This is a genomic window from Wujia chipingensis (genome assembly GCF_014337155.1).
Taxonomy (GTDB): domain Bacteria; phylum Bacillota; class Clostridia; order Lachnospirales; family Lachnospiraceae; genus Coprococcus_C; species Coprococcus_C hominis.
The window spans coordinates 1,855,417-2,316,789 of record NZ_CP060632.1 but is presented as its reverse complement, the minus strand read 5'-3'; the positions used below and the strand labels follow the sequence as shown (position 1 = coordinate 2,316,789).

Annotated in this window: 418 protein-coding genes, 1 tRNA gene, 4 pseudogenes and 1 other annotated feature (1 of these 424 only partly in view); of the genes and pseudogenes, 371 read left to right on the top strand and 52 right to left on the bottom strand. The window is 44.0% G+C overall.

Annotation, left to right across the window (positions count from 1 at the left end; translation table 11 throughout):
- Positions 1–73 precede the first annotated feature (73 nt).
- From H9Q76_RS10770 to H9Q76_RS10715, 12 genes are all read left to right on the top strand, one after another.
- The gene (locus H9Q76_RS10770; RefSeq protein WP_249321083.1) at positions 74–484 is read left to right on the top strand and encodes a hypothetical protein; all 411 of its coding nucleotides are present in this window, start codon (positions 74–76) and stop codon (positions 482–484) included.
- Positions 485–551: 67 nt separating this feature from the next.
- Complete coding sequence (locus tag H9Q76_RS10765) at positions 552–1,136, top strand: hypothetical protein (protein ID WP_249321081.1); 585 nt, start codon at positions 552–554, stop codon at positions 1,134–1,136.
- Between the two features lie 89 nt (positions 1,137–1,225).
- Entirely contained in the window at positions 1,226–1,636 is a 411-nt protein-coding gene (locus H9Q76_RS10760; protein ID WP_008400135.1) for a VOC family protein, read from the top strand.
- Between the two features lie 217 nt (positions 1,637–1,853).
- The gene (locus H9Q76_RS10755; RefSeq protein WP_008400132.1) at positions 1,854–2,084 is read left to right on the top strand and encodes a hypothetical protein; all 231 of its coding nucleotides are present in this window, start codon (positions 1,854–1,856) and stop codon (positions 2,082–2,084) included.
- Between the two features lie 32 nt (positions 2,085–2,116).
- The gene (locus H9Q76_RS10750) at positions 2,117–2,713 is read left to right on the top strand and encodes a DUF6707 family protein (protein WP_008400130.1); all 597 of its coding nucleotides are present in this window, start codon (positions 2,117–2,119) and stop codon (positions 2,711–2,713) included.
- Positions 2,714–2,769: 56 nt separating this feature from the next.
- Positions 2,770–3,147, top strand: a complete 378-nt coding sequence (locus H9Q76_RS10745; RefSeq protein WP_330594641.1) for a ribosomal maturation YjgA family protein — start codon at positions 2,770–2,772, stop codon at positions 3,145–3,147.
- Positions 3,148–3,356: 209 nt separating this feature from the next.
- Positions 3,357–4,133: a hypothetical protein gene (locus H9Q76_RS10740; RefSeq protein WP_008400128.1), complete on the top strand. Its 777-nt coding sequence runs from the start codon at positions 3,357–3,359 to the stop codon at positions 4,131–4,133.
- A 750-nt stretch (positions 4,134–4,883) separates the two neighbouring features.
- A complete protein-coding gene (locus H9Q76_RS10735) occupies positions 4,884–6,080 on the top strand; it encodes an ATP-binding protein (protein ID WP_117781531.1) in 1,197 nt (398 codons plus the stop codon).
- 106 nt (positions 6,081–6,186) lie between these two features.
- Positions 6,187–6,387: a helix-turn-helix domain-containing protein gene (locus tag H9Q76_RS10730; RefSeq protein WP_227572970.1), complete on the top strand. Its 201-nt coding sequence runs from the start codon at positions 6,187–6,189 to the stop codon at positions 6,385–6,387.
- Positions 6,384–6,848 (top strand): hypothetical protein, encoded by a 465-nt coding sequence (locus H9Q76_RS10725; RefSeq protein WP_249321079.1) that lies wholly within the window; start codon positions 6,384–6,386, stop codon positions 6,846–6,848. The genes H9Q76_RS10730 and H9Q76_RS10725 overlap by 4 nt, the downstream gene beginning before the upstream one ends.
- 98 nt (positions 6,849–6,946) lie before the next feature.
- Complete coding sequence (locus tag H9Q76_RS13910) at positions 6,947–7,048, top strand: TIGR04076 family protein (protein WP_117781532.1); 102 nt, start codon at positions 6,947–6,949, stop codon at positions 7,046–7,048.
- 31 nt (positions 7,049–7,079) lie between these two features.
- On the top strand, positions 7,080–7,484 hold the full coding sequence (locus tag H9Q76_RS10715) for an LptM family lipoprotein (protein WP_117781533.1): 405 nt from the start codon (positions 7,080–7,082) through the stop codon (positions 7,482–7,484).
- Here the strand turns inward: H9Q76_RS10715 and H9Q76_RS10710 are convergent.
- Positions 7,434–7,868, bottom strand: coding sequence for a CYTH domain-containing protein (locus H9Q76_RS10710; RefSeq protein WP_117781534.1), 435 nt, complete (start codon positions 7,866–7,868; stop codon positions 7,434–7,436). The genes H9Q76_RS10715 and H9Q76_RS10710 overlap by 51 nt on opposite strands.
- A gap of 153 nt (positions 7,869–8,021) precedes the next feature.
- Here H9Q76_RS10710 and H9Q76_RS10705 point away from each other — a divergent pair, with 153 nt between their 5' ends.
- From H9Q76_RS10705 to H9Q76_RS10695, 3 genes are all read left to right on the top strand, one after another.
- Positions 8,022–8,198, top strand: a complete 177-nt coding sequence (locus tag H9Q76_RS10705; RefSeq protein ID WP_181985515.1) for a hypothetical protein — start codon at positions 8,022–8,024, stop codon at positions 8,196–8,198.
- Complete coding sequence (locus tag H9Q76_RS10700; protein WP_182428834.1) at positions 8,185–8,346, top strand: hypothetical protein; 162 nt, start codon at positions 8,185–8,187, stop codon at positions 8,344–8,346. The genes H9Q76_RS10705 and H9Q76_RS10700 overlap by 14 nt, the downstream gene beginning before the upstream one ends.
- A 164-nt stretch (positions 8,347–8,510) precedes the next feature.
- The gene (locus H9Q76_RS10695; RefSeq protein ID WP_249321077.1) at positions 8,511–10,196 is read left to right on the top strand and encodes an ABC transporter ATP-binding protein; all 1,686 of its coding nucleotides are present in this window, start codon (positions 8,511–8,513) and stop codon (positions 10,194–10,196) included.
- A gap of 89 nt (positions 10,197–10,285) precedes the next feature.
- On the opposite strand, the gene H9Q76_RS10690 is transcribed toward H9Q76_RS10695, so the two are convergent.
- Entirely contained in the window at positions 10,286–10,807 is a 522-nt protein-coding gene (locus tag H9Q76_RS10690) for a CYTH domain-containing protein (protein WP_249321076.1), read from the bottom strand.
- A gap of 247 nt (positions 10,808–11,054) precedes the next feature.
- Here H9Q76_RS10690 and H9Q76_RS10685 point away from each other — a divergent pair, with 247 nt between their 5' ends.
- From H9Q76_RS10685 to H9Q76_RS10630, 12 genes are all read left to right on the top strand, one after another.
- The gene (locus H9Q76_RS10685; protein ID WP_249321075.1) at positions 11,055–11,600 is read left to right on the top strand and encodes a DJ-1 family glyoxalase III; all 546 of its coding nucleotides are present in this window, start codon (positions 11,055–11,057) and stop codon (positions 11,598–11,600) included.
- 19 nt (positions 11,601–11,619) lie between these two features.
- Entirely contained in the window at positions 11,620–12,984 is a 1,365-nt protein-coding gene (locus H9Q76_RS10680; protein WP_249321074.1) for a UDP-N-acetylmuramoyl-tripeptide--D-alanyl-D-alanine ligase, read from the top strand.
- 446 nt (positions 12,985–13,430) lie between these two features.
- On the top strand, positions 13,431–14,021 hold the full coding sequence (locus H9Q76_RS10675; protein WP_117781549.1) for an NADH peroxidase: 591 nt from the start codon (positions 13,431–13,433) through the stop codon (positions 14,019–14,021).
- A gap of 383 nt (positions 14,022–14,404) precedes the next feature.
- Complete coding sequence (locus tag H9Q76_RS10670; RefSeq protein WP_249321073.1) at positions 14,405–16,108, top strand: diguanylate cyclase domain-containing protein; 1,704 nt, start codon at positions 14,405–14,407, stop codon at positions 16,106–16,108.
- A 50-nt stretch (positions 16,109–16,158) separates the two neighbouring features.
- Complete coding sequence (gene ybaK / locus H9Q76_RS10665) at positions 16,159–16,641, top strand: Cys-tRNA(Pro) deacylase (RefSeq protein WP_021985341.1); 483 nt, start codon at positions 16,159–16,161, stop codon at positions 16,639–16,641.
- Positions 16,642–17,023: 382 nt separating this feature from the next.
- Positions 17,024–18,772, top strand: coding sequence for an aspartate--tRNA ligase (gene aspS / locus H9Q76_RS10660; protein WP_117781542.1), 1,749 nt, complete (start codon positions 17,024–17,026; stop codon positions 18,770–18,772).
- A 232-nt stretch (positions 18,773–19,004) separates the two neighbouring features.
- Complete coding sequence (gene gatC, locus H9Q76_RS10655; protein WP_021985339.1) at positions 19,005–19,292, top strand: Asp-tRNA(Asn)/Glu-tRNA(Gln) amidotransferase subunit GatC; 288 nt, start codon at positions 19,005–19,007, stop codon at positions 19,290–19,292.
- Positions 19,293–19,306: 14 nt separating this feature from the next.
- Positions 19,307–20,800 carry an Asp-tRNA(Asn)/Glu-tRNA(Gln) amidotransferase subunit GatA gene (gene gatA / locus H9Q76_RS10650; protein WP_243275606.1) on the top strand — a complete coding sequence of 498 codons (1,494 nt, stop codon included), beginning with the start codon at positions 19,307–19,309 and terminating at the stop codon, positions 20,798–20,800.
- Positions 20,800–22,236, top strand: a complete 1,437-nt coding sequence (gatB, locus tag H9Q76_RS10645) for an Asp-tRNA(Asn)/Glu-tRNA(Gln) amidotransferase subunit GatB (RefSeq protein ID WP_021985337.1) — start codon at positions 20,800–20,802, stop codon at positions 22,234–22,236. Before gatA ends, gatB begins: the two co-directional genes overlap by 1 nt.
- A 383-nt stretch (positions 22,237–22,619) precedes the next feature.
- Entirely contained in the window at positions 22,620–23,801 is a 1,182-nt protein-coding gene (locus tag H9Q76_RS10640; protein ID WP_118671362.1) for a MerR family transcriptional regulator, read from the top strand.
- Between the two features lie 143 nt (positions 23,802–23,944).
- Complete coding sequence (rfbB, locus tag H9Q76_RS10635; protein WP_117781544.1) at positions 23,945–25,030, top strand: dTDP-glucose 4,6-dehydratase; 1,086 nt, start codon at positions 23,945–23,947, stop codon at positions 25,028–25,030.
- Positions 25,031–25,219: 189 nt separating this feature from the next.
- Positions 25,220–26,617 (top strand): CAP domain-containing protein, encoded by a 1,398-nt coding sequence (locus H9Q76_RS10630; RefSeq protein WP_249321072.1) that lies wholly within the window; start codon positions 25,220–25,222, stop codon positions 26,615–26,617.
- 66 nt (positions 26,618–26,683) lie between these two features.
- Here H9Q76_RS10630 and H9Q76_RS10625 read toward each other — a convergent pair whose 3' ends face one another.
- Positions 26,684–27,907: a UTP--glucose-1-phosphate uridylyltransferase gene (locus tag H9Q76_RS10625; RefSeq protein ID WP_118734436.1), complete on the bottom strand. Its 1,224-nt coding sequence runs from the start codon at positions 27,905–27,907 to the stop codon at positions 26,684–26,686.
- 206 nt (positions 27,908–28,113) lie between these two features.
- Here H9Q76_RS10625 and H9Q76_RS10620 point away from each other — a divergent pair, with 206 nt between their 5' ends.
- From H9Q76_RS10620 to H9Q76_RS10610, 3 genes are all read left to right on the top strand, one after another.
- Positions 28,114–29,217 carry an LCP family protein gene (locus tag H9Q76_RS10620; RefSeq protein ID WP_118374077.1) on the top strand — a complete coding sequence of 368 codons (1,104 nt, stop codon included), beginning with the start codon at positions 28,114–28,116 and terminating at the stop codon, positions 29,215–29,217.
- Positions 29,218–29,516: 299 nt separating this feature from the next.
- Complete coding sequence (gene gltB / locus H9Q76_RS10615) at positions 29,517–34,073, top strand: glutamate synthase large subunit (protein WP_021985331.1); 4,557 nt, start codon at positions 29,517–29,519, stop codon at positions 34,071–34,073.
- A gap of 20 nt (positions 34,074–34,093) precedes the next feature.
- Positions 34,094–35,656 carry a glutamate synthase subunit beta gene (locus tag H9Q76_RS10610; protein WP_118374078.1) on the top strand — a complete coding sequence of 521 codons (1,563 nt, stop codon included), beginning with the start codon at positions 34,094–34,096 and terminating at the stop codon, positions 35,654–35,656.
- 297 nt (positions 35,657–35,953) lie between these two features.
- On the opposite strand, the gene H9Q76_RS10605 is transcribed toward H9Q76_RS10610, so the two are convergent.
- Positions 35,954–37,189, bottom strand: a complete 1,236-nt coding sequence (locus H9Q76_RS10605) for a 6-phosphofructokinase (RefSeq protein ID WP_021985329.1) — start codon at positions 37,187–37,189, stop codon at positions 35,954–35,956.
- Between the two features lie 533 nt (positions 37,190–37,722).
- Here H9Q76_RS10605 and galE point away from each other — a divergent pair.
- From galE to H9Q76_RS10585, 4 genes are all read left to right on the top strand, one after another.
- Positions 37,723–38,748 (top strand): UDP-glucose 4-epimerase GalE, encoded by a 1,026-nt coding sequence (gene galE, locus H9Q76_RS10600; RefSeq protein ID WP_117780600.1) that lies wholly within the window; start codon positions 37,723–37,725, stop codon positions 38,746–38,748.
- 424 nt (positions 38,749–39,172) lie between these two features.
- Positions 39,173–41,338 carry a DUF342 domain-containing protein gene (locus H9Q76_RS10595; RefSeq protein ID WP_249321071.1) on the top strand — a complete coding sequence of 722 codons (2,166 nt, stop codon included), beginning with the start codon at positions 39,173–39,175 and terminating at the stop codon, positions 41,336–41,338.
- 15 nt (positions 41,339–41,353) lie between these two features.
- Positions 41,354–42,448 carry an HD domain-containing phosphohydrolase gene (locus H9Q76_RS10590; protein ID WP_118734433.1) on the top strand — a complete coding sequence of 365 codons (1,095 nt, stop codon included), beginning with the start codon at positions 41,354–41,356 and terminating at the stop codon, positions 42,446–42,448.
- Positions 42,449–42,775: 327 nt separating this feature from the next.
- Positions 42,776–44,539 (top strand): ammonium transporter, encoded by a 1,764-nt coding sequence (locus H9Q76_RS10585; protein WP_118374081.1) that lies wholly within the window; start codon positions 42,776–42,778, stop codon positions 44,537–44,539.
- Between the two features lie 87 nt (positions 44,540–44,626).
- Here H9Q76_RS10585 and H9Q76_RS10580 read toward each other — a convergent pair whose 3' ends face one another.
- Positions 44,627–45,649 (bottom strand): acyltransferase family protein, encoded by a 1,023-nt coding sequence (locus H9Q76_RS10580; protein WP_118734432.1) that lies wholly within the window; start codon positions 45,647–45,649, stop codon positions 44,627–44,629.
- Positions 45,650–45,919: 270 nt separating this feature from the next.
- Here H9Q76_RS10580 and H9Q76_RS10575 point away from each other — a divergent pair, with 270 nt between their 5' ends.
- Positions 45,920–46,366 (top strand): DUF6465 family protein, encoded by a 447-nt coding sequence (locus tag H9Q76_RS10575; RefSeq protein ID WP_118734431.1) that lies wholly within the window; start codon positions 45,920–45,922, stop codon positions 46,364–46,366.
- An 82-nt stretch (positions 46,367–46,448) separates the two neighbouring features.
- Here H9Q76_RS10575 and proC read toward each other — a convergent pair whose 3' ends face one another.
- The 4 genes from proC to clpX are packed head-to-tail and all read right to left on the bottom strand — an operon-like array spanning position 46,449 to position 49,719.
- Entirely contained in the window at positions 46,449–47,246 is a 798-nt protein-coding gene (proC, locus tag H9Q76_RS10570; RefSeq protein ID WP_117780582.1) for a pyrroline-5-carboxylate reductase, read from the bottom strand.
- A 32-nt stretch (positions 47,247–47,278) separates the two neighbouring features.
- On the bottom strand, positions 47,279–47,986 hold the full coding sequence (locus H9Q76_RS10565) for a glycerophosphodiester phosphodiesterase (RefSeq protein ID WP_021985321.1): 708 nt from the start codon (positions 47,984–47,986) through the stop codon (positions 47,279–47,281).
- On the bottom strand, positions 47,983–48,321 hold the full coding sequence (locus H9Q76_RS10560) for a P-II family nitrogen regulator (RefSeq protein ID WP_117780581.1): 339 nt from the start codon (positions 48,319–48,321) through the stop codon (positions 47,983–47,985). Before H9Q76_RS10560 ends, H9Q76_RS10565 begins: the two co-directional genes overlap by 4 nt.
- A 24-nt stretch (positions 48,322–48,345) precedes the next feature.
- Entirely contained in the window at positions 48,346–49,719 is a 1,374-nt protein-coding gene (clpX, locus tag H9Q76_RS10555) for an ATP-dependent Clp protease ATP-binding subunit ClpX (protein WP_021985319.1), read from the bottom strand.
- Positions 49,720–49,895: 176 nt separating this feature from the next.
- On the opposite strand from clpX, the gene H9Q76_RS10550 reads away from it, so the two are divergent.
- Entirely contained in the window at positions 49,896–50,261 is a 366-nt protein-coding gene (locus H9Q76_RS10550) for a hypothetical protein (RefSeq protein ID WP_117780579.1), read from the top strand.
- 59 nt (positions 50,262–50,320) lie between these two features.
- On the opposite strand, the gene H9Q76_RS10545 is transcribed toward H9Q76_RS10550, so the two are convergent.
- Entirely contained in the window at positions 50,321–50,668 is a 348-nt protein-coding gene (locus H9Q76_RS10545) for a hypothetical protein (RefSeq protein ID WP_249321070.1), read from the bottom strand.
- Between the two features lie 93 nt (positions 50,669–50,761).
- Positions 50,762–51,664 (bottom strand): hypothetical protein, encoded by a 903-nt coding sequence (locus tag H9Q76_RS10540; protein ID WP_249321069.1) that lies wholly within the window; start codon positions 51,662–51,664, stop codon positions 50,762–50,764.
- A gap of 101 nt (positions 51,665–51,765) precedes the next feature.
- Between H9Q76_RS10540 and H9Q76_RS10535 the strand changes: the two genes are divergently transcribed.
- The 34 genes from H9Q76_RS10535 (at position 51,766) to H9Q76_RS10370 (ending at position 97,952) form a co-directional block, all read left to right on the top strand.
- Positions 51,766–52,554 (top strand): hypothetical protein, encoded by a 789-nt coding sequence (locus H9Q76_RS10535; protein ID WP_021985315.1) that lies wholly within the window; start codon positions 51,766–51,768, stop codon positions 52,552–52,554.
- A gap of 150 nt (positions 52,555–52,704) precedes the next feature.
- Entirely contained in the window at positions 52,705–53,781 is a 1,077-nt protein-coding gene (locus H9Q76_RS10530) for a polysaccharide deacetylase family protein (RefSeq protein WP_021985314.1), read from the top strand.
- Entirely contained in the window at positions 53,782–55,113 is a 1,332-nt protein-coding gene (locus H9Q76_RS10525; protein WP_249321068.1) for a bifunctional folylpolyglutamate synthase/dihydrofolate synthase, read from the top strand.
- On the top strand, positions 55,097–55,576 hold the full coding sequence (locus H9Q76_RS10520; protein WP_249321067.1) for an HD domain-containing protein: 480 nt from the start codon (positions 55,097–55,099) through the stop codon (positions 55,574–55,576). The genes H9Q76_RS10525 and H9Q76_RS10520 overlap by 17 nt, the downstream gene beginning before the upstream one ends.
- Before the next feature lie 360 nt (positions 55,577–55,936).
- On the top strand, positions 55,937–56,800 hold the full coding sequence (locus H9Q76_RS10515) for a transporter substrate-binding domain-containing protein (RefSeq protein WP_249321066.1): 864 nt from the start codon (positions 55,937–55,939) through the stop codon (positions 56,798–56,800).
- 80 nt (positions 56,801–56,880) lie between these two features.
- Positions 56,881–57,651: an amino acid ABC transporter permease gene (locus H9Q76_RS10510; RefSeq protein ID WP_021985310.1), complete on the top strand. Its 771-nt coding sequence runs from the start codon at positions 56,881–56,883 to the stop codon at positions 57,649–57,651.
- A 12-nt stretch (positions 57,652–57,663) separates the two neighbouring features.
- On the top strand, positions 57,664–58,413 hold the full coding sequence (locus H9Q76_RS10505) for an amino acid ABC transporter ATP-binding protein (protein ID WP_021985309.1): 750 nt from the start codon (positions 57,664–57,666) through the stop codon (positions 58,411–58,413).
- 54 nt (positions 58,414–58,467) lie between these two features.
- Entirely contained in the window at positions 58,468–59,100 is a 633-nt protein-coding gene (locus H9Q76_RS10500) for a cytidylate kinase-like family protein (RefSeq protein ID WP_021985308.1), read from the top strand.
- 34 nt (positions 59,101–59,134) lie between these two features.
- Positions 59,135–60,352, top strand: coding sequence for an aspartate aminotransferase family protein (locus tag H9Q76_RS10495; protein ID WP_249321065.1), 1,218 nt, complete (start codon positions 59,135–59,137; stop codon positions 60,350–60,352).
- A 17-nt stretch (positions 60,353–60,369) separates the two neighbouring features.
- Entirely contained in the window at positions 60,370–61,518 is a 1,149-nt protein-coding gene (locus H9Q76_RS10490; RefSeq protein ID WP_249321064.1) for an iron-containing alcohol dehydrogenase, read from the top strand.
- A 275-nt stretch (positions 61,519–61,793) separates the two neighbouring features.
- The gene (gene folP / locus H9Q76_RS10485) at positions 61,794–62,600 is read left to right on the top strand and encodes a dihydropteroate synthase (RefSeq protein ID WP_117780597.1); all 807 of its coding nucleotides are present in this window, start codon (positions 61,794–61,796) and stop codon (positions 62,598–62,600) included.
- Between the two features lie 73 nt (positions 62,601–62,673).
- On the top strand, positions 62,674–63,498 hold the full coding sequence (gene folK / locus H9Q76_RS10480) for a 2-amino-4-hydroxy-6-hydroxymethyldihydropteridine diphosphokinase (protein ID WP_021985304.1): 825 nt from the start codon (positions 62,674–62,676) through the stop codon (positions 63,496–63,498).
- 343 nt (positions 63,499–63,841) lie between these two features.
- On the top strand, positions 63,842–65,377 hold the full coding sequence (locus H9Q76_RS10475) for a Ppx/GppA phosphatase family protein (protein WP_021985303.1): 1,536 nt from the start codon (positions 63,842–63,844) through the stop codon (positions 65,375–65,377).
- Between the two features lie 3 nt (positions 65,378–65,380).
- A complete protein-coding gene (locus H9Q76_RS10470) occupies positions 65,381–67,504 on the top strand; it encodes an RNA degradosome polyphosphate kinase (protein WP_021985302.1) in 2,124 nt (707 codons plus the stop codon).
- 29 nt (positions 67,505–67,533) lie between these two features.
- Positions 67,534–69,012 (top strand): NCS2 family permease, encoded by a 1,479-nt coding sequence (locus H9Q76_RS10465; RefSeq protein WP_021985301.1) that lies wholly within the window; start codon positions 67,534–67,536, stop codon positions 69,010–69,012.
- Between the two features lie 244 nt (positions 69,013–69,256).
- Complete coding sequence (clpB, locus tag H9Q76_RS10460) at positions 69,257–71,836, top strand: ATP-dependent chaperone ClpB (protein WP_021985300.1); 2,580 nt, start codon at positions 69,257–69,259, stop codon at positions 71,834–71,836.
- Between the two features lie 284 nt (positions 71,837–72,120).
- Positions 72,121–73,431 (top strand): alpha-amylase family glycosyl hydrolase, encoded by a 1,311-nt coding sequence (locus tag H9Q76_RS10455; RefSeq protein WP_118734424.1) that lies wholly within the window; start codon positions 72,121–72,123, stop codon positions 73,429–73,431.
- A gap of 63 nt (positions 73,432–73,494) precedes the next feature.
- Positions 73,495–74,427, top strand: a complete 933-nt coding sequence (locus H9Q76_RS10450; protein ID WP_021985298.1) for an N-acetylmuramoyl-L-alanine amidase — start codon at positions 73,495–73,497, stop codon at positions 74,425–74,427.
- A 46-nt stretch (positions 74,428–74,473) separates the two neighbouring features.
- Positions 74,474–74,604, top strand: a sequence feature (ribosomal protein L10 leader region).
- A gap of 34 nt (positions 74,605–74,638) precedes the next feature.
- Positions 74,639–75,127 carry a 50S ribosomal protein L10 gene (rplJ, locus tag H9Q76_RS10445; RefSeq protein ID WP_021985297.1) on the top strand — a complete coding sequence of 163 codons (489 nt, stop codon included), beginning with the start codon at positions 74,639–74,641 and terminating at the stop codon, positions 75,125–75,127.
- A gap of 62 nt (positions 75,128–75,189) precedes the next feature.
- Positions 75,190–75,558: a 50S ribosomal protein L7/L12 gene (rplL, locus tag H9Q76_RS10440; protein ID WP_021985296.1), complete on the top strand. Its 369-nt coding sequence runs from the start codon at positions 75,190–75,192 to the stop codon at positions 75,556–75,558.
- 229 nt (positions 75,559–75,787) lie between these two features.
- Positions 75,788–79,609, top strand: a complete 3,822-nt coding sequence (gene rpoB / locus H9Q76_RS10435) for a DNA-directed RNA polymerase subunit beta (RefSeq protein WP_117780566.1) — start codon at positions 75,788–75,790, stop codon at positions 79,607–79,609.
- A 19-nt stretch (positions 79,610–79,628) separates the two neighbouring features.
- Positions 79,629–83,507, top strand: a complete 3,879-nt coding sequence (gene rpoC, locus H9Q76_RS10430) for a DNA-directed RNA polymerase subunit beta' (RefSeq protein WP_021985294.1) — start codon at positions 79,629–79,631, stop codon at positions 83,505–83,507.
- 216 nt (positions 83,508–83,723) lie between these two features.
- Positions 83,724–84,143, top strand: a complete 420-nt coding sequence (gene rpsL, locus H9Q76_RS10425; protein WP_021985293.1) for a 30S ribosomal protein S12 — start codon at positions 83,724–83,726, stop codon at positions 84,141–84,143.
- A gap of 237 nt (positions 84,144–84,380) precedes the next feature.
- Positions 84,381–84,851, top strand: coding sequence for a 30S ribosomal protein S7 (gene rpsG, locus H9Q76_RS10420; RefSeq protein WP_021985292.1), 471 nt, complete (start codon positions 84,381–84,383; stop codon positions 84,849–84,851).
- A 40-nt stretch (positions 84,852–84,891) separates the two neighbouring features.
- Positions 84,892–87,009: an elongation factor G gene (gene fusA / locus H9Q76_RS10415; protein ID WP_021985291.1), complete on the top strand. Its 2,118-nt coding sequence runs from the start codon at positions 84,892–84,894 to the stop codon at positions 87,007–87,009.
- Positions 87,010–87,154: 145 nt separating this feature from the next.
- A complete protein-coding gene (gene tuf / locus H9Q76_RS10410; protein WP_118544680.1) occupies positions 87,155–88,342 on the top strand; it encodes an elongation factor Tu in 1,188 nt (395 codons plus the stop codon).
- Positions 88,343–88,638: 296 nt separating this feature from the next.
- Positions 88,639–89,205 carry a TetR/AcrR family transcriptional regulator gene (locus H9Q76_RS10405; protein WP_118374093.1) on the top strand — a complete coding sequence of 189 codons (567 nt, stop codon included), beginning with the start codon at positions 88,639–88,641 and terminating at the stop codon, positions 89,203–89,205.
- Between the two features lie 171 nt (positions 89,206–89,376).
- Positions 89,377–91,170, top strand: a complete 1,794-nt coding sequence (locus H9Q76_RS10400) for an oleate hydratase (protein WP_117780561.1) — start codon at positions 89,377–89,379, stop codon at positions 91,168–91,170.
- 204 nt (positions 91,171–91,374) lie between these two features.
- Positions 91,375–92,388, top strand: a complete 1,014-nt coding sequence (locus H9Q76_RS10395) for a DUF6892 domain-containing protein (protein WP_249321063.1) — start codon at positions 91,375–91,377, stop codon at positions 92,386–92,388.
- A gap of 273 nt (positions 92,389–92,661) precedes the next feature.
- Positions 92,662–93,612, top strand: coding sequence for a hypothetical protein (locus H9Q76_RS10390; RefSeq protein ID WP_118374095.1), 951 nt, complete (start codon positions 92,662–92,664; stop codon positions 93,610–93,612).
- 105 nt (positions 93,613–93,717) lie between these two features.
- Positions 93,718–94,590, top strand: coding sequence for a DUF6033 family protein (locus tag H9Q76_RS10385; protein ID WP_118374096.1), 873 nt, complete (start codon positions 93,718–93,720; stop codon positions 94,588–94,590).
- A gap of 11 nt (positions 94,591–94,601) precedes the next feature.
- Complete coding sequence (locus tag H9Q76_RS10380; protein ID WP_118374097.1) at positions 94,602–95,204, top strand: hypothetical protein; 603 nt, start codon at positions 94,602–94,604, stop codon at positions 95,202–95,204.
- A gap of 143 nt (positions 95,205–95,347) precedes the next feature.
- A complete protein-coding gene (locus H9Q76_RS10375) occupies positions 95,348–95,602 on the top strand; it encodes a hypothetical protein (protein WP_021986440.1) in 255 nt (84 codons plus the stop codon).
- 61 nt (positions 95,603–95,663) lie between these two features.
- The gene (locus H9Q76_RS10370) at positions 95,664–97,952 is read left to right on the top strand and encodes a DUF6070 family protein (protein ID WP_249321062.1); all 2,289 of its coding nucleotides are present in this window, start codon (positions 95,664–95,666) and stop codon (positions 97,950–97,952) included.
- On the opposite strand, the gene H9Q76_RS10365 is transcribed toward H9Q76_RS10370, so the two are convergent.
- Together H9Q76_RS10365 and H9Q76_RS10360 are read right to left on the bottom strand one after the other, a co-directional pair.
- A complete protein-coding gene (locus H9Q76_RS10365; protein WP_249321896.1) occupies positions 97,906–99,627 on the bottom strand; it encodes a BlaR1 family beta-lactam sensor/signal transducer in 1,722 nt (573 codons plus the stop codon). The genes H9Q76_RS10370 and H9Q76_RS10365 overlap by 47 nt on opposite strands.
- 77 nt (positions 99,628–99,704) lie before the next feature.
- A complete protein-coding gene (locus H9Q76_RS10360) occupies positions 99,705–100,082 on the bottom strand; it encodes a BlaI/MecI/CopY family transcriptional regulator (protein ID WP_118544690.1) in 378 nt (125 codons plus the stop codon).
- A 133-nt stretch (positions 100,083–100,215) separates the two neighbouring features.
- Between H9Q76_RS10360 and H9Q76_RS10355 the strand changes: the two genes are divergently transcribed.
- From H9Q76_RS10355 to H9Q76_RS10335, 5 genes are all read left to right on the top strand, one after another.
- Complete coding sequence (locus H9Q76_RS10355; RefSeq protein ID WP_118671374.1) at positions 100,216–100,758, top strand: GNAT family N-acetyltransferase; 543 nt, start codon at positions 100,216–100,218, stop codon at positions 100,756–100,758.
- A 124-nt stretch (positions 100,759–100,882) separates the two neighbouring features.
- Entirely contained in the window at positions 100,883–101,095 is a 213-nt protein-coding gene (locus H9Q76_RS10350; RefSeq protein ID WP_021986435.1) for a helix-turn-helix domain-containing protein, read from the top strand.
- A gap of 1 nt (position 101,096) precedes the next feature.
- Positions 101,097–102,380 (top strand): type II toxin-antitoxin system HipA family toxin, encoded by a 1,284-nt coding sequence (locus H9Q76_RS10345; RefSeq protein ID WP_021986434.1) that lies wholly within the window; start codon positions 101,097–101,099, stop codon positions 102,378–102,380.
- A 46-nt stretch (positions 102,381–102,426) separates the two neighbouring features.
- On the top strand, positions 102,427–102,807 hold the full coding sequence (locus tag H9Q76_RS10340) for a hypothetical protein (protein ID WP_249321061.1): 381 nt from the start codon (positions 102,427–102,429) through the stop codon (positions 102,805–102,807).
- 209 nt (positions 102,808–103,016) lie between these two features.
- Complete coding sequence (locus H9Q76_RS10335; RefSeq protein ID WP_118374103.1) at positions 103,017–103,988, top strand: hypothetical protein; 972 nt, start codon at positions 103,017–103,019, stop codon at positions 103,986–103,988.
- A 931-nt stretch (positions 103,989–104,919) separates the two neighbouring features.
- On the opposite strand, the gene H9Q76_RS10330 is transcribed toward H9Q76_RS10335, so the two are convergent.
- On the bottom strand, positions 104,920–105,657 hold the full coding sequence (locus tag H9Q76_RS10330; protein WP_118734414.1) for a LytTR family transcriptional regulator DNA-binding domain-containing protein: 738 nt from the start codon (positions 105,655–105,657) through the stop codon (positions 104,920–104,922).
- A 172-nt stretch (positions 105,658–105,829) separates the two neighbouring features.
- Between H9Q76_RS10330 and H9Q76_RS13800 the strand changes: the two genes are divergently transcribed.
- The 20 genes and pseudogenes from H9Q76_RS13800 (at position 105,830) to H9Q76_RS10225 (ending at position 126,744) form a co-directional block, all read left to right on the top strand.
- Positions 105,830–107,731, top strand: a complete 1,902-nt coding sequence (locus H9Q76_RS13800; RefSeq protein WP_283243523.1) for an RNA polymerase sigma factor — start codon at positions 105,830–105,832, stop codon at positions 107,729–107,731.
- 272 nt (positions 107,732–108,003) lie between these two features.
- Complete coding sequence (locus tag H9Q76_RS10315) at positions 108,004–109,332, top strand: aspartate kinase (protein ID WP_021986418.1); 1,329 nt, start codon at positions 108,004–108,006, stop codon at positions 109,330–109,332.
- 199 nt (positions 109,333–109,531) lie between these two features.
- Positions 109,532–110,206, top strand: a complete 675-nt coding sequence (locus H9Q76_RS10310; protein WP_118374107.1) for a DNA alkylation repair protein — start codon at positions 109,532–109,534, stop codon at positions 110,204–110,206.
- 36 nt (positions 110,207–110,242) lie between these two features.
- Complete coding sequence (locus tag H9Q76_RS10305; protein WP_249321060.1) at positions 110,243–110,878, top strand: methylated-DNA--[protein]-cysteine S-methyltransferase; 636 nt, start codon at positions 110,243–110,245, stop codon at positions 110,876–110,878.
- Positions 110,879–110,931: 53 nt separating this feature from the next.
- Positions 110,932–111,909: a TAXI family TRAP transporter solute-binding subunit gene (locus H9Q76_RS10300; RefSeq protein ID WP_118374109.1), complete on the top strand. Its 978-nt coding sequence runs from the start codon at positions 110,932–110,934 to the stop codon at positions 111,907–111,909.
- Positions 111,910–111,930: 21 nt separating this feature from the next.
- Complete coding sequence (gene gltS / locus H9Q76_RS10295; protein ID WP_118374110.1) at positions 111,931–113,118, top strand: sodium/glutamate symporter; 1,188 nt, start codon at positions 111,931–111,933, stop codon at positions 113,116–113,118.
- A 65-nt stretch (positions 113,119–113,183) separates the two neighbouring features.
- Positions 113,184–114,476, top strand: a complete 1,293-nt coding sequence (locus H9Q76_RS10290; RefSeq protein ID WP_249321059.1) for a M20 metallopeptidase family protein — start codon at positions 113,184–113,186, stop codon at positions 114,474–114,476.
- Positions 114,477–114,493: 17 nt separating this feature from the next.
- A complete protein-coding gene (locus H9Q76_RS10285; RefSeq protein WP_118671581.1) occupies positions 114,494–114,985 on the top strand; it encodes a GNAT family N-acetyltransferase in 492 nt (163 codons plus the stop codon).
- A 334-nt stretch (positions 114,986–115,319) separates the two neighbouring features.
- Positions 115,320–116,537: a magnesium transporter gene (gene mgtE / locus H9Q76_RS10280; protein ID WP_118671580.1), complete on the top strand. Its 1,218-nt coding sequence runs from the start codon at positions 115,320–115,322 to the stop codon at positions 116,535–116,537.
- A 325-nt stretch (positions 116,538–116,862) separates the two neighbouring features.
- Positions 116,863–117,333, top strand: coding sequence for a MarR family winged helix-turn-helix transcriptional regulator (locus tag H9Q76_RS10275; protein ID WP_249321058.1), 471 nt, complete (start codon positions 116,863–116,865; stop codon positions 117,331–117,333).
- Positions 117,334–117,669: 336 nt separating this feature from the next.
- A complete protein-coding gene (locus H9Q76_RS10270) occupies positions 117,670–119,448 on the top strand; it encodes an ABC transporter ATP-binding protein (protein ID WP_249321057.1) in 1,779 nt (592 codons plus the stop codon).
- Positions 119,441–121,324: an ABC transporter ATP-binding protein gene (locus tag H9Q76_RS10265; RefSeq protein WP_249321056.1), complete on the top strand. Its 1,884-nt coding sequence runs from the start codon at positions 119,441–119,443 to the stop codon at positions 121,322–121,324. Before H9Q76_RS10270 ends, H9Q76_RS10265 begins: the two co-directional genes overlap by 8 nt.
- A 28-nt stretch (positions 121,325–121,352) precedes the next feature.
- Entirely contained in the window at positions 121,353–121,478 is a 126-nt protein-coding gene (locus tag H9Q76_RS10260; protein WP_243023035.1) for a TnpV protein, read from the top strand.
- Between the two features lie 134 nt (positions 121,479–121,612).
- Positions 121,613–121,924 (top strand): annotated as a pseudogene (locus H9Q76_RS10255) (23S rRNA (uracil-5-)-methyltransferase RumA); the annotation flags it as partial.
- 16 nt (positions 121,925–121,940) lie between these two features.
- Positions 121,941–122,186 (top strand): hypothetical protein, encoded by a 246-nt coding sequence (locus tag H9Q76_RS10250; protein WP_118374115.1) that lies wholly within the window; start codon positions 121,941–121,943, stop codon positions 122,184–122,186.
- Between the two features lie 336 nt (positions 122,187–122,522).
- Positions 122,523–124,049 carry a ribosomal protection-like ABC-F family protein gene (gene abc-f, locus H9Q76_RS10245; protein WP_118374116.1) on the top strand — a complete coding sequence of 509 codons (1,527 nt, stop codon included), beginning with the start codon at positions 122,523–122,525 and terminating at the stop codon, positions 124,047–124,049.
- 821 nt (positions 124,050–124,870) lie between these two features.
- Positions 124,871–125,377: a GNAT family N-acetyltransferase gene (locus H9Q76_RS13905; protein ID WP_118374119.1), complete on the top strand. Its 507-nt coding sequence runs from the start codon at positions 124,871–124,873 to the stop codon at positions 125,375–125,377.
- Positions 125,378–125,385: 8 nt separating this feature from the next.
- Positions 125,386–125,520: pseudogene (locus H9Q76_RS14040) on the top strand (GyrI-like domain-containing protein); the annotation flags it as partial.
- A 147-nt stretch (positions 125,521–125,667) separates the two neighbouring features.
- Positions 125,668–126,165 (top strand): hypothetical protein, encoded by a 498-nt coding sequence (locus H9Q76_RS10230; RefSeq protein ID WP_118671579.1) that lies wholly within the window; start codon positions 125,668–125,670, stop codon positions 126,163–126,165.
- Between the two features lie 66 nt (positions 126,166–126,231).
- Positions 126,232–126,744 (top strand): VanZ family protein, encoded by a 513-nt coding sequence (locus H9Q76_RS10225; protein ID WP_243100415.1) that lies wholly within the window; start codon positions 126,232–126,234, stop codon positions 126,742–126,744.
- Positions 126,745–126,930: 186 nt separating this feature from the next.
- Here H9Q76_RS10225 and H9Q76_RS10220 read toward each other — a convergent pair whose 3' ends face one another.
- Positions 126,931–128,037 (bottom strand): SLC13 family permease, encoded by a 1,107-nt coding sequence (locus H9Q76_RS10220; RefSeq protein ID WP_118374185.1) that lies wholly within the window; start codon positions 128,035–128,037, stop codon positions 126,931–126,933.
- A 601-nt stretch (positions 128,038–128,638) separates the two neighbouring features.
- Between H9Q76_RS10220 and H9Q76_RS10215 the strand changes: the two genes are divergently transcribed.
- The 15 genes from H9Q76_RS10215 (at position 128,639) to H9Q76_RS10145 (ending at position 147,407) form a co-directional block, all read left to right on the top strand.
- Positions 128,639–130,036: a uracil-xanthine permease family protein gene (locus H9Q76_RS10215; RefSeq protein WP_249321055.1), complete on the top strand. Its 1,398-nt coding sequence runs from the start codon at positions 128,639–128,641 to the stop codon at positions 130,034–130,036.
- Between the two features lie 68 nt (positions 130,037–130,104).
- Positions 130,105–130,725, top strand: a complete 621-nt coding sequence (gene upp, locus H9Q76_RS10210; protein WP_330594839.1) for a uracil phosphoribosyltransferase — start codon at positions 130,105–130,107, stop codon at positions 130,723–130,725.
- 207 nt (positions 130,726–130,932) lie between these two features.
- Positions 130,933–131,808 (top strand): pyridoxal 5'-phosphate synthase lyase subunit PdxS, encoded by an 876-nt coding sequence (gene pdxS / locus H9Q76_RS10205; protein ID WP_021986400.1) that lies wholly within the window; start codon positions 130,933–130,935, stop codon positions 131,806–131,808.
- A gap of 1 nt (position 131,809) precedes the next feature.
- Positions 131,810–132,379: a pyridoxal 5'-phosphate synthase glutaminase subunit PdxT gene (pdxT, locus tag H9Q76_RS10200; protein WP_249321053.1), complete on the top strand. Its 570-nt coding sequence runs from the start codon at positions 131,810–131,812 to the stop codon at positions 132,377–132,379.
- Between the two features lie 136 nt (positions 132,380–132,515).
- Positions 132,516–135,734 (top strand): carbamoyl-phosphate synthase large subunit, encoded by a 3,219-nt coding sequence (gene carB, locus H9Q76_RS10195; RefSeq protein ID WP_117780536.1) that lies wholly within the window; start codon positions 132,516–132,518, stop codon positions 135,732–135,734.
- A gap of 205 nt (positions 135,735–135,939) precedes the next feature.
- Positions 135,940–138,126: an anaerobic ribonucleoside-triphosphate reductase gene (gene nrdD / locus H9Q76_RS10190; RefSeq protein WP_118671577.1), complete on the top strand. Its 2,187-nt coding sequence runs from the start codon at positions 135,940–135,942 to the stop codon at positions 138,124–138,126.
- A gap of 346 nt (positions 138,127–138,472) precedes the next feature.
- Positions 138,473–139,333 carry a phosphoribosylaminoimidazolesuccinocarboxamide synthase gene (locus H9Q76_RS10185; protein WP_117780534.1) on the top strand — a complete coding sequence of 287 codons (861 nt, stop codon included), beginning with the start codon at positions 138,473–138,475 and terminating at the stop codon, positions 139,331–139,333.
- Between the two features lie 156 nt (positions 139,334–139,489).
- Complete coding sequence (locus tag H9Q76_RS10180; protein ID WP_117780533.1) at positions 139,490–140,059, top strand: RNA polymerase sigma factor; 570 nt, start codon at positions 139,490–139,492, stop codon at positions 140,057–140,059.
- Entirely contained in the window at positions 140,043–140,867 is an 825-nt protein-coding gene (locus H9Q76_RS10175; RefSeq protein ID WP_118671576.1) for a hypothetical protein, read from the top strand. The genes H9Q76_RS10180 and H9Q76_RS10175 overlap by 17 nt, the downstream gene beginning before the upstream one ends.
- A 111-nt stretch (positions 140,868–140,978) precedes the next feature.
- Positions 140,979–142,376, top strand: coding sequence for a hypothetical protein (locus H9Q76_RS10170; protein ID WP_249321052.1), 1,398 nt, complete (start codon positions 140,979–140,981; stop codon positions 142,374–142,376).
- Positions 142,377–142,399: 23 nt separating this feature from the next.
- A complete protein-coding gene (locus tag H9Q76_RS10165; protein ID WP_243100414.1) occupies positions 142,400–142,879 on the top strand; it encodes an RNA polymerase sigma factor in 480 nt (159 codons plus the stop codon).
- Entirely contained in the window at positions 142,872–143,513 is a 642-nt protein-coding gene (locus tag H9Q76_RS10160) for a hypothetical protein (protein ID WP_118671574.1), read from the top strand. The genes H9Q76_RS10165 and H9Q76_RS10160 overlap by 8 nt, the downstream gene beginning before the upstream one ends.
- 89 nt (positions 143,514–143,602) lie before the next feature.
- The gene (locus tag H9Q76_RS10155; protein ID WP_243100413.1) at positions 143,603–145,315 is read left to right on the top strand and encodes a vWA domain-containing protein; all 1,713 of its coding nucleotides are present in this window, start codon (positions 143,603–143,605) and stop codon (positions 145,313–145,315) included.
- 310 nt (positions 145,316–145,625) lie between these two features.
- On the top strand, positions 145,626–147,080 hold the full coding sequence (locus H9Q76_RS10150) for an alpha-amylase (RefSeq protein WP_249321051.1): 1,455 nt from the start codon (positions 145,626–145,628) through the stop codon (positions 147,078–147,080).
- A 27-nt stretch (positions 147,081–147,107) separates the two neighbouring features.
- Positions 147,108–147,407: a YerC/YecD family TrpR-related protein gene (locus H9Q76_RS10145; protein ID WP_021986388.1), complete on the top strand. Its 300-nt coding sequence runs from the start codon at positions 147,108–147,110 to the stop codon at positions 147,405–147,407.
- 45 nt (positions 147,408–147,452) lie between these two features.
- On the opposite strand, the gene H9Q76_RS10140 is transcribed toward H9Q76_RS10145, so the two are convergent.
- Complete coding sequence (locus H9Q76_RS10140; RefSeq protein ID WP_118374179.1) at positions 147,453–147,653, bottom strand: DUF378 domain-containing protein; 201 nt, start codon at positions 147,651–147,653, stop codon at positions 147,453–147,455.
- Between the two features lie 198 nt (positions 147,654–147,851).
- On the opposite strand from H9Q76_RS10140, the gene H9Q76_RS10135 reads away from it, so the two are divergent.
- The 18 genes from H9Q76_RS10135 to H9Q76_RS10055 all read left to right on the top strand — a co-directional run bounded on the left by H9Q76_RS10135 (position 147,852) and on the right by H9Q76_RS10055 (position 166,207).
- A complete protein-coding gene (locus tag H9Q76_RS10135; protein ID WP_117780526.1) occupies positions 147,852–149,258 on the top strand; it encodes an amidophosphoribosyltransferase in 1,407 nt (468 codons plus the stop codon).
- 4 nt (positions 149,259–149,262) lie between these two features.
- Positions 149,263–149,541 (top strand): hypothetical protein, encoded by a 279-nt coding sequence (locus tag H9Q76_RS10130; RefSeq protein ID WP_021986385.1) that lies wholly within the window; start codon positions 149,263–149,265, stop codon positions 149,539–149,541.
- Entirely contained in the window at positions 149,541–150,596 is a 1,056-nt protein-coding gene (gene mutY, locus H9Q76_RS10125) for an A/G-specific adenine glycosylase (RefSeq protein WP_118734395.1), read from the top strand. The genes H9Q76_RS10130 and mutY overlap by 1 nt, the downstream gene beginning before the upstream one ends.
- Positions 150,597–150,715: 119 nt before the next feature.
- A complete protein-coding gene (locus H9Q76_RS10120) occupies positions 150,716–151,657 on the top strand; it encodes a YitT family protein (protein WP_196020250.1) in 942 nt (313 codons plus the stop codon).
- A gap of 44 nt (positions 151,658–151,701) precedes the next feature.
- Positions 151,702–151,968, top strand: coding sequence for an FYDLN acid domain-containing protein (locus H9Q76_RS10115; protein WP_118544712.1), 267 nt, complete (start codon positions 151,702–151,704; stop codon positions 151,966–151,968).
- 81 nt (positions 151,969–152,049) lie between these two features.
- On the top strand, positions 152,050–152,976 hold the full coding sequence (locus H9Q76_RS10110) for a prephenate dehydratase (protein ID WP_207743238.1): 927 nt from the start codon (positions 152,050–152,052) through the stop codon (positions 152,974–152,976).
- Positions 152,977–152,997: 21 nt separating this feature from the next.
- Positions 152,998–153,126: a hypothetical protein gene (locus tag H9Q76_RS13795; protein WP_255669609.1), complete on the top strand. Its 129-nt coding sequence runs from the start codon at positions 152,998–153,000 to the stop codon at positions 153,124–153,126.
- A gap of 147 nt (positions 153,127–153,273) precedes the next feature.
- Positions 153,274–154,656 carry an MATE family efflux transporter gene (locus H9Q76_RS10105; RefSeq protein WP_118671573.1) on the top strand — a complete coding sequence of 461 codons (1,383 nt, stop codon included), beginning with the start codon at positions 153,274–153,276 and terminating at the stop codon, positions 154,654–154,656.
- The gene (locus tag H9Q76_RS10100) at positions 154,653–155,087 is read left to right on the top strand and encodes a transcriptional repressor (RefSeq protein WP_117780523.1); all 435 of its coding nucleotides are present in this window, start codon (positions 154,653–154,655) and stop codon (positions 155,085–155,087) included. The genes H9Q76_RS10105 and H9Q76_RS10100 overlap by 4 nt, the downstream gene beginning before the upstream one ends.
- Entirely contained in the window at positions 155,084–156,001 is a 918-nt protein-coding gene (locus tag H9Q76_RS10095; protein ID WP_118544714.1) for a DMT family transporter, read from the top strand. Before H9Q76_RS10100 ends, H9Q76_RS10095 begins: the two co-directional genes overlap by 4 nt.
- A 123-nt stretch (positions 156,002–156,124) precedes the next feature.
- Positions 156,125–157,033 carry a 1-phosphofructokinase gene (pfkB, locus tag H9Q76_RS10090; protein WP_021986377.1) on the top strand — a complete coding sequence of 303 codons (909 nt, stop codon included), beginning with the start codon at positions 156,125–156,127 and terminating at the stop codon, positions 157,031–157,033.
- Positions 157,034–157,274: 241 nt separating this feature from the next.
- A complete protein-coding gene (locus tag H9Q76_RS10085) occupies positions 157,275–158,024 on the top strand; it encodes a DeoR/GlpR family DNA-binding transcription regulator (protein ID WP_117780520.1) in 750 nt (249 codons plus the stop codon).
- On the top strand, positions 158,021–158,947 hold the full coding sequence (gene pfkB / locus H9Q76_RS10080) for a 1-phosphofructokinase (RefSeq protein ID WP_117780519.1): 927 nt from the start codon (positions 158,021–158,023) through the stop codon (positions 158,945–158,947). Before H9Q76_RS10085 ends, pfkB (H9Q76_RS10080) begins: the two co-directional genes overlap by 4 nt.
- A 17-nt stretch (positions 158,948–158,964) precedes the next feature.
- Positions 158,965–160,899, top strand: a complete 1,935-nt coding sequence (locus H9Q76_RS10075; protein ID WP_118671571.1) for a PTS fructose transporter subunit IIABC — start codon at positions 158,965–158,967, stop codon at positions 160,897–160,899.
- 279 nt (positions 160,900–161,178) lie between these two features.
- Positions 161,179–161,436 (top strand): HPr family phosphocarrier protein, encoded by a 258-nt coding sequence (locus H9Q76_RS10070; RefSeq protein ID WP_021986373.1) that lies wholly within the window; start codon positions 161,179–161,181, stop codon positions 161,434–161,436.
- A gap of 45 nt (positions 161,437–161,481) precedes the next feature.
- Entirely contained in the window at positions 161,482–163,104 is a 1,623-nt protein-coding gene (gene ptsP, locus H9Q76_RS10065; protein ID WP_118671586.1) for a phosphoenolpyruvate--protein phosphotransferase, read from the top strand.
- 242 nt (positions 163,105–163,346) lie between these two features.
- Entirely contained in the window at positions 163,347–164,156 is an 810-nt protein-coding gene (gene murI / locus H9Q76_RS10060) for a glutamate racemase (protein WP_021986371.1), read from the top strand.
- 221 nt (positions 164,157–164,377) lie between these two features.
- Positions 164,378–166,207: an ABC-F family ATP-binding cassette domain-containing protein gene (locus H9Q76_RS10055; RefSeq protein WP_249321050.1), complete on the top strand. Its 1,830-nt coding sequence runs from the start codon at positions 164,378–164,380 to the stop codon at positions 166,205–166,207.
- Between the two features lie 3 nt (positions 166,208–166,210).
- Here the strand turns inward: H9Q76_RS10055 and H9Q76_RS10050 are convergent, their stop codons facing one another.
- Positions 166,211–166,990: an AraC family transcriptional regulator gene (locus H9Q76_RS10050; RefSeq protein WP_249321049.1), complete on the bottom strand. Its 780-nt coding sequence runs from the start codon at positions 166,988–166,990 to the stop codon at positions 166,211–166,213.
- A 360-nt stretch (positions 166,991–167,350) separates the two neighbouring features.
- On the bottom strand, positions 167,351–167,884 hold the full coding sequence (locus H9Q76_RS10045; RefSeq protein WP_021986368.1) for a TetR/AcrR family transcriptional regulator: 534 nt from the start codon (positions 167,882–167,884) through the stop codon (positions 167,351–167,353).
- 203 nt (positions 167,885–168,087) lie between these two features.
- On the opposite strand from H9Q76_RS10045, the gene H9Q76_RS10040 reads away from it, so the two are divergent.
- The 18 genes from H9Q76_RS10040 to H9Q76_RS09955 all read left to right on the top strand — a co-directional run bounded on the left by H9Q76_RS10040 (position 168,088) and on the right by H9Q76_RS09955 (position 185,516).
- Complete coding sequence (locus H9Q76_RS10040; protein WP_021986367.1) at positions 168,088–168,726, top strand: endonuclease III domain-containing protein; 639 nt, start codon at positions 168,088–168,090, stop codon at positions 168,724–168,726.
- 14 nt (positions 168,727–168,740) lie between these two features.
- Positions 168,741–169,664: an alpha/beta fold hydrolase gene (locus tag H9Q76_RS10035; protein WP_118671569.1), complete on the top strand. Its 924-nt coding sequence runs from the start codon at positions 168,741–168,743 to the stop codon at positions 169,662–169,664.
- Positions 169,665–169,681: 17 nt separating this feature from the next.
- Entirely contained in the window at positions 169,682–170,404 is a 723-nt protein-coding gene (locus H9Q76_RS10030; protein WP_195541408.1) for a hypothetical protein, read from the top strand.
- A 37-nt stretch (positions 170,405–170,441) separates the two neighbouring features.
- Positions 170,442–171,953, top strand: a complete 1,512-nt coding sequence (gene glpK, locus H9Q76_RS10025) for a glycerol kinase GlpK (protein ID WP_117781628.1) — start codon at positions 170,442–170,444, stop codon at positions 171,951–171,953.
- Positions 171,954–171,958: 5 nt separating this feature from the next.
- Positions 171,959–172,183 carry a hypothetical protein gene (locus H9Q76_RS10020; RefSeq protein ID WP_021986363.1) on the top strand — a complete coding sequence of 75 codons (225 nt, stop codon included), beginning with the start codon at positions 171,959–171,961 and terminating at the stop codon, positions 172,181–172,183.
- 89 nt (positions 172,184–172,272) lie between these two features.
- A complete protein-coding gene (locus tag H9Q76_RS10015; protein ID WP_117781610.1) occupies positions 172,273–173,835 on the top strand; it encodes a methyl-accepting chemotaxis protein in 1,563 nt (520 codons plus the stop codon).
- 414 nt (positions 173,836–174,249) lie between these two features.
- The gene (gene trpE, locus H9Q76_RS10010) at positions 174,250–175,725 is read left to right on the top strand and encodes an anthranilate synthase component I (protein ID WP_249321048.1); all 1,476 of its coding nucleotides are present in this window, start codon (positions 174,250–174,252) and stop codon (positions 175,723–175,725) included.
- A gap of 16 nt (positions 175,726–175,741) precedes the next feature.
- A complete protein-coding gene (locus H9Q76_RS10005; RefSeq protein ID WP_249321047.1) occupies positions 175,742–176,311 on the top strand; it encodes an anthranilate synthase component II in 570 nt (189 codons plus the stop codon).
- 13 nt (positions 176,312–176,324) lie between these two features.
- Positions 176,325–177,338, top strand: coding sequence for an anthranilate phosphoribosyltransferase (gene trpD, locus H9Q76_RS10000; protein ID WP_249321046.1), 1,014 nt, complete (start codon positions 176,325–176,327; stop codon positions 177,336–177,338).
- 12 nt (positions 177,339–177,350) lie between these two features.
- A complete protein-coding gene (trpC, locus tag H9Q76_RS09995) occupies positions 177,351–178,151 on the top strand; it encodes an indole-3-glycerol phosphate synthase TrpC (RefSeq protein ID WP_249321045.1) in 801 nt (266 codons plus the stop codon).
- Positions 178,152–178,219: 68 nt separating this feature from the next.
- Positions 178,220–178,867 carry a phosphoribosylanthranilate isomerase gene (locus tag H9Q76_RS09990; RefSeq protein WP_118671564.1) on the top strand — a complete coding sequence of 216 codons (648 nt, stop codon included), beginning with the start codon at positions 178,220–178,222 and terminating at the stop codon, positions 178,865–178,867.
- 333 nt (positions 178,868–179,200) lie between these two features.
- The gene (gene trpB, locus H9Q76_RS09985; RefSeq protein ID WP_021986356.1) at positions 179,201–180,385 is read left to right on the top strand and encodes a tryptophan synthase subunit beta; all 1,185 of its coding nucleotides are present in this window, start codon (positions 179,201–179,203) and stop codon (positions 180,383–180,385) included.
- Positions 180,378–181,154 carry a tryptophan synthase subunit alpha gene (trpA, locus tag H9Q76_RS09980; protein WP_021986355.1) on the top strand — a complete coding sequence of 259 codons (777 nt, stop codon included), beginning with the start codon at positions 180,378–180,380 and terminating at the stop codon, positions 181,152–181,154. The genes trpB and trpA overlap by 8 nt, the downstream gene beginning before the upstream one ends.
- Before the next feature lie 212 nt (positions 181,155–181,366).
- Complete coding sequence (locus tag H9Q76_RS09975; protein ID WP_021986354.1) at positions 181,367–181,555, top strand: hypothetical protein; 189 nt, start codon at positions 181,367–181,369, stop codon at positions 181,553–181,555.
- A gap of 183 nt (positions 181,556–181,738) precedes the next feature.
- Complete coding sequence (locus tag H9Q76_RS09970; protein WP_118671563.1) at positions 181,739–182,638, top strand: AraC family transcriptional regulator; 900 nt, start codon at positions 181,739–181,741, stop codon at positions 182,636–182,638.
- A 31-nt stretch (positions 182,639–182,669) separates the two neighbouring features.
- Positions 182,670–183,206: an LOG family protein gene (locus H9Q76_RS09965; RefSeq protein ID WP_249321044.1), complete on the top strand. Its 537-nt coding sequence runs from the start codon at positions 182,670–182,672 to the stop codon at positions 183,204–183,206.
- 256 nt (positions 183,207–183,462) lie between these two features.
- Positions 183,463–184,608, top strand: a complete 1,146-nt coding sequence (gene fucO, locus H9Q76_RS09960) for a lactaldehyde reductase (RefSeq protein ID WP_177970389.1) — start codon at positions 183,463–183,465, stop codon at positions 184,606–184,608.
- A 311-nt stretch (positions 184,609–184,919) separates the two neighbouring features.
- Complete coding sequence (locus H9Q76_RS09955) at positions 184,920–185,516, top strand: hypothetical protein (protein ID WP_021986349.1); 597 nt, start codon at positions 184,920–184,922, stop codon at positions 185,514–185,516.
- A 1-nt stretch (position 185,517) separates the two neighbouring features.
- Here H9Q76_RS09955 and H9Q76_RS09950 read toward each other — a convergent pair whose 3' ends face one another.
- Positions 185,518–186,402, bottom strand: coding sequence for an XRE family transcriptional regulator (locus H9Q76_RS09950; protein ID WP_249321043.1), 885 nt, complete (start codon positions 186,400–186,402; stop codon positions 185,518–185,520).
- Positions 186,403–186,669: 267 nt separating this feature from the next.
- Here H9Q76_RS09950 and H9Q76_RS09945 point away from each other — a divergent pair, with 267 nt between their 5' ends.
- The 5 genes from H9Q76_RS09945 to H9Q76_RS09925 all read left to right on the top strand — a co-directional run bounded on the left by H9Q76_RS09945 (position 186,670) and on the right by H9Q76_RS09925 (position 191,078).
- On the top strand, positions 186,670–187,470 hold the full coding sequence (locus H9Q76_RS09945) for a class I SAM-dependent methyltransferase (RefSeq protein ID WP_196020238.1): 801 nt from the start codon (positions 186,670–186,672) through the stop codon (positions 187,468–187,470).
- A 48-nt stretch (positions 187,471–187,518) separates the two neighbouring features.
- Entirely contained in the window at positions 187,519–188,394 is an 876-nt protein-coding gene (locus tag H9Q76_RS09940) for a LysR family transcriptional regulator (RefSeq protein WP_177969420.1), read from the top strand.
- 397 nt (positions 188,395–188,791) lie between these two features.
- Positions 188,792–189,262, top strand: coding sequence for a flavodoxin (locus H9Q76_RS09935; RefSeq protein WP_249321042.1), 471 nt, complete (start codon positions 188,792–188,794; stop codon positions 189,260–189,262).
- A 13-nt stretch (positions 189,263–189,275) separates the two neighbouring features.
- Positions 189,276–190,043, top strand: a complete 768-nt coding sequence (locus H9Q76_RS09930) for a carboxymuconolactone decarboxylase family protein (RefSeq protein ID WP_249321041.1) — start codon at positions 189,276–189,278, stop codon at positions 190,041–190,043.
- 30 nt (positions 190,044–190,073) lie between these two features.
- Complete coding sequence (locus H9Q76_RS09925) at positions 190,074–191,078, top strand: aldo/keto reductase (RefSeq protein ID WP_249321040.1); 1,005 nt, start codon at positions 190,074–190,076, stop codon at positions 191,076–191,078.
- On the opposite strand, the gene fliB is transcribed toward H9Q76_RS09925, so the two are convergent.
- On the bottom strand, positions 191,079–192,185 hold the full coding sequence (gene fliB / locus H9Q76_RS09920) for a flagellin lysine-N-methylase (RefSeq protein ID WP_249321039.1): 1,107 nt from the start codon (positions 192,183–192,185) through the stop codon (positions 191,079–191,081).
- A 249-nt stretch (positions 192,186–192,434) separates the two neighbouring features.
- Between fliB and H9Q76_RS09915 the strand changes: the two genes are divergently transcribed.
- Positions 192,435–193,061, top strand: a complete 627-nt coding sequence (locus H9Q76_RS09915; protein ID WP_249321038.1) for a lactate utilization protein — start codon at positions 192,435–192,437, stop codon at positions 193,059–193,061.
- A gap of 34 nt (positions 193,062–193,095) precedes the next feature.
- Complete coding sequence (gene cls / locus H9Q76_RS09910; RefSeq protein WP_249321037.1) at positions 193,096–194,655, top strand: cardiolipin synthase; 1,560 nt, start codon at positions 193,096–193,098, stop codon at positions 194,653–194,655.
- Positions 194,656–194,662: 7 nt separating this feature from the next.
- Here the strand turns inward: cls (H9Q76_RS09910) and H9Q76_RS09905 are convergent, their stop codons facing one another.
- The gene (locus H9Q76_RS09905; RefSeq protein WP_118671554.1) at positions 194,663–195,943 is read right to left on the bottom strand and encodes an amidohydrolase family protein; all 1,281 of its coding nucleotides are present in this window, start codon (positions 195,941–195,943) and stop codon (positions 194,663–194,665) included.
- Positions 195,944–196,219: 276 nt separating this feature from the next.
- Here H9Q76_RS09905 and H9Q76_RS09900 point away from each other — a divergent pair, with 276 nt between their 5' ends.
- The 13 genes from H9Q76_RS09900 to H9Q76_RS09840 all read left to right on the top strand — a co-directional run bounded on the left by H9Q76_RS09900 (position 196,220) and on the right by H9Q76_RS09840 (position 210,154).
- Positions 196,220–197,554 carry an MATE family efflux transporter gene (locus H9Q76_RS09900; protein WP_249321036.1) on the top strand — a complete coding sequence of 445 codons (1,335 nt, stop codon included), beginning with the start codon at positions 196,220–196,222 and terminating at the stop codon, positions 197,552–197,554.
- 222 nt (positions 197,555–197,776) lie between these two features.
- On the top strand, positions 197,777–198,706 hold the full coding sequence (locus tag H9Q76_RS09895) for a calcium/sodium antiporter (RefSeq protein WP_117781334.1): 930 nt from the start codon (positions 197,777–197,779) through the stop codon (positions 198,704–198,706).
- Positions 198,707–199,141: 435 nt separating this feature from the next.
- Complete coding sequence (locus tag H9Q76_RS09890) at positions 199,142–199,840, top strand: ABC transporter ATP-binding protein (RefSeq protein WP_249321035.1); 699 nt, start codon at positions 199,142–199,144, stop codon at positions 199,838–199,840.
- 1 nt (position 199,841) lies between these two features.
- Positions 199,842–202,079 (top strand): ABC transporter permease, encoded by a 2,238-nt coding sequence (locus H9Q76_RS09885; RefSeq protein ID WP_249321034.1) that lies wholly within the window; start codon positions 199,842–199,844, stop codon positions 202,077–202,079.
- A 32-nt stretch (positions 202,080–202,111) separates the two neighbouring features.
- Positions 202,112–202,705 carry a TetR/AcrR family transcriptional regulator gene (locus H9Q76_RS09880; protein WP_249321033.1) on the top strand — a complete coding sequence of 198 codons (594 nt, stop codon included), beginning with the start codon at positions 202,112–202,114 and terminating at the stop codon, positions 202,703–202,705.
- 115 nt (positions 202,706–202,820) lie between these two features.
- Positions 202,821–203,540 carry a M15 family metallopeptidase gene (locus tag H9Q76_RS09875; protein ID WP_118544745.1) on the top strand — a complete coding sequence of 240 codons (720 nt, stop codon included), beginning with the start codon at positions 202,821–202,823 and terminating at the stop codon, positions 203,538–203,540.
- Between the two features lie 64 nt (positions 203,541–203,604).
- Positions 203,605–204,126 (top strand): RNA polymerase sigma factor, encoded by a 522-nt coding sequence (locus tag H9Q76_RS09870; protein WP_249321032.1) that lies wholly within the window; start codon positions 203,605–203,607, stop codon positions 204,124–204,126.
- Positions 204,123–204,902, top strand: a complete 780-nt coding sequence (locus H9Q76_RS09865) for a hypothetical protein (RefSeq protein ID WP_249321031.1) — start codon at positions 204,123–204,125, stop codon at positions 204,900–204,902. Before H9Q76_RS09870 ends, H9Q76_RS09865 begins: the two co-directional genes overlap by 4 nt.
- Positions 204,886–205,761, top strand: a complete 876-nt coding sequence (locus tag H9Q76_RS09860) for an ABC transporter ATP-binding protein (RefSeq protein ID WP_117781340.1) — start codon at positions 204,886–204,888, stop codon at positions 205,759–205,761. Before H9Q76_RS09865 ends, H9Q76_RS09860 begins: the two co-directional genes overlap by 17 nt.
- A 1-nt stretch (position 205,762) precedes the next feature.
- Positions 205,763–206,956, top strand: a complete 1,194-nt coding sequence (locus H9Q76_RS09855; protein WP_118374141.1) for an ABC transporter permease — start codon at positions 205,763–205,765, stop codon at positions 206,954–206,956.
- 293 nt (positions 206,957–207,249) lie between these two features.
- Complete coding sequence (locus H9Q76_RS09850; RefSeq protein WP_249321030.1) at positions 207,250–208,632, top strand: MATE family efflux transporter; 1,383 nt, start codon at positions 207,250–207,252, stop codon at positions 208,630–208,632.
- 114 nt (positions 208,633–208,746) lie between these two features.
- A complete protein-coding gene (locus H9Q76_RS09845; protein WP_227573037.1) occupies positions 208,747–209,268 on the top strand; it encodes a phosphatase PAP2 family protein in 522 nt (173 codons plus the stop codon).
- Positions 209,269–209,287: 19 nt separating this feature from the next.
- Positions 209,288–210,154, top strand: a complete 867-nt coding sequence (locus tag H9Q76_RS09840; RefSeq protein WP_118544750.1) for an EamA family transporter — start codon at positions 209,288–209,290, stop codon at positions 210,152–210,154.
- A 115-nt stretch (positions 210,155–210,269) separates the two neighbouring features.
- Here H9Q76_RS09840 and H9Q76_RS09835 read toward each other — a convergent pair whose 3' ends face one another.
- A complete protein-coding gene (locus tag H9Q76_RS09835; protein WP_249321029.1) occupies positions 210,270–211,469 on the bottom strand; it encodes a helix-turn-helix domain-containing protein in 1,200 nt (399 codons plus the stop codon).
- Between the two features lie 161 nt (positions 211,470–211,630).
- Between H9Q76_RS09835 and H9Q76_RS09830 the strand changes: the two genes are divergently transcribed.
- From H9Q76_RS09830 to H9Q76_RS09760, 15 genes and pseudogenes are all read left to right on the top strand, one after another.
- Positions 211,631–213,301, top strand: a complete 1,671-nt coding sequence (locus H9Q76_RS09830) for a methyl-accepting chemotaxis protein (protein WP_330594634.1) — start codon at positions 211,631–211,633, stop codon at positions 213,299–213,301.
- Positions 213,302–213,473: 172 nt separating this feature from the next.
- Positions 213,474–213,899, top strand: coding sequence for an FKBP-type peptidyl-prolyl cis-trans isomerase (locus tag H9Q76_RS09825; protein ID WP_118544753.1), 426 nt, complete (start codon positions 213,474–213,476; stop codon positions 213,897–213,899).
- Between the two features lie 249 nt (positions 213,900–214,148).
- Entirely contained in the window at positions 214,149–215,525 is a 1,377-nt protein-coding gene (locus tag H9Q76_RS09820; RefSeq protein WP_249321028.1) for a sodium-dependent transporter, read from the top strand.
- A gap of 77 nt (positions 215,526–215,602) precedes the next feature.
- Positions 215,603–215,959 (top strand): NusG domain II-containing protein, encoded by a 357-nt coding sequence (locus H9Q76_RS09815; RefSeq protein ID WP_118374135.1) that lies wholly within the window; start codon positions 215,603–215,605, stop codon positions 215,957–215,959.
- Between the two features lie 17 nt (positions 215,960–215,976).
- Entirely contained in the window at positions 215,977–216,531 is a 555-nt protein-coding gene (locus H9Q76_RS09810; protein ID WP_118374134.1) for a Gx transporter family protein, read from the top strand.
- A 95-nt stretch (positions 216,532–216,626) separates the two neighbouring features.
- Complete coding sequence (rsxC, locus tag H9Q76_RS09805) at positions 216,627–217,943, top strand: electron transport complex subunit RsxC (protein WP_249321027.1); 1,317 nt, start codon at positions 216,627–216,629, stop codon at positions 217,941–217,943.
- Positions 217,944–218,031: 88 nt separating this feature from the next.
- A pseudogene (locus tag H9Q76_RS13900) lies at positions 218,032–218,895 on the top strand (RnfABCDGE type electron transport complex subunit D); the annotation flags it as partial.
- A 120-nt stretch (positions 218,896–219,015) separates the two neighbouring features.
- Positions 219,016–219,642 carry an RnfABCDGE type electron transport complex subunit G gene (locus tag H9Q76_RS13895; RefSeq protein WP_334298710.1) on the top strand — a complete coding sequence of 209 codons (627 nt, stop codon included), beginning with the start codon at positions 219,016–219,018 and terminating at the stop codon, positions 219,640–219,642.
- 1 nt (position 219,643) lies between these two features.
- Positions 219,644–220,393, top strand: a complete 750-nt coding sequence (gene rsxE, locus H9Q76_RS09790) for an electron transport complex subunit RsxE (RefSeq protein ID WP_249321026.1) — start codon at positions 219,644–219,646, stop codon at positions 220,391–220,393.
- A gap of 3 nt (positions 220,394–220,396) precedes the next feature.
- Positions 220,397–220,969 (top strand): electron transport complex protein RnfA, encoded by a 573-nt coding sequence (locus tag H9Q76_RS09785; RefSeq protein WP_117781351.1) that lies wholly within the window; start codon positions 220,397–220,399, stop codon positions 220,967–220,969.
- A 13-nt stretch (positions 220,970–220,982) separates the two neighbouring features.
- Positions 220,983–221,768 (top strand): RnfABCDGE type electron transport complex subunit B, encoded by a 786-nt coding sequence (locus H9Q76_RS09780; protein WP_249321025.1) that lies wholly within the window; start codon positions 220,983–220,985, stop codon positions 221,766–221,768.
- Positions 221,769–221,984: 216 nt separating this feature from the next.
- On the top strand, positions 221,985–222,860 hold the full coding sequence (locus H9Q76_RS09775) for a DegV family protein (RefSeq protein ID WP_118544759.1): 876 nt from the start codon (positions 221,985–221,987) through the stop codon (positions 222,858–222,860).
- A gap of 39 nt (positions 222,861–222,899) precedes the next feature.
- The gene (locus H9Q76_RS09770) at positions 222,900–223,166 is read left to right on the top strand and encodes a YlmC/YmxH family sporulation protein (protein ID WP_021986307.1); all 267 of its coding nucleotides are present in this window, start codon (positions 222,900–222,902) and stop codon (positions 223,164–223,166) included.
- 4 nt (positions 223,167–223,170) lie between these two features.
- On the top strand, positions 223,171–223,626 hold the full coding sequence (gene nrdR / locus H9Q76_RS09765) for a transcriptional regulator NrdR (RefSeq protein WP_021986306.1): 456 nt from the start codon (positions 223,171–223,173) through the stop codon (positions 223,624–223,626).
- Between the two features lie 20 nt (positions 223,627–223,646).
- Positions 223,647–224,261: a YigZ family protein gene (locus H9Q76_RS09760; protein ID WP_249321024.1), complete on the top strand. Its 615-nt coding sequence runs from the start codon at positions 223,647–223,649 to the stop codon at positions 224,259–224,261.
- Between the two features lie 58 nt (positions 224,262–224,319).
- On the opposite strand, the gene H9Q76_RS09755 is transcribed toward H9Q76_RS09760, so the two are convergent.
- Genes H9Q76_RS09755 through H9Q76_RS09745 form a run of 3 tightly spaced genes read right to left on the bottom strand, consistent with a single transcriptional unit; the run spans position 224,320 to position 227,028 of the window.
- On the bottom strand, positions 224,320–225,252 hold the full coding sequence (locus tag H9Q76_RS09755) for an ABC transporter permease (RefSeq protein WP_117781355.1): 933 nt from the start codon (positions 225,250–225,252) through the stop codon (positions 224,320–224,322).
- An 18-nt stretch (positions 225,253–225,270) separates the two neighbouring features.
- Positions 225,271–226,386, bottom strand: a complete 1,116-nt coding sequence (locus H9Q76_RS09750; protein WP_249321023.1) for an ABC transporter permease — start codon at positions 226,384–226,386, stop codon at positions 225,271–225,273.
- A 15-nt stretch (positions 226,387–226,401) separates the two neighbouring features.
- A complete protein-coding gene (locus H9Q76_RS09745; protein WP_021986302.1) occupies positions 226,402–227,028 on the bottom strand; it encodes an ATP-binding cassette domain-containing protein in 627 nt (208 codons plus the stop codon).
- 185 nt (positions 227,029–227,213) lie between these two features.
- Here H9Q76_RS09745 and H9Q76_RS09740 point away from each other — a divergent pair, with 185 nt between their 5' ends.
- Positions 227,214–229,166 (top strand): methyl-accepting chemotaxis protein, encoded by a 1,953-nt coding sequence (locus H9Q76_RS09740; RefSeq protein ID WP_249321022.1) that lies wholly within the window; start codon positions 227,214–227,216, stop codon positions 229,164–229,166.
- Here H9Q76_RS09740 and H9Q76_RS09735 read toward each other — a convergent pair whose 3' ends face one another.
- Entirely contained in the window at positions 229,167–229,439 is a 273-nt protein-coding gene (locus tag H9Q76_RS09735) for a hypothetical protein (RefSeq protein ID WP_117781358.1), read from the bottom strand.
- A 136-nt stretch (positions 229,440–229,575) separates the two neighbouring features.
- On the opposite strand from H9Q76_RS09735, the gene tgt reads away from it, so the two are divergent.
- From tgt to H9Q76_RS09700, 7 genes and pseudogenes are all read left to right on the top strand, one after another.
- Positions 229,576–230,709 carry a tRNA guanosine(34) transglycosylase Tgt gene (gene tgt, locus H9Q76_RS09730; RefSeq protein WP_118670517.1) on the top strand — a complete coding sequence of 378 codons (1,134 nt, stop codon included), beginning with the start codon at positions 229,576–229,578 and terminating at the stop codon, positions 230,707–230,709.
- Positions 230,710–230,728: 19 nt separating this feature from the next.
- The gene (gene yajC, locus H9Q76_RS09725; protein ID WP_021986297.1) at positions 230,729–231,142 is read left to right on the top strand and encodes a preprotein translocase subunit YajC; all 414 of its coding nucleotides are present in this window, start codon (positions 230,729–230,731) and stop codon (positions 231,140–231,142) included.
- Between the two features lie 169 nt (positions 231,143–231,311).
- Entirely contained in the window at positions 231,312–232,004 is a 693-nt protein-coding gene (locus H9Q76_RS09720) for an iron-sulfur cluster assembly scaffold protein (RefSeq protein ID WP_021986296.1), read from the top strand.
- 19 nt (positions 232,005–232,023) lie between these two features.
- Complete coding sequence (locus tag H9Q76_RS09715) at positions 232,024–233,034, top strand: GGGtGRT protein (RefSeq protein WP_021986295.1); 1,011 nt, start codon at positions 232,024–232,026, stop codon at positions 233,032–233,034.
- 745 nt (positions 233,035–233,779) lie between these two features.
- Entirely contained in the window at positions 233,780–234,490 is a 711-nt protein-coding gene (locus H9Q76_RS09710) for a DUF3592 domain-containing protein (RefSeq protein ID WP_021986294.1), read from the top strand.
- A gap of 103 nt (positions 234,491–234,593) precedes the next feature.
- Positions 234,594–234,827: pseudogene (locus H9Q76_RS09705) on the top strand (DNA polymerase beta superfamily protein); the annotation flags it as partial.
- A 189-nt stretch (positions 234,828–235,016) separates the two neighbouring features.
- The gene (locus H9Q76_RS09700) at positions 235,017–236,528 is read left to right on the top strand and encodes a flotillin family protein (RefSeq protein ID WP_021986293.1); all 1,512 of its coding nucleotides are present in this window, start codon (positions 235,017–235,019) and stop codon (positions 236,526–236,528) included.
- Positions 236,529–236,674: 146 nt separating this feature from the next.
- Here the strand turns inward: H9Q76_RS09700 and H9Q76_RS09695 are convergent.
- Positions 236,675–236,745 (bottom strand) — tRNA-Gly (locus H9Q76_RS09695).
- Between the two features lie 150 nt (positions 236,746–236,895).
- Between H9Q76_RS09695 and H9Q76_RS09690 the strand changes: the two genes are divergently transcribed.
- From H9Q76_RS09690 to atpC, 14 genes are all read left to right on the top strand, one after another.
- Positions 236,896–238,386 carry a GGDEF domain-containing protein gene (locus tag H9Q76_RS09690; RefSeq protein ID WP_021986292.1) on the top strand — a complete coding sequence of 497 codons (1,491 nt, stop codon included), beginning with the start codon at positions 236,896–236,898 and terminating at the stop codon, positions 238,384–238,386.
- 27 nt (positions 238,387–238,413) lie between these two features.
- Positions 238,414–239,667 carry an ABC transporter substrate-binding protein gene (locus H9Q76_RS09685; RefSeq protein WP_181985505.1) on the top strand — a complete coding sequence of 418 codons (1,254 nt, stop codon included), beginning with the start codon at positions 238,414–238,416 and terminating at the stop codon, positions 239,665–239,667.
- A gap of 71 nt (positions 239,668–239,738) precedes the next feature.
- Entirely contained in the window at positions 239,739–240,215 is a 477-nt protein-coding gene (locus H9Q76_RS09680) for a hypothetical protein (protein ID WP_147341789.1), read from the top strand.
- A 210-nt stretch (positions 240,216–240,425) separates the two neighbouring features.
- Positions 240,426–240,803, top strand: coding sequence for a CidA/LrgA family protein (locus H9Q76_RS09675; RefSeq protein ID WP_021986289.1), 378 nt, complete (start codon positions 240,426–240,428; stop codon positions 240,801–240,803).
- Positions 240,800–241,492, top strand: a complete 693-nt coding sequence (locus H9Q76_RS09670; protein WP_021986288.1) for an LrgB family protein — start codon at positions 240,800–240,802, stop codon at positions 241,490–241,492. Before H9Q76_RS09675 ends, H9Q76_RS09670 begins: the two co-directional genes overlap by 4 nt.
- Before the next feature lie 249 nt (positions 241,493–241,741).
- Positions 241,742–242,314, top strand: coding sequence for a cytidylate kinase-like family protein (locus H9Q76_RS09665; protein WP_118670521.1), 573 nt, complete (start codon positions 241,742–241,744; stop codon positions 242,312–242,314).
- Between the two features lie 11 nt (positions 242,315–242,325).
- Complete coding sequence (locus H9Q76_RS09660) at positions 242,326–243,000, top strand: FadR/GntR family transcriptional regulator (protein ID WP_021986286.1); 675 nt, start codon at positions 242,326–242,328, stop codon at positions 242,998–243,000.
- 134 nt (positions 243,001–243,134) lie between these two features.
- Positions 243,135–243,824 (top strand): F0F1 ATP synthase subunit A, encoded by a 690-nt coding sequence (locus tag H9Q76_RS09655; RefSeq protein WP_021986285.1) that lies wholly within the window; start codon positions 243,135–243,137, stop codon positions 243,822–243,824.
- Between the two features lie 20 nt (positions 243,825–243,844).
- Positions 243,845–244,069 carry an ATP synthase F0 subunit C gene (atpE, locus tag H9Q76_RS09650; protein ID WP_021986284.1) on the top strand — a complete coding sequence of 75 codons (225 nt, stop codon included), beginning with the start codon at positions 243,845–243,847 and terminating at the stop codon, positions 244,067–244,069.
- Between the two features lie 24 nt (positions 244,070–244,093).
- Complete coding sequence (locus H9Q76_RS09645; RefSeq protein WP_117781361.1) at positions 244,094–244,579, top strand: ATP synthase F0 subunit B; 486 nt, start codon at positions 244,094–244,096, stop codon at positions 244,577–244,579.
- Positions 244,576–246,624, top strand: a complete 2,049-nt coding sequence (gene atpA, locus H9Q76_RS09640) for a F0F1 ATP synthase subunit alpha (RefSeq protein WP_021986282.1) — start codon at positions 244,576–244,578, stop codon at positions 246,622–246,624. Before H9Q76_RS09645 ends, atpA begins: the two co-directional genes overlap by 4 nt.
- Entirely contained in the window at positions 246,625–247,575 is a 951-nt protein-coding gene (atpG, locus tag H9Q76_RS09635; protein ID WP_021986281.1) for an ATP synthase F1 subunit gamma, read from the top strand.
- An 8-nt stretch (positions 247,576–247,583) separates the two neighbouring features.
- Positions 247,584–248,975: a F0F1 ATP synthase subunit beta gene (atpD, locus tag H9Q76_RS09630; protein WP_021986280.1), complete on the top strand. Its 1,392-nt coding sequence runs from the start codon at positions 247,584–247,586 to the stop codon at positions 248,973–248,975.
- Between the two features lie 21 nt (positions 248,976–248,996).
- Positions 248,997–249,410, top strand: a complete 414-nt coding sequence (gene atpC, locus H9Q76_RS09625) for an ATP synthase F1 subunit epsilon (protein WP_021986279.1) — start codon at positions 248,997–248,999, stop codon at positions 249,408–249,410.
- A 78-nt stretch (positions 249,411–249,488) separates the two neighbouring features.
- On the opposite strand, the gene H9Q76_RS09620 is transcribed toward atpC, so the two are convergent.
- The gene (locus H9Q76_RS09620; protein WP_021986278.1) at positions 249,489–251,795 is read right to left on the bottom strand and encodes an ABC transporter permease; all 2,307 of its coding nucleotides are present in this window, start codon (positions 251,793–251,795) and stop codon (positions 249,489–249,491) included.
- 10 nt (positions 251,796–251,805) lie between these two features.
- The gene (locus tag H9Q76_RS09615; protein ID WP_021986277.1) at positions 251,806–252,504 is read right to left on the bottom strand and encodes an ABC transporter ATP-binding protein; all 699 of its coding nucleotides are present in this window, start codon (positions 252,502–252,504) and stop codon (positions 251,806–251,808) included.
- A 1,001-nt stretch (positions 252,505–253,505) separates the two neighbouring features.
- Between H9Q76_RS09615 and H9Q76_RS09610 the strand changes: the two genes are divergently transcribed.
- The 12 genes from H9Q76_RS09610 (at position 253,506) to H9Q76_RS09555 (ending at position 266,155) form a co-directional block, all read left to right on the top strand.
- A complete protein-coding gene (locus H9Q76_RS09610) occupies positions 253,506–254,747 on the top strand; it encodes a class I SAM-dependent rRNA methyltransferase (protein ID WP_249321021.1) in 1,242 nt (413 codons plus the stop codon).
- A 35-nt stretch (positions 254,748–254,782) separates the two neighbouring features.
- Positions 254,783–255,169: a C-GCAxxG-C-C family protein gene (locus H9Q76_RS09605; protein WP_177982451.1), complete on the top strand. Its 387-nt coding sequence runs from the start codon at positions 254,783–254,785 to the stop codon at positions 255,167–255,169.
- A 277-nt stretch (positions 255,170–255,446) separates the two neighbouring features.
- Positions 255,447–256,553: an MFS transporter gene (locus H9Q76_RS09600; protein ID WP_177982450.1), complete on the top strand. Its 1,107-nt coding sequence runs from the start codon at positions 255,447–255,449 to the stop codon at positions 256,551–256,553.
- Between the two features lie 633 nt (positions 256,554–257,186).
- Positions 257,187–257,465, top strand: coding sequence for a recombinase zinc beta ribbon domain-containing protein (locus H9Q76_RS09595; protein ID WP_249321020.1), 279 nt, complete (start codon positions 257,187–257,189; stop codon positions 257,463–257,465).
- Positions 257,462–257,722, top strand: a complete 261-nt coding sequence (locus H9Q76_RS09590; RefSeq protein WP_177982445.1) for a hypothetical protein — start codon at positions 257,462–257,464, stop codon at positions 257,720–257,722. Before H9Q76_RS09595 ends, H9Q76_RS09590 begins: the two co-directional genes overlap by 4 nt.
- A gap of 99 nt (positions 257,723–257,821) precedes the next feature.
- The gene (locus H9Q76_RS09585) at positions 257,822–258,214 is read left to right on the top strand and encodes a hypothetical protein (protein WP_249321019.1); all 393 of its coding nucleotides are present in this window, start codon (positions 257,822–257,824) and stop codon (positions 258,212–258,214) included.
- Positions 258,215–258,224: 10 nt separating this feature from the next.
- A complete protein-coding gene (locus tag H9Q76_RS09580) occupies positions 258,225–258,470 on the top strand; it encodes a DUF6061 family protein (RefSeq protein ID WP_243275602.1) in 246 nt (81 codons plus the stop codon).
- A 218-nt stretch (positions 258,471–258,688) separates the two neighbouring features.
- Positions 258,689–258,838: a helix-turn-helix domain-containing protein gene (locus H9Q76_RS09575; RefSeq protein ID WP_243275601.1), complete on the top strand. Its 150-nt coding sequence runs from the start codon at positions 258,689–258,691 to the stop codon at positions 258,836–258,838.
- 27 nt (positions 258,839–258,865) lie between these two features.
- A complete protein-coding gene (locus H9Q76_RS09570; protein WP_196020185.1) occupies positions 258,866–259,843 on the top strand; it encodes a hypothetical protein in 978 nt (325 codons plus the stop codon).
- A 68-nt stretch (positions 259,844–259,911) separates the two neighbouring features.
- Positions 259,912–263,181 carry a type I restriction-modification system endonuclease gene (hsdR, locus tag H9Q76_RS09565; protein WP_249321018.1) on the top strand — a complete coding sequence of 1,090 codons (3,270 nt, stop codon included), beginning with the start codon at positions 259,912–259,914 and terminating at the stop codon, positions 263,179–263,181.
- Positions 263,178–264,608: a class I SAM-dependent DNA methyltransferase gene (locus H9Q76_RS09560; RefSeq protein ID WP_196020182.1), complete on the top strand. Its 1,431-nt coding sequence runs from the start codon at positions 263,178–263,180 to the stop codon at positions 264,606–264,608. The genes hsdR and H9Q76_RS09560 overlap by 4 nt, the downstream gene beginning before the upstream one ends.
- Positions 264,608–266,155 carry a restriction endonuclease subunit S gene (locus H9Q76_RS09555; RefSeq protein ID WP_249321017.1) on the top strand — a complete coding sequence of 516 codons (1,548 nt, stop codon included), beginning with the start codon at positions 264,608–264,610 and terminating at the stop codon, positions 266,153–266,155. Before H9Q76_RS09560 ends, H9Q76_RS09555 begins: the two co-directional genes overlap by 1 nt.
- Here H9Q76_RS09555 and H9Q76_RS09550 read toward each other — a convergent pair.
- A complete protein-coding gene (locus H9Q76_RS09550; RefSeq protein WP_249321016.1) occupies positions 266,148–266,681 on the bottom strand; it encodes a restriction endonuclease subunit S in 534 nt (177 codons plus the stop codon). The genes H9Q76_RS09555 and H9Q76_RS09550 overlap by 8 nt on opposite strands.
- Before the next feature lie 152 nt (positions 266,682–266,833).
- Here H9Q76_RS09550 and H9Q76_RS09545 point away from each other — a divergent pair, with 152 nt between their 5' ends.
- Positions 266,834–267,643: a tyrosine-type recombinase/integrase gene (locus H9Q76_RS09545; RefSeq protein WP_196021599.1), complete on the top strand. Its 810-nt coding sequence runs from the start codon at positions 266,834–266,836 to the stop codon at positions 267,641–267,643.
- Between the two features lie 36 nt (positions 267,644–267,679).
- Here the strand turns inward: H9Q76_RS09545 and H9Q76_RS09540 are convergent, their stop codons facing one another.
- A complete protein-coding gene (locus H9Q76_RS09540) occupies positions 267,680–269,071 on the bottom strand; it encodes a restriction endonuclease subunit S (RefSeq protein WP_249321015.1) in 1,392 nt (463 codons plus the stop codon).
- A 50-nt stretch (positions 269,072–269,121) separates the two neighbouring features.
- Positions 269,122–269,772 (bottom strand): hypothetical protein, encoded by a 651-nt coding sequence (locus tag H9Q76_RS09535; protein ID WP_249321014.1) that lies wholly within the window; start codon positions 269,770–269,772, stop codon positions 269,122–269,124.
- Positions 269,773–270,047: 275 nt separating this feature from the next.
- Between H9Q76_RS09535 and H9Q76_RS09530 the strand changes: the two genes are divergently transcribed.
- The 3 genes from H9Q76_RS09530 to H9Q76_RS09520 all read left to right on the top strand — a co-directional run bounded on the left by H9Q76_RS09530 (position 270,048) and on the right by H9Q76_RS09520 (position 271,796).
- Entirely contained in the window at positions 270,048–270,293 is a 246-nt protein-coding gene (locus H9Q76_RS09530; RefSeq protein WP_196021572.1) for a hypothetical protein, read from the top strand.
- A gap of 110 nt (positions 270,294–270,403) precedes the next feature.
- The gene (locus H9Q76_RS09525; protein ID WP_196021570.1) at positions 270,404–271,621 is read left to right on the top strand and encodes an ATP-binding protein; all 1,218 of its coding nucleotides are present in this window, start codon (positions 270,404–270,406) and stop codon (positions 271,619–271,621) included.
- A gap of 10 nt (positions 271,622–271,631) precedes the next feature.
- The gene (locus H9Q76_RS09520; RefSeq protein ID WP_196021568.1) at positions 271,632–271,796 is read left to right on the top strand and encodes a hypothetical protein; all 165 of its coding nucleotides are present in this window, start codon (positions 271,632–271,634) and stop codon (positions 271,794–271,796) included.
- Positions 271,797–272,465: 669 nt separating this feature from the next.
- On the opposite strand, the gene H9Q76_RS09515 is transcribed toward H9Q76_RS09520, so the two are convergent.
- Positions 272,466–273,614 carry a serine/threonine protein kinase gene (locus tag H9Q76_RS09515; RefSeq protein ID WP_249321013.1) on the bottom strand — a complete coding sequence of 383 codons (1,149 nt, stop codon included), beginning with the start codon at positions 273,612–273,614 and terminating at the stop codon, positions 272,466–272,468.
- A gap of 124 nt (positions 273,615–273,738) precedes the next feature.
- On the opposite strand from H9Q76_RS09515, the gene H9Q76_RS09510 reads away from it, so the two are divergent.
- The 5 genes from H9Q76_RS09510 to H9Q76_RS09490 all read left to right on the top strand — a co-directional run bounded on the left by H9Q76_RS09510 (position 273,739) and on the right by H9Q76_RS09490 (position 276,972).
- Positions 273,739–274,200 carry a hypothetical protein gene (locus tag H9Q76_RS09510; RefSeq protein WP_249321012.1) on the top strand — a complete coding sequence of 154 codons (462 nt, stop codon included), beginning with the start codon at positions 273,739–273,741 and terminating at the stop codon, positions 274,198–274,200.
- A 175-nt stretch (positions 274,201–274,375) separates the two neighbouring features.
- Entirely contained in the window at positions 274,376–274,723 is a 348-nt protein-coding gene (locus H9Q76_RS09505; protein WP_177970679.1) for a hypothetical protein, read from the top strand.
- Positions 274,724–274,857: 134 nt separating this feature from the next.
- Positions 274,858–275,415, top strand: coding sequence for a prolyl-tRNA synthetase associated domain-containing protein (locus tag H9Q76_RS09500; protein ID WP_249321011.1), 558 nt, complete (start codon positions 274,858–274,860; stop codon positions 275,413–275,415).
- An 82-nt stretch (positions 275,416–275,497) separates the two neighbouring features.
- A complete protein-coding gene (locus H9Q76_RS09495) occupies positions 275,498–276,376 on the top strand; it encodes a DUF3137 domain-containing protein (RefSeq protein WP_249321894.1) in 879 nt (292 codons plus the stop codon).
- Between the two features lie 53 nt (positions 276,377–276,429).
- Positions 276,430–276,972 (top strand): LemA family protein, encoded by a 543-nt coding sequence (locus H9Q76_RS09490; protein ID WP_021986264.1) that lies wholly within the window; start codon positions 276,430–276,432, stop codon positions 276,970–276,972.
- Positions 276,973–277,123: 151 nt separating this feature from the next.
- Here H9Q76_RS09490 and H9Q76_RS09485 read toward each other — a convergent pair whose 3' ends face one another.
- Positions 277,124–278,482, bottom strand: a complete 1,359-nt coding sequence (locus H9Q76_RS09485) for an MATE family efflux transporter (RefSeq protein WP_249321010.1) — start codon at positions 278,480–278,482, stop codon at positions 277,124–277,126.
- Between the two features lie 220 nt (positions 278,483–278,702).
- On the opposite strand from H9Q76_RS09485, the gene H9Q76_RS09480 reads away from it, so the two are divergent.
- From H9Q76_RS09480 to H9Q76_RS09450, 7 genes are all read left to right on the top strand, one after another.
- A complete protein-coding gene (locus tag H9Q76_RS09480) occupies positions 278,703–279,563 on the top strand; it encodes a transporter substrate-binding domain-containing protein (RefSeq protein ID WP_021986262.1) in 861 nt (286 codons plus the stop codon).
- Positions 279,564–279,586: 23 nt separating this feature from the next.
- On the top strand, positions 279,587–280,297 hold the full coding sequence (locus H9Q76_RS09475; RefSeq protein ID WP_249321009.1) for an amino acid ABC transporter permease: 711 nt from the start codon (positions 279,587–279,589) through the stop codon (positions 280,295–280,297).
- The gene (locus H9Q76_RS09470; protein WP_249321008.1) at positions 280,281–281,108 is read left to right on the top strand and encodes an amino acid ABC transporter ATP-binding protein; all 828 of its coding nucleotides are present in this window, start codon (positions 280,281–280,283) and stop codon (positions 281,106–281,108) included. Before H9Q76_RS09475 ends, H9Q76_RS09470 begins: the two co-directional genes overlap by 17 nt.
- Positions 281,109–281,537: 429 nt before the next feature.
- Positions 281,538–282,215: a response regulator transcription factor gene (locus H9Q76_RS09465; RefSeq protein ID WP_177982435.1), complete on the top strand. Its 678-nt coding sequence runs from the start codon at positions 281,538–281,540 to the stop codon at positions 282,213–282,215.
- 89 nt (positions 282,216–282,304) lie between these two features.
- Positions 282,305–284,092 carry a sensor histidine kinase gene (locus tag H9Q76_RS09460; protein ID WP_249321007.1) on the top strand — a complete coding sequence of 596 codons (1,788 nt, stop codon included), beginning with the start codon at positions 282,305–282,307 and terminating at the stop codon, positions 284,090–284,092.
- Between the two features lie 123 nt (positions 284,093–284,215).
- Positions 284,216–284,935: an ABC transporter ATP-binding protein gene (locus H9Q76_RS09455; protein WP_249321006.1), complete on the top strand. Its 720-nt coding sequence runs from the start codon at positions 284,216–284,218 to the stop codon at positions 284,933–284,935.
- Positions 284,935–287,412 carry an ABC transporter permease gene (locus tag H9Q76_RS09450; RefSeq protein WP_249321005.1) on the top strand — a complete coding sequence of 826 codons (2,478 nt, stop codon included), beginning with the start codon at positions 284,935–284,937 and terminating at the stop codon, positions 287,410–287,412. Before H9Q76_RS09455 ends, H9Q76_RS09450 begins: the two co-directional genes overlap by 1 nt.
- A 9-nt stretch (positions 287,413–287,421) precedes the next feature.
- Here the strand turns inward: H9Q76_RS09450 and hcp are convergent, their stop codons facing one another.
- Entirely contained in the window at positions 287,422–288,984 is a 1,563-nt protein-coding gene (gene hcp / locus H9Q76_RS09445) for a hydroxylamine reductase (RefSeq protein ID WP_334298709.1), read from the bottom strand.
- A gap of 603 nt (positions 288,985–289,587) precedes the next feature.
- On the opposite strand from hcp, the gene thrS reads away from it, so the two are divergent.
- The 34 genes from thrS (at position 289,588) to H9Q76_RS09280 (ending at position 332,007) form a co-directional block, all read left to right on the top strand.
- A complete protein-coding gene (gene thrS / locus H9Q76_RS09440; RefSeq protein WP_118670528.1) occupies positions 289,588–291,351 on the top strand; it encodes a threonine--tRNA ligase in 1,764 nt (587 codons plus the stop codon).
- 3 nt (positions 291,352–291,354) lie between these two features.
- On the top strand, positions 291,355–292,788 hold the full coding sequence (locus tag H9Q76_RS09435; RefSeq protein ID WP_249321004.1) for a phospholipase D family protein: 1,434 nt from the start codon (positions 291,355–291,357) through the stop codon (positions 292,786–292,788).
- A gap of 30 nt (positions 292,789–292,818) precedes the next feature.
- Complete coding sequence (locus H9Q76_RS13790) at positions 292,819–292,941, top strand: hypothetical protein (protein WP_021985878.1); 123 nt, start codon at positions 292,819–292,821, stop codon at positions 292,939–292,941.
- Positions 292,942–293,324: 383 nt separating this feature from the next.
- Entirely contained in the window at positions 293,325–294,629 is a 1,305-nt protein-coding gene (locus tag H9Q76_RS09430) for a sensor histidine kinase (RefSeq protein ID WP_249321003.1), read from the top strand.
- Positions 294,626–295,357, top strand: a complete 732-nt coding sequence (locus tag H9Q76_RS09425) for a response regulator transcription factor (protein WP_117781442.1) — start codon at positions 294,626–294,628, stop codon at positions 295,355–295,357. Before H9Q76_RS09430 ends, H9Q76_RS09425 begins: the two co-directional genes overlap by 4 nt.
- Positions 295,358–295,526: 169 nt before the next feature.
- Positions 295,527–296,282, top strand: a complete 756-nt coding sequence (locus H9Q76_RS09420) for a helix-turn-helix domain-containing protein (RefSeq protein WP_021985875.1) — start codon at positions 295,527–295,529, stop codon at positions 296,280–296,282.
- A gap of 152 nt (positions 296,283–296,434) precedes the next feature.
- Complete coding sequence (locus H9Q76_RS09415; protein ID WP_249321002.1) at positions 296,435–300,469, top strand: carbohydrate binding domain-containing protein; 4,035 nt, start codon at positions 296,435–296,437, stop codon at positions 300,467–300,469.
- Positions 300,470–300,742: 273 nt separating this feature from the next.
- On the top strand, positions 300,743–301,213 hold the full coding sequence (locus H9Q76_RS09410) for a hypothetical protein (protein WP_238298506.1): 471 nt from the start codon (positions 300,743–300,745) through the stop codon (positions 301,211–301,213).
- Between the two features lie 27 nt (positions 301,214–301,240).
- Positions 301,241–301,591, top strand: coding sequence for a LytTR family DNA-binding domain-containing protein (locus H9Q76_RS09405; RefSeq protein ID WP_147353759.1), 351 nt, complete (start codon positions 301,241–301,243; stop codon positions 301,589–301,591).
- An 82-nt stretch (positions 301,592–301,673) separates the two neighbouring features.
- Positions 301,674–302,498, top strand: coding sequence for a pyridoxamine kinase (locus H9Q76_RS09400; protein WP_117781438.1), 825 nt, complete (start codon positions 301,674–301,676; stop codon positions 302,496–302,498).
- Positions 302,498–302,761, top strand: coding sequence for a TIGR04076 family protein (locus H9Q76_RS09395; RefSeq protein ID WP_118544778.1), 264 nt, complete (start codon positions 302,498–302,500; stop codon positions 302,759–302,761). The genes H9Q76_RS09400 and H9Q76_RS09395 overlap by 1 nt, the downstream gene beginning before the upstream one ends.
- 133 nt (positions 302,762–302,894) lie before the next feature.
- A complete protein-coding gene (gene pflB, locus H9Q76_RS09390) occupies positions 302,895–305,171 on the top strand; it encodes a formate C-acetyltransferase (protein WP_021985869.1) in 2,277 nt (758 codons plus the stop codon).
- A 105-nt stretch (positions 305,172–305,276) separates the two neighbouring features.
- Entirely contained in the window at positions 305,277–306,125 is an 849-nt protein-coding gene (locus H9Q76_RS09385; RefSeq protein ID WP_021985868.1) for a radical SAM protein, read from the top strand.
- A gap of 261 nt (positions 306,126–306,386) precedes the next feature.
- Complete coding sequence (locus H9Q76_RS09380; RefSeq protein ID WP_249321001.1) at positions 306,387–307,433, top strand: methionine ABC transporter ATP-binding protein; 1,047 nt, start codon at positions 306,387–306,389, stop codon at positions 307,431–307,433.
- Positions 307,433–308,092, top strand: coding sequence for a methionine ABC transporter permease (locus tag H9Q76_RS09375; RefSeq protein ID WP_118734337.1), 660 nt, complete (start codon positions 307,433–307,435; stop codon positions 308,090–308,092). The genes H9Q76_RS09380 and H9Q76_RS09375 overlap by 1 nt, the downstream gene beginning before the upstream one ends.
- A gap of 118 nt (positions 308,093–308,210) precedes the next feature.
- Entirely contained in the window at positions 308,211–309,038 is an 828-nt protein-coding gene (locus H9Q76_RS09370) for a MetQ/NlpA family ABC transporter substrate-binding protein (RefSeq protein WP_177987529.1), read from the top strand.
- Positions 309,039–309,385: 347 nt separating this feature from the next.
- The gene (locus H9Q76_RS09365; RefSeq protein WP_021985864.1) at positions 309,386–310,669 is read left to right on the top strand and encodes an aminotransferase class I/II-fold pyridoxal phosphate-dependent enzyme; all 1,284 of its coding nucleotides are present in this window, start codon (positions 309,386–309,388) and stop codon (positions 310,667–310,669) included.
- A 222-nt stretch (positions 310,670–310,891) separates the two neighbouring features.
- Positions 310,892–311,584 (top strand): hypothetical protein, encoded by a 693-nt coding sequence (locus H9Q76_RS09360; protein ID WP_249321000.1) that lies wholly within the window; start codon positions 310,892–310,894, stop codon positions 311,582–311,584.
- A 26-nt stretch (positions 311,585–311,610) separates the two neighbouring features.
- Positions 311,611–312,825, top strand: a complete 1,215-nt coding sequence (locus H9Q76_RS09355) for a DUF438 domain-containing protein (protein WP_249320999.1) — start codon at positions 311,611–311,613, stop codon at positions 312,823–312,825.
- A 115-nt stretch (positions 312,826–312,940) separates the two neighbouring features.
- Positions 312,941–316,336, top strand: a complete 3,396-nt coding sequence (locus H9Q76_RS09350) for a cobaltochelatase subunit CobN (protein ID WP_249320998.1) — start codon at positions 312,941–312,943, stop codon at positions 316,334–316,336.
- A gap of 1 nt (position 316,337) precedes the next feature.
- A complete protein-coding gene (locus H9Q76_RS09345) occupies positions 316,338–317,297 on the top strand; it encodes an ATP-binding protein (RefSeq protein ID WP_118544783.1) in 960 nt (319 codons plus the stop codon).
- Positions 317,298–317,323: 26 nt separating this feature from the next.
- Positions 317,324–318,154, top strand: a complete 831-nt coding sequence (locus H9Q76_RS09340; protein ID WP_118544784.1) for a VWA domain-containing protein — start codon at positions 317,324–317,326, stop codon at positions 318,152–318,154.
- Positions 318,155–318,191: 37 nt separating this feature from the next.
- On the top strand, positions 318,192–318,995 hold the full coding sequence (locus H9Q76_RS09335) for a class I SAM-dependent methyltransferase (protein ID WP_181985500.1): 804 nt from the start codon (positions 318,192–318,194) through the stop codon (positions 318,993–318,995).
- A gap of 132 nt (positions 318,996–319,127) precedes the next feature.
- On the top strand, positions 319,128–320,087 hold the full coding sequence (locus H9Q76_RS09330) for an AIR synthase-related protein (protein ID WP_249320997.1): 960 nt from the start codon (positions 319,128–319,130) through the stop codon (positions 320,085–320,087).
- Between the two features lie 22 nt (positions 320,088–320,109).
- Positions 320,110–320,793: a 3'-5' exonuclease gene (locus H9Q76_RS09325; protein ID WP_195541441.1), complete on the top strand. Its 684-nt coding sequence runs from the start codon at positions 320,110–320,112 to the stop codon at positions 320,791–320,793.
- 68 nt (positions 320,794–320,861) lie between these two features.
- Positions 320,862–321,626: a zinc ribbon domain-containing protein gene (locus tag H9Q76_RS09320; RefSeq protein ID WP_117781458.1), complete on the top strand. Its 765-nt coding sequence runs from the start codon at positions 320,862–320,864 to the stop codon at positions 321,624–321,626.
- A complete protein-coding gene (locus H9Q76_RS09315; RefSeq protein ID WP_195541440.1) occupies positions 321,626–322,000 on the top strand; it encodes a hypothetical protein in 375 nt (124 codons plus the stop codon). Before H9Q76_RS09320 ends, H9Q76_RS09315 begins: the two co-directional genes overlap by 1 nt.
- Before the next feature lie 288 nt (positions 322,001–322,288).
- Positions 322,289–323,098: a zinc dependent phospholipase C family protein gene (locus tag H9Q76_RS09310; protein WP_249320996.1), complete on the top strand. Its 810-nt coding sequence runs from the start codon at positions 322,289–322,291 to the stop codon at positions 323,096–323,098.
- A 4-nt stretch (positions 323,099–323,102) separates the two neighbouring features.
- On the top strand, positions 323,103–324,386 hold the full coding sequence (locus tag H9Q76_RS09305; RefSeq protein ID WP_249320995.1) for an MFS transporter: 1,284 nt from the start codon (positions 323,103–323,105) through the stop codon (positions 324,384–324,386).
- Positions 324,387–324,606: 220 nt separating this feature from the next.
- Entirely contained in the window at positions 324,607–325,449 is an 843-nt protein-coding gene (locus H9Q76_RS09300) for a helix-turn-helix domain-containing protein (RefSeq protein ID WP_118544791.1), read from the top strand.
- A 100-nt stretch (positions 325,450–325,549) separates the two neighbouring features.
- Complete coding sequence (locus tag H9Q76_RS09295) at positions 325,550–327,679, top strand: phospholipase D family protein (protein WP_118544792.1); 2,130 nt, start codon at positions 325,550–325,552, stop codon at positions 327,677–327,679.
- A gap of 108 nt (positions 327,680–327,787) precedes the next feature.
- Positions 327,788–328,948: a hypothetical protein gene (locus tag H9Q76_RS09290; RefSeq protein ID WP_118544793.1), complete on the top strand. Its 1,161-nt coding sequence runs from the start codon at positions 327,788–327,790 to the stop codon at positions 328,946–328,948.
- A 38-nt stretch (positions 328,949–328,986) separates the two neighbouring features.
- On the top strand, positions 328,987–329,310 hold the full coding sequence (locus H9Q76_RS09285) for a hypothetical protein (RefSeq protein WP_249320994.1): 324 nt from the start codon (positions 328,987–328,989) through the stop codon (positions 329,308–329,310).
- A gap of 654 nt (positions 329,311–329,964) precedes the next feature.
- On the top strand, positions 329,965–332,007 hold the full coding sequence (locus H9Q76_RS09280) for an N-6 DNA methylase (RefSeq protein WP_188331978.1): 2,043 nt from the start codon (positions 329,965–329,967) through the stop codon (positions 332,005–332,007).
- Positions 332,008–332,043: 36 nt separating this feature from the next.
- Here the strand turns inward: H9Q76_RS09280 and H9Q76_RS09275 are convergent, their stop codons facing one another.
- Both H9Q76_RS09275 and H9Q76_RS09270 read right to left on the bottom strand, forming a co-directional pair.
- On the bottom strand, positions 332,044–332,664 hold the full coding sequence (locus H9Q76_RS09275) for a MamI family restriction endonuclease (RefSeq protein WP_118544796.1): 621 nt from the start codon (positions 332,662–332,664) through the stop codon (positions 332,044–332,046).
- Between the two features lie 12 nt (positions 332,665–332,676).
- On the bottom strand, positions 332,677–333,507 hold the full coding sequence (locus H9Q76_RS09270; protein WP_249320993.1) for a MamI family restriction endonuclease: 831 nt from the start codon (positions 333,505–333,507) through the stop codon (positions 332,677–332,679).
- Between the two features lie 399 nt (positions 333,508–333,906).
- On the opposite strand from H9Q76_RS09270, the gene H9Q76_RS13785 reads away from it, so the two are divergent.
- Positions 333,907–334,038, top strand: coding sequence for a hypothetical protein (locus H9Q76_RS13785; protein WP_279219074.1), 132 nt, complete (start codon positions 333,907–333,909; stop codon positions 334,036–334,038).
- Positions 334,039–334,092: 54 nt separating this feature from the next.
- On the top strand, positions 334,093–334,572 hold the full coding sequence (locus H9Q76_RS09265; RefSeq protein ID WP_243029016.1) for a hypothetical protein: 480 nt from the start codon (positions 334,093–334,095) through the stop codon (positions 334,570–334,572).
- 44 nt (positions 334,573–334,616) lie between these two features.
- Here the strand turns inward: H9Q76_RS09265 and H9Q76_RS09260 are convergent, their stop codons facing one another.
- The gene (locus H9Q76_RS09260) at positions 334,617–334,934 is read right to left on the bottom strand and encodes a helix-turn-helix domain-containing protein (protein WP_243029022.1); all 318 of its coding nucleotides are present in this window, start codon (positions 334,932–334,934) and stop codon (positions 334,617–334,619) included.
- A 135-nt stretch (positions 334,935–335,069) separates the two neighbouring features.
- Between H9Q76_RS09260 and H9Q76_RS09255 the strand changes: the two genes are divergently transcribed.
- The 12 genes from H9Q76_RS09255 to H9Q76_RS09200 all read left to right on the top strand — a co-directional run bounded on the left by H9Q76_RS09255 (position 335,070) and on the right by H9Q76_RS09200 (position 347,086).
- Positions 335,070–335,279 (top strand): MerR family transcriptional regulator, encoded by a 210-nt coding sequence (locus H9Q76_RS09255; RefSeq protein ID WP_118544799.1) that lies wholly within the window; start codon positions 335,070–335,072, stop codon positions 335,277–335,279.
- Positions 335,279–336,559 carry a site-specific integrase gene (locus tag H9Q76_RS09250; RefSeq protein ID WP_118544800.1) on the top strand — a complete coding sequence of 427 codons (1,281 nt, stop codon included), beginning with the start codon at positions 335,279–335,281 and terminating at the stop codon, positions 336,557–336,559. The genes H9Q76_RS09255 and H9Q76_RS09250 overlap by 1 nt, the downstream gene beginning before the upstream one ends.
- 111 nt (positions 336,560–336,670) lie before the next feature.
- Positions 336,671–337,234, top strand: coding sequence for an SLATT domain-containing protein (locus tag H9Q76_RS09245; protein ID WP_118544801.1), 564 nt, complete (start codon positions 336,671–336,673; stop codon positions 337,232–337,234).
- The gene (locus H9Q76_RS09240; RefSeq protein ID WP_118544802.1) at positions 337,235–338,560 is read left to right on the top strand and encodes a nucleotide-binding domain-containing protein; all 1,326 of its coding nucleotides are present in this window, start codon (positions 337,235–337,237) and stop codon (positions 338,558–338,560) included. It begins immediately after the preceding gene.
- 174 nt (positions 338,561–338,734) lie between these two features.
- Positions 338,735–339,232, top strand: coding sequence for a low molecular weight protein-tyrosine-phosphatase (locus H9Q76_RS09235; protein ID WP_249320992.1), 498 nt, complete (start codon positions 338,735–338,737; stop codon positions 339,230–339,232).
- 95 nt (positions 339,233–339,327) lie between these two features.
- Positions 339,328–340,707, top strand: coding sequence for a PhoH family protein (locus H9Q76_RS09230; RefSeq protein WP_249320991.1), 1,380 nt, complete (start codon positions 339,328–339,330; stop codon positions 340,705–340,707).
- Positions 340,708–340,801: 94 nt separating this feature from the next.
- Positions 340,802–341,467 carry an HD domain-containing protein gene (locus tag H9Q76_RS09225; protein ID WP_249320990.1) on the top strand — a complete coding sequence of 222 codons (666 nt, stop codon included), beginning with the start codon at positions 340,802–340,804 and terminating at the stop codon, positions 341,465–341,467.
- 129 nt (positions 341,468–341,596) lie between these two features.
- On the top strand, positions 341,597–342,154 hold the full coding sequence (locus H9Q76_RS09220) for a hypothetical protein (RefSeq protein WP_249320989.1): 558 nt from the start codon (positions 341,597–341,599) through the stop codon (positions 342,152–342,154).
- A gap of 24 nt (positions 342,155–342,178) precedes the next feature.
- Positions 342,179–343,072: a deoxyribonuclease IV gene (locus H9Q76_RS09215; protein WP_249320988.1), complete on the top strand. Its 894-nt coding sequence runs from the start codon at positions 342,179–342,181 to the stop codon at positions 343,070–343,072.
- Between the two features lie 56 nt (positions 343,073–343,128).
- Positions 343,129–344,124: a biotin--[acetyl-CoA-carboxylase] ligase gene (locus H9Q76_RS09210; protein WP_181985499.1), complete on the top strand. Its 996-nt coding sequence runs from the start codon at positions 343,129–343,131 to the stop codon at positions 344,122–344,124.
- Between the two features lie 323 nt (positions 344,125–344,447).
- Positions 344,448–345,437 carry a 2-hydroxyacid dehydrogenase gene (locus H9Q76_RS09205; protein ID WP_249320987.1) on the top strand — a complete coding sequence of 330 codons (990 nt, stop codon included), beginning with the start codon at positions 344,448–344,450 and terminating at the stop codon, positions 345,435–345,437.
- 251 nt (positions 345,438–345,688) lie between these two features.
- Positions 345,689–347,086 carry a sodium-dependent transporter gene (locus tag H9Q76_RS09200; RefSeq protein WP_118734299.1) on the top strand — a complete coding sequence of 466 codons (1,398 nt, stop codon included), beginning with the start codon at positions 345,689–345,691 and terminating at the stop codon, positions 347,084–347,086.
- Positions 347,087–347,138: 52 nt separating this feature from the next.
- Here H9Q76_RS09200 and H9Q76_RS09195 read toward each other — a convergent pair whose 3' ends face one another.
- The 3 genes from H9Q76_RS09195 to H9Q76_RS09185 all read right to left on the bottom strand — a co-directional run bounded on the left by H9Q76_RS09195 (position 347,139) and on the right by H9Q76_RS09185 (position 349,823).
- Positions 347,139–347,975, bottom strand: a complete 837-nt coding sequence (locus H9Q76_RS09195) for a PHP domain-containing protein (protein WP_118544808.1) — start codon at positions 347,973–347,975, stop codon at positions 347,139–347,141.
- A 101-nt stretch (positions 347,976–348,076) separates the two neighbouring features.
- On the bottom strand, positions 348,077–348,934 hold the full coding sequence (hslO, locus tag H9Q76_RS09190) for an Hsp33 family molecular chaperone HslO (protein WP_021985821.1): 858 nt from the start codon (positions 348,932–348,934) through the stop codon (positions 348,077–348,079).
- Positions 348,935–349,022: 88 nt separating this feature from the next.
- On the bottom strand, positions 349,023–349,823 hold the full coding sequence (locus H9Q76_RS09185) for a class I SAM-dependent DNA methyltransferase (protein ID WP_021985820.1): 801 nt from the start codon (positions 349,821–349,823) through the stop codon (positions 349,023–349,025).
- Positions 349,824–349,952: 129 nt separating this feature from the next.
- Here H9Q76_RS09185 and H9Q76_RS09180 point away from each other — a divergent pair, with 129 nt between their 5' ends.
- The 10 genes from H9Q76_RS09180 to H9Q76_RS09135 all read left to right on the top strand — a co-directional run bounded on the left by H9Q76_RS09180 (position 349,953) and on the right by H9Q76_RS09135 (position 361,965).
- Entirely contained in the window at positions 349,953–352,049 is a 2,097-nt protein-coding gene (locus tag H9Q76_RS09180) for an LTA synthase family protein (protein WP_249320986.1), read from the top strand.
- Between the two features lie 324 nt (positions 352,050–352,373).
- Positions 352,374–353,357 (top strand): diaminopimelate dehydrogenase, encoded by a 984-nt coding sequence (locus H9Q76_RS09175; RefSeq protein ID WP_117781115.1) that lies wholly within the window; start codon positions 352,374–352,376, stop codon positions 353,355–353,357.
- A 77-nt stretch (positions 353,358–353,434) separates the two neighbouring features.
- Positions 353,435–355,012, top strand: coding sequence for a Na+/H+ antiporter NhaC family protein (locus tag H9Q76_RS09170; protein WP_117781114.1), 1,578 nt, complete (start codon positions 353,435–353,437; stop codon positions 355,010–355,012).
- A gap of 10 nt (positions 355,013–355,022) precedes the next feature.
- Positions 355,023–355,934: a DMT family transporter gene (locus H9Q76_RS09165; RefSeq protein ID WP_196021058.1), complete on the top strand. Its 912-nt coding sequence runs from the start codon at positions 355,023–355,025 to the stop codon at positions 355,932–355,934.
- Between the two features lie 267 nt (positions 355,935–356,201).
- Positions 356,202–356,339 (top strand): helix-turn-helix domain-containing protein, encoded by a 138-nt coding sequence (locus H9Q76_RS13890; protein WP_249320985.1) that lies wholly within the window; start codon positions 356,202–356,204, stop codon positions 356,337–356,339.
- 211 nt (positions 356,340–356,550) lie between these two features.
- Positions 356,551–357,243 (top strand): response regulator transcription factor, encoded by a 693-nt coding sequence (locus H9Q76_RS09155; RefSeq protein WP_117447642.1) that lies wholly within the window; start codon positions 356,551–356,553, stop codon positions 357,241–357,243.
- Positions 357,240–358,271 carry a sensor histidine kinase gene (locus H9Q76_RS09150; RefSeq protein WP_117447643.1) on the top strand — a complete coding sequence of 344 codons (1,032 nt, stop codon included), beginning with the start codon at positions 357,240–357,242 and terminating at the stop codon, positions 358,269–358,271. The genes H9Q76_RS09155 and H9Q76_RS09150 overlap by 4 nt, the downstream gene beginning before the upstream one ends.
- A 26-nt stretch (positions 358,272–358,297) precedes the next feature.
- Entirely contained in the window at positions 358,298–358,717 is a 420-nt protein-coding gene (locus tag H9Q76_RS09145; RefSeq protein WP_044946403.1) for a nuclear transport factor 2 family protein, read from the top strand.
- Between the two features lie 189 nt (positions 358,718–358,906).
- A complete protein-coding gene (locus tag H9Q76_RS09140) occupies positions 358,907–359,572 on the top strand; it encodes an ABC transporter ATP-binding protein (protein ID WP_002586595.1) in 666 nt (221 codons plus the stop codon).
- Positions 359,573–359,586: 14 nt separating this feature from the next.
- Positions 359,587–361,965, top strand: a complete 2,379-nt coding sequence (locus H9Q76_RS09135) for an ABC transporter permease (RefSeq protein ID WP_117447644.1) — start codon at positions 359,587–359,589, stop codon at positions 361,963–361,965.
- Positions 361,966–362,189: 224 nt separating this feature from the next.
- On the opposite strand, the gene H9Q76_RS09130 is transcribed toward H9Q76_RS09135, so the two are convergent.
- Complete coding sequence (locus H9Q76_RS09130) at positions 362,190–363,230, bottom strand: DUF6076 domain-containing protein (RefSeq protein WP_008816376.1); 1,041 nt, start codon at positions 363,228–363,230, stop codon at positions 362,190–362,192.
- Between the two features lie 302 nt (positions 363,231–363,532).
- On the opposite strand from H9Q76_RS09130, the gene H9Q76_RS09125 reads away from it, so the two are divergent.
- The 9 genes from H9Q76_RS09125 (at position 363,533) to H9Q76_RS14005 (ending at position 370,516) form a co-directional block, all read left to right on the top strand.
- Positions 363,533–363,757, top strand: a complete 225-nt coding sequence (locus tag H9Q76_RS09125) for a helix-turn-helix domain-containing protein (protein WP_005362423.1) — start codon at positions 363,533–363,535, stop codon at positions 363,755–363,757.
- 147 nt (positions 363,758–363,904) lie between these two features.
- The gene (locus tag H9Q76_RS09120) at positions 363,905–364,108 is read left to right on the top strand and encodes a hypothetical protein (RefSeq protein WP_004614949.1); all 204 of its coding nucleotides are present in this window, start codon (positions 363,905–363,907) and stop codon (positions 364,106–364,108) included.
- 286 nt (positions 364,109–364,394) lie between these two features.
- Entirely contained in the window at positions 364,395–364,712 is a 318-nt protein-coding gene (locus H9Q76_RS09115) for a DUF3847 domain-containing protein (RefSeq protein WP_008816380.1), read from the top strand.
- A gap of 2 nt (positions 364,713–364,714) precedes the next feature.
- Positions 364,715–366,187, top strand: a complete 1,473-nt coding sequence (gene mobQ, locus H9Q76_RS09110; protein WP_074104019.1) for a MobQ family relaxase — start codon at positions 364,715–364,717, stop codon at positions 366,185–366,187.
- A 47-nt stretch (positions 366,188–366,234) separates the two neighbouring features.
- Positions 366,235–366,975, top strand: a complete 741-nt coding sequence (locus H9Q76_RS09105) for a CHC2 zinc finger domain-containing protein (RefSeq protein ID WP_014079457.1) — start codon at positions 366,235–366,237, stop codon at positions 366,973–366,975.
- On the top strand, positions 366,860–368,200 hold the full coding sequence (locus H9Q76_RS09100; RefSeq protein ID WP_009321442.1) for a virulence-associated E family protein: 1,341 nt from the start codon (positions 366,860–366,862) through the stop codon (positions 368,198–368,200). Before H9Q76_RS09105 ends, H9Q76_RS09100 begins: the two co-directional genes overlap by 116 nt.
- Positions 368,201–368,470: 270 nt before the next feature.
- A complete protein-coding gene (locus H9Q76_RS09095) occupies positions 368,471–368,656 on the top strand; it encodes a hypothetical protein (RefSeq protein ID WP_004849804.1) in 186 nt (61 codons plus the stop codon).
- A gap of 107 nt (positions 368,657–368,763) precedes the next feature.
- The gene (locus H9Q76_RS09090) at positions 368,764–370,386 is read left to right on the top strand and encodes a recombinase family protein (RefSeq protein WP_071431012.1); all 1,623 of its coding nucleotides are present in this window, start codon (positions 368,764–368,766) and stop codon (positions 370,384–370,386) included.
- Between the two features lie 61 nt (positions 370,387–370,447).
- A complete protein-coding gene (locus tag H9Q76_RS14005; RefSeq protein WP_408646524.1) occupies positions 370,448–370,516 on the top strand; it encodes a hypothetical protein in 69 nt (22 codons plus the stop codon).
- Between the two features lie 194 nt (positions 370,517–370,710).
- Here the strand turns inward: H9Q76_RS14005 and H9Q76_RS14000 are convergent, their stop codons facing one another.
- Positions 370,711–370,935 (bottom strand): hypothetical protein, encoded by a 225-nt coding sequence (locus H9Q76_RS14000; protein WP_408646523.1) that lies wholly within the window; start codon positions 370,933–370,935, stop codon positions 370,711–370,713.
- A 342-nt stretch (positions 370,936–371,277) separates the two neighbouring features.
- Between H9Q76_RS14000 and bsh the strand changes: the two genes are divergently transcribed.
- The 8 genes from bsh (at position 371,278) to H9Q76_RS09045 (ending at position 379,591) form a co-directional block, all read left to right on the top strand.
- Complete coding sequence (gene bsh / locus H9Q76_RS09080; protein WP_117781082.1) at positions 371,278–372,255, top strand: choloylglycine hydrolase; 978 nt, start codon at positions 371,278–371,280, stop codon at positions 372,253–372,255.
- Positions 372,256–372,293: 38 nt separating this feature from the next.
- Positions 372,294–372,974, top strand: coding sequence for a GTP pyrophosphokinase (locus H9Q76_RS09075; protein WP_117781081.1), 681 nt, complete (start codon positions 372,294–372,296; stop codon positions 372,972–372,974).
- A gap of 35 nt (positions 372,975–373,009) precedes the next feature.
- Complete coding sequence (gene cls / locus H9Q76_RS09070; protein WP_118544813.1) at positions 373,010–374,569, top strand: cardiolipin synthase; 1,560 nt, start codon at positions 373,010–373,012, stop codon at positions 374,567–374,569.
- Positions 374,570–374,765: 196 nt separating this feature from the next.
- On the top strand, positions 374,766–376,199 hold the full coding sequence (locus tag H9Q76_RS09065) for a phospholipase D family protein (RefSeq protein WP_118544814.1): 1,434 nt from the start codon (positions 374,766–374,768) through the stop codon (positions 376,197–376,199).
- On the top strand, positions 376,178–376,888 hold the full coding sequence (locus H9Q76_RS09060; RefSeq protein WP_005421560.1) for a response regulator transcription factor: 711 nt from the start codon (positions 376,178–376,180) through the stop codon (positions 376,886–376,888). Before H9Q76_RS09065 ends, H9Q76_RS09060 begins: the two co-directional genes overlap by 22 nt.
- Complete coding sequence (locus tag H9Q76_RS09055) at positions 376,888–377,931, top strand: HAMP domain-containing sensor histidine kinase (protein ID WP_117781078.1); 1,044 nt, start codon at positions 376,888–376,890, stop codon at positions 377,929–377,931. Before H9Q76_RS09060 ends, H9Q76_RS09055 begins: the two co-directional genes overlap by 1 nt.
- Before the next feature lie 33 nt (positions 377,932–377,964).
- Positions 377,965–379,029 carry an FUSC family protein gene (locus H9Q76_RS09050; protein ID WP_238298593.1) on the top strand — a complete coding sequence of 355 codons (1,065 nt, stop codon included), beginning with the start codon at positions 377,965–377,967 and terminating at the stop codon, positions 379,027–379,029.
- On the top strand, positions 379,019–379,591 hold the full coding sequence (locus tag H9Q76_RS09045) for a CDP-alcohol phosphatidyltransferase family protein (RefSeq protein ID WP_005335451.1): 573 nt from the start codon (positions 379,019–379,021) through the stop codon (positions 379,589–379,591). Before H9Q76_RS09050 ends, H9Q76_RS09045 begins: the two co-directional genes overlap by 11 nt.
- 207 nt (positions 379,592–379,798) lie before the next feature.
- Here the strand turns inward: H9Q76_RS09045 and H9Q76_RS09040 are convergent, their stop codons facing one another.
- A complete protein-coding gene (locus H9Q76_RS09040) occupies positions 379,799–380,128 on the bottom strand; it encodes a hypothetical protein (protein WP_249320984.1) in 330 nt (109 codons plus the stop codon).
- 90 nt (positions 380,129–380,218) lie between these two features.
- On the opposite strand from H9Q76_RS09040, the gene H9Q76_RS09035 reads away from it, so the two are divergent.
- The 14 genes from H9Q76_RS09035 (at position 380,219) to H9Q76_RS08970 (ending at position 397,092) form a co-directional block, all read left to right on the top strand.
- Positions 380,219–380,440 (top strand): excisionase, encoded by a 222-nt coding sequence (locus H9Q76_RS09035; RefSeq protein WP_249320983.1) that lies wholly within the window; start codon positions 380,219–380,221, stop codon positions 380,438–380,440.
- A gap of 160 nt (positions 380,441–380,600) precedes the next feature.
- A complete protein-coding gene (ychF, locus tag H9Q76_RS09030; RefSeq protein ID WP_117781070.1) occupies positions 380,601–381,698 on the top strand; it encodes a redox-regulated ATPase YchF in 1,098 nt (365 codons plus the stop codon).
- A gap of 62 nt (positions 381,699–381,760) precedes the next feature.
- Positions 381,761–382,693 (top strand): prolipoprotein diacylglyceryl transferase, encoded by a 933-nt coding sequence (gene lgt / locus H9Q76_RS09025; protein WP_249320982.1) that lies wholly within the window; start codon positions 381,761–381,763, stop codon positions 382,691–382,693.
- A 186-nt stretch (positions 382,694–382,879) separates the two neighbouring features.
- On the top strand, positions 382,880–383,320 hold the full coding sequence (gene mraZ, locus H9Q76_RS09020) for a division/cell wall cluster transcriptional repressor MraZ (protein WP_021985287.1): 441 nt from the start codon (positions 382,880–382,882) through the stop codon (positions 383,318–383,320).
- An 11-nt stretch (positions 383,321–383,331) separates the two neighbouring features.
- Positions 383,332–384,273 (top strand): 16S rRNA (cytosine(1402)-N(4))-methyltransferase RsmH, encoded by a 942-nt coding sequence (gene rsmH / locus H9Q76_RS09015; protein WP_117781068.1) that lies wholly within the window; start codon positions 383,332–383,334, stop codon positions 384,271–384,273.
- A gap of 18 nt (positions 384,274–384,291) precedes the next feature.
- Positions 384,292–384,807 carry a hypothetical protein gene (locus H9Q76_RS09010; RefSeq protein WP_117781067.1) on the top strand — a complete coding sequence of 172 codons (516 nt, stop codon included), beginning with the start codon at positions 384,292–384,294 and terminating at the stop codon, positions 384,805–384,807.
- Positions 384,808–384,865: 58 nt separating this feature from the next.
- Positions 384,866–386,956, top strand: coding sequence for a peptidoglycan D,D-transpeptidase FtsI family protein (locus H9Q76_RS09005; RefSeq protein ID WP_249320981.1), 2,091 nt, complete (start codon positions 384,866–384,868; stop codon positions 386,954–386,956).
- A 72-nt stretch (positions 386,957–387,028) separates the two neighbouring features.
- Complete coding sequence (locus tag H9Q76_RS09000; RefSeq protein ID WP_330594629.1) at positions 387,029–388,798, top strand: peptidoglycan D,D-transpeptidase FtsI family protein; 1,770 nt, start codon at positions 387,029–387,031, stop codon at positions 388,796–388,798.
- Positions 388,799–388,839: 41 nt separating this feature from the next.
- A complete protein-coding gene (gene mraY, locus H9Q76_RS08995) occupies positions 388,840–389,790 on the top strand; it encodes a phospho-N-acetylmuramoyl-pentapeptide-transferase (RefSeq protein ID WP_021985282.1) in 951 nt (316 codons plus the stop codon).
- A 33-nt stretch (positions 389,791–389,823) separates the two neighbouring features.
- Positions 389,824–391,191, top strand: a complete 1,368-nt coding sequence (gene murD / locus H9Q76_RS08990; RefSeq protein ID WP_118734290.1) for a UDP-N-acetylmuramoyl-L-alanine--D-glutamate ligase — start codon at positions 389,824–389,826, stop codon at positions 391,189–391,191.
- A 41-nt stretch (positions 391,192–391,232) separates the two neighbouring features.
- A complete protein-coding gene (locus H9Q76_RS08985) occupies positions 391,233–392,396 on the top strand; it encodes an FtsW/RodA/SpoVE family cell cycle protein (RefSeq protein ID WP_118670573.1) in 1,164 nt (387 codons plus the stop codon).
- 36 nt (positions 392,397–392,432) lie between these two features.
- On the top strand, positions 392,433–393,134 hold the full coding sequence (locus H9Q76_RS08980) for a cell division protein FtsQ/DivIB (protein WP_021985278.1): 702 nt from the start codon (positions 392,433–392,435) through the stop codon (positions 393,132–393,134).
- Between the two features lie 91 nt (positions 393,135–393,225).
- Positions 393,226–394,449, top strand: coding sequence for a cell division protein FtsZ (gene ftsZ, locus H9Q76_RS08975; protein ID WP_021985277.1), 1,224 nt, complete (start codon positions 393,226–393,228; stop codon positions 394,447–394,449).
- Between the two features lie 75 nt (positions 394,450–394,524).
- Positions 394,525–397,092, top strand: a complete 2,568-nt coding sequence (locus tag H9Q76_RS08970) for an FHA domain-containing protein (RefSeq protein ID WP_249320980.1) — start codon at positions 394,525–394,527, stop codon at positions 397,090–397,092.
- A 179-nt stretch (positions 397,093–397,271) separates the two neighbouring features.
- On the opposite strand, the gene H9Q76_RS13780 is transcribed toward H9Q76_RS08970, so the two are convergent.
- Both H9Q76_RS13780 and H9Q76_RS13995 read right to left on the bottom strand, forming a co-directional pair.
- Entirely contained in the window at positions 397,272–398,354 is a 1,083-nt protein-coding gene (locus tag H9Q76_RS13780) for a lytic transglycosylase domain-containing protein (RefSeq protein WP_283243522.1), read from the bottom strand.
- A 73-nt stretch (positions 398,355–398,427) separates the two neighbouring features.
- Positions 398,428–399,000, bottom strand: a complete 573-nt coding sequence (locus H9Q76_RS13995; RefSeq protein WP_408646495.1) for an accessory gene regulator B family protein — start codon at positions 398,998–399,000, stop codon at positions 398,428–398,430.
- A 204-nt stretch (positions 399,001–399,204) separates the two neighbouring features.
- On the opposite strand from H9Q76_RS13995, the gene H9Q76_RS08960 reads away from it, so the two are divergent.
- The 6 genes from H9Q76_RS08960 (at position 399,205) to H9Q76_RS08935 (ending at position 403,498) form a co-directional block, all read left to right on the top strand.
- The gene (locus H9Q76_RS08960; protein ID WP_249320979.1) at positions 399,205–399,366 is read left to right on the top strand and encodes a cyclic lactone autoinducer peptide; all 162 of its coding nucleotides are present in this window, start codon (positions 399,205–399,207) and stop codon (positions 399,364–399,366) included.
- Positions 399,367–399,626: 260 nt separating this feature from the next.
- Positions 399,627–400,514: a hypothetical protein gene (locus tag H9Q76_RS08955; protein ID WP_249320978.1), complete on the top strand. Its 888-nt coding sequence runs from the start codon at positions 399,627–399,629 to the stop codon at positions 400,512–400,514.
- 22 nt (positions 400,515–400,536) lie between these two features.
- Positions 400,537–401,115: a hypothetical protein gene (locus tag H9Q76_RS08950; RefSeq protein ID WP_249320977.1), complete on the top strand. Its 579-nt coding sequence runs from the start codon at positions 400,537–400,539 to the stop codon at positions 401,113–401,115.
- Positions 401,112–401,975, top strand: coding sequence for a hypothetical protein (locus tag H9Q76_RS08945; RefSeq protein WP_249320976.1), 864 nt, complete (start codon positions 401,112–401,114; stop codon positions 401,973–401,975). Before H9Q76_RS08950 ends, H9Q76_RS08945 begins: the two co-directional genes overlap by 4 nt.
- Before the next feature lie 40 nt (positions 401,976–402,015).
- Positions 402,016–402,651, top strand: coding sequence for an ATP-binding cassette domain-containing protein (locus H9Q76_RS08940; protein WP_249320975.1), 636 nt, complete (start codon positions 402,016–402,018; stop codon positions 402,649–402,651).
- A gap of 1 nt (position 402,652) precedes the next feature.
- A complete protein-coding gene (locus tag H9Q76_RS08935; RefSeq protein WP_249320974.1) occupies positions 402,653–403,498 on the top strand; it encodes a hypothetical protein in 846 nt (281 codons plus the stop codon).
- Positions 403,499–403,505: 7 nt separating this feature from the next.
- On the opposite strand, the gene H9Q76_RS08930 is transcribed toward H9Q76_RS08935, so the two are convergent.
- Positions 403,506–404,222: a LytR/AlgR family response regulator transcription factor gene (locus H9Q76_RS08930; protein WP_249320973.1), complete on the bottom strand. Its 717-nt coding sequence runs from the start codon at positions 404,220–404,222 to the stop codon at positions 403,506–403,508.
- Position 404,223: 1 nt separating this feature from the next.
- Complete coding sequence (locus H9Q76_RS08925) at positions 404,224–405,537, bottom strand: sensor histidine kinase (protein ID WP_249320972.1); 1,314 nt, start codon at positions 405,535–405,537, stop codon at positions 404,224–404,226.
- Positions 405,538–405,666: 129 nt separating this feature from the next.
- Here H9Q76_RS08925 and H9Q76_RS08920 point away from each other — a divergent pair, with 129 nt between their 5' ends.
- The 5 genes from H9Q76_RS08920 to H9Q76_RS08900 all read left to right on the top strand — a co-directional run bounded on the left by H9Q76_RS08920 (position 405,667) and on the right by H9Q76_RS08900 (position 410,203).
- Positions 405,667–407,175 (top strand): NAD(P)H-hydrate dehydratase, encoded by a 1,509-nt coding sequence (locus H9Q76_RS08920; RefSeq protein WP_249320971.1) that lies wholly within the window; start codon positions 405,667–405,669, stop codon positions 407,173–407,175.
- Positions 407,176–407,274: 99 nt separating this feature from the next.
- Positions 407,275–407,616: a type II toxin-antitoxin system PemK/MazF family toxin gene (locus H9Q76_RS08915; RefSeq protein WP_021985263.1), complete on the top strand. Its 342-nt coding sequence runs from the start codon at positions 407,275–407,277 to the stop codon at positions 407,614–407,616.
- Between the two features lie 17 nt (positions 407,617–407,633).
- Positions 407,634–408,464, top strand: a complete 831-nt coding sequence (locus H9Q76_RS08910) for a hemolysin family protein (RefSeq protein ID WP_021985262.1) — start codon at positions 407,634–407,636, stop codon at positions 408,462–408,464.
- Between the two features lie 6 nt (positions 408,465–408,470).
- Entirely contained in the window at positions 408,471–409,199 is a 729-nt protein-coding gene (locus H9Q76_RS08905; protein WP_118544821.1) for a YebC/PmpR family DNA-binding transcriptional regulator, read from the top strand.
- A gap of 128 nt (positions 409,200–409,327) precedes the next feature.
- Positions 409,328–410,203 carry a hypothetical protein gene (locus H9Q76_RS08900; RefSeq protein WP_249320970.1) on the top strand — a complete coding sequence of 292 codons (876 nt, stop codon included), beginning with the start codon at positions 409,328–409,330 and terminating at the stop codon, positions 410,201–410,203.
- 27 nt (positions 410,204–410,230) lie between these two features.
- On the opposite strand, the gene H9Q76_RS08895 is transcribed toward H9Q76_RS08900, so the two are convergent.
- The gene (locus H9Q76_RS08895; RefSeq protein ID WP_249320969.1) at positions 410,231–412,606 is read right to left on the bottom strand and encodes a clostripain-related cysteine peptidase; all 2,376 of its coding nucleotides are present in this window, start codon (positions 412,604–412,606) and stop codon (positions 410,231–410,233) included.
- Positions 412,607–412,759: 153 nt separating this feature from the next.
- Here H9Q76_RS08895 and H9Q76_RS08890 point away from each other — a divergent pair, with 153 nt between their 5' ends.
- The 4 genes from H9Q76_RS08890 (at position 412,760) to glgA (ending at position 417,589) form a co-directional block, all read left to right on the top strand.
- Positions 412,760–413,704, top strand: a complete 945-nt coding sequence (locus H9Q76_RS08890) for an AAA family ATPase (protein ID WP_249320968.1) — start codon at positions 412,760–412,762, stop codon at positions 413,702–413,704.
- Entirely contained in the window at positions 413,701–414,822 is a 1,122-nt protein-coding gene (locus H9Q76_RS08885; RefSeq protein WP_249320967.1) for a DUF58 domain-containing protein, read from the top strand. Before H9Q76_RS08890 ends, H9Q76_RS08885 begins: the two co-directional genes overlap by 4 nt.
- On the top strand, positions 414,812–416,029 hold the full coding sequence (locus H9Q76_RS08880) for a DUF4129 domain-containing protein (protein WP_249320966.1): 1,218 nt from the start codon (positions 414,812–414,814) through the stop codon (positions 416,027–416,029). The genes H9Q76_RS08885 and H9Q76_RS08880 overlap by 11 nt, the downstream gene beginning before the upstream one ends.
- Before the next feature lie 120 nt (positions 416,030–416,149).
- Positions 416,150–417,589, top strand: a complete 1,440-nt coding sequence (gene glgA / locus H9Q76_RS08875; RefSeq protein WP_117780663.1) for a glycogen synthase GlgA — start codon at positions 416,150–416,152, stop codon at positions 417,587–417,589.
- Between the two features lie 107 nt (positions 417,590–417,696).
- Here glgA and H9Q76_RS08870 read toward each other — a convergent pair whose 3' ends face one another.
- Complete coding sequence (locus tag H9Q76_RS08870; protein WP_021985254.1) at positions 417,697–417,891, bottom strand: hypothetical protein; 195 nt, start codon at positions 417,889–417,891, stop codon at positions 417,697–417,699.
- A gap of 35 nt (positions 417,892–417,926) precedes the next feature.
- Complete coding sequence (gene argH / locus H9Q76_RS08865) at positions 417,927–419,306, bottom strand: argininosuccinate lyase (RefSeq protein WP_196021040.1); 1,380 nt, start codon at positions 419,304–419,306, stop codon at positions 417,927–417,929.
- Positions 419,307–419,835: 529 nt separating this feature from the next.
- Here argH and H9Q76_RS08860 point away from each other — a divergent pair.
- The 21 genes from H9Q76_RS08860 to H9Q76_RS08760 all read left to right on the top strand — a co-directional run bounded on the left by H9Q76_RS08860 (position 419,836) and on the right by H9Q76_RS08760 (position 442,992).
- On the top strand, positions 419,836–420,012 hold the full coding sequence (locus H9Q76_RS08860; protein ID WP_021985252.1) for a hypothetical protein: 177 nt from the start codon (positions 419,836–419,838) through the stop codon (positions 420,010–420,012).
- Entirely contained in the window at positions 420,013–421,092 is a 1,080-nt protein-coding gene (locus H9Q76_RS08855; protein ID WP_249320965.1) for a transglutaminase domain-containing protein, read from the top strand. It abuts the gene before it with no gap.
- A 3-nt stretch (positions 421,093–421,095) separates the two neighbouring features.
- Positions 421,096–421,560, top strand: a complete 465-nt coding sequence (locus tag H9Q76_RS08850; RefSeq protein ID WP_249320964.1) for a DUF5721 family protein — start codon at positions 421,096–421,098, stop codon at positions 421,558–421,560.
- 156 nt (positions 421,561–421,716) lie between these two features.
- Positions 421,717–423,705, top strand: a complete 1,989-nt coding sequence (htpG, locus tag H9Q76_RS08845) for a molecular chaperone HtpG (RefSeq protein ID WP_118373457.1) — start codon at positions 421,717–421,719, stop codon at positions 423,703–423,705.
- Between the two features lie 636 nt (positions 423,706–424,341).
- Complete coding sequence (locus H9Q76_RS08840) at positions 424,342–426,126, top strand: Rqc2 family fibronectin-binding protein (RefSeq protein WP_249320963.1); 1,785 nt, start codon at positions 424,342–424,344, stop codon at positions 426,124–426,126.
- Between the two features lie 174 nt (positions 426,127–426,300).
- Positions 426,301–427,179 (top strand): YicC/YloC family endoribonuclease, encoded by an 879-nt coding sequence (locus H9Q76_RS08835; protein ID WP_118544832.1) that lies wholly within the window; start codon positions 426,301–426,303, stop codon positions 427,177–427,179.
- A 17-nt stretch (positions 427,180–427,196) separates the two neighbouring features.
- Positions 427,197–427,814, top strand: a complete 618-nt coding sequence (gmk, locus tag H9Q76_RS08830; protein WP_249320962.1) for a guanylate kinase — start codon at positions 427,197–427,199, stop codon at positions 427,812–427,814.
- Between the two features lie 17 nt (positions 427,815–427,831).
- Positions 427,832–428,065, top strand: coding sequence for a DNA-directed RNA polymerase subunit omega (gene rpoZ, locus H9Q76_RS08825; RefSeq protein WP_021985245.1), 234 nt, complete (start codon positions 427,832–427,834; stop codon positions 428,063–428,065).
- Positions 428,066–428,152: 87 nt separating this feature from the next.
- Positions 428,153–429,652, top strand: a complete 1,500-nt coding sequence (locus tag H9Q76_RS08820) for a UDP-N-acetylmuramoyl-L-alanyl-D-glutamate--2,6-diaminopimelate ligase (RefSeq protein WP_249320961.1) — start codon at positions 428,153–428,155, stop codon at positions 429,650–429,652.
- A complete protein-coding gene (gene priA, locus H9Q76_RS08815; protein WP_249320960.1) occupies positions 429,609–431,639 on the top strand; it encodes a replication restart helicase PriA in 2,031 nt (676 codons plus the stop codon). Before H9Q76_RS08820 ends, priA begins: the two co-directional genes overlap by 44 nt.
- A 41-nt stretch (positions 431,640–431,680) precedes the next feature.
- On the top strand, positions 431,681–432,160 hold the full coding sequence (gene def, locus H9Q76_RS08810; RefSeq protein WP_021985242.1) for a peptide deformylase: 480 nt from the start codon (positions 431,681–431,683) through the stop codon (positions 432,158–432,160).
- Positions 432,161–432,203: 43 nt separating this feature from the next.
- A complete protein-coding gene (gene fmt / locus H9Q76_RS08805) occupies positions 432,204–433,178 on the top strand; it encodes a methionyl-tRNA formyltransferase (RefSeq protein ID WP_249320959.1) in 975 nt (324 codons plus the stop codon).
- A gap of 13 nt (positions 433,179–433,191) precedes the next feature.
- Positions 433,192–434,502, top strand: coding sequence for a 16S rRNA (cytosine(967)-C(5))-methyltransferase RsmB (gene rsmB, locus H9Q76_RS08800; RefSeq protein ID WP_249320958.1), 1,311 nt, complete (start codon positions 433,192–433,194; stop codon positions 434,500–434,502).
- A 1-nt stretch (position 434,503) separates the two neighbouring features.
- Positions 434,504–435,550 (top strand): 23S rRNA (adenine(2503)-C(2))-methyltransferase RlmN, encoded by a 1,047-nt coding sequence (gene rlmN / locus H9Q76_RS08795; RefSeq protein ID WP_117780655.1) that lies wholly within the window; start codon positions 434,504–434,506, stop codon positions 435,548–435,550.
- Entirely contained in the window at positions 435,540–436,262 is a 723-nt protein-coding gene (locus H9Q76_RS08790) for a Stp1/IreP family PP2C-type Ser/Thr phosphatase (RefSeq protein ID WP_118734271.1), read from the top strand. The genes rlmN and H9Q76_RS08790 overlap by 11 nt, the downstream gene beginning before the upstream one ends.
- A 41-nt stretch (positions 436,263–436,303) precedes the next feature.
- On the top strand, positions 436,304–438,535 hold the full coding sequence (gene pknB, locus H9Q76_RS08785; RefSeq protein WP_249320957.1) for a Stk1 family PASTA domain-containing Ser/Thr kinase: 2,232 nt from the start codon (positions 436,304–436,306) through the stop codon (positions 438,533–438,535).
- Between the two features lie 17 nt (positions 438,536–438,552).
- On the top strand, positions 438,553–439,437 hold the full coding sequence (gene rsgA / locus H9Q76_RS08780) for a ribosome small subunit-dependent GTPase A (protein ID WP_249320956.1): 885 nt from the start codon (positions 438,553–438,555) through the stop codon (positions 439,435–439,437).
- A 2-nt stretch (positions 439,438–439,439) separates the two neighbouring features.
- Complete coding sequence (gene rpe / locus H9Q76_RS08775) at positions 439,440–440,093, top strand: ribulose-phosphate 3-epimerase (protein WP_021985235.1); 654 nt, start codon at positions 439,440–439,442, stop codon at positions 440,091–440,093.
- Between the two features lie 9 nt (positions 440,094–440,102).
- Positions 440,103–440,789, top strand: a complete 687-nt coding sequence (locus H9Q76_RS08770) for a thiamine diphosphokinase (RefSeq protein ID WP_249320955.1) — start codon at positions 440,103–440,105, stop codon at positions 440,787–440,789.
- On the top strand, positions 440,790–442,340 hold the full coding sequence (gene putP / locus H9Q76_RS08765; protein WP_249320954.1) for a sodium/proline symporter PutP: 1,551 nt from the start codon (positions 440,790–440,792) through the stop codon (positions 442,338–442,340). It abuts the gene before it with no gap.
- Positions 442,341–442,533: 193 nt separating this feature from the next.
- Positions 442,534–442,992 carry a 23S rRNA (pseudouridine(1915)-N(3))-methyltransferase RlmH gene (locus H9Q76_RS08760; protein WP_227573275.1) on the top strand — a complete coding sequence of 153 codons (459 nt, stop codon included), beginning with the start codon at positions 442,534–442,536 and terminating at the stop codon, positions 442,990–442,992.
- Here H9Q76_RS08760 and H9Q76_RS08755 read toward each other — a convergent pair.
- Positions 442,976–443,389 (bottom strand): 23S rRNA (pseudouridine(1915)-N(3))-methyltransferase RlmH, encoded by a 414-nt coding sequence (locus H9Q76_RS08755; protein ID WP_117780649.1) that lies wholly within the window; start codon positions 443,387–443,389, stop codon positions 442,976–442,978. The two genes, H9Q76_RS08760 and H9Q76_RS08755, sit on opposite strands and share 17 nt — an antisense overlap.
- Before the next feature lie 118 nt (positions 443,390–443,507).
- On the opposite strand from H9Q76_RS08755, the gene H9Q76_RS08750 reads away from it, so the two are divergent.
- The 15 genes from H9Q76_RS08750 to H9Q76_RS08680 all read left to right on the top strand — a co-directional run.
- Complete coding sequence (locus tag H9Q76_RS08750; RefSeq protein ID WP_195540946.1) at positions 443,508–444,317, top strand: Cof-type HAD-IIB family hydrolase; 810 nt, start codon at positions 443,508–443,510, stop codon at positions 444,315–444,317.
- A 15-nt stretch (positions 444,318–444,332) separates the two neighbouring features.
- Complete coding sequence (locus H9Q76_RS08745) at positions 444,333–446,690, top strand: PEP-utilizing enzyme (RefSeq protein WP_249320953.1); 2,358 nt, start codon at positions 444,333–444,335, stop codon at positions 446,688–446,690.
- 58 nt (positions 446,691–446,748) lie between these two features.
- Entirely contained in the window at positions 446,749–447,909 is a 1,161-nt protein-coding gene (locus H9Q76_RS08740) for a polymer-forming cytoskeletal protein (RefSeq protein ID WP_249320952.1), read from the top strand.
- Between the two features lie 27 nt (positions 447,910–447,936).
- Entirely contained in the window at positions 447,937–448,635 is a 699-nt protein-coding gene (gene pyrH / locus H9Q76_RS08735; protein ID WP_117780672.1) for a UMP kinase, read from the top strand.
- Positions 448,636–448,698: 63 nt separating this feature from the next.
- Complete coding sequence (frr, locus tag H9Q76_RS08730; RefSeq protein ID WP_021985226.1) at positions 448,699–449,244, top strand: ribosome recycling factor; 546 nt, start codon at positions 448,699–448,701, stop codon at positions 449,242–449,244.
- Between the two features lie 3 nt (positions 449,245–449,247).
- Entirely contained in the window at positions 449,248–449,976 is a 729-nt protein-coding gene (locus H9Q76_RS08725) for an isoprenyl transferase (RefSeq protein WP_021985225.1), read from the top strand.
- A gap of 3 nt (positions 449,977–449,979) precedes the next feature.
- Entirely contained in the window at positions 449,980–450,801 is an 822-nt protein-coding gene (locus H9Q76_RS08720; protein ID WP_021985224.1) for a phosphatidate cytidylyltransferase, read from the top strand.
- Entirely contained in the window at positions 450,798–451,943 is a 1,146-nt protein-coding gene (locus H9Q76_RS08715) for a 1-deoxy-D-xylulose-5-phosphate reductoisomerase (protein ID WP_249320951.1), read from the top strand. Before H9Q76_RS08720 ends, H9Q76_RS08715 begins: the two co-directional genes overlap by 4 nt.
- A 27-nt stretch (positions 451,944–451,970) precedes the next feature.
- A complete protein-coding gene (locus H9Q76_RS08710; RefSeq protein WP_021985222.1) occupies positions 451,971–453,023 on the top strand; it encodes a M50 family metallopeptidase in 1,053 nt (350 codons plus the stop codon).
- A gap of 24 nt (positions 453,024–453,047) precedes the next feature.
- Positions 453,048–454,136: a flavodoxin-dependent (E)-4-hydroxy-3-methylbut-2-enyl-diphosphate synthase gene (ispG, locus tag H9Q76_RS08705; RefSeq protein ID WP_021985221.1), complete on the top strand. Its 1,089-nt coding sequence runs from the start codon at positions 453,048–453,050 to the stop codon at positions 454,134–454,136.
- Between the two features lie 4 nt (positions 454,137–454,140).
- Positions 454,141–458,715, top strand: coding sequence for a PolC-type DNA polymerase III (locus tag H9Q76_RS08700; RefSeq protein ID WP_249320950.1), 4,575 nt, complete (start codon positions 454,141–454,143; stop codon positions 458,713–458,715).
- A 77-nt stretch (positions 458,716–458,792) separates the two neighbouring features.
- Positions 458,793–459,050, top strand: a complete 258-nt coding sequence (locus tag H9Q76_RS08695) for an IreB family regulatory phosphoprotein (protein ID WP_021985219.1) — start codon at positions 458,793–458,795, stop codon at positions 459,048–459,050.
- 45 nt (positions 459,051–459,095) lie between these two features.
- Complete coding sequence (ruvX, locus tag H9Q76_RS08690) at positions 459,096–459,530, top strand: Holliday junction resolvase RuvX (RefSeq protein WP_021985218.1); 435 nt, start codon at positions 459,096–459,098, stop codon at positions 459,528–459,530.
- The gene (locus tag H9Q76_RS08685) at positions 459,523–459,783 is read left to right on the top strand and encodes a DUF1292 domain-containing protein (protein ID WP_021985217.1); all 261 of its coding nucleotides are present in this window, start codon (positions 459,523–459,525) and stop codon (positions 459,781–459,783) included. The genes ruvX and H9Q76_RS08685 overlap by 8 nt, the downstream gene beginning before the upstream one ends.
- Before the next feature lie 6 nt (positions 459,784–459,789).
- Positions 459,790–461,373 carry the 5' portion of a ribonuclease J gene (locus H9Q76_RS08680; protein WP_117780643.1) on the top strand. 78 nt of this gene lie beyond the right edge of the window, so 1,584 of the gene's 1,662 nt are visible here — the first part of the coding sequence; the start codon lies at positions 459,790–459,792; its stop codon lies off the right edge, out of view.

Sequence of the window (461,373 nt, the reverse complement as noted above, 5' to 3'; positions counted from 1 at the left end):
AAATTGTAAGGAAAGCTGAAAGATAATGGGGAAATACAAAAGTAAAGTATTAAAGAGAACATGTAAGAGGTGTATGATTGCGGTGATTATAACGGCTATCCCCGGAATCATTGCCGGACTTTTTAACAGATGGATTTTTTTAGCTTCGCTCTTTGCAATTATTCCTATCATCTATTTGGTCAATCGATTTTTCGTGATTATAAAATGGAATCTGGTCGAGGGGATCATCGAAGATGTAACGTTAGTTAATGATTTTAACCAGCCCTATACCGAAGCTCATATTATATTTAAGACAAAAGATAATATGGAACATGAGTGCCGCTTCATAATCGGGCATTATGGAGATTACGAAGAAGGAATAGAACCAGCGTTAGAGAATATGCTTCAAAGTGACAAAAAGTTGTTTATGAAGAAGAAAGTCCCGGTTTTTTATTCTCCAAAAGATGTTAACAGATGTATAGTGTATTTAGAAGATTCACAATGAATATAAAATGCTATCAAGCGTTTTTAAAACTAAGAAATTGGTATTTGTTAGGAAAGGAACTTTATTTATGACAGCTGAAACAGAGGCAATAAAAGTACAAATTCTTTCAACAGGAAACGCTGAAATATTGCTTGAGGAAAACGATTTTCTGATTGTAAAATGGATAAAACCGGAAATAAAATATAGTATGGCAGCATATCAATACGGGAAAACAGGAATGGCTAACAACTATCCATGGGAATGTAGTTTGACGGAGGAACAAATCGCATTTTTTCTGGAACATATCAATGCAGCTGTCGAGTATTTTAAATCAAAACATCATTATTTCCATCTTGAGGTTAAAGAAGTCTCCTACGAGAATATTGTTTCTATTGATGAGCATGGAATAAAATTTAGTGATTTGCATTGGTTGACATACAAAGAATGTACTATAAATTTCAATCGGAAATATCCCAACAGTAGAGGAAACTGTATCGGAGAAAGAAATATCACTGCCGAACCGCCATATATCGAATTGTATAGCACATACGCACATACTAAAATATTGTTTAATAAAAAAGGACTATTTCGGAAAAATAAAAACATGATAGATTTTCATAATTTGCAAAGACATATCAACGAGTTTGGCTATACAACTCTTGATTTAAGTTAAGAACAATTTTATCATTTATCTAACTGATAATTTCCGAGTTTGCTGGATAGTTGATTAGAAAGAAAAATTGGAATATACGGAGGTGGACTATGAGATTAGATGGATTTGGATTATTTGTTGAAGATATGGCGAAAATGATTCGCTTTTATAGAGATGTTCTTGGCTTTGAGATTAAAGAAAGCGAAGACACATCAAATGTTTATCTTGTTAAGGATGGAACATTGTTTTTGCTATATGGAAGAAAAGATTTTGAAAACATGACACACAGAAGGTATGAGTATATAAAAGGTCTAAATGGTCATAGCGAAATTGCACTCTATGTTGATACTTTTGAGGAAGTTGATATGGCATACAACAATGCTATAAAAAATGGTGCAACGTCTGTATTAGAACCAGAGCTTGAACCGTGGGGACAAAGAACTTGTTATATCGCCGATCCAGAAGGTAATTTGATTGAGATTGGTTCTTGGAATAAGGTATACGAGCAAAAAGATTTATAATTTTATCCAAAACTTAATAAAAAATGGTGCCAAGGTTGAAATGACATATGAGTATGAAGTCAGTGGTTATGGACTCAAGACAGAGCAATTGGATATGAAATCGTTAGCCCGGGTAATAAGGTTTAACAAAGAACTTTGGGATGAAGTCGAAAATAATCCGGATTAATTGTATACACGGATAAAGCGGAAGTTTATGGTATGCACATCTGATAGCGGTATGAAATTATATGAGATAGAAGAATATTCGGATCATGAATATATTACCGGATATCATGCATGGAATGTAACTTATTTTATTGACGTCATTTATGGTGCTGATATGCATTATTATATTAGCATGAAAAGGGGCTTTATTATGACACCTGAAACTGAGATAGTAAAAAAGCAAATACTTTCAACAGAAAATGCGGAAATATTGCTTGAGGAAAATGAGGCAAAAAGGTACTGAAACCACGACTTTATGAGAGAGGAGAAGGAAAGATGACGAATCAGGAATTGTTTGAGAGTATTCAGATGGGACATAAAGAAAAGAAGGTTTTGTCCTTATCAAAGAAACTGGTAAAAAAATGTTCGTTTAATAGAGGATCGGATGTTGAAAATCTTTGCCACTTAGCCTATTGGTTATATGTTTATGGGTGTGAGGACGAGGCTCTTAAGTTATGTGAAATTACTCATGAAGTGGAGTTCCCGGGGAAGGGAGTATGGAATGTCTGGGATAGAATACTACTCATGTGGGGACTGGAAGTTCAAATTTACAAGAATAGAAATATGACAGAGAAGGCAGACGAACTCATCAGGCAGATGGATAATCTGTGGCGATTTCCTCCGACTTTACCGCCGGCAGATTCTGAATTGGAAGCGGAGCGAAGAAATCGATTCACAGTAGAGTTTTGTTCTTATAAGGAAAATATTGAAGGAGAAGATTCGGTGACATCTGCGAATGAATGGAGACTGATTGGATTGATGAATTTGGTAGGGTACGGAGCTACCGGTTTATTCCCGAATCTTGTAAAGGAAAAAGAAACGGTTGATTGTTTGATTGAAGAGTATATGTTGAATCTGAAAAAAGTAAAGTAGTGCCAGAGCTGCAAAAATGACAATCTCTTCAAATAATTTGTTGAATGGAGAAGAACATGAAGCGAATCGGATATGCAATAGCAACTGTGATTTTGTTGCTGACCGAGGTGTTGATTGCGTTATATGTACATGATGCATTTGTAAGACCATATATTGGTGATGTGCTGGTTGTGATTGTGATATATACGTTTATAAGAATATTTGTACCGGAGCGATGCAAATTGTTGCCGCTGTATGTATTTATTTTTGCAGCACTGGTAGAATTTTCACAGATGTTCCATATTGTGGAAGTATTAGGCTGGCAGGATAACCGATTCTTAAGTGTTTTGGTCGGTTCTGTATTTGATTGGAAAGATATCCTGTGCTATGTCGCCGGGTGTATATTGCTTGGAGTGTATGAGGTGTTGGTACGAAATACTGCAAGAAGGAGATAAAAATCGAAATTCTTAAAAGCGATCAGATTCCGTTTTACAGTGCCTCTGTCACGGATTTAGCTTCTCAGGCGGTTGCCTTTAGTAGTGGATATATGCTGTTGTGGACGGATTCTTTTGGTGTTCGGTAGTATAGGATGTAACGATACCAAATCACGATTTACTAAATCGGGATTTAAGCAAGAGATGATTTGCAATAATGGAGGTTACTTATGAGTCTATTTGATGTATTGAGTAAGGGTTTTTGTTCAAAAAAAAGGGAATCAAATGAAATATTATCACAAGAAGAGTATAAAGATAAGTTTTTACATGGTGATGAATATATTAAAAGAGAACTTTATGACGAATACATATCTCGAAGGTTGTCAGAAGAATTCGGGTTGAAATATAATGAAAAGATAAAAAAATGGCACTCTGAATGGAGTGCTAATCGGCGTTTTGTGGTCGAATTATGTTATCCAAGAGGAAATCACATATACTTGCGCTGGGGATATAATTATGATTTTATCCCTGATATCAATAGTAAAAATAAGTTGACATGGCATCGGACAGAAAGTTCTGTAAAAATACACATTGCTGATGCTTGGTATAATCACATAGAGGATGAAAGAGAACAAGACTGTGGATATACAAAGGAAGAATTTTATAATCCAAGGAAATGCACAAGTTTTCAATATCAAATACCTACCTACACGTCCGATATAGAATTTGCATTGGAATATATAAAAAATGTGATAGATAAAAATATCCCACTGATAAGAGAGTGGATAAATAATGTACAAACAGTTGATGATGCCATTACTGTTCTTAATCAGAGGATAGTAACTTTACCCCATATATATGTTCCGTATATGTGTCATATCAGAGCGTTTTTATATGCAAAGAATAACGATATAGATAATGCAATCGAATCTATTAAACAAGGTTATGAAAATAGCGAGATACCACAAGTTATAATTGATAAATTGGTTCAGATTGCTAATGGGTAAGAAAGAGACAAATTCTAGTTTGTCAAATTGAAAAATTAGAATTATGAAAGGAGAGCTTGCTTATGGGACAGATAGCAAATCAAATGGCATTAGAATTATTTTTTAGGATTAAAGAGCGAATAAAAGAAAAAAAGAAGCAAAAACAAGACAATAAAAACAATGGTTCAAAGAAATAGACAACTTCCAGTTTTTAAAACTAAGAAATCGGTATTTGTTAGGAAAAAATACGATTTCTTATGTCTATGCTATTACAAGAGAAGAGTGGAAAAAAATGAAAGAAAACTGAGTTAATTTCAGCACTAATATCAATGCACAAACTGCATTTTTGATAAAAAGTGCATTGATAAACTGAACTATAAGGGGTTATATCCAGTATGAGCTTTGCTCTTGGTTATACCGTTGGTTCTAAGAGCAAAAATAAACACCAAAAGACCGCCATGTTTGGTAAACTTTGGCGGTCTTTTGGTCAAACATATATCCGGTTTTGTGGTGCGGAAGAATATGCCATAATTATTTTGAATTGTGATACAATGAAAATATAGTCAGATGGAATGTAAACGTCAAACCATGCGCTTACGAAATGTCTGCTGCTTTTTTGCTCTATAAGAAAATGCCATTACCAGAAAATGAATTATTTAAAAAAAATGGGAATAGAATAAGGACAGAAGCAGCTGACTGTGCTAAAATATGCATGAAATGTATTACCAAAATATAAAGAAATTTCAAAAAATGGGAATGGGAGATAGTGATATGCAGTTTATTGTAAGGCAAAAGTATCTAGATGAATTGATTGAATTATATGGGACGCCAGATATAAAAGTAATCACGGGCATCAGACGAAGCGGCAAGTCTGTTTTGCTGCAGGAATTTATCACTTATCTGCAGTCGTTAGAGGAAAAGAGCAATATTGTAATGATAAACCTTCAGGAATTAGAGTTTGATCATTTGCTGGAATATCATGCATTGCATAAGTATATCTTGGGACAATATAAAGAGGGAATGAATAACGTATTATTGATTGATGAGGTTCAGATGTGCCCTCAGTTCGAACTTGCAATCAATAGTATTTATACAAAAGGAATCTATGATATTTATGTTACCGGTTCAAATGCATTTTTGTTAAGTTCAGATTTGGCAACACTTTTTACTGGAAGAACGATGGAAATAAAGGTATATCCTTTTTCTTTTGTGGAATATCTGACTTATTATGGAATTACGGATGGGTATGATGATGCATTTGATCAGTATGTCCGAACCGGTGGTATGCCGGGAGCTTATGTATATAAGACAGAGGATAGACAGTATGATTATATCAGAGATGTGTATGGGACTATTCTTATAAGAGATTTGGTTGAGAAATATAGAATAAGAAATACATCAGAGTTTGCCAGTATATCTGAATTTATGATGGATAATATTGGCAACCTGCTTTCTCCCAATAATATCTGCAAGACATTAAATAATGACCAAAGAGAGATTACCAGAAAGACAGTATCAAAATACATTGGTTATTTAGAGAACGCATTTCTATTTTATGAGGCAAAACGGTATGACCTAAAGGGAAAAAAATATCTCGAAAACAATAGTAAGTTTTATCTTTGCGATCCAGCATTTCGATATGCAGTCAATGGTACACGAAATATGGACTTTGGAAGGGTTTATGAGAATATTGTTTATCTGGAGTTACGAAGGAGAGGTTATGAGGTATATGTTGGTAAACTTTATAAAAAAGAAGTGGACTTTGTAGCAAAGAAACGAGACACACTGATATACATTCAGGTAAGTGACAATATTTCAGATGAAACAACATTTGAGAGGGAATATTCGCCATTGCTTGCAATACGAGATGCATATCCTAAGATGGTAATTGCAAGGACACATCATGAAACTTATGATTATCAGGGTGTGCAGGTGGTCGATATTTGCAGATGGCTGCGATGCAGATAGATGAATTCCGGGTTATAGGTCTGTTAGAGTATTGATAAAAGAGATTATTCATGATACAATATCCGAAAAATCGGAAATAGAAAAGCAGAGGAAAGGGTATTGCACCATGAAGATATATGAGAAAATATTTGCAAGACTTGAAGAATTACATATGAGCCAGACGGAACTGTCCAGAAGAACCGGTATTGCGACCAGTACGATCAGTGACTGGCGAAAGAAACAGATTAATCCACAGGCGGATAAACTGGTGTCTATATGTAAGGCGCTAGATATGACGCTTGTGGAATTACTTTGTGACGAAGAATGATCAGTTACCTTGCACTTCTTGATGTCTGCAAGCAAATCAACGATAGTGCCCGGTCGAAGAAACAGCAGCGGAATGTTTCTGTTATTCAGGATATTGATGGGAACAATATTGGGGATGATCTGCCAAGTGAGTATAGCGGATCAAAATATACACATAGTATCAAAGGAACAAATGCGAAAGCGAAAGCAAATGCTGTACAAGGAATTCCTGAAATGATAGAAATAACAGTAGGAAAACATTTTCGGGAAAATAAGGAGAGCAAGCATTGGAGAAATGCAATGTATGGCTGGTATCGTTATGATTCAAGATTTGCAATTCCGGTATATAGAGATGATGAAGAGGTGGAGAGGTATAACATTTTTCATGCTTCGCTGATTGTAAGATATTCAGAGGATGGGAAACTGTATTTGTATGACGTAATAGACATAAAAAAAGAAACGAGCAACCCGATTGAGCCGTAAGGCTGTACACGACAAAAAACCCATTCCTTTTTATGAATAGATGATACAATATAGTAGAAGAAATGTCAATCCGAATATTCGAAAATTAAAACGTTAAGATGGTATTTGTATATAATAAAAGTAGGGCTATGATTACTTGCTGTAATGACGGTACAAGACCTGTTATTTTTAAGATTGAGAGAATAGAAATTGATAAGTGATAAATCGCAATTGATGGAGGTAGTGTGAATTATGAAAAAGATTGTATGTGCAATGCTATGTATTCTGCTTGTATTTAGTTTGAGTGCTTGTGGCGGAAATGTTAATGAAGTAAATACGCATAATGTAGAATCTGAAATATATTCTGAAGAGGACATTGCAACTGCTATTGACACCATAAAAAAAGAGTTTAAGAGCAACTGGAATGGATGTACTCTTACAGAAATTTATTATGCAGGGGATGACAGTTCTAAAGACCATCAAGATTGGGCAGATAGGAACAATGCAGATGAAGTCATTGTTTTGCTATCTTCGTTCGATGTTGATTCATCTGGAGGAGATGGTTCTCTGAATCCAAATAGTACATACAATGATTGGAAGTGGATTTTAGTTAGAACAAATGGCGGACAATGGCAACATGTTGATCATGGATATTAAAATGAATTCCGGGAATTCCACTTCGCCCATAACAAGCCCATCAAACAATCCTTCAAAGAGATCAAGCTCTAAGGTAAGCCCCTGATTAAGCGGAATCTTATAGCGCGTTTTCGCAATCACATTGCCGTCTGCCTTGGCACAGAGTGTCCGGTAAGCATCTTCATCAATCGGAAGTTCAAATTCCTGTCTGGCTAACATACCACTGCTTTTGACAGTCAGGACATATTGGCAATCGGAGACTGCAGATGCTGCGTCGTATAAGGTTTTCTTGCGTACCCGGATCACCGGATTGGTCGTCACATATGCCTGCTCAATGCCGTAATGTGGGTATGTGTCAAGCTGATCTGGCAGTTTATGAAATAAAAATTTACGTTCGATTTCCATATTTTGTTCCTCCGTGTCTGGAATATCTGTCAAGCGTTTTTGAAAAAGTCCTTGACGGCATAGTTTAAGTCTATGTTTGCAGATGGATTTCTCCTGCGAAAGCCAAAGGAGGACGAAATATGGCAAACAGAGAGTACAAAAGTGATGTGCACCGTGTATAATATCAATCCGGGGAATAATGAGGATTTGAAGAAGCGGAGCCAGACATTGCGGGAGTATATGATATTTGTTGGATATGTAAATGAGAATCTCGCAAAGGCAAAAAAGGGCGAGAAGGATTATGAGGTTGCAATCAGAGATGCGGTGAACCGCTGTATTGCAGAAGAATAAAACACTTGAACAGATTGCGGATGAACTCGAAGAATCTGTCAAAGATATCCGGCCAATTTACGATATCGTGAAGAAACATGCTCCAGAATATGATGTGGATGTAATTACCACAGAAGTACTGGAAACACGGGAAAATAAAAAAGAATAAAACTTTAAAAAGAGGTGAAGCGGATATGAAATTTATTCGAGGTATCTACTCAGTACAGTTGATGTAAACTGTTGGCAGATTGTGCTGAGGTGAAAATAAACTTGCTAGCAGTCGTTAACTGTACTGTCCAAATGATTGAAATATAATATTAAAGGAGTACAGTTATGCGCTATATAAAAGAAATTCTAAAAAATAACAAATTATGGGTATTGGCTTACATTGGACTAGGTATATTTAATGCATTTATGGCTAATTACAAAACGGACTATTTTCAGAAGGTTATTGACGGATTGGCGGCCGGAACACTTACATTTGCAGGAGTTATAACCTACGGTCTTATTTTGCTGGTAAATTATTGGATGAATTATCTGGATAATTATCCGGAAAAGAAATTGGAGTATGGTATTTATCTGGATTTTAAGCTTTTATCGCTTAGAAAAATAAGTACAATCGATTATACGGAATATCAGAAAATAGGTACTGGAAAACTTGTTCAAAGGATTGAGAATGGTTCATCCGCAGGCAGAAATGTAGTATTCAATTTCTGGTTGCGTTTGATTCGTGATTTACTTCCTACTATTGTTTTTAGTGTATATTTTATTTGGAAGATTGATAAAAAAATTACTTACATATTGTTTGTAGGCTATATACTTATTTTTATAATAACCAATATTCTGCTAAAGTTTCTATACAAAATAAAAGAAAAGATTTTGAACAGTGAGGAGCTATTCAATCATTTTCTGGTCAGGGGCTTTATGGAAATGCTGGTGTTCCGTATGAGCAAACAGTTTCCGAGTGAAATAAAGAAAACCCATAGTGCAAAAGAGGATATTGTATCATCAAAAGTAAAAATGAATATGATTCATGAAGCTTTTTTTACAATATTTGCGCTACTTGTGGCAATGTTAGATATTGGTATTTTATTTTATGCATGGAAAACAAAAAATCTTACAGTGGGTTCTATAGTTGCACTCATTGCGCTGATTGAAAATGCTTACACGCCGATAGCTATTTTTAATGTACTTTATGTTCAATATAAATTGGACAAGGCATCCTATAAGAGATTTGAAGAATTTTTAGATTTAAAAGAGGATAATCAATTAAGAAATGGTGACGCAATTCATACGGACATTGGGGAAATATCGATAAAAAACTTATCGTTTCAATATGAAGAACGGAAAATTATTGATGATTTGAGCCTGTTCATAAAACGGGGACAAAAAATAGCTTTTGTAGGTGAAAGTGGCTCTGGGAAATCCACGGTGATTAAGATATTACTGGGATTATTAAAATACAATCAGGGAGAAATCTACTTAGGTGATATGGAGTTAAGTGGAATTTGCCTTAATAATTTGTATGACAGAGTCAGCTACATATCGCAGGATGTTCCTGTTTTTGATGGAACAATAAAGGAAAATCTGGTATTTGAGAAGAATGTGTCAGAAGAACAAATGCTGGACGCATTGAAGGAAGTGCAATTATCTCATTTGGTTGAGAATCTTGCGGAAGGTTTAGATACTGAAATTGGAGAGAAAGGTACTTGCTTATCAGGAGGAGAAAAACAAAGACTTGCATTCGCACGCTTGTGGTTTGAAAACCCTGAACTTGTCGTTTTGGATGAAGCAACATCTGCAATGGATAATTTAACTGAAGAAAATGTAATGAAATCGGTTATGCTAAAAATGAAAGATAAAACGGTCATTGCGATTGCGCATAGATTGAATTCCATTGCCGGTTTTGACAGAATTATTCTCTTTAGAGAAGGGAAGATTGTTGGACAAGGGACTTTTGAAGAACTATTACATACGGATTCTTATTTTAAGGAATTGTATAATGCGAATGTGCAATAATTGAACTTTTTACAGAACAAATAACATCCCCGGAGACATGGTTAACCACCAAAAATCTCCGGGGATGTTTCGTTTGAAAACAACGCTAATTATGCAGAAAGTGACTGTATAAACTGTGCGATTTCTTCTTTGCGCATCGCGCTCATCGTACTGTTGTGGAAATGCGTATCATACGTCACTTCTTTTTTCACTGCAAAAGAATCCGGTAAGGTGTAGTTCTTGGCTGTTTCTTCATCCGGGAATTCCACTTCGCCCATAACAAGCCCATCAAACAATCCTTCGAAGATATCAAGCTCTAAGGTAAGCCCCCGATTAAGCGGAATCTTATAGCGCGTTTTCGCAATCACATTGCCGTCTGCCTTGGCGCAGAGTGTCCGGTAAGCAGCTTCGTCAATCGGAAGCTCAAATTCCTGTCGGGCTAACATACCACTGCTTTTGACAGTCAGGACGTATTGGTAATCGGAGACTGCAGATGCTGCGTCGTATAAGGTTTTCTTGCGTACCCGGATAACCGGATTGGTCGTCACATATGCCTGCTCAATGCCGTAATGTGGATATGTGTTTAGCTGATCTGGCAGTTTATGAAATAAAAATTTACGTTCGATTTCCATATTTTGTTCCTCCGTGTCTGGAATATCTTGAAGATTTTCCCAAACTATTATATACTACATGTAATTATGGGATGGAATTGTAACATTTGCTGGATACAAATTCGTAAAACCATAACCAATCAATAATTCCTTGTAAATTATAATGTATTTTATAATAGAAGGAAAGTGGAATTTTAGAATATGAATATACATGTTTGCGGGTCGGAAATCAACCGGTTTCATGATGCGCAGGGCAAGGAGGATGCATATGAGTAAAGTAAATGTATATCTTGCAGATGGTTTTGAAGAGGTCGAAGGGCTGACCGTCGTAGATCTGCTGCGGCGCGCAGGCATCGAGACAGATATGGTATCCATTATGGGACGGAAGGAAATTACCGGTGCACGGAAGATTCCCGTGCTGGCAGATAAGCTCTTTGAAGAGCAGGACGATCCGGATGTGATCGTGCTTCCGGGCGGTATGCCGGGAACCCTGCACTTAAAGGCGCATGAAGGTCTGGCAGATCTGATCCGACAAGCAGACAAGGAAGGAAAATTGCTTGCAGCAATCTGTGCAGCACCAACCATCTATGGAGAGATGGGACTTCTCGAAGGAAAGAATGCAACCTGCTATCCGGGCATGGAGGACAAGCTGCTTGGTGCAAACTGGCAGGAGCAGCCGGTCGTTGTCGACGGAAACTTCGTGACAAGCCGGGGCGTTGGGACAGCGATTGCATTTGCACTCACATTGGTTACAATCCTGAAGGATGAAGAAACAGCGAAGTCTTTGGCGAATAGTATAGTTTATAAATGGTAATTCCAATCGGGAGGACGTTATGTACAGATTAACGATAAAGGATATATTGGAAGCAACAGGCGGCGTATTGCTGTGTGGCGATGAAAATACAGAGATCAAAGATGTCTGCATCAATTCCAAGGAGATCAAGCCGGGCGATTTGTTTGTCCCGATCATCGGGGAGCGGGTCGATGCGCATCGTTTTATCGAGAGCGCACTTCACACAGGTGCGGCAACCCTGACATCACAGCATACCGATATTGTTGTATCGGAGAAGCCGTTTGTCTACGTGAGTGATACAGAAAAGGCATTGCAGGATATCGGCGCTTATGTGCGCAGGAAGTTTAAGAAGCCGGTTATCGGTGTGACCGGAAGTGTTGGAAAGACGACAACGAGACAGATGATTGCAACCGTACTTTCGGGATGCTTAAATGTCTATCAGACCGAGGGCAATCTGAATTCCCAGATCGGTGTGCCGCTGACCCTTCGACGGATTGACGAGAACGCAGAGGCAGCCGTGCTTGAAATGGGTATCAGCGAACCGGGACAGATGGAGATTCTGTCTGACATGGTGAAGCCGGATATCTGTGTCGTGACGATGATCGGTGTTGCGCATATCGAATTTATGAAGACGCGTGAGAATATCCGCAAAGAGAAGTTGTCGATTATCAATCATATGAGCCCGGATGGTGTGCTGTTCCTAAATGGCGATGATGCACTGCTTGCAGAAGTGAAAGGTGATACTGGCGTCCGTACATTTACATACGGCACTGGTGCGGACTGCGATTACCGGGCAGAGAATCTGCATATGGAAGATTACCAGTATGTATATGATTTCGTGCATGGAGACACGCGTGTGCATGTGCGGCTCAACGCACTTGGCAAGCACAATGTCGGAAATTCACTGGTCGGTCTTGCGATTGCGGATTATATGGGATTGGATCTGGAGAGGGCAGCAGCCGGACTTTCCGAGTTCAAGGGGCTTCGTCAGAAGCTGATCCGTGTTCCGGGTAAATATACGATTATCGATGATACTTATAATGCAAGTCCGGATTCCATGAAGGCAAGTCTGGATGTGCTGGAGGACCTGGAAACAACCGGTAAGAAAATCGCGGTGCTTGGCGATATGTTCGAGCTTGGTGAAAATGCAGAGCAGTATCATTATGAAGTCGGAAAATACGTGGCGACGAAGAAAATCGATGAGCTGGTCGTAGTCGGGGATCTGGCACAGCATATCATGCAGGGCGTACAGGACAGTAATTCTGATATCAACTGTTACAGCTTCAAGGACAACGGCGAGGTTGCTTTGTATCTGCTTTCTGTGATGCAGCCGGAAGATATCGTGCTGATCAAAGGCTCGAATGGTATGCATCTGGATGAAGTTGTAAATAATATGCTTGGATAATAAGATACATGAATTGTGACAGTGGCATGGCGATGAAATAATTTGTGTATCCGATGAGGTTCTATGGATGCATAGGACCTCATTTTTAATGTGGTAAGCAATGGAAATGCTTGTACATATGTTGATGTGTGAAATCATGGGACTATATATAGATAAGAGCGTGCGTATTGTGCGGCTACACTTGCACGAGCCAGTGGAATGTGAAAACACATATGAAATAATCCGGCGGCATGATAGGATGTAATTGTGAAAAATCTGTAAATTATGAAAATACAGGTTGACAGTCAGAATATGGTGTGCTATATTAACAATAACAAAAATGATAATCATTACTGATTTAAAAAATGTGGATCAATCAGTTCTTGCAAGTATCATTTTGTATAATTGCAGATATTATAGCAAAGTATATCATGTGTATAAACATGTGGAAGAATGAAAGGAGATTTATTATGAAATTTGTATGTACAGTATGTGGATATGTTTATGAAGGTGACGCAGCTCCGGCAGAGTGCCCAATCTGCCATGCTGGCGCAGATAAGTTCAAGAAAGTAGAAGACGGAGCGATGACACTGGCTGCAGAGCATGAGTTTGGCGTATATGCTTCTACTGTTAAGAATAACCCGGAAATCAGCGACGAGGATAAGAAGTTTATCTTCGATCAGCTTAAAGCAAACTTCAATGGTGAGTGCTCAGAGGTTGGTATGTACCTTTGCATGGCAAGAATCGCACATCGTGAAGGCTATCCGGAGATCGGTCTCTACTGGGAGAAGGCAGCTTACGAAGAAGCAGAGCATGCAGCAAAGTTTGCTGAGATGTTAGGTGAGGACTTAGAGCCAAACATGACAAGCTCTACCAAGAAGAATCTTGCTTGGAGAGTTGACTGCGAATATGGCGCAACAGCAGGAAAGGTTGACCTTGCAAAATGTGCAAAGAAGAATAATCTGGATGCAATCCATGACACGGTTCATGAGATGGCAAGAGACGAGGCAAGACATGGCAAAGCATTAGAAGGATTACTTAAGAGGTACTTTGGTTAAGCTACAAGCCATGCAAAACAGTAAAAATAACGCTCCGCAAGTATACTTGCAGGGGCGTTTATTTTTGCTGTTTTATACGGCGCCAGCCGTCCATGAAACAGCCCGAAGGGCTGTGAATGGGGCATGGCTTGTGATTTTACCTTTTTCCATAAGCATATTAGGTAAAATGTTTGGAATATAGATAAGTGGGAAATTCTCTGAAAAGTGAAAAAATGAAAGATTGTCAAACGGAAAAAGATGCGATAGAATATAGGACAATTTATTGAACCGAACGAGATCGGGTGCAGATTGAGGAGACAGACGAAACAATGCGATTCCTTCAGAAACAATATAATAAAAAATGGATGCTTCCGTTGCTGACTTTTGTAGTCGGATGTTTGATTTTGACAGCATTTATACATCATTCTTATGATACAAACCGAAAACAGGTGCGGATGATTACGGAGCTGAATGCAAGCACCTATGCGGAACGACTACGCGACGATATGAACCGCGGAGTTGCTATTGCCGATGCACTGAAAGCGATCATAATCAGCGGGAATGGGACAATTGACAATTTTGAAAAGGTATCTGAGAATCTGATGTCAGATTTTGTTCAAAGCATACAAATTGCACCGGATGGGGTTGTCACAGAGATTTACCCGGCGGAAGGAAATGAGGCAGGAAAGATAGACCTGCTTCATGATGAAAAACGTGGGGAAATCTGCCGCTATGGAAGAGATAACAATTGTGTAACGATGCAGGGACCGTTTGATTTAAAGCAGGGAGGCCGTGGAATTGTAGTTCGCTATCCTGTCTATCTTGAGGCGGCGGATGGGAATCCTGTATTCTGGGGATTTACCATAGTGATTATCCGGGTTCCGGAAATTTTTGAAGAGTCGGTGCAGGCTCTTACGGATTTTGGGTATGATTACTGCTTGACCAAGACGGTTTCTCCGCTTTCGGAAGAACGTGAGAGATTATCCTTTTCGAAAGAAGATTTGACAAATCCGGTTACATATACGTTTGAATTCGGCGGCTGTACATTTAATCTGGCAGTCACGCCAAAAGATGGATGGAAGCAAGGGTGGAAGATACTTCCGAATCTGGTTCTTGGATTCTTCATTGTATTATTTTTGACAGGATTAGTGGCAGGCATTCTTGTAATCGAATTTCATCGGGAAGCATTAAAGAAGATAGCAATCACGGATCCACTAACCGGACTTTTGAACAGGGATGGGTTTGATGAACAAATCAAAAGTGCAATACAGGATACCCCGGATGCGCATTGCGTGGGAATTCAGACAGACATTGATGACTTCAAATTTATCAATGATATGTATGGACACGAAGCAGGTGATACCGCGCTTCGGATACTTGCGCAGAGTATGCGGAATGCTTTTGAAAAGGATGCGATTCTATGCAGAAATGGTGGCGATGAATTCTCGGCGGTTCTGATAGGAATGACGGAGGCAGAAGCGAAGGAAAAAATCGAGAAATTCACTATGCAGCCTAGATATATCACACAGAATGGAGAGAAACGTCCATTTTATATTTCGCTTGGGTATGCAGAATATCCGAAGGATTGTGATGATGTATCGGAATTAATCCGCTGTGCGGATATGGCACTTTATGCGGTGAAATTACACGGAAAGCATAGCTGCTGTGCGTATGAGGGTAACTACAAAGTGCAGAATAGAAGCCAGTTGGGATTTGCACTTCAGGATGTGTCAAGAAATCTGCCGGGGGCATTTCTGATATACATTGCGGATAAAACGAATGACCGCATCTTATTTGCGAATCAGGAGTTGATAGAATTTGCGGGATGTAAGGATTTTGATGAGTTTCTTGCATATACGGATCAACGATTCCGGAATCTGATTCATCCGGAGGAGCAGGATGCGGTTGAGACGAGCATCTGGAAGCAGATTGACTCGGAGAAAAGTGGAAACAATGACTATGTCAAATTCCGTTTTGCGAAAAAAGACGGAACGTATCGGCCGGTATTCGATCATGGAAGAATCGTGAAGAGCCGGTATTATGGAAATGTATTTTATGTGTTGATTATGGATTGTGCTCTGATTGATTCATATTATGACAAAATGTGATTGGCAGTGCCCATACATTTCAATAAGCAAAATAGAAAAGAGGCAACAACATGGGTAAAAAAGAAGAGAAAACAAATGTGATGCGTCTGCTCGATCAGGCGAAAATCGAATACAAGCATTACTGCTATGCAGGCACGGATGCGGTCGGCGGCATGGAGGTTGTCGAGGTACTGCACCAGGATCCGGATCAGGCATTTAAGACACTGGTCACAGTCGGCAAATCCGGCGAACACTATGTGTTTGTGATTCCGGTCAATCAGGAGCTTGATTTGAAGAAAGCGGCAGAGGCTGCCGGCGAGAAATCCATCGCGATGATCAAGTCCAAGGAATTGCTGCCGTTAACCGGCTATATTCATGGCGGATGTTCACCACTTGGAATGAAGAAGCAGTTCCGTACATTCTTCCATCAGACCGCCAATGGTTTTGAGACAATTATGTTCTCGGCAGGAAAGATCGGCTATCAGGTGGAGGTAAGTCCGGAAGCACTCCGGAAGATCCTGAAATATGAGACCTGTGATCTCGTAAAGGAATAAAAAAATCGTATAAATCCCTTTACATTTGCCGATAATTAGCTTATAATCGAGACAATTATAGGGAAAAAGCGTTGAAGGAGACTGCCGACAACAGGACATGACAGGGAATATGGTCACCGACTGAGAGCCATAACATGACACCATGTCTGGTGGAACACTACCGGAGCTGATAAGCTGAAGCCTACGTGGAGCTACATCCTAAGAGGTCTAGGTTTATCCGGAGCATTCACGTTACGAATGAAGAGAGGAATCCGTCTTATATATATTTATTACAGATGGTTTCAATGCGGGTGGTACCGCGGATGTAACACATGTACATTCGTCCCGAGGTCAAAGCACATTTGACTTCGGGATTTTTTAATGCAGAAAAGGAGATAGGAAAATGCAGGCAAACATTTACAGAGACATGACAATGGCGCAAGTATCAGAAGACCTTGTCGGAAAAGAAATCAGACTGGCAGGATGGGTAGAGAACATCCGTGACCACGGTGGCGTATCCTTTGTGGATTTACGGGACATGTATGGCGTAATGCAGGTTGTTATGCGCGATACAACGTTGCTCGATGGAATTACTAAGGAGCAGTGTATCTCCGTAGCGGGACTGGTACAGCATCGTGACGAGGAGACATACAATCCGAAGATTCCAACCGGAACAATCGAGCTGGAAGCACATGAGGTAGATATCTTAGGAAAGGTGTACAAGCAGCTTCCGTTCGAGGTGACAACCTCCAAGGAAGTCCGTGAGGATGTCCGTCTGAAATATCGGTACTTAGACCTTCGTAACCGCAAGGTAAAGGAGAACATGATCTTCCGTTCCAACGTCATCTCATTCCTGCGTCAGAAGATGACAGAGATGGGATTCATGGAGATTCAGACACCAATCCTTTGTGCATCTTCTCCGGAGGGCGCACGTGATTATATCGTACCATCCAGAAGATACAAGGGTAAGTTCTATGCACTCCCACAGGCACCACAGCAGTACAAGCAGCTTTTGATGGTGTCCGGATTTGATAAATATTTCCAGATTGCACCTTGCTTCCGTGATGAGGATGCAAGAGCCGACCGTTCCCCAGGTGAGTTCTATCAGCTCGACTTCGAGATGAGCTTTGCAACACAGGAAGACGTATTCAAGGTTGGCGAGGAAGTGCTTACCGCAGCATTTAAGAAATTCGCTCCGAAGGGATACACCGTTACAGAAGCACCATACCCAATCATCAGCTACAAGGAAGCAATGCTGAAATATGGTACAGATAAGCCGGATCTTCGCAATCCACTTGAGATCATCGATGTGACAGAGTTCTTCCAGAGATGTACATTTGCACCATTCCACGGCAAGACCGTTCGTGCGATTGCAGTACAGAAGAAGCTTTCCAAGGGACAGCATGAGAAGATGCTGAAGTTCGCGCAGTCTATCGGTATGGGCGGACTCGGATATCTCGAAGTATTGGAAGATGGTTCTTACAAGGGACCAATCGACAAGTTTATTCCGGATGATATGAAGCAGGAGCTCAAAGATCTCGCAGGCTTGAAGGAACTTGATACGATTTTCTTCATCGCCGATACAGAGAAGCAGGCAGCTCTCTTTGCAGGACAGATTCGTACCGAGCTTGGTAACCGTCTTGATCTGCTTGAGAAGAATGCATATCGTTTCTGCTACATTAACGACTTCCCGATGTTTGAGTACAATGTGGAAGAGAAGAAGATTGGATTTACACACAACCCATTCTCTATGCCACAGGGCGGCTTAGAGGCATTAAATGAGAAAGATCCACTGGAGATTCTTGCATATCAGTACGATATCGTATGTAATGGCGTGGAGCTTTCATCCGGTGCCGTTCGTAATCATGACATGCAGATTATGGAGAAGGCATTTGAGATTGCAGGCTATGATAAGAGTGTTCTGGAGGAGAAGTTTGGAGCACTTTACAATGCATTCCAGTTTGGAGCACCACCACATGCAGGTATGGCTCCGGGTGTCGACCGTATGATCATGCTGCTTCGTAACGAGGAGAATATCCGCGAGGTTATCCCATTCCCTATGAGCGGAACCGCACAGGATCTCATGTGTGGCGCACCAAACGAAGTCACAGAGCAGCAGCTTCGTGAAGTTCATATCAAAGTACGCCAGTAGTATTTTTCAGCAAAGAGAAGGCAATTGTGATTTCATATGAATTGCTTGCGTTAACATGAATGATATGTTTGCGGAAATAATCAATAGAAGAGTAGTACCACTACGTGCTGAACCGAACGAGAGCGCGTCTGCGTAGAAAATAAATCCGAACATCTCAGAAACAATAATAGGTTTATTGATTATTTTCGCAAACTATAATATGTAGATTCGCAAGCATTATAGGAGGAAAAATATGACGATTACAGATGAAACAATTGATTATGTAGGTATTCTGGCGAAGCTCGAGCTTTCCGATGAGGAAAAGGAGCAGGCGAAGCAGGATATGTCGAATATGCTGGAATACGTCAGCAAATTAAATGAGCTCGATACCGATTCCGTGGAACCGATGAGCCATGCGTTTCCGGTCAGCAACGTATTCCGTGAGGATGTTGTGACAAATGGGGATGACAGAGACAATCTTCTGGCAAATGCACCAGAGCAAAAAGATGGCTGTTATAAAGTGCCGAAGACATTTGACTAAGGAGGGCGGTATAGATGAGAAAAGATTTAATGAAATTAACCGCCGTTGAACTCGGCAAGAAAATTAAAGACAAAGAAGTGACCGTCGTAGAGGCAACGAAGGCGTGTCTGGAGCGAATCAAAGCACTCGACGAGACATACAACTGTTTCGTCACTGTGGATGAGGCAGGCGCACTGGCACAGGCGGAAGCAATTCAGGCAAAGATTGACAGTGGAGAGCTTACCGGACCGCTGGCTGGTGTTCCGGTTGCCATCAAGGATAACATGTGTATCAATGGTATGCTTACAAGCTGTTCTTCCAAGATTCTGAGTAATTTCGTTCCGACGTATACAGCAACTGCCGTTGAAAAACTGCAGGAGGCAGGTGCGGTTATCATCGGAAAGACAAACATGGATGAGTTCGCTATGGGAAGTACAACCGAGACTTCTTACTATGGTGTGACAAGAAATCCGTGGGATACAGACAAGGTACCGGGCGGTTCTTCCGGTGGTTCGGCAGCAGCCGTTGCAGCAGAGGAAATTCCATATGCACTTGGTTCCGATACAGGTGGAAGTATCCGTCAGCCGGCCGCATTTTGCGGTGTGACAGGTATCAAGCCGACATACGGAAGAGTGTCCCGTTATGGTTTGATCGCGTATGGTTCATCGCTTGATCAGATTGGACCACTCGCCAAGGATGTAACAGACTGTGCAACGATCCTTGAAGCAATCTGTAAGCATGATGACAAGGATTCCACTTCCTACGCACAGGCAGAGGATGATTTCACATCGGCATTAGTGGACGATGTAAAGGGTATGAAGATCGGTATTCCAAGAGATTATTTCGCAGAGGGTATCGATGAGGATGTCAAGACTGCCGTGCTTGCAGCCGCAAAGAAGCTTGAAGAAAAGGGCGCGATCGTGGAAGAGTTCGACCTTGGTATGGTAGAATATGCGATTCCTGCTTATTATATCATTGCATCCGCGGAGGCATCTTCGAACTTAGAGCGTTTCGATGGTGTCAAATATGGTTACCGTACCGCAGAGTACCGTGACCTTCACAATATGTATAAGAAGACCCGTTCCGAGGGCTTTGGTGCAGAGGTAAAGCGTCGTATCATGCTTGGTTCCTTCGTCCTTAGCTCCGGTTATTACGATGCATATTATGTAAAGGCACTGAAGACAAAGGCGCTGATCAAGAAAGCCTTTGACGATGCATTTGCAAAATACGATGTGATCTTAGGACCGGTTGCACCAACGACGGCATTGAAGATGGGCGAATCTTTAAGTGATCCGATCAAGATGTATCTGGGAGATATTTATACAGTATCTGTAAATCTTGCCGGTCTGCCGGGTATTTCCCTTCCATGCGGACAGGATAAGGATGGTATGCCGGTTGGCATGCAGCTGCTCGGACAGACATTTGACGAGAAATCAATCATCCGCGCAGCGTATGCATTTGAATGTACAAAGACTTATAAGCGTCCGGATGCTCTAGGCACCGTGGAAGCAGAAAGGGGGCTTGCATAATGAGTAAAACATATGAGACAGTCATCGGCCTGGAGGTTCACGTAGAGCTTGCCACGAAGACGAAGATTTTCTGTGGATGTTCGACTGCATTTGGCGGTGCACCGAATACACATACCTGTCCGGTTTGTACCGGTATGCCGGGATCCCTTCCGGTGCTCAATAAGGCGGTAGTTGAGAAAGCAGTTGCGGTTGGTCTTGCAACGAACTGTACAATCACACAGAACTGTAAGTTTGACCGTAAGAATTATTTCTATCCGGATAACCCGCAGAACTACCAGATTTCGCAGCTTTATTATCCGATCTGCCGGAATGGTAAGGTAGAGATCGAGGTTGACGGGAATAAGAAATATGTCCGTATTCATGAGATTCATATGGAGGAGGATGCAGGTAAGCTGGTACATGATCCGTATACAGACAGCTCGCTGGTTGATTACAATCGTTCGGGCGTGCCTCTGATTGAGATTGTATCCGAGCCGGATATGCGTTCCGCAGAGGAAGTCATTGCTTATCTTGAGAAATTAAGACTGATCATCCAGTACCTTGGTGCTTCGGATTGCAAGCTGAACGAAGGGTCCATGCGTGCCGATGTCAACCTGTCTGTCCGTGAAGTCGGTGCAGAGAAGTTCGGTACAAGAACCGAGATGAAGAACCTGAATTCCTTCAAGGCGATTGCGAGAGCCATCGAGAACGAGAAGGAGCGTCAGATTGATCTGATTGAATCCGGTGAGAAGGTCATCCAGGAGACAAGAAGATGGGATGATACAAAGGAATATTCCTATGCAATGCGTTCGAAAGAGGATGCACAGGATTACCGTTACTTCCCGGATCCGGATCTGGTTCCGGTTATGATCAGCGATGAATGGATGGAAGAGATTCGCAGCCGCCAGCCGGAGCTGCGTGACGAGAAGCGCATCCGTTACAAGGAAGAGTACGATATTCCGGATTATGATATTGACATTCTGACGAACTCCAAGAAGCTTGCAGATATCTTCGAGGAGGCGATTGCGCTTGGAGCAGCACCAAAGAAGGTATCGAACTGGCTGATGGTTGAGACAATGCGTCTGATGAAGGAAGCATCCATCGATGCCGATGACTTAAAATTCTCAGCAAAGAACCTTGCCGCTATCATCAAGATGGTCGATGACAAAGTCATCAATGGTACGGTTGCAAAGGAAGTGTTCGAGAAGGTATTTGCAGAGGATATCGATCCGGAAGCTTATGTCGAGGAACACGGTCTGAAGACTGTCAATGATGAGGGCGCGCTTCGTACTGTCATCTTAGATGTCATCGAGAAGAATCCGAAGTCTGTCGCAGATTTCAAGGGCGGTAAGGAGAAAGCAATCGGTGCACTTGTCGGACAGACGATGAAGGCAATGCAGGGTAAGGCAGATCCATCCGAGGTTAACCGTATTCTGCGCGAAGAATTAAGTAAATAATTTTGGCTTGCCGGTTTGTTGTACGGACGAACTCCAGGCTGTAAAGAAGTCCACCTCAAAAAATTCACGTTACAATTTTTGTGAGGTGGACTTTTTGCATCCCGGAGTTCTGGTAAAGGAAAAACGGAAAGCAAAAAAAATTATGAAAATATTCTTCGCTTAAAACGGTTCGCCTTGTGTAATACAAGAAATTATAATAAAATTAAAGCATAAAGGTAAGCACTACGGAGAAGTAATATCTATATTTGAATAGATATTATTAATTTATTCAGTATGTAAGGAACACGGCGGGATGAAAAATCAAATTCATAAAAATTGTAACGTGAATTTTTTGAATTTGATTTTTCACCCGTCAGTGTTCCGTGGTTTGAAGGAAAAACACTATGAAAAAAGAAGGATATTACTCGACCGGCGAGTTTATGAAACAAGCGAATATTACGAAGAAAACCATCCGCTACTACGATGAGAAGAACATCCTGAAGCCATCCTTTGTCAGCGATTCCGGCGCGCGTTACTACACGGAGAAGGATCTCGCGAAGCTCCAGCAGATCCTCCTGTTAAAGTATCTTGGATTCTCGCTGGGAGATATCAAGGAGATGCAGGTGGACGATGCAGATAAGCATTTTATCGTCAACTCCCTGAACATCCAGCAGAAGCTGGTGGAAGACCGCATTGAACAGTTACAATTGGTCGCAAGCACGATTCGGGAGGCAACCGATGATCTGCAGGCAGACCGGGAAGTAGACTGGACGAAGTTGTTCGAGTTGATTCAGGTGGCAGACCTGGAGAGCATCCTGAAGAAGCAGTACAAGGATGCTTCGAATATCATGGCGCGGATCAACCTGCACAAGCAGTATTCGGTCAATAAACAGGGCTGGTTCCCGTGGATCTATGAGCAGATGCAGGTAAAGCCGGGGCAGAAGATTCTGGAGCTTGGCTGCGGTGCCGGAGACCTCTGGGTGGAAAATGCAGAGAAGTTTCCAGAGGATATTTCAATTACAGTTACGGACATTTCCGATGGTATGCTGCGTGATGCAAGACGCGAAATCGGCAGGGAGGATGCAGTGTTCTCGTATGCGATCTGCGGCTGCGAGTCGATTCCATTTGCGGATGCGACCTTCGATCTTGTCGTGGCGAACCATGTGCTCTTTTACTGCGATGACATCGGGCAGGCGTGCCGGGAGATCCAACGCGTGCTGAAACCGGGAGGTGTGCTTGTTGCGGGTACGTATGGCTCGGCGCATATGAAGGAAATCAGCCGGTTAGTCATGGAGTTTGATGACCGAATTGTGCTTGCGGCGGAGAATCTGTATGACCGGTTTGGCAAGGAGAATGGAACAGATATTCTTCAAAGTACATTTGAGGAGGTGGAGTGGCGGCAGTATGAAGATGCGATTGAGATTGACGATGCCGAACCGCTGATCTCATATGTTTTGTCGTGTCACGGAAATCAGAATCAGTATATTGCGCATAAATACAAGGAATTCCGGACATTTATGAAGAAGAAAATAGTGGGTGGCTTTCACATTACAAAGGATGCAGGAATATTTCTTGTAAAAAAATGAAAAAAACACTTGACTATGCCCTAGGGGCACCCTGTATAATAAATACATAACAAACACATATTCGAATATACCGGATTGTGTTTCGACTCAAAAGCGCGAGACAAAATCAAGAAAATAAAGGAATGATTTAAGGAGGTAGAAAAGTGAGAACGTATTTAGTAACTGGTGGTGCCGGATTTATCGGTTCCAATTATATTCACTACATGTTTAAGAAGTATGATAACGAGATTCGCATTATCAACGTCGATGTGCTGACATATGCAGGCAATCTTGAGAATCTGAAGGATATCGAAGACCGCGAGAATTACACATTTGTAAAGGCAGATATCTGCGATAAGGAAGCAATCTCGAAGATTTTTGCTGAGAATGATATCGACCGCGTGGTACATTTCGCAGCGGAGTCTCATGTAGACAGAAGTATCAAGCATCCGGAAGTATTTGTACAGACGAATGTACTTGGTACCGCCGTTATGCTGAACTGCGCGAAGGCTGCATGGGAGCTGCCGGATGGCACATTCAAGGAAGGCAAGAAGTTCCTGCATGTATCGACCGATGAGGTGTACGGTTCCCTTCCGGACGATAAGAATGCATTTTTCTATGAGACATCACCATATGAACCACACAGCCCATATTCTGCAAGTAAGGCAAGCTCGGATATGCTTGTAAAGGCATATATGGACACTTATAAGTTCCCTGCAAATATCACGAACTGCAGTAACAATTATGGACCTTACCAGTTCCCGGAGAAGCTGATTCCTCTGATTATCAACAATGCATTGCAGGGCAAGAAGCTTCCGGTTTATGGTGATGGTAAGAATGTCCGTGACTGGTTGTTTGTTGAGGATCATGCCAAGGCAATCGATATGGTTCAGGAGCAGGGACGTCTGTTTGAGACATACAATGTCGGTGGACATAATGAGAAGCAGAATATTGAAATCATCAATATTATCATTGATACGCTGCAGGAGATGCTTCCAGCAGATGATCCAAGACGTGCACTTGTATCGAAGGATCTGATCACTTATGTAGAAGATCGTAAGGGACATGACCGAAGATATGCAATCGCACCGGACAAGATCAAGGCGGAAATCGGCTGGTATCCGGAGACCGATTTTGCAACTGGTATCAAGAAGACAATCGCATGGTTCTTCGAGCATGAGGACTGGATGAAGAACGTGACAAGTGGTGATTATCAGAAGTACTATGACGACATGTACGCAAATAAATAAGACGTGCGAAATCATCTATAATGCCGATGCGAGCTTGCTCGCAAATCGGCAATTATAGATGATTTCATACGGCGCATAATGCGACCGACTCGGAGCGAAGCGGAGAGGAGGTACGGATTATGTGCGCACGTCGTATAATTGAGTGTGTATAGAAATGCGACCGACTCGGAGCGGAAGGGGGCGGAAATTATGAAAAGACAAGCATGGAAGCGAATGCAGGCGTGGCTTCTTGTCGTTGCAATGCTCGTTTCTGTTGTAACAGGAATTGGCACTACGAAAACTGCGAATGCAGCAACCAAGATGGGTGTTACCTATACCGTGCATGTACAGACCTATGGTGACCAGCAGGGATGGGTTCATGATGGTACGATGGCAGGAACGAAAGGACAGGCAAAACGTTTAGAGGAGATTCGCGTCAAACTGACCGGTGATGAATATTCCGGAAGCATCCAGTACAAGACACATATCCAGAGCTATGGCTGGCAGGATTGGTCATACAATGGAGAGAAAAGCGGCAGCCGTGGACAGGCAAAACGTCTGGAAGGCATTGAGATTCAGCTTACCGGTGAAGTGGCAAAACATTACGATGTTGTATATCGTGTGCATTGTCAGACCTATGGCTGGATGGACTGGGTGAAGAACGGTGTCATGGCCGGAACGAGCGGACAGGCAAAACGATTAGAGGGCATCGAGATTAAACTGGTTCCGAAGAGTCAGATTGTAGATATGGGTGTGCAGTATCGTGTGCATTGCCAGACACATGGCTGGATGAGCTGGCTTACGGATGGGAAGACGAGCGGCACGACCGGCGAAGGAAAACGTCTGGAAGCAATCGAAGTAAAATTGACCGGAAACCGGTATTATGGCGGCATCTCATATCGGACACATGTGCAGACGTATGGCTGGGAGACAAAGATGGTCAGTAATGGTGCCATGTCTGGAACGAGTGGGCAGGCGAAACGTTTAGAGGCAATCGAACTGGAATTATATGGAGAGGTTGCATATTATTATGATGTATACTATCGGGTTCACGCACAGAGCTATGGCTGGCTTGGATGGGCGAAGAATGGTGAGACTGCCGGAACAAGCGGCATGGCAAAACGTTTAGAGGCAATCCAGATTAAGCTTGTGCCAAAGAACAGTGATACCAGTCAGTTTGAGGATGGAAAGAAAGCCTATATCAAAGGGACGCCAACTGCGAACTACTCAACACAGGCACAGGAAGTTCTGGCACAGTGTAATGCACAGCGGCAGGCAAATGGTATTGCGGCACTTTCCTTAGATCCAGAGCTTACAAAAGCAGCCAATATCCGGGCGCAGGAGATTGCAACCTTGTTTTCCCATACACGTCCAGATGGAAGAAAATGTTTTACCGTGTTAGATCAGATCGGGTATTCCTATTGGTCGGCGGGAGAGAATATTGCGGCGGGATACGGAAATTCTTCTGCTGTAATGAATGGTTGGATGAATTCGCCGGGACATCGGAGCAACATCCTCAATGCCGGTTTTAAGAGACTGGGTGTTGGTTATGTGTATATTCCGAATTCAGAATATGGATATTACTGGGTACAGATTTTCTCGAATTAGAATTTAGAATCAGAATTAAAAAGAGAGTCCAAATCGTTGAGATATGGACTCTTTTTTTTCGTTGTATTAAAGTGTATAGCCGTTTTTCTCCAGCAATGCGCGGGCAGTATCGACGGAATCAACTCCTGTGCTGTTCTTGACTGGCGCAAATTCATGCTCGCGGTCGACCTCGAAGATCAGACAGTCGTCCATCTCGTGGATCAGATCGAGAGCCAATGTCTCAAATTTAAATGCATTTGGCTCTGCCGGGGTAACCGGATTACCGGATTCGTCCACGTAAGGAACCTTTTTCTTTACTATATGCAACGGCATGGATTTATCCAAAGTTTCCTTCAATCTCTGGATTGGGAACAGATAGTTCAGGATAGCTCCAAATCCGTAGGCAAGACTGCCATCTGGCAGACGCTTGTTCAACATATCATCAGTCATTTCGTAATACTCGATAATATGTGGCTTGCCATCTTCCTTGCACATGACACCAACTTTTTCTTCCGGACACGCTTTGCGGACAACCTTTGCTCCACTCATCTTTCCACTGTCGATGGTTGCACCTAAGAATACCGGATCGGCAATCCGCTGCAATACATTGTCCACAGAAAATACATTGATCCATTCCAGATTGGATTCAAAAATTCCTTCCAGAAGTCCAGCTTTGTGCATAGAAGAGAACCAACCGCCGTTTCCGTTTGGAGACAGGGCAAGCTCGTATTTGGATTTCAACAGAATCTTTCCGTTAAAGTCCGTAGCCGGGTTCAATTCCTGTACAAAGAAATGTACATAAGCTGGGTTATAACCAAAATAATCATGTGCTTCAAAGAAAGTCACAGTATCCTGATAGTTAATGTTGCTCGTCATAATATAAAGCGGAATCCATGCATCTGCAGCATGCACGATGTCTAACGTGTGCTCAATCAAAAGCTGGAAGATGTAGAGTTCCTTTGTAATACCAACATTGAAACAGCCCTTTGGTTTGTCGAAACCAAGACGAGTGCCCTGTCCTCCGGCGAGAAGCAAAAGGCAAAGCTTTCCTTCCTTGATTGCCTGCAAGCCGATAGAACGATAACGTTCCGAATCTGCCTGGATCTTATCCAGATGCAGTGCATCGATCTCCTCAATCATGGTATCTTCTTTTTTCTTGTCGTTGTGAAATGCCTGTTCAAATCCCCAGTCAACTGCATCAATCTGTGAAAATAAGATTTGCTTTTCATCATCATTTAACTGGTCGAGAAAGCGTAATAGATGTACCTGTTGCTTCCCCTCCAATATGTTCTTTCGTTCCTTAAAATTCATATATTCAAATAAATTCCTTCCATAATATAGTAGTCAAAATTTAATTTAGTATAGCATAGGCATACTTTGTTTACAACAGTCAAAATATGAAAGTTTTTTGAAAAATTAGCAAATAAGGAAAAAGAATATTGTAATTTTATGAAGAATCATGTATGATAGGTAAATAGTTTGGTTTAGAAAAAACACAAAGATGGAAGGATAAGAATATGAGCAGGAAAAAGGCAGGCATGAGTGCAAATGCCAAATGGGGAATTGCATTTCTGATTGAAATCGTTGTTATGTTTTTTATGGTTGTCGGATATTTATTCTTTTATGCAAATCGAAAATTAGACAACATTAACCGCCCGACAAATTGGGATGACAGTAAAGAAAATTTGGATATTAATGAAGATGCGAATGAGGCACAGAAGGGATATCGGACAATTGCATTGTTTGGTATCGACTCTAGAAGCACAACTTCCATGGCGGAAGGAAACCGAAGTGACTCTATCATTATCGCAAGTATTAACAATGATACAAAGGAAGTAAAGCTTGCTTCAGTATATCGTGATTCCCTGCTTCAGGTAGATTATGATGGCGGTATCACGACGAAGATTACACATGCATATGCATATGGTGGTCCAGAGATGGCAGTCCGTGCATTGAATGCAAACCTGGATTTAGAGATTACAGATTTCGTAACGGTTAACTTTACAGCGTTGGCACAGGCGATTGATGATCTGGGTGGAATTACGATCGATGTCCGTGAAGCAGAGCTTGAGATGCTGAATGCATGTATTACAGAGCAGATTGGTATTTCCGGCGAATATTCTGATGGTGTATTTTCAGCAGGTACACAGTTGCTGAATGGTACACAGGCAACTGGCTGGGCACGTATCCGTAGTACAGATCAGGGAGATATCACCCGTACAGAGAGACAGAGAACCGTTATTGCGAAGATGATTCAGAAGGCAAAGAGTTCCGATTTGTCAACCATCAATGATATTATTGATGATGTATTCCCAAACATTTATACAAGCTTGACAAAGAAAGAGCTGATGAGTCTTGCAAAGGATATGTTTGATTATAACCTTGGAGATACAATCGGATTCCCGATGGCATATGCACCAGTCACAACAGATGCAAAGGGTGCCGTACTTGTTCCTGCAGATCTGACAACGAATGTATCCGCATTGCATGAGTTCCTGTTCGGAACACAGGATTACACGCCGACCTCTAAAGTACAAGGCATTAGTTCTTCCCTTCAGAGTGAGACGGGAGTTGGAGCACAGGAGATTGATTTGAATATCTTCAATCCGCCGACCGAATAAAGTTATTATTTTGAAACGTATTATATATAGAAGAAACGCATTTTTTACAGAATACTGTGAGGGATGCGTTTCTTTTTTGTATAAGTGATTATTCAGAAGTGCATGTATTCTGAAATGATAGTGAAAAAACTTTGTGAAAATATGGATTTGCTTGTTATTTTCCACAAAAATACAAAAAATGGTTTACATTTCGAATAAAGTGTTGTATTATAGGCGCATGAGTTGAGAAAACAAAGTGAAAAATATGTTTTACTTGATTTTCGCCAGCACAAGATTTTTTCGAGAAAGGAAAGACAAGCATGACGCAGATAAGAGATGAAAGAGCGCATATCGCAGAACAGGGCATGTATGATAGCAGCTTTGAACATGATAACTGCGGTATTGGTGCAGTAGTAAACATTAAGGGTATTAAGACACACAAGACAGTCAGCGATGCACTTCGGATTGTGGAGAATCTGGAACATCGTGCCGGTAAGGATGCAGAAGGAAAGACCGGTGACGGTGTTGGTATATTGCTTCAGATCTCACACAAGTTCTTCAAGAAGGCAGCAAAGGAGCTTGGCGTGGAGCTTGGAGAGGAACGTGATTATGGTATTGGTATGTTCTTCTTCCCACAGAATGAGCTTCAGCGTAAGCAGGCAATGAAGATGTTCGAGATCATCGTGGAGAAGGAAGGACTGGAATTCCTCTGCTGGAGAAAAGTTCCGACGAATCCGGGAATCCTTGGACATAAGGCTGTCGCTGTTATGCCATATATTATGCAGGCATTTGTGAAGCGTCCAAAGAACGTGGAGCGTGGACTTGATTTTGACCGGAAGCTGTTCGTAGTACGCCGAGTATTTGAGCAGTCAAATGAGGATACGTATGTTCCATCTCTTTCAAGTCGTACGATCGTATATAAAGGAATGTTTCTGGTAGGCGAGCTTCGCTTGTTCTATCAGGATCTGCAGGATGAGGATTATGAGTCAGCCATTGGTCTGGTACATTCCAGATTCTCAACGAACACAACACCGAGCTGGCTGCGTGCGCATCCATATCGTTTCCTTGTTCACAATGGTGAGATCAATACAATCCGTGGTAACGAAGACCGTATGATTGCCCGTGAGGAGACAATGGATTCCGAGTATTTCAAAGGAGAGTTCCACAAGATTACACCAGTACTTGATCCGGATGGTTCCGATTCTGCAAGACTGGACAATGCGCTGGAGTTCTTCGTTATGAACGGAATGCCGCTTCCACTTGCAGTTATGATCCTGATTCCGGAGCCTTGGGATTCCAATAAATATATGCCGAAGGCAAAGCGTGATTTCTATCAGTATTACGCAACGATGATGGAGCCTTGGGATGGACCAGCATCCATGCTCTTTACCGATGGCGATTACATGGGAGCCGTGCTTGACCGTAACGGACTTCGTCCTTCCCGTTATTATATTACCGATGATGATTATCTGATTCTTTCTTCCGAGGTCGGTGTTTTGGATATTGAGCCGGAACATGTAGTGATGAAGGATCGTTTACGTCCGGGTAAGATGCTTCTCGTCGATACGAAGGCAGGAAAGCTGATCTCGGATGATGAGCTGAAAAATCAGTATGCAAATGCACAGCCATATGGTGAATGGCTCGACAGCAATCTGACATATCTGACCGATATTCCAATTCCAAATGAGCGTGTGCCGGAGCTTTCCAACGAGGAGAGAAGCCGTCTGCAGAAAGCATTTGGTTATACCTACGAGGAGTTTAAGACAGCAATTCTTCCAATGGCACAGAATGGAGCAGAGGCGATCGCAGCAATGGGTGATGATACCCCGCTTGCGGTGCTTTCCAACCAAAAGCTTCCGTTGTTTAACTATTTCCATCAGTTGTTTGCGCAGGTAACGAACCCGCCAATCGATGCGATCCGTGAGGAGATCGTCACATCGACGACGGTTTACCTTGGACGTGATGGTAATATCCTCGAAGAGAAACCGGAGAACTGCCGCGTGCTTCGCATCAACAATCCGATTCTGACGAATACGGATATGTTGAAGATCAAGAATCTGAATACAGAGAACTTGAAGGCAGCCGTTGTGCCAATTACTTATTATAAGAATACATCCTTAGAGAAGGCAATCGACCGTATCTTCGTCGAGGCAGATAAGTTCTTCCGTGATGGAGCCAATATCCTGATCTTATCGGATCGTGGTGTCGATGAGAACCACGTAGCGATTCCGTCTCTGCTTGCGGTATCTGCGATGCAGCAGCATCTGGTCCGCACGAAGAAGCGTACTTCGGTAGCTTTGGTCATCGAGAGTGCAGAGCCACGTGAGGTACATCATTTTGCAACGTTGCTTGGTTATGGTGCTTGTGCAATCAACCCATATCTGGCAATCGATACGATCAAGGACATGGTTGATACGCATTTCCTGAACAAGGATTTCTATGCGGCAGTCAATGATTACAACAGCGCAGTCCTGCATGGTATCGTAAAGATCGCATCGAAGATGGGTATTTCTACGGTGCAGTCTTATCAGGGGTCACAGATCTTCGAGGCAGTCGGACTGTCCGAGGAATTTGTAAAGAAATATTTCACGAACACGGTAAGCCGTGTCGGTGGTATCGGAATTAAAGATATCCAGCGCCATGTGGAGGAACTGCATAATTCTGCATTTGATCCACTTGGATTGTATACGAACCTGAGTCTGGAGAGTATCGGAAGCCACAAGATGCGAAGCGGGAAAGAGGAGCATCTGTATAATCCGAACACGATTCATCTTCTGCAGCAGGCAACATGGACAGACAACTATGATCTGTTCAAACAGTATTCTGCAGCGATTGATGATGAAGAAAAAGCGTTCCATCTGCGTGGACTGATGGAGTTTAATTATCCGGAAAATGGTGGAATCCCGATCGATCAGGTAGAGCCGGTTGATTCCATTGTAAAGAGATTTAAAACAGGTGCCATGTCTTATGGATCCATTTCGCAGGAGGCACATGAGTGTATGGCAATCGCCATGAACCGTCTCGGCGGCAAGTCCAATTCCGGTGAGGGTGGCGAGAGCTTGGAACGTATGCGTGGAAGCAAGGACGGCGTGAATCGTTGTTCTGCGATTAAACAGGTTGCTTCCGGTCGATTCGGTGTTACATCCGAATATCTGACAAGTGCGAAAGAGATTCAGATTAAGATGGCACAGGGTGCGAAGCCGGGTGAAGGTGGACATCTGCCGGGCGGAAAGGTATATCCTTGGATCGCCAAGACCAGACATTCAACGCCGGGCGTAGGTCTGATCTCACCACCGCCACATCACGATATCTATTCGATCGAGGATCTGGCACAGTTGATCTATGATTGTAAAAATGCAAATACAGATGCACGTATCTCCGTAAAGCTTGTATCCGAAGCTGGTGTCGGCACGATTGCTGCTGGTGTTGCAAAGGCGGGCGCACAGGTTATTCTGATCTCCGGTTATGATGGTGGTACGGGCGCTGCTCCGGCAAATTCCATCCATCATGCAGGACTTCCTTGGGAGCTTGGTCTGGCTGAGACACACCAGACGCTTATTATGAACGATCTTCGTAACAAGGTAATTCTTGAGACCGATGGTAAGCTGATGACCGGCCGTGATATTGCAATCGCGGCAATCCTTGGTGCGGAGGAGTTCGGATTTGCGACAGCACCGCTTGTAACAATGGGCTGTGTCATGATGCGTGTATGTAATCTGGATACCTGTCCGGTCGGCGTGGCTACACAGAACCCGGAGCTTCGCAAACGGTTCAAGGGTAAGCCGGAATATGTCATGAATTTCATGCGGTTTGCAGCACAGGAGCTTCGTGAATATATGGCAAAGCTTGGCGTGCGTACGGTGGATGAGCTGGTAGGAAGAACAGACCTGATCAAGGCCGGCAAGATGGCTGAGGAATATAATGTTGATCTGTCCCGTATCATAGACAATCCGTTTGCGAATGATGCACAGAGTAAGATCAGCTATGCAAATAAGAATCCTTATAACTTCGAACTTGAGAAGACGGTCGATGAGACGGTTCTTATGAAGAAGCTTGGACCTGCGCTTGAGAAGAAGCAGAAGAAGACCATCGAGATCGATGTATCGAATATCAATCGTTCACTCGGTACGATCTTTGGTTCTGAGATTACGAAGAAATATGGAACAACTCTGGATGAGGATACATTTGTTGTCAAATGCCACGGCAGCGGTGGACAGAGTTTCGGTGCATTTATCCCGAAGGGACTCACACTGGAACTGGTTGGCGACAGCAACGATTATATCGGTAAGGGACTTTCCGGTGGTAAGATCATCGTCTACCCGCAGGATGGTATCCGCTATGATGCATCCGAGAATATCATCGTCGGAAATGTTGCGCTCTATGGAGCAACTTCCGGTAAGGCATTCATCAACGGTGTTGCCGGTGAGCGTTTTGCTGTTCGTAACTCCGGTGCAACGGCAGTTGTGGAGGGCGTCGGCGAGCATGGCTGCGAGTACATGACAGGTGGCCGTGTCGTGATCCTTGGACCAACCGGCAAGAACTTCGCGGCTGGTATGAGCGGCGGTATCGCATATGTACTTGATATGGACAGCGACCTTTACATGAAGCTCAACAAGCAGATGGTCGAGGTTGAGTCTGTCGTTGATAAATACGATGTTATGGAATTAAAGGACATGATCGTGGAGCATGTTCAGTGTACGAATTCCAAGCGCGGCAAGGAAGTACTCGAGCATTTCGAGGAGTACCTGCCGAAATTTAAGAAGATTATCCCACATGATTACAAGAAGATGATGTCGACGATCGGTCAGATGGAGGTCAAGGGACTTTCCAGCGAGCAGGCGTTGATCGAAGCATTCTATGCAATCAAGAATCATTAAGAGAGAGGAGCGTATGACTTATGGGAAAAAGTACAGGATTTATGGAGTATGAAAGACAGACCAGCAAGGAAGTACCACCTCTTGAGCGTATAAAGAATTTTAACGAGTTTCACGAGCCGCTTTCGATGGAAGAACAGCGCAAACAGGCGGCACGTTGTATGGACTGTGGTGTGCCGTTTTGCCAGTATGGCAAGATGATTGCCGGTATGGCGTCCGGTTGTCCGCTAAATAACCTCGTGCCGGAGTGGAATGATAATGTGTATACAGGAAATATGGAGATGGCGTATAAGCGCCTCTCCAAGACGAATAACTTCCCGGAATTTACAAGCCGTGTCTGCCCGGCACTCTGCGAGGCAGCATGTACCTGTAATATCAACGGAGATCCAGTCTGCACGAAGGAAAATGAGCGGAGCATTATCGAAAATGCTTACGAGAAGGGCTATGTGAACTGTGAGCCGCCAAAAGTACGGAGTGGAAAGCGTGTTGCCATCGTTGGTTCGGGTCCATCCGGTCTTGCAGCCGCCGATCAGTTGAACCGCAGAGGACATCAGGTAACGGTATTTGAGCGTAGTGACCGTCTCGGTGGACTTCTGATGTATGGTATTCCGAACATGAAGCTGGAGAAGCAGATTATCGACCGTAAGATCGACTGTCTGAAGAAGACGGGCATCGAGTTCGTGACCGGAACAGAAATTGCAAATGGAAAGAACAACCAGAATCCGGCAGTTGCCAAGGGTGATGAGATGGCAGGTTATCTGACCGATGCCAAGGTGAAGAACGTAAAGGCGGAGAAGCTGTTGGAGGAATACGATGCCGTTGTCCTTGCGTGTGGCGCATCAAATCCACGTGATATCAAGGTAACCGGACGTGACGCAAAGGGAATCTATTTCGCAGTTGACTTCTTAAAGACAACAACGAGAAGTCTGCTCAATTCAAATTTTGCAGATGGAAAATATGTCAGTGCCAAGGGTAAAAAGGTGCTTGTCATCGGTGGTGGTGATACTGGAAATGACTGTGTCGGAACATCCATCCGCCAGGGTGCGGTTGCTGTGACACAGCTGGAGATGATGCCGAAGCTTCCAGAGACACGTGCAGCAAATAACCCATGGCCAGAGTGGCCGAGAGTCCTGAAGACGGATTACGGTCAGCAGGAGGCAATCGCGAAGTTTGGACACGATCCACGTATCTATGAGACAACCGTAAAAGAGATCGTGAAGAACAAGGATGGTCAGGTCTGTGCAGCAAAATGTGTGAAGCTTGCATGGGAGAAGGATCCAGAGACTGGACGTATGAACATGAAGGAAATCCCGGACAGCGAGTACACGATCGAGTGTGATCTGATTTTGATTGCAGCCGGATTCCTCGGTACACAGAAATATGTGGCAGATGCGTTCGGTGTGAAGCTGAATGCGCGCACGAATGTGGAGACAGCTCCGGGCGAGCACAAGACGAATGTGGACAAGGTGTACACATGTGGCGATATGCACCGTGGACAGTCGCTGGTTGTATGGGCGATCCGCGAGGGACGTGACGCAGCGAAGGAAGTTGACACATTCCTCAACGGCTACTCAAATGATTTCTAGAGGCATGTTTGCCAACCTATGAAAATTTAATAAGAATTGCACACAGTAATATAAAGCCATCTACAGACGCGCTTTCGCTCACTTCCGCACATAACAGACACTAAGCTCTGGAGAAACAATTTTTAAAATTGTCCCTCCAATCGCTAAGTGCTGATGTGCTCCAATGGTCTGTTGATGGCTTATATTATGTGTGCAATTCATGTTACCGTATTGAAGTTGGCAAACATGCATGAACACATTCTCATTTATGATTGTGCGGACACGCCAATTCCATTTTAATGTATTGAACTTCGGGTTTTACTTCCCATAAACCTTCGTCAGATGCGAAACATCCAAATAGTCCGCGATGCCATCCGCGTAGTCCGTTGGAACTTCCCCAGCGACGAGCGGTTTCAGATACGCAATCATTTCTGCGGTCACGTCGTGGTGGTCAGGCGTGATCCAGGAGACAGGCACTTCCTTTGCCTGATTTGCAACTTCACTGACCGGAGTATTGGAAAGCTCGTAGGTGTATGGAGCATTCGACAGACGATGCAGACTTACCATCTGTGCGCTTTCTCCATTCTTGGCAAGGACAACTGCATGTTTGCCAGAGAGGAAAGATTCTGTTAAGTCTGTCATGCTTGCCATATGTCCGGCACAACGCTGCAGAACATTGACTTCGACGGAACGAACCTTGATGCCGAGCTTTTCCTTTACAAGGTATTCCAGTGTCTTTCCGGCACCGCTCAACTGTGCATGTCCGAACTTGTCAGCGGCAGCATTGGTAGCAGAGATGTAGTTGCCGTCCTTGTCGCGGATACCTTCAGAGACAGCGACGATGACATTCTTGTATTTCTTTACCATTTCCTTTAAGTCTGTGATGAACTGCTCCTTGTCGAAGGCAACCTCCGGCAGGTAGATCAGATGTGGTGCAAGGCTGAATTCATTTCTTGCAAGCACAGAAGCAGCAGTCAACCAGCCGGCATCCCGTCCCATGATCTCGATGATATTGACACTTTCCAGATCGTAAATATAGGTGTCATAGGCAATCTCACGGATGGAACTTGCAATGTATTTGGCAGCAGAGCCAAAGCCTGGTGTATGGTCTGTCATGATCAGATCGTTGTCGATCGTCTTTGGCACACCGATGATGCGGATATCATTGCCGATGGAAGCCGCGTAAGCAGAGAGCTTGGCAACCGTATCCATGGAATCGTTTCCGCCGATATAGAAGAATGCACCGATGTTCATTTCCTCAAAGATGGAGAAGATTTCTTCGTACATAGAAACGTCGTCCTTCATATCTGGCAGCTTGAACCGGCAGGAACCGAGGTACATGGCTGGTGTACGTGCAAGCTTCTGGATGAATGCGTCATCCTTGTCTGACAAATCCAGAAAATGTTTCTTCAGCACGCCCTGAATTCCGTGAATCGCACCATAAATTTTATCATATATTCCAAAATCTCTGGCAGCGGCAACAACGCCGGCAAGAGATGCATTGATAGCGGCTGTTGGTCCGCCAGACTGTGCAACGATACAGTTTTTACTCATGATAACTCCTTATTCTACTTTAAATATAATCATTTGGTATCAGACGTAAAGAATGATTTCGATTATAGTTGATTTACGCCATACAAAATTATATTAGCATATTCATACAGGGATAGCAAACCTAAAATCCGCGAATCTATGCATCGTCGAAAAGTGATAAAAAATTCTAAAAAAAACGAGAAATCCAAAAAATTTTATATAATATTCAAAAATTTTCAATTTCAATCAAATCTGATCTTATGTATTATAATGACATAAACAAAAGAAGAGAACTTCAAAAAAAGAAGTTACCCCCCTCTCCCCCCTTTTTATGTGACAAAGCTGCGTGATCCATTCTCTCCCCTCTTTTTGGATTTCGCAGCTTTGTGTATAGTTAGACATAATTCGGGATGGGGTGGAAAGCATTTGCCCAATGTGGTATATATATGGTAGAATATGAGATGTTGGAGAATTCCAGCGGATATACGGATAAATATAAAATATGTAAAAGCATTACATATAAAGAAGGAATTAAGAAAGGTGGTACGCAGGCTATGAAGATTTTAGTAACAGGTGGCGCCGGATATATCGGAAGCCATACATGTGTGGAGTTGCTTGAGGCAGGCTATGATGTTGTGATCGTCGATAACCTTTACAATGCAAGCGAGAAGGCAGTTGACCGGATCGGACAGATCACAGGCAAGACGCCGACATTTTATGAGGCAGATATCCGGGATTATGAGAAAATGACAGAGATATTTGCTAAGGAACAGCCAGATACCGTGATTCATTTCGCAGGACTGAAGGCAGTTGGTGAATCTGTGCGGAAACCACTGGAATATTATGAGAATAACATCGCAGGTACATTGAATCTGTGCAAGGTTATGCGTGAGAATGGCTGTAAGAATATTATCTTCTCATCTTCTGCAACTGTGTACGGCAATCCAGCCTTTATCCCTATCACAGAGGAATGTCCAAAGGGCGTTTGTACAAACCCTTATGGCTGGACAAAGCATATGTTAGAGCAGATCCTGACAGATATCCAGTTTGCAGATCCAGAATGGAATGTGATCCTGCTTCGTTACTTCAACCCAATTGGTGCACATAAGAGTGGTCTGATCGGAGAAGATCCAAAGGGTATCCCGAACAACCTGCTTCCATATGTAGCACAGGTAGCAATCGGCAAGCTTCCTTGCGTGGGTGTGTTTGGCAATGATTACGATACACCGGATGGTACAGGTGTCCGTGATTATATCCATGTTGTTGATCTTGCGAAGGGACATGTGGCAGCGATCAATAAGATCAAGGAGAATCCGGGCGTCAAGATTTATAACCTTGGAACAGGAAAGGGATACAGCGTACTTGATGTGATCCATGCGTTTGGCAAGGCGTGCGGCAAGGAGATCCCATATGAGATTAAGCCTCGTCGTGCTGGTGATATTGCAACTTGCTATTCCGATGCAAGCCTTGCAAAGAAGGAGCTTGGATGGGAAGCACAGTATGATATTGATGAGATGTGTGCAGATTCATGGAAGTGGCAGTCTATGAATCCGGATGGCTATAATACACCAGAAAAGTAAAAATTTACTAAAAATATTAAAAAGTAGGAAAGCAACCGTGTTAAGCGGTTGCTTTTTTTGCCTATTCGCGGTACAATTCGTATAATTGTGTGAAAAAATAAGGATTGAATGCCGATATTATAAGTTGGGTTTACTTATATATCGGAGGAATTTGAATGAGAAATAGAACAAACGATAAGAATTAGGGCTTTACATTGAACGCAAAGAACTGTCTGACTGCAGCACAGACAGAGTTCATAGAGTTGTATGCGAAAAATGATACAACAATTATTGGATCCGAAACAAAATAAATTTACTGTAAATGGCGAGCAGATTGATATGCAGTTTTACTTTGTAGCAGCACCAGATAGTAATATGAGTAATAATTGGAATATATTGAAAGATTATTTAAATGTCATGCAATAGTAAAATGAGGGAGATATAGATGGCAGATTTTGCGAAAGAAAATCAATTTACACCCGATCAGCAGGCAGAGATTGATGCAGGCATCAAGGACAACATTGATGTGTCCATCTATGCAAAGCCGGAATTTCTTGCAATTCAGATGCATGAGATTCGGATTGGCCTTGTGGAACAGATACCGGTCTCTTATTATGCGGACAGCCGGTATGATTGGTTTCAGATGGAAGAAATCCGTAAGGGACTGGAGATGTCTTTGGATGTCAGTAAATACGCAGATCCAAATATCTCCTTTGATAGGATGCGTCAGATTCGCAAGGGGCTGGAAGCAGGCATTGATTTATCGGATAAAAAGAATATGGCTGCGGGGGTTCTGCAGCAGTTAAGAAAGGCGACACTGGAGCATATCGATTTATCTGTATATATCAATAACGGGTTTGATGAAGACCAACTGCATCAGATCCGGTTGGCAAAGAAAAATGGTGTAGATATTGATTCCTATGTGATACCGGATTTCCGGGGAATCTCGATTCGTGAGATTCGATTAGGATTGGAGCATCATATTGATGTGTCTGTGTATGCGAGCAGAGAATACACGTGGCAGCAGATGCGTGAGATCCGGTTAGGACTGGAAAAACATTTGGATGTAGAACAATATAAGAATGTGTTATATTCATGGCAGCAGATGCGTGAGATCCGGTATGGACTCGAAGAAGGCATGGACGTCAGCTATTACCGTAGCTTTATGTACACGGCAAAGCTGATGCGGCAGCGCAGACTGGATTTGCTGGAAAAGACGAAAATGCCGATCCAGAATGGAGAAGCAGTGAAGAAACGATTTTCCTGTTTTGATATGTTGCTTAATCAGAGTGGTATGGAGGCAATCGTCATACTTCCAAATCCGGGAGTTCCGATAGCGCAGGATGAGGTGCTTTCGGCGATTAAGGAGGCAGATATCAAAAAAGGTGTTGACTATGCGGTTGTCAAAGCAATCTGCGATGGTACGACAAGTGGCGATATCGTAACACTGGCAAAAGGCGTGATGCCACAGGCAGGCGCAGATGGCTGGTATGAATTCTTCTTTGATACGAATGTAAAATCCAATCCGGTTTTGATGGAAGATGGTTCCGTGGATTATCAGAATGCAAAATGGTTTGAACTGGTGAAGAAAGGGCAGACGGTTGCTGTCTACCATGAAGCACAGGAGGGAACACCGGGTTATACAATTATGGGAGAATCCCTTGCGACAAAGAAGGGTAAGGAGAAGCCAATCCTGACAGGAAGTGGTTTCCAGATATTGGAAGATAAGAAGACATATATTGCGACGGAAAATGGAAAGATTGAGCTGAAAGATAACCGGCTTGTGATCTCCAGCTTATTAGTGTTAGATGATGTGACAAGTGCAACCGGAAATGTTGATTTTGATGGTTCCATCTATGTACGTGGCAATGTTGGACAGGGTGTGAGTATCCATGCGACAAGAGATGTGCTGGTAGATGGATATACCGAATCTTCGGTAATCGAGGCTGGTGGCGATATCATATTGAAAAAGGGTAACAATGCATCCGGACGCGGTTTCCTGCGGGCAAATGGCGATGTGATGGGCATGTTTTTCGAGTCCGCACGCGTATGGGCAGGTGGAAAGGTCAGTGCGAATTATTGTCTGCGGAGTGAGATTCATGCAGGTACCCGGATCGAGATATCAGGACGAAATGGTGTACTTGCTGGAGGACTGGCGCAGGCGCAGAATCTGATACAGGCAACTAACATCGGAAATGAGGCGAGTCTTGCTACACGGCTTGTGCTTGGAAATAAGGACAAAAATGTGCAGATGCAGGTAGACCTGCAGGGTAGGGAGAAAAAGGTTTCACAAGAACTTCGATTATTGCTGAATGCATATCAGGAGTTCCGGAAGAAGTTTGAACCTGTGATACGAAATGTACATCCGACCTATTTAAAACTGGAGGATGCAATTTATACAAAGAAAACAGAATTGGAGGAATTAAAGAAGAGGAAAGACGCAGTGGAGAAAGAACAAAAGAAACAAAAATCTGCGAAGGTAGTCGTTACCGGGAATTTGTATTCCGGTGTCAGCGTGGAGATTAATGGTGTGATTTGGCGTTCAGAACCAATGCGGAACGTGTATCTGGTGAGTAGAGGAAATCGTATCGGATCGTTACGGAATGTGTAAACGAAGGAGAAGCAAATGAGAAATAAAATTTTGATAGTGGATGATGTTGATATAAACCGCGAGATACTGCGTTCAATCCTGGAAGATGAATATACGATTCTGGAAGCTGAAAATGGAAAACAGGCACTTGAGATTGTAGATCAGGAAGCAAAAGATATGGCTGCAATTATGTTGGATCTGGTCATGCCGGAGATGGATGGTACGCAGGTGCTGGAAGAGTTGAACCGACGCGAGGTGATCGGAAAGGTTCCGGTTCTGGTTATCAGTGGAGATCATACGGTGGAGGTACAGAAGAAGTGCTTTGAGCTTGGAATCTCCGATTTTATTGCGAAGCCATTTAACAATGCGATTATTAAGCAGAGAGTTAAAAATACAGCTGAATTTTTTGATTATAAATTAAAGCTGGAAGACAAGGTAGCTGAGCAGACGAACGTATTACGGAAAGCATATCGCACCTTGCAGATCCAGGCAGAATATCTGCAGAAGAAGAATCAGCAGATCATTGAAATGCTTGGTACGGTTGTCGAGTATCGAAGCACAGAAAGTGGAGAGCATATCCAGCGAGTAAAGGGATACACCCGGATTCTTGCAGAGGCAGTGATGGAGGATTATCCAGAATACGAGCTGACAAAGGAGAAGATTGATATCATTGAGTCTGTCAGCGTTTTGCATGATATTGGAAAGATTGCGATTCCAGACCGTATTTTATTGAAGCCGGGCAGACTGACAGCAGAAGAGTTTGAATATATGAAGTCCCATACGATCCGTGGATGTGAACTGCTTGATTCCATCAAGGAGGATTGGAACGATGACACGATGAAATATGCGTATGAGATCTGCCGCCATCATCATGAGCGTTATGATGGTAAGGGATATCCAGATGGTTTAGTTGGTGATGAGATTCCAATCTGTGCCCAGCTTGTATCGGTTGCGGATGTATACGATGCACTTGTCAATGAGCGGTGCTACAAGGATGCGTTTTCAAAGGAAGATGCATATCGGATGATTATCACCGGAGAATGTGGTGTATTTTCACCGAAGCTGATGGAGTCGTTTAGAAAGGTACGTCCAGCATTCGAAAAACTTGCCAATAAGAGTTTCCGAAAATAAGAACATACTTGATAAAAACAAGTAAAATAGCATAAAACACAGAAAAAGAGAAGTGAAAATACGTTTTCACTTCTCTTTTTCTAGTACAACTTAAAAACATGTGGAGATTATACAATCTCACTTTATTATATTAAATAAAAGCTGCATATGTGCTTGATAATCATAAGTAAAACGATTAATTTGCTTGATATAAATATAAATATTGATATTTCGGCTGGAAAAAACTGTTTGACAAATTAATTTTATTAAGTATAATGACAACATGTTGAGTAAGGAAAGCTAGCGGACTTAACAAAAAGAAAGAAACAAAAAGAGGAGGAAATGATTATGACAGAAGAAATTATGAATGCGATTTCAAGTGAAGTCTATGGCGTCTGGTTCTTGATCGGTGCGGCACTGGTGTTCTGGATGCAGGCAGGTTTCGCGATGGTGGAGGCAGGATTTACCAGAGCGAAAAATACTGGTAACATCATCATGAAGAACCTGATGGACTTCTGTATCGGTACCGTGATGTTTATCCTGATCGGTTTCGGTTTGTTCTTAGGTGAGGATGTGGCAGGTATCGTTGGTAAGCCTGGATTTGATATCTTCACAAATTATGCAAATTTTGATTGGTCAAACTTCGTATTTAACTTAGTGTTCTGTGCTACGACAGCAACGATCGTATCCGGAGCGATGGCAGAGAGAACAAAGTTCTTATCCTACTGTGTATATTCCGCAGTAATCTCCGCAGTCATATATCCGATTGAAGCACACTGGACATGGGGCGGCGGCTGGTTGTCTAAGATGGGCTTCCACGATTTCGCCGGTTCCAACTGTATCCACATGGTTGGTGGTATTTGTGCCCTGATCGGTGCAGCAATCCTTGGACCACGTATTGGTAAGTTCAAGAAGCAGAAGGATGGAAGCATCAAGGTTGGTGCATTCCCAGGACATAACTTGGCACTTGGTGCACTTGGTGTATTTATCCTGTGGCTTGGCTGGTATGGATTTAATGGTGCAGCCGCAACATCAGTTCCGCAGCTTGGTGCGATATTCACAACAACAACGATTGCTCCTTCCGTTGCAACAGTCGTATGTATGATCTTTACATGGATCCGTTATGGTAAGCCGGATGTATCTATGTGTCTGAATGCATCTCTGGCAGGTCTGGTAGCGATCACAGCACCATGTGATGTTGCAGATGCGACTGGCGCAATTGTCATCGGTGCGGTATCCGGTGTACTCGTAGTATTTGGTGTATGGCTGCTTGATAACAAACTCCGTGTCGATGATCCGGTTGGTGCCGTAGCCGTTCACATGATGAATGGTATCTGGGGTACGATCGCAGTTGGACTTTTCGCAACAGACAGTACACCTACCTATTCTCTTGCAGATGCAAATGGTGACAAATTACTTGGCCTTTTCTATGGTGGTGGATTCAAGCTCCTTGGTATTCAGTTGACAGGTATGCTTGCAACAGCCGCATGGACAGCCGTTACAATTACAATCACATTCCTGATTATCAAGAAGATCTTCGGTCTGCGTGTATCCGCAGAGGAGGAAATCACAGGTCTGGATGCAACCGAGCATGGCTTGGAGACAGCTTATGCAGGATTCATGACATATGGCGATCACATCAGCAGCGATGGCACGACAACGGTATCAACTCCTGCGATTCCGGAGAATGCAGTCCCTGAGGATGAGGCAGTTCCGGTTCAGGTTATGAGTGGTGGCACAGGTGTTGCTTCGGATGTCAAGCTTACAAAGATTTCTATCATATGTAAGCAGAATAAGTTTGAGGATCTGAAGAATGCTTTGAATGATGCCGGTGTAACAGGTATCACAGTCACTCAGGTACTTGGATGTGGTGCCCAGAAGGGTCAGACAAAGTACTACCGTGGTGTTAAGATGGATATGACATTGCTTCCAAAGGTAAAGGTGGAAGTCGTTGTCAGCAAGGTTCCGGTTGCTACCGTTGTAAAGGCAGCAAAGAAGGCGCTTTATACTGGTAGCATCGGTGATGGCAAGATCTTTGTCTATGGTGTTGAGAATGTAATCAAGGTTCGTACCGGAGAAGAAGGCTACGATGCTTTGCAGGGAGAAAACTAAATCATTTCCTTACATATAAAGAAAGGCGGTCTGTATGTTATGTGCAGACCGCTTTTTGCTATAAGGTTTCACCGGATACAAGATGATTCAGGAAACATGAACCCTTTGCTGAATCCATGCATTGTAGATTTTGAATGGCTTTTCGAACAGTGGCTGTGCAAGTATGATCACGAGAATTATCGCGATGATAAGCCATAAAATATTTGCCCATCCATGAAAATGCTGATACAGGAACGGATATGTCTCCACGTATTCCAGATAGAAGAGAACCGGACGATGGAAGAAATAAATCGACATGGATTCTTTTCCGAGAGCATCTAAATGGAATATCTTATGCCTTGGGATGATACTTAAAATACATACACCAATAATAAATGTGATCATATATGCGGATAGCCGGAATAAAATACCGACCTCACCAGCATCGTCCAACAGGGCTTCATATGAACTTCTGCCGGTGAAGAAGCGGCGGAAGATGTAAAAACTGTCAATATTTAAACGGCAAATAATAAAAAATGCAAGGACGGTCACCGGTGCAAGAATCTGCATAACCGGACGGTGAAGCTGGTATTCTAATTTGTTCACATTGCACATCCACCCGAGCACAAACCATGGGAAGAATACAAGACACCGGGAAAAAGCAAATACATCCCCGATTCCGTTGTCATAGCCAGCCAGAAGTGCAGCCAAAACTGCGATGGCTAAGATTTTGCGCTTATCGACATGGCGAAGCAGATAGGCACATGTATAGAATACACACATGGCGAAAAGGTACCACGGAACGCCGTCGGTTTTCACAAGTGAAAATGTAAGTCCGGGACTGGTCAGCCGTTGGAATGGAAAGATCAGCAGCTTCAACAGGACATACAGACCTGCAAAATTCGCAAGTTTTTTGCAGAAGCGTTCCTTTGTTTTGATTGCATGCTCGCACATAAGACCACTTGCAAACACAAATAAAGGCATGTGAAAGCTGTAAATAAATAAAAATAAAGATTTGCACATATTGGAATGGTAGTCAATTCCGCTCTCTAAAAAATGCCCGGCGACAACACAGATAATCAAAAATCCTTTTACATTGTCCAGCCAGATGTTCCGTTTTTGCGTAGACATAGAAAGAACTCCTTTTCTTATAATAAATAATATGCTATAAAAGCCGTCGTTTATAGTAGTCTTGTCGGGGACAAAAGTCAATAGAAATTCATTGTGCAAAATGTCCTCTTTTTTTCTTGAAAGCGCAAATCCATTGGTAAATACTTAAGAAAATGCTAAAAAGCCTTGCAAATTCAAGGAAAGTGGCGTAATATCATGTCAACAAATGAAATAAAAGACAACATAGTGATACTGAAAAATATACATACAAATTTTACGGAGGAATGGATTATGGCAGTAAAGAAAGCAACAGTTGATGCAACTATGGCAAAGGTAGAAGCAGCAAAGGCAGCAGCACCTGCAAAGGAAGAAGCAAAGAAGGCAGCAGCTCCAGCAAAGAAAGCAGCACCTGCAAAGGTAGCAGCTCCAGCTAAGAAGGAAGAGCCAGCAAAGAAAGCAGCAGCTCCAGCTAAGAAAGCAGAGCCAGCAAAGAAGGCAGCAGCTCCAGCTAAGAAAGCACCTGCAAAGAAAGCAGCTCCAGCTAAGGCAACCGCTCCTAAGGCAGTAAAGCTTTTTGTTGAGTATCAGGGTGGTCAGGTTTCCACACAAGATATCGCAGCAAAGGCAGCAGAGGCAAGTGGAAAGAAAACAATTAAGGAGTTGAACGTATACTATCAGCCAGAGACAAATATGGTATACTATACAGCAGATGGAACAGAGGGTTCTTTCTCATTATAATTTGTATTCCCAAAACCTTTCATAAAAAAGAAGCACTCGATGAAATTGATCGAGTGCTTCTTTTTTATCAAGACGAAGGGTGTTAAATTCCCTTCGCTTTTGCAGTGCAGGCTTTCATGGCGTCCATGACAGCCCCGCGGAATCCTTTTTCTTCTAAGACACGAACCGCTTCGATAGTGGTTCCGGCAGGAGAGCATACCATATCTTTGAGTTCTGCAGGGTGCTTTCCAGTCTCTAAAACCATCTTTGCACTTCCGAGTACCGCCTGGGCTGCGAATTTATATGCCTGTGCCCGTGGCATACCATCGGCTACTGCTGCATCAGCCATCGCTTCGATAAACAGAAATACATAAGCTGGCGAACTGCCGCTGACAGAGACAACAGCATCCATCAGGGATTCAGGGATTGCCTCGGCAAGTCCAAAGCTACTCAGTAATTTCAATACATATGCAAATTCATCTTCTGTGACAAGGTTGTTCTTGCAGACACCTGTGATGCCTTCTCCGACAAGGGCTGGTGTATTTGGCATGGTACGAACGATCTTTACATCACCAAGCCGCTCTCCAAGCCAAGCCAGTGTCTTGCCCGGTGCGATTGTAACGATGATCTGCCCGGCAGGGAGCGTTGGTTGGATCTCTGCGATCACCGTCTCGTAATACTGAGGTTTTACGGATAAGAATAATACGTCTGCCTGTGTGGATACTTCCGTATTCGATGCAGTTGTACAGATACTAAGGGTTTCCTTTGCTTTCTCACGTGCAGCTTCCGATGCATCTGCTGCGATGATTTCCGAAGCATCGATTCCAGCGTGTGCCTTCAATCCGCCGATAATGGCGCTTGCCATATTTCCACAACCAATAAATCCAACTTTGTATTTCATGCTTGTTCATCCTTTCTGTTTTGTCTATCTGATTATTCAAAAGCCATGCGTGCCTGTAATCCAAAATCCGGTCGGTCGGTGATGATACCATCGACACCTTTGCGGATCAGTTTGCTCATTTTTGCAATATCGTTGACCGTCCATGCATAAACTTCTTTGCGATGCAGATGCATGCGCAGGAGAAATTCCCGTGTCACGAACTGGAAATGCGGTGAGATAAAATCTGCCTTGCATACATGTAACCGGTGAAGCGGAAAATATTCGTTTAACCGGTGGATAATCGTGTTACGTGGTGTCCCAATCAGCAGCCCCGCTTTGATGTTCGGATCGATCTCCTTGATACGAAGTACCGAACGGTCAATAAATGACTTCATCATATAATCGGAGTAATCATAATAGCGTTCCACCAGATCAATGATTTTCTGTTCATATCCAGTTTCTTTTAACTCGATATCCAGCTTGATTTTTCCGCGGCACAGCTCCAATACTTCCTGTAAAAGCGGAACCCGGTAACCGTGTGTGCCGGTGATTCTACAGATTTCGTCATAGGTAAGTTGGCGGATATCCGTGCCGTTTAAATCTGGATTGTGAAATGCAATCAACTGATGATCCTTCGTTCGACGGATATCAAACTCTGCAAAATCTGCCTGCAGATTGATCGCAATCTGAAACGCCTCCAATGTGTTTTCGTGGGTGGCGAGTGCCGAAGCACCCCGATGTGCGATGATCGCAGTCATCATAGAGCATCATCTCCGCGCTCTCCGGTACGAATACGTACAGCATCTTCTATATTATATACAAAAATCTTACCATCCCCATAACTTCCGGTTGGAATACGTTCTGTAACCATGGCGATCAACTTCTCGCATACATCATCGGAGACAACGGTCTCAACCTTCAGTTTCGGGAGAAGATTGACGAAATAATCGCCGTTATGGTGCTGGGACTTATATCCCTTCTGGTTACCGTAGCCCATGATATTGCTGACCATAGCTCCGGTTGTGCTGCATTCATCCAAAATCTCTTTCATGTCATCCAGCTTCTCAGGTCGGATGATCACTTCCACTTTTTTCATCTTGATACCTCCTGATCCTGTCGTTTAAATATTGGTACCACGTAATTCGATGATCGGTGCGCCCTTGCCATTGATGTAATCGCCGGTGATGGTGACACGACCGATGTTATCGTCGCGCGGAATCTCATACATAATATCCATCATGAATTTCTCGATGATCGCACGGAGTGCGCGGGCACCTGTCTTTTTCTCCATCGCTTTTTCTGCGATTGCTTCATAGGCACTGTCATCGAATTCCAGATCTACCTCATCCAATGCAAGCAGCTTCTTGTACTGCTTGAGGATTGCATTTTTTGGCTCCTTTAAGATCTTAATGTACATGTCCTTGTCCAGCGAATCCAGAGTGAAAAGCACTGGGAGACGACCAAGGAACTCTGGAATCATACCGAATTCACGCAGATCTTCCGTTGTTACTTCCTTGATCAGGTTATCGTTCTTGTCATATTTATCCTTCAGGTCTGCGGCAAAGCCCATAGAAGACTGTTTGTTCAGACGCTGCTTGATGATGTCCTCGATATCCGGGAATGCACCACCGCAGATAAATAAGATATTCCGTGTATTCATCGTTGTCATCGGCGTCATGGCATTCTTGCTACCGGAACCGACAGGTACCTCAACCTCGGCACCTTCTAAGATCTTCAGAAGTCCCTGCTGTACAGACTCTCCACTGACATCACGGCTGCGCGTCTCTTTCTTCTTCGCAATCTTATCGATCTCATCGATAAAGACGATTCCACGCTCAGCTTTTTCAACATCATTGTCCGCAACGGCAAGAAGTTTGGAGAGAATGCTTTCTACATCATCGCCAATATAACCAGCCTCAGTCAGCGTGGTCGCATCGGTGATTGCGAGTGGCACCTGCAGAATCTTGGCAATCGTCTGAACCAGATAGGTTTTACCACAGCCGGTAGGCCCGAGCATGAGCATGTTGGATTTTTCAATCTCAATGTCATCCATTGTGTCTGTGATCACACGCTTGTAATGGTTGTAGACGGCAACGGACATGGCACGCTTTGCGTATTCCTGTCCGACGACATATTCGTCAAGCATTGCCTTGATCTTATGTGGGGCTGGAACATCTGCCATTGTGAGTGGCTTTTGTTCCTTTTCTTCCTTCTGTTTTTTCTTCTTTTTGACCTTCTGGGAAGTCGGGATATCATCAAATGGCATGAACTGCGACATGTTGATATTCGGCATCTTGGAGAGGTCTAAAAACTGCATCGCTCCGTTGTTGAAGGAGTCGAAACTTTTCTGCATACAGTCGTTGCAGATATACATATTTCCCGGCATCCGGATAAATGGACCGGCCTCGGATTCCGGTCTGCGACAGAGATAGCAATACTTTTCGTACTCATCATCGTCGTTGTTATTCTGATTATTTCCGTTGTTGTCTGGCATAATTTCCTCCTTATGTATGCGCATAAAAATGCACCCTTATTATAGCACGGAAATATACATATGACTATGGAATATTTATGCAGACAGCGATATAATGAAGAAATGAAAGTGAATACAGAAATACAATAAGGAAACGAAAAAATCAAATATAGCTATATGGTCTGGAGGAATGAAATATGAAAAAACGAATTACTGAATATCTGGCATATATTGATGCGCTGTTAGAAAAAGAGGATGTCGACTGGGAACATGAGAAGGAAAAGCATCTTGTACAGATCGCGTTTTTTGCACATGAGCGGCAGGTACACCTTATTGTCATGGCACTGTTTGCATTGGCAACTGTGATTTCAATCTTGTATTTGAATTTTAGCGGCTCACTGATCATCGTTGCGCTTGTGTTTGCGCTTTTGGTGCTGCTGATTCCTTATGTGATGCATTATTACCTGTTAGAAAACAGTGTACAGAAAATGTACGAACAATATGACCGGATGATGAATAAGATCGAGCCATCCTTTCAGGTGAAACCGGACGATAAAAAATAAAACAAGGTTCCGTTTGCGGTATGAAAACTATACCACAGGCGGAACCTTTTTCTTTGTTATTATCGCTTACTCTGATTTCCATCTACGGCATCTTCCACGCCGTCCACAGCATCCTTGACACCATTTCCGACACCTTCGGCAGCATCCTTGACGCCTTCACCAACGCCTTCTGCTGCGTCCTTGACACCTTCGCCGACACCGTCCGCGGCATCTTTGATTCCATTTCCAACGCCATTGGAATTTGTTGCATTTCCGCCAGTTGCGTTGTTATTTTCGGTTGTCATCTGTGTCTGTTCCGAAGTGGTTGCAGTATCCTTGCTCGTCTCATCCATACCACATCCACACATACAGATAGAAAGCATCATAGCAGTTGCTGCAATAGCAGCGGTTGTTTTAAATTTCTTCATAATAAAACACTCCTTATCTAGTTTTCATTCTATAAAAATAGTATGAACCTAAATAAGGAGATTATTTTACCAATTTCCGGTAATTTTTGAAATTCAATCCGACGGTGTCAGACAGGTGCAGTCATCGGGATCGGTACAGCTTTCGCAGTTTCGCTTCTGGTCAAGCGGATTGCAAAGCTCCAATGGCTTGATGTTCCGGTCTAAGAGGCTTCCGCTTACAAAGCTCATGCAGACAGACTCCTCCGGACTTGCAAGCGTGCCCTTGGATACGAGCGCTTTTCCGTTGTGAGGAATCCGGTATTGGTTGTAGTAGATGGATTTCACGATCAGGGTAAGTCCTACCGTCATTTCCGCATTTGCAATATCGAAGTTTAATACTTTGGACATTGCCATCAGATTCAGTCCTTGCGAAACCGTTCCGTTCGTGGAGAGGAATCCGATAAAGTTCAGGTTTGGTGTTGCTACAGTCGTATCCGTGTAGGTGACACCATATGGGGCAAACAGCTGCATGGTTACGGAAGTTGGATTGGTATCTTCATCGTATTCCGGATCGGTTGTTGCGGAAGGGAGATAGACAACACCTGTGACAGGGAGGGTTGCAAGCAGCCGTTTGCAGCAGTCATAGACATAGATGACAAAATCCACAGTCAGGTTTGTGAGTGTCAGCTCGTAGCAGTTTGGACGTCCGGCAATCGGCTTGATTGTTACGGAAGGTGCTGCCCCTGTTGCAAAGGTGATGTTTGTAACCTCTGCCCGGATATATGCTGCTGTTGGATAATCTGCAAGCAGGGTTGCAAGCGGAATTGTCCGGCATACATTGATGCCAATCTCGTCGTAGATAACAGGAACAAGTACCGTGAGCAGCTTTGGGTCACCACATTGAGGTGTGACACATACATCGGTACAGTTATCTGTTAAGCTGCATGTGCAGGAATCGGTGTTGTTAGCAACTGCATTACTTAAGACTTTCTTGTTACAGCCACAGCATTTAGACATGTTCGTTTCCTTTCAAATATGCTTACAATAATATATTCAGAATATGCATTTTTGTTCGATTCCGGCAATATATTTGTAAAAGAAAGAATTGGGAGGAAAACGTGGAAGCGGTTTATAGATGGAAAGGAGATAAACGGATTTTACTTTATGAGGAGGGAAATCAGATCTTAGCACAGGTGATTGGGACGGGCAGGACAGTGCAATGGGGCAGTTTATGCCGGGATTATCATTCCTGTGGTGTAAGTCTGTTCTGGGAGGATGAAATCTATGTGGCATATGTCAACACAGAAAATGTTTTAATGTGGGATAAGCTTTTTGCGGAAGGACGACTGGTACTTGTGAAGGGTGACGACTGGGGGAGTATCTCTACGGTTCGGATCGCACCAGTCGCAGGAGAACGGACACAGCTTTATGTATGGTATCGCATGGCAGATCCGGGAAATGGCACGGATAGTCTGTATGTGATAAATCCACTGGGAGAGAGGAAGGTTCAGAGATTGGTATATGGTACAGAGAGGATTGAACGATATGAGATTTTACAGCACGGGGAAGTCAGTTATCTTCTATATAAATTAGCAACGGAAGCCAAACCGCGGATATATGCCGTGGATGTATCACGACTAGGAGACATAAGTCTGTCGGAATATATATTATGTAAAGAACAGACAATGCAAGAACTTGAAAAACGATGTAAAGAAAATGATAAGAATTATAATGAAGCAATTCGAAAGACGCAGGAGGATTATGAGTCACGGTTGAAATCAACAGTAAAAAATATGGAGCAGCGGTATAAACAGCAATATGACGAGCTGGCAAAACTGACACAGGGTATGCAGGAGGAAGGCCGTAAGTGGCGGGAATTATATTACAAAAGTGTTACAAAAGATTAAGAAAAAATAAAATTTACTTGACATAACTCATAGAATTTTATAATATAAAAATTGCAACCTTTTTTTCGGGAATGTCCCAAGGCTGCAAATGGTAATTTGTATTACATAAGTAATGTACCACAATATATAGAGAATGTAAAGGAAAATTTTATGGAAGACAAGAAAAAAACTTTAACTGAATATGAGAAAGAAATTTCCGAAGCACAAGAGATGGAAGAGGCAAACACACACAAACGAAAGGTACGGAGCTTTAAGCGGATGTTGATGGTAACATTTCTGGTCGTATGTGCGATCCCGATTACGTTGTGTATGTTCCTGATGGTGAAGATGAACCGGCTCGATCACCGGATAGAGAATCTGGTTGACCGGGTGGAGGAAGGAAAGAATCTGGTCAGTACAAACATCGGACTGATTGATGAATCGACGGAGACGATGACGAGTGAGCAGATGGCGTATGGGGATCTTGGAAAGGGTTCGGAAGGTGTGCACGTAGCTCTGACAGACAATGGCGATGGTTCAAACAAAACCACGGACGATGCAGAGGCGACGACGGAAGCAGCCAGTGATGTACCGGAACAGACGTACTACAATGGACAGAAAGTATACTTGACTTTCGATGATGGACCAAGTACATACACCGGAGAACTCTTGGATGTGTTGAAGGAAAACAATGTGAAGGCAACATTCTTTGTTGTTTACAATGATGATAAGGAAGCACAGCAGTATTACAAGCGGATCGTTGACGAAGGACATTCGATCGGAATGCATTCTTACAGTCATGTGTACGATCAGGTATATGCAAGTCAGGAAAGCTTCGAGGAAGACGTGACGAAGATTCACGATTACATACAAGAACAGACAGGTGTGGATACGCATCTGTACCGCTTCCCGGGTGGAAGTTCGAACCAGGTAAGTAAGGTAGATATTCAGGATCTGATCGGATATCTGCATGACGAGGGTATCGTTTATTATGACTGGAATTCCCTGTCAGGTGATGCAGTGGATGCATCTTTGACACCAAGTGAGTTAAATGATAATATACTTGGGTATGTACATGCCAATGCCGGCGATTCCGTGATTTTGATGCATGATCTGCAGAACAATCATGCAACGATCGAAGCACTTCCGGCATTGATCCAGACTTTGAAGGATGAAGGATATGAGATTTGTCCGATTGATGATTCTACAAAGCCAGTGCAGCATGTAGAATATAAGGGAGACAAATAATTGAACTACTTAGAAGCACAAAATTACATTGAAGAAAAAAGCAGGCTGGGCATTGTACCCGGCCTGACACAGGTAAAGGAGCTCTTACGGAGACTCGGCAATCCACAGGATGCGTGCAGGACACTGCACATCGCCGGGACGAACGGAAAGGGCTCTATTTTTGCGTTTGTACAGGAAAGCCTGCTTGCTGCAGGGTATCATGTGGGACGATATATTTCCCCGACAATTCTGACGTATCTGGAACGGTACCAGCTTGACAGACGCTATATGACAGAGGATGAATTTGCGGTGTTGCTCACAGAGGTTGCAGCGGTGATCGAGACAATGGAGACGGATGGGTTTGCCAGTCCCACTGTATTCGAGATTGAGACGGCGGTTGCGTTTCTGTATTTTGCGAGAAACCACGTTGACTATGTATTGCTCGAATGTGGCATGGGTGGAAGCCAAGATGCGACGAATGTGCTTGCAAAACCGGAGGTTTGTGTGTTTGCACAGATCAGCATGGATCATATGCAGTTCTTAGGTGATACTCTGACGAAGATTGCAACAGAGAAAGCAGGTATCATCAAGCCGTATACAACTGTGATCTGCGCGCCGCAGGTGCCAGAAGTATCGAAAGTATTACGGGAGATATGCGAAGTACAACATGCTTCTTATATAGAAGTGAATCCATCAGACTGGGAAGTTGTGCAGATGAATCTGGATGGTACTGAGGTGGTGGATTGTGGAACGAATCCAGATGAAACCAATATGGATGCGGATATGGATCAACGGCAACAACCATATCATATCCCGCTTTTAGGAGAGCATCAGATTGCGAATGCACAGACAGCAATCACGGTGCTGCGTACACTATATATAGAAGAAACAGCCATTCATAAGGGAATCGCACAGACGGTATGGCTGGGGCGTATGACGAAGGTGTCGGAGCATCCGTATATCTATGTGGATGGTGCGCACAATGTAGCAGCGTGGGAATGTTTGCGCACATCGGTGGAAAAATATTTTACAAACCGCAGGGTAATCTATATAATAGGAGTACTGAAAGATAAGGAATACGAGAAGATGGTGGAGATTCTGGCACCGACGATGGCAGTGGCAGTTGTGATCACACCAGATACACCGCGCGGCCTGCCGAAAGAGATTCTGGCACCGTTGATACAGGCGCAGGGCGTACCGGTCCAGCTTGCGGATACGAGCGCGGAAGCACTGCAAAAGGCAAGAGAACAGGCGGGAGAAACGGGTGTCATTCTCGTGAGTGGTTCGTTATCTTTTCTGGCAGAGTATCTGCAATTAGAAAGCGGAGATGAAAACAATGGAGCGAATAGATAAAATTCTCGTGCATCCGGAATTTCAGGTGTATATGCGTCGGATCAGGGAGCAGGAACGCACGCGTGTGTTCTGCCTGCATGGAATCGAGCATAGTCTGGATGTGGCAAGAATCGGATATATAAAGAATCTGGAACAGGGACTTTCCTTCCGGCAGGATGTGATCTATGCAATGGCATTGCTGCACGATATCGGAAGATGTGAGGAGTATGCTTCCGGGAAATCCCATCATGAGGCGGGAGCCGAGCTGGCACGACCTATCCTTCTGGCATGTGGATATACAGAGCATGAATGTGCTGAAATCTGTGATGCAATCGGCAGACATAAGGCACCGAGTGAGCAGGCAAGATCGCTTGCAACATTGCTGTATGATGCGGATAAGCAGTCTAGAAACTGTTTTGACTGCCCCGTGCAGGAACAGTGTTACTGGTCAGAGGAAAAGAAGAACCATACAATTCGATATTAAGTTTCATATACAAGAAGAATGCAGTCGGGAAAAAAACGGCTGCTTTTTTGTTTATGACGGGTGTAAAGAAATTGACAAAAAACAAAACTTGATAAAAACAACTACAAATTGATTTACACAAAGGAAACACAAGTGAAAATAAAATACAACTTGATAAAGCTGTGCAACAACATAAAAATAATAAGAAAACCTCTCTTTTTTTCTAAAAATAAAAAATGAACTCCCCAAAACTTTAAATAAATTAGGAAATCCCTTATCTGTGTTGACAAAATAACGTTACGGGCACATAATACAGCCAAGTCAAAGGTAAGGACTTAAGAAAATTAAGAAAAATGTGAGAAGAAAGAGAGGATGATGTTTATGAAGAAAAGAAAATTAATCAGCATGGTGCTTGCAGCAACATTGGCATTGACATCTCTTACCGGTTGTGGAAAGAAGAATTCATCCAGTGATGACAGTGTATTAAGAGTCGGAATGGAATGTGCATATGCTCCATTCAACTGGTCACAGGAAACGGATGAGCTTGCAAATGGTGAAAAGGCAGTTCCAATCTACGGAACAAACATGTATGCATATGGATATGACGTAATTGTAGCAGAGAAGCTTGCAAAGCAGATGGGTAAGACATTGGAAATCCACAAGGTAGAATGGGATTCCATCGGAATGTCACTCGATGCTGGCGATTACGATGTGATCATCGCAGGTATGGGTCGTACGAAGGAACGTGAGGCATCTTATTCATTTACAGATCCTTACTATTATAGAACAAACTGCTTAGTTGTTAAGAAAGGTTCTGGATTGGAAGGAATCAAGGGCTTATCTGAATTGGCAGGAAAGAATGTAACACTTACGACACAGCTTGGTACCGGATGGGTAAACCTGCTTGATCAGGTACCGGATGCAACACTTGGTGCAAATTATGAGACAACGGCTGAATGCTTTATGGCGATCTCAAATGGAACGGCTGATGTGTGTGTCATTGATGCACCGACAGCAGAATCTGCAGCGATGACAAACGATGATCTGGCAATTATCTATCTGGATGACAATGACAAGTTCGTGGGCGATGAGGAAATGACAAATGTATGTATCGCAACAAGAAAAGATGATACCGCCCGTCGGGATGAGATTCAGAAGGCGATGGATGCCATCGGATGGAATGACAAGGCTGAGATGGATAAGACAATGGAAGAGGCAGTCAGCTTACAGCCAGCAGCTAATTAGATTATGATCCCCCCCGCAGCCTTTCATGATTTCAGGCTGCGGAGGAATTATAAAAAACGTGTAGGACAGGAGGAAATCATATGGGTGCTATTCTAAGTATATCATCCCCGAACAATATCTTTGAATGGATGGCATTTCTTGCCGAAAAGTATTCGAGCATGTTCTTGCAGGGAACATGGATTACCCTGTATGTATCTGTGATCGGTACGATCGTAGGTTTCATACTTGGTTATATCGTAGGTATTGTCGGAGATATCAAAATTCACAAAGAAGATAATCCGATCAAAAAGGGAATTATCAAATTCTTCAAATTTATCTGTTTCTTATATGTAGAGTTGTTCCGAGGAACACCAATGATCGTACAGGCGATGATCGTATACTTCGGTCTCCGTCAGGGCGGTGTGAACATCAACCCGATCATTGCAGGTATTCTCGTAACTGTATTAAATACAGGTGCGTATATGTCAGAAACCGTACGTGCAGGTATCAAATCCATTGATGCCGGACAGCGTGAAGGTGCTCTGGCAATGGGAATGTCGCCGATGCAGGCAATGTTCTATGTAATCCTTCCACAGGCATTCAAGAACATTATCCCAGAGATGGCGAACACATTCCTGACGAACCTGAAGATGACATCTGTGTTGAATGTAATCGGTATTCAGGAGTTGTTCATGCAGGCAAAAACGGTCGGTGGTACATATTACAAGTATTTTGAATCGTATCTTGTAATCGCACTAATCTATCTGGTGCTTTGTGTGGCATTTAACCGGTTGTTCTTATTTATCGAGAAAAAGATGGCAGGCAAAAAAGATTATGTGCTTGCTGTGGAATATATGGAAGACAAACAGTAGGAGGGTGAGCTTATGAGTAAAAACAATGAAGAAAGTATTATTGAAGTAAAAGACTTAAGCAAATCCTTCGGTGATCATGAGGTTTTGCGGAAGATTGATTTTGAAGTGAAGAAGGGCGAGGTGATCTGTATCCTTGGTTCGTCCGGTTCCGGTAAGTCAACCTTGCTCCGGTGCGTGAACAAGCTGGAGACACAGACGAGTGGACAGGTGTTGTACCATGGTAAGGAGATCCGGAATGTCCAGAAGGAGATTAATGAGTTTCGTTCCAGAGTTGGCATGGTGTTCCAGTCCTTCAACTTATTTAACAATATGACGGTGCTGGAAAACTGTATGGAGGGCGCCAGAAAGGTACTGCATGTATCCAAGGAAGAGGCGTTCGATCGTGCAATCAAGCATTTGAAAGAGGTTGGCATGGCACCATACATTAACGCCAGACCGGAGCAGTTATCCGGTGGACAGAAGCAGCGTGTGGCAATCGCCAGAGGGCTCTGTATGAATCCGGAGGTGCTGCTGTTCGATGAGCCGACATCCGCGCTCGATCCGGAGATGGTCGGTGAAGTATTAAATGTAATGAAGGAGCTTGCAAGCTCCGGACTCACGATGTTGATCGTGACACATGAGATGGATTTCGCCAAGAATGTATCGTCCCGTGTGTTGTTCATGGATAAGGGCTATGTTGTGGAGGATGCACCACCAGAGGAGTTCTTCACGAATCCAAAGAACGATCGAAGCAGAGAGTTCTTAAGCAGATTCATTGCATAGCAACCTTGCTTGAAAATGGTTTCAAAAAGTGTAGATAGATTGTGAGGGAAAAATATGGAAAATTATGTTGTTACTTTTGCAAGAGGCTTTGGTACCGGCGGAAAGGAAATCGCATCGAAGCTTGCGAAGGAGCTTGGCATCCATTGCTACGAAAATCGAATCCTGACACTGGCATCCCAGATGAGCGGACTCGATGAGAAGTTATTTCAGGAGGTCAACGAGAAGGTTCGTTCCAATGGCGGTTTTTCCAGCTTTTTAAAAGGCTTGCCACGGGCGAAAAGCTATATCAGCCGGAATGAGAAGTTCGTGTCCGATGATAAGCTGTTTGAGTATCAGAAGCAGATCATTGAGAACTTAGCGGATACCGAATCGTGTGTCATCGTTGGAAAGTGTGCCGATTACATCCTGCGGGGCAGACCGAATATTGTAAGCATCTACATAGAGGCACCACGTGATTTCTGTGTGAAGCGGACGATGGAGCATATGGGCGTGACCGAGGATGTTGCGACGGCGACGATCGTGCATACGGATAAGTTCCGTGCCGATTATTACAAGTATTATACACATGGAAATTACTGGACGAACCCGGTCAACTACGATCTGACGATCAACAGTGAGAAGGTCGGAATTGAAGATAGTGTGAAGCTGATCAAGGATTACATGAAGATTAAAGGCATTATAAAGTAACGAAAACATTTTATATATTTAGGAGGCGTTTATTATGAAATTAAAGGATCTTGGATTAACAAAGCAGGACATCAAGGATAAGGTAAGCAAGTACATGATCGATACATACGAGCGTTTTGATTTCTTGGCAGAGACAGCCGAGGGCATGTACATGTACGATGAAAATGGAACTCCGTATCTGGATTTCTATGCAGGTATCGCGGTAAATAATGCCGGAAGCAGAAACCCGAAGGTTGTTGCAGCCGTCAAAGATCAGGTCGATGATATCATGCATACATTCAACTATCCGTACACGATTCCGCAGGCATTGCTGGCTGAGAAGGTGTGTACAACAATCGGTATGGATAAGATCTTCTATCAGAACTCCGGTACAGAGGCAAACGAAGCCATGATCAAGATGGCAAGAAAATATGGTATTGAGCATTACGGACCAAACCGTTATCATATCGTAACTGCAAAGATGGGCTTCCATGGTAGAACATTTGGTGCGATGTCCGCAACTGGTCAGCCGGGCAATGGCTGTCAGGTTGGCTTCGGACCGATGACATATGGTTTTTCTTATGCGCCATACAATGATCTGCAGGCATTTAAGGATGCTTGTACCGAGAATACGATCGCGACCATGATCGAGCCAATCCAGGGTGAAGGCGGTGTCCATCCTGCAACCTACGAGTTTATGACAGGACTTCGTAAGTTCTGCGATGAGAATAATATGCTGCTCCTGATTGATGAGGTACAGACCGGATGGTGCAGAACCGGTCAGCCGATGTGCTACATGAACTATGGTATCAAGCCGGATATCGTCTCTATGGCGAAGGGACTTGGTGGCGGTATGCCAATCGGTGCCATCTGTGCAACCGCGGAAGTTGCAACCGCATTTACACCGGGTTCCCATGGTACAACATTCGGTGGACATCCGGTCAGCTGTGCAGCCGCTTATGCGGAAGTAAACGAGCTTCTTGACCGCGATCTTGCAGGCAATGCAAAAGAAGTTGGTGCGTACTTCATGGATAAGCTGAAGAACCTTCCACATGTGAAAGAGGTTCGTGGTATGGGACTGATGATCGGTGTTGAGTTTGATGATACAATCGGTGCTGTTGATGTGAAGCATGGTGCATTTGACAGAAAGCTTCTGATCACAGCAATTGGTTCGCATGTCATTCGTATGGTTCCACCACTGATTGCAAGCAGAGAAGATTGTGACAAGGCATATGCAATTCTGGAAGAGACAGTGAATGCACTTTCAAAATAAAGGCAAGGTGAATTAGATTGAAGAATTTTAGCTTTTCTGTGCCGCAGGATATCATTGTTGGTGCAGGTTCTATTAAGAAATTAGGTGAATGCGCAACCAAACTTGGCGGCACACATGCCCTTATCATCTCCGGTCCCCATCTGAACAAGATGGGACTGGTGGATACATGTAAACAGTCTCTGGCAGATGTTGGGATTCCGGCGGATGCATTTACGGAGACCGAAGGAAATCCTTCGGTTGAGACGGTCGAAAAGGCAACGAAGCTGTACAAGGAATGTGGCGCGGATTTCATTGTGGCATTTGGCGGTGGTTCTCCGATGGATGTGGCAAAGGCTGTTGGTGTTATCGCAAAATACGGTGGAAGCATTACAGAATACGAAGGTGGAGGCAAGGTGCCGGGACCGATTGTTCCGCAGATTGCGATTCCAACGACTGCTGGTACAGGTTCTGAGGTAACTGCATTTTCGGTTATTACCGATCACAGCCGGAACTACAAACTGACGGTATTCAGTTATGAACTGATTCCAAAGTACGCGATTTTAGACCCGGATCTGATTGCAACGGCTCCTGCTTCTGTGGCAGCAGCGTGTGGAATGGATGCATTTATCCATGCATGTGAGTCGTATATCTCGACGGATGCTTCTCCGTTTTCCGAGGCGATGTCTGAGAAGGCGATGGAACTGATCGGGCGTTCGATCCGGGCTTATGTGGCAAATCGTACGGATGTCGATGCCGCCAGTGATATGCTGGTTGGTTCCCTCTTTGCGGGTATTGCATTTTCGTGGGCGAGACTTGGCAATGTACATGCGATGAGTCATCCGGTCAGTGCGTATTTCGATGCACCACATGGCGTGGCAAATGCAATCTTGCTTCCGACGATTCTGGATTATAACAAGCTTGCGGATAAAGGTAAATATAAGAAAATCTACGAATATGTGAGTGAGACACACAGAAGCGATGAGAGCTTCACACCGGATATGCTGGTGGATGCGATCAGAGCGTTGAATAATAGTCTTTCAATTCCTGCAAATCTTACAGAAGTAGGAGTGACGGAAGACAAGATCGATGTCATGGCAGACGATGCCATGAAGAGCGGAAACATCATGGTGAACCCACGCCGCTCTACGAAGAAGGATATCGTAGCTCTTTACAAAAAGGCTATGTAATATCAAACCTGTCTACACGGGAAAAGGTTGTCGCTTGTCGGCAGCCTTTTTCTATTGAGGATATTATTTGCAAAACAACCCTCAGAGATAATGATGTGCATGGAAAAATATACTATTCGGAATCATATGCGATGTATGGAATCTAAACGATTCTAAAAATTGTAAATAAAAAAATATAGATAAACCGGTGGCAGTTTTATGATAAAAATGTTAAAATGATAATAATTATGGACAAGAATGAAAATGAGGGCTTATAAATTATGAAAAAACAGGTTATAACGATTGGAAAACGTGACTTTGAAATTGGAAAACGTCCTTATGTGATGGGAATCCTGAATGTGACACCGGATTCCTTTTCGGATGGCGGAAAGTACGGAGATCTGGATGCGGCGTTGAAGCATACAGAAGAAATGATCAAGGAAGGTGCCGATATCATTGATGTTGGCGGAGAGTCGACTCGACCGGGACATGTGAAGATTTCGGTTGCGGAAGAGATTGAACGTACCTGCTTCGTGATTGAGGCAATCAAGGAACGGTTTGAGATTCCGGTTTCGTTAGATACGTACAAATATCAGGTGGCTCAGGCGGGAATTCTGGCTGGTGCCGATCTGATCAACGATATATGGGGATTTAAATGGGACGATGAGATGGCACCGCTTTGCGCGAAATACCAGATTCCGGTCTGCCTGATGCACAACCGGAAGGAAGCGGTATACAATGATTTTATTGCGGATGTGATCGCAGACATGAAGGAGTGCGTACAGATTGCGCGCGCATCAGGACTTGCCGACGATAAGATCATCTTAGATCCGGGGATTGGATTCGCAAAGACTACGGAAGAGAACTTAAAGTTTATGAACCATCTGGAGGATCTGGTTGCACTCGGATATCCGGTACTGCTTGGAACTTCGAGAAAATCCATGATTGGAAATACACTGAATCTGCCGGTTGACGAGCGAGAGGAAGGAACAATGGCAACTTCTGTCTTAGGACTGGTGAAGGGGTGCAGCTTCTTCCGTGTACATGATGTGAAGAAAAATGTGCGTGCGCTTGCGATGACAGATGCAATGCTCAAGGCATAAGATGGCAGGCGTGTGTCATAACGCTGTCAGGGCATTTGCTATGGAATAGGAGACGGAAAAGGACAGAAAAGAAATGGATAAAATATGGATTAAAGATTTAGAGATATTTGCATATCACGGTGTCCTTGCAGAAGAAAAAAGAAATGGACAGAAATTCTATGTAACTGTATCTATGGATGTGGATCTGCATGCGGCAGGCATGACAGATGATCTGGACAAAACGGTCAATTATGCAGAAGTATGTGAACTGATCCGGCGGACGATGCAGGAGGAAAGCTATGATCTGATTGAGGCAGCAGCGGAGAATGTTGCAGATGCGATTTTGCTTGCCTATCCACAGATAAAGATGGTTCATGTGATTGTAAGCAAGCCGGGGGCTCCTATTCCGATGGACTTTGATACGGTCTGCGTGGATATTACAAGAGGCAGACATATTGCGTATCTGGGTATCGGTTCCAATCTCGGAGATAAGGAGGCATACCTTGACTATGCGGTCGATCAGCTGAACAAAGATGAGTATATTCAGGTGACAAAGGTTTCTTCCTATATAATAACAGAACCATATGGCGATGTGGAACAGGATGATTTCTTAAATGGCTGTCTGGAGATTGAGACAATCTATTCTCCACAGGATCTGCTGGCTGTTATCAACGATATTGAACAGGGTGCCGGCAGAAAGCGGCTGATCCACTGGGGTCCAAGAACTTTGGACATTGACATTTTGCTCTATGATCAGGAAATGATCATGGAAGACACGCTGAAGGTGCCGCATGTGGAGATGGCAAAGCGCGCGTTCGTGCTTGAACCACTTGCCGAAATCGCACCATATGCCTACCATCCGGGCTACCATAAGACGATCATCGAACTACTGGAAATATTACAAAACAAAAAAGATTAAACTACAATATAAGAAAAACTATATTCAAGGGAGCGGCAAATGACATGCGTATGCCATTTGCATTGTAACCGGAAGTATATAAATGAGCAGATAATTATCCGATACAATCGATGTGTAGAAATCATGCGGGACACTGGTATTTATCCTAACGCAGACCATTGGAGCACATCAGCACTTAGCGAGTAACGCATTCATTCGCAGAATGATGTGTTAGGAGCTTAGTGTCTGCTATGTGCGGAAGTGAGCGAGAGCGCGTCTGCGTATGGATAATAGCAGTGTTCTGCATGAGACATACAGGAAATGTCGGATAATTATCTGCGGATGAAATAGGGAGGTAAAAACTATGGCATACAAAATGTTTGCCGCCATCTACGTGGGAAGCAGCGAGATATCCATGAAGATCTTCCAGGTAAATGGTAGAAAAACGTTTCGTCAGATCGACAGTGTCAGCCGGATACTGGAGCTTGGGCGGGACACCTATCGCGAAGGAAAACTGAGCCGGGAGTCGATCAAAATGATTTGCGAAGAACTCGAAGGCTTAAAACATAAAATGGAAGAATACAAGATCACAGAATACCGTGCCTATGCGACGAGTGCGGTACGTGAGGCAGATAACATGGATCTGGTGCTGGATGTGATCGAGCATACCACAGGTATCCGTGTACAGGTTCTGAGTAACTCGGAACAGCGTTATATCAGCTTCAAGGGACTGGTTGCGAAGTATTCGGATTTCCATCAGGTTGTCAGCAAGAACACAGCGTTCGTCGATGTCGGTGCTGGAAGCGTGCAGATTTCCCTGTTTGATAAGAACAATCTGGTTGTCACAGAGAATATCCCGATTGGTGCGGTGCGTGTTCGTGATTATCTGGCACTCATCGGGCACAAGTCCGGAAGACTCGATGAGATCATGGCAGACTATGTAGATAATGATATTGTATCGTTCCGAAATATTTATCTGAAGGATAAAGAAATCAAGAACATTATCGCTGTTGGTGAGGTCGTAAGCTCCCTGAAGAAGATCGTGCCGGAACTTTCCATCAAGGATGTGATCACGCGGGCGCAGTTTGATGCGATGTACAAGCGTGTTATCAGTATGCCGGCGCAGGAGCTCGCGGAAAAATACGGTATTCCATACGAGCGTGCGACGCTGATGTTACCGAACATCACAATCTACCAGTCGTTCCTGAACAACTGTAAGGCAGAGGAAATGTATGTGCCGGATGTGGATTTCTGCGAGTGTATCGTGGCAAATTACATGGACGAAGGAAGCCGTGTCGTGTTCAATCACAATTTTGAGGAAGATATTCTTGCAACGGCGAATAACATTGCGAAGCGGTATCGCTGCAACCGGAATCATGTGGAGCAGACCGCATATTTTGCACTGAAGATCTTCGATGTGGTTCGTAAGCCGTTTGGATTGGATAAGATGCAGCGTCTGCAGCTTCAGATTGCGGCACTTCTGCATGAATGTGGTAATTTCATCAATCTGCATGATGGAGCGAGAAATTCCTATTATATAGTAGCAAATACTGAGATCCTTGGACTTTCGCACAAAGAGCGTATGGAAGTGGCAAATGTAGTCAAGTACAACCCACTGTATCTTCCATCGAAGGATAAGATATCAGCAGAACTTGATGGCTGTGATTATATTGTGATCGCGAAGCTTGCAGCAATCTTACGAATTGCGAATATTCTCGATAAGAGCCATATGCAGAAGATCGAAGATATTTCCGTGACATTGAAAGACGGAAAGCTGATTATTCTGGCAAAGACATACGAAGATATCTCACTGGAGGCGGGACTTTTTGAAGCACGTGCAGATTTCTTTGAGCAGATCTATGGAATCAGACCGGTACTTCGGGTGAAAAGGAGTGTGTAAGGAATGGACAAAAAATTATTGGAAAAACCGGAAAATTATTATAACCGTGAGATGAGCTGGTTACAGTTTAATTACAGAATCTTAAATGAGGCGAAGGATAAGTCAATTCCACTGTTTGAACGCCTGAATTTCCTGAGTATCACAGAATCAAATCTGTCTGAGTTCTTCATGGTGCGTGTAGCATCTCTGATCGATCTGGTACACGCAGATGTAAAGAAGAAGGACATTGCAGGATTGACGCCGCAGGGGCAGCTCGATCTGATTATTCCTGAGACGAAGAACATGATTGCGAGCCAGTACAGCACACTGAACCGCCAGATTCTTCCTGCAATGGAAGAAAATGGTCTGAAGCTTGTTAAGCATTATGAGGACTTAAACGAGAAGCAGAGCAAGTTCGTAGATAAATATTTTGAGAAGGAAGTGTATCCGGTACTTACGCCGATGGCAGTTGATTCTTCGAGACCATTTCCACTGATCAGCAACAAGACTTTAAATATTGGTGCACTGATCCGTGATAAGAAGAAGGATGTTATTGACATTGCAACCGTACAGGTACCATCCGTGTTGCCACGTGTGGTTGAGATTCCGGGCGAGGACGGATGCAGAGAGATCATTCTGCTCGAGCAGATCATTGAGAAGAACTTGAATCAGCTCTTCTTAAATTACGAGATCATTTGCGCGTATCCATACAGAATTATGCGAAATGCAGACCTTGCAATCGACGAGGACGATGCGTCCGATCTGTTGAAGGAGATCGAAAAGCAGATTAAGAAGCGTGCGTGGGGCGAGGTTATCCGGCTCGATGTGGAAGCAGAGATGGATAAGCGTCTGCTGAAAGAATTGAAGAAACAGTTAAATGTCAACAGCGATTATGTCTATTCGGTAAATGGACCACTTGATCTTACGTTCCTTGGAAAGGTACGTGGACTCGATGGCTTTGATCATTTGAAGAATAAGAAATACATCCCACAGCCGGTGAAGGGATTGGATCTCGATGCGAATATCTTCGACCAGATCAAGAAGAAGGATATCCTGTTACACCATCCGTATGATGAGTTTACACCGGTCATTGAGTTCATCAAACAGGCGGCAATTGATCCGGATGTACTTGCGATTAAGCAGACGTTGTACCGTGTCAGTGGCAATTCTCCAATCATTGCAGCACTTGCACTTGCAGCGGAAAATGGCAAGCAGGTAACGGTACTTGTTGAGTTAAAAGCACGATTTGATGAAGAAAATAATATAAATTGGGCAAAAAAACTGGAAAAAGCGGGTTGCCATGTTATTTATGGTCTGGTAGGATTAAAGACGCATTCCAAAATTGCACTCGTTGTCAGACGGGAAGAAGATGGCATCAAGCGATATGTTCATCTTGGAACTGGTAACTATAATGATGTGACAGCAAAGTTATATACAGATATGGGTATGCTGACTGCATCGGATGCGATAGGGGAGGATGCAACCGCAGTCTTTAATATGTTGTCGGGTTATTCCGAGCCGCCAGCATGGAATAAACTGCTTGTAGCTCCGATCTGGATGAAGGATCGATTCCTTGCACTGATCGACCGGGAGGCAGAGAATGCACGTATGGGTAAGAGTGCTAAGATCATTGCCAAGATGAATTCCCTGTGTGATCCGACGATTATCCGTGCACTGTATGAGGCGAGCAATGCGGGCGTGAAAATCGAACTGATCGTACGTGGTATCTGCTGTCTGAAGACAGGGATTCCGGGACTTTCCGAGAACATCACGGTGCGTTCCATTGTAGGTAACTTCCTGGAGCATGCGAGAATCTTTTATTTCTATAATGATGGATTCGAAGATGTATATATGGGCAGTGCCGACTGGATGCCTAGAAATCTGGACAAACGAGTGGAGATTACATTCCCGGTTGAGGATGAAGACCTCAAAAAACGGGTGATTGAGATTTTGGAGATTCAGCTTTCCGATACATTGAAAGCACATATTATGCAGCCGGATGGCTCATATGCAAAACAGGATCTGAGGGGGCGTGAAAAGTTGGAGGCGCAAAATTATTTCTGCAAACAGGCGATGGGTTCCTTGAAAGAGGACGACAAAAAGAAAGTATCCCGTATCTTCATTCCGCGCATGAAGATCGGTGATTAATAAAAACAATAGAGAGGAGACTTAAAAAAGTGGAAAAGTTTTTTAAGATCAAAGAGAGAGGATCAACGCTTAAGACTGAGATCTTCGCAGGTATCACAACCTTCTTCGCAATGGCTTACATTATCTTTGTAAACCCGAATCAGGTTGCTGCAGAGGGCGCAAATGGATGGCTTGTCGGATTAGGAGCTGATCCGGGAACTATGGGACAGATTTGGAATTCTGTATACATCGCATCTATCATCGTAGCGATCATCGGTACGTTGTTGATGGCATTTGTTGCAGATATGCCGTTTGCACAGGCGTGTGGAATGGGACTCAATTCCTTCTTCTGTACAATCTTCGTAGCTGGCTCTTTCTTCGCTGGCGAGGATGTTAAGACAGGCTATCAGGCAGGTCTTGTTATCGTATTTTTGTCAGGTATTGTATTCCTGCTTCTTTCCGTAACCGGACTTCGTAAGTACATTGCAGTATCTATGCCGGAGTGCCTGAAGAAAGCAATTCCTGCAGGTATCGGTCTGTTCATCGCAATGATCGGTTTCAAGAATGCAGGTATCATCGAGGACAACCAGTACACATTTGTACAGTTCTACGATTTCCATGGCAGAATCAAGCAGATCGGTACAGAGGTTGACGGCGTGATGGTAACAGGTCTGGATGTATGGCATCAGATTGTACCGGTTGTCGTCGCTTTGCTCGGTGTGCTTATCATTGCAATCCTTGCGAAGAAGGGAATTAAGTCAAACGTGATTATTGGAATCCTTGCATCAGCAGTACTTTATTATCTGTTTATGTGGGAGGTACCTTCTTTTGATATGAGCAATATTTCCCAGTCTTTCAAGGATTTTGCAAAAGTAGGTTTCTTAGGCGTATTTAATGGTGACGCATGGGATGCCGCATTTAACAGTTCGTATGTCGGCGGTGTATTCTCCGGAATTATGCTGATCGTAGCATTCTGTCTCGTAGACATGTTCGATACGATCGGAACCATCTATGGTACAGCCGCATCTGCAAACATGATGGATGAGAATGGTGATCCGATCAGCATGAATGAGTGTATGCTCTGTGACTCAATCGGTACAGTATCCGGTGCTCTGCTCGGTACATCTACATGTACAACATTCGTAGAGTCTGCATCTGGTGTTGGTGCCGGTGGTAGAACAGGATTTACAAGTATTATAACAGCACTTTGCTTCGTATTCTGTTTGTTCTTAAGCCCGCTTGCAAGCGTGATCCCAAGCTGTGCAACTGCACCGGCTCTGATCTATGTAGGTGTTCTTATGGCCAGAAACTTTGCAAAGGTAGATATGGACGATATGCTTTCAGCAGTTCCTGCGTTCCTTGCATTGATCATGATGCCTTTGACATATTCTATCTCAAATGGTATCGGTATCGGTGCAATCGCTTATGTTGTAATCGCTCTGTTCACAGGCAATTACAAGAAGAAGGATATCGTAATTACAGTTATCGCTGCATTGTTTGTATGTAAGTTTATCTTCGTCACGATGTAGCCGGATTGTAAAGCAAATAATATGGAAACAAAAGAGGATCGTACTTGCGGGGTGCGGTCCTTTTTTATTGTATACGGACCGCTACTATACAATGTTCACAATCCAAATTGTGCAAAATGACGAATAACAGGAAGAAAACAGATTAAAATATTGGATAGTATTGCTTGTTGACTAATTTGCTATATGTGTTATACTTCAACTAGAACAGAAAGAGAGATACAGATCCGGAAGGGAGTTGAGAAGTATGGATGCTGAAAAGTTTACAAAGAAGTCATTAGAGGTAATAGAAAGTTGTGAGAAGCTTGCGTATGAGTATAACAATCAGGAACTGACGCAGGCGCATTTAATGTATGCACTTGTGACGGTGGAAGACAGTCTGATTGCGAAGCTGCTTACGAATATGGGAATCAATATGGATGCGTTTACCGGCGAATGTGAGAAACTGGTTGCAAACCGGCCGAAGGTATCGGGCGGACAGTTGTTTACAAGTCCGGAATTTTCCAAGGCATTGATTCAGGCAGAAAAAGAAGCAAAACAGATGGGTGATGACTACATTTCTGTCGAGCACATTTTCTTGGGTCTGCTTGAGAAGGCAGATAAGGATATCAAGCGAGTGATAAATGCGTATGGTATCACAAGAGGTAAATTCCTTGAGGTGCTGGCGAATATCCGTGGCAACCGGAAGGTAGAAAGTGATAATCCAGAGGATACTTACGATGCATTGAATAAATATGGATACAACCTGGTAGAGCGGGCGCGGGAGCAGAAGCTGGATCCGGTCATCGGTCGTGACAATGAGATCCGAAATATTATCCGAATCCTGTCCCGTAAGACAAAGAACAATCCGGTCTTAATCGGTGAACCGGGTGTTGGTAAGACTGCCGCAATCGAAGGACTGGCACAGCGTATCGTGCGTGGCGATGTGCCGGATTCGCTGAAGGATAAAGATATTTTCGCATTGGATATGGGTGCACTGTTAGCGGGTGCCAAGTATCGTGGTGAGTTCGAGGAGCGTCTGAAGGCAGTCCTTGATGAAGTGAAGAATTCCGAAGGTCATCTGATCTTATTTATCGATGAGATTCATACAATCGTCGGAGCTGGTAAGACCGAGGGCTCTATGGATGCGGGCAATATGCTGAAGCCTATGCTTGCGCGTGGTGAGCTGCACTGTATCGGTGCGACAACGCTGGATGAATATCGGAAATACATTGAGAAGGATGCGGCATTGGAACGTCGTTTCCAGCCGGTTATGGTAAATGAGCCGACCGTGGAAGATACGATTTCCATCCTGCGAGGTATCAAGAACCGTTACGAAGTGTTCCACGGTGTCAAGATCAGCGATGGTGCATTGGTCAGTGCGGCAACACTTTCAAATCGTTATATCACAGATCGTTTCCTGCCGGATAAGGCAATCGACCTGGTTGATGAAGCATGTGCGATGATTAAGACAGAACTTGATTCGATGCCTGCCGAATTGGATGAGATTTCCAGAAAGATCATGCAGCGGGAAATTGAGGAAGCAGCACTTAAGAATGAAACAGATCATCTGAGTCAGGATCGTCTGGAGGTACTCCGGAAGGAATTGGAGGAACTGCGGGAACAGTCCAAACAGATGAAGGCAACATGGGAACACGAGAAGCAGGATGTTGAACGTGTACGGAAGCTTAGAGAAGAGTTAGAAGATGTGAATAACCAGATTCAGGTTGCACAGCGCGAGTATAATCTGGAGAAGGCAGCAGAACTGCAATATGGTAAGCTGCCGCAGATCAAGCAGGAGTTGGAGCGTCTGGAAGCGCAGGTCAGTGAGAAGGACAGAAGCCTGGTGCATGAGTGTGTTACAGAGGAAGAGATTGCGAAGATTGTTGCAAAGTGGACAGGAATTCCGGTTGCAAAGCTGACGGAGAGTGAGCGTAACAAGACCTTGCACCTTGGCGATGAGTTGCACAAACGTGTTGTTGGACAGGATGTGGCAGTGCAGTTAGTCAGCGATTCCATCATTCGTTCGAAGGCAGGTATCAAGGATCCGACAAAGCCGATTGGATCATTCTTATTCCTTGGACCAACTGGTGTAGGTAAGACAGAACTTGCGAAGTCGCTTGCTGCTGCATTGTTTGATAATGAAGCAAACATGGTGCGTATCGATATGAGTGAGTACATGGAGAAGCACAGTGTGGCACGACTGATCGGAGCGCCTCCGGGATATGTTGGATACGATGAAGGCGGACAGCTCACAGAGGCAGTCAGACGGAAGCCATATTCTGTTGTCCTTTTTGATGAGGTAGAAAAGGCACATCCGGATGTATTCAATGTACTGTTACAGGTGCTTGATGATGGACGTATCACAGACTCGAAGGGCAAGACCGTCGATTTCAAGAATACGATTCTGATCATGACATCCAACATTGGCTCCGAGTATCTGCTTGAAGGTATTGATGAGAATGGTGAGATCAAGCCAGAGGCATCGGCACAGGTTATGGCAGGCTTGAAGAATCATTTCCGTCCGGAGTTTTTGAACCGTCTGGATGAGATTATCATGTTCAAGCCGCTTGACAAGGCGTCTATCAGTGGTATTGTCAACCTGTTGCTTGCAGATCTGAATAAGCGGATTGCAGATAAGGAGCTGACACTGAAGCTTACCGATGCAGCGATGGATCATGTCATTGAAGCCGGTTACGATCCGCATTACGGAGCGCGACCGCTCAAGCGTTATCTGCAGAAGAATGTGGAGACACTGGTTGCGAAGAGTATCCTGTCGAATGAGCTTCGTGCAGGTGATACGATCACACTGGATTATGATGGTAACGCATTGTATATCAAGAAGTAAGTTATATAAAATTGAAATACCGTCAATATGGGAGCAATCCTGTATTGACGGTATTTTTTTCGCCCGATTACGTGGGAGCATGATTTCGTACAGCAATTCTGCTTAAGTATCAGACTGTGCGCATAGTTGCTCGATGTCAATATTGGAGCAAATGTCAGTATTTGACATATTGCTCCTAAAAGGTTGTTCAGCCTACAAAAAAATGGTAAAATAAGCAAGGCAAAAGTGATGGGAGTTGCACATGAACGATGTTTGTGGAAAACTCTGCGAAAGGAGACAAAACTATGTGGGCAAACGAAAGCGTATTTTATCAGATTTATCCGCTTGGCTTCTGTGGCGCACCATTTGAAAACGATGGCAATCTGGTGTCACGAATCAAGAAGGTGGAGGACTGGATTCCTCACATCCAGAAGCTTGGCGCAAACGCAATATATTTTTCACCGGTATTCGAGAGCGATACACACGGCTACAATACGAGAGATTACACGAAGATCGACTGCCGTCTTGGCACGAACGAGGATTTCAAGGAGGTTGTCGATAAGCTGCATGCAGCGGGAATCAAGGTTGTCTTGGATGGTGTATTTAACCATGTGGGACGCGGCTTCTGGGCATTTCAGGATGTACTTAAAAATCGCTGGGATTCCCCGTACAAAGACTGGTTCCATATCAGCTTCGATGGCAATTCCAACTATAACGACGGACTCTGGTACGAGGGCTGGGAAGGAAACTTTGACCTTGTCAAATTAAACCTTCGGAACGAGGAAGTGATCCAGCACATCTTGTCCTGTGTTAAGGGCTGGATTGATGAGTTTGATATCGACGGTCTCCGTCTGGACGTGGCATATTGCTTAGACCACGATTTTATCCGCAGACTGCGCGCACACTGTGACGGACTGAAGCAGGATTTCTTCTTATTAGGAGAATTGCTGCACGGCGATTACAATGTATTTGTAAATGATGGCATGCTGCACAGTGCGACAAACTATATGTGCTATAAGGGACTTTACTCAAGCTTCAACTGCATGAACATGTTCGAGATCATTCACAGTCTCCTGCAGCAGTTTGGACCAGAAGAATGGACGCGATACAAAGGAAAGCATTTCCTGTCCTTCGTCGATAATCACGATGTGACAAGAGTCGCAAGCATCCTGACGAATAAGAACCATCTGCCTCTCATTTATGCACTTGCGTTTGGTATGCCGGGTATCCCTTGTGTATACTATGGAAGCGAGTGGGGCGCAGAAGGCAGAAAAGAAGAGGGCGATCCGTCCTTGAGATTGAGCTATGAGAAGCCGGAATGGAACGAACTGACTGACTGGATCAGCAAGCTCGCGGAAGCGAAGAAGCACAGCGAAGCATTGAACTACGGTGGATTCCGTTCGGTTGTACTTACGAATCATCAGTGTATCTTCGAACGTCGTTCGGAGCATGAGCGTGTGCTTGTGGCAATCAATGCAAGCGACCAGCCGTACACGGCGCATTTTGATGCCGGATGCGGAACCGCACAGGATCTGATTACCGGACAGCCACACGACTTCGGTGGTGGCTCTGAACTTCCTCCATATTCCGCAGCATTCTGGAAGATGGAGCACTAATCATCAACAAATAAAAAGTCTCGCATAAACTATACAGAAAGTGTATGTTTGCGAGGCTTTTTTATGGCAGTGAAAATCGTAATCGACGCCGGACATGGCGGATATGACGCCGGTGCTACGTATAATGGAAGAAGAGAGAAGGACGATACGCTGGCACTGGCACTTGCGGTCGGTGAGATATTGGAGGCACAGGGATACGATGTTGTCTACACACGGACGGACGATGTCTACGATTCGCCAGTGCAGAAAGCGCGGATTGGAAATGAAAGCGGTGCAGATTTCTTTGTATCGATTCACCGGAATTCCTCCCCGACACCAAACCAGTACAATGGCGTGCAGACACTGATCTATAACAACGCCGGACTCAAGGCAACAATGGCGGAAAATGTGAACAAAGAATTGGAACAGGTCGGCTACCGGAATATCAACGTGGTGGAGCGACCGGATCTTGCGGTACTCCGGCGGACGAGAATGCCTGCAATCCTGGTAGAAGCAGGATTTATCAACAGCGATGTGGACAACAATCTTTTCGATACGAAATTCTCTGAGACAGCAGAGGCAATTGCGCGCGGCATCGATGAGACAATCCGAGATGCCGGATATACGGTTGCGCAGGGAGATATGCGAAGCGATGTTGCACAGGTAAGTGCTCCTGTATCAGAGGAAATGTATATCGCTAAGTCAGAGAACGATGCATCCGGTACGCAGATGGTAAATGAATATTATGGAATTTCACGGACGATTCCAGTATTTGCAGAAGAAACGTCGCAGCAACCAATCGGCTATCAGATACTGGTTGGCATCTACCGGGCGTTTGGAACTGCATCGTATCAGGCAAATCGGTTTATCAATGCAGGATACGACGCAATGGTATATGAGGATGAAGGGCTGTATCAGGTGCGTGTCGGAAATTATGATACGATCGAAGATGCAATTATTGCACAGCGGGAATTGCGCGATCGTGGATATGATACGCTGATTGTGCGGAAAATGTAAATAAAAGTGAAAATGGGTATTGACAACTATAGGTTTACGTGATAAAGTAGCAAACGATGAACTGCCGTAGACAGTAGGTGCCGCGAGGCATAAGCAGGAAAACGCCTACCGAGGAAGAATCGTGATGAACGAATTTTAACTCTCATACTGCGGTGTGGGAGTTTTTCTTTTAAGTGCAGTTTCCGTTAATATTATAAGGAGGTGCAAGACTTTGGCTAAGATCGAGTTAAAACAGCCTGTCGTTGAGGAAATCAAAGAGAATATTAAGGACGCTAAGTCAGTAGTATTGGTTGATTACCGTGGACTTACAGTTGATCAGGATACACAGCTTCGTAAGTCAATGAGAGAGGCAGATGTCATTTACAAGGTATACAAGAATACCATGGTAAAGCTTGCTATTGCTGGTACAGAGTTCGAGTCTTTGAAGGACGAGCTCGAAGGACCTACAGCCGTTGTTATCTCTAAGACAGATGCAACAGCTCCTGCAAGATTGGCAGCTAATTTCGCTAAGGCGAACCCAGCGCTTGAACTTAAGAGTGGTGTTGTTGAGGGTACTCATTACGACACAGACGGCATTAAGAAAATCGCTACAATTCCTTCCAGAGACGAACTTATCTCTAAGTTCCTTGGAAGCATCCAGTCACCAATTACAAACTTTGCTCGTGTTATTAAGCAGATCGCTGAGAGCAAGGAAGCTTAATTGGAATCGTTGAGATTGGAAATTACAAAACAAATTTAAATTTATAATGGAGGATTATTATTATGACAACTCAGGAAATTATTGAAGTTATCAAAGGTTTATCAGTATTAGAGTTAAATGACCTTGTAAAGGCATGTGAGGAAGAGTTCGGCGTATCTGCAGCAGCAGGCGTTGTAGTTGCAGCAGCAGGTGCAGACGGTGCTGGCGCAGCTGAGGAGAAGGATTCCTTCGACGTAGAGCTTACAGAAGTAGGTCCTAACAAGGTTAAGGTTATCAAGGTTGTTCGTGACTGTACAGGTCTTGGACTTAAGGAAGCTAAGGACGTTGTTGATGGCGCTCCTAAGGTTCTTAAGGAAGGTGCTTCTAAGGAAGAGGCTAACGAGATCAAGGAGAAGCTTGAGGCTGAAGGCGCTAAGGTTACTCTTAAGTAATTTCGACTTAAACATTAAATGTCCGGTTTGGCAGATGCCAAGCCGGATTTTTTATCTAAGAAATGATACAAAGAAATCTTTTTTATTTTTCTGCAATTTTTTTCAAAAAGTGTGTTGACACAAATTTCCAACCATGATAGTATAGTAAAATGTCATTACTATGGATATGTGTGCTATAAATTCGGATAGTAAAGAAAAAACCAAATAAATTCAAGGGGTGAATGCGTCGATGAAAAAGTACAGAATGCGTCCTGTGAAATCGGGAAGAGGTATGCGAATGAGTTTTTCAACTGAGAAGAGAGTTTTGGACATGCCAAACCTCATCGAAGTGCAGAAGAATTCATATCAGTGGTTCCTTGACGAAGGTTTGAGAGAAGTGTTTAAGGATATTTCTCCAATCGTCGATTACACAGGCAATTTGAGTTTGGAACTGGTTGATTATCAGTTGTGTAAGGAAGACATCAAGTATTCTATTGAAGAATGCAAGGAACGTGATGCAACTTATGCAGCTCCAATCAAGGTCAATGTGCATCTTCGTAATGAAGAAACAGGTGAAATTGCACAGCATGATATCTTCATGGGTGATCTTCCACTTATGACAGAGACAGGTACATTCGTAATCAATGGTGCAGAGCGAGTTATCGTCAGCCAGTTGGTTCGTTCTCCTGGTATCTACTATGCAATCGATCACGATAAATTTGGTAAGACCTTGTACTCATCTACAGTGATTCCAAACCGTGGTGCATGGCTGGAGTATGAGACGGATTCCAATGATGTATTTTACGTACATGTTGATAGAAATAGAAAGGTGCCAATCACAGTTTTGATTCGTGCACTTGGCTTTGGAACAAACCAGGAGATCATTGATCTGTTTGGTGAGGAGCCAAAGATTATGGCGAGCTTGGAGAAGGATGTTTCAAACAGTTTTGAGACAGGTGTCATCGAGCTTTATAAGCGACTTCGTCCGGGCGAACCAGAGGAAGTAGAAAATGCGACAAATCTCTTCATGGGTATGTTCTTCGATGCAAGAAGATATGATCTGGCGAAGGTTGGTCGTTATAAGTATAATAAGAAGCTTGCATTAAAGAATCGTATTGCAGGTCATGTTCTGGCAGAGGATGTCATTGATCCAAGTACTGGTGAAGTTTTGTTTGCAGCAGGTACCACTCTTACAAGAGAGGATGCAACTGCAATCCAGAACGCAGCAGTTCCTTTTGTGTACATTCAGACGGAAGAGAAGAATGTAAAGGTACTGTCAAACCTGATGGTAGATCTTTCTGAATATGTAGGTTTCGATCCGAAGGAAGTTGGCATACATGAAGCAGTTTATTATCCGGTATTAGAGAAACTCTTACAGGAGTACGATGACGAGGACGAGTTAAAGGCAGCCATCGAGGCAAATGTAAGCGAGCTTGTACCAAAGCATATTACAAAGGAAGATATCATTGCTTCCATTAACTATAACATTCATCTGGAGTATGGCATCGGTAACGACGATGATATCGACCACCTGGGCAACCGTCGTATCCGTGCAGTCGGTGAATTGCTCCAGAACCAGTACAGAATCGGTCTTTCCCGTATGGAAAGAGTCGTTCGTGAGCGAATGACAACGCAGGATAAGGATACTGTTACCCCGCAGTCTCTGATCAACATCAAGCCTGTTACAGCAGCCGTGAAGGAGTTCTTCGGAAGCTCTCAGTTGTCACAGTTCATGGATCAGAACAACCCACTTTCTGAGCTGACACATAAGAGACGTCTGTCAGCCCTTGGCCCGGGTGGTTTGTCAAGAGATCGTGCCGGATTCGAGGTTCGAGATGTACACTACACACATTATGGTAGAATGTGTCCAATCGAGACACCTGAAGGTCCGAATATCGGTTTGATCAACTCTCTTGCTACGTATGCAAGAATCAATGAGTATGGTTTCGTTGAGGCGCCATACAGAAAGCTGGATAAGTCAGATCCTGCCAATCCGGTTGTTACAGATGAAGTTGTATATCTGACAGCGGACGAAGAGGATAATTATATTGTTGCACAGGCGAATGAGCCATTGGATGAGGACGGTCACTTCAAGAAGAACAACGTATCTGGTCGTTTCAGGGAAGAGACATCTGAGTTCCCGAAGGCAAACGTTGACCTGATGGACGTATCACCAAAGATGGTATTCTCTGTTGCTACATCCATGATTCCTTTCCTGGAGAACGATGATGCAAACCGTGCCCTCATGGGATCCAACATGCAGCGTCAGGCAGTGCCACTTCTTCGTACAGAAGCTCCGGTTGTTGGAACAGGTATGGAAGCAAAGGCAGCTGTTGACTCAGGTGTATGTATTGTTGCAAAACACGATGGTGTTGTTGAGATGTCATCCAGCGAGAAGATCATTGTCAAGTGTGACGATGGTACATTGGATGAGTACCATGTAATCAAGTTTGCCCGAAGCAACCAGGGTAACTGTATGAACCAGCGCCCGATCGTGAAGAAGGGTGATCGTGTAACAAAGGGAATGGTAATCGCTGATGGTGCATCTACATCAAACGGTGAGATTGCACTTGGTAAGAACCCATTGATCGGATTCATGACATGGGAAGGTTACAACTACGAGGATGCCGTTCTTCTGAGTGAGAGACTGGTAAAGGAAGATGTGTATACATCTGTTCATATTGAAGAGTACGAGACAGAAGCAAGAGATACAAAGCTCGGACCAGAAGAGATCACAAAGGAAGTTTCCGGAAACGGTGATAATGCCCTGAAGGATCTGGACGAGAACGGTGTTATCCGTATCGGTGCGGAAGTTCGTGCCGGTGATATCTTAGTTGGTAAGGTAACTCCAAAGGGAGAGACTGAGGCAACAGCCGAGGAGAGACTGCTTCGTGCAATCTTCGGAGAGAAAGCAAAAGAGACAAGAGATACATCACTGAAGGTGCCACATGGTGCTTACGGTGTTGTTATGGATACAAAGATCTTTACGAGAGAAAATGGCGATGAACTGCCACCAGGAGTAAACAAGTCTGTTCGTGTATACATTGCACAGAAGAGAAAAATCTCCGTTGGTGATAAGATGGCTGGTCGTCATGGTAACAAGGGTGTTATCTCGCGTATCCTTCCAGTTGAGGATATGCCATTCCTGCCAAATGGTCGTCCACTTGATATCGTGTTGAACCCATTGGGCGTACCTTCCCGTATGAATATCGGACAGGTGCTTGAGATTCACCTTAGCCTTGCTGCAAAGGTACTTGGATTTAACGTATCTACACCAGTCTTCGATGGTGCAAACGAGCATGATATCATGGATGCTCTGGAGATGGCAAATGATTATGCAAACTCCGATTGGGAGACATTCTATGAGAAGTATAAAGATGATACAGAGAAGGAAGTTATGGATTATCTGTATGAGCACCGTGACCACCGTGAAGAGTGGAAGGGTGTTCCAATCAACCGTACAGGTAAGGTAAAGGTACGTGATGGTAGAACCGGTGAGGAATTTGATTCACCAGTTACAATTGGATTCATGCATTACCTGAAACTGCATCATCTGGTTGATGATAAGATTCATGCACGTTCGACAGGTCCTTACGGAATGGTTACACAGCAGCCACTTGGTGGTAAGGCACAGTTCGGTGGACAGCGTTTTGGTGAGATGGAGGTTTGGGCTCTTGAGGCTTACGGTGCATCTCATACATTGCAGGAGATCCTGACTGTGAAGTCCGATGATGTAACAGGACGTCTGAAGACTTACGAAGCAATCATCAAGGGTGAAAATATCCCGGCTCCTGGTATTCCAGAATCCTTCAAGGTATTGCTTAAGGAGTTCCAGTCACTTGGTCTGGATGTCGGAGTTCTCGATGAGAACGGTGAAGAGGTAGAACTCGGAGAGTCTATGGATACCGGAAATGAGAACGTGAAGAAGTATATGGGCGAAGATCCAGACGACTTCAATGAGGATCTTGGAGAGAACGGATACAGCGGAATTAACGAGGATAACGAATTAGAGTCTTTGAATGATGATTATCTGGACGATGATTTCGACGGTAATTTCGATGATGAATTTTAAGGAAGGAGATTTGTAAGAGATGTTAGCGATGAATAACGAGAAAAATCAAGAGCAGCCTATAAATTTTGATGCCATCAAAATTGGACTTGCATCTCCTGAAAAGATAAGAGAATGGTCTCATGGCGAGGTTACAAAGCCAGAGACAATCAATTATAGAACTTTGAAGCCAGAAAAAGATGGTCTTTTCTGTGAGAGAATCTTTGGACCAAGCAAGGACTGGGAATGTCATTGTGGTAAGTACAAGAAGATTCGTTTTAAGGGCGTTGTCTGTGACCGTTGTGGTGTAGAGGTTACAAAAGCTTCCGTACGTCGTGAGCGTATGGGACATATCGAGCTTGCTGCACCAGTGTCACATATCTGGTACTTCAAGGGAATTCCAAGCCGTATCGGATTGATGCTTGACATTTCTCCAAAGCTTTTGGAGAAGGTACTGTACTTTGCATCTTACATTGTAATTGATCCGGGAGAGACGAATCTGGAATACAGACAGGTGCTCTCTGAGGCAGAATACAGAAAGGCAGAAGAGGACTTCGGCGGAAAGTTCCGTGTTGGAATGGGTGCCGAGGCAATTAAGGAGCTTCTTCAGGCAGTTGATCTGGACAAAGAGGCTGAGACTTTGACAGAGGAGCTGCAGACAGCAACCGGACAGAAGCGTGCACGTGTCATTAAGCGTCTGGAGGTTGTAGAAGCATTCCGTAACTCACATAATAAGCCTGAGTGGATGATTCTGGATGCAATTCCAGTTATCCCACCAGATATCCGTCCAATGGTACAGTTGGATGGTGGTAGATTCGCAACTTCCGATCTGAATGATCTGTATCGTCGAATCATCAACCGTAACAACCGTTTGAAGAGACTGTTGGATCTGAAGGCACCTGACATCATTGTTCGTAATGAGAAGCGTATGCTGCAGGAAGCCGTTGATGCATTGATTGATAATGGTAGAAGAGGACGTGCGGTAACTGGTCCTGGTAACCGTGCATTGAAGTCTCTTTCTGATATGTTAAAGGGTAAGCAGGGACGTTTCCGTCAGAACCTTCTTGGTAAGCGTGTTGACTATTCCGGACGTTCCGTTATCGTAGTTGGTCCGGAGCTGAAGATTTATCAGTGTGGACTTCCAAAGGAAATGGCAATCGAGCTGTTCAAGCCTTTCGTAATGAAAGAATTGACAGCACGTGGTATTGCTACAAACGTAAAGGCAGCAAAGAAGAAGGTTGAGTCTTTGGAGCCAGAAGTATGGGATGTATTGGAGGATGTAATCAAAGAGCATCCAGTTATGCTGAACCGTGCCCCGACGCTTCACAGACTTGGTATTCAGGCATTTGAGCCAATCCTGGTAGAAGGTAAGGCAATCAAGCTTCATCCATTGGTATGTACCGCGTTCAACGCCGACTTCGATGGAGACCAGATGGCTGTGCACCTTCCACTTTCTGTAGAGGCACAGTCTGAGTGTAGATTCCTGCTTCTGTCACCAAACAACTTGTTGAAGCCTTCTGATGGTGGTCCGGTAGCCGTTCCTTCTCAGGATATGGTACTTGGTATTTACTATCTGACTATGGAGCGCTATGCAAGTATTTCTGACGAAGAAGCTGCAAATGTAGAGATTAAGAAAGAATATCTTGCTGACGACGAGAAGGGCAATCTGGAGCAGTTGCATACAGATTGTTATGCAGGCGAGTTAGATGCAGATGATTATATCAGAGTTCGTGTCGTTGCAAAGAAGACAAAGGCAGAGACATTCTACAAGAATATTGTAGGAACAGTCAGAAACTTCATGAAGCCGAAGTTCAGCAGCGAGAACCTTGCAATGCTCGCATATGAGAACAAAGAGATTACATTACATCAGAAGATCGAAGTTGTTCGTACTGTTACGACTCCAGATGGCGAGAAGCATACAGGATTCGTTGAGTGTACACTGGGACGTCTGATCTTTAACGAGATTATTCCACAGGATCTTGGATTCGTAGACAGAACAAATCCAGATAATATCCTAGAGCCAGAAATCAACTTCCATGTTGATAAGAAGCAGTTGAAGAAGATCCTTGACAAGTGTATCAATACACACGGCGTTACAAAGACCGCAGAGGTATTGGACGATATCAAGGCAATGGGTTATAAGTACTCAACAAGAGGTGCGATTTCAGTATCTATTTCTGATATGACAGTGCCTGCATCTAAGAAGGATATTCTGGAGCATGCACAGGAAATCGTAGATAAAGAGAATATGCTGTTCGGTCGTGGATATCTGACCGACGAAGAGCGTTATCATGCCGTTGTCAAGACATGGCAGGATGCTGATGACAAGCTTACAAAGGCTCTGTTGGATGGACTTGACAAGTATAACAACATCTACATGATGGCAGATTCCGGTGCCCGTGGTAGTGATAAGCAGATCAAGCAGCTGGCTGGTATGCGTGGACTGATGGCAGATACATCAGGACGTACCATCGAGCTCCCAATCAAGTCAAACTTCCGTGAAGGTCTTGACGTATTGGAGTACTTCATCTCTGCGCATGGTGCTCGTAAGGGACTTTCTGATACAGCCCTTCGTACAGCCGATTCTGGATACCTGACACGTCGTCTGGTAGATGTATCGCAGGATCTGATCATCCGTGATGTTGATTGTAGCGTAGATCGTGAAGAGAAGCCAGGCATGTATGTCGAAGTATTTATGGAAGGTGATCGTGTAGTCGAGAGCCTGAAAGATCGTATCACAGGTCGTTACGCAGCGGAAAGCATTTACGATAAAGATGGTAACATGCTTGTAAAGGTAAATCATATGATCACTCCAAAGCGTGCAGAGAACGTTTTGAAGAATGGTGTAGATAAGGATGGTGTTCCATTTACACTCGAAGGTGAGTCAGAACCAAGAAGAGATGCAAAGATCAAGATTCGTACGATCCTCACATGTCGTTCACACCTTGGCGTATGTTCAAAGTGCTACGGTTCAAACATGGCAACCGGACAGGCGGTTCAGGTTGGTGAGGCAGTCGGAATCATCGCTGCGCAGTCAATCGGTGAGCCTGGTACACAGCTTACAATGAGAACATTCCATACAGGTGGTGTGGCCGGTGGAGATATTACACAGGGTCTTCCTAGAGTTGAGGAGTTGTTCGAGGCAAGAAAGCCAAAGGGACTTGCAATCATCACAGAACTTGGTGGTGTGGTTGAGATCCGTGAGACAAAGAGAAAGCGTGAAGTAGTCATTACAAATCAGGAGACAGGTGAAGCAAAGGCTTACCTTATTCCTTATGGCTCACGTTTGAAGGTACAGGATGGACAGGTACTTGAAGCCGGTGATGAGCTGACAGAGGGTTCTGTAAATCCACATGATATCCTGAAGATCAAGGGTGTACGTGCTGTACAGGATTACATGATCCAGGAAGTACAGAAGGTATACCGTCTGCAGGGTGTTGAGATCAACGATAAGCATATCGAGGTTATCGTTCGTCAGATGCTGAAGAAGATTCGTGTTGAGGAAAGCGGAGATAGCGATTACTTACCAGGAATCAACGTAGATGCACTTGAGTTCACAGAGCTCAACGAGAAGCTGGAAGCAGAAGGCAAGGAACCAGCAAAGGGAACGCAGATTATGCTTGGTATTACCAAGGCTTCTCTTGCTACAAATTCCTTCTTGTCAGCAGCATCCTTCCAGGAGACAACCAAGGTATTGACCGATGCCGCTATCAAGGGCAAGGTTGATCCGTTGATCGGTCTGAAGGAGAACGTCCTGATTGGTAAGCTGATTCCTGCTGGTACAGGTATGAAGCGTTATCGTAATGTGAAGCTTGACACAGGCGATGGAAACATCGATATGTCAGAGGTAACAGGCGAAGAGACAGGTGATTTCGAGGAAGCAGATGCAACCGTAGAAGAAACTGTTAACACAGAAGAGTAATAAAATAAACACACATGGTTGGTGACAGCCATGTGTGTTTTCTTATAAATGACTTTATATTCTAAAAAAATGAAATTTTTTCTTATATTTTGCGGGTTTCCCTGTTGACATCCGACGATTTGAATAATATAATAGTCAAGCATGCGTTTAAGGCATGTGATTTGTGTGTATACTTGTGTATGCATGGTGTAAAATATTTTGAATGGAGGTGAAAACATGCCAACTTTTAACCAGTTAGTTAGAAAGGGAAGACAGACTGTAGAGAAGAAGTCTACTGCACCAGCGCTCTTAAGAAGTTACAACTCACTTAAGAAAAAGCCTACTGATACAGCTTCACCACAGAAGAGAGGTGTTTGTACAGCAGTTAAGACAGCTACTCCTAAGAAGCCTAACTCAGCTCTTAGAAAGATCGCCAGAGTTCGTTTGTCAAACGGAATCGAGGTTACATCTTACATCCCAGGAGAAGGTCACAACCTTCAGGAGCACAGCGTTGTTCTGATCCGTGGTGGTAGAGTAAAGGACTTACCTGGTACAAGATACCATATCATCAGAGGTACTCTTGATACAGCAGGTGTTGCTAAGAGACGTCAGGCACGTTCTAAGTACGGTGCTAAGAGACCGAAGGATGCAAAATAAATCGGTAGATTAGTATTGTAACAGTTCGTATTTCAAGAACTAAAAAGTGCGAAAGTGGGTTATGTTTTCCGTATTATATATTTATAGAAGGAAAGATAGCAATTTCCGCACGAACACATTTCCACAATACTCAAGTACAGCAGGTAACGGTTTGCTGTATCTCTATTGAGGGGAATGTGAGTACCGTTGAATTAATTCGGATTGAAAGATCCAAAAATAATTAAGGAGGGAAGAACCGTGCCACGTAAAGGACATATTGCAAAAAGAGACGTATTAGCGGATCCAATTTACAACAATAAGATCGTTACAAAGCTTATCAACAACATCATGCTTGATGGTAAGAAGGGTGTTGCTCAGAAGATCGTTTACGGTGCTTTTGATCGTATCGCAAACGAGACTGGTAAGGAGGCTTTAGAGGTTTTCGATGCTGCTATGAATAATATCATGCCATCACTCGAAGTTAAGGCCAGACGTATCGGTGGTGCAACATACCAGGTTCCAATCGAAGTAAGACCTGACAGAAGACAGGCTTTAGCGCTTCGTTGGTTGACAACTTACTCACGTGCAAGAAGTGAGAAGACTATGGAAGAAAGACTTGCAAAAGAGCTTATGGATGCAGCAAACAATACAGGCGCATCTGTTAAGAGAAAAGAAGACATGCACAAGATGGCAGAGGCAAACAAGGCATTTGCTCATTACAGATTCTAGTTTTCGGGTGCATATATACTAAAATAAGGAGGAAAAAACCTTGGCTGGAAGAGAATATCCACTTGATAGAACAAGAAACATCGGTATCATGGCACATATTGATGCTGGTAAGACAACTCTTACAGAGAGAATTCTTTACTATACTGGTGTAAACTATAAGATTGGTGAGACTCATGATGGCGCTTCTACCATGGACTGGATGGAGCAGGAGAAAGAGCGTGGTATCACAATCACGTCTGCTGCTACAACATGTCACTGGACATTAGAGGATCATCATAAGAAGAAGCCAGGTGCTTTAGAGCATCGTATCAATATCATCGATACTCCGGGACACGTAGACTTTACTGTTGAGGTAGAGCGTTCACTTCGTGTATTGGACGGAGCTGTTGGTGTATTTGATGCAAAGGCTGGTGTTGAGCCACAGTCAGAGAACGTATGGCGTCAGGCTGACACATACAATGTTCCACGTATGGCATTCATCAATAAGATGGATAAAATGGGTGCAGACTTTTTCATGTCTGTACAGACAATCATTGACCGTCTTGGCAAGAATGCAATTCCTGTACAGATTCCAATCGGACAGGAAGATGATTTCATCGGACTGATCGATCTGTTCGAGATGGATGCATACTATTATAAGAACGATGAGGGTACAGATATCGAGATTACAGATATCCCTGCAGATTTGAAAGAGCTTGCTGATAAGTGGCATGAGAATCTGGTAGAGAAGTGTTGTGAGCTTGATGATGACCTTATGATGCAGTATCTTGAGGGTGAGGAGCCATCTATCGCTGATATGAAGGCTGCACTCCGTAAGGGTACAATCGCAAACGAGGCAGTTCCTGTATTCTGTGGTTCTGCTTACAAGAACAAGGGTGTTCAGAAGATGCTCGATGGCGTTATCGAGTACATGCCTGCTCCTACGGATATCCCTGATATCACAGGTACAGACGAAGATGGTAACGAGGTAACTCGTCCTTCATCTGATGAAGCTCCATTTGCAGCACTTGCATTTAAGATTATGACAGATCCTTTCGTAGGAAAGTTGGCATTCTTCAGAGTATATTCCGGTACATTGAACTCAGGTTCTTATGTACTGAACGCAACAAAGGGTAAGAAGGAGCGTGTAGGACGTATCGTTCAGATGCATGCAAATTCCCGTACAGAGATCGACAAGGTTTACTCTGGTGATATCGCTGCAGCAGTTGGATTCAAGGTTACAACAACCGGTGATACAATCTGTGACGAGCAGCATCCAGTAATCCTTGAGTCTATGGAATTCCCTGAGCCAGTTATTGAGCTTGCTATCGAGCCAAAGACAAAGAATGATCAGGGTAAGATGGGTGAAGCTTTGGCAAAGCTTGCTGAAGAAGATCCTACATTCCGTGCACATACAGATTCAGAGACAGGTCAGACAATCATCGCAGGTATGGGCGAGCTTCACTTGGAAGTTATCGTTGATCGTCTTCTCCGTGAGTTCAAGGTTGAGGCAAACGTTGGTGCACCTCAGGTTGCTTACAAGGAGACATTTACTAAGGCTGTTGATGTAGATAGCAAGTACGCTAAGCAGTCTGGTGGTCGTGGTCAGTATGGTCACTGTAAGGTTAAGTTCGAGCCTATGGATCCAAACGGTGAAGAGCAGTTTATTTTCGAGTCAACTGTTGTCGGTGGTGCTATTCCTAAGGAATACATCCCAGCTGTTGGTGAAGGTATCGAGGAAGCAGCAAAGGCTGGTATCCTTGGCGGATATCCGGTACTTGGTGTTAAGGCAAACGTTTATGATGGTTCTTACCATGAAGTCGATTCTTCAGAGATGGCATTCCACATCGCTGGTTCTATGGCATTCAAGGATGCTATGGCAAAGGGTGGAGCAGTGCTTCTTGAGCCTATCATGAAGGTTGAGGTTACAATGCCTGAGGAGTACCTCGGTGATGTAATCGGTAGCTTGAATGCAAAGCGTGGACAGATCCAGAGTATGGACGATATCGGTGGTGGAAAGATTGTTAAGGCATTGGTTCCACTTGCTGAGATGTTCGGTTACTCTACAGAGCTTCGTTCTTCTACACAGGGTCGTGGTAACTACTCTATGTTCTTCGAGAAGTATGAGCAGTGTCCAAAGAACATTCAGGAGAAGGTTCTTGCAAACAAGAACTCTTAATTCTGCAAAGTATATATTTGTAGGACAATTTTAAAAAATTGCTTGAAAATATCGCTATATTTTAATATAATGATTTTTAGCCGAGTAAACGCCCGGAAAGGGCAAATAAATTGCCCGGAGGGGCTATATTAAGGAGGAAATTATAATGGCAAAGGAAAAGTTTAACAGATCAAAGCCACATTGTAACATTGGTACAATCGGACACGTTGACCACGGTAAAACTACTTTAACAGCTGCAATTACAAAGGTATTGGCTGCTAGAGTTGCTGGTAACACAGCTACAGATTTCGAGAACATCGATAAGGCTCCAGAAGAGAGAGAAAGAGGTATCACTATCTCTACAGCTCACGTTGAGTACGAGACAGAGAAGAGACATTACGCACACGTTGACTGTCCGGGTCATGCTGACTATGTAAAGAACATGATCACTGGTGCTGCACAGATGGATGGTGCTATCCTCGTTGTTGCTGCAACTGATGGTGTTATGGCTCAGACAAAGGAGCACATCCTTCTTTCTCGTCAGGTAGGTGTACCTTACATCGTAGTATTCCTGAACAAGTGTGATATGGTTGACGATGAGGAACTTCTTGAGCTCGTAGAGATGGAAGTTACAGAGCAGCTTGAAGAGTATGGTTTCAATGACTGCCCAATCATCAAGGGTTCTGCTCTTAAGGCTCTTGAAGATCCAATGGGTCCTTGGGGCGACAAGATCATGGAGCTTATGGATACAATTGATTCATACATTCCAGATCCACAGAGAGCTACAGATAAGGACTTCATCATGCCTGTAGAGGACGTATTCACAATCACAGGTCGTGGTACTGTTGCAACTGGTAGAGTTGAGGCTGGTGTTATTCATCTTAACGACGAAGTTGAAATCGTTGGTATCAAGCCAGAGAAGCAGAAGACAACTGTAACAGGTATCGAGATGTTCCGTAAGCTCCTTGACGAAGGTCAGGCTGGTGATAACATCGGTGCTCTTCTTCGTGGTATCAAGAGAGAGGATATCGTACGTGGACAGGTTCTTTGTAAGCCAGGTTCAATCACATGTCATACAAAGTTCACAGCTCAGGTTTACGTTCTGACAAAGGACGAGGGTGGTCGTCATACACCATTCTTCAACAACTATCGTCCACAGTTCTACTTCAGAACAACTGATGTAACTGGTGTATGTAACCTTCCAGCTGGTACAGAGATGTGCATGCCTGGTGATAACGTAGAGATGACAATCGAGCTCATCCACCCAATCGCTATGAGCCAGGGTCTTACATTCGCTATCCGTGAGGGTGGTAGAACTGTAGGTTCAGGACGTGTTGCTACAATTATTGAGTAATACTGCAACGACTTTGAGTCGAGCGTATATTTGATAAAATAATAAAGCCGAGAGTATGCTTGCATACTCTTGGCTTTTATTTTTTATCTGCATAGACATTCGACGAATGTCTATGCGCTTGTGATTGCGAAGCAATCGCAAGAGATATACGTGAGTTCTGGATATAGGGCGTGAGCCCGCGAGACAAACACGCGAAGCGTGGTTGTCATAGGCGGCTGAGTGTATTATAATTTTACTTAGTCAAAGCTATGTTTGGCAGGTGAAAACAGCGGAACAGATAGGAGGTGTCAGGCAGCATGAGCAAGGCAACGACAAAGTTTGCAATCGCATTTGCGTTTAAGGAGTTATTATTAGAGAAATCGATTGATAAAATAACAATCAATGACATTACGGAAAAGTGTGGGATAAACCGTCAGACTTTTTATTATCATTTTCATGATATATATGAGTTGATTGAATGGATTTGCGAAACAGATGCAGATCATGTACTGAAACAGAATAAAACATATGATACGTGGCAGGAAGGATTTCTGGCAATATTTCATCTGCTGAAAAAGGACGAACCTTTTGTTGTCAACATCTATCATAATGCTCCGCGAGGATATATTTACCGCTATTTGTATAAAGTGACATATCAGCTGATATATGATGTACTCGAGGAAAAAGCGGAAGGTATGGTTGTGCGGGAAGAGGATAAAACATTCATTGCGGATTTTTACAAATATGGGTTTGTTGGACTGGTGTTAGAATGGATTGACAAGGGAATGAAGGAGGATCCGAAAAAGATCATAGAAAGATTGAATGCATTGATTCAGGGATCTTTCGCACATGCATTGAATAATGCAAAACTGAACAAGAGCTGATTACGACAAATCTGCTGGTTTGTCGTATATGGATGCAATGTAAGAGGATTGTCGCTTTCTATGACAGTTCTCTTTTTTTGTGCATAGTAGGAAGAAGATTTTGTGGATATACTGTGTATATGGAAACAAAGAAAAATGTCACAGTTTAAACAAAAAAGGAGTGTGTTTATTATGTATTATTCAGCAGGAACTTATGAAGCATTTGCAAGACCAGAAAAACCGGAGGGTGCTGACCGGAAATCAGCATATATCATTGGAACAGGATTAGCGGGGCTTTCTGCCGCCTTTTATCTGGTGAGAGATGGGCAGGTAAAAGGAGAGCGTATTCATCTCCTTGAGAAGCTGGATCTTGCCGGAGGCAGCTGCGACGGAAGAAAGGATGTCCGAAAAGGCTTCTACATGCGTGGCGGAAGAGAAATGGATAACCATTTTGAATGTATGTGGGATATGTTCCGGGATGTTCCTTCGATAGAGACGCCGGGCGTCTCTGTTCTGGATGAGTATTATTGGTTAAACAAGCATGATCCGAATTACTCCCTTTGCAGGGCTTCTGAGAAATGCGGGCAGGATGCACATACAGATAAGAAATTTACACTTGATAAGGATTCAGCCCTGGCATTGTCAAAGTTGTTTATGACACCGGAAAAAGATTTGGAGGATAAGAAAATCAGTGAGATATTGCCGGATTCCTTCTGGGACACGAATTTCTGGCTGTACTGGCAGACCATGTTTGCATTCCAGAGATGGTCATCTGCATTGGAAATGAAACGGTATTTGTGCAGATACTGCCATCATATTGATGGACTTCCGGATTTTTCCGCACTCCGCTTTACGAAATACAATCAATACGAGAGCATGATTCTTCCGCTTGTAAAATATCTCGAAAGTCACGGTGTGTCAGTCGAGTATGGCATGGATGTCAAAAATGTTGTCATCAAAGATGATAATGGTAAAAAATCTGCTACACAGATCGTATATGAGAAGGATGGAAAACCGGGTACAATTGATTTGATCGAGGATGATCTGGTCTTTATAACAAATGGATGCTGTACAGATACTTCCTGCTATGGAGATCAAAATACAGCGCCGGATTTGAGCCGGATTAAAAATGGTGCAGGCGAATCTTGGGATTTGTGGAAGAATATTGCTGCACAGGCAAAGAATGGTGAGTATGGTAATCCGGATAAATTCTGCGACGATTTTGAAGCAACAAACTGGATGAGCGCAACTGTAGAAACCTCGGATGAAGAGATTATCCAGAAGATTATCAGCATTTGCAAGCGGGATCCGAGAGAAGGAAAGGTAACAACCGGAGGAATTGTGACAGTGAAGGATAGTACCGATAACTGGTATCTTTCGTGGACAATCAATCGCCAGCCGCAGTTTAAAGCGCAGGATAAAAATACGGTTTTGATCTGGGTATATGCACTTACAACGAATAAAGAAGGAAATTATGTAAAGAAGGCAATGCGGGATTGTACAGGTGAAGAAGTTTGCCGGGAGTGGCTGTATCACATTGGCGTGCCGACAGATCAGATTGACGATTGGGCAAAAAATCGCTGCAATACAACAACCTGCTTCATGCCATACATCAATGCGTTCTTCCAGCCAAGAAAAGAAAGCGATCGTCCGCTTGTTGTTCCGGAAGGCGCTGTTAATTTTGCATTCCTGGGACAGTTTGCAGAGACACCGAGAGATACTATTTTCACAACAGAATACTCCATCCGTACGGGTATGGAAGCAGTTTACACACTTATGAACGTAGATCGTGGTGTTCCGGAAGTGTGGGGTTCTAAGTACGATGTACGGGAATTGCTGCGGGCCGCATATTATGCAGTTGATAAAAAGCCGATTGATGAACTTCCGCTTTCTCTCAAAGAAAAGATTGTCTTAAAGAAAGTAATAAAAGCTGTGGAAGGAACCGACCTGGAGATTTTGCTAAAGGAAAGTGGATTACTCCGGTAGGAGAGATTATTCACTGATATGGATTTAAGCAAAATGTCTCAGATGACAATATAAGTAAGAGCAAGGAAAGAGGAAGCATGTGCGATGTTTCCTCTTTTGTGCAATATGCCATTGATTCTGATTATTGTTTGAAGATTATAATTGTTATGGTACAATATATTCGTAAATTCCCATTTAACGTTGAAAGAGGGGGTGCAATAAGTAATGAATCAGGTTGAGGTTTTGGATAATGGTGTAGTATTGAATGGCAATTTGCTGACATTTCCACTTTCCTATGAAGATATACGTGCATTATTCGGTGAGGCTCGGATAAATGTTCAAAGTGATAATCATTGTGAATATTTCTATGATGAACTGGGAATATCGTTTGAGGGGGCAACTGCATATCTTCGGAACTTAAAAAAACAGAAAGCTTATATAGATGAGACGCATAATATTACATCTATGACGATGTATGTTACAGGGGAAAACGTATTCGCAGAATCAAAGACAGAAAAACGGTATATTGGTGGACTAAAAGTCTTAAATCAAAATATGTCACGCGACAGATTATATCCATATATTCTAGGCTACGGCTATAATTCAGAAATTAAGGATGAGCAGGGGAATATGGTTCGGCAGATTCATATGGATATTGTCCTGAAAGTAGAAGATGAACGAAAGAGAAAAGATATTCCAGTCTATGATGGAGATCAAATTCTATTAGATGTATATATCGGATTCAGACCAGAACGTCCAAAGAGTGATGAGAATTACAATATCATGGTTCCGGATGAATCTTGCCTGATATTTGATACATTTAATTTTAAGCTCGCCGTAATACAGGAACTCATGTACAATCAGGAAGTCTTGAAGCCATATTTTGATATATATGATTATATGATTTTCAAAAAAGCACATTGGAATCTTGAAACGGATAAAAATATACGTGCCGCGGTAAGCTTCTTTAAGGAATTACCGATTCCGGCAAGTCTTGCAGGGCTGGTTAAGGAAATTAATATGGATGGTTCCGACGAAATCTATATGCAGATAGCACCAGAGTGGGACGGAAGAGACGAAAGATTCGATTTCAGAAAAGTAACAAAATCGGAGATGGAGCAGTTCCCAAATCTGAAGAAAATGCTCATTTTCGGAAATGAACGTGACGCAGAAAGTCTTAGAAAAGTATGTGATCCGTTGGGGATTGAAGTGGAACCTATGGCGTGTACGTCTGTTTAGATTAGAAGAGATATATTTATATATTCTTGGCTTTTATTTATATTACTTGAATAAAAAAGGTTAACCAATCCCCTTCCCAATCCGATAACATACATATAAAAGCTCAAAAGGAATTGAGTTCAAAAAACTTCAAGGATGAAGTAATAAGGTTTTCAGAGGTATAGGGGATTACTATACCTATTTCTGTATTATTTCTTTACCCTTGTAGTGGGTTTATTTCCTATGTAAAAATGTGTGATATATAGTTGGGATTAAAAAATCGGAGCATGTATCATGGAATCACAGGTGAAACAGTATAAATCGGGGGGTGAGATGATGTATACAGGAACGATTCAAAGTCAGGTCAGTCTGCAAATGCTGGATCAGAAATGGCAGAAAAAGAAACAGGATATCAACAGTAAGAAGGATACAGAGGGTATGACGCAGGATGAGATCCTGTTGGACAGTCTCGAACGACAGGCGCAGACGGAGCGGGAGCGTTCTGCGACCAGTGAGCTGTATACGAAGTTGAAAACGGGAGGAACGCTGACGGAAGAGGAAATTGCGTATCTGAAGGAACATGATCCGGAAGCACTTGCAGAATATGAGAAAGCGCAGACGGAGAAGAAGGCATATGAAAATGCACTGAAAAATTGCCGGACAAAGGAAGATGTACAGCGACTTAAATTGAATCGTATGGGAAGCTTTGCGGCACAGGCAAAGGAAATCGCAAGCAATCCGTATATTCCAAAGGACAAGAAGGTGGTGCTTATGCAGCGGCTGAATAATGAGGTGTGCATGATCCGTGATGCACATCAGGCGTTTGAGAAGAGCCGGGCATATGAGGAGCTTCCGGAAGAGCAGGAGCTACGCAGGGAGGCTGCAGAGGAACCTGCGGAGAAAATGGAGCATCAAAAGGATACAGAGCAGGCAGAAACGACAGAAACGACAGAAGATTCAAAAGTCGACAATAAAAATAAGGCAGATGCAGCGGATGAGGAAGTGGATGAACCGCAATCTGATGTAAAATCGGAAATGTCTGATGTATACGAAACGGTAGAAATTGCAAATGTAGAAACACATGCAAAAATAAAACCGCCGGAATCGCCGAAGACCGCCGGTGATGCAAGCATGGCACGCAGGCAGCTGGAAGCTGCACAGACATTTACAGAGATAACAGAGGAAATCGAACGATTTCTGCGACGCAATCACAGTGGCAGAGGAAGCTTTACAGCACAGGTATGAGGAGGAACCGATATGAACGAAGTTCATATTTAGGATCGGTTCCGACGACCAGCCGCCGAACAGATGTGAGGGGGCATTACATATTAGACGAAGGGAGAGAAAGAAATGGCAAATTTATATGGAGTATCTGCATATCAGCAGACGAACAGCACGTGGAACAACACCCGCACGAATAACACGAAGACAGACCGGAAGAATGCGGAGAAGACGGATGCACAGAAAACAGAGACAGACAGCGTGAAGACAACAACCTTCAACCCAGCCGATACGACAGGTTCTCTCGTCCCGACAACGAAGAACGGATATGGGACGGTGATTGGAAATGTGGAGCTGTCTGACAAAGCGAAGGACTATTACAACAAACTGAAAGCCAAGTTTGGAAATATGGATTTTATACTTGTAAGCAAGGACATGAAATCACAGGTGCAGGCAAATGCGGCGGCATATGGAAATGCGAGCAAGCAGGTTGTTCTGATCGACGATGAGAAAATTGAGAAGATGGCAACGGATGAGTCTTTCCGGAGAAAATATGAAGGAATTATTGCGATGTCACAGGCAAAGCTGCAGGAGGCAAAAAACAGTCTGACAAGCAGCGGTGCCAGTGTAAATAACTTCGGTATGTCTGTTGATGCAAATGGAAAGGCAACCTTCTTTGCAACTGTGGAAAAGGCGGCGAAAAAGAAGGCGGAAAAGAAAGCAGCAGAGAAGAAGGCTGCACAGAAGAAAGCGGAAAAGGCGAAAGATCAGAAGCTTGCTGAGAAAAAAGCAGCAGAAAAGAAGGCCGATGAGAAGCGCGCGGAAGAATCCAAAAATGAGGAAACAACGATTGCAGATGAGAAGGAATACGTGCAGATCACAGCCGTTTCAATGGAAGAGCTGATTGACAAAGTTTCTTCTTATGCATATGAGAACTCCGAGCGAAATGTACTCACAGAAAGCGAAAAGAGCGTTGGACAGAAATTTGATTTTCGGGGATAGAGGTGACCGGTATGAAGATTGAAGATGCGAGAGTACGGTACAACGTACAGATCAAAACCTACTACTCGAAGCAGAAGGAATTGTATGCGCAGAAACAGAAACTCGAAGAGAAGATAAAGACGACCGAGAATGGCGCGGAAGTTTACAAGGATGAGTCGGCGATTCTTGAGCTGCAATACAGTGCGGTTGATGAGAAGAGACAGGAATATCAGGATTACATGGACAAACTGATGGAACAGTGGCGCATGATCTCGGACAAGATAGCAAGCAAACAGCAGTCGGACGCTATGGCAGATCAGGCAAAAGAAATGAACAAGATCATGCTTGTTGCAAGGCGCATTATGCATGGGGACAAGGTTCCGGCGAAAGATGAGAAGAAGCTGATGGAATACGATCCGAAGCTTTATATGATGGCAAAAAATGCAGCGGCGATGCTGGAGATGCGAAAACGCAAAGAACACAAATCGCTGTGGGAGGATGAAGAAGAAAAGGAGCAGGTAAGCGCAACCGAAGAAGCAAATAATACGGAAGCATTTGCAGATGGACCAGAGGTTGTGGATGTAGAAACTACAATCAGCAATGCCACCGGGGAGATTGATACGTCCGGAGAATAAGAGATATATTTATGATGTCAGTGTAAGTAGTTACAGATATAGATGCAGAAAGGGCTTCACCAAAAGTGGGAAGTCTTTTTTGTTGACAAGATCATATGACTATCGTAGTGTACATAAAAAGAAGCGTCCCCAAGGAGGAGTACATGGGAAAACGATGGAGCAAATTGCAGAGCAGACTGTATAATCTGATGGATGAAAAAGCGGAATTTCAGATTCATTGCGCTTTGTATGAGATGAATTCAAATGATGGGTATCATGGGAATAAATTGCCGCGGTATTTTATAACGATAGGCAAGGATATGGTGTTCGATTATCCGAAACAGTTTGATGCGACGTTAAAATATGGGTGGAATTCATATCCGTGGGATTGCGTTAATCGGGGATGTTGTTTGATTTGACAAACTAATACTACGGCTGTAATATATAAATATTACAAATGTAGTATTAGGAGGAAAACAGATGAAAAAACAACACTTGATAGCTATGGTGATAAGTATGATATTCCTTTTGACAGGGTGTTTGCACAACAACGGAAAGGGAAATATCAGAATTGAAAGCGAAGAGGAGCAGACTGGTATTTTAGATGAAGGGACTCTGGATCAGTGCTTGCGTGTCTATCAATCCATTTATGATGATGCTGGCAATGATATAACGGATGTTCAAAAACAAACACAGATTGTGCAGGGGATTGGCTCACTTGGATATGTTGCTATTGATGTGGAAAATAAAGTCGATATGGCATGTGCAGAACAATTGCAGGCGTTTATTCAGAGTAAAAAACAGACAAAGGATGCAGACTGTATTATATTTCGTATTGCAGTGGATCAGAAGTTTTGGGTATATCGTCTTTTGTCACGTGGGGAAAAAGTGACTATTGAGCAACAGTGTATACAATATCATAATCAGCAAATGGAGATTTCAGATTTGCAGGAGTATGATGCAACGGAGTTTTGTTATACGCAGGAGGGATATTTATTTATAGAAGGGTATTGGGTTTCGAATCAGATGTCGGCGTTGCTTGCGGCACCGGAAGAGGAACATATTGCGTTTCGTGTGGAAGCATTAGATGCGGCGTATAAGGCAATGAATGAAGCTTATATAGAACCTATTTCGTATAGTTTGAATAATGTATTTCTTGTAGATTGGGACGCTGAACATTGGGGACAGCTGGATTTCTATGATATCTTTGTCAAATTTTATCAGGAATGTTATCAGAAAGAATGTCCATACAAAAGGAGCGAGGATTTGTCGGTTGGAATGGAATATCAGATTCCACAGGATGAATTCGAAAATGTAATAAGGAAACATTTTCCGATTGAGGTTGAAACATTGCGCAAACTGCTTCGGTATAATTCGGACACACAAACATATCTTTTTCGACCACGGAGTATGGATGAGATAGATTATGCGGAAATTCCGTATTCCGAGGTTGTCGGTTGTGTGCAAAATGCAGATGGTTCAATGACACTTACAGTAAATGCGGTTTTTCCTTTGAAAAATACTTCCCGGTTATTTGCACATATGGTAACAGTAAAAAATGAAAATGGTACAATTCATTATTTGCAAAATCGCATAATAAATAATTCCGAGGGAGAACATTGGTGGCATAGTGATCGTTATACGGATGAGGAATGGCAGGAACGGTATGGGATTTCGGATGAAAACAATATATTTCCAAAGCCGGAAACAGAATTGCTGACGAATGAGGAAAAAGAGCAGATAGATGCATCAATCATGGAGCATGCAGAAAGCATCTGGGATGTGTATGAACACGTAGAACTTGAAGATGGATTATTTTATACATCGAATATAAAGAATTTTACGGACGAACAGAGAAGTGAGGTGGTAAGCAGACTGGCAAACTCTGGAGTCGTGGCGGTAACTGATGGCGAAGATATGAGAAATGGTGATTTGCTAGTCGCATTTTATGAGTCGGTTCAGGAGGGCGTAGATGCAGATGTAACTGTATATAGTGTGTTGGAGGATGGGCTGCTGACAGGAATTACATTTGTACATCGTAATGGGCAATTACAAACGTATTATGTTGGTATTCGACCAGATGAAAACAAGAGACCGTCGATGATCGGAAGAAATGCATATGATGTCAAATTTATCAATTATACAGAAAAGGGATATTTTATCTATGCTTACAAATATATTCCCGTACATGCGAGTCTGTGTAATTATTGGCGTGTAAAACCACTTTCCGATACGTGTAAGGCATTGACGGAGAAATATGTATCCGGTTTGGATTATCAAAAATACAATTTGCTTTTGATAGATTGGAACACAGAGACGGCAAGTGATATTCTGATGGATGGAATTTTTGAGGATTTATATCATATTGCATATGGCGAGCCATATAGAGAATCTACAGATTGCATTCCGGGCGACCTGTTTGAACGGATTATGACAACATATCTTCCGGTTACCATAGAACAGCTCCGAAATGCATATACCTATGATGCGGAAAAAGATGTGTATTATCAGGATATTGTGTACAATTATCCATATTCACCTTTTGGAGAAGTGGTTGATTATCAATATAATGCAGATGGAACTTTAAGCCTGTATGTAGATGGTGTCTGGCCAGATAAAAATTCTGATTGTGCATTTGTGAATAAGCTGGTTGTACAGACTTTTTCGGATGGAACATTTCGAATCTTATCCAATCACGTAGAGGAAAAGGAGCTGGAGCTTCCTACGATTCGTCCCAGAGATGAAGCATTGACAGAATCGCCAATGTGAGTGTAGATGCGGTTTTACCGTTCGCGTAGTCAGAAGCCTGTATATTGGTTGCAAAGATGTAAGTGTTTGTATCCGAAATCACATATCCGATAAACCATCCGTTCGTATCTTTCTCATCTATCCGTCCGGTTCCGGTTTTTCCATATAGTTTTCCATGTGTAGATGAGGTTATGTAAAGGGAGTTCTTGACGGCATTCATCTGGTCGGTGGAAAAAGGAAGTTCGTTTTTATATAGTCTGGTCAGCAGGAGCACCTGCTCGACTGGAGAAATCTTCAGAGAAGTTTCCATTCCAAATATACTGGATGTATCTTTGGGTGACTGGTTTCCATATTGTAACAGGCGCAGATAATTGCTTTGCATTTCTGTACTGAGACTGGACAGGATTGTGTCGAAGTACCAGTTGACAGAATATTTCATTGCGGAGGAGAGTGTTTGATCCGCTTCCCAGTTGGAAAAAGGATATGACTCATGATTCCACTCTAATTTGGAATTATCAATCGTGATGATTTGCTGATCAAGACCGAACAGGGCACAGTACGGTTTATAGGTGGAATTTGGAGCAATACGCGTGACTGCCTGATCCAGATTGTATATGCTCCATGTGTCTTCGGCAATATCATACAAAACAAAACTTCCAGAGTACGACTGATACTGATCAGATAAATCAAGTGAAGTTATGGAGACGGATTTTGTATTCCACTGGTAATGGAGTGAGTCAGAAGCATGAACGGACAGCCAGGGAGTACCACACAGGATTACAAGAAGTGACAGCAGAAAGGATAAAATGCTGCGCAGTTTCTTCTGAATAGTCAGAGGCTGGTGCTGTTTGATGTTCAAAATCCGACGCTTCATCTGCTTGGCATTTTCACTCAAATTATTTAGCAGGGAAAGGGGCGTGTTAGTTTGCTTATCAACAAAATGGAGCAGGGTTACGCCATATGAAATCTGTTCGTTCGCACCAAGTAACCGTAAGACGGAGGTGTCACAAGCAAGTTCGCGCTCCGTATAAAATTCCTTTGTGATAAGCCAAATGAGTGGATGAAACCAATATAAGATTCGTATGATATTCATACAGTAATTGAAAATGGCATCTTTATAATAACAGTGCATAAGCTCGTGCAATAATATATATCGGATTTCTTGCTCTTCAAAGTTGGAGATGCGGTGTAATGGCAGAAAGATGGCAAGACGTAGAATTCCTGTGGAGACAGGTGTGTCGATTATGGATGAAGAATACAGTGGGATGGATTTGCGAAGCTGTAATTCGGAAAGACATGTCATATAGATGGTGTGTATGCGTTTGTCCTGCATAAGGTTTGCTGTGCGGCGCATATGGTGCAGTAATACAAGGGAACGCACAAAAGAGAATAGCATAACGAACATGCCGATTCCCCAGATCACACAAAAAATGGTAGAAATATAGACTGGAAACTGTGTACGCATGGAGATTGCGTAATCATAGATTTGATTTGTGGATGAGGATGTATATTCCGAAGTATTTGTGGTATGGACTGTGTGGCTAAAATGTGCAAGAGGGTGGAACAGATCCTGCATTTTCGTTGATAATGTAGAAAATGAAACTGGCAGAAACGGAACAAGCAGTGAAATCGTAAATGGAATCCAAAGATTAAACTGCATGCGGGGAGTGAGACAATGTTTAAATATTCTCTTCATACATAAAAGTATAAGAACGAAAAGACCGATTGTTATATTGCATAATACGAAGTGAATAAAAAAATTATCCATAGAGATTACTCCTTGTTTTCTTGTTCCAGTAGTGATTTCAGTTCATCGATTTCTGCCTTTGATAAATTTCGATGATCCAAAAAGGTTGAGACCATAGAGGAAAGATTCCCGTTGAAAAATTTGTCCAAGAAAGACTTGCTTTGCTGACTGACATAGTCCTCTTTCTTTAACAGTGGCGTATAGACAAAGACACGTCCCTGCTTCTCATAGGTAATAATATTTTTTGTTGCCAGCCGTTTAATTAAGGTCTGGATTGTACGTGGATTCCAGTTAGTTGTCTGCAATAGCTGTTCTGTAATCTCATTTGTGCTAATTGGATAATTATGCCATATTATTTGCATAACTTCGTATTCTGCTTCTGTAATCTGTGGCATTTTTTTCATGATAAAGCTCCTAAATCCTACAAGCGTAATAATATCATTATTATAATGAAGAGGGGAAGTCTTGTCAATTTTTCTTTTATTTTATATACTTGAATGATCGGGAATGTAGCTTCTGTCACAAGGAGGAAAAACAATGATTGAAATACACGAAGCGAAAGAGGCAGATGCAGCCGGGTTGCTTGCCATCTATGCACCATATGTGGAACATACTGCAATCACATTTGAATATGAAGTACCGACGCTGGAGGAATTTACCGATCGGATCCGGCAGACGAAAACAAAGTATCCATATCTTGTTGCCAAGCAGGATGGAAAGGTGCTTGGGTATGCGTATGCCGGACAGTTTCATGCTAGAGAAGCGTATGCGTGGGCAGTTGAGACGTCCATCTATGTAGATGAAAGCTACAAGCATACGGGAATCGGTGGGAAGTTGCATGCGGCACTGGAAAAAGCGTTGAAAGAACAGGGATTTTTGAATATGAACGCCTGTATCGCCTATGCGCCGAAGGAGGACGAATACCTGACGAACAATAGCGTGGAATTCCATGCGCATCTTGGCTATCGCATGGTCGGACAGTTCTATCAGTGCGGGTATAAGTTTGGACGCTGGTATGATATGGTCTGGATGGAGAAGCTGATCGGAGAGCATGGAGCGAATCCGAAAAGACCATTTTAATAAAATGTGAATTGACATAGCCGTACGGCTTATATTATACTAACAACAGTAAAATTAAGTCGAACGGCTTATTTTTATAAAAGAATTTTAAAATTATGCCGTACGGCAAAGAGGAATGATAAATATGAAGATAAGAAGTGTAGAAGAATTAGGCGAAGCGATTCGTACGCGAAGAAAAGAACTGCATTATACACAGGCGTTTCTTGCAGAATTTACGGGGTTCAGTGTCAGCTTTATTTCAGATGTTGAACGTGGGAAAGCGACGGCGGAGATAGGAAAGACATTACAGCTTCTGATGATATTGGGATTGGATCTGTCGGTGGAAAGGAGAGCATGAGTTGCGGAAATTAGAGGTATACATAGAAGAAGATGGGGATTTTGTGCTGGCTGGACAGATACAGGGTGAAACTTGGGAAGATGCAAGATTTATATATGAGAAGTCTTATCTGGAAAATCAAAGTCATCAACCGGTTTCAATTAGTTTGCCCTTTCAGGAAGATGCTTTTTCGCCCTTTGAGACACGATGCTATTTTGAAGGGTTACTGCCAGAAGGATATACGAGAAGGTGTGTGGCAGGATGGATGCATGTTGCAGAGGAAGATTATTTGTCTGTGCTTGCGGGACTTGGAAATGAGTGTCTGGGTGCTGTTCGGATTTGTGAGCCGGGTGCAGGTGGATGTAGTCCGTCGTATAAAAAAATATCAAGGGAAGAATTGCTGGAATTTGCCAAAGAAGGGGCTTCAAAATCAGCCCAGTTTCTGGCAAAGGCACATTTATCATTGACTGGTGCGTCCGGAAAAACAGGTTTATATTATGATAATAAAGATGGATGGTATATGCCGTTTGGGACGGCACCAAGTACACATATTGTAAAGCAAAGCCATGTACGGCTGAGTGGAATCGTTGCAAATGAACAACTATGTCTGCGTACAGCAAAGATATTGGGAATAGATGTACCGGAAAGTTTCATTATATCAGTTGGAACAGGAGAGCATATATTGTTTGCGACAAAACGTTTTGACCGGCTGATGCAGGAAGATAGCCGGGTGATAGATGGTAAAAAAGTTCCGTTCCGGTTGCAACAGGAAGATTTTGCACAGGCACTCGGTGTTCCGGCTTCTCAGAAATATGAGAAGATAGGGGACTCGTATTTAAAGCGTGTGTTTACATTATTAAGGCAGTATTCAGACAATCCGGTGGAAGATCAATTGAAATTATGGGATATATGTATCTTTAATTATTTAATCGGGAACACGGACAATCATATTAAGAATATTGGATTACTGTATGGTAAGGATCGAAGGACAATCCGGCTTGCTCCGGCATATGACATTGTCTCAACGATGATTTACGAAGAGAGTACAGAACAAATGGCAATGGCAATTGATGGAGAACTGGATATTCGCAAGATTACAAAAGAATCATTTCGCGCAGAGGCAAGGCATATTGGACTCGGAGAGAGAATCGCAATGCGGAGGTTTGAACAAATGCAGAACTCTTTTGAACGTGCACTTGCACAGGCGAAGGAAGAAATACAGGATGCGGGATATCCGGGCGTTGAGGAAATCTATGAGAAGATTTTGAGGAAAAACCAACCAAATCACCACTTAAATCGTCAATAAGATGAAGGGCTATACAAAACTTATAGGCGAGAAAGGAAACATACATATGGAAAATATTCCGGATCAGGAAGAAGTCGAATATCCAATCAAAGAAGATCTCTGGAACACGGAGAGCAATATTGTACGCTACACAGTGAAAAATAATCTACATAAGCAGATTTTTTATGAGTTCCGTTTCTTAAGCGCAAATGGAGAATGGATGGATGATGACCGGGAGACGGAGACGACATGGTATCTGGATGCTGACGATGAAATGACGATATGCATGAACAATCCCGATCGCCTTATTGGGAGCACGGGAAGCTATGGGGAATATATCAACGATAATGTGTATGGCGTCTCCCATAATAATTTAATAAAAGAGATTTTAGATCCAACCATGAAGCAGTACGACGCGCAGATTGTGATGAGAGATATAAATGATTAGAAAGGCGGTTCCAGCAACGCCTGACGGTAAGAAAAATTGCGTATTATTTCAATTCAAAAGTCTATTAAAGAACAAAAAAATGAGTTTAATACAATGCCAAGATGAAATGCATCAACTTAACCTTGAATTTGTTTGACATACATTTGATGATTATGGTAAAGTTTACCATAAGAAACTAGAGTTTGTTGTATGCGGGAGAGGTACAATCTATGGAGAAACGAATTCGGGCGTTAAAAGCGATTATATTAGTGGTTGTGATGATTGTAGAATTGTTTGGCGTGGATGCCGTGCGTGTAGTTGCAGAAACAATTAATGTTACGGGGGATACGACGATTTCAACGGAAGACAATCGTGACTATGCTGTGACTGATTGCACGCTGACTGTTTCATCTACCGGAAATATCACCGGAACGGTGTATGGATCTGGTGGAAAAATTGTCAACCAGGGATCCATCAGTAAAATTGAAAGAAACATAGAAGTTGATAATCAGGCGGGAGCCAGCATTCAGGATCTTCAAAGTTCAGTCGGCATTACGAATGCCGGACATATTACATCCGCGACATATAGTTCGACATACACTTTGACAAATAGTGGAACAATAGATACCCTGAATGTTCAAAATCCTGGATATTCTGGCAGCACTGCGACAGTCAACATGAATGCAGGAACGATTTCTTCTTTGAATGTAACAAATTATTCGGGGATGAATCCGGTCATTAACTATGCAGGAGGAACGATTACATCCCTGATTGCCGAAGGAACGAATGGTGCAGATCTTGTCGTATCCGGAAGCCATGAGATAAGTCAGCTAAAGGGCACCGTAAATGTATCGGGCAGCGGTATGCTTACGGTATCAGGGGCATTACAGCTGGAAAAAGGCTATACAGGAGAAAAACTGGGGGTTACAAAGGATACAGCTTTAACTGTAAAGGATGGTTATACTGTACAGGTAAATTATAAGGATCATGTGTACAGTATTTCGTCTGCAACAGAACAGAAAATAAACGGGAATATACATGCGATATTCCGTAGAAATGCATTTATAGAAAGCGCCGGCCCATGCAGGCTGCCGGCATCTCCGTTTACCCGTGTGGAGGCGGATGATAAAGCCTGTGCAAAGATATTTCTGTTCAGAGCAATCGATGTAATGCTCCATTTGGCAATCCAGGAAGCCAGATAGCCGATGCCCCAGCAGACAGAACGCGACAGAATGATTTTAAAACCGGTTTTTGCATCGCATAACCGGTTATTTTTCTGCATCAGGACAAGTAACAATGCAAGCGGAAAAAGGAGTGTAATTGTCTCGGTTGACAAGAAATCAAAATATGCGGTGATATTCCCGACAAGCAGGAAGAACAGCCCGGATACCTCCTGTTTCTTTTGGTAAGAGAATATCGTAAGGATGCTTGCAATAAACATGATCAGAAAGCACCAGATGTATTCGAGACTCATAGGTATAAACCAGAACGATACCGACAAAAGCGCAACGGACATAGCCAGGGCACAGAATATGTGTCCGGATTTCGTCAGCTGCGTAAATAAAACAACAAATAGTATTGCCAGTGTAATGGCAAAAAAGATATAGATCTGCCGGATGTTTAATATCGTTAGCAATGGACGTATGAAAATAGTTGAACCATGCCAATACCGGAAATAATCGTAGGTAGGTGTTACGTTGGAGGTTACTGCTGTATAGAGATTCTCATTTTCATTATGCGTTTCTGTATAATAATAAGAAGCGGTAAGCGGCGAGGTAACCGGATGAGCCGAATCAAAGTGATATAGGATATTCAGAAGGATCGCATCCGCATAGTGGTCGATGTTAGAGGCAGGATCCTGTTTTACTACACGGTAAAAGACCGGCTTTTCCAGTAGATATTCCGCCGACTCCTGCGTGTGCTTCCGGATGGCAGAACGCGGAATCAGGGAAACAGCGGAAAGTAAAAAAACTTCCAGAAACGTGAGAACAAGAAAAGAAACGATTCCGATGAGAATCGTTTGGCTTCGTTTCCTGTTTGAATTCAAACTGCTGTTTTGCTTGAAAGAATGTTTCATATCGCCTCTCCGTGAACTTTGATCAGTATGTGTCAAACGGTTGTGATAGGTGCCGGTTAACGGTTGGGAAGATGTGTGGCAGGAAGCGCCTTGTTCAGGTCATCCACCGGCGTCAGAAGACAGGCACAAAACCCTTCGAGTGGCTGAAAACAGCGCACAAAAATCTCTTTGTTTATTTCCGGGCTATAATCGCGGATGTAACGGCTGCTGCCATTGACTGCGACATCGGTATATGCAACCAGCCATTTTTTGTCAGCATTTGGAAATACTGAGAAGAAAGAATGATTCATCATTTCTTCGATAGTTTTTCCTTCGATAACTGCCATCTCGTTGTTACAATAACGGAATACAAAATCAATCCCATGCCCGTCATTGTTAAATATAAGTTCAATAACACAGAAGGCAATCGGCATATTGTCCAGAATCGAAAAACGGTTTCGGATATCGACCACTGTCTCGATGCTGTCCGCAATGCTTTGGTGTAAGGTCGCATTCAGTTTTTTGTGGGCAGCGGCCGTGCGTTTCCTTCCCTGAAATTCGGCACCATCGAGCATATGATAGATGCCATCCGCAATATAATTAATCTGATTTTTGGCAACGACAATCCCTTTGTTTACACAGATAAAATCATGCAGTTCCAATGATTCAAAAAAGTCTTTGATTGTTATATAAGTAAGGAATGTCTGATTATCCATCGTGTGAATACACGTTTTACCATCAACACGTGTCAGATATTTGATATCTTCAATCTGAATATGGTTTTTCTTGAAATATTTTAATATTTTGCTGTCCATTGCAAAACTCCTCAAATTACTTTAATATCTATGATGTGAGTTTAGCAAAGAAAAATGTAGAAGTCAACGAAAGACCCATAAAACGATGGATTTCAAGAAATTTTGAAAAAACCCAACCGAAGGTGCGCATATAACGTCTATATAATATAATAAGGAAGAAAGGAATAAACATATGGAACAAATTCAGAAATTGATAACCCGTGTTATAAACGGAGACACGCAGGCGTTTGAGGAGATTTATCAGGCAACATACCGGCAGGTGTATTATACGGCGTTCAGCTTTTTGAAGAACGAACAAAATACGCTGGATGTGATGCAGGATACATACATCACGGCACTCACGCATCTGCAACAGCTTGAAAACCCGGAGCGGATTGTGGCATGGTTAAACCAGATTGCCGTGAACAAATGCAAGGATTTTCTGATGAAGAAGATCCCGGAGCCGATAGAAGAAAACAGCATCGATACAGAATTGCTGGAGGAAAATGACAATTTCCTGCCGGAAAGCTATGTGCTGAATGCCGAAAAACGAAAGATCATTTTGACGATTATGCAGGAAGAACTGTCAGCAGTGCAGTACCAGACGATTATTTTATATTATTTTGACGGGATGAGCGTACCGGAGATTGCAGCATGCATGGAATGCCCGGAGGGGACAGTCAAATACCGGCTGTCAACTGCGCGGGGGAAAATCCGGAACGGTGTGCAGGATTATGAGGATACAAGCGGAATCAAGCTGTATTCCTCCGGCAGTGTTGCACTGCTTACTGCGATTTTTATAGCAGAGTCACAATCTTTGAATATTCCGAATGTAATAAGCAATATTTTTGCGGGAGCAGCGGGTATTGCCGGAACTGCAGCAGGAGTGGCAGGAACCGTAGCGGCGTCCGGTTCAGGAATGGCGGGTGCAGCCGGTTCTGCAGCTGCATCAAGTGTAAGCATGGCAGCCACGAAGGCAGCGGGTGTAGCAGGAAAAGCAGGAATAAAAGGCCTCTTTCAGACGTTAAAGGCAAAGGTGATTGCAGGTGTGACAGCGGCTGCACTTGTTGCCGGAGGTGTGACAGCCGGTATCCTTACACACAACAAAAAACCGGATACAGGCAACCATTACCGTCCGGTAGAGATAACCGTCTGCGATGATGAGTATATAACATTGACAATCAAACGTGTATATGAACAGGGCTATGTTCCAAGCGAGGAAGAAATGCCGATGTATCAGTTGGATCCGGAAGCATGGACGGGGGAAGACTGTCTCATTTATTATACGGTGACAAATAAGACGGATAAACTGGTTTATTATGACCTGCAAATCCGGAGTGTAAACGATGAATGTATGGATTATGACTGGGAAGCAACAAACTGGTGGTACTTAGATCCGGGACGGGAAAATATGGAAATCTGTGCAAATAACTGCAATGGAATCATGCCATACAAGGCAGGCAGAGATCCGATGACCCGGGCAAAAATCGAGCTCGCGGTCTATACAGAAGGAGAACTGGCAGAGCCGATCCTGCAGGATCATAGCGTGCAGGAGATTGATTTTACAGAGGATAAAGAGACGCAGGCGAAGGCTTATACACGGACACCGGCGGAAACGGATCAGGTACTTGTTGACAACGACGAATTGCGTATTACTTATATAGGAGCCGAAGTGCATAATGCACCGGAGAGAAGCTCATTTAATGCTTATCCAATCTTTTATGTGGAAAATAAGACTGATCATGATCTGCTTGTGACAATGAATGGGACATATGCACATTATACAGGACAATTTGCTTTGTTTGCGGGATGCAGCGGCTATATGACAAGAACGAATATAAATGATTGGGATATATCGGATTCGGATGATACAGGAGCGGAGTATCAGGAATTTGCGCAAATGTATCAGGACAAGGCATCATTTGATGTAACGTTTGAAGTATATGATTATACGGCAAGTGGCATTGATTATATTGCTGGTGATATGTATTCTGCAAAGACAGGGCATACAGCTAATCTGCAGGATGCCTTGGCAGCTTCAAAAAAAGAATATCCGGCGAGCTTTGTGCTTGTGGATTATTCAACGCAGCAATAAAGCTCCCGGAATAATGAAATAGGTGTAAAATGTCAATATGATGATTTAAAATTGAGACGATAAAACAAAATAAAACATTTTTTGAAGATTAAAGACAAAAATGAGAAAAATATGGACAAAAATCAAAAATAAGTGAACAGAAGAGTCAGCAGGAGAAAAAAACAGAAGGAAAATAAAAGAGAAGATGTAGAATTATCTCTTGCTATATTGTTGAAAAGTGTATAAAATACAAAATATCAAAATACTAAACCAAAAAGGATATATGGAAGATTATGAAGAAAGTTGTAAAATTCGGTGGTAGTTCATTGGCAAGTGCGGAACAGTTCAAGAAGGTTGGGGCGATCATTTCAGCTGATGAGAGTCGCGTCTATGTTGTTCCATCTGCACCGGGGAAGAGATTTCCGGAAGATACGAAGGTAACAGATATGCTTCTCCATGTGTATGAGACAGCAAAAGCAGGGGAAGATATTACGGAAGAGATGAAGGCAATCAAGGCAAGATATGATGAGATTATCACAGGGCTTGCGCTGAAAGATTTCTCGCTGGATAAGGATTTTGAAGAGATCACAAAGAAGCTGGTCGAGAATCCACAGGTTGATTATGCAGCGTCCAGAGGAGAATTTTTGAATGGTAAGATTATGGCTGCATATCTTGGTGTTGAATTTATTGATGCCGCAGAGGTGATTTTCTTCAATGCAGAAGGAAATCTCAACAGCTATAAGACAGAGAAGGTTCTTAGTGAGAGACTGTCGAAGGCACCACGTGCAGTTGTTCCCGGATTTTACGGACTTGGCAAAGATGGGAATGTCAAGACATTTTCCCGTGGCGGTTCGGATGTGACAGGATCTATCGTTGCACAGGCAAGTCAGGCAGATGTGTACGAGAACTGGACAGATGTGTCCGGTTTCCTTGTAGCAGACCCACGTATCGTTCCGAATCCAAAGCCGATTAAATATATTACTTACAGAGAGCTTCGTGAGCTTTCTTATATGGGAGCATCGGTTCTGCACGAAGATGCGATTTTCCCTGTCCGTAACTGTGGTATACCGATCAATATCCGGAATACAAATGTACCGGAAGATCCGGGTACATGGATTGTTGAGAGCACATGCCAGAAGCAGGATTATGTTGTGACAGGTATCGCAGGTAAGAAGGATTTCTGTACGATATTTATCTCCAAGGCAATGATGAATTCCGAGATAGGCTTTGGAAGAAAAGTACTTCAGGCTTTTGAAGAAAATGAGATTTCGTTTGAGCATATGCCATCCGGTATCGATACTATGACGATTGTTGTTCATGAGGATGAATTCATGCACAAGGAGCAGCGGGTGGTATCTGCAATCCATCGTCTGGCAAAGCCGGATTCAGTTGAGATTGAGTCAGGACTTGCGCTGATTGCAGTCGTTGGACGTGGTATGAAGTCCGCAAGTGGTACTGCTGGTAAGTTATTCAGTGCACTTGCAAAGGATGGAATCAATATCAAGATGATCGATCAGGGTTCTTCTGAGCTGAATATTATTATCGGTGTCAGAAACAAAGACTTTGAGCCGGCAATCAGGGCAATTTATGATACATTTATTGTAGATAAAAAGAAGAACTAATTCTATAAATGCAATTCATTGGGCCGGTAGGCGGATGATATTGGTTATAAGTCGGGCAGGAGGTATTCTGCCCGATTTTTTCATGGTTTTCTGTCAGGAGACAGCGCCGGATTATGTAAACAGAGGGACATCCAGATATAGACGGTTCTTTTTATTTATGGTACAGTTTATACAGCATATAAATCGGGAGACAAAAGATATGACAGAGCTACAGCGAAGATTGTTTGAATTGCAGGATAAAAAGTATCAGGCGTTCCACTCAAAATTGATACCGAATATTGAACCGGCACATGTGATCGGAATCCGGACACCGGTGTTGCGGAACTTTGCGAAGGCGTTTGCGAAAGAGGATGGTGCGGAAGCATTTTTGCAGGAGCTGCCACATACCTACTATGAAGAAAATAATCTGCACATGATGCTGATCGGTGGCATCAGGGACTATGCGCAGTGTTTATATGAGGTAAAGCGCATGCTGCCATACGTTGACAACTGGGCGACATGTGATTTTCCGGTTCCGAAATGTTTTGCGAAACATAAGGAGGAACTGCTTCCGGAGATCCACACATTTCTTGCATCCGGGGAGACTTACACGATCCGCTATGGCATAGGACTTTTGATGCGGTTATACTTAGATGAGGATTTTAAGCCAGAATATCCGGTGATGGTTGCGTCGGTCACATCGGAGGAATATTATGTGAATATGATGATCGCGTGGTATTTTGCAACCGCACTTGCCAAGCAGTGGGAGATGTGTATCCCATATATCGAAGAGCGGAGATTATCACCGTGGGTGCACAGAAAGACGATTCAGAAGGCGGTGGAGAGCTACCGGATTACGGATGAGCAAAAGGTGTACTTGAAGACATTCCGGTAAGCGTGTACTATAATAAAAAGTATGGAGGCAGGGAAGATGCAGACAAGAGAAGAAGTCTTAGCGTTTGCGCTGTCCTTTCCGGACACATATCAGGACGCCCCGTTTCATGATGATAACTGGCAGTTGGTACGTGTGAAGGGCAGCAGGAAAGCGTTTATATGGACATATGAACGGAATGGATATATGAATCTGAATGTTAAGGTAGACCCGGAGTGGCGTGATTACTGGCGGGATGCCTTCGAGTCGGTTCTACCGGGGTGGCATCAGAACCGGGAGCATTGGAACACGATTATCTTAGATGGAAGTGTCCCGGACGATGCAGTGCGGGAAATGATTGCAGAGAGTTACCGGCTTGTTACCGATAGCCCGTCGAAGCGGATCTATGAGGCAGTGAAGAAGATTCCGCGTGGAAAGGTAGCAACATACGGACAGGTCGCAGAGCTTGCCGGGGATAAGAAGATGGCGCGTGCAGTCGGAAATGCACTGCACAGGAATCCGGATCCGGAGCATATCCCATGTTATCGCGTGGTAAATGCGAAGGGCGAGCTTGCCGGAGTGTTCGCGTTTGGCGGTGCGAATGTACAGGAGCAACTGCTTGCGGCAGATGGAATTATGGTCGTGGACGGACGCGTGGATCTTGAAACGTATGGAATGAAACTACCGGAGAATTAAAGAATGAAGAATAGGGGGTTGAGGGGGCAATACCAGGAAAGGAGTGGAACAGTTTGAAGAATAAGATAAAGAAGATAGCAGTGGCGCTGTTGGCATTTACCGTCGGGTGCGTAAGTCTGACCGGCTGTAATGTGCGGCAGGATACGATCCGGTTCGGTGCGGCAGGCGTTGGTGGCGGATATTATGCGTTTGCGACGGCATATACACAGCTTGCAAATGCAGAGGATGCGAAAATGAAATTCAATATAAAATCAACGGCCGGTTCGATGGCGAACCTGCGGCTGCTGTCCGAGGGATATGTAGACGTGGCAATTGCGCAGGCCGATCTTGCCACAGCCGCGTATTATGGAACGGATGAAAAAGGGGAATCCTATCAGGGATACCGCGTACTGGCAGGCCTTTATACCGAGGCGTGCCAGATTGTTGTACGCAAGGATTCCGGAATCAAAAGCTTAGATGATCTGCAGGGAAAGACGGTAAGTATCGGTGAAGCAGAGTCCGGAACTGAGCGGAACGCATTGCAGATTTTACAGGTGAGTGGACTTGCTTCTCCGATTACAGAGACGGTCAACCTGACGTATATTGAGGCAGCAGAGAAGCTCAAAAGCGGCGAGATTGACGCGATGTTTTATACAGGCGGTGTGCAGACCAATGTGATTGCGGAGCTTGCAGATAGCTGTGAAATTGCGCTTATTCCGGTCGATGCGAAGACCGTGGATAAGCTGAAGCTTGCATATTCATCGTATGAAACGTGTGAGATTCCGGCGAACACTTACAATGGACAGACAGAGCAGGTGGCAACGGTCGGTGTCAAGGCGCTGTTGCTTGCGAGTGAGAAGATGTCTGATGAGACAGCCGAAAAACTTACAAGGCAGCTTTTTGCACATGCAACAGAGATTGAGTATGCAACTTCGTTAAAGGAAATCGCGGATGTAAATGCGGCTGTGGATGGTGTGCAGATTCCGTTCCATCCGGGGGCAAAAGCATATTATGCATCACAGGGCATCACGGTGGATGCAAAAGAAAATTAACAGATAGGAGAACCATTTTACATGGAAATACAAATTGATATGTATCAGACATTGGCACTTTCGGTCGTGGTGCTGATGCTTGGACAATTCTTGAAACAGAAAATAAATTTCCTGGAAAAGTTCTGTATCCCATCTCCGGTGGTCGGTGGTTTGATTTTTTCGGTACTGACTTGTGTTTTATATAGCACAGGGGTGGTGGAATTTACATTTGATGATACGCTTCGGGAAGTCTGTATGGTATTCTTCTTTACGTCGGTGGGATTCCAGGCGAATCTGAAGGTGCTAAAGAGTGGAGGAAAGGCACTTGCAATCTTCCTTGGATTAGTCATTGCCCTGATTTTCATGCAGAATTTACTGGCAGTCGGCGTGTCACATCTGATTGGGCTTGACTCGCTGGTCGGGCTTTGTACTGGATCTATTCCCATGGTTGGTGGACATGGAACAGCAGGCGCATTCGGTCCGGTGCTTGAGGATTTTAATGTACAGGGTGCAACGACAATCTGTACGGCAGCGGCAACCTTCGGTCTGGTGGCGGGAAGCCTGATCGGTGGACCGATCGGTAAACGTCTGATTGAGAAGAAGCATTTGCTTGATACAATCGTGACAGAGGATGACAGCCTGTTGATTGAGGAAGAAAAGAAGCATGAGAGACATTCGAATATGTATGCAGCAGCTGTGTTTCAGCTGATTCTGGCAGTCGGACTTGGTACGATTATTTCTGAGCTTCTGACGAAGACGGGACTTACATTTCCTATCTATATCGGAGCCATGATCGTCGCGGCGATTGTTCGAAATGTCGGCGAGTATTCCGGAAAATTTGACATCTATATGGGTGAGATCAATAATCTGGGTGGTATTTGTTTGTCGCTTTTCCTTGGAATTGCGATGATCACATTGAAGCTGTGGCAGCTTGCGGAGCTTGCATTACCGCTTATGATCTTGCTTGGCGCTCAGCTTCTGCTTATATTCTTGTACACATATTTTGTAGTATTTCGTGTGATGGGAAAGGATTACGACGCGGCAGTGCTTGCGGCGGGAACATGCGGATTCGGTATGGGTGCGACACCGAATGCAATGGCGAACATGCAGGTACTTTGTGACCGCTATGCACCATCGGTCAAAGCGTATCTGCTTGTACCGTTGATCGGAAGTTTGTTTGCGGACTTCATTAACAGTCTGGTGATTACGTTGTTCATCAATATTATATAGTGCAGTGAGACGAATATTTGGAAGAAAGCCTTATCTTGAAATGGAGATAAGGTTGGAGGAATCACATGAAGGACAAGAAAGAGAAGAAGGAAAAAACAAAATTTAATCTTGCATTTGATAATCTGGCAATCCCGGAAGTGCATATTGGAGGAAATGCGCATGGTCAAGGAAATGTGGAACATAAGCATCCGGATGCGGACAGAGAGATGGGGGAAGAGGTTGTAACATTTGCGGATGTTGCAATTCCGGAGGTTCATATCACAAGATATAAAGAGCTTTCTGATATGATTCACAGTCTGCGCAAGAAGCTCCACGAGAATCCGGAGCCTTCCATGCAGGAAGAAAAGACCCGGCATATATTGCAGGAATTTATAAAGCGCCATACAACGTTTGAGGTTGTAGATAAAGGCGTATGGTTTTATGCCGTGAAGAAAGCGGAGAAAGAAAGCGGGAAAGCACCGATTGCGTTCCGGGCGGATATGGATGCGGTATGTGGAAAGGATGGGAAACCGGGACACTACTGCGGACATGATGGGCATAGCAGCATTCTGTGTGGTGTAGCGTTGTATCTTTCAAAGCAGGAAGAATTGCCAGAACGTGATGTATATCTGATCTTTCAGCCGGGCGAGGAGATTGGCGCGGGCGCGAAGATCTGTAAGGAATTACTTACGGAAAAGCAGATTGGAGAGATATACGGATTGCATAATATTCCCGGCTATCCGAAGAACCAGGTATTGCTTCGCAAGGGAACATTTGCATGTGCATCGACCGGGCTTTCGATTCGTATGACCGGAACACCAAGCCATGCAGCATACCCGGAAGCAGGCAGGAATCCGGCTATTCCGATGGCGAAGCTTCTGCTTGAGATCGAGCGGATCACGAAGGAGATGCAAGTGCGGGGTAATTTCGTTCGTATGACTGTGATCGGGGCGGATGTTGGCAGTGCAAATTATGGCGTATCAGCATTTGAAGGTACGTTGCGGCTTACGGTGCGCGCAGAAAAGGAAGATGCATTTGACACATATGTGAATGAGATTAAAGCTCTGGCTGCGACACTTGCAGAAGAAAATCAGCTTACTATAGCCATAGAGGAAATCGAGCGGTTTCCTGCAACGGAGAATCACGATGCAAATGTAGATAAGCTTTTTGCGTGTGCAGAAAAATTACAATTCCCTGTGACAGAGCTTGCACAGCCGATGCGATGGTCGGAAGATTTTGGATATTATCTGCAGGAAGTACCGGGGGCATTCTTCGGTGTGGGCGATGGCGAAGATCATGCACAGCTTCATACAGCGGAGTATGAATTCCCGGATGAGATTATGAAGACCGCGGTTGCAATGCTTGTGGGATTGATATAGGAAAGAAGAATAAAACCATGAATATCGAAGTAAGAGCATATACAGACAATGACATCGAGGCGATGGTGACGATCTGGAACCAGGTTGTCGAAGATGGCGTGGCATTTCCGCAGGAGGAATGTCTGACACCGGAGTCAGGAACCGCATTTTTCGCAGAGCAGACATATTGCGGAGTTGCAGAGGATACGGACACAGGCAGAATCTACGGCATGTACATCCTGCATCCGAACAATGTTGGACGATGTGGACACATCTGCAATGCCAGCTATGCGGTCGACCGGGAATCAAGAGGATTGCATATCGGCGAGAAGCTGGTGTCTGACTGTCTGGCGCAGGGCAAGGCACATGGTTACCGTGTCTTACAGTTCAATGCGGTTGTCGCAAGTAATGTGCATGCACGACACCTGTATGAGCGGCTTGGATTTAAACAGCTTGGCACGATACCGGGTGGCTTCCGCATGAATGATGGGAGTTATGAGGATATCTGCCCATATTATCATGAGCTGTAAAATTGTTAAAAGCTTGTAAACTTGGTTGACGAACCCGGGAAAATGGGGTAGACTACACCACAGGTCGAGTAGAATCATGACGAAATATGGTTTAGGAAGATCTGGCAGTGATAAAGCTGCGAATAGAATAAAAATTATGGAGGTGAGACTATGGACGGTTGCGATAGTACGAGTCGAGCGATACGCGGTGGAAGACATATGGATATACGAACGCAGTTTGGATATAGTCTCATTTTATATATGACGATATAACTGCGTTTAGTTTTCTGTTGTCTGAACCACCGTATGAAAGACGGTGGTATTTTTATGCCCCGGAATAAGGAGGTAGAAGACAATGAAGAAATGGATGAAAAGAAAAAATTATACAGCGCAGTCAAAGAAGCATTTGCGGGATAAGAATCTGCAGGAGGCAGCAAAGGTACTCTCCCTGATGGAAGTCGACGATGCGGTCGATGTCTTGGACGAGGTCGATGATGCAACGAAAAAGCAGGTTGTGGATATGCTCCCTGAGGATGCCGGAAATGATATCCAGATGATCCTCTCCTACGAGGAAGACGAGATGGGTAGTCGTATGACGACGAATTATATCGCCATCCGCAGAGGCATAGATATCCGGCAGGCAATGCGCGAGCTGGTTTCACAGGCAGGTGAAAATGATAATATCGGAACGGTCTATGTATTAGACGAATCCGATAAATACTATGGCGCGATTGACCTGAAGGATCTGATCGTCGCCAGAGAAAATGATACACTGGAATCTATCATCAATACGACGTATCCGTTCGTGACTGATCATGAGAAGATTGAAGATTGTATTGACGAACTGGTGGATTACGCAGAGGATTCCATTCCGGTTTTATCTGAGACAAAGGAATTACTCGGTGTTATCACCGCACAGGATGTCGTGGAGGCTGTCGATGATGAGATGAGCGAGGATTACGCAAAACTCGCTGGTTTGACAGACGAGGAGGATTTGAGAGAAACTACAAAGGAAAGCATGAAGAAACGATTGCCATGGCTGATCATCTTATTGTTCCTTGGCATGGGTGTGTCTTCCGTTGTAGGAGCTTTTGAAGCGGTTGTCGCTGTGCTTCCGATTGTGATGTGCTTCCAGTCGTTGATTCTGGACATGGCAGGGAATGTTGGAACACAGTCGCTGGCGGTTACGATTCGTGTATTGATGGATGAGAACCTGACTGGTAAACAGAAGCTGCATCTCGTATGGAAGGAGATGAAGGTCGGTTTTGTAAATGGCTTGTTGCTCGGCTCTCTGGCATTTGTATTTATTGGTATCTACATCGCCTGCTTCAAGCACAATGCATGGCTGCATGCATTCCTGATTTCCGGTTGCGTAGGTGTATCACTGATGGTTGCCATGGTGATTTCGAGTCTGGTTGGAACCTTGATTCCGATTTTCTTCCACAAAATCAAGATTGATCCGGCAGTTGCATCCGGGCCACTGATTACAACGGTCAATGACCTTGTAGCAGTCGTAACGTACTATGGACTGGCATGGTTGTTCTTGATCCAGATCATGCAGATTGTTTCGTAGGAATGCGGTAAGAGAAATGGATTTAGGAGTTTATATGCTTTTATTACAAGACGTCAAATAGTCAAATAAATGAAAAAAGTAAAAAGCGAATTGCTTGAAAAATATTTTATGCATGTTAAAATATAGTTCGGTTATGAATTGTTTGATTGCGAACAATTCATAACCGAACTTTTTTATCTAATAAAATGAGGATGATAGGGATATCATTTGAAAATGAAATTAGAGACTATATAGATCTGTTATATGTAGATGAAACAGGCTGTATGGCGCAGACAATCTGTTGCAATACAGAGCGTTGGGAAGATACTACTAAGGGAGGGAATTCATGGACGATTGGAAACACGATCATCTGGGAAATCAGATCATCATATTATCAAATCAGGTGAAGCATTATCTGCATCAGGCAGCGGAAGTGGAAGGCATCAGTGGTTCGCAGAGCCGGATCCTGCATTACATTTCTGAATTCAGTAAGAAGACAGAAGTATATCAGAAGGATGTGGAAGAATTCTTCTATCTGCGCCGGTCTACCGTCACCCAGACGTTACAGGCGATGGAGAAGAACGGACTTATCAGGCGCTCCAGCGTTGCCAGAGATGCACGCCTGAAGAAACTGGAACTGACCGAAGCAGGGCAGGCACTCGAAGCAAAAATCCATACACGCGTGATGCAGATGGAGCAGCGTTTGAGCGACTGCTTATCGGAGGAAGAAATCACACAGTTTTTATTGATTACAGATAAGCTTGGGGCCGAATTGATAAGCCTTGGAGCACCAGAAATCAAGCAAGCCTGTAAGTAACCAGAAGGTCACTTGGCTTGCTTTCCTATGATTAAGAGAGTGAGCGACATGATGCAATTTGTAAATGTCCATATTCAATTCTGGAAATATAGATATGTTTGGAACTTAGAAGTACTTGATGTTCTGTAAGTAATCAGCAATGTTTGAACACGATGTTCAAACAAGCCGCCATTGAGCCACGGATGGCGAATTGGCGGCGGTTGCGTGCAGGAGTTCTGTGTGAATCAGAACATCTAGCACTTCTTAGTTTCAATACATCATATATTACCAGAATTGAATATAGACATATATACAAATGCATCATGGACGAAATTGAAGCATAAGAAAGGAGACAACATGTTAAAGACGTTAGGAAAACAAATCAAAGAATTCAAAGCCGCGTCCATCGCAACCCCACTGTTTATGCTGCTGGAAGTTCTGATGGAAACACTCGTCCCGTTCCTGATGGCATCCATCATTGACGATGGCGTCAATGTGCCGGGCGGCGATATCCACCATATCTGCGTAGTCGGTGCATGGATGATCGTGGCAGCGGCAGTCGGACTATTTGCGGGACTTATGGGAGGCCGTTACGGTGCATATGCATCTGCCGGGTTCGCTAAGAATCTGCGGCAGGCGATGTATTATAATATCCAGACATTTTCATTTACAAACATTGACAAGTACAGTACCGCCGGACTGGTGACTCGTATGACGACCGATGTGACGAATGTGCAGAACTCCTACATGATGATCCTGCGTATGGGTATGCGTGCCCCGGCGAGCATGATCTGCGCGATGGTAGCCGCATTTTTGATCAATGCAAGAATCGCAAGCATTTACCTGGTTGCAGTTATTTTGCTGGCACTCGTATTACAGTTCATTATCCGCAAGGCAAATAAATATTTCAATATTGTATTTGAGAAGTACGACGACTTAAATGCCAGCGTGCAGGAGAATGTATCTGCAATCCGGGTCGTTAAGGCATATGTCCGCGAGGAGTATGAGACAAATAAATTCGCACAGGCAAGCGCGAAGCTTTACAACATGTTTGTGCGGGCAGAGAGCATCATCGCCTGCAATATGCCGGTCATGATGTTCACGGTGTATAGCTGCATCCTGTTGATCAGCTGGGTCGGTGCGCATATGATCGTGAGTGATATGCTTACCACAGGCAACCTGATGAGTCTGCTTGCATACTGTATGAATATCCTGATGAGCCTGATGATGCTTTCGATGGTATTTGTCATGATCAGTATGAGTATGGCGAGCGCGAGACGTATCGCAGAGGTTATCAACGAGGATACGACCTTGAAGAATCCGGAACAGCCGGATATGGAAGTAGTGGACGGAAGCGTGGAGTTCGATCATGTATATTTCCGTTACAAGGAGATGGCGAAGGATTTCGTATTAAAGGATATCAATGTAGCAATCAAATCAGGTGAGACGATTGGCATCATCGGCGGAACCGGTAGCGCGAAGACGAGCCTTGTCAGCCTGATCAGCCGTCTGTATGATGTGTCGAAGGGCAGCGTCAGGGTTGGCGGCAAGGATGTCAGGGATTACGACATGGAGACACTTCGAAATGAAGTTGCGGTTGTATTGCAGAAGAATACCTTGTTCAGCGGAACGATCTACGAGAACCTTCGCTGGGGTGACAAGGATGCTACAGACGAGATGTGCAGACGTGCGTGTGAGCTTGCCTGCGCCGATGAATTCATCGAGAAGATGCCGGATGGCTACAACACATATATCGAGCAGGGTGGTTCGAATGTGTCTGGTGGACAAAAGCAGCGTCTGTGTATTGCACGTGCGCTCCTGAAGAATCCGAAGATTCTGATCTTAGATGATTCGACGAGTGCGGTTGATACGGCAACGGATGCGAAGATCCGCGTCGCATTTGCAACCGAGATTCCGAACACAACGAAGATCATCATTGCGCAGCGTATCTCCAGTGTGGAGCATGCGGATCGGATTATCGTCATGCATGAGGGCGAGATTAACGGCATTGGAACGCACGAAGAGTTGCTCGCTGGAAATGATATTTACCGTGAAGTATATGAGTCACAAAATGGTGTCGGCGGAGATTTTGACGAGGCGCCTGTTGCGACGAAGGAGGTGAGCCAGCATGCGTAATCAAAGAGGAAAAGGACCGGAGAATCCGGGCAGACTTCTGAAGCGGTTGATGGGAATGCTGATGAAGCATTATGGCGCAGCAATTATTATCGTTGCAATCTGTATCATCATCAACGTTCTTGCAAACGTACAGGGAACGATGTTTATGCAGCGGTTGATCGACGACTATATCACACCGCTGTTAAAGAGTGAGACGAAGAATTACACCCCATTGCTTCATGCAATCGGACGTGTTGCATGCTTCTATGGAATCGGAATTATTGCTTCGTATTCCTATAACCGGATCATGGTTAATGTCACACAGGGCATGCTGAAAACATTCCGTGATGCAATGTTCACGAAGATGGAGCAGCTTCCAATCAAATATTTCGACACCCATGCGCACGGCGATATCATGTCCATGTATACAAATGATACTGATACGCTGCGACAGATGATCAGCCAGTCAATGCCACAGCTTTTCAACAGTGCGATTACGATTATCAGTACGACCGTCTGTATGTTCATGCTGAACATTCCACTTACGGCACTGACATTTTTCATGGTTGGCATCATGCTGGTGTTGACAAGAAAAATCGGTGGTCTATCCGCGAAGCATTTCATTGCGCAGCAGAAAGATATCGGTACGGTCAATGGTTATATCGAGGAGATGATGCAGGGACAGCGCGTAGTCAAGGTGTTCTGTCACGAAGAGGAGAGCAAGGAAGCATTTGACAAGCTGAATGATGCTTTGTGCGAGAGCTCCTACAAGGCAAATAACTATTCGAATATTTTAGGACCGATCAACGCGCAGCTTGGAAATATCAGCTACGTGCTCTGTGCGATCGTCGGTGGTGTACTGGCGATTGGAAATGTCGGCGGATTCACGCTGGGCGGTCTGGCGAGCTTCCTGACGTTCAACAAGAACTTCAACATGCCAATCAACCAGATCAGTATGCAGATCAATGCAATCGTAATGGCACTTGCCGGAGCGGAGCGAATCTTCAATTTGCTGGACGAGGAGCCGGAAGTGGACGAGGGCTATGTCGAGCTTGTGAATGCAAAGCGCGAAAATGGACAGCTTGTGCCAAGTGAGAAGCGTACCGGACTCTGGGCGTGGGCGCACAAGCATACAAATGGCGATCCAACCACATATGTGGAGCTGAAAGGTGACGTCGTATTTGACGACGTGGACTTCGGATATACCGATGATAAGATTGTGCTGCACAATGTTTCGATGTTTGCACAGCCGGGACAGAAGCTTGCGTTCGTCGGTTCGACCGGTGCCGGAAAGACGACGATCACGAATCTGATCAATCGGTTCTACGATATTCAGGATGGAAAGATCCGGTATGATGGCATCAATATTAACAAGATCAAGAAAGCGGATCTGCGAAGATCACTTGGTATCGTATTGCAGGATACGCATTTGTTCAGTATGAGCGTGCGGGAAAATATCCGCTATGGACGGCTCGATGCGACGGACGAAGAGGTCGAGGCAGCCGCAAAGCTTGCGAATGCTGATGGGTTTATCCGTCGTCTGCCGCAGGGCTATGATACCGTTCTGACTGGCGACGGCGCAAACTTAAGTCAGGGACAGCGTCAGCTTCTTGCCATCGCGCGGGCAGCCATCGCCGATCCGCCGGCGCTTATTCTGGATGAAGCAACAAGTTCGATTGATACAAGAACCGAGCGGCTGGTACAGGATGGTATGGACAAGCTGATGCATGGAAGAACGACATTTGTAATCGCACATCGGTTGTCCACGATCCAAAACAGCGACTGTATCATGGTACTCGAACAGGGACGAATCATTGAACGTGGAACGCACGAAGAACTTCTTGAAAAGAAGGGCAGATATTACCAGTTGTATACCGGAAATGCAGTGCTGGCGTAGGAATATGGCGGAGTATCTGATAAAGGAAATGGCAAGAAAACAAGGTGTGACGGAACAACTGAAAGCGGAGGATATGATGCGATGGATAGGATTGATGAATAACATTCGAGCCTGTGCAGATGAGATTGTATTGAACGAAATTGTGTATTCTTAATAGCATACCAACCGAAAAGGAACTGCTGTCTTAACTGATGGCAGTTTTCTTTTTCGGGAAGTATTCAAGAAGTCATTAAGTTGTGAGTGTAATGGAAGTGGCAGAAAAGTTCACAAAGGTGTGATATAATGAAGCACGCTGAGACGGTCGTTCTCTTGTCCCAACAAAAACCGGATGACAGGATTGAGGTTGAGATAGAGTTGGACGAGCTGGATTTGACCAGTGCGGAAAGTAAGGCGACTTATGAGGAGATTAAGGAGTATGTCTTAAAAGAGCATGGTTTGAAGGTTTCTAACCTGTATATTTCACAGGTAAAAGGGAAATGTGGAATAGAGGTTGGAATGAATTACAATCTGCCAAAGTCCGAAGATAGTAGACAGCCACAGTGTCCGATGGAAAAAGAAAAGGCGATAAGAGATGCGTTGGAGCATTTTGGGATGATTTAGATAGCGAGGTGGTTACATGGCACTAAATTATACATTGTATCATTACGATGGTAGCAGAAATTCTGTTGTAATAACAGATATGGGTGGCAAGGAACTTATAATTGATTGCGATAAGGCAGAAACGCAGGTTGTGTTTGAGGAACCGAATGATGCCGGAATTCTTGCCAGACTTGCAAGAGAGGAACCGGCTAGTTATGTGAGTTTTGCCATGCGACCGGGTGGATTGCAGGATTATGTGGATGTGTGGAATGAGTTGAATTAGGAAAATCCTATCTTGACATTCCTGCTTCACAATGCTAGGATAAAAGCATCTTAAGGAGAGAGGTGAAAAGATGAGAAGATAGTTTACTTTTGATTACATGAATGTTTTTTTGGTATGAGCAAAAAGGCTCATATTGTTTGTCATGTTGCCAAAAGTGGATTATGTTCTCATAACCTCTCTTTTTGTGTGCAAAAGTATAAAGTGACAGGTATATATCCTGCTTTTATTAAATTCATGAGGTTATAGTACGTAACGGGACTGTTTGGCAACAAGCGGTTCCGTTTTTTTTGTTGCCAAAGCCAGCTTGATTACGGAACCCTGAGAGGAGGAATGTATATGTCACAAATTAGTGTAAATAATCTTACTTTTGGCTACGAGGGTAGTTATGATAATGTGTTTGAGAAGGTTTCATTTTCTATTGATACGAATTGGAAACTGGGCTTTATTGGGAGAAACGGGAAAGGGAAAACTACATTTTTGAGATTACTGCTTGGAAAGTATGAGTTTAGCGGTTCTATTCATACGACCACGAGATTTGATTACTTTCCCTATGAGATTGCAGAAGAAAAAATGGAAAACCCGATTGCAGAATTTATGGATGAGTTAAAGCCGAGTTGTGAGCTGTGGAAGGTGATTTGTGAACTTGAAAAATTGTCGGAAAATGCAGATATCCTTTATAGGCCTTTTAAAACCTTGAGTCCGGGAGAACGTACGAAGGCTATGCTTGCGATTCTGTTTTCTGAGGAAAATGATTTTTTGCTGGTAGATGAACCTACCAATCATCTTGATAAAAATTCCAGAGAGATTGTTAAGAATTATCTGGTCGGTAAGAAGGGGTTTATATTGGTTTCTCATGACAGAGATTTATTGGATGCATGTACGAATCATTGTCTGGTGTTAAATCGGAACAGCATTGAGGTGCAGCAGGGTAATTTCTCGACTTGGTGGGAGAACAAACGGCGAAAAGATCAATTTGCTATAGCGGAGAATGAGAAGCACAGGAAGGAAATCAGAAAACTAAATGAGGCTGCAGACAGGGTTTCGGGATGGGCGGATAAAAATGAACGTACCAAGATTGGATTTGATCCCATAAAGGAGCATGACAGGTGTTTGAGTACTCGAAGCTACATTGGTGCAAAAACCAAAAAAATGCAGAGCCGAGTAAAGCAGATGGAGATGCGGATTGAAAAGGAGATTGAGGAGAAGGAAGGACTTTTACAGGATATCGAATCGACGGTGGAATTGAAACTGGTTCCTCTTTCGCATCATAAAAAAACTCTAGTAAATCTGAAGGAGTACGGTCTGCAATACAAAGACGGAAGAGAGCCGCTATTTGAAGGACTGTCTTTTTCGATTGAAAAAGGAGACAGAATTGTTTTGTTGGGAGAGAACGGATGCGGAAAATCCACATTCATAAAAATGGTTTTGCAAAAGTCCGGTTCTTCTACAGAACGTTTGGAAGTGTCTGAAAAGGGATTATGCGAGGTTGCAAGCGGACTTATTATTTCTTATGTGGGACAGGAGACAAAAGAATTAAAGGGTGATATTGAACAATTTTGCGAAGAACATCATTTAAATAAGAGTCTGTTTTGTTCTATCCTTCGGCAGTTGGACTTTGATAGGACGCAGTTTTCAAAAAGCATAGAGAATTATTCGGAAGGACAGAAGAAAAAGGTGCTATTGGCAAAAAGCTTGCTTACACCGGCACATTTGTATATCTGGGATGAACCCTTAAATTATATTGATGTCTTTTCACGTATGCAGTTGGAGCAACTGATTCTTGCGTATGAGCCTACCATTTTATTTGTAGAACATGATGTGAAGTTTTGTGAAAAGATAGCAACCCAAGTGGTGAAGTTGTAAAGGAAAAGGAGGTTAGGCTTATGACAAATATTTTTGTAGAAGGTATTCAAGGTATGGGGAAAAGCACTTTGATAAATGGAATTTCAAAGTTGCTTCCGAAGTTACATGTGTGCAGGGAAGGGGATTATTCACCGGTGGATCTGGCTTGGTGTGCATGGATGTCGGAGGTGGATTATAAAGCGATATTGTTAAAATATCCTGAAGTTGAAAGTGAGATTTTGAAAAATACGATGAAAGAGCAGGAATACTATATTGTTACTTATACCAAGATTAAAACTGAGGTGCTGGGATTTTATAAAGATTTGGAATGTTATGAAATCTATAATGGACGAAAATCGTTGTCGGAGCTAAAGGAGATTATCTTCAATCGGTTTCGCAACTTTACAGAAACGGGATATCTGTTTGAATGTGCATTTTTTCAGAACATAGTGGAGGATATGATACTGTTTCATGTGCTGAGTGATGAAGAAATTATAGAGTTTTATCGGGAATTGTTTTTGCTTCTTGATAGAAAGAATTTTTTGCTTTTGTATCTTTATAGCGATAGATTGGAAGAAAATCTTCAAATCATTCAAAGAGAGCGTTGTGATGAGGAAGGAAATGAGGTATGGTACCAGTTGATGTTAGATTACATCATAAAGTCGCCTTACGGAAAGAAGCATGGTTATAGTGGAGAGAAGGATTTGATTAATCATCTCAAGCACAGACAGGAGTTAGAATTGTCCATTATAAAAGAAGTATTGGGAGAGCATGCGTTAATTCTTCCGGCAAAAGAGTATGACCTTGAGAAGATTATTGCAAAAATTACTTTTTCGGAGAAAATAAGTTATACAATCAGAAAAATAACAAGCGATGAATATGAAGTTTTGGATGATTTTCTCTATGAGGCGATTTTTATCCCGGAAGGTGTAGAAGCACCGCCCAAAGAGATTATCAATGCGCCGGAACTGCAGGTTTATGTGGAGAAATTCGGAAGTAGGGAATGTGACATCTGTTTTGTGGCAGAGATGGAGCCGCAGGCGGAAGAAAGAGGCAAAAAGCTGTTTCGCAATATTATAGGAGCAGTATGGGTTCGTATCATGGATGATTACGGTCACATAGAAGATGGTGTGCCCTCATTTGCAATATCTTTATATGAAGAATACCGCGGATTGGGTATCGGAACTGCTCTTATGAAGCAGATGCTTGCAGAGTTAATGGACAGAGGTTACAGGAAAACGTCTTTGGCAGTGCAAAAAGCAAATTATGCAGTGAAGATGTATCTGAATGTGGGTTTTCAAATCATTGATGAAAACGAAGAAGAGTATATTATGGTATGTGAATTATAATTGATGCCTTTTTGGAAGAACAGGGATATCAAAACGATATAACTGAAAAAAGACTTCATCATGAAATCTATATGTCGGATACTAGAAAAGTTGCACCGGAGAAGTGGAAAACGGTAATCAGGCATCCGATTAAAAAATTGTAGCTTATGGATTTGTAGGTGGGTCAAAATGTGGAGCCACTATAATGCGTGCGCAGGTCATCACGCTGACGCGTGGTGACATATGATATAATGTACTAAATTGAAAGCGATAAAAAAAGTAATTTAGTGTTGAGAAAAAGGTGTTAATATATGAAGAAAAAAATAAGTTTAATATTAAGCATAATATTATATTTAGTTGCTATATTTATTTTGATATATTATTTTAGTGTAGAGTTTAATGAATTATTACGTTTAAGTCCAACTGGAAGAATAGTATTATTACTATCAGGTTGCCTTTTTATGTATTTTGGTGGTTTAGTTTTAACAAAATATATAGATAAGAAATATAAGAATAAGGTTTTAAAAATAAATATAGGTATATGGTTTATTTTATATATTATATTATTATCAACACTTACCTTATTTGATGATTACTTTTTTAGAGGAAATTTTAATATATTGAATTGGAATAGTGAATTGTTTAGAAGTTATATGTCTAACTCATTTAATTTAATTCCATTTAAAACAATATTTGGTTACATTACAAAGTTTATTAGTGGAGATATTGCACCATATATATTTATATATAATATTTTAGGAAATGCAGTTGCTTTAATGCCTTTTGCCTTTTTCTTACCAATATTATAAAAAAAACAAAAGAAATTTAAAAACTTTTTAGTAACAATGATTTGCATAGTTATAGGTATTGAACTGTTGCAATTTATTACAATGTCTGGTTGTTGCGATATTGATGATGTGATTTTAAATGTAATGGGTGCGTTAGTTATGTTTGGTATATTGCGAATAAAATCAATCAACCAATTAATAAGAAACATATTTCTTTTAGAAAAAAATAAAATTGATTATAAAGATTTAGTAAAAAAGATTATTATTATTTTAATACCAATTATCTGTATTATTGGAGTTGTTTTTATAAGCGAAAATAAGTATATAGATAAAAATAGTCAAACTTTTACACACTTAAAGATAATAGATAAAACAAAAGAAGAAAATATTACTTGTAATACTGCATTAGAACAATTTTATGAAGATAAAGAATATATATATTATTTTCCTTGCGAAAAAAGTAAATATGTAATAGTTATATATTCTAATGGTTATCAAGAAACTGTAAAATCATCTTTAGAATATGGAGATATAACTATTGAAGATTTAGAAAGAAATAATATAGAATTTATCAGACAGAAAAAAGATATGAGTAACTGATAAATACCAATTGTTGCTATCCATAAAGCAGATATTTGAATAACAAAAAACATCGTAGAAATACGGTTTCCTTTGATCTGTAATTAGATTGAATAACCTTAAATAATTTCTACTATGTAGATTCCAACGGCGTTCTCATTTCCTGCAAGATTGAATACCCTTAATAATTTTAATAGAAATATCCATCTAAAGAATCGCATACAATCCCATCAACCCAGCCAGAAACACCACATTGACAATCGTAAACCACAGAAAATATTTCCCCTTTTTGCCCGGATATTCCCGGGCAATTTGTTTATAAGAGATCAGGCTTGCCATCGAAGCGATGAGCGTGCCAAGTCCGCCGAGGTTGGCGCCGATGATAAGTGCCTTGCAATTCGTTGTAAATCCCGACAGCAAAAGGGCAGTTGGCACGTTGCTGATAATCTGGCTGGCACCGATTGCAATGTATGTTTCCTGTCCGGTAATGATGCTTTCAAGGAAGGATTGGAAAGCTGGCACGCGCTCCATATTTCCGATGAATACGAAAAATCCGATAAATGTGCCGAGCAGTGCGTAGTCCACGTGAAGCAGAGTTTTTCGCGATACAAGCAGGAACAGTACAAGAATGATCGCAAACAGGATGCGGATGTCCAGAAGTTTGGCGACATTCAACAGGCACAGCACGAATGCGATGCTGTAAAGGATAATCTGCTTTTTCGGAAGTTTAACTGCATTGTCGTTCCGATCGATTACAATGGCATGCTGTTTGATGAAGAACATGGAAATCAGGATTCCAAGTAGCGAAGCAATCGTGTAAGGGAGCATAATTTCCACGAATGTACCGAGGGACATGCCAGATTTCGCATATAGATACAAGTTCTGTGGATTCCCCATCGGCATAAGCATACTTCCGAGGTTCGCAGCGATTGTCTGCATCACAACGACAGGAATGATCAGATGTTCCTTCTCCGACATGGAAAGCACAATGATCGCAAATGGCACAAAGGTAATCAGTGAGACATCGTTTGTGATAAACATGCTGAATACAAATGGAAGCAACACCAGTACAAGAAATAATTGTCTTGTTGTATGAACGTGTGCAAGCAGTGCATTTCCGATCGTGCGGAACAGACCGGTTTCCTTGAATCCAGCCATAACAGCCATCAGGCAGAACAGGAGTGTGATGGAATGCCAGTCGATGTAGGAGATGTATTTTCTGTCCGGATGGACGAGGAACATGGAGAGGATGGCGAGCACAAGGCTTACCATCAGGACGGTTTCTCTTTTTATATATGTAAGTATTTTCTTCATAACGTATCTCGATTCTGTAAAGTTTTTTCCATTATATCACATGTCACTACACGATAGCGTGATGACCTGCGCACGTATCAGAGAACTTCATTATATTAGCATATCATGCCTGCATCATTTTTTATTTTTTCCTGTATTAAACATTGTGTCGTGGATGATATTGGGTGTATTTTGAAAATACGAAATTATTCCCCTATTTCATTCCGATATATTCGTGTTCTATTGGGGGATTTTCCGTATTTCAATATATTTACCCAATAATTTCTGCCCTTTTTTCAAAATCGTTTGGGGGAATATTGGTATATGTGCATTCTTTACCCAATTGGCTTCAATTTCCAGACTTGTGATTGGGGGATTTCTTGATAATGTGAAAAAATCCCCCAATTTGTTTCAGCATGGTTATCCGCAATTGGGGATTCTACTGGAAAATTGAAAATTCCCCCAACTTACCACCGCAAGCCTGTCAAACAGAGTAACAAAAATCTCTATGCTATCCCGCAAAAATCCCTATGATTTCTTGTTGCAAAATCCCCACTGCTCGTGCATAATAGAATACAAATAAATTCTCTTACAAGTCAAGAGAGGAAAAGAGGTAAAAACTATGGGTGACACAAATGATGGAGCAGTCAGAGATGCGAAAAAGCTTGGATTACCGAAGGTTTTGATTTTGGGATTACAGCATATGTTTGCAATGTTCGGTGCAACTATCTTAGTCCCAATTTTAGTGTCCGGGTATTTTGCAGATGCATGTGGGGAGCCATTGACGAGAGGTCTGACCGTATCAGTCACACTTTTCTGTGCAGGCTTTGGTACATTGCTTTTCCATGTATGTTCGAAGTTTAAAGTACCGGCGTTTCTTGGATCTTCGTTTGCATTCTTAGGTGGATTTTCAACCGTTGCCAATCTGGATACCGGTAAATTCGCCGATATGGCAGCAAATGACAAGGTAGCTTATGCCTGCGGTGGCGTGGTAGTAGCCGGTGCATTGTATCTGGTTATGGCATTGATTATCAAGCTGGTTGGCGTAAACCGCGTGATGCGTTTCCTTCCACCGGTTGTAACCGGACCGATCATTATCTGTATCGGACTTTCGCTTGCACCATCCGCAATTTCAAATGCCAGCACAAACTGGTGGCTTGCGGTAATCGCGTTAGCGGTTATCATCATCTTCAATATCTGGGGTAAAGGTATGTTCAAGATCATCCCGATTTTGATGGGTGTTTTGATTTCTTACGTGGCAGCAGTGATCATGAATGCAGCAGGACTTACGAATCCGGATGGCAGTGCGATCATCGCATTTGAGTCGGTGAAATCCGCAAGCTTCTTCGGTGTACCACAGTTCCAGTTTGCAAAATTTGATCTCACATCGATTCTGGTTATGGCACCAATCGCAATCGCTGCGATGATGGAGCATGTGGGTGATATGTCAGCTATTTCTGCAACCGTTGGCAAGAACTTTATTCAGGACCCGGGTCTGCACCGTACATTAGTTGGTGATGGTCTTGCAACTGCATTTGCAGGAGCAATCGGCGGACCTGCAAACACAACATACGGTGAGAACACAGGTGTATTAGAGCTTTCCAAAGTATACGATCCGATGGTTATCCGTCTGGCAGCCGTATTTGCAATCGTACTGTCCTTCATTCCGAAGTTCGCAGCTGTCATTTCCACGATGCCATCAGCGATTATTGGCGGTGTATCCTTCATGTTATATGGTATGATTTCAGCCATCGGTGTGCGGAATGTCGTTGAGAATAAGGTAGATCTGACACGTTCCAGAAACCTGATTATTGCTGGTGTGATCTTCGTCTGTGGACTTGGTTTCTCAAACGGTATCACATTTACAATCGGGGAGACATCTATCACACTGACAGCACTTGCTATTGCAGCAATTGCTGGAATTCTGTTAAATGCGATTCTGCCGGGAAATGATTATCAGTTTGGTGCAAACCCAGATGGTGACCAGAGTCGTGGTGTCTTTGTAAAGTCTAAGGAATAAATATAATAACAAAAGCAAAAAACTAGAAAAAAGGAGATTACAAAAAGGATTTTAAAAACGAAAAAAATATTACGATTTTTGAGCATCCGTTGATTCAGCATAAGATTTCGATTCTGCGTGACAAGAATACAGGAACCAATGAGTTCCGGAAGCTCGTAGAGGAGATTGCGATGCTTGAAGGATTTGAAGCACTTGGTGACCTGCCATTGCAGGATGTGGAGATTGAGACTCCGATCGAGAAATGTATGACTCCGATGATTTCCGGCCGTAAGCTCGCTATCGTTCCAATTCTTCGTGCAGGTCTTGGTATGGTGCCGGGCGTGCTTGCTCTTGTACCATCTGCAAAGGTTGGACATATCGGTATGTACCGGGATGAGGAGTCGCACATTCCACATGAGTATTACTGTAAGCTTCCGAATCCGATTGATGAGAGAATTATCGTGGTAACCGATCCGATGCTTGCAACCGGTGGCTCCGCCGTGGATGCCATCACACAGATTAAGGAACATGGTGGGAAGAAGATTAAGTTCATGTGTATCATTGCAGCGCCGGAAGGTGTACAGAAGCTGCATGAAGCACATCCAGATGTACAGATCTATGTTGGACATTTGGATCGTGAGCTGAATGAGAATGCGTACATTTGTCCGGGACTTGGCGATGCGGGCGACCGTATCTTCGGTACAAAATAACGGAAAAAACTGACTATAAGGTCACATAAGGTCAGATATGTAAAAATAATTAAAAACAGTTCAAACTGACATTGCTAAAAGCATAGGGACTGGATATTTCAATATATCCAGTTTCTGTGCTTTAATTATATCCGTAGTTTTCTTGTATGTATATCTGCAAGAATATCAGGAAATTATGAAATAAAAGAGCAATCAGGAGGAACAATGATGAGCGAGAACAGATATGAATTGAATAAGAACCTTGCACAGATGTTAAAGGGTGGCGTTATCATGGACGTTACAACACCGGAGCAGGCAAGAATTGCACAGGAAGCAGGTGCATGTGCAGTTATGGCATTGGAGAGAATTCCAGCCGATATTCGTGCAGCTGGCGGCGTATCCCGTATGAGTGATCCAAAGATGATCAAGGGAATTCAGGAAGCTGTTACAATTCCAGTTATGGCTAAGTGCCGTATCGGACATTTCGTAGAGGCACAGATCCTCGAAGCAATCGAGATTGACTACATCGATGAGAGTGAGGTTTTATCACCAGCCGATGATATCTACCATATTGATAAGACGAAGTTCAAGGTTCCATTTGTCTGTGGTGCCCGTGATCTTGGCGAGGCACTTCGTCGTATTGAGGAAGGTGCATCTATGATCCGTACAAAGGGTGAGCCGGGAACCGGTGATGTTGTACAGGCAGTTCGCCACATGCGTGCCATGAACTCTGAGATCCGTCGTATCGTGGGTATGGCAGAGGATGAGATCTACGAAGCAGCAAAGCAGCTTCAGGTACCGGTAGAGCTTGTACGTTACGTCCATGAGAATGGCAAGCTTCCGGTTGTAAACTTTGCGGCCGGTGGTGTCGCAACACCAGCGGATGCAGCACTTATGATGCAGCTTGGAGCAGAAGGTGTATTCGTTGGATCCGGTATCTTCAAGTCCGGAAATCCTGCAAAGCGTGCAGCTGCTATTGTTAAGGCTGTTACAAACTATCAGGATGCAAAGCTTATTGCAGAACTCTCAGAAGATCTTGGCGAGGCTATGGTCGGAATCAATGAGTCTGAGATTGAGATTCTTATGGCAGAAAGAGGAAAGTAAGATGAAGATAGGAATATTGGCATTGCAGGGTGCATTTGCAGAGCATGAAGCATCTCTGGACAAATTACATATTCCACACTTCGAGATCCGTCAGGCAGACGACCTGCAGGACGATATGGATGGACTTATCATTCCGGGCGGCGAAAGCACAGTTATGGGAAAACTTCTGAAGGAGCTTTCCCTGTATGAACCCCTCAAGGCGAAGATCGAGGCAGGTCTGCCGGTCTTCGGTACCTGTGCAGGCTTGCTGCTTCTGGCAAAGGATATTGACGGAGAGGATGCACTTGGCTTCCGGACAATGAATATCACAGCCCGTAGAAATGCTTACGGCAGACAGCTTGGCAGCTTCTTCGTAGAAGAGGACTTCAAGGGAATCGGAACGGTCGGCATGACATTTATCCGTGCTCCGTATATTGAGAGCGTTGGTGATGGTGTCGATGTCTTGGCGACATGCGATGGCAAGATCGTAGTTGCCCGTCAGGGAAAACAGCTCGTGACAGCATTCCACCCGGAACTGACCGAAGATGTAAAAATTCATCAGTATTTTGTGGATATGATTTCGGAAAACTAAGCAAAAATACGAAAGAACCCTCGAAACAAGGGTTCTTTTTTTATGCCTTCTCTTTAATTGTATTTGCTCCGCACATCTAGTATAATTAAGTGATTTTGGATAAAAATCGGATTAAATATTACACAAGGGGGCAAATATGAGCAAAAGAGAAGACATTAAAAAAGTTCTGATTATCGGTTCCGGTCCAATCATTATCGGTCAGGCATGTGAGTTTGACTATTCCGGCACGCAGGCATGTAAAGCTTTAAGACAGCTCGGCTATGAGATCATTCTGGTAAATTCCAATCCTGCAACCATTATGACAGATCCTGGTATTGCGGATGTGACATATATTGAGCCATTGAATGTGACAAGATTGGAGCAGATTATTGCCAAGGAACGCCCAGATGCGATATTACCGAACCTCGGTGGTCAGTCGGGCCTTAATTTGTGTTCCGAGCTTGCAGCTGCAGGCATACTTGACAAATATAACGTGAAGGTCATCGGCGTTCAGGTAGATGCGATCGAACGTGGTGAGGACCGAATTGAATTTAAGAAAACTATGAACAAACTGGGAATTGAGATGGCGCGCAGTGAAGTTGCCTATTCTGTAGAAGAAGCACTTGCGATTGCAGATAAGCTTGGTTACCCAGTTGTTTTGCGTCCAGCCTATACAATGGGCGGTGCCGGTGGCGGACTTGTCTACAATGTAGAAGAGTTGAAGACCGTCTGTGCAAGAGGTCTGCAGGCAAGTCTGGTAGGACAGGTACTCGTTGAGGAGTCAATCCTTGGCTGGGAAGAGCTGGAGCTTGAGGTTGTCCGTGATGCAAAGGGTAACATGATTACGGTCTGCTTCATTGAGAACATTGATCCACTCGGCGTACACACGGGAGATTCCTTCTGTTCTGCACCAATGCTTACAATCTCTGAGGAATGTCAGAAGCGTTTGCAGGAGCAGGCATATAAGATTGTAGACGAAGTACAGGTGATCGGTGGAACAAACGTACAGTTTGCACATGATCCGGTGACAGATCGAATCATTGTAATCGAGATCAACCCTAGAACTTCCCGTTCTTCTGCACTTGCTTCCAAGGCGACAGGATTCCCAATCGCGCTTGTATCAGCGATGCTTGCAGCCGGACTTACATTGGATGAGATTCCTTGCGGCGTGCATGGAACCCTCGACAAATATGTTCCGGGTGGCGATTATGTCGTAATCAAGTTTGCTAGATGGGCGTTTGAGAAGTTCAAGGATGCGCAGGACAAGCTTGGTACACAGATGCGTGCTGTTGGTGAAGTTATGAGTATCGGTAAGACTTATAAGGAAGCATTCCAGAAGGCAATCCGAAGCTTGGAGATCGGTCGTTACGGACTTGGCTTTGCGAAGGATTTCCATGATAAGACAAAGGATGAGCTGCTTGCAATGCTGGTAGAACCAACCAGTGAGAGACAGTTTATCATGTATGAGGCACTTCGTAAGGGCGCGACAGTTGAGGAGTTATACAACCTGACGAAGATCAAGCATTACTTCATTGAGCAGATGAAGGAGCTTGTAGAAGAGGAAGAAGCACTGCTTGCAAAGAAGGGTGAGACACTCGACAAGGATACAATGGAGCAGGCGAAGAAGGATGGTTTCTCAGACCGTTACTTAAGCAAGCTGCTTGAAGTTCCAGAGGACGATATCCGAAATACCCGTCTTGGCTACGGCATTACCGAGAGCTGGGAGCCGGTACATGTAAGTGGAACCGAAGACCGTTCTTATTACTATTCAACTTATAATGCACCAGACCACACAACAATTACGAACAACAAGAAGATCATGATCCTTGGCGGTGGTCCAAACCGTATCGGACAGGGTATCGAATTTGATTATTGTTGTGTACATGCAGCACTTGCACTAAAAGAGCTTGGATTTGAGACAATCATTGTAAACTGTAACCCGGAGACGGTTTCGACAGATTACGATACATCTGATAAATTGTATTTTGAGCCATTGACACTCGAAGATGTACTTTCGATCTACGAGAAGGAGCAGCCGGTGGGCGTCATTGCACAGTTCGGTGGACAGACACCGCTGAATCTGGCAGCAGACTTGAAGAAGAACGGCGTGCGTATCCTTGGTACATCCCCAGAAGTTATCGATATGGCAGAGGATCGTGATCTCTTCCGTGCAATGATGGAGAAGCTTGACATCCCGATGCCAGAAGCTGGCATGGCAACGAATGTTGAGGAAGCACTTGCTGTTGCTGAGAAGATCGGTTATCCGGTTATGGTTCGTCCATCTTATGTCCTTGGCGGACGTGGTATGGAGGTTGTCAGCGAGCCGGAATCTCTGAAGAAATATATGGCAGCCGCTGTTGGTGTGACACCGGACCGTCCAATCCTGATCGACCGTTTCCTGCGCCATGCAACTGAGTGTGAGGCAGATGCGATCGCAGATGGCAAGCATGCATTTGTACCAGCTGTTATGGAGCATATCGAGCTTGCAGGTGTTCACTCCGGTGATTCAGCATGTATTCTTCCATCCAGAGGAATTCCGGAGAAGCTCGTGGAGACGATCAAAGATTACACAAGAAAGATCGCAGAGGAAATGGGTGTCTGTGGTTTGATGAATATGCAGTATGCAATCGAGAACGACAAGGTATATGTACTCGAAGCAAATCCGCGTGCATCCCGTACCGTACCATTGGTATCCAAGGTATGTGGCGTATCTATGGTGAAGATTGCAACACAGATTATGACAAGTGAGTTAACCGGCAAGCCATCTCCGCTTCCAGAGATGAAGGAAGTAAAGCCGAAGTATTACGGCGTGAAGGAAGCCGTATTCCCATTCAACATGTTCCAGGAGGTTGACCCGGTATTAGGACCTGAGATGCGTTCGACCGGCGAGGTACTTGGACTTTCCACGAATGTCGGCGAGGCATTCTACAAGGCACAGGAAGCAACCCAGACAAGACTTCCGAAGGAAGGCACGGTGCTTTTTTCTGTCAGCCGCAAGGATAAGCCAGAGGTTGTAGATATCGCAAAGACATTTGAGAAATGCGGATTCCACATCGTAGCTACTGGTACTACTTATGAACTGTTGATCGCAAATGGTATTAAGGCGGACCGTATCAACAAAATGCAGGAAGGCAGACCGAATATCGTGGATGCTGTGATGAATGGCAAGATCCAGCTCATCATCAACACACCGGCAACACAGGAAGAGAAGGTGTTTGATGACAGTTATGTCCGCAAGACCGCGATCCGTGCAAAGGTTCCATATATGACAACGATGGCAGCCGCACGTGCAACCGCAGAGGGTATCGAAGCAGTCTTAAAATATGGTGAGATCGGTGTTATGTCATTGCAGGAGATTCATAAGGCAATCCAATAATCGACAAAAAAATGCGGTAAAATTCAAATAAAAAATGTATACTTGTATACATGTAAAAAGGAGGGTGTAAATTTCCATTTACATCTTCCTTTTTTTGTAAGTGTGTATTATAATAGCACTTGGTCACTAAATATAGTATTAAAATAAAAAAGAAAATACTATATTTAGTGTTTGAGAAAGTATTATAAAAGGGAGTCAAATATAAATGGATGCAGTACACACAAATGTAATTAAGAGAAATGGCGAGGAAGTCTGCTTCAATCTTGACAAAATCGTGAATGCGATCACTGCCGCGAACAAAGAGGTAGACCGGTTGCATCAGTTGAACGATTATCAGGTGCAGGCAATCGCCGATAACATTGCGAAACAGATCGAGATCATGACACATGCGATTCACGTAGAAGATATTCAGGATATGGTGGAGACCGGAATTATGGAGATGCGTGGATACGAGGTTGCCCAGAAGTATGTGCGTTACCGGTATAAGCGTGAGCTTGCAAGAAAATCAAACACTACCGATAATGGAATTTTAGCATTGATCGATCATCTGAATGAGGAAGTTAATCAGGAGAATTCGAATAAGAATCCGGTTATTAATTCGACTCAGCGTGATTATATGGCAGGTGAGGTCAGTAAGGATTTAACGAAGCGTATGCTGCTTCCGGAAGAGATTGTGGAAGCACATGAACAGGGAATTATCCATTTCCATGATTCGGATTATTTCGCCCAAAGGGAACATAACTGCGACCTCGTGAATCTGGAGGATATGCTGCAGAACGGAACCGTCATCAGCGAGACGATGATTGAGAAGCCGCACAGCTTCTTCACTGCATGTAATGTCACAACACAGATCGTGGCGCAGGTTGCAAGTAACCAGTATGGCGGACAGTCCTTTACACTTTCCCATATCGCACCGTTTGTTGATGTGAGCCGGAAGAAGATCCGCGAGCAGGTAATCGAGGAGCGGAAGATGTGTGGCGAAGCACTTGACGAGGAAGTAATCAGCAAGATTACAGAGAGCCGTCTGCGTGCGGAGGTAAAAAGCGGAATCCAGACAATCCAGTACCAGCTTATTACCCTTATGACCTGTAACGGGCAGGCACCGTTCGTTACAATGTTCATGTATCTTGATGAAGTCCCGGAAGGTCAGACACGGGATGATTTGGCGATGATCATCGAGGAAGTGCTGCAACAGAGAATCCAGGGTGTCAAGAATGAGAAGGGTATCTGGATTACACCTGCATTTCCGAAGCTTATTTATGTGCTTGACAAAGATAATATTACCGAGGATTCCAAGTATTGGTATCTGACCGAGCTCGCTGCGAAATGTACCGCAAAGCGTATGGTGCCGGATTACATTTCTGCGAAGGTGATGCGTGAGCTGAAAAATGGCGATGTCTATCCGTGCATGGGCTGCCGGTCATTTCCGACATCCGAGGACAGCCAGAGAAATCCGGATGGCACAAGAAAATATTACGGACGATTCAATCAGGGTGTTGTCACAATCAACTTGGTTGATGTTGCATGTTCCGCAGAGGGACATATCGACCGGTTCTGGGAGATTCTTGAATCCCGTCTGGAGCTTTGTCACCGGGCACTTCGATGCAGACATGAGCGACTGCTTGGAACGGTATCCGATGTCGCTCCAATCCTGTGGCAGCATGGTGCACTCGCGAGACTCAAGAAGGGCGAAACCATTGATAAATTACTGTTCAATGGATATTCAACAATCTCACTTGGCTATGCAGGACTTTGCGAGATGTGCGTGCGTATGACAGGCAAGACACATACTTCACCAGAGGGCAAGAAGCTTGCACTCGAAGTAATGCAGAAATTAAACGACAAGTGTAAAGAGTGGAAGGAAGCAGAGAACATCAGCTATTCCGTTTATGGTACGCCGATGGAATCTACGACATACAAATTCGCCAAGTGCTTGCAGAAGCGGTTTGGAATTATCAAGGGTGTTACTGATAAAAACTACATTACGAACAGCTACCATATCCATGTAACCGAACCGGTCAATGCATTCGACAAGCTGAAATTCGAATCCGAGTTCCAGAAGCTTTCCCCGGGTGGTGCGATCAGTTACGTGGAAGTACCGAACCTGCAGGACAATGTGGAGGCGGTTATCTCCGTGATGAAATTCATCTATGATAACATTTTATATGCGGAGTTAAATACGAAGAGCGACTACTGCGAGATCTGCGGCTACGACGGTGAGATCAAGATCGTGACCGACGAGAACGGCAAGCTCGTCTGGGAGTGCCCGAACTGTGGCAACCGTGACCAGAACAACCTGTTTGTAGCTCGAAGAACCTGTGGCTACATCGGAACACAGTTCTGGAATCAGGGCCGGACGCAGGAGATCAAAGACCGCGTACTTCACCTGTAAAAGAATATGAATAAACAAAGGCAGGCGCAGACGATTTCTTATGTTCCTGCCTTGTTTTTTGCAAAATAGCTCTTGCCTAAGCATCGCCAAGGTGCTAGTATGTATGAGTAATTTTGTTTTACGAATAAAATGTATATAAGTTTGCGCATAATTACTAATTCTAAAGCAGACCGTTGAAGCACGCTGGCACTTAATGAGCGACAGCTTCAGCGTCGCGAATTTAGTACCACTGCGTGATGAAGTGAGCGGGAGCGCGTCTGCGTAGAAATAGTAATTATGTGCAAACTTTAGAGACACTATATGTAAAACAAGATGACTCATTAAAAAAGACAAAGGAGATAAGAACATGAAGCCGATCAAAGAAGGAAAAGTTCGCGAGATCTACGACAACGGAGACAGCCTGATCATGGTTGCAACAGACCGTATCAGCTGCTTTGATGTAATCCTGAACAATCAGGTAACAAAGAAGGGTACTGTACTGACACAGATGTCAAAATTCTGGTTTGATATGACAGAGGACATCCTTCCAAACCATATGATTTCCGTAGATGTAAAGGATATGCCAGAGTTCTTCCAGCAGCCACAGTTTGATGGAAACAGCATGCTCTGCCGGAAACTGAACATGCTTCCAATCGAGTGTATCGTAAGAGGCTATATCACAGGTAGTGGCTGGGCAAGCTACAAGGAAAATGGTACTGTCTGTGGCATCAAGCTTCCAGAAGGTTTGAAAGAGAGCGACAAGCTGCCTGAGCCAATTTACACACCATCTACCAAGGCTGAGATTGGCGATCATGACGAGAATATCTCTTATGAGCAGAGCGTAGCACATCTTGAGAAATATTTCCCAGGCAAGGGAGAAGAGTATGCAGCAAAGCTTCGCGATTATACAATTGCACTGTACAAGAAGTGTGCAGAGTATGCACTTTCCCGTGGTATCATCATTGCAGATACAAAGTTTGAGTTCGGTCTGGACGAGGACGGCAATATGGTACTCGGCGATGAGATGCTGACACCGGACAGCTCCAGATTCTGGCCAGCCGAAGGCTATGAGCCGGGACATGGTCAGCCATCCTTCGACAAGCAGTTTGCACGTGACTGGTTAAAGGCAAACGAAGGTCATAACTGGACATTGCCACAGGATATCGTAGATAAGACCATCGACAAATATCTGCAGGCATACAAGCTGTTGACAGGAAAAGATTTATAAGACAAAATGATGCGGCGGCAGGATGAACAGTCTTGCCGCTTTTTTCAGTATAATGCATAGAAATATGGTTGGTGAAGTTGTTCCATTAAAAATCAACCATAAAAATCGAAATCAGAAACGTATAATATATAGCAGGGGTTATGAGGGGACAGGTATATGACAGAACATGAATTTTATGCTGCCATAAAAGGTCTTGCAAAAGGAAATAAAGACATGCTCCGTGCCATCTACGACGCGTATGGGCGGCTCATCTATACGATTGTCTACGATGTCGTAAAGAACCGGGAGGACGCGGAAGATGTGACGTCGGAATTCTTTATCAAGCTGATCCGGGTAGCGGGTACCTATCAGAAGAAGACATCGCATCGGGCATGGTTGATCCAGATTGCAAGAAATATGGCAATCGATCTGCTGCGGAAGCGTGGGCATGAATATCTGTTGCACGAGACAGAAGATGCGCCACAGGATCAATTAGAAGAAGGCGGGACGGTGGAGACGGCATCTACCGTCGAAGAACATGTGGTATTGGCAGAGGATATGCGGCAGGCAATGCAGACGCTTTCCGACCGGGAACGGGAAGTGCTGGATTTGAAGCTGGTTGGAGATCTCAAATTCCGGGAGATCGCAAAGACTTTAGGACAGCCGCTTGGCACGGTGACGTGGCTGTACAATCAGGGAATCAAGAAATTAAGGAGGTGTCTGAGAGAGTATGGAACAACAGAATAAATTAACCGAAGAAGAAAAAGCATATCAGGCACTTCGCACACAGGATATGCAGGACATGCCGGATCTGTGGAGCCGGATCGATGCGGGTTTTGAGGAGGAAGTAACAAAGCAGAAAACAGCTCGGAAAAAGAGAAGAACCAGACAGTTTGTACTGGTGGCAGCAGCAATTCTGATCGTGATCATTGTGGTGCCGGTAGGTATCAGTTCGATGCGTAAATCAAATATGAAGGAAATGAAAACAGAAACGGCAGCAGATATGCATGTGACAGAGGCTGGCAAGGATGAAATGGCAGATGAGGCAGCGGCGGCAGATAGTGCACTGCCGAACATTGCAGATCAGACAGTGCAGGCAGACAGCGAAATTCAGGAAAGCGCAGATGCGAGCGTGAACCATATGGATGGCAATGGAGCGACGGAGGCACAGACGGATGCGGCGATAGCTGCAAATCAATCAGGAAACCAGGCTTCCGAAGAACGTAATGATGGAAATAATCAGATGAGCTATCAGACAATCACACAGGTGATTCTCACGCAGTATGATGCACAGGGAAAAATCGTTCAGCAGTTTGACAGCGAAGATACAGACGGTGCGATCGACAAGGTACAGTTTTTGCTAGAAACGTATCAGGTACTGGACTGGAAACCGGTGGATATGATAAAATCTGACATGCCATATTACCTGATGGAACTGAAACTGCAGGATGGATCGAGTGTTGCAAATGTTTATTATGAAGCAGAAAATACGGAAGGAAAGACCGTTGCAGATCTTATGACTGAATTACAGAAAATGAAAGAAATAAAAAAATGATGAATTTCATGCAACCTTTTTACCGGATATAGAGTGTTATATATGGAGCAAAAGAGTTCCCGCCGGGTAAAACTATGTCCGGTGCGGGGAGATAATTAAGGAGGACAGAGAATGGACAACAATCAGAACCAACAACCAAATGGCTATGGAATGCCACAGCCGAATATGCAGGCAGGAATGCCGGGACAGACACCACAGCCTGGCTATGGTACACCAGGCCAGACACCACAGCAGGGCTATGGAATGCCGGGGCAGGGAGTGCAGCCGGGTATGCAGGCAGGAATGCCGGGACAGAACGTGCAGCCGGGATACGGCATGCCACAGCAGCCAGCCGGTGGGAATCAGCCGCCAAAGAAAAAGAAAACCGGACTGATCGTCGGCTTGATCATTTTAGCGGTAGTATTGATCGGTGGTGGCATCTTCGCATTTATGAAGTTTGGCAAGAAGGATGGAAAAGGAAGCAGTAAGGATGCAGAAGCGGCGAAGCAGACAGTTGTGGATTTCTGCGAAGGTATGAAGAACCGGGATATGGATGCAATCGTAGATGCATATTATCCGGATCTCCAGTCCAGTGTAGCGGACAATTTCTACACATCGAATGGTGTATCATCCGAAGATGAATTCTGGAATCATTATGATACTGTATTTGGCGGATACTCATTTGCATATACAGCATCTGACGCAGAGAAGGTATCAGATTCCAAGAGACAGAGCACACTGGATATCGTCAATGCGGCATATAGTTTATCTCTGGATGCAGACACCATGTATGAAGTGGACACAGAGGAGACATACTCTGGTTCCAACGGGAAGATGGTACTGGCTGAGCAGATTTACCTGATTGAAGATGATGGTAAATGGTATGTGATCTACGCAGAGTCTACACAGAAGGAAAACACACTTGTAGCAGCTGACACAGAAGATACAGAGGAAGATACAGAAGAGGTAACAGAGGAAGAGACGACTGAAGCAACAACCGAGAGTGCAGTCAGCACAACACCGGTAAATGCAGATGGCTTTGACTGGGAGAATATGCAGTTTACAATGCTTGGAAAACCTTATAACCTTGCAACACTTACCTATGACGATATCTTAGCAATGGGTTATTCCATTGAAGATGATTACCTCGAGGAGGAACTCGAAGACAATCAGTATTCGATGAGCGCCCGTGCAGAGGCTGCCGATGAGTCAGATATGTATATCCGTTTCAAGAACTTTACCGGTGGCGGAACAAAGAAGGTTCCGGATTGTGAGATTCTTGGAATCGAGCTTAGCCGTGATGATTTTGATAACAAGTATGATGCAGCACTTGGAAATGGCATCACTTTTGGCATGACACCGGATGAGGTAAAGGCGGTCATGGGCGAGCCGACCGATAGTTATACGAGCGATACGAGTGATTACATGACACTGACATACGAAGAAAATGATGATGCATACGCAAGCAGCGTGGAATTCACATTCCAGGACGGTGTGCTCACGAAGTTCGATATGGAGAATTACAACTAAAATCGTTTCATGGAGGAATCAAGTTGGAAGACCATGCAGGGATTGCACAACTTGTTGAGATGTATGCATCGATGATCTACCGCATCGCATATACGCGGATGCAGAATGTCGCCGATGCAGAGGATATCACCCAGGAGGTTTTGCTCAAATATCTGAAAGCGGACAAAACCTTCCGGGATGAAGAACATCGAAAGATGTGGCTAATCAGAGTGACAGTAAATACAATTAAATCAAATGTGACAAGTGCGTGGCGAAGACATACGGTTGCCTTAGATGATGTAACAGAACCTTCGTACGAGGCGTCAGACCTGCCGGTATTGAAAGAAAAGGTAGAGAAGCTTCCGGAGCGCTATCGACTGCCAATGTTTCTTTATTACTATGAAGAGCTATCGGTAAAGGAGATTGCACATGTGACAAAAAGTACGGAGGGAACAGTGAAGTCGCTTTTGAGCAGGGGGAGAAAGATGCTCAGGGACGAATTGAAGGAGGATGACTATGTCTGAGAACATGAAGAAGATATATCAAGCGTATGCTGATTCGATTGCACCCGCACCGGACATGCAGGAACGCCTGAAACGGCAACTGTATGCGGAAATGCAGGGAGAACGCCCCAGGAAACGAAACTATGGAAGAGGGCAATTCTCCCGGTGGTTGGTTGTAGCCTGTGTGCTGTTCCTTGTGAGTGGTGGCTGCTTGATCTATGCGGTAATGGGCACCTCCAGGCAGACAGGGAGGGCAGACGGCCGCTGGATCATCGGAGCTGACACAGGCGGAACGCGTCTGCTGGGAGAAAAGAATGTGGCAGATACGGATATCGAACGATATCCGGAGAAAGAAAAGCCATGGATTCTGCAGGAGATGCTGGAACTCGATTCTGTCATAGTGTTTTGCAACACGGAAGATGGCAGTGGGGCAGGAAAGCAGATGCGCATGTCGGAGGATGAACTCTGGTCATTGTGCGAATCACTGCAGAGTGCAACAATCTGTGAGGACATAACGCCCGATGCAATAGCAAGCGAGTCAGCAGTCCGCTATCAGGTACTGATACAGTATAAGCCATTTATCAGTTTTACGGTTTATGATGGTAAGTATTTACAAATCGAGGACGAAACTACGATTTATAAAATAAAAAATTAAAAAGTACCATAAAAAAGGAATCCTCCTTCGTATCTTATATAGAGGCTTTTGAAAACAAAGATGTATATAAGATCGAAGGAGGATTTTTTATGAGAAAACGAATTTTAGCAATGGCGTTAAGCATCTGTATGGCGGTGACTGTATGTGGATGCGGGAACAAAAAAGAAGCAGATGAAACGCAGACAGGAAAGACAGACGTAACAGTTACGGGAGAAGATACAGTTCCTTCCGGTGATGTGGCAGAGGAAGATAATGAAATGCAGGTGGACGGAATTATACAGGAATCTGCAGCCAATATGGCGACAGCAGATTGCGAATCCGGTTTTTATGATGACTCTCTCCAATGCCCGGATACAGAAGAGTGGAATACAAACGAATATTCCTACACAGACGAAAATCCATGGATGAACGTGCAGACCTCACCACTTTCGACTTTTGCCGCCGACGTGGATACAGCAAGCTATACACAGATCCGGAGTGCAATCGAAAATGGCTACGACATTGATCCGTCGATGGTGCGTATCGAGGAAATGCTCAATTATTTCCATTATGATTATCCGCTCCCGAAAGGCAATGAAAAATTCGCCGTGTATACCGAGTATGCGGATTGTCCGTGGAATAAGGATACAAAGCTTGCCTTAGTTGCCATGAATACGCAGGCAATCGATTTCAAGGAGGCACCGGCGTCCAACCTCGTGTTTCTGATCGACGTGTCCGGTTCGATGTTTGACGATAATAAGCTGCCGCTTGTGCAGCAGGCTCTTACCATGCTGGCAGAGAATCTGACCGAGAAAGATCGGGTATCTATCGTGACATATGCTGGTTCGGACGAGGTTGTCCTGCAGGGTGTAAGCGGAGACGACTATCATGAAATCTCCTCTGCGATTGAAGGTTTGGAAGCGTATGGAAGTACAAATGGCAGCGCGGGGATTGAGACAGCGTATGCACTTGCTCAGAAATATTTCATCAAGGGTGGAAACAACCGCGTGATTCTCTGTACCGATGGAGACTTAAATGTCGGGCTGACCAGTGAGGGACAGTTGGAGAAGCTGATTACCGAGAAGAAGGATAGCGGTGTATTCTTAAGCACTTTTGGCGTCGGCTATGGCAATTACAAGGACAACAAACTGGAGCTGCTTGCGGACAAGGGAAATGGAAACTATGCGTATATTGACTCGATGTTTGAGGCGAAGAAAGCATTGGTCGATGAGCTTGGAGCCAATATGGTGACGGTTGCAAAGGATGTGAAGCTGCAGGTGGAATTCAATCCGGCGCAGGTGAAAGGCTACCGATTGATCGGATATGAAAACCGTGTGATGGCGGCAGAGGATTTCGCAGATGATACAAAGGACGGCGGCGAGATGGGAGCCGGACACAGCGTGACTGCGCTTTATGAGATCATTCCGGTTGATTCGGAGATGGAGCTTCCGAAGACAGACTTAAAATACGGCGAAGCCGCGCAGGTTGTAACCTGTGGAACCGAAGATTACACCGATGAATTATTTACCGTCAATATTCGCTACAAAGAGCCGGACGGCGAGGAGAGCAAATTGGAATCCTACCCATGCAAGACAGAAAACTACAACAAAGACGGCTCTGATAACCTGCGCTTTGCAGCCAGCGTCGCCGCCTTCGGAATGCTCTTGAAAGACAGCGAATATTCCGGCAGTGCAGACCTTGGCATGGTGTACACGCTTGCCAGTTATGCAGCCGGATCGGATGAATACAAGAAGGAATATCTAAGTTTGGTGAGAAACTATGGAGAGAAGCAGCCTGGATTCTCCGAGGATATAGTAGAATAATTGACGGTTTCAAATCATATAGAGAAAGATATTACAAACATAATTATATCAACACAGGTGGGAAATAATTAAATATATGCTTTGGGATACATTACTAACATAATAATCATATCAACACCCAGCAGGCATATCGGACAAATGGATTCCAAGAAGGAGCAACTAAGCGGAAGCGGCCCCGGATTGGAACCATTGTCCGATATGCCTGCGTCCGTTGGAAGAGTCCGTTAGAAATAGGAAAATAAACTTTACGGAATCCAAACCATTTGTTATAATACTTTAAAATGTTAAAGTATTGCGGAGGTAGAAACTCATGGGTATGAATGGAACTATGATGCAGTATTTTCAGTGGGATCTTCCTGCAGATGCATCCCTTTGGAAAGCACTGGCAGAGGATGCGGCAAAATTAAAGACCGCAGGGGTGACGGCAGTCTGGTTACCGCCGGCATATAAAGGCGCACAGGGAAAAGAAGATGTCGGATACGGTGTCTATGACCTGTATGATCTGGGTGAGTTTAATCAGAAGGGCTCTGTCCCGACAAAGTATGGTACGAAAGCAGAATACTTAGCAGCGATCAAGGCACTGCATGATAAGAAAATCCAGGTATATGCAGATATCGTATTGAATCATAGAATTGGTGCAGACGAGGTGGAGCAGGTGTCTGCGGAAGAGTTCAACGCGAACAGCCGGAATCAGATGGTAGGCGATTCCAAGACGATTGGGGCGTGGACGAAGTTTACATTTCCGGGAAGAAAAGGAAAGTATTCGGATTTTACATGGAACTGGACACATTTTGATGGCATCGACTGGGATCAGGACAGAGCAGTCAAATCCATCTTCAAGTTTGCGGGAAAAGACTGGGACAGGGAAGTGGATTCCGAGCTTGGAAACTATGATTATCTGATGGGTGCGGATCTGGATTTTAACAATCCGGAGGTGACAGAGGAGCTTACCCGTTGGGGCAAGTGGTATACCGAGCAGACTGGCATTGACGGATATCGGCTTGATGCAGTGAAGCATATCAACAAATATTTCTATAAGGACTGGCTGCGTGCCATGAAAGAAGATGTCGAAAAGGATTTATTCGCAGTTGGTGAGTACTGGCACTGGGATGTCAATGTATTACAGGATTACATAAATGCGAACGAGAGCGAGTTAAGTCTCTTCGATGTGCCGCTCCATTTCAACTTCCATAATTGTTCGAAGGCACATGGCAATTACGATCTGCGCACGATCTTAGACGGTACGCTTGCAAAGGTGAATCCGATGAAGGCAGTAACCTTTGTCGATAACCATGACAGCCAGCCGGGACAGTCATTAGAGTCGTGGGTAGAGGATTGGTTCAAGCCGATGGCATATGCGATCATCCTGCTTCGTCAGGAAGGCTATCCATGTGTATTCTATGGCGATTACAAGGGAATCCCAACAGCGAAGATCAAGTCGAAGAAGCGGGAGCTTGACAAGCTGATGAAGCTTCGTAAGAATCAGGCATATGGCGCACAGCACGATTATTTCGATGATCCAAACTGCATTGGCTGGACACGCGAAGGCGATGAGGAACATAAGAATTCCGGTATGGCGGTTGTGATCTCCGATGGAACCGGCGGCACAAAGCATATGTATATTGGTAAGCAGTTTGCAGGATGCCATTTCGCGGATGCGATGGGAAATGCAAAATACAACATCAAGATTGACGAGGAAGGCTTCGGTGATTTCTATGTAAACCGTGATGCCGTGGCAGTCTGGGTGCACAAAGAGAATAAATAGGATAGCTCAATATGAGTAGGTGATGACATGGAAAAGACAATACGGACACAATTTGTAAAAGAATTTCTCGAAGCTGTACTCACGCTCGAATCGGTAGATGAATGTATGGATTTTTTTGAGGATGTCTGTACGGTGAAGGAAGTACAGTCGATTGCGCAGCGGTTTGCGGTTGCGAAGCTTCTGAAGGATGGAAAGACTTATGCGGAGGTAGCGAACGAGACAGGCGCTTCGACCGCGACGATCAGCCGTGTAAACCGGTCCTTAAATTACGGAAATGCAAGCTACGATAAAGTATTTGCAAGACTCGAAGAGAAAAATAAGGCATAAAAAATTGCTGTCTGGACACATAGCAGTTCAGACAGCATTTTCTTTTTAAGCGTCTGCACAAGCTCTTCCGTACAGACTGATCATGTAGAGTCCGGAAAGACCGACCAAAGCATAGATGACACGTGTGAATGCGGTCGCATCGCCGAAGATGCCGGAAACAAGATTGAAGTCGAAGAAACCAATCAGTCCCCAGTTGATCGCACCGATGATGGCAATTGTAAGAGCCACACAGTTTAATACTTTCATAACAAACCTCCATATACGTTAAAAATACAGAAATGTACTTTCTTACATCTATCATTCCCCGCTTCCGCAAAAATATACATCCGATATCAAAAAAGTGTTTCAAAACCGAAATATTGTTGTTATAATGTTATGTGGTAAAAATATGTTCAAAAATAAAAAGCATACAGGGAAAGGCCACGAAAGTGGAAAGGTACAGTCATGGGCGGTTTTTTTGGAGTTGCGTCGAAAGAGGATTGTGTATTTGATTTGTTTTTTGGAACAGATTATCATTCCCATCTTGGAACGAGACGTGCAGGTATGGCGGTGTATAGTGAGGAACATGGATTTGAAAAAGCAATCCATAAGATTGACAATGCACCATTTCGGACAAAGTTTGATAAAGAAGCAAATACCATGAAAGGTAACTTCGGAATCGGATGTATTTCAGACTATGAGGCACAGCCGATCTTAGTGCGTTCGCATCACGGTACGTTTGCAATTACAACCGTTGGTAAGATCAACAATGCACAGGAGATCATTGATACAATTTTGCAGGGAAGAACACATTTCTTTGAGATGAGCAATGGAGAGATCAATGCAACAGAGCTTGTCGCTGCGATTATCGATCAGAAGGATAATTTCATCGATGGTATCCGCTATGCGCAGGAGATTATCGAGGGTTCGATGTCCATGCTGATCCTGACACCGAAGGGTGTCTACCTTGCAAGAGACAAATACGGAAGAACACCGATTATCGTTGGTAAGAAGGATGGCGCATTCTGTGCGACTTTTGAGAGCTTTGCGTTCTTGAATCTCGGTTATTCAACCTACCGGGAGCTTGGACCGGGCGAGGTTGCTGTTATGACGAGCGATGCGTTAAAGACACTGGTTCTGCCGGGCAAAGAGATGAAGATCTGTACCTTCCTCTGGATCTACTACGGTTATCCGTCTTCGACTTACGAGGGTGTGAATGTCGAGGAGATGCGGTATCGCTGTGGGCAGCTTCTTGCAAGACGGGATAATGTCAAGCCGGATATCGTTGCGGGTGTTCCAGATTCCGGTACGGCACATGCAGTTGGATATGCAAATGAGTCTGGTATTCCATTTTCCAGACCATTTATCAAATACACGCCGACATGGCCACGTTCGTTCATGCCAACGATTCAGAGTAAGCGTAATCTGATCGCGAAGATGAAGCTGATCCCGATCGAGGAGCTGATCCGGGATAAGAGCCTGCTGCTGATCGATGATTCCATCGTGCGTGGTACACAGCTTCGCGAGACGACAGAATATTTGTTTGAGAGTGGTGCGAAGGAAGTGCATATTCGTCCGGCGTGCCCACCGCTTGTATACGGATGTAAATACTTAAACTTCTCCCGTTCAAACTCTGAGATGGAGCTGATCACAAGAAATGTTATCGCAGAGTTAGAGGGCGGGGATGTCAGCGATGAAGTCTTGCAGGAGTACGCAGATTACACATCTGAGAAATACCAGAAGATGGTTGATAAGATCTGCGAGAAGCTGAAATTTACATCACTCCGGTTCCACCGCTTAGATGATATGCTTGAGGCTGTTGGAATCGAGCCGGAGAAGCTTTGTACATATTGTTGGAATGGAAAGGAATAAGACGATGTTAGGTGATATCGAATCAAAACCATGGGATTACAGAACGCTGCCGAACAAGATGCTGGAGCTCGTCAAGAATGTGGGCGATATGCAGCAGGAAGGCACCGGGTATTTTACAGATAGTGAATCCGAGATGTTGACAATCCTGAATTATCTGAATTACGGGGAGAAAACGAATATCACGGATTCGATGATCGAACAGATTGATCTGGCGATCAAGACAATGGAAGGACGTAAGCTTGCAAATCGTGACGACGATAGTTTCATCAAGCTTGACTTCTAATGAGGACAGAGGAACAAGTGCTTATTGCCATGTTTGAGGCGCTCATTCCGTGGTATGAAGCACATAAACGCGAACTTCCGTGGAGACAGGATAAGGAGCCGTACCATGTGTGGCTGTCAGAGATCATGCTGCAGCAGACGCGTGTGGAGGCAGTCAAGGAATATTACCGGCGATTTCTTACGGCACTTCCGACGATTGCAGATCTGGCGGAGGCACCGGAGGAACAAATCTTAAAGCTCTGGGAAGGACTTGGATATTATAACCGTGTGCGCAATCTGCAGAAGGCGGCGCAGACGATTTGTGCGGAATACACGGGAGTATTTCCGTCGGAATACGCACAGATCCGGAGTTTATCCGGTATTGGCGACTACACAGCAGGCGCAATCGCGTCGATCTGCTTTGATGCACCGACACCGGCGGTGGATGGAAATGTATTGCGCGTGTATAGCCGGCTTCTGGCGGATGACGCAAACATTGATCTGCAGACAACGAAGAAGCGCATCACGAGAAAATTGCAGGAGACGTATCCGCAGAAGAATCCGGGAATCGCGACGCAGGCACTGATGGAGCTTGGTGCGACTGTCTGTGTGCCAAATGGTGCACCGCGGTGCGATGTATGTCCGGTAGCGGAGATCTGTCAGGCACGAAAGCAGGACACATGGAGAAATCTGCCCGTCCGCAGTGAGAAGAAGAAACGAAAAATTGTGGATAAGACAGTATTTATCCTGCTTACGGAAGATACCGTGGCACTGCATAAGCGCAGCACAAGCGGACTTCTGGCAGGCATGTGGGAATTCCCGAATGTGGATGCAAAGCTTGACAAGCAGGCGGCGGTAACACAGGTAACCGGCTGGCAGGCAGAACCGTTGGATCTTCTGATGCAGACAAGCTACACACATATATTCAGCCATGTGGAATGGCATATGACAGCGTATTATATCCGATGTCGGAAAACAAATAAAAAATGGAAGTGGGTAACAAAGGAGAGTCTGGACGAGACGTATGCATTACCATCTGCGTTTCGCCCATTTCGGGAACAGATCGAGAACTTGTAGGTAAAATTAAAAATTAGGAGGAAACATCATGAACGGAGTGAATGATTTAGGATGTTTCCGACGATCTGCCGCCGAACGAATGTGAGGGGGCGATACATATTATAGCAGGAGGATTGCGAATGGAAAAAATCAGGAAGGTATGTGGCATGCTCAGTATCAAGAACTTTTTGCTCCTGACGGTTGCGGGAATCGTCAATGCGTTTGGCGTTGTTATATTTTTAGCTCCTGTCAAACTGTATGATAGCGGTATCTCGGGAACTGCTATGCTGGTGTCCCAGCTCACACCGAAATGGATCAGTCTTTCCCTGGTTTTGATTCTCTTAAATATTCCAATCTTCTTACTTGGGTTAAAGCGCGAGGGCGTGGTATTCACAATCTACGCGATTTATGCGGTTTTGATCTATTCCATTGTTGCATGGATCATCACAGATATTCTGCCTGTGGATGTGACGATCGTATCTCCGCTTGCCGGAAGTGATTTGTTTCTGTGTGCAATCTTCGGAGGTATCATCTCCGGCTGCGGAAGCGGACTTGCGGTACGGTTTGGCGGTGCGATGGATGGTATCGACATCATAGGTGTTATGTTCGCGAAGAAGCTGGGGTTAAGTCTCGGCTCGTTCGTAATGGCATACAATGTAATCTTATACATCATATGTGGAATCGTGCTTGACAGCTGGATTCTGCCGCTTTACTCGGTTGTGACCTATGCGGCGGCATCGAAAACGATTGATTTCTTCGTGGAGGGCTTCGACCGTTCCAAGGCAGCCTTTATCGTGACAGAGCATCCGAAGCATGTATGCGAGGCACTTTCCGCCGCATTTGAAAACGGTATCACAACGATTGATGCGAAAGGATATTACTCGAATACCGACCGCACGCTGGTGTATTTCATTGTGAACCGGTTTCAGGTCGGCAAGATGCGGAATCTGGTACATAGTATTGATCCGTATGCGTATATCGCAATCAATGATGTGGCAGATATCTTCCCGGCGACAAACCTGAACGACCTGAAGGGTGAAACTAAATTGGAGGATACAGGAGATTCCGATGATACAGAATAAGGGATCCCGTGAAAGAGATAGATGTAAAGGAGTAAAGTCAGCATATGTATTATGTACCGGAAGGAACAACCCGTTGTGGGTATTATGAATGTGAAAGCTGTGGAGAGAAATTCCTGTCTCTGCAGACGATGGAGCATATCAACTGTCCATACTGTGAGGCGGAATTTGATCCGGAGATCGGACCGGATGAGACTATGCAGGTGGCTGAAGACACCGCAAAGCTGATACAGGTATTGGAGGGTGAGGATGTCGAGAAGATGGACGCATTACTCAGTCTTGCCATTACCGGTGGAAATTTCGAGTGGATATAATGTGTGCACAGATGAAGCAATCAGCTGGATTCGCAAGTGAATCAGCAGATAGGAAATGCACGTTCGGGAGGAGACATCTACATGATAGCAGTATTAGGACCGAAAGGGACATTTTGCGATAAGTCCTATGAAGAATATAATAAGAAATATGAGGCAGCACACGGGAAATCATTAGAACCGCTTTATTGTCCGACAATTGACGATGTGTTCGAACAGCTCTGTACGAACGAAGCGTGTGAGTATGCGGTTGTTCCGGTAGAAAATATGCTGGATGGTTATGTGCAGCGGACACTTGACCTGTTGCTGGAGAAAAACGTCTATATCGTCGATGAAAATCAGGTGGCAGTTCAGTTTTCGCTGCTTGCCAATACAGAGAAGATAGAAGATATCCGGAAGATCTATGTGCAGTTCAAGACGAACGGGCAGTGCAGACAGTTCCTGCATACCCTGCATGACGCAGAGATTGTAACGACGAACAGTAACATGGAATCTTATTACAAGATACAGGATGAACCAGGAACAGCGGCAATTGTACCACATCATGTGATACAGGCAGACGATGTGCGCGTGCTTGCAGAAGATGTGACAGATGCAAAAGGCAATCATACCCGTTTTATCATCCTGCGCAAGGGCGTGTTAGACGTGGAAAATCCGGATCTTGAAAAGCAGTTAGAAGAGCTTGTAAGTAACGAGAAAGGGTTGGATGCAGATGCGGATGGCACAGAGAAAACCGCGGAGCTTACACGGGAGAAAGTACGAATCCCGGTCTATATCATGCCTGCCACCGACCGGCCCGGAATCCTGTTCGATATCCTGCGCCGGTTCTATGACAAACGCATCAACTTGATCTCAATCATGTCCCGTCCGACAAAACAATCGATGGGAACCTACAACTTCTACATCGAGATCGACTGCCTGACCGAGCGGCTCGAAGTTGTTGTCGAGACACTGAGACAAATCCAAGTGTATAACGATATTAAGATACTTGGAGCATACAAGGAACATTAGATAAGCCAGGCATCATATAAGATGAGTGTTTATGGAATCATGGCAAACCTGATGAAATATGGCAGAGCTGCATCCACAGAACAGATTGTAAAGCAGACCGTTGAAGCACGCTGGTACTTAATGAGCGACTGTTTTTTGTCGCGAATTTAGTATCCACTGCGTGCTGAACCGAGCGAGAGCGCGTCTGCGTACAATTGTTCTGCGGATGCAGCTTCTCAGAAGAATAATCAGGTTTGCCATGATTCGGAAACAGAGTAAAAAGGAGGCGAGGCGTACCGGACATACGGTGCGGCAACGATGAATAAGGATTTAACAGTAGGGAAACCGGAGCGTGTATTGTGGAGGTATTGCATTCCGTTACTTGGAAGCGTCATTTTCCAGCAGCTTTACAACATTGCAGACAGTCTGGTCGCAGGAAAATATGTTGGTAAAAATGCACTTGCAGCCGTGGGAAATTCTTATGAGATTACATTGATTTATATGGCGTTTGCATTTGGCTGCAACATGGGGTGTTCCGTCATTGCGGCGCAGTTTTTCGGGGCGAAGAATTACCGGAAGATGAAGACGACCGTCTATACGACGTTTATATATTCGGCGGTGCTGTGTCTGATTCTGACACTGACCGGACTTTTTGCGGGCGGCGCATTGCTGCATCTGATACACACACCGGCAGATATATTTGCAGATTCCAAACTGTATCTGGACGTGTATACCGGCGGACTTGTATTTTTGTTCTTCTATAACATTGCAACCGGTATATTCTCGGCACTCGGAGACTCGAAAACACCGTTTATATTCTTAGCTTTTTCATCGGTATCGAACGTATTTGTAGATATCCTGTTTGTAAAGAGCTTTCATATGGGCGTGGCAGGTGTCGCGTGGGCGACATTTATCTGCCAGGGCGTAAGCTGTATCCTGTCCGTGATCGTTGTGCTGCTCCGGCTGCGTAAGATCAAGGATGAACACGAAGGACATCAGAAGGTGCAGGTATTCTCCGGAGAAATCTTCGGTAAGATGCTGAAGATTGCGATACCAAGTACCCTGCAGCAGGGCTTCGTGTCAATCGGAAATATCATCATCCAGAGTATCATCAACAGCTTCGGCTCAGACGTGATCGCAGGATATGCGGCAGCCGTGAAGCTCAATAACATGGTCATCACGACATTTACGATGCTTGGAAACGGCGTCTCGAATTTTGCGGCACAGAATCTTGGTGCACAGAAGATTGAACGAATCAGTCAGGGCTGCAAGGCAGCACTGAAGCTGATCTTTCTTACATGCGTGCCGGTTGTAATATTGTATCTTACGTGCAGCGGCAGTCTGGTGCAGCTTTTCATGGATGAAAACAGTATCGAGGCGAAGAAGGTCGGTGTTGAATTCCTGCATATATTAGCACCATTTTATTTTGTGGTGTCGGTCAAGCTGATTACGGACGGTGTCCTGCGGGGCGTTGGAGCAATGAAGCAGTTTATGGTTACAACATTTCTGGATCTGTTTCTGCGTGTGATCTTAGCCGCGCTTTTCTCAAGGGAATGGGGCAGCACCGGAATCTGGCTTGCATGGCCGGTCGGGTGGACGATCGGAACGACATTATCCGTAATCTTGTACCAGAGTACCGTCAAAAAATTAAAGAGCGCAAATAAAAAGAATGAAATAGAATCGAAAGAGGTGACAGAATGAACGATCAGGAACCAATCAGACAGGTAGCAAGCAGTAAGGAAGAGATTCTTGCGTCACTCAAGGAACATGGATATCGTCTGACAGAGCAGCGCAAGCTGATCGTCGACATTATTGCAAATGAAGAATATACCTGTTGTAAGGAAGTTTATTTTCTGGCGCATAAGCGAGACAACAGCATTGGAATTGCGACCGTGTACCGCATGATCAATACGCTCGAGGAAATCGGTGCGATCAGCCGGAAAAATATACAGAAGAATAATTGTAGTGGCAGATGCTGTGATATGAAGGGCGGCTGTACGGTCGTAACAGAGGAGAGCAAGCAGATTATCCTGACAGAGGAGGATATACAGGAGGCTTTGAAGTATATCATGGAGAAAAACGGATATGCGAATGTGGACGAGATCAAAGCTGTTCTGGTAAATCAGCAATGAGTAAACGAAGAAATTATGATGAGGGTACACATGGGAATCAGCTGCGCGGTGTGCTGTGCGTACTGGTTGGCGCAATCTCGTGGGGATTTTCGGGTGCCTGCGGACAGTTTTTGTTTTCGCACTACAACATCAACACGGCATGGCTTTCCTGTATGCGCATGCTTGTCACCGGTGTGATCCTCACAATTGCATATATTATCCGCGAGCGAAAAGCGGCATTTGATATATTCAAATCGACACGGGATTTCTTCGGAATCATCCTGTTTGCGATTTTCGGCGTGGGCTTGTGTCAGTATGCATATCTGGAAGCCATTCATCATACGAACGCCGGGATTGCAACGGCACTGCAGTATCTGGCACCGGTGATGGTGCTGATCATATCCTGTGTACGCAGATTGCGTCCGCCGAAGTTTCGCGAGATTGTGGCGGTGCTTCTGGCGGTTGGCGGTACTTTTCTCATCGCAACGCATGGAAATATCCATCAGATGAGTATCTCGAAAGAGGGACTGAAGTGGGGATTGCTTGCGGCGTTTGGGTTCTGCATGTATACCCTGCTTCCGGAGCGGATGCTAAAAAAATGGGGCAGTCAGCCGGTCGTTGGCTATGGCATGCTGATCTGTGGCGTGGTATATAGCTGTATCGTCAAGGTATGGACGATTCCGGTGCATCTCGATTTCCATGGAATATTAGCAGTTGCGGCGATGGTTTTGATCGGAACGATGATGTCGTTTTTGTTATTCCTGCAGGGAGTACATGACATCGGCCCGGTGCGTGCCAGCATGATCTCCAGCGTGGAACCGGTTTCGGCAACACTTTTTTCCGTGTTGTGGCTTGGAACGGTCATGACGACGATGGATCTGGTAGGTATGGCATGTATTTTAGTGATGGTAATTATACTGTCCGTAAAGGAGTGACAAAAGCGTATAGGAATTCTCGGAATGTATAGATAAAAAAACATTTACAATCACGCGGGGAATAGGGTATTATAAAATTAATGTATTGGTTCGGGATCTACGCATAGAGAGAAAGGGAAAAATATGATATATACAGTTACATTTAACCCGTCGCTGGATTATATTCTGGATTTGACGGAATTCGAACGCAACCAGGTGAATCGTACGACAGGTGAGAAGATTCTGCCGGGCGGCAAGGGCATCAACGTATCCATCGTACTGCAGAATCTCGGTATCGATAACCGGGCAATCTGCTTTACATCGGGATTTACCGGGGAAGCTTTGAAAGCGCTGTTGATGCAGCGTGATATGAACGCGGATTTTATTGATATTGCAAATGGACTGACGCGTATCAATGTCAAGATGCGCTGTGGCGATGAGACAGAGGTAAACGGACAGGGACCGGAGATCAAGAGCGAGGATATCGCAGAGCTCTATGAGAAGCTTGGATATCTGGATCAGGATGATTATCTGGTACTTGCAGGCAGCCTGCCAGACTGTATGTCCAAGACAACGTATATGGATATCATGCAGATGCTGCAATATAATAACAACAAGATTATCGTGGATGCGACCGGAGAACTGCTCACGAATGTTCTTCCGTATCACCCATTTTTGATTAAGCCAAACCGTACCGAGCTTGGAAACCTGTTCGGTGTGGAAGTAACAACGATGGATCAGGCAGAGATGTATGCGAAGCAGCTGCAGGAGCGTGGCGCGAGAAATGTGCTCGTCTCCATGTCGTATCAGGGTGCAGTCCTTGTGACAGAGGATGGCAGAGTGATTCGCGCAGCCGCACCGAAGGGACAGGTGAAGAACTCTGTCGGTGCCGGTGATTCGATGCTTGCCGGATTCCTGGCAGGTTATATCGAGCGTGACGATTATGAGTATGCGTTGAAGCTTGGTATCTGTGCCGGAAGTGCCAGTGCATTTTCCGAGGAGCTTGCAACGAAAGAAGAGATCGATACGCTGTTTCAGACGCAGATGGCGTAATAACAACACAGTATAAATGCATGTAGGACAGTTGATTTACAGTCAGCTGTCCTGTTTTTTATGCCGGTAATTTGGGCATATTACATGGTATGTGACTTTTGACGGAATTTGATTGGAAAATTGACTGAAAATTGGAGAAAAATGAAAGAAAATGATTGACAATGACGGAAAATGGCGTTATTATATAGAAAAGTTGAACGAAAATGAAACAAAATGAACGATTTTGACGGAAAGGAGAAACATGTTAGGAGAAGAAAGACAGCAGGCGATACTTGCAGCAGTAGAACAAAGACACAGCGTTTCCGTACAGGAACTGATGCAGCTTCTTGATATTTCCGAGTCCACGATCCGGCGGGATCTGAACGCACTGGATAAGGAAGGCAGACTGGTGAAGGTACATGGCGGTGCGATGGCAATCGGCGGAAGCTTCCATGTGAAGGACGATGCGGTGGAATACCGGAAGGAGATCAACCGGGAAGAAAAGATTGAGATTGCCAGATATGCGGCAGCATTGATCAAGGATCAGGATGTGGTGTATATGGATGCCGGAACGACAACCGAGCTGATGATTGACTATATCACAGCGAAGAATGTGATATTCGTCACAAACTCATTTGCACATGCAAAGCATTTGTCACAGAAAGGCTATACGACATATATCCTTGGCGGTGAGTTCAAGCCGGTCACAGAAGCGATCGTTGGAGAAGAAGCGATTATCTCTCTGGATAAATACAACTTCACGAAAGGCTTCTGGGGTGCGAACGGCGTGACAAAGGGCAACGGATTTACAACACCGGATGTCAAAGAAGCAATGGTGAAGAAGAAATCCATGCAGAAGACGAAAGAACGCTATGTGCTGTGCGACAGCAGCAAATTCGGTGAGATTTGTTCGATTAGTTTTGCGGAATTCAAGTCTGCAAGGATAATTACAACGAAGATTGAAAATAATGAGTACAGAGGAATGAAGAATATCACGGAGGTGAGCGTATGATTTACACTGTTTCATTTAATCCCTCTCTCGACTATGTGCAGGATCTGGATTGCGTGAATCTTGGATATGTCAACCGTACCAGTGGCGAGAAGATTCTGCCGGGTGGAAAAGGAATCAATGTATCTATGGTATTGAAGAATCTTGGATTCGAGAATCAGGCACTTGGATTTACGGCCGGATTTACCGGAGAGGTTTTGAAATCCATGTTGAAGGCAAAAGGTGTGGAAAGCGATTTTATTGAGTTAGATGCAGGCATGACACGGATCAATGTCAAGATTCGCGCGAAGGAGGAAACCGAAATCAATGGACAGGGACCGAAGATTTCCGCGGATGCATTGGAACAGCTATATCAGAAGTTAGAGACCTTGCAGGGGGGCGATATCCTTGTGCTGGCAGGTTCGATTCCGGAGAGCATGCCGCAGTCCGCCTATATGGATATCATGAAACGTCTGCAGGACAAGAAGTTGAAGATCGTCGTAGATGCGACAAGAGATCTTCTGGTGAATGTGCTTCCATATAAGCCGTTTATGATCAAACCGAATAATTTCGAACTCGGCGAGATCTTCGGTGTGGAGATCAAAGACAAAGACGATGTATGCAAATATGCGAAGAAGCTGCAGGAGCAGGGAGCCAGAAATGTGCTTGTATCCATGGCAGGGGATGGCGCGGTATTACTTGCGGAGGACGGAAGTGAGTACCGGGCAGAGGCTCCAAAGGGCACAGTGAAAAATTCCGTCGGTGCCGGAGATTCGATGGTCGCCGGATTTATTGCCGGATATCTGATTACAGATGGCGGAGCAGATGCTTATAGAAACGCATTTGAAATGGGTGTATGTACCGGAAGTGCGAGTGCATTTTCGGAAGAGCTAGCAACGAAGGAAGAAGTCGAAGGCTTGTACGTGAAGACCTTCGGCAAAAAATGATAAAGGAGGGGTTGCGTATGCGAATTACAGACTTGTTAGACAAGAGGAGCATTTACCTTGGTGCGAAGGTAAGCTCGAAGGAAGAAACACTGGATCGTGCCGTAGCCTTGATGGCAGAGAGCGGAAAGATCGCAGATGTTGACACATACCGCAAGGGTGTGTATGCAAGAGAACAGGAAGGAACAACCGGAATTGGAGAAGGAATCGCGATTCCGCATTGTAAGTCGGCAGCCGTGAAGCAGGCAGGACTTGCAGCGATGGTGATTCCGGATGGTGTTGATTTCGATTCGTTGGATGGCGAGCCAGTACATCTGCTGTTCCTGATCGCAGCACCGGATACCGCAGACAATGTACATCTCGATGTACTGAGCAAATTATCCGTGCTTCTTATGGACGGGGATTTCACGAACGCATTGAAATCCGCGAAGACAGTAGATGAATTCTTAAGTATCATTGACAAGGCGGAAAATGGTGATGCCAAGCAGGAAGAGATTCCGACTATCTCAGAAGCAACAAAGAAGATTTTAGCAGTAACGGGATGCCCGACCGGAATCGCACATACTTATATGGCTGCCGAAGCATTGGAGAAGAAAGCAAAGGAGCTGGGCTACGCAATCAAGGTAGAAACCAGAGGTTCCGGCGGAGCCAAGAATGTATTGACTGCAGAAGAAATCAAAGAAGCAGATGCGATCATCGTAGCTGCAGATACGCAGGTGCCGATGGATCGTTTCCACGGCAAGAAGGTGATCATCTGCAAGGTGGCAGATGGTATCAATAAGGCAGAACAATTACTGACACGAGCAGCCGAAGGCAAAGCAGCTGTCTATGAAGCAGGCGGTGATGCAGCCGAAAGCAAAGAGACCGAGGGCAAAGAAAGCGTCGGACACCAGATTTATAAGCATTTGATGAACGGTGTATCGCATATGTTACCATTTGTCGTTGGCGGTGGTATTCTGATCGCACTTGCATTCCTGATTGACGGATTGCTCATTGACTTAAACCACGTTCCGCAGTATCTGATTGACAAGTATGGTTCGGTTGCAGATGTAAAGAGTAACTTCGGTACATTGACACCGGTTGCTTATTTCTTGAAGGCTCAGGTTGGAGGCGTGGCATTTAGTTTTATGCTGCCGATCCTCGCCGGATTTATCGCGATGAGTATCGCGGACCGTCCGGGACTTGCACTTGGCTTCTTAGGTGGTGCCATTGCAGCAAATGGAAAGTCCGGATTCCTCGGCGCACTGGCTGCCGGATTTATAGCAGGCTATGTTGTATTGCTGCTGAAGAAGATTTTCTCGAAGCTTCCTTCTGCACTGGAAGGAATGGTGCCGATCCTGCTGATCCCGGTCTTAGGATTGCTGATTACCGGAGCAGGTATGGTGTATGTGATTGAACCGGTTGTCGGATTTATCAATACAGCTTTGAACAATGGCTTGAAGAACATGAGTGGTGCAAATATTATCCTGCTTGGAGCATTGCTCGGCGCGATGATGGCAGTCGATATGGGAGGCCCGGTCAACAAGGCAGCGTATGTATTCGGTACCGCGCAGATTGCAGCCGGAAATTATGATATCATGGCAGCGGTTATGATCGGAGGTATGGTTCCTCCAATCGCAATTGCAATCGCATCCTTATTGTTCAAGAACAAGTTTACAGAGCAGGAACGCAAGGCAGGTCCTACAAACTTCGTTATGGGACTTTCATTCATCACAGAGGGAGCAATTCCATTCGCCGCAGCCGATCCGTTACATGTCATTCCGGCATGTGTGGTTGGTGCAGGTGTCGCTGGTGGACTTTCCGCAGCGTTTAACTGTACACTGATGGCGCCTCACGGTGGAATCTTCGTATTCCCGGTTGTTGGACACGCCGCAATGTATCTTGTCGCACTGGTAGTCGGAAGTATCATTTCCGCACTCCTGCTCGGTGTATTAAAGAAGAAAGTAGTCGCATAATACAAGGTCATACGATTGAAGAATTTTATACCATATAATTTTTATATAGGATTGTAAAATCCAATATTGTAGATAGAGTTGCGGGACACTACACAATTCTAAAGCAGACCATTGGAACACGCCGGCACTTAATGAACGGCAAACGTGTTTGACGTGAATTTAGTGTCCGCTGCGTGTGGAAGTGAGCGAGAGCGCGTCTGCGTAGAATGTGTAGTGTACGCAACTTGGAAAGAAAACATAGACGTTGGAATAACCATAAAAGAAAAGGAGAATAAAATTATGAGAGAGTTTAGTTATGTAATCACAGATGCACAGGGAATCCACGCAAGACCAGCCGGACAGCTTGTAAAGCTCGCAGCCGCTTATCCATGCAAGGTAACAATCGCAAAGGATGGAAGAAGCGTTGATGCAAAGCGTATCATGGGTGTCATGAGTCTTGGCGCAAAGCAGGGACAGGAAGTGATCCTGCAGGCAGACGGTGAGCAGGAGGATGAGGCAATCGCAGCACTCTCCGCATTCATGAACGAGAATCTGTAATTGATGTACGAAGAAAGGGAAGGTCTTATACAGCCGGGTGAGAGTATGCAGGAATTAAAAGGAAAAAGTGTATTTGGCGGAATTGCAATCGGTCGGATCTCCGTATATAACAAGGATGAAAGTACTGTCAAACGTGTAAAGATCGAGGACACAGCCGCAGAAGTAAAGCGATTTGAAGAGGCAAAGGAAACCGCGAAGGAGCAGTTACAGGCACTCTACGAGAAAGCACTGGTGGAAGTCGGAGAAGTCAATGCGATGATATTTGATGTACACCAGATGATGCTGGATGATCTTGATTATGTGGAAGCAATCACACATATGATCGAGAATCAGGGAATCAATGCCGAGTATGCGGTTGCAACGACAGGTGATAATTTCTCGAACATGTTCGCGGCGATGGACGATGATTATATGAAAGCACGTGCCGCGGATGTAAAAGATATTTCCAATCGAGTTGTGAAGATTCTGCAGGGAAAGAAAGATAGTGTATTAGATGGTGACGAACCGGTGATTCTCTTAGCAGATGATCTGGCACCGAGTGAGACGGTGCAGCTTGACAAGTCGAAGGTGCTTGCGTTTGTGACAAGACATGGTTCAACGAATTCCCATACAGCGATTCTGGCGCGGACGATGAATATTCCGGCACTGATCGGTGTTAAATTCGAGGAAAATGTCGACGGCAGATTCGCAATTGTCGATGGTTACAATGGCAGTGTCTATGTAGAGCCAACCGATGATGTTGTGAAAGAATACGAGAGTAAGAAGCAGGAAGCCGAAGAGAAGAAACGCTTGCTGCAGGAACTGAAGGGCAAGGAAAATATCACACTCGATGGAAAGAAAATCAAGCTGTACGCGAACATCGGTGGTGTTGCGGATGTGGCATCTGCCCTGCAGAATGATGCAGAGGGCATCGGACTTTTCCGAAGCGAGTTCCTGTATTTAGAGAGCAATACATTTCCAACAGAAGAAGAACAGTTTCAGGCATATAAAACAGTTGCGGAGAATATGGCAGGCAAGAAAGTCATTATCCGTACACTGGATATCGGTGCAGATAAGCAGGTGGATTATTTCAATCTGGATAAGGAAGATAACCCGGCAATGGGCTATCGTGCAATCCGTATCTGCCTGACACAGCCGGAAATCTTCAAGACACAGCTTCGCGCGATCTTTCGTGCAAGCTATTATGGAAATATCGGTGTCATGTATCCGATGATCATTTCCGTGGCAGAGGTGCAGAAGATTCATGCAATCGTGGACGAAGTGAAAGCCGAGTTAGATGCACAGGGACTTCCGTATGGAGATGTCGAGCAGGGTATCATGATCGAGACACCGGCCGCAGTTATGATGAGTGCAGAGCTTGCGAAAGAAGTTGATTTCTTCAGCATCGGAACGAACGATCTGACACAGTATACGCTGGCGATTGACCGTCAGAATCCGAAACTGGATGATTTCTACGATTCCCACCATCCTGCAATCTTGCGTATGATTCAGATGGTGATCGACAATGGACATAAGGAAGGCTGCTGGGTCGGAATCTGCGGCGAGCTTGGAGCCGATACAACTCTCACAGAAACCTTCCTGAAGATGGGAATTGATGAGCTTTCGGTATCGCCATCCATGATATTCCCGGTAAGGGATAAGATCCGCAGCACGGATACAACCAAATAAAAAGCAATTGTACATTTTAGGGCAATCAACGTAAGCTATATCTTTTGACTCAGAAGCTCATTGCCTGCAAATATTGATAAAATCGCAAGGCGTAAGGACTGATCCATATATGCCTTGCGATTTTTCGTTTGTACAAGTATAGGTATCTGTGGTAGAATGGGCGTGGCAATGCAAATGAATAAAGCGTGCGTAAACCATCACGCTTCGTGTCGCAACATTAAATATGACAAGAAGGTTATAACATGTCAGAAACAGACAAATTACAGGAAAAACAAAAACTCCCAATCGGATTTATGGATTCGGGGCTTGGCGGATTAAGCGTCCTGCGCGAAGCCATAAAATTGATGCCGAAGGAAGATTTTATATATTATGGAGATTCCCTGCATGCACCCTATGGTGTAAAGCCGCAGGCGGAAATCCGGGATTTGACATTTGCAGTGGTAGAAAAACTGCTGGATATGGGAATCAAAGGATTAGCAGTTGCCTGCAACACAGCGACAAGCGCAGCCGTACGTTTGCTGCGAAATACATATCCGGAGCTTCCAATCGTGGGAATCGAACCAGCCGTGAAACCAGCCGTGACGGAAAGTCATGGAGGCAGAATCTTAGTGATGGCAACCCCGATGACACTCAAACAGGAGAAGTTTCAGAACCTTTTGGCAAAGTATCGGGAGCAGGCAGATATCGTTCCAGTCCAGTGTGACGGATTGATGGAGTTCGTCGAGCATGGCGATCTGGATGGACAGGAATTGGACGATTATTTCGCAGAAAAGCTATCACCAGTCCTGACCGACGACACAGAATCCATCGTTCTTGGCTGTACGCACTATCCGTTCCTGAAAAAAGAACTCCGCCATTTCCTTGGGGACCGTGACATCCATCTGATCGATGGCAGCCTTGGAACCTCCCGCGAACTCATGCGCCGCCTCAAAGTACAAGGCCTGCTGCGCACTGACGACCACAAAGGCAAGGTGCGGATTATGAATTCATCCGGAAGGCAGGAACTAATAGACTTGAGTCTAAAGTTACTGAATTTGCCTGACTACGAATGAGATTATATAGGGATAAGGTCGTAGATATCCCATCAAAAATGTATATGGATTTGGACACGATTGCCAATTCTTAAGCAGACCGTTGAAGCACGCTGGTACTTAATGAACGGCAAACTTGTTTGTCGTGAATTTAGTACCACTGCGTGATGAACCGAGCGGAAGCGTGTCTGCGAAGAATGGCAATCGCGTCCAAATCTGGATAGATGATAGGAGCATTCAAAATGAACATCGTAACCGTCGATGAAATCACAAAAGCATATGGCGAGCGCAAGCTCTTTGATAAAGCGTCCTTCTTTTTACAGGAAGGCGAAAAAGCCGGAATCATCGGAATTAACGGCACAGGCAAATCCACCCTTCTGAAGATCATTGCAGGCATAGAGAAACCAGATTCTGGAAACGTGATACTGGCAAATCATTATACAGTACAATATCTGCCACAGACACCGGAATTTGAACCGACAGATACCGTGCTGCAGGCAGTGGTGCGGGGACATGCCACAGAGGAAAACCACTGGACGGTCGAGAGCGAAGCCAAAACGATGATGACGAAGCTTGGCATTACGGATTTTGAAGAGACATGCGGACACTTATCCGGTGGACAGCGCAAACGTCTGGCGCTCGTATCGGCATTACTAGCGAAAGCAGATATATTACTGTTGGACGAGCCGACCAACCATCTGGACAGTGAGATGTCAACCTGGTTAGAGGACGAACTGCGCGCATACAAAGGCTCGATCATTATGGTAACCCATGACCGATATTTTCTTGACAGCGTGGCGAACCGGATCATCGAAGTGGATAAAGGACAGATCTATTCGTATGCAACAAACTATTCTGGATTTTTGGAGGGAAAGACGCTCCGTGAGGATATCTTAGATGCACAGGAACGCAAACGGCAGTCGATTCTGCGTGTGGAGCTTGAATGGGTAAAGCGTGGAGCCAGAGCGCGTTCAACAAAACAGAAGGCAAGACTGGAACGCTACGAGGAGATGAAAGGCAAATCCGCACCAGTGAAGGATGCACAGGTAGAGATCGGTTCTGTTTCCTCACGTCTTGGACGGACAACGGTGGAGCTTGACCATATTGAAAAAAGTTTTGACGGAAAGACGATCATTCATGATTTTACATATCATTTCTTAAAGGATGACCGGATTGGAATCGTTGGTCGAAATGGCTGTGGCAAGAGTACGCTGCTTAAGCTCATGCAGGGGATTTTAGAGCCAGACAGCGGAAGTGTTGTGATTGGTCCGACAGTGAAAATTGGCTATTTCGCACAGGAAATCCAGCTTGGCAAGGATATGGACCCGAACCAGCGTGTGATCGATTACATCCGCGATGTGGCGGAATATGTAGAGACAGACGAAGGAAAGATTACTGCGGCAAGACTGCTGGAACGGTTCTTGTTCCGTGGCGAAGACCAGTATGGCCTGATCGGAAAATTATCGGGTGGTGAGCGCAGACGGTTGTATCTGTGCAAGGTTTTGATGTCTGCACCGAATGTCCTTATATTGGATGAGCCGACGAATGATCTGGACATCACGACACTTACGATATTGGAAGATTATCTGGATTCGTTCCAGGGAATCGTTGTTGCAGTCAGCCATGACCGCTATTTCTTAGATCGTGTAGTACGCCGCATCTTCGCATTCCGCCCGGACGGAACACTCTGGCAGAGCGAGGGTGGTTACACCGATTACGAGACACGGGTTCTGTATGAACAACAGGCGGCAGAGAAATCTGCGGGAGCGAAGACAGAGACGGCTGAATCGAAGACAGGAAAGTCGGATAACTGGAAAGAAAAACCGCGCACGAAGAAGCTGAAGCTTTCGTATCAGGAACAGCGGGAATATGATACGATTGAAGATGATATTGCGATATTGGAGCAGAGGATAGAAGAGAATAAAATTGCAATGGAAAAAAATGCCAGCAATTCCTCCGAACTGCAACGGCTCTATGAAGAGCAGGAACAGCTCGAACAAACGCTGGCTGAAAAGATGGACCGGTGGATGTATCTGGAAGATCTGGTTGCACAGATTGCTGCGCAATCATAGCTGTTACGATTCGTATTCTTCCAGATCCGGAGATTCACAGCTTGTATGTAAATCCCGGTACTTCTTCGGTGTGAGTCCATATAACTCCTGGAAAGAGCTTGTAAAATGGCTCTGGGAGGAGAAGTTTAAGTACTCTGAAATTTCAGAGATGGAATAATTACTATATTGCAACAGATGTGCCGCAGTTTTCAAACGCTCGGTCTTGATGTAAGCGGAGATGGACACATCCATTTCCTTTTTGAACAAACGGGAGAGATACGTCGGATTCATATTCAGGTATTCTGCGATGCTTTCTAAGCGAAGCTCTTGTTGCAGGTTTGCCTGAATATAGTCGACACATTTGACAATCTGCTTGGAATAGATACCTTTGCTGCGGTTGTCCTGCATTGCTTTTGTATAGCTCATGATCATTTCAGTCTGAATCTTGTCAACTTCTTCCTTTTTCTTGCACACGTCCATGCGCTGGATAAATATGTCGCTCATGTTGTAAGCAATCTCGCGTGGAAGACCATACTGTGCACAGAAGCGGCTTGTCATGGCTGCAAGGATTACAAAGTGATACTTGGCATTCTGTAATGGATCGGCAGATAACACACCATTTTTGTCATTACCGGTTGTGTAGCCTTTGTGTTCCTCGTATTCTTTATGACGGGCTTTTACCTCCTCCATGTTGCCATTGGCGATTGCTTTGTAGATGCCAAATTCTTTCTCGTAGTCCAGATGGCGGCTTTGCTCCTGTTGTTGTTGGAATAATTTCATGTTTACTTCTTTGTCAATATTCATAGATACTCCTTCTAAAAATCTTAATAATTCTCTCTTTTTAAATTTTTTTATAGTATATCATAATAGTGCAAAAAAAGACATATATTTGATATAAAAAACCAAAAAAAATCTGTATTATACAACCATAGACTTCAAGAGATACATTTCTACAAAAGATAACTCGTGTAGAGACGAATCGACAAAAGAGGAAGGAAGTCTTATGAGATTGGTATAAAGCATGAGAATGCTTTATATATATAGAATCCCCCCAAGATTCATATTAGTGTCACAAGACACACATTTCTCCTTCGCGTTATTTGATAACGCAGCTGGCGGTCAACTATCCCCAAGTTGACCGCTTTTGCATTTTCAGGATTTCTTTTACTTACATTCGTTTGAGATTTCATCTGCGATTTTACTGATGATAGAGACAACACGATCCTGGTCGATGGTCGAATACTGCTCGTAGGCATGGTAACAGCCCTGTACTAAAATCGTGATAAGAATATTGGCGCGGAGATCGGTGCGGTATTTTGGACATTTCTCGTATAATGCATTTTTGAGGGAGGTTTCCAGTCCTTCGGTGAGTGCGCTGACACGAGAGCCGGAAAAGACAATCCGGAAATTATGCCCCTGATCGATCGCTTTCTGGAACAACTGCTTTGTGACCTCACCGGTATGGGTAAGGATATTTTCCGGGTAAGGGAGTTCCTTTAACATCTCCTGAATCATGGACTGTTCAATACGTTCGGACAGGTCGTACATATCCCGGTAGTGCAGGTAGAAGGTCTGTTTGCTGATCTGGGCACGTTCTGTCAGCTCCTTGACGGTAATTTTCTCCAAAGGATATTTCTCCCGAAGTTCGATGAATGCCTGAAAAATATTCTGTCTTGTTTTCTGTATGCGTAAATCCATATCCGGTTCCTCCAGTTGTATAATATGCTTGCTTGACGATATAGAAAGATGCGTCAATTACTTTACTTGATTATAATATTATACAAAAGTAAAATTGGGTACGTCAAGATGAAAAATCAAAGATAAATCGAGGGAGAAAAAGGTTTTCATTTTTCATGAAATTTGGTATGATAAAAAGGATAAAATAATGGAGATACTATGCGATGACGAAGAAACAACGAGCCGCTATAATTATAGAGCGTTTGCGGGAAGCATACCCGGATGCCACATGTACTTTGGAGTATGATGAAGCGTGGAAGCTTCTGGTCGAGGTCCGGCTTGCTGCACAGTGTACGGATGCCAGAGTGAATATTGTCGTGCAGGATCTGTATGCGAAATATCCGACAGTGGCAGCACTTGCTGAGGCGAAGCCAGAGGATGTGGAGGCAATCGTGCGTCCGTGTGGACTTGGAAGAAGCAAGGCGAAGGATATTTGCGCATGCATGAAGGTGTTGCACGAGAAATATCAGGACAATGTACCGGATGATTTTGACGCGTTGCTGGCACTTCCGGGCGTTGGAAGAAAGAGTGCAAACCTGATCATGGGCGATGTGTTCGGTAAACCTGCGATCGTGACGGATACACATTGTATTCGTCTGGTGAACCGGATGGGACTTGTGGATGGCGAGAAAGATCCGAAGAAGGTCGAGATGGCATTGTGGAAGATCATCCCACCGGAAGAGGGCAGTGATTTATGTCACCGGTTGGTATATCATGGCAGAGATGTGTGCAGTGCGCGCACGAAGCCGCATTGTGATGTGTGCTGTCTGCAGGATATTTGTAAGAAATGTGGCGTTAAATAGACAGGAGGCTATACATGGCAGTCAAATATAGAGAGTTTAAATTTCATTCACATGCAGATAAGCTAGAGATTCATGCGATGACAGTTGCGCCGGAAGCAAAGATCATCGGTGTGGTGCAGATTCTGCATGGAATGTGTGAACACAAGGAACGATATTATGATTTTATGAAGTATCTGGCAGAGAAAGGGTATCTGTGTGTGATCCATGACCATCGTGGACATGGCAGCAGCGTCGTGAGTGACGCAGATCTTGGGTACTTCTACGATGCTGGATATGATGGCTTGATCGAAGATGCACATCAGGTGACAGAACTGATTAAAGAGAGTGTCGGAGATGTGCCATATATTCTGCTTGGACACAGTATGGGTTCTCTCGTAGCCCGCTGTTATCTGAAGCGGTATGACGATGAGATCGACAAGGCAGTGATCGTCGGAAGCCCATCAATGCGGCGTGGCATTGCCCCGGGACTGCGGTTATTGAAGATTCTCCGTGGATGCAAGGGCAGGCGCAAGCACTCAAAGCTTATGGATCACATTATGATGAATTCGAGCTATGAGAGACGGTTTAAGAAGGAGAAATTACAGCATGCGTGGATCAATTCTGATCGCGATGCGGTAGAAAAATACAACAACGACCGGTATTGCAATTTCACATTTACATTAGATGGCTATGAGAATCTGGTCTATCTTCTGCAGGAGACATACAATAAGGATGGCTGGCAGATGAAGCATAAGGATCTGCCAATCAAGTTCTTCTCCGGCAAGGATGATCCATGTGCGATCAGTCCAAGTGATTTTGGAAAAGCAATTCATTTTATGAAGGATCTTGGATATACGGATGTCCGGGGCGCGATGTACAAGGGTATGCGTCATGAGATTTTGAATGAAAAAGGCAGAAAACGGGTATATCAAGACATATATGATTTTATAAAAAATTAAACGGTAAGAGTGGAACTATGAAAGTCAGAATGGCAGTTGAACAACCAAATAAGGACGCATTTATCGAGCAGGTGATGCGCAAATATCATTTTTCCACAGAAGAAAAAGAAGCGTTGCAGCAGGTATATGAGAAGGTTCGCACTTACATGGCACCGTATGCAATCTATCGGATCAACACACGGATGCGGGGCGTTCCGCTTCTCGATGCAGAACAGTCGGCGCTTGTGGCAATGACACTTGGCGAAGGTGTGGATCGTCTGCAGGAATATTATGAGCGGGAGCACGCGTTATCGGAAAGCTATATGGTGGAGTGTGTGGCAAATGAGCTGCTTTTGCAGATGTATGCGGATTTCAATCAGAGCTATCCGAAATTCCATCGCCGCTATGTGAAGCGGTATGTATTTGTCGGAGAGGAAATTCCGCTCGATGGCATGCAGAAGCTGCTTGCAGAGGTATATGGCAGACAGCCGGCAGATATCGGACAGGAAAATGATATTACGGCAAATGAATATGGCGTATTACAGCCGTCGAAAAGTGTGGTGTTTTTCGCATTGCTGTCTGACAATCCGGAACAGCATTGCCAGGGCATCTGTATGAACTGCGGGAATCTGGAATGTGAGAACCGTATGCAGGAGGCAAGGCAGATACAGGTGCGCATGGAAACACAGGAGATGGCGGCTGCTGTGGAACCGGAACAGAAGTTAAATTACGGATATCAGAGAATATTTGGACAAAAGTGAGGAACGGGAATTGGAGAAACAAAAGAAACGCTATATTATGGCGCTTGATGCCGGTACAACAAGCAACCGTTGTATCTTATTTGATAAGAGTGGTAAGATCGTGAGTATGGCGCAGAAAGAATTTACACAGATATTTCCGCAGCCAGGCTGGGTGGAGCATGACGCAAATGAAATCTGGTCGACGCAGCTTGGTGTGGCAGTGGAGGCGATGTCCAAGATCAATGTGACGGCAGAGGATATCGCAGCTATTGGAATTACGAACCAGCGGGAGACAACGATCATCTGGGATAAGAAGACCGGACAGCCAATCTGCAATGCGATCGTCTGGCAGTGCCGGAGAACCGCAGAATATTGTGAAGCGTTGCTTGGACAGACGATGACGGATGCAGAAGGGAATGTGCGTCCAATCAAAGATATGATCCAGCAAAAGACCGGTCTGATCTTAGATCCGTATTTCTCTTCGACAAAGGTAAAATGGGTGTTAGATCATGTGCCACAGGCAAGGCAGCGCGCGGAAGCCGGAGAGCTGTTGTTCGGAACGGTTGAGACATGGCTCATCTGGAAGCTGACCGGTGGAGCGGTGCATGTGACAGATTATTCCAATGCATCGCGGACGATGATGTTCAATATTCATACGCTCCAGTGGGATGCAGATATCTTAAAACTGTTGGATATTCCAGAATGCATGCTGCCAGAGGTGCGTTCGAACAGTGAAGTCTATGGTTATACATGTACGAATCTGCTGGGCGGCGAAATCCCGATCGCGGGTGCCGCAGGCGATCAGCAGGCAGCGCTGTTTGGACAGAATTGTTTCCATGCTGGCGACGCGAAGAATACATATGGAACCGGATGTTTCCTTCTGATGAATACCGGTGAGACACCGATCCTTTCTAAGCACGGGCTTGTAACGACGATCGGCTGGGGCAGAGAAGGAAAGATCAATTATGCACTCGAAGGTTCGATCTTCGTTGCAGGCGCAGCGATACAGTGGCTGCGTGATGAGATGGAATTTATCCGGGATGCGGCACAGAGTGAGGAACTTGCCACGCAGGTAGATGATACGGCAGGGTGTTATGTTGTTCCGGCATTTACCGGGCTTGGCGCTCCATATTGGGACAGTTACGCGCGTGGTACGATCGTGGGATTGACACGCGGTGTGAATAAAAAACATATCGTGCGTGCAACGCTTGATTCCATTGCCTATCAGGTTGCGGATGTGCTTGCGGCAATGAATCAGGATTCCGGGATTCACCTGCAATCGCTGAATGTGGATGGCGGAGCCAGTGCGAATAACTATCTGATGCAGACGCAGGCAGATATCATACAGGTTCCGGTCAGGCGTCCGGTATGTGTGGAGTCGACAGCGCTCGGAGCGGCATATCTGGCGGGACTGGCTGTTTCCTATTGGAAGGATATGGACGAGATCCGAAGTAACGCACAGATCGAGCGGATATTTGAACCACAGATCACAGAAGAAGAGAAGAATGAGCGTGTGCGCGGCTGGGAAAAGGCTGTGCGGACATCATTTGACTGGGCTAAAGGAGAGTGACAGACATGAATCCAATGAATTTTATGAAAGCAAAAGGACTGTTGACGCAGTTTACAACGAATCATCCGAAGCTTCCGGCATTTTTCAAGGCGGCATCGTCGCAGATTGGTGAAGGTTCAATCATAGAGATCAGTGTGACAACGGCAGAAGGGAAGAATCTCTGTACGAACATGAAGGTGAGACCGGAAGATATGCAGCTTGTTGAAGAGTTGAAGAATCTTTCAAAGTAATTGATTCTTGCTTTGAGGAACCGATGCAAATGTGGTAGAATTATAAGCAGGACAGGATATAAATACAAAACATAGGAGGAAAGCGCTTTATGGAAGAAAATATAAGAGAAGCGATGACTGCAGCGCATGATAATATGCAGGAGAAGATGCAGGAAAAAGTCGCTGAAGTAAAAAATACGCTGGATAGTCTGGAGGGAACGAGCCGGGCAAACCGGTTCACGGTAACCGGGTATACGATTTATAATGCAGTTTTGCTGGTATGCTATCTTGCGGAGGTAATCAAGGGCAGCCGGACAGGCGGATATTTCGCAATCTTCGCAGCCCTTTCCATCCTGCCGCTCGCTGCAATCTGGATCGAATATAAGCGGAATCCGGCGAGTGAAAATCTGAAACGGATTTTGATTTATTCATATGCAGTATTTTACACCTTTACGATATTTACAACCGTGTCTCCGGTTGCGTTTGTGTATGGTGCACTTGTTAGTTTGTTCGTCATTGTATATGGAGAGAAACGATTGAGCTTTGGCGCAGCGGGAGGAATATTCCTCCTTAACCTGATTCATGTGATTTATATGGCAGCAAATGGCATGATAACGCCGCAGGATCTTCCGAATGTTGAAATCCGGATCGGGTTTACATTGCTGTTCGCGTTGTTTATGGTGATGGCGACAAATGTTATCATCTCGAACAATGAAGCGAAGATGAAGGCTATCACACAGGAGAAGGAGTCTGTATCTGCAATGTTAGAGCAGATACTGGAAATCTCTGAGAATATGATCGGAGATATTCTGACAGTTTCGGAGAAGATGACAACGCTGGAGGATTCGGTTACAAAGACAAAAGCTTCCATGGAAGAAGTAACGAATGGTACAAACGATACCGCGGATTCAGTACAGTCTCAGCTCCTTAAGACGGAGGAAATCCAGCAGGTAATCGAGCGTGTGGAACATGTATCCGATACGATCGAGAGCGATATGGATGAGGCGAGCAAGGAGGTTGCACAGGGTAAGAATAAGATTGACGAACTGATCTCACAGGTGGAGACAAGCGATGAGGCGAGCAAGAAGGTGGCAACCGAGCTCGATAAGCTGACGGCATATGCAAGCCAGATGCAGGGAATCGTCGATATCATCGGGAACATCACCGATCAGACAAGCCTTCTTTCCTTAAATGCAAGTATCGAGGCAGCAAGAGTCGGCGAAGCAGGTAAGGGCTTTGCGGTTGTTGCATCTGAGATTTCTGCTCTTGCAGACCAGACCCAGGAAGCAACGGTCAATATCGCCGAACTGATTGGGAATATTTCTGAGGAGCTGACAGAGGTTGTAAATGTTGTCAGCTACCTGATTGATAACAATAAGTTACAGAGCATCGCAGCGACTGAGACTGCATCGAGCTTCGAGACGATTGCAAGCCGGACCCAGGATATCCATCAGTTGACAGAGGAGCTGACCGGACTGGTATCTTCTCTGGCACAGTCGAATGAGGCAATCGTGGATAGTATCCAGACAATCTCGGCAGCAACCGAGGAAGTGACAGCACATTCAAGCGTAACACTTGAGAGCAGCGAGGAGAACAGCTCGATTGTTGTAGAGGTTGGTGATATCGTCGGAGAATTGCAGGCACTTGCAGAACGTCTGAGTGCATTAAGCTAACATGGCTTTGACAAAGGAAAAATAACTGAAAAAAGGTTATTGACATTTTTTCTGAAGTAGAGTAGTATGAGTCTATCAAAAATGAATAGTGACACGAAACCAATGATGTGGAGATAACGTTACATCGTGCACGTACAGAGAATCCGGGAGGCTGAGAACCGGGTAGGACGCAGGGTAGCAAATGGACCACGGAGGGCATAGTCAAAGGAGCATCCGCTCTGAGTATTCTATGACGTTCGCATACGTTAGTTGCAGGGAATATGATAGTATTCTGAAAGAGCATGGGAGGAAACTCTCATGAAACAAGGTGGCACCGCGGGAATTCCGTCCTTGACAAAAGTATATTTTGTCAAGGACTTTTTTATTGCAATGAATAAATTATTGGAACCATGTCACGAAGAAAGGAGTTTGGAGATGATCAGACCAACATTAGAAGAAGTGATGCAGTATCAGAAGGATTATAAGGTTGTTCCGGTGTTAAAGGAAATCTATTCCGATATCCGCACACCGATGCAGGTGCTGAAGATACTGAAAAAAGCAAGCAAGCATTGTTATATGTTAGAGAGTGTGGAGAATCAGGAAAACTGGGGACGCTATACATTCCTTGGTTACAAGCCAAAGCTTTGTGTGACATGTATGAACGGAAAGCTGAAAGTCACCGATGTGAACGGAACGGTTATCCGCGAGGTGCTGGTACAGCATCCGGAAGCCTGTATCAATGAAATCCTGGCAGATTACAAAAGCCCGAAGATCGAAGGATTCCCGACATTTACCGGTGGACTGGTTGGGTATTTCGCATATGATTACATCAAATACAGTGAACCGAAGCTGAATCTGGATGCGGAAGATGAAGAAGGGTTTAACGATGTAGACCTGATGCTGTTCGATAAGGTCATCGCATTTGACAATGTGAAGCAGAAGCTGCTCATCATCGCGAATGCGAAGACGGATAACCTGACGGAGAATTATATCCATGCGGTGGAAGAAATATCCGAGATCATTGAACTGATCAAGCATGGAGAGGAAGCAGAGGTAGAACCGGCGAAGATGACATCCGAATACAGGAAGCTGTTCGATAAGGAAGCCTTCTGCAACATGGTGAAAAAAGCGAAGAATTACATCTACGAAGGAGATATCTTCCAGGTTGTATTATCGAACCGGCTGGAAGCGGATTTCTCCGGAAGCCTGCTGAATACTTACCGGGTACTTCGTACGATCAACCCATCGCCGTATATGTTCTACTTCAGCGGCGATGACATCGAGGTAGCGGGAGCTTCCCCGGAGACATTGGTGAAGTTGGAAAATGGTGTGTTACATACCTTCCCATTGGCGGGAACGAGACCGAGAGGAAAGACGAAGGAAGAAGATCTCAAAAACGAAGAGGAACTTTTAGCAGACGAGAAAGAGCGATCCGAACATAATATGCTCGTTGATCTCGGAAGAAATGATATCGGCAAGATCAGCAAGTTCGGAAGCGTGGAAGTGGAGAAATACATGAGCATCGAGCGGTATTCGCATGTGATGCATATCGGTTCTACGGTACGCGGGGAACTGCGGGACGACTGCTCCGTGACAGATGCGGTCGATGCAATCCTTCCGGCAGGAACCTTGTCTGGCGCACCGAAGATCCGTGCCTGTGAGATTATCAATGAACTCGAGAACAACAAACGCGGCATCTATGGTGGAGCAATCGGTTATATTGATTTTACCGGAAACTTAGATACCTGTATTGCGATCCGGATCGCATATAAGAAGAACGGAAAGGTATTCGTACGAAGCGGAGCCGGAATCGTGGCAGACAGTGTACCGGAGAACGAATATCAGGAATGTATCAACAAGGCAAAGGCTGTGATGAAAGCAATCGAGATCTCACAGGAAATGACAGACTAAGAAAGGAGATGGCAGCATGATATTACTGATTGATAATTACGATAGTTTTTCGTACAACTTGTATCAGCTTATCGGAATGATCCGACCGGACATCAGGGTTATAAGAAATGATGAGATGACGATTGCGGAGATCGAAGCACTGGCACCGGATCACATCATCGTATCACCGGGACCGGGCAGACCAAAGGAGGCCGGAATCTGTGAGGAAGTCATTGATTACTTCAAAGGGAAGATTCCAATCTTCGGGGTGTGTCTCGGACATCAGGCAATCTGCGAGACATTCGGCGGCGAGATCGGATATGCGAAGAAGCTGATGCACGGAAAGATGTCTATCGTTGATCTCGACACCGACAGCGCCATCTTCAAGGGGATGGAACCAAAATTACAGGCGGCCAGATATCATTCACTTGCCGCGGAGGAAGACAAGCTTCCGGCGGAGCTGAAGGTAATCGCCCGCTCGGAGGATGGCGAGATCATGGCAGTGGAGCACCGGAACTACCCGGTATACGGCGTACAGTTCCACCCGGAGTCAATCCTGACCCCCGATGGAAGGAAAATTATGGAGCAGTTTTTGGGTATGAAATAAGGAGGACAAAGCGATGATAAAAGAAGCGATCAGCAAAGCAATGAATAAAGAGAATCTGACAAGAGAGGAAGCCCTTCAGGTTATGAAGGAGATCATGAGCGGCGAGGCAGAACAGTCACAGGTCGCAGCATTTCTGGTAGCCCTGCATATGAAAGGGGAGACAGCCGAAGAGATTTCTGCCTGCGCCGAAGGTATGCGCAGTTTCGCAACGAAGCTTGACCGTGGCGATATGAATGTGATTGATATCGTCGGAACCGGTGGAGACCGTTCGAATACATTTAATATTTCGACTACTGCAGCAATCGTAACTGCAGCGGCAGGTGTGGCAGTTGCCAAGCACGGAAACCGAGCCGCTTCGAGCAAATGCGGAACCGCCGATTGCCTTGAGACACTCGGTGTCAATCTGATGCTTGAGCCTGAGAAGAATGCGAAGGTGCTGAAGGATACAAACCTGTGCTTCCTGTTCGCACAGAAATATCATCCGGCAATGCGTTATGTTGGTTCGGTGAGAAAAGCAATCGGCGTTCCGACCGTGTTTAATATTCTGGGACCACTGACAAATCCTGCTTATAATACATACCAGCTGCTCGGCGTGTACAGCGAGGAGCTGCTTGAAACGGTAGCGAATGCGTTGAAGGATCTTGGCTTAAAGCATGCGATGGTTGTCTATGGCAAGGATTGCTTAGATGAGATTTCCATGAGTGCGGATACTGAGGTTTGCGAGCTTGCCGATGGTAAAGTCACGAAGTACACGATCACGCCGGAACAGTTCGGATTCACACGATGCAGGAAGGAAGACTTGGTTGGAGGAACACCGGAAGAAAATGCAGCACTGGTGAAGGAAATCCTCGAAGGAAAGGTAACAGGTGCAAAGCTTGATGCCGTGCTGATTAACGCGGGTGCAGCCATCCATGTTGCGAAAAATGTGAGCATGGAGGAAGGTATCAAAGAGGCACGTGAGATGATCACAAGTGGCAAGGCGCTTGCAACTATGGAACAGTTTATCGCCGAAACAAATGCAGCATAAGGGAGTTAGAGCATGATATTAGATGAGATAGCAGAAAAGACACGGGCGCGTGTGGAAGAAGATAAAAAACAAATACCATTTTTCCATATGCGGAATGAAGCGGAGCGGCTGGCAGCGGAATTGCCGAAAGGAAACCGTCCGAAGTTATTTCCATTTTATCAGACTCTGAAAAGTCCGGGAATCTCGTTCATCTGTGAGGTGAAGAAGGCGTCTCCGTCGAAGGGTGTGATCGCAGAGGAATTCCCGTATCTCGAGATCGCGAAGGAGTATGAGATAGCCGGCGCATCCGCAATCTCGTGCCTGACGGAACCGTATTATTTTCAGGGAAAGGACTTGTACTTAAAAGAGATTACCCAGCATGTGACAATTCCGGTATTGCGGAAGGATTTTACGATTGATCCGTATATGATCTATCAGGCACGGACGCTTGGCGCATCGGCAATCCTGCTGATCTGTTCTCTTCTTTCCCAGTTGGAGTTAGAAGAGTATCAGGCGATTGCAACGGAGCTTGGCATGTCGGCGTTAGTCGAGGCACACAATGAGCGGGAAGTGGAGATGGCGCTTCGCGCGGAGGCATCCATCATCGGTGTGAACAACCGGAATCTGAAGACATTTACTGTGGATATCAACAATTCCGCCCGGTATCGGAAGATGGTGCCGAAGGAGGTTGCATTTGTCTCAGAGAGCGGAATCAAGACGGCTGAGGATATTGCGAAGCTTCTGAAAAATGGTACGGATGCAGTGCTGATCGGTGAGACGCTGATGCGCAGTGAGAACAAGAAGCAGGCATTAGATGAATTGCGGGGAATATAGGCACGTGTCCTGGAATCGAATTGGCGTGCGAAGCAGGAGAAAGATGAACAGGCTGGAAGGAAAGTAAAATGCAGAAGATAAAATTATGCGGCATGATGAAGCCGTGCGATATCGAATATGCAAATCGGGTCAAACCGGATTTGGTCGGATTCATATTTGCGAATACGAGACGGAAGATCAGTCCCGCGCAGGCAAAGCAATTCCGGGAAGCATTGGATGCGGAGATTCCGGCAGTTGGTGTGTTCGTGAATGAAGATATTTCCGTGATCACATCGCTCGTGCAGAATGGATGTATCGACATGATCCAGCTGCATGGTGAGGAAGATGCGGATTATATCAGACGTCTGCGTGAGATATGTGATGTGCCGGTTATAAAGGCGGTCAAGGTACAGATGGTCGAGCAGATACGGCAGGCGGCGGCACTTCCGGTTGATTACCTGCTGTTAGATACCTACCGCAAGGGTGTACTTGGCGGAACCGGAGAGGCGTTTGACTGGGAACTGCTGCGGGAGGCAAAGATAGTAGCCGGAGATACCGCAGAAGGAGAGTTGTTCGGAAAGCCGTATTTCTTAGCGGGCGGACTTCATGCGGGGAACCTGCGGGAGGCAGCAGCACTTGGAAGCTACGGGCTGGATGTAAGCTCCGGAATCGAGACAGACGGAAGCAAGGACTTTACCAAGATGGTCGAAGTTATGGAACTGGTGAGAAAATTTTAGATGTGAAGGAAATATAGTAATAACAAAAGTGTAGATATGAATATGTTCTATGTATGATATATCCAACGCTTATACATCTATATGCATATGTTTGAAACTTTTAGAAATGCTTGATGTTTCAGAAATATTAGCAATGTTTGAACACGATGTTCAAACAAGCCGCCACTGAGCCACGGATGGCGAATTGGCGGCGGTTGCGTAAAATTTGAATAATGTATATTGGAACATCTAGCATTTCTTAGTTTCAAAGCATCGCATATAGATGTATAAGCGTTGGATATGGACTGCATACATGGAACATATTGATAGTCATATTTCTAAGGAGGATAAGACATGTCGAAAGGAAGATTTGGAATTCATGGCGGTCAGTATGTACCGGAAACAATCATGAACGCCGTCAATGAATTGGAAGCAACCTATAATAAATACAAGGATGATCCGGAATTTAACCGGGAACTGACCGAGCTGTATAATGAGTACGCAGGCAGACCGAGCAGACTTTATTATGCAGAGCGCATGAGCAAGGACTTAGGTGGAGCTAAGATCTACCTGAAGCGTGAGGACTTAAACCACACCGGTTCCCACAAGATCAACAATGTACTTGGACAGATGCTTCTGGCAAAGCGTATGGGTAAGACACGTGTGATCGCAGAGACCGGTGCCGGTCAGCATGGCGTTGCAACAGCGACCGTTGCAGCCATGATGGGCATGGAGTGTGAAATCTTCATGGGTAAGGAAGATACGATCCGTCAGGCATTGAATGTATACCGGATGCGTCTGCTTGGCGCGAAGGTACATGCAGTGGAAAGCGGAACCGGTACTCTGAAAGATGCGGTCTCCGAGACATTCCGTGAGTGGACAAGCCGGATTGACGATACGCATTATGTGCTTGGTTCGGTTATGGGACCATATCCATTTCCGACGATCGTGCGTGATTTCCAGTCGGTAATCAGCCGCGAGATTAAGCAGCAGATCATGGAGAAGGAAGGCAGACTTCCGGATGCCGTGCTTGCCTGTGTCGGTGGTGGTTCCAATGCGATCGGTGCATTCTACCATTTTATTGAGGATAAGAGCGTGCGTCTGATCGGTTGTGAGGCAGCCGGACGAGGCATAGATACATTCGAGACAGCAGCAACCTTAAATACCGGACGTTTGGGAATCTTCCATGGTATGAAATCTTATTTCTGTCAGGATGAATACGGACAGATCGCACCGGTTTATTCAATCTCCGCAGGTCTTGACTATCCGGGTATCGGACCGGAGCATGCATACCTGCATGATATCGGTAGAGCCGAATATGTGGCAATCACGGACGATGAGGCGGTTGATGCATTTGAATATCTTTCGAAAATCGAGGGAATTATCCCAGCCATTGAGAGTGCGCATGCGGTTGCTTATGCAATGAAGCTGGCACCACAGATGGACAAGGATCAGATTATGGTTATCAATATTTCCGGACGCGGCGATAAGGACGTAGCAGCGATCGCCCGTTACAGAGGGGAGGATCTTCATGAGTAATATAGCAAAAGCATTTGAGCATGGAAAAGCGTTTATTCCGTTTATCACGTGTGGATATCCGGATTTGGAAACAACAGAGAAAATCGTGTATGCAATGGTTGATGCAGGGGCAGACCTGATCGAGCTTGGAATCCCATTTTCAGACCCGACGGCAGAAGGCCCGGTTATTCAGGAGGCAAATATCCGTGCGTTGGCCGGTGCGGATAAGGTGACGACAGACAAGGTGTTCGATCTGGTGCGCAGGCTGCGCCAGAAGGTCACGATTCCGATGGTATTTATGACTTACGCGAATGTTGTATTCTCTTATGGTTCAGAGAGATTTATCTCGACCTGTAAGGAAATCGGCATCGATGGATTGATCCTGCCGGATATCCCATATGAGGAAAAAGAAGAGTTTGATCCGATCTGCAAGCAGTATGGTCTGGATCTTGTATCCTTGATCGCGCCGACTTCACACGAACGGATCAGCATGATCGCGAAGGAAGCAAATGGATTCGTCTACTGTGTTTCTTCGCTCGGTGTAACCGGAACAAGAACCGAGATTACAACCAATGTCGGCGAGATGGTAGCCCTTGTGAAGAAAGCGAAGGACATTCCTTGCGCAATCGGATTCGGAATCTCAACGCCGGAGCAGGCAAAGAAGATGGCTACCTCCGCAGATGGCGTCATTGTCGGAAGTGCGATCGTGAAGATCATCGCAAAATACGGACGCGAGGCTGCACAGCCGGTGTTTGAGTATGTAAAGAGCATGAAGGATGCGATCTCGTAGAGGGGAATTATTGATGCATCTCGGAGGAATTATTGATAGTTTCCGGGATGGTTGATGTTGGAGAAATTATTGATTTGGGTGTGAATCCGGAAATTGAATTGTAAAAACCCACAGGATGGGCGTAATCTACTGAAAAAAGAGGATTGCGCCCATTTTTGCATGTTGAAAATGAATTCATGAGCCAGATATGGGTGTAAGGAGGAGAAATCCGGATGCTACGCCCACGTGGTGGGTTTTCGGACGAAAATGTGGTTGAAAAAGCCCAGGTTAAAAATCTGATAACAAATGGGAATCTGGTAACAACATATAAGAATTTATGGAAATGGCTGTTGGAACTGGATGGAATTATGGTGATTTATGTGCAAATTACAAGTTATGTGCAATCCGCCTATAATACATAAAATATGAATGTAATTTTATATGTATGCGTGATAAAATAGAGAGCGAGAACTTTAATTTTCTGTTACTTATAAAGATGTGAGAAATTTAGTTTTAGCAGACGGACAAAATTGAATTCTAAATGGCAAGAAATATTCCTTTAATAGGCGTATCATTTAACCATACAGAAGAAAGGAAGTGAATGCATGGAATGGCTGACTGCAATCAGAAAATCTATTGATTATATAGAGGAACATTTGAATGATAACATCAGTGCGCAGGATGTGGCAGAGCAAGTGTATGTATCCCCTCTGCATTTTCAAAGAGGTTTTTTGATTATGACCGGATATTCTATATCAGAGTATATTCGTAATCGTAAGCTATACATGGCGGCGCTTGAGCTGAAAAAGGCGAATAGGAAAGTAATAGACGTGGCATTTGATTATGGATATGACACACCGGACAGCTTTACGAAAGCGTTTACCAGATTTCATGGGATTTCCCCTGTGCAGGTAAAACAGGGCGGCGATATAAGAACCTTTCTTCCGTTGAGTGTAAAAATTACAGTTCAAGGAGGAGATAAAATGGACTACAAGATTACAAAAATGTTTGGATTTAAGGTGATAGGCTTTGCGAAAGAGTTTTCCTTTGATACGGCATATGAGGAAATTCCGAAATATTGGGATGAAATCTGTGAAAAATATGCGGCTAATGTATATGCAGGTAATCCACCTGCAAATCCATATGAAAAGGCATTCGTGGAAAATTGTATAGGAGAATATGGCATTTGTATTGATGACGGAAAAGCAGCTGATAAGGGAAAATTTACATATCTGGTTGCAGGTAAATATGCCGGTGGAGAAGTTCCGGAAGGAATGATGCTATATGAGTTTGAACAGGGGGAATGGGCGGTGTTTGACTGCGTAGGAGCAATCCCGGAGGCACTTCAATCACTAAATACCAGAATATTTAAAGAATGGTTACCGGGTAACGCTGATTATGAGATAAGCGGAAATGCGAATGTGGAATGGTATGACTGTGTAAATGGAGAAAACACAGATGCTGATTACCACAGTGCTATCTGGATTCCGGTAAAAAGAAAATAATTCAGAATCTAACACAAAAGCGAGGAAAAACATGAACATCACAGTATATTTAGGAGCCTTTGAAGGAAAGGATGCGAGCCTGAAGCAGGCAGTGCGGGAGATTGGAACGTGGATTGGTGCGAGCGGAAATGCGCTGGTATATGGCGGATCAAAATCCGGATTGATGGGGGAAATTGCAGAGAGCGTCCTACAGGCTGGCGGCACGGTGACAGGCGTGGAACCGAAATTTTTCATGGATGCGGAATTGCAATATGACAACTTGACGGAACTTATAGTCACAAAGGATATGACGGAGCGGAAAACGAAGATGATCGAACTGGGGGATGCATTTATCGCATTTCCGGGCGGCACAGGAACGCTTGAAGAGATTTCGGAAGTGATGTCGAAGGTGTCGCTGAAGCAGTTGGACGCGCCATGCATCTTGTATAATCTGAATGGATATTATGACAGCTTGAAAGCACTGCTTGCGCATATGATCGAGATGGGACTCTCGACACCAGAGCGGCAGCAGGGTATCTGTTTTGCGGATTCCCTGGAGGAAATCAAGCAGATAATAAACAGATATTGAGATGTTGGGTCAGGTAATAAAGATGCCATAGGATAGATGCTATACGCTATGTACATGTATATCTGCTTGTTAATACTTGAAAAAATATAGTTTTATATAGGGTTTCCTGTGGGATTTTGAACATTCTTAGGTTTGCTATAATTTGTTGAATGTGTTACAATTATTCTTGTGATTAAGCAATTTGTTGTACAAATTTCACATAATGTATGAATTTTGTATACGAGCAGGAATTGTGTGATTGAAAGGAGAATGAATTATGGCAGTAAATCGTTTTGTATTGAATGGAATTTCTTATCATGGACATGGCGCGATTAATGAGATTCCTGGTATTGTGAAGTCAAAGGGATTTAAGAAGGCATTTGTAGCGTCTGATCCGGATCTGGTGAAGTTTGGCGTGACAGCGAAGGTGACCGATCTACTGAAGGAAAATAGCATAGAATATGAGTTATATTCTGATATCAAGCCGAACCCGACGATTGAGAATGTATTGCATGGTGTCGATGCGTATAAGGCTTCGGAAGCTGATTTTATGATTACCATTGGCGGTGGTTCATCCATGGATACAGGAAAAGCAATCGGCATTATTATCAACAATCCGGAATTCGCAGATGTTCGTTCTCTGGAGGGCGTTGCACCGACGAAGAAGCGGACGGTATTTACGATTGCGGTACCTACAACCGGTGGTACGGGTGCAGAGTCAACGATCAATTACGTAATTACGGATGTAGAGAAGAAGCGTAAGTTTGTATGTGTGGATCCGAACGATATCCCGGATGTTGCAGTGGTAGACCCGGATATGATGGCATCGATGCCGAAGGGACTGACTGCATCAACCGGAATGGATGCACTTACACATGCAATTGAAGGTTATACAACCGCAGGCGCATGGGAGCTGTCAGATTGTCTGGATTTAGAGGCAATCAAACTGATTGCAGCGAACTTGAGAAAAGCCGTAGAGAACGATCCGGATGGTCGTGAGGGCATGGCACTTGCACAGTATGTAACAGCGATGGCATATTCGAATGTAGGACTTGGAATCGCACATTCCATGGCACATACACTTGGTGCGGTATATGATACACCACATGGTGTCGCCTGTGCGATGATGCTTCCAATCGTCATGGAGTTCAACAAAGAATATACAGGAGAAAAGTACAAATCCATAGCAGAAGCATTTGGAATTGATACGACAGGCATGGATCAGGCAACTTACAGACAGGCTGCAATCGATGCGGTTCAGCAGTTGTCTATCGATGTTGGAATTCCGACAAAGCTGGAGAAGCTGAAGGAAGAAGATCTTCCGTTCTTGTGTGAATCTGCTGCAGCGGATGCGTGTGCACCGGGCAACCCTAGACCGGCAAGCTTAGAGCAGTTTGAGGAGATGTTCCGTAAGCTGATGTAAGTAGAGCAGTTTGAGGAGCTATTCTGTAAGCGGATATAAATGGTTGTGTGATGATTGCTAATTAAATTAAAACATAGCTACACAACGAAACTATAAAAATGAATTTCTAAATCATAAGAGGAGTCTTCATCTTGGTGATGTTATTTATCACAAGATGTTGGCTCCTTTTTGCGCAAAAAGTATTCCCATTTTTACAATGCTATGATAAAATAAGTTAGATGAAACTAACTCAAAAGAAAAACAAAATTACAACCACCAGACGGGCACAAATAAAAGTAGTATATGAAGCAGAATAGAAGGGGAGAGAAACCATGAAGGTAACAACGTTAGATACACAGGTGGCAGAGCAGATCGGGCACGCGTTTGGATATTATGACTATGGAGAGGAAGTCGGAATGGGCGCATTTTACCGCAGCAAGGATGCGGTCGCAACGTATATTGCCGGGTATGTTCGGATGGCATTTGAAGGCGGTATGCTCTATGCGACAAGCGAGCGGGGCGAGGGTTATATTGCTTATAAGGTGCCGGGACAGAAATTGAAGCTTAGAGCAGGCATGCAGCTTGTAAAAGCATTGTTTCATTCAATGAGCCTAAAAGAATTGATTCGGATGGGACAGGGAGTTTCCAAGGGAGGAACGTCGCTGCAGGATCGGATGAAAAAAGAGAAGAAACCTTATATATTTGTCGGCATGGTCTGTGTGCCGGAACAATATCAGGGACAGGGTTACATGCGGAAGGTGATGGAGCTTGCCTACGCAGAAGGCAACCGGCTGCAGGTTCCGGTGCTTCTGGAGACAGATGCGAAGTCGAAATGCGACAAATACATGCACCTTGGCATGCAGCTTGATGGTATACGTGATTTAGGCAAATATGGAAAATTATATGATCTGGTCAAATATCCGGATTGATTTATCCAAGATGACTGTGGTATTTCCTGAGATAGTATACGCCGGAAATACCACCCGGAATCCCGATCCAGAGTATCATAGCGCCAGATGTCACAAGCTCAAAATCTGGAACTGTCAACGTGCAGGCGACATACAGCAGGACAATGGGAAGTGAGATATGCCCCAAAATGTTATGTGCAATTTTCCATGTCTCTTCGTCCCGTATGGTCCAAGGCAGTCGCAGCCCTGTGTACCGGTTGTATGGAATTCTTGGACATAGAATACCGGATGCAAGCATGATACAGCTTATAAAAGACATTGCAAATATTTTCTCGCCATTTTCAGAAAACGTTATAACATCAAGTGCTGTCAGACAGGCAACAAGAATCCCGATTATCAAAAATCCAATATTGATAAGTGTGGTCACGCGAAGGGTGCCAATACGCAGATCATCTGTAGTTTCATTTGTCAATAGAGCAAGATTACGATACAAAATGATGGCTGCGCTGATCATGCACATACCGGTTAACAGGAGAGACACCAGTTCGTTTTTTACAATCAATGCAACCAGCATGGCTAAGAATGTAAGAAATAAAATAGTACCTCTTTTTCTGCCAGCCTGAAGACGATTTCTTTCTTGCTGATTTTTCAGAGCCAGTTGTTCATTCAGGCCGGCTAATTGATCGGCAAGTGCCTGATGATTGTTTGGTTCTGTTTCTATACCGAGCAGCTGGCTGACCGATACGCCAAGCACATTTGCGAGACGAATCAGCACATCGGCATCCGGAACGGATAAACCGTTTTCCCATTTGGACACAGTCTGGCGGACAACGTGTAGCTTCACAGCCAGCTCTTCTTGACTGAGTCCTTTTGCTTTTCGGAAATGTTTGATATTTTCGTGGATCATTATTTCACGTCCTTTCCTGTGTGGTAAGCATAGCATTATTATACGAAGCGTTTATGGCGGATGCAAGCAATGAAAATTAACATTGGCAAAAAGACGGTGAAAACCAAAAAACAGACTTGACAAGTAGGTTAGGCTAAACTAACATAACAAGTGCTGTGGAGCTCATTTTTTATAACATAACAAATCGTAACAACTGTTATGTCTAAAAAGAAAAGCACATAAAAATCAGGTAAGTGCAAAAGGAATAAAAGGAAGCGAGGCAATCACATGAACGAAAAAACAAAAGTACAGGTACAGGGAGTTCCGGAGACAATGCTGCAGACATTATATGCGAGAGCGCAGGAGTCTAAGAAACCGAACCATCATATCTACGACGAGCGGGCAATCGAGGTTGTATCCCGTCTGGATTATGATTTTTCCAAGGCAGAAAGCGATAAGGCGATGAGCTTAGGCGTAATCGCGCGGACGATCGTGCTTGATAAGCTGGTCGGAGATTTTCTGTCTCACTATCCACACGCGGTTGTCATGAATATCGCATGCGGTATGGATACACGCTGTTATCGGATGGAAGGAAAATACGACCGCTGGTATAACATTGACCTGCCGGAGACGATGGCAGTTCGGAGTCGTTTCTTCGAGGAGCAGGGGCCGATCTTCCAGATTGCAAAATCTGCTATGGACGCAAGCTATATGGAAGACATCGAGTATCATGGCGAGCCGGTGCTGGTGATCATTGAGGGCTTGACGATGTATCTGTCCGAGGCGGATGTCAAGCAGATATTCGATATTCTTGACAAGCGGTTTTCGAAAGCAGTCGTGCTTGTAGAAACGATGTCGCCGTTTGTAGTAAAGCATATCAAGGAGAAATCCATCGAGAAGAGTGCGGCGAAGTTTTCATGGGGCGTAAAAAATGGTGCGGCGTTGGAACAGGTAATTCCTCGTTTTAAGAATAAGCGTGATGTAAGTCTGGTTGAGGGGATGAAAGTATTGATGCCGATTTACAAGGTGATCGGGAAAATCCCGGCAGTACGAAATTTCTCAAATAAAATCTGTGTGATGAAGAAATAGTGATATAATAATTTTGTCATGCAAATAAGCAATAAGGAGAATCGATAAATGGAGCTTCGGGTATTACGCTATTTTCTGACCGTGGCGAAGGAGCAGAGCTTCACGAAGGCTGCGGAACAATTACATATCACACAGCCAACGCTGTCAAGACAGCTTGCAGCATTGGAGGAAGAGCTTGGAACCGTGCTGTTCAACCGTGGCGGACGGAATGTTACGTTGACCGACGAGGGAATCCTGCTCAAGCGGCGAGCCCTTGAAATCATCGATCTCGAAGATAAGATCCGGGAGGAATTCAAGGAAAGTCAGGTCGTCGATGGAACAATCACGATTGGATGCGGTGAGTTCGCAGCAGTGGAGCTGCTGGCACAGATCTGCGAGCGGTACCGGGCGAAATATCCGATGGTTCAGATCCGGGTGCATACCGGAACAGCAGATACGATCTATGAGATGATGAATAAAGGACTGGTAGACATCGGGCTTTACATGGAGCCGGTGAATCTGGAAGGACTGGATTATATCCGTTTTCCGGAGAGTGACCACTGGGTTGTAGGCATGCGACCGGACGATCCGCTGGCAGAAAAATCATATATTACGAAAGAGGACTTATTGCCGTTACCGCTGATATTGCCGGAACGGTCGGGCGTACAAAGTGAGCTTGCGAATTGGTTTGGCAAGGACTTTGCGAAGCTGAACATAGCATTTACAAGTAATCTCGGTACAAATGCAGCAATCCTGGCGATGCAGGGGCTTGGTTATCCAATCTCCATTGAAGGCGCCGGCAGATACTGGCGATCTGATTTGCTTGTGCAGAAAAAGCTGTATCCGGAGATCACGGCAAGTACTGTGATCGCATGGCGCAGGAACATTCCGTACGCGCAGGCTGTCCTCAAATTCATTGACGAGATCAATGCCTTTCAGGCATAATAAAGCATTCAATGTAAGTATTAGACATAATACAATACAATAATTATAATCAAGGTGTAGGAAGAAAGAGACTACACCTTTTTTAGTAAGTGTTAGTAGTATTGCGGAGCATATAGTGATTAGTGTATGTGTCTGTATTTCATTTCAGAAATATGAATATGTTTGGAACTTAGAAGAACTCGATGTTCTGTAATTATCCAGCAATGTTTGAACACGATGTTCAAACAAGCCGCCACTGAGCCACGGATGGCGAATTGGCGGCGGTTGCGTTCGGTATCTATTTGTATATCAGAACATTTAGTTCTTCTTAGTTACAATACATCTGATATTTCTGAAATGAAATATAGGCAGTACGTAATCACTATATGCCCGCCCAATAGAATTAGGAGGACAAAAAATGAGTAAGAAATTAGTCGCATATTTTAGTGCAAGTGGAATTACAAGAAACGTCGCAAAGATGGTAGCAGAGGCAGCAGGCGCGGACCTGTACGAGATCACCCCGAAAGAAGCCTACACAAAGGCAGACTTAAACTGGATGGATAAGAAATCAAGAAGCAGTGTGGAGATGGCAGACAAGAAGATCCGTCCGGAAATCACAGACACCGACGCGAAGATTGCAGAGTATGATGAGATATTCCTTGGATTCCCAATCTGGTGGTACGTAGCACCAACGATCATCAACACATTCCTGGAGAAGTATGATTTCACAGGCAAGAAGATTGTGCTGTTCGCAACATCCGGCGGAAGCGGATTCGGAAACACCGTAAAGGAATTGCAGCCATCCGCACCGGGTGCACAGTTTGTCGAGGGCAGGCTGCTCAACCATGCAAATAAGAAGGAAATCGAAGAACTGGTAACAGAATTTTAGGAAGGATAAGAACATGGCAAAGATTACACAGACAGCAGGCAGAAATGCACTCGGAGAATTTGCTCCGCAGTTTGCACATTTTAACGATGATGTATTATTTGGAGAGAACTGGAACAACGAGGATATTGATGTCAAGACACGAAGCATCATTACGGTAGTCGCACTTATGGCACAGGGAATCACAGGTTCTTCCCTGAAATTCCATTTGCAGAATGCGAAAGCACATGGCGTGACACAGAAGGAAATTGCTGCGATCATCACCCATGTAGCATTTTACGCAGGATGGCCAAATGGTTGGGCTGTATTCAATCTGGCAAAGGAAGTCTGGGATGTTGATGAGGGCGATCTGCCTTACGAAGATCCAGCGATGCGTGCGCATGCAAAGGAAATGGTATTCCCAATTGGACAGCCAAACGATGCATTTGCACAGTATTTCATCGGACAGAGTTATCTGGCACCGGTATCCACCAGTCAGGTTGGAATCTTCAATGTCACATTTGAGCCGGGCTGCAGGAACAACTGGCATATCCATCATGCAAAGAGCGGTGGCGGACAGATTCTTGTATGCGTAGCCGGACGTGGATATTATCAGGAAGAGGGCAAGGAAGCAGCCGAATTGAAACCGGGTGACTGTATCAATATTCCGGCAGAGGTTAAGCATTGGCATGGTGCCGCACCGGATAGCTGGTTCAGCCATCTGGCAGTGGAAGTACCGGGCGAGGAGACATCCAATGAGTGGTGCGAGCCGGTAACAGACGAGGAATATGGTAAGTTGAAATAAAAACATTTAGGATTGCAGGAGGGGTTATACATGGAGTACGCAAAACTTGGAAATACCGATATTGAAGTATCGAAGCTTTGCATCGGATGCATGAGCTTCGGAAAAGCAGGTACAATGCATGACTGGACACTGGATGCGCAGGAAAGCGAGAAGGTGATCAAGCATGCGTTGAATCTTGGTATCAATTTCTTTGATACTGCAAACTGTTATTCAGCAGGAACCAGTGAAGAATATCTGGGACAGGCACTGAAAAAGAATGTGGCACGTGATAAGGTTGTGATCGCATCGAAGGTGTATTTCAATGAGGGTAGACTGTCAAAGGCAGCGATTGAGCGGGAAATCGACGGTTCCCTAAAAAGGCTTGGAACCGACTATCTGGATTTGTATATCATTCACCGGTTTGATTTTGATACTCCGATCGAGGAGACGATGGAAGCACTGGATGGTCTTGTAAAGGCTGGAAAGGTGCGTGCAATCGGTGCATCTGCGATGTATGGATATCAGTTTTATAATATGCAGTTTGCCGCAAAAGAGCGGGGACTGACACCGTTTGCTACGATGGAGAATCATTACAATCTTCTTTACCGGGAGGATGAGCGCGAGTTGATTCCAATCTGTAAGCAGATGAATGTTGCGCTGATGCCGTACAGTCCGCTTGCTGCCGGGCATCTGTCAAGACCTGTGTGGAATACAGATTCTCTGCGGAGTCAGACCGACCGTGTTGCACATGGAAAGTATGACCGGATGGAAGAACAGGATATGAAGGTGGTTGCCAGAGTGCATGAGCTCTCAGAAAAACACAATTGCAAGATGTCACAGATTGCTCTTGCATGGCAGTGGGCAAAGGGCGTGACAGCACCAATCGTCGGAGTAACGAAGACTGCATACTTGGATGATGCAGCAGGTGCGCTCGATGTGAAGCTTTCCGCAGAGGACGTGGCTTACCTGGAAGAGATGTATGTGCCACATCCAGTCGTTGGAGCTATCAAAGAAAATCCGGCACAGGGCGTTGTGCTGTTGGATGAGAAAAAGTAATTATTTCCCAACCACCAGCGCAAAATATCCCCAATCCCAGATCGGGGATGCAAAACTATTTTCCAGATATTCGCGGATATCCGCATCTTCATAACCGGTCATGCGCGACAGGATTACGATATAGTCACGGACGGTTTCGTAAGAAAGATGATTTGCTCCTTCGGCAGAGCAGAGAAGAAAAAGGCTCTGCCGGATGGATGCATATTCCAAGGCAATCCATTCGAGATGTAACAACATATCGTCAATCGTATCCTCCGGCATAAGCAGGTCGGAGAATATTTCGTTTGCCACATAGTTCCGAAACAGAATATCGTAGGTATGTAATTGCTTATTAAAATCGATAAGTCTCTCATCGTCTGGTACAGTAAATTGTTCTGCGAGCGTAATAAGCGGATTTAAGTACGGCGCGTACAAGCCTTCCTCGATATAATTTACAGATAAATCCTGTAACAACTCATTGCGTTCCATCCATGTGTCCGCAGCCGGAAGTTCTACGTCGTGGATAGCTGCACGAAGCTCTGCAAGCGAAGCAGGGGAGAAATATTCAGTTACCTTTGCTATGGTAATCGGTACGTTTTTTGCCAGTTCAGACAGTATATAAAAGCTTTCTAATAAAGCTTCTTCGATAGAAATATTCGTATCCTGAATCAGATTCATAATCGAAGTGCGGATCAAAAAGAGTGCGTCCGGCTCAGACACCTGTGGGAAATCCAGCAGCGTATATCTCCACAGATCAATCACTGCCGGGCAGCAAGGCATGAGCATCCCTTCCTTGTGGTCGTGGAAGGTATGATATTCCCGCGGGAAGGTTGTACACGTTTCTGAGAGCACAGAATCTCCGTAGGTAGAGACTAAGCGGCACAGCTTTGCCTCGTCTAGGAAAGGACAGCGATGCATCGCGTCTAATCCGATTACGCGCTGCCCGTCTTTCTTCGTTGTGTAGGCACTTAAATTCTTACGGCATTCCGGTACGGTATCCGGCGGAAGCAGCTTCTTCCAGCGGCGGTTCGTGTCTGCATCGACTGCGATTTTCCACTCTTTACAACAGGTGATCGGACATTTGTCCGCAATACAGGTAAATTTGTTATAATAATCCGGCGTTAACATGTGTGATTTTAATTCTCCGTTTCTGTATTTAAAGCCAATATCGGCTGACTGTCTAACATAGCGAAATCATTATAAATGAAAAATGGATATAGGACAATATGCGGTTGACAATTCCGGAAAGCAGCCATATATTATAATCGATTTTGTATGTGTCTTATATGCATTTTCGTGGAAATTTGGTGGGCATGATTCTATATGTGTAAAATTGTGCTAAAATAGAAGACACGTATAGAGAATGGAGGAAATAGCATGAACGAGAATATGAAAAAAAGAAATGCGGTTCTGGCACAGACCGTTATCAAAGGATTGGAATCCCGGAACATGACCGGTTACTATGCAGCAGATAAGGGAGAAGCTTTGAAGCTGGCACTTGAAGTAATCGGCGAGGGCAGCTCCGTTGCGATGGGTGGTTGTCAGAGCGCACACGAGATTGGTCTGGTGGATGCCTTGCAGGCAGGAAATTATAATTACATAGATCGTTCGCAGATGACGCCGCGTGAGGGATTGCTGGCAGCATATGATGCAGATGTATTCTTATCGAGCGCCAATGCGATGACGAACGATGGCATCATCGTAAATATCGATGGAAATTCCAACCGTGTGTCCTGTATCGCACAGGGACCGAAGCGGGTGTTATTTATCGTGGGAATGAACAAGGTCTGTTCCGATCTTGATGCGGCGATGAAGCGTGCCAGAAATGTGGCAGCTCCGGTGAACGCCCAGCGGTTTGATGTGAAGACACCGTGCAAGGTCACAGGCAGATGTTCGGATTGTAAGTCTCCGGATACACTCTGCTGTCAGTTCCTGATTACAAGGTTCTCACGTCATGAGGGAAGAATTCATGTGATTTTAGTAAACGATACACTTGGATATTAATGCATTTGCCAGGAATTTATGAGAGGAAATTATTATGCAGAAAAATACGTTAGAAGGGAAAGCCAAAACAAAAAACGGGATTAAACGGTTATGTTTTTGTGCCGTGTGTATTTTGCTTGAAGTTATATTTATGGTCTCCATGATAACAAGACTGAACGAATATGCAGAGATTGTAAATCTTCTGACACGTTTGCTTGGAACAATCCTTGTATTGGCATTATATGCGTCAGATCAGACCTCATCCATGAAGATGCCGTGGATTATTCTGATACTGATATTCCCGATCATGGGTGTTGCGTTATATCTGCTGATTGGTTTAAATGGTGGCACACGGAAGATGCGCAAACGGTATGAGAAAATCGACAGCCGCCTTTTCCCATTGATTCCGGCTAACAGAGATAATCTGGAAAGATTACGTTTGCAACTCCCCAAAGCCGGAAGTATCTCCACGTATATACAGAGAAATTCAAGCTATCCGGTGTACCGGAATACAGATATCACATATTATGATGAAGCAATCAAGGGGCTTCATGCGCAGCTTGCAGATCTGGCGAAGGCAGAACATTTTATCTTTATGGAATATCATGCAATCGAGGATGCGGAAGCGTGGCATATGGTACAGGAAGTATTGGAAGACCGCGTAAAGGCGGGAGTGGAAGTCCGCGTATTCTATGATGATATGGGGTCAATTGGATTTATCAATACAGATTTTATTAAAAAGATGGAAAAAGTCGGTATCCGGTGCAGAGTGTTTAATCCATTTACCCCTGGATTAAATATGTTTTTAAATAACCGGGATCATCGTAAGATTACGGTGATTGACGGTAAGGTAGGATTTACCGGAGGGTATAATCTCGCAAATGAGTATTTTAATATGACCCAGCCATACGGTATGTGGAAGGATACAGGTATTCGTTTGGAAGGAGATGCGGTAAAATCCCTGACCGTGACGTTTCTGGAGATGTGGAACGCCGTGAGTGACAAGGATGCGGATGATGTGGATGTTGAGAAATACCTTACACCGTCCGGCTACCGGGCAAGACAGGCTGGCTTCGTGCAGCCGTATGCAGATATTCCAACCGATGATGAACAGGTTGGAGAGGAAGTCTATATCAGTATCATAAATAAAGCAGAGAAATACTGCTGGTTTATCACACCTTATCTCATTATCACGGATGAGATGACACATGCATTATGTCTGGCAGCAAAGAGGGGCGTGGATGTACGGATTGTCACGCCGGGAATTCCGGATAAGAAGCTGATTTACAACGTTACGCGTTCGTTTTATCACGGATTGGTTAAGCATGGAGTGCGGATCTATGAGTGGACACCGGGATTTTGCCATGCGAAAATGAGTGTGGCAGATGATTGTATGGCAACCTGCGGAACAATCAATCTGGATTACAGGAGCCTGTATCATCATTTTGAGAACGGCTGTTTCATAGTTGACAATCCTGCTGTATTATCTATCCGGCATGATCTGGAGAAAACGATGCAGGAGAGCAGGGAAGTGACAGAAAAATATTGTTCCGGACGCAGTGCGTATCTGCGTCTGGGACAATTATTCATGCGGTTATTTGCAGGACTGTTGTAGAAGTATTTTACAGGAATTTATCCAGTTCTGCTTCCACCTGTTTTTTCTTTTTAATCTTCGGATGGTCGATGATCGTGCCTCTGGCAACCACCATATCTACGTTGCGGAGTGCACGCAGATCATCTAAAGGATTCTTCGCAGTGACAATCAGATCGGCTGCTTTCCCCTTTTCAATCGATCCCGTGATATCGCCGATTCCGGCAAGCTCGGCGCTTCGCGCGGTTGCCGTATAAAGTGCAAATGCATTCGAGGCACCTGCGTATTTGTGGAAGTAATAAAGCTCACGCCAGAAATCGTACTGCGTGATCCATGGGCAGCCGACATCATTGCCAAGTACAACCGGAATATCGTTTGCCAGTGCCTTCTTGGAGCAATCCACGATTCCTTCGAATACGACATTGCCGTTATATTGCTCGACTTCGGTCGCATTTGTGATAGAGCGGTCGAAGAGCGCATATGGCAGAGCCGGTGAGATCGTTGTGCAGAGGAATGCACCGCGTTCCTTGAATAATTCGATCATCGCATCATCCATCTTCGCACCGTGCTCGATCGAGTCGACACCATTTTCCAGAGCCACGCGGACACCCTCCGGAGATTCCACATGGGCGGAAACGATATAGCCGTCGGCATGTGCTTTGTCGCAGACGGCACGCACCATATCCGGCGACATCTTCAGCTCGCCCGGGACACCCTTTTCTTTGGCGTCTAACACACCGCCGGTAATCATGAGCTTCACTAAATCAACCTTTTCCTTCTTTGACTGTTCGAGATGCGCAAGTGCTTCCGGGATGCAGGCAGCGGCAATCGCAACCGAACCTGCCATGTGTCCACCTGGAACCGAGATGCCCTCGTTGGCGGCAAGGATACGCGGACCAACCTTTGTTCCGGCAGCGATCTCATCCCGCAGGCGGGTGTCGAAGCTTCCGAGTCCGCCGACCGTCCGGATCGTCGTGACACCACTTAACAGTTCATCCTTCGCAAAGCCGGAAACCATCTTGTAAGCGATGGCACGTGTCAGGGAAGAACGCATTATCTTCTTTACGAGTTTTTCATTGTCGCGCTGTTTTTTCTGTGGCTTTCCATTTCCGGCAAGATGCACATGCATGTTGATGAGTCCGGGCATGATATAGCGTCCCTGTAAATCTATGGTTTTGTAGCCGGCAAGGTCGGTTGTATCCGGTACGATATCGGTGATCGTGCCATCCTGTACGAGGATGCAAAGTCCGGTCTGCACCTGCATGTCTTTGGTTCCATCCAGTATCTTTCCATTTGTAAATGCGTAATTCATAAGCAGCCCTCCGTTCTTAATTCTATGTCCACTATACAATAGTTGGAGATGATCTGGCAATATTCGGAATCGCAGGAATGTCATGCAAATTGACAATTCTGAAACGGGTATCTGTCGCGGATTCCGGCTGTGGCATGAGTGAACATGTATATTTACATTTTGAATACACCTGTGCTATACTGTGCGCAGAAAATTTGTGTGAATTTTTCTAATGAATATTTTCGTCACACCCATTTGTTTGGGTGTGACTTTTTATTTTGGAAAGGAGCTGGTACTATGGAAACGGATAACAAAATGGGACAGGAACCGATAAATAAGCTGATTTTGCAGATGTCCATGCCGCCGTTATTCTCTATGTTTTTGCAGTATTCATACAATCTGGTGGATAGTATGTTTGTTGCAAAAATCAACGAGCAGGCGTTGGCTGCAGTTTCGTTGTCTTTCCCGATTACAACTTTGATGAATGCGTTGTCTATCTGGCTAGGCGTCGGTGTGAATGTACGCATAGCCAGTTATCTCGGACAGAAAAGGCAGGAGAAGGCAGACCGCGTAGCAACACTTGGATTGATTGTCTCTGTGATTCTTGGAATATGCGTGAACCTGTTCGTGCTTGCAATCATGAAGCCGTACTATCGTGCCTTTACAAATGATGCGCAGATATTCTCCTATGGCATGACCTATATGCAGATATGTGCATTTATGCAGATCCCGAATATGGTGCATATTCTAATTCAGAAAGAGTTGCAGGCGACCGGAAATATGCTTGCTCCAATGTGGTTTCAGATTGCGGGAGTTGTATTTAATTTTATATTTGATCCGTTGTTGATCTTCGGGATTGGACCATTCCCGAAAATGGGAATCGCAGGAGCGGCACTTGCCACGGTGCTTGGATATACTTTATCCATGTTGATCGCATTGGTTATGATTCTGTTTACGAAGCAGAAGGTGCGTCTGCAGTTCCAGGGATTCCGCATTGAGGGGAAGATGTTAGGTGATGTGTTTGCCAGCGGACTGCCGTCCTTTATCATGAATGCGCTTGGATCATTTATGGTGACCTTTGTAAATATATTTCTGGTAGCATATTCAGACACTGCAGTGGCGTTCTTCGGCGCGTATTTCAAGGTGCAGCAGCTGATTGTTATGACAGTAAATGGTCTGATTCAGGGATGCCTGCCGATTATGAGCTTCAATTATGGCGCGGGAAAGAAAGATCGGTTACAGCAGTCGTATCGCAGTGGAAGAAAGATTGCGACATGCATGATGGCAGTTGGAACATTGTTGGTGTTGGTTTTCCCCAATCAGATATTAGCACTGTTTTCTGCATCAAAAGCTATGCGGGAGTTCGGCATTCCGGCTATGCGGATTATGGCAATCGGATTTATATTCAGTGGGATTTCAACGATGGCTGCTACCTATGCGCAGTCGACGAACAAACTGATACAGAGTATTGTGATTCAATTGCTGCGGCAGGCAGTTCTGCTTCTTCCGGTTATGTGGGTCTGCAATTTGTTGTTCCATATATGGGGAATCTGGATTGCGTTTCCAATTACCGAGATAGTCGTTATGATTGTATCCATACTGATTGTAAAAAGTGATAAAATATCGCGATAAGCAAAATTTATTTTGGTACTTGATTCATAAAAATCAATCTGTTAGAATACACATATAAAAAGGGAGTAGCTTGCCGGTTGCGGTTCACTTCTTCGTCAAGACAGTTATTGAAACATATAACTCGGAAAGTGATGAAATAGCGAGACTTTTACTGTTTACGCAGTAGGAGTCTCTTTTTTTATACCTACTGCAAAATAAAACAAAGAAAGAGAGGTAGAAAGGATGTTCTTGAAGGTTGTTATTTTGTTGGTAGGTTTTTTGTTTCTTGTGAAGGGGGCAGACTGGTTTGTGGAGGGGGCGGCGAGTATCGCGAAGAAGCTCGGGATTCCGCAGCTTATCATCGGTCTGACGATTGTAGCGATGGGAACGAGTATGCCGGAGGCGGCGGTTAGTATCACGGCGGCGCTGCAGAAGAATGCGGGAATCACGATTGGAAATATCGTGGGAAGTAATATCTTGAATGTTCTGATCATTCTTGGTGTGACAGCGGTGATCACGAATGTAGCGATCCAGACGTCAACGTTTCGTTATGAGATACCATTTATGATGGTAGTAACGATTATACTACTGGTATTTGGAATAACCGGTGGGGAAGTGACATTCGTAGAAGGTATTATTTTCTGGGTTTTGTTCCTGTTATATCTTGGTTATCTGTTTGTGATGGCGAAGAAAGGAACCAATGAGGAAGAAGGCGAAACAAAGGATTACCCGGTATGGAAATGTATTCTTTTCATGGTGATCGGTGGTGTGCTCGTTGTAAAGGGAAGCGATTTCGCAGTCAGCGGAGCATCTGCAATCGCACGGTATTTCGGTATGAGCGAGCGGTTTATCGGACTTACGATTGTAGCACTTGGCACCTCACTTCCGGAGCTTGTGACATCTGTCACAGCAGCACGGAAAGGAAATGCGGGAATCGCAATCGGAAATATCGTGGGCAGCAATATTTTCAATATCCTGTTCGTAATCGGTACAACTGCACTCATCTGTACAGTGCCATTTGAGAGCAAATTCATCATAGATACGATCATTGCGGTTGTAGTTGGTGCGATCTTGTGGATCGGAACATATAAGCATAAGGAGCTGCGGCGTCCATGCGGCATCTTCATGCTGCTATGTTATGTGGCGTATTTCGTGTATCTGTGTATGATGTAAAGGATGTGTGTTGGGGAAATTCTTTTTCTTTGACTTTTTCTCCCCAATAAAAGTATGTATATAGCAAGCTGGTTGGGGGATTTTTCGTAATTCGAAAAATCCCCCCAATGATAATTGTTAATCTGGTAATTTCACTGGGTGAAAAAATCTAATTTCAAAAAATTTCCCCAAACCCACCAATAAAGATGAGAGATAGTTGGGTAAAAAAGTAGCAATCAGAAAAAGTCACCCAACAGCAGTCAACAATATCCCCAAATTCATGCAAAAACCACACTGCAACAGTCATCTATATCAACCAATTTATACAAAAACGTACACTATGCGAATAAAAAACAAAAAACATTCGTAAAACCTCTTGACAAATAAGTTAGTTAGAACTAACATATATGCGAATAAAATAACAAAAATGTTCGCATATAGCAGGGAGGACGCAGAATGTTTATAGAAGGAAAAAATCTGGTAAAGAAATACGGAAAGGGAGAAGCAACGATGTTCGCGCTCGATCATGCCGAGTTTGGGGTAGAGAAGGGCGAGATCGCCGTGATCTTAGGTCCGAGTGGAAGTGGTAAAAGTACATTGCTGAATATCCTTGGCGGTCTGGATAAGGTGACAGAGGGAAGCATGCTGGTAGATGGAACGGACTTGGAGAAGATGTCTGCCAAAGAGCTGGAACTGTATCGGAGGGAGAAGCTTGGATTCGTATTCCAGTCCTATAATCTGACACCGGATTTGACCGTGCGTGAGAATATTGAGATGACAGCAGAGCTTGTGCAGGAGCCGCTCAGTACCGACACACTGATCGAAGAGCTCGGACTGAAGAAGTATGAGACACATTTTCCAAAGGAACTTTCCGGTGGTCAGCAGCAGCGTGTCGCCATCGCACGGGCAATGGTGAAGAAGCCGGATATCCTTCTCTGCGACGAGTTAACCGGTGCGCTTGATACGAAATCCTCAAAGGATGTATTGCAGCGTGTACAGAAAATGAATGATACTTATAAGACAACGGTCGTGATTATTACACACAACCTGAACATCGCCGGAATGGCAGACCGGATCATCAGGATCACGGATGGCAAGGTTGTATCCAATCAGAAGAATGTAGATAAGAAACGAGTAGAGGAGATGGAGTTGTAATATGACGATCAATAAGAGAGCTGGGCGCAGCATAAAGAAAAACATCGCGTTTTATATTATCAGTATCATTCTTACGATGCTGACATCTATGGTGATTGTCGCCGCGGTGTCAACCGGATACACACTGACAAAGGTTGTGGATGATTTTGTGAAGGACTATAAGGCGGAGAATGCGGAGTTTGTCACTTATCAGCCGTTGTCCGATGCAGATATGGAGAAGCTCGAACAGGAATATGATGTGATACTGGAACACAGCCGGTATAAGGATGTAAATGTGGAAAGTGGGGATTTAAAAGGAGCTACGATCCGTGTATTCCCGATGCCGGAGAAGCTGAACCTCTGTGAGGTGCGGGACGGACACGAACCGGGTGACGGGGAAGCACTTCTGACACAGGATTTTGCGGATATGCATGACATCCGGGTTGGAGATACGATTTCCCTTGGGGCGTATGCTTATAAAGTATCTGCCTACACGACGAAGGCAGATTATATCTATATGCTTGATAAACTGTCCGGCTATATTGATAGTGAGAAATTTGCACTTGTCGTAGTCGATCGCAAGGAATATGACAAGATTGATGCAGATGAGACAAGCTATTATTCTATCAAATACAACAAGGATAATTCCAAGGAAGTCCGTGAGAAGTTAAATGAAGGTTATGTGATTGCAAGCTATATGGCGGCAACCACGAACACACGAATCTCCATGCCGGTCAATGAGGGAGATGCCGTTACGAACATGGCAACCATGTATGCACCGGTTATGTTCATCATTATTATCACGCTTGTTGTTATGGTGCTTGGAAGAAATATCAGACAGGAACAGTATCTGCTTGGAACATTTCTGGCACTCGGATTTTCCAAGAAGCAGATCATAAGACATTATATGCGGTATGGGGTACTGCCGGGAGTTGTTGGAAGTGTACTTGGCTTGATTGTGTCCATTCCGTTGACCGGGGTACTGTGCAAATTCTATATCGAATATGATTTTGAAAAGCTTACGTATACACCGGCCTACAATGTACCATCGATCGTTATAGCACTGGTTGTACCAACCGTCCTTTACTGTGCGGCTATCGCAATCCAGGCGGCAAAGCTCTTGAAGAAGTCACCGGTCGATCTCTTAAGAAACACAGGAAAAGATACGAAGACAGTTGGCGTGATGAAGAAGAGTCATGCAAAGACACAGACAAAGATGCGGGTGCGGAGCGTGATCGGACATCCGGGAAGAAGCATTGTAACGGCATTTGGTGTGGCTGTCGCTGCATTCTGTATTCTGACCGGATTTATTATGAAAGACAGTCTGGATACGCTGATGCATGGAGGACTTACAAGCTCTATCAAGTACGAATATCTGTACCGGCTGAATTCGTTAGAGGAAGGCACGCCGGAGCAGGGCGAGGCGTTGTTCCAGAATTACTATGAGGTAGAGGGAAACACCATACAGCTTTGTGCACAGGGAATCAGCAAGGATTCGAAATATTTCCCGGACAAGACGGACGGTGGTGACGCGCTTGATCTGGACAAATATTATCTGACAAGTGCGGCTGCACAGACCTATGGTATAAAGACAGGTGATACGCTTACCTTCAGCAATATTGCAGATCTGAAAGAACATAAGGTAACAATCAGTGGCATCGTGACGGACAATACGCATTGTTATCTGTACACAGGAAGAGAAAATGCAACGGCGCTGGCGGGTGTAGACAGTGATGCCTATAACTGCATTATAGATAAGGATGTATTGTCACTCAACAAAGACCGCGTGGCAAGCGAGACAACGATGACTGTCACAGCAGACACGATGGAGAATATGATGGGACCGATGCATACGATCATGGTTATATTTGAGATCGTAGGTGTTGTGCTTGGAGTATTTGTGCTGTATCTGATCATCAACATGATCGTCGCAGAAACTGCAACCAATATCTCGGTTATGAAGGTGCTTGGCTTCAGCCAAAAAGAGATTTCCAACCGGGTACTGAATGTCAATCATATTCTGGTATGCATCGGATATCTGATTGGAATCCCGGCTGCATATATGTTTGTCAAGGTCGGTTATTCGGATACAATCGAAAATTATGGTATGCTGTTGTCACCGGTTCTCACAGCCAGAACGTTGGTGATTGGTTTCGTACTTACATGGGTCGTCTATGAGATTTCCCTTCTTCTCCAGAAGAAAAAAATATCAAGGATTGACATGGTGGAAGCTTTGAAGGAAAATAACAGAAACGAGTAGATTTCTTCAGAAGCTTTTTTGGGAGGATACAGATGGCAAAACGGGTATTTACGGAGGAAGAACGGGCAGAGTATAGAGAGAAAATGCTGGATGCAGGGTTTGATTTGTTGAAGCAGTATGGAATGACACATATGTCGGTTGCTAAGATCACGGAGGCAGCCGGCATCGGTGTGAGTACGTTCTATAATTTCTTCGCGTCGAAGGAAGAATATGTGTATGAGGTTCTGCAATACCGGAGAAGAAAGATTCCGGAGCTGATCCGGATTGCATTAAATGGCAAGGAAAAGGCTGGCCCGGCAGAGACGCGCACGTATCTGAAGATGATGATTGATGAGAGGTACAGTGTATTTCCAAGTCTGACACCGGAGGATGAGAAGCGTCTGCTGGAGATGCTTCCGGAACAGGTAAGACCGGATCTGCAGAAAGAGACCGAGACAAGTATTCAATTCTTTCGGCATATGGAAGGCATCCGCCCGGATGTGAATATTCCGCTTGTGGCGAATCTGATTAAGGTCTATGTGCTTGCCGCAGAAGGAAAAGAGATGTTGCATCAGGCGGTGTTTGATGTCACGATGGAACGCATGCGGGATCTGATCTTGTATGAGATATTCGGAAGAACGGAATAAAGTTATGAAAAAGGAGCGATCAGCTCCTTTTTTTATGCCCTGAAAATAAGACTGACTTTTCCGGTTTCCCGGTTGTTATATATGAATGACAAAGGAATGAAAGGAAAGGTGCAGTATGAAGAAACAGGCAAGACACAAAAAGAAACAGAGCTACAAAGCGGTAGCGCGTGTACTCGTGACTTTGCTAATATTGATCACTGGTCTGATCGCATACTATTCAATCCGTGGTGGAGATCGCACATTGCTCATGGTATTTCATTCGGAAAAGCAGGTGGCAGATACTTCAGGCGCATGGAATCTAATTCTTGTTGATCGGGATCATTACATTCCTGCCAATTATCAGGTGGAACTGACCGAATTATCCAATGGGGAAAAGGTGGATTCAAGGATCTATCCGGAGCTACAGCAGATGTTTGATGATGCAAGAGCGGCGGGACTTGCGCTGTTTGTGCGGGAAGGGTATCGGACAACAAAGGAGCAGCAACAGATCATGGACGATCGAATCAAAGAATATGAAAATCAGGGCTGCTCGAAGAAAGAGGCGAAGAAGAAAGCGGAGGAGTATGTTGCGATTCCGGGGACGAGCGAGCATCAGTTAGGACTCAGTGTGGATATCAACGCGGATACATCCAAATGTTCATCGGATGCTGTCTATCAGTGGCTGGATGAAAATGCATATAAGTACGGATTTGTGAAACGCTATCCAGAAGATAAGACAGACATTACATCCATCAACAATGAACCGTGGCATTACCGGTATGTGGGAAAGGATGCAGCAAGAACGATGAAGCAGGAAAATCTGTGTCTGGAAGAATATCTGATAAAATATAAATAAAACTGACTTTTCTGACGCATATGTTGTTATAGTAAGTGGGGATAGAAAAGAGGTGAGAGCGAGAATGGAGTCTACAAGCGATTTTCTGCTGGTGCACCGGGCGAGAGCCGGGGATGAGGAGGCATGTGAGAGACTGGTCAGGAAATATTATCCAAGCATTTATCAGTACTGTTTGCTGCATATATATGACACCTATGAAGCAGAGGATCTGACACAGGAAGTGTTTGTCAGAGCCTTTGCAAGCTTAGAACGATACAGGGAATATGGCAAAGTAAAAAATTATCTGTATACGATCGCCGGAAATGTAGTGAAAAATTATTATAAGAAGAAAAAGGATATTCCGCTAGAAGAACTGCCAGAGGCGGAATCCGAAAATCGTGTGGACACGGTTGGTATCCGGCTGGATATCGAACAGGCGGTGCGGAAGCTGCCGGAGGAGCTACGGGAAGTTGCGATTTTGTCGTTCTTTCAGGAGCTGAAGCAAAGAGAAATCGCAGGATTGCTCCAGATTAAGCTCTCATTGGTGAAATACCGGATTGGACGGGCGAAGGAGCTTTTGATCAAAGAATTGGAGGTGGAAGAATGAAAGCTTACAGACAACGGATACAGGAATATAGAGATTTCGTACAGCAGACATGTATACGGGAAGAAGCGGGGGCATGCACGATAAAGGTGTGTCAGGATATTCTGACAGAACAGGCACTCCAGATGGAATCAAAGAAGACATCGTATTTTGAATTCTTATATGAGCAGTCACGGTTCATAAAAAAAAGATGGTGGGTGTTGCAGGGCGGAGTGCTTCTGTATCTATGGCTGTGGCTGAGCAACAATGCCAACGACATGAAAGAGACAATGCGACTTATGGGAATTTTCGCAACGATGTTTGTGATTTTGATCGTTCCGGAAGTCTGGAAAAACCGAAGAAACGGTGCCGTCGAGGTGGAACAGGCATCGTATTATACGCTTCGCCGGATCTGTGCGGCGAGAGTCCTGTTGTTTGCAGCAGTGGACTTCTTGATTGTCATGATATTTTTGGCGGTAGCATATCGGACAACGGCACTTACCCTGAACAATCTGGTTGTGAACTTCTTAATTCCGGTCAATGTGTCCTGTTGCATCTGCTTCCGCGTGTTGTATAGCAGATGGGAACGGTCAGAATATGTTGCCGTGATGCTATGTCTGCTATGGGTGGCAGTCTGGACGATGATTGTTGTAAATGATGCGGTCTATCAGAGGATTGCATCTCCGGTCTGGAAAGCGATGCTGTTGCTGACATTTGTATATGTTGTGTATTGTGTTCGGAAGTCATTGACTTTCGATGAGAAAATGTTGGAGGATTACACCAATGAAATTAGAGTTTAAGCATGTAACAAAACGATATAGCGAGGTAGCCGCCGTCCGGGAAGTAAACTGTGTTATGGAACAGGGCATCTACGGATTGCTCGGAGTCAATGGCGCAGGGAAAACAACATTGATGCGGATGCTGTGTACGATCATCCAGCCATCGGAAGGAGAGATTCTATGGAATGGCAAGGAAATCTGGAAGCTTGGTAGTGCTTACCGGGAGGTGCTTGGATATCTGCCACAGGAGTTTGGGTATTATCCCGATCTGAATGTGTATGATTATATGATGTACATTTCTTCGATAAAGGGACTAAAGCAAGCATTTGCCAACAGGAGAATAAAACAGCTTTTGGAGCAGGTAGATATGTGGAAGTTCAGAAAACGGAAGATGAAGCATCTGTCTGGCGGAATGGTCCGGCGCGTGGGGATTGCGCAGGCAATGTTGAACGATCCAAAGATTTTAGTGTTAGATGAGCCGACAGCAGGACTTGATCCGAACGAGCGGATACGGTTCCGCAACCTGATCAGTGAGCTGTCCGAGAACCGTCTTGTATTGTTATCTACCCATATCGTGTCGGACATTGAATATATTGCAAATGAAATCATGCTGATGAAGGATGGAATGCTTTGCTATACAGGAACCGCGGAAGAGTTGCTTGCATCCATGCAGGAACGTGTATGGCTGTGTCAGGTGCCGAGAAATATGGTCGAGAACTATATGCGGAAATATCTGGTCGGAAATATCAAAACATCCGAAAATGGTGCAGAGCTTCGGATCATATCGAAGGAGAAGCCGATGGCGGAAGCTGTGCTGACAGAGAAGAATCTGGAAGATGCATTTTTGCTTTATTTCGGGGAAAAATCGGAGGAACGATAGGATGCTTAAATTAGAGTTGAAACGGATTTTTTCAAAGAAGTTAAATGTGCTTGCCGTTGGACTGATGGTGATATTGGCAGCAGTGTTTAGTGGATTTGCTGCGACTAGCAACCGGTATGTGGATGCGCATGGAACGGTCAGCACAGGAATGCTGGCAACGAGAAAGCTTGTAGAAAATAAGAATGGGTATGCAGGGGCTCTGACGGAAGCAGAACTTACGAAGATTGTTGTACAGTATAAAGCGGTGATGGCACAATCCCAAGAGGAGCAGGATGCAAATTATGGGACACTATATCAGCCAATCGATGATATCCTAAATTTCATGATATCTGTGCTGACACCGGATGCGGGATACGATGAGACAGTTTTGGATTCGGTGACGGAGGATTCCGTACAGGATTTCTATACGTGGTATCGGGGAAATATGAAATGGATGGCAGATCAGTATGGAAAGACTCCTGAACAGAAAGATTATCTGGAGAAGAAATACAGTGAGATTATATTGCCGCTCCAATACGAATCCTATGGTGCATGGGATACGATGATCATGTATGCGGAGACATATTCGATTGTGCTGGCGATTCTGGTTGGATTTATCTGTGCCGGGATATTTGCGGACGATTTTCAGACAAAGGCGGATGCGGTATTTTTTGCTTCGAAGTATGGAAGATCCAAAGCAATTAAAAACAAGATACTGGCAGGCGTCGTTGCGACAACGATGATCTACTGGACAGGAATTGTCCTGTTAAGTGCAATCAGCTTTGGCATTATGGGAACCAGTGGCATGCATACACCGTACCAGATGTCGGAAGCATATAGCATCTACATCATGACATATGGACAATATTACGCACTGACAGTAGCATGCGGTTACATTGCAAGTCTGCTTGCAGCGTCTTTAGCCATGCTGGTAGCGGCGAAGATGCATACGATCAGTGTTGCTGTCTGCATTCCATTTTTTCTGTACTGCTTACTACCATTTATTGGGCGGGTATTGTCCAGCTATACAAAGGTGTTCAACCTGATTCCGACGATCCTTACAAATGTGGAAGCAAGCGTCAGGGTGCCGTTGTTGTATCAGATTGGAACGCATGTGATCCGGCAGGTTCCACTTGTAATGGTGATGTATACCGTTCTTTCCATCGTGCTATTGCCGCTTATTTACCGGAGTTTCCGGCGATATGGGAGAGCGTAGTTGATTTTTATCAAATTACTCTGTATTGCAAGTGATAAGAGGATAAGCATGGGCTTTTCCGGAGATAAATGATGTGGCGGATTGATAAATTTTCGTTTGACATTTTCAAAATCAGCAAATATAATATTCAAACGAACGAGTAGCAAATCTGCGTAAATCCAGTTTTGCTGCTCGTTTTTATTTTTATATGCCATTAAAAAGTGTGTAGCTGATCAGCGTAAGTCCAACTTACTTAGATAGTTACGCATTATTTTTTTGCGGAAGAAGCATCAGAAAAAGGAGGATTTAGAAAAATGGCAGAAAGTAACAAGATGAGGGATATGCCGGTGAATAAGCTCATGATCCGGATGGGTATTCCGATGATCTTATCCATGGCATTGCAGGCAGTCTATAATATTGTAGATAGTGCGTTTGTTGGAAATATGAAGGTGGGTAGCGAAGCTGCGCTGAATGCGCTGACGCTGGTATTTCCGGTGCAGATGCTCATGGTTGCAGTTGCAATCGGCACCGGTGTTGGCACGAATGCGCTTCTGGCAAGGACGCTCGGACAGGAGAATCCGCAGAAGGCCGCGAAGGTAGCAGGAAACAGCTTGTTTCTTGGAGCGATAATCTATGTAGTCTGCCTGTTGTTCGGCGTGTTTGGTGTGAAAGCATACATTTCGTCACAGACGGTTGATCCACAGGTAATCTCTATGGGAACGGGCTACCTGCGTATCTGCTGTGTGTGTTCGTTCGGCATTATATTCTTTTCTATGTTCGAGAAGCTGCTACAGGCAACGGGACGTTCCCTTTACTCCACGATTGGTCAGGTCGTAGGTGCTGTGGTAAATATCATTCTTGATCCAATCATGATCTATGGTATCGGACCGGTTCCGGAAATGGGCGTCGAAGGTGCCGCTTATGCAACAGTGATCGGACAGATTGCATCGGCAGTGCTATTATTCATCTTCCATAAGAAATTCAACAAGGAATTTGAACAAGGAGTATCCTACATGAAGCCGGAAGGCAGGATTATCCGTGAGATTTATTCCATCGGACTTCCGGCGATCATCGCACAGGCACTTATGTCTATTATGGTGTATGTGATGAACCTGATCCTAAAATTCAACGCGGCCGCCCAGACAGCCTATGGTCTCTTCTACAAAGTACAGCAGTTTGTGCTCTTCCTGGCATTTGGGCTTCGTGACGCAATCACACCGATCATTGCATTTGCTTATGGAAGAGGAAATAAGAAACGGATCAATGATGGAATCAGATATGGCCTGATGTATACAATTGTTTTGATGGCTGTCGGAATTTTGATTACGGAGCTTTTCCCGGAATCATTTGCCGGATTATTCAATGCAGGGCAGTCGAGAGAATATTTTATAGATGCGATGCGTATTATCTCGATCAGCTTCCTTTTCGCAGGCGTCAACGTCGCGTATCAGGGAATCTATCAGGCGTTAAACGGTGGTATCGAGTCGCTCGTGATTTCGCTGCTTCGGCAGCTTGTAATCATCCTTCCACTCGCGGGTGTATTCTCCATCTTCGTTCGTAACGGGCAGATGGGCGTGTCACTCATCTGGTGGGCATTTCCGATTACAGAGTTTCTTTCGTGTCTGGTCGGCTATGTGCTTTTGAAGAGAATTAAGAAATACAGGGTTGGAGAGATAACGGACGAGAAAAAAGGGTAAAATTCTGGAAAAATAAAAAGTTACTCTCTTAACTTGATGTAAACGTAATTACATAGTATAGTTATGTCCAAATACCAATGACAGCTATCATAATTGGAGATATTTTTGATCGCGATGGAAGCAGATATTTTATTATGGATTCAAAATAATATACGGAATGATGTGTTGACCCCGATTTTCAAGTTTGTTACGACACTTGGAAATGCGGGAATGATCTGGATTGTCCTCTCTGTGGGATTGCTGATCCCGAAGAAGACAAGGCGCGTCGGCGTGCTGGCGTTAGTTTCTCTTTCCTTCTCGGCTTTGATTGATAATGTGATCTTGAAGAACGTCGTTGCGCGGACAAGACCATACGACGTGATCGAAGGACTCACCAGTCTGGTCGGTTCGCAGAAGGATTATTCATTCCCATCCGGACATACCGGAAGTGCCTTTGCAGCGGCGGTTGTGATGTTCCGGGAACTGCCGAAGAAGCTTGGAATTCCGATTTTAGTTTTTGCGTGTCTGATGGGATTATCCCGGTTGTATGTCGGTGTGCATTATCCATCGGATGTACTGGGCGGAGTCCTGATTGGTACTGGCGTCGCACTGCTTACTCATTGGTTCGGTACCGTCTGGATAGAACAAAAGGTATAAAACGAAAGAAGGAATAACGATGTGGATTGCATTTGCATTCGGCTCTGCGCTGTTCGCAGGACTGACCGCAATCTTAGCAAAATGTGGAATTAAGAATACAGATTCCAATGTCGCAACGGCGATCCGGACAATTATAGTCCTGATCTTTTCATGGATTATGGTATTCGTTGTAGGAGCACAAAAAGGGCTTGCAGATATATCCGGAAAGACGTTACTTTTCCTGATCTTCTCCGGTCTGTCGACGGGCGCTTCGTGGCTTTGCTATTTTAAGGCACTGCAGCTTGGTGATGTGAATAAGGTAACACCGATTGATAAATCGAGCACGATTCTTACGATGCTTCTGGCATTTATCCTGTTACGGGAAGCATTGTCTCCACTCAAGGTGGCTGCGATGATTGCGATTGGTGTGGGAACATATCTTATGATTCAGAAGAAGGAAACCGAAGAAAAAAAACAGGATGGCAAATGGCTGATCTATGCGATTGGTTCCGCGGTATTCGCCAGTCTGACTTCGATCCTTGGAAAGGTTGGAATCCAGGATGTCAACTCGAATCTTGGAACGGCGATCCGGACGATTGTGGTACTCATCATGGCATGGGTGGTTGTGTTTGTGACCGGAAAGCAGCATACCGTAAAGCAGATCGACAAATCAAGCTGGATATTCTTAGTGTTATCCGGAATTGAAACCGGTGCTTCGTGGCTTTGTTATTACCGGGCATTACAGACCGGACCGGCAAGCGTGGTTGTACCAATCGATAAGCTTAGTATCTTAGTTACGATTGCATTTTCCTATGTCGTATTTCATGAGAAATTAACGGCAAAGGCGGGTATCGGTCTAGTGTTGATTGTTGCCGGAACGCTGCTGTTGTTGCTCTGGCGAGCTTAATCTTCAGGATATGAAGAAGGCTGCCGAGTTCAGGGGAGTCCAAGACTTATTCTTGATAAAAAGGTAGAATCTGTTTCCATGCGGGGTGAATACTCTGTCGGTTGCAGGTAGTTTGTCAGTTTAAATATTTTTTGCGATAGTCACTCGGCGACATGGAGACGTATTTTCGGAAAACACGGGAAAAATGCCCCGGGGAAGAAAAGCCGAGATCCAGACTGATGGCGGTCAAAGGTTTATCTGTGTAGCGGAGGAGGTGTTTTGCCTCCTCTGTTTTCCGGTTAAGTATAAAATCTGTGAGCGTGATATTACTTTCTGCCTTAAATCGTTTTGAGAGATATGATCTGCTCATATAAAATTCTTTTGCCATGGCTTCCACCGTAATCGTTTCTGACATATGATGGTCAATATAGTTTGCTACATCTGAAACAAGCTGTGATTTTGCCCCTGCTTCCTGTAACTGGTTTACACGCCTGGCAAAGTCTATGAGCATACGATAACGAAGATTGATAATCCTTGAATAATCATTTGATGATTCGCATTTCTGTATGTAGCTGTCACTCAGTGTGAATGCATCATCGGGATTCATGCCACCGTGGATAGCCGAACGTGAAACAAGCGTAGTTGTAGCGATAAAGGTATCCTTTAATTGACGAAGCTGATTGTCGGACATCGTACCAATCTTCAGAGCTGTAGATTTCTCAATCACTCCTGTTAAGGCCATATAATCGCCTTTTCGAACCATATTCATCACATTCTGTTCGAAATCATAAGTGTTGTGGAGTGTTATGCTTTGAGTTGTCTCATCGGAGAAAAACATGTCAGCATCATGCTTGTTCATTGATTCTATAAACTGCTTTTGTATGGCATCGTCAATAAAAACATCATGAAGGAAGCATTTCTCATTGTTCAGTATGTAATTCAAAAGACACAGAAGCTGCATAAGGCTTTCTAATGGTATGTGGGTGATATCCTGCATGGCGATTATAAAATCATCGATATCGTCACCCGGTATGTCCAATTGCATGGCGAGATCTCGTAGTGTTGGCGTGGAGTTTGGAACCTGGCTTGTCGGCCCGATTACAATTTTATAATTATCGGAATTAACAATGCCATAGTAGCAAAAATGTGCGGTCATGAAATAACCGACGTGGTCAGTAATTTTTAAAATGTCTGCCTGGTAGATAGACACAGGATCTTTAACAAGGTTGACTGTGGAGTGATAAAAAATAAGTGTATTGTTTTTATAAATACGTGTCGGAATTCCGAACAGACTGCCGGTGATTGTACCAATATAATCGTGATCAATGGATTGCATGGCTGGCTCCTCCTTATGAATATGGACACAATTATACTATTGTGAACACATATGTGCAAGAAATACGAAAAAAATAGTGATAGAATCCGGAAGGATAAAAAATATAAGAAAGGAACCTATGATTTATGTACACAAAAAATGCAAAAAAGAAAATTGAAAACATGCCATTACAGGAACGAATAGCCTATGGCTACAAAAAAGTAATTATGCTGATGCTTATTTCAGGGCTGCTTTCCATAATAGCGATAGGCGTACTGCTTGCGGATCTTTTGAATTATGTGCAGAAAATCAATGCTTCAGACATAGCAGTGAAAATGTGCAGAGTGAATGTAAATGCTGCTGCAAGAAATATAAGGGAAATGGCGTTGGATGACGATGAAGCTTCTTATGATGACTATGAAAAGACAATAACAAAGCTGCTTGCAGATGTTGATGCCCAGCTAAAAATAATAAAAGAAACCGGGGTTGTCTCAGAAGAAAATTATACAGAATATGCTACAGCATTATCCGATTGGGAAGACATAAGCACATCCATTATAGAGGAAATACGACAGGGACAGAACCAAAAAGGTGTAGAGGATATCCTTACCAAATGTACCCCTGCATTGAATAAATTAGTTGATATTGCTTTGAAATTAGATGATATTACAGACATAGCCAGCGATAAGGCAGTCAGAAATACCGTATTATGTGCTATTTTCGGTGTTGCCTTCATTATATTCTTTATAAGTCTGGCGTGGATAAATTCAAGAAAAACCAGCAAAAAAGTACTTTCGAGCATTTTGGAGCCATTGCATGCCATCGAAGATGTTGCAAAGGAGCTGACAGAAGGAAACTTACACAGCATGTTGGAGTATCGTTCGGAAGATGAAATCGGACGATTGGCACATAGCATGCGTAAATCTATCCGGATCCTGGGCTCTTATGTAGATGATATAGACCGCGCAATGAAGCTGTTTTCAGAGGGAAATTTTGATGTGCAGCCGAATGTGGAGTGGAAGGGAGATTTTGTTGGAATCCTAAATTCCTTTATGGCATTTGAAGAAAGTATGGCGGCTATGGTAAAGGGAATACAGACGGTTTCGGATCAAGTGTCCGGTGGTGCAGAACAGGTGTCATCCGGGGCAACTGAGCTGGCAGATGGAGCAACGAACCAGGCAGCAGCGGTAGAGGAACTGACGGCAACGGTAGAGAATGTTTCGGAACAAGTTCAACAAAACTCACAGGCTGCAAGTAAGATAAGTACAAAGGTAGTGGCACTTGGAGACGATATTTTGGAAAACAATGCCAAGATGCGTGAGATGGTAAAGTCTATGCTTGAAATTAAAGACGCATCCATACAGATAGAAAAAATTATTGAAACCATCAATGATATTGCATCACAGACAAATCTTCTTGCATTAAATGCGTCTATTGAGGCAGCGAGAGCCGGAGAAGCGGGGAAAGGATTTGCGGTTGTTGCCAATCAGGTAAACCAGCTTGCAGATCAGAGTGCACAGGCAGTAAAGGAATCGGCTGCTTTGATCAAAACATCCGTGAATGCGGTTGGAAAAGGGGTTTCATTTGCCGAGGAGACTGCACAGCAGCTGGAGATAATTGCACAAAACTCTAAGATTATTACCGGAGAGGTATCCGATATTGCGGATACGCTTGCAAATCAGACAGTCGAAATACAGCAGATCAATGAAGGAATAGAGCAGATCAATGATGTTGTACAGAGTAATTCTGCAACGTCGGAAGAGTGCGCTGCGGCGAGCATGGAGATGAACGACGAAGCAGATCATTTACGGAATATGATACAGGAAATCAAAGTGGCTGAATTTAATAAATAGGTAGAAGCATGAGTAATATTATATTTAAAGGATAGTTATGTTATGAAAGAACATAAAGATGGAATGCTTTCAAACGTTGATTTTAATAATATAATAGAAATAATCGAAGCATCTAGCCATTCCTTTTGTTTCGTGATAGAATAAGACATTCAATGAAATCGGAGGAATAGATATGAGTAACGAAAGCAAGCGCTGTAAGGTGCACTATACAGGAACATTCAACGATGGAACAAAGTTTGATTCATCTTATGATCGCGGCGAGCCACTCGAGTTTGTATGTGGTGCAGGCATGATGATCAAAGGATTCGATGAAGCAGTGAAGAATATGAATATCGGCGAGATCGTCGATGTACATCTGATGCCGGAAGAAGCTTACGGTATGCCGGATCCGGCGAATATCATCACAGTTGCATTCGAAGATATGCCTGGTTCTGAGAACTTAGAGATTGGCAATCAGGTTTATCTGACAACTCCATATGGACAGCAGTTTCCGGTGAAGGTCGTGGATAAAGACAAGGAGACTATCACCTTTGATGCCAACCATGAGATGGCAGGTAAGGAACTGAATTTCAAGATTGAGCTGCTTTCTGCAGAATAAAGATCATAAAAAGCGTGGACACGAAATGTATCCACGCTTTTTTAATGAAATAACGGGAAAGGTAACGCAAAACGATTGAAAAAGCACGGAAAATATGTTACTGTCATTTCGTTCGCTTTTGCGTTTACTGTGTGGCCTGACTCGATAGCAGCGTGATATTTACGATGCCGCCATGTATATTTGCAAAAAGGAAAACGACTATGGAAACAAATATGGAAACAAATATGGAAAGGGTAGAGGGTAGGTTACATGAATAGAAAACATCCAGAGAAGCGTGGGGCTTTTTCCGGCAAGCTTGGCTATGTGTTATCGGCGGCGGGCGCGTCGGTTGGTCTTGGAAATATATGGAGATTTCCGTATCTGGCAGCAAAATACGGCGGAGGAATTTTCCTGCTCGTCTATATTCTGCTGGCACTGACATTCGGATACACGATGATCGTTGCGGAGTCCGCACTCGGACGTATGACGCAGAAAAGTCCGGTTGGCGCATTCCGTTCCTTCGGTAAGAAGAAATGGATTTCCTTCGGCGGCTGGATCAACGCGATCATTCCAATCCTGATTGTACCGTATTATTCGGTCATCGGCGGCTGGGTAATCAAATACTTGGCAGAATATATCCGTGGAAATGGAACGAAGCTTGCAGAGGACGGATATTTCGGATCATTTATATCAAATGGTGTATCGACGGAGCTTTGCTTTGTGATTTTCTGTCTCATAACACTGGCAATCATTTATGCCGGTGTACAAAACGGAATCGAACGTGTATCTAAGATGATGATGCCGGTTCTTGTTGTACTTTCCGTGGTGATTGCCATCTATTCTGTGACAAGACCGGGCGCGATCGAGGGCGTGAAATATTTTTTGGTACCAAATGTAAAGAATTTCTCATGGATGACGGTCGTAGCTGCGATGGGACAGATGTTTTACTCGCTGTCGATTGCGATGGGTATCCTGATTACGTTTGGCTCTTATATGAAGAAGGATACATCCATCGAGGGTGCGACGCGAAATGTAGAAGTGTTTGATACGGCGATTGCAATCATGGCAGGACTTATGATTATTCCGGCGGTGTTTGCATTTTCCGGCGGAGATCCGGATACGCTGCAGGCAGGACCTTCGCTCATGTTTATCACGATTCCGAAGGTGTTTGCGAATATGGGACTTGGAACAGGCGTCGGGATTTTGTTCTTCCTGCTTGTGTTATTTGCAGCCCTGACAAGCTCAATTGCCCTGACGGAAAGTGCTGTTGCGACATTTGAGGATGAGCTTGGCTGGGGACGGAAGAAATCAACGGTTGTGATCGGATTGATTATGATTGGACTCGGAACGTTATCAAGCCTTGGATATGGACCGCTAGGATTCGTGAAGATCCTCGGAATGCAGTTTTTGGATCTGTTTGATTTTCTGACAAATTCCGTGATGATGCCGATTGCAGCATTTGTGACAAGCCTGCTTGTATCACGCGTTGTCGGAATTGATAAGATCGAAGAGGAAATCCGCCATGGAGAAAGTAAGTTCCGGAGGAAGAAGATATTTGTCGTGATGATAAAATATCTGTGCCCGATCTTCGCACTGATCATTCTGCTTAGTTCCGTTGCGAATGCATTTGGCTGGATATCAATGTAAAAAGAAAATATGATGATGAACGTAGCCAAACAGATGATTGCGGAACATGTTTTCGGGTAAATCAGAGGTAATCGGATATGGAACCAAAACAGGAGCATAAATTGATATCCCATGCAGATATCCTGCTGATCGTCGGAATTCTGATTCTGGCGGTGGCAGGACTTTTTGCGTGGAAGAAGCTGGAAACGCCCGGAGCGTACGTTGATATCATGATCGATGGTGATTCTGTGAAGACATTGCGACTTGACCAGGATGCAAGCTATGAGGTAAAGCAGCAGGTGGGTGTTAATACGGTTGTTGTGCAGGATGGCAGTGTGACTGTGCAAGATGCAGACTGTCCGGATAAGATCTGTGAGAAGCACCGGGCAATCAGCCAGACTGGGGAGACGATCATCTGTCTGCCACACAAACTTGTAGTGGAGATTAAAGAGTAGATGGACATAGACTAAACATGGAAGACGAAAAGAGACAGAGCACAGTGAAGGACGCACACGGACAAAAAAATAACCAATCACAATTAAATAATAACCATAAAATTGCACTCTGCGGTGTGCTGATTGCACTAGCCATGATCTTATCGTATCTGGAAAGCCTGGTGCCAATCCATATGGCGGTACCGGGGGTGAAGCTTGGTCTTGCCAATCTTGTTACGATCATCGCGTTGCAGAAACTGGATCTGAAGTCGACGGTTGTAATCTCGGTCGGACGTATCATCCTGTCGAATGTTCTGTTCGGAAATATGGCGGTGTTACTATACAGTCTGGCCGGTGCGGCATGCAGCATCCTGATCATGACGGCACTAAAAAAATGCCGGGTATTCGGACTTGTAGGAATTAGTGTTGCAGGCGCAGTCTTCCACAATCTGGGGCAGATCCTGGTCGCGGTCTGCGTGATGGAAAACGTGCGTATTTTTTATTATATGTTCATCCTGTTGATTACCGGAACGGTCGCTGGTGTAGCAATCGGATTGCTTGCTTCGTTTCTGTTAAAAAATATAAGAATATAGTCACAAAAGTTGTGAAATTAAGGACACATTTGTTGATAAAAATCCTCACTTGTATTAGAATAGTAGTAAATATTTTTTAGAGTGGGGTCAGTACGATGAAACTAACTTTTAAAGGAGGCATCCATCCATACGAAGGGAAAGAACTTACGATGGATAAGGATGTAATTGAATATGTCCCAAAGGGAGATATGGTATATCCACTGAGTCAGCATATCGGTGCACCTGCGAAGGCGGTTGTCAAAAAAGGTGACCGTGTTTTGGTAGGGCAGCTGATTGCAGAAGCCGGTGGATTTGTTTCTGCAAACATTCATTCTTCTGTATCCGGAACAGTCAAGGCCGTGGAACCTAGACTGACTGCATCCGGTTCTAAGGTCAATTCGATCGTGATCGAAAATGACAATCAGTTTGAGAAAATTGAATATGTGAAAAATGAGAAGCCACTTGCGGAGCTTACAAAGGAAGAGATTTTGGAAGCAATCAAGAACGCAGGCGTTGTCGGCATGGGTGGCGCCGGATTCCCGACGAATGTCAAACTCTCACCGAAGAATGCAGACGAGATTGATTACATTATCGTGAATGCATCCGAGTGTGAGCCATATCTGACATCGGATTACCGTCGTCTGCTTGATGAGACGGACAAGGTGATCGAGGGCTTGCGTCTTGCACTTGCAATCTTCCCGAAAGCAAAGGGAATCATCGCGGTCGAGGATAACAAGCCAAAGGCAATCCAGAAGTTGAAGGAAGTGCTTGGAAATGATCCGGACATCAAGGTCAATTCCATGAAGACCAAGTATCCGGAGGGAGCAGAACGTCAGCTCATCTATGCGAATACCGGACGGTATATCAATTCGAAGATGCTTCCGGCAGATGCCGGCTGTATCGTACATAATGTAGATACGGTGTATTCCATCTGTGAAGCTGTACGGCAGGGCAAACCGTTGATTCAGAGACTGGTGACTGTGACCGGTGATGCGATTACAGAACCATGCAACTATCTTGTACGGATAGGTACAAGCTTTGCAGAGCTGATCGAGGCAGCTGGTGGATTCCTGCAGGATCCGGAGAAGATCATTGCCGGTGGTCCGATGATGGGAAAAGCCATCTATGATCTGAATATTCCGGTTACGAAGTCCTCATCGGCAATTCTATGTATGACGAAGGATGAGGTCTCAGAGTATGAGCCGAGTAACTGTATCCGCTGTGGCAGATGTGTGGAGGTTTGTCCGGGCAGAGTGATGCCGAACAAGCTTGCGACACTGGCAGAACAGGGTGATCTGGAGGAGTTCCAGAAGTTAAATGGTATGGAATGCTGTGAGTGTGGCTGTTGTTCGTATGTATGTCCGGCGAAGCGCCATCTGACACAGACGATTGCAGGCACAAGAAAAGCCATTTTGGCGAATCGCAAGAAATAGGAGGTGCGAGAAAGTGGAACAGGAAAATTTGAAATTAAAGGTCTCTGCTTCCCCGCATGTGAGAAGCAAGGCAACGACATCGGATATCATGTTCGATGTTGTGATCGCATTAGTTCCGGCAACGGCATTCGGTCTGTACATATTTGGCTGGTATGCGGCATTGCTGGTCGCAGTTTGTATCGGAAGCTGTGTTGGGTTTGAAGCATTATATCAGAAATGTATGGGCAAGAAGGTGACGGTTGGAGATTTCTCTGCCGTGGTAACCGGATTGCTGCTTGCTCTGAACCTGCCACCAAACCTTCCAATCTGGATGGCGATTGCTGGTTCTGCATTTGCAATCATCATTGTAAAACAGCTTTTTGGTGGACTTGGACAGAACTTTATGAACCCAGCACTTGGAGCTAGATGCTTCCTGTTGCTGTCGTTCTCTCGTTATATGACAAACTTCGTATATGACGGTGTGGCAACTGCAACACCACTTGCAACACTCAAGCTTACCGGCATGGTAAACCTGCGTAGCATGTTCCTTGGATATACGGCAGGTACCATTGGTGAGACATCCGTGGTTGCACTGTTGATCGGTGCAATCTATCTGCTTTGCAAGAGGGTAATCAGCCCAAAGATTCCTTTGATTTACATTGGAACTTTTACAATCGCAGTTGCAATCTATGCAGCAACGAAGGATTACAATGTACCGGTTTATGTGGCTGCACATTTGTGTGGTGGCGGTCTGATGCTTGGTGCATGGTTCATGGCAACCGATTATGTGACAAGCCCGATCACTTCCTCAGGAAAAGTAATCTACGCGATCGGACTTGGACTTTTAACATTTGTACTTCGTATCTTTGGAAGCAGTACCGAGGGTGTTTCTTATTCCATCATCATCATGAACCTGTTAGTACCTCTGATCGAGCGTGCAACCGTACCGAAGGCATTTGGCGAGGGTGCCGAGATCAAGGATAAGAAGCAGGCAAAGCTTGCAACGAAAGAGGCAAAGAAGGAAGCAAAGAAAGCTGCAAAGACAGAAGATGCTTCAGAAGGTGATGACAAAGAACCAAAGAAGAAAGACAAGATGGATGTCAAGGGCATCGTGGTTGCAATCGTTGCAATCTGTGTGATCACCGTTGTGATGGGCGCTGCATTAGGCGGTGTCTACAGTGTCACAAAGGACCCGATCGAGAAGGCACAGGAGCAGGCAAAGAACGATGCGTATGCGGAGGTACTTCCGGAAGCAACCCGTATTCTAAGCGTGGAAGAGGACGGAGATGTAGTGAAGCAGATCAATCCATTGCTGGAGTCTTATGGATTTGAAAATGTACACATCGACGATATCTGTGTCGGCGGTGATGATGAGAAAAACACGCTGGTTGGCTATGTGGTACTTATCACAAGTACAGCCGGCTATGGCGGAGATATCCAGATGGCAATTGGTATCAACACCGAGTATCAGATTACAGGTATTTCGTTCCTGACATTGAATGAAACGGCAGGTCTTGGTATGGAAGCAGATACCGATGAATTCAAGTCACAGTTTATTGGCAAGCAGGTCAATAAGTTTGAATATACAAAGACCGGTTCGACGAAGGACAGTGAGATCGATGCATTGTCTGGTGCGACGATTACCACATCGGCAGTAACAAATGCAGTCAATGCGGCACTTCGTACAATTCGATTCCTGACAGTAGGAGGTGCGAACTAATATGGGAAAGATAGCAGAACGTTTAAAGAATGGTATTATCACAGAGAACCCAACCTTTGTCCAGATGCTTGGTATGTGTCCGACACTTGCGGTTACATCTTCCGCGATCAATGGACTGGGTATGGGACTTACAACGATGGTGATCCTGACGATGAGCAACTTTATGATCTCCCTGCTCCGGAAGCTGATTCCGGACAAGGTGCGTATTCCGGCTTACATCGTAATCATCGCTTCCTTTGTAACAATCGTACAGTTTTTACTGCAGGCATATATTCCAAGCCTGAACGACAGCCTGGGAATCTTCATTCCACTGATCGTTGTAAACTGTATCATCTTAGGTAGAGCAGAGAGCTATGCATCAAAGAATCCGGTGATTCCATCCATCTTTGATGGTATCGGTATGGGACTTGGATTTACAGTCGGACTGACTACCATCGGTATCATCCGTGAGATCCTTGGATCTGGCAGCATCTTTGGATTCAGTTTTGTAAAGGCTGTTGAGAATTTTGCTGAGAGTCATGCAAGTGAGAAGGTCTTCCAGATCTTGTCCGATCAGGGACTGTTCCAGCCGGCAAGTATTTTTGTATCGGCACCGGGCGCATTCCTTGTACTGGCATTTATCATTGCATTTATCAACCGTCGTCATATCAAGAAGGCAAAGAAGACGGGCGAGAAGGCAGAGACATGCAGACTGGCAGATTGCGCAAGCTGTGCAAATGCCATGTGTGCAGGCAAGGGAAAGGAGGAGTAGGATATGAACATTATTTTATTAGCGATATCCGCTGCTCTTGTGAACAATGTAATCCTGAGCCAGTTCATGGGTATCTGTCCATTTTTAGGAGTATCAAAGAAGGTAAGCACAGCAGCCGGTATGGGCGGTGCGGTTATCTTCGTTATGACGATTGCTTCGGCGGTGACAAGTGTGATTTATCATTTCGTGCTTGTGCCACTTAAGCTTTCTTATCTGAACACGATTGTGTTTATCTTAGTGATTGCGGCACTGGTACAGTTTGTGGAGATGTTCTTAAAGAAGACGATTCCATCGCTGTATGAAGCGCTGGGCGTGTACCTGCCACTGATCACAACAAACTGTGCAGTGCTTGGTATCGCACTCAAAAATGTGCAGGATGATTTAAACATTGGAGAGTCTATCATCAACGGTATGTTCTCCGCAGTCGGATTTGCGATTGCGATTATCGTAATGGCAGGCATCCGGGAGAAGATTGATAAAAATGATATACCGGAAAGCTTCAAAGGAGCGCCAATCGTGCTGATCACAGCCGGTCTTATGGCAATCGCTTTCCTTGGATTGAACGGATTGATTTAGAGGAGGCGAAGAAATGGGAGCATCGATTTTGTACGCGGCTGCGGTCATTGGAATTGTCGGAATTTTAGCCGGAATCCTTCTGGGTGTAGCGAGCGAGAAGTTTAAAGTCAAAGTAGACGAAAAAGAAATTAAAGTACGTGAGGCATTGCCGGGTAATAACTGTGGAGGTTGTGGATATCCGGGGTGTGATGGTCTTGCGGCTGCAATCGCAAAAGGCGAAGCGAAGCCGGATGCCTGTCCGGTCGGTGGCGAGGCCGTAGCAAAGAAGATTGTAGAGATCGTCGGTGGGGAGATCGACAGTGTCAGACATGTAGCACATGTGAAATGTGCCGGAACCTGCGAGAAAGCAAAGGATGCGTACGATTATGTCGGACCAGAGGATTGCCAGATTGCGGCGAATGCACCAGGCGGCGGACCAAAGGGTTGTAGCTTCGGTTGTCTTGGTTATGGTTCATGTAAGCGTGCCTGCCAGTTTGATGCAATTTCCATCGTAGATGGTGTGGCAGTTGTGGACAAAGACAAATGTAAGTCCTGCGGACAGTGTGTACTTGCCTGTCCGAGACATATCATCGAGATGGTACCGGAAGATGCCGGTGCAATCGTCGAGTGTAATTCGAAGGAATTCGGTAAAGACGTAAAGGCGGTCTGCAGCGCAGGCTGTATCGGATGTGGTCTGTGTCAGAGAAACTGTCCACAGGGCGCAATCACAGTGAAGGATCACCTTGCAGTCGTTGACTATGCAAAATGTACCGGCTGCGGCACCTGCAAGGAAAAATGCCCGGTTAAAATAATAAAGTAGACGATATGTGTTAATATAATAAAGTGTATCAAGTTGTACATAATTACAATTCTGACACAGACCGTTGAAGCACGCTGGTACTTAATGAATGGCAAACTTGTTTGCCGTGAATTTAGTACCACTGCGTGATGAACCGAGCGAGAGCGTGTCTGTGTGGAATTCGTAATTATGTACGACTTGTATATCACGATATTAATACATAAGATGGGAGAGAGTATGGGAAGAGATTACGTTATTATCACTGATTCATCGAACGATTTACCAGTCGGCTATGCCGAGGAACAGGGCGTCGTGATTATTCCAATCAGCTTTGAAATCGGCGATGAAGTATTTGATGGAAGAGAAAAAACACTGACAAAGAAAGAGTTCTATGACCGCATGCGTGCGGGACAGGGAACAAAGACAGCAGCGCCGAACATCAACGATATTGAAGAGGAGTTTGAGAAGGCACTGTCCGCAGGAAAAGACGTATTATTTACCTGTCTTTCCTCCGGTATCAGCAGTACGATCAACAACGCGTTTGTATGTAAGGAAGAGATGCAGGAGAAATATCCGGATGCGGAAATCTGTGTGTTTGATTCCATCTGCGCGAGTGGTGGACATGGACTGCTGATCTATCATGCGATTGAGAACAAGAAAAAAGGCATGTCCGTCAAAGAGAACATGCAGGCACTCGAAGAGCTGAAGCATCGTATCGTGCACAAATTCACGGTGGATGATCTGACCTATTTGCAGAGAGGTGGACGTATCTCCAAGACGGCAGCCGTTATCGGTGGCATGATCCAGTTGAAGCCGGTTCTGCATGTGGATACAGAGGGAAGACTTGCAGCTGAGAGTAAAGTGCGTGGACGTAAGAAAGCGTTAAACCAGCTGCTTGCAGAGATGGATATCTGTACAGGAGGCTATGCAGACAAGCAGGATGTAGTACTGATCTGTCACGCGGATTGTCCGGAGGATGCGGAGTATGTCCGGGCAAAGGTAGAGGAGAAGTATCATCCAAATAAGATCATTATGAGCGAGGTCGGACCAATCGTCGGAGCACACGTTGGACCGGGAACGATGGTACTTATTTTTGAAGGTGACAAGCGATAAGCTTTCGCATATACTAACTATAAAAAGCGAAGGTATGCGATGCGCTTTTTAGAATTAAAAGAAAAAGAAGTTATAAACTGCAAAGATTGCAGGCGGCTCGGCTATGTTGCCGATGTCGAGTTTGATTGTGAGACAGGGAAGATACTTGCAATCATCGTACCGGGACCGGGAAAATTATTTTCCTGCTTTGGTTCGGGAACGGAATATTACATCCGGTATTGCAACATTGTGCGTATCGGACCGGACATTGTTCTGGTCGATATTGATGCCTGCGATATACGGAAAATTCAGGGAGGAAAGGAATAAACATATGAAGTGCCCATTTTGCGGAGATGATAATACGCGTGTGATTGACTCAAGACCAGCAGATGACAACGAGGCAATCCGTAGAAGAAGACAGTGTGATGAATGTGGAAAGCGTTTTACTACGTATGAGAAGGTAGAGACGATTCCTCTGATTGTAATCAAGAAGGATAAGAATCGTGAGACATATGACCGTTCCAAGATTGAGTCAGGAGTGGTACGTTCCTGTCACAAACGTCCGGTATCTGTGGATCAGATCGAGGCATGTGTGGATGAGATCGAGAACAAGATTTTCAATCTCGGCGTGCGTGAAATCGAAAGCGAGAAGATTGGTGAGATTGTAATGGATCAGATTCGTGATCTGGATCAGGTTGCATATGTGCGTTTCGCATCCGTCTACCGTCAGTTCAAGGATGCGGATACGTTTATGAGTGAGTTGAAGAAGCTTCTGGATACAAAGTAGACGGAACTGAAAGGGACGTTATGGATTATATCAAACTGATCGAAGGTGCAGAGGGCGAGATTGTCGAGAAGAAATCCCGTTTTATTGCGCAGATTGCCCCGGTTGAGACAGAAGAAGAGGCGTATGCATTTATCGAGAAGATTAAGAAGAAGCATTACGATGCACGGCATAACTGCTTTGCATTTTCCGTGGGCGCTGAGATGCCGCTGCTCCGGTTCTCGGATGATGGAGAACCACAGGGCACTGCAGGAAAGCCGATGCTGGAGTTGATTCAGAATTCTGGAATCCATGATATCTGTGTGGTTGTGACACGGTATTTTGGCGGTACACTGCTTGGTACGGGCGGACTTGTCCGTGCATATACGCAGACAACAAAGGAAGCCCTAGAAGCGTGTACGACGAAGTTAATGCAACAGTTGCTTCCTGTTTTGATCCGGACGAATTATACGGATATGGGGAAAATACAATATATCCTGAATACGAGACAGGTTGCGATCATCAACACGGAATTCGCAGAGGATGTGGTCTTTACGGTACATATTCCGGTTGGCGATGCGAAAGCAATCTTAAAAGAGATAACCGATGCGACGAATGCAAGAGCGCAGATCGAAGAACAGGACGAGATCTTTGGATGATCTCGTCCTGTTTTTGTATCATATTAAATGTATGTTCCAATAATTAAAAAATATGAAATCATAGAATATAATTCACGAAGAAATATACGATGGTAATCAGTAAAAGCACCGGGATCCACTTGGCAAGTGTCCGGCTTTTTTTGATAAACACCGAAAGTACAAGCGACAGAAGATAGGCAAGCAGACTGACAAGTGTTACCTGTAACAGAGTTGCAGTTCCGTAGGTGATGCCGTTGCATAGCATGCCGATTCCGTAGATTGGAAGGATGCCAGCCAGAAGTCCCGTGCATAAAATACCATATCTGCGTTTGCCAGAAAGTGCGATGTAGATGCCACGTTCCTGATCCTGTAAGAACAACATCAGGCTGAACAGAGAAGCAAACAGGACGAGCAGACAGGTGCATTCGTAGATTGGAAGCTGGATACGATAGGTATTTTCCTTATAATCGTAGGCACCGTCTGTGACAGAGGACATACGGAAGATTGTGTCACTGTTCATATATGCCTGCATGCGGCTTTTTAACTCTTCAGATAACGCTGCATCGTCGATCGTGTCAACCAGAATCTGTGGGGATGCAACCTTGAAGATATAATGGAAGAATGTCTCGCAGATGGCAGAGGAAAGTGTACTTGCACTTGTCTCATACAAGGAAACCTTTGGTTCCCCGGAGCCTGCAATGTAGCCGGAGAAAAATCCATCTGGCAGGACAAAACCGCATTCTGCATCACCCGCCTGTACATCCCGGATTACATCTGTGGACGCATCTACATAATAAAACTGATAGAGCGAGGCACTGGCATCTAATTCCTCTTTGAACTGTGTCGTATACGCACTGGTATCTTCCAGATATACGGCAACACGGATTTCTGTGGACTGGCTTTTCGCTGGAAGCAATGCATAGATTCCAGTTAAGATGAGCAGGACGCCCAGCATGCACCAATATAGCTTTCGATGTAAAATTCGTTTCCATGCGACAATCAGTCGGTTCATAACAAAACTCCCAAATGTTTAATAAAGTGCGTGGCAGAAAATCTGCATTACATACGTTCCCGGCAGATACGGACGGATCTGCTGTATCACCTTTGGCAGCAGAACATCCGGTAGAAGTCCGCCACCGCAGTAGGCAAGCACCAGCACAACAAATAACAGACAGATATTTGCGGAAAAGGTACTTCTGGAAAAGGTTGCGATTCCGGCGATCAGCAGTGCAATCAAAAGCAGTGCAGGGATGATCGTCAGAAGTCCGTTCAGGTTTGCGTGCCCCATCCAGATGGAGATTCCGATATAGCACGGCAGGAACAGGATATACAGAGCAAGAAACGTGTGGAGCGTGTTTGCTGCCAGTATATGTCCGCGGTTTAGGTGATACAGCTTCATGCATTCGCAGATGCCATTTCCGGTTCCCTGTAAATATGGAATCAGCAGGAATGCAAGAAAACAGAGACTTAATATAATCGCAAATGCGGCATAGTGCTGTGTGAATGTCACACTTCCTGCATCCTCTGCCTGTATCGTCTTCATATAATTTGTCTTGTTCATGACACGGTCTAGGTATACGAAGTTCACACGGTTGGAAAGCTCACGTATCTGTTCCGGTGTAAATTCGTGGGCACGTGTCGTGTCAAGGCCGCTGTAAATACCAGCCTGAGCAGTTCCGAGCAGTCCGGCGTAGGACATGAACAATTCGTTGATGATATAAGAGGATATGGAGCTGTTGTCGTAAACAACGATATCAAGCGGTACATTTGTACTGTCCATAATTCCAGAGAAAAACTGCTCCGGGACGATGATCAGATACAGGATTTCATGCGAAGCAAGCATGTTATAGCCTTCCTCGACGCTGTTTACCTGTACGAGCTGGACGGTTTCCTCCATTCCTTCTAAATCCTGTAACATACCAATGCCAAGCTGGTTTAGGTCCAGGTTGTCGTCCTGTGGCAGATAGTATCCGATGGAAATCGCAGAAAATACATTTTCCTTATATAGATGTCTGGATAGATAAAATCCTGCGGTTCCAGTCAGGAGAAGCAACAGTAACAATGAGACAAACATCGATGGCAGATAGTGTAACAGCCGTTTGCAGTTGGCGCGGATGAAATTGAAAAACATATGGATGTGAGACATAAGTTCCTCTTAAATTTAATTTCTTAGCAGATCAATATAATTAGTGCCCTCTGGCAGATGCGACGCATCGAAGAGTGTGCCATTTTTCAGAAGATAGACTGTGTGGCAGAACTGAAAAACGGCTTCCTCATGGGAGGCAATCACAATGGAATTTCCAAGACTTAAATAATAACGCATAAACTGCATGGCATCCTGTTTGGCTGGAAGATCCAGTGCTGCAAATGGCTCATCCATCAGCAGAATCTGTGGTGCATCGAGCAGGGCACACGCGAGACTGAGCCGCTTTTTCATACCACCGGACATATTTTTGACCGGAGTATCCAGAAATGTCTGGATTCCAAGCTGGGCGAGCGGTGGTGCCTGCAATGCCTGCAGGATTTCGGATTTGCGTTTGTTCGTCCACATACGCAGATTATCCACAGGCTTTAGCTCATCATAGAGCGGATTTTCCTGTGGGACATAGCCGATTCTTACATCTGGTGTTCCGGCATATTTTTTTGCAATGCAGGAAAGCAACGTGGATTTCCCGGAGCCGTTGACGCCTAAAATCCCGATGGCACAGCCTTCCGGGACGGGAAAAGACACATCGTTCAACACCTGTTTTTTTCCGTATGATTTTGAGATATGTTCAATCTGAAACATAATAACTCCTTTGATTGGTTTTCGATTGCGATTTTTGCATCCGTTCAAGTCTTTGGTTCTTTGAATTAAGATAGCATTTTTAGGTAGAATATACAAGTAGAAAGCGCGGATAAGTGGATTTTGTCTATGGACTTTATATTACAAATTTGCTATAATTTTAAACATATATGACATGGCGTATATTTATGCGCAACGGAAACTTGTTAGAACGAAAGACATGGGGTACATACATTATGAATGGAACGAGATTAGCGAAGAAAAATGATCTGGCGATGAAGGTGATGGTTGCTTTTGCAATCGCGAAAATCGTAGTATTGATTATTAATCATAAGACACAGGAGGGATTTGTGCCGCTGCTGGTATTATTTGCATTGTTTGCGGTTGGAAATGTTGTGTTCCAGCTGATCAATGACCGCAGTGAACTGATGAAATTCACATCGGTCACAGCATTTTCTGTGCTGGTACTTGTGTCTGTATTTGTATCCGGCTCGGTGATGGAGGCACTTCCGATCTTTATCGCGATGGGCATGTGTATCATCTATATGGATACGTTCCATATCCGTGTGACATGTGGCGTATCAACACTCGGCATTCTGGTTGAGACGATCATTCAGATCGCAAAGCATGGATTTGCACTATCAGCTACATGGATAGAGATTCTGCTTTTAGCAGCTATTTTCACATTTGGAATTCTGATGGCTTGTAACATTACTTTGCGCGAGCAGGAGACAGACCGTCAGGAAATTGAGTACCATGTTGCATATCAGGAAGAAATCACAGAGAACATGGTCAAGGTCGTTGATAACGGAAATGCGCATATCGAGCAGCTGCAGTCAAAGCTGGATAACTTCCAGGCAGCGACAGCAGAAGTAACGAAGTCTGTTGATGCCATTTCAACCGGCGTTACCGATACGGCAGAGAATATGGAAGTGTCAACAACGATGACACAGCAGATTCAGGATATTATTGATAACCTGATCGACGTCAAGGACAATACCGTACAGTCGACACACCGGGCAATCGAATCTGTAAAGTCCGGTTTAGATATTATTGAAAGTCTGAAGGATAAGTCGGACGATATCAATGTTGCAAATGAAGATGTAACACGTGTATCCGAAGAACTCTGCGAGAAGATTCAGTCCGCAGAGGAAATCACACAAATCATCTATCAGATCTCCAGCCAGACAAACCTTCTTGCGTTAAATGCAAGTATTGAGGCCGCACGTGCAGGAGAGCAGGGACGTGGATTTGCCGTGGTTGCAGATGAAATTCGTAAATTAGCGGATGATACAAGAAGTTCGATTGACAGTATTACACAGTTGTTGAAGGGTGTGACGGATCTTGCCAATCATACATCGGATCTGGTTCGCCGAAGCGTTGATGCCGTATCAGAACAGGCGAAATATATCGAGGCGGCAGATGGAAGCTTCCAGACAATTGCTGGGGCAGTGGAAGAATTATCCGGCGATATGAAGCAACTTGATAAGCTGTCTGGAAATCTGGATGCATCGAACAATTCCATCATTGACGGTCTGGCAAATCAGCAGGCTGCCAGTGAAGAAATCGCAGCAAATGCACAGTCCTCCGCAGATCTGTGCGAGACAAACTTAAATGAATTAAATGGTGTCATTGATGAGTTAAATGAGATTGCGAAGATTATCGGAAGTCTGCGTGCGGCTGATTTAGAAGAAATCAATAAGATGTTAGATGAGACAACCGTTCAGACTGTATCTCGTGACACAACCGATTATTCAGATTATTTTTCAGAGGATGATGGACAGGAAGCAGAGGCTCCTGCGAGTGCATCCGCAGAGGAAGATGACGCAGAGGAGTCCGAATCCGAAGAGACAGAACCGGCGGAGACAGATTCAACGGAAGAGACAGAACCGGTGGAGACAGATCCAACCGAAGATGCGTCGGAGGAAACATGCGAAGATTCTGAGGATACACAGGCTGGGATAGATGAAGCATATGAATCCTGGGAAGATGCAGAAGACAGCGGAGAAAACAGTGGAATAGAAGAAAACCGGGATGAAGAAGCAGCAGAAGAAGATGAAGAGATAAGTGAAGATCCCGAAACGGAAGATGATACAGAATATGATGCGGATACAGACGAAGAGGACTCTGATCAGGAATAATCAGTAGTCCTCCTCGATGACCTGAAAGTCAAGATAATCAAAATCGATGGATTCGATGAAATTATCCTGCGTGAACCGGGTTCTTGCATGACGAATAAAATCCTGCTGGTTGGATTTTAACCAGATAGGCTTCGCTAAATCAAAGGTGTAGCATAGCTCGTCAAGGGCGGCATACACCTTTTTTGTACGCGTCATGGTATAGTCCTCGATGCAGACGGTATGGTCTTTGACGAGACGGTTATCTTTCATTATTTTTCCCCAGATACGAAACATAGTATCACCTGCCTTGGTAGTATAGAATATGTCACAGAGAATGAAATCATGCCCGGTGTGACAGAATTATTATATCGGGCATAAGACAAAAAAACAAGTTAAGATAACAAGTGATTTAAAATAAAGGAGCAACAATATGAGTTACAAATTGATTACCAAAGATGGAAGTGCCAAGCGTGGCGAATTTACGACACCGCATGGCGTGATCCAGACACCGGTCTTTATGAATGTCGGTACAGCCGCCGCCATCAAGGGTGCGGTATCGACGGAGGATCTGCAGACGATCGGAACGCAGGTGGAATTGTCAAACACCTATCATTTGCATGTGAGACCAGGCGACGAGGTTGTAAAGAAACTCGGCGGTTTGCATAAGTTTATGGTATGGGACAAGCCAATTCTGACCGATTCCGGCGGATTTCAGGTATTCTCACTTGCAGGACTCAGAAAGATTAAAGAAGAGGGTGTAACATTCCATTCGCATGTTGATGGACGTCTCATATTTATGGGACCGGAGGAGAGTATGCAGATTCAGTCAAACCTTGCATCTACGATTGCAATGGCATTCGATGAATGTGCACCGGCCAAGGCAGACCGTTCCTACATCCAGCCATCGGTAGACCGTACAACACGCTGGTTAGAGCGGTGCAAGCGGGAGATGCATAGGCTGAATAGTCTCGAAGATACGATTAACAAGCAGCAGATGCTCTTCGGTATCAATCAGGGAGGCGTTATAGATGATATCCGTATCGAGCATGCGAAGCGGATTGCAGACATGGATTTAGATGGTTATGCAATCGGCGGGCTGGCAGTTGGAGAGACACATGCGGAGATGTATCGGATTATCGAGTCAGTCATTCCGTATCTGCCGGAGAACAAACCAACTTATCTGATGGGGGTTGGTACACCGGCGAATATATTGGAAGCTGTAGAACGCGGAGTTGATTTCTTTGATTGTGTATATCCATCCCGGAATGGCAGACATGGTCATGTCTATACAAACCATGGTAAGCTGAATCTGTTCAATGCAAAATATGAACTGGATGAGCGTCCAATTGAGGAAAGCTGTGGATGCCCGGCGTGCAGGAAGTATTCGAGAGCCTATATCCGCCATCTGCTCAAAGCAAAGGAAATGCTTGGAATGAGATTTTGTGTCTTGCATAATTTATATTTTTATAATAATATGATGAGTGAGATTCGGGAGGCAATCGAGGAACATCGTTATAGTGAATATAAACGACAGAAATTAGAAGGCTTTCAAAATCAAGAATAAATAAAAGGAGTTTTAAGACATGTTATTAACATTACTGGAATCAACAGCAACAACAGCAAAACAGCCAAGTGGATTGTTCTGGGTTATCTACATTGTAATCTTAGTCGGATTCATGTGGTTACTGATCATCCGTCCACAGAAGAAGCAGAAGAAGCAGATGGAAGATCTGCACAAGGCAATGGAACCGGGTGACAACATCATGACCACAGGTGGTTTCTATGGTACAATCCTTGATATCGTAGATGATACAACAGTTATCGTAGAGTTCGGTAACAACAAGAACTGCCGTATCCCAATGCACAAGAACGCAATCGCTGAGATTGAAAAAGCAGGTTCCGCAGTCGTAAAGGATGAGGAAGAGGATACACCTGTAAAGGAAGAGAAAAAGGAAGACAAGAAAGCAGATAAGAAGCTTGGAAAGACAAAGGAATAATCCGGATTTGTTATGAGAAATGCAGATACTAGCCATGTTTGCATATTCTACAAAAAATGACAAAAAAGGTGTAGACGAAATTATGACTTTGTGAGAAAATGTAGTTGATGGTGTTTTGTATGTAAGAAACATCTCTCTATAAAATTTTAATATTGAAAGGAGTTCCACAATGATTTACACGAAGGAAGTTGAAAACATGTGCCCAGTAGCCAAGGGCGCAAAGCATGAGCCAGCTCCTATTCCTGAAGAAGGAAAGTGGGTACACTCAAAGAAGATTGAAGATATCTCTGGTTTTACACATGGTGTTGGCTGGTGCGCACCACAGCAGGGTGCTTGTAAACTTTCACTGAACGTTAAGAATGGCGTAATTGAAGAGGCTTTGGTTGAGACAATCGGTTGTTCCGGTATGACACATTCTGCAGCTATGGCAGCAGAGGTTCTGCAGGGTAAGACAATCCTTGAGGCTCTGAACACAGACCTTGTATGTGATGCTATCAATACAGCTATGAGAGAGCTGTTCCTTCAGATTGTTTATGGTCGTACACAGAGTGCTTTCTCTGATGACGGTCTTGCAGTTGGAGCAGGTCTTGAGGATCTTGGTAAGGGCCTTCGTTCTCAGGTTGGTACAATGTACGCAACTAAGGAGAAGGGTGTTCGTTACCTTGAGATGGCTGAGGGCTATGTAACAGGTATCGCACTTGATGCAGATAACGAAGTTATCGGATACCAGTTCGTTTCTCTTGGAAAGATGACAGACTTCATTAAGAAGGGTGATGATCCTAACACAGCATGGGAGAAGGCAAAGGGTCAGTATGGCCGTGTTGCTGATGCAGTGAAGATTATCGATCCTAGACAGGAATAAGAGGAAAGGAGAAACGACAATGGCTTTATTTGAATCATATGAAAGAAGAATTGACCAGATTAACGCTGTATTGAACAGCTATGGTATCAGCTCTATCGAAGAAGCTGAGAAGATTACAAAGGACGCTGGACTTGATGTTTACGATCAGGTTAAGAAGATTCAGCCAATTTGTTTTGAGAATGCTTGCTGGGCTTACACAGTTGGTGCAGCAATCGCAATTAAGAAGGGTTGCAGAAGAGCAGCAGATGCTGCAGCAGCAATCGGTGAAGGACTTCAGTCTTTCTGTATCCCGGGTTCAGTTGCTGATCACCGTAAGGTAGGTCTTGGACATGGTAACCTTGGTAAGATGCTCCTTGAGGAAGAGACAGAGTGTTTCTGTTTCCTTGCAGGACATGAGTCATTCGCAGCTGCTGAGGGTGCAATCGGTATCGCAGAGAAGGCTAATAAGGTACGTCAGAAGCCACTTCGTGTTATCTTGAACGGTCTTGGTAAGGATGCAGCTCAGATTATCTCACGTATTAACGGATTTACATTTGTTGAGACAAAGTATGATTACAAGGCAGCTAAGCTGAACATAGTATATGAGAAGCCATATTCAACAGGTCTTCGTGCAACTGTTAAGTGTTATGGTGCTGACGATGTTCAGGAAGGTGTTGCAATCATGCATCATGAGAATGTTGGTGTATCTATCACAGGTAACTCAACAAACCCAACACGTTTCCAGCATCCGGTAGCAGGTACATACAAGAAGGAATGTATCGAGCAGGGTAAGAAGTACTTCTCCGTAGCATCCGGTGGTGGTACAGGTCGTACACTTCACCCAGATAACATGGCAGCAGGTCCTGCTTCTTATGGTATGACAGATACTATGGGACGTATGCACAGTGATGCACAGTTCGCAGGTTCTTCATCTGTACCAGCTCACGTAGAGATGATGGGTCTGATCGGTATGGGTAACAACCCTATGGTTGGTGCTACTGTTGCAGTTGCAGTTTCTGTTGAGGAAGCAGCAAAGGCTGGAAAGTTCTAGAGACAATGAGCCGTGCATAACGGATAAAAAAATGGCTGGTCAAGCTTGCTTGAAACCAGTCATTTTTTTATCCGTTTATATAGGGCGAATGCCCGAGACCGGGTGCATGCGAAGCATGCGCCGGTTCACGGCTCATTGTTGGAGCGAAGCAGAAACGAAGTCGCACGGCGAATGATTTCCTGTTTATTTTTTATTCTAAGTATTCTCTAAGCCATTCCACAACGTTTGCCGTGTATGTGGATTCGGTTATATCTTGTATATTATTTTCCACAAAATGTAAATCTGGGCTCGCGGGAGAGAAATTAAGCGGAAAAACCCACGACGTGGGCGTAGGCGGAGAAAAGCAAGCAGAAAAACCCAAACCGGAAGCTAATCGGAAAGATACGGAGATGAAGCTGGGTGTGAGGGAGAGAAATTAAGCAGAAACCCCCACGATATGGGCGTAGGTGGAGAAAAGCAAGCAGAAAAACCCAAACCGGAAACTGATCGGAAAGATACGGAGATGAAACTGGGTGTGAGGGAGAGAAATTAAGCAGAAAAACCCACGGCGTGGGCGTAGGCAGAGAAAAGCAAGCAAGAAAACCCAAACAGGAAATTAATATAGTAAATATCTGGAAATCAGGGTTGAAATCATATCCATGACAGAAGAAAATTACACATTGTTATTTCCATATATGTATGATAGTGTTAATATGAATGAAAGAATATTGCAACAATCCTTTGTATATTTGGGAGGAGGAAAAATATGTCATTAAAGTTAAAAGATGAAGATTCCACAAAACGCATGAAAGATATGCAGGAAGAATTAAAAGATCCTTCACTGGGGGAGTTCAGCGATTTAGAACAGGATCCATATGTCATTGAATCCAAAAGGACAACTCCAATCGATAAGCCTGTTTATCAACCGGATGGAAAGCTTTCATCTGCAACAGATAGAAATCCATATATTTTGTCAGAGGAAAAACAAGCACGAATCTTTGGAGAAGATTTAGGTGACAAAGAAATAAGAAAAAAGTCCGTCCGTAAGGAAGTGATGATAGTTATGTTTGTCGGGCTGGCTTTGTTGTTCGCGGGACTTGCGGCATATGTACATAATGATCTGTTTTTAAGAAAAGCTGAGACCGTACCAGGTATTGTAACAGAAAAACGTATGCATAGAAATCATGCAACTTGCACCATCTTTGTGGATTATGAAGTAGATGGAAAAACATATAATGAGATATATGTGGGTGATGGACATGATATGCAGATAGGGCAGAAGGTAACGGTATATTATGATCCGGAGAAACCAACCAAAATAACGGATGGAAGGAAAATCCCGACAATGTCTGTCTATCTTGTTATAATAGGAGGGGCTTTGTTCCTGATTGGCGGCTATCTCGTATTCTGGATGAACCAGAATCCTGACAAGGGAATTGAGATTTATAACAGGATATTCAAGAAGCGTGACAAATAAACAGAATCTGTGTGTAATAAAAGAATACATAGATAATTTAAGCCCTCCCCGATATAATATAGTATTTATTATATCGGGGAGGGCTTAGTTATGCCAGAACAGGATGAGTTGGGACTTCGGATGGTACCTAGGAGAGAATATTATCCTTCTGACATTGGGTGGAAGTCATGCGTATGGCATAGATAAAGAAGGATCTGATGTGGATATCCGGGGAATTGCGCTGAATACAAAACCGGAGATTCTGCTAGGAAATGATTTTGATGACGTGGTGGATGTACCGACAGATACAACGATTTATTCATTTAATAAGATGCTACAGCTGCTTTCTTCGAACAATCGATTCCTTAATGAAAAATGCATTATTGTACAGAAAATGTACGAAAAATGCAGAAAAATGTAATAGTGATTTTCACACATACATGGTACAATATTGAATAGATGCAGGAATGTGAATTTTGCACCAAAGAAAATATGCGATCTGAGTCGCATAGCAATCAATTAACTTGTTGTTAGGGAGGGTTTTTGTATGTCAGGTTCAACAATTGCTATTATTATCATTATCGTGGCATTGCTGGTCATTTTATTTACCAGTTATGTCAAATCACCACCGGATAAGGCGTATATCATTTCCGGTTTAAGAAAGACACCGAAGATTCTGATTGGTAAAGCAGGCTTGAAGCTTCCGTTCTTCGAGCGGAAGGATGAACTGTTGATCAAGCAGATCAGTATCGATATCAAGACGGACGATTATGTTCCGACACTGGATTTCATCGGTGTTAACATTGATGCAGTTGCGAAAGTTAAGATCCGTACGGATGAAGAAGGTATGCAACTTGCCATGAAGAATTTCCTGAATATGAAGGAACCGCAGATTATGGAAGCACTGGTGGATTCTCTGCAGGGTAATATGCGTGAGATTATCGGTACGATCAGTCTGAAGGAGTTGTGTAACGATCGTAAGTCCTTCGGTGATCAGGTGCAGGAGAAGGCGCAGGTGGATATGAATCGTCTGGGTATTGAGATTATTTCCTGCAACATCCAGCATGTAGAGGATCAGAATGACCTGATTATCGCGCTTGGTCAGGATAACATGGCAGCAATCCAGAAGAATGCAAGTATCGCCAAGGCAAACGCAGACCGTGATGTAGCGATCGCACAGGCACAGGCGAGAAAAGAAGCGAACGATGCAAAGGTATTATCCGATACGGAAATTGCCGTGAAGCAGAATGAGCTTTCTATCAAGAAGGCAGAATTAAAGACAATCGAAGATACGAAGAATGCGGAAGCAGATGCGGCTTACGAGATTCAGAAGGAAGCACAGCGTAAGACAATCGAGGTTACAAAGACCGAGGCAGATATCGCACGTCAGGAGAAGGAAGTTGACCTGAAGAAGAAGGAAGCCGAGGTTATGGAGCAGTCCCTCGATGCGGATATTCGTAAGAAAGCGGAGGCGGACAAGTTCGCAAGACAGCAGCAGGCAGATGCGGAGCTTTACAAGCGTCAGAGAAATGCCGAGGCAGATAAGTTTGAGAAGCAGCAGGAAGCTGAGGCGAAGAAGGCACAGGCAGAGGCAGAGCTTTTCGCAAAGCAGCAGGAGGCAGCAGGTATCCGTGCAGTCGGCGAGGCAGAGGCGAAGGCAATCGAAGCCAAAGGTCTTGCAGAGGCAGAAGCCTTAGAGAAGAAAGCCGAAGCGATGAAGAAGTATGGTCAGGCAGCGATGGTGGAAATGATCGTGAAGGCATTGCCGGAGATGGCAAAGGCAATCGCAGAGCCACTCTCTACAATCGACAAGGTTACGATCATCGACGGCAACGGCGAAGGTTCCGGTGTCGGTTCGATGGGGTCGTATGTGCCACAAGTCCTTGCAAAGACAATGGAGTCTGTGAAGGAAGTAACAGGTATCGATATCGCGGATATTATGCGTGCAAATACATACGATGCAAAGGTTAACAAGAATGTGAACATCACAGGCCTGGATGGAATCAAGGTAGAAGCTCCTGCAGAGGCGGGAACTTCCGTAGATACAACTGTGGAGTAAGATAATGTGTAAAACAGAAAACTTTTAAGATAAAAGAGGAAAGGTACTTTAACTGGTACCTTTCCTCTTTTATCGATACTATTTCTTTCACTGTGAAAGTGAATGAAACTTGATTCACGAAATCTTGCAGTTCTATCACGTAAAAAAGCAGGTAACGGGAATCGAACCCGCCTATCCAGCTTGGGAAGCTGGTGTTCTACCAATGAACTATACCTGCAATAAAACAAATATAGTACAGACAGGCACGAAAGTCAAGCATCGGATTGCCCGGAAGAATGCAGCCAAAAAGGGTTATTGTAAATCGCGGATTCCTATATTATAATATTTTATTATGCTGAAATCAGATCTGGAAGGAGTAAGGTAAGAAATGCCTTTTAACAATAATACAAAGACAGACATTCAGATAAGAAGATTCACATTTCGGATCGTCATTGTGTTTTTGCTTGCCATCACAGTTGCAACAGGAACCATCACTTTGATCCTGACAAGAAAATCCTCCCAGGAAATGAAATCAAAGGTTGTAAACCTGATACAGGCAAACACCCAATTGCAGATATCAAATCTCAATCAGTATCTGGGAAGAATTGAAGATACCGCAGCATTGCTGTTCTCGGATGATATCTATTGTGAGTATGATGCAACGAAAGAGGGGCAGGATGCATTCGAGAAGATACAGCAGGAGACAGCGATTGAAAAACGTTTGCAGGATATTAATATTCTTCAGAACTTCTCTGATTTTGGAATTGTATACGCAGATGATTCATCGCTTGGTTCAATATCGAATACGACGCTCGAGTTGTTCCCGGATGGTGGACTATATGCGTATCTGGAAGGGCATATTACGGACGAGAGGAAAGAGTCCGGCTGGTTTTTCGATTATGAGCGGTGCTATGACAGGCTGTATTACGTAAAAAGACTGAATGAGCATGCAATCATTGTGGCAGCATTTTATAGCCGGGAACTGAGCCAGTCTTTTACAGATATGGAGGATGTGCCGGGGATGCAGAGCTATCTTGTGGATTCGGCACATTCGATTGTCTATGCTGAATCAGGAGAGATACTTGGACGGAATGCAGAAGAAGTCTGGAACGATCTGCCGGATGGATATAGCAATTACTGGATTATAGGCGACAAGGAAGTTGTAGTAGTTGGAACCTGCAAGAACGACTGGCAGGTAATATGTGTGGCTCCGGAGAACGTGCTATTTGCGGAACAGCTTGGAATCACCCGGTTTGCTATAATTGTATATATTATTATGCTTGTGGTTGCTATGACGGCGGCAGGAATCCTGTATTCACAGGTGGCAGTAAAGGATGGCGTGCTTTCGCAGATCAGGCAGAAAGCAGATTACGATCAGCTGACAAATGTGTTGAATAAGCAATCATTCCGTGATCTGGTAGATACAAAGCTTGCACATGCAGGAGAAGGAACAAAGCATATCTGCATGATGCTGGATATGGATAATTTTAAGCTGGTAAATGATACATATGGGCATCAGGAAGGGGATAAATTTCTTAAGAAATCCGTAGTAATCTTCCGGGAAACTCTTGGAACACAGGCAATCATCGGGCGTATGGGCGGAGATGAGTTTGCGGTGTACATTCCATTTGAGCATGAGGAAGAGACCGTTATACGGGAGGAGGTTGCCCGGAGGCTGGATGCACTTTTGGATGCATTTCATAAGCAGTTTGATACACACTATGAATCGTGCAAAGTCTCACTTTCAGCAGGAATCTGTCTGAGAATTACGGTAGATGGAATAAAACTTGGATTCGAGGAATCTTATCAGATGGCGGACCGTGCGTTATATGTATCAAAAGAAAACGGAAAACATCAATACAATTGGTATGAGGATTGATTGGCAGATATGAGGTACATGGGAAAAATGAAAAATAAATATCGTGGAATCAGCATCTGTCTCATTGTATGTCTGATTTTCTTATCCGGGTGTTCCGGAAATAGCAAACCGGTAGTCTATGAATCCACGACGGAGATTTCCTACTCCTGGTGGGGAAATGATGACCGGCATCGGTACACACTACAGGCATTGGATATATTTACAGAACAAAACCAGGGACAGATAGAGGTGCAGGCAAACTATGGAAGCTGGGGCGGATACGAGAACAAAATGCATATTTATATGCGCTCCCACAATGCACCGGATGTGATGCAGATTAATTATGCGTGGCTGTCGGAATATGCAGACGAAGAAAATGGCTTTTATAACTTGTATGATCTGAAAGACATCATTCATCTGGAGAATTACACTCCGGAGGAGCTTGCTTATGGGGAAATGGACGGAAAACTGTATGCCGTTCCGATTTCATTTAATACACCAATGTTTTATTATAACAAGACGATTTACGCATCGTATGGCCTGGAGATCCCGAAGACGTGGGATGATCTTTTTGCAGCGGCTAAGGTTATGAGCCGGGATGGAATCTACCCGCTTGGAACGACAAAAAAACAACTCTTTCTGATGCTGGTTGCATATCTTGAACAGATAAAGGGAAAGGAGTCCGTGAAAGCAGATGGGTCATTGCAGCTGACAAAAGCAGATATTGCATTTATGCTTGATTTCTATAAGCGTCTGATTGATGAAGATGTGCTGATGCCGATCGACTCCTTTGATCGAAATGCTTTTTCGACAGGAAAGGCAGCGGGAACGCTTGCGTGGATCAGTGATGCAGCAAATTATTGTACACCATTGGAAGAGAACGGTGCGGAGGTTATTGTAGGCGATTATCTGCAGGATGCAGCTGCGAGGAAATTCGGGTGGTGTGTAAAACCAGCTACGATGTATGCCATCAGTGCAACAACGGAGTATCCGGAAGAAGCGGCAAAGCTTCTGGAGTTTCTGCTTAATAGCAGGGATATGGCACAGCTGCAGGGAACCGAAAAAGGTATTCCAATCAGTGACGCGGCAAAGGCAGCGCTGCAGGAAACTCAAAAGCTCAGCGGTTATGAGAAACAGGCAGATGACATGCGTGAAAATTACGCAGACCGGCTGGAGATATTGCAGCCGGTATTGGAGAACGAAAGCGTCTATGATGGTTTTAAGGTCAATGCGGACTATTATATCTATGATAAGCTTTCCGAAGATGAAGTTGTAGAAAAATTATATGAAGCAATTTACTGATATCGGGAAAACAATATAGTGTGATTGCATAGGTCATTACAGAAGAATACATAGAAGGAAGGATGAACAAAGTGGCATATAAAAGTGTAGATGAATTAGAGCATTTCCGGTTTGACGACTGTCAGATCGATACATTTGCAGTGACAGAAAATGGTGTGGAGCTTATGGTAGAAGCACTGATTGTGAGAGCGGACAACAGCCAGAATACAAATTATACAGAAAGCTATGCCGGTACGACGAAGATCCGGATAACAGATGGAAAACTGATCCGGTGTGTGCGTGATGGCTACAAGTATTATGATGCAAATGATGTGCTGCAGTCCGAGGTTCCGGATTATGAACTGTCTGTTGCGGAAACGACAGATTTTCCAAAAACCTGTGAAGGGGCATATCTCTTTGAGATGAAGCGGGATGCGGATGGATACGTGCTTGGAATCGAATTTGTGGATCCGGAAGATCAGACGGTAGGTGATTCATATCAGGTCTATGTGACAGGAACGCAGGTGGCTATGCTGTGGGAGCAGTATATGAACCGGGTGCAGTCATAATGCAGGCGCGAATGCCGGCAGGATGAATATTATGGATAAAAATATTGTGTAGGTAAGTCGTTTCGGGTATTGAAAATGTAGAAATTTTTGCGGCTATTTTTGAAAAATGTAGCAAAATTCATAATTGACAATTAAAAAAGTATAAGTATAATATTGGTAGTACCAAAGTGGTGCTACCAATTTGCTTTTTATAGGAGTTAGGGAGTCATTATGAAATACTTACGACAGTTTCTGTTAATCTTGTTTATCTCCTTTTTAGGAGAGTTGTTAAAATACTTCCTGCCATTGCCGATACCGGCAAGCATCTATGGCATGGTGATTTTATTTATCGGGTTGCTCAGTGGAATCATTAAGCTCGATGCAGTGAAGGATGTCGGGAAATTCCTGATCGAGATCATGCCGGTCATGTTCATCCCCGCAGGGGTTGGTCTGATGGCATCATGGGGTACATTGAAACCGGTGTTAGTACCGGTCAGTGTGATCACGGTTGTAGCACTCGTTGCGGTTATGGGTGCAACCGGACGTGTATCCCAATGTGTGATCAAGAAATCCAAAGCAAAAGAAAAGGCAAAGGAGCAGGAGATATGAAAGATTTATTTCAGACATCCATGTTCGCAGGTGTGACACTCAGTCTGCTTGCGTATCTGGCAGGTTTATTATTAAAGAAAAAGTTTAAGCTTGGAATCTTCAATCCATTGCTCATCTCGATAATCCTTACGATCATCGTGCTTGTATGTGCGCATATTGATTACGATACGTACAACAAGGGTGCCGTGTACTTAAGCTGGTTTCTGACACCGGCTACGGTCTGCCTGGCGATTCCGCTGTATGAGCAGTGGCAGTTACTAAAGCGGAATGTCAAAGCGGTGATGCTTGGAATCACAGCAGGTGTACTTACGAGTCTGACGACGGTATTTGTACTGTCGAAGCTCATGGGACTTACCCATCAGGAATATGTCACGATGCTTCCGAAGTCCATTACGACAGCTATTGGTATGGGAGTATCGGAAGAACTTGGCGGTTATGTGACAATCACGGTTGCCGTCATCGTAGTAACAGGTGTGATTGGCAACATCTTAGGCGAGTTCATATGTAAGCTCTTCCGTATTACGGAACCAATCTCCAAGGGACTTGCACTTGGGTCTTCATCCCATGCAATCGGTACAGCCAAGGCAATCGAGATGGGCGAAGTGGAAGGCGCGATGAGCAGTCTGGCAATCGCTGTCACCGGAATCCTGACCGTTGTACTCGCATCCGTCTACGCAAATTTCATGTAAGGAAGGGAAAAGGATATAATTGATAGTTGGACATGGTTAAGAATATGTATATGCATTTGTATGTGACTAACAATTCACAAGCAGACCGTTGAAGCACGCTGGTACTTAATGAACGGCAAACTTGTTTGACGTGAATTTAGTACCACTGCGTGATGAACCGAGCGAGAGCGTGTCTGCGTTGAAATGTTAGTCACATACAAATGTAGTAGAATTTAACCATATGCAATTAGGAATTAGGAGGTGTTCGTTATGATTATTACAATTGGTAGAAAATGTGGCTGCTGCGGAGACGAGATCGGTCATGCGTTGGAACAGATCTATCATATTCCATTTTATGATCGGTCGGTCATCTCAGAGCTTGCAAAAGGATATGGAATGTATGACCGGTATCCGGATTTCTATGGGGAAACCCCGATGGATACATTGATGTACACGATATCCCAGACAGAGAGTGAAAACGTGTTTTATGAGACACCGAAGAAAGCATTGTCCGAAATCTTAGACGGAAAAAACTGTATTATTTTAGGTCGATGTGGTAATTATGTATTCAAGGACCGGAAGGATAAGCTTGCAATCTTCCTGACCGGGGATGATGCGATGCGGATCGAGTCGATTGCGAAGAAGCATGGAATCCCGGAGCGCCAGGCGAAGAAGCTTGTACAGGCAACCGATGAACGCCGGGCGGCATACCACAAATATTATACCGGGGAGACATGGGGCATGGCAGAAAATTATGACCTGTGCCTGAATGTCTCGAAGCTTGGAACGGCAGGTACGATCGCAATGATTGAGCAATATATCAGACAGACTGGATTAGAGTAGGTGATGAGAAAATGGAGAAACAGACAACACAGGAATATGAAAAAGCAATCGCCTATATCATAGACCGGATCAAAGAAGGGTCACTGCAATTAGGCAGCAAGCTTCCACCGGAACGAAGGATTGCCGAGGAACTTGGCATCGGCAGAAATTCCATCCGGGAGGCAATCAGCATCCTGCATGGCATGGGACTGATCGAACGGGTACAGGGTTCCGGCAATTATGTGTCAAAGCATGTCGGCGAGTCTATCCGTCAGTCGCTTACGGTGATGCTGGCACTCGGAACGATTACGAAAGAGGAAATATTTGAATTCCGGCGGGTGATGGAGAAGGCAGTCTGCTCGAATCTGATTGCGAAAGGACTGTCCTATGAATATGAGTCAATCTTAGAGACAAAGCTGGAAGAGATGAAATTGTTCGATGGCAAAGATCTGACCGATGTGGACAAGGAGTTTCACGATACCCTGATTCAGGCAACCGGAAATCATCTGTGGGCAGTCTTGATGGAGGCTGTGACCGACGCATACCGGGATTGGATTAACTACGTGATTGAGCTTGCCGATGAATCGGTGCGGGTGAAGCTGCTGCAATGCCATGCGGACATTTACCAAAATCTCGAACAGAAAAATGAGCCAGCCATGCTTTTGGCGATTGACAGGCATTATGATTTGATAGAACAGATGGTTTAATTATGTTAAAAATGCTAAAATAACAATCTGTTTGGGTTGTTTTTTTATAGAAAAATACGTTTTACTTTCGACAAAAAAAGGTATACACTTTTCCTTGGGTAGAAAGGATAAAACGAGAAAAGGAGATGGTTTTTTTGGAAGATCTTGCAAAAGACCTGATGGAAGAACTGAACTGTGAGACCGTCTTTACGATTCCAATCTTCGGTGGTATCGACGTATCGGAATCTGTGGTCGTAACATGGATTATCATGGCAGTGCTAGTTCTTGTGGCAATCATCCTGACAAGAAACATGAAGATTGATCACATCAGCAAACGTCAGGCAATCGCAGAGACGATTGTTACAAAGCTGACCGGTATGGTGGAGGATATGATCGGACCGGAAGGAAAAGCGTATGTCCCATATCTGACAACTGTATTGCTGTATATTGGTGTATCAAACATCATTGGATTGTTTGGATTCAAGTCCCCAACCAAAGATTTAAATGTCACGATCGCACTTGCGGTTATGAGCATCGTCTTAGTTGAGGCGGCAGGTATTTACCATCTGGGTGTGAAGAAGTGGCTGCATAAGTTCGTAGAACCGATTGCAATCGTTACTCCGATCAATATCTTAGAGGTATTTACACGTCCATTGTCGCTGTGCATGCGACTTTTTGGTAACGTGCTTGGTGCATTTGTAATTATGGAACTGATCAAGATGGTTGTTCCGGTTGTTCTGCCGGCAGTCTTTTCTTTGTATTTTGATCTGTTTGATGGATTGCTGCAGGCATATGTATTTGTATTTTTGACATCACTGTATATCAGTGAAGAGATTGAACAATAAACGAAAAGGAGATAATTAGTATGGGTACAATAATCGCAATTGGTGCAGGTATTGCAGTTTTAGGAGCGCTTGGCGCAGGTATTGGTATCGGTATTGCAACCGGTAAGGCAGCAGAGGCAATCGCAAGACAGCCGGAGGCAGAAGGTAAGATCAACAAGACATTGATTCTTGGTTGTGCACTTGCAGAGGCAACCGCTATTTACGGTTTCGTTATCGCGCTTATGATCATAGTAATGTTGAAGTAATCACAGGAAAGGCAGGGTGGTAACATGCTCCGGGTAGATTGGAATTTATTACTTACCATAATCAATCTGCTGCTTTTGTTCGTGTTGATGCGGATTTTCCTGTTTAAGCCTGTACAGAAGATCATTGCAGCGCGTCAGGAGGAAGCGGACAGACAGTTCAAGGAAGCGGGCGAGAGCAAGCAGGCAGCAGAGGAAGCAAGAAAGCAGTATGAAGCAAGTCTTGCAAATGCGGAGGAAGCCAAGAAGCAGGTGCTTCAGGAGGCAAGACAGACCGCAGATGCAGAATATAAGCGGATTGTATCAGATGCTGAAAAGACCGCAAAACAGGTAAAGGAAGATGCAATCACAGATGCAGAGAACCAGAAGGCACAGATTCTGAAGAAAGCAGAAAAAGATATTGCCGATATGGTTGTCGATGCAACAGTTAAGATTGTTGGAGAGAAAAAAGGTGCAGACGTGGATAATGCGCTGTACGACAAATTTTTAGATAAAGCAGGTGATGAAACGTGATTCGAGCAGCGAAGGACTATGCAGCGGATTTGAAGCTCGTTGAAAACGCGAAGTCAAATCTGCAGAGCGTAAAGGATATTTTAGAAGCAGTTCCACAGATTGGTGTGGAGTTTGAAGATCCAACTGTGTCGTTAGAGAAGAAACATCTGGTGATTGACCGGGTGTTCCCGAAGGAGATCCGGAACTTCTTAAAGGTGTTGTGTGACAATGGCGATTTCGGATTGTTAGATGAGATCGAGCAGGCATACATGGAGCTGACGAAGACACCGGAGAAGGTGGAGGCACAGGCAGAACTCACATATGTGACACCACCGACAACGGAGCAGATGGAGCGGATCCGGTTGTTCCTTGCGAAGGAATGCAACAATCCGGATATCAAGATCGTCGGTAAGGAGGATGCATCCATCAAGAGTGGATTCATCATCCGTGTTGGAAACAAAGAGTACGACTGGAGCGAGCAGGGACGTATCGACCAGCTGCAGAAGCATATCAACCAGTCGCTTTCCGGCAAGAAGCTGGCAACGGTCAGTGAGGAGAGCATCATTTCCATCCTGCGTGCCGATATCGCAGATTTTGAGCTGGCAGCAAAGGATAAGGAAATCGGTGTTGTAAACTGGGTTGGTGATGGTATCGCGAATGTCGATGGTATCGACCATGCATTTTACGGAGAAATCGTTCTCTTTGATTGTGGCGTCAAGGGTATGGTACAGGACGTAAGACGGGATGAAATCGGTGTTATTCTGTTTGGGCGTGATACAGAGATCAAGGAAGGCAGCCGTGTCGTTCGTACAGGTAAGATGGCCGGTATCCCGGTCGGAGATGCATTCCTTGGAAGAATCGTAGATGCACTTGGTGCGCCGATTGACGGACAGGGCGACATCGCACAGGATGGTTACCGTCCGATCGAGAACCCTGCACCAAGTATTGTAGACCGTAAATCCGTATCGGTTCCTATGGAGACCGGTATCCTGTCAATCGATTCGATGTTCCCAATCGGTCGTGGACAGCGTGAGCTGATCATCGGTGATAGACAGACCGGTAAGACATCGATCGCGATGGATACGATCTTAAACCAGAAGGGCAAGGATGTTGTCTGTGTCTATGTGGCAATCGGACAGAAGGCATCGACAATTGCGAAGCTAGTGAATACACTGAAGAAAAATGATGCGCTGGATTATACGATCGTCGTTGCAGCAACGGCATCCGATCCGGCACCGTTGCAGTATATTGCACCATATGCAGGTACAGCACTTGCAGAGTATTTTATGTATCAGGGCAAGGATGTTCTGATCGTCTATGATGATCTGTCCAAGCATGCGGTTGCCTACCGTGCAATCTCACTTTTGCTGGAGCGTTCACCGGGACGTGAGGCATATCCGGGTGATGTATTCTATCTGCATTCAAGATTGCTGGAGCGTTCTTCCCGTGTGACAGCTGAGGCCGGCGGCGGAAGTATTACCGCACTTCCAATCATTGAGACACAGGCAGGCGATGTGTCTGCATACATCCCGACAAACGTTATTTCTATCACAGATGGACAGATCTATCTGGAAAGTGAGCTGTTCTTCGCAGGTCAGCGTCCAGCCGTCAATGTCGGACTTTCCGTATCCCGTGTCGGTGGTGCGGCGCAGACAAAGGCGATGAAGAAGGCAGCTGGAAGTATCCGTATCGATCTGGCACAGTATCGTGAGATGGAAGTGTTCACACAGTTTTCTTCCGATTTGGATGAGAACACGAAGAAACAGCTGGCACATGGACGTGCGTTGATGGAGCTTTTGAAGCAGCCGCTTGGCCGTCCTTTTACAATGGCAGAGCAGGTTATCACATTGGTTGCTGCCAATGCACATGTATTCAGTGATCTTCCGGTTGAGAAGATCAAGGCATTCCGTCTTGGGCTGCTGGATGATTTTGCAAAGAATCATGCAGATATTATCGGACGTCTGGATTCGTCGAAGGATCTGGCAGACGATGTGAAGGATGCCATTATACAGGCGGCGAATGAATATAAGCAGAGGAGTCTGGAAGACGAAAACGGAGGGAATTAAATGGCGAATGCAAGAGAAATTTCCACACGTATCAAAAGTATCCAGGACACGATGAAAATCACGAAGGCGATGTATATGATGTCTTCCATGAAGCTTCGGAAAGCAAGACAGAAGCTGGAGAGTACAGAACCATACTTCTATGGATTGCAGGAGCAGATTGCAGATATTCTGTTACATTTCCCGGATATGCAGCATCTGTTCTTCGATAACCGAGGCAAGGATCTGCATGAGACGTCAAAACGACGTGCATTTATCGTCATAACAGGTGATAAGGGTATGGCAGGTGCATACAACCACAATGTGTTAAAAGAGGCACAGAAGATGGTCGATGAGTCGGATTCCTACCGCTTGTTTGTAGTCGGTGAGCTGGGACGACATTTCTTTTCTTCGCAGGGGTATACGCTCGAAGAGGGATTCTGCTATTCGGCGAACAACCCTTCTATCCATCGTGCGCGTATGATTACAGAGCGCATCGTGGAGTTATATAAAGAGGAAGAATTTGACGAGGTATATGTTGTCTATACGAAGATGGTAAACAGCATGAAGGAAGAGGTTGAAGTGCAGGAGATTCTGCCACTCAAGACGCATGAGTTTATCAAGAAGGAATTGCTTGAAGATTCCCAGAAGGGATTAGGAAACAGTGACCGTGAGGCTGCGGAGCAATCCGATGACTGGTTTTTGATCTATCCATCTCCGAAGAAGGTTTTGGAGAAATTGGTGTATAACTATGTAACAGGTTTTATGTATGGTGTTCTTGTTGAGGGCTCGGCAAGTGAGGAAAACGCCAGAATGATGGCCATGCAGGCGGCAACGGACAATGCACAGGCAATGCTGCATGAACTTTCAATCGAGTTTAACCGTGTGCGCCAGGCAGCAATCACACAGGAAATCACCGAGGTGATCGGTGGAGCCAAGGCACTCAAGAAGAAAAAGAAGAAACAAGCGAGGTGAACGATCGCATGATGGAAAATAAAGGTAAGATCGTACAGGTATCCGGACCGGTTGTCGATGTCGAGTTTGCAGATGGGAACCTTCCGCGGATTAAGGATGCCCTGTATGTGATGAACAATGGAAAGAAATGCGTCATGGAAGTATCCCAGCATATCGGTGACAATGTTGTGCGCTGTATTATGCTTGCTGCGAGCGAAGGCTTGTGCAGAGATATGGAAGTGACAGCAACCGGATCCGGTATTCAGGTTCCGGTCGGAGAGCAGACATTAGGACGGCTGTTCAATGTACTTGGTGAGACATTGGATGGAAAGGAAAGTCTGGAGAATGGTGAGCATTGGTGTATCCACCGTGAGCCGCCAACATTCGAAGACCAGAGCCCGGTTGTTGAGATGCTGGAAACCGGTATCAAGGTTATTGATCTGCTTGCCCCATATGCAAAGGGTGGTAAGATTGGTCTGTTCGGTGGTGCCGGTGTTGGTAAGACCGTCCTGATTCAGGAGCTGATTCACAATATCGCAACGGAGAGTGGTGGTTATTCCATCTTCACCGGAGTTGGAGAGCGTTCCCGTGAAGGTAACGACCTGTGGAATGAGATGAAGGAATCCGGCGTTCTTGATAAGACAGCGCTGGTATTTGGACAGATGAATGAGTCACCGGGTGCCCGTATGCGTGTGGCAGAGACGGGACTTACGATGGCGGAATATTTCCGTGATGTAAAAAAGCAGGATGTGTTGTTATTTATTGATAACATCTTCCGTTTTGTACAGGCAGGTTCAGAGGTGTCCGCATTGCTTGGACGTATGCCTTCTGCCGTTGGATACCAGCCAACTCTGGCAAATGATCTGGGTGAACTGCAGGAGCGTATCGCTTCCACAAAGGATGGTTCTGTAACATCGGTACAGGCGGTATACGTACCAGCCGATGACCTGACAGACCCGGCACCTGCTACAACATTCTCTCATTTGGATGCAACGACTGTATTGTCACGTAAGATCGTGGAGCAGGGTATCTATCCGGCTGTTGATCCACTGGAATCAACCTCCCGTATTCTGGAGGCAGATGTCGTCGGAGAAGAACATTACCGTGTTGCACGTGAGGTGCAGGAGACTTTGCAGAAGTATAAGGAACTGCAGGATATCATCGCAATTCTTGGTATGGAGGAGCTTTCCGACGAGGATAAGCAGACTGTTTACCGTGCGAGAAAGGTACAGCGTTTCCTGTCACAGCCATTCCATGTGGCTGAGAATTTTACGAACGTCAAAGGTGTATTTGTACCAGTCAAGGAGACAATCCGTGGCTTCAAGGCAATCTTAGATGGTGAGATGGATGCGTATCCGGAGGCAGCCTTCTTCAATGTCGGTACGATTGAGGATGTAAAGAAGAAAGCAGAAACCCTGTAAAGGATAGAAAGGGGACGGCGTATGAATACATTTTCACTCAAGATCATAGCCTGTGACCGGGTGTTTTATGATGGACCATGTGAGATATTGAAATTCCCCGGCTATGATGGACAGATGGCAATTCTGGCACATCACGAGAAGATGACGACGAATATTGAAGTCGGTGAGCTGCATTTCCGGACACCGGATGGAGAAGAGCATGTGGCAATCTGTTCCGACGGACTTCTGAAGGTAAAGAATAATGAGGTTGTTGTACTTGTCTATTCAGCAGAAAAACCGGAGGAAATCGACGAGTTCCGTGCACAGGCTGCGAAGGAACGTGCCATCGAGCAGATGCAGCAGAAACAGAGTATCATGGAATACCACGTATCCCGTGCTTCGCTTGCGAGAGCAATGGCGAGACTGCAGGGACATGACCGGTACGAAGTGAAGTAAATAAAAGGATGAAAAAACACCCAACTGTTCACAGAAACAGTTGGGTGTTTTTATCTGTATATTTTTCGTGAAGTAGCATTACTCCCGGTTTTTCAGTGCCTCTTCCATAGGAATCTTCCGGATCTTCTTATATTGCAGGAAACTTAATAATCCGTAACATACAATATCCCAGATCACAACCTGAACATAGATAGATGTTCCGATATGAACATTTTCCAGCCAGATATCAAAAGTCCGGAAGAGATAGACAATCATTGTCTTCAGGATGACTGTTGAAAGCGGCAGACTGATTGCTACACTGACAAGGACAGCTATCGCGGTTGAAATAATGTAGATTTTTCCGATTTCTCTGTTGTTGTAACCGAGAATCTTCGTCAGGGAAATCGATTCCGCATTTTTCTCCAACACAATCTTAGAGAGCAGGTAGATAACGATGACGAAGATAATAAGGGAAAGATATTTCATCAGAGGCATCATACGTCCCATCGAATCATTCATCTGATCACTTAACTTTGAATAGTCCGAAGGTCCCATCGTACTGTAGATGAAACTGTCATCTAAATCATCCAGCGCTTTGTCAGAGAAATAGCCTGTGAAATAATCCGCATCCTTCCCGAATGTGTCATTGTAATTATCAATGCTCATAAATACGGAGAAGGCCGCCGGGTAATTGAAGCTGCCGGCAATCCGGAAAGAATATTCTTTATCGCCATATTTTTCTACTATTTTAATCGTATCGCCCACTTTATAATTGTTCAGTTTCATGAACGATTTTGAGATGATTATATCCCCTTTTTCCGTAGGCATAGAAACCTGTGTCAGATACTTTGAATTATCTGCGATTCCATATACAAGCACTTCTTTTCCGTCATCATCCGCAAGCGCAGTCAGACAGTATTTTTCAGCAGATGAATCGTCTAGCTCTACCGGTGCTTTGAGTGTATATTGATAGTTTGCAATCAGGTGGTCAAGCACATTGTCTGTCTGGTCATTTAAGATTGGAAGCATGCTGGCAGAGAAGATAAACAGGATATTTGCCATCAGGATACCAATCGCCATCGTGATATAGTTGGAGCGGTTCTGCAGGATTGTACGAATCCGGAATCTTGTCAAAAACTTGAAGTTCGGAAGCTTTGTCACATGCTTTTTCTTACGTTTTGACAGATCATGCCGCAGGAAGTTAAGCGGTGACAATCCAAGCATTGATCGAAGCGCAAGGTAGTTGATCACTAACAGGATTGCAATCGGAATCACGGTCGTAAGTAGAAAGGCGTTTGCATTCCAGACAACCTTGAATACAGGCAGAGAGTAGGAATGGTAATACATGTCCTCCATGAATTTACGAAAACAAGTGTAACCGCCGATATTTCCGATCACTGCGGCTGCAAGGAATACATACGTGGGTGCAGCCATGTAATGCCGGATGATTTCGCCTTTTGTATATCCGGATGCACGCAGGGTTCCGATGGCACCGGCTTCCGCTTCAATCGTGCTGAAAGTCATAAGTGCGAAGATGAATGCAAGTAGTGCGATCATGATATAGAGCATCATGATCGTGCTGTTTGTATCGCCATCCATATCTTCCCTTGTAAATGAGATCGCTTTATTGTTCTGACGCATCAAAAAATCAGTCAGATAATTTCCCTGTGGAGCGAGCTGTTTGGACAATGTATTCATCAGGTTTGTGCTTGCGTCATAAGAAGCTCGGTCATCAAGACTTCTGTCCGAGAAATGATAAGCAAAGCTGTAGGTAAGCTTGCTTTCGGAGAATTCCTTGAAATAATCAGCAGTGACAAACCCCGTGGTAAATGTCGTTGCGCTGAACATCGAATCAGAGTTATTCTCGAACAGACAGCTATAATCCGGGACAGCAACTGTTCCGCAGATTGTTAAATCCTTTCCGTCAAAGGTGAGGGTGTCACCGATTTTGAGATTGTTGTTTTCTGCAAAGAGGCGGTCGATGGCAAGTTCTCCGTCCTTCTCCGGTGCGTGCCCTTCAAAGACTGAATATGTATTCAACGCCTCACGGTTTTCGTAGAGACGGATGGAATAATTGCTGTTACCTTCAAAGGTGTAATCAAAATTATAGAAGTACTGTTTGTAGATGGTTGCTTTTGCTGTGCCTGAATCTGTCTGGTCAGCGATTTTCTGCAGGTCAGCGACAGAGATTTCACTGTTTGTAGAGAAATGTCCATCCTCCAATTTATATGTCTCGATACCATCGTCGTAGGTGTGCATCATGCTCAGGGAAGTAACCAGCATACCACTGACGATTGAAATCATAAATGTCAGAAACAAAAAGATGGATATGTATTTTCCTTTTTCTTTTCTGATATCCCGAAGGATGCGTTTACGCAGTGGATTTTTGATTGTTTTATCAGCCATATGCATTCACCTACCAATCTAATTCCATCGCCGGTGTCTTTGTTTCGTTTGTATATTCTTTCCGGATCATACCGTCGCGGAGCTTGATCACACGGTCAGCCATGAGTTTGATGGCATCGTTGTGCGTAACGATGATGATGGTATTTCCGTATTTCCGGTTGACGTCTTCAATCAATTTCAGAATATCCTTGGAGGTATTGTAATCAAGGGCGCCGGTTGGCTCATCGCAGAGCAGCAGATCCGGATTCTTGACGATGGCACGACCGATGGATGTACGCTGCTGCTGACCGCCGGAAAGCTGGCTTGGAATCTTATCCTTATGCTCCCAAAGTCCAAGTGTATGAAGCAGGTCATCGACATCAAGCGGGTTGCTTCCGAGGTAAGCGCCGACCTCGATATTCTCCTTGACGGTCAGGTTCGGAATCAGGTTATAGAACTGGAATACGTAACCTAAGTGTTCACGTCGGTAGAGAGTCGTCTGCTTTTCGTTCATGGCAGACATGGCAGCACCGTTGATGATGATCTCTCCCTTATCATAGCTTTCGATGCCACCGATGATGTTCAACAGGGTAGACTTACCGGAACCGGATGGCCCGAGCAGGACGCAGATCTCGCCTTTCTCAATACCGGTAGAAAGTCCTTTTAAGACTTGTACACGGTTGTCTTTTTCACCATAGAACTTTTCAAGATTGTTGATTTGTAAGAACATGATTTTCCTCCTTTTATGTGACTGCGAATCGTGAAGCAAAACACGAATGCAGGTGATGGTAGCGAGTTGCAGATTATCACATTTCTACGCAGACTCGCTCGCGCTCACTTCCGCACATAGCAGACACTAAACTCACAAAGCACCAATTCTGCGAATTGTTACTCTGTTCGTTAAGTGCTGATGTGCTACAATGGTCTGCTTAAGAACATGTGATAATCTACAACTCTTACCTACCATAATGCTCGTGTTTTGCGATTACGTGATAGGCAGTGAATATAAAACTCCCAAATGCATTAACCTTTTTCTATTCTCATACGTGAAAACATATGAATATATGTTCATATATAAAATAAACGTGTAATACAGGTTTGTCAAGCATATTTTCGCTTGATTTGATGGATGTTTTATGTATTTGGTTAATTGCCGTGGTTATTATAACGCAAAAAGTTAGTCAAAACAAACCATTTATGCAGGATTTTTGAGCTGTTGGGAAATTTTCTCATTTGTGGGTGGCTGGTTGGGTAAAAAAGTTTAGAATTGGGAAAATACTCCAATGGGAAGAGTGAGGGAAGCAAGCTAGTTGGATAAAAAAGTTTAGAAACGGGAAAATACTCCAATGGGAAGAGGTAGAAAAGCAAGCAGGTTGGGTAAAAAAGTCCGGAAACGGGAAATTGCTCCAATGGGAAGAGTGAGGGAAGCAAGCTAGTTGGGTAAAAAAGTCAGGAAACGGGAAAATACTCCAATGGGAAGAGTGAGGGAAGCAAGCTAGTTGGGTAAAAAAGTCCGGAATCGGGAAATTGCTCCAATGGGAAGAGTCAGGGAAGCAAAAAAGCTCCAATGGAGAAACAGATAGAGAAAAAGAAAGTATGGATTGAGAAACAAATCACTCTGTGATACCATAGGAAAGAAATAGAAACAAACAAGAAAACAACCAAGGTACATATGAAATACATGAAAACGATAATCGATAATTCTTGGAATAAAATCAGGAGGAAATACAAGTGGAACCGAAAGCAGTCGTGAATTTACGAAAAGGAGAAGGTCGTACCATCAAGGCAGGTGGACTCTGGATCTTCGACAATGAGATAGAGAGCGTGATGGGAAGTGTGGAAGATGGCGATATTGTCATCGTACGTGATTTTGATGGATATCCGATGGGACGCGGATTCATCAACCGGAAATCAAAAATTACCGTTCGGATGCTGACCCGAGATGCAGAGCAGGATATCAACGAAGCATTTCTCCGTATGCGGGTGAAGAATGCATGGGAATACAGAAAAGCTGTGATGCAGGGCGATGATCTTACCTGTTGTCGTGTGATTTTCGGGGAAGCGGATTTCCTGCCGGGGCTTGTGGTTGATCGGTTCTCGGATGTGTTGGTTGTGGAATCCCTCGCACTTGGTATTGATTTATATAAGGAACAGATCGTGGATTTGCTGAAAGAGATTATGGCGCAGGATGGTGTCAAAATCCGTGGCGTATATGAGCGCAGTGACGCGAAGGTGCGTAAGAAGGAAGGACTTGCTCCATATAAAGGATGCATCGGTGCGGAGTTTGATCCGGTTGTCGAGATCGTGGAGAACGGCGTGCATTATAAGGTCGATGTGGCAAATGGACAGAAGACAGGATTCTTCCTTGACCAGAAATACAACCGGCTTGCGATGCAGAGACTGATTAAAGGTCTGACCAGAGGAGAGCAGGAGACACCGTTGCGTGTGCTTGACTGCTTTACACATATGGGAACCTTTGCATTAAATTGCGGTTATGCCGGAGCGAGTGATGTGTTAGGACTTGATATTTCAGAGTTTGCTGTGGAGCAGGCGAGAGAAAATGCGAAGCTCAATCATTTGGAGAAGACTGTACATTTTAAAGAGGCAAATGTATTGGACGAGCTTCCAAAGCTTGCTGAAGCAGGTGAGCAGTTTGATGTCGTAATCTTAGATCCACCGGCGTTTACCAAGTCACGCGAAGCAACCAAGAATGCAATCAAAGGCTACCGTGAGATCAACCGAAAAGGCTTGCAGCTCGTGAAAAACGGCGGGTATTTTGCAACCTGCTCCTGCTCCCATTTCATGACACAGGAATTGTTCACGAAGGTAATCGGTCAGGCTGCAAACAGCGTGCACAAGCGTCTTCGTCAGGTGGAATTCCGGCAGCAGGCACCGGATCATCCGATCTTGTGGGCGGCAGATGAGAGTTATTATTTGAAATTTTACATTTTTCAGGTTGTTGCTGAGAGATAGAAGACATGCAAGTGTGTTAAATATGGAGGTTTGCGATGAATAAACATATAGAAAAAGCAATGGAGCTTCGAAACGAAACTCCAATGGTAAGCAACTGTTCCCAGACGATTATGCGTTGTTACGCAGAGGATATGGGGATTTCAGAAGAAATGGCGGCAGGACTTGGCTGTAATTTCGGTGGTGGTATGAAATGCGGCGGTGTCTGTGGCGCAATCACAGGTGGTTTGATGGTGCTTGGTGCCAAGGGTGTTGAGAATCCGGCGAAGGTAAATGAATTCCGCAGGAAGATTGCGGAGAATCATGATGGCATGGTGAACTGTGTGGATCTGCTTCGTGCAAATGCGGCGAGGGGTGGCAACAAGAAAGAACACTGTGATAAGATGATTCAAGAGGCAATCACGCTCATAGATGAAATGGTATAAAAATACATAGATGAAATGGTTCATACATAGACGAAATGGTGTAAAAATTCCTTGACGGATTTTGTTATGTAACATAGAATAAAACCAATACGATAAAAAGGAAGCAATCAATGTTCTGGAAGATGACGACATTGCAATTGAAAAAAGGTTACATTTTCGCTCCTTACGGGGATAGTGCGCCTTTTTTCAGGAATAAAGTCTGATTATCAGAACCATTCTATGTAAATCAAGGTACATTATCTCCTTAACGATCAAATATAAGTTAAGGAGATTTTTTATGTTTAAAATTAAAAAACAAATATCGAAGTTGTACATGGCGTCCATTTTAGGCAATCTGTCATTGACGGGCGCGTGGGTCGCAATTCTTGCTGCGAGAGGATACAGTCTGGTCGAAATCGGAATTGCAGAGACGGTGTTTCATATTTTCAGTTTGACGTTTGAGATACCATCTGGTGTTTTTGCGGATGTATTTGGACGAAAGCAGATGCTTGTTGTGAGCAGTATTATGCGAGTGATTGGAAGCATCTGCATGATTTGCTCAAAGAATCTGACGATGGTGTGTGCAGCAATCGCATGTTTTGCAGTCAGCTATAATTTTTCTTCGGGATCTGGGGATGCGCTTGCGTATGATTCACTGAAACTGGTTGGTGAGGAGGCACGATATGAGCGCTACGCAGCCAATCAGTTGATTCTGTATCGGCTTTGCAATGGTATTTCTACATTGTGTGCGGGCTTTGCACTTTTTGTCGGATATAAGATTGCGTATGCATCGGATGTCCTGGTGACTTGCATTCAGATTGGAGTGTTGTTGTCGCTACGAGAGATTCGTTTGGATCACACAGGTACAGATCGAAAACAGGAGGTGTTACAGTCGGTATGGAAGGAACTCAGGGTATGTTTTGTGGAGAGTCTGCGCTTTCTAAAAAAGGCGAAACGGGCAGTGTTTCTGATGATATGTAATTCCTTTGTCGGCGCGGTTGATATTGTATTGCTGTTTTTCTTGCAGGCAAAGCTGCCGCAGACAGGTATGCCGGATTCGGCACTAGGAAGCTCTCTTTTCATCATGGAGATGGGAGGAATCCTTGGAGCCAAGCTGATCTTGTGGTGTAAGAACTTACGGTATCGCTGGGTGTTTGCGGTAACGTCTGTGCTCGTTTTATGTGGCGTATTGATTGAACATACAGGTATCGCGGTGCTTATGACGCTGGGTGGATTTGTAGCGGCATGCAGTGATGATGCACTTCAGGTTCGCACAGATGCTATCTTACAGGAAATGTTTCCGTCTGAGCAGCGGGCAACGCTGATATCAATGGAATCTTTTACATTCTCCGTGATTATGATCGCACTGTCACCGCTTGCAGGAATTGTGTTTTCTGTATGGTAAAAAGAATTGCCACCGGTTCCCGTTTGGAGCCGGCGGCAATGTATTGTGAAAATTCAGAAATGTAACATAGATGAAAGAAACAAAATAGATGTTGTTAATTCCGAAACTGCACGCGGCGAAGCCTGGGGAACAGGTGGAGCGGGAACCCGCATTTGAACTTTGAGAAGAGGGGAGAATATGCGTCAGTTTCGTTTTTTGATTTCGTGGGATGTGTGATTTTTTGTGCCTTTGAAATCTGGATGTAGTATACAATAGAAATTCTAAAAAAGGGGGATTTTTGACTGAACATGCGAAATTCCTGACTGAACTTCATTTTTAAGATATTTATATGATAAAAAAGACAAATAAATAATAAATATAAATTGACGAAAGAATAGTATTTTTGAGTAAAAAGTGCTATTGGGAATGCGAATGTGTTGTACTTGCATATTTTAGCGCGGTAGTGTATATTATATATAAGGATTGAGGCGTATGTTTCCGGACTGCGCTGAGGCGAGGCGGATAGATTCCGACCTCGCCATTTACATTTTGTGAGTGGTGGCAAGCATTTTATGCTTGCCTTTTTTATACCTAATTGGAACCCTTCGTCAGCATAAATATACTCGCAAGAAGATTCACGGAGCAGATACGAAGGTGGATGAATCAGAACATTTTGTGTTTGAAAATCATCATGAAGCCATTATTGATTATAAAACATGGGCATATACGCAGGAGCAGCTTAAAAAGAGAACCACAACGCATTACCGTGGTGTGAAGAAATATGATAATGTATACTCTGGTTTTCTGTTTTGTGGGGATTGCGGTTCGCCGATGTTTTCTATGAGCAGAAGCGACATTGCACCGGCATATACCTGTGGGACTTACCATAAAAGAGGTTTGAAGGGACCTACGCAGAGATTGAGGATGAATTGATTAACAGAATCAAAGGACTCCAAAATCAGATGAATCTGAATGTGGATAAGCGAAATGATATTATTCGAATCAACAGACTGGCGAAGACGGCCATTGATATTTTCAATGATATCCTGAATAAGAAGAGTCTGGATAAGAAAGACTTAGAGTTGATTATTGACAAGATAATCGTTTTTGAGGACAGAATACATGTGAAGCTGAAAGCAGATATTGATAATCTCTTAAAAGTCGGTGTTGTAACTACTTTCTACTATTAGCAGGTAGAGGGCAGGGAACAACTGCTAAGTGTTGCTGAAGAAACGAATGGCAACGTGGCCAGTACTATAACAGATATCGGTACAGATAACTCAGAACATATGGAAATGATTGCATCAGAAGTGAAAGCAGGAAAAGATCCAATCGTAAATTTTAATCAAGACAGTAAAGTTATAGTAAAACATATGGAGTCACCTGATACACAAAATAATTCAACCAAGTCAGGTATCAATGACGCCTTGTCCACTACCGTTCCGCTAAAAATCCGCAACAAACCGGAACGACTCTTTACTGTCAATGTTATCAGTAGTGATGACCCGCTATTGACAACATTGACACAGTGCCGAAATGCTGATAAACAGGGCGTTTGTGAGAATTCGAAGGTGCCGGAAAAGGAGAACAAGGCATTGGTGGAGGAGAGAATCGGACAGATAAAGAGGGAATTGTTTGTTGGCGGTATGATTGGACTGGCAGAGAGAGTGGGGAAAGGATAAGGGTGGTATTATGGAACTTAACTACACAATTTACCGTTATGATGCTGACAGAAATGCAGTGATTATGACGGATATGGATGGCAGGGAACTTGTTATAGAATGTGACAAGGCAGAAGCAAATGTAATCTACGAGGAGCCGTTAGACGCTGCGTACTTATCAAGATTGGCACGAGAAGAGCCTGCAAGCTATGTAAGTTTCGCGTTGAAGCCGGGCGGATTGCAGAGATATGTGGAAGCAATGGTGGAGTTTAATTGAATAGGATTTAAAGAAATACCGATTGGAGAAATCTGACCGGTGTTTTTATGTAAAAGAAATTCAGAATTGCAAATTGAAATCTGCAAAATTGCATTGAGAGAACATTTAGGAAATGTTATACTTAAAATTAACAAAAATAGTTCTTTCTATGTTTCAGGAGGACGGAAATGACAGTAAAATATGATAAGTTGTGGGTTATTTTAAATGAACGTTGAATGATGAAAACAGAATTAATTAGAGCGGCAAAAATTAGTACAAATGCAATGGCAAAGCTTGGAGAAAACGAAGATGTCCGGGTGGAAGTTTTGGCGAAGATTTGTGTGACTTTGGGATGTAAGTTGGATGATATTGTGAAGATAGAGTCCTGATAAACTGTGTAAAGGAGAAACTAGGAGTTGGAAAATTCAGAAGAAAAAAATTTAGATGTAAAAGATACAATGCAAGATAAAGCATATAAAGTTATTAAAAAATGTAAGGAAATTGCTGAGAAAGATTTTACAAAATTTAGCGCACTATTTGTGGCAGTTATGACTGTAGGATTATGGGTAATTAAAGGTATGTGGTATGCATATCAATCAGGAAGATTTTCTGTATATGGAATTGCTTCTTGTTATATAACATCTGATGATGAGAGCTTTTTGCTACAAATAATTCAGCTGGCGGCAGTTCTTATAGTGTGGTTTGGAATAAATTACTTATTCTATACAATATTGGTTTCAGAGGATGAAACAAAATATCATTGGAAACGAAAACTTAAATCAGTAGTATTTTGGATTGTAGAAATGCTACTGTTGCTTATCATGGTTCTCATAACTTCAAGAGTTAGTATTATTAACTTAATAAAGGATTCAACGGTAGAAAGTGTAGTTATGTTATTGATTGTACTTGCTTTTGTTTGTGCTGCGGTAAACATATATGGTATAGAATTTGCGATTGAGAAGAAATTTTCTGATCGTAAGAAAAAGAAGTTAAAAAGCAAGTTAGAAAAGCAAAAAGATATTGACGATGGGAATCAACATAAGAGAAATAGTAAGAATATGATATTTACAGTTTTCATTACAGTTGCTTTAGAGATATTACTTATGTACATACTTGGTATTACATATGAAAATGACAGGTCTTCTTATAAAATAGTATTAGTTGAACAAGAAGCTGATGAAGATAGTAAATATATATTTCATTATCAATCAAGGCAGATGAATTATACAATATGCCCTATTGTTTTTGAAAATAGTGATTACTATATTTTGACCAGGCTATATAAAAGAGACGGCAAAATTGAAATGGATTATGAATATCAAAAAATAATTGAAAAAACAGATACAGAAACATTCAATTGCGAAAATATTTATGGGATAAATATAGGTGAATAATTTTTTATGTAAGAACTTCCGATAATACAAAATTATGAGAAGTTTAAAGATGTGAGAAGGAGGTAGCGATGGTTTCGAATTTTGATTTTTTGAAGAAAGATTTTCCGGTGCTTTCAAATTTTGGAAAAATGGCTGAGAAATATTGTTACTCTGATTCAAATTCATGTTTAATGAAGTTGGGGATGATTGGAGAAACTATTGTAAATTTAATGTTTACATATGATAGAATTGCATTTCCACATGATAACACAGCAGTTGCACGTATAGACACATTAAGTAGAGAAGGGTTACTTACAAGTGACTTAGTTACTATTTTGCATGGCCTTAGAAAGGTAAGAAATAAAGCAGTACATGAAAATTATGCTTCGATAGCAGATGACAAAATATTTTTGCCGATGGCACACAGTCTCTGTGAATGGTTTATGCAGACCTATGGAGATTGGAATTATTCTCATAGAGATTTTGTCATGCCGGAAGAAAATACAGTATCAGGTACAGTTGATAAAGAGGCTGAAGAGAAAAAGGAATCAGAACTCACAAAGTTAGCAGAACAAATGGCAGCAGCGGCTCCGATTATTGAACAGACAGAGCGTAAGAAGCAAGCTTATAAAGCAGCCAATCAAAGACCAAAAACAGAAGCGGAAACTCGTTTCTTGATTGATGAACAATTACGAATGGTAGGATGGGATGCAGATACCGAAAATCTGCGCTACTCCAAGGGAACTCGTCCTACAAAAGGTAGAAATCTCGCAATCGCTGAATATCCTACGAATTCTAAAGTGGGAAATAGGGGATATGCAGATTATGCACTTTTTGTAGGAGAGAAATTAGTTGGTATTATCGAAGCAAAAGCTATTCATAAGGATATCCCTTCTGTTATTGATTATCAAGGAAAAGACTATCCAAGATGTATTCGAAAAGAAGATGAGAAATACGTTATAGATACATGGGGAGAATTTAAAGTTCCATTTACCTTTGCAACAAATGGAAGACCTTACCTTAAGCAGTATAAGACAAAATCCGGTATCTGGTTTTTGGATTTAAGAAAACCGGATAATTCACCGATGCCATTGCGTGGCTGGATGAGTCCTGATGGAATGGAAGAATTGCTTGCTGCGGATATAGAAGGTAAGAATAAGAATCTGAAGGAAATGTCATATGACCTTTTGACAGATAAAGACGGACTGAATTTGAGACCTTATCAGCTGAACGCAATTAGGGCGGCAGAGGAGGCTGTTATTAACGGAAAGCAAACCGCATTATTAGCAATGGCTACCGGTACGGGTAAAACAAGAACTGTATTAGGTATGATTTACCGATTCCTTAAGACAGAGAGATTTCGTCGCATCTTGTTTTTGGTAGACCGTACAGCATTAGGAGAACAGGCTCAGGATGTTTTCGAAGAAGTAAAAATGGAAGATCTCCTCACGCTTGATGATATTTATAATATTAAAGGTTTAGAAGACAAAACAATTGATAAGGAGACTCGTATCCACATTTCGACTGTTCAGGGAATGGTTAAGCGAATTATGTACAATGACGGTGAAACCATGCCTGCTGTTTCAGACTATGATTTGCTCATAATAGATGAAGCACACCGCGGATACATCCTCGACAAAGAAATGGGAGAAGATGAGGCACTTTATAGAGACCAAAGAGAATATCAGAGTAAGTATAGGTCAGTTATAGAATATTTTAATGCTGTGAAAATTGCACTTACAGCAACACCGGCATTACAGACTACAGAAATCTTTGGAGAACCGGTTTTTAAATATACCTATCGTGAGGCTGTTATTGAGGGATATTTAGTAGATCATGATGCACCTCATGAGTTAAAGACTAAATTAAATACAGAAGGTATTCATTATAAAAAAGGTGATGCAGTTACAATATATGACCCAATTACTGGAGAAATCGAAAATAGCGAGTTGATAGAGGATGAATTGGATTTTGATGTAGATTCATTTAATAAGCAGGTTATAGTAGAATCCTTTAATAGAACGGTTTTGGAAGAAATAGCAAAAAATATAGATCCGGAATCCCCGAGGGAACAGGGGAAAACATTGATTTATGCTGTTAATGATGACCATGCAGATATGATTGTATCAATACTTAAGGATATTTACACAGAATATGGTGTTGATAATGATGCAATTATGAAGATTACTGGCAGTGTAGCCAACGGAAATAAAAAGAAAATACAAGAGGCAATAAAGCGTTTCAAAAATGAAGATTATCCATCCATTGTTGTCACGGTTGATTTGTTGACAACAGGTATTGATGTACCTTCGATTTCAACGTTAGTGTTTATGCGCCGTGTTAAATCTCGTATTTTGTTTGAGCAGATGTTGGGACGTGCTACACGTTTGTGCAAAGAGATTCACAAGACACATTTTGATATTTATGACCCTGTTGGTGTTTACGATGCTTTAGAGGATGTCAATACAATGAAACCAGTAGTAGCAAATCCAAGCACATCATTTACACAGTTATTAGATGGTTTAGAGGAATTGAATGATGAAGCACACGTAAAGAATCAGATTAATCAGGTAATCGCAAAGCTACAGCGTAAAAAGAAAAATATTGATGAAAAAACGATGGAGCATTTCATTGATATGTCAGGAGGAATGGACCCGACACAGTTTGTAGTTGATATTCAAAAGCGCAGTCCGGAAGATGCTAAAAAGAGATTGTTGGCATATTACGATTTATTCCGTATGCTTCAGGAAAGTAAGCCAAATGGTGGACGACCTGTTGTTATTTCTGATGAACAAGATACTTTTATCGAAGAGAGAAGGGGCTACGGAAATAAAGATGCCCGCCCAGAAGATTACATAGATGCATTCTCAAGCTATATTCAAAATAATATCAATGAGATTGCAGCATTAAAAATTATCTGTACAAAGCCGCGTGAACTTACCAGGGATAGCTTGAAGTCCCTGATGCTTACGTTGGATAGAGAGGGATATACAACACAGCAAGTAAATACGGCAATATCACAATTGACAAATGAGGAAATGGCAGCAGATATTATAAGCTTGATTCGCAGATATGCTATAGGTTCAGTGCTTATCAGCCATGAGGCAAGAATTAGAAAGGCTGTGGATCGATTGCGAAAAGCACATTCTTTTACTATGCAGGAACAAAATTGGATTAAGAGAATGGAAGATTATTTGCTGAATGAATCGGTATTGAATATTACAGTATTCGATGAGGACAGTCGTTTTAAATCGCAGGGTGGGTTTACCAAGATAAATAAAATATTTAGTGACAAATTAGAAAGTGTCGTTTTAGAACTCAATGAGTATCTATATGATGATGGAGGAAGAACTGCATGACAACACAAGAAATCGTATCAAAACTTTGGAATCTCTGTAATGTATTAAGAGATGATGGAATTACCTATCATCAGTATGTAACTGAGCTTACATATATTCTGTTTCTTAAAATGGCAAAGGAAACCGGTGCAGAGAAGCAGATACCGGAAGGTTATCGTTGGGATGTATTAAAATCAAAAAGTGGTGTTGAATTAAAGAAATTTTACAAAGAATTGCTGAATCATCTGGGAGAAAACTGTACAGGACGCGTAAGAGAAATTTATCAGGGTTCCGCAACTAATATTGAGGAGCCAAAGAACCTCGAGAAAATTATTACGACGATTGATGGACTTGATTGGTTTTCAGCTCGTGAAGAGGGGTTGGGCAATCTTTATGAGGGATTATTGGAGAAAAATGCCAACGAAAAGAAATCCGGAGCAGGTCAGTATTTTACTCCTAGAGTTCTTATTGATGTGATGACAAGATTAATGAAACCACAGCCGGGAGAACGCTGTAATGACCCAGCCTGTGGAACGTTTGGATTCATGATTTCTGCCAGCCAGTATGTGAGAGAGAATACAGATGATTTATTCCAATTAGATGCGGATACTGCAAAATTCGAAAGAGAAGAGGCGTTTACCGGCTGTGAGCTTGTGCATGATACACATAGACTTGCATTGATGAATGCAATGCTACATGATATTGAAGGTGAAATAAAACTTGCAGATACTTTATCCAATGCTGGAAAAGAAATGAAAGGATATGATGTAGTATTAACGAACCCGCCTTTTGGGACCAAGAAGGGTGGAGAGCGTGCTACAAGAGACGACTTTACATTCCCAACCAGCAATAAGCAGCTCAATTTCCTGCAGCATATTTACAGAAGTTTGAATACAGATGGAAAAGCAAGAGCAGCAGTTGTATTGCCGGATAATGTTTTATTTGCAGATGGAGATGGCGAAAAAATCCGTAAAGACCTTATGGAAAAATGTAACCTGCATACAATCCTTAGACTGCCTACCGGAATTTTCTATGCCCAGGGAGTAAAGACAAATGTATTGTTCTTTACGAGAGGTAAAACGGATAAGGCGAATACTAAAGAAGTTTGGATATATGACCTCAGAAATGACATGCCATCATTTGGAAAGACAAATCCTTTGAAAAAAGAAGATTTCGATGACTTTGTTGCTTGCTATGCAGATGGCGATTTGTCAGCACGTAAAGAAACATATAGTGAAGAAAATCCAAATGGAAGATGGAGAAAATTCACATATGATGAAATTTTAGCAAGGGATAAAACAAGTCTTGATATTACATGGATGAAGAGTGATTCGGGGACAGATGATTACACTCTTGCAGAATTGTTAGAACAAATAAAGGAAAAATCATCCAACATATCTAAGGCGGTTGCGGAATTGGAAGCACTTATAGGAGAGGTGGAAGAATAATGGATATAAAAGCATTACGACAAAAAATTCTTGACCTTGCTATTCGCGGTAAATTAGTTCCACAGGATCCAAACGATGAACCAGCATCCGTATTGCTGGAGCGTATCAGGGCTGAAAAACAACAGATGGTCAAGGATGGCAAGTTAAAACCTAAGGATATTAAGAATAATACCATTATCTTTGTTGGTGAGGATAATTTACATTATGAGAAGTTCCAGGACGGAACCGTGAAATGTATTGAGGATGAGATACCTTTTGAACTGCCGGAAGGGTGGGAATGGTGTAGGTTTACGTCTGTTACTGTTAATCGTGATAGCGAAAGAAAACCTATCTCATCAGCTAATCGTACTAATGTTGCTAAAATATATGACTATTATGGTGCTTCTGGAAAAATTGACAAAATAGATAAGTTTATATTTAATGAGAAACTATTGCTAATAGGTGAAGATGGTGCAAATCTTGTAACAAGGAGTAAACCTATTGCTTTTTTTGCAGAAGGACAGTATTGGGTAAATAATCATGCACATTGCATTGATTCAACTGATAAACTGATCTTAGAATATCTTTGTTTATATATTAATGCAATTAGCCTTGAAAAGTATGTAACAGGTTCTGCTCAACCTAAAATGACACAGGATAATATGAATTCAATACTTATTGCACTTCCGCCATATGAAGAGCAAAAAAGATTGGAATTTCAGGTTAATCACATATTAAAGACAGTTTCGACTATTGAAAACGAAAAAGAGGATATTGTTAATTACATTATTTCTGCAAAATCCAAAATTCTAGACCTTGCCATTCGAGGTAAACTTGTACCACAAGACTCGAATGACGAGCCTGCTTCTGTCCTGCTTGAACGTATACGAGCAGAGAAAGAAGAGCTCATCAAACAGGGTAAAATCAAGCGTGATAAGAAGGAATCTATCATCTTCAAAGGTGAGGATAACTCTTATTATGAGAAGGTAGGTGCTGAAATTCGATGTATTGATTCGGAAATTCCTTTTGAAATTCCAGATGGTTGGATGTACGAGAGACTGGGTAATATTTGTTCTATTGCCAGAGGCGGTTCTCCAAGACCTATTGAAAATTATCTCACCGATGACGAAAATGGTCTAAACTGGATAAAAATCGGGGATACCGAACAAGGAGGCAAATATATCTACTCAACAAAAGAAAAAATTCGTCCTGAAGGGTTAAGTAAAACAAGATATGTATGTAGCGGAGATTTCTTACTTACTAATTCCATGAGCTTTGGTCGACCGTATATACTAAGAACGAATGGCTGCATACACGACGGATGGCTCGTTATTGGAGGAATAGAGATAGCCTTCCACCAGGATTATTTATATTATATGCTCAGTTCATCAATTATGTATAATGCATTAAGTTCACTTGCTGTAGGCTCTACAGTTAAGAACCTCAAATCTGATAGCGTAAAATCACTTCTTGTTCCTATTCCACCACTTGCAGAACAAGCTTGTATCTCTAGGCAAATTGAAAATTATTTTGCTACTATGCTCCCAATAGAAAGAAGCCTCAGCTGAGGCTTCTTCTTATTGCAGATGTAATTGAAAAAGCAGACGTTATTACTGCAGAAATTCTTTCTTGTTCAGAATATGGAGGAATGGGCACAAGCATATTCTTTAATGTGAGAGGTTTTAATTCCTTTTGATTTGTTGAGCCTTCACCCTGCTTTTCGAGTTTGTGTTGATTTGCCTTCATAAAGATATATAGGTAAAATTTTTGAATACTGCTACATGCTCGTATAACTGTGACGTGGGAATCGGGAACAATAGGAAGCATTACATTATTATCATAATTACGGTAGAAGCCGATACGCCCTAAAGTACCTGTCCCGGTTGAGTTTACAACAATATCTCCGTCCTGCATGTACTCATCATCGGAGTATTTACTCAATGTACTTTCGTCGAGATATAGAGCTAAGCCAGTATCTATACCTGCATACTTTGTATTACATTTTTGAGCAAAAACAAGTGTGTTACTTTGTTCAGTATATTTGGGTGACTTTCCTCGACGTATTTCCTTGGTGCAGCAATTCTGCAATCGCACCCATTCCCATGTTTTAGGAATCTCAAATGGAAGTTCTTCATCAATGCAATGAACTTCGTCATCTACCTTCTCATAATAAGAGAATTCGACACTTTCTCCTCTATAATCTATTCAGCGGATACCCGCAAATAAATTTATGGAGGTGTCTTTATATGAAGACAGAAATAACTTTTGAAGATTACCTAAAAAAAGGTAATCTATCAGGTAACACCATCGAATCCTATCTGTGGACGGTGAATTACTTCACTACAAATTATGAGAAGGTTTCTAAGGAAAACTTGCTTGCCTACAAGGGCTATCTGATGGAACATTTTAAACCCAAAACTGTAAATCTTAGAATACAAGCAATTAACAAATATCTGGAATATTTAGAAAAGCCACAATTGCGACTCAAAGCAGTAAAGATTCAGCAGAAAAGTTTTTTGGAAAATGTAATCAGCAATGCCGATTATAAATTCCTGAAGAATCAACTAAAAAAAGATAATAATATGGAGTGGTATTTTGTTGTTTGGTACCTTGCTGCGACTGGTGCTCGTGTAAGCGAATTAATTCGTATTAAGATTGAGCATGTGCAACTTGGATATTTTGATTTGTATAGCAAGGGCGGTAAATTACGTAGATTATTCATCCCCAAAATATTGCGTGAAGAAACGCTAAAGTGGTTATGCGAAACTCAACGCACTTCAGGTTATCTTTTTCTAAACAGATATGGTGACCGTATAACGACTAGAGGTATTTCTCAACAACTTAAGAATTATGCGGACAAATATGGTTTAGACAGCAAAGTGGTCTATCCACATTCCTTCCGTCATAGATATGCCAAAAACTTTCTTGAAAAGTATAATGATATTGCATTGCTGGCAGATTTAATGGGACACGAAAGCATTGAAACTACTCGCATATATCTGAGACGTACTGCCAGCGAACAGCAGGCACTTGTTGATAAAATTGTAACTTGGTAAAATATCAGCCGTCCTAAGTTTTAGGGCGGCTGTCTATCATTCACATAATGCATTAATCGTATCAAAATAAAAAAGGCTCTTATCAAATGTGGCAGATATTTGGCACTGTTGCTTATATGGCGGTATAGGTACAAGTAGTTCTTTCAATTTACTTAAACTTGTTCTTGTTCTACCTATTCCCTGAACATTTTTCATGACACTCTTGTTGATGGTGGGACTATTTATCATATACATGACATATCTTTTGTCAATATAATTAGGTAATTGTAGTCGCACGCAATCAGATGATATAACATACACATCTTCGATATCAGGAATTATAATCGCCCTTCCGGCAGGCATCATTTTTGCAATTACAATATCCCCTGGATATGATTTGCATCGAGATAGTGTTTCTGCATGACTATAAGTGGTATATTTTATACCGTTATTTTTCCATGTAAATTCACCAATGTTATTTAATTGTATTATTCTTACTTCCCGTCTATCTGTGTAATGGTCTGTTTTCAGATTGCTGCCAAACGGACCATCAACAAAAGAATTTTCATGTGGATCTGCCAATGATTTTAATCTACACCATATCCATCCATCAGGTAAATCGAATGGTACTTCTTCATCTATACAGATGGTATTATTTGATATATTTTCATAATAAGAGTTATCATCACCTTTGAAGATGATAGATTCCTTCTTATCACGCTTGATTTTGCCCGCTTTGATGAGTTCCTCTTTCTCTGCTCGTATACGTTCAAGCAGGACAGAAGCAGGCTCATCATCTGGATTCTGCGGTACAAGTTTGCCACGAATAGCAAGGTCGAGGATTTTGGATTTTGTCAAAGAAACAGTTTCAGCTAAAATCTCTTTTTCTTCTCTAATTTGATTTATCAAAGAATCCATTTCAACAAATTTGCTAACCATTGCCGATTGTGTTGTTATAGTGCAAACAGGAATTAAGGTTGATAGAATTCTTTCTAATGCCAACTTAGGCATAGCTACCTGATGGGTTTTGTCTTGAAATTGCTGCTGAACAAATTCCGATTGTATAATCAAGCATAAATAGTTTTTATTGATCTGTATGTTTGTAATTTTTACTGCATTTTCAGTAAGGTTCATTCCATCTAACTCAGTAGGCACTTCACCAGTAACACCAATTGTACCAGCAATGGTAACATAAAGATCATCTTTTGAAATCGTATAGTTTTTGATTTGTAAAAATACTTCCTCTGAAATATATTTCAGATCATCCGTATTTATACAGTGATTTTTCATGTCGGTTACTCGGATATAAGCGTGAGCGGTTCGACAAGGTGAAAAGCCCACTCCCTTCGGAAGTCTCTTGCCTCCTTTAACTGCTGCAATATCTCGAACTCTACACCATTCCCACCCTTCCGGCAGTTCAAAAGGTATCTCATCCTCAATACATTTCACGGTTCCGTCCTGGAACTTCTCATAATGTAAATTATGGATTCAATTTTCACTCAATTCTCAGTCAATGAGAGTTGGGTGGATTTTTTATATCCTATACTTACAAAACAAATCGCCCACAGGGCAGAAAGGCAGGTACAGGATATGTACAACAACTGATGGAGTTCAAGGAGGGCATTAGAACGTCCTGTAAAATATTTCGTTGGTTTAGGAAGCAGGGGTAAGTACATAACATCATCCACTCTGGGAGAGGATGAGCAGGAATCTTTATTTCTCGCTTTGACAAAATTTCTGGAAAATCCGTATACCAATACATCGCATATGAAATGTGCCGGAGCATGATCAAAGTGCGTCAGTAAGGCATCTTTTTTCTCATCAGAAGTAGTGATGTCACATAACATCAAATCTCGAATAGCTGAAATGGCATAAGATACATCACTGATATATGGCAATAATTTTGATTCAATATCTTTACAGAACTTGTCCCTGTTCTTTTCGATGTTGTAATAACTGATAATTTTGGGGCTGATGCGGGACTGCCCTTTGATCCATTTGCAGACCAAACCATTATCAAATGCAAAATCTACATTGTCGTTGGCAAAGCTTCCAAACAGCATATAGATAAAATCCATTTGCGAGTAGTCTGCATCGATTAAACCTCCCAAAAGGGTGGTAGCAATGCTATGAAAATCAATTCTGTTCAATGAAATCATCTCCTGTAATTTGTCCTGTAATCTTCTATGTTTCTTATTTCATGGTAGTAAATCGTTTCGATATGGGACTTGTGGAAAGTATAGCATAAAAGCAAGGAAAGAACGACTGTACGATTGTGGCATGGACGTATATTTTCAATTTCTGCTCAAAATCCGTTCAATGTAGAAAAACCTATTCTTAGATAAAATGAATTTAACAAGTTTTTCATCTGCGTCGGCATAAAGATGAAAAATCTGGCAATCATTTTAAGAAAAGGAGGTGCCCTATGAATCTGACAGTGAATAGAGAGGGTAAGTACGCAATTGTCTGGATGACGAATGCGGAAAAGGCTGATCCTAAGGTTATGGACAGCCTGCAGCCTTTGATTGCGGAGTGTAAGGAGAAAAAGTACAGACTGGCTATCTTTGAATCCGGGGAGCAGGATTTGGTGGAGAACACCAAGGACTTACTGATTCACAATCGAGGACTGGAAAAGACTGATGATACCCCCAAAGTTATGGGATTGGGGTAGAAAATACATAATATGTGCGTGACAAACAAATGAAAAAGATATATAATACAAATAAGTTATTCCCCAAAAAAAGTTTTTGAACGAATTTGGGGAATAGAAAGGGGAGAATTATGGCTATAGAAAGAAAAAAGTACATTGACTTTTTACTGAAACAGAAAGATAAAGATATTGTAAAAATCATCACGGGTATACGTCGTTGCGGGAAATCAACGCTGTTATTTGAGTTGTTTTATGAAGAAATTAAGAAACTTGGTGTGCCGGAACATCATATTATAAAGATAGCACTTGATAATATTCGAAATGATGAACTGTTAGATGCGAAAAAACTTTATAAAGAGGTTGAAAATAGGATTAAAGATGAAAATTGCTACTACATCTTTTTGGATGAAATTCAGTTAGTAGAGAATTTTGAAGATGTGGTAAATGGAATAAAGCGAGATTTTAATTGTGATGTTTATATCACTGGTTCTAATTCGGAATTTTTGTCGTCTGATATTAATACAAAATTCAGAGGCAGAGGTGTTGAATTGCATGTTCAGCCATTCAGCTTTAAAGAGTTATATGATTATTACCAGACAGATAAATATCAGTTATTTAATCAGTATATGTTATATGGCGGAATGCCGTATTTGTTGCAGGAAGAAGATGACGTTCTGAAGAATAAATATCTTAAAACTGTTGCAGAGTCTGTTCAGATTAATGACATCATTGAACGTCACGGTATACGAAATAAAGAAGTATTTCAGGCATTGGTAGAACTTCTATGTTCTTCTATTGGGTCATATGTTTCGAGTAGAAAAATAGCGGATACATTAAGAAGTAATGGATATACAAGTGTTGACCATAAGACAATAGGTAATTATTTGGATTATTTGTGCGATGCATTTTTGTTTTATAAGGTGCAGAGATATGATATAAAAGGGAAAGCATATTTAAAGACTTTACACAAGTATTATGTATGTGATATTGGTATTCGCAATGCAATGCTGAATTTTAGACAACTTGAACCGACGCATACGATAGAAAATATTGTTTATCTTGAATTGTTACGCAGAGGTTATATAGTTGATATTGGAAATAATAGTGATAAGGAAATTGACTTTATGGCAAAGGATATGAACAATACCTATTATATTCAGGTGTCATATTCTGTAATTGATCCATCCACAAGAGAACGAGAGTTAAGCTCATTCAGGAATTTGGATGATGGCTATAAGAAGATAGTAATTACTATGGATAATGATCCTTTTACTAATTTGGAAAACGGCTATAAGAAGATAAATATGCTTGATTTCCTTCTGGATGAAAGTTCTTTAGAGAAAGCGTAGAGAGGTAGATATGTATACGTATGATGTTGAAAATGATATATCTATATTTGACGGAGATTTTGAAGGTTATCTAAAAGATATTGGGGTAGATGGTGAGCATATAAAGAAGATAGTAATTCAACCAAGTCAGGTATCAATGACTCGCAGGCGTCAGAAAAAGGTTTTGGCAAACTGAAATCATAAATGACGCCTTGACCACTAAGTTTAAGCTGAAAACCCGCAATCAGTCTGAACGACTCTTTACTGTCAATGTTATCAGTAGTGGTGATGCATTGCAGGTTCGTACAGATGCGATCTTACAGGAAATGTTTCCGTCTGAGTGGAGGGCAACGCTTATATCAATGGAGTCTTTTTTGTTTTCTATGATTATGATCGTGTTGTCACCGCTTGCAGGAATTGTGTTTTCTGTGTGGTAAAAAGAATTGCCGTCGATTCCTATTCGGAGTCGGCGGCAATGTATTGTGAAAATTCAGAAATATAACATAGATGAAAGACATTAAATAGAAGTTGTTAATTCCGAAACTGCACGCGGCGAAGCCTGGGGAACAGGCGGAGCGGGAACCCACATTTGACCTTGGAGAAGAAGGGAGAATATGCTGCAGTTTCGGTCTTTTTGATTTCGTGGGATGTGTGTTTTTTTGGTGCCGTTGAAATCTGGATGTAGTATACAACAGATATTATAAAAAAGGGGGATTATTGACTGAACTAGCGAAATTCCTGACTGAACTTCATTTTTAAGATATTTATATGATAAAAAAGACAAATAAATAATAAAGATAAAAATAAAAATACCACCTTCACGGTGGCATTTTTTATGTCAAAAACATGATATTCTATATGAGATTTATGAATTCGGACAAAATGATTGCACGATCGCCATGACGACGATCAATCCGAACACAACGAGGATGTCTAACACAACCACGCCGAATATGCGTGTTGCTTTCTTCTCATGCTGGCACAGAGGCATGAGCTTTCGTACATGGAGATAGTCGAAGATGGAAGCCACGATAAAAAGCATTATAATGAGTGCAAATACACGCTCCACCCACAGTGCAGCACCGAAGGTATTGTTTACTTTCATGGATAAGCAAAACCATGCCAGAAATATATAGGTAAGCAGTGCAACCGCCATCTTCCAAGGTGTTTTGGAACGGAAACCGGGAGGGGCAAACTGCATATGGTTTGCGGAAGTGTCGGGATCGTTCTGTGTTTGAGCATTTGAACGCTTGGAAGACGAACCGGATAAATCTCCGGTGGAGGCTCGACCGGCATGTGTATAAGGAAAGATTCCCCCATTTGCCAACAACGCCTGACGTAATTCCCCGATGCTTTGATACCGTTCCGCCGGATTCATCTGTGTACATTTGGCAGTAACCGCATCAATATATGGATTCTGGCAATGCGATGCTTCCGCCATTTCCTTCAGAAGAATCCCCATAGAATAAATATCTGTCTGCGGGGAGGATTGTCCAAATCCGTATTGTTCCGGGGCGGCATAGCCCTGTGTACCAAGCAGGATTGTATCAGAATCTTTCGCGGCTGTATGGTATTTGGCAGCGTTGAAGTCGAGCAGCACAGCACGGTTATAACTGGTGATGATAACATTTGAGGGTTTCACATCCCGGTGGATGATAGCCGGATTATGCAGATGCAGCTGTTCAAGAATCGTACACAGGTCAAGCATATATTGAAGCATATCGCTTGGAACTATGTCTGCGTGGCGGATCATATCCTGCAGGGAAGTTCCGGAGATATATTCTTCGATGACAGTAAGCTGTCCCGCCTCTTCGTAATAGTTTATGATCCGCGGTGTACCTGCGACAGGATTGCGGTATAACTCGGCATAGACAGCGAGGTTATAGACATCAAGCACTTTTTTGATGGCAATCTTTTTTGTCTCCTGATGCTGGACTAAGTATACATGATGCGGTTCATTTATGGCGGCTATTGGTTTATAATACGAAATAGCGAGACGCTGATCGAGATCCATATGCATATCCTTTCTATAGGGTAGGGTTACTGATTATATTTAGTCAATCAATTATCCGGGCTTTTTGATACAGCTTTGGTAATCGGTAGTCTGATGGATTTATTATAACAGATTGGAGGATGAAATGAAGGAGAAAAATACAAAGGAATTAAATGAAGTCTTAGGAAAGACACATCTTTCGGACTTTGAGAAATATTGCGCGGAGAATAAAGAAAGTGTAAGCGATAATTCGGAAGCATTTTCTATCTATGTGAAGAACCTGCTACAGGAAAAGAAGCTTACCCAGCAGTATGTGTTCCTGCAGGCAGATATTCCGGAGCGGTATGGCTATAAGCTGCTGTCCGGGGAGAAGCGTACGCGGCAGAGGGATGTGATCCTGCGGATCTGCTATGCGGCGAAATTCAGTCTGGCGGAGACGCAGCGTGCACTTAAAAAATACGAGATGCCGGAATTATATTCGAAGGTCCCAAGAGATGCACTCCTGATGATCGCGTTCAATGAGCGGCCGGGAAGCATCCTGGACGTAAATGATCTGCTTAATCAAAAAGGCTTGCAGCCGCTTCGGACAAGCGGAGTGCAGGATTAGAGAATAAATTTGCCACTGCTACGGGGGCAACGAAGCCGGATAATTTATGGGATAATACTTGTGGGGATACAAAAGAAGAAAATGTCATAAACGAAGAGAATCGTTAGGATGTTTTCGATAAACTGCCACCGGGCAATGCGCGGGGGTATGCCACAAGAAAAGGAGGAAGAGGTTCATGAAAACTTGGAAATTAGTGTCCGGTATTTTATCCATGATTTTATTCGTCATCGTAACATTCCAGTCATGTGCAGCGGGCGTTGCCAATTCGCTCGAAGCAAATGGCGAGACATCCGGCTCTGCAGGCGTATTGGTAGCAATTCTGATGCTTGCAGGCGGAATCGTATCGGTTGCGACGAGAAACGCTGAGAAAAAGGGCGGAAATATCGCTTTGATTGTTCTGTTCGGCCTGGCGGCACTGGTAGGATTTACCGGTTTCGGAAGCTTCTCAGATCTTGCAATCTGGGCAGGCTGGTGCCTGATCAACGCGATACTTGCAGTCGTTGCGATTGTAACAAAGAAGTAATTACATAGAAATTCAGGAGAAATGGTGTTTAAAGGCATCCGCAGTTTGCGGGTGTCTTTTTTATAGAAAGTAAGTTTTCAAATTTAGCGAAATATGGTACAGTTTCGTTAGATAACACGAAAAGAGGAACGATTATGACACGACAATCAGGCAGACCGGCCGATGAATCAGGCAGGCTGGAAAAGGAAATACGAACTTATGATTTTTTGGATGCGAACCATGTATGGTATGAGCGGATCGATCACGAAGCAGCGATGACGATGGAGGTTTGCGAGGAGATTGACAAGGCGTTGGAGGCGACAATCTGCAAGAACCTGTTCCTGTGCAATCGCCAGGAGACGAACTTTTATCTGCTGATGCTGCCGGGACATAAGAAGTTCAAGACGAAGGATATCTCGAAGCAGTTAGGCGTGGCGAGACTTTCCTTCGCGAAGGATGCTTATATGGAAGAATACCTGGATATCACGCCGGGCTCCGTGAGTGTGCTTGGGCTGATAAATGATACGGAAAATCACGTACAGCTTCTGATGGATAAGGATCTGGTGCAGGATGAATATGTAGGCTGTCATCCATGTATCAATACGAGCAGTCTGCGCCTGAAGATGGACGATCTGTTACATGTGCTGCTTCCGGCGATGCACCACGAGCCGATTTTCGTGACAGTGGAGGATGAGGAAAGTCGAATCAGTTAAAAATTGTAAAATATATAGCTATTTTTGTAGATTCATGATACACTCAATTTAACTTGACAGAGGGGGTGAACGCGTGGATACGATGCAGATTGTGAATCAGCTCGATGGTTTGCATAAGAAGTACAGACAGGCGATGTATTTATTCGCAGCTCCAGTTGTATTGCTGGTGATAGCCTATATAGGGGCACCGGGAATGGGGGCGATGGCGGGCACAGTAGTTGCGGTATTGATGTTTGCGGTACCCGTTGGAACCATTTATGCATCCGGCAGGATGTCAAAGATCAACAAGGAATATCAGATGATCTACAAGAATGCATTTGTTGTTTCAATATTGAACAAGACATTCTCGGATGTTCAGGTGAACTGGGAGTGCGGATTTACGAGACAGAATGTCGAGCAGATGGGACTGTTGAAGCTTGGAAATCGTTTTGATTCCGAAGATCTGATCCACGGAGCATATGAAGGTGTCTCCTTTGATCAGGCGGATGTCACGATTAAGAATGTGACGGGAAGCGGAAAGAACCGGCATACAACGACGTATTTCAAAGGACGGGTATTCGTTTTTGATTTGCAGAAATCCGATATACGTTCTGTTGGTATCCGGTCGAAGAATTTCCAGTATTATGGCAATCTGAATGGATTTCATCACGAGAATGTGAAGCTGGAGAGCGAAGCGTTCAACCGGGAGTTCAAGGTGTTGGCAACCTATCCGGTCGATGCGTTTTATGTGCTTACTCCACAGACGATGGAATGTGTGACAGACCTGTACCGGCGTGCGGGAAATGTAGCCCTGCGGTATCTGGGTAGCAAGCTATATGTGGCAGTCAATACAACTGGAAATGCATTTGATGGTGATATCAAGAAGCCATTCGTCTATGTGGATGAAATCAATAAGATCAAAAATGATTGTGCTGTGATTATGGATATCATACACCGGCTGCGGATTACAGATGCACAGTAGCATTTTTATAATCAAACAATGTAATTTCTATGAAAAAGAGAGGAGAGCAAATTATGGAAGCAATTATTACAGTGATTATTGTACTTTTGGTCTGTATCGTGATCTGGTACATATCAACATCGAATGGAATCAAGCGGTCACAGCTTAAGGTGGAGGAAGCAGAGTCCGGAATCGATGTGGCACTCACGAAGCGTTACGATGTGCTTACGAAGATGCTTGATGTCGTAAAGGGATATCAGGCACATGAGAAGACAGTTCTGACAGAGCTTGTCAAGCTTCGAAGCGGCATGACGATGGCAGAGAAGAATGCAGCCAATCAGAAGATGGAACAGCTTACGAAGGATATCAACATTCTCGCTGAGAATTATCCGGAGTTAAAATCCAGCAACAACTTCATGGAGCTGCAGAAGACGATTGCCGATGTGGAAGAGCATTTGCAGGCAGCCCGCAGATTGTACAATGCGAATGTCAACACGTACAATACGAAGCTTGTTGTATTCCCGAGCAGCATTGTAGCGAACAACATGCATGCGGTAAAGAAACCATTCTTCGAGGCAGAGGAAGCAAAGCGTCAGGATGTGAAGATGAGTTTCTAACAAAATAAAAATCTTAAAACAAAAATCCGGAGCGTTCATGTAAATGAATTCTCCGGATTTTTTATGGCAACGAGGAAAATGCACGCATTATGCGGTGCATTTGACAATCGTTAATCGAAACGCAGCATGTCTCTGCAGGACTGTATATGTACTAGGATGCATCTTGTATCTGACTGTCTCCAAGGCGCCCGTGTTTCTTCATCCATACAAATGTACCCACGCAGATAATAACCGAAAGCATGGATCCGGCAGGCGCCGCAAGCCCCATCGGGAACAATGTATCTGCGAAGAACTTCGAGGCCAGATACGAACCCGGTACACGCAGGCAGATGATCGCAATCATATTGTGGATGAATCCGATATAGGATTTGCCGTATGCACAGAAGTATCCGCTGAAGCAGAAATGGATACCGGCTAATGCACAGTCGACGATATAGCCACGCAGGTATTGTGAACCAAGCACGACAACCGCGGCGTCCTTCGTGAAGATGCCGACGATACCTGCGGTAATCAGTTCCCCGATGATTGCAACGATTATCCCATAGGTAAATGTAATCAGAATGGCATATTTCAGCGTCTTCGATGCACGGTCATGCTTGCCGGCACCGATATTTTGTGCGGCAAGTGCAGAGACGGTTGCAAGCATCGAAGATGGCACGATGAAGAGTGCGCTGATCACTTTTTCGACGATACCGACGGCAGCGGCATCATTTAAGCCACGGCTGTTTGCAATAACGGTGATAATGATAAATGCAATCTGGATACAGCCATCCTGAATCGCAACCGGGATACCGATTTTTAAGATCTCGCCGAGCACAGCACGGCTTGGGATGAAATCCTGTTTGCAAAGCTTGATGCCAAGCTTCTTTTTCTTTGTCATGAGCAAAGAAATCATGACACTCAGTGTCTGAGCGAGTGTCGTGCCAAGTGCGGCTCCGGCAGCACCCATATGGAGAACTCCCATAAATACATAGTCGAGCGCGATATTTGCCGCGCAGGCAATCGCGATAAAATACATCGGACTTTTCGAGTCGCCCATACCACGGAAGATGGAAGCGATGATATTATAAGCTGTAATAAACGGAATTCCGATAAAGCAGATTGTCAGGTACCGGATCGAACCCTCGATTGCTTCGGCCGGTGTCTGAATCAGTAACACGATCGGTCTTACAAGCAACAACAGAACAATCGTCAATATGACGGAAAGTCCCATGAATAAGGTTACGGAGTTTCCGACTGTTTTTGCAATTTTATCCTTATGCCTGGCACCGACGGCACGCCCGATCATGACGGTAGATCCCATCGCCAGACCGACGATCATGACGGTCAGCATGTGCATGACCTGACTGCCGTTTGCAACAGCGGTCGTACTTTCGGTTCCGTTGAACTGTCCGATGATGAACAGATCCGCCATACCATATAATGTCTGTAAAAAATAAGAAAAAAGATATGGAAGCGCAAAATATAAAATCGTCTTGAATACGCTTCCGGTTGTCAGATTTTTTTCCATAGTAAATAAAGCCTCCTGCGAAGTCTTTTTCAACCCCGCATCCTATATTAAACCCTACAACAATTGTAAGGTCAATGCTTGTTATGCATAAAATTAGAAAAAAATAAGCTTTTTATACATAAAAATGTATTGTATTGCAAAAAAAACGCGTCTTTCGTTGCATTTTTTGTCGCAGGATGCTATATTAAATCGTAAATGTGAAGAAAGGAAGTAAAATATTATGAAACTTAAGAAGTTAGTAGCAATTACATTGTCTGCAGTTATGTGCATGGCAGCACTGACAGGATGTGGCGGAAAGAGCGATTCTGCAAAGAAGACAGCCAAGGTTATCGAGGTAGATCTGACCGATGAGCAGTATGCATTCGGTGTAGATAAGGATCAGCCGGATTTATTAAAGGAAGTAAATCAGTTCGTTAAAGACATGAAGTCTGATGGAACATTTGACGAGATCTGCAACCGTTATTTTGGTGATGGTACTCCGGTTCCTGTGAAGTCAGCAGCTTATGACGAGAGCAAGGATCAGTTGGTAGTAGCAACAAACGCTGCATTTGAGCCATTTGAGTATATGGATGGTGAGAACTATGTTGGTATTGATATGGAGATTGCAAAGGCACTTGCAGATAAGCTTGGCAAGGAGCTTGTAATCCAGAACATGGATTTCGATGCCGTATGTCTCTCTGTTGGCCAGCACAAGTGTGATGTTGCCATGGCAGGTCTTACAATCAAGCCGGACCGTGAAGAGTATGTAGCATTCTCTGATCCATATTACAGCGCATCACAGAAGCTTATCACATTGTCTACAGATACAGAGTTCGATGCCTGCAAGACAGCCGACGATGTAAACAAGATTCTTGAGGCAAAGGGTTCTGACTTAAAGATCGGTTTCCAGAACGGTACAACCGGTCAGTTCTACTGTGAAGGTGATGACGACTGGGGATTCCCGGGACTGAAGATGGAGTCTAAGGGTTACAAGAATGGTTCCCTTGCAGTACAGGATCTGTTAAATGGAAACATCAATTACGTAATCATCGATTCCGCTCCTGCTGAGAGCATTACATCATCTATCAATAAGATGCAGTAATTTGAGGAACGAAAGGATATTTCATGGGAAATATAGGAACTAAAATAGACAAATTCATAGAAATATTCATCAATAACCGTGGGTATGTAAAAGTATTAGAGGGCTTGAAGAATACGCTGATTATCGCTGTGATCGGTCTCGTCATCGGTGTTGTGATCGGTACCTTGATCGCGACGGTGCGTGTGATTCCGAAGTATAAGCGTCTGCCGCGTGTCTTAGATGCCATCTGCCGGTTTTACGTCGGATTGTTCCGTGGAACTCCTATGGTTGTACAGTTGTTGGTATTTTATTATGTATTGCTGCCTCTGATGGATGCACATATGACAGGCGTACAGGTATCTATTATGGTATTTGGCTTAAACAGTGGTGCATACATCTCCGAGATCATGCGAAGCGGTATCCTCTCCGTAGATCCGGGACAGATGGAAGGTGGACGTGCGATGGGCTTGAGCTTTGCGACAACTATGCGCAAGATCGTCATTCCACAGGCAGTCAAGAATATCCTGCCAACACTTGGAAATGAATTTATATCGTTGATCAAGGAAACTTCCGTAGTCAGCTTTGTCGGTGCTTCAGATCTATATGTGGCATTCAACTTCATCGGAAGCAACAGCTACGAGTTCATGATTCCATATCTGGTTATGGCAATCATCTACATCGTGCTTGTCCTGCTGATCAGCTTTGGAATTAAAATGATGGAAAGGAGCCTGAGAAAGAGTGATAGAAGTCATTGATCTTGAAAAACATTTTGGTGACAATGAAGTCTTGAAAGGCATCAACGTCACTGTGGACAAGGGCGACATTATGGTTGTCATCGGTCCTTCCGGCTCCGGTAAGAGTACATTTTTGCGCTGCCTGAACTGTATGGAAGATCCAACAGGCGGACAGATCATCTTCAATGGTGTTGATATTGCAGATCCAAAGGTTGATATCAATATCCACCGCCGCCGTATGGGAATGGTGTTCCAGCATTTTAATCTGTACAATAACAAGACCGTCATCCAGAACATCATGCTTGCACCGGTCTATGTACAGTGCCAGGATCTGAAGAAGGCGAAACGCCACAACCGGTTCCTTCCGCTTACAAACCTGTTCCGCAAGGAGAAGCAGGAGAAAATCGAAATCACAACGACCAAGGCAAAGATCGTAGCGGAAGCGAAAGAAAAAGCAGAAGATCTGCTGAAGAGAATCGGACTGTTAGACAAGGCAGACGTATATCCGTCTACACTTTCCGGCGGACAGAAGCAGCGTGTGGCAATCGTGCGTGCACTTGCAATGAACCCGGATGTGATCCTGTTCGATGAGCCAACCTCTGCGCTTGATCCGGAGATGGTAGGCGAGGTATTGGATTTGATGAAGGCAGTTGCGAAGGAAGGCATGACGATGATCATCGTTACCCACGAGATGGGATTTGCAAAGGAAGTTGCAAACAAAGTCCTCTTTATCGACGATGGTCACATCTTGGAATCCGGCACACCGGAAGAGTTCTTCGGGAATCCAAAGAATCCGAGACTCAAAGAATTCCTGTCGAAGGTGTTGTCATAAGTTAAATTGAAGTGTAAATAAAGAAGCATACAATGCACAGACATCAAAAAATTAGATGCCTGTGCATTTTTTTGTTATAGTATATATGAAAGACACATGTGTCATATATGATATAGAAAATGAAATTAACGAAACTGGTTAGAAGTAATATTATATAGATCCAGATTGATTCATAAAGATATACGATATGTTTGAAGTTTAGAAGTTCTTGATGTTCTGTGAATTATAGCAGCCATGTTTGAACACGATGTTCAAACAAGCCGCCACTGAGCCATGGATGGCGAATTGGCGGCGGTGGCGTATATTACAAAATGTAGATCAGAACATATAGAACTTCTTAGCTTCAATACATTGTATATCGTATGAATCAATCTGAATCTATATATAGAATGCTAACCAGTTTCACCACGAAGTAAAGGGGAGAACAGTATGTACCAGATTCTGTTGGTGGAGGACGACAAATCCATCCGGGAAGTCATCGCAGATTACATGGACGAGAAGGGAAAAGACACGATGCGCCTGACACTCGCCGAGGACGGAAGAGCCTGCGAGGGCGCACTCGAACGCCAGACATTTGACCTGATCATGCTCGATGTGATGCTTCCGGATATCGACGGATTTACACTTTGCCGGATGATACGGAAAAAAGATATGGTTCCAATCGTATTCCTGACTGCGAAGGGAAGTGAGGAGGATATACTCTGGGGCTACGGACTTGGCTGCGACGATTATATCGTGAAACCATTTTCGCTGGCGACACTGTATGCGAAGATACTTGCCATCCTGCGGCGGACAAAACAGGAGAATAAAAAGGAGACGATTACCTGTGGCGCAATCCGGATGGACAAGCAGAGCTGTCAGGTATTTGTGAATGAGCGGGAAGTACAGCTGCAGAATAAGCAGTATGAGATTCTTCGGTTCCTGATGGAGCATAAAAATATCGTGTGGTCGCGGGACGCCCTGTTAAACCACATCTGGGGATATGATTACATCGGCGTCGACCGTGTGGTGGATAACCAGATCAAGAAGCTTCGGAATGCGCTTGGCGAGGAAGGAAAACGGATACAGACGGTGGTAGGCAGGGGCTATAAAATATCGGATGCGTAGCCATGTGAAAACAGAAAAATTATAGTTAGTATTTTATCTGACGTGTGTTCGGGCAAAACAAGCGCAGATAAGAAGGTGGAGGGATGCATATGAAGTTTACAATCTTACCGGATTTTGAAGCAAATAGAAAAAGGCGTGCAATCCGCAGGCAAAAGCGTGGGCAGCGAAGAGATGCGCGGCAAAGCCGGAAGAATTACTGGTATCTGAAACGGAAGAAGTTCTGGCAGGTGTGGCTGGAGCGGTTTGTCCTTGTGTTTCTGATTCTTGGAATGGGTGGTGCATGGTATTTTCGATCTGTGATGCAGGATACGGAGGACAATGCGGAATTTGAGATGGATCAAAGTCAGGAAATTATTCAGACTTACGTCCAAAGGCGGTATGAAGAACTGACTGCGATGGGAATGAAGTCCGGAAAAGAGTTCGATGATCAGATGGGCGCGTATATGTACCGTATGATTCCGAGCAGATTGATGGGCGCGTATGGCGTATCTGCAGCGGCAGCGGCGATCTATAATGAAAATGGAGAGCTTCTAACCGACAGCAGTCCACGGTTTTATCTGTACTGTGACCGGTATGAACCGGTAGGAGACGAGAACGATCATACAGTGAATCTATATCAGTCTTATTATACATGTGCACAGGAGCTGTCGGATGAATTTCTTCAGGATTATAACGACTATTTTCTCTATGGCAACATTGAAAATGGAGAACGAATGGAATTCGGAGATTTTTATGTAGATGAAGAGAAACGACAGTTTTATTTCAGTACCGTTTCTTGTTTAGAGCAAGGGAAAGTGGTAAAAACCTATGATTTTACACCGGAGCATGTAGAGGGCATGGAAACGGTACAGGAAACCTATGACAACTGGACGAGAGAAGGAACACGCTGGTACCCGGTTCTTGGAATGCGGTCGGCGGAAATCACAGAACTTCTGCAGTTTGCATATGATGTGTATGATGATTACAAGGATGACAAACAGTTAAAAGGTGCCGGTGTGACAGCGGAACGGGGATACTTCGCCAAGACATATGCACGATATAATGTGATAGAAATCGGTGATCAAAGTAATGGAAATCCGGAATATACGGTTGTGTTCGCGTATAACTATGATTTCTTTCAGGCAAATCGTGGCTTTGTACAGAAGCTTGTAATCTGCTTGTCCCTTGCAATCCTGCTTATCAGTTTCCTATGGTCGCGGTTTACCTACGTGCGGCTTAAGGCAAGGTATGAGCTTGAAGATTATCAGCGGAATCTCACGAATGCAATGGCGCATGATCTGAAGAGTCCGCTGATGATATTATCCGGTATGGCTGAAAATCTGAAAGAAAATGTACATACGGAGAAGCGGGAATATTATGCGGAGGAGATGCTTAAGAATATCGCGGACATGAACCGTATGATCGAGCAGTCGCTTGGATTCTCAAAGCTTAGCCAGACAGGCAGGGTTGGCAGGAAGATAGAGGTTGATATGCGTGCACAGACGGATGCATTGATCGGAAAATATAAGGAGCTTGCGGAGGCACAGGGACAGCATATTTCCGTGACAGGCGAGGGGCAGATGCGCGGAAATGAGGCGATGCTCCGGCAGATGATCGATAATCTGTTGCAAAATGCGATCCTGCACGGAGAAGAAGACGGACAGATTGAGATCAACATTGGAAATGGCATATACCAGATCCGGAATACTTACACGGGAACGCTTACGACAGAGGCGGCAAGAAAGCTTTTGAACCCTTATGTCAAGGAGGAAAACCGGAAACGGACAGGCGGACATGGGCTGGGACTTTCCATTGTGCATGAGATCGTGAAGCTGCATGGCGGTAAGCTTCATTTGAAGGTGGAAGAAGGTATGTTTCAAGTAGAAATTAAAATATGATAAATAGTATCATATGAATAGCTTTTCATATGTAAGGGAACGTGCTATAATCGGCAATAGTTAGTAAAAACTAACTATTGCCGGTTTTTTGCATTATATAAAAGAGAAATAGAGGATAAATTTATGAGTGGTACAGGGAAAAAGACCATTGTTGAATTTCAGGATGTCGTAAAAACTTATGGAGAAGGAGAGGCATTGCAGTATGCCAACAACCATGTGAGTTTTACGATTGAGGAAGGCGAGTTTGTTGTCATCCTCGGTCAGTCCGGAGCCGGGAAGTCAACCGTATTGAATATGCTTGGCGGCATGGATCTGCCGACATCGGGTAAGGTTCTGATCGATGGTGAGGAAGTATCGGCGATGAACGATAAGCAATTGTCAGATTTCCGTGCACGCAAGATTGGATTTATCTTTCAGTTTTATAATCTGATCCCAAGCCTGACGGTACGGGAGAATGTTGCGCTCACAAAGAGCATTGTGAAAGATGCTGTGGATCCGGACGAGATGCTTGCAGCGGTTGGACTTGCCAATCATAAGGATAAATTTCCATCTCAGTTATCCGGCGGCGAACAGCAGCGTGTATCGATTGCGCGTGCACTTTCCAAGAAGCCACGTATCATCCTTGGCGATGAGCCGACCGGTGCACTTGATTCTGAGACGGGTGTGATCGTGTTATCGCTCTTGCAGAAGCAGAGCCGCGATGGAAAGAATACTGTCATCTTAGTTACGCACAATGCGGATATCGCACAGTGTGCAGATAAGGTCATCCGCATGAAAAACGGAAAGATCCGTGAAGTGATTACAAACGAACACCCGCTTGCAGTTGAGGAGGTGGAGTGGTAATGCTATTTCGAAAGATGCTGCGTGAGTTCAAAGCGAACTTTGGACCATTCTTTTCTGTGTTTTTGCTCGCTGCCATTGCCATGATGTTGTTCATCACGATGGAGGGACATGTCGTATCCCAGAATGTAGCGCGAGGTAAATACCACGATGCATGTAACCTCTCCGATATCTGGATGTACGGAGAAGGCTTTACAAGTGACGATCTGAAAGCAGTAAGAAATCTGGATTTTGTGGAGCAGGCACAGCTGCGGATGCAGGTGACAGCGAGTGCACCGAAGCAGGATGGCGCACAGGTCGATCTGTTCTTAATGAAAGAAAATGAAGTGAATACACCGTATCTGATCGAGGGTGAGGATTTTAACCCGGATGATACAGACGGTGTATGGATAGCAAATGCATTTGCGAAGAAACGTGATCTGCATGTCGGCGATGCATTTACAATCGAATATAATGGGGTGACATTTACGAAGACGATCCGTGGTCTGGTCGAGTCTGTGGAATATGAGTTCCGGCAGGCGGACGGTGATGCAGATACCTATCTGGAGAACATCACGATGGCATATATGTCGTACGATGCATTTCCGGTTCGGGGGTATGTAACACATCTGATCAAACAGGAGAAGATTACGGCGGCAGATATTAAGAAACACGCAGATACCTATCAGGCAGTGCTCGATAAGCTGGATGAATACGGTATGAGTGTGGATGATCTGTCACAGGATATGCTTTTGACGATGGTCGAGAAGATGAGTGATGAGAAGCTTACGAAGATGATGCCGTACACACAGATGGTCATTAAGACGAACGACGGAAAGGCACTTGCACACGAGGACGAGATCGCCGATGCAATCGATCACAGATATTCAGCGATGATTGACCGCAAATCAGTACCGGGACTGGCAAGACTTGACAGTGAGCTTGACCAACACCAGACATTTTCGTATTCCTTTATGATTATCTTCGTTGGTATTGCAATTCTTGTTATTGCAACATCCATGAAGCGTATGGTTGACAAGCAGCGGACGGAGATCGGAACGATGAACGCCCTTGGTATGAAGAAAGGAAAGATTCTGTTCCATTATTTAAGCTTCAGCTTATTTATTTCCCTGTTTGGTGTGATCGCCGGAATCCTTCTGGGTGTATTCTGGTCATGTCCGTGGCTGATCAGCCTGTTTGCGGAATATTATATTGTACCGGGGCTGCATTCGATCTTCCACCCGATCTATCTGGTTGTCGGAGTGGCAATCGTAGCCGCATGTGTGCTGGCAGATTTCTTAAGCTGCAAGAAGCTTCTGAAGATCCGTCCGGCAGAAGCACTTCGCCCGGCACCACCGAAGCAGGGCAAACGGTGCCTGTTCGAGAAGCTGCCGTTCTGGAACAAGCTTTCGTTCCAGGCACAGTACAATCTGCGCGATGTCTCACGTTCAAAGCTGCGTGCCTTCATGTCGATCATCGGAACTGCAGTTGGTATGCTTCTGATGTTATATGGTGTAGGCTGTAATGAGCTTGTGCCGCAGATGGAAGATATGATGTTTGGCAAATCAACCATATCTGAATATCAGGTGAAGCTTTCTGCCGACGCATCGCTCTCCGAGGTAAATGCGATGCAGGAGGAGCTTGGTGGAGAACTGGTGATGATCGACCAGATCGAAGTATCCAAGGTGCAGAATCCAACGACGGATGAGAAGAAGAAACAGACGATCACCGTGATCGAGGGGAAAGGACTGTACAATATTCTCGACCTTGACAATCATATCACATCGATCAAGCCGGGGACTGTCAGTGTCAGCCGCAAGCTTTCTGAGATAATGAAGATTCATGTCGGCGACACGATTTACTGGCATCTGTACAGCAAAAATACATGGTATGAAGCAAAAGTTGGGGCGATCTATCGAAACTCTGATACACAGGGAATCGCGTTTTTGAAGGAAGATTTCGAGAAGACCGGAGCAGCCTATACACCGACACTGCTTATGACAGACAACAAGGATGCTGAGAGTAAGAAGACACTTTCTTATGTCAGCGGTGTGAACAGCCAGACCGAGATGAAGGAAGCATATGAGAAGGGCATGGAGGTTATGAGTATTATGATCTTCGCCATGATCCTGTTTTCTGCCGTGATGGTTGTAACGGTACTGTACAATTCCGGTTCGTTGTCATTTAATGAGCGTATCAAGGAATTTGCAACTCTGAAGGTACTTGGTATGCAGTCTGCGAAGATCCGAGGCATGCTTTCTGGACAGAATTTCTGGCTGTCACTCATCGGAATCGTGCTGGGCGCACCGCTCGGAAATCTGACATTAAATGCGATGATAAACAGCAACGGGGAAAACTACGACTATATGCTGAAGGTTCCGGCGATGGATTATATTTTATCCGGTATCTTTGTGTTGATCATCTCCGTTCTTGTCAGCTTCCTGTTCGCAAAGCGGATCAAGAAGCTTGACATGATCGAAGTATTAAAAGGGGTAGAGTAATCCGGCAATCTAACCTCTGCCGAAAATCGTATCCATATCCTGCTCCGGCGCCGTAAGTGGCTGGAGCTGGTAGGTATCAACTAAGAACTTGACAACGGTCTCGGACATGAATGCCGGGAGCGTCGGGCCAAGGTATATCTTTTTGACACCGAGGGAAAGCAGGGTGAGCAGGATGCAGACAGCCTTCTGTTCGTACCACGATAAGACGAGGGTAAGCGGAAGCTCGTTGATGCTGCACGAAAATGCATCTGCAAGTGCGAGGGCAACCTTGATGGCACTGTAAGAATCGTTGCATTGCCCCATGTCTAAGATACGTGGAATCCCGTCGATCTCCCCAAGGTCGATATCGTTAAAACGGTATTTACCGCAGGCGAGTGTCAGGACGAGGGAATCCATTGGTGTCTGCTTTACAAATTCCGTATAATAATTTCGTCCCGGATGGGCACCGTCACAGCCGCCGACAAGAAAGATGTGTTTGATCGCACCGCTCTTGATGGCGGCTATGATTTTGTCTGCGTGGGATAAAACTGCACCATGTGCAAAACCGGTCGTTACAATATGACCGCCGTTAATACCGCTCATGCTGTGGTCGTGCTCATAACCGCCTAAGCGTTTGGCGTGTGCAATCAATTCGCTGAAATCCTTGTGTCCGTCTTTATCTCCGGTGATGTGCTTCATTCCGGCATAACCGACAACGGATGTCGTGTAAATGCGGTCAGCGTAGCTTGGACGCGGCGGCATCAGACAGTTTGTTGTGAAAAGCACAGGGGCAGGGATATTCTCGAATTCCGTCTGTTGACTCTGCCAGCTGGTTCCGAAATTCCCAGCAAGATGCTTATATTTCGCAAGCTCCGGATAGCCATGTGCCGGAAGCATCTCGCAGTGTGTGTAGACATTGATACCGGTTCCTTCTGTCTGTGCGAGCAGTTCTGCCATATCTTTTAGGTCATGACCGGACACGACGATAAATGGTCCCTTCCGGATGTCGGTGTGTACGCGTCGCGGTTCCGGAGTGCCGAAGGATTTTGTATTTGCTGTGTCAAGCAATTCCATACATTTGAAATTAACCTGCCCAAATTCCATGATCAGGGCAATCCATTCTTCCACAGTGTGTTCCCGATTGACCTCGCATAAGCCCTTGTAAAACCATCGGTTGACGTCCTCGTTCTCATAGCTTAAGTTGCGGGCGTGATGCGCGTAGGCGGACATACCCTTCAGTCCGAAGAGCAGGGTGGAGCGAAGCGATACGATATCGTTTGCACCATCCCACAGAGAGATAACCGGAACAGGTGTGGAACCGATGCGTTCCCGCTCCGCAATGACACGATGGATAAAATCCCGGATCGCATCGTTATCAAAATTCACATTGGTCAAGGTTGTGAAAAGTCCGTCGATGATCAGACGGCAGGATTCGGACGTGAAATTCTGCTCCTTCGTAGCAGCCTCAGCCAGCTGGATCAGCTCGCATACGAGCTCGTCTTGCAGATTAGAGGTTTCTGGCTGTTTGCCGCAGACACCGGTTGTCACACAGGCTTTGTTGCCTGCGGTCTGCTGACATTGAAAACAAAACATTTCTGACATGATTGTACTCCTTTGAAAATAGATTCTTACGAAAGTATGAACCGGAGAATCTAAATTTATTCAAAAATCGGGTTGTCAAACAAAAATCCTGTGGTATAATACCCATGTATATAGGAAAAAGCGTTGACGGAAAGAGTAGTGCATGGGCACCATCCAGAGAGAACGACATAAGCTGGAAGCCGTTTATGGAAGAAATGTATGAAAACCATTCCCGAGCTGTGCGTAGAAGATGACCGGATGACCGGTTGCTGAAGCGTCACCGTAAGGCATGCGTTAAAGCCAAATGAAGTGAAACACTAAGGTGGAACCGTGTGAAAGCACCCTTAGATACAAGGTTAAGGCATTGTATCTCAAGGGTGCTTTTTGGTATTTTGCGAAACAACTTCGTAAAGTAGATTGAGACACATATGAATTGTAGTTCTTAAGCAGACCGTTGAAGCACGCTGGTACTTAATGAACGGCAAACTTGTTTGTCGTGAATTTAGTACCACTGCGTGCTGAACCGAGCGAGAGCGTGTCTGCGTAGAATACAATTCATATGTGGCTCCCATACAGTAGGGTTGTTTCGCAATAATGGAAAAAGGAGAATAAGAAATGGTAAACTTCAAAGAAGACGAGCAGTTAAAAACATTGAACCACTCCTGTGCCCATCTGATGGCACAGGCAATCAAGCACCTGTACCCACAGGCAAAGTTCTGGGTAGGACCGGTTGTTGCAGAAGGCTTCTACTATGATGTAGACCTTGGCGATGACGTAATCCGTGACGAGGATATCGCAGCGATCGAGAAGGAAATGAAGAAGGTTGCAAAGTCCGGCAAGAAGATCATCCGTAAGGAGATTTCCAAGGAAGAAGCTCTGGAGATGTTCAAGGATGATGAGTACAAGCTGGATCTGATCTCTAATCTGGAAGATGGAACGATTTCCTGCTATGAGCAGGGCGATTTTACAGACCTCTGCCGCGGTCCTCACGTAGATAATGTAAAGCTTTGCCGTAACTTTAAGCTGCTCCGTCACTCAGGCGCTTACTGGAAGGGCGACAGCAACAACAAGGTATTGCAGAGAATTTACGGTGTCTGCTTCCCGACAGCAGAAGAGCTGGAGGCACATCTGAAGCTTCTCGAAGAGGCAAAGGAGAGAGACCATAGAAAGATCGGTAAGGATATGCAGCTGTTCATGGTAGACGATCTCGTTGGACGTGGACTTCCGATGTTCCTTCCGAAGGGGTATACGATCTGGCAGGAGCTGGAGAACTACATCAAGGATAAGGAGCGTAAGCTTGGCTACCTGCACGTTATGACACCATGTGTTGGTACGGTGAATCTGTACAAGACATCCGGTCACTGGGATCACTACAAGGAAAACATGTTCCCGGCCATGGACGTAGAGGGTGAGTCTTTCGTTCTTCGTCCAATGAACTGCCCACATCATATGATGATTTATGCAAACCGTATGCATTCTTATAAAGACCTCCCAATCCGTATTGGTGAGATCGCGCACGACTTCCGTTTCGAGGCAAGTGGTACTTTGAAGGGTATCGAGCGAGGCAGACATTTCTGTCAGAACGATGCGCATTTGTTCGTGACACCGGAGCAGATCGAGGATGAGTTCTCAAAGGTTGTAGACCTGATCTTCAGCACATACAAGGATTTTGGTATCACAGATTACCGTTGTGTGCTGTCACTGCGTGACCCGGAGAACAAGGTAAAATACCACGATGATGATGAGATGTGGAACACAGCCGAGGATGCACTCCGTAAGGTATTGAACGACCTTGGTATCGAGTATACAGAGGAAATCGGCGAGGCAGCATTCTACGGACCGAAGCTTGATGTAAATGTAAAGCCGGCTGTCGGAAATGAATATACACTTTCTACCTGTCAGCTTGACTTCTGTCTGCCTGCGAAGTTCCAGCTTACTTATATTGACAAAGATGGTGAGAAGAAGACACCGGTTGTATTGCACAGAGCAATCCTCGGTTCTCTGGATCGTTTCATGGCATACATTCTGGAGGAGACAAAGGGTAACCTTCCAACATGGTTAGCACCGGTTCAGGTAAAGGTTATGCCGGTTAAGACAGACAACGAAGAACTGATGGCATACGCACACAAGGTTGTGGATGCGCTGGATGCGAAGAATGTCCGTGTAGAATTAGACGACAGAGCAGAGAAGCTTGGCTACCGTATGCGTGAAGGTCAGGTGGAGAAGGTTCCATATCTTCTGGTTCTTGGCTTCAACGAGGTTGAAAATAACACCGTATCTTACAGATTGCATGGTCAGGCAGATACAACTGTTGTTGGTCTGGATGAATTTGTTGCGAAGATTGAGGAAGAGATCAAGACAAAGGCGAAAAACAGATAATCAATGAGGAAACATCGAGTGCTCAGAGTGATCGGTTGCGTCGTTGGCGCAATCGTGATCATTCTGCTATATGAAATGATTGGAATATTTGCTGCATACAAGAAGCAGCCGGAGCTCTCGGAAGAGACGAAGCAGAGCCTGCATCCCGAAGATATCTATACAGATGCAACAGTTGAAGAACGCGCATGTATCATTGAAGAAAATGGGGATGCGTTATTGCAGCGTGTCCGCCTGATTGAACAGGCGAAGGAAGAAATCATCTTATCTACGTTCGCATTTCACGATGATGACAGCGGACAGATCATGATGGGCGCTTTGCTTCGGGCAGCGGAGCGGAATGTGCACATCCGTATCCTGGTGGATGGATTCGAGAGCTGGACGGCGATGGAAGGAAATGCATATTTCTATGCAATGTCGTCGCATCCGAATATCGAGATTAAGGTGTATAACCGCGCGACCCCGTTAAAACCTTGGGAGATGATGGGGCGCATGCATGACAAATATCTGATCGCAGATGGGAAAACATACATCCTTGGCGGACGAAATACATACAATTATTTTCTTGGTGAGTTCCCGGGACATAAGAATTACGACCGTGATGTGCTGGTTGTCTGCGAGAATCCGCAGGCGGATAGTTCCGTGAACCAGTTGCTTGCTTATTTTGAGACGATCTGGAGTCAGAAGGATTGTAAATATTTCCATGACAAAGAGAAGCTTGCCGACCGGAAATCTGTCAAACAGGCAAAGAAAGATGTGCAGACGGCATTTGCCACTTATTACGAAGCACAGAAAGATACAATCACTGACACGGACTTTGAGAAAGATACGGTTGCAACTGACAAGATCATGTTGATCTCGAATCCAATCCATACCGGGGCGAAGGAGCCGACAGCATGGTATGAGATGGGTGTCCTGATGAAGCAGGCGAAGAAGCGTGTAAAGATACACACACCGTACATCATCTGCAATGATATGATGTATGACACTTGGTCAGATGTAGCTGAAAATGTACCGGAATTTACGGTTATGACAAACTCTGTCGCGAATAACGGTAATCCATTTGGTTCCGCAGATTACCAGAAAAACCGGGACAAAATCAGCAGTACCGGCGTCACGATCTGGGAGTATGAAGGCGGATATTCATATCATGGAAAGAGTATCTTGATCGACGATGATATATCCATCATTGGTTCGTTCAATATGGATATGCGCAGTGTCTACTTAGACACAGAACTGATGCTTGTGATCCGAAGCAAGGAGATCAACACTCAGTTGGAATCAGCCATGATGAAATATGAACAGGGCGCACGACAGGTGCTTGCTGACGGACAGTATGCGAATCCATATCATGTGGAGCCAATCGCACTCACACCGAAACGCCGCCGTAGAGTATTTGTTGTACGGTATCTGCTTGGATGGCTGCGGTTTTTGTTTTAGGGATTTTTATTCTGTAGGAGGTAATGGATTATGATAATGGAAAATGATGAATTTGTAATTCCAGAACAGTATCGGAAAATGTCCGTTACTGAATTAGATGCAGAAGCAAATAAAATGTTGAAGGAGATACAACAAGGGAAACGAATAATTTGAGATAAGAAAAAAGCTGCACAGGGAAAGAATGAAATAGTTTTCTATGTTGAGTAGCAAAAACTCTCTGAGGTTTTGAACAACTTCAGGGAGTTTTTTTGTGTCTTATAGAGATTGTAAAGTGAGGAAGGAAAACAAATATAGATAAAGTTATACTATTTGGTGCAGGTGCGGAACAAGGATATAACCTTGCATTGGGAAGTAAAAACTCACCTATAAAATCGACACATTCCCCTATAAAAATCCCCTATTATCCGCTATAATAATATGTAAAAATAATAGTAGTTAATTGTGCGATACAGGAAACATGTTTACACGTGTGAAGTCACCGGGCGGTGTCCGGTGACTTTCCTGTAAATGAGCAAAAACGCGAAGGAGAAAAATCTATGATTCGAATGGAGATTGCGCTGATATTGATTCTGGCGTTTGTGGCAGGAATCTATTTCTCGGCGAGGCGGAGACAGACCGCGTTACATAAGACATTTTCGGCACTTTTGATCGTGGTGATCGTGCATCTGATGTTCGATGCGGCGACGATCTATACGGTAAACCATCTTGCTCAGGTACCGCTTGTGCTGAACGATGTTTTACACCGGCTGTTTGTCGGTACGATGGCGTTAGTTCTGTTCTTTTTCTATCAGTATATTGCGATACTGGTGGAAGAAGAGACCGGGAAGAAGCGGACACTGGATCTGCCGGCACGGATATTTCTTGTGATTTCAGAAGTCGGGGCGATGATACTCCCGATTACTTACACCGAGACACCGGATGGAAATTATTCGGCGGGACTTTATGCATATGTAAGCTATGTCAGTGTGGCGGTGTATCTTATACTTTGTTCATGGCTGCTGCTTGCAAACTGGAAGCGGATGGACAATAAGAAGAAATTCGCCATCGGAATGGCACTTATATTTGAGTTCACAATCTGCTTCCTGCAGGGATTGCACCATACATGGCTGATCAGTGGAATGGGAATCACGCTTATGACGCTCGCATTCTATCTGACCTTGGAGAATCCGGATGCGCTGCGTGCGGAGCTTACGGAACAGAAGATGTCGATGCTCTATCTGAAAAGTCAGGTGAATCCGCATTTCTTGTATAATACGCTTGATACGATTCGAATTCAGGCGGAGTTGGACGGGGATAAGAAGGTTGCAAAGCTTCTGATGCGGCTTGTGGATTTCTTCCGGCTGAGCGTCAAGGTCGACCGTTCGATGGTCACGCTTGATGATGAGCTCGAACTTGTGGAAGCATATATGGAGCTGATGTGCTACCGGTATCCGGAGCTCTTCTGCGATTATGATATCGATCCGGACTTAGGGGCAGTGCAGGTACCGAACTTTATCTTACAGCCGCTGGTGGAGAACAGTCTGCTGCATGGAATGAAGAACCGCGGATACCGGGGCGAAATCGAGATATTCGTAAAACGCGCAGGCGCAGATATGGAGATCTGCATCAAAGACAGTGGCAGCGGATTTGAAGAGGGTATGAAAGCGCAGATTGACAAGATGTTACTGCACTACAACAAGCAGGAGGCGAAGCTGGATGGAAACAGTATCGGGATCCTGAATGTGCAGAAGCGGATCAAATATCTGTGCGGCAGAAAATATGGACTATCCTATGAGGAAAACAGCGCGGGAGGTGTGACAGCGCGGTTGCTATTGCCGATAAATAAGGAGGAAGCATCATGAGGAAATTACGCGTCGTATTAGTCGACGACGAGATTATGATACGTGAGGGATTCAAGAAATTATTTGACTGGGGCGCACATGACTGTGAAGTCGTGGGCGAGGCAGCGGATGGCGTCGAGGCGCTTGGGGTAATCGACAGCATGGTACCGGATATCGTGATCATGGATATCAACATCCCGATTATGAACGGCCTGAAGGTCATCCAGACCAGCCGCCTGAAATACCCGGATATGGCATTCATCGTTGTATCGGGATACGATGATTTTTCTTATTGCAGGGAAGCATTGCGGCTGCAGATCACGGACTACATCCTGAAACCGGTCGACTATGAAGAATTCGGGAACACGATCGATCATTTGAAGATATCGATATTCGAGAAACAGACGAAGAATGTGACACCCGGCAGTGAAGCGTCAACGATTGTTGGAATTGTACGGTATATGCAGGAGCATCTGGCAGAAGAGATCAGCTTGAATGTTCTCGCGGAAACATTTCATCTGAGCGCACAGTATATCAGCCAGCTCTTCAAGAATGAGATCGGTGTGAATTTCCTTGCTTATCTGACGACAATCCGTATGGAGCGTGCGAAGAAGCTGCTCGTCTCGACACAGTTATCCATTGCGGAGATTTCTGAGCGGTGCGGCTATGCCGATTACCGGGTGTTTACCAAGGTATTCAAGAAGACGGAGGGCAGTACACCGTCGCAGTATCGTAGAGATTTTTTGTAGGAGCTTCAGTATAAGATTCAGTATGGGACCGATAAGTTATAAGGCGTGGATGAAAGGTGCACTTTCTTATAACTTACCAGTTCACGATAAAATAAGATTGACAAATGGGTGCAGATAAAAGACAATTGATATAAAGATAGGAAATGCATATCGATAGGGAGTCTGATATATGGATTTAACAAAAAAATGGCATCGGAGTGAATTTGTCAGTCATGAGATGCTGGAGGTACATCGTGGAATCGAATGTGAACTGGATTTCTATTCAGCAATTGCAAATGGCGAAATAGAATTAGTTCAGGAAAATTGTAACGAACAGGCATTTACAAACCCGGAGGGCATGGGCGTGTTGTCTACGGATGCGCTTCGCAATATCCGATATCATTATGTTGTAACCGTAGCGCTTATTACACGTTTTTGTGTGCACGAAGGGCTGGAACAGGAAAAAGCATATAATTTAAGTGATTTCTATATTTTGGAGATGGATAAATGCAAGACAATCGAACAGATATCGAAGCTGCATGATGTGATGTGTCTGGATTTTTGTAAACATATGCATGAAATAAAAAACAGTCAGGTACTTTCCAAGCAGGTGGTTTTATGTCTGGATTATATTTACAGTCATACTCATTACCGGATTACAATTCGTGAAGTGGCTGAATATCTCAGATTATCTGAAAGCTATCTTTCAAGATTGTTTAAAAAAGAAATGGGAATCTCGTTCAGTCAGTATATTTTGAACCTGAAAATTGACAAGGCAAAGAATCTGCTTCGTTTTTCGGAATATTCAATTGGAGAAATAACCTATTATCTTGGTTTTTCAAATGAGAGCCATTTTATTCAGACATTTCAAAAACGGGTTGGAGAGACGCCGAACCGCTATCGTAGGAGGTGTTTCCGCACGGAGTGGGAATTAAAACAGAATTAGTAAAAATGTACAAATAATTCAGAAAGAATAAATGAATAACAGACAAAATCAATAAGATGTCATGAATATAACACTTATGACATTATTTAAACATAATCTTCCTTTGCTTTTGAGTATGATTAACATATCAAAAAATGAAGGGAGATTTTTTTATGAGAAAGCTGAGAAAAGCAATTCCTCTTGCACTGGCAATGAGTGTAGCTCTTACGATGACTCCAATTCGGGCATCAGCGGAAGAACCGACTCAGGTACAGGCAGAACAAAGTGATCTTGTAGAAGAAAACGAAAGTCTGAGTGATGAAGCAGACAAAGACAATGAAGGGTACAAACTGGTATTTGAGGATGATTTTAACGGCGATCAATTGGATCGTAAGGTTTGGAATGTCGAAAAGCATGAGAAAGGCTGGGTAAACGGGGAGCTTCAGGAGTATGTAGATTCTGATGAAAACATCAAGGTACAAGATGGTTATCTGAATATCATTCCTGTTGAAAAAGTTGAGACAACATCTACAACTGATGGACAGAATTTGTTGTCAAACGCTGATTTCAGTTCCGGTATGGACGATTGGACTGAAACAATTGCAAACTGGGGAAGTAATGGTTTTGACGCATCTGCGCAGAGCTCTGTTGCTGATGGGGCTATTACTTATACGATTACCAATCCTGGTAATGACTTATGGCATGTACAACTTAAACAAACTGTTAAGTTGGCAGCAAAAAAGCATTACACATTAAGCTACAAAGTAAAATCGGATGTTGCTCGTACAATTGAAACGGGTGTGCAGGGTGATCAAACAAATAATTATATCTCATATGGAGCAAAAACACAATCATTGCAAGCGGGAAAAGAAGAATCAGTATCTATCGATGTATATGCAGAAGAGGGATATGATACAGCAACTTTATATTTCTCTTTAGGGCGTAAGACTGGAGATACATCGATTCCAGATGAATCTGTAGTAACAATTTCCGATATTAGTTTGGTGGAAACAACTGCAAACATGCTTCCGGCAAATGCATTTGGTGACAATGCAACTGCTGGAACAAAGGTCAAGAAATCTTATACATCTGGTCGTATCTCTACACAGAACTTAAAGACATTTACCTATGGTAGGTTTGAAGTAAGGGCAAAGGTTCCAAATGGACAGGGATACCTTCCGGCATTCTGGTTAATGGCTAACGATGAGAATGTATATGGTCAGTGGCCAAGATGCGGTGAGATTGATTGTATGGAAGTTATGGGGCAGGATACAAATAAGTTGTACGGAACCATACATTACGGAAATCCACATGCAGAAAGTCAGGGAACCTATACAATCAAAGATGGTAAGGAGTCGTTCTCCGATGGATTCCACACATTTACATGTGATTGGGAACCAGGCAAGATTACATGGTATGTAGATGGAATAAAGTATCATGAGGAAAGCAACTGGCATTCAACAACAGAAGGACAGGGAACACTTACATATCCAGCACCTTTCGATCAACCTTTTTACATTATTTTGAACCTCGCAGTTGGTGGTTCATGGGTAGGAAATCCAAACGAGAAAACAAATTTTGATAACAATCCGTTTGTTGTTGATTATGTAAGAGTCTATCAGAAAGATTCTTATGATGAGAATGTAACACGTCCAGAAGTTAAGTTTGAGCCTACAAACGAGCCAGACGAAAGCGGAAACTATATTAAGAACAGCACATTTGCAGAGGCAGAGGATTTGACAGATGATACAAATTGGAAATTCATAACTGCTTTGGATGGTGCTGCAACAGCAGAAATCAAAGATAACTCTATGGTTATCAAGACAGAAAAAGCAGGTACTGTTGATTACAGTGTACAGTTAGTACAGGCAAATGTTCCTTTTGAAAAGGGTGCAACTTATGAAGTAAGTTTTGATGCACAAGCATCTGAGAATCGTAAGATGAATGTAGATGTTAAGGCTCCAGACCGTGGATACCAGTCATATATGAAAACCCTGGTTCCAGAGCTTACAACGGAGATGAAGCACTTCAGCACACAGTTCGTAATGAAGGCAGATTCCGATGTGAATGGACGTTTAGAGTTTAATATGGGTAATGCAGGTTCAGGCGATATCGTTCTTAAGAACGTAGTTGTTAGGAAGACTGCGGAGCCAGATCCGAATGCAAAGGAAGAAAAGACAATTCTTGCAAATGGAAGCTGTATCTATAATGGATCTTTCCAGGAAGGTAAAAACCATCTTGGATATTGGGATATAACACCAGAAGGTGCAGATATTAAGGTAACAGGTCTTTCAGATGGAAGAAGATTGGTCACAGAAGGAAAAAGTGTAACAATCAGTCAGTCAGATCTTGCATTTAAGGAAGGAACAGCATATGCATTGAGCTTTGATGCGTATGCGCAAAATGGAGCAACTGTCGTTGCAACTGTTGGCGGAAACACATATAAAGTAAATGTTGAAGCAGGAAATGAAAAGAAAGATTATGTTGTAAAGATTCCTGCAACAGCAAAGTTTACAGACAAGACAGTTTCATTGAAAATCGAAGGTGCAATCTCTCTCGATAATGTAAAAATGGTAGAAGATGCAAAGATTAAGAACGGATCATTCAATGATAGTCTTTCAGGATATGAAGTATATGTAGACAGCGCAGCAAAAGCAACTGTTGTTGTTGACAGTTTAAAAGAAAATAATGCATTGGATGTGACTGTAGATAATACAGGTGCGGATGACTGGAGAATACAGATTAAACAGAACAATGTATTGCTGGAAAAAGGAAAGAAGTATAAATTATCATATGAGGCTAAGTCATCCATTGATAGAAAAATCAGAGTTGTAATGCAGGGGGGAGAGGCTCTTGGATGGCCGGTATACTCTGAGCACAGCGATGATCAAGATGCAAATGATGGAATTGTAACACTTACAAGTGAATATCAGAAGTTTACTGAAGAATTTATAATGACAGAAGAGACAGACGCACAGGCATTCCTCAGCATCTGTTTGGGAAATGTAGGTGGTCAGATTACTGATCAGCACAGAATTGTAATTGACAATATTTCTTTGGTTGAGGTAGAGAATCCGACACCGGAGAATCCGACACCGGAGAATCCGACACCAGAGAATCCGACACCGGAGAATCCGACACCAGAGAATCCGACACCAGAGAATCCGACACCACAAAACCCAATTGTGAAGCCTGTAACAGTATCTTATTCTACACATATACAGAGTTATGGATGGAATAAAAGTGCAGCGAAGAATGGAGCAGTGGCAGGAACAACAGGAAAGGCAAAGAGATTAGAAGCGATTAAAATTTCTGTAGAGGGAAATGAAGATCTTGGCATTCAGTATACAACACACTGCCAAGGATATGGTTGGTTAAACTGGTCATCAAATGGTGAAATCAGCGGAACAACATGTGAAGCGAAGAGACTTGAGGCAATCAAGATTCAGTTGACAGGTGCAGACAGGGATAAATACGATGTATATTACCGCGTTCATGCACAGGGCTATGGCTGGATGAATTGGGCAAAAAATGGTGAGGCTGCCGGTACAGCAGGACTCGCGAAGAGACTTGAAGCAATCCAGGTAGTAGTTGTCAAGAAGGGTGAAAGCGTACCAGACAAGTTCGAAGGTGTAACAGCATCAGAAAAGAAAGCTTATATGGCAAGTGCAGCTGCAACAGCTGCAACAGTTGAAGGCTCAGATCGGGCACATGTTCAGTATCGTTCACATCTTCAGACATATGGATGGCAGAACTGGAAGAATGACGGAGATATTTCCGGAACAACAGGTAAAGCAAAGCGATTAGAGTCTTTGAAACTTGAACTTAAAAACAAGGATTATACAGGCGGTATCTGTTACAATGCACATGTGCAGACAATCGGATGGCAGGCCGATCCAAATAAATCTGCAACATGGAAGAAAGATGGTGAGTTTTGCGGGACAACGGGAAATGCAAAGAGATTAGAGGCAATTCAGATTGAGCTTTATGGTGAGATGGCAGAGCATTATGATATTTATTATCGTGTGCATTCACAGACATACGGCTGGATGAAGTGGGCCAAAAATGGAGAGATGTCTGGCACAACTGGTCAGCATAAAAGAATCGAAGGAATTCAGGTTGTGCTTGTGAAAAAAGGTGAACAGGCACCTTCGGATAATTACAAGGGAGCTGTTACAAATACAACAAAAACATTTCTCTCAAAATAGAAACTATCGATAGTCAAAATGGCGTTATCCATTACTTTGGATAACGTCATTTTTTAGTGCGTCTTGCGGCGCACGTTTCTGGATGGAACCTGGTTATGAAAAGAAATAAAATTGTAACAGTATTGATGCAGAAATGATGCATGCCGGATGTATGATGCAGGTTATAAAAAGAAAATCGGAAAATATCTGAAGAATTGACACATTTAGATAGAAAAAAAGCCTATTTTCTTTTTATATCAATCGTTATAATACAACCGAAAGAAGGAAAGAACTATGAGAAAGAAAGCATGGATTTTATGTACGGCAATGGTAGTGGCTTTGGCGGGATGCAGCAATGTGAGTGATAATAATACGACCGATATCATCCAGGTGAGCAGCGAGACGGTGACTACAACGGAAGCAGCAACGGAAGTTACGACAACCACCGAAAATGAAACTACGACCGAATCTGTTACGGAGAGCAATACCCCGGACAGCACATTACAGTCAGAAGGTTCGAATACAGGGAAGACGGAACCCGCTGCGACAGAAGCTAAGACGACGGAATCCCAGTCACAGGAAGGCGAGCCATCCGATGATTCGTGGAAGGAAGAGTTCGAGAAGACGCTGTATGAGGAGTATGGTGTGGTGCCGGATCATTACGAATATATCGGAAATGATGTCTATCAGGTCTATGTGAAAATCGACGGGAAGATCGTGCCATATGTGGCAGTGAATTGGAAGACGGGAGATTTCCACGGATAGAAGAAAGGATAAAGACGGGTGAAAGAAATGGGCGATGCAAACAAAATCACAGGATATGGAGAACATAGAGAATTATATCGGATTTCAACGGATGAAATCCTGTATTTTGAGGCGGTAGGAGAGAAAGTGTTTGCCTATACGGAACAGGAAATTTATGAGATAAAGAATCGCCTTTACCAGATTGAAGAGAAGGTGAATTCGTATGATTTTACCCGGGCATCCAAATCCATGCTTGTAAATACAGACAGAATCTCAAGTATTGCTTCGATTTCAGGCAGCCGCGGGAAGATTATGATGGACAATGGTGAGGCCGTTATTGCGAGCCGCATGTACTACAAACCATTGCTTTCATCCATGAAATGGAAGAAAATCAGTTGATTTTTTTTGTGTTTTTTTCTGACAAAAAATATGCTATGATGAAATGCGAATTGGCATAAAGGTTAGAAAAAGGAGACACAAAATGAGCAAGAAATTACTTTTGATCAACGATATGGCTGGCTATGGAAAGGTTGCGTTATCTGCGATGATTCCAGTGCTTTCCCATATGAAATACGAGGTATTTAACCTGCCGACAGCAATCGTATCGAACACACTTGATTATGGCAAGTTCGACATCCTGGATACAACTGATTACATGAAAAATGCAATCGCTGTCTGGGAACAGCTTGGATTTGAATTCGATGCAATCTCAACCGGATTTATCGTGTCGAAGGAGCAGACCGAGCTTGTGACCGAGTTCTGTAAGGCACGGGCGGAAAAAGGTGTGACGATCTTCACAGATCCGATTATGGGAGATGAGGGAAAGCTCTATAACGGAATCACAGAGGAGACGATTGATTTGATGCGTGAGCTGATTTCGGCTGCGGACTATATCGTACCGAACTATACTGAGGCGGCATATCTGACCGAGCTTCCATATAAGGAAGATGGCGTGACAGAGGAAGAGTATCATACGATGATCGACAAGCTTCGTGCATTCGGTGCGAAATCGATTGTGATCACAAGTGCGAAGATCGCGGGCACAGATTGCAGATCGGTTGTCGGATATGACCACAAGAAGGAAGAATATTTTAAGGTTGATTTCGAAGAAATTCCAGTACATTTCCCGGGAACGGGAGATATTTTCTCCGCCGTATTTATCGGAAAGCTTATGAGTGGCAAGGATCTGCAGACGGCAACCGCAGAGGCGATGGATGCCGTGAAGAGCATGATCGGCCAAAATGCAGATAACGTGGATAAATATAAGGGAATTCCGCTGGAAACCTGTATGGAGGTGCTTGACTGATGGCAAGACCGAAGATCCGGATTACACTGATCGACCAGAAGGGCGAAAAGGGCTGTCACAGAGGACATAAGATCGGTGATTCTTATGATTTTGATACGGAGCGTGGAAAGCTCTGCCCGATGGCGATGCATGTCGCATTTCCATATGTGGATATCCTGCGCTATGGCGGCGAGATACCGGGACAGGAGAAGGGCACCGCTGTTTTCGCATGCCCGGATGTCGATACGCTGAATGTCTTTAAAATTGAGCGGATAGACGGCTGAATGTACGAAAAGAAAAACAATAAAAATGATAGGGATTATTGATTTTATTTGAAACATTTTGTATAATACAGTCAGAGTTTATATTACATCTAATATAAAACATAATATAAATAATTTGAAAGGAGAAACTATTATGTTACAGAACCAGGAATGGGAATCATTCACAGGTAGACTCTGGAAGGAAGAGTGCAACGTAAGAGACTTCATCCAGAACAACTACACACCTTATGATGGAGACGAGAGCTTCCTTGCAGGACCAACAGATGCTACGAACAAGCTCTGGGATAAGCTTCAGGCTCTTCAGAAGGCAGAGAGAGACAACGGTGGTGTATTGAAGGAGGACGCAGATGTTGTATCCAGCATTACAGCATATGGTCCTGGTTACATTGATCCAGAGACAAAGGATCTTGAGCAGATCGTAGGTCTTCAGACAGACGAGCCACTTAAGAGAGCATTTATGCCTTATGGTGGTATCAAGATGGCTGAGGAAGCACTCGAGATGTACGGATACAAGCCAAACGAGAACTTCCACAAGATCTTTACAGATTATCACAAGACACACAATCAGGCAGTATTTGATGCTTATACACCAGAGATGATGGCAGCTCGTCATACACATATCGTAACAGGTTTGCCAGATACTTATGGTCGTGGTCGTATCGTTGGTGATTACAGAAGAATCGCTCTTTACGGTATTGATCAGCTGATCGCTTGGAAGCAGGAAGATAAGGCTAACTGCGGCGATGGTAATATGTACGATGACGTTATCCGTCAGAGAGAAGAGTTGACAGAGCAGATCAGACGTCTTCAGGAGATGAAGGTTATGGCTCAGTCATACGGCTATGATATTTCTAAGCCAGCTTCAAATGCGAAGGAAGCTGTTCAGTGGTTATACTTCGGATACCTTGCAGCTATCAAGACACAGAATGGTGCTGCTATGTCCGTAGGACGTGTATCTACATTCCTTGATATCTATATCGAGAGAGATATTAAGGCTGGTAAGCTTACAGAGGCTCAGGCTCAGGAGCTTATCGATCACTTCACAATGAAGCTTCGTATGGTTAAGTTCGCAAGAATTAAGTCATACAACGAGCTGTTCTCAGGTGACCCTGTATGGGCTACACTTGAAGTCGGTGGTATTGGTATGGACGGACGTTCAATGGTTACAAAGAACGACTACAGATTCCTTCATACTCTTGAGGATATGGGACCTGCTCCAGAGCCAAACCTTACAGTACTTTACTCTTCAGCATTGCCTAACAACTTCAAGACATATGCTGCTAAGATTTCTGTAAGAACAAGCTCAATCCAGTACGAGAACGATGATGTAATGAAGCCAATCTGGGGCGATGATTACTCAATCTGCTGTTGTGTATCTGCTACACAGACAGGTAAGGAAATGCAGTTCTTCGGAGCTCGTGCAAACCTTGCTAAGTGTCTCCTGTACGCTATCAACGGTGGTAAGGATGAGAAGTTCCTTGATAAGAAGACAGGTAAGCCAATGCAGGTAGGTCCTGACTACGCTCCTATTACTTCTGAGTACCTTGACTATGATGAAGTACTTGCTAAGTACAAGCAGATGCTTGACTGGTTAGCAGGACTTTATGTAAATATCCTGAACCTGATTCAGTACATGCATGACAAGTACTACTATGAATCAGCAGAGATGGCATTGATCGATACAGATGTACGTCGTACATTTGCTACAGGTATTGCCGGATTCTCACACGTTATCGATTCCCTTTCAGCTATCAAGTATGCTAAGGTTAAGGTTATCCGTAACGCAGAGACAGGACTTGCAGAAGACTTCGAGATCGAAGGCGAGTTCCCTAAGTATGGTAATGATGATGACAGAGCAGATAATATCGGTGTATGGCTGCTTCATGAGTTCCTTACAGACATCAAGAAGAGACACACATACCGTAATTCAGAGCCTACAACATCTATCCTTACAATCACATCTAACGTAGTATATGGTAAGTTCACAGGTAACCTTCCAGATGGTAGACGTGCTTGGACACCATTTGCTCCAGGTGCTAACCCAAGCTACGGTGCTGAGACATCAGGACTTCTTGCATCTCTGAACTCAGTTGCTAAGATTCCTTATGAGTGGTCTTTGGATGGTATCTCAAATACTCAGACAATGAACCCATCTGCACTTGGTCATGATGAGGCTGAGAGAGCTGAGAAGCTTGTAAGCGCTATGGATGGTTACTTCGATCAGGGCGCTCACCACTTGAACGTAAACGTATTCGGTAAGGATAAGCTCTTGGATGCTATGGAGAACCCAGATAAGCCAGAGTACGCTAACTTCACAATCCGTGTATCTGGATACGCTGTTAAGTTTATCTCTCTTACACGTGAGCAGCAGCTCGATGTTATCAACAGAACATTCCATGACTCACTTTAATTAGAAGTTTGTCAAAAATGTTTTTGATAGATAAGTAATTCACTGGAGTCCCGGAGATACTATCTCCGGGACTTTTTATAAAAATAAAATTGTTAGAGGTGGAACATGCCGGAGAAGAAACAGATTTTAGGTTATATTCATTCAACAGAAAGCTTTGGAGCCGTAGATGGACCAGGTATCCGATTTGTAGTATTTTTGCAAGGCTGTAAGATGCGTTGTAAATACTGTCATAACCCGGAGACGTGGAATCTGGTAACCGATTACACAAAGCTCTATGCTGACACAACGGATGATAAAGAACGAGAAGAACTCGAAAAGAAAATTGAAGAGAACACAAAACTGCTGCTAGATAAAGGCGTCAAGGTTGAAGCGAGAACTCCGGAAGATCTGCTCAAGCAGGCACTTCGTTATAAGCCTTATTGGAAGGGCGATGGAGGAATAACCGTCAGCGGAGGCGAAGCGCTTCTGCAGATGGACTTTTTGATTGAATTCTTCAAGCTTGCAAAAGCACAGGGGATTCACACAACGATTGATACAGCGGGCAATCCATTTACAAGAGAGGAGCCTTTCTTCTCGAAGTTCAATGAACTGATGGCACTCACTGATTTGTTCCTGCTTGATATCAAGCAGATTGAGGACGACAAACACCGGGAGCTGACAGGGTTCTCGAATAAGAATATATTAGACTTGGCACAGTATCTCTCCGATCAGGGAAAGCATATGTGGATTCGACATGTCCTTGTGCCGGGCATAACAACCGACGAAGCAGATCTGAAGAAGACGGCTGAGTTTATCAGGACTTTGAAGACGGTTGACCGGGTGGAGGTATTGCCATACCATAAGCTTGGAATTCAGGAGTGGGAGCGCCTTGGAATCCCTTATAAGCTGGAAGGAATCGATCCTCCAACGGACGAACAGCAAAAAATTGCAAGAGAGATTCTGGATGCAAAGTAAGAGTTGCACATGAGAGTCGCAAAAACAATATAAGAAAACAAATGAGACTGCGCAATATTCAGGAATATGAGTATTGCGTAGTTTTTTTTGATATAGTTGATATAGGAAAAGATTATAACAAACAATCATTTTTATGTATGGCTGTCTGTATTGACATAACAGAGGAAGCACGTTATAATCTGAAACCATGAAAGGGAAATAAATAGTTTATCAGATAGGAAAAGTAGGGTATAAAACCTGCGAGGGAAAGGAAGTACGTCTATGGCAATTATCCAGATACAAGATGTATCCAAAAAATTTCAGACAAAAGACGGCGAGATTGACGCGTTGAAGCATGTGACGCTCGACATCGAAGCCGGAGACATATATGGAATTATCGGTATGTCCGGTGCAGGAAAGAGTACGCTCGTACGATGCATCAACCATATCGAAGTTCCGACTGAGGGAACAGTGATCGTGCAGGATAAGGATCTGAGCAAGCTTTCCGAGAAAGAGCTTCGCAAGCAGCGGGAACATATCGGCATGATCTTCCAGCATTTCAATCTGCTGATGCAGAAGTCTGTATTGGAGAATGTATGCTTCCCATTGTTCATTCAGGGGAAGTCGAAGGTTGAGGCAAAGAAGAAAGCGTATGAGCTTCTGGATATCGTAGGTCTGAAGGATCGTGCGAAAGCATATCCATCCCAGTTATCCGGCGGACAGAAACAGCGTGTGGCAATCGCAAGAGCCTTAGCTTCTGATCCCCAGATCCTTCTGTGCGATGAGGCAACGAGTGCGTTAGATCCGCAGACAACATCTTCAATTCTCGCATTGCTGAAGGATATCAACAAACGGTTTGGTATTACGATCGTCGTAATCACACATCAGATGGCAGTTGTCCGGGAGATTTGTAACCGGGTAGCAATCATGAAGGATGGACAGGTGGTCGAGAACGGAAGTACCGTGGAGATCTTCAATCATCCAAAGTCAGAGGTGGCAAGAGATCTGCTTAGAAAGGACGATGGTGGAGATACCACCGGTGACGATCAGCAGACAGCAAACCAGATTCAGGACGGAACGAAGATACGAATCGTATTTACAGAGAACTCCGCATTTGAACCGGTCATTGCAAATATGATTCTGACATTTAAGGAGCCGATCAACATCCTGAAAGCAGCAACCAAGAATGTCGGTGGCGTGGCAAAGGGAGAGATGATATTAGAGATTCCGAGTGGCTCCACGAATGTGAAAGCGATGGAACAGTATCTGATCGACCGGGGGCTTGAATTAGAAGAGTTATCGGAGACAAAGACAGGAGGTGCGTTCTAATGTGGACAGAACAGGTTCGTTCCATGATTGGAACAGGTATTCTTGAGACGTTATACATGACAGTTGTTTCAACTGTATTTGGATATTTATTTGGACTGCCGATGGGAATTCTCCTCTGTATCACAGATAAAGAGGGATTGAAGCCAAACAAGGTGATATATAAGATTTTGGATGTGATCGCGAATATTGTACGAAGCATACCGTTTTTGATCTTATTGATTCTGTTGATTCCATTTACAAGACTGTTGCTTGGAAAAAGCTATGGTTCTACCGCAACGATCGTCCCACTGACGGCAGCAGCGATTCCGTTTATCGCAAGAATGGTGGAGTCTTCACTGAAGGAAGTCGATTACGGCGTTATCGAAGCAGCAAAAGCAATGGGCGCAAGCAACAGCAGAATCATCTTCAAGGTATTGCTTGTTGAGGCAAGAACTTCCCTGATCACAGGCGCGACGATTGCAATCGGAACGATCCTTGGATATTCCGCAATGGCAGGTGCAGTCGGCGGTGGCGGACTTGGAGATATCGCAGTCCGTTACGGATATTACCGGTATCAGACAGACATCATGCTTGTTACGGTGGCGTTGCTGATCGTGATCGTACAGGTATTCCAGTCGGTTGGTATGTTCGTTGCAAACCGTCTGGATCGCAGAAAATAATTTGCAATATATGCGGGTATCGGAATGTGCACACCGGAACCTGCTTATATATAAAGTAATGGATCATTTTATAAAAGTTTTCAATGATTACAAAAACAGGAAAGAGAGGACATGAATTATGAAGAAATCAATTAAGAAATTACTCGCACTGACACTGACAGGTGCATTTTTGGTAGGAGCACTCACAGGCTGCGGAAAGAGCGGCGAGGACGATAAGACAATCACAGTTGCAGCATCTGCAACACCACACGCTGAGATTCTGGAGTATGCAAAGGATAAGCTTAAGGAGCAGGGCTATGATCTGCAGGTGACTGTCTTTGATGACTATGTAAAGCCAAACGAAGTGGTAGAAAGCGGAGACTTCGATGCCAACTACTTCCAGCATGTACCATATCTGGAAAGCTTCAATGAGGAGAAGGGCACACACCTTGCAGTTGCAGGTAAGATCCACTATGAGCCATTTGGTATCTATCCGGGAACAAAGAAGAGCTTGGATGAGATCGCAGACGGCGATTCTATCGCAGTACCAAACGATACAACAAACGAGGCAAGAGCATTGCTTCTTCTGCAGGATAATGGCATCATCACATTGAAGGATGGCGCAGGTATCAACGCAACGGTCAATGACATCGCTGAGAATCCACATAATGTAAAGATCGTTGAGCTTGAGGCTGCACAGGTAGCCAGAGTTGTCGATGAGACAGCATTTGTCGTATTGAATGGTAACTATGCACTTGCTGCCGGTTTCTCTGTAGGAAAGGATGCCCTTGCATATGAGAAGAGTGATTCTGAAGCTGCTAAGACATATGTAAATGTAATCGCAGTGAAGGAAGGAAACGAGGACAGTGCAAAGATCAAGGCACTGGTAGATGTATTGAAGTCTGATGATGTGAAGAAGTACATCAACGACACTTACGATGGAGCAGTTCTTCCTTATGAGGAATAATCGGATTGGGTGGAACTAATAAGAATTTGTTATATACAAAATAAAAACATATAAACCACAGATAAACGCTCTGCTGTATGGGATGTATTCCATATGGCAGGGCGTTTTGTCGTTGCAGGAAGGTATAAATGATTATATGGAGAGGATATAAAATCTGTTATGAACACATGGAAATTGCTGAAAACAAAAAAATCTAAAGTAAATGTCTTTAATAAATAGAAAAAATAGAGAGAATTATCAATTTAACTCTTGTTTTTTTCGAGAAATGTCTATAAAATAGAAAACAGACGGTTTAAATGCATAATTTATACGATGCAAATAAATGTGAAAGGTATAAGGTAGCTGAAATGAAGAAATACAAGGATATGAGTAAAGACGAGTTATTGACATTAAAAGCCGCTCTTATGGAGGAATACAAGGAAGAACAGGCAAAGGGCCTCAGCCTCAATATGGCAAGAGGAAAGCCTGGATTCGCCCAGTTAGCACTTTCCATGCAGATGTTAGATGAGATTAATAGCAAATCTGATATGCGTACCTTGCTTGGAAATGATACAAGAAACTATGGAGATCTGGATGGTATCGGAGAGTGTCGTCAGCTTATGGCAGACATGATGGAAGTCAAGAAGGAGAACATCATCGTATATGGTAACTCCAGTCTGAACGTTATGTACGATACAGTTTCCCGTTCGATGACACACGGTGTCAATGGTTCGACTCCTTGGTGCAAGCTGGATAAGGTCAAGTTCCTCTGCCCGGTACCTGGATATGACAGACATTTTAAAATCACAGAGTTTTTCGGCATTGAGATGATCAACATCCCGATGAATTCCGATGGACCGGATATGGATCTGGTTGAGAAATACGTAAATAACGATGCCACAGTGAAGGGTATCTGGTGTGTGCCGAAATATTCAAATCCAACCGGAATCGTATATTCCGATGAGGTGGTAAGAAGATTTGCAGCATTAAAGCCGGCAGCCGAAGACTTCCGTATCTTCTGGGATAATGCATACTGCATCCATCATCTGTATAAGGATCAGCAGGCAGAAATCCCGAATATCTTAGAGGAGTGTGAGAAGGCCGGGAATCCGGATATGGCATATATGTTTGCTTCGACATCGAAGATTACATTCCCTGGTTCCGGTGTTTCTGCAATCGCAACTTCTACAACAAATGTAGAATTTATCAAGCAGCAGTTAACCGTACAGACAATCGGTCATGATAAGATCAATCAGCTCCGTCATACAAGATTCTTCAAGAATATTGACGGACTGAAGGCACATATGGAGAAACATGCGGATATCTTACGTCCGAAGTTCGAGGCAGTTTTAAATGCATTTGATCAGGAGCTTACAGGACTGGAGATCGGTTCGTGGGTAAAGCCGCTCGGTGGATATTTCATTTCCTTTGATGCACTCGAGGGCTGTGCGAAGAAGATCGTAGCAATGTGTAAGGATGCAGGCGTGGTACTGACAGGCGCCGGTGCAACCTATCCGTATGGCAAAGATCCAAAAGACAGCAATATCCGTATTGCTCCTTCGTTCCCATCTGTGGAAGAGATGGAAGCAGCATCGAAGATTTTCGTGCTTTGCGTGAAGCTTGCAAGTATCGATAAGTATCTGGAAGCATAAGCTTGCCAGGGCAATTAAATAGAGAGTATTCAAATCCCGGTGTGAAAGCGCCGGGATTTTTTGCATGGATTTAACAGTATTATGATGGTTTTATGATAGAACCGGGTGATAGTATCTGCTAGGATCATTTATAATTGGGAAATATATGCGATCGTGAACAGCCTTCCGGATATTGGTGATCGCTGTTTGGTAATTGGTGTATCAGGATACGGAGAATGAGATATGTATGATGATGAAAGAAAAATTTTGACAGACCGGTTAGATAAACCGGTGATCCATAACCAGAAAAAAATCAGAGATAAATACAGACAGGATATACAGACGATGGGGCAAAAACAGCATATCAGTACTGCGGAAGACATGAAACTTCGCGAGATGTTACTCAGTCCGCAGAATAAGGTGGAGGACACACGAAATGAAAAAAATGGATGTGCGCTCTTATTGTTCCTTGAAATATTTTTTACCATTGCGGTATTGATTGCCAGTCTTGCTGTGACGGTTATGCCACAGGAACCTTCCGGACGGACGATGGCGGATGCGATATCAACGTTCTTCTTTATTGAGATCCCTTTGTGGTTACCATTTTTGATCATCATGAACAATCACGGTAAAATAAAAAAGGCAGTTGAAAAGGGAAATTTTGAGAAATATAATTTTCAGATTCGGGAAAAAGTATATCAGTTGTTTTCGGGGGAAGATTATGTAGTAACAAATCATTATATTGAGATTGCAGGCATGTATGTACCGATCCGTGAAAACCTCATTACGGGGCTTGAATGTTGGCAGACAATCTCTGTTGTGCTGGTCGAATATAAGGGAACGTATTATTTTTCATATCTTAATGAAAATGTGTTTTACAATGATACTGAAGATAGTCTTTGGTGGAATGATTTATCACGAAAAAAGACATACTAATTCCACAAATAAATGGAGGAATTCGTATGAAGGATCGAATCGAGACATTGAAGGAATATCTGAAGCGGCTTGGAGAAAGAGAGTCGCTGGAAGCAGTAAGAAAAGATTTCGTGGAAGTATTTAAGGATGTTGATCCTGCGGAGATCATGAAGGCGGAACAGGAGATGCTTGCGGAGGGAACACCACTTTCTGATGTGCAGAAGCTGTGTGATGTGCATGCCGCACTCTTTCATGGAAAGACGCGGGAGGAACAGATTGCGAATGCGGAAAAGGCGGTGCATGCGTCAGCACTGCGGGAAGAACGGGAGTCAAAGACGCGTGAACTGGCGCAGATCAAAGGACATCCGCTATGGCTGTTTGCAAATGAGAATGGTGCTCTTGCTATGCTGCTAGAACAAGCAGAGGAGAAGATCAAGGATGGCAGTGCGAATAAGAAGACGTTGGAATCGTTGCGTGGCATCTCCATTCACTATGCGAAGAAGGGAGATCTTCTGTACCCGGTTTTGAATGTGCGGTATGGGATATCCGGACCGGCAAGTGTGATGTGGACGGTTGATGATGAGATCCGGGATGAAATCTCATTTCTTGCGAAGATGAATGATAAAGAATCCGAATGGCAGGAGCGGTTTGCAACGGTAGTAGCACGGGCACAGGAAATGATCTACAAAGAGGCAAATATTTTGTTCCCGAACTGTGCGGCGAATTTCACGGAGGAAGAGTGGATCGGCATCTACCATGACCAGAAGGATTATGCGGTCTGTTTTGGCGTGGAGCCGGAGATCTGGAAGAAGGCAGAGGATAACCAATATGTGCCGGAGACATCGCTCACAGAGACGGAAATCCGTATGCCGGGCGGACATCTGACAATTGCGCAGCTGATCGCACTTCTGAATACGATTCCGATGGAGATCACATTTGTGGATGTGGACAATATCAATCGTTTCTTCAATGAAGGACCGAAGGATTTCAAACGTCCGGGGATGGCAATCGACCGGGAAGTATTCTCCTGTCACCCGCCGAAGATTGAATCGACCGTGCGAAGAATAATTGGAGAATTCCGCGCGGGGGCATTGGACGAGGTTCCAATCTGGATGGACAAAAATGGAAAATGCATGCTTGTCAGATACATGGCGGTACGGGATAAAGAGGGAAAGTATCTCGGCACACTGGAGCTCGTGCAGGATATGGGATTTGCAAAGGAGCATTTTCAACCGGAAAAGCGGCAGGAGGAGATATGGTAAGCGGAGAAATGGGGATATCGTAAGCGGAGAAATCGCTTGTATATGCGGCACGTAAATGATAAAATCTGATGTATATGCCAGAAATAAATGTACGGCTTAAAATAGGAGAAATCAGATGAAAATTACAATCATTGCAGTGTCCGTATCTGCACTTTCACAGATCCAGATCTTTCAAAAAGAATATGCAAAAAAATACCCGGAGGATGCAATTGATTTTGCGGTCTTTTATGTGGCAGGAATGGAAAACAAATATCTGATGCATCCGGAGATTCTAGAGAATGCAGTCCGTGAGGCGGATGTTGCAATAATTGACCTGATGGGTGTTTCAGAGGCATTGCGGGAGATTGTCAGATGTGGTTTAGAGGAGTGCCGGGGACAACGGATTGTGATTGGTAACGAATTGCGAGAATATCTGCGCCTCGGAACATTTTCTATGGAAGCAATGGGTAAAATGATGAAGTCCTCCCAGAAGAAACCGCTGACAGGAGATGTGTCAGAGGAGGAAACTAACCAAGCGGATACGAAGGAAAACAAAAAAACGACAGCCAGTGCGTTAGAGAAGATGCGCCGGATACGAAGAATGGCGATGATCCTTGGAAATGTCCTTCCATTTGGCATGACGAAGGATATGAAGCAGGTATTCCTGTTGATGGACTACTGGCAGCAGGCAACCTACACGGATATTGAATCGTTTTTCTATCTGATTTTACGAAGATATTGTGGCAGGAGCTTTCTGCCGAAGGAAAAGCCTTGTACGATGCGGTACGGAATCTATCTGAAAGATCCATTTTCGCTTGTTTGCGAGGACGTACTGGATAAATATTGGAAGAAAAATCCGTATGACAAAGGCAGGGATACGATAGCATTTTTGTTTTACGGACATGCATATCCGAACGATTATCTGCCAATTGTGCGTATCATTTGTGAAAAATTAAGAGAAAAATATAACATACTTCCGATTGCATTCTCACAAAATGAGGATCGCGATCAGGAGAAATTAAAGAGTTATCTCTGCCAGAAGAAGTATCCGGTATCCGCGGTGATCAATACGATGCCATTCCGTCTGGGGGCAGGTCCGATGGGCGGAAATGCAGATGGAGCGGTGCAGATTCTGAAGGAGCTGCGGGTGCCATATATCAAGCCATTCTGCCTGACGAAAATCACAGAGCAAAGATGGCAGGAAGCATCCGCGGTCAATCCGGGCGAGTTCCTGATCAGTATGTTGCTGCCGGAATTAGATGGGGGAATCCTCACGTTTCCGGTTGGCGTGATGGGTGATGCGACGGTATCAGAATTGCAGCCGATCACAGAACGGATTGATACACTTGTGGCACGGCTGGAAGGATATCTGAGGTTACAGAAACTGAACAATCAGGATAAAAAGCTCGCAATCGTATTCTACAATTATCCGCCGGGCGAAAGCAATGTTGCATCCGCGGCATTTCTTGATACCTTTGCATCGGCGGCAGAAGCTTTGAAGCAGTTAAAACAGGCGGGATATCAGGTGGAAGCCCTGACTGCGGAACAGCTTCAGGGAGCGTTCGTGATGGATGGAAACTGCAATGCGCCACAGTGGAGCGACGAGGCGGAAGCACAGATTACATACAGGCTGGATGGAGAGGACTATCCAGTGAAGGGGATTCGATGTGGAAATGTATTTCTTGGGTTACAGCCGTTGCGGCAGGACGGAGACAGTAAAGCGGATATCATCGAGAACTACCATGACCGGAATCAGGAACCACCGAAGGCATATCAGGCATTTTACCATTATATAGGGGAAGAATTTGGAGCGGATGCAGTGATTCATTTCGGTACACACGGGACTTTGGAATTCCTGCCGGGTAAGGACAATGGCATGATGGGACAATGCTGGCCGGACCGTCTGATTGGGACAGCTCCTCATTTTTATTATTACTATATCGGGAATCCTTCGGAAGCGATGATAGCCAAGCGGAGAACGCATGCTACGATTATCAGTTATCAGGCACCTGCTTTGAAAAAAAGCGGAATATATGGTGAATTGCAGGAATTAAAAGAGACGATCGCTGAGTATAGGGAGAGTATGCAGAGTGCACCGGAACGCTGCGATGATCTGATGAACCAGATTGACCATCTGGCAGAGGCATGTGGATGTACAGGGGATCTTGAGCAGATCGAGGAATATTTGTATGAATATGAAAATAGTCTGATCACGGATGGCTTGCATGTGATGAATGCGGAGGAGGCACAGGGACTTCTGCATGCTTTAGATGGGGAATATGTCCCTGTTGGAACTGCGGGAGACGTGGTGAAAAATCCGGATATCCTTCCATCCGGGCGAAATCTTGTGCAGTTTGATCCCCGGCTTGTTCCGACTAAAACGGCATATGACCGGGGCGCAAAGGCCGCACAGCTTGCCATGGAACAATATAAAAAGCAGACAGGCAGATATCCCGATACAACCGCTGTGATTCTCTGGGGATTGGAGACATCCAGAAGTCAGGGTGAGACAGTTGGACAGATCTTATATTATCTGGGACTCCGTCTAAGGACGGATCGTGCGAGCTTTGATGACCGTCTGGAGATTATTCCGCGGGAGGAGCTTGGAAGACCGCGTATGGATGTGGTGATCCATATGTGTGGCTTTTTTCGGGATATGTATCCGAATCTGGTAGATAACCTGAATGAAATGCTACAACAGATTCTTGCGTTGGATGAGCCGGATGAGGCAAATTATTTTGCGGCAAATACGAGAAAACTGGCGCATACACTGATGAAAGAGCAGGGAATGGACGAGACACGGGCATGGGAGATGGCGTCCTGCCGGATCTTCGGCCCGAAGGAGGGAGAATATGCGACGCGTCTTACGGATGTTGTGAAAAAAGGAAGCTGGAAAGCAGCGGAGGAGCTTGGAACAGGCTTTACAGCGGATCTTTCGTATGCGTATTCGTATCGGCACAGAGGCGAGGCAGCGGCCAGCGTACTGAAACATCAATATGAAAATGTAGACTACATCTCGCAGATACGGAACAACGTGGAATATGAACTCACCGATCTCGATCATTATTATGAGTTTTATGGCGGACTTTCCAAGGCGGTGGAAAACCAGAAGGGCGAAAAGCCGGTGATGCTTGTCGCAGATACCGTCGGGGAAGACGTCAAGGTACAGGATATCCAGGAAGCGCTGAACCGGGGAATAAGAACGCGCCTGTTGAATCCAGCATGGATCGAGGGCATGATGCGGCATACCTATCATGGCGTGCAACAGATAGAGAAGCGGTTTGAAAATGTGATGGGATTTGCAGCATCGACGGATGCAGTGGACAGCCAGACATTTTCGGAGATGACGCGTTGTTATGCGGCGGATGAAGAACTGCGCAGGCAGATGACAAAGAGTAACAAATGGGCGTATATGAAGATGATGGAACGCCTTATGGAAGCAAATCATCGAGGGTATTATCAGGCAACCGAGGAAGAGTTAGAATCGATCCGGGAGGCTTATATCGAGGCAGAAGGAGAGGCAGAGGAGTAAGATGCAAAGGAAAAAGATAGACAATGTATATCCGTTCACGGCGATTGTCGGTCAGGAGAAGATGAAGGAAGCAATCGTGCTGAATCTCATCAATCCGGCACTCGGCGGTGTACTAATCCGGGGACAGAAGGGAACTGCCAAGACGACTGTCGTCCGTGCAATCCCGAACCTCATGCATAAACTGAAAATTGTGGAGATTCCGGCAAATGCAACGGAGGATCGTGTTGCAGGAACGATCAATATTGAGGCGGCGTTGAAGGACGGAGAGAAGAAATTTGAGCCGGGACTTCTGAAGGAAGCAGATGGAAATATCCTGTATGTTGATGAGGTAAATCTGCTCGATGACCATATTGTGGATCTGCTCTTAGATGCAGCGGCAACCGGCAGAAATACAGTGGAGCGTGAAGGAATCTCCTGTACGCATGCGTCAAAGTTCATATTGATCGGTTCGATGAACCCAGAGGAGGGAAATCTTCGACCACAGCTGCTTGACCGGTTTGGAATGGTTGTGGATGTGACAGCAGAGGAGGATGTAGACAAGCGAATCCGGATTGTCAAAAACCGCCTTGCCTATGAACAGGATGCATCGGTATTTTGTAAGAGATTCGAGGAACGTCAGGCGCGTCTGCGCACGAAGATCGACAGAGCCAGAGCACTTTTGCCGGAGGTGACAATGAGCCGGGAACTTCTGCGTCTGTCCGCAGAGATCTGTATTGCCTATGGTACAGACGGACACCGCGCAGATATCGGAATCGTGAAAACAGCAAAGACAATCGCAGCGTATGAAGGAAGAAAACGGGTCAAAAAGGAAGATATCTCCAGAGCGGCACAGTATGTACTGCCGCACCGTATGCATAAAAATCCGTTGGATAACGGGCAGATGAATCCGGAGATGATGGAACAGATATTGTCCCGAAAAGGAGAAAAACGTGAATCGGAGACATCCGGGGAGGGAGACTAGACTCTGCGAAGCAGAAAAATGTGGATATGCAGGAGGAAATATTTCTCCCGGTTGAGCAAAGTGGAAGGGAACGCTCGATTATAGAAGTACTAGATGAGATGATGGCATCTCTGGAGCTTCCGTTTGCACAGAAACGTGCGGCACAATTAAAGATAAAAAAAGGAAAGCACAGTGGATCTGTGGTGCCATCCGAAGCAGAAAGGAAAATGTGCGGCCTTTCGGATGTTGATATCCCGGCGACGATCCGGACATGTGTGGAACGTGGAAGCCACATGGAGAAAGACGGACTTCAGGGACAGATCATGCCAGAAGATCTGCGTATGAAACGATATCGCAACAAGAAGCACAGTACCGTACTTTTTGTTGTGGATGCCAGCCGGTCGCAGGGTGCGAACAAACGCCTTGCATTTGCAAAAAGCGCAGTGATGGCAATGCTTGAAAAAGCCTATTGTGACCGCGACCGGGTGGGACTAATCTTATTTGGAGATAAGCATGCCACGGTGAAGCTGCCATTTACAAAGAGCGTGGATGTCGCGGCAGAGAACATGCGGGGGCTGAAAGCAAAGGGCAATACACCACTTGCGATGGGGCTGCGTTTGGCAGAACAGGTACAGTTGACGGATCGCCGCAAATATCCAGAGGATATCCATCTCACTGTGCTGATTACGGATGGCAAGTCCAATTATGATACAGAACATGGGAATCCGGTAAAGCTGGTGTATCAGGCAGCGGAGGATTTGAGGAAAAATGAGTTGCCGCTTCTGGTGATTGATACCGAAAACAGTATATTCGGAATGGGAATCGGAGTGAGAATCGCAGAGCTTGCAGATGGTGCATATGTGAAATGTGCAGAGTAACCGGACGGAGCCAGACGATAAGAAAGTTGAAAAAGAAATGAACAAGATCGAAGAATATTACAATAAATTCAATGAGGAAAAACGATTAAATTCAAGGCATGGGCAAATCGAGTACCGCATCACGATGAAATATATTCATGATTATCTGGATGTGCGGATGCAGGAGTTGAAGGTCACGAACCGGGAAGATATCAGGATTCTCGATATCGGTGCCGGAACCGGACGTTACAGCGTGGCACTCTGTGAGGAAGGTTACGATGTGACGGCTGTGGAGCTGGTGAAGCATAATTTGGGAATATTGAAGCAGAAAAACAGTAACGTGCATGCGATGCAGGGAAATGCGCTGCATCTGAAGAAGCTGGAAGATAACACCTATGATCTGACACTCCTCTTCGGACCGATGTATCATCTGATGACGAAGGAGGAGAAGATTCAGGCGCTCTCCGAAGCGAAACGCGTGACGAAACCGGGCGGGATTATATTAGTCGCCTATGTGATGAATGAGTATGCCGTGGTCGTATATGGTATTCAGGAGAACCATCTGGAGGAAAGCGTGAAGAATGGAACATTGGATGCATCGTATCATACGGTACCTGCAGCGGATAGTCTGTATGCATTTGAACGGATTGAGGACATCGACGGCTACAATCAAGCGGTTGGATTAAAGCGGGAAAAGATTTTATCACCGGATGGACCAGCCAATTATATCCGTCCGTTTGTGAATCAGTTAAGTGAGGAGAGCTATGAGCTTTTCGTGGCGTATCAGTTGAAGGTGTGTGAACGACCGGATCTGATCGGTGCAGGGGCACATACGGTGGATATACTTCGTAAGGAATTGTGATGAACAGGATGCGTATGTGCATTGGATAGGATGAATCGGAACAAATATATGCATGGTATAATGAAGTACAGTGATGTGTGTAGATTATCAGGCGATTACATAATGATGTAAGATATAAGGAGAAGATAAAACATGGAACAAGGAAGCTTGCCGGAGCGCTATCTGTCGCGTTCGGTGATTAAACATATACGAAGATTGAATCCGAAGCTTTCGGTATCGGCAGCAGTTGGAAACGATTATGCGAACCTGCATGGAAGCGTAAGTGCAGATGGCATCGGTGATACGCCGTGGATCGCGTGGGTGAAAGCGATGAATAATTTTGCGTGCTCCGGCGGACAGGTCGAGGGTGCACGTCTTACGATGCTCCTGCCGGGAAATGTAAAGGAATCATGGATCAAAGGCTATATGGCAGATTTCAATTCCTATGCAGAAGCAAAGGGCATACAGATCTTAGGTGGTCACACCCAGGTGTCTGAAGTATTTGCGCGGGCGCAGTTTGTTGTGACAATGCTTGGAACAGCGAGCGAGTACCATGCAAATAAAAAGAAAATCAAGCCGGACTATGAGATCGTCATGGTCGGGCAGGCGGGTCTGATGGGTGCAGATATAATTCTGAAGGAAAAGCGGGAAGAACTGCATACGCGGTTCCCGGATTTCTATCTGGATATGGCAAGTGTCAAGGAGGATGCGTATAGCATTGCGGATGCGGCGCGGAAGATTGCAGATTCCGGCATGGATATCTGCTATATGCATGATGGCTCATCGGGTGGTGTCTATGGTGCCCTGTGGCAGATGGGCGTCTGGATGGATAAGGGCTTTGAGGTACAACATGTAGATATTCCAATCCGACAGGAGACAATTGAAATCTGCGAGTTCTTCAATATCAATCCGTATCTCCTAGATGCAACCGGTTGCCTGTTTGTAGTTGTGGAAGATGGAGAGAAGCTGGTGGAGCATCTGGCAGAGCAGGAAATGGAAGCCGCCGTGATCGGTGTTGTGACAGAGAAAAAAGAGAAGCTGATCGTGGTAAATGAGCTGGAACACCGGTGCCTGTCTCCGGTGAATGGGGATGAGATACATAAAGTGTTGTGAATGAGAACAAGTGGACTTACAAATGAGTAACAAAAGAGGAAAACAATTAAATAAATATGTACCGGACTATGTGTTATATGATCTGGAGACAACCGGAATTTCTGCAAACTACGATGAGGTAATTGAAATCTCAGCCGTGAAGGTGCGCGGCGGTAAAATCATCGATGAATTCAGCACACTTGTTAATCCGGGACGAACGATTCCGTATGGTGCGAGCGCGGTCAATCACATCTATGATGAGATGGTGGCAGATGCACCGGAGTTTGAAGAAGTGTTACCGTTGTTCCTTGCATTTATCGGAAATGATATTCTGGTTGGACATAATATTGCGGCGTTTGATATGAAGTTTCTGTATCGGGACTTTGAGAAATATATGGGATTGATACTTCCAAATGATTTCGTGGATACATTGCGCCTAGCAAAAAACGTATTCCCGGATTGGAAGCATCGGAGACTGGGTGATCTTGCGAACTATTATGGAATCTCTACGGCAGGTGCGCATCGCGCATTGACAGACTGTAAGATGAACCAGAAAGTATTTGAATTGCTTGGAAAAGAATTGTCTGGGGAAGGAACGGCGGACGCGCGGCAGAATGTTAAGACTTGTCCAAAATGTGGAATGACGATGGTTAAAAGAAAAGGAAAGTTCGGCGAGTTCTGGGGGTGCAAGGGATTCCCGGATTGCCGGTATACGGAGAACATCTAAGGGGAAACAGCAGGTTGCTTTTATCGTAAGCGGTTGTCTGTTAAGATAGCATCATGGAGGTGAATGGGATGGAAACAAAAAATGTGATTTTGGAACTTCGCACGAAGCAGGGATTATCGCAGGATGAATTAGCCGAGAAAATCATGGTGACAAGACAGGCAGTATCGCGCTGGGAGAATGGCGAAACCGTGCCGAATACGGATACGTTAAAGCTGCTGTCGAAAGTATTTGATGTCTCAATCAATACACTGCTTGGACAACCGAGAAGATTGATCTGTCAGTGCTGTGGCATGCCGCTCGAGGATGAGATCATCGGGCATGACCGGGATGGGACAATGAATGAATCGTATTGCAAATGGTGCTATGCAGATGGCATGTATACATACAGTAATATGGATGATTTGATCGATGTTGCAGTCAAGCATATGGTGACGGATGAATTTCCGGAGGAACAGGCGCGGGAATATATGAAGGATCTGCTCCCGAAGTTAGACTATTGGAAGCGGTACGATGAACTGAGCGATGGCGGACAGTTCGATGAATTCAAACATCAGTTGATAAAAGAGATTAACGACCTTCATATCGAAGGATTGCCGAAGGTGGAAAAGTTGAATGCACTCGTCGGTCAGTATGTGAATCTGGCGTATCCACTTCCAAGTGGGGAGACAGTAAAATTCTTAGATGACAAAAAAACCTATCTTGGCAATCAGTTGGAATGTGAGTTTGGCGGAGACCGGTATTTCGGTGTGCTTGCAGGCATGGATTTCATTTTGGTGAGTACCTATGATGCGAGTGGCGAGAATCCCGAGCTGGTCGTATATAAGAAACGGTAATGATGAATAGAAGCGTTAGTGAAGAGCCGAGTGATCGGCTCTTTATTGCATTTCGTCTGAAAAAGATAGAATTACGATACAATCCGGTGTATAATTTAAAGATACATAAAATGCAGGAGCATGTATCTCATGTTGCAGATGGTGTGGATGTCATTCGTGATGCAACTGTACAGTTAGGCAAAGAAACCGATGAGATCGGAAAAGATATCAAGAACTTAAGTGATATTGCACAGAGAAATGAGGATACGGTTAAGGGAACGATTTTCTTTAGTGATGAGGTGCTTGGCACTGTAAACAGTGTGACCGAGATGTCGACGGAAGTCAGCTCATCCGCCAATGATATGGCAGGCGTGGTGTCACATTTCCGTATGTAAGAAGTAAGAATATAAATAGAAAAAGAATGTAGAAGCGTTGGTTCGGAAACGAACCGGCGCTTTTTTGCGCAATAAGCCGGAATGCAGAAATCGTGCTTGCACGGATTTCTATATGACGGCAAATGTTCATCGAGCCGACAGGCGAGATGCCGTGGTGAGCCGTCATGCAGAAATTTGACTTAGATTTTACATGGTTTCCACAGAAATATGATAGTAGAGTGGCAAATTTCAATTTTATAATAGAACAGAAATTTGAGAAAGCAATATATTCAAAGCGAGGAAAAGAATATGCCATCTACATATGCACATTACCGGATGGGACAGGAAGTAATCAAACAGGTTTCTGTCCCTGCCCACGATATCATTATGAAACATAAACAGCTTTACGATATAGGTCTGCACGGACCGGATATCTTGTTTTACTATCATCCGTTGGTGACGAACCCGGTCAATGCAATCGGGTATGGACTGCACGAACGTTCCGGAAAATATTTCTTCGGGAAGGCGGCTGAAATCATAGAGAAGGCATCTGATAAGGAAGCGGCACTTGCCTATATCTATGGATTCATCTGCCATTTTGCCTTGGATTCCACCTGCCACGGATATATCGATGAGAAGATTGCGCAAAGTGGCGTGTCTCATACAGAAATAGAAGTAGAGTTTGACCGGAGCTTAATGATCGAAGATGGGAAAGACCCGGTTCGACAAGACCTGACGAAGCATATCGTCCCATCCATGGAAAATGCCAGCGTGATTGCACCATTCTTCCAAGGGGCAGAACCAAAGCAGGTTAAAAAAGCGTTGAAGGGAATGATTCAGAATAATCATTTACTGCTCGCACCTTCCAGATTAAAAAGAATGCTGATCTATGCCATACTCCGTCTGTCCGGAAATTACAAAGAAATGCATGGATTGCTGGTAAATTTTGAAGCAAATCCGGCATGTGAGGACAGCACAGCGAAGCTGCATCAGTTGTACGCTGTGGCCAAGAGCCGGGCAGTTATGCTGATTGATGCGTATGGAAAGTATATGGCAAAAGAAGAGGCGTTAAATACGCTCTATAACTATACATTTAGCGGCAAAGAGAAGGAGGCGTAGCAACGTGAAAACGAAAATGACAAAGGCTGAAAGAAACTGGGTATTATACGACGTGGGAAATTCTGCGTTTGTGCTGCTTGTCTCAACAATCATGCCGATCTATTTTAACTATCTGGCAGGAAATGCAGGACTCTCTTCAGTCGATTATCTTGCGTATTGGGGGTATGCGACTTCTGCTGCAACGATCATCGTAGCATTGCTCGGACCGGTATTCGGAACGTTGGCAGATACGAAGGGACTGAAGAAACCAATCTTTACCGCAACGATGCTGATCGGAGGAATCGGCTGTCTGGCACTTGGATTCGCCAGACAATGGATGGTCTTTCTGATCATTTATATTATTGCGAAGACGGGATTCTCCGGGAGCCTGATCTTCTATGATTCGATGCTTGGCGATGTCACAACCGAAGAACGGATGGATAACGTATCTTCACAGGGATATGCCTGGGGCTATATCGGAAGCTGTGTGCCATTTGTTTTATGCCTGGGAATCGTGCTCGGTGCAGGGAAGATCGGAATCAGTATGGAGCTTGCGATGATGATTTCATTTGCGATTGTTGCGGTCTGGTGGATTGGCGCGACAATTCCGCTTCTTAAGATCTACAAGCAGAAACATTACGTGGAACGGAAGCCGCGGGCGATTCGGAACAGCTTCAAACGTCTGGGCGTCACTTTGAAAAATGTGAGAAACGAGAAGAAAATCTTCCTGTTCCTGCTGGCATTTTTCTTCTACATCGATGGCGTCTACACGATCATTGATATGGCAACCGCCTATGGAACCGCGCTCGGATTTGACAGTACGAAACTGCTTCTGGCACTGCTTGTCACACAGATCGTAGCATTCCCTTTTGCAATCATATTCGGCAAGTTAGCCAATTGTTATAAAACAGAACGACTCATCACAATCTGTATTGGAGCATATCTTGGCATTGCCATATTCGCTATCTTCCTGAGGGAGCAGTGGCAGTTCTGGGTTCTGGCGATTCTGGTTGGCATATTCCAGGGCGGAATTCAGGCGTTATCCCGGTCGTATTTCGCCAAGATCATACCGCCGGAAAAATCCGGCGAATATTTTGGTCTGATGGATATATGCGGAAAAGGTGCATCCTTCCTTGGAACAACCGTAATCAGCCTGATCTCGCAGGTGACCGGCAAGGTGAATATCGGAGTAGGCGCGATATCCGTGTTCTTTGTACTCGGAATGATTGTGTTCCGGATGGCGACCGCGGAAGAAAAGGGAGAAGGAAAGAAAGTGAGGATGAGATTTGGGGAAGATGGGGTGTCTTGAGGGGGAGAGGAAGAGAATATTTTGTAGGGAAGTTTAGAGAGTCGAGGGATCGGCTCTTTTTATAATTAGGGAAGGTATATGCATTTTGATGTATGTATATTATATATAAAAATGTATAAAATGTACGTTAAAAGAACAAAAAGTTCGCGATTATGTATCGAAAGAGTACGGAAAAGAAAGTAAAATATGATCATCAAAAGAACAGATAGGAGGTCACAATATGTTTTTAAGTAAAAATATTAGCATTTTAAGAAAGAGGAAAGGATTATCTCAGGAGAAATTTGCTGAGAAAATTGGTGAAAGTAGTAGAGGAACTGTTGCAAAATGGGAAACGGGTGAGACAAAACCGAGTATTGAACAAATAGATAGTATGGCTCAATTTTTTGATGTATCATTGGATCAGCTTGTTCGGTATGATTTTTCCAAAAATGAAACTTATGATGCAATAGATAATAGTAAGGAAATAGTCAAACTTATCAGTGGAATGTTACATGGAAATGAGGACATCTTGAAATTTGTAGATGTAAAGGTTCTTATTGGTGTAGTGATAGATCTTACATTGTCGAAAGCAGAGGCAGAAGAGGCAATAGATAAAAGAAGGGCTGTTGCTTTGTATATGGAAGCCGGGGCATTGGGAGAACAGAAGGCATATGAAAGGGCGTATCATTTAGTTGAGGAGTTATTAAATGGGATAGGAAAAATCAAATCGGAAGAAGAACTTGATAGGGCTATTGAACTGAAGGAATTGTCAGAGGATTTGTATGAGAAAATTTGGGGATTTCGAGAGGATTTATCGGATTTAATGCTTCTTTCGTACCAAGCGAAGGAAAGAGTTTTGGATGAATTTTTTGTTCGACGACAGTGGAAAGAGGAACAGAGAAAAGAGGCTGTAGAAAGTGCCAGAATAGCTTATAACAACTTAAAGGCAGAATATAGCAGATTAATGTTGGAAGGGAAAAAAGAGGAGGCAGAAAAACTTGTTTTTGTGATAAATAAATATGCATTGGCGGGATATGCTGATGAAGAAGCGAAAAAATATATGATCAATGTGGAGAAAAAATAGATTATATGTAGCATTTTTGTCGCGAGTCCTGTTTTATGCCCAGTAGATGTGCTTAAATAGGAATGTTAGTATGTAGGGTTATAAAAATAAGGAGGAATAAATGGGTATGGAACAGATGGATATGTTTAGTTTTGTTGATAATCTGAATAAAGATCCGGTTACAAATACAACCTGTGTTGTAATGGATGGAGAATGTAAAGATGTTGCATGGGACGAATTGTTTGACGCTGAAAAATATGATCAGTTACTGTGTGTGACATATGTATCGTCTGCCAGTTTTTTAAGCAGAGCAATCGATAAGTTCAAAAATGTGAAGATTATTATTGGCATAGAAAAGGCGGATGTAAGAAAGGCGATTGCGGAAAGCATAAATGCACGGGTTATGCAGGAGGGAACAAAGTTTTTTGAAGAGTTACCAGATACAGGGAAGGACAAGCTGATTGAAAGAAGCTTGGAGGTTCGATATTCTAAAACAGAGTATATTATACATTCAAAATTATATTTATTATCAAATTCAGAAAGTGGCGAGAACCGTTTGATATTTGGTTCCGCGAATCTGACGAATACAGCGTTCAACAACGCTGTACATCAATATGAAGATATAATGGTATTTGACAATAATTTGATGTTTGATATATATAAAAAAAGATTTCAACATATATACAGTATTACCGAAGATTATGTACCGGGAGAGGTTATAAACAAATATAAAGAGGGAAAATTGATTTCCATGGTTGATTTTACGCCAGAGGAACGAACGGAAGAAATCATAGAGATATTGAAGAAAGAGAATATTGTGCCCGTATGTAATGAAACCATTCTGAAGTGTGTTCAGGAAGCACAGTCTGAAAATGAAAAAGAGATTACAGAGACGAAAGCCACATTTGAGGTAATTGTTGCAGCGGGTAAGAAAAAACGAGGTGATAAGAACGGAAATTATACGATTAAAAGCGCACAGGAACTTGAATCGTCGAAAGGAAAGATTATAGATATATTATTCCGTCATACAAAAACAGAGATGAACATGCAACGCTTCTCACTTACATTCAATGATACAGATAAGAAACAATATATAATTTTTCCCAAGAAGGATGATTGCACTGAGGCAAGGGCACCAGAAGTATTTGATAGAAAGGCTACACAAGAGGAAATCAGGTCTTCAATGGAGAATCTTATGCAATTTTTGATGGCATATAAGAACTTTGTATCTGATACAGAAGATGGGGATGAAAACCTTTCGCGAATACTAGAGGCAATTATGTACGCATTTGCTTCGACATATATATTTAAGCTGCGTCAGGAAAATACTGGCAGTAAATCGGACATACCCATTATGCTTGTGATTGGAGGAAGAGCTGCTTCTGGTAAATCAAATCTGCTTGCTTATATTGATCGTATTCTGAGTGGCCGACAATTGCTTGTGGAACAGCATTATATACAATACAAACAGATAGAAAAACGGGATACGGTTGGAGAATTGTTTATGACAGATAACACATATCCGTTACTGGTTGATGAAGTTCCGCCAGCATTTTTCAATAGCAAATCTACCAACAAAGGAGAGGAACTTATAAAGTATTTATCCAATACATTAGATTCCAAGCATCCAGTTATGATTTGTACGACGAATACAGGCGGTTTCAGTATTCCAGCGCAGGTAGCCAGACGAATTTATTTTCTGAAAGTAGATGCATGTTTTAATGAGAAATACAAATCGGAGGCAAATGCCTATTATGAAGATGTAATGGCAAACGCAAGCAATATTCTATTTCGGGATTTCTGTTCCAAAATGGGCGAATTGATAAAAACAAATTCAAACTTGTTTGGAGATGATTCGGCAGATTATCTCGGCATAGTCAGAAAGATTTTCCGGGAATATTTTATTATATCGGAAATGGAAATACCTAAGTGTTTTCCAAATCAGTTATACCGGGACTATGAGTATAGAGGAAAAAATATGTGGAAAACGCTTTATCAGCAGACAAAGGATCGGTTTGTGTATTCACCTAAAAAAGGGGAAAAGGAGGCTACATTTACTCTCAATTTGAAAGATATGACAACTGGAGTTAAGGATGTTCAGGTCTACATGAATTATCTGCGTCAGGATATTCTGGTTGAGGAGGCAGGCATGTATGTGGTGTTGAAGGCGGAGGCATTCTGTGATTGGATTGGAGTGAAGAATGTTTCGTGGTTGGAAAGAATGAGAAGAAAGAGGATAGGTGGAAAATAATCAGAATTTAATAGAGAAAAATAAGAATATATACTTATTAACATATAATTACATTGAAAAGTAATGTTTATTAATAATTTAATAAATTTGTAGGGAGGAAAATAAAATATGGAAATGAGTAAGATGAAAAGATGTGCAATAATGGGAATTATGCAGGCACCAAATTTACAACAAAAAGAAATGATTTATGAATCTTTTGAAAAGTTATTAAAGGACTGTAGGATTATTCTGTTTGATCAAAAGTGTTCAAATTTTGGGGAATCTTTTAGTAATAAGAAAATAGGCTCATGTTGGATTTGGGGAATAGGAGATTATACTCAAACTTGGATTTTGGGATTAAATGATAAATTTATTAAAGTTGGAAAGACTATAGATCTAGATTTAAATATTTTAACTTACATAAACAAATTGATGATAGGACGTAAAATTAATATTGATATTGATGATTTTATTGAGTATCTAAATTATTTGAAAAGAGAAAAGTTTCAAATAGGAGTAACAACAGCATTAATGGAGAGAGTAAAAACAAATATTGATTTAAATATTTTTGCTGAAATGATACAATCGTATGTAAAACTAGATAATATAATGTATGTAAATAAAAATATTGAAGATATAAATTTAAGTGAATGTGATTACAAAAGGGTAAAAGAGCTTTATGACAAATCATTGGAACAAATAGATGATCAAATAAGACAGTATGACATTTTATGCTGTTGTGTTATGAAGGCTTACCTTATAAAAACATTTGATAAAGAGCAAGAAAAAAATAAAAAAGTAGAAAAATTTATAGAATACTGTTTAAATGAAATAAATTGTTATTCAGAAAAGGAAATTGTTGTTTTATCTTTATATATCCTTGATGATTATCGAACTAATAGAGCTTTTAAGAAAATAAAAAATAACGAGGATGTAATAAAAAATATTTTAAATGTTACATGGGATTTATATCATATAAGATTGATAGAACAAATTATGTTATATGATAACTTAAATAAAAAAGATGAAATTATTTTATCGTATTTTGGTACAGCTGATAAAGGACTTATAGATGTAATGCAAATTAATCCAGCAAAAGCAGTCGTTATAATGGATAATAAAATATATATAATTCATCAAATAAATATTGAAAATGTATGTAAAAAACAAGAGTTATTAGATAATGCATATAATAATGATTATTTAAGAGAAAAGAAAATTAAAAATATAAATTTTTCTGAAATGAGAAAACAGTTAGAATTTCAAATTTTATCTAAGGTATGCAATTGAAACAGTGCATTCGTTTACAGAAATTAAAAAAGCAGCTTGTGAAAATTAGGATTGAATTAAAAACATTGGGAGTTATTCGATTTGAATCTATCGGAGGTTATATATCGAAAGGCTTTTCTAGTGACAAAATATTTATATACATTGGAGATAAGTTAGATGTTATTGAGGAATATAATAAAGGAAATGTTATGCTTACATTGGTTGGGAAAGTATTAAAATCCATAACAGATTCTGTCGAGATTGATGATTATTATGAAATGGTAAGGAAATATATGGCTGATAAAGGTGTGAAATTTGTAGCTGAACATGAATTTGTTGCGAATGTAAATGGTAATGAATTGACTATTAGAAAAAAATCTTAAGTAGTAACCAGTTTGGTTTTACTACCAACTTTACTACTAACAGGTAGTAAAAACTTACTCAATTCTGCTCTGATTTGCCACAATATGTAATTACGGAGTAAAACCTAAACAACCACAAAACACCAAAAAATCTTAGCAAAACAGAACATCCACAAGAAAAACAAGGAGAAACAAAACAATGATAAAAGTACTTTTCGTCTGCCACGGCACTCCAGTTTTATGATAATGCATATCTTTGCAGACTGGGGCAACACAGGGCAATATATGGCGGAAAGCCTTGGAATTACTACGGTTTCGACTACTAAGGCTCATGGGAGGAATCGGGATAAAGGCAAAGGTGTGGGGAGAAATCCTTAGTAGTAAGGGACTACTTACAGGCAATGTAGTAGATCTTTCAATAGTGATAATTTAAAAAATAATAAATATTGCATGTTCATTAGGGGGGAGGAATATACTGAGTATAAGAGAGTTTTTTGACATGTTTTGATATTTGGGATTGAGCTGAGGCATGAGCCCCAGATTTTATAGATTAAAGATAGGCTTTATTAATTAAAATATGAAAATCGAGATATGTATCTTAAAACAAGATACGTATCTTGATTTTTTGCTTTTTTTATGATAAGATACTCACATAATTTTAGGAGGTGGATTTACATGAATAATGGCGTTAGCTATTCTATGTTTTATGAGATATTGCTCAATTTACGTGAATATTTTCATAGTTATGGAAGAATCGATGATTCAAATGCAAAATTGGATGAAATTGTTAAAATGATATCGATTAATTATGAAATGGCTACTAAAGGACAAAAGTTTTCATTAGCATATATTAGAAAAGTTGCAAAACAAGTTACTGGTGATGAGAAAAATGTGGCTGCTGGCTTAATTAATGTTTTTGAAAAAGAGGCTTCAAATTCAATGTTTTTCAATGAGGATGGTACAAATATATTTGGTTCAAATCCATCACTTGTTTTGCAACCAACGGAAAATGAATTTGCAGAGAAACTTATTAGTGAGATAGAAAAGATTGATTTTATTCACTTGCTTAAAAATCATAAATATTCGGATTTTGATATTATTAATGAATGTTTTGGACATTTTGTAAGAGAAAATTTCAGAAATAATAAAGAGGATGCTCAATATATGACTCCATATGAGATATCGGAACCGGTGTTGGATATTATATTTAATGATATGGAAAATGATGGATACTTTACAGAGGAGATTCTGGGTGATTTTACAATCATGGATCCAACATGTGGAGTCGGCACGCTGTTAATTGAAAGCGCAAATCACTTTACACGTTATTTAGAGAAGAAAAAAATTAATTGTAATAATAGAAATAAATATATCGAGCGGTTTAGAAATAAAGGTATGATTGGGCAAGATAAAGTTGACAGAATGGTGCGCTTATCTAAAATAAATGCACTTTTATTAGGGTGTAATATTTCTAATATAAATAGTGGAAATAGTATTGTAGGTAATAGCAACATAAATGATTATCTGGGCAAAGTGGATTTGATTTTTACTAATCCACCATTTGGTGCAGAATATGAAGTCAATCAGTTGAATTTATGCGAATATCCAATTTTAAATTCAATGGAGATATCTGCTAATAGCGTAGATTCAGAGTTGCTTATGCTTGATAAAAGTATTGCTTTGTTAAAAGAAAATGGTTATTTGGCTATCGTTCTGCCGGATTCTGTTTTTGCATCAAAGGGAACCAATTCACTTTATAGAGATGCATTGTTAAAGCATGTTTATATAAGAGGTGTCATTGAACTTCCATCGGTCACATTTGCTCAAGCAGGGACAAGAACAAATACATGCATTCTTTATTTGCAAAAGAAAAAAGCAGTAAATGAAGATAGGATATTTATGGCATTGTGTGAAGATTTGGGGTATATTGTTAAAGAAAAAATGGGAGTACCCGTAAAAATTTCAAAAGGTAAAAATGAAATGCTAGACATAGCAAAGGCATTGATAGAAAATCGTACAGATAAAAGAATTATTTTGCAAAAGCCGTCGGTGACTCAAATTACGCCTTTGGATTTGACGGAAAATGTTATTAAACCAAGTTTTTATGCTGCAGAGCGATTTGTGACAGTGGAAAATATTATGAAAAGCATTAGCGATGGATATGTAATAAAAAGGCTGTCGGACGTAGCGGAATTTGTAACAACATCTCGGAAAGGATTTATGGTTTCAGAATCAGTCAAACATATAAGTGTATTGCATGTTAATTCTAATAGTACAATCAATTTTAATGAGGTTGAGCATTTTGTTCCGGTTTCAAAGGGGAGAAAAGTTGAGCCGGGTGATTTGATTTTTTCTAAATTGAATCCCAGAATTCCAAGAATGGCAGTTGTTCCAGAAAAGAAGTATGATTTAGTATGTTCTAATGAATTTGAAATAATAAAGCCTACAGGAGATATAGATGCTTACATGCTTTGTTTCTTACTAAAAACAAGTAATGTAATGGTTCAAATAGAAAGTATGACATCGGGTACATCTTCATCACATAGTAGAATAAAACGTGAACAGTTAGGAGAAATATTACTTCCAGTACCCGTAGCTGATGATAAAAAGAAGATATGTAGGGAATTAGGGGAAAAAATAAAGATGGCAATTAATGAAATATATCAGGGAGAAAATATTATTTCTGAACAGCAAAAGTATTTATCGGAGTTAGCATAGAAGAAAGCTGGCAGTTTAGAACTGTCAGCTTTCTTCTTAGATATTCATGCAATACCCATTAGTGATTGCATCAGGATTATAGTACTTGATTTCATATGTTTCTCCATTCCACACGGCATCAAATAAGAGAGGATATTGCAGTGAACCGCATCTGTTTGTAAAAATGTTAGAATTATTGTTAATTGGTGCATGCAATTGAAAATTAGCACTTCGTATAAATCCGCTTTCTTTTTGACTATACCATGACAGACTTATTTCTCTGAAGAGTCTGTCGTGTTGGGGCTGTACTACCCAAATACGGGTACGCTCATGTTGGGAAATTGGTTCATAGTCCCATAAAACAAAATATAGATTAGGAGTGTTATTCAAAAAATGTACACTATTTGAATTTATGCTTTGAGTTCCTGATTTTATACACCCATTAAAGCGAGGAAAATCAATAGCTCCCCAAACATTTGCAGATTTTACATCTGAACCATCGGATAAATCGCTTCCCTTACGCCTCCCAAGCCCATTAATACCAGTTATAAGACTAACTAAGATTTGGGACCAAGCTCTAGAATCTTCTGGCGTAGGTTGCTTTGTTAAATCAGCATATTTTTTTGCATAAAAGAAAAATCGATGGTGCATGTTTAATAAATTTATAACATCATCCATTGTAAGTCCTCCTTAGAATTTTGTAATGATTACTTCATTGTTGACAACCTCGGCTTTGAAAATTAATTCTGATCCGGGGGTATCTTCTAATGGAATATGTAACTTTGTAAAGCCATTAGCCCTTCCGTTTCCATGTCTAGCATAATTTTCATTTGTGCCAGAATTTGGCGGGAACAACTGAAAATTAACGCTAGGTTTTTTCGTTGTATCAGCAAATTTCGGATATCCAAGTTTGGTCATCCATTCTTTATAACGTTCTTGTAAAATAGTATGTTTTTGAATATTTACTTTCCATATTCTAATACGGCAATTATGTTCAGGACTATAATCGATGGAGAGTAAATAAATAGCAGTGTAATTTAAGAACCTTTCCATGATATCAACAGTATTTGCCATAAAATTCCATCTTGGTGCAGTTGCCCCATTCTTGTCGAGAGAGTCAAGAAAATTTGCACTCTTAACTTCAGAGCCATCACAAAGATCATCACCTTTTCCGCGCATACCTTGACCAGCGATTTGGGTTTGAAGGGAAACTAAATGTTGTGCAATGTATCCCGTATCAATCATAGAGGATTGAGCCGTTATGGCGCTCCAATGAGCCAATAAGTTACGTTGTTTAATTACCTGCTCTTCAATAAGCGATTTGGCGAGTTGCATACGTTGTTCTTTAGAAAGTAGTTTTAATGCATAATTGGAAATTATTACTCTATCAGAAATGTCGACAGTATCAATTTCGATAGTATTGGTTGCGGCAGTTAATTGCTCATTAACATCTTCAGGTTTGGTATTTGGAGTAATCAAACTTGAGAGTAGTTCACAATATTTTTTTATCCGTTCGTTCATAGATCAGCCTCCTAGTTTGTATTTTTATTATTATACCAAAAAGTGTAGAAAAAATATATATCGTAAAATTATCAGCTGACATTGGGAGGGATATCCAAATCTCTACGCCTCTTCTCCCTGAAGACCGATGGCCCCCTTCGTGCGAATTTTCGCAGAATTAAACAGGGGGGATACCCACAAAAGTCAGTTTATGTGAAAATATCCGCTGAATATCATCGCTAAAGCCGATTTTGTTTTGCCGGATAGTATCGAAATACGCAGAAAAAATGTGTAAAAACAACATAAAAAGCACAGTTTTTCTGCGTACATTTTGGCAGAAATATAATTCGAATTGTCTTGCTATTCTGTGTCATCAGAGTGATATATGTACTACCGAATAAAGAAAGGCGGTTACATATTATGAAGAATGAAATCAGATTTACACTGGAATTAAAGCAGAGACCGAAACTGGTACAGGAGATCGGAAACATACTTGGAACAGCACCGCATTATGAACGGGTACCAAGCTGTGCATATGATATTGCAGGATAACGACTGGACAAATAGGGTGTACTGCATATTCCGGAGAGAACAGAGGAAGAAACGGTGGAAGATCTGATTCGGCAGTTACGAGAGTGTGGGTTTCAAAACGATGCGGAAGTAACCGAAAAAGTGTCAGTGCAGCAGGAGAAACTGACAATAGCAATTCCGAGAGAAAGCCTTACGGATACGGCGTTGGAAAATTTACAGAAGATTCTAGCAAATAAGCAGACACTTTTTCAACGTGCATTTCGGACGGACAACACAGAAATAGAGATTACTGAAGAAAAAATAAACTTCACATGGTTCCCGTACACAGCAGATGGCGATGAGATTGAAGCCTATACGCAATTTGTTTCAAGGTTGTGTGATATGGCAAGAGATGCAAAAAGAGTTTCATCAAAGCCGACCGAAACGGATAATGACAAATACGCTTTCCGCTGTTTTCTGCTTAGACTTGGATTTATAGGGAAAGAGTATAAGGCAGCGAGAAAGATTCTGCTTAGAAATCTTACGGGAAATTCAGCATTCAGAAGTGTAAAATAAAGAATGAGGGTATTGACTCATGCAGCAGTCAATACCCTCATTCTTTATTTTTTTATAGTAATCTGCACTGCCATATTAGAAACATCCTGTAGAGTATTTTGTTCTTTGCAACGTTGTGCTTCGGATTTGATAAGATTTTCAACATCTTTCTGTCCGAAGGAATCAAGAAAAATATACAATTTCATAAGATCAGTATAAACAGATTCCAGTTCCCAGCGTTCCAACTGTTCTATATCATCTGACAATTTGGCTGATGATGAATCATTGGATTTCCCAAGTATATAATCCGTACGCACATCAAATAAATCAGAAAGTCTGATTAAGGTTTCAAAATCCGGGGTACGTTTACCAGTCTCCCACATAGCAACAGTTCCCTTGGAAACGCCAAGGGTTTCTGCGAGGGAAACCTGAGTATATACAGGGCATAAGAGCGAACATAGGATGACCCCGAAAACCCTTGAAAAACAGCCACTTTTGGCAGGAAGGAATGTGATTTTATGGCAAGACCAAGTTTAGCAGAAAAGGATATTTTAAATCCTTCTGAGGCAATTGAATATTTTGTTTTGAGCCGGAGAAAATTTTATGATTTATTGAATAGTACGGATGGAGAAGATTTTCTGGCATACTACAGAGAACGCAAGCTGATTCTCCGTGTAGCCTTTGAAAGGTATCTGTGTAACCATCCAGAACTAAGGAGGCGGATATAATGGCAAAGGCAGGAAGAGGTCAGACAAGGCGGGATTCCAAACGTAGAGTCCTCAGACCGGGAGAAAGCGTAAGAGCAGACGGAAAATATCAATATAAGTATCATATTGATGGAAAACCACATTTTGTATACAGTTGGAAACTGGAGCCTACGGACAAACTTCCAAAGGGAAAAAAGCCATGCCTTTCCCTTCGTGAGTTGGAAAAACAGGTAAACACAGATTTGGATTTGCTTGTAAATATCGTAGACGGACAGATGACAGTATGTGAACTGGTAGACCGATATTTGAAGACAAAGACCGGAGTAAGGCAAAGCACGAAACAGGGATATGTTACAGTGCAGAGATTACTTGCGAAGGAAGCATTTGGCAAAAAGACGATACGAAGTGTGAAAACTTCCGATGCAAAGCTGTTTCTTATAAAGTTGCAGCAGGAAGATAGGAAAAGCTACAGTTCCATTCATACCATCAGAGGAGTTCTGCGACCAGCCTTTCAGATGGCGGTGGATGATGACATACTGGTAAAAAATCCATTTGGATTTCAGCTTGCCGGAGTATTGGTAAATGACGCAGTCACAAGAGAGGCAATCACAAAAGACCAGATGAGAAAATTCCTAAAGTTTGTGCATGACGATGCGGTGTACTGTAAATACTATGAAGTAGTGTACATACTATTTCATACAGGAATGCGAATATCGGAGTTTTGTGGTCTGACGCTGAAGGATATTGATTTGGAGAACAGAACCGTGAATGTCAATCATCAGTTGCAGAGAACATCAGATATGCGATACATCATAGAAACTACAAAGACGGATGCAGGAACAAGAGTATTGCCGATTACAGAGGATGTGGCACAGATGTTTCAGGCAATTATTGAGGATAGAAATGCACCGAAAGTGGAGAAATCCATAGATGGATATAGTGGATTCCTGTTTTACGATGATAATGGAATGCCACTTGTTGCAATGCACTGGCAGCACCGCTTCAACCATATGGTCGGCAGATACAATGACATTTACCGGGTGCAGATGCCAAACATTACGCCTCATGTATGCCGACACACCTATTGCTCGAATATGGCAAAATCAGGAATGAATCCTAAGACGTTACAGTACCTCATGGGGCATTCGGATATATCGGTCACAATGAATGTGTACACGCATATCGGATTCGATGATGCTGAGGAAGAATTGAAGCGGATGGAAGAGTTTAGGAAGGCGAAGGCAGAAGTTGAACAGAAGAAAGAGAAACCGATGTCGCAGAAAATGTTTAAGGTAGTTTAATATGGAAGAGGGATGACGCTCTGGCTTAGGCTGGGGCGTTTTTTTGTGGAAAAAAGTTAGCTATAGAGATATAATATAATTTGGATTAATATTGTATTGGAGGGATACATAATGAACAATGATTATCAATTACTATTAGATGAAGTACGTCAAAATTATGCAAGTGTAGTATGGACACATAAGATACAAGAGAAACAAGCAGATATTTATCATGAACAATATGCGAAATTAGAAACAGCTAATATTTTGGCGGCTTCAGCAACATCTTGTGGAATCGTTAGTACTATATTTTGCGATAATATTTGGGCTAAAATAATAGCTGCAGTTCTTTCTTTTATTACAATCACAATTACTGCATATTTCAAGAGTTTTGATATAAAGGAAATGGAAAAACACAACAAGGAATATGCTAATAAATTTTTAATTATACGAAATCGATTGTTGCATATTATTTGTGACCTTCATATGAAAAAACGTAATATTGCTGAGATTAATACAGAATATATTTCAATCATGGATGAATTGAATGAACTATATGTTTCTGCACCATCAACGACGCAAAAGGCAGTTGATAGAGCAACAGAAGCACTTAAGGTTGATAAGGAGTATACATATACGGAGGAAGAAATAGATAATTTCTTACCTCCGGCACTCAGAGGGGAGGTTGAAGAGTAATTGGGATTATTAAATGATTTTGAAACATTTTGTAGTAACATCTTGCTGGATAATCTGGCAGATATGAAAAAGACCGCCGGAGAAATTGCAAAAAAACTTAACAAGAGTTATTACGATTTAGATTCCGAGAATGAATTGCATATGTATATAGTAGGATCAGTTGGAAGAAAGACTGCAATTAGTGGAAATAGTGATTTGGATATTTTGTTTGATTTACCTACTAGTATTTACAGCAAATATAATGCTTATTCTGATCATGGACAGTCTGCACTTATACAAGATGTAAAGAATGTGCTTAAAGAAAAATATCCTAATACCGATATTCGTGGAGATGGGCAGGTAGTTGTTATTGCTTTCAATAAATATACTGTTGAACTTGTTCCTGGATTTAAACAGGCTGATGATAGGTTTAAGTATCCAGACACACATGATGGTGGTTCGTGGAAGTATACAGATCCTTTAAGTGAGCAAAGTGCCTGTGCTGAATGTGAAAATGAGTCAGACGGAAAGTATTATGATTTTTGTCATATTATTAGGAGTTGGAAAAATCATATAGGTGTTAAAATGGGAGGACTGTTAATTGATACTCTAGTATTTGATTTTTTTAATGAAAACGGGTGTTTTGTGGATGATTCAGAAAAGAATTATTTGGAAATATTGCAATCATTATTTGAGAACCTAAAGAATCAAGATAAAGACAGAAGCTATTGGTATGCAATGGGAAGCAATCAGTGTGTGTATAATTCCGACAAGGGAAAGTTTATTAGTAAGGCAAAGAAAGCATATAACAAAATTAAAGACCTTACAATTGAATCGGATAATGCAAATAAAGTTTTGAGACAAGTATTGGGGAACTCATTCCCTAAAGCGGAAGGAAAAACAGAAAAAAATGCGCGGTATGTTATAGCGAAGCATTATTATGAACGAGGCGCTACAACGGAAGAATTCATTGATGAGAAATTTGATGTTGATATTAGGTATGATGTTGATATTGACTGTAATGTCACTCAAGATGGTTGGAGACCATTTCTATTGCGAAAGTATCTTGGAGATAATTTGACTCCGTTGAGGAAAAACAAAAAATTGGATTTTTTTATAGCAGATACAGATTGCCCCCAACCATATGATGTATATTGGAAAATTAGAAATGTTGGAGCAGAGGCTGTTAGCCGTAATATGGTGAGAGGAAATATTGTTAAAGGGAGTGGAATGCATCACAAAGAAGGCACAGAGTTCGAAGGGGAACACTATGTTGAATGTTATTTGGTTAAAAACAATATATGTGTTGCTAGGGATAGAATTGAAGTGCCAATAGGAAAAATATAGTCCTTAGTAGTAAACGTTTCTCTTTTACTACCAATTTTACTACTAACAGGTAGTGATAACTAGCTCAATTCTGCTCTGATTTGCCACAATCTGTAATTGCAGAGCATTTTACCATAATCCCAGACCCCCTTGCAAAACAGGGCATTCCGGGGCAAAACAAGGAGAAACAAAACTATGATAAAAATACTATTCATCTGCCACGGCAACATCTGTCGTTCCACCATGGCTCAAAGCGTATTCACCCACCTCGCCCGCCAGTCCCATCTCGATTCCTATTTCGAGATTGATTCTGCGGCGACGAGTACGGAGGAAATTGGGAATCCGCCACACCATGGGACAAGGAGAAAATTACAACAGGAGCAGATTCCGTTGATTCCACATCGGGCAAGACAGATGACGCGGGCGGATTATACATACTATGATTATTTGATTGGAATGGATGGTGCGAATATCCGGAATATGACGCGGATTGCCGGTGGCAGCGATGTGGAAGGGAAGATTTATAAGATGCTGGCGTTTGCGGACTATGAGAAGACGCATAAACTGAGCGAAGCACGTGATGTGGCTGATCCGTGGTATACCGGTGATTTTGACCAGACATTTGAGGATGTTCTGGTAGGTTGCAAGGGCTTACTTGCCTACATCAAAGATAGACAACAACTGCATAAGTAAAACAGCATTTACGTGTATTTAACATATGCGAGATAACATATTTAACAACCCCTGTTTATTATGAAATAGAAATCATAATAAATGGGGGTTTTTACATGAAGAAAACATATGTGATAGATACGAATATCCTGATTCAGGCACCACATGCATTCTTATGCTTTGAAGAGAATGATGTGGTGCTTCCGCTTGTTGTGGTAGAAGAACTCGATGGATTGAAGAAAGCGGACGGTGAGAAAGGTTCCAATGCGAGAAAAGTCGTGCGCATGCTGGAGCAGTACCGGAATCAGGGAGATCTGTTACAGGGCGTGACGCTGCCGGATGGAGGAACGCTCCGCATCGAGAAGAATTACAAGGCGGTGGAGCTTCCGGAGGATATGCCGGAAGATAAAGCAGATAACCGGATCTTGAAGGTCTGTAAGGGATTGTCACAGGATTTGGGCAAGAAGTCACAGGTGATTCTGGTTACGAAGGATCTGGTGCTCCGGATCAAGGCGCAGATGCTTGGCGTGCGGGCAGAGGATTTCACGACGGAACAGATTACGGTGGATGACCGGCAATATACAGGCAGGACGGATGCGTATATCCCGGAGGATAAGGTAAAGGAATTCAAGAAACACGGAATCCCCTGCAATGAGGTGTATCAGACAGATGCGGAAGGAAATCGCATACAACCGGACTTTATCGAGCATGAATTCGTGATTTTAACCCCGGACCAGTCGAATAAGAAAACGATTCTCGGCAAGGTGCATGCTGATAAAATCTATCCATTATCCTATAAGAAATCATACCCGTATGGCATCAAGCCGAGAAATGTTGGGCAGTACTTCATGCAGGAGGCATTGATGGCATCGGCGGACGAGATTCCGCTTGTGATCATCAAAGGAATGGCAGGTACGGCAAAGACATTTTACTCTCTGGCGGTTGGGTTAGAAAAGGTGTTCAACAATCCGACCGGGGAATACCGGCGGATCATCGTTTGCCGGCCGAATGCACAGTTTGACGATGAGATTGGATTTCTGCCGGGAAGTGAGCAGGAGAAGATTGCACCGTTGATGCGTCCGGTGATTGATAACTTGGAGCAGATTCTTGATTCGGATGAAGAGGAACGATATGCGGATGAGAAGGCATTGGCAGATAAGATTCAGGAGATCTTCGAGCGGGGAATCATTCAGACAGAGGCGCTGAATTTTATCCGTGGACGTTCGATTGCGAAGACCTATTTGATTATTGATGAAGCGCAGAACATGACGCCGAATCAGGTGCGAGGCATCATCACGCGGGCAGGAAAAGGCACAAAGATCATATTGCTTGGAGATCCTTGTCAGATTGACCGGCCGTTTCTCGATGAACGGACGAATGGACTAAGTTATGCGGCGAAATACATGCAGGGAAGTCCGTATTGTGCGCAGCTCACATTATCGGCGGAAGAATGCGAGCGGTCGGTACTTGCAATGGATGCGGTGAAACGGTTGTAGAAGATCTACGGACATTGCGTCATATATGCAATATATTTGTATGTGGCAGATCCTGCCGGAACTATTTACATATTACAGAAGAAGGGTTTAGAAAATGGCACAGATATTATACAAAGACATCATCAAGAACAAAGAGATAAACGAATTTATCAAAAAGGGCGATGCGAATTTAGCCACGCTTGGCTATACGGAGCATTCGAAGACACATTGCACGCTGGTGGCTGAGCGGGCAGCATATCTGCTGGAGAAGTTCGGACATGCTGACGCGGAAATCAAACTTGCGAAGATTGCCGGATACATGCATGATATCGGAAATGCAGTCAATCGTGAACACCATGCCGAGTATGGCGCGCTCCTTGCAAATGATATCCTGCGGCGGATGGATATGCCGTTTACAGATCGTGCAACCATTGTTTCGGCGATTGGGCATCACGACGAGTCAACCGGAGGTGCCGTGGATATTGTGTCAGCGGCGATGATTATAGCGGATAAGACGGATGTCCGCAGAAGCCGTGTGCGCTCGCGTGATAAGTCGACCTACGATATTCACGATTGTGTGAATTACGCAGTCACGGAAGCGAACCTGAAGATCAACCGGGAGAAACGCCAGATTGCATTGGAACTCAAAATTGACGAGAAGATCTGTACGATGTATGAGTATTTCGATATTTTCCTTGGACGCATGCAGATGTGCCGGCACGGGGCGGAGTTGTTCGGAGCGAAATTTAAGCTGACCGCCAATGGCAGTAAGGTACTGTAAAATCTTCTGTGGATATTCCTGTAGAAAAATGCTATAATTACAATAATTGTAAACTGATTCCGGAGTGCTTGTTTGACAATGCTCCGGTTATTTGGTTAGCAAACTATAGTATAAATATGGGGGAAGCGTATGAAACTAAAATGCACAAATGTCTTGGTTACAATCGCGATGATCTGCAGTGTGCTGGCTATGATTATGAACTGGATTATTTACTTTGGACCGCAGGACAAATATGTTCAATCTTTTGGCGTGGATGTAAACACCGAACGAATCTTTGATGTCCGCTGCATTATATGTCCGATTTTGATTGTGGCCTTGTATATTCTTGCATGCACCATCACACGGAAATCGCAGAAGAAAAGAACCGGATTGGCGATTTCAGTCATTGTTCTTGTGAGCCATATTATTTTAAATGTATTAAATGTTGTATGTGTGGTTGCAGTAAACCGGAAATATGCCTTTTTTTATGGGGCGTCAGTGCTGGCGAAAGCTTCGATTCTGAATAATATGAGGAATTTTATGGAAAAACCATTTCATATATTGGCTATGATATTTCTGGCAATCACGATTGGAACGTTGTGCGGAAGGGATAATAACATGCAGCAGACACCATACTATGGTGATCCGACGTACCAAATGCCGAACAATGGATATAACACGCAGCCTCAATCCAGACAATCATCATAAAATTGAAAAAGGAGTTTATACAGTATGAAAATCGGAAGTCATGTTGGAATGAGCGGCAAAGAGATGATGCTTGGCTCGGTGAAGGAAGCACTCTCTTATGACGCGAATACATTTATGTTATATACAGGAGCGCCGCAGAATACGCGCAGAAAGGACGTGTCAGAGCTGCGCGTGGAAGAAGCGTGGGAGCTGATGCGGGCAAATGATATCACAGAGTTTGTGGTACATGCGCCGTATATCATCAATCTGGCGAATACGGTGAAACCGGAGATCTACCAGCTGGCGGTTGATTTCTTAAAGACAGAGATCGAGCGGACCGCGGCAATGGGAAGCAAGACGCTTGTCCTGCATCCGGGTTCCCATGTGAATGCCGGTGCCGATGCAGGCATCGATAGTATTATTAAAGGGTTAAATGAAGTGCTTACCCAAGATACGCCGGTGCATATCGCGCTTGAGACAATGGCAGGAAAGGGCAGCGAGATTGGCAGAAGCTTCGAGGAGCTGGCACGCATTTATGATGGCGTCACTTACAATGATAAGCTGCGTGTCTGCTTTGATACGTGTCACACGAACGATGCCGGGTATGATGTGGCAAATGATTTCGACAGCGTGATAGAAGAATTCGACAAGATCATCGGCAAGGACCAGATTGCGGTATTCCATATCAATGACAGCAAGAATCCACGCGGAGCGGCGAAGGATCGCCATGAGAATATCGGACTTGGTTCGATTGGGTTTGATGCGTTATACAAGATCGTATGGCATAAGGATTTCTTGGACGTACCGAAGATTCTGGAGACACCATATGTGAAATCACTTGCAGATGCGAAGAAAGCCTTTCCACCATACAAGGAAGAGATTGACATGCTCCGGAGTGGCGAGTATGATGCAACAAGAATTACGAAGCTTGCAGAATAAGTCGTCCGAAGAAATTCAGACATATTGCGAAAACACACATGGAGCCGTCAGGCAACATGAAAAACAAAGAATCGAGAGTAGGAAATATGGCAGTCAGAGATGAAATCATAAAGACACTGGAAGAAAACAGAGGCACCTATCTGTCTGGCGAGCAGCTTGCGAAGAAACTATCTGTCAGCCGGGCAGCAGTGTGGAAAGCCATCCGCAAATTGCAGGAGGATGGATTTGCAATCGAGGGCGTGAACAACAAAGGCTACAAGCTGGCGGAGGATACGGATGTGTTGTCCGTACAGGGAACGGCGAAATATCTGGACGTCGAGTGCCCAGTGCGGTTGGAAGTGTTTCGCTGTATCAACTCCACGAACCTTGCACTCCGCGAGCGGACGCAGGAGGAAGAAGGCCTGGTGCTTGCTGCGATGGAGCAGACGAACGGACTCGGAAGACTGGGGCGGTCGTTTATGTCGCCGGCAAATACAGGAATCTATTTCAGTATCCTGTTGAAGCCGCAAATCGCGAATCAGGAAGTGACGCTGCTCACGACAATCGCCGCCGTGGCAGTCTGCGAAGCAATCGAGAAATACACGGACAAGAAACCACAGATCAAATGGGTCAATGATATCTTTATCGATTCGCACAAGGTATGCGGCATCCTGACGCAGGCAGCATTCCAGATGGAAAACTTAGACCCGGAATACGTGATCGTCGGAATCGGAATCAATCTGTATATGCCGACGGAAGGATTCGGTAAGGAACTGGAAAATATTGCTGGTTCTGTCCTGCAGGAGCAAAGCGGTGACATCAAGAATAAGATTCTGGCAGAGACACTGAACCGCTATTTCTATTACTACAAAAACTTTGCGAAGAAAGAATTCATCGCGGAATACAAGAAGCGCAGCCTGGTTCTTGGAAAAGGTATCCGTGTTGTGACAAAGGATGGCGAGCGCAAGGCGACAGCCCTTGATATCGACGACATGTGCCATCTCCTTGTCGAGTACGAGGATGGCACCCGCGAAAATCTCTCAACCGGGGAAATCAGTATCCGGCTGCAGTAATACGTGATAACCAAGGAAAAATTGGATATAATATGTGTGTATGATTCATTGTTACAATTAAATAATTACAAATGAAACAATATGTAGATTCGAGTTGCACAGAATACTTATTATTAAGCAGACCATTGGAACACGCTGGTACTTAATGAGCAGGGCAATAAGAAATAAATAATTGATGTATGATATTCCTGCGAATTTAGTACCACTGCGTGTGGAAGTGAGCGAGAGCGCGTCTGCGAAGAATAAGTATTCTGTGCAACTCGGTCAGTATAGTAGGATTCGTAACTGTTTGATTTGTAAAACAACGAAAGGAGACACATATTATGAAGATACTATTTTACGATGCAGCAACCTACGACGTGGAATCCTTCGAGAAAGAACTCAACCATTTCCCGGACATCGAGATCATCTACCACGAAGTTGATATCTCTCCGAAGACTGTATCACTCGCACAGGGCTGCGATGCAATCTGTGCATTTGTAAACTCGGATCTGAGCGCGCCGGTACTGGAGAAGCTTGCTGCAATAAATATCAGATTGGTGCTGCTTCGCTGTGCCGGGTTTAATAATATAGATTTGGAAAAGGCAAATGAACTTGGCATTACGGTGCTGCGTGTGCCGGGCTATTCTCCGGAAGCCGTTGCGGAGCTTGCGATTACACTGGCGCTTGCGGTCAACCGCCATGTACACAAAAGCTACATCAAGGTGCGGGAGAATAATTTCAGCTTAGTGGGATTAACCGGAGTGAATTTTCATGGCAAGACCGCAGGCATCATCGGGACCGGAAAGATCGGTGCTGCAATGTGCCGGATCTGCCGTGGATTCGGTATGCGCGTAATCGCGTATGATATGTACCCGAATAAAGAGCTGGAATTCGTGGAATATATGTCACTTGCAGACGTGCTGAAACAGAGTGATCTGATTTCCCTGCATTGCCCGCTCACAGACGAGACTTATCACATGATCAACAAGGATACGATTGCACAGATGAAGGACGATGTGATCTTAGTCAATACATCCCGTGGTGCGCTGGTCGATTCAGAGGAACTGATACAGGGTATCCGGCAGGGCAAATTCTTCGGCGTCGGTCTGGATGTCTACGAGGAAGAGGGAGACAATGTATTTGAGAACCGGGAGGACGAGCTGTTACAGCATTCTATCACAGCCAGATTGCTTTCATTCCCCAATGTTATCATTACGTCCCATCAGGGTTTTCTGACGCGGGAAGCACTTGCGGCAATCAGCCGGACAACCTTACAGAATGCGGTTGATTATGAAAATAGAACCATCCATGAAGCCAATCAGGTAAAATAGATTGGACAAAATTATAACAGTCATAAGTACGGGCAGATGTATGTATCACACATATATCTGCCCATTTTTGCTGTTTTTATCAAATAGATGTGGATTTAAAAATGAATCTATGATAAAATGGCTCTTATCTGCTGTTTATAGGACAACAAAATGAAATCAGACAGCAAATAACGGACAAGATGCATGATACAGAATTCTTTATAAGAGGGTATGTGTTGTGAATCGAGAACGAAAAAAGAGAGGGAAAAAGGATGGAAGAAAAGAAGCGACACTCATTTGGTGGATCAATCGGATTCGTACTTGCGGCGGCAGGTAGTGCGGTTGGTCTTGGAAATATCTGGCGGTTTCCGTATCTGGCAGCCAAGGATGGAGGCGGATTATTCTTAGTCGTCTATATCATTCTGGCATTGACATTTGGCTACACGCTGCTGACTACGGAGATTGCAATCGGTCGAAAGACGAAACAGAGCCCGCTCACGGCATATACGAAGCTTCATGATAAATGGGGATTCTTAGGTGCTATTGCGAGTATTATACCGGTTATCATCATGCCGTATTACTGCACAATCGGTGGCTGGGTAGTAAAATATTTCTTCGTATTTTTGACAGGACATGGAGCCGACGCTGCACAGGATGGATTCTTTACCGGATTCATCACGTCACAGTGGGAACCGATTATTACATTTGTGATCTTCCTTGCGGTATCTGCATTTATCGTATTCCGTGGTGTCAATAAAGGAATTGAGTCTACATCGAAGATTATCATGCCAATCCTGCTTGTCATGATTTTGGGAATTGCAATATTCTCATTAACATTGAAAAATACAAATGATGCAGGTGAAGTAGTAACCGGTCTGCAGGGATTTAAAATATATATTGTTCCTAATTTTGAGGGACTGACAATCGGAAAGTTATTTACGGTTCTGATCGATGCACTCGGACAGTTGTTCTTCAGCTTGTCTGTGGCAATGGGTATCATGATTACATATGGTTCGTATGTGAAGGATGATGCAAACCTTGGAAAATCAATTAATCAGATTGAGATTTTTGATACGGTTGTTGCGTTCCTTGCAGGTGCAATGATTATTCCGGCTGTGTATGCATTTATGGGAACAGATGGTATGTCATCCGGACCAAGTCTGATGTTTGTATCTTTGCCAAAGGTATTTGCTGCAATGGGTGTTGCCGGAAATATAATTGGTACAATCTTTTTTGCAATGGTATTGTTCGCTGCAATTACAAGTGCGGTATCCGTCATGGAGGCAGTTGTATCATGTATTATGGATGCATTCCATACAAGCAGAACAAAAGCCGGCACAATCGAGGGAATCTTCGCACTGATCGTTGGTATCATTGTCTGCCTCGGATACAACAAGCTGTACTTTGAGTTCAAGCTTCCGAATGGTTCAACGGCGCAGATCTTAGATATCATGGATTACATCAGTAACAATCTGCTGATGCCGATCGTAGCACTTGCAACCTGTATTCTCGTCGGATGGGTCATCAAACCGAAGACTGTGATCGAAGAAGTAGAAAAGAGCGGTTGTAAAATGGGAAGAAAGCGGCTTTACACTGCTATGGTAAAGGTCATCGCTCCAATCTTCCTGATCCTGCTTTTGCTGCAGACACTCGGAATCATGAAACTGTAAACATATAGAAAAAGGAACCCGGTTTGGGTTCCTTTTTTTCGCGGAGATACATTTATAAAGTTTTAATTATATCCAACAGTTCTTTTGGAATATTCATATTTCCCCGTCCGATTCCCATCTGTATATTCGGCTTTACAACCCCGTGGAAATCCGAGCCGCCGGAGATTGCCAGCCCGTATTTGGCAGCCAGCGAGCGGAGCTTCTCACTTTCAAAGCGGTTGTTCGAAGAGTGGAATGCCTCAAGTCCTTTTAATCCGAGTGTTTTCAGATACGCCAATAACTCATCAATCTGTGCATACCCAAGATGATAGAGCAGAGGATGTGCCAGAAATGCCGCTTTGCTATAAGTCGTTAAGATGCGCATGGCAGTCTCACAGGTAACCTGTGGTTTTGGAAGGTAATATTTACAGCCGATGCCGATGTATTTGCGGAACGCGGTATCCTTGTCTTTGCAGACACCTTCCTCGACGAGAACTCTTGCGAAATGTGCCCGTGTGATGACACTGTCCGGATTGCCGTGAAGCAGCTTCTCCATCGTGACAGGGAGACCATCTGCCTGCATCATCGCTACCATTTTCTCATTTCTTCCCTCACGTGCTTCCTTTAATACGGCAAGCTCTTTTTGAAGCTCTGGGTTTTCATAGTCCATATAGAAGCCGAGAATATGAATCTCACGATTGTTATAGTAGCAGGACAGTTCGATGCCCGGCACTACCTCCAAAGGCTTGTCCTTTGTATAGTCTAAGATTTCTGCCACGCCATCGACCGTGTCGTGATCGGTCAGGGCAATCGCGGAAAGTCCCATCCGCATCGCTTCGTCGGCAACCTCTGTCGGTGTCAGAGAACCGTCGGACGCATTGGAATGTACATGTAAATCGATTCGTTCCATATTACCAACCTCCTTGTGATCGTGTTTGATGTATTATTTTATATCACAGCTTGTACCATCTGTTTTGTTTAGGTGATGCAAAACTATATCGGATAAGCGGATTATTTATTCTTCAGAATATTCAACAGCTCATCCGGTGAGAATGTATATTTCGTGTGACAGAAGTCGCACACAACTTCAATTGGCTTGTTGTCAGCAATCATAGCGCCAAGCTCTTTTCTGCCAAGACTGATAACTGCCTGCTCGACACGCTCCTTGCTGCAATCACAGACATACGCACAAGGCATGGAATCGGTCAGCTCGACATCATAGCCTTCAAACAATTTTCGTATGATAGCTTCCACAGACATGCCCTGCTTGAGAAGAGCAGTGAAAGAAAATCCTTTCAGCCGTTTCTCCAGCTCGTCAATCAATGCGTCCTCTGCAAATGGCATCAGCTGGATGATAAATCCACCGGCATTCGCTACGGATGTATCGTCGTTGAACAACACGCCCAGAGCCACAGAGCTTGGAATCTGGTCACTTGTTGCAAAATAGTAGGTCAGATCCTCTGCAATCTCGCCGCTTACCAGATGGGTGTCGCCGACATACGGCTCCTTCAGACCGATATCCTTGATGACGCTTAAGACACCGAGGTCCACAGCCTTTGCGACATCGTTTGCAGGAAGCATAACCTCCGGTTCGCTGACATATCCCTTGACATGTCCGTTTGCATCGGCAGTGACAAGCATACCGGAGATCGGTCCCTGACACTGGATACGGAGTGTTAATTTGTCGGTATCATTTTTACACATGGCGCCCATCAGCACGCCTCCGGTCAACAGTCTGCCGAGTGCGTTCGTAACAACCGGACTGGTATGATGTGTAATTCTTGCTTTTTCCACAGTATCGGTAGAGTTGCAGGCGAAGAAACGAACCTGCTTGTTCGCTGCCATGCCACGAATCATTGTATCTGCCATAAATGTATCCTCCTTAAAATGAGTGTTTGGATTTTGTATATATACTTGCATGTGTTGTTATTTATGATTGATGCAGTGGTATACAAAATTACTGTATATATTGTTTCTTTGAATTCTTGTTTCGTGTTTCTTTCGCGATGATATAAATACGTTCACATTCCTCGTCCGCCGGCTCATGTGTAAATGCATCATAGGCCGCAAGCAGGGTAAGACCGGAATCAGCTACCATCTGTTTCATCTGCTTTAGTGTGTACCCTTTTTGTACATGCAATTCCTCATATTTGCGGAACAGGTTATCATCGGCATCGGAATCCGAAGGTTCCTTTACGAACAGGCTTAAAGCGAGTTCATTAATTGCTTCCTCTTCATCATAATAATTATCCCAGATAAAGCTGATATCATCCCGATCCTCGGCAATTGTCGCTTCAGCTACGACATCCCGGTAATAATGCTCCGTATGGAAGTCGAAGATGAAAAGTCCGTCCGGATCAAGGTAGTTATTGACGAGCGAGAATACATGCGTAAGCTCTTCCGGTTCGGTAATATAATTGACGCTGTCGCAGAGACTTACGATGGCTGCAACGGTTCCGTATAACTCAAACTCGCGCATGTCCTGACACAGGTAGAGCGATGAAGAATGATTTTGTTCCCGCTTTTCGTTTGCAATATCCAGCATGGCAGGGGAGTTGTCGATACCGATCATGTCGTATCCGAAATCTGCCATACGCTCGGTTATATTTCCGGTTCCACAGCCAAGCTCTGCCAGAATGCCGCTTGCAATATCATATTCCACAAGCAGGCCGTGCAGATAGTCTGCCCATGCGTCATAGGGAATGTTGTCCATGAGCGCATCGTAGACAGCAGCAAAATTTGAATATGCTTCAGCCATAGGGTACCTCCTTATTTTTCGTAAACACTGACATTAAATTATAAAATAAAAGATAGTGAAAAACAAGGAAAAATCATATATAATAAAATGCGCGATTGATAGCGCGTATGCGAGATTTGGAGGATTACAATGAAAGATCAGATACAGACAATAAAATTAAAGAAGGAGAAGCGTGCATTTTCATATTGGCGCATCCCGTTTTTTGCGGGCGCGGGCATCTATCTGGAAGTGTTGTTTCATCTGGCGATTTACCATAAACTCGAAAGCACGAGCATCTATCCGGTTTTGTTCGGTGCCACGTTGGGGCTTTTCTTAGCGGCACTCACTGTATGGCTGCCGCGCATCGGAAATGAGATCATCGCATATGTCGGTCTTACGGCATTCTGCGTGTATGATATCGTGCAGCTCATCTATTTCCGGATATTTGGGACATTCTTAAGTCTGGTGTCTGTCGGCGGGGCCGGGAACGCGATGGATTTCAAGGTCGTGATGTTCGAGAAGATTCGCCAGAATGTTGGATGGATGTTGCTGTTTATGTTGCCGGTGATCGCACTTGTTTTGCTGCGTGTATTTCTGATAAAGTTTGACAGACCGAAGATGAAAATAAGGCTTATAAGTGTGGCAAGTGCGGTTTGTCTGTGCGCCATTTCCATCCTTCTGCTGAATGTGCAGGGACGCGCGATGTATTCGCCGTATCAGTTGTTCCACAACCAGTATGTGCTGGAGCTTTCGATGAACAAGCTCGGCGTATGTGTGACGACCGTGCGGGATGCGCAGACGATGCTCACCGGGGGAAAGAAAAATGTGACATTCACTTTGGATGATACAGATATGCAGCCAGATGATGTGACGGCAACCGAAAGTGATGCAATGGAAGCTACGGCAACCGATACGGATGCAGCACTTGCGTATGTGGAACAGGTTGATCCGGCAGTTGATTTTAAGAAGCTGTATCAGGCAGCCGAGGATGAGCAGTTGAAGAATCTGTCCGCTTATTGCGCGCAGCAGACACCGACCATGCAGAACGAATATACGGGTATGTTCGAAGGGTATAATGTTGTCTGCATTACCGCGGAGAGCCTGTGCAAATACGGTATCTACGAGAACTGCACACCGACGCTTTATAAGATCATGAATGACGGCTTTGTATTTGAAAATTACTATAATCCGATCTGGTATCACAGTACGATTGACGGAGAATTTGTAGACTGTCTGGGACAGTATCCGTGTTCCTCAGAGTGGAGCTTTTATAAGTCAGCAGATACATATCAGCCGTATGCACTTGGCAATGCATTGAATGAGAAAGGCTACACAAGCAAAGCATACCACGACTTTGACTTCTATTATTATAACCGGAGTGAGACACATGCGAATATGGGATATGATTTCAAGGCAATCGATTATGGTCTGGATATCCCAAGCTATGTGACATATTCCGATTATGATACGATCGAGGCAGTATACAAGGAGTTTATTAACGAAGAACCGTTTCTGATGTATTTTATGACATTCAGTGGGCATCTTCCATATAATTACGATTACAATGCCATGTGCCTGAAGAACCGTGAGGAAGCAGAAAAATGCACAGAAGGAATGGACTTGCCGGAAGACGCGGTGGCGTATATTGCTGCACAGATGGAGCTCGATAAAGCATTAGAGGATCTGATCGACAAGCTGGATGAAGCCGGAAAGCTGGAGAAGACCGTGTTCATTGTGACACCGGACCATTATCCATATGGACTGACAGACAGCGGCTACGATGCGCTTGCAGGCAAGAATGTATCCGATGATGCATTTGAAAAACATCATTCCTGCCTTGGCATCTGGTCTGCATCGATGGAAGAACCGGTTCATGTCAAGAAGCTCTGTGCGAGTGTGGATGTTCTTCCAACTGTTCTGAATCTGCTTGGCGTGACATACGATTCCAGAATCCTCGCAGGACACGATATCCTGTCCGATTCGGAAGAACTTGTCATCTTTGCCGACCATAGCTTCAAGACAGACAAGATCGGCTATAACACGAAGACCGGAGAAGTGACTTACTATGTGGACGAAAAAACAGTTTCACAATCCTATATCGACGATAAAATCAAGGAAGTCGAAACGAAACTTTACATGTCCGATGAGGTCATCAACACCGATTTCTACGGCTATGTGTACGGCAGGAAATCAACAAACACCACAACAAGCACCACCACATCAACCGAACAACCAAACAAAGAATAACCCCGAAAAACATACAAAAAAGTACGATGTGGCGAAATTTTGTTGTGAAAAGCAACGAAGTATGCTAAAGTGGATTCGATTGTAAATTTTTAATTTGATTCAACCTTCGGGCATGAGAGGCTATATGTAGATTCGAGTTGTTCTGGATTTTCAATTCTAAAGCAGACCATTGGAGCACATCAGCACTTAACGAACGCAGTGAGTTTAGTGTCTGCTATGTGCGGAAGTGAGCGAGAGCGCGTCTGCGTAGAATGAAAATCCAGAATAACTCGGAGAAAGAGTAGAAGTTCTCATGCAGGGAGATAGAATAAGGAGGAAAACAAAATGACGAGAATCGGAATTTACGGATACGGAAATCTCGGCCGCGGCGTAGAAGCAGCCATCAACCAGAACGATGATATGGAATTAGTTGCCGTATTCACAAGAAGAAATCCTGATGAATTGGTTATTAAGAACCAGACAGCCAAGGTGTGCAACGTAAAGGACATGGCAGACTGGAAGGATAAAATCGATGTTATGATTCTGTGCGGCGGAAGCGCAACCGATCTTCCGGAGCAGACACCGGAATGTGCAAAATATTTCAACGTGATCGACAGCTTCGATACACATGCAAGAATCCCGGAGCATTTTGCGAATGTGGACGCAAGCGCAAAAGCAAGCGGACATATCGGAATTATCTCCGTTGGCTGGGACCCGGGCATGTTCTCACTGAACCGCCTGTACGGAAATGCATTGCTTCCGGAGGGAAATGATTACACATTCTGGGGCAAGGGTGTCAGTCAGGGACATTCCGATGCCATCCGTCGTATCGCAGGTGTCAAGGATGCCAAGCAGTATACGATTCCCGTAGAATCCGCACTTGAGGCAGTTCGTAACGGCGAGAATCCGGCGCTTACAACAAGACAGAAGCATACAAGAGAGTGCTTCGTAGTGCTTGAAGAGGGCGCAGATGCGGCAAAAGTTGAGGAAGAAATCAAGACAATGCCGAACTATTTCGCAGATTACGATACAACGGTTCACTTCATTTCGGAAGAAGAGCTGAAGGCAAACCACAGCGGAATTCCACATGGTGGATTTGTACTCCGCAGCGGTGTGACCGGCTGGAACAAGGAGAACAAGCATATCATCGAGTACAGCCTGAAGCTTGATTCAAACCCTGAGTTTACATCCAGCGTACTGATTGCTTATGCAAGAGCGGCTCACAGACTTGCAAATGAGGGAGCAAGCGGTTGCAAGACCGTATTTGATATTGCACCGGCTTACCTTGTGAATAAAACAGGGGAAGAGCTTCGTGCATCCATGCTGTAAGATGCACCAGATACCATGTCGCCGACTGAATATGGGCGGCAGACAATAAGAAAGAAAACGAGGAGAGAAGAGAGAAGATGGAAGAAATCGCAAATTACGTGCCACAGATGTACGCAACATTCTGGGCATTAATCCCGCCGGTCGTGGCAATCGTGCTGGCACTCATTACAAAGGAGGTTTACAGTTCACTCTTTTTAGGAATTGTGATCGGTGGACTGTTCTGGTCCAACTTCAGATTTGAAGCAACCGTAAACCATGTATTCAAAGACGGAATCGTCCGCGTGCTGACCAATTCATATAACATGGGTATTCTGGTATTTCTTGTAATACTCGGTGTTATGGTCTGTATGATGAACAAAGCCGGTGGTTCGGCAGCGTTCGGACGATGGGCAAGCGCCCATATCAAGACGCGGATTGGCGCACAGTTAGCGTCAGTTGCGCTCGGTGTTTTGATCTTTATTGATGATTATTTTAACTGTCTGACAGTTGGAAGCGTGATGCGTCCTGTGACAGACAAGCATCAGGTATCGCGTGCGAAGCTTTCGTATATCATTGATGCGACAGCAGCTCCGGTCTGTATCATTGCTCCGATTTCATCATGGGCAGCAGCAGTAGCCGGATTCGTAGAGGGAGAGGACGGATTCTCCATCTTTATCCGTGCAATTCCGTATAACTATTATGCGCTTTTCACGATTATATTTATGATTGTTTTGATCGTTAGAAAGATTGATTATGGTCCGATGCGGACGCATGAGAAGAACGCTTTGAAGGGCGATATCTACACGACACCGGACCGTCCATATGCAAACGCGGAAAATGAAGTCGTTGAGACAAAGGGGAAAGTGATTGACCTTGTATTCCCAATGATCGTTCTGATTACAGCCTGTGTCATCGGCATGATTTACAGTGGTGGATTTTTCTCAGGCGTTGGATTTGTAGAAGCATTTTCGGGCAGTGATGCATCGGTTGGATTGATGTATGGCAGCTTCTTTGCACTTGTGATTACGATTATCTATTATATGTTCCGCCGCGTATTGAAATTCAGCGAATCCATGTCTTGTATTCCGGAAGGATTTAAAGCGATGGTTCCTGCAATTTTAATTCTGACATTTGCCTGGACATTGAAGGCGATGACAGACAGCCTTGGCGCAAAAGAATTTGTGGCAGAGCTCGTGAAGAGTACGCCGGATGCGTTGCTTAGTTTCCTGCCGGCACTTGTATTTATCATTGCATGCTTCCTTGCGTTTGCAACCGGAACCTCATGGGGAACCTTCGGTATGCTGATTCCGATCGTTGTAAATGCATTCGAGGGAACAAACGCAACGATGATGATCATTTCCATCTCTGCATGTATGGCAGGTGCCGTATGTGGAGACCATTGTTCCCCGATTTCGGATACGACAATTATGGCATCCGCAGGTGCACAGTGTAATCACATCAATCATGTAAGCACACAGCTTCCATATGCGATTACAGTCGCACTTGTATCGTTCGTCACTTACATTATTGCCGGATTCTTTGGTAATAGCAAGGGACTTCCGGGAGTAATGAAGAGTCCTGTGATTCCGCTGGTAATCGGCCTGATTTTACTGTATGTTGTGTTGCAGGTGATCAAGACAGTTGAGAAAAAGAAAGATCCAATTGATGCAGAATAAGAGGCTTGAAATGAAAAAGACAAAAGGAAGTATTATGTTGCTGTTTGCCGCGTTTTTCTGGGGAACGACGTTCGTAGCACAGACAACAGCATCTGATCAGATTGGAACATTTACATTTAACGGAAGCCGCTCCATAGTTGGAGCGGCATTTCTTGCGCTATTGATTCTTGCTCGCACGGGAATGAAGAAGCAGAAAGCAAAGGTAAGTGGAGAACCGGTCGAAAAAGAAAGTATAAAACGGACCGTGATCGGTGGTATCCTCTGTGGCTGTGTGTTGTTTTTCGCAACGAATCTGCAACAGAGTGGTATCGCGGCATATCCGGAAGGCGTGGCCAGCTCCGGCAGATCGGGGTTTCTCACCGCAACGTATGTGGTTATGGTTGCAATCGTATCCGGATTACTCGGGAAGAAATTACATAAGATTGTTTATGTGGCAGTTTTTGTCTGCCTTGGTGGTATGTACATGCTGTGCATGTCAGGCGGTATCGACAATCTGTATTTTGGAGATCTGCTTGGGCTTCTGTGCGCAGTCTGCTTCACCGGACATATCCTGACGGTCGATCATTTTAACGATTGTGACAGCGTGAAGATCTCGTGCATCCAGTTTATTACGAACGGTGTGTTATCTCTGATCTGTATGGCAATCTTTGAACAACCGGCATGGAGTGATCTTGCCGCCGCGTGGTTCCCAATCCTATATGCGGGTATCTTCTCGAGCGGTATCGCGTATACGCTTCAGATCGCAGGACAGAAATATGCAGATCCGGCAGTTGCATCCATCGTGATGAGCCTGGAATCTGTATTTGCAGTGATCGGTGGATTCGTCGTATTGCATGAGGTGTTAGCACCGCGGGAAATCGTTGGCTGCGTGCTTGTGTTCACCGCAGTGATCTTGGCACAGGTGCCGCAGATGCGAAAGTAGAGGCTATTATTTGATTGTGCTTGCATTTTTATAATAATCTTGTATATTATCTGTATTGAATGAGGTGTATGTTTCCGGACTGCACTGGGGGAGTCACTCTGTGGCTCTCTTTTTTGTTATCAAATAAAAGTGAATAGTCACGCAGTTTCGTGATAATCGGAATCGCAATTGCTTCGAACAACAAAAATCTACTTTAATTCGATATGAACAAATTGCAAATGAACTATTTTGGTGTAAAATGTAATTAGCAAGTAGCGGAGGATAAGTATGAGAGACTATAGTTTTGGAAATTTTATCAGTACACTACGACAGAGAAAAGGCCTGTCTCAATATCAGTTGGGTGTACTTGTCGGCGTTTCAGATAAAGCGGTGTCAAAATGGGAAAGTGGAGTTTCCCATAGTTAAAGATACCACACCAAATATGATGAACCCACGCTTATACACTACCAGCTATAATAAACCGCAAGGACAGCAATTTGATGATACTGCTGTCCTTTCTTTTATAAAATTGCAGTACACATAAAAAAGCTGTAATATGATAAATATATTTGTCCTTGTAACAATTCTCGGACATTTGCCTGTTATACTATCTGCAAAAAGCAAAGGAAGTGAGGATATGAAGCAGATTTTAATTGTCGAGGACGACAGTTTTTTGAATAAGATGTTAGCCTATAACCTGACCGCAGACGGCTACGGCGTGACTTCTACTCTAAATGCCAGAACCGCAGCCGAAGCCATCCGCCAGCGGGAATTTGATTTAGTGCTGTTGGACATTAACCTGCCAGATGGGAACGGTTTTGAGCTGTGCAAGCTGATAAAGCCCCAGCACCCGGACACCATCGTAATATTCCTGACCGCCAACGATCAGGAGAGCGACCAGATACGGGGCTATGAGGTGGGCGCGGTGGACTACATCACAAAGCCCTTTGTGATCGGGGCCTTGCAGCGAAAAATCAAAGCCATGTTCGCTATGCTGGAACACCACAAACCGGCCAAGGACATTTACGACGACGGGCGGCTGTTTCTGGACTTCTCGGAGCAGACGGCTTCCCTAAACGGCAAGCCCCTGACCCTATCCCCGATGGAGTATAAAATGCTGAACCTGTTCCGCAAAAATCCCCGGCAAGTGCTGACCCGTGGGCAGCTTTTGGAAAAGCTGTGGGATATAGACGAGAGGTTTGTAGACGAACACACCCTGACAACCTCCATCAGCCGGATTCGCAGCAAGATTGAATCTGACGGCGGCGCACCCTACATCAAGACTGTTTACGGCATGGGCTATCAATGGACGGGAGGCGAGGCAAAATGAAGTTTCAAAACCTCTCGGTAAAGCGGCTGTTTGGCCGGGTGGCAATGGAGCTTGTCCTCTCCATGTCCGGGATCACCATAGCCCTGTTTCTTGTGACAAAACAGATTGCGGTGCTGCTGACAGGCGGGACGCTGCTGCTGTGCGCCCTTGTGGGGATTTTTGTACTGACGCAGGCGTTTGGAAAGCGGCTGTCGCAGTTTACCGCTGACCTGTGCCAGACCTTAGACCACATGATCGCCGGGAATGAAGCGCCCCAGCGGCCAGAGGACAGCGAAACCCAGCTTGCCAGAATCGGACACCGGCTGGCAAGGCTTTACCAGATCATGCAGGAGAACCGCCGCCGGGTGGACGAGGAACGGCAGGAGTTACAGACCCTTGTATCGGATATTTCCCATCAGGTGAAAACGCCGGTAAGCAATCTGAAAATGGCGACGGACACCCTGCTGGAAAAGCCCATGACCGAGGCGGAGCGCACCGACTTTATCCGGGGAATCCGCAGCCAGACGGATAAGCTGGACTTTCTCTTTCAGGCCCTTGTGAAAACCTCCCGACTGGAAACAGGCGTGATCCAGTTGGATAAGAAGCTGGGCCGTCTTTTTGATACTGTGGCGCAGGCCATGAGTGGGATCGTGTATGCGGCGGAGAAAAAGGAAATCGCCGTGTCCGTGGACTGCCCGGAGGATTTGACCGTTTCCCATGACAGCAAGTGGACATCGGAAGCCCTCTTTAACCTGCTGGACAATGCGGTGAAGTACACCCCGGCAGGCGGGAAAATCGCTGTGTCGGTGGTGCTGTGGGAAATGTATGTGGAGATCAAAGTGACCGACACCGGCAAGGGCATTTCCGAAAGCAATCAGGCTGCCATCTTCCGGCGCTTCTATCGTGAGGAAGAAGTACACGAACAGCAGGGCGTGGGCATTGGCCTGTATCTGGCCCGCGAGATTGTAATGCGGCAGGGCGGCTATGTCAAAGTGGTTTCGGAGCCGGGCAAGGGTTCGGAATTTTCCATTATGCTGCCTACAAAATGAAAGTAAACAAGCGAGGTGTTTCTATTATGAATGAACGAGAAAAAATAATCCGACTGTGGTTTGATATGTGGCTTTATCAGAAAGATATGGGCATTGATGATATTTTTGCGGAAGATGTACTCTATACAGAAAGTTGGTGTCCCCAGTATAGCAATCGTAAAACAGTAAAACATTGGTTTCAGGAGTGGAATACCCGTGGAAAGGTGGTAGTTTGGGAAATCAAGCAATTTTTCCATAAAGAAAATCAAACGATTGTAGAGTGGTATTTCAAAAATGGAATGAACAATGGGGATATAGAGGAATTTGACGGTATTTCTTTGATTGAATGGACAGAGGACAATAAAATAAAATCATTAAAAGAGTTTGGGTGTAACCGTAATACCTACAATCCTTATCAAGAAAGCGATACTCCTCAATTTAGAAATCAAAAGGCGAATTGGTTTTAGAACAGATCATGAGCTACGGCGGACGGCCATTTCCGGCTGCCCGCCGTAAATTTTTTTGAAATGTCCGAGCGCTGTAACATTTCACCCCGATTTTCAATGAAATTTTTTGGCCGCTGTAACATTTCGCGGACATTTGGGTTTTACAATGACCTTATCAACAGGCAGAAAGCCTTGAAAGGAGTTTTGAGTATGAGCGTTTTGCAGACGATTGATCTGAAAAAGTATTACGGCACAAAGCCGAATATCACCCGCGCCCTTGACGGCGTGAACTTCTCCGTAAATGACGGTGAGTTTGTGGCCGTTGTGGGAACCTCCGGCAGCGGCAAGTCCACCCTGCTTCACATGATGGGCGGGCTGGACACTCCCACCAGCGGAACAGTGATTGTCCGAGGCGAAGAACTGGCAAAGAAGAACGACGAGCAGCTTACCATCTTTCGCCGCCGCAACATCGGCTTTATCTTCCAGAACTATAACCTTGTTCCGATCCTGAATGTGTATGAGAACATCGTCCTGCCGGTGGAGCTGGACGGGGACACGGTGGATCAGAAGTTTTTGGACGAGATCGTTCATCTGCTGGGGCTGGAAGATAAACTGAAAAATATGCCGAACAATCTTTCCGGCGGACAGCAGCAGCGTGTGGCTATCGCCCGCGCCTTGATTACCAAACCGGCTATTGTGCTGGCCGACGAGCCGACCGGCAACCTTGACAGCAAGACCAGCGCCGAGGTGCTGGGGCTTATCAAGCGCACCAGTGCAGAGTTCCGGCAAACTGTTGTGATGATTACGCACAATGACGACATTGCCCGCCTTGCAGATCGGATTGTCCGCATTGAGGACGGCAAGATTGTGGAGTAAGGAGGTGGCAGGCTATGACATGGCCTTTTGAGAATGATACCAGCGCCATTACAAAGAAGCTGGCAAAGAAAAGTTTGCAAAGCGAGAAGCGCCGGAATCTGATGGTGGTGATTGCCGTTGCGCTGGCGGCATTTCTGATCTGCTTTACGGGAATTGTGTCTACCTCCCTGACACAAATGCAGCGCAATCAGGTTGTCGATACTTATGAGGCGGTCTGGCTGGGCGTAGAGGAAAACGACATTGAAACCCTGAAAGGACTGCCGGAGTTTGAGCGCGTAGGCGGCTACTATATGCTGGGTGAGGAGCTTTCAGAACAGGGCTATCATGCGTCTTATGTGTATTGCGACGCGCAAATGATGGAGATTACCAAGGCGCAGATGGAGTTGTTAGAGGGCCGGGTTCCTGAAAAAGCAAATGAAGTTGTTGTAAGCGAATACTTTCTTTCCACCTATGGAAACAATGCCAAGATCGGGGACACTGTGACCTTAGATACAGAGAGTTTTCATGGTGATTATGTCGTTACCGGCATTATGGACAGCGTAAATGAAAAAGAAGCGAATACCTGCGCTATCATTCTTTCCAACGCTGCCCTGACAGGATGGAAAGGGTTTGACCCGACTGGCTATCGCGCCTATGTCCATTTCAAAAACAGCGACCAGTTGGGCGAAGAACTGATGACCTCTTATTGCAGGGAGATTGCGGAGGAATATCAGCTTCCTATGCCCAAAATGAACAGCAAGTATTTTGCCTATGCTTCTAAATCCTTTGATTTTGCACTGATGGCTGGCGTGATTGCCATTGTTCTGATCGGCGGCTATATTGTGATCCAGAGTATCTTCCGTATCTCCATCAATGACAAAATCAAGAGCTACGGGCAGCTACGGACGATTGGTGCAACGCCAAAGCAAATCAAGCGGATTGTAAAGCGGGAGGGGCGTAAACTCGGCAGTATCGGGATTTTGATTGGTACAGTGCTGGGTGTATGCGGCGGTTTTCTTTTGTTTCCCAAGGGATTTAATGCTGTTTCCTATGTGGCAACGATTATTTTGACACTCATAAGCAGTTGGATCATGGTATCTGTTTCCATCCGTAAGCCGATAAAAATTGCGGCAGGGATTTCCCCGATTGAAGCCGTCCGTTTTACCCCGGCACAAAAGGACATCCGAAGCCGAAAAAAGAATATCAAGCTCAATCCTGTTTCAATGGGAATTGCGAATTTTAAGCGTGACCGAAAAAAGACCGTTGCTATTGTAGCCTCATTGAGTTTGGGCGGAATTATTCTGCTTGTGGTATCCTCCATTGTTTTGCTGCGTTCTCCAGAGGCGCTTGCAAGACGGTTTTTCCCGGACGGCGACTATAAAATTTATTTGGATTCTGAAATGACAGAAGAAAAGGTTATGGCAGCGGGAAATCCGTTGAATGAAGAATTAAAACAGGAAATCTTATCTATTGATGGTGTTACAGATATAATTTCAAGCAGACAATCTCTCTATGCAACCCTTAAGACGGACATTTACCAAAGCGGTGGTATGTGTGATATGCTGACCGACCAGAATTATGCAACAGTTGAAGCGGCTCTGACAGCAGGAACGATGCCAAAAGATTCCCGTAGTATTGTAATTGACTATAATGTGCTAAAGCAGAATGAGGATATGGGTGTTGGTTCAACAGTTGACTTTTATTTTGGAGAGGGGCAACCGCCTGTTTCCGTCACTGTATCAGGATTGTTTGATTCCAACAAGACGCCTTCCGGGCATGGAAAACTGGCCCTCGATGGAGTACTCTTTTTCGCACCAGAAGCATTGTTCCATGAACTGCACCCGGAAATCGCTTCTTTCGACTATTCATGGAGCATTGTAAACGATCCGAAAAAAACGGACTATGTGGGAGCTGAATTGAAAAATATTGTTGCCAGCCATAGTAATATTGCCTTAGATGAAATCAATACAGTGATTGAATATGAAGAAATGACAAATTCTTTTGCGTTTGGCAGTATGGAGATACTTTCATGGTTGGTATTTCTCTTTGGCGTTATCAACCTTATCAATACGACACTCTCTAACCAGATAGCCCGAAAGCAGGAAAACAGTATTCTGCGTTCTATCGGCCTAACACAAAAACAGCTATGTGAAATGAACATCTGTGAGGGGCTGTGCTATGCGCTCTTTGCAACATTGGCGACGCTGATCGTTGGGCTTCCGGCTTCCATCTTTGCTTGCAGAAAAATGAGTATAGGAGCTTTTGCCGGAAATGTAGTGCCTTACAAATTCCCGGTTTTGGAAATGGGACTGTTCATTCTGGTATTGTTCGGAATGGAACTGATCTTGTCTGTATGGACAATCCGCAGACAGAAAAAGCAATCCCTGATCGAACAAATGCGGGCGATGGAATAACCGTATGGGATCGGCGGGGCGGCGTGTGCTGCCCCGCTTTTTTCGCCATTTCTCAAAAAATTTTTGAAATGTCCGAGCTTTGTAACAATTCAGCCTGTTTTTTTGTTGAAATCAAAGGCACCTCGGACATTTATAGTTCTTCCAAAAGTTTGATGATAATATTACCATTCATGGAAGAAGCAATCTGTTATTGCAATAATGCGAAATTGACGATAGAAAGTTTTTCATATCTCGGTCAGCTCAACAATTACATTACTCTGCTGATACAGCCAGTCCGTAAATTCTTTCGGGCTGGCCGTTCCTGTTTTTACAGCCTTTTTTCTCTGTAAGGCTTCTTTCTTAAAGTCGGAAAAGGAAGCCTGTATTTTTTCCAGACGGTCAGCCGGAAAGCCTGCGGTATTTTTTACCCGGTTTATTTTGTTGCGCCAGTTCTGGCATTCATTTTTATAAAGCAGGTCATAGTTATTTTCTCTTGACCTCTCGTCAAATTCCCGCTTGTTTTGAAGCGCCTGTGCTTTTCGGCACTTGTCGCTGCACAGCTCATACCGCTGGCTCTTTGCCAGAAAATATTTTCCACAGACCTTGCACCGCCGGAAGCAAAGCCCCCAGTCATTCAGCCTGTTCAGATAATAGGTAATCAACGGGTAGAGGGACGCATAGGCAGACACACATTCTTCTGTGCGCCGGTTGTCCGGGAACCAGAGGTCAAGCCGGGTATCTTCTGACGGTGCGCCTTTGAAATAAAGGCTGCCAGCTTGAAATTGTTTCGGTTTTCCTGTCTCCCTGTCAAAGCTCATGGTTTCGTTTTGGAATACCCCGGTCAGTCTGCTCATTTTATCCATGAAGCGGTCACAGGCAGCGTTACGGTCACGGGGTTCTCTGGCAAGCAGATAGCTGTTCCAGATACGGAACGCCACATACATTTTCAGAGGGTCGTTGCTAAGATATTTCTCCCAAAGAAATTCGCTTGCCGCCTGCTCCAGCTCCGGCTGTTTCCATCGGTTGGAGTGGAGAGCTTGCCGCAGCGGAGAAAGCCCGTATAAGTTCCAGTCTCTGTCCGTGTCACGCTCAAAGTTTATCAAAAAAGTTCCCAGTGGGCGTGTCATATCACAAAGCACCTCTGCGTTTTGGCTCCCGTTCAGACGGAAGCGGATCTGCTGTTCTTCCCCAATCAAAATCCGCTCTTTCATTTTCTTCCTGTCCAGCGTCAGGACAAACAAAATCCTCTCAAAACATGGCTCATGCCGTATAAACTGATTCTCCATCCCTATCCCCTGCCTTTGTTTATGGTAATTATATAATTCAGTTATATCCGTTACACTCATGGTATCGCAGAATCATTGTTTTGTCAAGGATAGTACGCTATGATGATTGCGGTTGGTAATTTCGTACCGCACAGTACCTTGACAAGTGAATGACCGTCCAAAAGGGATATGACCGGCAGGAGAAGTGACGCATTCGGCGCACCAATGCAGGGAAACACCGCAGGAATGGGGCAGGAAAACGGCTTTTGGGGAGAACGGCAACAGGAAGCATTTTAACCTATTTGATTTATGGGAGGAACAGAATGAACGATAAAAAGAGATTGAACAGCTACGAGGATTTACCGCTGGTTCTGGATGTGGCGGACATTCAGCGGATTATGGGAATTTCAAGAGCGAGCGCCTATGAGCTGGTACACACACCCGGCTTTCCAGCGTTCCGCAGGGGCAGACTTATCAAGGTCAGCAAAATTGCTTTCTTTGAATGGATGGCAAAAGGCTCCGAAACCGTACCGGGAAGCGACAAATAAGCGTGAGGTATCATTCCCTGACTTGCAATACTGCCGCACTTTCCAAAGGGGCATACAGAGGGAAAAAAACTTAAAAATGATACCGAGACGCTACATCAAAACAGCCTATCTGCGTACATCAGATAGAAACGGAGAAAGGAGCCGGTTATGGCAAGAATGAGTAACAAGCGGCGGTTGGAATGGTCTTTCTTCTTAAATGACCGCAGCCGTATCACTTACAACGAACTGTGCCGGAAATGCCAGCACGAATGTAAACAGAGCTTCCGGGCGGTTGTGGTTGACTGCCCGAAGTATCTTTCCAAGCGTTCCAAGAAAAAGGACAAGACTGCCGGAAACGGCAAAATCCCTTAGGAACTAAGGGCGCACTTCTATACATAGTCTAAAGACCATGTATCGTGCGTCCTGCGGAGCTTACCTCTGCCGCTGATAAAATCAGCAATCCGAGGTCTGCGTTCGCTTCGCTCCGACAAGGTGGCTACACCCCCTTGCGCCGCTAAAGCGGCTATCCCCTGTGTATCCGCCGCAAAGAGAAATCCGCTCTGCGGTTTTCCCTTTTCATCGGGTTTTATAGAAGCACTGACACACGGACTGTCTGCGGATGGTCTTTCTTTATCTTATCAGCAAAGGATGTGAGAACATGGAAAAATCTTTGGAACAGTTGAAGCAGGAATATGAAAAAACCACTGTCCTGCTGGAACAGGAAAAACGGAAAATGCAGCGTTTGAAAAACCGGCAGGCGTATCTGGAAAGCGGTTCCCGGAAACAGAGGACGCACCGGCTGATTACCCGTGGGGCAGCTATTGAGAGCATTGCACCACAGACAAAGGAGCTATCCGAAGCGGAATTTTATTCCCTCATGGAAAGCATTTTGAATCTGCCGCAGGCGGAGCATTTCATCCGGTCTGCCACAGAGAACCACGCCCGTATTTCCGGGCAGGAGAAAGGCGGTGACTAAGGATAGCACTTTATCATTTTTCAATCGCACAGATCAAGCGCAGCGCCGGTCAGAGCGCCATTGCCAGCGCAGCCTATCGAGCCGGGGAGCGTCTTTACAGCAGCTACTATGGAGAAGTCAGCGACTACACCAAAAAGGGCGGCGTGATCGCTTCGGAAATCATGCTGCCGCCCCATGCGCCGGAAATATATCTTGACCGGGCGACCCTCTGGAATGCTGTGGAGAACTGCGAGAAACATCCAAAAGCACAGCTTGCCTATTCCTTTGATATTGCCATGCAGAATGAATTGACGCTGGAAGAAAACATGGAGCTGGCGAGGAAGTTCGTACAGGAGCAGTTTGTGACAAAAGGCATGATTGCCGACCTTGCTTTTCACAGCCCGGAGAAAGAGGACGGCGGCATCCCTAACCCGCATTTTCATGTGATGACAACCATGCGCCCTTTGAACCCGGATGGCACATGGGGACAAAAACAGCGTCGGGAATATCTTCTTGATGAAGATGGAAACCGAATCCGGGATAAAAACGGCGATTATATGTTTAACGCGGTCCATACAACAGACTGGCATGAGCCGGAAACGCTGGAACACTGGCGGGAGCAGTGGGCGGCTGCCGTTAATACAAAATTTGAGGAAAAAGGGCTGGATGTGCGTATCGACCACCGTTCCTATGTGCGGCAGGGGCTTGACCTGATACCTACTGTCCACGAGGGAGCTAATGTCCGGCAGATGGAAGCAAAGGGCATCCGCACCGAGAAAGGGGAACTGAACCGCTGGATTAAAGCCACCAACCGGCTCATGCAGGATGTGAGGAAGAAGATCAAAGCCCTGTTTGTCTGGATGGCAGAGGTAAAAGAAGAACTTTCCAAACCGCAGACACCGAGCCTTGCCGACCTGTTGATCGCTTATTACAACCAGCGCAACGCAGGGGCATGGAGCAATAAAGCCAGAACCGGAAACTTAAAGCAGTTTGCCGAAGCCGTCAATTATCTGACGGAAAACAAGCTGCTCACATTAGAGGATTTGCAGGAGCGTCTTTCCTCTGTCAACGAAGAATTTGAAGCGTTAAGCGACTCCATGAAAAAGAAATCTGCCCGGATAAAGGAATTGCAGGAATTGATACGGGAGGGCGAGAATTACCAGCGGCTAAAACCTGTTCATACGGAATTGAACAATATCAAGTTTAAGAAACAGAGGGAGAAATTTGAAACATCCCACGATGCGGAGTTACGGCTGTTTTATGCCGCCCGCCGTATTTTGAAAGAAAAACTGGACGGAAAACCCATTGCCCTGAAAGCATGGAAACAGGAATACGCACAGTTAAAAACAGAGTATGCCGAACTGTCTCCGCAGCACAAGCCACTCCGGGAGGAAGTCATACGGCTACGGCAGGTGCAGAACGCCGTAGATACCGCACTGCGCCGGAGGGAGCAGCCACAGGCAGTACAGAGAAAGAAACATGAGATGGAGCTATGATATAACCGGCAGCTTTACCGCTACCAGTATTTTTATGGAGGGAGCATTTGAATGTATTTGAAGCGGTGAAACAGTCTGTTACCACCCGGCAGGCTGCTTCATTCTATGGAATCCGGGTGGGGAGAAACGGCATGGTCTGCTGTCCATTCCACAATGACCGCACGCCCAGCATGAAAGTGGACAGCCGCTTTTACTGCTTCGGCTGCGGGGCTTCCGGGGATGTGATCGACTTTGCCGCTTTGCTGCATGGATTGGGGAAACGGGAAGCTGCGGTCAGGCTTGCGGAGGACTTCGGCGTTTCCTATGAGAAATCCGGCAATGCGCCGCCAGATAGGAAGCGTCACAACAGGTCACAGCCCCGACAAAAATCAGCGGAGCAGAGATTTCAGGAAACGGAACGGTATTGTTTCCGGGTGCTATGCGATTATCTGCGCCTGCTGGAGCATTGGAAAACAGCACACGCCCCACAGCCGCAGGATGCCATCTGGCATCCTCTTTTTGTGGAAGCGTTGCAGAGGATAAGCTACACAGAATACCTTTTGGATATTTTGTTATACGGAGAAATAGAAGAAAAAGCGGCATTGATCGCCGCACAGGGAAAGGAGGTGTTGCGGCTTGAACAGCGAATTTCAGAGCTTGCCGCCGGAAACGCAGGAAGCGGTCAAAAGGACGATGGACACAATGGAACCGGCGCAGACACCGGCAGAAATCCGGGAAACATTAGAGGGGACGCAGAAAGGCGGCGTGAAGAACAGCATCCGAAACTGCCTGACGGTGTTCCAGCGTGACCCTCTGTTTCGCGGGGCGCTGCGCCTGAACCTTTTGACGGAGCAGATTGACATTGTGAAGCCGCTGGGCTGGGAGCGCACCAGTACCACGCTGACCGACATGGACATGAACTACCTGCTTTTGTATCTGGAAGAAAATTACGGGCTTACCAGCGAGAAAAAGGTGCAGAGCGCCATCAAGATTGTTGCCAATGAAAACCGCTACCATCCAGTCAGGGATTACCTGAACAGCCTGCAATGGGACGGCACAGAGCGCATCCGTTACGCCCTGCATCACTTTCTGGGAGCCGATACGGACGAATACACCTATGAAGCCTTGAAACTGTTCCTGATGGGAGCCATCCGGCGGGTATTCAGACCGGGGAGCAAGTTTGAGGTCATGCTCTGTCTGGTTGGTGGTCAGGGAGCCGGGAAATCTACCTTTTTCCGGCTGCTGGCAGGCAGGGACGAATGGTTTTCAGACGATTTGAAAAAGCTGGACGATGAAAATGTGTACCGCAAGCTGCAAGGGCATTGGATTATCGAGATGTCGGAGATGATTGCCACAGCCAACGCCAAGAGTATTGAGGAAATCAAGTCATTCTTAAGCCGCCAGAAAGAAACCTACAAAGTGCCGTATGAGACACATCCGGCAGACCGGCTGCGGCAATGTGTATTTGGAGGGACGACCAACCGGCAGGACTTTTTGCCCCGTGACCGCACCGGCAACCGGCGCTTTCTCCCCGTGACGGTGTACCCGGAACGGGCGGAGGTTCACATACTGGACGATGAAGCGGCGGCGAGGGCGTATATCGAACAGATGTGGGCGGAAGCCATGACGGTTTATCGCAGTGGGAAGTATAAGCTGTCATTCAGCATGGAAATGAACCGATACCTGAACGCCCACCAGCAGGACTTTATGCAGGAAGACACACAGGCCGGCATGATCTACGCCTATTTGGAGGACTACACCGGCGACAGGGTATGTTCCAAGCAGCTTTATGAGGAAGCGCTGGGGAACTTAAATTCCCCGGCAGACTGGGAGACACGGGCAATCTGCGAGATTATGAATACCGGCATTGCGGGCGGCATCATACAGGGCTGGGTAGCCTACAAAAGCCCGAAGCGGTATAAGAAATACGGTTCTCAAAAAGGCTGGGAGCGTGTCAACCAAGCTCCGCCGGAGGGGGACGGTTTTCAGGAAATCACGGAAGAAGAAGCCCGGCAAATGGAACTTCCATTCTGAAAAGCCACCGGTTGACAGTTTGGTTGACGCTTTGGTTGACAGCCGGTTGACGGGGAAAAGCCTGATATTTGGGGCATTTCTCTCCTTTGTCAACCATGTCAACCAAGAAATCAAAGAAAAAGTAAAAAGTAATAATAGAGCGCCTATGGATTGTTTTCAAAGTCTTTTCTGCCGGTTGACACGGTTTGGTTGACACGGAGACAGTCTGCGGCTGTACACCTGTCTGACATTCCCTTGTCGGGCATATTTCATTTATGGAGGTAACTGCCTATGGCAAAAAGCAAAAACGAGAGCAATAACAAAAACAGCGGCACCCTGCTTACCGAAAAAGACGGCACCCAGTATTTTGTCATGGGGAAAGTCCGTATCAAGGTATCGGAGCATTTCGCACAGGATGGGAAGCCGCTTGACAGCCTGCTGGAAGATGTGATCCAGCACGCTGCCGCCGCTTCCTGAAAAAATACGGAATAACGACTGTCAATCAGCCCACGCTTATGATATACTTGTACCAGCGAGTATTGTATAAGCGTGGGTTGTTTCTTTTAGAAGGAGGATTTTTAACCGTGAAACAACCATACAATACAACGATTTATAACACTGCACTATATTTGAGATTGAGCCGTGACGATGAATTACAGGGGGAAAGCGGCAGTATCCAGACCCAGCGCATGATGCTTAGACAGTATGCCGCAGAGCATGGGCTGACCGTTGTAGACGAGTACATTGACGACGGATGGAGTGGGACAAATTTCGAGCGTCCAAGTTTCCAAAGGATGATTGATGACATCGAAGACGGGAAAATCAACTGCGTTGTCACAAAGGACTTATCCCGTCTGGGAAGAAACTATATCCTGACCGGTCAGTACACGGAAATCTATTTCCCCAGCAAGGGAGTACGCTACATTGCCATCAATGACAATGTGGACACCATCAACGGAGAAAGCGAGCTTGCACCGTTCTTAAACATCCTGAATGAAATGCACGCCCGACAGACCAGCAAAAAGGTCAAGGCTGCCATGCACACAAGATTTGCCAATGGCGCACACTATGGAGCCTATGCACCGCTGGGCTATGTAAAAGACCCGGACAAAAAAGGTCATCTTCTGATCGACCCGGAAACACGCTGGATTGTAGAGAAGATTTTTGACCTTGCTGTACACGGGCGTGGAGCCGCCAGCATTACACGGATTCTGGTGGAGGAAAAAGTACCTACCCCCGGCTGGCTGAACTATGAAAGATACGGGACTTTCGCCAATATCTACGCCGGTGCGCCCGCAGAAAAAGCCTATGCGTGGACGATTGCACAGGTCAAGAGCATTTTGAAAGAGGAAACCTACATCGGTCACAGCGTTCACAACAAGCAGAGCAACATTTCATTCAAGAACAAGAAAAAGGTGCGGAAGCCGCAGGAAGAATGGTATCGTGTGGAAAATACCCACGAAGCCATCATTTCCGAAGAAGTGTTCCAAAAAGTTCAAGAGCTGATTGCAAGCAGACGCAGGAAACGCAGAAACGGTACGACACAGATTTTCGCAGGATTGATAAAATGTGCAGACTGCGGATGGTCTTTAGCCTATGGGGAAAACAAGCAGAACAAAAACCCATACGGGTACTACCATTGCAGCAAGAACGGACAGGGATTACGCCAGTGTTCCATGCACTATATCCGCTATGATGTACTGTATGCCTATGTGCTTGCAAGACTGCAATACTGGTCTATGCTGGCACAGAAAGATGAGGACAAGCTGCTGAAACGGCTGCTCAATGTCAGCGACAGGGAAAGGAACTCTGCGAAGAAAAAGCAGGCTGCGGAGCTGAAAAAGGCAGAGAAGCGTAAAGCCGAGGTTGACGGGCTGTTTGCTAAAATGTATGAGGACTGGTCTGCCGGACGCATAACCGAGTATAACTTCAATATGCTGTCCGAGAAGTACCAGAACGAGCAAAAGGAGCTTGAAACAAAAATAAGACAGCTTCACGAAATGATGGAAGCCGCCGTACAGACCGCAGCGGATGCTGAAAAGTGGATTGCCCTAATGAAACAGTATGTCAACCCTGTGGAGCTGACCGCCGAACTTCTGAACACTCTAATTGAAAAAATAACCGTCCACGAAGCTGTCAAGGGCGAGGATGGAAGCCGTGAGCAGGAAGTAGAAATCTACTACCGCTTCATCGGCAAAATCGACTGACCTTTCTTTTTTTACCCAACAATATCTTTAATTAAGGGAAACGGGAGAATCAGAACCATCAATTGATAAGTTAATCAAGTTATCGAAATATTTTGGAGTTAGTATTGATGAATCAATGTCATTTAGATAAGGTTTTTTATGATGAAAACAGTATATCATATGCGTTCATGCATTGAAAATACTGTTCAGTTAAGAAATGCTGTATTTTTTAGGTGCACTAATGCGTAGAAAGCAGGTGTATGATGAGTTCAAATCATTTTTTTGTGTATGACAAAAAGACAGATTGCATATCTGCCTCATAATGCAGTATAATGGTAACGAGATTTATGCAACCCGATACATGAAATCCCTATTTCTCTTTGGACGGAGGTGGATAGGATATTTTCGATTGTACCTGACAGGTGTCAGATACTTTTGTATGAGAAGCATGGTCTCTGTTTCGTTACCACCGTGTTTGAGATATGCCTTGCATATGTTTACTGCGATGGTGTATTTGAGTTCACGGAAGCTTGTTTCCACGCTCCAGCGCATCCGGTAAAGTTTATTGATTTCTTCCAGAGGAAATTCTTCTTCTGAAAGATTGGTGGCAATACAGATCTAGGTTCCATTATCAAGGCGAATACGTACTATACGGAATTCAATATCGTAATACATGCAGTTTTCATCAAGAAAATCAAAATCGGTAGAAGGCTGAAGTATGGTATAGGTGTTAGGATTCCCCCAGTGTTTCTTTCGTATGGCGTTTGGTAAGTGTTGTTCTTATATGAGTATCGAATTCGCTGTCAGGCAAATTCATCGAGTTCTGTGATGCAGCTGTCGAGTGTGGATTTTAAATTAGATAAGAAAAAAACTCATTGACATATTTCAATCTATTTAGGAGGATAAACGATCATGTGTACAGCAGCAACTTATAAAACAAAAGATTTTTACTTTGGACGAACCCTCGATTATGAATGCTCTTATGGTGAGCAGATAGTAATTACACCACGTAATTATGCGTTTAATTTTCGCCATGTTGGCGATATGAAAAATCATTATGCAATTATTGGAATGGCTCATGTTGCAGAGGATTATCCTTTGTATTATGATGCTATGAATGAAAAAGGAGTGGCAATGGCAGGACTGAATTTTGTCGGAAATGCTGTTTATGCCGAGATTAAGCCAGATGTGGAAAATATTGCACAGTTTGAATTTATTCCGTGGATTTTAAGTCAGTGTTCTTCTTTAGTTGAAGTTCGCGAGCTTCTTGAACGAATTAATATTGTTAATACTCCTTTCAGCGAGCAATTACCATTAGCACAATTACACTGGATCATTTCTGATGAGAATGAGTCAATTACGGTAGAATCTATGGCAGATGGTTTGCATATTTATGACAATCCAGTAGGAGTGCTTACGAATAATCCGCCATTTCCACAGCAGATGTTTCAACTAAATAATTATATGTATTTATCTCCTAAACAGCCCAGAAATACTTTCAGCGAAACTTTGACTCTTGATGCATATAGTAGAGGTATGGGAGGATTAGGTCTTCCGGGAGATCTCTCATCTTCCTCACGTTTTGTACGTGTAGCTTTTACAAAGGTAAATGCAATTTCAGGTGAATCAGAGGAAGAAAGCGTTAGCCAATTCTTCCACATTCTCGGATCTGTGGATCAGCAACGAGGATGTTGCGAAGTAGCGGATGGAAAATATGAAATCACATTGTATACGTCGTGTTGTAATGTTACAAAAGGTATTTATTATTACAATACTTATGAAAACCATCAGATCAGTGCAGTAGATATGCATGTAGAAAATCTGGATAGTGATAAAATGATTTGTTATCCAGTAATTCAAGGAGAACGAATCAACTATCAAAATAAATAATGTTTTGAAATCAGGGATGAGGTAGAAAGGAAAGTTCCATGACAAAAGATGAAGTAAAAAAAATCAGGATGGACAGTCCGGAATCACTACAGTTTTTAAATAATGCTACAAAATTTTATAATTTAATGATGATGTATCGTTGTGCTATTCGGGAGATACAAACTAAACTTGAGGTTTTGGATGATGAATTTTCGGTTGAGAACAATCGAAATCCTATTTCTTTTATAAAAACAAGAATTAAGAAGCCCAATAGTATTCACGATAAACTGCAGAAGATGGGATATGAATTTACAACAGAAAATATACAGACATATCTCAATGATGTAGCAGGCGTTCGAATAGTTTGTGCGTTTATTGACGATATTTATATGATATCAGATTTGATTACCCAACAGGATGATATTAAAGTTATTGAAATAAAAGATTATATAAAAAATCCAAAATCGAATGGTTATCGAAGCTATCATATGATTGTTGAAATACCAGTATTTTTTGCTAAGGGTAAAACACCTATGCGTGTAGAATTACAGATTCGAACCAATGGTATGGATTTCTGGGCAACATTGGAACATCAACTTCGCTATAAAAAAGGAATTGAAGAAATGCCTGGCTATGATGAGATAAGTGAAGAATTACTTCATTCTGCAAGAGCTATCATTGAAGCAGATAATGAAATGCAGAGAATAAAAGACAAAATTGGTATGTTCCACGAAATTTAGGGAGAAAACTGAGCAAGTAGGAGGGTGGAATATATATGAAACAAGATACTTTAGAGGGCAAAGCAAAAACAAAAAATGGGGTAAAACGGCTGTGTTTTTCCATAATCTGCATTCTTCTGGAAGTGATTTTTATTATTGCTATCGTAACACGCTTGAATGAATATGCAGAAATTATAAATTTATTTACAAGGATTTTGAGTGGGATCTTGGTTTTGGGATTGTACGCATCAAATAAGACATCCTCTATGAAAATGCCTTGGGTCATCTTAATTCTAATTTTCCCAATTATGGGTGTAGGCCTGTATTTGTTGATTGGTTTGAATGGTGGCACGCATAAAATGCGTGAGCGATATGCAGAAATTGATAGCAAATTGTTACCAATGCTTCCGGACAGTCAGGAGTGTTTGAACAGAATAAAAGAAACAATTCCGAAAGCAGGAAATATAGCAAGTTACATACAAAGAAATTCGCAGTATCCAATCTATCAGAATACGGATATTGTGTATTTTGATGAAGCAGTGAAAGGATTAGAGGCACAGCTTAAGGATTTGGAGAAAGCACAGAAGTTTATCTTTATGGAATATCATGCGATAGAAGACGCTGAAGCATGGCATAAGATTCAAGATGTTCTGGAAGAGCGAGTAAAAGCAGGTGTGGAAGTTAGAGTATTCTACGATGATATGGGTTCTATAGGCTTTATTAACACAGATTTTGTGAAAAAGATGGAGGCAATAGGAATTCATTGCCGTGTATTCAATCCGTTTATGCCAGGTTTAAATCTGTTTTTGAACAATCGTGATCATAGAAAAATAACAGTTATTGATGGAAAAGTCGGATTTACAGGTGGATATAATCTAGCAAACGAATATTTTAATTACACACACCCGTATGGACAGTGGAAAGATACAGGTATTCGTTTAGAAGGAGATGCTGTTCAGTCGCTTACGGTGACATTTTTGGAAATGTGGAATGCAGTAAGTGATAAGGATGCTAATGATTCTGATTTTAGTAAATACCTTTTCCACTATGATTATACGGCACAGCAAACTGGGTTTGTTCAACCTTATGCAGACAGCCCTATGGATAATGAGCAAGTAGGAGAAGAAGTTTATATCAGTATGATAAATAAAGCTGAAAAATATTGTTGGTTTATGACTCCATATCTAATCATAACAGATGAAATGACGCATGCGTTATGTCTGGCTGCTAAGCGAGGGGTAGACGTAAGAATTATCACACCTGGTATCCCTGATAAAAAATTCATCTATAATATAACTCGTTCTTTTTATCATGGATTAGTTAAACATGGTGTTCGTGTTTATGAGTGGACTCCTGGTTTCTGTCATGCAAAAATGAGTGTGGCAGATGACTGTATGGCAACTTGTGGAACAATTAATCTGGATTATCGAAGTTTATATCACCATTTTGAAAACGGCTGTTTTATGGCAGATTGTCAGGCAGTTGTGGAAATAAAAAATGATCTGATAAGAACGATGGGAGAATGTCGAGATGTGACAGACCAATATCAAACCGGACGAAGTGCACATTTGCGACTGGGACAATTATTTATGAGATTATTTGCTGGATTGCTATAAGAATCTGATGAAACGACCTTTCAAAAAACAGTTGATTTAGAAGTTAACTGTTTTTGAAAGGTCGTTTTTGCTATATCTAACAGTCTGTTGTACAAAGAAGATTTTGCATGGATGAAAAATAAATTTTGTTGAGGTTAAATTGAGATTGACTTTGTATTGTATAAGTATGAAATAAAAAGGAATCAGGTGATGTACAATGATAAAGCATAAAATATGTAAAATCCTTCTTGTTATACTGGCAATTTTTTTATGTGTGGCTTTTTATGAATTGCTCGGAATCTGCGTTGCATATAAAAAGCAGCCGGAAGTGTCCAATACAACCAAAAAAGAAACAAAAAATGGGTCATGGAACGAATGCAGTGAAAATACAGAACGGGCAGTAATCATAGAAAAGAATCCAGAAGCGCTTTTACAAAGAGTGCGTTTGATCAAGAATGCAAAAAAGGAAATTATTCTTTCTACTTTTGCATTTCAATCCGATGAAAGTGGAAAATTGATTTTAGGAGCACTGCATGATGCGGCAGACAGAGGTGTACATATTCGTCTGTTAGTAGATGGAATGGAGAGCTGGATTGATATGGAAGGAAATCCGTATTTCTATGGATTATCTTCCCATGAGAATGTTGAAATTAAACTGTATAATAAGGCCAATCCGTTGAACCCGTGGGAAATGATGGGTAGAATGCATGATAAATATTTGATTGCAGATGGAAAGAGATATATTCTTGGGGGAAGAAATACACACAATTATTTCCTGGGTGATTTTCCGGGACATAAGAACTATGACAGAGACGTGTTAGTGGTTTGCGATGAACCTGAGAAAGAAAATTCAGTTAACCAGTTGTCAGAGTATTTTGAAACCATATGGAATCAGGAAGACAGTGGTTATTTTCATAACAATAAAAAACTGGCAAATAGAAAATCTGTAAAGAACGCAGTTTTAGAGCTGCAGAACAGCTATCAGAAATATTTTGAAGAGAATAAGGAAAGAATCTGCGAGACCGATTATACGAACGAAACTTTTGAGACAGAAAAGATTACATTAGTGTCAAATCCTATTCACACAGGTTCCAAAGAACCAGTAGTGTGGTATCAGTTGGGAGAATTGATGAAAAATGCAAAAAATCGTGTAAAGATCCACACGCCATATATTATCTGTAATGATATGATGTATAATACATGGGAGGAGATTGCAGAGAACGTTTCAGATTTTTCTATCATGACAAATTCAGTTGCGAATAATGGGAATCCATTTGGGTCTGCTGATTATGCTAAAAACAGAAATAGAATCTTAAGTACAGGAATTAATATCTGGGAATATGAAGGCGGTTATTCATACCACGGAAAAAGTATTCTGATTGACGATGATCTGTCTGTAATCGGTTCCTTTAATATGGACATGAGAAGTGCATATCTGGATACGGAACTGATGCTTGTAATACGAAGCAAAGATATTAATAAACAGTTGGAAGAGGGCATGATGGAATATGAAAAAGTGTCCCGCCAGATATTAGAAGGGGGAACTTATAATGATCCATATCATGTAGAGCCAATCGAATTAACAAAGAAACGTCAGGGAAAAATATTTTTGGTACAGCATCTGCTTGGATGGGCAAGGTATCTGTTTTAATAAGGAGGAAGGAAAACGTGTTTCAAATATTGATTGTAGAAGATGATAAAGAATTAAGCCAGCTATTCCAAAAAGTGCTTGAGAAGAATGGATATCAAGTCAAAAGTGCATCGGATGGAGCACAGGCTTTAGAAGTATTGGATAAGGAATATATTGATCTGATCATTTCTGATATTATGATGCCGGTTATGGATGGCTATGAACTGGTGTCAGAACTTCGTTCAGCAGGATATCAGATACCGGTACTTATGATCACTGCGAAAGGTTCCTTTGATGATATGCGTCAGGGATTTTTTTCGGGAAGTGATGATTATATGGTAAAACCGGTAAATGTGAATGAAATGGTTTTAAGAGTCGGAGCACTGCTTCGCCGTGCACAGATATTGAATGAACACAAAATTGTGATCGGTTCAACAGAGTTTGATTATGATGCAATGACGGTTACAACTGATAAGGAAAGTCTTGTTTTACCTAAAAAACAATTCCTGCTTTTATATAAGCTTGCAGCTTCGCCAGGCAGAACGTTTACAAAACAACAGTTGATGGATGAAGTATGGGGATACGAGACGGAGGCAGACCCACATACAATAGAGGTACATATAGGAAGACTCAGAGAGCGTTTTAAAGATAACCCGGATTTTGAAATCGTAACAATGCGTGGAATTGGATACAAGGTGGTGAAAAAATAATGGAACAAAAGAAAAAAAAAGGATTGCGGATCCGATCCTGTCTGACTGGTGCAATCTGGCTGGCACTTGTATTTTCAACAGTCATATCTGCTTTATTATTTGCTTTTTTGAATCATTTTTTTAATCTGCCGGGCAGCATACCTGTGCTTGGCTGGCTTTTGATTTTCAATACATTGATTGCAGGGCTGATTACTTCCTTTATCAATGCAAAGTTACTGGAACCAATTACCAGACTTAGTAAAGCAATGAAGGAAGTTTCTCAGGGAGATTTTGAACAGCATTTGGAAACGAACAGCCGTATAGCAGAAGTTGGAGAATCTTATCAAAGTTTTAACGTTATGACAAAAGAACTTCGTGCAACAGAGGTGCTGCAAATGGATTTTGTATCTAATGTTTCTCATGAGTTTAAGACCCCGATTAATGCCATTGAAGGATATACAATGCTGCTTCAGGGAGAAGAACTGTCTCCGGATCAAGAGGAATATGTAGAAAAAATCTTATTTAACACCCAAAGACTTTCCGGATTGGTTGGTAATATTTTGTTGTTATCCAAGTTAGAGAATCAGAATATACCAATGAAAAAAACAGAATATCGTCTGGATGAACAGATCCGCCAGGCATTTCTTTCATTGGAAACAAAATGGACAGAAAAAGAAATTGGTTTTCAGGTAGAATTGGAGGAAGTTAAATATACTGGGAATGAAGGACTTTTTATGCATATCTGGATAAATCTTTTGGATAATGCGATTAAGTTCAGCCCTTCAAAGGGGACAATTACGATGTTTCTGAAACAAGAACAGGATTCTGTTAAGTTCGTTCTGGAAGATGAAGGACCAGGAATAGAGGATGATGTAAAATCCAGAATATTTGACAAGTTCTATCAGGTAGATGGATCTCATAAAGCAGAAGGAAATGGCCTAGGTCTTGCACTTGTAAAACGGATTGTAGATAGTGCCGGAGGAACAATCAAAGCAGAAAACCGTGAATATGGTGGATGCAGATTTGTTATAGAGCTGCCAAAGCAGAAAGATGAGATTATATAGTTTTAAGATAAATTAGAAGATAGGAGGATTTATATGACATTTTATCAGGAGTTGCAGTTAAATCAGGCAGGTTCTAAAAACCTGTTGAAAAAGAGTGAAACACTAAAAGAAAAATTATATCATATGTGGGTATATCTGGTGAAGATAGCTGTTACAATGGCATTTTGTTTTTTCTTTGTTAGTATTTTCAGCATCCTATTTGGAAATGAGAACAGCATTGTAGGTGTAGTAGTCTTATTATGTCTCATGGTGTTTAGAAATGCGGATCTGGGGATCCACACCGGACAATCTACCATGCTTTTGGCTTTGTTCTTTGTAATTATGACTGTATGTCCGCATTTAGCAAATCAGTTTTCACCGGTATTGGGAATGCTGTTAAATATTGCGGCACTGGCTGTGTTGATTCTGTTCGGATGCCATAATCCATTCATGTTTAATCAATCTACATTGGTTCTTGGGTATCTGCTGCTATATGGTTATGATGTTACGGGAAAAAGCTATCAGATGCGATTAGTCGGAATGGCTTTAGGTGCAGCACTTACCTGCTTCGTATTTTATCGAAATCATAAAAACAGAACTTATAAAAGAAATCTGAAAGATCTGATACATGAATTTGATATCACTTCTTCCAGAACAAAATGGCAGATATGTCAGATTTTATGCGTACCGATTGTCCTTTGCATTGCAGAACTTTGTAATATGCCACGTGCAATGTGGGCTGGTATTGCGGCCATGTCCGTGATTTTGCCGTTTATGGAAGATATGCACTACAGAGTCCGTAAAAGGATTGTTGGAAATATTGTAGGTGTTATATGTTTTACAGTATTATATTTTCTGCTTCCTTCGTCAATCTATGCATATATAGGAATTCTTGGTGGAATCGGTGTAGGATTTTCAGCACAATATGGCTGGCAGGCAGTATTTAACACATTTGGTGCTTTAGCCATTGCTACAGAGACTTATGGACTACAGGGAGCGGTTAGTCTTAGAGTGATTCAAAATGTTTTTGGTGTTGTGTTTGCTTTAGCATTTTGCGTTATATTTTATTGGTTTATGTCTAAAAAAAAGGAAAGTGAGGTGACCGTACATGCAGAGTGAAGTGAATCAGGAAGAAAATTTGAATAGAATTATTACGGTTCCTAATCTTCTTTCTTTTTTTCGGCTTTGTCTGATTCCGGTAATTATATGGAGTTATTGTGTTAAGAAAAATCCTCTGTTAGCTGGTGAAATCTTATTGCTGTCTGGTCTTACGGATCTTGCTGATGGATATATCGCAAGAAGATTCCATAGGATTAGTAATTTAGGAAAAATACTTGATCCGGTGGCTGATAAGCTGACACAGGCAGCGATGTTAATCTGTCTGTTTACTCGTTTTCCGCATGTGCTTCTTTTAATCGTAATAATGGCAGGTAAGGAGCTGTATATGGTAGTCAGTGGATGTCTTGTGATACGAAAGACAGGAAAAGTACATGGTGCAGACTGGCATGGAAAGATAGTAACCTTTTTATTATATGGAACTGCAGCGGTGCATATTATATGGTTCCACATTACACCGATGGTATCAGATCTGTTGATTGGTTTGTGCGCTATAATGATGGTCATATCGGTCGCTCTGTATATTATCCAGAATACCAGGACTCTTAAGGGAGAGACTGTATAAGCAATTTTATATTGCAATGACTAGAAAAATATTTAGGAGAAGATAGATATAAACAGTAAGTCAAACACACAAACTATGGAGTCTTTAGTCGGTTTAATAAAATTTTAGATAGAAAATAAATCATTCAATGTCATTTAGATAAGGTTTTTTATGACAAAAAGACAGATTGCATATCTGCCTCATAACGCAGTATAATGGTAACGAGATTTATGCAACCCGATACATGAAATCCCTATTTCTCTTTGGACGGAGGTGGATAGGATATTTTCGATTGTACCTGACAGGTGTCAGATACTTTTGTATGAGAAGCATGGTCTCTGTTTCGTTACCACCATGTTTGAGATATGCCCTGCATATGTTTACTGTGATGGTGTATTTGAGTTCACGGAAGCTTGTTTCCTCGCTCCAGCGCATCCGGTAAAGTTTATTGATTTCTTCCAGGGGAAATTCTTCTTCTGAAAGATTGGTGGCAATACAGATATAGGTTCCATTATCAAGGCGAATACGTACAATACGGAATTCAATATCGTAATACATGCAGTTTTCATCAAGAGAATCAAAATATGTATAAAAGATGGAAAATACGTCGAATGAGACGTTTAGAAAGAATATGGAGGTTAGGTATATATGATGGAACAAATAAAAGATTTTGAACCGGATGAAATACCTATCTGGAATAAGTTTATGCTTACAAAACAAAAAGCATCAGCGTATTCGCATATAGGGTTAAATAAGCTTGAAGAGTTGCTTAGGAATCCAACTTGTACATTTGTGCTGTATGTAGGAAAGAAGAAACTGATTAAGCGAACAGAGTTTGAAAAATACATCCTGGACAATGTTGAGATATAAGACAATTTATTCATTTTGTAAGGGTAATTATCAACTTTAGAATTTACAATTGGGCCACGTTATAGTATAGTATATGCTGAATGCGTGGCTTCTTTAGTTACGAAAGAAGCGCGGTATGTTCACACAACAGCTGAACAAAGAACAAAGGAGATAACATAAAATGAAACTAGGAATCGTCGGGCTTCCGAACGTCGGAAAGTCCACATTATTTAATTCTTTGACAAAGGCGGGCGCGGAAAGCGCGAACTATCCGTTCTGTACGATCGATCCGAACGTGGGTGTCGTACCGGTACCGGACAAGCGGCTTGACAAGCTGACCGAGATGTATCATTCAGCGAAGACAACACCGGCTGTGATTGAGTTCGTTGATATTGCAGGACTTGTAAAGGGTGCATCTAAGGGAGAAGGACTTGGAAACCAGTTCTTATCCAACATTCGTGAGACAGATGCGATTGTGCATGTTGTACGTTGCTTTGAAGATCCAAATGTCATTCATGTCGATGGTTCGGTTGATCCGATCCGCGATATCGAGACAATCAATTATGAGCTGATCTTCGCAGATATCGAGGTACTTGACCGTCGAATCGCGAAGGGACAGCGTGGCGCAGCCAATAACAAGGAACTTGCAAAGGAAGTCGATCTGCAGAAGCGGATCAAGGAGCATCTCGAATCCGGAAAGCTTGCAATCTCCTTTGAGACAGACGATGAGGACGAGATCAAGTGGATGAAGGAATACAACCTGCTGACAGGCAAGCCGGTAATCTATGCGGCAAATGTATCGGAGGATGATCTGGCAGATGATGGAGCGGGTAATCCATATGTACAGAAGGTGCGCGAATATGCGAAGGAATTTGGCAGTGAAGTATTTGCTGTATGTGCACAGATTGAGCAGGAGATCTCCGAGTTAGATGATGATGAGAAGCAGATGTTCTTAGAGGAGCTTGGCGTATCGGAGTCCGGTTTGGATAAGCTGATCAAGGCAAGTTATTCTCTGCTTGGACTCATCAGTTACCTGACAAGTGGTCCGGATGAGACACGTGCATGGACAATCACGAAGGGCACGAAGGCACCACAGGCAGCAGGTAAGATTCATACGGATTTTGAACGTGGATTCATCAAGGCAGAGGTTGTTGCTTACGATGATCTGATGGAGAGCGGCAACATGCTTGCGGCGAAGGAAAAAGGCCTTGTACGTCAGGAAGGAAAAGAATACGTCGTGCAGGATGGCGATGTGATTTTATTCAAGTTTAATGTATAAAACTATATCGTTGTGAAAAACTTATCAATAGAGTCTATAGACGAAAATAAAAAGGAAAAACTATGTATGATATCAGATTCCCAAATCTTGGGATAGTATTAAAAAATATCAAAGACGGTTTCACGATCTTTGGATTTGAAATCAAATTTTATGGTGTGATCATAGCACTTGGATTTGTGCTCGCGTTCCTTGCAATCAGCAAGGAAGCAAAACGGACCGGGCAGAGCGAGGACACGTATCTGGATTTCATGCTCTGGCTGATCATCCCGGCGATCCTCGGTGCGCGGCTCTACTATATTATATTCAGTTGGGATTCGTATTTCCAGAAGGGCAAAAGCTTCGGGAAGACGTTGTTCGATCTGATCGATATCCGGAGTGGCGGACTTGCCATCTATGGTGGCGTGATTGCAGGTGCGATTGTTGCAATCGTCTTTGCGAAGAAGCGGAAGATGAAGTTCTCTGTGCTTGCCGATACGGTGACGATGGGGCTTTTGATCGGACAGATTATGGGACGCTGGGGTAATTTCTTCAACCGCGAAGCATTTGGCGATTACACGAATTCGCTTTTTGCGATGGCAATTCCGACCGACTATTATGTTGGCAAAGGAACCCTGACCGGTATGATTAACTCCGGTATCATCACTTCGGAGATGGCAAACCATATGCAGGTCTACGATGGTATGCAGTGGATCACCGTGCATCCGACTTTCCTGTATGAATCAGTGTGGAATTTGATTTTGTTGATCGTCATTATCATCTATCGGAAACACAAGAAGTTCGATGGAGAAATCTTCCTTATGTATCTGTGGGGCTATGGAATGGGACGTGTATGGATCGAGGGACTGCGTTCGGATTCTTTGATGATTCCGTTTATTAATATGAAGGTGTCCCAGCTGCTTGCAGCAATCTGTGTACTGGCTTGTTCCGTGCTGATTGTAAAAAAACGGATGGATACCGTAAAAAAACAGGCACCAGCAGGAAAAAAGGAACAATAAATCAATTAAAAATTGTAAGAAATGGACAAGGGAAATGCAAATTGGTATTGCATTTCCCTTTTTTTTGCGTTACAATGAAACACAAGTGGAAGCTGAGTGGCAGTGAAATGGATGTCAAGTGGTGCTCAGTGGAGGTTGTTCCCACACAGGGAAGAACATTGCATGCAATACGAAAGGTGAAGCTATATGTCAATGGGTATGATAGGAGAATCGAATCATGGCCTCGATGCAAAGGGCAGATTGATTATTCCCATAAGATTCCGTCAGGAACTTGGGGATAAATTTGTGCTGTGCAACGGTATGGATCATAACATTGACGTATATCCGGAAGCAGAGTGGACAAAATTCGCAGAGAAGCTTGCTGCACTGCCAAAGAGTAATTTCCAGGCAAGACGTCTTCGTGATTTCTACGAGGGATCTGCGGTTGTCTGCGAGATGGATAGTCAGTATCGTATTGTAATTCCACAAAAATTACGTGAATATGCGGGCATTGATCGCGAGGTTGTCATGATTGGACATACGGATACCGTAGCAATCTGGGATAAGGCAGCCTGGGATAAGATCAACAGCCCAGAAGAGATTGACCTGAAAGAAATCGCCGAGATTGGTGAGTTGTTCAACATCTAAGGGAGGCTGCGATGGAATTTAAACACAAATCGGTACTTTTAGATGAGACAATTGACAGTCTGAATATAAAACCGGATGGAATCTATGTGGATGGAACCCTCGGTGGGGGTGGACATTCCTTAGAGATCTGCAAGCGGCTTTCGGACAAAGGTAGACTGATCGGAATCGATCAGGATCTGGATGCGATTGCAGCGGCGACCGAGCGGTTGAAGGATTACAAAGATCGTGTAACGATCGTGCATTCCAACTATCAGGATATTGATGCCGTATTGAAGAACTGTTCTGTGAGCGGTGTTGACGGAATCGTTCTGGATCTCGGTGTCTCCTCGTATCAGCTTGATAATGTGGAACGTGGGTTTACTTATCGTGAGGACACGCCGCTTGATATGCGGATGAATCAGGAAAGTACTATGACAGCGAAGGATATTGTAAATGAATATTCTGAAATGGAGCTGTACCATGTGATCCGCGATTATGGCGAGGACAGTTTCGCTAAGAATATTGCAAAGCATATCGTCAAGGCGAGACAGGAGCAGGTGATAGAGACAACCGGACAGTTAAACGAGATCATCAAGGCGGCGATCCCGGCGAAAGTCCGGCAGGGACAGGGACACCCGTCCAAGAAAACATTTCAGGCGATTCGGATTGAATTGAATCACGAGCTGGATGTGCTGGAGAATTCGTTAGATACTATGATCTCATGGCTGAATCCAGGTGGCAGATTGAGCGTGATCACATTCCATTCGTTGGAAGACAGGATTGTAAAAACGATATTTAAAAGAAATATGAATCCATGTACATGTCCACCGGAGTTCCCGGTTTGTGTATGTGGGAAGAAGCCGACTGGCAAGGTGATTACCAGAAAGCCGATTGTTCCAAGTGAACAGGAACTGGCAGAAAACAGTCGGGCAAAGAGTTCCAAGCTGCGGGTATTTGAAAAAGCAGATGTATGATTTTAAGGAGTGATTGATATGGCACAACAGGTTAGAAGACAAATGAATTATGTAGACGGTACGGCTGCAAGACAGATGTACGCAGCTCCGGCACGCCGTGTGCATGAGCCGGAAAGAAAGGCACCGAGCCGTAGAGTTGCTCCACAACAGCGTCCGCAGGAACGACCAAAGGTACGGCGCAGAGTGACTGCGCAGACCAAAAAGACGCTGGCATTCTCCGCAGGATATATGCTGTTTATGGCATTTATGGTATGTCTGGTTGTTGGATCAAGCGTATTGATGTTATATCTGAATACGAAGATCAGCACACAGCAGAACAACATCAGTGCCTTAGAGGCAGAACTTGAAAAGATCGAAGATGATAACGCAGCACATAAGCTTCGTTTGAATAATATGTATACATTGGACGATATTTACAATGTAGCAACCAATGAACTTGGCATGGTCTACGCTAAGAAGGGACAGATCATTTATTATGACAGTGCCAATGAAGATTATGTAAAACAGTATCAGGATGTTCCGGGTTCGAATTAGGATGTAGATCAAAAGTCGAGCAGTTTCGCTGCTCGATTTTTGCGGTTGAGGTAAAAGTATGACTAGAAGACCACAAAACAGAGAAAATAGAAGAAAACGAAAGCGAAAGGTATTTACCAACCGGATGCGCGGCAGATTGAAATTTGTGTTTGGGTGTGTCATGGTTGGATTTGGTGTGCTTGGTGCAAAAATTATCTGGATCAATGCACAAAAAGGAAGCCAGTATAAGCAGCAGGTGTTGACGCAACAGGGCTATTCCAGCAAAGTGATTCCGTATAAGCGTGGTGATATTGTCGATGCGAACGGAACCGTGCTTGCGACGGATAAGAAGGTGTATGATCTGATATTAGAGCCTGCCAATATCGTGCAGTATGAGAAGAAAAAGACGGCGACGGTATCAGCGCTGAAGGAATTTTTCGGATTTACAGATGAGGAGATCGCAGGATTTCTGGCAAATGAAAAATCGTACTATGTAGTGGCAAAGAAGGGCGTTGAGTACGAGGAAGTACAGAAATTTGAGGAATACTGCAAAACCGATGAAGGCTCCAATGTCGTTGGAATCTATTACGAAGAGCGGTATGTACGTGTCTATCCGAACAAAGAACTTGCGTGCCATCTGCTTGGATTTACCGTCAGCGGAAATGTCGGCATGTATGGCGTCGAGGAGTATTATAACAGCGAGTTAAATGGTACGAACGGACGGGAATACTCGTATCTGAATGAGGATTACGGCGTGACCAATTCGATTGAGCCGGCAACTAACGGCTATAACCTTGTGACAAGTATTGATGCAAATGTGCAGAAGATTGTTGAGGAAAAGGTAAAGGCAAAACTGGAGGAAGAGGACGCTAAGAATATATCCGTGCTCGTGATGAATCCGAAGAATTGTCAGATCATGGCGCTGTATAATTCCCATACATTTGATCCAAACGATGCTTATGATCTGGATTCGACACAGTATCAGTTCGATACGCAGGAAGAACTCGAGGCATCCAGATATTCCAGTTTTGAGGACTTTAAGCAAAACGGAACAGATGAAGAACATGTGGATGCGCTATACAAGGTATGGCGTAACTTCCCGGTATCGGATGTGTTTGAGCCGGGTTCTACCTATAAGACATTTACGATTTCCGGAGCACTCGAAGAGGGTGTGATCACACCAGAGGATACATTCTTCTGTGATGGTGGTGAGCAGATTGAGGACCGTTATATACAGTGTCATTCCCATGATTACGGTGGACATGGAATGGTCGACCTTTCCGGAGCGCTGGAGAAATCCTGCAACGATGCTTTGATGCAGATTGTAGCAAAGGAAGGAATTGCATTATTTGATAAATATCAGGTGTTGTTTGGATTTGGACAGTCCACGAATGTCGATCTGCCGGGTGAACCAAGCGATTCCTCACTCAGTGGGCTCGTATATCATGCAGATAATATGGGAGCTGTATCCCTTGCGATATCTTCGTTTGGACAGGGTGTAACTACTTCCATGATGCAGGTTGGAACCGCATTTTGTTCTGCGATTAACGGCGGATATTATTATGAGCCAAGTGTTGTACAGCGGATCGAAGATGAAAATGGAAATATCGTCCGGAATCTGGACCCTGTGCTAGTCAGAAGAACGATCTCGGAGGATGTATCAGCACAGATGCGTCAGTTTTTAAAGAACGTAGTATCCGAAGGTACCGGTAAGAAAGCGACCGTTGAGGGTTACGAGATTGGAGGTAAGACCGGTACTGCCGAGAAGCTTCCACGAGGAAATGGAAAATACATTCTTTCCTTTATTGGATTTGCACCGGTGGACGATCCACAGGTTGTTATCTATGTCGTAGCGGATGAACCGGAATTACAGTCAGGAAGTGGCGAGGCAGCGCATTTGTTTGCAGATATTGCAGAAGCTATCTTCCCATATTTGAATATTTATAAGACGGATGAGACATATGATATTGATGAGGCAACGGCAGAGGATGAACCTGCAACGCCAATCTATGGTGGAGAAGCTCCGGCCAATGATGTAGCTGGTGGCAGCGACAACCCATATGTCGAGCAGTCCGAGGGTGAGACGACAACCGAGACAACGACAGAAGATCCGAGTGCAACGACAGAATCGCCTGCACAGGACACAACGCAGGAAGCACCAACCGGATGATGTAGAAAACAGGTATAGTTCGCACGCACAGGGAATACATTTTTATAAAATGAGAATTGGGCGATAGCGGATATGCAGCTTTTATTTACGAGTTCCCATCGGAAGCGATTGTTGATCGTAGTGATTGCATTTTTTACGTTATTGACTATAATAACGGTGAAGCTTGTTTCCATCATGACCGTGCAGGCGGACGATTATGGATATCGGGCGCGGGCGGTACAGGAACGTGAGCGCAGCATCAAGGCAAAGCGCGGCAGCATCTATGATAGAAATGGTGTTGTGCTTGCTGGCAATCAGGCAGTCTGTTCGATCTCGGTAATCCACAACCAGATCGAAGATCCGGAGACTGTAATTCGGGTTCTCAGTGAGAAACTGGAACTACCGGAGGAAGATGTCCGGAAACGTGTAGAGAAACGCTCGGTGCGTGAGAAAATCAAAAGCAATGTGGACAAGGAATTGGCAGATGAGATCCGCGCGATGAATCTGGCAGGCGTTATGATTGATGAGGATTACAAACGGTATTATCCGTACAGTACACTGGCATCCCATGTGCTGGGATTTACAGGTAGCGACAATCAGGGTATTGTCGGGCTGGAAGTATACTATGATGATCTGTTGATGGGCGAAAATGGCAGCATCAACACCGTTACAAATGCCAGAGGCATTGAAGTGGAAAATATGGCGGAGAGAAGAGTGGAAGGCACAGCCGGACAAAATCTTGTCACGTCCATAGATATAAACATCCAGCAATATATCACGCAGAAAGCGCTTGAGGTGCTGGAGAAAAAACAGGCAAAACGCGTATGTATTATCGTGATGAATCCGCAGAATGGAGAGATCTATGCACTTGCGGATGTGCCGGAATACAACTTAAATGAACCGTTTACATTGAATTATGAGACGGACGAAACGGTAACGCAGGATATGTGGAACCAAATGTGGAGAAACTATTGTATCAGTGATACCTATGAGCCGGGTTCGACGTTCAAGATTGTGACAGCGACAACTGCTTTTGAGCAGGGCGTGCTGCGCGTGGAAGATCAGTTTTACTGCCCGGGTTATCATATTGTGGAGGATCGCCGGATCCGGTGCCACAAGGTTGCCGGACATGGGGCAGAAACCTTCCGGGAAGGTATCATGAATTCCTGCAATCCAGTGTTTATGCAGGTTGGGGAACGCATTGGTGTGGATGGTTTCTATGATGGTTTAAGAAAATTAGGGTTGTTTGAGCAGACGGGGGTCGACCTGCCGGGAGAGGCAAATTCCATCTTCCATAAGCAGGAAAAGGTAGGACCGGTCGAGCTTGCAACGATGTCATTTGGACAGTCGTTTCAGATTACGCCGTTACAGTTGATGCGTGCAGCAGCTGCGGTAGTAAATGGCGGGAATCTGGTCACACCTCATTTCGGTGTGTATACGACAGATGAAAATAACAATGTCACTGAGGTTTTGAAATATGAGACGAAGACAGGAGCAGTAAGTACAGCAACCAGCGAGACGATGAAAGGACTGCTCGAAGCAGTCGTTGCAGAGGGCACCGGACATCGGGCGTATATCGCAGGGTATTCGATTGGTGGCAAGACGGCAACAAGTGAGAAACTGCCGCGAAGTGAGAACCGTTACATTTCATCCTTCCTTGGATTTTCACCGGCGGATAATCCGCAGGTTATGACACTGATTCTGATTGATGAACCGCAGGGTATCTATTATGGAGGTACGATTGCGGCACCGGTCGTAGGTGAGATATACGACAACATTCTGCCGTATCTCGGTATCTACAAGGACGAGAACGCAGAGGAGGAGACGACGCAGACAATCAGCATCGACGATGCTGTGTTTTAAATATTACAATACAAGCGATGGCTTGATAAAGGAGAGAAGATATGAAGTACGACATAATTGTTCCAGCATTGATAGCATTTGGTGTGAGTGTGATCTTAAGTCCGATCATTATTCCATTCTTAAAGAAACTGAAGTTCGGGCAGTTTGTGCGTGACGATGGACCGGAATCGCATCTGAAGAAGTCGGGAACGCCGACGATGGGTGGATTGATCATCCTGTTCAGTATCGTGATTACATCACTCTTTTACATCAAGGATCATAAGGAGATCGTTCCAATCCTGTTTGCAACATTGGGATTTGGTCTGGTTGGTTTCTTGGATGACTTTATCAAGGTTGTTATGAAGCGGTCACTTGGACTTCGTGCATGGCAGAAGATGTTGGGACAGTTTTTGGTAACAGGTGTTTTTGCATATTACATTCATGCATATACGGATCTTGGAACTACGATGATTATTCCATTTACACATAAGGTCGTTGACCTTGGATGGGTTTATTTCCCATTGATGTTCTTCGTTATGCTTGGTACAGCAAACGGTGCGAACTTTACAGATGGCCTGGATGGATTGGCATCCTCCGTTACCGTATTGATTGCAACCTTTTTCGCAATTGCATCTATCGCGGCAGGCTCTGGTGTAACACCGATTACATGTGCAGTCGTAGGAAGCCTGCTTGGCTTTTTGGTATACAATGTCTATCCAGCACGTGTGTTCATGGGAGATACCGGATCACTGGCATTGGGTGGATTTGTTGCGTCGACAGCGTATATGCTGCAGATGCCACTGATTATATTGATCGTTGCATTTATTTATCTGGCAGAGGTGCTTTCTGTTATTATTCAGGTTGTAAGCTTCAAGACAACTGGAAAGCGAGTATTTAAGATGGCACCGATCCATCATCATTTTGAGCTTTGCGGATGGCCGGAGACAAAGGTCGTTGCGATCTTCTCGATCGTTACAACGATTCTGTGTCTGATCGGAATTCTGGCAATTTAGGAACGTTAGATAGAATGGAAAAGAGGGAAAACAATGTTCGATAAGAAAGTATTAGTTGCAGGAGCAGGAAAAAGTGGAATCTGTGCAAGTGAGCAGCTTCTTCGAAATGGAGAGCAGGTTGTGCTGTTTGATGAGAACCCGAAGGGTACACTCACAGAGGCAGTCATTCTTGAGAAGCTCGGGTTTGACAAGAAACCAGAGGCTTTGACGATCTGGCTTGGTGCGCTGACTGATGAACTGCTTGCAGATATTTCCTGTATGGTTATCAGTCCGGGTATCCCGGTCGATGCACCATTTGCGCTCAAGGTAAAAGAAGCAGGTATTCCAGTGTGGAGTGAAATCGAGCTTGCATATACTTACGAGAAGGGTACAGTAGCCGCCATCACAGGTACGAACGGAAAGACGACAACGACTACATTGGTTGGCGAGATCATGAAAGCCTACAACGACAAAACATTTGTCGTAGGAAATATCGGAATCCCATACACAAGTCTGTCTGATCAGAGCAGTGCGGATTCGGTGACGGTTGCAGAGATCAGTAGCTTCCAGTTGGAGACAATTCATACATTCCGCCCACATGTGAGCGCGATACTCAATATTACACCGGATCATCTGAACCGGCATTATACATTTGAAAACTATGCGAACTGCAAGCTGGATATTACGAAGAACCAGACGAAGGAAGATTATGCAGTGATGAATTACGATGATCCGGAGACGGTGAAGCGTATTGATAAGGTTCCGGCAACGGTGATTTTGTTCAGCCATAAAAAGGAACTGGAGTCCGGTGTGATCGTCAAAGATGGTGCGGTTGTGATCCGGGAGAATGGCAAAGAGACTTATGTGATGCCGCTTTCTGAGTTCCAGCTGCTGGGAGATCACAATATAGAGAATCTTTTGGCTGCGGTTGCAATATCTTATTATATGGGAGCAGATATTGCCACGATCCGTAAGGTCTGCGGCGCATTTAAGGGTGTGGCACACCGGATCGAATATGTGCGCACATTAAATGATGTGAATTATTATAATGATTCCAAAGGAACAAATCCGGATGCAGCGATCAAGGCAATCCAGTCGATGGTGCGTCCGACGTATCTGATCGGTGGCGGTTATGATAAGAAGTCAACTTACGATGAGTGGATAGAGAGCTTTGACGGCAAGGTAAAATGTCTGCTTCTGATCGGACAGACAGCACAGGATATTGCAGACTGTGCAAGAAAGCATGGATTTGAAAACATTGAAATGATGGATGACTTGAAACAGGTTGTGGAGTATTGTCATACACATGCACAGCCGGGCGATGCGGTGCTTCTTTCGCCGGCATGCGCAAGCTGGGGGATGTTTGACAATTATGAGCAGCGTGGAGATATGTTCAAGGAATATGTAAATGCGCTTTCATAAGGAAAGCGGAAATGGAAAGAAAAGACAGGAGTGTCTGAGCTATGGCATATGGCAGAAGAAAATTGAAAAAGAATAAAGTATTCGCAACCGGCGGATACATTGATTATCAGACGATTTTCTTGGTTGTCGTTTTGCTGGCGTTTGGTGTCATGATGGTGTATAGCGCGAGTGCATACCGGGCGACACTTTCCGGGCTTTCCAGCGGATATTTTGCGATGCGTCAGGGTATGATCGGGTTGGCAGGAATCGTCGTAATGATGTTGATATCCTGTTTTAATTATCAGTTTTATAAGCGTCCGGTGATGCAGCGGCTGATCGTGACAGCGATGATTGTCTGTGCCGGTATCGCACTGGTGCTTGGTGTATCCTCCAATGGTTCACAGCGTTGGATCGAGGTCGGTGGTATTCAGTTACAGCCATCCGAGATTGTAAAGCTGCTGATTATCCTGTATCTGCCGAGTGTTTGTGTGAAGCATCCGAAATACCTGACCTCTTATCAGGGAATCATCCGGCTGATCGCACCGTGTATTGTCAGTGCGGGTCTGATCGCGAAAGAGAACTTAAGTACCGCGGTTGTCTGTGTGGCAATCATGGTCGTCATTATATTTGTGGCATGTCCGGATTATAAAATTCTGGTTATGCCGGTCGTTGCACTGGTGATTGCCGGTGTACTGCTTATCACAACCGTTGGTTATCGTGGTGATCGAATCGATGCATGGCTGCACCCGGAGACGAGTGATTCCGGATACCAGACGATGCAGTCTCTGTATGCAATCGGTTCCGGTGGATTGTTTGGAAAGGGCTTGGGACAGAGTATCCAGAAGCTTGGATTTTTGCCGGAGTCGCACAACGATATGATCTTTGCGATTATCTGTGAAGAGCTTGGACTGTTCGGCGCGCTTTGTGTTATTGCATTGTTTGTCATGCTGATCGTACAGCTTCGCTATATTGCGAACCATGCCAGAGACCGGTATGGTGCATTGGTTGTAACCGGTGTAATGACACATATTGCAGTGCAGATGATCATCAACATCGGTGTTGTTACCAATGTCATCCCGAATACAGGTGTCCCACTTCCATTTATCAGTTATGGTGGTACATCGCTGGCGTTCCTGATGGTAGAGATGGGATTCGTGTTAAGCGTGTCGAGACAGATGCTTCCATACGAGGCACCAACGAAAGAAGAGCTGCAGATGCAGCGGTAAATCAGAGCGGTACATAGAAACAAAAGGAGAATCGTTTTGAAGAAACATTGGATTGTATTGTTTATACTTGTAGTGATACTTGGAACGCTTGCGTATCTTTCGACATGGACAGTTGATAAGGTGCAGGTGGAAGGCTGTGAGATTGTAAATACACAGTCGGTCAGTGATGCGATGAAGGAAGAAGCACCGCTGGACAACACATTGCTGTTGTATATCAAAAGTAAAATGAACAAACTGAAAGATCTGTCTTTTGTAAGCAAGATGGATCTGGAACTAACAGATAAAAACACGGTAACCGTGACAGTTTACGAAAAATCCATAGCCGGCTGTGTGTTATACAAGGGCGACTATGTGTATTTTGATAAAGATGGTATAGTATTGGATTCGTCGAAGAGACGTGTCGGAAGTGCACCGCTGATCAAAGGTCTGACCTTTACCGAGTGGAGCATCGGCAAGAAACTGCCGAGTGACGACGACAAGAAATTCCAGACAATACTGACTATCACGCAGTTGGTGGAAAAATACGATCTGGAGATTGACGGTATCAAGTTCACCGCTGAAAATGAAATTGTCCTTCAACACGGAGGCATTACAATCGAATTGGGAGAGGGGGAATATCTGGCGGTTCAGATGATGAATCTGGGCAACATACTGAAAAATCTGGAAGGTATGTCCGGAACATTGTATATGAAAGACTTTGATTCGGAAAATGCAACTGCGAGCTTTAGCAAAAATTAAGTGAATTTTACGTAAACCTATTGATTATTTCAACAAAAACCTATATTATATAGGATAATAATGCGCAAATAGAATAAAGGAGGAAAAGACCTTGCTTGAAATAAAATCGAATGACGAGAAAACCCCTGCAAGAATCCTTGTGATTGGTGTAGGTGGAGCTGGTAACAATGCAGTAAACAGAATGATTGATGAGAATGTGGAAGGTGTCGAGTTGATCGCCATCAACACAGACAAGCAGATCTTATCACAGAATCGTGCAACAACAAAGATTCAGATTGGTGAGAAGCTGACAAAGGGACTCGGTGCAGGTGCAAAGCCTGAGATCGGAGCAAATGCAGTAGAAGAGAACAGAGAAGAGATTACCGATATCATGAAGGATGCCAATATGGTATTCGTTACCTGTGGTATGGGTGGTGGTACTGGTACAGGTGCTGCTCCAGTCGTAGCAGAGATTGCAAGAAATCTTGGAATCCTGACTGTCGGCGTTGTAACAAAGCCATTCTCTTTCGAGGGTAAGCCTCGTATGAACAATGCCATCAACGGTATTGCAAAGTTAAAAGAAAACGTAGATACTCTGATTGTCATTCCAAACGACAAGCTGTTACAGATCTGCGATAAGCGTACAAGTATCCCAGAAGCTTTGAAGAAGGCAGATGAGGTATTGCAGCAGGGTGTACAGGGTGTCACAGACCTGATCAACAAGCCGGGTCTGATCAACCTTGACTTTGCAGATATCCAGACAGTCATGCGTGACAAGGGTGTCGCTCATATCGGTATCGGACGTGCCAGTGGTGATAACAAGGCAGTGGATGCAATCAAGTCTGCTATGGACAGCCCATTGCTGGAGACAACCGTCAGTGGTGCAAGCGATATCATTGTAAACTTCTCAGGAAATATTGGTATTGTGGAAGCATACGATGCAATCACATACCTGACAGAAGTCGCTGGTGACGGCGCAAATATCATATTTGGTACTGTAGATAATGATGTGATGGGTGAGGATGTATGTATCACAATCATCGCAACAGGTATTGAGGACAATGCGGCAACACAGCCGGTTATGCAGAATCCAGCAAAGCCTTCTGCTGTAAAGCCGACAGTAGCACCAGTTGGTAAAACTCCTACATATGCGAGCCAGCCAATTACAAGTGTAAAGCCAATGGGAACCGCTACAAAGCCATCTTTCATGTCCACTCCAGCAGCGAAGCCATCGGTAAGTGCTGACATTTCAAGTGCAGCAAAGCCAGCTCCTGCAAAGAGAGAGACAGGCAATGGCGGCGGAATCAAGATTCCAGATTTCCTCAAGCGTGGATAAGTAAGCAGGAACTAAAGGGACTGTTGTATTGTATGTGCAACAGTCCTTTTTCTTATAGTATAGAGGGGAGGACTTATGGGAGACAGAGAAGAAAAAACGGTGTTGTTTGACGAGTCGATGCTGCAGCAATACCAGAAAAATACGACAGGAAAAAGCTCGCTTGTCATTGTAGATGGTAGTGGCATACAGGAATACGACCTGAGCAAATTTGTAGATGGCGCATACACTTTCGGTCGGAATGAAAACAACAGTATCCGGTTAAATTCCAGCATTGTCTCAGGTAATCATGGCGAGCTCTATTTGCAGGAAGGCAGATGCTATATCCGCGACAATCACAGCTCGAACGGTTCTTATCTTGCCTATGGTACGCAGTTTATCCAGATGGCACCCGATCAGTATTATGGCGGCGATGGCAGAGATATGATCGTGCGTCTTGGAACGAACCATTCGATGGATGGCATTGATCCGGTACTCTTGTTGTACAACGGACAGCAGAAGGAAGGCCGCTGGAAGACATATTCCCTGCATGACGGCGACAACAGTATTGGTCGTGCAGCAGACTGTGATATCCGGTTGAAAAACGTTGCGATTTCCAGATACCATGCAGGTGTCCGTAAAGTAAAAAATCAATTTTATGTGTTTGACAATGGTTCAACAAATGGTGTGTTTGTAAATGGAAGCCGGATTGTGAAGCCATATTGTCTGTCAAACAAAGATATCTTTACCATCCTGAATACAACATTTATCTATGATGGAAATGTCCTATATTACAAGGTGAACCCGGAAGGTATTGCATTAGAGGTACACGACTTAAACAAGGAAGTGCCAGCGAAGGGTGGCAAAAAAACGATTCTGGATAAAGTCAGCCTGAGTATCGGGGCAAATGAATTTGTTGCAATCATCGGTGGTTCCGGCGCTGGAAAGACAACTCTGATGACTGCGATGAGTGGCTTTGATTCCAAGGTGACCGGGCATGTATATTGCAATGGCACAGATCTGCATGAGAATTTCCAGACGCTCAAAAATATCATTGGATTTGTACCACAGCAGGATATCATCTATGAGAATATCACGCTTAAGAAGATGCTTTATTATACGGCGAAAATGAAGATGCCGCAGGATACAAGCAATCAGGAAATTGAGGAGCGGATCGAAGAAGTGCTTCGTATGGTAGAACTTTCGGAGCATAAGGATACTTATATCCGCCGTTTGTCCGGTGGACAGAAAAAGCGTGCCAGCATTGCGGTAGAGCTTCTGGCGAATCCGGGACTTTTCTTCTTGGACGAGCCGACATCCGGACTTGATCCGGGAACAGAAGAACATCTGATGCGGACATTATCCAAGCTGTCAAAAGAGCAGGAAAAGACGATTGTCATGGTAACCCATACGATCAACAACCTTGACCTGTGTGATAAAGTTATCATCATGGGATATGGCGGACGGCTTTGTTATTGTGGAAGTCCGGCAGGAATTAAAGATTTCTTCCATACAGACAATCTCGTAAAGGTCTATGATATTATCACGGCTGATTCAAAGGGCTGGGAGACGCAGTTTAAGATGTCCGGTATCAATGCGGTAAGCGGACAGGTGCGTGAGTCAAACGGAGAGGCAATCAAACCGAGAACGGTGAGTGGATTTGCACAGTTAGGCATTCTGGTACGAAGATATACGACCCTGATCATGAATGATGTACAGCGATTGGCGCTGATCTTCGGACAGCCGTTGATCATTGGATTGCTGTTAACGTTGGTTGCACGTTCCGGTATTTATGAGTTGTTCACGGAGACACAGTCGATCTTATTTACGTTGATGAGTGGCGGTATCTGGATGGGACTTCTTAACACGATTCAGGAGGTCAACAAGGAACGTGTCATTCTGAAACGAGAATATATGGGTAATCTGAAGCTTCCAATCTACATGCTGTCGAAATATATTGTGCAGGGTGTGATATCCCTGATTCAGGCAGTGATACTTGTTTTGACATTCGTGTTGATCAAGGGTGCACCGGACTGTAAGGGTGTGATCTTCTCCAATGCGACAGTGGAAATAATCGTATTGATCTTCCTTACGATCTATGCAGCGGCAGGTATGGGATTGCTGCTTTCTTCTATTACGAAGAGTGCGGACCGGGCAATGGCGATTGCACCGTTTGTGTTGATCGTGCAGTTGATCTTCTCCGGTATCCTGTTTGAGTTAAATGGTGTGACAGACAAGCTTTCGTATCTGACGTATTCCCGTTGGGCGATGGAATCCATCGGAAGCACCTGTGACCTGAATTCGCTAGATCCACCTGGGCAGGAAGAGAGTGAACAGGTTGAGGAACAGTTTGACGATCTGGTTGCCACCTGTAACGATGCGATTGCAGAGATGCAGGAAGCCTACGATGAAAAGATCAATGAATTGCAGGATGCAGTAGAAACCTATTCTGCACTTGCAAACAATCCGCAGACCTTCGAGGAATACACATCGGAGCCGCAGACGATTGAGGCAGAGTATGAACCGGCCGAGACGGAAGAGAACAAGATGTATGTACGTTCCAAGGCAAGAACGGTTCGTTCATGGCTGATATTGTACGGTTCCACATTCCTGTGCGCAGGAGTAAGTGTATTAGTTTTAAGAAAATTAAAAGATGAACAGAGATAGGGAAATTCTACTTCCTATATAATTTACTAAAAACAAAATCGGCATTATCATTCTACGCAGACGCGCTCTCGCTCGGTTCAGCACGCAGCGGTACTAAATTCGCGTTGCACGCTCATTAAGTGCCGGCGTGCTTCAACGGTCTGCTTTAGAAAAGATAATGCCGATTTCGTTTATTAAGATTATAGAAGGGAAGTAGAATTTCCCATGACGTTTATGACTTTACGCATATTCTGCTGTGTCGCGAGTTCGAACAAATGAGAGAGAGAGTCGTCCGAATCACTTTCAGAGCTTAGGCTTGTACTTCCGAGTACGGAGATGATATCAACCATGTTTGCGTAGTGGCTGGTGAGTAACTGGTACTCTGCGTAGGATAGAACTTTCTGCAGGCTGTCCGTGTCCGTTGTATCTACATTCTGTAAGGATGACAGAATCGTAGAGATCGGATTCCCATAGGAGGAAAGCAGGCTGCCTGCACTGAAATCGGAAGCGGATGTTCCGTTTAATGCGGAAAGACCACTCTGCATGGATGTATTTGAATACGTGCTTTGGTTCGTTGTGAGTGTGGAAATGGCAGAGATGATCTCTTTGATCTCTGCGAGGATTTCCGCATTTTTTTTTGCTGTTTCGGAAGAAACAGTTGCTTCATTTGAAGTATTGAAATTTTCGCTTGTAGCCGTTCCGGTATTGGAAGAGGTATTTGCAGAAGGATTTACTGTGACTGTATTTGCAGGAACCGATACACCGGTCTGCATCAGACTCGTGACCTTGGCAACGTAATTTTGTGTCTCAGTAAATGGTGGTACACCGCCATATTTTTTCACATTGCCACATCCGGCATTATAGCCTGCGATTGCAAGCGATTGGTTTCCCTGAAACATATTCAGAAGATCCTTCAACACGGCTGCACCGCCCATGATATTCTGGTAGGCATCGTAAGGATCGGATACGCCATACGCGCTTGCCGTGCTTGGCATGAGCTGCATGATCCCCATGGCTCCGGAAGAGGAGGTCGCATTTGCCTGAAAACCAGATTCTGTATAGGCGATTGCCTTTAAGAGTCGTTCGGATACGCCGTATTTGTCAGCGGCTTCCTTGAAGATGGAATCAAGGTTCGTTGTGACAGATGCCTGATTTAATTTATCTGTTTCCGTGCGAAGCATACCATCAAAATTTGCTGTTGTTTCCGATACGGACTGCGTATGATTCGGCGTTGCAACGGCACTGCTGTCGTTCACATAGCCGACACCTTCGATAAATACCATGATTCCTTCCTCCCTTCGTTTCCTTGATAGATACTTCAAAGGTATCTTAGTTCTGGAAAATTGTCAAGAAAATTCACGTATTATGTTGAAATATTCTCCCAGGTATATAAAGTATAGCGGCTGCACAGGAACCAAGAAAGATAGCTGTACTGAGTGTAGTAAAATGCCATATCTTGTCAAAACAAATCATACACAGACATTCTAGAATAATTGTAATATAGGAATTCATACGAGCTCGTGTAGAATTCATGTTTGTCTGGCATATAGGTTTTCCGATTGCAATTCCTGCGAGAATGATACCATATATGGATAGTTTAATATATAAGCCGGGAAGAATGGGTAGTGTCAGCAACCATAAGAAAAACAGTCCATAAATGGTGCTGTATAGCAGACAGCGTATATGGGATTTTGCATGGAAACCTCCGATATGATTTCGTAAAAACAAGAATGAAATTAAAAAGTAAACCATACCCAAAATGCGATGCGTAAAACAGGAATATATCAGAAAAAAGAAGAAAGGAATGCAGAGATTTAGCAAACATTCAATACCATAAGATACTACTGCAATATCATCTGTTGTTACAGTATCTTCGCTGGATAGAGATATTAATTTTTGGGCTAGTCGATGAGCGAAAGTTTCAATCATATTGGTTCCTCCTATGTTCAGGATATATCATAGCACGAGGAAAAGAAAAAAATGCATTAAAAAATATAAGGAGTGTCGTTCGCACCCATCAGGATGTCGTTCGCACCACGAGGAGTTGAAATTTTTGATTTGTGTGTTATGTTGGAAAAACAGAGGGACTCGAGTAATAAAATCTGTGAACTACAAAGGAAGGGGGATAATGCTATGGCAGAAAGAGAACAAACATCAAGGGTGGCAGATCTGCTGCGGAAATCAGTAGAAGCAGTAGCAGAGAAAAAAGCAAATGCAAATTGCTTTGGCTTTATGTATGAGCCAAAGAGACCAGCAAAATTTATTTTAACTGGAATGGAGCATATAATAATCTGACAAAACTCATGATAACTCCTTATGGATCGTATGGAACAGATGATTCATTAAAACCGGCGGGAAATGAGTATGGAGCTACGAGAGAGTGTGTTGTAAATAGAACAGGAAAATATGCTGTTACAAATGGCGTATATGAACGAGGATATAGGTATGCATCTTTGGGAGTGAAATCACAAAGTGGCAATGGTACAGCAAAAGGTGTATGGAGTCCAGATTGTGCGGGAAGCTATACGATTTTGAATTAAGGAGAGAGGGACAATATGAAAAAGAAGGTGATGTTCTTTTTGTGTGGAGTTATTTGCTTTTCCGTGATTATTGGCATGATAGGCTTTGTAAAAAATAAAAGATCTATTGGAAATGGGCAAGTAACGACAGAAGAAGTATCATCGTCCGTGGCAGCAGAAACTGCCACGGATATGGCTGCATCGGCATCAGATAAAGATGAAGAACAGCAATTTTTTGAGCAGGCAGTAGAAAATAAGGAGAAAGTAGAACAGGATGGTTCCGTATTTTCCAAAGGAAGCTATCAGATATATAATGGATTTGGATTTACTGTCACGTATTTCCACGTATACGATACATATGAAGCGTTTGTAGAGAGTGAGCATTATAATTCGGACTACGTTGAGACAGATCCTAAGGATTCCAAATGGATAACAGAAGAGTTTGATAATGGAGCGAACTTTGTATATGCGGAGATTGAAGTAACAAACGAGGATCGGTATGAGAAGGAATTTTTGCCAACTATGTGTGAGATTGTGTGTACACAGGATGATTATATCGCATATGTAGACGGAAAGAGTTTCTATGGGTATGCGTATAACGATTTCTATATGTCAAAAAGAGACGGCTGGGAAGAAATACAGGGTGCGGAGATCGAAAAACTTGCCAGATATTATCAGATTCGACCAGGAGAGACGGTAACGATAGCTATTGGAGGAACCAGTTATGTTGAATGTTATACAGAAGGGGATGGGAATGGCGAAGATCCATATGAATTCATAGGAGAGAAATCCGTGGATGAGGTTTTCACTTCTCCGAAATATTATCTGGAAATAGCTGGGAATATGCCATCTTCTGGAGATCAGGCATGGCAGGAAAAAAATATCCGTGATGCGTTGACACACATTTATATAGAGTGCCAATAACTATGAAGGAGAAGCATATGTCATGAAAAGAAAAAAGGTCTTGATTTTAATTGGTATCCTGCTTGCGGTAACTGGACTGGGCCTGCGTATCTGGTATGTGAACACCCATACATATTCACCAGAAATAAGGGAGGTTCCGCAGGGACAGACAGCGGAATATTGTGGACTTTCGTATACAATCGTAAATGCCGAGATGTGGAACAGCTCAGATTTCTATACACAGCATCCAGAGCTTACCGATTATCAGAATCCGAACATACCTGCAGATGAGATGAAACTATTGGTTGTTGAATATCAGATTGGAAAAGTACAGGAAGCAAACAAACTGGATCTTTATATTCCGATTCAATATGTGCATTTGTTTAACGGACCAGATCCATTTATGACGCAGGATATGAATCCGTCTCTTTCGGATGGGAACTTCCAGTCGGGTGATACAGTCGTGATTCCGTATGAAATCTATAAGGCAAATTTATCGGAAGCGCAATGGAAGGATGTGGAGAATGGAAAGATGGAGTATGAGACTGTACTCGGAACGTATCCGGTCAAGACGGAAATGAAGATTCAGGATATCCGGTATGAAGGAGGAAAGGGACAGTGAAAGAAGTTATTACAACAGAGATGAAAAAAGCATTCCGTTCCAAAGGATTTCTCGTAGCAGCATTGTCCGGCGTTCTGCTCGCAGTCATACAGACAATCTGGGCGTATCAGAATATTTATCAGGTAAATATGAAAGAAAGGAATCATATTCTTGGATTACCTGTGACCGATGAACATTACGGTTCATGGTTTCAGACCTATATCATGCAGGGGTGGATCGGATGTGAATATTACTCATCTTTTAATCAGTTCCTGTTTTTGGCGCTGCCTCTTTTTGCAGTATTACCATACAGTATTTCCCTGTTTTCGGAATGGAAATCCGGATATGCAATGCAGATGCTTGTCCGGCGGGGAAGAAAGCAGTATATCATAAGCAAAGCGGCAGCAATTTTTATAAGTGGGGGCTGTGCGGCTGCCTTGCCGCTGTTGGTAAGTCTGTTACTTTCCGCCTGTTACCTTCCAGCGATTGGAATTGATCCTATTTCCATGCAGAATGTCGTGGGTAATTCCATGATGTGGAGTGCGCTTTTCTTTGAAAAGCCAGTGCTATATGCCATCAGCTATACAGGAATTGTATTTTTATATGGGGGAATCTATGCAGAAATTCCACTTCTGTGTGTCGGATGGATGGAAAACAGATTTGGTACATTGATATTTCCCATGTTACTTCACTGTATGCTGTTTTATGGTGTGTATAATTTGTTCCCGGAGTTTGCAGCTTACAATCCGGCTATGTTTGTAAATCCGAGCCAGCTGGTTTTTGGGATAACATTTCGTGGGATTGTGAGTGTAACAGTTGCGATTCTGGCAGTGGAAGGATTACTGTTATGGCTTTCAAACCGTCGGCGGGATTTTCTATAATGTCCGGTGATATCTGTCAAGAGAGGAGTGTGCAGGGAAAATGGAGATAAAGTTAGAACATGTGACAAAGAAGATAAAGGGAGTTCCGGTATTGCAGGATGTGACAAAGACATTTACCGGGGGCTGTATCTATGGTTTAAGTGGCAAGAATGGCTGTGGGAAAACGATGCTGATGCGGACGATGGCAGGACTGATCTATCCGACCAGCGGAGCTGTGAAGATCAATGGAAAGACACTCGGAAAGGATATTTCTTTTCCGCCAAGTATGGGACTTCTGATTGAGAATCCTGCGTTTCTGCGAGGATATACCGGCTTGGAGAATCTGGAGATACTGGCGAAGGTGCAGGGCGGTGTGCCGCAGGACGAAATCCGGGCAACCCTGGAACAGGTGGGGCTTGATCCCGACGACAAACGGAAGTATTACAAGTATTCGCTTGGTATGCGTCAGCGGCTTGGAATTGCAGCTGCAATTATGGGAAAGCCGGATATTATCCTGCTGGATGAACCGATCAATGCGATCGATGCGGAAGGTGTCAGTGTGATCCGGGATGCCATCCGGGCGTTGATGGATGACGAACGGATTATTATCATTGCCTGTCACGACAAAGAGGAAATGGAGTATATGGCGGATACGGTTTTGCATATGTCAGAGGGACGGTTGGAGGAGGAAGCATGATATGAGATTATTGCACTTCTTGGAATATGATATCAGTGAGGGACTGATCCGGTTTTGGAGAAGGTATCTGTGGCTTATCGTGCTTGTCTTTATTACGTGTCTTTTGCTCGACCGGGCAAGTGGAGATTATCTGGGAATGTATGGCGAAAGCTGGTCACCGCTTGGCTATATGGTCAATGAGTTTTGGGGACAGAGACCATTTCATTTTAACCAGAATACACCGGATCAGTTCAGACTTCCGCTGGCGTGGGTTCTGCAGTATATTCTGCTTGCATACTGTATTGGAAATTATGTGGAAGAGGATATGCATGGCTTTGGTATGCAGCTTATGCTAAAGAGCCGGAGCCGTGTGCTGTGGTGGAGCTCGAAATGTATCTGCTGTGTCTGCATCAACCTGTTTTATTTCCTGCTGCTCTATGGCATGACATACGGATATGCGTGGATTTCGACTGGGAATATGTCGATGTCTGGTCAGCAGATTGCGCTATCTCTTTACTATGGAGAGGAGGTAGCGAATACGTCGATGCCAGAGCTTATTCGGATGGCGGTGCTCCTTCCTGTGCTGGCAGGTATCGTGCAGTCGATGATACAGCTTCTGTTATCCCTCTATATGAATAGTGCAGCGGTAATGAGTGTGATTACATTTATTCTGGTGCTGTCAGCGTATTATGGAAATCGATTTTTGGTGCATGGATATGCGATGGCGTGCCGGTATTATTCTGACAGTCTGTATCCGCAGGATGAGGTGCTTACAACCGCGTTTGGGATTCCATATCTCATTTGCCTGATTGTGGGATTGGTCGGATGTGGATATGGAATCATACGAAAGCGAAATATTATTTGGTGAAAGAACTTTATTTTTGCATGAATCTTGACATATGGGCACGAACAGACGGAAGATAGCTTCTGCCAACTGACTGCCATGTATTATTGGAGAGGTGAAGGTTATTTTTTATCAGAGATTGAACGTGCAATATATTTACAATACAAGATTTGTGACAACGAACAAAGTTTGATGAAAGCTTATTCATTATTTCATCTAATGATATACGTTCGATGTATATGTTGTCTGTTGTTACAATTAATGTATTGTTTTTTTCTTTTGATATGCTGATGATGTTTGTATATGGAATCCTTATATAAGTCTGGTCGTTTTGATAGTAATAGTAATCATCGCTATGTAGTTGCAGGTATGCATCCATACAGGGGGTGAGAACTTCCAGTGTAATCGGTTTCAGAAGATAATTGAAGGCACGTACAGAATAACCATCAAAGACGTATTCCTGAAAATTAGTCAGGAATATGATATCGCCAGAGTATTGAAGTTCTCGAAGCTTTTTGCAGATTATGATTCCGTTTTCACTGCTGTATGTATTTGGCAGCTTTATTTCTATGTCAGCAAAAAGTAAATCAAAAGATTGAGCGTGATACATGCGAATCAGGGAACTTTCATTTTGCACCCAGACAATTTCGAATGTGTGATGGTATAAATCTGCATATTGTTCTAGTGCATGTTTTGTCTGCATAAATTCTGATGGTGTATCTTCCAATATTATAATTTGTAAATGCATGTTAGTGTTCCTCCGTTGGTAGTTGTATTATAACCTCAAATTTATCATTGGATGGGTTTAGTGTGACAAAACCATTTGCTCGTTCTACAATCTCCTTGATTCGTTTCAAACCGATTCCATGATTTATAATATTTGTCTGCTTGCTGGTTTTTAGCTTGCCATTTTTATCTATGACATAATCACCGATACAACTATTTTCCATGTAAATAGACATCATACAGTTAAAGGGTTTTATCTGGAAATCAATATATCGTTTATCAGGTTCTTTTATTTTCATACAGGCTTCGATTGCATTGTCGAACAGATTGCCAATCAGCGTACATAATTGAATATCATCAATCAGGATGTCTTTTGGAAGAAAGATGCTATGTGTGGTTTTGATATGCTGTGCATGTGCATAGGAAAGTTTGTTTGTAACAATACAATCAATCGGAATATTTCCACTGGAAATAATACGATGTGTCTGATTTAATTTATCTGCGTATGTGTCGATATAGCTGCAGGCTTTCTCGTATTGCTTTTCGTGTAACATGGCTGAGATGACAGTCATATGATTTTGCATATCATGTTTGACTGAACGCAGCTCTTCTACAGAGGAAACAACCTGTTCGTATTGTTTAAGCTCCATTTGTTGTATAATATTTTCTTCCGATAAACGCTGGTTTTGTTCCTGCGTGGTTCCAAGTGTGTATACATAAAGAACAAAGGCAAAAAACAAAAATAATACCAGAAAGAAAATAACGGATAGAAACCGGTTGTTGTTGCCCTGATCTGGTGCATATCCAGTCAATTGCCGGATTAGAATTGCCTGAAGGATGGCAATACATAAGAGTGACAGCAGAATAAAGGCGAGTTTTTCACGAAAAGGCAGACGGAATGTCTGGTTGTTTATACAGAGCAGAATCAAAGTAAATAAGAATAATATCGAGATGTAAATTAAAGTAAAAGGAATTCGCAGCATACCATTTGGAAGGAGCGCTGACAGGTCAATATCCAAAAATGCAGTTGGAACAATCGTGGTCACAGCATCTGCAAGAATGGTTCCGATGGCATAGAGGACAGACCAAAAAAGTAATGTGATCGGCTTATTCTCAAAGAATAAAAAACCATATATAAAATGAATTCCAATAAAAAATAACAGAATAAAAATAGTCGAACATGAAAATTTTTTCAGAATAAGCAACAAGACTGCCTGTGAGAATAAACAAAGAATTTGGAGTGGATAAGAATAAGATAATTCTTTTTTTTCAAGTTTATTATTAAATAATAAAAATAATATAGCAACTTCCAATAAATTGATTACGAATTCCCACATAGAGATATCCCCCTTTGTTACTTTGATTCATAGTATACTACATAAAGTCGATTCCTGAAACCAGATATTGTATTTATACGGCATTTGGGGTAAAATGCCTATATACTTAGTCATTCGGGGGACGAAGAAATGAGATACATTGCAACTGGACAGGAAGTGTTCAGAATTGATGAATTTGCAACTAATGTAATAGGAATTCCACAGCTCGTACTGATGGAGCGTGCGGCACTCCGGATCGCGGAGCATGTCAAGGAACGATTCCCGGCAGGCGCGCATGTGCTGATCGTAGTCGAGAGTGGAAATAACGGCGGAGATGGAATTGCAGCCGGAAGAATCCTTATGATGGAAGGATACGATGTCGAGATTTACTGGGTAGACGGATTGAAGTCTGCCAGCACCGGTTTCGATGCGCAGTATGCAATCGCCAAGAAGCTGAATATGAAGTTTGTGGATGAGCTTGTGAACGCCGGATATGATGTGATTATCGACGGCATCTTCGGTGTTGGTCTGTCACGTGCTGTGATGGGCAGACAGGCAGAAGTAATTAAAGCATTAAATGATATGGATGGTTATAAGTTAGCTATCGATGTACCATCCGGAATTGATGCGACAACCGGGTTCCTGCTCGGTACGGCGTTCCATGCGGATGCGACTGTGACATTCGGGCTGATGAAGCTCGGACTTCTCATGGGTATGGGATATGAGTACGCAGGAGAGGTATCCGTGGTCGATATCGGATTCCCGAAGCAGGCGATTGATTTTGTAGAGCCACGGTTATACACCTATGATCCAAAGGATGTAGAGGAATTGCTCCCACATAGAAAAAGGGATTCCCACAAGGGAACTTATGGTAAGGTCGGAATCATCGCAGGCAGCAAAAATATGGCAGGAGCGGCACTGTTTTCCGCAGAGGCTGCTTACCGTATGGGCTGTGGGCTGGTGCGTGTGTGCACCGTAGAGGAGAATCGCGAGATTATCCAGTCGAGACTCCCGGAAGCATTGCTTACAACATACAAAGAAGATGATATCGACACGATGCGCAGTGCGATGAAGACGGTCATGGGCTGGGCAGATGTGCTTGTGTTAGGACCGGGACTTGGAACCGGGGAAGCAGCGCAGTATCTGGTTGACAAGGTACTTCGTAGCTTTGATGGCACGGTTGTCTTAGATGCCGATGGAATCAATGTGTTATCCGAGCATATGGATCTGTTTGAGACGATGCATTCGAAGCTCATTCTGACGCCACATTTGATGGAGATGTCAAGACTTACGAATCAGTCGGTGACGGATATTAAGGCGAATAAATACGATCTTGCAAGAGAGTTTGCCAAGCGCCATAATGTGGTCGTTGCATTAAAAGATGCGCGCACGGTGGTGTCCGATGGCGGACTTCAGGCATATATTAATATAACAGGTACAAATGGCATGGCAACAGGCGGATCTGGCGATGTGCTGACTGGAATTATTGCCGGACTTCTGGCACAGGGCATGGATCGGTTTGAGGCGACAAAGCTTGGTGTCTGCATGCATGGTATGGCAGGTCAGGCGGCCGCAGAAGAAAAGGGACAGTACAGCATGATCGCCGGAGATATTGTACGAAGCATCGAGCAGATTATTGCGAAGGAAGCAGAAGAATAGGATACACCGTTTGATAATATAGTTCTAATTGATTGCATACACAGAAGAATTGTTGGAAATACTTGTAATAGTTTGAACAACAATAGGAGTGTGAAGGCATTGATTATCAGACGTGGAGATATTTATTATGCAGACCTGCGCCCGGTCGTAGGATCTGAACAGGGCGGCGTTCGTCCGGTACTTATTATTCAAAATGAAGCGGGAAACAAATACAGTTCCACTGTGATCATTGCGGCGATCACGTCGCAGATGCACAAGGCGAAGCTTCCAACGCATGTAGAACTTGATTCAAGGTATTGCGATATTGCCAAAGATTCTGTTATACTGTTAGAACAGGTGCGCACGATCGACAAACAGAGACTGAAAGAAAAAGTCTGTCATCTGGACAATACGATCATCCGCCGCGTGAACGAGGCGCTGCGCATCAGCTTAGAATTATAAAAGGAGAAATAACAACTATGTCACAAAGCGGACCCAGTGGTTTTCGAAAGTTTTTTTCGAAGAAGGTGGACGAAGACAAAGTAGAAGAAGAGATTCTTTCCATGGTCGAGGAAGGGCATGAACAGGGCTTGATCGAAGAAGGCGAGATGGAGCTTATCAACAACATCTTTGAGTTCGGAGACAAAGAAGCGAAGGATATCATGACACCACGGCAGAAGATTGTTGCTGTGGAGAACACCCAGACCGTGGAGCAGGCATTGCAGCTTGCAGTAGAAAATAATTTTTCCAGATACCCGGTTTATGAGGAGGATCTGGATAATATCATCGGACTTGTACATATCAAAGATCTGATTGCGGTCTATATGAAGGATCCGAAAACACCGGTTGCGGGAATGGTTGACAAAGCAATTGTCACACATCCGACGAAGGATGTATCCGAGCTTTTGCAGCGGATGCAGCGGGAGAAGATCCATATGGCAGTCGTGGTGGACGAATATGGTCAAACGGAAGGCATTGTCACGATGGAGGACATCTTAGAAGAGATCGTCGGAAATATATTGGATGAGCACGATGAGGAACAGCCGGAAGAGATCCAGAAGCAGTCGGAGGACGAATATCTGGTTGACGGCGGAGCAACGTTAGAAGATCTGGAGGATTTACTTGGAATCGAATTCCCGGATGAGGATTTTGAGACGGTAAACGGTTTCCTGCTCTATGAGCATGGACGGTTGCCAGAAGAGGGTGAATCCTTTAAGATAGAATATCAGGGGTATGAATTTATCCCGGTAAAAATAGAAGATAACAGGATTATTACTGTTAAAATCACGAAACTAAAGGAAGAGGAGTAACAAACAATGTCAGGACATTCAAAATTTGCGAACATTAAGCACAAGAAAGAGAAAAACGACGCTGCAAAGGGAAAAGTATTTACGATCATTGGTCGTGAGATCGCAGTTGCCGTAAAGGAAGGCGGACCAGATCCAGCGAACAATAGCAAGTTGCGTGATGTCATTGCAAAGGCAAAAGCAAATAACATGCCAAACGACACGATTGATCGTGGTATCAAGAAGGCAGCCGGTGATGCAAATTCCGTAAACTATGTAACAATTACATATGAAGGCTATGGCCCAAGTGGAACAGCAATTATCGTAAATGCGCTTACCGATAACAAGAACCGTACAGCATCCAATGTAAGAAATGCATTCACAAAGGGTGGCGGAAATGTCGGAACGACTGGTTGTGTATCTTATATGTTTGATGAGAAGGGACAGATTATCATCGCGAAAGAGGACTGCGATATGGACGCAGATGATCTGATGATGATTGCACTTGACGCAGGTGCAGAAGACTTCAACGAGGAAGAGGACAGCTTCGAAATCTTAACTGCTCCGGATGAGTTCACAGCCGTTCGTGAGGCCCTTGAGAAAGAGAATATCCCGATGGCTGAGGCAGACGTTACAATGATTCCACAGAACTACGTAGAGCTTACATCTGAGGATGACATCAAGAAGATGAACCGCATCCTTGACATGCTCGATGAGGATGACGACGTCCAGGACGTGTATCATAACTGGGATGAGTAAAAAAATGCGGCTTGCCAGCATTTTTTTACGAAGACCTTTCTTACCAGCGTAAGCTGGTAAGAGGGATGAGAGTAATCCGTTTTTACCAGCGTAAGCTGGTAAGAGGGATGAGTAGGTAAAGGAGTAACATGCCACTTTTATTTATATTCTTTATTTGGTATGGAATGTATGGCAGAAACAACCCGAAGATATATAGTAAACTGCACGACAAATTTGGTTTGATCGTCTTTTTGCTATTTATGATCAGTAGTCTGTCAAGTTTTAGTTCTGGTTTTGGCATATTGTTGATGGTTTCGTTAATCATAGCTGTAGTCGGTGCTCCGATCTGGCTTATTGCATGGTTGATTGCAAAATCATCCAAGGGAAAAGCCAGACAGAAGCAGAATGACTATGATTATTATAAGCAGCATTACAATCAGGCATCAACAGCGAGTACCGGAACCACGGTAACGGGACTTACAAGAGCAGTACCAAAGCGAAGAAAGATTATTCAGAAATTTAATCAGAAATATGATCTGTATCTGACCGATGAGGAGATTGACCGGATCGTCGATGCATCGTATATGTCAAACTGCTGGGAGCGGGAGATTTTAGACATGGATCAAAAGTATGATACCGTCTCACAGTGGTATCGTGGAGATTCGGCGTGGTTAAGAGCGTATCTGCATGCGTTTCCAGTGCAGAATGTCACATCGGACTTTGAGAGTCAGAGAAGCATCTGCCTCGATACGTTCTATCAGGTGTTCTCGGAGATTGATCCGGGAAAATACGAGAGTGTGGAGAGTTGTGTCAGAGAGATCAACCATCGGTTTATGACGAACTTCGATGATATTACGTTTTCAGTTGCACATCGTTTTTTAGCAGACAATGGATATAAGTTTGAACTGCCACATTTCGATGTGCGTGGAGTGAAGTCTGATATCGACCGGTTGAAAGATAAATACGATCAGGAGACTGCCAGCAGTGGCAGCCGGAGTGGATATGAAAAAATGCGCCAGCGTTAAGCTGACGCATTTTTTGTAATGAGTTATTTACTGAATTTGTACCAGACTTGAGCAATGTCTGTTTCCCTGCATATCTTCGAAGATGAACATACCATAATATTCTTCTCCGGCAAGCAATGCATCCCGTATCGGCGTGAAGCCTTCGGAGATTGGGAACGAGCTGTAATTGATCGTCAGGTCTGCCCAGTCTGCATCGTTGAAGTTTGTCAGGTCTTCATTTGAGGTGAAGCGGTGAGAGAAATATCCGAACGCGACATTCTGGTAGTCGTTGATATCGATCTCGTAACGCTCTGGGAAGATCTCATTTCCTTCAGTGTTGATATAATTGTCAATCGGATAAGCTCCCAGAATCTGACCTTCCGGATGTTCGTTGGATACCTCTAAGACGAAATAGGCATACATACTGTCATCGCCTTCAATATCGTCATTGTAGAGGATACTGGAGATCAGATAGCGGGTGTATGTATCTGTCTTTTCCTGTACGGTATACATCAGTTCGTAGTTCTCTTTTGTTGTATCATTTTGCATGTAGGTAATCTGTCCGTCGAAGCCAGCCGTCAGTTTTCCGGTTCCATCGTTTGAGATGGCAGAGCTTAATGCAACCAGATCATACATGCCGTCCTTTTCCTGATCCTTCTTGGCAATTACAAAATATGCATTCTGTAAAGCAGAAGATTGTTCAGCATTTAATGTAACCGAGAATGTGGAATCATCGTTCATCGTTGGAACGAGATCTTCTGGATTCCATGTTACTGCAAATGCGTTGGTGTCGGTCAGCATACCAGCGAACCGAGAAATGTAGCTTGTATAATTTTCTGCAAAATCAAAGGTTGTGTACATCGGTATCAACGAAGAAACATATTGCTTCGTGTAATACGGATGATAGATTGATACGCCGTTGATCTTTGACTCATTAGCATCGGAATATACGATCATTTTGTTCAATGCGTCCGAGAGGGCACCGGATTCTGCCGGATAGATGGATTTCATATGTAATGCATAATCGCCAAGATCGATGACATCATAGGAACCTTCTGTATAAGAGTAGGCTGCTGCAATTTCTTTTGAATTCTTACGCATAGAAGAAAACTGCGGGTAGGTGCTTTCGTTGAAATCTTTATTGACAGAAGCAAACAAATCATTTAATGCCATCTCACATGTTTCGACCTGACTCAGATCCAATACAGATAAGCAGATTGTCGCATAGGAAAATGGCATGCTGTTCATGTAATCTGTTGTATCCTGCATGTAGCTGTCCACGATTTTCTGTCCGATGTCTTTGCCGCTTTGGAGTGTCTCGATGTCGGCAAGGAAGGAGTAGGACCATCCGCTGCCCGGCTCGGATTCCTGAGAGGCAACCATGTAATTAGCATAAGGACTTAACGTGTGCGCAGTCTCGATGTTCGCCATCAGACAGGCGTCAAATCCGATAAACTCCAGCTTGTTTCCATCGTGGAATGGAGAGTCTGCAAACGCCTGATCAAGCTCATCCAAGGTCAGACTGTCATTGGTTGTCTCGTCAAATCCATATCCGAAGAACGCGCCGCCACCGTGATTCCATAAGATCAGGTCGTATTGTTCTGCCGGATAGTTCGTGTAACCGTAATTTAAGAATTCGGTTAGGTTTGACGGATCGCCCATGTTGGAAGCATCCTTGGAAGTAAGCTCTGTCAACGATCCATTCTCAATCTTCAAAATAGAGTTGGCGTCCTCTGGGATGTCACGGTTATGCCAGTTGGAACAGCCGCCAGTGTAGATCAAGACATTCATTTTTGATTCATCATAGCCGGAATCAAGCATTTCTTCGATATCCGTGGAAGCTGCCTGATACTGGCTTTCCAGATCGGAACCAACCATATAGATCATAACGGTTTTTGTGCCCGCTTCCGCCTGTTGTGGATGCTCGGTCACGGAAGCTTCCGTTGTAGGAGACATGGTAGAATGTTCCGTTGTTGTATGGGAATCGTCGTTTGTCAGATCCTTGATTGGACGTTTGGTTACGATCAGTGCAATTCCGATTGCCAGAACAACAACACATCCGCCAATGCCGGCAAAGAGCGGCCATTTTTTCTTTTTTTTCGGTGCTGGTGTTGGTGGAACGGAACCTTGTGGCTGCTGGTATGGCATCTGCTGATTGTACACCTGCTGCCCGTTGTAAGGCGATTGCTGGTTGTACATCTGCTGCCCGTTGTAAGGTTGTTGATTGTACATTTGTTGCCCGCTGTACATCTGCTGCCCGTTGTAAGGTTGTTGATTGTACATCTGTTGCCCGCTGTATGGCTGTTGGTATGGCATCTGCTGCCCATTGTAGGATGGTTGCTGTCCATATGATGGGTCCTGCCATCCGCAGACCGGACAGATGCCGTATTGATTTAATGCATGTCCGCATGCTTTACAATTCATAGGAAACCTCCCAAAATATGATAAATCAACTATATCATAGATTGCTTAAAACGTGTAAAAAAATTTCCATTTTTCAAAGATTATGCTAGAATAAATCTATATATGGAATATACGCAGAAATAAGTTAGAAATACATAGAAAACAGGAGGAATTATGGAAGTTACAGAGGTGCAGAAAATAACACAGAATGTGATCGCAGAAGCATCGAAGGTTGTGATTGCCGGAGAAGCGGTTGTTGAGAAGCTGTTAGTCGCGCTGCTTGCCGGCGGACATGTGCTGTTAGAGGATCGTCCGGGAAGTGGAAAGACGACGCTTGCCAAGACATTTGCACGATTGCTGGATGTGGAGCAGAAACGTGTGCAGTTTACACCGGATCTGATGCCGAGCGATATCACGGGATTGAATGTGTACAGTCAGAAGGATGGGGAGTTTCATCTGGTAAAGGGACCGGTATTTACAAATGTTCTGCTTGCCGATGAGATCAACCGTGCGACACCACGTACACAGGCAAGTTTGCTCGAAGCGATGGAGGAAAAGCAGGTGACGATCGATGGAGAGACATTGCCGCTTGCGGAGCCTTTTTTGGTAGTTGCAACGGAGAACCCGATCGAGACAACCGGAACCTATCCACTTCCGGAAGCACAAGTGGATCGTTTCATGATGAAGCTTTCAATGGGACAGCTGGATACGCAGGCGAAGCTGCACGTGATGGAGACTTTTATGGGGGAACATCCGCTTCTTTCTCTGAAACCGGTCTGCACGGCGGAGCAGATTGCACAGATGCGAGAAGCTGCAAGAACGGTAACTGTACATCCGTGTATCCGGGAGTACATCGTCCAGATTGTTGAGGAAACCGGAAAAAATCAGGGCGTCATGACAGAGGTCAGTACACGTGCGATGTTGGCGCTTGTCCGTGCGTCACAATGCTATGCGGCAATGCAGGGAAGAACATATGTGATACCAGATGATGTGAAGCTGCTTGCACCATGCGTGCTGGCACATCGACTTCTGACGTATGGAAGTACAAAGGATAACAACGAACGGATGCAGGAGATCATAGCAACGGTTGAAGTGCCAGTGGAGGATTGGAAGCAGTGAATCTGATTGTTGCACTTGTGATTGCGAGTCTGGTTTATATTGTGCAGAAGCGTCTGTACGCGAAATGGTGGAACCGGAATCTCGATGTGACAATTTCATTTGAGGATACATGCGTGAGAGAAGGGGATGCAAGTGCCCTGACAGAGGTTATCTACAATGGGAAGTTTTTGCCTTTGCCTGTCTTTCATGTCAAATTCTCGACCGATCGTTCGTTTCGGTTTGCAGATACAGAAAATACAGTCGTGACCGACAGCTATTATCGAAACGATGTGTTCTCTGTGCTTGGCTACCGGAAGATCACGCGGCGGCTGCCGTTTCAGACTGGAAAGCGGGGACTGTATGGCATACCGAGTCTGAATATGACGGCGCGGGATTTCTTTATGACAACGAATTTCGCACATAGCCGGAAATCCGACGCATGGCTGTATGTGCTGCCGAAGCGGGTCGCATCCCCGGAGCTTTCGATGATCTGTTCCCATTTGCTCGGTGAGTTGGAGACGAGACGAAATCAGATGGAGGATCCGTATACGTTTCGTGGAATCCGGGAATACACCTATGGAGATACTTACGGGAAGATCAACTGGAAGGCAACTGCGAAAGCGTCAAAACTCATGGTAAATATGTATGGTTATACTTCGGAACAGCGCGTGCGGATTCTGCTCAATCTGGAGACGAATATCATGGTAAAGACGGAATATCTGCAGGAGATGAGTATCCGTATGGCGGGAACGATCGCTGAGTATTTTCTGCAACATAAGGTATCGGTGGAACTTGTATCAAATGGGATTGACTGCATGACTGGTGCGTGTGAGCGGGTGGAAGCCGGCATGTCGATGGAGCATGGTGAAACGATCGACAAATATCTGGCACGCATCAAAGAAAATGCAGGAATCGATGCATTTATGCAGATGGTAGATACCGAGATACAGCAGATGGAAGAGCCGATAACGTATGTGATTATTTCTCCTTATTACAAAGAAGATCTGCTTTTGAAGCTTGATTATATGCATAAAAAGCACCAGGAGCTGCACATGGTAGTTCCGTATTATGACATTCAGGATAAGACTGGATGGCGTGGCTATATGCAGGGCGTGGAGGTGAAGTGGAATGAAATCTAAACTGTTACAGGTCACGAAGCTTTTGCACCTTCTATATGAATGGCTTTGCTGCAGTCTGTGCTTTGCCTTTTTTGAAGTTGTGCTTTTGAAACAGGAGGTACATTACTTTCTGCTTCCAATCACGGGTGCAATGTTTGTGTATTCGTATATTCTGAGGGAGAAGGCACAGCATTATTTGTGGTTGTTTGTCGGGCATGTGGCGTTGCGGCTGCCGATGCTTTTGCTGCCGGTATCGATGGAGACTCAGTGGTTTTATTTCCTGATTCCTTGTTATCTGTTCTCGGCATCTGTAAAAAGCACATGGAAAAATAAAAGGAAGCAGATGGATGAACTTCCGTGGCCATCCTTTTTGCTGTGCCTGATCGTGTACCTTGTGAGTGGGCATCTCGGTGTGCAGGGACTTCGGATCTATGCTTATGTGACAGCATTGATTCTGCTTTTTCTGTATCTGGCGCTGGTGTACACGGATGGAATGGAAAATTATCTGGACGCGACCAGCCATGTATCGGGAATCCCGATCCGGCAGATACTGTCTGTAAATACGATCATGGTCGGTGCAATCATTCTCTGTCTGACGATTGGACTCGTGCTTGGCGAAGTGTTTGATTTCCGCAGAGTGATCGCGCTGATCGGGCAGGCGATACTGGCAGTGGTTCGTGTGATCGCGATGGTGATCGGACTTTTCTATCACTATATAAGTTTCTGGTTCCGTGGTGGAGAGGCAGAGACAAGTGAACACCAGCAGTTTGATGATGGCGATGTGCCGTCGGGTATTCGTTCCGTCGGACAGACACTGGAGCCGGTGCTCTATGTCGGATTGATCTGTCTGGGACTGTTTATCGCGTATAAAGTGCTGGTCCGGTTTGTCCGGTTCCTGATGGCAAGGCGTAATATCTCGACCGATCAGGTGGAACTGGTTGTAGTAAAAAAGAAGAAAGAGGAACAGCGGACGCATGCAGATGAAAAACGACGGTTTTTATCACGCAGACAGCGGGCAAGACGATGCTACAAGGACTGCATTGAACGCTATCGCTACGATATTGCACTGGAACAGTCGAAAACCGGGCGGGAGATTGAGACGGAATTAAATGAACAGTCGCTCGCGGATGTGACGGAGCTGACGCGCTGTTATGAGGACATCCGATATGGAGACGCGGAGGTAGACCGGGCATTGCTGCAGAAGATGCGCCGGTTATCCAGCCGGTAGAATCGGACGAGTTTTGACAGAATGTGGCATAAAATGGATTGAATAATCGGAGTGCTTATGCTAGAATTAAAGTAACTTTGTTACGAGACTTTTAGAGTCGGATATGGGAGGACAAAAAACATGAAGAAAGTGGCTTATATTGCATCGGAATGCGTACCGTTTATCAAGACTGGCGGACTTGCAGACGTTGTTGGTACATTGCCGAGAATCTTTGATAAAAAGGAGTATGACGTGCGTGTCATCATTCCGAATTATATGTGTCTGCCGGCAAAATTCAAGGAGAAGATGCGTTATCTGACGCATTTCCATATGGATATTGGCTGGAAGCAGCAGTATGTCGGGGTTATGTATCTGGAATATGAAGGGGTTCCGGTATACTTTATTGACAATGAGTATTATTTCAATGGTTTCAATATATACAGTGACGATATGAAATGGGATATCGAGAAGTTCTGCTATTTTAGCAAGGCAGCACTTTCCATCCTGCCAAGTATCGGATTCCAGCCGGATATCGTACACTGCCATGACTGGCAGGCAGGACTGGTTCCGGTATACTTGAAGACATTGTTTGCAGACAATCCATTTTACAGTGGTATGAAGTCAATCATGACGATCCACAACCTGCAGTTCCAGGGAAGATGGGATATCAAGACCGTACAGGAGTATTCCGGACTGCCAGATTATTTGTTTACACCGGATAAGCTGGAGATTGACAAGGATGCAAGTATGCTCAAGGGTGGACTTGTTTATGCAGATAAGATTACAACGGTATCGAATACGTATGCACAGGAGATTCAGACGCCTTATTATGGTGAAGGATTAGACGGTTTGCTCCGCGCGAGAAACCAGAGCCTGTGGGGCATTGTAAATGGTATCGATTACAAGGATTACGATCCGGCTACAGATAAGAAGATCTATAAGAATTACACATTGAAGAATTTCCGCAAGAACAAAGTGGCAAACAAGCTTGCACTGCAGAAGGAACTTGGACTTCCGGAAGATAAGAATGCTTATATGATCGGTATTATCTCCAGACTGACAGATCAGAAGGGCTTAGATCTCGTTGACCGTGTCATGAACGATATCTGTACCGATGGTACACAGTTTGTTGTGCTTGGTACCGGTAACCGGAAATATGAAGATATGTTCCGGTACTATCAGGGCATTCATCCGGCAAAGGTATCTGCGAATATTTATTATTCGGACGAATTGTCACACAAGATGTATGCAGCGTGTGATGCAATGCTGGTTCCATCCCGCTTCGAGCCATGTGGACTGACACAGCTGATGGCACTTCGTTATGGTACACTGCCTATCGTAAGAGAGACGGGCGGACTGAAGGATACGGTTATTCCATACAATGAATTCGAGGGAAGCGGAACCGGATTCTCATTCGCAAACTATAACGCACATGAGTTACTGAATACGATCAACTACTCAAAGCAGGTATACTTCGACAAGAAGAATGCCTGGGAATGTATGCAGGAATGTGCGATGCAGCAGAACTACAGCTGGTCTAATTCCGCAGAGATCTATCAGAGACTGTACGAACAAGTATAAGAAGTATCATATAAAAAGAAAGCGATTTGATTTTCATCGAATCGCTTTCTTTTTTATGATGATTGTGAAACAGAGAAACATCTATCGGATTCTGTTTGACTTGCGTATTACTTGTCTTTTCCCTTCAGAGCTTTCTCCGCGAAAGCTGCCTCATCAATGATCTCTTCCGGCTCAATGCCGGCCTTTAACTTCTCAATCTCATCAATTGTGAGTCCGGACATAAGAGCTACTTCATCTATGGAAATATCCACCTTCAACATGCGCGTTGCAAGGTCGTATTTCGCTTTTGTTGTCTTATTCATAAGGTTAACTCCCTTCAAAAAATATAACTATATTATTATAAATTTTTCAGATATTCCTCGTTGATGGCGAGCACCTGCTTCATTGCTTCCTCACCCGGTGCACCAATCGTATTTCGCTTGCTGACACAGGTCTTCAGGCTGATCGCATCGTAGATATCATCCTCGAATACCGGGCTGATTGCCTTATACTCGTCGATGGACATATCAAGCAGGGATTTGTCGTGCTCGATGCAGTAGAGTACAAGCTGACCAACGATACCATGTGCATCACGGAACGGAACACCGTGATTAACCAGATAATCAGCCGCATCGGTAGCATTTGTAAATCCGTTCATGGCACTTTTCTCCATGACAGGCTTGTTTAACTTCATTGTAGAGATCATACCTGTGAACAAAGCGATACATCCTTTGACCGTGTCGATTGCATCGAAGGTAAGCTCCTTGTCCTCCTGCATATCCTTATTATATGCAAGTGGGATGCCCTTCATCGTTGTGAGAATGGACATCAGTGCGCCGTATACACGCCCGGTCTTACCGCGGACAAGCTCGGCGATATCCGGATTCTTCTTCTGTGGCATGATCGAACTTCCGGTGCTGTATGCATCATCTAATTCTACAAACTGGTATTCGTTGGAATTCCAGATGATGATCTCCTCAGAGAAACGGGACAGATGCATCATGATCGTAGAGAATGCGGAAAGCATCTCTATCACGTAGTCACGATCGGATACGGAGTCCATACTGTTTAAGGTTGGACCGGCAAAATCCAGAAGACTGGCAGTCAGGTTACGATCCAGCGGATATGTCGTTCCGGCCAGTGCACCTGCACCAAGCGGACAATAGTTCATACGTGTATAGATATCGTTCATACGGCTGTAATCACGTTTGAACATCTCCATATATGCACCGACATGGTGTGCAAATGTGACAGGCTGTGCTTTCTGCAGATGTGTAAAGCCCGGCATATAGGTATCTACATTTTCCTTCATCAGGATATGCAGCTCTTTCATCAGCGATACGAGCAGCTTCTTAACTTCGAGAATTTCATCGCGTACATACAGACGCATGTCGAGAGCTACCTGATCGTTTCTTGAACGTCCGGTGTGAAGCTTCTTACCGACATCACCAATCCGGTCAATCAGGTTCGCTTCGACGAAGCTGTGAATATCTTCATATTTCGAAGAAATCTCCAGAGTTCCATTTTCTACATCGGCAAGGATGCCGTTTAAGCCATCGATAATCTGGTCGCGTTCTGCATCTGTCAGGATACCGCTTGCTGCAAGCATTGTTACATGTGCGATGCTGCCGCGGATGTCCTGCTTGTAGAACTTCTGATCGAAACTGATCGATGCATTAAAATTATATACTAACTGGTCTGTCTCCTTTGTGAAACGACCGCCCCATAACTGTGCCATAATCTACCTCACTTTATCTTCTGTAAATAATTTGCGTTGTGCTAAGGCATATAACAAGGGATTGATTTGTATCGTATATAATGTATCGCACCTAAGAAGTAATAAGGTGTTCTGATATCAGAGATTCCATATTGACGCAACCGCTGTCAATTCGCCATCCGTGGCTCAGTGACAGCTTGCCTGAACATCGTGTTCAGGCATTGCTGATGTGAACAGAACATCAATTACTTCTAAGATGCGAACATATCATATACTACACAAATGAATCCCTTGCCATATGCCAAAGACATTGTAAATATTTACAGATATTTAATGTTTGAAATATAATATACAACAAATCCCAAGAACCGACAAGACAAACGCGAAAAAAGGTTGCGATTTATCATTATATACATTAGAATGATTTACATAATTATAGACATATATAAGACAAGTGCGAAACAGAATACATTGTATATCGAATGAATAAGATTGAAATATATGTTGGCAGTATAAATGTTTCGCAGTTGTCTGGGATAAGGAGATAAATATGAACACAATTCTTGCAAATATAATCGCAACCGGCGACAGTGGCAAACCACTTCTGGTAGCCATCTGCCTGATCGTCTCCATCGTATTGATGGTCGTTCTGATCATGGTAGGCAAAGGTGGAAATGGAGAAGACGATGAGTCAGATGAGGAAGAAAAAGACAGGAGTAAGCATTAAATGAAGCAGAAAAAAGGGAAAATGCATATTATCCTTCCAGTGCTTGTGGTGGCTGTGATCCTTGTGTTTTATTTTTTCAACTTCCGCATCGGTTCCTATCTGCATCCAGATGAGACCGCATACAGTATGGAAGAACTGACACAACTGGTGACCGAACAGATCAACGATGGAAAGACAACCGGCAATTTCTATATATCTGGGATTTCGGAGAGTGATATTTCTAATATCAATGAGAATCTATGTAGCATGAACGGCATGGTCGACCAGTATATGGTGACAGAAAAAAGCCGGGATGGCATGCGGATACAGTTTCGATATGAGATCTCGGACAATTATTATGTATGGCAGAAATATGTAAATGGTGCTGCAATTCCATCCGATCATGCACTTGCCTATAAGCTGTATGATAAGGTGGAAGATGTGTTAAAGCAGATCATCAAACCGGATATGACAGACTATGAAAAAGAGCTTGCGATCCATGATTATATTGTGGTGCATTGCCAGTATGGGTATGTGGAGTCCTCAAAGGATTACGCGTACCGGGCATACGGTGCGCTGGTGCAGAACAAGGCTGTGTGCAATGGATATGCGGAGGCGATGGCACTGCTTATGACATGTGTCGGAATCGAGAACCAGATCGTAACCGGAACGGCGGATAATGAGCTGCATGCATGGAATCAGGTGTGTCTGGATGGAAACTGGTATCAGGTCGATGCCACATGGGACGATCCTTTGCCGGATCGCGGTGTATTTGCTGGACATGAGTATTTCAATGTGACGGATGAGATCATGGATGAACGGCATGACTGGAAGCAGGATGCATTTCCGGCGTGTGACAGCACCGATTATAATTATTACGAGCAAAATGATCTGATCTGTGACAGCGATGCGTTCCGTACACTGCTCAAGGATCAGGCATTGCGCAACAGCACGGGGACGATCGAGGTTGTCGTGACCGATTATACGACCGATTTTGATTATTCCTTTATGCAGGATGTGAGTGCGGTGCAGTATTTTCAGTACACAGAAGAGCCTTACGGCGCGTATGAACTGGTAACGGTATATTTAAATCAGAGGTAGAAGATGGAAATCGTTGAGATAGAAGAAAAAGCAGAATATATAAAAGAGTTGTTTGAAAAGGAGAAATACGACAGCTTTTATCTGTACGAGGCACGGGTGAAAACGAAGCTTGATTATTATGTAAATGGCAGACTGAACCGTGAGTATTTTGATACGGAGGCACAGGCAGATCTGCCGGAATATATTGAATGGAAGGATATCAAGGCGACCGTGTATGCGTATCTGAAAGGGGAACGGCTGCCGATCGGCTTTAAGATCATTTTGATGTTCAATCGCGAGAATATCAGCCGCCTGTTGGAAATGAACAATCTTCCGGTCAAAGAGGAGGACGTGAGCGCCTTGTTTATGAACGTCGTCTATGAGCATGGAACGCTGGCTGTGACAACCGGAACGTCCCTGAAGATATTTACGATGGACAAGACATTGGAGCATATCTGGGACGATACGATTAAGAAATATTATATTTAAAGTAGAATTATTAGCACTCAATAAAAATGAGTGCTAATTTTTTCTTGACATTCAAATTTCCAAGTATTATTATCTTATTTATGAAATATACATTCGTAAAATGAAGTCTGCAGGAAAGGACAGCAGACTTGTATTGGTTTTAGGAGGTAATAAGACATGGAACGACAGGGTAATTTATCAATTAACAGTGACAACATTTTTCCGATTATTAAGAAATGGCTTTATTCCGATCAGGATATTTTCATTCGAGAGCTGATTTCCAACGGCTGTGATGCAATCACAAAATTAAAGAAGCTTGCCGTGATGGGAGATTATGAGGAAGTTGAAGGCGAGGAGTACAAGATTGAGGTGTACGCGTCTGCCAAGGATAAGACTTTGACATTCGTCGATAACGGTCTTGGTATGACCGAGGAAGAGGTTGACAAATACATCAACCAGATCGCATTTTCCGGTGCGACGGACTTCATCAACAAGTACAAGGACAAGGCTGGCGATGAGCAGATCATCGGACATTTTGGACTTGGTTTTTATTCCGCATTTATGGTTGCCGATAAGGTAACGATCGAGACATGTTCCTACAAGGAAGGTGCAAAGCCGGTATACTGGGAGTGCGACGGCGGAACGAATTATACGATGAGTGAGAGCGACGACGATATCCGTGGTACAGCCATTACATTGTATCTGAATGAGGATTGCTTGGAGTATGCAAATGAGTACCGTGTAAAGGAAGTTATCCAGAAGTATTGTGCATTTATGCCATACAACATCTACTTTATCAATGAGGATAAGGAAGAGGAAGAAGCTGCCAAGAAGGAAGCTGAGAAGAAGGAAAAGGACAAGGTGATCGAGGTCGATACGACACAGGAAGATGAGCTTGTCGGCGATGCACCGAAGAAGGATGAGGCAGAAGAGAAGAAAGAGGATGCCACAGAGGAAAAGAAAGAAGAGAGAAAACCGTTAAATGATACGAATCCTCTCTGGATGCGCAATCCGAAGGATTGTACGGACGAGCAGTACATTGATTTCTATCAGCATGTATTCTTGGACTTCAAGAAGCCGCTCTTCTGGATCCACCTGAATATGGACTATCCATTTAACTTAAAGGGTATTTTGTACTTTCCGAAGATCAATACACAGTATGACCAGTTGGAAGGTACGATTAAGTTATATAACAATCAGGTATTTATCGCAGATAACATCAAGGAAGTTATTCCAGAGTTTTTGCTTCTGCTGAAGGGTGTCATTGATTGTCCGGATCTGCCGCTGAACGTATCCCGTTCCGCACTGCAGAACGATGGTTTTGTCAAGAAGATCTCAGATTACATCACGAAGAAGGTCGCTGATAAGCTGACTGGCATGTACAAAAACAACAAGGAAGATTACGAGAAGTATTGGGATGACTTAAGCCCATTTATCAAGTTTGGCTGCCTGAAGGATGAGAAGTTCTGTGACAAGATGACAGATTACATGCTCTTCAAGGATATCAACGGCAAGTACATCACACTCCCAGAGTACCTGGAAGAGGGCAAGGAGAAATACGAGAACAAGGTATTCTATATCTCCGATGAAGTGGCACAGTCCCAGTACATCAACATGTTCAAGGAAGAGGGCATGAATGCGGTTTATCTGACACACAACATTGATAACCCATACATCACACACCTGGAAGGTAAGAATGAAAATGTGAAGTTCCTGCGTATCGATGCAGACCTTGCCGATAACTTTGTCGGTGAGAAGCTGACGGAAGAGCAGACGAAGGAATATACCGATAAGCTTTCTGAGGCATTCAAGAAAGCAACTGGAAATGATAAGCTTGTAGTCAAGGTTGAGAGCATGAAGAACGAGAATGTATCTTCTGTCCTGACCGTATCCGAGGAGTCCCGCCGTATGATGGAAATGATGCGTGTTTACAATATGGGCGGTATGGATCCGAACATGTTTGGAGCAGGCGAGGCAGAGACACTTGTCTTGAATGCAAACAACAAGCTTGTAAAATACATCTTAGATAATCCAGAGGGTGAGTACAAGGATATGATCTGCAACCAGCTTTATGATTTAGCTGTTCTTGCCAACAAGCCGCTCTCTGCTGAGAAGATGACAGCATTTGTAAAACGAAGCAACGATCTGCTTGGATTGTTGATCTAATATAATCACATAAGGTGGTCAAAATGCATGTCAGATGTAAATATGCATAGTAGATTCATTCGTAATATAACATATTGTGACTAAGAAGTAATATTCGTGTTCTGGGATATATGTATTACCGTACGCAACCGCTGCCAATTCGCCATCCATGGCTCAGTGGCAGCTTGCGAAAACATCGTGTTTTCGCATTGCTGATATTCACAGAACACGAATTACTTCTAAGTCACAAATGTATCATATTACTTCATGAATCTATATGCGCATTTACATTGACATGCATTTTTGATATTATGTGATTGCAATTTTAGAAAGTAGCTTACGAAACGGACTATGATTTGCTTTTATGTGTCTGCATCGTTGTCTGACAATATAAATATGTTTGGAATTTAGAAGTTCTTGATGTTCTGTAAATAAACAGCAATGTTTGAACACGATGTTCAAACAAACCGCCACTGAGCCATGGATGGCGAATTGGCGGTGGTTGCGTGCGTTGTTTAGCTTGTGAATCAGAACATCTTAGAACTTCTTAATTTCAATACATCTTATATAGTCAGACAACGATGCAGACATATATGCAAATCATAGTGTGTTTCGTGATTATTGATCGTGATTATTGGAATGAAAAGGAGTAAGAAAATGGCATTTGACGGAGTAACCGTGTCTGCAATCGTCAGTGAACTAAAGAAGAATCTGACAGGCGGACGTATCTATAAAATATATCAGCCGGAAGTGGATGAACTGTGTCTGGTCGTAAAGAACCGGACAGAACAGGGCAACACAACCAGTCGTCTGGTAATCTCTGCAGATGCCAGTCTGCCTCTTATTTATCTGACGGGGCAGACAAAGGAGAATCCGACGACAGCCCCGAATTTTTGTATGCTGCTACGGAAGCATATTGGAAATGCACGCATCTTATCGGTGACGCAGCCGAATTTTGAGCGAATTGTAGAGATGCAGTTAGAACACCTTGATGAAATGGGTGATCTTTGCCAGAAGAAGCTGATCGTTGAGATCATGGGAAAACACAGCAACATCATCTTCACGGATGCGGATGGTACGATCATTGACAGCATCAAGCATATTTCCCATCAAGTAAGTTCGGTGCGGGAAGTGCTGCCGGGAAGAACGTATGTATATCCTCCGGCACAGGAAAAGGAAAATCCGCTCGACATTGATATCAATTATTTTATGAATCATGTCCTGCGCAAGCCGGTATCGGTGACGAAGGCAATCTATACATCGCTGACAGGATTATCACCGGTGATCGCAAATGAGATCTGTTACCGGGCTGGTGTCGATGGCGGCATGAGTACGGCGGGACTTTCGATGCAGGAGCAGGAGGATTTGTATGCAGCGTTTGATGCGATGCGGACAAGTATAAAAGAAGAACAGTTTGCACCGTGTATTGCATATCAGGGGTATGCACCGAAGGAATTTGCGGCGTGTACACTGACGATGTACGGAGAGGAAGCAGACAACCTTCCAAAGAAGGATGTGGATGGACTGAAAGTATTTCCGTCGATGTCTCCGGTCATTGAAGAATACTATCAGGCAAAAAGCGTGGTGACGCGGATCAGGCAGCGGTCGACCGATCTTCGAAAGATTGTGAACAATGCGATTGAGCGGACAGCAAAGAAATACGATCTGCAGCGGTCGCAGCTAAAGGATACAGAGAAACGGGATAAATACAAGGTCTATGGTGAATTGCTGACTGCCTATGGATATTCTTGTAAACCGGGCGATAAAGAAATCACCTGCGAGAACTACTATGATGGCAGTATGCTTACGATTCCGCTTGATCCAGAGCAGTCGGCGATGGAAAATGCAAAGCGGTATTTCAACAAATACAACAAACTGAAGCGTACCTATGAAGCACTGATGGAGCTTACGGTAGAGTCGAAAGAGGAACTTGATTATCTGCTTTCTGTGCAGAATTCGCTGGAGATTGCGAAAACGGAAAATGATCTGCAGGAGATCAAGCAGGAGCTTGTGGAAAGTGGCTATGTGCGCGGCAGATTCGATCGGAACAAGCAGAAGAAACAGGTGAAGGCAAAGCCACTGCATTATATATCCAGTGATGGCTACCATATGTATGTCGGAAAGAATAATTTCCAGAATGAGGAGCTGACATTTAAGTTTGCAGAGGGCAATGATCTGTGGTTTCATGCCAAACAGATGCCGGGTTCCCATGTGATCGTCAAGACGAACGGTGAGACAGAGATTCCAGACCGTACCTACGAGGAGGCGGCGAGACTGGCGGCATATTACTCAACCGGCAAAGAAGCACCGAAGGTGGAGATTGACTATACGACGAAGAAAAATCTGAAGAAACCGCCGAAAGCAAAGCCGGGTTTTGTAATCTATCATACGAATTATTCGATGAGTATCGAGCCGGATATCCACGGGATCGCAGAAGCTTAAAACGTGAAATTAAACATCAAAACACCTTGATTTTTAGGGGTGCCTATACTATAATAATGTAGATTATCGTTCATGGATAAGATAGAAACGATAATCTGCATTATTTTTATGTGTGCATAAATGCGCAGGGAGAAACGATTGCCGCAAGGCAACCGACGTATATAGGAGACTATCGTGATAAAAAGTATGACAGGCTTCGGAAGAGGCGAACAGGTAAATGACGATCGTAAGATCGTGGTAGAGATCAAGGCGGTGAATCACAGATTCTGTGATATGAACGTGAAGTTGCCGAAGAAGCTGAATTATTTTGAGACAGACATCAGAACCTGCCTGAAAGAGTATATTCAGCGAGGAAAAGTAGACGTATTTGTCACATATGAAGATTATACAAAGTCCAACGTATGTGTAAAATATAATAAGGAAATTGCAACCGAATATGTAAACTATCTGAATAGTATGGTGGAGGATTTCGGCTTGCAGTCAGATGTGAAGCCAGCGGTAATCGGCAGATTCCCAGAGGTGTTTACATTGGAGGAGCAGTCTGTGGATGAGAATGAGATCTGGTCTCATTTGGAGGGTGTTGTGCGGGAAGCAGCCGAGAAATTTGTGGAATCCCGTGTCCGTGAAGGTGAGAACCTGAAGAAAGACTTGCTTGCCAAGCTTGCTGCGATGTCAGACATTGTGGCTTATATCGAGGAGAAATCCCCACAGATCATCGAGGACTATAAGGCGAGATTGATCGAGAAGGTGGATGAACTTGCGATCAATACGCAGATCGATGATCAGCGTATTGCAGCCGAGGTTACAATGTATGCGGATAAGGTCTGTGTGGACGAAGAGGTTGTACGTCTCAGAAGTCATATTGACAGTACAATCAAGATCCTGACCGAGGGTGGTGCCGTTGGCCGGAAGCTTGATTTCATCGTACAGGAGATGAACCGGGAAGCAAACACGATTTTGTCCAAGGCAAATTCCCTGATCATTTCCGATAAGGGAATCGACCTTAAGACAGAGATCGAGAAGGTTCGTGAACAGATACAGAATATAGAGTAGGAGGAACCAGATAGATTATGGCAAAGAAAGGTTCTTTGATCGTCATTTCCGGATTCTCCGGTGTTGGTAAAGGTACCGTGGTAAAGAAGATGGTTGCCGAGTATGGTTACAGCCTGTCGGTTTCTGCGACAACACGTGCACCGCGGGAAGGCGAAGTAGACGGAAGAGAATATTATTTCAAATCCGTGGATGAATTTCGGAATCTGATTGATTATAATGGATTTATTGAGTGGGCACAGTATGTGGAGAACTACTATGGTACCCCAAGAAAATTTGTAGAAGATGAGATGGCGAAGGGACATGATGTGATCTTAGAGATCGAAGTGCAGGGCGCGATGAATGTCCGGGAACAGTATCCGGATGCGATTCTTATCTTCATCACAGCACCGAGCGCGAAGGGACTCCGGGAGCGTCTGGCAGGACGTGGCACCGAGAGCGAGGAAGTCATCGACAAACGCATGCGGCGTGCGGTAGAAGAGTCCGAGGACATGCAGCAATACGACTATATCGTTGTTAACGACGATTTAGATACATGTGTACACAGCGTACACTCGATTATTGTCGGCAGAAAATGTCTGCGTGAGAATAATCTGGAATTTATAGAAGAGATTAAAAACGAGCTGAAAGCTTTATAGGAAGGGAGATATAGACAATGATACATCCATCTTACACGGAGTTAATGGAAGTGATTAACAGCGACGTAGAGCCAGGCGAACAGCCGGTTGTTCAGAGTCGTTATTCTGTGGTTATGGCGACTGCAAAGAGAGCCAGACAGATCATCGATGGCGCAGAGCCATTGGTAAAATCAGAGAGTGGCAAGCCACTTTCTACCGCAGTCAAGGAGCTGTATAGCGGAAAAGTTAAGATTGTCGGAGATGACGAGTAAAGAAACCCGAAAGGTTCAAAAAGGCTGCAGAACAAATGCTGTGGCCTTATTTACTTTTCACTTCTATTCTTTTAGGGAGGACAGCGTATGAAATTATTAGAAGTATTACAGGGACTGGATTATGAGGTTTTGAAGGGAAACACAGATACAGAGATCCGGGAGATCCAGAACGATTCGCGAAAGGTACAGCCGGGAGATCTGTTTTTCTGTATCTCTGGTGCGGTATCAGATGGACATACATATGCAGAGGATGTGGCTGCGAAGGGTGCAGCCGTGATCGTCGTGGAAAAGCCGGTAAATGTGCCAGATGCGGTAACTGTGATCCGTGTGGACAGTACCCGGTATGCAATGGGTAAGATCAGTTCTGCGTTTTATGGAAATCCTTCTGAGAAGCTGACGGTAATTGGACTGACCGGAACCAAAGGAAAGACGACAACGACCTATATGATCCGTGAGATGCTGGAACGCTCCGGGATTAAAACCGGCTTGATCGGTACGATTGAAATTATAGATGGAAGTCAGAAGATTCATGCGGACAACACAACACCAGAGTCGATGATCTTGCATAAATATTTAAAGAATATGGTGGAAAATGGCTGTAAGGCGGTCGTGATGGAGGTTTCTTCGCAGGGACTGATGTTAGACCGTGTAGCAGGCGTGGATTTTGATTATGGTATCTTCACAAATCTGTCGAAGGATCATATCGGTCCAAATGAACACGCAAGTTTTGAGGAATACCGCGACTGGAAAGCAAAGCTGTTTACACTCTGCAAGACTGGTATTTTCAATGTGGACGATGCAAATGCAGCGTACATGATGGAGCATGCAACCTGTGAGAAATTAACCTACGGCGAGCGCACAGATGCGGATTACTGTGCAAAGGATATCGAACTGTACAGAGAAAAAGGAGTGCTTGGAATCCAGTATGCATTGTGCGGGAAACTGGATGCAAAGATTGTGGTAGACCTGCCGGGAGAGTTCTCCGTGCATAATTCTCTGGCAGCAGTCGCAGTGGCAGATCAGATGCAGGTTGGTATTACAGATATTCAGAATATATTGAAGGAAGCAAAGGCACGCGGACGTGTGGAGATGATTCCAATCTCCGATTCATTTACGCTGATGATCGATTATGCGCACAATGCAATGGCGCTTGAAAGTCTGCTTACAGCGCTTCGAGCCTACAATCCGAAACGTCTGGTGACCTTGTTTGGATGCGGCGGAAATCGTTCCAGAGACCGTCGGTTTGAGATGGGCGAAGTATCAGGGAAAATGTCTGATTTTACGATTATTACAAGCGATAACCCAAGAGATGAGGAACCGCTTGCAATTATCGCAGATATCGAAACCGGAATGAAGAAAACGGATGGGGAATACGTGAAGATCGCAGATCGGAAGGAAGCAATCCGTTATGCAATCCTGCATGCGAAAGAGGGCGATGTCATCGTCCTTGCAGGAAAGGGACATGAAGACTATCAGGAGATTCATGGTGTGAAACATCACATGGATGAACGGGATCTGATTCGTGAGATTTTGGAGGAAGAGGATGTCACAAACATATGCGGATATAATAATCGATATTTCGCATAGTGCGATCGACCGGGTGTTTCAATACCGGATCGGAGATGCATGGAAAGAGCAGGTACAGGTCGGAAGTCTGGTGACGGTTCCGTTTGGAAAAGGAAATGCGCACCGGCACGGTTATGTGATTGGTATCACACAGACTCCATCCTACGAACCGGATAAGATCAAGGAGATCGTCGATGTGCCGCAGAAAGGACTTCCAATCGAGGGAAAGCTGATCCAGCTTGCTGCATGGATGCGGGAGACATATGGGACAACGATGAATCAGGCGTTGCAGACAGTCATGCCAGTGAAACAGACGGTGCGAAAGACTGCGCAGAAGGTGGAGGAGACAACTTTGCCGGATACAAACTGGGAGTTTGTGACACTGAATGATGAGCAGCAGGCGCTGGTCGATGCATTTGCGGAAGATATACAGGCAGGAGAGCGGCATACATATCTGCTGCACGGTGTAACCGGAAGTGGGAAGACAGAGGTCTATATCCAGTGCATCAAGGAAGTGATCCGGGAGGGCGGTCAGGCGATTGTGCTGATTCCGGAGATTTCGCTGACGTATCAGACACTGGCGCGGTTCCGAAAACATTTTGGCACGCGTGTGGCATTTGTCAATTCCAAGCAGAGCAAGGGTGAGAAATACGAGCAGTTCCGCAAGGCGAAGGAAGGGGAAGTCGATGTTGTGATCGGTCCCCGCTCAGCACTTTTTACGCCATTTCCGAATCTGAAGCTGCTTGTAATGGATGAGGAGCATGATCCGGCATTTAAGAGTGATCAGGCACCGCGGTATCATGCAAGAGACGTGGCAATCAAGCGTGCAGAGCTGGAAGAAGCCAGTGTCATTCTCGGTTCGGCGACCCCGAGTATCGAGAGCTATGCGCGGGCAGAAGCCGGACAATACCGGTTATGGGAATTAAAAGAACGCCCCGATGGTGTGCAGGCACAGAAAATCGAGGTTGTGGATCTGCGCGAGGAGCTCCGACGGGGAAACCGGAGTATCATCAGCCGGAGTCTCTATGAGAAGATACAGGAGCGGCTTGAAAGAAAAGAGCAGATGATGCTTTTTATCAACCGCCGGGGATTTAACAGCTTTGTATCGTGCCGGGCATGTGGTGAGGCAATCAAATGTCCAAGATGTGATGTGGCGTTAACGTATCATCAGCAGACAATACAGGCACAGAGACAACTGGTGTGTCATTACTGTGGCTATATGACAGCGATGCCAAAGCAGTGTCCGTCCTGTAAATCGAATATGATCGCCGGATTTGGAACTGGTACAGAGAAGGTTGAAGAGGAAATAAAAAAACTGTTCCCTGCGATTAAGACCTTGCGGATGGATCGGGATACAACGATGCGGAAGGACGCAGGTGCCAGAATTCTGAAGCAGTTTGCGGAAGGAAAGGCAGATATGCTGATCGGCACGCAGATGATCGTCAAGGGACATGATTACAGCAATGTGACGTTGGTTGGCGTGATCCTGGCGGATTTATCCTTATACGCAAATGACTACCGTGCAGGAGAACGTACTTTTGATCTTCTGACGCAGGCAGCCGGACGTGCCGGTCGAGGCGAAAAAGAAGGAGCGGTCGTGATACAGACCTACCAGCCAGATCATTATGCGATTGCGGCAGCTGCCAGTCAGGATTACAAAGCATTTTACGAAATGGAGATGGCATACAGGCGGATGCTTCGTTATCCACCGGTTTATGATATGTTGCAGATTCTGCTGACCGGAGAATCCAAAGGAAAAGTAGAAAGCTATGCCGGGATTTTATGCCGGGATTTAAAGGAAAAGACAAAGACATTACAATATACGCAGACAAGGATCATCGGACCGGGAGAAGCGGCGATTGGAAAGATCAACGATGAATACCGTTATGTGATCTATATCAAGGCACCAGGGCTTGGCGCAATCACGACGCTGCGTGACTATATTGACACATGCGGCTGCGAAGGCGTGACGATCAGCGTGGATATGAACCCGATGACGGTTTGTTAAGAAAAATATGGTTTTAAATTATAATATAAATGGAGGGCAATATGGCAACGAGAAAGATACGTTTAGATGGTGATGATGTATTGAGAAAGGTCTGCAAACCGATTGAGAAGATGACACCGCGGTTACAGACATTGATCGATGATATGTATGAGACGATGTATGAGGCAAATGGTGTGGGACTAGCGGCACCACAGGTTGGTATATTAAAGCGCATTGTCGTGATCGATATCGGAGATGATAATGCCTATACATTGATCAATCCAAAGATTATCGAGGCGGACGGCGAACAGACAGGGGAAGAAGGCTGCCTGAGTCTGCCGGGTCTGCAGGGAACTGTGACAAGACCAAATCATGTAATCTGTGAAGCATATGACGAGGATATGCAGCTTCGGCAGATCGAGGGCGAGGGATTACTGGCACGTGCGATCTGTCATGAGTTAGATCATCTCGATGGAATTCTGTACAAGGACAAGGTAGAGGATGGACTTTACAAAGTAGAGCCAGTTGAGCCGGAAGAGTAACCAGAAGTCGTAAGTGCAACAGGGTAGAACATGGAGGTAGAGCATGAGAATCATATATATGGGAACGCCGGAGTTTGCAGCGATTGCGCTTTCGGCAATCGTGAAAGAACATGAGGTGGTTGCGGTTGTGACACAGCCGGACAAACCACAGGGACGAAACCGCAAGCTGGTACCAACGCCAGTCAAGGTGAAAGCACAGGAATATGAGATTCCCGTCTATCAGCCGGAGAAGGTGCGCGAGGCAGAGATGGTAGAAACGCTTCGGTCATACAAGCCGGATGCAATCGTGGTGGCTGCATATGGACAGATTCTGCCAGAGAGTATTTTATCGATTCCGCCGTATGGCTGTATCAACATTCATGCGTCACTGCTTCCGAAATACCGTGGCGCAGCACCAATTGAGCGTGCAATCATCGACGGAGAGACGGTAACTGGTGTCACAACGATGTATATGGAAAAAGGACTTGATACCGGAGATATGATCGACAAGGTGGAGGTTGCGATCACACCGGAAGATACTGGAGCCACGCTGCATGACAAGCTTGCCGAGGCTGGAGCGGCCTTGATTTTGGAGACACTCACCAAACTGGAAAATCATACAGCAACACGGACGAAACAGGATGATGCACAGAGTTGTTATGCATCAATGCTTTCCAAAGAAATGGGGCGGATGGATTTTGCGAAGTCCGCAGAGGAACTGGAACGTCTGATCCGGGGACTCAATCCGTGGCCGTGTGCATATACAGAGATAGACGGCAAGAATGTGAAGATCTACAAAGCAAAGGTCATCGCAATGGATGATGCATATAAGACGCAGGCACAGGGAAAGGTGGAACAGACACTGACCTTTGCACCGGGCGAGATCGTGGAGGTTGCAAAGAAGTATTTTGTGATCGCGTGTGGCACGGATGCCTTGCAGATCCAGAACCTGCAGCCGGAGGGTAAGAAGCCGATGGATACCGTAGCTTATTTAAATGGCAATCCGCTTAAGGCAGGGATGGCTGTAAATTGGAAATAAAGAGGAGAAACACATGGATACAAGAGACGTGGCTTTGACTGTATTATTGGATATAGAGACTAATCAGACATTTTCGAATATTGCACTTGGAAATGCACTTCGTAAAAACCAGTTTACGGACAAGGTAGAACGCGCTTTTTTATCCAGACTGGTGGAGGGTGTCACAGAGACAAAGCTGCGGCTGGACTATGTGATCGACCAGTATTCAAAGACGAAGATAAAAAAGTGTAAGCCGGTGATCGCCTGTCTGCTCCGGATGGGCTGTTACCAGATTCTTTTTATGGACAGCGTACCGGATTCTGCCGCGTGCAATGAATGCGTGAAGCTTGCGAAAAAACATGGCTTTGCCGGACTTTCTGGTTTTGTGAACGGCGTGCTTCGGACGATCACACGGGAGAAAACGAAGCTTGCATATCCTGATCAAAAAAGAGAACCGGAGCGGTATTTGTCCGTGATGACATCAACACCACTCTGGCTCGTACAGAAGCTTATCTTGGAATATGGCACAGAGAGCGCAGAAACGATCTTTCAGGCGGCATTTGCAGACCGGAAGACGAGTATCCGGCTGAACAAACATCGGATCGAAGAAAACGGAGAGACGATGGATTCTTATAAGAACCGATTGAAAGAAGCAGGCATAACAGTCGAGCCGGGTGCATATTATGAAGGGGCATGGCTGTTATCGGGCTATGATTTTATACACAAGATTCCGGGATATAAGCAGGGATATTTCACGGTGCAGGATGAAAGCTCGATGTGTGCGGTTGCGGCAGCAGGCATCCAGCCAGCGGATTTTGTGATGGATATCTGTGCGGCACCGGGTGGTAAGACGACGGCGGCAGCAGAATTTGCACAGCAAGGGCATGTGCTGTCGATGGACATTGCAGAGGAAAAACTGGAACTGATTGAAGAAAATGTAGAACGGTTAAAGCTTGCAAATGTGGATATCCGTTGTCAGGATGCAACGGAATATATGCAGGAGCAGGAGAAAAAAGCAGATGTTGTTATCGCAGACCTGCCTTGTTCCGGACTTGGCATCATGGGACGGAAAAATGATATCAAATACCGGGTAACCGAGGAACAGATCGAGTCACTGGTGGAGCTGCAACATACGATACTGCAAAACGCCTGCCGATACGTGAAGGCAGGTGGAACGCTTTTATATAGCACCTGCACGATCACAAAGGAAGAAAATACCTTGCAGGTGGAGCGTTTCTTAAAGGAACATCCAGAATATACATTAAAAGAACAACGACAGTTCTTACAAGGCATCGATGCCTGTGACGGATTTTATTATGCGGTACTGCATAAGCTAGGAGATTAAAATGGACATCAAATCAATGTACCTTGCAGAAATTGAACAGTGGATGAAAGAACACGGACAGCCGGCGTTTCGGGCAAAGCAGGTGTTTCAGTGGATGCACCAGAAGTATGTGGCATCGACGGAGGATATGTCGAATCTTCCGAAGGCACTGCGTGCACAGATGGACGAGGAAGGATTCGTGCACATTGAGGCAGAAATGAGTCAGGAATCAAAATCAGACGGTACGATCAAATTCCTGTACCGCCTGTCGGATGGACAGATGATCGAGACGGTGTTTATGCGCCATAATTATGGTAATTCGGTTTGTATCTCATCGCAGGCGGGCTGCCGGATGGGATGCCGTTTCTGTGCGTCGACGATTGGCGGACTGGTACGGAATCTGACCGCTTCGGAGATGCTCGAACAGATCTATGCGACGAGCCGCATCACCGGGGAACGTATCAGCCACGTGGTCGTGATGGGAACGGGAGAACCGCTCGACAACTATGAGAATCTGATTCGTTTTTTGCGCCTGCTGATCGATGAGAATGGATACAATTTAAGTGCCAGAAATATCACGGTATCAAGCTGTGGAATTGTGCCGCGCATCCATGATCTGGCAAAGGAAGATATCCCGATCACCTTTGCACTTTCCTTACATGCGCCGACCGATGAGGAGCGGAAAGAACTGATGCCGGTTGCACACCAGTACACACTGGCAGAGACATTAGATGCCTGTCGGGAATATTTCCGGCAGACCGGACGGAGAGTGACTTTTGAGTACAGCCTTGTAAAGGGCAAGAATGATACGGAGGAACAGGCGAGAAAACTGGCAAAGCTGCTTGCAGGTATGAATTGTCATGTCAATCTGATTCCGATCAATCCGGTGGAAGAGCGGGAATACGAGCGAAGCGACAGTGATTCCGTTGAAAAATTCAAATCCACTCTTGCAAAATATCACATAAATGCTACAATAAGGAAGAGTATGGGTAGCGATATAGATGCTGCCTGTGGTCAGTTACGAAGGAAATATGCGTTTCATCATCAGGAGGATTCCCATGCATTCTAGTGGAAAGACGGATACCGGGATCAAACGTAATAACAATCAGGACAGTATTTTTTTCAGTGACACTCCGGTCGGTCCACTTCCGAATCTGTATATCGTAGCAGATGGAATGGGCGGACATCGCGCGGGGGACAAAGCATCAAGGATGGCGATTGATATTACAGTGGATTTCATAGAGAAGTCCACAATAGAAAATCCGGTAGCACTGTTAAAACGGGCAATGTTATTTGTAAACAACGAAATATATAAGGCGGCGTGTGCAGATCCCGATTTAAATGGGATGGGAACGACGATGGTAGCAGCCGTGGCACAGGATGGAAAGCTGTATGTGGCGAATGTCGGTGACAGCCGATTGTATGCGATCGGCGGAGAGATTCGTCAGATCACAATGGATCATTCGCTTGTCGAGGAACTGATCCGAAAAGGTGAACTGGAACGGAAAAAAGGACGCAATCATCCAGAGAAGAACATCATCACAAAAGCGATGGGTTCACGGGACGAGATGATGCCGGATTTTTTTGAGATAGATATAAACACGGAAGAAAAATATCTGTTATGCTCAGACGGGTTATCGAACATGGTCGAAGATGACGAAATAAGGGATATTGTTTCCGAGGAAGACGATTTGGACCGAATTGCACAGGAACTTGTGAATCGGGCAAATTATTATGGTGGTTCGGATAATATATCCGTAATTATTATATCGGCAGATTGATGACCGAATAGAGAACGAATATAGCAGAAAGGGTTGAAATCATGTTAAAACCAGGAATGATATTATGTGATAGATATGAGATTTTGGACGTGGTCGGTGCAGGCGGAATGTCCATAGTCTACAAAGCAAGAGATCATAGATTGAATCGAAATGTGGCAATCAAGGTATTGAAGCCGGAGTTCAGCAACGATAAGAACTTTGTGACAAAGTTCCGGATCGAGGCACAGGCTTCCGCAGGACTGACACATCCGAATATTGTAAATGTATATGATGTTGTCGATGATGAAGGCATTTATTGCATTGTGATGGAACTGGTAGAGGGTATCACATTAAAGCAGTATATCGAGCAGAACGGTCGTCTCAATATGGAGACAGCCATCAACTTCTCTATCCAGATCGCATCCGGTCTGGAAGCAGCGCATGAGAACCATATTATTCACCGTGACATCAAACCACAGAATATTATTGTATCAAAAAATGGAAATATCAAGGTCACAGATTTCGGTATCGCCAAGGCAGCGAGCAGCAATACGCTTACATCTGGCGCAATGGGCAGTGTACACTACATATCCCCAGAGCAGGCGAGAGGCGGATACAGCGATGAACGAAGCGATATTTATTCGCTCGGTATCACGATGTATGAGATGGTAACTGGAAGAGTGCCGTTTGAGGGAGATAACAATGTATCGGTTGCACTCATGCATATCCAGAACGAGATGATTCCGCCGAGACAGTATTATCCGGATATTTATACCAGCTTTGAGAAGATCATTTTGAAGGCGACACAGAAGAAGCCAGAGCGCAGATATCTGACAGCGAGTGCCTTGATCGCAGACTTGAAGCGTGTACAGAACAACCCGAATATTGATATTGTGGTTGCACCAACATCAATCACAAACAGTCCGACACAGGAGTGGACGAAGGAAGACGTACAGGCAATCCGTAACGGAAGTGCAAACCGCGACCTGTACAGCCAGCCATATGATAACCCACCAGTATCACAGGAGATGGGCGAGATCCGTCCGATTGGATATAACTCTACCCCGCAGGCAAACAACGGCAGAATCAATGAACTTCTGCAGGAAGACGATGACGAATGGGAAGAGGATGATTATGAACCGGAACCACAGCCAAAGCGTGGCAATCTGAAGAAGGTTCAGGATTATGATGACGATGAAGAGTTAGAAGAAGAGGAAGATCCGGATGGCATAGATCCGGGTATCCGGAAGGCAGTTACAATTGCAGGTGTAGCAACTGCCGTGATCATTGCAATCATTATTATCGTCGTGCTTGGTAATGTACTTGGCTGGTTCAAATTTGGCTCCAAGAAAGATAACAAGAACAAGATCACAACCGAGGAAGTACAGTCCATTGCCATGATCAGTTTCACTGGCGTTTCAGAAGATGCAGCACTGAAGATGCTTTCAGATGCAGGCTTTACAAATGTCAAGACAGAGCATGTCGAGGATGAGAAGACACAGGAAGGTTATGTCTTTGAACAGAGCGTGAAGGAAGGCGAGACGATACCTGCAGATCAGGAGATCGTGCTCAAGGTCAGTGCTGGTGCAGAGGAAGTCGATGTACCAGATGTCAAGAATTATGAAGATTCACAGGCAGTTACAATTTTGACAGAGGCTGGTTTTGAAGTCAGCCATGCATATGAATACAGCGATGATGTCGAGAAAGATAAAGTTATCAAGACTGATCCGGAAGGTGGCACAAAGGCAGCCAAGGGATCAAAGGTTATCGTGACAGTCAGCAATGGTTCTGAGAAGAAAGAAGTAGAAGTTCCGAACTTAGGCGGACTTACAGAGGCACAGGCAAGAGATTCTCTGTCAAGTAAGAAACTTTCTGCAGGAAATGTCACACATGCAAACAGTGACAGCGTCGCAGCAGGTATGGTTATCAGCCAGAATCCAGCTAGAGGAACCACTGTCACAGAGGGCGACAGTGTTGATTTTGTCATCAGTGATGGACCAGAGCAGAAGGAGAAGAAATATACAGCAAAGATTTCCGGAACAATTTCTAGAGTAGATGAAGTAAGTGTACCAGATGAAACTGCGGTGACAGTACAAGTTCAATTTAACGGACAAGTTGTTTATTCAAAGGATATTCAAATTAGTCCGAACGCTTCTTATGAAGTGTCAGCGACCGTTCCTGGGTTAAGTTCTACAGGAGGAAGCGCAAGCCTAATAATTGTAGATGTGAGTGGAAATAATGTAACTGCGGCATTTTCGGGAACAACTCCGGAGGTTTCTTATTCGGAAGAATAAAAGAGTATAGGAAGTCTATGCAGGGAAAGATTATGAAAGGTGTGGGTGGATTTTATTATATCCACCCACATAATACTGTAAATACCATATATGAGTGTAAAGCAAAGGGTGCGTTCCGCAACCAGAAGATTAAACCGGCAGTTGGCGATGATGTCGAGATCGAGATTATCAGTGAACAGGATAAGACCGGAAACATCGTGGAAATCTTACCGCGGGAGAATCTGCTGATCCGCCCGGCGGTTGCAAATGTCGATCAGGCTGTGATCGTATTTGCACTGGCAGATCCGAAGCCAAACTACAATCTGTTAGACCGGTTTTTGATCATGATGGAACAGCAGGGTGTTGACACGTTAATCTGCTTTAACAAATCTGATCTTGTAAGCGGGCAGGAAGCAAAGGAAATCTGTGATATCTATGCAGGCGCTGGTTATCAGGTGTTCCTGACGGTTGCAAAGGAGAATGTTGGAGTTGATGCATTCCGGGAAGCAATCCGGGGTAAGACAAGCGTTTTTGCGGGGCCGTCTGGTGTCGGAAAATCGTCGATGTTAAACGCATTGCATCCGCAGGCGCAGGTGCAGACCGGAGCAGTCAGTGAGAAGATCCGCAGAGGAAAACACACAACGAGACATTCCGAACTGATCTACATTGAGGAAGACACGTATATCATGGATACACCGGGATTTAGTTCTCTTGTGATTGAGAACTTAGAACCGGAAGATTTAAAGGAATATTTCCGGGAGTTTGAATGTTATAATGGCCGTTGTAAATTCAATGGCTGTGTGCATATACATGAGCCGGAGTGCTTCGTGAAAGAAGCGTTGCAGGCGGGGACGATCTCACAGCTTCGCTATGATAATTATGTGCAGTTATATGATGAATTAAAAAATAAAAGGAGATGGTAGGTATGAATATTCTTTCACCGTCGTTGTTGTCAATTGATTTTAACCATATTGAACGAAATGCAAAAGTGCTGGATGAGGCAGGCGTGAAATGGTTTCACTTAGATGTTATGGATGGAACCTTTGTACGAAATATCTCCTTTGGACCACCGGTTATTAAATGCATCCGTAAGGTCACAGACAGCTTTTTTGATGTACATCTGATGATCAATGAGCCAATTCGTTATATCGATGCATTTGCGGATGCAGGAGCAGACATGCTGACAGTACATTACGAGGCATGTAAGGATTTACAGGAGACGATTGATGCTGTCAAGGCAGCAGGTATGAAGGTTGGTATTGCTGTGAATCCGGAGACTCCGGTACACTGGTTAGAGTACTATATCAATCAGGTGGATATGGTGCTGATCATGAGCGTCAATCCGGGCTTTGGCGGACAGAAGTTTATGCCGATTGCACTTACGAAGCTGCAGGAAGTAAAGGCACTTGCCGAAGAGCGTAATCCAGAACTTCTGATCGAGGTGGATGGCGGTATCACGGTTGACAACGTACAGGATGTATTAGACGCCGGTGCGAATGTTGTTGTTGCAGGCTCCGCTGTCTTCAAGGGCGACAAGAAAGCAAATATCGCAGCTTTTATGGAAAAGCTGAACGCATAGAGCATAGAAATGAAAACAGAAAGCAAATATTGTCTCATTGTCACAGGTGGCTCGGTCGATCAGAATTTGCTCGCGACCGTTTATGAGGGCGCATATGGATATCCGGTTCATCCGTATGTGATCGGTGTGGACAAGGGACTGGAAATATTAGAACAATTGGACATCGAACCGGATTTGATAATTGGAGATTTTGATTCCGCAAATGACGGCATCAGAGCGAAATATGTGACAAGCCCTGATGCCGTTGTGCGTGAAAAGTGTGTGGTACTGAATCCGGAAAAAGATTTCACGGATACACATGTTGCAGTCTTAGAGGCGGCAAAACGTGGATTTACACGGGCATTGCTGCTTGGCGCAACTGGAACCAGACTCGACCATACACTTGGAAATCTGGGATTGCTTTATACGTGTTGTCAGGAGGGAATCCATGCAGAAATCTTAGATCTTCATAACCGGATTTCTCTGATACAAAAAGAAAAGATAGTTCGTGCAGAAAATCTGTATGGATCTTATATATCTTTACTGCCCTTTTCAGAATGTGTGAAGGGCATTACCCTCAAAGGTTTTAAATATAATGCAAATGACCTGTCAATCAGAAAGGGAGAGACGATAGGACTTAGCAACGAATTAAGAGAGGAGGAAGGTCACATAACGATTGGAGATGGGTACCTGTTTCTTATGGAGACCAAAGATTAAATGTCAACATGGGTAATACTTGCATTTGTAATTTACATGATTTTTATGTTGGGAATCGGTATTATTACAGCTAGAAAAAACAAAAGCTCGGATGATTACTTCTTAGGAGGTAGAAACTTGGGAGGATGGGTGACAGCCCTCTCTGCACAGGCATCCGACATGAGTGGATGGATGCTGATGGGACTTCCAGGCTGTGTCTATGCATTTGGTGCGAATCAGGCTTGGATCGCAATCGGTCTTTTGATCGGTACAATCTTAAACTGGGTAATCGTCGCAGGTCGTCTGCGCCGCTATACGATCAGAGCAGGCAATGCAATGACGATTCCGGAGTATCTGAGCAATCGTTTCCGCGATAAGCATAATATTCTGATTACGATTTCTGCGATCGTGATTGTAATCTTCTTCGTGGTATATTCTGCATCTGCATTTGCTTCTGGTGGAAAGCTGTTTGCATCAATCACAAAGATGGATTATCATCAGGCATTGATCGTCGGTGCGGTCGTTATTCTGATCTATACGTTCCTTGGAGGATTCCTTGCCGTTTGTACCACGGACTTCGTACAGGGTATGATGATGCTGGTTGGTGTACTTGCTGTTCCAATTCTGGTTGTGATCGTGCTTGGCACAGGAAACATTGTACCAAATCTTGTAAATTCCGGATTGAATGTCGATGCGAAGGATTATCTGAATATCTTCATGCAGGATGGTAAGCCGATTTCCGGTATCAGTATTGCGTCCCAGCTTGCATGGGGACTTGGATACTGTGGTATGCCACATATTCTTGTTCGTTTCATGGCAGTCCGCGATGAGAAGGAACTTGCAAAATCCAAGAAGGTTGCGATCGTGTGGGTACTGATCTCGCTTGTACTTGCCTGTGTGATCGGTGTGCTTGGACGTGCATATCTGTATCCAATGGTACTTTCCAACGAAGGTGCACAGTATGAGAATGTCTATATCGAGATGATCAAGAAGCTCTTCATGACAGATTACACGTTGCCATTTATCGGTGGCCTGCTGCTGTGTGGTATCTTAGCTGCAATTATGTCAACGGCAGATTCCCAGCTTCTTGTATCGTCTTCCGCAGTTGCAAATGATCTGTTCAAGGGTGTGTTCTTCAAGAAGCTGAAAGATAAGCAGATATTGTTTATTGCAAGAGCAACGGTATTTGTTGTTGCAATCATTGCGATCGTAATTGCATGGAATCCAAATTCATCCATCATGAATCTGGTCAGCGATGCATGGGCAGGACTTGGTAGTGCGTTTGGCCCTGCAATCCTGATGTCACTTTATTGGAAGCGTATGAATCTCGCAGGTGCCGCTGCAGGTATGGCAAGCGGTGGATTGACCGTTATTATCTGGGACTACATTAAATGCTGTACCCTGGATGGGGTTCATGTGACACCGGCTACTTATACGGGTGTATATTCTCTGTTAGTTGGATTTATTGTAAGCCTTGTATTTATCGTCGTTGTATCACTTGCAACACCAAAGGCAAGCGATGAGATCATGCAGGAATTTGAAGATGTGAAAAATGGAAACATCAATGCATAAATAGAATAAAAAAGAAAATGCCGGATGCGAGCCGGCATTTTCTTTTTGTATCTTAAAAAGAGAGGATTTATGAAAAAACTATGGTTATAATATAAGTTATAATTATGAACAAATTATGACATAAGTTGAAAGTTTGTGTAAATAATCGGGCAAAGTGTAATATTTAACAAGGAAAATCAGGAGAAAACAGGATATGCAGATCAAACTGATCGTAGTTGGAAACGTAAAAGAAACTTTTTATCAGAATAAAATAGAGGAATTTCAGAAGCAGATCAATAAAAAAATATCAATACAGCTGATCTGTCTCAAGGATGAAAGCATTCCGAAGCAGACATCGGAGACAGTGATTCGTAAGATCAAGGAGACAGAGGGGGAGAAGATTTTAAGTCAGATCCAGAATACCGATTATGTGGCGGCTCTCTGCATTGATGGGAAGAAGATGGATAATTCCAAAATCAAAAAGAGTATTGCGACGGCGGAACAGAGAGGCAAATCAAGTATTGCATTCGTGATTGGCGGATCGCTTGGGTTATCCGATGCGGTTGTGAAACGAGCAGACGAGAAGATCAGCTTTTCCAATATGACATTTCCGCACCAGTTGATGCGAGTGATGCTTATGGAAGTGCTGGCAGATACTATTTGTGGTAAGTGATGTGATTTAATATCGTATAGGCACGGTAGAGCTGTTCGGTCAAAACGACGGTTGTCAGATCAATGGACATTGTAAATCCGGAAAGTGAGAATGGGGAAAACTTTGCGATATCCAGATCATAAACAGTTGCAGGATCTGCAACAACAAACTCGATGCGGGAATAACCGGACAGACCAAGCTCTTCGATCTTTGCTGCAAATTCTTCGGATGAGATCGTATCAGTGCCGGGAACGACACGGAAGCAGGCAGACGAATTCTGCAGTTCTAATTTTGAGAAATCCTTGTAGTAGATACATTTCACACGACAAAAAGCGGAGAGGCGTTTGATGTACTCCGCGACCGCTTTTGTATATGCACTATCTAATTTCTTTTTTTCAACATGAATCAAAATTTCCATAGAAATATTATAACATACTTCTTTTCATATGTCCTTGAAAATGGTAAAATAAATATAACCGTGCCTAGGAGTATATTGCGATGGCATGGAATGAAGAATATGCTGATAGAGGATAACGATGACAGATAAAAAGATTTTAGTATTAGATATTGATGGTACACTTGTGAATTCGGAGAAAAAGATTACACCGGAGACACTGAAATATTTGAAGATGATACAGGAGCAGGGACATATTGTTGCACTGGCATCGGGCAGACCATTTCCGGGGTTGAAGCAGTATTCGGATGCTTTGGGGCTTGCGGAATATGGCGGCTATGCGTTGAGCTTTAACGGTGGCAAGGTGATTTCGTGTGCGACACAGGAAGTGATTTATACGAAGGCAATCCCGAACCGTTATGCGAAGATTCTCTATGAATTTGCGAAGGAACGTCACATTGGTATGGTCACATACAAGGACAATCAGGTGATTACCGGAACCGACACCGATGGATATATGGAGTTTGAGGCACGGCTCAATCATATGGAATTATGTCAGGTCGATGATTTTCTCAAGGTTGTGGATTTCGATATGATCAAGTGCCTGATGACAGCTGAGCCAGAAGTCGCAGAACAGTATGAGAAGGAGCTTGCAGCGCTGGTTTCGCCGGATCTGAATGTATTCCGTTCCGAACCGTATTTTATTGAGATCACGGTCAAAGGTGTGGACAAGGCAGAATCCATCGCACGGCTTCTGGAGCATATTGACATGAAGCGGGAACAGTGTATCTGTTGTGGTGATGGCTTCAACGACAAGACGATGGTGGAATACGCAGGTGTTGGCGTTGCGATGGGAAATGCACAGCAGGTCGTCAAGGATGTGGCGGACTATGTGACAGCTTCCTGCGATGAAGATGGACTGGTAGAAGTGATTAAGAAGTTTGTATTGTAGAATGAAGGGCAGAAGATGAAGGAATATTTAATATCAACCAAAGCAGATACTTTGGCTGATCTGCGTGAAATTGTAAAACATTCTTATATTGAGGAATTAAGCATTGTGTATGCGGAGGATTTCTTCGGAAATCCGGCAGGTGTGATTGCGGCAATCAAAGAGCAGTTTACCGGAGAGACGATCGTTGTTAGAAGCTCATCGAAAAGTGAGGATAATCTGGAGACAAGCAATGCCGGACACTTTGAGAGCGTGCTGGGGGTCGATGCATCAAAGGATGCAGCAATTACAGAGGCAATCGAGACAGTGTATCGTTCTTATGTGGAAGGGGACTTCACAGAGGAAGCGAAGCAGCAGCTGATTGAGGCAAACGAAGAGGTATTGATCCAGAGACAGACGGATCATGTACGGATTTCAGGGGTTGTGTTCACAAGAGATATCATATACAACCGTCCGTATTATATGGTGACATATGATGATAATGGAAGCACGGATTCCGTGACAAGTGGCGTCCGTGGAAAGACAAAATGGATTGCAAAAAATGCATCCAGAGAGTTCCTGGAATACGAATTTGTAGATCTGTTGACGGCAGTCAAGGAGATCGAACGGATTTATGAATATGTTTCCGCACTTGATATCGAATTTGCAATTCTGGAGGATGGAACGGTTGTGATTTTCCAGGTGCGTCCACTGGCGGCAGCATTGAAGATTATTGCACCGATGACAGACCGGGAATTCAAGGACACAAAGGCACTTGCAAAGTGCAAGTATCTTGATACATTCCATATCCTTTCTGATATGGCATTCTGGAACCCGGCGGAGATTATCGGCAGCAATCCAAGACCGCTTGATTATTCCCTGTACCGGGAACTGATCACCGCCCATATCTGGTCGGCAGGCTTACAGCCACTCGGCTATCAGCCAGTTCGTGGAGAACTGATGCAGAAGGTGGGGAATAAGCCGTATATATCGGTGAATTATACATTCGATGGTTTGACACCGGCGGGATTGCCGGAGGATCTGTGCTATAAGCTGAATCAGTATTATGAGCAGAAATTAAGACAGGATAAGACGGCACATGATAAGATTGAATTTGAGATTATTTTCAACACCTATGACTTTATGACAGATACCCGTCTGAAGGAGCTTGCGGAATATGGCTTTGACGATGTTGAGATTTCCCGGCTTCGAAATGCGCTGTTTGAGATTGCAAAGCAGACGTTAGAACATTACGACGAAATTTGCGAGGAGGATCTTCGCTCGCTGGGACAGCTTACCGAGCTGCGGCATGAACTTCGGAAGCATTCGCCGCTTGCGGAGACAAATGTCATGAAGCTGTACAGCTACATTGACGAGTTGTTAGATTCCATCAAGGACCATGGAACACCACAGTTTACAAGACAGGCGCGTTGTGCATTTATGGCGAGGAGTTTTTGCCGGACGTTGGTGGAAAAAGGATATTTTACGAAGCAGGAGATGGATGATTTCATGTTGTCCATTCCGACGGTTGCTTCGGAATTCGAACGTGATTTTGATTTATACAGTCATGGCAAGCTGAGCCGGGATGACTTCAATCATCTATATGGACATTTAAGGCTTGGCACCTATGATATCCGTTCAGACAGCTACCGGAACATTTATTTTGATGTCGCATCTGCAAATCTGACTGGAAACAATAAGGTGAAGCAGGAGGCAAAAAGCCTCGATTTAGAACGGTTACAGGTTGCTTTGGATGAAGCAGGCATTCCGGTTACACCGGAGAAATTCATCGAGTTTATCAAGAAAGCAACACAGAACCGGGAGTATTTTAAGTTTGAGTTTACGAAGTCATTGTCGCTGATGCTGGATGTAATCGTCAAGCTTGGCGAGGTGATGGCGATTGCCAGAGAAGATATGTCTTATCTGGAAATTCAGGATCTCTTAAGCTATCACAGCCGTGATTCTTATATTCAGACGATTGAGACACGACGTCGGTTTTACCATGTGAATTCGTATCTCGTATTACCGGAGGTCATCTTCGATGTCGGGGATATTGATGTTATTGATATCGACGAGGCAAGACCGAATTTTATCACGAATAAGGTTGTGGAGGCACCGATCGTCAATCTTGATGAGGATCATGATTCTGACATTACCGGCAAAATCGTGGTGCTTACGAAAGCAGATCCGGGATATGACTGGATCTTCGCGAAGGATATTGCAGGCTTTGTGACCAAATATGGCGGCGCAGCATCCCATATGGCAATCCGCTGTGCAGAGTTTGGAATTCCGGCAGCCATCGGCTGTGGAGAGAAGATATACCAGCGTATCCACCGGATGCAGATCATGTGTCTTGATTGCGAAAATGGAAGAATTACGGAAAAGCAGAGTCAATAAATTGATTTCGAGGTAGGCATGGTGTATAATGAAATGATGAGACAAGGAGGAAGTCTACATGGGATTTTTTAAAGATTTCAAGCGTGATTTCGCGCAGGCAGTCAATGAGCTGATGCCGGACAAGGATGAACTTGGCGCGGAATACGATGATGAAGATATGGTAAACACCTTTGATGAAAATGACCAGATGGAGGTTGCACCGGAAGATCTGTTGGAGAATCTGGATGAGATCCGGATTGACAGACCGGAACCAGAGATGCCAGAGGCATCTGAGAATCTGGAACATTTCTCAAATGTAGAGACAATGGAGAAAGATAAGACATCAGATGAGACTTCTGTGTTTGACACCGTGCCAGAGGCAGAGGTGATTCAGGACGAGCTGGAAATGGAACCGGAGCCATTCTCAGAGGATGAGCTGGAACCAAAACCAGATACCGAATATCTGCAGGCGGAGACGGTAACAGAGGTAGGCGCAGAGATAAAGGAAGATACCGCGGATGAGACAGATGAGTTAAAGGCGCTGGATGCACTTGATGAAGAAAATATGCTGGAGCATACGGAGGAAGCACTTCTGACGGAACCGGAGACGGAGACAAAGCAGGAAGAACTGCAGAACTTCCTGACGGCGGATCTGGAGAAGGCTGTGGAGGATACATTGGCGAAGCAGGCAGAGGAAGAGACGCAGATGGAAAACGAACGCGTACAGGAGGATGCAGCGATGGAGACAACTATGGACACAGCGGCAGTTGAAAAGACAGATGTCAGCTCTCTCGTAGAGGCAGATACAACCTATATTACAAAGACGACAGTTATCAATGGAGATTTGCAGACCGACGGCTGTATCGATCTGATTGGAACGGTAAACGGTGCGGTAAGCTGTGATGGAAAGCTAATCGTGGGCGGTTCAATCACTGGAGATGTACAGGTCGGCGAACTGTACGCGAATGCTGCAAGAATTGAGGGCGATGTACATGTCGTGGATGCAGCAAAGATTGGTGTGGGAACGGTCGTTGTCGGAAATGTATTTGCTGGTTCTGCTGTGATCGCAGGCGCTGTCAAGGGTGATATCGATGTACAGGGACCGGTGATTGTGGATTCGACCGCGGTAATTATGGGAAATATAAAATCAAGATCCGTACAGATCAACAATGGTGCTGTGATCGAGGGAATGTGTTCCCAGTGCTATTCGGAGATTGATGTAAAGAGCTTTTTTGAATAAAAGGAAGAGGAGTATCAAACGATGAAGATGGACAGAATTTTATTGAAACTTTCAGGAGAAGCACTTGCCGGAGAAAAGCATACCGGATTTGATGAGGCGGTTGTCCGTGACGTGGCAAAGCAGGTAAAGGCAATCTGTGATAAGCATATTCAGGTGAGTATTGTAATCGGCGGAGGAAATTTCTGGAGAGGTAGAACATCCGACAACATGGATCGTGTAAAGGCAGACCAGATTGGTATGCTGGCAACGGTGATGAACTGCATCTATGCAGCAGATGCGATGCGTGCAGAAGGATTGAAGACACACATTATGACACCATTTGCCTGTGGCAGCATGACAGAGCTTTTTAACAAGGACAAGGCAATCGAGTATCTGGAGAACGGAGAGGTCGTATTTTTTGCAGGCGGAACCGGACATCCATATTTCTCAACGGATACAGCAACCGTGCTTATGGCAATCGAGGTAGAGGCAGATGTGATCCTTTCTGCCAAGGCAATCGACGGTGTGTATGACAGTGATCCAAAGACAAATCCGAACGCAAAGAAATATGACACGATGCCAATCTCTGAGATCGTGGACAAGAAGCTTGGTGTGATCGATCTTGCGGCCGCTGTGCTTGCAATGGAGAACAAGATGCCGATGATGCTGTTCGGCTTGAATGATACCAACAGTATTGAGAAGGCTGTGACTGGTGGATTTACCGGAACAACCGTAACAGTAGAGTAAGCGTGTGTTACATGTCAGGAAGACAGGACGACAGAAAAGTATATTATATTTGGAGGAAGAAAAATGTTAGCACAGTATGAAGAGAAGATGAAGAAGACAATTGAGAGTCTGGAGAAAGAATACAGCACAATCCGTGCCGGACGTGCGAATCCACATATTCTGGATCGTATCACAGTACTTTATTATGGAGCACCTACACCATTGCAGCAGGTGGCAAATATCACAGTTCCAGAAGCAAGAACGATTATGATCTCACCTTGGGAGTCAAGCCTGATCAAAGAGATCGAGAAGGCGATTGTATGTTCTGATCTTGGTATCAATCCAAACAACGATGGTAAGAACATCATTATCAACTTCCCAGAGCTGACAGAGGATCGAAGAAAAGAGTTGGCAAAGGACGTTAAGAAGAAGGGTGAGAATGCAAAGGTTGCCATCCGTAATATCCGTCGTGATGCAAATGATGCATTGAAGAAGGCGAACAAGGCAGCAGAGATGTCTGACGATGAACTCAAAGGCAACGAAGAGAAAGTTCAGAAGATGACAGACAAGTATGTGGCACAGGTAGATCAGGAAATCGAGACAAAGACAAAGGAAATCATGACAGTATAAGCTATGAAGAAAATCATTGATGGAGAAGAATTGGAAATACCTACTCATGTGGCAATCATCATGGATGGAAATGGCAGATGGGCAAAGAAACGTCTGCTTCCACGGAACATGGGACACAGACAGGGGGCGAAGGTGTTGGAGCAGATCTGCCGGGATGCAGCGGATTTGGGAATCCGGTATCTGACGGTGTATGCATTTTCCACGGAGAACTGGAAGCGTTCGACTGAGGAAGTAACCGGTATCATGAATCTGCTTCGAAGCTATCTGTCGAACTGTGTGGAGCGTGCATCAAAGGATGGACTGCGTATCCGTGTGATCGGAGACCGGAGTGCCCTGGATGCAGATATCGTGGAGATGCTTGAACATGCAGAGCGTGAGACAGCGAAGTTTGACAAGCTGGATTTTACAATCGCGTTAAATTATGGTGGCAGGGATGAACTGCGCCGGACGATGACGAAGCTTGCAAAGCAGGTACAGGAAGGAACACTTGCACCGGAAGCAATCACAGAGGATGTGATAGCAAAGCATCTGGATACGGCAGATCTTCCAGATCCAGATCTGCTGATCCGTACAAGCGGCGAACTGCGGTTATCGAATTATCTGATTTGGCAGCTTGCTTATGCAGAATTCTATTTCACAGATACCTTGTGGCCGGATTTTGACAAGGAATCATTGAAAGAGGCAATCCGGTATTACAACGGTAGAGAGCGAAGATTTGGTGGAGTAAAATAAACTATGTTTAAAACACGTTTTATCAGTGGTGCAGTATTAACGCTGCTCACAATTGGAATTTTATATCTGGGTGGTTATGTAACTGGCGTGGCTGTTATGCTTTTGAGTTTGGGCGGAGTGTTCGAGCTGATGCGCGTCTATAAGCAGGAGAAATCTGCGATGGCAGTGCTTGCTTATCTGATGACGATCGCGTATTATTGCTTCTTATTCTTCCATTTGGAGAAATACCTTCTGCCGCTCATGATTCTGTATGTATTATTGGTATTGGCTGTTTATGTGATCACATATCCAAAGTACACGGACAAAGATGCGATGGTTGCAATCTTAGCATTTTTCTATGTTTCATTGCTGCTGTCCTTCCTGTATCAGGTTCGTATCTTAAAGTACGGTGGTGCTTTGGTTGTGATGGTATATATCTGTTCCTGGATCAATGATACATTTGCTTACTGTGTTGGTGTGAAGTTTGGAAAGCATAAAATGTCACCAAAACTCAGTCCGAAGAAGAGCGTGGAAGGATTGCTTGGCGGTATTTTTGGTTCTGCATTGATTGGCGCATTGTATGGAATATTCTTCAATGCAAAAGTATATGAATTAACAAATGCACCACTTATTTTTGCAGTGGCAGGCGCTGTAGGAGCCGGATTTGCGGTGATTGGAGATCTGACCGCATCCGCCATCAAGCGAAATAATGACATTAAGGATTACGGAAAGCTGATTCCGGGACATGGCGGTATCATGGATCGGTTTGACAGTATTATTTTTACAGCACCAATCGTATATTATTGCTTTTCAATTATGATTGGAAACTTAGGAGGCGCAATGTGAGAACAATCGCGATTATCGGCTCGACCGGTTCGATTGGTACACAGACGCTCGACGTCGTGCGTGCCAATGCAGATATCCGTATCGGAGCCTTAGCAGCAGGAAATAATATAGAATTACTGGAAAAACAGGTGCGGGAATTCAGACCGGCACTCGTAAGTGTACAAAGCAAAGACAAGGCAGATGCGTTACGGATTGCCTTGTCTGATTTTAATTGTAAGATCGTTTATGGTATGGATGGACTGATTGCGGTCGCTACATATGAGCCAGCGGAACTTGTTGTGACAGCAATCGTTGGTATGATCGGAATCCGTCCGACGATCGAGGCAATCAAGGCGGGAAAAGATATCGCACTCGCAAACAAGGAGACACTGGTAACTGCCGGACATCTGATCATGAAGCTGGCAGAGGAATACCATGTCCGGATTCTCCCGGTAGACAGTGAGCATTCTGCAATATTCCAGTGCCTGCATGGGGAAAGAGAAAACAAGATAGCAAAGCTTCTGATCACAGCATCAGGCGGACCATTCCTCGGAAAGACAAGAGGGGAATTAAAGGATGTTACAGTGGAGGATGCATTGAAACATCCGAACTGGTCTATGGGAAGAAAGATTACGATTGATTCTGCAACACTGGTAAACAAAGGTTTAGAGGTTATTGAAGCGCGCTGGCTGTTCGATGTGATGCCGGAGGATATCGAGGTTGTTGTGCAGCCGCAGAGCATCATTCATTCGATGGTGGAATTCGAGGATGGTGCGATCAAGGCACAGCTTGGAACTGCAGATATGCGCCTGCCAATCCAGTATGCGCTTTATTATCCAGAACGTAGATATCTGGCTGGTGACCGCCTTGACTTTTCGAAGATTGCCGGAATCATCACAAGCAAACCAGACAGAGAGACATTCAAGGGACTGGATTTTGCATATCAGGCAATTAAAACTGGCGGATCTATGCCGACGGTACTTAATGCGGCAAATGAATGTGCGGTTGCAAAGTTCCTGCACAAGGACATAAAATTTTTACAAATCTATGATATAATTGAAGCCTGTATGGGGGAGCATAAGACCATTGCGAATCCGACACTTGAAGAGATTCTGGAGACGGAACGCTGGGTATATGACTATATTGAACGACAATTCGGTTGATAGAGTTTCGATGTAAAAGGAGATTGTATGAACATTATTCTGATTATACTGGTGTTTGGTGTAATCGTGTTTTTTCACGAGTTCGGACACTTTATTGTTGCAAAGATGAATAAGATCGCGGTTATGGAGTTTTCCATTGGTATGGGACCGGCTATTTTTTCAATACAGAAAAAGGAGACGAAATATTCCCTGCGTTTACTGCCGATTGGTGGGTACTGCATGATGATGGGGGAAGATGGCGAGAGTGAAGATGAGAATGCGTTTAACAACAAGCCGCTGCTGGCACGGATTCTGGTGATTGCGGCGGGTCCTGTGTTTAACTTTATTCTGGCATTTGTTTTTTCAATTGTATTGATTCATTTTACGGGCTGTGATCCTGCCAGACTTACAACCGTGGTAGAACATTCTGCGGCGGAGGATGCTGGAATCGTTGTTGGAGATACAGTGACAGCGATTAATGGCAAGAAGATTTATAATTATCGTGAGATTTTACTCTATATGCAGGCAGAGAATCCTTCCAAGCCGGTAACACTTTCGATTGAGCATGCAGATGGTTCAAAGGAATCGGTTGTTGTAACACCAAAGGTGGACAATGAAGGAAATTATAAACTTGGAGTTGCTGGAGGTTATGTCGCGTCCACCGGATTTGGAAATGATATCAAATATGCAGGTCTGGAGCTTCGATATTGGGTGAAAGCGACGGTGACAGGACTCCGGATGATCGTGACTGGCGGTGTGAAAAATGGAGATATCATGGGTCCCGTTGGTGTTGGAAGTGCCATGAACGAAGTGATTGAAGAGGCAAAGGATATCAGCACAACGCAGAAAGAGGCAGTAATCAATGTAATACTGAATCTTTTAAACTGGAGTATCTTGCTGAGTGTGAATCTGGGTATCATGAACCTGCTTCCGATTCCGGCACTGGATGGCGGCAGACTGTTGTTCCTGTTTATTGAGGCAATCCGTAGAAAGAAGATTCCACAGGAGAAGGAAGCGATTGTGAACTTCATCGGATTTGCGTTACTTATGGTATTGATGGTTGTAGTATTCTTTAATGATATTAAGAATGCATTTTTCTAAAAGGTTAGAAAAGGGGTTGTGATTATGAGATACGGAACGAAAAAAACACTTCCACACAGAGATACGACGAGAATGATAAATATTGGCGGTGTCGTGATCGGTGGCGGCAATCCGATTGCGATTCAGTCTATGACAAATACAGAGACATCTGATGTAGACGCAACCGTGGCGCAGATTCTGGAACTGGAGAAGGCAGGCTGTCAGATCATCCGTTCCACCGCGAATACCGAGGCGGCTGCAAAGGCATTTGATAAGATTAAAGAACAGATTCATATTCCAATCGTAGCAGACATTCATTTTGATTATCGGCTGGCGATACTTGCGATGGAATATGGTGCAGATAAGATTCGGATCAATCCGGGAAATATCGGCGGAGAAGAGAATCTGAAGAAGGTTGTAAAAGTAGCGAAAGAGCGGAATATTCCGATTCGTGTCGGTGTGAATTCCGGTTCCTTAGAGCGGAATCTGGTTGAAAAATATGGTGGCGTGACAGCGGAAGGTATCGTGGAGTCTGCACTTGACAAGGTACGGATGATCGAGGAATGTGATTACGATAATCTGGTAATCAGTATCAAGAGTTCCGATGTTATGATGTGTGTACATGCACATGAACTGATTGCAGAACAGACGAGCTATCCTTTGCATGTCGGTATTACAGAGGCAGGAACGGTCTACCGTGGCAATATCAAGTCTGCGGTAGGGCTTGGTATGATTTTAGGACAGGGAATCGGCGATACGATGCGTGTGTCTCTGACGGGAGATCCGGTTGAGGAGATTACATCGGCAAAGCTGATCCTGCGGACGTTAGGGTTGCGCAAGGATGGAATCGAGCTCGTGTCCTGCCCGACTTGTGGCAGAACAAAGATCGACCTGATCGGACTTGCGAATGATGTAGAGAAACTGATTGCCGGCTATGACCATCTGTCAATCAAGGTTGCTGTGATGGGCTGTGCGGTAAACGGACCTGGTGAGGCACGGGAGGCAGATCTTGGTATTGCAGGCGGCAATGGTGAGGGACTTCTGATGAAGCACGGTGAGATCATTAAGAAAGTTCCACAGGAGAATCTGCTTGCAGCACTGAAGTACGAGCTGGATCACTGGGAAGAGGAGTAAAAACGTGGATAACAAAACATTTTGTAATGTATTTCCGGCTTTTAAGGGTGGAGCGGAGCTTGACGCCTTTTTTTCGGATACGCAGGTGGAGAGTATCAAAACCTACGAGACAAAAAAACAGATGATTGTTACGCTGCAAAGTGACCACCTGATCCCATATCATATGATTACCCGTATGGAAGCATTGCTGACACAGCATGCATATCATATGGGTGGTGCAGGAAAGAAAATCCAGATATTTATGCGATATCAGCTTTCGGAACAGTATGATGTGAGACAGATTGCGGAGAATTATAAAGAAAGCCTGTTAGAGGAACTGCGCAGCATCAGCCGGATTGCATTTCGGTTGATGAGCCGGGCGGAGTGGTATTATAACGAGGATGTGATCAGTATTGCGGTGGAACATTCCTCAGTTGCAAAGGAACATGAAAAGCTGATACGGGATTTTCTCGTGTCTTATTTTCGTGATCATTTTGGAAAAGAAATCGAAGTTGGATTCAGCTATTCCTTAGAGCAGAAAACGAAGCTGCGGCAGGCAAATGCCCTGCGCTTACAGCAGGAGCTCCGTACGATCGAGGAGAAAAATGCAGAATTACAGGCAGCAAAAGCTGCTTCGGATGCTTCGGAAAAAGAGAAAAATGCAGAAGATAAAAAGACTGCCAAGGATGAAAATAAACAGGCAGAAGCAAAAACGGCTGCAAAGACAGATACACCGAAGTCTCCACAGCCAGCCGCATCCAGTGCAAAACCAGCGGCTGCAGCAGCCAAATCCTATGGCGCAGGTGCCAGATCCGATCGCAAATTCTCAGGGAAAGGCGATTATGGAAGTTATCGCAAGCAGCAGTCACAGGACCCGGATGTGTTCTATGGCAGAAACTGTGAGGCGGATATTGTCAAGATTGAGGCAGTCGAAGAAGGTACCGGTGAATGTTGTATCCATGGACAGGTAATTGCATTGGAAGATCGCGAACTGCGAAGTGGAAAGTTTATCATCACAGGTGCGATCACCGATTTTACAGACACGATCATGTTCAAACTGTTTGTATCACCGGATGACCGGGGACCGTTGCTGGATGAATTGCAGAAGGGAAAATTCTATATCATAAAAGGTGTGCCAATGTATGACAGCTACAGTAAGGAAATCACCTTTTCATCCGTTGCCGGAATCAAACCGGCAAATGATTTTCGGGAGAAACGGATGGATAACGCGCTTGAAAAACGTGTCGAGCTGCATCTGCATACGATCATGAGCGAGATGGATAGTGTGGTTGGCATCGAAAAAGTTATTGCCCGTGCGAAGGAATGGGGCATGAAGGCGCTTGCAATCACCGATCATGGTGTTGTACAGGCATTCCCGATTGCAAACCACCAGCTCAAAAAAGGCGAGGACTTTAAGATCATCTATGGTGTAGAGGGCTATTTTGTCGATGATGTAAAAGGTTTGATCCAGAACGAAAAAGGACAGAAGATTGATTCGGAATATGTGGTATTTGATATAGAAACCACAGGTTTAAGTCCGACCAATAACCGTATCATTGAGATTGGAGCCGTGCGGATCAAGGATGGGAAGATACAGGATACATTTTCTGAATTCGTCAATCCGGAGGTGCCGATTCCATATACGATCACGAAGCTTACATCCATTACAGATGCGATGGTGCAGAATGCACCGACCATAGAAGTGATCCTACCGAAATTTTTAGAGTATATTGGCGATGCAAGTGTAGTTGCGCACAATGCCACCTTTGATACCGGATTTATACGGGAGAATGCAAAGCGGCTGGGACTGGTGTTTGACAGTACGATCGTGGATACGATGACACTGGCGCATATCCTGCTTCCGGAGCTTGGTAAATATACACTGGATCGTCTATGTAAGCAGTTTGGTGTTGTAAATGAGCATCACCACAGAGCCTGCGATGATGCGGCTGCTACAGCCGAGATCTTCGTCAAGATGATCAAGATGATCAAAGAAAAAGGTATTACAACGATCCATGAGTTAAACGAAGCGGGTGCTGCATCTCCGGATGCAATCCGGAAAGCAAAAACGTATCATGGTATCATATTGGCGGCAAATGAGGTTGGACGCGTGAATCTGTACCGTCTGATTTCTGAGTCGCATCTGACATATTTTAACCGGCGTCCACGTATGCCGAAGAGTCTGATCAACAAATACCGGGAAGGTCTGATCATTGGCTCCGCCTGTGAGGCGGGCGAGCTTTACCGTGCAGTATTGTACGGAGAGGGCGAGGATGAAATCACAAGACTTTGTAATTTCTATGATTACTATGAGATCCAGCCGGTTGGAAACAACATGTTCCTGCTTGATGATGAGAAAGCTCCGGTCAAGACTGTGGAGGATCTGCAGGATGTCAACCGGAAGATCTGCGACCTCGGGAAACAGTTTGGCAAGCCGGTCGTTGCAACCTGTGATGTGCATTTCCTTGATCCGGAGGATGAGATATATCGGCGGATCATGATGGCGGGAAAGGGATTCCATGATGCAGACCGTCAGCCACCGCTGTTTTTCCGTACAACGGATGAGATGCTTGCAGAGTTCCAGTATCTGGGCAGTGATCTTGCAAAAGAAGTCGTTATTACAAATACAAATAAAATCAATGATATGATTGAGCGTATCTCACCGGTACGGCCGGATAAATGTCCGCCGATCATTGATAATTCCGATGAGACGCTGACGACGATCTGTTATGACAAAGCACATGAGATTTACGGACCAAATCTGCCGGAGATCGTAGAGGCGAGACTGAAACGGGAACTGCATTCCATTATCTCAAACGGATTTGCGGTTATGTATATTATCGCGCAGAAGCTGGTGTGGAAATCAAATGGCGATGGCTATCTGGTAGGCAGCCGAGGTTCGGTTGGTTCATCCTTTGTTGCGACGATGGCAGGTATCACGGAAGTAAATCCACTTCCGGCACACTACATCTGTCCGAAGTGTTATTTTACAGATTTTGATTCGGATTTTGTGAAACAGTTCGAAGGACAGTCTGGTTGTGATATGCCTGACCGGAAATGCCCAAAGTGTGGCACGCTGATGACGAAGGAAGGACACGATATTCCGTTTGAGACATTCCTTGGTTTCTATGGCGATAAAGAGCCGGATATTGATTTGAATTTCTCTGGTGAGTATCAGCCCAAAGCACATGCTTATACAGAGGAGCTTTTTGGAAAGGGAAAGGCATTCCGTGCGGGAACGATTGGTTCTCTGGCAGAGAAAACCGCATTTGGATATGTGTACAAATATTACGAAGAGCATGAGCAGGTAAAACGGCGTTGTGAGATGGAACGTATCGCTTTGGGACTGACAGGCGTGAAACGTACAACCGGACAGCATCCGGGTGGTATGATCGTGCTGCCAAAGCATGAGGAGATTTATTCGTTCACGCCGATCCAGCATCCGGCGAACGACACAACAACCGATATTATTACAACACATTTTGAGTACCATTCCATCGACCATAACCTGTTGAAACTTGATATTCTCGGTCATGATGATCCGACGATGATTCGTCGTCTGGAAGATCTGACCGGACTGGATGCGAAGACGATTCCGCTGGATGATAAAGATGTTATGTCTTTGTTCCATAACACGGAAGCACTTGGTATCAAACCGGAGGACATCGGCGGCACGAAGCTTGGCACACTCGGAATTCCGGAGTTTGGTACAGATTTTGCGATGCAGATGTTGATCGACGCTGCGCCGAAAGCATTTTCGGATCTGGTGCGTATCGCGGGACTTTCCCATGGTACGGATGTATGGCTTGGAAACGCACAGACACTGATTGCGGAGGGTGTCTGTGAGCTTTCGTCCGCGATCTGTACACGAGATGATATTATGACGTATCTGATCTACCGGGGGCTGGAACCGGGACTTGCATTTAATATCATGGAGAAGGTACGAAAAGGTATCGTTGCAAAAGGCAAATGTGACAAATGGGATGAGTGGAAAGAGGAGATGCGTAAGCATGATGTTCCAGAATGGTACATGGAGTCATGTGAGAAAATCAAGTACATGTTCCCGAAGGCACATGCGGTTGCCTATGTTATGATGGGCTGGCGTGTAGCATATTACAAGATTAAATATCCGCTTGCATATTACACGGCATTTTTCAGTATCCGTGCGTCGGCGTTTGACTATCAGCAGATGTGTCTTGGCAAGGAGGCGCTGGAAGAAAATCTGGCTGCCTTGCAGAAGAAAGATAAGAATGATATGAGTGCGACCGAGAAGGATATGGTGCGTGATATGCGGCTGGTACAGGAGATGTATGCGAGAGGTATCGAGTTTATGCCAATCGATCTGTACCGTGCAAAGGCAGACCGTTTCCAGATCATAGATGGAAAGATCATGCCGAGCTTTGCATCCATTGCCGGCATGGGCTTAAAGGCGGCGCAACAGCTGGAGGAAGCAGCAAAAGGCGGCACATTTACATCAAAAGAGGATATCCGTATCCGTGGAAAGGTGTCAAAGACGATCCTCGATGTGATGGAAGAACTTGGAATCCTCGGCGATCTGCCAGAGACAAACCAGTATGATTTCTTTGGCATGCTGAAATAAAAGAGTTGCTATTTTAGGCTACATATATTAAAATAAAGCCAAATGTTTTTTAATGCAATAAAGAAGGACGTGAGAAAGTGAACAATCAAAATACTCAGGACATAGGAATTATCCATGAATCAAATATAGAGGTATCTGACATTCTAGAGCAGGTGTATGAGGCGTTATCTGAGAAAGGATACAACCCTGTCAGCCAGATCGTCGGTTATGTGATGAGTGGAGATCCAACCTACATTACAAGTTACAAAAATGCGAGAAGTCTGATCATGAAAGCAGAGCGGGATGAGATCATAGAGGTACTTCTTGAGAACTATATTGAGACACGGCTCAAGTAAGAAACACTGCGTGGTATTTCTACTTGACAGAAGGAGCGGGACAATATGAGAATCCTTGGACTGGATTATGGCTCGAAGACAGTTGGCGTTGCATTGTCAGATGCAACTTGTTTGATTGCACAGCCACTCGAGACGATCGAGCGAAAACAAGAAAATAAACTGAGACAGACCTATGCAAGGATTGAGGCACTCGTGGTGGAGCACGACGTGGATAAAATCGTACTTGGACTTCCAAAGATGATGAACAATACGGAAGGACCAAGAGTTCAGGCAACGAGAGAATTTGCGGAGAATCTGGAGCGCAGAACCGGATTGCCGATAATATTTGAGGATGAAAGGCTCACGACAGTGGAAGCAAACCGGATTTTAGAAGAGACGGGTGTGTGCGTGAGCGGAAGAAAAGAACACATTGACAAGATGGCGGCAGCTATCATATTGCAGAGTTATCTGGATCGAGAGGCACATAAAAGAGATGAGTGAGAAGATTACATTTGAAACAGAAGATGGAGATATCGAGTTGTATGTATTAGAACAGACAACGCTTTTTGGAGTGAATTACATTCTGGTGACAGATGACGAAGAAAGTGAGGATGGCAGTTTCTTTGTACTGAAAGAAGAACCGGACAGCGAAGGAGATGTCGTTTCTTACGCAGAAGTAGAAGACGAGAACGAATTGAAAGCAGTGATCAAGATCTTTGATGAGCTGTTGGAAGACATTGATTTGGAGGTTTAGTTTAGAATGAAACAGAATAATAAGTCGGTGAAGATCATTCCACTTGGGGGATTAGAGCAGATCGGAATGAACATTACCGCGTTCGAGTATGAGGACAGTATTATTGTCGTAGACTGTGGACTTGCATTTCCGGAGGATGAGATGCTTGGTATCGACCTTGTCATCCCGGATGTCACATACTTAAAGGAAAATGCGGACAAGGTAAAGGGACTTGTGATCACGCACGGACATGAGGATCATATCGGTGCGATTCCGTATATAGAAAATGAAGTGAATATGCCGATCTACGCAACCAAGCTGACGATGGGACTGATCGAGCATAAGCTTCGCGAACATGGAAATATTAACAACGTCAGAAGAAAGATCGTAACACATGGACAGATGATCACACTTGGTGCGTTCCGTATCGAGTTCATCCGTACGACACATTCGATTGCGGATGCGGCTGCACTTGCGATTTATACACCAGCCGGTATCATCGTGCATACCGGAGATTTTAAGGTTGATTACACACCGGTCTTTGGTGAGGCAATTGACCTGCCGCGATTTGGTGAACTTGGAAAGAAGGGCGTGCTTGCACTGATGGCAGACTCTACAAATGTGGAACGTCCGGGCTACACTCCATCCGAGAAAACGATCGGAAAAGTATTTGACCATTTGTTTGATGACAACAAGGATCATCGAATCATCATTGCGACATTTGCATCAAATGTCGACCGTGTACAGCAGATTATCAATTCTGCGTACAAGTATGGCAGAAAGGTGGTTGTCGAGGGACGAAGCATGGTAAATGTCATTCAGACAGCTTCGGAGCTTGGCTATATTGATATACCAGACAATACGTTGATCGAGATCGATCAGATTAAGAACTATCCGGATGAGCAGGTGGTACTGATCACAACCGGAAGTCAGGGCGAGAATATGGCAGCGCTTTCGAGAATTGCGGCCAGCATTCACAAGCAGATCACGATCAAGCCGGGCGATGTAGTTATCTTCTCATCCAGCCCGATTCCGGGAAATGAGAAGGCAATCTTCAAGGTGATCAACGAGCTTGAAATGAAGGGCGCTCATGTAATCTTCCAGGATACCCATGTTTCCGGACATGCCTGTCAGGAAGAGATAAAACTGATGTATGCGCTTACAAAACCGAAATATGCGATTCCGGTACACGGCGAATACCGACATCTGAAGCGCCATGCAGAGCTTGCAGTAGAGATGGGAATTCCCAAGGAAAATGTCAAGATCTTATCCGCCGGCGATGTACTGTCGATAGGAGAAGATGTCTTTGACGTGACTGGTAAGGTACAGGCACAGGGAATTCTGGTCGACGGACTCGGTGTTGGCGATGTTGGAAACATTGTATTGCGTGATCGTCAGCAACTTTCCGAGAATGGCCTTTTGATCGTTGTCGTGACACTGGAGGCAGGAAGCAACCAGCAGGTTGCCGGACCGGATATTGTATCCCGTGGATTCGTTTATGTGCGTGAGGCAGAGAACCTGATGGATGAATGCCGCGAGGTGGTGCAGGAAGCATTGGATAACTGCTTAGACCGGGGAATTACAGATTGGGGCAAATTGAAGAATACGATT

Excerpts from the sequence above, each read along its gene's own strand:
- H9Q76_RS10770 (WP_249321083.1), top strand. The coding sequence starts at position 74 with ATGATTGCGGTGATTATAACGGCTATCCCCGGAATCATTGCCGGACTT.
- H9Q76_RS10765 (WP_249321081.1), top strand. The coding sequence starts at position 552 with ATGACAGCTGAAACAGAGGCAATAAAAGTACAAATTCTTTCAACAGGA.
- H9Q76_RS10760 (WP_008400135.1), top strand. The coding sequence starts at position 1,226 with ATGAGATTAGATGGATTTGGATTATTTGTTGAAGATATGGCGAAAATG.
- H9Q76_RS10755 (WP_008400132.1), top strand. The coding sequence starts at position 1,854 with ATGAAATTATATGAGATAGAAGAATATTCGGATCATGAATATATTACC.
- H9Q76_RS10750 (WP_008400130.1), top strand. The coding sequence starts at position 2,117 with ATGACGAATCAGGAATTGTTTGAGAGTATTCAGATGGGACATAAAGAA.
- H9Q76_RS10745 (WP_330594641.1), top strand. The coding sequence starts at position 2,770 with ATGAAGCGAATCGGATATGCAATAGCAACTGTGATTTTGTTGCTGACC.
- H9Q76_RS10740 (WP_008400128.1), top strand. The coding sequence starts at position 3,357 with ATGAGTCTATTTGATGTATTGAGTAAGGGTTTTTGTTCAAAAAAAAGG.
- H9Q76_RS10735 (WP_117781531.1), top strand. The coding sequence starts at position 4,884 with ATGCAGTTTATTGTAAGGCAAAAGTATCTAGATGAATTGATTGAATTA.
- H9Q76_RS10730 (WP_227572970.1), top strand. The coding sequence starts at position 6,187 with ATGAAGATATATGAGAAAATATTTGCAAGACTTGAAGAATTACATATG.
- H9Q76_RS10725 (WP_249321079.1), top strand. The coding sequence starts at position 6,384 with ATGATCAGTTACCTTGCACTTCTTGATGTCTGCAAGCAAATCAACGAT.
- H9Q76_RS13910 (WP_117781532.1), top strand. The coding sequence starts at position 6,947 with ATGGTATTTGTATATAATAAAAGTAGGGCTATGATTACTTGCTGTAAT.
- H9Q76_RS10715 (WP_117781533.1), top strand. The coding sequence starts at position 7,080 with ATGAAAAAGATTGTATGTGCAATGCTATGTATTCTGCTTGTATTTAGT.
- H9Q76_RS10710 (WP_117781534.1), bottom strand. The coding sequence starts at position 7,868 with ATGGAAATCGAACGTAAATTTTTATTTCATAAACTGCCAGATCAGCTT.
- H9Q76_RS10695 (WP_249321077.1), top strand. The coding sequence starts at position 8,511 with ATGCGCTATATAAAAGAAATTCTAAAAAATAACAAATTATGGGTATTG.
- H9Q76_RS10690 (WP_249321076.1), bottom strand. The coding sequence starts at position 10,807 with ATGGAAATCGAACGTAAATTTTTATTTCATAAACTGCCAGATCAGCTA.
- H9Q76_RS10685 (WP_249321075.1), top strand. The coding sequence starts at position 11,055 with ATGAGTAAAGTAAATGTATATCTTGCAGATGGTTTTGAAGAGGTCGAA.
- H9Q76_RS10680 (WP_249321074.1), top strand. The coding sequence starts at position 11,620 with ATGTACAGATTAACGATAAAGGATATATTGGAAGCAACAGGCGGCGTA.
- ybaK (WP_021985341.1), top strand. The coding sequence starts at position 16,159 with ATGGGTAAAAAAGAAGAGAAAACAAATGTGATGCGTCTGCTCGATCAG.
- aspS (WP_117781542.1), top strand. The coding sequence starts at position 17,024 with ATGCAGGCAAACATTTACAGAGACATGACAATGGCGCAAGTATCAGAA.
- gatC (WP_021985339.1), top strand. The coding sequence starts at position 19,005 with ATGACGATTACAGATGAAACAATTGATTATGTAGGTATTCTGGCGAAG.
- gatA (WP_243275606.1), top strand. The coding sequence starts at position 19,307 with ATGAGAAAAGATTTAATGAAATTAACCGCCGTTGAACTCGGCAAGAAA.
- gatB (WP_021985337.1), top strand. The coding sequence starts at position 20,800 with ATGAGTAAAACATATGAGACAGTCATCGGCCTGGAGGTTCACGTAGAG.
- H9Q76_RS10640 (WP_118671362.1), top strand. The coding sequence starts at position 22,620 with ATGAAAAAAGAAGGATATTACTCGACCGGCGAGTTTATGAAACAAGCG.
- H9Q76_RS10630 (WP_249321072.1), top strand. The coding sequence starts at position 25,220 with ATGAAAAGACAAGCATGGAAGCGAATGCAGGCGTGGCTTCTTGTCGTT.
- H9Q76_RS10625 (WP_118734436.1), bottom strand. The coding sequence starts at position 27,907 with ATGAATTTTAAGGAACGAAAGAACATATTGGAGGGGAAGCAACAGGTA.
- H9Q76_RS10620 (WP_118374077.1), top strand. The coding sequence starts at position 28,114 with ATGAGCAGGAAAAAGGCAGGCATGAGTGCAAATGCCAAATGGGGAATT.
- gltB (WP_021985331.1), top strand. The coding sequence starts at position 29,517 with ATGACGCAGATAAGAGATGAAAGAGCGCATATCGCAGAACAGGGCATG.
- H9Q76_RS10610 (WP_118374078.1), top strand. The coding sequence starts at position 34,094 with ATGGGAAAAAGTACAGGATTTATGGAGTATGAAAGACAGACCAGCAAG.
- H9Q76_RS10605 (WP_021985329.1), bottom strand. The coding sequence starts at position 37,189 with ATGAGTAAAAACTGTATCGTTGCACAGTCTGGCGGACCAACAGCCGCT.
- galE (WP_117780600.1), top strand. The coding sequence starts at position 37,723 with ATGAAGATTTTAGTAACAGGTGGCGCCGGATATATCGGAAGCCATACA.
- H9Q76_RS10595 (WP_249321071.1), top strand. The coding sequence starts at position 39,173 with ATGGCAGATTTTGCGAAAGAAAATCAATTTACACCCGATCAGCAGGCA.
- H9Q76_RS10590 (WP_118734433.1), top strand. The coding sequence starts at position 41,354 with ATGAGAAATAAAATTTTGATAGTGGATGATGTTGATATAAACCGCGAG.
- H9Q76_RS10585 (WP_118374081.1), top strand. The coding sequence starts at position 42,776 with ATGACAGAAGAAATTATGAATGCGATTTCAAGTGAAGTCTATGGCGTC.
- H9Q76_RS10580 (WP_118734432.1), bottom strand. The coding sequence starts at position 45,649 with ATGTCTACGCAAAAACGGAACATCTGGCTGGACAATGTAAAAGGATTT.
- H9Q76_RS10575 (WP_118734431.1), top strand. The coding sequence starts at position 45,920 with ATGGCAGTAAAGAAAGCAACAGTTGATGCAACTATGGCAAAGGTAGAA.
- proC (WP_117780582.1), bottom strand. The coding sequence starts at position 47,246 with ATGAAATACAAAGTTGGATTTATTGGTTGTGGAAATATGGCAAGCGCC.
- H9Q76_RS10565 (WP_021985321.1), bottom strand. The coding sequence starts at position 47,986 with ATGATGACTGCGATCATCGCACATCGGGGTGCTTCGGCACTCGCCACC.
- H9Q76_RS10560 (WP_117780581.1), bottom strand. The coding sequence starts at position 48,321 with ATGAAAAAAGTGGAAGTGATCATCCGACCTGAGAAGCTGGATGACATG.
- clpX (WP_021985319.1), bottom strand. The coding sequence starts at position 49,719 with ATGCCAGACAACAACGGAAATAATCAGAATAACAACGACGATGATGAG.
- H9Q76_RS10550 (WP_117780579.1), top strand. The coding sequence starts at position 49,896 with ATGAAAAAACGAATTACTGAATATCTGGCATATATTGATGCGCTGTTA.
- H9Q76_RS10545 (WP_249321070.1), bottom strand. The coding sequence starts at position 50,668 with ATGAAGAAATTTAAAACAACCGCTGCTATTGCAGCAACTGCTATGATG.
- H9Q76_RS10540 (WP_249321069.1), bottom strand. The coding sequence starts at position 51,664 with ATGTCTAAATGCTGTGGCTGTAACAAGAAAGTCTTAAGTAATGCAGTT.
- H9Q76_RS10530 (WP_021985314.1), top strand. The coding sequence starts at position 52,705 with ATGGAAGACAAGAAAAAAACTTTAACTGAATATGAGAAAGAAATTTCC.
- H9Q76_RS10520 (WP_249321067.1), top strand. The coding sequence starts at position 55,097 with ATGGAGCGAATAGATAAAATTCTCGTGCATCCGGAATTTCAGGTGTAT.
- H9Q76_RS10515 (WP_249321066.1), top strand. The coding sequence starts at position 55,937 with ATGAAGAAAAGAAAATTAATCAGCATGGTGCTTGCAGCAACATTGGCA.
- H9Q76_RS10510 (WP_021985310.1), top strand. The coding sequence starts at position 56,881 with ATGGGTGCTATTCTAAGTATATCATCCCCGAACAATATCTTTGAATGG.
- H9Q76_RS10505 (WP_021985309.1), top strand. The coding sequence starts at position 57,664 with ATGAGTAAAAACAATGAAGAAAGTATTATTGAAGTAAAAGACTTAAGC.
- H9Q76_RS10500 (WP_021985308.1), top strand. The coding sequence starts at position 58,468 with ATGGAAAATTATGTTGTTACTTTTGCAAGAGGCTTTGGTACCGGCGGA.
- H9Q76_RS10495 (WP_249321065.1), top strand. The coding sequence starts at position 59,135 with ATGAAATTAAAGGATCTTGGATTAACAAAGCAGGACATCAAGGATAAG.
- folK (WP_021985304.1), top strand. The coding sequence starts at position 62,674 with ATGGATAAAATATGGATTAAAGATTTAGAGATATTTGCATATCACGGT.
- H9Q76_RS10475 (WP_021985303.1), top strand. The coding sequence starts at position 63,842 with ATGGCATACAAAATGTTTGCCGCCATCTACGTGGGAAGCAGCGAGATA.
- H9Q76_RS10470 (WP_021985302.1), top strand. The coding sequence starts at position 65,381 with ATGGACAAAAAATTATTGGAAAAACCGGAAAATTATTATAACCGTGAG.
- clpB (WP_021985300.1), top strand. The coding sequence starts at position 69,257 with ATGGATGCTGAAAAGTTTACAAAGAAGTCATTAGAGGTAATAGAAAGT.
- H9Q76_RS10455 (WP_118734424.1), top strand. The coding sequence starts at position 72,121 with ATGTGGGCAAACGAAAGCGTATTTTATCAGATTTATCCGCTTGGCTTC.
- H9Q76_RS10450 (WP_021985298.1), top strand. The coding sequence starts at position 73,495 with ATGGCAGTGAAAATCGTAATCGACGCCGGACATGGCGGATATGACGCC.
- rplL (WP_021985296.1), top strand. The coding sequence starts at position 75,190 with ATGACAACTCAGGAAATTATTGAAGTTATCAAAGGTTTATCAGTATTA.
- rpoB (WP_117780566.1), top strand. The coding sequence starts at position 75,788 with ATGAAAAAGTACAGAATGCGTCCTGTGAAATCGGGAAGAGGTATGCGA.
- rpoC (WP_021985294.1), top strand. The coding sequence starts at position 79,629 with ATGTTAGCGATGAATAACGAGAAAAATCAAGAGCAGCCTATAAATTTT.
- rpsL (WP_021985293.1), top strand. The coding sequence starts at position 83,724 with ATGCCAACTTTTAACCAGTTAGTTAGAAAGGGAAGACAGACTGTAGAG.
- tuf (WP_118544680.1), top strand. The coding sequence starts at position 87,155 with ATGGCAAAGGAAAAGTTTAACAGATCAAAGCCACATTGTAACATTGGT.
- H9Q76_RS10405 (WP_118374093.1), top strand. The coding sequence starts at position 88,639 with ATGAGCAAGGCAACGACAAAGTTTGCAATCGCATTTGCGTTTAAGGAG.
- H9Q76_RS10400 (WP_117780561.1), top strand. The coding sequence starts at position 89,377 with ATGTATTATTCAGCAGGAACTTATGAAGCATTTGCAAGACCAGAAAAA.
- H9Q76_RS10395 (WP_249321063.1), top strand. The coding sequence starts at position 91,375 with ATGAATCAGGTTGAGGTTTTGGATAATGGTGTAGTATTGAATGGCAAT.
- H9Q76_RS10390 (WP_118374095.1), top strand. The coding sequence starts at position 92,662 with ATGGAATCACAGGTGAAACAGTATAAATCGGGGGGTGAGATGATGTAT.
- H9Q76_RS10385 (WP_118374096.1), top strand. The coding sequence starts at position 93,718 with ATGGCAAATTTATATGGAGTATCTGCATATCAGCAGACGAACAGCACG.
- H9Q76_RS10380 (WP_118374097.1), top strand. The coding sequence starts at position 94,602 with ATGAAGATTGAAGATGCGAGAGTACGGTACAACGTACAGATCAAAACC.
- H9Q76_RS10375 (WP_021986440.1), top strand. The coding sequence starts at position 95,348 with ATGGGAAAACGATGGAGCAAATTGCAGAGCAGACTGTATAATCTGATG.
- H9Q76_RS10370 (WP_249321062.1), top strand. The coding sequence starts at position 95,664 with ATGAAAAAACAACACTTGATAGCTATGGTGATAAGTATGATATTCCTT.
- H9Q76_RS10365 (WP_249321896.1), bottom strand. The coding sequence starts at position 99,627 with ATGAAGAGAATATTTAAACATTGTCTCACTCCCCGCATGCAGTTTAAT.
- H9Q76_RS10360 (WP_118544690.1), bottom strand. The coding sequence starts at position 100,082 with ATGAAAAAAATGCCACAGATTACAGAAGCAGAATACGAAGTTATGCAA.
- H9Q76_RS10355 (WP_118671374.1), top strand. The coding sequence starts at position 100,216 with ATGATTGAAATACACGAAGCGAAAGAGGCAGATGCAGCCGGGTTGCTT.
- H9Q76_RS10350 (WP_021986435.1), top strand. The coding sequence starts at position 100,883 with ATGAAGATAAGAAGTGTAGAAGAATTAGGCGAAGCGATTCGTACGCGA.
- H9Q76_RS10340 (WP_249321061.1), top strand. The coding sequence starts at position 102,427 with ATGGAAAATATTCCGGATCAGGAAGAAGTCGAATATCCAATCAAAGAA.
- H9Q76_RS10335 (WP_118374103.1), top strand. The coding sequence starts at position 103,017 with ATGGAGAAACGAATTCGGGCGTTAAAAGCGATTATATTAGTGGTTGTG.
- H9Q76_RS10330 (WP_118734414.1), bottom strand. The coding sequence starts at position 105,657 with ATGGACAGCAAAATATTAAAATATTTCAAGAAAAACCATATTCAGATT.
- H9Q76_RS13800 (WP_283243523.1), top strand. The coding sequence starts at position 105,830 with ATGGAACAAATTCAGAAATTGATAACCCGTGTTATAAACGGAGACACG.
- H9Q76_RS10315 (WP_021986418.1), top strand. The coding sequence starts at position 108,004 with ATGAAGAAAGTTGTAAAATTCGGTGGTAGTTCATTGGCAAGTGCGGAA.
- H9Q76_RS10310 (WP_118374107.1), top strand. The coding sequence starts at position 109,532 with ATGACAGAGCTACAGCGAAGATTGTTTGAATTGCAGGATAAAAAGTAT.
- H9Q76_RS10305 (WP_249321060.1), top strand. The coding sequence starts at position 110,243 with ATGCAGACAAGAGAAGAAGTCTTAGCGTTTGCGCTGTCCTTTCCGGAC.
- gltS (WP_118374110.1), top strand. The coding sequence starts at position 111,931 with ATGGAAATACAAATTGATATGTATCAGACATTGGCACTTTCGGTCGTG.
- H9Q76_RS10290 (WP_249321059.1), top strand. The coding sequence starts at position 113,184 with ATGAAGGACAAGAAAGAGAAGAAGGAAAAAACAAAATTTAATCTTGCA.
- H9Q76_RS10285 (WP_118671581.1), top strand. The coding sequence starts at position 114,494 with ATGAATATCGAAGTAAGAGCATATACAGACAATGACATCGAGGCGATG.
- mgtE (WP_118671580.1), top strand. The coding sequence starts at position 115,320 with ATGAAGAAATGGATGAAAAGAAAAAATTATACAGCGCAGTCAAAGAAG.
- H9Q76_RS10275 (WP_249321058.1), top strand. The coding sequence starts at position 116,863 with ATGGACGATTGGAAACACGATCATCTGGGAAATCAGATCATCATATTA.
- H9Q76_RS10270 (WP_249321057.1), top strand. The coding sequence starts at position 117,670 with ATGTTAAAGACGTTAGGAAAACAAATCAAAGAATTCAAAGCCGCGTCC.
- H9Q76_RS10265 (WP_249321056.1), top strand. The coding sequence starts at position 119,441 with ATGCGTAATCAAAGAGGAAAAGGACCGGAGAATCCGGGCAGACTTCTG.
- H9Q76_RS10260 (WP_243023035.1), top strand. The coding sequence starts at position 121,353 with ATGGCAAGAAAACAAGGTGTGACGGAACAACTGAAAGCGGAGGATATG.
- H9Q76_RS10250 (WP_118374115.1), top strand. The coding sequence starts at position 121,941 with ATGGCACTAAATTATACATTGTATCATTACGATGGTAGCAGAAATTCT.
- abc-f (WP_118374116.1), top strand. The coding sequence starts at position 122,523 with ATGTCACAAATTAGTGTAAATAATCTTACTTTTGGCTACGAGGGTAGT.
- H9Q76_RS10230 (WP_118671579.1), top strand. The coding sequence starts at position 125,668 with ATGAAGAAAAAAATAAGTTTAATATTAAGCATAATATTATATTTAGTT.
- H9Q76_RS10220 (WP_118374185.1), bottom strand. The coding sequence starts at position 128,037 with ATGAAGAAAATACTTACATATATAAAAAGAGAAACCGTCCTGATGGTA.
- H9Q76_RS10215 (WP_249321055.1), top strand. The coding sequence starts at position 128,639 with ATGGGTGACACAAATGATGGAGCAGTCAGAGATGCGAAAAAGCTTGGA.
- pdxS (WP_021986400.1), top strand. The coding sequence starts at position 130,933 with ATGAGCGAGAACAGATATGAATTGAATAAGAACCTTGCACAGATGTTA.
- pdxT (WP_249321053.1), top strand. The coding sequence starts at position 131,810 with ATGAAGATAGGAATATTGGCATTGCAGGGTGCATTTGCAGAGCATGAA.
- carB (WP_117780536.1), top strand. The coding sequence starts at position 132,516 with ATGAGCAAAAGAGAAGACATTAAAAAAGTTCTGATTATCGGTTCCGGT.
- nrdD (WP_118671577.1), top strand. The coding sequence starts at position 135,940 with ATGGATGCAGTACACACAAATGTAATTAAGAGAAATGGCGAGGAAGTC.
- H9Q76_RS10185 (WP_117780534.1), top strand. The coding sequence starts at position 138,473 with ATGAAGCCGATCAAAGAAGGAAAAGTTCGCGAGATCTACGACAACGGA.
- H9Q76_RS10180 (WP_117780533.1), top strand. The coding sequence starts at position 139,490 with ATGACAGAACATGAATTTTATGCTGCCATAAAAGGTCTTGCAAAAGGA.
- H9Q76_RS10175 (WP_118671576.1), top strand. The coding sequence starts at position 140,043 with ATGGAACAACAGAATAAATTAACCGAAGAAGAAAAAGCATATCAGGCA.
- H9Q76_RS10170 (WP_249321052.1), top strand. The coding sequence starts at position 140,979 with ATGGACAACAATCAGAACCAACAACCAAATGGCTATGGAATGCCACAG.
- H9Q76_RS10160 (WP_118671574.1), top strand. The coding sequence starts at position 142,872 with ATGTCTGAGAACATGAAGAAGATATATCAAGCGTATGCTGATTCGATT.
- H9Q76_RS10155 (WP_243100413.1), top strand. The coding sequence starts at position 143,603 with ATGAGAAAACGAATTTTAGCAATGGCGTTAAGCATCTGTATGGCGGTG.
- H9Q76_RS10150 (WP_249321051.1), top strand. The coding sequence starts at position 145,626 with ATGGGTATGAATGGAACTATGATGCAGTATTTTCAGTGGGATCTTCCT.
- H9Q76_RS10145 (WP_021986388.1), top strand. The coding sequence starts at position 147,108 with ATGGAAAAGACAATACGGACACAATTTGTAAAAGAATTTCTCGAAGCT.
- H9Q76_RS10140 (WP_118374179.1), bottom strand. The coding sequence starts at position 147,653 with ATGAAAGTATTAAACTGTGTGGCTCTTACAATTGCCATCATCGGTGCG.
- H9Q76_RS10135 (WP_117780526.1), top strand. The coding sequence starts at position 147,852 with ATGGGCGGTTTTTTTGGAGTTGCGTCGAAAGAGGATTGTGTATTTGAT.
- H9Q76_RS10130 (WP_021986385.1), top strand. The coding sequence starts at position 149,263 with ATGTTAGGTGATATCGAATCAAAACCATGGGATTACAGAACGCTGCCG.
- mutY (WP_118734395.1), top strand. The coding sequence starts at position 149,541 with ATGAGGACAGAGGAACAAGTGCTTATTGCCATGTTTGAGGCGCTCATT.
- H9Q76_RS10120 (WP_196020250.1), top strand. The coding sequence starts at position 150,716 with ATGGAAAAAATCAGGAAGGTATGTGGCATGCTCAGTATCAAGAACTTT.
- H9Q76_RS10115 (WP_118544712.1), top strand. The coding sequence starts at position 151,702 with ATGTATTATGTACCGGAAGGAACAACCCGTTGTGGGTATTATGAATGT.
- H9Q76_RS10110 (WP_207743238.1), top strand. The coding sequence starts at position 152,050 with ATGATAGCAGTATTAGGACCGAAAGGGACATTTTGCGATAAGTCCTAT.
- H9Q76_RS13795 (WP_255669609.1), top strand. The coding sequence starts at position 152,998 with ATGAGTGTTTATGGAATCATGGCAAACCTGATGAAATATGGCAGAGCT.
- H9Q76_RS10105 (WP_118671573.1), top strand. The coding sequence starts at position 153,274 with ATGAATAAGGATTTAACAGTAGGGAAACCGGAGCGTGTATTGTGGAGG.
- H9Q76_RS10100 (WP_117780523.1), top strand. The coding sequence starts at position 154,653 with ATGAACGATCAGGAACCAATCAGACAGGTAGCAAGCAGTAAGGAAGAG.
- H9Q76_RS10095 (WP_118544714.1), top strand. The coding sequence starts at position 155,084 with ATGAGTAAACGAAGAAATTATGATGAGGGTACACATGGGAATCAGCTG.
- pfkB (WP_021986377.1), top strand. The coding sequence starts at position 156,125 with ATGATATATACAGTTACATTTAACCCGTCGCTGGATTATATTCTGGAT.
- H9Q76_RS10085 (WP_117780520.1), top strand. The coding sequence starts at position 157,275 with ATGTTAGGAGAAGAAAGACAGCAGGCGATACTTGCAGCAGTAGAACAA.
- pfkB (WP_117780519.1), top strand. The coding sequence starts at position 158,021 with ATGATTTACACTGTTTCATTTAATCCCTCTCTCGACTATGTGCAGGAT.
- H9Q76_RS10075 (WP_118671571.1), top strand. The coding sequence starts at position 158,965 with ATGCGAATTACAGACTTGTTAGACAAGAGGAGCATTTACCTTGGTGCG.
- H9Q76_RS10070 (WP_021986373.1), top strand. The coding sequence starts at position 161,179 with ATGAGAGAGTTTAGTTATGTAATCACAGATGCACAGGGAATCCACGCA.
- ptsP (WP_118671586.1), top strand. The coding sequence starts at position 161,482 with ATGCAGGAATTAAAAGGAAAAAGTGTATTTGGCGGAATTGCAATCGGT.
- murI (WP_021986371.1), top strand. The coding sequence starts at position 163,347 with ATGTCAGAAACAGACAAATTACAGGAAAAACAAAAACTCCCAATCGGA.
- H9Q76_RS10055 (WP_249321050.1), top strand. The coding sequence starts at position 164,378 with ATGAACATCGTAACCGTCGATGAAATCACAAAAGCATATGGCGAGCGC.
- H9Q76_RS10050 (WP_249321049.1), bottom strand. The coding sequence starts at position 166,990 with ATGAATATTGACAAAGAAGTAAACATGAAATTATTCCAACAACAACAG.
- H9Q76_RS10045 (WP_021986368.1), bottom strand. The coding sequence starts at position 167,884 with ATGGATTTACGCATACAGAAAACAAGACAGAATATTTTTCAGGCATTC.
- H9Q76_RS10040 (WP_021986367.1), top strand. The coding sequence starts at position 168,088 with ATGACGAAGAAACAACGAGCCGCTATAATTATAGAGCGTTTGCGGGAA.
- H9Q76_RS10035 (WP_118671569.1), top strand. The coding sequence starts at position 168,741 with ATGGCAGTCAAATATAGAGAGTTTAAATTTCATTCACATGCAGATAAG.
- H9Q76_RS10030 (WP_195541408.1), top strand. The coding sequence starts at position 169,682 with ATGAAAGTCAGAATGGCAGTTGAACAACCAAATAAGGACGCATTTATC.
- glpK (WP_117781628.1), top strand. The coding sequence starts at position 170,442 with ATGGCGCTTGATGCCGGTACAACAAGCAACCGTTGTATCTTATTTGAT.
- H9Q76_RS10020 (WP_021986363.1), top strand. The coding sequence starts at position 171,959 with ATGAATCCAATGAATTTTATGAAAGCAAAAGGACTGTTGACGCAGTTT.
- H9Q76_RS10015 (WP_117781610.1), top strand. The coding sequence starts at position 172,273 with ATGGAAGAAAATATAAGAGAAGCGATGACTGCAGCGCATGATAATATG.
- trpE (WP_249321048.1), top strand. The coding sequence starts at position 174,250 with ATGATCAGACCAACATTAGAAGAAGTGATGCAGTATCAGAAGGATTAT.
- H9Q76_RS10005 (WP_249321047.1), top strand. The coding sequence starts at position 175,742 with ATGATATTACTGATTGATAATTACGATAGTTTTTCGTACAACTTGTAT.
- trpD (WP_249321046.1), top strand. The coding sequence starts at position 176,325 with ATGATAAAAGAAGCGATCAGCAAAGCAATGAATAAAGAGAATCTGACA.
- trpC (WP_249321045.1), top strand. The coding sequence starts at position 177,351 with ATGATATTAGATGAGATAGCAGAAAAGACACGGGCGCGTGTGGAAGAA.
- H9Q76_RS09990 (WP_118671564.1), top strand. The coding sequence starts at position 178,220 with ATGCAGAAGATAAAATTATGCGGCATGATGAAGCCGTGCGATATCGAA.
- trpB (WP_021986356.1), top strand. The coding sequence starts at position 179,201 with ATGTCGAAAGGAAGATTTGGAATTCATGGCGGTCAGTATGTACCGGAA.
- trpA (WP_021986355.1), top strand. The coding sequence starts at position 180,378 with ATGAGTAATATAGCAAAAGCATTTGAGCATGGAAAAGCGTTTATTCCG.
- H9Q76_RS09975 (WP_021986354.1), top strand. The coding sequence starts at position 181,367 with ATGCTACGCCCACGTGGTGGGTTTTCGGACGAAAATGTGGTTGAAAAA.
- H9Q76_RS09970 (WP_118671563.1), top strand. The coding sequence starts at position 181,739 with ATGGAATGGCTGACTGCAATCAGAAAATCTATTGATTATATAGAGGAA.
- H9Q76_RS09965 (WP_249321044.1), top strand. The coding sequence starts at position 182,670 with ATGAACATCACAGTATATTTAGGAGCCTTTGAAGGAAAGGATGCGAGC.
- fucO (WP_177970389.1), top strand. The coding sequence starts at position 183,463 with ATGGCAGTAAATCGTTTTGTATTGAATGGAATTTCTTATCATGGACAT.
- H9Q76_RS09955 (WP_021986349.1), top strand. The coding sequence starts at position 184,920 with ATGAAGGTAACAACGTTAGATACACAGGTGGCAGAGCAGATCGGGCAC.
- H9Q76_RS09950 (WP_249321043.1), bottom strand. The coding sequence starts at position 186,402 with ATGATCCACGAAAATATCAAACATTTCCGAAAAGCAAAAGGACTCAGT.
- H9Q76_RS09945 (WP_196020238.1), top strand. The coding sequence starts at position 186,670 with ATGAACGAAAAAACAAAAGTACAGGTACAGGGAGTTCCGGAGACAATG.
- H9Q76_RS09940 (WP_177969420.1), top strand. The coding sequence starts at position 187,519 with ATGGAGCTTCGGGTATTACGCTATTTTCTGACCGTGGCGAAGGAGCAG.
- H9Q76_RS09935 (WP_249321042.1), top strand. The coding sequence starts at position 188,792 with ATGAGTAAGAAATTAGTCGCATATTTTAGTGCAAGTGGAATTACAAGA.
- H9Q76_RS09930 (WP_249321041.1), top strand. The coding sequence starts at position 189,276 with ATGGCAAAGATTACACAGACAGCAGGCAGAAATGCACTCGGAGAATTT.
- H9Q76_RS09925 (WP_249321040.1), top strand. The coding sequence starts at position 190,074 with ATGGAGTACGCAAAACTTGGAAATACCGATATTGAAGTATCGAAGCTT.
- fliB (WP_249321039.1), bottom strand. The coding sequence starts at position 192,185 with ATGTTAACGCCGGATTATTATAACAAATTTACCTGTATTGCGGACAAA.
- H9Q76_RS09915 (WP_249321038.1), top strand. The coding sequence starts at position 192,435 with ATGAACGAGAATATGAAAAAAAGAAATGCGGTTCTGGCACAGACCGTT.
- cls (WP_249321037.1), top strand. The coding sequence starts at position 193,096 with ATGCAGAAAAATACGTTAGAAGGGAAAGCCAAAACAAAAAACGGGATT.
- H9Q76_RS09905 (WP_118671554.1), bottom strand. The coding sequence starts at position 195,943 with ATGAATTACGCATTTACAAATGGAAAGATACTGGATGGAACCAAAGAC.
- H9Q76_RS09900 (WP_249321036.1), top strand. The coding sequence starts at position 196,220 with ATGGAAACGGATAACAAAATGGGACAGGAACCGATAAATAAGCTGATT.
- H9Q76_RS09895 (WP_117781334.1), top strand. The coding sequence starts at position 197,777 with ATGTTCTTGAAGGTTGTTATTTTGTTGGTAGGTTTTTTGTTTCTTGTG.
- H9Q76_RS09890 (WP_249321035.1), top strand. The coding sequence starts at position 199,142 with ATGTTTATAGAAGGAAAAAATCTGGTAAAGAAATACGGAAAGGGAGAA.
- H9Q76_RS09885 (WP_249321034.1), top strand. The coding sequence starts at position 199,842 with ATGACGATCAATAAGAGAGCTGGGCGCAGCATAAAGAAAAACATCGCG.
- H9Q76_RS09880 (WP_249321033.1), top strand. The coding sequence starts at position 202,112 with ATGGCAAAACGGGTATTTACGGAGGAAGAACGGGCAGAGTATAGAGAG.
- H9Q76_RS09875 (WP_118544745.1), top strand. The coding sequence starts at position 202,821 with ATGAAGAAACAGGCAAGACACAAAAAGAAACAGAGCTACAAAGCGGTA.
- H9Q76_RS09870 (WP_249321032.1), top strand. The coding sequence starts at position 203,605 with ATGGAGTCTACAAGCGATTTTCTGCTGGTGCACCGGGCGAGAGCCGGG.
- H9Q76_RS09865 (WP_249321031.1), top strand. The coding sequence starts at position 204,123 with ATGAAAGCTTACAGACAACGGATACAGGAATATAGAGATTTCGTACAG.
- H9Q76_RS09860 (WP_117781340.1), top strand. The coding sequence starts at position 204,886 with ATGAAATTAGAGTTTAAGCATGTAACAAAACGATATAGCGAGGTAGCC.
- H9Q76_RS09855 (WP_118374141.1), top strand. The coding sequence starts at position 205,763 with ATGCTTAAATTAGAGTTGAAACGGATTTTTTCAAAGAAGTTAAATGTG.
- H9Q76_RS09850 (WP_249321030.1), top strand. The coding sequence starts at position 207,250 with ATGGCAGAAAGTAACAAGATGAGGGATATGCCGGTGAATAAGCTCATG.
- H9Q76_RS09845 (WP_227573037.1), top strand. The coding sequence starts at position 208,747 with ATGGAAGCAGATATTTTATTATGGATTCAAAATAATATACGGAATGAT.
- H9Q76_RS09840 (WP_118544750.1), top strand. The coding sequence starts at position 209,288 with ATGTGGATTGCATTTGCATTCGGCTCTGCGCTGTTCGCAGGACTGACC.
- H9Q76_RS09835 (WP_249321029.1), bottom strand. The coding sequence starts at position 211,469 with ATGCAATCCATTGATCACGATTATATTGGTACAATCACCGGCAGTCTG.
- H9Q76_RS09830 (WP_330594634.1), top strand. The coding sequence starts at position 211,631 with ATGCCATTACAGGAACGAATAGCCTATGGCTACAAAAAAGTAATTATG.
- H9Q76_RS09825 (WP_118544753.1), top strand. The coding sequence starts at position 213,474 with ATGAGTAACGAAAGCAAGCGCTGTAAGGTGCACTATACAGGAACATTC.
- H9Q76_RS09820 (WP_249321028.1), top strand. The coding sequence starts at position 214,149 with ATGAATAGAAAACATCCAGAGAAGCGTGGGGCTTTTTCCGGCAAGCTT.
- H9Q76_RS09815 (WP_118374135.1), top strand. The coding sequence starts at position 215,603 with ATGGAACCAAAACAGGAGCATAAATTGATATCCCATGCAGATATCCTG.
- H9Q76_RS09810 (WP_118374134.1), top strand. The coding sequence starts at position 215,977 with ATGGAAGACGAAAAGAGACAGAGCACAGTGAAGGACGCACACGGACAA.
- rsxC (WP_249321027.1), top strand. The coding sequence starts at position 216,627 with ATGAAACTAACTTTTAAAGGAGGCATCCATCCATACGAAGGGAAAGAA.
- H9Q76_RS13895 (WP_334298710.1), top strand. The coding sequence starts at position 219,016 with ATGGATGTCAAGGGCATCGTGGTTGCAATCGTTGCAATCTGTGTGATC.
- rsxE (WP_249321026.1), top strand. The coding sequence starts at position 219,644 with ATGGGAAAGATAGCAGAACGTTTAAAGAATGGTATTATCACAGAGAAC.
- H9Q76_RS09785 (WP_117781351.1), top strand. The coding sequence starts at position 220,397 with ATGAACATTATTTTATTAGCGATATCCGCTGCTCTTGTGAACAATGTA.
- H9Q76_RS09780 (WP_249321025.1), top strand. The coding sequence starts at position 220,983 with ATGGGAGCATCGATTTTGTACGCGGCTGCGGTCATTGGAATTGTCGGA.
- H9Q76_RS09775 (WP_118544759.1), top strand. The coding sequence starts at position 221,985 with ATGGGAAGAGATTACGTTATTATCACTGATTCATCGAACGATTTACCA.
- H9Q76_RS09770 (WP_021986307.1), top strand. The coding sequence starts at position 222,900 with ATGCGCTTTTTAGAATTAAAAGAAAAAGAAGTTATAAACTGCAAAGAT.
- nrdR (WP_021986306.1), top strand. The coding sequence starts at position 223,171 with ATGAAGTGCCCATTTTGCGGAGATGATAATACGCGTGTGATTGACTCA.
- H9Q76_RS09760 (WP_249321024.1), top strand. The coding sequence starts at position 223,647 with ATGGATTATATCAAACTGATCGAAGGTGCAGAGGGCGAGATTGTCGAG.
- H9Q76_RS09755 (WP_117781355.1), bottom strand. The coding sequence starts at position 225,252 with ATGAACCGACTGATTGTCGCATGGAAACGAATTTTACATCGAAAGCTA.
- H9Q76_RS09750 (WP_249321023.1), bottom strand. The coding sequence starts at position 226,386 with ATGTCTCACATCCATATGTTTTTCAATTTCATCCGCGCCAACTGCAAA.
- H9Q76_RS09745 (WP_021986302.1), bottom strand. The coding sequence starts at position 227,028 with ATGTTTCAGATTGAACATATCTCAAAATCATACGGAAAAAAACAGGTG.
- H9Q76_RS09740 (WP_249321022.1), top strand. The coding sequence starts at position 227,214 with ATGCGCAACGGAAACTTGTTAGAACGAAAGACATGGGGTACATACATT.
- H9Q76_RS09735 (WP_117781358.1), bottom strand. The coding sequence starts at position 229,439 with ATGTTTCGTATCTGGGGAAAAATAATGAAAGATAACCGTCTCGTCAAA.
- tgt (WP_118670517.1), top strand. The coding sequence starts at position 229,576 with ATGAGTTACAAATTGATTACCAAAGATGGAAGTGCCAAGCGTGGCGAA.
- yajC (WP_021986297.1), top strand. The coding sequence starts at position 230,729 with ATGTTATTAACATTACTGGAATCAACAGCAACAACAGCAAAACAGCCA.
- H9Q76_RS09720 (WP_021986296.1), top strand. The coding sequence starts at position 231,312 with ATGATTTACACGAAGGAAGTTGAAAACATGTGCCCAGTAGCCAAGGGC.
- H9Q76_RS09715 (WP_021986295.1), top strand. The coding sequence starts at position 232,024 with ATGGCTTTATTTGAATCATATGAAAGAAGAATTGACCAGATTAACGCT.
- H9Q76_RS09710 (WP_021986294.1), top strand. The coding sequence starts at position 233,780 with ATGTCATTAAAGTTAAAAGATGAAGATTCCACAAAACGCATGAAAGAT.
- H9Q76_RS09700 (WP_021986293.1), top strand. The coding sequence starts at position 235,017 with ATGTCAGGTTCAACAATTGCTATTATTATCATTATCGTGGCATTGCTG.
- H9Q76_RS09690 (WP_021986292.1), top strand. The coding sequence starts at position 236,896 with ATGCCTTTTAACAATAATACAAAGACAGACATTCAGATAAGAAGATTC.
- H9Q76_RS09685 (WP_181985505.1), top strand. The coding sequence starts at position 238,414 with ATGAAAAATAAATATCGTGGAATCAGCATCTGTCTCATTGTATGTCTG.
- H9Q76_RS09675 (WP_021986289.1), top strand. The coding sequence starts at position 240,426 with ATGAAATACTTACGACAGTTTCTGTTAATCTTGTTTATCTCCTTTTTA.
- H9Q76_RS09670 (WP_021986288.1), top strand. The coding sequence starts at position 240,800 with ATGAAAGATTTATTTCAGACATCCATGTTCGCAGGTGTGACACTCAGT.
- H9Q76_RS09665 (WP_118670521.1), top strand. The coding sequence starts at position 241,742 with ATGATTATTACAATTGGTAGAAAATGTGGCTGCTGCGGAGACGAGATC.
- H9Q76_RS09660 (WP_021986286.1), top strand. The coding sequence starts at position 242,326 with ATGGAGAAACAGACAACACAGGAATATGAAAAAGCAATCGCCTATATC.
- atpE (WP_021986284.1), top strand. The coding sequence starts at position 243,845 with ATGGGTACAATAATCGCAATTGGTGCAGGTATTGCAGTTTTAGGAGCG.
- H9Q76_RS09645 (WP_117781361.1), top strand. The coding sequence starts at position 244,094 with ATGCTCCGGGTAGATTGGAATTTATTACTTACCATAATCAATCTGCTG.
- atpG (WP_021986281.1), top strand. The coding sequence starts at position 246,625 with ATGGCGAATGCAAGAGAAATTTCCACACGTATCAAAAGTATCCAGGAC.
- atpD (WP_021986280.1), top strand. The coding sequence starts at position 247,584 with ATGATGGAAAATAAAGGTAAGATCGTACAGGTATCCGGACCGGTTGTC.
- atpC (WP_021986279.1), top strand. The coding sequence starts at position 248,997 with ATGAATACATTTTCACTCAAGATCATAGCCTGTGACCGGGTGTTTTAT.
- H9Q76_RS09620 (WP_021986278.1), bottom strand. The coding sequence starts at position 251,795 with ATGGCTGATAAAACAATCAAAAATCCACTGCGTAAACGCATCCTTCGG.
- H9Q76_RS09615 (WP_021986277.1), bottom strand. The coding sequence starts at position 252,504 with ATGTTCTTACAAATCAACAATCTTGAAAAGTTCTATGGTGAAAAAGAC.
- H9Q76_RS09605 (WP_177982451.1), top strand. The coding sequence starts at position 254,783 with ATGAATAAACATATAGAAAAAGCAATGGAGCTTCGAAACGAAACTCCA.
- H9Q76_RS09600 (WP_177982450.1), top strand. The coding sequence starts at position 255,447 with ATGTTTAAAATTAAAAAACAAATATCGAAGTTGTACATGGCGTCCATT.
- H9Q76_RS09585 (WP_249321019.1), top strand. The coding sequence starts at position 257,822 with ATGGAAATGATTGCATCAGAAGTGAAAGCAGGAAAAGATCCAATCGTA.
- H9Q76_RS09580 (WP_243275602.1), top strand. The coding sequence starts at position 258,225 with ATGGAACTTAACTACACAATTTACCGTTATGATGCTGACAGAAATGCA.
- H9Q76_RS09575 (WP_243275601.1), top strand. The coding sequence starts at position 258,689 with ATGAAAACAGAATTAATTAGAGCGGCAAAAATTAGTACAAATGCAATG.
- hsdR (WP_249321018.1), top strand. The coding sequence starts at position 259,912 with ATGGTTTCGAATTTTGATTTTTTGAAGAAAGATTTTCCGGTGCTTTCA.
- H9Q76_RS09560 (WP_196020182.1), top strand. The coding sequence starts at position 263,178 with ATGACAACACAAGAAATCGTATCAAAACTTTGGAATCTCTGTAATGTA.
- H9Q76_RS09555 (WP_249321017.1), top strand. The coding sequence starts at position 264,608 with ATGGATATAAAAGCATTACGACAAAAAATTCTTGACCTTGCTATTCGC.
- H9Q76_RS09545 (WP_196021599.1), top strand. The coding sequence starts at position 266,834 with ATGAAGACAGAAATAACTTTTGAAGATTACCTAAAAAAAGGTAATCTA.
- H9Q76_RS09530 (WP_196021572.1), top strand. The coding sequence starts at position 270,048 with ATGAATCTGACAGTGAATAGAGAGGGTAAGTACGCAATTGTCTGGATG.
- H9Q76_RS09525 (WP_196021570.1), top strand. The coding sequence starts at position 270,404 with ATGGCTATAGAAAGAAAAAAGTACATTGACTTTTTACTGAAACAGAAA.
- H9Q76_RS09520 (WP_196021568.1), top strand. The coding sequence starts at position 271,632 with ATGTATACGTATGATGTTGAAAATGATATATCTATATTTGACGGAGAT.
- H9Q76_RS09515 (WP_249321013.1), bottom strand. The coding sequence starts at position 273,614 with ATGGATCTCGATCAGCGTCTCGCTATTTCGTATTATAAACCAATAGCC.
- H9Q76_RS09510 (WP_249321012.1), top strand. The coding sequence starts at position 273,739 with ATGAAGGAGAAAAATACAAAGGAATTAAATGAAGTCTTAGGAAAGACA.
- H9Q76_RS09505 (WP_177970679.1), top strand. The coding sequence starts at position 274,376 with ATGAAAACTTGGAAATTAGTGTCCGGTATTTTATCCATGATTTTATTC.
- H9Q76_RS09500 (WP_249321011.1), top strand. The coding sequence starts at position 274,858 with ATGACACGACAATCAGGCAGACCGGCCGATGAATCAGGCAGGCTGGAA.
- H9Q76_RS09495 (WP_249321894.1), top strand. The coding sequence starts at position 275,498 with ATGCAGATTGTGAATCAGCTCGATGGTTTGCATAAGAAGTACAGACAG.
- H9Q76_RS09490 (WP_021986264.1), top strand. The coding sequence starts at position 276,430 with ATGGAAGCAATTATTACAGTGATTATTGTACTTTTGGTCTGTATCGTG.
- H9Q76_RS09485 (WP_249321010.1), bottom strand. The coding sequence starts at position 278,482 with ATGGAAAAAAATCTGACAACCGGAAGCGTATTCAAGACGATTTTATAT.
- H9Q76_RS09480 (WP_021986262.1), top strand. The coding sequence starts at position 278,703 with ATGAAACTTAAGAAGTTAGTAGCAATTACATTGTCTGCAGTTATGTGC.
- H9Q76_RS09475 (WP_249321009.1), top strand. The coding sequence starts at position 279,587 with ATGGGAAATATAGGAACTAAAATAGACAAATTCATAGAAATATTCATC.
- H9Q76_RS09465 (WP_177982435.1), top strand. The coding sequence starts at position 281,538 with ATGTACCAGATTCTGTTGGTGGAGGACGACAAATCCATCCGGGAAGTC.
- H9Q76_RS09460 (WP_249321007.1), top strand. The coding sequence starts at position 282,305 with ATGAAGTTTACAATCTTACCGGATTTTGAAGCAAATAGAAAAAGGCGT.
- H9Q76_RS09455 (WP_249321006.1), top strand. The coding sequence starts at position 284,216 with ATGAGTGGTACAGGGAAAAAGACCATTGTTGAATTTCAGGATGTCGTA.
- H9Q76_RS09450 (WP_249321005.1), top strand. The coding sequence starts at position 284,935 with ATGCTATTTCGAAAGATGCTGCGTGAGTTCAAAGCGAACTTTGGACCA.
- hcp (WP_334298709.1), bottom strand. The coding sequence starts at position 288,984 with ATGTTTTGTTTTCAATGTCAGCAGACCGCAGGCAACAAAGCCTGTGTG.
- thrS (WP_118670528.1), top strand. The coding sequence starts at position 289,588 with ATGGTAAACTTCAAAGAAGACGAGCAGTTAAAAACATTGAACCACTCC.
- H9Q76_RS09435 (WP_249321004.1), top strand. The coding sequence starts at position 291,355 with ATGAGGAAACATCGAGTGCTCAGAGTGATCGGTTGCGTCGTTGGCGCA.
- H9Q76_RS13790 (WP_021985878.1), top strand. The coding sequence starts at position 292,819 with ATGATAATGGAAAATGATGAATTTGTAATTCCAGAACAGTATCGGAAA.
- H9Q76_RS09430 (WP_249321003.1), top strand. The coding sequence starts at position 293,325 with ATGATTCGAATGGAGATTGCGCTGATATTGATTCTGGCGTTTGTGGCA.
- H9Q76_RS09425 (WP_117781442.1), top strand. The coding sequence starts at position 294,626 with ATGAGGAAATTACGCGTCGTATTAGTCGACGACGAGATTATGATACGT.
- H9Q76_RS09420 (WP_021985875.1), top strand. The coding sequence starts at position 295,527 with ATGGATTTAACAAAAAAATGGCATCGGAGTGAATTTGTCAGTCATGAG.
- H9Q76_RS09415 (WP_249321002.1), top strand. The coding sequence starts at position 296,435 with ATGAGAAAGCTGAGAAAAGCAATTCCTCTTGCACTGGCAATGAGTGTA.
- H9Q76_RS09410 (WP_238298506.1), top strand. The coding sequence starts at position 300,743 with ATGAGAAAGAAAGCATGGATTTTATGTACGGCAATGGTAGTGGCTTTG.
- H9Q76_RS09405 (WP_147353759.1), top strand. The coding sequence starts at position 301,241 with ATGGGCGATGCAAACAAAATCACAGGATATGGAGAACATAGAGAATTA.
- H9Q76_RS09400 (WP_117781438.1), top strand. The coding sequence starts at position 301,674 with ATGAGCAAGAAATTACTTTTGATCAACGATATGGCTGGCTATGGAAAG.
- H9Q76_RS09395 (WP_118544778.1), top strand. The coding sequence starts at position 302,498 with ATGGCAAGACCGAAGATCCGGATTACACTGATCGACCAGAAGGGCGAA.
- pflB (WP_021985869.1), top strand. The coding sequence starts at position 302,895 with ATGTTACAGAACCAGGAATGGGAATCATTCACAGGTAGACTCTGGAAG.
- H9Q76_RS09385 (WP_021985868.1), top strand. The coding sequence starts at position 305,277 with ATGCCGGAGAAGAAACAGATTTTAGGTTATATTCATTCAACAGAAAGC.
- H9Q76_RS09380 (WP_249321001.1), top strand. The coding sequence starts at position 306,387 with ATGGCAATTATCCAGATACAAGATGTATCCAAAAAATTTCAGACAAAA.
- H9Q76_RS09375 (WP_118734337.1), top strand. The coding sequence starts at position 307,433 with ATGTGGACAGAACAGGTTCGTTCCATGATTGGAACAGGTATTCTTGAG.
- H9Q76_RS09370 (WP_177987529.1), top strand. The coding sequence starts at position 308,211 with ATGAAGAAATCAATTAAGAAATTACTCGCACTGACACTGACAGGTGCA.
- H9Q76_RS09365 (WP_021985864.1), top strand. The coding sequence starts at position 309,386 with ATGAAGAAATACAAGGATATGAGTAAAGACGAGTTATTGACATTAAAA.
- H9Q76_RS09360 (WP_249321000.1), top strand. The coding sequence starts at position 310,892 with ATGTATGATGATGAAAGAAAAATTTTGACAGACCGGTTAGATAAACCG.
- H9Q76_RS09355 (WP_249320999.1), top strand. The coding sequence starts at position 311,611 with ATGAAGGATCGAATCGAGACATTGAAGGAATATCTGAAGCGGCTTGGA.
- H9Q76_RS09350 (WP_249320998.1), top strand. The coding sequence starts at position 312,941 with ATGAAAATTACAATCATTGCAGTGTCCGTATCTGCACTTTCACAGATC.
- H9Q76_RS09345 (WP_118544783.1), top strand. The coding sequence starts at position 316,338 with ATGCAAAGGAAAAAGATAGACAATGTATATCCGTTCACGGCGATTGTC.
- H9Q76_RS09340 (WP_118544784.1), top strand. The coding sequence starts at position 317,324 with ATGCAGGAGGAAATATTTCTCCCGGTTGAGCAAAGTGGAAGGGAACGC.
- H9Q76_RS09335 (WP_181985500.1), top strand. The coding sequence starts at position 318,192 with ATGAACAAGATCGAAGAATATTACAATAAATTCAATGAGGAAAAACGA.
- H9Q76_RS09330 (WP_249320997.1), top strand. The coding sequence starts at position 319,128 with ATGGAACAAGGAAGCTTGCCGGAGCGCTATCTGTCGCGTTCGGTGATT.
- H9Q76_RS09325 (WP_195541441.1), top strand. The coding sequence starts at position 320,110 with ATGAGTAACAAAAGAGGAAAACAATTAAATAAATATGTACCGGACTAT.
- H9Q76_RS09320 (WP_117781458.1), top strand. The coding sequence starts at position 320,862 with ATGGAAACAAAAAATGTGATTTTGGAACTTCGCACGAAGCAGGGATTA.
- H9Q76_RS09315 (WP_195541440.1), top strand. The coding sequence starts at position 321,626 with ATGATGAATAGAAGCGTTAGTGAAGAGCCGAGTGATCGGCTCTTTATT.
- H9Q76_RS09310 (WP_249320996.1), top strand. The coding sequence starts at position 322,289 with ATGCCATCTACATATGCACATTACCGGATGGGACAGGAAGTAATCAAA.
- H9Q76_RS09300 (WP_118544791.1), top strand. The coding sequence starts at position 324,607 with ATGTTTTTAAGTAAAAATATTAGCATTTTAAGAAAGAGGAAAGGATTA.
- H9Q76_RS09295 (WP_118544792.1), top strand. The coding sequence starts at position 325,550 with ATGGGTATGGAACAGATGGATATGTTTAGTTTTGTTGATAATCTGAAT.
- H9Q76_RS09290 (WP_118544793.1), top strand. The coding sequence starts at position 327,788 with ATGGAAATGAGTAAGATGAAAAGATGTGCAATAATGGGAATTATGCAG.
- H9Q76_RS09280 (WP_188331978.1), top strand. The coding sequence starts at position 329,965 with ATGAATAATGGCGTTAGCTATTCTATGTTTTATGAGATATTGCTCAAT.
- H9Q76_RS09275 (WP_118544796.1), bottom strand. The coding sequence starts at position 332,664 with ATGGATGATGTTATAAATTTATTAAACATGCACCATCGATTTTTCTTT.
- H9Q76_RS09270 (WP_249320993.1), bottom strand. The coding sequence starts at position 333,507 with ATGAACGAACGGATAAAAAAATATTGTGAACTACTCTCAAGTTTGATT.
- H9Q76_RS13785 (WP_279219074.1), top strand. The coding sequence starts at position 333,907 with ATGAAGAATGAAATCAGATTTACACTGGAATTAAAGCAGAGACCGAAA.
- H9Q76_RS09260 (WP_243029022.1), bottom strand. The coding sequence starts at position 334,934 with ATGTGGGAGACTGGTAAACGTACCCCGGATTTTGAAACCTTAATCAGA.
- H9Q76_RS09255 (WP_118544799.1), top strand. The coding sequence starts at position 335,070 with ATGGCAAGACCAAGTTTAGCAGAAAAGGATATTTTAAATCCTTCTGAG.
- H9Q76_RS09250 (WP_118544800.1), top strand. The coding sequence starts at position 335,279 with ATGGCAAAGGCAGGAAGAGGTCAGACAAGGCGGGATTCCAAACGTAGA.
- H9Q76_RS09245 (WP_118544801.1), top strand. The coding sequence starts at position 336,671 with ATGAACAATGATTATCAATTACTATTAGATGAAGTACGTCAAAATTAT.
- H9Q76_RS09235 (WP_249320992.1), top strand. The coding sequence starts at position 338,735 with ATGATAAAAATACTATTCATCTGCCACGGCAACATCTGTCGTTCCACC.
- H9Q76_RS09230 (WP_249320991.1), top strand. The coding sequence starts at position 339,328 with ATGAAGAAAACATATGTGATAGATACGAATATCCTGATTCAGGCACCA.
- H9Q76_RS09225 (WP_249320990.1), top strand. The coding sequence starts at position 340,802 with ATGGCACAGATATTATACAAAGACATCATCAAGAACAAAGAGATAAAC.
- H9Q76_RS09220 (WP_249320989.1), top strand. The coding sequence starts at position 341,597 with ATGAAACTAAAATGCACAAATGTCTTGGTTACAATCGCGATGATCTGC.
- H9Q76_RS09215 (WP_249320988.1), top strand. The coding sequence starts at position 342,179 with ATGAAAATCGGAAGTCATGTTGGAATGAGCGGCAAAGAGATGATGCTT.
- H9Q76_RS09210 (WP_181985499.1), top strand. The coding sequence starts at position 343,129 with ATGAAAAACAAAGAATCGAGAGTAGGAAATATGGCAGTCAGAGATGAA.
- H9Q76_RS09205 (WP_249320987.1), top strand. The coding sequence starts at position 344,448 with ATGAAGATACTATTTTACGATGCAGCAACCTACGACGTGGAATCCTTC.
- H9Q76_RS09200 (WP_118734299.1), top strand. The coding sequence starts at position 345,689 with ATGGAAGAAAAGAAGCGACACTCATTTGGTGGATCAATCGGATTCGTA.
- H9Q76_RS09195 (WP_118544808.1), bottom strand. The coding sequence starts at position 347,975 with ATGGAACGAATCGATTTACATGTACATTCCAATGCGTCCGACGGTTCT.
- hslO (WP_021985821.1), bottom strand. The coding sequence starts at position 348,934 with ATGGCAGATACAATGATTCGTGGCATGGCAGCGAACAAGCAGGTTCGT.
- H9Q76_RS09185 (WP_021985820.1), bottom strand. The coding sequence starts at position 349,823 with ATGGCTGAAGCATATTCAAATTTTGCTGCTGTCTACGATGCGCTCATG.
- H9Q76_RS09180 (WP_249320986.1), top strand. The coding sequence starts at position 349,953 with ATGAAAGATCAGATACAGACAATAAAATTAAAGAAGGAGAAGCGTGCA.
- H9Q76_RS09175 (WP_117781115.1), top strand. The coding sequence starts at position 352,374 with ATGACGAGAATCGGAATTTACGGATACGGAAATCTCGGCCGCGGCGTA.
- H9Q76_RS09170 (WP_117781114.1), top strand. The coding sequence starts at position 353,435 with ATGGAAGAAATCGCAAATTACGTGCCACAGATGTACGCAACATTCTGG.
- H9Q76_RS09165 (WP_196021058.1), top strand. The coding sequence starts at position 355,023 with ATGAAAAAGACAAAAGGAAGTATTATGTTGCTGTTTGCCGCGTTTTTC.
- H9Q76_RS13890 (WP_249320985.1), top strand. The coding sequence starts at position 356,202 with ATGAGAGACTATAGTTTTGGAAATTTTATCAGTACACTACGACAGAGA.
- H9Q76_RS09155 (WP_117447642.1), top strand. The coding sequence starts at position 356,551 with ATGAAGCAGATTTTAATTGTCGAGGACGACAGTTTTTTGAATAAGATG.
- H9Q76_RS09150 (WP_117447643.1), top strand. The coding sequence starts at position 357,240 with ATGAAGTTTCAAAACCTCTCGGTAAAGCGGCTGTTTGGCCGGGTGGCA.
- H9Q76_RS09145 (WP_044946403.1), top strand. The coding sequence starts at position 358,298 with ATGAATGAACGAGAAAAAATAATCCGACTGTGGTTTGATATGTGGCTT.
- H9Q76_RS09140 (WP_002586595.1), top strand. The coding sequence starts at position 358,907 with ATGAGCGTTTTGCAGACGATTGATCTGAAAAAGTATTACGGCACAAAG.
- H9Q76_RS09135 (WP_117447644.1), top strand. The coding sequence starts at position 359,587 with ATGACATGGCCTTTTGAGAATGATACCAGCGCCATTACAAAGAAGCTG.
- H9Q76_RS09130 (WP_008816376.1), bottom strand. The coding sequence starts at position 363,230 with ATGGAGAATCAGTTTATACGGCATGAGCCATGTTTTGAGAGGATTTTG.
- H9Q76_RS09125 (WP_005362423.1), top strand. The coding sequence starts at position 363,533 with ATGAACGATAAAAAGAGATTGAACAGCTACGAGGATTTACCGCTGGTT.
- H9Q76_RS09120 (WP_004614949.1), top strand. The coding sequence starts at position 363,905 with ATGGCAAGAATGAGTAACAAGCGGCGGTTGGAATGGTCTTTCTTCTTA.
- H9Q76_RS09115 (WP_008816380.1), top strand. The coding sequence starts at position 364,395 with ATGGAAAAATCTTTGGAACAGTTGAAGCAGGAATATGAAAAAACCACT.
- H9Q76_RS09100 (WP_009321442.1), top strand. The coding sequence starts at position 366,860 with ATGGACACAATGGAACCGGCGCAGACACCGGCAGAAATCCGGGAAACA.
- H9Q76_RS09095 (WP_004849804.1), top strand. The coding sequence starts at position 368,471 with ATGGCAAAAAGCAAAAACGAGAGCAATAACAAAAACAGCGGCACCCTG.
- bsh (WP_117781082.1), top strand. The coding sequence starts at position 371,278 with ATGTGTACAGCAGCAACTTATAAAACAAAAGATTTTTACTTTGGACGA.
- H9Q76_RS09075 (WP_117781081.1), top strand. The coding sequence starts at position 372,294 with ATGACAAAAGATGAAGTAAAAAAAATCAGGATGGACAGTCCGGAATCA.
- cls (WP_118544813.1), top strand. The coding sequence starts at position 373,010 with ATGAAACAAGATACTTTAGAGGGCAAAGCAAAAACAAAAAATGGGGTA.
- H9Q76_RS09065 (WP_118544814.1), top strand. The coding sequence starts at position 374,766 with ATGATAAAGCATAAAATATGTAAAATCCTTCTTGTTATACTGGCAATT.
- H9Q76_RS09060 (WP_005421560.1), top strand. The coding sequence starts at position 376,178 with ATGGGCAAGGTATCTGTTTTAATAAGGAGGAAGGAAAACGTGTTTCAA.
- H9Q76_RS09055 (WP_117781078.1), top strand. The coding sequence starts at position 376,888 with ATGGAACAAAAGAAAAAAAAAGGATTGCGGATCCGATCCTGTCTGACT.
- H9Q76_RS09050 (WP_238298593.1), top strand. The coding sequence starts at position 377,965 with ATGACATTTTATCAGGAGTTGCAGTTAAATCAGGCAGGTTCTAAAAAC.
- H9Q76_RS09045 (WP_005335451.1), top strand. The coding sequence starts at position 379,019 with ATGCAGAGTGAAGTGAATCAGGAAGAAAATTTGAATAGAATTATTACG.
- H9Q76_RS09040 (WP_249320984.1), bottom strand. The coding sequence starts at position 380,128 with ATGTATTACGATATTGAATTCCGTATTGTACGTATTCGCCTTGATAAT.
- H9Q76_RS09035 (WP_249320983.1), top strand. The coding sequence starts at position 380,219 with ATGATGGAACAAATAAAAGATTTTGAACCGGATGAAATACCTATCTGG.
- ychF (WP_117781070.1), top strand. The coding sequence starts at position 380,601 with ATGAAACTAGGAATCGTCGGGCTTCCGAACGTCGGAAAGTCCACATTA.
- lgt (WP_249320982.1), top strand. The coding sequence starts at position 381,761 with ATGTATGATATCAGATTCCCAAATCTTGGGATAGTATTAAAAAATATC.
- mraZ (WP_021985287.1), top strand. The coding sequence starts at position 382,880 with ATGTCAATGGGTATGATAGGAGAATCGAATCATGGCCTCGATGCAAAG.
- rsmH (WP_117781068.1), top strand. The coding sequence starts at position 383,332 with ATGGAATTTAAACACAAATCGGTACTTTTAGATGAGACAATTGACAGT.
- H9Q76_RS09010 (WP_117781067.1), top strand. The coding sequence starts at position 384,292 with ATGGCACAACAGGTTAGAAGACAAATGAATTATGTAGACGGTACGGCT.
- H9Q76_RS09005 (WP_249320981.1), top strand. The coding sequence starts at position 384,866 with ATGACTAGAAGACCACAAAACAGAGAAAATAGAAGAAAACGAAAGCGA.
- H9Q76_RS09000 (WP_330594629.1), top strand. The coding sequence starts at position 387,029 with ATGCAGCTTTTATTTACGAGTTCCCATCGGAAGCGATTGTTGATCGTA.
- mraY (WP_021985282.1), top strand. The coding sequence starts at position 388,840 with ATGAAGTACGACATAATTGTTCCAGCATTGATAGCATTTGGTGTGAGT.
- murD (WP_118734290.1), top strand. The coding sequence starts at position 389,824 with ATGTTCGATAAGAAAGTATTAGTTGCAGGAGCAGGAAAAAGTGGAATC.
- H9Q76_RS08985 (WP_118670573.1), top strand. The coding sequence starts at position 391,233 with ATGGCATATGGCAGAAGAAAATTGAAAAAGAATAAAGTATTCGCAACC.
- H9Q76_RS08970 (WP_249320980.1), top strand. The coding sequence starts at position 394,525 with ATGGGAGACAGAGAAGAAAAAACGGTGTTGTTTGACGAGTCGATGCTG.
- H9Q76_RS13780 (WP_283243522.1), bottom strand. The coding sequence starts at position 398,354 with ATGGTATTTATCGAAGGTGTCGGCTATGTGAACGACAGCAGTGCCGTT.
- H9Q76_RS13995 (WP_408646495.1), bottom strand. The coding sequence starts at position 399,000 with ATGATTGAAACTTTCGCTCATCGACTAGCCCAAAAATTAATATCTCTA.
- H9Q76_RS08960 (WP_249320979.1), top strand. The coding sequence starts at position 399,205 with ATGGCAGAAAGAGAACAAACATCAAGGGTGGCAGATCTGCTGCGGAAA.
- H9Q76_RS08955 (WP_249320978.1), top strand. The coding sequence starts at position 399,627 with ATGAAAAAGAAGGTGATGTTCTTTTTGTGTGGAGTTATTTGCTTTTCC.
- H9Q76_RS08950 (WP_249320977.1), top strand. The coding sequence starts at position 400,537 with ATGAAAAGAAAAAAGGTCTTGATTTTAATTGGTATCCTGCTTGCGGTA.
- H9Q76_RS08940 (WP_249320975.1), top strand. The coding sequence starts at position 402,016 with ATGGAGATAAAGTTAGAACATGTGACAAAGAAGATAAAGGGAGTTCCG.
- H9Q76_RS08935 (WP_249320974.1), top strand. The coding sequence starts at position 402,653 with ATGAGATTATTGCACTTCTTGGAATATGATATCAGTGAGGGACTGATC.
- H9Q76_RS08930 (WP_249320973.1), bottom strand. The coding sequence starts at position 404,222 with ATGCATTTACAAATTATAATATTGGAAGATACACCATCAGAATTTATG.
- H9Q76_RS08925 (WP_249320972.1), bottom strand. The coding sequence starts at position 405,537 with ATGTGGGAATTCGTAATCAATTTATTGGAAGTTGCTATATTATTTTTA.
- H9Q76_RS08920 (WP_249320971.1), top strand. The coding sequence starts at position 405,667 with ATGAGATACATTGCAACTGGACAGGAAGTGTTCAGAATTGATGAATTT.
- H9Q76_RS08910 (WP_021985262.1), top strand. The coding sequence starts at position 407,634 with ATGTCACAAAGCGGACCCAGTGGTTTTCGAAAGTTTTTTTCGAAGAAG.
- H9Q76_RS08905 (WP_118544821.1), top strand. The coding sequence starts at position 408,471 with ATGTCAGGACATTCAAAATTTGCGAACATTAAGCACAAGAAAGAGAAA.
- H9Q76_RS08900 (WP_249320970.1), top strand. The coding sequence starts at position 409,328 with ATGCCACTTTTATTTATATTCTTTATTTGGTATGGAATGTATGGCAGA.
- H9Q76_RS08895 (WP_249320969.1), bottom strand. The coding sequence starts at position 412,606 with ATGAATTGTAAAGCATGCGGACATGCATTAAATCAATACGGCATCTGT.
- H9Q76_RS08890 (WP_249320968.1), top strand. The coding sequence starts at position 412,760 with ATGGAAGTTACAGAGGTGCAGAAAATAACACAGAATGTGATCGCAGAA.
- H9Q76_RS08880 (WP_249320966.1), top strand. The coding sequence starts at position 414,812 with ATGAAATCTAAACTGTTACAGGTCACGAAGCTTTTGCACCTTCTATAT.
- glgA (WP_117780663.1), top strand. The coding sequence starts at position 416,150 with ATGAAGAAAGTGGCTTATATTGCATCGGAATGCGTACCGTTTATCAAG.
- H9Q76_RS08870 (WP_021985254.1), bottom strand. The coding sequence starts at position 417,891 with ATGAATAAGACAACAAAAGCGAAATACGACCTTGCAACGCGCATGTTG.
- argH (WP_196021040.1), bottom strand. The coding sequence starts at position 419,306 with ATGGCACAGTTATGGGGCGGTCGTTTCACAAAGGAGACAGACCAGTTA.
- H9Q76_RS08860 (WP_021985252.1), top strand. The coding sequence starts at position 419,836 with ATGAACACAATTCTTGCAAATATAATCGCAACCGGCGACAGTGGCAAA.
- H9Q76_RS08855 (WP_249320965.1), top strand. The coding sequence starts at position 420,013 with ATGAAGCAGAAAAAAGGGAAAATGCATATTATCCTTCCAGTGCTTGTG.
- H9Q76_RS08850 (WP_249320964.1), top strand. The coding sequence starts at position 421,096 with ATGGAAATCGTTGAGATAGAAGAAAAAGCAGAATATATAAAAGAGTTG.
- htpG (WP_118373457.1), top strand. The coding sequence starts at position 421,717 with ATGGAACGACAGGGTAATTTATCAATTAACAGTGACAACATTTTTCCG.
- H9Q76_RS08840 (WP_249320963.1), top strand. The coding sequence starts at position 424,342 with ATGGCATTTGACGGAGTAACCGTGTCTGCAATCGTCAGTGAACTAAAG.
- gmk (WP_249320962.1), top strand. The coding sequence starts at position 427,197 with ATGGCAAAGAAAGGTTCTTTGATCGTCATTTCCGGATTCTCCGGTGTT.
- rpoZ (WP_021985245.1), top strand. The coding sequence starts at position 427,832 with ATGATACATCCATCTTACACGGAGTTAATGGAAGTGATTAACAGCGAC.
- H9Q76_RS08820 (WP_249320961.1), top strand. The coding sequence starts at position 428,153 with ATGAAATTATTAGAAGTATTACAGGGACTGGATTATGAGGTTTTGAAG.
- priA (WP_249320960.1), top strand. The coding sequence starts at position 429,609 with ATGTCACAAACATATGCGGATATAATAATCGATATTTCGCATAGTGCG.
- def (WP_021985242.1), top strand. The coding sequence starts at position 431,681 with ATGGCAACGAGAAAGATACGTTTAGATGGTGATGATGTATTGAGAAAG.
- fmt (WP_249320959.1), top strand. The coding sequence starts at position 432,204 with ATGAGAATCATATATATGGGAACGCCGGAGTTTGCAGCGATTGCGCTT.
- rsmB (WP_249320958.1), top strand. The coding sequence starts at position 433,192 with ATGGATACAAGAGACGTGGCTTTGACTGTATTATTGGATATAGAGACT.
- rlmN (WP_117780655.1), top strand. The coding sequence starts at position 434,504 with ATGGACATCAAATCAATGTACCTTGCAGAAATTGAACAGTGGATGAAA.
- H9Q76_RS08790 (WP_118734271.1), top strand. The coding sequence starts at position 435,540 with ATGCATTCTAGTGGAAAGACGGATACCGGGATCAAACGTAATAACAAT.
- pknB (WP_249320957.1), top strand. The coding sequence starts at position 436,304 with ATGTTAAAACCAGGAATGATATTATGTGATAGATATGAGATTTTGGAC.
- rsgA (WP_249320956.1), top strand. The coding sequence starts at position 438,553 with ATGCAGGGAAAGATTATGAAAGGTGTGGGTGGATTTTATTATATCCAC.
- rpe (WP_021985235.1), top strand. The coding sequence starts at position 439,440 with ATGAATATTCTTTCACCGTCGTTGTTGTCAATTGATTTTAACCATATT.
- H9Q76_RS08770 (WP_249320955.1), top strand. The coding sequence starts at position 440,103 with ATGAAAACAGAAAGCAAATATTGTCTCATTGTCACAGGTGGCTCGGTC.
- putP (WP_249320954.1), top strand. The coding sequence starts at position 440,790 with ATGTCAACATGGGTAATACTTGCATTTGTAATTTACATGATTTTTATG.
- H9Q76_RS08760 (WP_227573275.1), top strand. The coding sequence starts at position 442,534 with ATGCAGATCAAACTGATCGTAGTTGGAAACGTAAAAGAAACTTTTTAT.
- H9Q76_RS08755 (WP_117780649.1), bottom strand. The coding sequence starts at position 443,389 with ATGGAAATTTTGATTCATGTTGAAAAAAAGAAATTAGATAGTGCATAT.
- H9Q76_RS08750 (WP_195540946.1), top strand. The coding sequence starts at position 443,508 with ATGACAGATAAAAAGATTTTAGTATTAGATATTGATGGTACACTTGTG.
- H9Q76_RS08745 (WP_249320953.1), top strand. The coding sequence starts at position 444,333 with ATGAAGGAATATTTAATATCAACCAAAGCAGATACTTTGGCTGATCTG.
- H9Q76_RS08740 (WP_249320952.1), top strand. The coding sequence starts at position 446,749 with ATGGGATTTTTTAAAGATTTCAAGCGTGATTTCGCGCAGGCAGTCAAT.
- pyrH (WP_117780672.1), top strand. The coding sequence starts at position 447,937 with ATGGACAGAATTTTATTGAAACTTTCAGGAGAAGCACTTGCCGGAGAA.
- frr (WP_021985226.1), top strand. The coding sequence starts at position 448,699 with ATGTTAGCACAGTATGAAGAGAAGATGAAGAAGACAATTGAGAGTCTG.
- H9Q76_RS08725 (WP_021985225.1), top strand. The coding sequence starts at position 449,248 with ATGAAGAAAATCATTGATGGAGAAGAATTGGAAATACCTACTCATGTG.
- H9Q76_RS08720 (WP_021985224.1), top strand. The coding sequence starts at position 449,980 with ATGTTTAAAACACGTTTTATCAGTGGTGCAGTATTAACGCTGCTCACA.
- H9Q76_RS08710 (WP_021985222.1), top strand. The coding sequence starts at position 451,971 with ATGAACATTATTCTGATTATACTGGTGTTTGGTGTAATCGTGTTTTTT.
- ispG (WP_021985221.1), top strand. The coding sequence starts at position 453,048 with ATGAGATACGGAACGAAAAAAACACTTCCACACAGAGATACGACGAGA.
- ruvX (WP_021985218.1), top strand. The coding sequence starts at position 459,096 with ATGAGAATCCTTGGACTGGATTATGGCTCGAAGACAGTTGGCGTTGCA.
- H9Q76_RS08685 (WP_021985217.1), top strand. The coding sequence starts at position 459,523 with ATGAGTGAGAAGATTACATTTGAAACAGAAGATGGAGATATCGAGTTG.